The organism is Enterobacter sp. UPMP2061, from assembly GCF_053709615.1.
Window position 1 is genome coordinate 1 of sequence record NZ_JBSKJP010000002.1, and the last position, 461,373, is coordinate 461,373.

Below are 461,373 nucleotides of genomic sequence, written 5' to 3' on the forward strand. Positions count from 1 at the left end.
TGTTTCGGCGAAGAGACAGAAGATTTTCAGCCTGATACAGATTAACAGAATTTGCCTGGCGGCTTTAGCGCGGTGGTCCCACCTGACCCCATGCCGAACTCAGAAGTGAAACGCCGTAGCGCCGATGGTAGTGTGGGGTCTCCCCATGTGAGAGTAGGGAACTGCCAGGCATCAATTAAAGAAACCCCGTACCGAAAGGTGCGGGGTTTTTTGCTTTGTGCGCCGGAAAATGCCGGGTGGCGGCACCGCCTGACCGTGCCTACAATTGTTAAAACGCTTTTAACAATGGTGCTGCTTTGATACGTCCCTTTGATTACCAACAAGATTTTGCCAACATTAATTTCCGTGACCATCCAGAGCTGTATCAGGTGGGGCGGGGAGAGCAGGGTGTGCTCATGGTGGAACCTTACAAAAGCGAAATCCTTCCGCACTGGCGATACAAAAATGCTGAAGTTGCAGCGCGATCGGCAAAAGAAATTTACGCCTTGTTTGAAGAATATCGTCAGCAAAACGACTTTGTGGGTATGGATATGGCGCGTAAATTCATTCAGATGGGCTATACCCGCGCCAGGCGATACGCCAATCATAAGGGCGGTAAAAAGTACGATGAGAAGCGCCAGGTCAAACCGCTGGATTGCGATCCTGTAAAAGCAGAAGCCGCCGCTGTCTTCAAAAAGTGGTGGGATAAAATTCGTGCAGATGAAGATTATTTGCAGCGAAAAAAGGCGCATCAGCAGAAGTGGGGATAATTACTACGTCCGCTAATAATTCGATACCTGATCGAGTTCACAAAACGTAATGAAACATATTAGAAACATTTTATTTACCTAACGATTCGTTTTAAATCCGGTTTTACTGTTTGTGGGCAATGGCCCGCAATGTGAGACAGGGGATTTTAAAATGACAGAAACCGTAGCCAGTGCAGATACGGATAACACCAATTTGGCAGGTAAGGATACCCGTCGTCGGGTTTGGGCAATCGTTGGGGCCTCATCGGGGAACCTCGTAGAGTGGTTTGACTTTTACGTCTATTCATTCTGTTCACTCTACTTTGCGCATATCTTTTTCCCGTCCGGGAATACCACCACTCAGCTTCTGCAAACCGCAGGCGTTTTTGCCGCCGGGTTCCTGATGCGTCCCATTGGCGGATGGCTGTTCGGCAGGATCGCGGACAGGAAAGGGCGCAAGACATCCATGCTCATCTCTGTGTGCATGATGTGCGTCGGCTCGCTGGTGATTGCCTGCCTGCCCGGATATGACACAATCGGAACATGGGCACCGGCGTTGCTGTTGCTGGCACGTCTGTTCCAGGGGCTGTCAGTGGGTGGCGAATACGGCACCAGCGCGACATACATGAGCGAAGTAGCTGTTGAAGGGCGCAAAGGTTTCTATGCATCATTCCAGTATGTAACCCTCATTGGCGGACAGCTACTGGCGTTACTGGTTGTGGTGATCCTTCAACAAATCCTTAGCGATGAAGATTTACGCGCCTGGGGCTGGCGCATCCCGTTTGCCCTGGGGGCCGCCCTGGCGGTTGTGGCGCTGTGGTTACGCCGTCAGCTTGATGAAACCTCCCAGCAGGAAGTCAGGGCGCTGAAAGAAGCCGGTTCGATGAAAGGGCTGTGGCGAAACCGCAAAGCGTTTTTGATGGTACTAGGCTTTACCGCCGCAGGCTCGCTAAGCTTCTATACCTTCACCACCTACATGCAAAAATATCTGGTCAACACCACGGGCATGCATGCTAACGTTGCGAGCGTCGTCATGACGGTGGCGTTACTGGTCTTTATGCTCATACAGCCGATTGTTGGCGCGCTGTCGGACAAAATAGGTCGCCGCACCTCCATGCTGATCTTTGGTGGCATGCTCACCCTGGGGACTGTTCCGCTTTTGACGGCGCTACAGCATACAACCTCTCCGTATGCCGCTTTCGCTTTGATTATGGTGGCACTTATTATTATTAGTTTTTACACGGCAATCAGTGGCATTTTGAAAGCAGAAATGTTTCCCGCACAGGTGAGGGCGCTGGGCGTAGGCCTCTCTTATGCGGTCGCTAACGCCCTGTTCGGCGGTTCGGCAGAGTATGTCGCGCTATCCCTTAAGTCATGGGGCAGTGAATCGACCTTTTTCTGGTATGTCACCATCATGGGGGCGCTGGCGTTTATTGTCTCCCTGATGCTGCATCGTAAAGGAAAAGGGATCCGCCTTTAATAATGCGCCATTTGCCAGACGGCGTAGCCGGTTGTTGCCCCGGCTACGTCCCAGGCAAAATCTTTCCAGCTCCAGCCGCTTCCCGAGGGGCGGCTATCCCAAAGTTCTTTTGATGCCCCCAGGCTGATGGAGAACATCAGCCCCATTGTGGCACTTCGATCCCGGCTATAACCCTGGTGCAGCGCATATTCATTACCCGCAGCGGACAACATTGCAGACGCCAGAAAGTGTTGAGCTTTATCCTGACCCGACCAGTTATCATTAGCCATATGGCTGCAACCGGTCAGGAAAAGAGGGATTATCAGGAAAGGCGTACGCATTAACAGACTCCATAAAAAAGCCCCGTCGATGACAGGGCTCGTGTATTACAGAATGCGGCTGATGAGGCGGTCGATACGGATCCGACGTAGACGGCGAATCAGCTTGCGAACTTTCACCGGATAATCAGCGATGCTTTGCAGATCGCGATAATGACGAACCACTGTAGTATGCGTGCGTATAAGCTCCAGCTCACGATCGCGTTTCGCGGCTAACGCATGCTGAGGATCGTGAATCAGGATGGCGTTTTCCAGATCCAGACGCCAGGCGCGTGGGTTGAGATTATTACCGGTCAGCAGCATCCACTCATCATCCACCCACATTCCTTTGAGGTGATAGCTGTTGTCTTCATCTTTCCAGAGACGCACAACCAGCTGGTCCGTGTTCACATAGTACTGTAAACGGCTCAGGAAGCGGCGCAGGTTAATCTCATAGAGATAAGGCAGTGCGCCGATGATCTTGAAAGGTTGATCTTCCGGAATGAAAAAGTCATTTGCCGTTTTATCCCCGACAATAATTTCCACCTTTTTACCATCACGCAGCAGCTGAATGATATTACGCACCAGAACGGCTGGAAGGTTGAAGTACGGGGTGCAGATGGTGAGCTTATGCTCCGCGCACGGCATCAAATGGAAGATGGTCTTGTTCAGCAGGCTGGATTTTCCCAGGCCTACCAGAGGCGTAACGGACAGTTCTTCATTACTGGCATCCCCCTGAAAACGATAAACCGCATCGCGCAGTTCCTGGCGGAAGGAGCGAACGTCGTTTTTGATTTCCGGGCTTTTCGGACGATGAGGATCGTCAAGACGGTGCACACCCCGGCCATGAACCAGGTTTTTATCAACCCAGTTGAACATGATGTCGGCCATCTGCGGATTGCGGATCAGATGGTAGCGATCGTAACGGTATTTATCGAGCTGATGGAGATACACATCATTCAGGCTGGCACCGCTATAAAGGACGCTGTCATCAATGATAAATCCTTTAAAATGAAGAACGCCAAGCGCTTCACGGGTATTCACCGGTACGCCATACACAGGGATATCAATACCCGGATTTTCCTGGGCCGTGCGGCAATACCAGTCAGCATTGGTATTCGAGGCAGCCGCTCCAATACGGCCGCGCTGAGCACGGTGCCAGTCAACCAGCACGCGAACATCCAGTTCTGGACGCTGACGTTTCGCTTCATAGAGCGCGTTCAGGATCGCACGCCCACCTTCATCTTGTTCAAGATAGAGCGCCACAATGCAAATACGTCGCGTAGCGCTGGCAATCTTTTCCAGAAGCGTCTCCCGGAAATGAGCGGGAGCATAAAAGAACTCTACATCATCAACTGACTGAGAAATCTTCGGTAGTTGAGCAAGGTGTTGTTGATGTTTATTACGCTTAAATTTTGACAACATCACAGTGCGTTTCTTCTCTGTTCATTGAAGGGTTGTCTGTACCAGGCAAACAACATAAGCGGACAATGATACCCCAGTGCCGCGAAAAGTGGGTAACATTTCCAGCAGCTTACTCTTGTTTATCCGTCGAAATCAGGCTGAGGGACAGAGAGACAATGCCTTCATCCAGCTGGATATCAACGTCAAAACCGAGCTTCCGCGCCAGGGTCACCATACCCCGATTGTTTGGCATAGTAATGCCATTCAGGCGTGACAATCCGTGATCGCGCGTATAACCAATGAGTTTTTCGAGCAGCCGTCTGCCCAACCCCAAACCCTTAAGATCGGAACGCACCAGTACGGCAAACTCCGCATCCACGTTATCCGGGTCGGAAATGGCACGCGTCACGCCGAGGATCTCCTCTCCCGCTCCGGAACGGCGGACCGCCACAATCGCCATTTCTCGATCGTAGTCGATCTGGGTCATATTGGCTAAATCGTCGTGGGTAAATTCATTGATTTCGCTGAAATAGCGATAGTACAAATCTTCCTTCGTCACCTGCGAGATGAACGCCCGCAGCAGCGGCTCGTCTTCCGGCAGGATAGGGCGAAACAGCGCCCGTTCCCCATTTTTCATCTCCACCCACTCTTCCAGATGAAGAGGATAAGGACGAATGGCGAGACGGCTTTCCCGATCACCGATAAAGGGCGCAATATCCAGCGTCACGTCCAGCGCGGTAAATTCATTTCCGGAGGCAAGAAGGGGGTGGATATCCAGGCGCTGGATCTCCGCACAGTCAACAATGAGGTTGGAGACCTTCACCAGAAACTGGCTTAACCCGGCGATATCAAGCGGCCGCAGAGCGCTTCTCCCGCGGATTTTTTTGCTTTTGATGGCCTGAATAATCAAATAACGCGCCAGGTTCATGTTTAGAGGAGGAAGCGCGACAACCGCCTGTTCTTCTGGCCGCCACTCAACGCCGCCTTCACCCAGCATAATGAGCGGACCAAAAACCGGATCGTGTTCGACAACCACGCGCAGCTCCTGTGCACCCGCACGGTTGGCCATGCTCTGCACCAGCAGGCCGTGGATCCGGGCCTGTGGCCACGTCATTTTTACGCGATCGATAATGGCATCCGCGGCCTGTTGTACTTCTGTCGCGGTGCGCAGATACAGCATGACGCCCTGCACATCCGATTTGTGCGGAATATCGGGAGAGCGCAGCTTCAGCGCGACCGGATAACCAATCTGCTCAGCGATATGTACCGCCTCAGCGCTGTCGCCGGCAATCCAGGTGGGCAGGGTTTGCATCCCATAGCTGCCAAGAATGGGTTGCACCTCATGTGTATCAAGAGAAGTGGCGCCCTCTTCGATGGCCTGCTGCAAAAGCCTGTGCACATCCACTGAATTTGCGGTGAGATTGCCCGGCAGGGCAGGCGTTTCACGCAGCTGCTTCTGGTTGCGGCGGTATTCAACCATATGCATAAACGCGGTAATGGTGCCCTCCGGGGTACGGTAGGTTGGCAACCCGGCTTCACTAAACAGACGCCGTGCCTCCTGGGAGGAGAACTCGCCGCACCAGTTGGTCAGCAGGGTAACGTATTTGCCGCGGGGATGGTTTCGGACTGCCTCAATCAGCGCACGCGCACTTTCGCTGCCTGGAGCAACCGCGCTGGGCGAATGGATAATCATCAGCGCATCAAAGTCCTGGCTATCGAGTAAAATCGTGATCGCCTTAATGTAACGATCGCTGCTGGCATCATCGCGCAAATCGAGGGGATTATCGGGAACAACGCTTCCCGGTAACGCGTCCCGCAGGCGCTGAAGCGTCTCTTCACCCAGCGTGGACAGCTTGCCGTTGCGTAGCCAGAGCTCGTCCAGCGCCAGGGCGGCGGGAGCGGCACCGTTGCTGACAATCATCAGTTTTTCACCGCGCAGGGGGCGCATGTGGCTTAACGTTTCAACGGCGGAAAAAAGCTCGTGTGTATCCTGTACCCGTAGTAAACCGGCGCGCTGGATCGCTGCATCCCATGCGGGATCCATCCCGGAACGGGAATGTAGCAGGCGCTGAGCCGCGGGGCTGCGCCCGCTTTTGATGACCAGTATCGGTTTATTTCGCGATGCGCTACGCGACGCCGACACAAAACGACGGGCGTCACTCAGGTGTTCAAGATAGAGCAGGATAGCGCTGGTTTTGCTGTCACGCGCCAGGAAATCCAGCAGCTCATCGACGTCAATGTCCAGGCTGTCGCCCAAAGCGATGAAGTAGGAAAAGCCCATCTCACGCTGCTGCGCCCAGTCGAGGATGGTATTGGATACCGCAGCCGACTGCGAAATAAAGGCCAGTTTGCCTTTACGGATCGGAACCGGGGAAAAACTGGCATTCAGCCCTTGCCAGGGCGCAAGCAGGCCGAGGCTGTTTGGACCAAGAATGCGCATCTGGTTGCGGCTGGCGCAGGCCAGCAGTTCGGGCTGCTGTTCAGGAGGCGAGGAAAGAATAATGCAGGTTTTACAGCCTTTCTGACCGAGCGACTCAAGCAGTTCGAGGTTTCGTTTCGCATGTGTACAGAGCACGGCGAGATCGGGAACGAAAGGCAGGCTCTGCACATTCGGCCACGCCAGTACCCCCTGTACCGCTTTATAAGCGGGCGTAACGGGCATGACCGGGCCGTTAAACCCGCCAGCCAGCAGGTTACGCATCATCAGATACCCTGCGCGGTCCGGTTTCATCGAGGCGCCAATAACGGCAATGGATTTCGGACGGAGTAGCGCTTCTAACCCTCTCTGGCTCATGCAGGCCTCCCGTGAATGCAAGCGACCTGATGATTTTAAACGCTTTCTGTCTCTGTTGCTGTGACGCTACCCTTATGAACGGTTTTTCCCGCAAGATAACGTTCACGGAAGCAGGAGAAGTGGGAGCCCAGCGCGCCGGCCGCCTGGGTATCGCCCGCCAGATCCAGTAGCGCAATAGCGACTTCAGCGGTGCAATATTGACCGTCGGCATGCGCTTCACGCAAGCGATAGGCCGAAACGCGCGACAGATCGACGGAAATCACCGGCAGCGCATCAAGGTAAGGGCTTTTGCGAAACATCTTTCTCGCTTCGGTCCAGGTGCCGTCGAGCATAATAAACAGCGGCGGCTTACCGGATGGTGGCGCCGTAAGCACCTGACGTTGTTCGCCTGCATATGATGCCGGGAAAACGACCATGGGCTGATAGTCCGGGCTTGCCACCAGGTCGAGCAGAGCCTGAGGTGGCTCAGTGCGCGACCACTGAAACGCTGCGGTGTTGGGCAGAATATCGGCGATCAAACGCCCCGTGTTGCTGGGCTTCATCGGTTCGGTATCGAACATGACCAGACAAAAGCGGCTTTTCGCCTCGCTCGGTGCAAGCGTTTCGCACAGACACACTTTCAGCGGTAAAAGGCAGCGCTGGCAGCGGCGAATACGATTGCCTCGGGCCAGAAAAGGGCGGGTGGCGCGCGCAAGGCGCTCGGCGCGTAATTGAAGTACAGCGTTATCAGTCATGGGCGAAAAGGCAGGAAAAACCCCATTTTCGCAGAGGAGAGAACGGGGCACAAGATATGCCCCGTGAATGTTACAGGGATTCGTTTAACCAGCTGTCGAAAGGCGCTTTCGGTACTGCACCATTGAGCATGTCGATCACTTCACCATTTTTGAAAATCATAATGGTTGGAATGCTGCGAATGCGAAAACGGGCGCTGAGTTCACGTTCCGCTTCGGTATTCACTTTGACAAAACGCATTTTCCCGCTGCGCTCTTCAGCCACGTCTTCGAAGATGGGCGCAAAGTTACGGCAGGGGCCGCACCACGGTGCCCAGAAATCGACCACAACAGGCAGATCGTCCTTGAGGAGTTTGTCCAGCGTAGCACCCGTCGCGTTAATGACATCGCCATCAAATAATTCGTGGCCACAACGCCCGCATTTCGCACCGTCATCCACCCGGTCGTCCGGAATGCGGTTTACAGCCTGACAGTTGGCACATACGGTATTCATAACTAACCTCTGATAGAGCCGTGGAACAACGGCAGAACGCCGATAATGTTTCTGATATGTTACATATTATCAGTGAGCTTGTATGAAACGACAATGCGTTTTATTCAATGGGAACAATAGTCACAGGCTTTTGTACGAAATTATGGCTATGAGCTTGCACATCGGGTAATCTGCGCGCTTCGCGCAGCGCTGGTGGAGAAAAGCATGAACGACGAAATGAAAAACAAAAGCGGCAAGGTCAAAGTGATGTATGTCCGCAGTGATGATGACTCTGATAAACGCACCCAAAATCCGCGTACCGGAAAAGGTGGCGGGCGTCCGGCGTCTTCTCGTGCAGACGGTGGCCGTCGCCCCGCCCGCGATGACAGAAATAACCGCGGCGATGACCGCAAACGTGATGACCGTAAGCGTGACGATCGCAAACGCGATGATGTTGTCCGTGACGGTGGATCGCCATGGCGTACCGTTTCTCGCGCGCCCGGTGAAGAGGCGACCGAAAAAGCCGATCACGGCGGTATCAGCGGAAAAAGCTTTATCGATCCGGAAGTGTTGCGTCGTCAGCGTGCGGAAGAGACTCGTGTCTACGGTGAGAACGCCTGTCAGGCCTTGTTCCAGAGCCGCCCGGAGTGTATCGTTCGTGCATGGTTTATTCAGAGCGTGACCCCGCGCTTCAAAGAAGCGCTGCGCTGGATGGCGGCGAACCGTAAAGCCTATCACGTGGTTGACGATGCCGAGCTGACAAAAGCGTCCGGGACTGAACACCACGGCGGCGTCTGCTTCCTGATCAAAAAACGTAACGGCACTACCGTGCAGCAGTGGGTCAGCCAGGCGGATGCCGATGACTGCGTGCTGGCGCTGGAAGATGTGGGTAACCCGCATAACCTGGGCGCTATGATGCGTAGCTGCGCGCACTTTGGCGTGAAAGGCGTTCTATTGCAGGATGCCGCGCTGCTGGAATCCGGTGCGGCGATTCGTACTGCGGAAGGCGGTGCAGAGCATGTTCAGCCGATCACCGGCGACAGCGTGCTGGAAGCCCTGGAGCAATTCCGTAAAGCGGGCTACACCATTGTCACCACCTCAAGCCGTGCCGCTACGCCGCTGTTTAAAGCGACGCTGCCGCGCAAAATGGTGCTGGTGTTAGGTCAGGAGCGTGATGGTCTGTCTGATGCGGCACTCTCCAGCGCTGACCTGAGCGTCTCTATCGACGGCACAGGCAACGTTGAAAGCCTGAACGTATCCGTTGCGACCGGCGTGCTGCTGGCGGAATGGTGGCGTCAGAACAAGGCATAAGCCTTTTATGTGCCGGGCCTGACCCGGCACATTCAAACCCTACTCGCTCTCTGCGGGTAACACAGGCATCCAGTCAATCGGCTTTTCGCCACGCTTTTCCAGCCACTCATTCGTCAGAACAAAATGATTACTGCCAAAGAAACCGCGATGCGCAGACAGCGGCGACGGGTGCGGTGCCTTCAGCACGTGGTGACGCTGACGATCGATAATCGCCCCTTTCTTTTGGGCATGCGAACCCCAGAGTAAAAACACGACGCCTTCACGATGCTCATTGATCAGGCTGATAACCTTATCGGTAAAGGTTTCCCATCCCAGACTGGCGTGGGAGTGTGCCTGACCCGCCCGGACAGTTAATACGGTATTCAGCAACAGCACGCCCTGGCGCGCCCAGCTTTCCAGATAACCGTGATTAGGGCGGGTGAAACCCGGAATCGTTCCTTCCAGCTCTTTATACATATTCAGCAGAGAAGGGGGGATGGCCACGCCCGGACGCACGGAAAATGCCAGTCCGTGAGCCTGCCCCGGGCCGTGGTACGGATCCTGCCCCAGGATAACCACCTTTACATCACTCAGTTCGGTGTAGCGGAAGGCGTTAAACACATCTTTCTGCGGCGGATAAATTGTCTGGCCGGCCTGCCGTTCAGCCGCAACGGTACTGAGGGTATTAATAAAATAGGGCTGCTGCTTCTCTTCTGCCAGCACGTCATGCCAGGTTAAAGGTGTTGTCATCTCGCTCTCCTGCGAATCTCATTCTGTGTCTAGCTTACCTGTTAAACCCCAATGAGCAAAATTACCCGCGGAAAACCAAGCTAAGTGACTCAATTTATGTTGAAAACCAGGCTGGATAAGTTGAATTGGTAAACCTTTAAAATTGATCTAAAACAAAAAATACAGACCACACTCTTTGTGTGGTTGGTAGTTTTGTTGATTTAAATCAATAAATCACCCGGGTCTGAATGTTATATATACACACAACAAACAATGGTTTTACCAATTGGCCGCAAAAGGCCAGCATCAGTTAATGTAGCCTAAGGGAGGCAACACATGATTACAGGTATCCAGATTACTAAAGCTGCAAATGACGATCTGCTGAACTCTTTCTGGCTGCTGGACAGCGAGAAAAACGAAGCGCGCTGTGTAGTAGCGAAAGCAGGTTTTGCGGAAGACGAAATCGTTCCGGTGAGTAAACTGGGCGAAATTGAATACCGTGAAATTCCAATGCAAGTGCAGCCAGAAGTACGCGTGGAAGGTGGTCAGCACCTGAACGTTAACGTCCTGCGTCGCGAAACGCTGATGGATGCCGTTGAGCACCCGGAAAAATACCCGCAGCTGACCATCCGTGTGTCTGGCTATGCGGTGCGTTTCAACTCTCTGACCCCGGAACAGCAGCGCGACGTTATCGCGCGTACCTTTACTGAAAGCCTGTAAGGTTTCAGTTTCGGGGGTGGAATAAAAAAGCCGGGAATGTCCCGGCTTTTTTTTACTCTTCCGTTTTTGTCTCTGGCGCAGCAGAACTTGGCTTACGGCGCTTACCAATATTTTTGGTATCGCGGTGGCGCTGTTTAACGCGCGGCTTCTCTTTTTCTTTCTCTTTTCTCTCAGCACGTTTCGCGAGCGCTTTCTTGGACGGTTTACCCGTCATTTTTTCACTCGGCGCACGTGTGGTCGGACGAAGCCCGTCAATCACGCGAGCTTTCAGCGGCTCCTCAACGTAGCGGCCAATTTTCTGTAGCAGCAGATGGTCGTGCGCTTCTACCAGAGAGATAGCAATACCTTTGCGGCCCGCACGGCCGGTACGACCAATACGGTGCAGGTAAGTATCACCGCTGCGCGGCATATCAAAGTTGATTACGTGGCTCACGTCCGGGATGTCGATCCCACGCGCGGCAACATCGGTGGCAACCAGCACATTCACGCGGCCATCGGTCAGGCGCTTAATCCCTTCGGTTCGCTTAACCTGCGCCATTTCACCTTCGAGATAGCAGTTGTTAATGCCGGCGTTGCGCAGCATTTCTGCCAGCTCATGCACGCGCTCACGTTTGCGTACGAAGACGATGGTACGGGTTGCCTCTTCCTGCTTCAGCAGGTGTTTCAACAACTCAACCTTATGCTCAAGGTTATCTGCGCGGTAGTACCACTGGTGGATCTTCTTACGCTCACGGGTCGATGGCGTAGCGGACACTTCCACCGGATCTTCCAGCAGACGTTCGGCGAAATCTTTAATGGCATCCCCTTCAAGGGTTGCCGAGAACAGCATTGTCTGATTACGCCAGCGCGTTTCACCCGCGATGTGTTCGATATCCTGGGCAAAGCCCATGTCCAGCATGCGGTCAGCTTCATCGAGAATCAGCGTTTCCACCGCGCGGCAGTCGAAGTTCTCTTCTTTTATGTATTGCAGCAGACGGCCCGTCGTCGCGACAACGATATCCTGGTTTTCGCTGAACACTTCGGCGTGGTTCATATACGCTACGCCGCCGGTGATGGTCGCGATATCCAGATGGGTGTTCGCCGCCAGCTCACGCGCGTGTTCGGCAACCTGCATCGCCAGTTCACGGGTCGGGGTCAGGATCAAAATGCGCGGTGGGCCTGATTTTTTACGCGGAAAGTCGAGCAAATGCTGCAACACAGGCAGCAAGTAGGCTGCTGTCTTCCCCGTGCCGGTTGGCGCAGAACCGAGCACATCGCGGCCCTCAAGCGCAGGCGGAATGGCCGCGGCCTGAATGGCGGTCGGGCGTGTAAAGCCTTTGCTCTCAAGGGCATTGAGCAGGCTTTCATCGAGTTCAAGTTCGGAAAAAGTCGTTACAGTCATGTTCTACCTCTGTGTGGGGCGCTGATTATAGACGTTACGGCTGTAATCTTCATCTGTTTGTATGGATATCGCTTTTCGACCACTTCGCTTTCCCCTATGCTACTCCAGTTTCACTCAGAAGGTTGCCCTGACATGTCTCAACTCAAAGCGCAGTTGCGCCGCGATGGTTTTACGTTTAAACAGTTTTTTGTGGCGCACGATCGTTGTGCGATGAAAGTCGGTACAGACGGTATTTTACTGGGTGCATGGGCGCCTGTCGCAGGTGTAAAACGCATTCTGGATATTGGTACGGGCAGCGGACTTCAGGCGCTGATGCTGGCGCAGCGAACGGAAGAACACGTCACGATCGACGCCGTTGAGCTTGATCCTCAGGCGTCCCGGCAGGCAAGTGAAAACGCTGCCGACTCTCCGTGGGCAGATCGCATCAGGGTAGAATGCGCCGATGTCCTGACCTGGGCGCCGGAGCAAACCGCGCGTTACGATTTGATTGTCAGCAATCCGCCGTATTTCACGCCAGGTGTGGAATGTGGAACGCCAGAACGCGAGCAGGCACGTTACACCGGCTCGCTCGATCACAAGGCGCTACTGACCAGTGCGGCGGAGCTTATCTCGGAAGAGGGATTTTTCTGCGTGGTCTTGCCTGAAAGCACGGGTAATACCTTCATTGAGATCGCACGGGGGATCGGCTGGAATCTGCGTCTTCGTACCGATATTTCGGATACGGAAGGACGCTTACCGCACCGCGTGTTGCTGGCGCTCTCGCCGAAAGAGGGGGAATGCTTTATCGACAGGATGGTCATTCGTGGGCCAGACCAGCGTTATTCCGAAGATTACACTGCCCTGACCCAGGCCTTTTATCTGTTTATGTGAACCTGCGGCGTCAACACCGACGGGCCGGACATTTCAAGCGGTTCGGGATAGTCCAGCGTATAATGCAGGCCACGGCTCTCTTTGCGCATCATCGCACAGCGCACAATCAGCTCGGCAACCTGCACAAGGTTGCGCAGCTCCAGCAGATTATTAGAAACGCGGAAGTTGGCGTAATATTCATCAATTTCCTGCTGCAACATCATGATGCGGCGTAACGCGCGTTCCAGACGCTTCGTTGTGCGTACAATCCCGACATAATCCCACATGAAAAGCCGCAGCTCGTGCCAGTTATGCTGGATAACCACCAGTTCGTCCGGGTTTTCTACCCGACTTTCATCCCATGCCGGCAAGTGTGTTGTCGGACGTGCATAGGGCATGCGTTTGGTAATATCTTCCGCAGCCGACCACCCATACACCAGACACTCCAGCAGCGAGTTTGAGGCCATGCGATTCGCACCATGCAGGCCGGTGTAGCTGACCTCGCCGATCGCATACAAACCATCCACGTCGGTACGACCATGATCGTCAACCATCACCCCGCCACAGGTATAGTGTGCGGCAGGTATAATCGGCACCGGATCGCGGGTTAAATCAATACCCAGACTCAGCAGCTTTTCATAAATCATCGGGAAGTGCTGGCGAATAAAGTCTTCCGGTTTATGGCTAATGTCCAGATACATACAGTCGACGCCAAGCCGCTTCATCTCGTGGTCAATGGCGCGGGCCACGATATCCCGCGGGGCAAGTTCACCTCGGGGGTCGAAGTCCGGCATAAACCGGGAACCGTCCGGACGCTTCAGATACGCGCCTTCGCCGCGCAACGCTTCAGTTAACAGGAAGTTACGTGCCTGCGGGTGGAAAAGGGCGGTAGGATGGAACTGATTAAACTCCATATTCGCCACGCGGCAGCCTGCGCGCCAGGCCATGGCGATACCGTCTCCGGAGGCGATATCCGGGTTAGTCGTGTACTGGTAAACCTTGGAGGCGCCGCCAGTCGCCAGCACAACGGCTTTTGCCTGGCAGGTTTCCACCTTCTCTTTATTCCGATTCCACACCCATGCGCCGACAACACGGCGCGTGCCGGGCAGGCCAATCTTATCGGAAATAATCAGGTCGACGGCGTTGCTGCGCTCCAGCACCCGAATATTAGGATGGCTGAGGGCTTTGCTGACCAGCGTGGTTTCAACCGCTTTTCCGGTTGCATCAGCAGCGTGCAGAATACGGCGGTGGCTGTGCCCGCCTTCACGGGTCAGGTGATAGCTCTCTTCACCATTAGGCTGAACATGCGTATCAAACAGCACGCCCTGATCGATAAGCCATTGCACGCAGTGGCGGGCATTGCTGGCGACAAACTCTGCCGCATGCTCATCCACGATCCCGGCGCCGGCAATCAGGGTGTCTTCTACGTGCGAGGCTATACTATCCGTTTCATCAAACACGGCGGCAATACCGCCTTGTGCATAGAAGGTGGAACCTTCGCTCATCGGCCCTTTACTCAGCACGATTACGTTCTGATGTTCCGCCAGGCGCAGTGCGAGGGATAGGCCGGCAGCACCGCTGCCGATGATCAGTACATCACAATGAAGTTCAGGCGTCGTGTTCATGATGTTTGTTTAATTTACTAAACATGGTGTGGGGAGAATAGCATTGTGATGCGAGATATCGCACGTTTTTTTTGTTGTGTGTTGCAATGACTAAACGGAAGGCCAGAAGTTAAATCTGCGCTAAATGGCCGGAAATATTTTGCGAAGCAGATCGTTAGCTTCAGATTTTGTGGTGAAATAAAGCCTGTGTTGCGTTACTCTTCTGACGATAAAGTTGATGATTCTTGTCAGAAAGCGGGTGCGTATCGTGAACAGACTTATAATGAGAGAAAATGAACGGTCTGCGGCGCGATGAACAAAAACAAAGGCGTTACGGAACTTATTGAAGAACAGACACTCTAATTCGGTGCTTGCTCAAAGTGCAATGTTGTTAGAGTGGCGTTTCGATAACGCGTGGAATTTGGTTTGGGGAGACATTACCTCGGATGAGCGAGCAGTTAACGGACCAGGTCCTGGTTGAACGGGTCCAGAAGGGAGATCAGAAAGCTTTTAACCTACTGGTGGTGCGCTACCAGCATAAGGTAGCGAGTCTGGTTTCCCGCTATGTACCGTCAGGCGATGTTCCTGATGTGGTGCAAGAGTCTTTTATTAAGGCCTATCGCGCGCTGGATTCATTCCGGGGGGATAGTGCTTTTTATACCTGGCTGTATCGTATTGCAGTCAATACGGCTAAGAATTATTTGGTTGCTCAGGGCCGTCGTCCGCCTTCTAGTGACGTTGACGCTATCGACGCAGAAAACTTCGAAAGTGGTGGCGCGCTGAAAGAAATTTCGAACCCTGAGAACTTAATGTTGTCAGAAGAACTGAGACAAATCGTTTTTCGCACGATCGAGTCGCTCCCGGAAGATTTACGCATGGCAATTACGTTACGGGAGCTGGATGGCCTAAGCTATGAAGAGATAGCCGCCATCATGGATTGTCCGGTCGGCACGGTTCGTTCACGAATTTTCCGTGCGCGAGAAGCCATTGATAATAAAGTTCAACCGCTTATCAGGCGTTGACGATAGCGGGATACTGGAAAAGGTATTAGGCATGCAGAAAGAAAAACTTTCCGCTTTAATGGATGGTGAAACGCTGGATAATGAGCTGCTCGATGAGTTGTCTCATTCTCCCGAAATGCAACAGACCTGGGAGAGCTATCATCTTATCCGCGACTCTCTGCGCGGTGATACCAGCGAGGTTCTCCATTTCGATATCTCAGCACGCGTTATGGCGGCCATTGAGAACGAACCTGTTCATCAGACCACGCCGCTGATTCCTGAAGCGCAGCCTGCACCTCACCAATGGCAGAAAATGCCGTTCTGGCACAAGGTGCGTCCATGGGCCAGCCAGCTCACCCAAATGGGGGTCGCTGCGTGCGTATCGCTTGCAGTTATCGTTGGGGTCCAGCACTATAATACTCAGTCTGAAGCCAATCAGCAGCCTGAAGCGCCAGTGTTCAATACGCTGCCGATGATGGGTAAAGCCAGCCCGGTTAGCCTGGGCGTACCGGCAGATGCCTCCGCAAGCGGCGGACAGCAACAGCAGGTACAGGAGCAGCGCCGTCGCATTAATGCGATGTTGCAGGATTACGAGTTGCAGCGCCGTCTGCACTCCGAGCAGCTTCAGTTTGAGCAGGCCCAAACCCAGCAGGCTGCTGTGCAGGTGCCAGGAAACCAAACTTTAGGAACGCAATCGCAGTAATGAAGCAACTTTGGTTCGCCATGTCTTTGATGGCGGGTAGCCTGTTCTTCTCTGCTAACGCCTCGGCTGATGTTTCATCCGGGGCGTTGTTGCAGCAAATGAATCTGGCCAGCCAGTCACTCAATTACGAGTTGGCATTTATCAGCATCAATAAGCAGGGTGTCGAATCGTTACGCTATCGCCACGCCCGCCTTGATAACCAGCCGCTCGCCCAGCTTTTACAGATGGATGGCCCGCGTCGGGAAGTGGTCCAGCGTGGGAACGAAATCAGCTATTTCGAGTCTGGCCTTGAGCCGTTTACGCTCAATGGTGACTACATCGTTGACTCCCTGCCGTCGCTCATTTACACCGATTTTAAACGTCTCGCCCCCTACTATGATTTTATCTCGGTGGGACGAACGCGTATTGCCGACAGGCTGTGCGAAGTGATCCGCGTTGTTGCGCGGGATGGGACACGTTACAGCTATATCGTCTGGATTGACGCAGAGACGAAGCTGCCGATGCGCGTTGATCTGCTCGATCGCGACGGTGAGACGCTGGAGCAGTTCCGCGTGATCTCCTTCGATGTGAACAGTCAGGTTGGCAACAGCATGCAGAATCTGGCCAAAGCCAGCCTGCCGCCTTTGCTTTCCGTGCCTGCCGGCGATTCTGTCAATTTTAACTGGGTACCATCCTGGATCCCGCAAGGGTTCAGCGAAGTTTCCAGCAGCCGTCGCCAGCTCCCAACCATCGAAACACCAGTTGAGTCGCGACTCTATTCCGATGGGCTGTTTAGCTTCTCGGTGAATATCAATCGCGCTACGGCGAACAGTTCCGAACAGATGCTCCGTACCGGTCGCCGGACGGTCAGCACGACGGTGCGCGATAATGCGGAAATTACCATTGTCGGTGAATTACCGCCGCCAACGGCAAAACGTATTTCAGACAGCATTAAATTCAGGGCTGCGCAATGATTAAAGAGTGGGCCACGGTCGTATCCTGGCAGGATGGCGTAGCGCTTGTCAGCTGTGACGTTAAAGCATCATGCAGCAGCTGCGCTTCGCGAGCCGGTTGCGGCAGCCGCGTGTTGAATAAGCTGGGGCCGCAAACGTCGCACACTATTGCTGTGCCGAGCGATCAGCCGCTGGTGGCAGGGCAAAAAGTGGAGCTGGGCATCGCTGAAGGTAGCCTGCTCACTTCCGCCATGCTGGTTTACCTTTCTCCGCTGGCAGGTCTGTTCGTGATGGGCGGGGTTTTCCAGATGCTGTTCGGCACAGATTTGGCCGCCATGTGCGGGGCCGCTTTGGGCGGCGTGGGCGGGTTCTGGCTTGCTAAAGGCGTTTCCCCAAGGCTTGCCGCCCGGGAAGCGTGGCAGCCCGTTATCCTCAGCGTTGCACTGGCACCCGACCAACTTCGTGTTGAGACGCTCTCTTCTGAGGCCCGGTAATCTGCCGGGCTTTATTATTATTTACATCGCAATAAAGAAAACGCCGTCTCTTCGCGCTATACCTGGCTCTAAGTGCATTTCCAGCTGACAAGGATGTAGTGTAGAATGCTGCGTTTTCGCACTGAAAAACGTCAGGCTAAGAACAGTGGCCTCCAGGAATTCGTAAGGCATAATTATTTAACTATATGAAGAACATACGTAACTTTTCGATCATTGCTCACATTGACCACGGTAAGTCGACGCTGTCTGACCGTATTATCCAGATTTGCGGTGGCCTGTCTGATCGTGAAATGGCAGCCCAGGTTCTGGACTCCATGGACCTGGAACGCGAACGCGGTATTACCATCAAAGCGCAGAGCGTGACGCTCGACTATAAAGCTTCCGATGGTGAAACCTATCAGCTGAACTTTATCGACACCCCAGGGCACGTTGACTTCTCTTATGAAGTGTCACGCTCGCTGGCGGCCTGCGAAGGCGCGCTGCTGGTGGTGGATGCCGGGCAGGGCGTAGAGGCCCAGACGCTGGCAAACTGCTACACCGCCATGGAAATGGATCTCGAAGTGGTGCCGGTTCTGAATAAAATCGACCTGCCAGCCGCCGATCCTGAGCGCGTAGCGGAAGAGATTGAAGACATCGTCGGTATTGATGCGACCGATGCAGTGCGCTGCTCGGCGAAAACCGGTGTCGGTGTTCCGGACGTACTGGAACGTCTGGTGCGTGATATTCCGCCGCCGGAAGGCGACCCGGATGCGCCGCTACAGGCGCTGATCATCGACTCCTGGTTTGATAACTACCTCGGCGTTGTCTCGCTGGTGCGTATTAAAAACGGCACCATGCGTAAAAGCGACAAAATCAAGGTCATGAGCACCGGCCAGGTCTACAACGCTGACCGTCTGGGCATCTTCACGCCAAAACAGGTTGACCGTACCGAACTGAAATGCGGCGAAGTGGGCTGGCTGGTCTGTGCCATTAAAGACATCCTCGGCGCGCCGGTGGGTGATACCCTGACCGGTGCACGTAACCCGGCAGATAAAGCGCTGCCAGGCTTCAAAAAGGTGAAACCGCAGGTTTATGCGGGTCTGTTCCCGGTCAGCTCTGACGATTACGAAAACTTCCGCGATGCGCTCGGAAAGCTGAGCCTCAACGATGCCTCCCTGTTCTACGAGCCAGAAAGCTCAACGGCGCTGGGCTTTGGCTTCCGCTGTGGCTTCCTCGGTCTGCTGCACATGGAGATCATTCAGGAACGTCTGGAGCGTGAATACGATCTGGATCTGATCACCACCGCCCCGACGGTTGTCTACGAAGTAGAAACCACGTCGAAAGAGGTGATCTACGTTGACAGCCCGTCCAAGCTCCCGCCGCTGAACAATATTCAGGAACTGCGCGAGCCTATCGCAGAGTGTCACATGCTGCTGCCGCAGGAGTTCCTCGGTAACGTGATCACCCTGTGTATTGAGAAGCGTGGCGTGCAGACCAACATGGTTTACCACGGTAACCAGGTGGCGCTGACCTATGAAATTCCGATGGCGGAAGTGGTGCTCGACTTCTTCGACCGTCTGAAGTCTACCTCCCGTGGCTATGCGTCGCTGGACTACAACTTCAAACGCTTCCAGGCCTCGAACATGGTTCGTGTGGACGTGCTGATCAACGGTGAGCGTGTGGATGCGCTGGCGCTGATCACCCACAACGATAACGCACCGTACCGTGGTCGTGAGCTGGTTGAGAAGATGAAAGATCTGATCCCGCGTCAGCAGTTTGACATTGCGATTCAGGCGGCCATTGGCAACCACATCATTGCCCGTTCAACCGTGAAGCAGCTGCGTAAAAACGTTCTGGCTAAGTGTTACGGCGGCGACGTCAGCCGTAAGAAAAAGCTGTTGCAGAAGCAGAAAGAAGGTAAGAAGCGTATGAAGCAGGTCGGTAACGTTGAGCTGCCGCAGGAAGCATTCCTTGCCATCCTTCATGTTGGTAAAGACGGTAACGGTAAATAACCTTAAGGAGTTGGCATGGCGAACATGTTTGCCCTGATCCTGGTCATCGCTACCCTGGTGACAGGTCTGTTGTGGTGCCTGGATAAGTTTATCTTCGCCCCAAAACGCCGTGAACGTCAGGCTGCCGCGCAGGCAGCCACGGGCGATGCGCTGGACGCGAAAACCCTGAAAAAAGTCGGCCCAAAACCGGGCTGGCTGGAAACAGGGGCATCGGTATTCCCGGTGCTGGCGATTGTGCTGGTGGTGCGTTCATTTATCTATGAACCGTTCCAGATCCCGTCAGGATCGATGATGCCAACGCTGCTGATCGGTGATTTCATTCTGGTTGAGAAGTTTGCCTATGGCATCAAAGATCCGATCTACCAGAAAACGCTGATCGAAACGGGTCATCCGAAACGTGGCGACATCGTAGTGTTTAAATATCCGGAAGATCCGCGGCTGGACTATATTAAACGCGCGGTAGGTCTGCCGGGCGATAAAGTGACCTACGATCCGGTGGCGAAAGAGGTGACCATTCAGCCAGGCTGTAGCTCTGGCACCGCATGTGAAAATGCGCTGCCAGTCACTTACTCCAACGTTGAGCCAGCTGATTTTGTGCAGACCTTCGCCCGCCGTAACGGCGGTGAAGCGACCAGCGGATTCTTCCAGGTGCCAAAAGGTGAAACCAAAGAGAACGGCATTCGTCTGGTTGAACGCAAAGAGACGCTGGGCGATGTTACTCACCGCATTCTGACCGTGCCAATCGCACAGGATCAGCTGGCAATGTACTACCAGCAGCCAGGCCAACAGCTGGCGACCTGGATTGTGCCGCCGGGACACTACTTCATGATGGGTGACAACCGCGATAACTCTGCGGACAGCCGTTACTGGGGCTTTGTGCCGGAAGCGAATCTGGTCGGTAAAGCAACCGCTATCTGGATGAGTTTTGAGAAGCAGGAAGGCGAGTGGCCGACCGGCGTTCGCCTGAATCGTATTGGCGGAATTCATTAATTTTCGTCAAAAATAACACGTAGCGGCTTTTATTCGCCGCTACGTGAATTATTTCAGCGATAAATCTCTTTGAACTAACGACATCCCCTGTCGTTGTGTATAGAATATTCCCCCGAAGTTTAAGGTTGGCCCTGCAAGGGTGCCACGGCACACGAAACCGCGTTGGTTTTCTCAGGTCGGTTTCGTGTGCTGCATTTTTGACGCATTCATTTATTGGTATCGCATGAACCCCATCGTAATTAATCGGCTTCAACGGAAGCTGGGCTACACTTTTCATCATCAGGAGTTGTTGCAACAGGCATTAACCCATCGCAGTGCCAGCAGCAAACATAATGAGCGTCTCGAGTTTTTAGGCGACTCTATTTTAAGTTTCGTGATTGCAAATGCGCTTTATCATCGTTTTCCGCGTGTGGACGAAGGTGATATGAGCCGCATGCGCGCCACGCTGGTGCGCGGCAATACCCTCGCTGAAATCGCACGCGAGTTTGAGCTGGGTGAATGTCTGCGTCTGGGGCCAGGTGAGCTGAAAAGTGGTGGTTTCCGTCGTGAATCCATCCTTGCCGATACGGTCGAGGCATTGATCGGTGGCGTGTTCCTGGACAGCGATATCCAGACCGTAGAAAAGCTGATCCTGAACTGGTATCACACCCGCCTGGACGAAATCAGCCCGGGCGATAAACAAAAAGATCCTAAAACGCGTCTGCAAGAATATTTGCAGGGTCGTCATCTGCCGCTGCCATCCTATCTGGTGGTGCAGGTGCGTGGCGAAGCCCACGATCAGGAATTTACCATCCATTGCCAGGTCAGTGGCCTGAGTGAACCGGTGGTCGGCACGGGTTCAAGCCGTCGTAAGGCTGAACAGGCTGCCGCCGAACAGGCGTTAAAAATGCTGGAGCTGGAATGAGCATCGACAAAACCTATTGCGGATTTATTGCCATCGTCGGACGTCCGAACGTTGGCAAATCTACCCTGCTGAATAACCTGCTTGGGCAGAAGATTTCTATCACCTCGCGTAAGGCGCAGACCACGCGTCACCGCATCGTCGGTATCCATACTGAAGGCGCGTATCAGGCGATCTACGTCGATACCCCGGGCCTGCACATGGAAGAGAAGCGCGCCATCAACCGTCTGATGAACAAGGCGGCGAGCAGCTCCATTGGCGACGTAGAGCTGGTGATTTTCGTTGTGGAAGGCACCCGCTGGACGCCGGACGACGAAATGGTCCTGAACAAGCTGCGCGACGGCAAAACGCCGGTGATCCTCGCAGTCAATAAAGTGGACAACGTGCAGGAAAAAGCCGATCTGCTGCCGCACCTGCAATGGCTGGGCAGCCAGATGAACTTCCTGGACATCGTCCCGCTGTCTGCGGAAACGGGTCTGAACGTTGATACCATCGCGGGCATCGTGCGCAAGCATCTGCCGGAAGCGACTCATCACTTCCCGGAAGACTACATCACCGATCGCTCTCAGCGTTTTATGGCGTCTGAAATCATCCGTGAGAAGCTGATGCGTTTCCTGGGCGCCGAGCTGCCGTACTCTGTGACGGTGGAGATCGAGCGTTTCCAGAGCAACGAGCGCGGCGGTTACGATATCAACGGTCTGATCCTCGTTGAGCGAGAAGGGCAGAAGAAGATGGTGATCGGCAATAAAGGCGCCAAGATCAAGACTATCGGAATCGAAGCCCGTAAAGACATGCAGGACATGTTTGAAGCACCGGTTCACCTGGAACTGTGGGTGAAAGTGAAATCTGGCTGGGCCGATGATGAGCGTGCGCTGCGCAGCCTCGGTTACGGCGAAGACCAGTAACTCAAGACGACGAGCATATGGATGGATGGCAGCGCGCCTTTGTCCTGCATAGTCGTCCCTGGAGCGAAACCAGCCTGATGCTGGACGTCTTCACGGAAGAGTCCGGTCGCGTGCGCCTTGTTGCCAAAGGCGCACGTTCCAGACGTTCTAATCTGAAAGGTGCCTTGCAGCCTTTCACCCCGCTGCTGGTCCGCTTTGGCGGGCGAGGGGAAGTCAAAACCCTGCGCAGTGCTGAAGCCGTCTCCCTGGCGCTTCCTCTTTCTGGTATCACGCTCTACAGCGGTTTGTATGTTAACGAACTCATCTCACGGGTTCTTGAACATGAGACCCGCTTCTCTGAACTTTTCTTTGATTACCTGCACTGTATTCAGGCACTTGCTGGCGCAACCGGCACCCCTGAGCCTGTGCTGCGTCGTTTCGAACTGGCGCTGCTCGGACACCTTGGTTACGGCGTTGATTTTCTGCACTGTGCGGGAAGCGGCGACGAGGTAGAAGATACCATGACCTATCGCTATCGTGAGGAAAAGGGCTTTATTGCCAGTGTCGTCGTCGATAACAGCACCTTTACCGGGCGCCAGCTCAGAGCACTGTATGAACGCGAGTTCCCGGACGCCGACACCCTGCGTGCGGCAAAACGCTTTACCCGAATTGCGCTCAAGCCGTATCTTGGGGGCAAACCTTTAAAGAGCCGCGAATTATTCAGGCAGTTTATGCCGAAACGCTAATGTTTTACCCCTCACCTTCTCCCTCTCCCGGAGGGAGAGGGAGAAGGTAAATGAACAAAAATACCGAGGATTGTCATGGCTGAATTACTGTTAGGCGTCAACATCGATCACATCGCCACGTTACGTAATGCACGCGGTACCGCGTATCCCGATCCGGTTCAGGCGGCGTTTATCGCTGAGCAGGCTGGCGCCGACGGCATTACCGTTCACCTGCGTGAAGATCGTCGCCACATCACCGACCGGGACGTGCGCATCCTGCGTCAGACGCTGGACACCCGCATGAATCTGGAGATGGCGGTCACCGAAGAGATGCTGACCATTGCCTGCGAGACTAAACCGCATTTCTGCTGCCTGGTGCCGGAAAAGCGTCAGGAAGTGACCACCGAAGGCGGTCTGGATGTGGCCGGGCAGCTCGACAAAATGCGCGATGCCTGCAAACGCCTGGCGGATGCCGGTATCCTGGTTTCTCTGTTTATCGACGCCGATTTCACCCAGATTAAAGCCGCTGCCGACGTGGGTGCGCCGTATATTGAAATTCACACCGGCTGCTATGCCGATGCCGAAAACGATGCAGCGCAGGCGAAAGAGCTGGAGCGAATCGCCAAAGCGGCAACCTACGCCGCGAGCCTGGGACTGAAGGTTAACGCCGGTCACGGCCTGACCTATCACAACGTAAAAGCCATCGCTGCCCTGCCGGAAATGCACGAGCTGAACATCGGCCACGCCATCATTGGCCGCGCGGTGATGAGCGGTCTGAAAGAAGCGGTTTCCGAGATGAAGCGCCTGATGCTGGAAGCGCGTCAGTAATGGCTATTCTGGGCTTAGGCACCGACATCGTTGAAATAGCCCGCATTGAAGCGGTGATCGCCCGGAGCGGCGATCGCCTCGCAAGACGCGTGCTGAGCGATAACGAATGGGCTATCTGGGAGGCGCATCAACAGCCGGTGCGCTTTCTGGCAAAGCGTTTCGCGGTAAAAGAGGCGGCGGCGAAAGCGTTCGGCACGGGCATTCGTAACGGCCTGGCGTTTAACCAGTTTGAAGTGTTTAACGATGAGCTGGGTAAGCCACGTCTGCGTTTATGGGGCGAGGCGCTTAAGCTGGCGGAAAAGCTGGGCGTGGCGCACATGCACGTAACGCTTGCCGATGAACGCCACTACGCCTGTGCGACGGTGATTATCGAAAGTTAAATTTTGTCCGCATGGTGCATCAGGACAAACTTATCCCACAGCTGTTCTTCGTTCTCGACGTGTGCCGGATCTTTTAAGATCGTATTGGGAATGGGGCACACCTTCTGGCAGGTCGGCGTCTCATAGTGGCCGATGCATTCGGTGCAGCGGTCGCTGTTAATCTCATAAATGCTGTCGCCCATCGAAATCGCCTCGTTCGGGCATTCGGGTTCGCACATATCGCAGTTGATGCATTTTTTGGTGATTAACAGCGCCATCAGGAAATTCTCAGAAACATCACAAACAGGGCGGGCATTATACGCTCATTCGTTGTTCAGACCAGTTTTTTTACCAGCTCTTCGCTGTGACGAATACGCTCTGGCGCACGCTCCAGATCCTGCTGAACCAGCGCCATAAACAGCAGGTCCGTCAGCATCATCTGCGCACTCGTCGACGAAATCGCCGCACTGCGAGTGTCCTGTTCCTCGGCGATGGTATACAGACAGCGGGTGGCCCGCTGCTGGAGCGCATTCGGGCTGAAGCCAGTAATCGCCAGAATTTTTCCTCCTACGCGCAGGGCTTCGTCGGTAGCCATATTAATTTCACGGCGCTCGCCGGAATAGGAGATGGCCAGCAGTAAATCGTCAGGATCCATGGCCTGCACGGTCGCCAGCAGCGCGTGCATATCCTGTTCAACGATGGCGTTATAGCCGATTTTTGTCAGCTTCCAGCCAAAGTTACGCGCAACCAGTCCGGAGGCGCCGATCCCGGTCAATACAATACGCCGCGCGTCGCGAAGCATGGCTACACTTTCCAGCAGCTTCTCTTCCGTGTTCACATCCAGCGTGGCATGCATTGCCGCCACGTTCTCTTTGATCAGCTTTTCGCCGACCAGACGCATCGGATCGTCGCCGCGGATCTGGTTATGCACCGGCATTGACTGCGGATTAGGGTTGCTTACCAGTGCTTCACTGATCGCCAGTTTTAGCGCCGGAAAGCCTTTATAGCCTATCTTCTGGGCAAATTTCACCACGCTCGACTGGCTCACCCCGGCTTCGCCTGCCAGCTGCTGGGAGCTGAGGTGTCGCGCGCGATCGGGCTGGGAAAGTAAATAATCCGCCAGCTTTTTGTCACTCTGGGCAAACCCTGCGTAGCGCTGGCGAATACGAATTAAACAGTTCATACGGTCTCCTGGCGAAAATGTGATTACCCGCGCAAATACGAATTTTGCTCGCCTGAATGAATTTTATATTCCATTATAGTGCGTTTATTATGAATTAAAAATTCCAGAGGTAAATAACATGAATCTAGGCTCTCTTGTTTCTGAAACGCGTAACCCGCAAACCATGGATCTTGATGCACTGTCCACGCTGGAGCTGGTAAACCGCTTTAATCAACAGGATACCCTCGTCGCGCTGGCAGTCAAAGAGACATTGCCCGAGGTGGCGAAAGCCGTAGACGCCGCTGCCGACGCTCTGAAAGCAGGAGGACGCATTATTTACATGGGGGCGGGTACCAGTGGGCGCCTCGGTGTGCTGGATGCCTCAGAGTGTCCCCCGACCTTTGGCGTTCCGCATGGTCTGGTCGTTGGCCTGATTGCCGGTGGCCCCGGCGCGCTGCTGAAAGCGGTGGAAGGGGCAGAAGACAATAAACAGCTTGGGGAAGACGATCTCAGGGCGCTGAACCTGACCGCGCAGGATCTGGTCGTCGGGCTGGCGGCTTCTGGTCGTACGCCGTACGTCATTGGTGGGCTGGAATACGCAAGACAGACGGGATGTACCACGGTGGCCATCTCCTGTAACCCGGGTTCGCCGATTGCGCAGGTGGCTGCCATTGCCATCTCTCCGGTCGTCGGGCCGGAAGCGCTCACTGGCTCCACGCGCCTGAAATCGGGAACCGCGCAGAAGCTGGTGCTCAATATGATCTCCACCGGCGCGATGGTGAAATTCGGCAAGGTCTACCAAAACCTGATGGTGGATATGCAGGCCACCAACGTCAAGCTGGTGGACAGAGCCTGCCGCATGGTGATAGAGGCGACAGGGGCAGGTCGGGAAGAGGCGGAAGCGGTACTCAAACAGACCGATTACGACGTTAAACCCGCCATTCTGATGATATTAACCGGGCTGGATGCAGCCGCGGCCAGAGCCAGGCTCGAAGCCCATCACGGGTTTTTACGGGCGGCATTAGAACACCAATAAGAGGCGTGTATGGACAAAACAGCAGCGCTCGCCAGCGACATCCTGCTTGGGATCGGTGGGGAAAAAAATATTCAGCGTCTGGAAAACTGCATGACGCGTGTACGCGTCGAGGTGCACAACGACGAAAAGCTTGATTTAACGCGCCTGAAGCAGCTCCCCGGCGTGAGCGGGTACGTTAAACAGGGGCAACAGCACCAGCTGATTGTCGGTCCGGGCAAAGCGGCGCAGGTGGTTGATGCCATGCGCGCCCTGATGACGGGCAGTGAAACGGCTCCCGCCTTTGACGACGCGGAACGCACCAAAGCGCAGGCGAAAGCCAAATACAAAGCCCCCATGAGCGATGCGCTGCGCCAGCTGGCAAACGTCTTTATTCCTCTGATCCCGGCGTTTATCGCATCGGGGCTGATCACTGGGATTATCAATATCCTCAAGCGTCCGGATATTGTCGGGAATTTCGCCACCCAGTATCCGAACCTGCTGGGTATTCTGGCGATTTTCGGCAGCGCGGTGTTTGCCATCATGAACATTCTGGTGGGGGTAAACACGGCCAAAGTGTTCGGCGGCTCGCTGGCGATGGGCGGCGTAATGGCGGGTATCCTCTCCAGCCCGCAGCTGGCGCAGATTACGCTGTTTGGCGAGGCGCTTCAGCCTGGCCGAGGTGGGGTGATTGCCGTGCTGCTGGTGGTCATTCTGATGTGCTGGATCGAGAAAAAGCTGCGCGCGTTGCTGCCAGGCTCGATTGAGCTGATCCTCAACCCGCTGCTGACCACATTGATTACCGGGAGCGTGGCGATTGTGGCGCTACAACCGTTAGGCGGCGCGATCTCTGAAGCCATCGCCCACGGCGCGTCTCTGGCGATCGATCGCGGCGGGCTGCTGGTGGGGGCCGTGCTGTCCGGGACCTTCCTGCCGTTAGTGCTGACCGGTCTGCATCAGGGGCTGGTGCCGATCCACGTCGAACTGGTACAGGCGCACGGCTATAACGCACTGCTGCCGATCCTGTCGATGGCGGGCGTTGGGCAGGTCGGCGCGGCCATCGCGGTGCTGATGAAAACCCGCAACGCGCGTCTGAAAAAGGTCATTAAAGGGGCGCTGCCGGTCGGGTTACTCGGTATCGGCGAACCGTTGATTTTCGGCGTGACCTTGCCACTGGGTAAGCCGTTCCTGGCCGCCTGTCTCGGTGGCGCGGTGGGCGGGGCGTTAATCAGCTACTGGAAAGTGGCGACCGTCATTACCTTCGGGATCTCCGGTTTACCGCTGGCATTAACCATCGTGACCGGAAAAGTGATGCTCTATCTGTTAGGCTATCTGGTAGCGGTGATCGCCGGGTTCCTGTTTACCTGGCTGTTAGGATTCAACGACCCAGAGGAGTAAGGTTTGGCCAGTCACGAGCGTCGCGTTGTCTTTTTTGATCTGGATGGAACGCTGCATCAGCAGGATATGTTCGGCACCTTTATGCGCTACCTGCTGCGGCGCCAGCCCCTTAACGCGTTGCTGGTATTACCCCTGTTACCCGTTATTGGTATCGCGCTGCTGGTGAAAGGCCGTGCAGCGCGCTGGCCGATGAGCCTGCTGCTCTGGGGATGCACGTTTGGTCATAGCGAAGCGCGCCTTAAGCAGCTCGAACAGGATTTTGCGCACTGGTTTCGCGGGCACGTCGCCGCGTTTCCCGTGGTACAGGCGCGCCTGACCAGCTATCTCGACGCCAACGATGCCGATATCTGGCTGATTACCGGCTCCCCGCAGACGCTGGTGGAGCATGTCTATTTTGATACGCCCTGGCTGCCGCGCGTGAATCTTATCGCGACACAAATCGCGCGCGGCTACGGCGGCTGGGTGCTGACTATGCGCTGCCTCGGACATGAAAAAGTGGTGCAGCTGGAGAAACGCATCGGTACGCCGCTGCGTCTGTACAGCGGCTACAGCGACAGCAAGCAGGACAACCCGCTGCTCTATTTTTGCCAGCACCGCTGGCGCGTCACGCCTCTGGGCGAACTTCAGCAACTCGAATAGTCTTATCTGTACCGGCTGTGTATAATGCCGCCCGCTTTTCGACTGGAGTATCAACCCTTGTCCAACCCTGAACACAATCATGAATACTGGATGCGTCACGCGCTGGCGCTGGCTCAACGCGCCTGGGACGAGGGCGAAGTGCCCGTGGGCGCGGTGCTGGTTCATAACAACCAGGTGATTGGGGAAGGGTGGAACCGTCCGATTGGCCGTCACGATCCTACCGCGCATGCTGAAATTATGGCGCTGCGTCAGGGCGGACTGGTGCTGCAAAACTATCGTCTGCTTGATACCACCCTGTATGTCACCCTTGAGCCGTGCGTAATGTGCTCCGGGGCGATGGTGCACAGCCGAATCGGTACGCTGGTGTTTGGCGCGCGGGATGAAAAGACGGGCGCTGCTGGTTCACTGATGGACGTATTTGGGCATCCGGGGATGAACCACCAGGTGAAAACTATCGGCGGGGTACTTGCACCAGAATGTTCGGGTCTGTTAAGTGACTTTTTTCGAATGCGTCGGCAGCAGAAAAAGCAACAAAAGGCAGAATTGAAACCGCAGGATGATTAAGCTCGTCCGGTGCGACCACCGGATAGCTTTCAGCCAGCTGTTGCGCCTCGGCCGCCTCTTTTTCTTTCTCCAGCAGATATCCCACCAGGCTTATCTGGTACTTACGAATATTTTCCACGTAGGCATACGCTTCATGCCCGCGCGCATAGCCGTACGTCAGCTTCTGGTACCACTGTTTCTGGCTAAGCAGCGGCAGGCGCTGTTTTACATCTGACCAGCTGTCCGGGTTACCTTTGGTTTTCGCCGTCAGCGCCCGCGCGTCGAGCATGTGCGCATAACCCATGTTATAGGCGGCCAGCGCAAACCAGATCCGCTCCCCTTCCGGGACCGTCTCCGGCACTTTCGCCATCATATCCTGTAAATACTGCGCGCCGCCGCTGATGCTCTGTTCCGCATCGGTCCGGTCGCTGATGCCGAGGCTCTGGGCGGTATTTTTGGTCAGCATCATCAACCCGCGCACGCCCGTGGGGGAGGTGGCCTGAGCATCCCAGTGCGATTCCTGGTAGGAAATCGCCGCCAGCAGCTTCCAGTCAATCTCCTGGGCGTACTTCTCAAACAGCGGTTGCAGATCCGGCAGCACGCTGTCCACCGCGCGCAGGAAGGTGCGGGTGTCAACGTAATCAAAATCGTCTCCGTGACCGAGATATTTCTCTTCCAGGCGCGCCAGGGTGCCGTCTTCATTGATGGAATTAAAGAAATCGAGCATAGCCGCAGAGACGGTTTGATCGTCGTCCAGCTGGGTAAACCAGGTCACCGGCTGTTCGTCGGTCACATCCAGCGCCACGGCAATTTCAGGATGAACGCGCTGGAAAAGGCTGATCGCCACCGAATCAGCAATGGTATAGGCCAGCTTTTTATCTTTTACCTGCTCCAGTAATTCGGTCGTGCCGAGTTTAGGATCGACCGTCCAGCTGAGGTTCGGGTATTTTTTCTCTTTCAACGCCCGCAGATCGTCAATCACCACATGGCCTGGCGCAATGGTCAATTGCTGGTCGGTGATGTCGGCCAGTGAGCGCGGGCGCAGGCTACCCACACGATAAACCACCTGCTGCGACACGGAGTAATAGGTCGGGCCCGGCTGATAGTTTTTGCTGCGTTCGCTGTTGTACACCAGACCTGCGGCGAGAATATCGGCACGGTCATGGTCCAAATCATCAAACAGCTGGTTGATGTTCTGCCGCACGGTAACTTTCAGCTTCACGCCCAGATAGTCCGCAAACAGCTGTGCCAGTTCGTAATCAAGACCGATAGTTTTACCGTTGATATCGTCGTAAATAAGCGGGGAGGAGAGGGTACTGACGCGCAACTCCCCCCGCTCCTGAATGGCGGCGATACGGTTTTCGGCCTTGCCGAACCAGGGAATAGACGGCCAGAGGGCCACTGCCAGCAGCAACGTAACAATGCCGATGAGCAGATAATTAATCTTTAATTTTTTCAATTAGTTAATTCTCTGCGACGCCGGTTGCCTCAGTGTGCTGTAGTCATGTTAAGAGTAGAGTTTGCCATTGATTGAGCGGCATTTTGCGCAAAGTAGCGCCAGTTGGCAACCAATTAGAGAGACAGGTCACATCTATTGTTAAACATAAAGGATGATTTTATTTCGACGCAAACGGTTTCGTCGGCGCTCAGGATTCTCTATAATGACGCCCGTTTTCCCCCCTTGCGCACACTGTAAGCGCCCCGGCGCTTCGAAGACGAGAGACTTATGATGGAAATTCTGCGTGGTTCGCCTGCACTGTCTGCCTTCCGTATTAACAAACTGCTGGCACGTTTTCAGGCGGCCGACCTTCCGGTAAGCAATATTTACGCTGAGTATGTCCATTTTGCTGACCTGAACGCCCCCCTGAATGCAGAGGAGCGCGTACAGCTGGAACGCCTGCTTAAATATGGCCCAAGCCTGAGCAGCCATACGCCGACCGGCAAATTAATCCTCGCCACGCCACGCCCTGGCACCATCTCCCCCTGGTCTTCCAAAGCCACCGACATCGCTCACAACTGCGGCCTGAGCCAGATTAACCGTCTGGAGCGCGGTGTGGCGTACTATGTGGAAGCGTCAACCCTGAGCGACGCGCAGTGGCAGGTGGTTGCCGCAGAGCTGCACGACCGCATGATGGAGAGCGTGTTTGATTCTCTGGATGATGCGCAGAAACTGTTCTCCCACCATCAGCCTGCGCCAGTACAGAGCGTGGATCTGCTTGGGCAGGGGCGTCAGGCGTTGATCGACGCAAACCTGCGTCTTGGTCTGGCGCTCGCAGAAGATGAAATCGACTACCTTCAGGATGCATTCGTTAAGCTGAATCGCAACCCGAACGACATCGAACTGTATATGTTCGCGCAGGCCAACTCCGAGCACTGCCGCCACAAGATTTTCAACGCCGACTGGATTATCGACGGCGAACAGCAGCCGAAGTCGCTGTTCAAAATGATCAAAAACACCATGGAGCAAACCCCTGATCATGTGCTGTCTGCTTATAAAGACAACGCCGCGGTGATGGAAGGTTCCGAGGTGGGCCGCTTCTTCGCCGACCGTGAAGCAGGGCGCTATGACTTCCACCAGGAGCCTGCGCATATCCTGATGAAAGTGGAAACCCACAACCACCCGACGGCCATTTCTCCGTGGCCGGGGGCGGCGACCGGCTCCGGCGGTGAAATCCGTGACGAAGGTGCGACCGGTCGCGGCGCGAAACCAAAAGCGGGTCTGGTCGGTTTCTCCGTTTCCAACCTGCGTATTCCGGGCTTTGAGCAGCCGTGGGAAGAAGACTTCGGCAAGCCAGAGCGCATTGTCACCGCGCTGGATATCATGACCGAAGGCCCGCTGGGCGGCGCGGCGTTCAACAACGAATTTGGTCGTCCGGCGCTGAACGGTTACTTCCGTACCTACGAAGAGAAAGTGGACAGCCACAACGGCGAAGAGCTGCGCGGCTACCACAAACCGATCATGCTGGCGGGCGGGATCGGCAACATTCGCGCCGATCACGTGCAGAAAGGCGAGATCGTCGTCGGCGCGAAGCTGATTGTACTCGGCGGCCCGGCAATGAACATCGGTCTGGGCGGCGGGGCAGCCTCGTCTATGGCTTCCGGTCAGTCTGATGCGGATCTCGACTTCGCGTCCGTGCAGCGCGACAATCCGGAAATGGAGCGCCGTTGTCAGGAAGTGATCGACCGCTGCTGGCAGCTCGGCGATGCCAACCCGATTCTGTTCATCCACGACGTGGGCGCGGGTGGACTCTCTAACGCCATGCCTGAGCTGGTGAGCGACGGCGGTCGCGGCGGACGCTTCAACCTGCGCGATATCCTGAGCGATGAGCCGGGCATGAGCCCGCTGGAAATCTGGTGTAACGAATCCCAGGAGCGCTACGTGCTGGCGGTTGCCGCCGATCAGCTGCCGCTGTTTGACGAGCTGTGCCGCCGCGAGCGCGCGCCGTATGCGGTCATCGGTGAAGCGACCGAAGAGCAGCACCTTTCCTTAAGCGACACCCACTTTGACAACCAGCCGATCGATCTGCCGCTGGACGTGCTGCTCGGCAAAACGCCGAAGATGACCCGCGACGTGCAGACTCGCAAAGCGGCGGGCAAAGCGCTGGATCGCCAGGGCATCACCGTGGCAGAAGCGGTTAACCGCGTGCTGCACCTGCCTGCCGTGGCAGAGAAAACCTTCCTGGTGACCATCGGCGACCGTACCGTGACCGGTATGGTGTCGCGCGATCAGATGGTCGGCCCGTGGCAGATCCCGGTCGCTAACTGCGCTGTGACCACCGCGAGCCTCGACAGCTACTACGGCGAAGCGATGGCGCTGGGCGAACGCACACCAGTGGCGCTGCTGGACTTCGCCGCTTCTGCCCGTCTGGCGGTCGGTGAAGCGCTGACCAACATCGCCGCGACGCAGATTGGCGATATCAAACGCATCAAACTTTCCGCGAACTGGATGGCCGCTGCCGGTCACCCGGGCGAAGATGCCGGCCTGTACGAAGCGGTGAAAGCGGTGGGTGAAGAGCTGTGTCCTGCGCTCGGCCTGACCATTCCGGTGGGTAAAGACTCCATGTCGATGAAAACCCGCTGGCAGGAAGGTAACGAGCAGCGCGAGATGACCTCTCCGCTGTCGCTGGTGATCACCGCGTTTGCGCGCGTGGAAGACGTGCGTCATACCGTTACGCCGCAGCTTTCCACTGAAGATAACGCCCTGCTGTTGATTGACCTCGGCAAAGGCCATAACGCACTGGGCGCCACCGCGCTGGCGCAGGTTTACCGCCAGCTCGGCGATAAGCCAGCCGACGTGCGCGACGTCGCTCAGCTGAAAGGCTTCTACGACGCAATTCAGGCGCTGGTGGCGCAGCGTAAGCTGCTGGCCTACCACGACCGTTCCGATGGTGGCCTGCTGGTGACGCTGGCAGAGATGGCCTTCACCGGTCACTGCGGCGTTGAAGCAAACATTGCCACGCTTGGCGAAGACCGCCTGGCGGCGCTGTTTAACGAAGAGCTTGGCGCGGTCATTCAGGTACGCGCCGCAGATCGCGACGCGGTGGAAGCGATTCTGGCGCAGCACGGTCTGGCAGACTGCGTACACTATCTCGGTAAAGCGGTGCAGGGCGACCGCTTCGTGATTGAAGCCGACGGCCACGCGGTGTTCAGCGAAAGCCGCACCACGCTGCGTATGTGGTGGGCGGAAACCACCTGGCAGATGCAGCGCCTGCGTGACAATCCGGAATGCGCCGATCAGGAACACAACGCGAAGGCGAACGACAACGATCCTGGCCTGAACGTGAAGCTCAGCTTCGACATTAACGAAGACATTGCCGCGCCGTACATTGCGACCGGTGCGCGTCCGAAAGTAGCCGTGCTGCGCGAGCAGGGCGTTAACTCCCACGTTGAGATGGCGGCGGCCTTCCACCGGGCGGGCTTTGACGCCATCGACGTCCACATGAGCGACCTGCTGGCCGGGCGTACCGGGCTGGATGATTTCCAGGCGCTGGTCGCCTGCGGCGGTTTCTCCTACGGCGACGTCCTGGGCGCGGGCGAAGGTTGGGCGAAGTCCATCCTGTTCAACAGCCGCGTGCGTGACGAGTTCGAAACCTTCTTCCATCGTCCGCAGACGCTGGCGCTGGGCGTGTGTAACGGCTGTCAGATGATGTCTAACCTGCGCGAGCTGATCCCGGGCAGCGAAGCCTGGCCGCGCTTTGTGCGTAACCAGTCTGACCGCTTCGAAGCGCGCTTCAGCCTGGTAGAAGTGACCCAAAGCCCGTCTCTGCTGTTGCAGGGAATGGTCGGTTCACAGATGCCAATCGCGGTTTCGCACGGTGAAGGTCAGGTTGAAGTGCGTGATGCGGCGCACCTGGCTCAGCTTGAAAGCAAAGGACTGGTGGCGCTGCGCTTTGTTGATAACTTCGGCAAGGTCACCGAAACCTATCCGGCTAACCCGAACGGTTCGGCAAATGGCATTACCGCGGTCACCAGCGAAAGCGGTCGGGTGACGATCATGATGCCGCACCCGGAGCGTGTCTTCCGTACCGTGAGCAACTCCTGGCACCCGGAAAACTGGGGCGAGGACAGCCCGTGGATGCGAATTTTCCGCAACGCGCGTAAACAACTGGGTTAAGTTTCAACGCCCTGACTGTAGGCCCGGTAAGCGCGAGCGCCACCGGGCTTTTTTGTACCTGTCGCAAAATCGCGACAATCCTCTGGGTTGAGTGTCTCCAATAAGAGACATTTAACTTATTGATTTATATATATCAGGACGGGTTCCCGTTAAGGTGTTGCTTAATAGCGACACTTAGCCTGGAAATCATTCACCTGACAATCAATGCATTTTAATAATAAAACGATTATTAATCATAAGGATAGTATCAATTTTTGCAATCTGGCACGCGCGTTGCATAATAGTAACCAGTGGCTCATTCACCTTCTTATGTCAGCCCCTTCGGGACGTGCTACATAAACTTCGAATGACGCACAAAAAGGTGCCTGCCGTCCAACTACTGATTATTGCAATGCTTTATCAGGCCAGGGCGAAACGTCGAGTTAGGCACCGCCTTATTCCATGACAAAGCCGGGTTTTTACCCGGCTTTGTTGTATCTGAAGGGCAGACTCAGTTACGCTCTCCTCAAACCCGGATGATGAGAGTAATGTGTTGAAACGCTGGCCCGCTTTCCCTCGCTCCCTGCGACAGCTCGTTATGATGGCCTTCCTGCTGATCCTGCTACCTTTGCTGGTTCTGGCGTGGCAGGCATGGCAAAGCCTGAATGCGTTAAGTGCCCAGGCGGCCCTGACTAACCGCACCACGCTTATTGATGCCCGCCGTAGCGAGGCAATGACCAACGCCGCGCTGGAGATGGAGCGTAGCTATCGCCAGTACTGCGTGCTGGACGACCGCACGCTGGAGAGGGTCTATCAGAACCAGCGTAAACGCTACAGCGAAATGCTGGATGCCCATGCCGGGGTCTTGCCGGATGACAAACTCTATCAGGCGCTGCGTCAGGATCTGAACGATCTGGCGCAGCTCCAGTGCAAAAACAGCGGTCCTGATGCCGCCGCCGCCGCCCGACTTGAAGCCTTCGCGAACGCCAATACGGAGATGGTGCAGTCCACCCGTACGGTTATCTTTTCCCGTGGGCAGCAACTCCAGCAGGAGATTGCCGAGCGCGGCCAGTTTTTCGGCTGGCAGGCGCTGGTGCTGTTCCTCGTCAGCCTTGGGCTGGTACTGCTCTTTACCCGCATGATCATCGGCCCCGTAAAGGGGATCCAGCGGATGATTAACCGCCTGGGGGAGGGCAAATCTCTCGGGGATACGGTTGTTTTTAAAGGCCCGCGCGAGCTGCGCTCGGTCGGTCAGCGTATCATCTGGCTTTCTGAACGCCTGGCGTGGCTGGAATCGCAGCGTCATCAGTTCCTGCGCCATATCTCACACGAACTCAAAACACCGCTGGCCAGTATGCGTGAGGGCACGGAGCTGCTGGCAGACGAAGTAGCGGGGCCGTTAACCCCTGAGCAAAAAGAGATCGTGGCGATTCTGGATGCCAGTAGCCGCAATTTACAAAAACTTATTGAACAACTGCTGGACTATAACCGCAAGCTGGCGGATGGTGCTGTGGTGCTTGAAAGCGTTGAGATTGAACCGCTGGTGGACATGGTGATCTCCGCCCATAGCCTGCCAGCAAGAGCTAAAATGATGCATACCCAGGTGGATCTCAATGCGCCTTCCTGCCTGGCAGAGCCGATGCTGTTAATGAGCGTACTGGATAATCTTTATTCCAATGCGGTGCACTATGGTACTGAATCCGGTACCATTTATATCAGAAGCAATAACAACGGTTCGCGGGTATTTATTGACGTAGCGAATACGGGAAGCCCGATTCCGGATGATGAAAAAACGATGATCTTTGAGCCCTTCTTCCAGGGGAGTCATCAGCGAAAAGGTGCGGTAAAAGGAAGTGGTCTGGGGCTGAGTATTGCCCGCGACTGCATACGACGCATGCAGGGTGAGCTTAACATCGTGAGTGATGAACGCGCCGATGTCTGTTTTCGTATCGAACTGCCTCTTGAGCCGGAAAAATCAATGAAATGAATAACAACCTGGTGAGTATGTCACACGTCTTTTACCGCGCACTGCGCGCGGTGTTTTCCAGCAAAAATGTGCGCCTGAGCCTGCCCTGCTTACTGCTGGCCGGCTGTGTAACCCATGCGCCGAAAAGTGCAATTAGCCACAAACAGGAAGATAAATGGCCGCAAAAACAGCTGGCCGATTTCCTTTCAACACGTTGCGATGATATCTGGAACCTGTCGGGGCGTGATGTTGAATCCAATCCGCTGTTCTGGCTGCGCGGAATAGACTGCGCCCAGCGGCTGGCGCCCGCCGAGGCCCGTGCCCAGGCGGCGATGCTGGTGGACGATACCTGGCAGGACGCGTTTAAACGTGGGATCGTGATGGCGGATGCCAGAATCACGCCTGTCGAACGCCGCGCCAACGTGACGCGGCTGGATACTTACGTGATCAATATTCCCCCGCAGGTGCGCCCGGTCTATCAGCTCTGGCGGGATGGACAAACCCTGCAATTACAGCTGTCTGAAGAACGTTTCCGCTACAGTAAATTGCAGCAGTCGAGCGACAGCGAGCTTGATGCGCTTCGCCAGCAGCAGGAGTCGCTGCGCGAGCAGCTGGAAACCACCACCCGCAAGCTCGAAAATCTGACCGATATCGAAAGACAGCTCTCGACGCGTAAGCCGGCAGGCAGCTATCTGCCCGATGGGTCGAAAGGCAACTCTGCCACGACGCCAGACAGTGAGACGCCGAAACAAGAGGATGTGAAGCCATGACAAGCCGTAAACCTGCCCATCTGTTACTGGTGGATGACGATCCCGGGCTGTTAAAGCTGCTGGGAATGCGTCTGGTCAGCGAAGGCTACAGCGTGGTCACCGCTGAAAGCGGGCAGGAGGGGCTGAAAGTGCTCAGCCGCGAGAAAATCGATCTGGTGATCAGTGATTTGCGCATGGATGAAATGGATGGCCTGCAACTGTTCACGGAGATCCAGAAGCAGCAGCCCGGGATGCCGGTGATTATCCTCACCGCTCACGGATCTATTCCTGATGCGGTGGCCGCAACGCAGCAGGGGGTATTCAGCTTCCTCACCAAACCAGTGGATAAAGACGCCCTCTATAAAGCAATCGACAGCGCCCTTGAGCATGCGGCGCCATCCGGCGACGAAGCCTGGCGTGAATCCATCGTGACGCGTAGCCCTGTGATGCTGCGCCTGCTGGAACAGGCGCGGATGGTGGCGCAATCCGACGTTAGCGTGCTGATCAACGGCCAGAGCGGGACCGGGAAAGAGATCCTGGCCCAGGCTATCCACAACGCCAGCCCGCGCAGTAAAAATGCCTTTATTGCCATCAACTGTGGCGCGCTGCCGGAACAGCTGCTTGAGTCTGAGCTCTTCGGCCATGCCCGCGGCGCCTTTACCGGCGCGGTGAGCAGCCGTGAAGGGCTGTTCCAGGCGGCTGAGGGGGGCACGCTGTTTCTTGATGAAATTGGCGATATGCCCACGCCGTTGCAGGTCAAACTGCTGCGCGTGTTGCAGGAGCGAAAAGTGCGTCCGCTTGGCAGCAACCGCGATATCGATATCAACGTGCGTATTATTTCCGCTACCCATCGCGATTTACCCAAGGTGATGGCGCGCAACGAGTTCCGTGAAGATCTTTACTATAGACTGAATGTCGTCAACCTGAAAATCCCGGCGCTGGCCGAGCGTGCGGAAGATATCCCACTGCTGGCAAATCACCTTTTGCGCCAGGCCGCTGACCGCCACAAACCATTCGTGCGCGCGTTCTCCACCGATGCGATGAAACGCCTGATGACCGCAAGCTGGCCGGGCAACGTACGCCAGCTGGTGAACGTGATTGAGCAGTGCGTGGCGCTGACGTCATCGCCGGTGATCAGCGATGCGCTGGTGGAGCAGGCGCTCGAGGGGGAAAACACGGCCTTACCGACGTTTGCGGAAGCGCGAAACCAGTTCGAGCTGAACTATCTGCGTAAGCTGCTGCAAATCACCAAAGGCAACGTGACCCACGCGGCGCGCATGGCCGGGCGTAACCGTACCGAGTTTTATAAATTGCTCTCACGCCACGAGCTGGAAGCGAACGATTTTAAAGAGTAATACCGCAAAATTCGCCTGAATATGATACTGTGAGCAACCGATTACGAGGCTGCTTACTGGCAAGAGTTTAAGGACCCACCATGAAAAAGATTGATGCGATTATTAAACCTTTCAAACTGGATGATGTACGTGAAGCGCTGGCAGAAGTAGGCATCACCGGGATGACCGTAACTGAAGTGAAAGGTTTTGGTCGTCAGAAGGGCCACACCGAGCTATACCGTGGCGCAGAGTACATGGTGGACTTTCTGCCGAAAGTGAAAATCGAGATCGTGGTGAGCGATGATATCGTCGATACCTGTGTGGATACCATCATCCGCACGGCGCAGACCGGTAAAATTGGCGACGGGAAAATCTTCGTCTTTGACGTGGCGCGCGTGATCCGTATCCGTACCGGCGAAGAAGACGACGCGGCGATTTAACATTCTTGCCGGGTGGCGCTGCGCGTACCCGGCCTAAAAAACCCTTCGTAGGCCCGTGCAAGCGCAGCGCCGCCGGGCGATTACAGCACTTTATGCGGGCCGAAACATTCGTAATGAATGTTGTCTTTATTCACGCCCAGGTCTACCAGCTGCTTCGCGGCATACTGCATAAACGCTACTGGCCCACAAACGTAGAACTGCATCCCCGGTGCGCTGAACGCCCCTTCATGCTGCCCTAAATTCATCAGGCCTTCGCTGTCGAAACGAGCCGCTGCGCGGTCTGCCGCCGTCGGCAGGCGATACCAGGTATGCGCGGTGAAACGCGGCAGGGTCGCTCCGAGCGCTTTGACTTCATCCGCAAAGGCGTGCACATCACCGTTCTCCGCCGCGTGGAACCAGTTAACCTGCGCGCTGTGGTTTGCTTTCGCCAGCGTATCCAGCATCGCCAGCATTGGCGTCTGACCTACGCCTGCGGAGATCAACGTCACCGGGGTATTCGTTTCAACGGCCATAAAGAAATCGCCCGCCGGTGCCGCCAGATGGACCACGTCGCCCACGCTGGCTTCGTTATGCAGCCAGTTGGATACCTGACCGCCTTCCTCACGTTTAACCGCAATGCGATAGCCTTTGCCGTCTGGCTTGCGGGTCAGGGAGTACTGGCGAATCTCCTGGTGCGGGAAGCCTTCAGGCTTCAGCCAGACGCCCAGATACTGGCCCGGCTGGTAATCGGCAACCGGCTGACCGTCCACTGGCTCAAACTCAAAGCTGGTGATCAGTGCGCTGCGCGGGGTTTTCTCAACGATGCGGAAGGCGCGCGTGCCTTCCCAGCCGCCATTCTTGCTGGCGTTTTCACTGTAGATCTGCGCTTCACGGTTGATGAATACGTTTGCCAGTACGCCATAGGCCTTACCCCAGGCATCCAGTACCTCCTGGCCCGGGCTGAACATTTCGTCCAGGGTTGCCAGCAGGTGACTGCCTACGATGTTGTACTGCTCAGGTTTGATCTGGAAGCTGGTGTGCTTCTGGGCGATTTTTTCCACCGCAGGCAGCAGAGCCGGCAGGTTTTCGATGTTGCTGGCATAGGCGGCAATAGCGTTAAACAGCGCTTCGCGCTGATCGCCGTTACGCTGGTTGCTCATGTTGAAAATCTCTTTGAGCTCCGGGTTATGCGCGAACATGCGATCGTAGAAATGGGCGGTCAGTTTAGGACCCGTTTCAACCAGCAGGGGGATTGTGGCTTTCACGGTAGCGATGGTTTGGGCGTCGAGCATAGCAGCTTCCTTCTGATGTTACTTTAATGATGTATTTTATATGCATCTTATAAAAATACCCCTGCAATGTAAATGGTTCTTTGCATCGTGAAAAATATGCATCACAAAGCTGAAAAGAAATCCGTTGAAAATGGCGAGAGCTTTATTGCTCAAACCCTTGCGTGGCGTGGAGGTAAACGTTTGCGTAAAATCGTTTGTCAAGACCTGTTATCGCAGAACTATTCAGTTATACTGTTGCCCGTCGTCCAACAGGACTGCCTTTTCAGGCCAAAAATTTACTTGTTAGCTGAGTCAGGAGATGCGGATGTTAAAGCGTGAAATGAACATTGCCGATTATGATGCCGAACTGTGGCAGGCTATGGAGCAGGAAAAAGTACGTCAGGAAGAGCACATCGAACTGATCGCCTCCGAAAACTACACTAGCCCGCGCGTGATGCAGGCGCAGGGTTCTCAGCTGACCAACAAATATGCTGAAGGTTATCCGGGCAAGCGCTACTACGGCGGTTGCGAATACGTTGATATCGTTGAGCAGCTGGCGATTGACCGTGCGAAAGAACTCTTTGGCGCTGACTACGCGAACGTCCAGCCGCACTCTGGCTCTCAGGCTAACTTCGCTGTTTACACCGCGCTGTTGCAGCCGGGCGATACCGTTCTGGGTATGAACCTGGCGCAGGGCGGCCACCTGACTCACGGCTCCCCGGTTAACTTCTCTGGCAAACTGTACAACATCATCCCTTACGGTATTGATGAGTCCGGAAAAATTGACTACGAAGACATGGCGAAGCAGGCCAAAGAGCACAAGCCGAAGATGATCATCGGTGGCTTCTCTGCTTACTCCGGCATCGTTGACTGGGCCAAAATGCGTGAAATCGCTGACAGCATCGGCGCGTACCTGTTCGTCGACATGGCGCACGTTGCCGGTCTGATTGCGGCAGGCGTTTACCCGAACCCGGTTCCACATGCGCACGTTGTGACCACCACCACCCACAAAACCCTGGCGGGTCCACGCGGTGGCCTGATCCTGGCAAAAGGCGGTGACGAAGAGCTGTACAAAAAGCTGAACTCCGCCGTGTTCCCAAGCGCCCAGGGCGGCCCGCTGATGCACGTTATCGCCGCGAAAGCCGTCGCGCTGAAAGAAGCGATGGAGCCAGAGTTCAAGGTTTATCAGCAGCAGGTTGCTAAAAACGCCAAAGCGATGGTGGAAGTGTTCCTGAACCGTGGCTACAAAGTGGTCTCTGGCGGGACTGAAAACCACCTGTTCCTGCTGGACCTGGTTGATAAGAACCTGACCGGTAAAGAAGCTGACGCAGCCCTCGGCCGCGCCAACATTACCGTCAACAAAAACAGCGTGCCAAACGATCCGAAGAGCCCGTTCGTGACTTCCGGTATCCGTATCGGTTCTCCGGCCGTAACTCGCCGTGGCTTTAAAGAAGCGGAAGTGAAAGAGCTGGCGGGCTGGATGTGTGACGTTCTGGACAACATCAATGACGACGCGGTTATCGAGCGCGTTAAAGGTAAAGTTCTGGACATCTGCGCACGCTTCCCGGTGTACGCATAATTCTCTGCGTCGCAGAACTGAAAAAGGCCGCTCATGCGGCCTTTTTTTATGGGCTAACGTCGGTCGAGGGAGATGGCCCCCGGCCCGGTAATCGCCAGCAAAATAAAGCCGCCAGCGATACTCACATTTTTGTAGAAGTTAATCATATTTGGCAGAACCGCATCGCCCGTCATATCCCAGTAGTGGTGACCAATCACCGCTGTTCCCAGCGTATAGAAGACAAAGATCACCGCGAGGGGGCGGGTGAAAAAGCCCAGCACGATCAGAATCGCGGCGGGGACTTCCATCACCACCGCAATAATGGCGGCCAGCATGGGCATGGGGGCGCCGAGCGACGTCATATACTGAACGGTGCCGCTAAACCCCGTCAGCTTGGGATAACCGAAAATAATAAACAGGACCACAATAGCAATGCGGGCAATTAAAAGCAGGAAAGAACGAGAGGAGCCGAAATCGAAATAACGTAAGTTGTTCATGGCAAACGACCTCTTCAGGCGATGTTCTTTAAACGTAATACAATTTTGCCGCTCTCGCCATACGCCGACCGGCTGTCCATGATGTTAATTTATCGTTAATTTATAGCGCGCTAACGACTTGCTAAAGTCAGGGATTAACGCCAGACTATCGCCTCCATTTCGGGAGGGATTCATGGTCTTGCATTCCACGCGCTGGCTGGCGCTCAGCTATTTCACCTATTTCTTTAGTTACGGTATTTTTTTGCCTTTCTGGAGCGTCTGGCTCAAGGGAATTGGTCTGACGCCTGAGACCATTGGCATCCTGCTGGGCGCGGGGCTGGTGGCACGTTTCCTGGGTAGCCTGCTGATTGCGCCCCGCGTCAGCGATCCCTCCTTACTGATTAAAGCGGTGCGAATTCTGGCCCTGCTGACGCTGGTCTTTGCGGCCTGCTTCTGGGTCAGCCATCAGTTTGCCTGGCTGATGGTGGTAATGGTTGGCTTTAATCTGTTCTTCTCCCCGCTAGTGCCGCTGACGGATGCCCTGGCGAACACCTGGCAAAAGCAGATCACCATGGACTATGGCCGCGTGCGCTTGTGGGGATCGATTGCCTTCGTGATCGGCTCTGCGCTGGTCGGGAAACTGGTCAGCCTCTATGACTATCGTGCCATTCTGGCGCTGTTAACGCTCGGCATCGCCTCGATGCTGCTCGGTATGTTGCTGCGTCCGTCGGTAATGCCGCAGGGCGAAAGCCGCCATCAGGAGAGCGCCGGCTGGCCCGCCTGGCGCTCGCTGGTGGCGCAAAGCTGGCGTTTCCTGGCCTGCGTCTGTCTGCTCCAGGGGGCACATGCGGCCTATTACGGCTTCAGCGCCATCTACTGGCAGGGGGCGGGCTACTCGGCTTCTGCGGTAGGCTACCTGTGGTCGCTCGGCGTGGTGGCGGAGGTCATTATCTTCGCGCTGAGCCAAAAACTTTTCCGTCGTTTCGGGGCGCGTGACCTGCTGCTGCTTTCCGCCGTTTGCGGCGTGGTGCGCTGGGGCATCATGGGCTGGACGACGGAGCTGCCGTGGCTGATTGTGGCGCAAATTCTGCACTGCGGAACCTTCACCGTGTGCCATCTGGCGGCGATGCGCTACATTGCGGCGCGAGAGGGTGGGGACGTTATCCGTCTTCAGGCGGTCTATTCAGCGGTGGCGATGGGCGGCAGTATTGCGGTGATGACCGTATTTGCCGGTTTCCTCTATCAGCACCTGGGGCACGGTGTGTTCTGGGTGATGGCGCTGGTCGCTTTACCTGCCATCGTCATCCGCCCAAAGGTGGCTGCTCGCTCGTAACTATGATTCGAGCATAACGCGAATATGTTCCTGCTGCTGCGTGTTCAGGGCCTCAACGGCATGAATGAGCGGCGGCGAGAACAGCGGCAGGGCGGTTGGATAAGGCGTAATGACCAGCGCCGCCTCGCGGGGGGCGCCCTCCTTCTTAAACGCCTCCAGGCTAAGATAACGAATATTGAGCGGCAGCAGCGTCAGCTCGCGAAGCTGCTGCTCAATTAACGCTTCGCAGGCTTTATCTTCCCCCGTTAACAGGACCACCTGTTTTTCATGCAGGTCGGTCTCCTGCATCAGCCAGGCACCAAAAATCACCGCCACCAGAGCCATCTCTTCACCGGAGAATCGCAGACCAAATTCGGCTTCCAGCTCAAACAGCGCCTCTTTAGTGGTGCGCAGCAGCCGGGGGTATAAACGGTGGATCTCTTCCGGCAGACTGTTGTCGATGCCGATGTCAAATAAGGAGCGGTCCAGCGCCTGAGCCAGATGAATATAAAGCTGATCGGTCAGCCCCTGCTCATCGCTGAAGTTCATCCCGGTTTGCGCCCGGAAGCGGGCAATCATACGCACGATAGCGCGACGCAGGCGCTGATCCTGCTGGTGTTTATCCATCACCGGGTCGGGTGTGCGAAGCATCATAAACAGCAGGGCCAGGAACAGCTGTTCATCGCTGTGCGTTCCCTGTGGGACGCGCCGTTTCCAGTGGCGGACAATTTCCTGCGCCGTAAAGTATTCCCCTCGGGACTGCGTCCAGCTGCGCTGAACGGGCGAAAACTCTGGCGTATTGCCCAGATGATGCTGAATCAGACAATATTGCAGATAAAGCTGTAAAAACTGTACGTCGCGGGACTCAAACTGGCGCTGAAGCTTGCGCGCACAAAAGTTGATAAGCGCCCGAAGGTTCGCATCGTCATAAAGCGGGCGGGCAATGCCGTGCTGTTTAAGCGCGGTTTTTAAGGCAGGGGTAAACTGTTGGGCAACAAAATGTGGACAGAGCCGAAGCGCCCTGCGCAGCCAGTGCAGCAGGCACAAACGTTGATTAAGGGCGGAACCCTCAATTCGGTAGCAGCCATCATGGTGCGTGACGATATCAAGGCGATGATAGCGCTGGATTTCATCGCGCGTCTCGGCTATATCTTGCCGTGCCATGACGTCGTCCACGCCGTTGGCAGCGATTATGCTCTGTGCGGTGACGGCAGCATCGGGCAGGTAAAGCATCAAAAGCACCTGGCAGCGGCGCTGCGAACTGGAAAGCACAGATGGAATTTCAAGCGTCGTCATCATCTGTCGGGTATCCAGTGTGAATGTTTGATAAGAATAGCTAAAGGATGGGCGCTGAAAAGCGCACCGGCAGGCATTTCACTCAGGATTGCTGGCGAACATCACAGAATTTTTGACGTGAGGAACAGATGCAAATAGTTAAACAAAGCGCGGTAGCGTTATTTTTGGCGGTTTTCACTTTTGCCGCCGGCGCACATCCTCACAGTTTTATCAGCCTGAAAACCGAACTGGTGACGGACGGCACGCAGCTCAGCGGCCTGAAAATGCGCTGGACGATGGATGAAATCACCTCCGCCGACCTGCTGTACGATGCCGGAAACGCAAAGCCCGGCGATGAGATCTGGAAAAAGCTGGCGGCGGAAGTGATGGCCAACGTGCTGGGTCAGCACTACTTCACCGAGTTCTGGCACAACAGACAAAAGGTGAAGTTTCTTAATCGTCCCACGGAGTACGGCATGACCCGCGACGGTCATCAGGCTGTGCTGACCTTTATCCTTCCGCTGGCGCACCCTCAGCCGCTGGCCGGGCAGAAGTACAGGTTTTCCACGTTTGACCCAACCTACTATGTCGATATGCATTACGCCCAGGACAGCGACGTGCAGCTGCCGGAAAATTTGCAAAAAATCTGCAAAATTGCCGTGCACACCCCGAAACCCAGCGAAGAGATGCTGAACTTTGCCGTTTCTCTTGATAAAGAGGATGCGCCCCCCGAAGACATGGAGTTAGGTAAACAGTTTGCGCAGGAGGTGACGTTACAATGTCAGTGATCTCCTCTCCCGTCAGTAAGCCGCGTCGCTGGCTGCACCTCTGGCCTCTGGCGCTCTTTTTGTTGTTTGCGGTTGGCGGCGCGCTCTGGCTGTGGCAGGCATGGCCGCAGGTGATGGTGAAAAGCATCCTCTGGCAGCGGGAAGTTAATCAGCAGATGAGCGGTCTGCTGAAAGCCGTGGCGGAAAATCCGACCAAAGCGGGCGGCGCTCTTCTGGCGTTCAGCTTCATCTATGGCGTGCTGCATGCCCTGGGACCGGGACACGGCAAAATCGTTATCACGACCTGGCTTGCCACGCATCCGTCGAAGCTGAAATCGAGTATCGGCCTGACGCTGGCGTCCTCTTTACTTCAGGGCGGTGTGGCGATTGCGCTGGTCGTGGTCGTCCTTTCGCTGCTACAGCTGCCGGCCCGCCAGCTGCATATGAGCAGCTTCTGGCTGGAGAAGGGGAGTTACGCGCTGGTAGGCGTGCTGGGGCTGATCCTCTGCTGGCGGGCGCTGAAAAAATTGCGCGCGTTACTGCAAAAACCAAAATTCAAAGCCTTTACGCCACATCACGTTCACCATGAAAACTGCGGGTGCGGGCATCAGCATCTGCCGACGCAGGAACAATTACAGAACGGTGAGGACTGGCGTGCGCGCCTGATGATTGTTCTCTCAATGGGGATGCGTCCGTGCTCGGGTGCGATCATGGTTCTGCTGTTCAGTAAGGTTATTGGCGTGTTTGGCTGGGGCATGCTGTCCGCGCTGGCGATGGCGGCAGGAACGTCTCTCACCATTTCGTCTTTAGCGTTGCTGGTACACAGCTTCCGTCAGCTGGCGGTCAAACTCAGCGGCAATAAAACGCCGGTATTGTGGCGACAGGTTGGCTGGACAACGCTTGCGCTGGCGGGCGGGGTGATTCTGCTGGTGGCTGCGGTTACGATGTGGATGAGCGCGGTGCCGGTGGGAAGGGGGTTGCGGCCTTTCTAGCCGTATCTGAGGCGTGTTGTAAGCCCGGTAAACGTAGCGCCACCGGGCTTAACAGACTGAATTAACGCTTCAGCGCATCGCTCAGTTCATCACGCATGTTTGCCAGCATGGCTTTAACAACGCGCGGGTTACCTGCAACGATGTTGCCGGTAGACATATAGTTATGGCCGCCGGTGAAGTCGCAAACAATCGCGCCAGCTTCACGAGCGATCAGCTCGCCCGCCGCAAAGTCCCACGGCTTCAGTGACAGCTCAAAGTAACCGTCAACGCGGCCGGTCGCCACGTAGGCCAGATCCAGTGCAGCAGAGCCGGTGCGACGGAAGTCCGCGCATTCGGTGAACAGCTTGCCCAGGATATTCATATAAGTGGTTGCGTGCTGCTTCGCCTTGAACGGGAAGCCGGTCGCCAGAATCGTGCCGTCCAGATCGCGTGCATTGCTGCAACGCAGACGGTAGCCGTTCAGCTGCGCGCCCTGACCGCGGGTTGCGGTGAACAGTTCGTTACGCATTGGATCGTAAACAACGGCAACTTCAGTACGGCCTTTGATGCGTACTGCGATAGACACAGAGAAGTGTGGCAGGCGTTTGACGAAGTTGGTGGTGCCATCCAGTGGATCGATAACCCATTGAACATCCTGATCGGTACCTTCATGTTCACCGCTTTCTTCGGTGATGATGGTGTGCTGCGGGTAAGATTTGCGAATCGTTTCGATAATAATCGCTTCTGCGGCTTTATCGACGTTCGTCACGAAATCATTGCTGCCTTTCTGGCTGGTTTCTACGGAGTCTGGGGTTTCGTAGTGTTTGGCAATTACATTACCCGCCTTGCGCGCTGCGCGCACGGCGATGGTCAGCATCGGATGCATCGGTCTCTCTCACTGGATGTTAAAGAACAGGAAAATCGGCGCAGAGTATAGCAGCGGGATCGGATTATGTCTCTCGTTTATGATAATATGCCCGAATATTCTTCAGACACTGAATCCAGACATTTAAAAATTATGCTGCAAAACATTCGAATCGTGCTGGTCGAAACATCGCACACCGGCAACATGGGCTCTGTGGCCCGCGCTATGAAAACCATGGGCTTAACGAACCTGTGGCTGGTGAATCCGCTGGTGAAACCAGACTCTCAGGCTATTGCTCTGGCGGCCGGCGCCAGCGACGTGATCGGGAATGCGCAGATCGTGGACACCCTGGATGAAGCCCTGGCCGGTTGCAGCCTGGTGGTGGGGACAAGCGCGCGCTCCCGTACGCTGCCCTGGCCGATGCTGGACCCGCGCGAATGCGGCCTGAAAAGCATCTCAGAAGCGGAACAGGCGCCGGTTGCGCTGGTGTTTGGCCGTGAACGTGTTGGCCTGACCAACGAGGAATTACAGAAGTGCCACTATCACGTGGCGATTGCCGCCAACCCGGAATACAGCTCGCTGAATCTGGCGATGGCGGTGCAGGTTATTGCCTACGAAGTGCGCATGGCATGGCTGGCGACGCAGGAGAAACCGGTCGAACCTAAAGAAGAGACGGCCTACCCGCTGGTGGACGACCTCGAGCGCTTCTACGGTCATCTGGAGCAGACGCTGCTCTCAACCGGCTTTATCCGTGAAGGCCACCCGGGCCAGGTGATGAACAAGCTGCGCCGTATGTTCACCCGCGCGCGTCCGGAAAGCCAGGAGCTGAACATCCTGCGCGGGATTCTGGCGTCGATTGAGCAGAAGAATAAGGAATAGTGTCGTCTGTTCGCCGGGTGGCGCTTCGCTTACCCGGCCTACAAAGCCCGTAGGCCCGTGCAAGCGCAGCGCCGCCGGGAAAAAAAAACGGCACAGAAGGTTAAATACCTGACTAAAACAGTCAAGTAAATAGTTGACCAATTTAGTCAGGAATGTCAGACTTGGCCCTGCTATGCAATACCCCCATTTTACAATAAAAAACCCCGGGCAGGGGCGAGTTTGAGGTTAAGTAAGACATGAGACTGACATCTAAAGGGCGTTATGCCGTGACCGCGATGCTGGACGTTGCGCTCAACTCCGAAGCGGGCCCGGTTCCGTTGGCTGATATTTCTGAACGACAAGGGATCTCCCTCTCTTACCTGGAACAGCTGTTCTCCAGACTGCGTAAAAATGGACTGGTGTCCAGCGTTCGTGGCCCGGGCGGCGGTTATCTGCTGGGTAAAGACGCGGGCAGTATTGCGGTTGGCGAAGTGATTAGCGCCGTTGACGAATCCGTCGACGCGACCCGTTGCCAGGGTAAAGGCGGCTGCCAGGGCGGCGATAAGTGCCTGACCCACGCGCTGTGGCGCGATCTGAGCGACCGTCTGACCGGCTTCCTGAACAACATCACCTTGGGTGAACTGGTGAATAACCAGGAAGTTCTGGACGTGTCGGGTCGTCAGCAAAGCCATGAATCACAGCGCAGCACCCGTTCGCAGGACGCCATCGACGTTAAACTGCGCGCGTAATTAAAAAGATAAGTATTCAGAATCAGGCCGGGGTGGTCACACCCCGCGTACTCGGTCGTACATCCAGCCGGTTGCCTGATTCCTTGCATTGAAGCGATGTACGGAGTTTATAGAGCAATGAAATTACCGATTTATCTCGATTACTCCGCAACCACGCCGGTGGACCCGCGTGTTGCCGAGAAAATGATGCAGTGTCTGACCCTGGACGGAAACTTTGGTAACCCAGCTTCCCGTTCTCACCGTTTTGGCTGGCATGCTGAAGAGGCGGTTGATATCGCCCGTAATCAGATTGCTGACCTGGTCGGTGCCGACCCGCGTGAAATTGTTTTCACCTCCGGTGCGACCGAATCCGACAACCTGGCGATCAAAGGTGCAGCCAACTTTTATCAGAAAAAAGGCAAGCACATCATCACCAGCAAAACCGAACACAAAGCCGTGCTGGACACCTGCCGTCAGCTGGAGCGTGAAGGGTTCGAAGTGACTTACCTGGCGCCGCAGAGCAACGGGATCATCGACCTGAAAGAGCTCGAAGCGGCCATGCGCGATGACACCATCCTGGTTTCCATCATGCACGTTAACAACGAAATCGGCGTTGTGCAGGACATCGCAACCATCGGCGAAATGTGCCGTGCGCGCGGCATCATCTACCACGTGGATGCGACCCAGAGCGTGGGCAAACTGCCTATCGACCTGAGCCAGCTGAAAGTGGACCTGATGTCCTTCTCCGGTCACAAAATCTATGGTCCGAAAGGTATCGGCGCGCTGTACGTTCGTCGTAAGCCACGTATCCGCATCGAAGCACAGATGCACGGCGGTGGTCACGAGCGCGGCATGCGTTCCGGTACGCTGCCTGTTCACCAGATCGTGGGCATGGGCGAAGCGTATCGCATCGCGAAAGAAGAGATGGAAACCGAGATGGCACGCCTGCGTACGCTGCGTAACCGTCTGTGGGACGGCGTGAAAGATATGGAAGAAGTGTATCTGAACGGCGATCTCGAGCAGGGCGCGCCAAACATCCTCAACGTCAGCTTCAACTATGTTGAAGGCGAGTCGCTGATCATGGCGCTGAAAGACCTGGCCGTTTCTTCCGGTTCTGCCTGTACGTCTGCAAGCCTGGAGCCATCCTACGTGCTGCGCGCGCTGGGTATGACTGACGAGCTGGCACACAGCTCTATCCGTTTCTCTTTAGGTCGTTTTACTACCGAAGAAGAGATTGACTACACCATCAAACTGGTTCGTAACTCCATTGGCCGTCTGCGCGACCTTTCTCCACTGTGGGAAATGTTCAAGCAGGGCGTGGATCTGAACAGCATTGAATGGTCACATCACTAATCGGTACATAAGGAGAATTCAATCATGGCATACAGCGAAAAAGTTATCGATCATTACGAGAACCCGCGCAACGTTGGCTCTTTTGACAACAGCGATGAATCTGTCGGTAGCGGTATGGTTGGCGCGCCAGCGTGTGGCGACGTGATGAAGTTGCAGATTAAAGTCAACAATGAAGGTATCATTGAAGACGCGCGCTTCAAGACCTACGGCTGCGGTTCAGCTATCGCGTCCAGCTCCCTGGTCACCGAATGGGTGAAGGGCAAGTCTCTGGACGAAGCACAGGCAATCAAGAACACGGATATTGCTGAAGAACTCGAACTGCCGCCGGTGAAAATTCACTGCTCAATTCTGGCAGAAGACGCGATCAAAGCCGCCATTGCGGATTACAAAAGCAAACGTGAAGCAAAATAATTGAGGTTTGAGTATGTCGATTACCCTTAGCGACAGCGCTGCCGCGCGAGTAAGCTCTTTTCTGGCGAACCGTGGTAAAGGCTTTGGCCTGCGACTGGGCGTACGTACCTCCGGCTGTTCTGGTATGGCTTACGTACTGGAGTTTGTTGACGAACCGGCGTCTGATGACACCGTGTTTGAAGACAAGGGCGTGAAGGTGGTGGTCGATGGCAAAAGCCTGCAATTCCTCAACGGCACTCAACTGGACTTCGTAAAAGAAGGCCTGAACGAAGGGTTCAAATTCACGAACCCGAACGTCAAAGACGAGTGTGGTTGCGGCGAAAGCTTCCACGTTTAACCGCGCGTCATCCGAAACCCCACCGTGGCTTTGCTACGCGTGGGGTTTGTTCTAACAGGCTACCCCTGAGATTGTTATGGATTACTTCACTCTCTTCGGACTACCCGCTCAATACCCGATCGATCTCCAGGCGCTGACGGTCCGTTTTCAGGATCTCCAGCGTCAGTACCATCCGGATAAATTCGCCAGCGGGACGCAGGCAGAGCAGCTGGCTGCGGTATCACACTCCGCAACCATCAACCAGGCCTGGCAAACGCTGCGTCATCCGCTGGCGCGTGCAGAATATCTGCTCTCGCTCCACGGTTTCGATCTGGCGAGCGAACAGCATACCGTGCGCGACACCGCCTTTCTGATGGAACAGCTGGAGCTGCGCGAAGAGCTGGATGAAATTGAACAGGCTAAAGACGAAGCGCGCCTGGAAAGCTTTATCACGCGCGTAAAGGGCATGTTCGATACCCGCCATCAGCAGATGGTGGAGCAACTGAACAACGAGACCTGGGACGTGGCGGCAGACACTGTGCGCAAACTCCGTTTTCTCGATAAACTGCGAAGCAGTGCTGAACAACTCGAAGAAAAGCTGCTCGATTTTTAATTTCGGAAGCAATTATGGCCTTATTACAAATTAGTGAGCCAGGCTTAAGCGCCGCACCGCACCAGCGTCGTCTGGCCGTCGGTATTGACCTGGGCACCACCAATTCCCTCGTGGCGACCGTGCGCAGCGGCCAGGCGGAAACGCTGGCTGACGAGCAGGGCCGCCATCTGCTGCCTTCCGTGGTCCACTACCAGCAGCAGGGTCACGCGGTCGGGTTTGATGCCCGCACCAACGCCGCGCGCGATCCAGCCAATACCATCAGCTCGGTTAAGCGCATGATGGGCCGCTCGCTGGCTGATATCCAGACCCGTTACCCGCATCTGCCGTATCAGCTACAGGCCAGCGAAAACGGCCTGCCGATGATCGCGACGTCTGCCGGTCTGCTGAACCCGATTCGCATTTCCGCTGACATCCTCAAAGCGCTGGCGGCGCGCGCCACGGCGACGCTCGGCGGCGATCTCGACGGCGTGGTAATCACCGTTCCGGCCTACTTCGACGATGCACAGCGTCAGGGCACCAAAGACGCCGCGCGTCTGGCGGGCCTGCATGTGCTGCGTCTGCTGAACGAACCGACGGCGGCGGCCATTGCCTACGGCCTCGATTCCGGTCAGGAAGGGGTGATTGCGGTTTACGATCTCGGCGGCGGGACGTTTGATATTTCAATCCTGCGCCTGAGCCGCGGCGTGTTCGAAGTGCTGGCGACCGGCGGGGATTCCGCGCTCGGCGGCGATGACTTCGACCATCTGCTGGCAGACTACATCCGCGAGCAGGCGGGCATCAGCGATCGCAGCGATGCCCGCGTACAGCGTGAACTGCTGGATGCGGCCATCGACGCCAAAATTGCCCTGAGCGACGCGCAATCGGTCACGGTTAACGTTGCGGGCTGGCAGGGTGAGATCACCCGCAATCAGTTCAGCGAACTGATTGCGCCTCTGGTTAAGCGTACCCTGCTGGCCTGCCGTCGCGCATTGAAAGATGCGGGCGTGGAGGCCAGCGAGGTGCTGGAAGTGGTCATGGTTGGCGGCTCAACCCGCGTGCCGCTGGTGCGCGAGCGCGTGGGCGAATTCTTTGGCCGCACGCCGCTGACCTCTATCGACCCGGACAAAGTGGTTGCCGTGGGCGCCGCTATCCAGGCCGATATCCTGGTCGGCAACAAGCCGGACAGCGAAATGCTGCTGCTGGACGTCATCCCGCTGTCTCTGGGTTTAGAAACCATGGGCGGCCTGGTGGAGAAAGTCATTCCGCGTAACACCACCATTCCGGTGGCGCGCGCGCAGGAGTTTACTACCTTCAAAGACGGCCAGACTGCGATGTCCATCCACGTGATGCAGGGCGAGCGCGAGCTGGTGCAGGACTGCCGCTCTCTGGCGCGCTTTGCGCTGCGCGGAATTCCGGCGCTGCCGGCGGGCGGGGCGCATATTCGCGTTACCTTCCAGGTGGATGCGGACGGTCTGCTGAGCGTCACGGCGATGGAAAAATCCACCGGCGTGGAATCGTCCATCCAGGTGAAGCCGTCCTACGGCCTGACCGATGGCGAAATCGCCTCCATGATTCAGGACTCAATGAGTTACGCCGAGCAGGATGTGAAGGCGCGTATGCTGGCCGAACAAAAAGTGGAAGCCGCACGCGTGCTGGAAAGCCTGAACGGCGCGCTCGCTGCCGATGCCGCGCTGTTAAGCGCCGCTGAGCGCCAGGTGATTGACGACGCTGCCGCGCGCTTAAGCGCAGTCGCCGAAGGCAATGACGCTGACGCAATAGAAGAAGCCATTAAAAACGTTGATAAACAAACCCAGGACTTCGCTGCTCGCCGCATGGACAAATCTGTCCGCGTCGCGCTGAAAGGCCAGTCCGTGGACGAGGTTTAATATGCCAAAGATTGTAATTTTGCCTCATGCGGACCTCTGTCCGGATGGCGCAGTTCTGGAAGCGAAGACCGGTGAAACCATTCTCGATGTTGCCCTGCGTGCAGGTATCGAAGTGGAACACGCCTGTGAAAAATCCTGTGCCTGCACCACCTGCCACTGCATCGTGCGTGAAGGTTTCGACTCTCTCGCCGAGAGCACCGAAGACGAAGACGACATGCTGGATAAAGCATGGGGTCTGGAGCCCGACAGCCGCTTAAGCTGTCAGGCCGCGGTGACCGATGAAGATCTGGTCGTGGAGTTCCCACGTTACACCATCAACCACGCACGCGAGCATTGATATGGGACTGAAGTGGACAGACAGCCGTGAAATCGGCGAGGCGCTCTACGACGCGAACCCGGATCTCGATCCGAAGACCGTACGATTCACCGATATGCATCAGTGGATTTGCGATCTGGAAGATTTTGACGACGATCCAAACGCATCCAATGAAAAAATTCTGGAGGCGATTCTGTTAGTCTGGTTAGATGAAGCAGAATAGATAACATAAACGGGCTGCCTTCAGGCGGCCCGTTTGCTAGTTGCTAATAAGGATAAATAAAATGACCGAAGCGATGAAGATTACGCTCTCCACGCAGCCAGCCGACTCACGCTGGGGCGAAAAAGCCACCTACAGCATCAACAACGACGGTATTACCCTGCACCTGACGGGCAATGATGATTTGGGCCTGATCCAGCGCGCCGCGCGTAAAATTGACGGCCTGGGCATTAAGCATGTGTCGCTGGAAGGCGAAGGGTGGGACACCGACCGCAGCTGGGCGTTCTGGGCAGGCTACAAAGGGCCGAAAGGCACCCGCAAAATCGAGTGGGCGAACCTCGACGAAGCCGGTCAGAAAGAGCTGGAAAGCCGCCTGAAAATTATCGACTGGGTGCGCGACACCATCAACGCCCCGGCGGAAGAGTTAGGCCCTGAGCAGCTGGCGCAGCGCGCGGTTGACCTGCTGTGCGGCGTGGCGGGCGACAAGATGTCTTACCGCATCACCAAAGGTGAAGACCTGCGCGAGCAGAACTACATGGGCATCCACACCGTGGGCCGTGGCTCCGAGCGTCCTCCGGTCCTGCTGGCGCTGGATTACAACCCAACCGGCGATAAAGAAGCGCCGGTCTTTGCCTGTCTGGTCGGAAAAGGCATCACTTTCGACACCGGCGGCTACAGCCTGAAGCAGAGCGCGTTCATGGACTCCATGAAGTCCGACATGGGCGGTGCGGCCACCATCACCGGCGCGCTGGCGTTCGCCATCACCCGTGGCCTGAACAAGCGCGTGAAGCTCTACCTGTGCTGCGCGGACAACATGGTGAGCGGCAACGCCTTCAAGCTGGGCGACATCATTCGCTACCGCAACGGTAAAAACGTTGAGGTGATGAACACCGACGCCGAAGGCCGTCTGGTGCTGGCCGATGGCCTGATCGACGCCTCTGCGCAGAAGCCGGAGCTGATTATCGACATGGCAACCCTGACCGGCGCGGCGAAAACGGCGCTGGGTAACGACTATCACGCCCTGTTCAGCTTCGACGACAAGCTGGCCGATCGCCTGCTGGCCAGCGCGGCGGCGGAAAACGAACCGTTCTGGCGTCTGCCGCTGGCCGAGTTCCACCGCAGCCAGCTGCCGTCCAACTTCGCCGAGCTGAACAACACCGCGAACGCAGCGTACCCGGCGGGGGCAAGCACCGCAGCAGGCTTCCTGTCTCACTTCGTTGAGAACTACCATGAAGGCTGGCTGCACATTGACTGCTCCGCAACCTACCGTAAAGCGGCGGTTGAGCAGTGGTCTGCGGGTGCGACCGGTCTGGGCGTGCGTACCGTGGCGAACCTGCTGACGGCTGAGTGATCTTTTTTGCCGGGTAGCGCTACGCTTACGCGCGCCTTCGGAGTCATCATATTGCCCGGCGGCGCTGCGCTTGCACGGGCCTACGGTTTTGTAGGCCGGGTAAGCGAAGCGCCACCCGGCGTTTTTTGAAGTAGCCAAACTATGTCAGAAACCAAAAACGAATTAGAAACCCTGCTGGAGCAGGCGGCGACCGAACCCGCCCACCGTCCGGCCTTTTTCCGCACGCTGCTGGAATCCACCGTCTGGGTGCCGGGCACCGCGGCGGAAGGGGAGCAGGTTGTCGAAGACAGCGCGCTGGATCTGCTGCACTGGGAGAAAGACGACGGCACCTCGGTGATCCCGTTCTTTACTTCGCTCGAGGCCTTGCAGGAAGCGGTAGAAGACGAACAGGCGTTCGTGGTGATGCCGGTGCGCACGTTGTTCGAAATGACCCTGGGGCAGACGCTGTTCCTCAACGCCAAACTGCCGACCGGGAAAGAGTTTACTCCGCGCGAAATCAGCCACCTGATTGGTGACGAGGGCAACCCGCTCAGCACTCAGGAGGTGCTGGAAGGGGGCGAAACGCTGCTGCTGTCTGAAGTGGCCGAGCCGCCCGCGCAGATGATTGACTCCCTGACCACGCTGTTTAAAACCATCAAGCCGGTAAAACGCGCGTTTCTCTGCTCCATCAAAGAGAGCGCTGACGAAAAGCCTGTTCTGCTGATAGGGATTGAGGCCGACGGCGATATCGACGAGATCATCCAGGCAGCGGGAAGCGTGGCAACCGACACCCTGCCGGGCGATGAGCCGATTGATATCTGTCAGGTGAAGAAAGGTGAGAAGGGGATCAGCCACTTTATTACCGAGCACATCACCCCGTTCTACGAGCGTCGCTGGGGCGGCTTCCTGCGCGATCTCAAGACCAACCGCATTATCTGATTACGGCGGGGTGACCTTCACCCCGTTGCTTCCAGCAGCAGTAAATCCATCAGCAGCACCAGATTCGACTCAAACGACGTTACCCCTGCGGCTTCGGCGGCGAAATGTACCGCTTCGTCATAGAGGGCAAAATGCACGTCCGCCATACCCGCCAGCGTATTGGCCGACGCGCGGGTAAACGCGACGATCGTCATGCCGACGTTTTTGGCGATCCGCGCTTTATCCAGTACCTGCTCCGTTTCGCCGCTGCGTGAAACGGCAATAAACACCTGATAGCGCGCGGCGTTGCTGAGAAAAATATTCCGGCTGTCTCCCGGCCCGGAGATGAACGCCGTTTTTCCCAGCACCTGCAACTTCTTGGTCAGGTACTCGGCAAAAAGGTACGAAAACCCGGCGCCGTAGAGAAAGAAGCTCTCTTTCTGGCGCAGCAGGCTGGCAAACTGCTGGCGTTTGTCCTGAGTGACCCACTGGAAGGTCTGCTGATAGTTGGCAACGAACCGGGTAAAAAGCCCGGGCATTTCCGCATGTTGCTCAGGCTGTACGGTGATATGCGGCGTGTCAGAAAGCAACTGCTTGCAGTGCCAGATAAACTCGCTAAAGCCGCTAAACCCCAGCTTCTGACACAGCCGCATAATCGTCGCGGTAGAGACAAATGTCGCCTGCGCCAGCTCGCGCACCGTGATGTTGCCCACCAGCAATGGATGCTCAGTGAGGTGGGCGAGGACGCGATACTCCGCGCGGGTCAGCGACGATCCGCGCGTTAACAGCGTTGCCAGGCGGTTATCCATTATTTCGCCGGTTCAACCGGCAGATCGTCCCGTGCACCCCATTCACTCCAGGCGCCGTCGTACAGAGTCACGTCATTCGCGCCAAGGGTTGCCAGCGCCAGGATCACCACGCAGGCCGTCACGCCGGAGCCGCAGCTGGCAATAACCGGACGATGCAAATCCACGCCCTGACGTTCAAAAATGGCACGCAATTCATCGGTGGTTTTCAGCTCGCCTTCAAACACCAGATCGCCCCACGGTACGTTCAGCGCCCCCGGGATATGTCCGCGTTTCAGTCCCGGACGCGGCTCGTCCGCTTCTGCGTTGAAACGTGGAGCGGGACGCGCATCGACGATTTGCGCCGTGTTTTCGTGGCTCACGACCAGCACGTCGGTCAGGCGCTTGACCACGTTAGCGTCAAACGTGGCATCAAATTCCCCTTCCGGCAGCGTGACGTCACCCTGCTGAAGCGGTAGTTCGTCGCGCTTCCAGCCTGCAAGTCCGCCCGCCAGAATCGATACCTTTTCCACGCCGAAGTTTTTCAGCATCCACCACGCTCGCGGCGCGGAAAACAGATTACCTTCATCGTAAACAACAAGATGTTTATCTTTGCTGATGCCCAGCTCGCGCATCGCCACGGAAAACGCTTCCGGGCGAGGCAGCATGTGCGGCAGGGGAGAGGTGTGATCGGAGAGGGCTTCGATATCAAAAAATACCGCGCCAGGCAGGTGCCCTGCACGGTATTCAGCGGGAACGTCACGATGCTCCTGGCCCGGAGGGGCCATGCGCGCGTCGATAATCTGAACTTCCGGGTCGTCGCCGTGCTCAATCAGCCAGTCGGCAGCGACAAAATATGAGGTGGACATGGTTGCCTCCATTCTTTTCCGTAAAAAAGGATTGTCGGTGTTTTTTCTGACACCGACAAGCTAACCACGTTCAACTCGCGAGCAAGCCCCTATTTTTTCACCGCTTCACCGTCCTGCCAGGCCTTTTGCAGCGCAGGCCAGTAGTCGCGGTTGGCTTCGATCATCTCATCCAGAATCGCTTTCGCGTGCTCCATGGTCGGCACGGTGCGGTTCAGAGTGAACGCCTGCAACGCTTTCTCGTAGCTGCCTTCGATGGTTGCCTCAACCAGCAGCTGTTCAGAGGCCAGCTGCTGTTGCAGGAGCGTCTGGTGGAACAGCGGTACCTGACCCACGCGGACAGGCTCCGGCCCTTCGGAGGTGATATAGGCAGGCACTTCCACCACCGCATCGTACGGCAGGTTGGTAATCGCCCCGCGGTTTTCCACCATCACCAGATGGCGTTGGCGCAGGTTGAACGCCAGTGAGCAGGCGACATCGACGATAAATTCGCCGTGAACACCTACGTGGAAGGCGTCCGGTAAAATTCCGGTGCGCTGGTACTCTTCGGCGGCGGCAAACAGCTTTTTCTCACGCCCGTTCATCACTTCGTTGGCGCGGGTATAGTCAGGGTTCTGATGCTCCACAATCTGGTTTGGCATCAGGTAGTACTGTAGATACGGGTTCGGCAGGTACTCCGGGAAGTTATCCATAATCGGCTTGATGTTGCGCCAGGTTTTCACCCACGACGGATCCGAGTGCTGCGGGTCGGTTTTCGCGGCATCTTCCGTCAGCAGGCCAAACTTCGCGATATGTTTACGCAGCTCCGGCAGCTTGTCCTCGCCGTCCACCCGCACGCGGGTAAACCAGCCGAAATGGTTGAGGCCAAAATAGTCCACCTCCAGTTTATGACGATCCACGCCCAAAATGGCGCCCATATTGCGCATCGCGGCGACAGGCATATCGCAGATATTCAGCACGCGTGCGTTGGGACGCAGGCGACGCACGCCCTCGGCGACGATCGCCGCCGGGTTGGAGTAGTTCACGATCCACGCCTTTTCGTGCGCGTAGCGTTCCACCCGATCGATCAGCTCTACCATCGGCAGGATAGTACGCAGGCCATATGCCAGCCCGCCGGGTCCGCAGGTTTCCTGGCCGACCACCCCGTGGCGCAGCGGGATCTTTTCATCCTGCTCGCGCATTTTGTACTGTCCGACGCGCATCTGGGCAAAAACAAAATGCGCGCCGCTGAAGGCCACTTCCGGGTCGCTGGTGACGGTGAATTTGATGCTCTGGCTGTGGTCGCGAATAACCTTCTCCACCACGGGCGCAATGGTGTTCTGGCGCGCCTCGTCAATGTCATACAGGCGGATCTCTGCCAGAGGGAAATCATGCAGACGTACCATCAGGCTTTTCACAATACCTGGCGTGTAGGTGCTACCGCCGCCGGCAATCGACAGAATAAATGGGGGTGTAAACATCTTTAGCTCCTTTCAGAGAAACGTCTCAACGGCTTCTCGCATTTTTTTGACATGCAGCCCGTAGACCACCTGAACGTTGTTACCTTGTTTGATAACCCCTTTCGCGCCGGTCGCTTTCAGGCGCGGTTCGTCGATGATGTCGACGTCCTTCACCGTGACGCGTAAGCGGGTGTAGCAGTTATCCACTACCTCTATATTTTCCCGACCGCCCAGACCCACCACGATGGATTCGCCCAGCTCGTCGTTATTGCCCTTCGCCTGGTACTCCTGCTTGCTGTAAAGACGTGTCTCCTGGTCCTCATCTTCACGCCCCGGCGTTTTCATGTTGAAGCGCAGGATCAGGAAGCGGAATACCACGAAATAAAGGGCGAACATGATCAGCCCGACCACGATGTACATGGGCCAGTTGGACTTCTCCGTGCCGAGCGGCAGGTTGTAGAGGATGAAATCGATAATCCCGTTGGCGCCGATGGCGTGAACGCCAAACAGCGAGAACAGCATCATGCCGATGCCGGTCAGCACCGCATGCACCACGAACAGCAGCGGGGCGACGAACAGGAAGGAGAATTCAATCGGCTCGGTTACGCCGACCAGCAGCGAGGTCAGCGCCGCCGGGATCAGAATCGCTTTCGCAATCGCTTTACGCTCTGGCTTCGCGGTCATGTACATCGCCAGCGCGGCGGCAGGAAGGCCGAACATCTTGCTGATGCCGCGCGCATCCCACACCACGGTACTGCTGAGCTGCTTCACGTCCGGGCAGGCCATCTCGGCGAAGTAGATATTGCGCGCGCCCTGATAGGTTGCGCCACACACCTCCTGCGTACCGCCCAGTTCGGTATACAGGAACGGCGTATAGACCAGATGATGCAGGCCCGTCGGCACCAGAATGCGTTCAAGGAAACCGTAGATCGCCACGCCAAACGGACCGGACCCTTTGATCGCCAGCGCCAGAGCGCTTATTCCATGCTGTGCGTACGGCCAGAGTTCGCTCATGACCACGCCGAGCAGCATAGAGACAGGCAGCATCACAATCGCGACAAAGCAGTGACCGGAGTAAATCGCCATCGCGCCGTTAAACTGGACACCGGAATATTTGTTGTACAGATAACCGGAGAGCGCCCCGGTCAGGATCCCGGCGAAAACGCCCATCTCCAGCACCTGGACGCCCAGCACCATGCTTTGTCCGGCGGCTTTCATCTGTTCCGCAGGGGCCAGTTCTCCCTGAAGCTGTAACGTCACGTTCATCGCGTTAATGAATACGATAAAGGTCACCAGCCCAATCAACGCCGCGTAGCCTTTGTCTCGTGTTGCCAGTCCAATGGGGATCCCGACGGCAAACACCAGCGCCAGGTTGACCAGCACCGACACGGCAGATTTGGCGATCAGCTGGCCGACACTCTGGATCAGCGGGTGGCCGAGAAACGGCAGGTACTCGGCCAGATTGCCGTTACCCAGCACATTCCCGAAGGCGATAAACAGGCCGACGATGGGTAAGATAAGTACAGGTCCGTACAATGATTTTCCGAAATTTTGTAGGGCGTTCACGGCTCGTTTCATGGCTTTCTCTCTTATTGAACCGCGCACTCGGGGTGCGTCATGGTCATAAAACTAGCAGGCCTGATGCGAGCTTATCCAGCTATCTTCTTGTTTTAAAAACAAATGACGCGAAAGGTAACATGTTACGTTATGCGCTGTGATCGCCGTTCCATCACGGTTTGGCTGCGTGATGCCATTCTGCGAGGTGCTTTCCAGATTATAAAATTGGACTTTTTGTATTAACGAAACTTGCGGATAATACTTATCCGGACGATGACCAACAGGCCCCTCAGGCCAGGGACACAGGATGAAACCGTTTCGCTTAGCTGCGATCTCTCTCGCGCTGCTCACCACCTTTACGCTTGTCGGCTGTGATAACAGCGACGACAAACCTCAGGCCGCTGCCCCCGCAGCGTCTACTGCATCAGAACAGAAAACCCCGGCAAAACCGGATCCTGAAAAGCTGGCTAAGCTGGCCGCGCAGAGTCAGGGCAAGGCGTTGACGCTGCTGGATGCCTCTGAAGTGCAACTCGACGGCGCTGCGACGCTGGTTCTGACCTTCTCTGTACCGCTGGAGCCCAGCCAGGATTTTGCGAAAACGGTGCATGTGGTGGATAAAAAAAGCGGCAAAGTGGACGGCGCCTGGGAACTGGCCCCCAATCTGAAAGAGCTGCGCCTGCGCCATCTGGAGCCGAATCGTAATCTGGTCGTCACCGTCGAACGTAATTTGCTGGCGCTGAACAAAGCGACATTCGGCATCGACTATGAAAAAGCGATCACCACCCGGGATGTTGAACCGACGGTCGGATTCGCCAGCCGCGGATCGCTGCTGCCGGGTAAGGTGGTGGAAGGGTTGCCGGTGATGGCGCTCAACGTCAACAATGTGGATGTGAACTTCTATCGCGTGAAGCCGGAGTCGCTGGCCTCGTTTGTCAGCCAGTGGGAGTACCGTAACTCGCTGACCAACTGGGAATCTGACAACCTGCTGAAGATGGCGGAACTGGTCTACACCGGCCGTTTCGACCTCAACCCGGCGCGCAATACGCGTGAAAAACTGCTCCTGCCGCTCAAAGATATTAAGCCGCTCCAGCAGTCTGGCGTCTATATCGCCGTGATGAATCAGGCTGGTCACTATAACTACAGTAACGCCGCGACGCTCTTTACCTTAAGTGATATTGGGCTGTCCGCTCACCGTTATCATAACCGCCTGGACATCTTCACCCAGAGTCTTGAAAACGGTGCGGCACAGTCAGGTGTGGCTATTACCCTTCTGAACGATAAAGGGCAGACCCTGGCCGAGGCGAACAGCGACGCCGATGGTCATGCGAAACTGGAAACCGATAAAGAAGCCGCGCTGATCCTGGCCAGTAAAGATGGCCAGACGACGCTTCTCGACCTCAAACTTCCGGCGCTGGATCTGGCGGAGTTTGATATCGCCGGTAACCCGGGTTACAGCAAACAGTTCTTTATGTTTGGCCCGCGCGATCTCTATCGTCCGGGTGAAACGGTGATCCTGAACGGCCTGCTTCGCGACAGCGATGGCAAACCGCTTCCCGATCAGCCGGTAAAACTTGACGTGCTGCGCCCGGACGGACAGGTGGCGCGTACGGTCGTTGTGCAACCTGAGAACGGCCTTTATCGCTTCAACTATCCGCTCGATAGCGGCGCCCAGACCGGCATGTGGCATATTCGCGCGAATACGGGCGATAACCAGCAGCGCATGTGGGATTTCCACGTCGAAGATTTTATGCCTGAGCGTATGGCGCTGAATCTGACCGGGCAAAAAACGCCAGTTTCCCCGCAGGATAATGTCGACTTTAACGTTGCTGGCTATTACCTGTATGGCGCGCCGGCTAACGGTAATTCTCTGCAAGGCCAGCTTTTCCTGCGTCCGCTACGTGACGCGGTGCCTACGCTGCCTGGCTTCCAGTTCGGTGATATTGCCGAGGAGAACCTGAGCCGCAGCCTGGATGAAGTGCAGCTTACGCTGGACGAACAGGGGCGTGGGCAGGTTACCACCGAAAGCCAGTGGAAAGAGGCGCACTCGCCGCTGCAACTGATTTTGCAGGCCAGCCTGCTGGAATCAGGTGGGCGTCCGGTAACGCGACGCGCCGAGCAGGCTATCTGGCCTGCGGCTGAACTTCCGGGGATCCGCCCACAGTTCGCCAGCAAGGCCGTTTACGACTACCGTACCGATACCACCGTCAATCAGCCGATTGTCGATGAAAACGGCAACGCCAGCTTTGACATCGTCTATGCCGATGCCAGCGGGACGAAAAAAGCGGTATCTGGTTTGCAGGTGCGTCTGATCCGTGAGCGTCGCGACTACTTCTGGAACTGGTCCGAGAGTGAGGGCTGGCAGTCCCAGTTTGATCAAAAAGATCTGGTTGAGGGCGAGCAGGAGCTAAACCTCAAGGCCGATGAAACCGGTAAAGTCACCTTCCCGGTGGAGTGGGGCTCATACCGTCTGGAAGTGAAAGCCCCTGATGACATGGTCAGCAGCGTGCGCTTCTGGGCGGGGTACAGCTGGCAGGATAACAGCGATGGCACGGGCGCTGCTCGCCCGGATCGTGTGACGCTGAAACTGGACAAGCCATCCTATCAGCCAGGCGATACCATCAACCTGCATATTGCAGCGCCGGCCGCAGGCAAGGGCTATGCAATGATCGAATCCAGCGAAGGACCGCTGTGGTGGAAAGAGATCGACGTGCCAGCAAACGGTCTGGATCTCGCCATTCCGGTGGATAAGGACTGGAAACGTCACGATCTCTACCTCAGCACGCTGGTGGTTCGTCCTGGCGATAAATCCAAATCCGCCACGCCAAAACGGGCGGTTGGCCTGCTGCATCTGCCAATGGGGGACGAAAATCGTCGCCTGAACATCGCACTGGATAACCCGCAAAAAATGCGTCCGAACCAGACGCTTTCTGTGAAAGTGAAAGCCAGCGTAAAAGAGGGGACTGTGCCACAGAAGGTGAACGTACTGGTCTCGGCTGTCGATAGCGGCGTGCTGAACATTACCGACTACGTCACGCCGGATCCGTGGGAAGCTTTCTTCGGTCAGAAGCGCTATGGCGCGGACATCTATGATGTTTACGGCCAGGTGATTGAAGGTCAGGGACGTCTGGCCGCACTGCGCTTTGGCGGAGACGGCGATGAACTGAAACGCGGCGGTAAGCCACCGGTGAACCATGTCACCATAATTGCCCAGCAGGCGCAGCCGGTTACGCTTGATGCCAACGGCGAAGGCACCATCACGCTGCCGATTGGCGATTTCAACGGCGAACTGCGTCTGATGGCGCAGGGCTGGACGGAAGACGATTTCGGCAGCAGCGAAAGCAAAATCATTGTGGCGGCTCCGATTATCACCGAGCTTAATACGCCGCGATTCCTCGCAAGTGGCGATACCTCTCGCCTGACGCTGGACCTGACTAACCTGACGGACCAGCCGCAAACGCTGAACATTGCGTTAACCGCAACCGGTAAGTTGTCGCTCGAAGGTGCTCAGCCAGAGCCGGTTAAGCTGCCGCCTGGCGCACGTAGCACCCTGTTTATTCCGGTGCGCGCCCTGGAAGGCTATGGAGATGGTGAAGTGACTGCTCAGGTGTCGGGGCTTCAGCTCCCTGGTGAGACGTTTGCGCCGCAGCAGAAGAGCTGGAAAATTGGCGTGCGTCCCGCATTCCCGGCGCAAACGGTGAATACGGGCACGATGCTGAACCCTGGCGAATCCTGGAGTGCACCAGCACAGCATATCAACGGTTTCTCGCCTGCCACGCTACAGGGGCAGCTGTTGCTCAGCGGTAAACCACCTTTAAATCTGGCGCGCTACATTCGTGAACTTCAGGCCTATCCGTATGGATGTCTTGAGCAGACCACCAGCGGCCTGTTCCCGTCCCTCTACACCAACGCGGCACAGCTGAAGGCACTGGGTATTAAAGGCGATACCGACGATAAACGCCGTGCGGCCATTGATATCGGGATCTCCCGTCTGCTGCAAATGCAGCGTGACGATGGCGGTTTTGCCTTGTGGGATAAAAACGGCCCGGAAGAGTACTGGCTGACCGCCTATGTCACGGACTTCCTGGTGCGGGCAGGGGAGCAGGGTTACAGCGTGCCTGCCGAGGCAGTGAATAACGCCAACAGCCGACTGCTGCGCTATTTACAGGATCCGGGGATGATGTCCATCCGCTACAGCGACGACACCCAGGCCAGCAAATTTGCTGTTCAGGCGTACGCTTCGCTGGTGCTGGCTCGTCAGCAAAAAGCGCCGCTCGGTGCGCTGCGTGAAATCTGGGAGCGCCACGCTCAGGCTGCTTCCGGGCTTCCGTTGATGCAGCTGGGCATGGCACTCAAACTGATGGGGGATGCACCGCGCAGCCAGCAGGCGCTGGATCTGGCTCTCAAAACTCCCCGTAACGACAGCCGAAACTGGATGGCGGATTACGGCAGCCAGCTGCGTGATAATGCCCTGATGCTCTCCCTGCTGGAAGAGTACAAGCTGATGCCGGATGCGCAAAACAGGCTGCTGAACACGTTATCTGAAGACGCGTTCAGCCAGCGCTGGCTGTCTACTCAGGAGAGCAATGCGCTGTTCCTGGCCGGACGTTCACTGCAAACCTTGTCAGGCGCGTGGCAGGCGACGACCACCCTCTCTGAACAGACCCAGAGCAGTGATAAAGCGCAGGTAGAAAACCTGAACAGCGCTCAGCTTGGTGCGTTGCAGGTGACGAATACCGGCACTACGCCGCTGTGGGTACGACTGGACACGACTGGCTATCCGGAGTATGCGCCTCAGCCATCCTCTAATGTCTTGCAGATTGAACGTCATATCCTGGCGACAGACGGCAGCAGCAAGTCGCTCTCTTCTCTGAAGAGCGGTGAGCTGGTTCTGGTGTGGCTGGAGGTGAAGGCCAGCCAGAACGTGCCGGATGCGCTGGTGGTGGATCTGCTCCCGGCAGGTCTGGAGCTGGAAAACCAGAATCTGGCGAGCAGCAGCGCCAGCTTGCAGGACAGCGGCAGTGAAGTGCAAAACCTGCTGAATCAGATGCAACAGTCTGATATTCAGCACATGGAATTCCGCGACGATCGCTTTGTGGCCGCGGTGCCGGTCAATGAAGGACAGCCGGTCACGCTGGTTTATCTGGCCCGTGCCGTTACGCCGGGAACCTACCAGGTGCCTGTTCCGATGGTCGAGTCCATGTACGTTCCGCAGTGGCGGGCAACGGGGGCGGCCAGTGGCCCGCTGATCGTTGTTCCGTAAGATGCGGATAGCACGCCTGATTCGCTCCCGCTGGCTGTGGCTGGCGGGAGCGCTTCTCGTTTCAGGGGGGCTGATTGTCGTCGCTGACCGCGTGTGGCCGTTGCCCCTGAAAGAGGTCAACCCTGCGCGAGTGGTGGTGGATGAGCAGGGTGTTCCGCTGTGGCGTTTTGCCGACAGCGAAGGCATCTGGCGCTATCCGGTTACCATTGAAGAGGTTTCCCCACGCTATCTCGAGGCGCTGATCCAGTATGAAGATCGCTGGTTCTGGGATCACCCGGGCGTCAATCCGCTTTCTGTACTGCGTGCCGCCTGGCAGGATCTCACCTCCGGGAGAGTGGTTTCCGGCGGGAGCACGCTTACCATGCAGGTGGCGCGTCTGCTGGATCCGCATCCGCGTACCTTTGGCGGTAAAATTCGTCAGCTGTGGCGGGCGATGCAGCTGGAGTGGCATCTCTCCAAGCGTGAAATCCTGACGCTGTATCTTAACCGTGCCCCGTTTGGCGGCACGTTGCAGGGCGTGGGCGCGGCAAGCTGGACTTACCTGGGCAAACCGCCGTCGCAGCTGAGCTATTCCGACGCGGCGCTGCTGGCTGTACTGCCGCAGGCACCCAGCCGTCTGCGCCCGGACCGCTGGCCGGAGCGTGCCGAAGCGGCGCGGAACAAAGTGCTCGACCGCATGCTGACTCAGGGCGTCTGGTCTGAAAAGCAGGTCAAAGAGTCCCGTGAAGAGCCGGTCTGGCTGGCTCCCCGGCAGATGCCGCAGCTGGCGCCGCTCTTTTCCCGCATGATGCTGAGTAAAAGTCGTGACACAAAAATAGTCACCACGCTGGATGCAGCATTGCAACGACAGCTTGAAGAGCTGGCAATGAACTGGAAATCACGCCTGCCTGCCCGCAGTTCGCTGGCGATGATCGTAGTGGATCATACATCCATGAAAGTGCGTGGCTGGGTAGGCTCGGTAGATATCAATGATGACAGCCGTTTCAGCCACGTGGATATGGTCAATGCGATCCGATCGCCGGGATCGGTCCTCAAGCCATTCATCTATGGCATGGCGCTGGACGATGGTCTGATCCATCCCGCTTCGTTATTACAGGATGTGCCAAGAAAAACGGGGGATTATCGTCCCGGCAACTTTGACAGTGGCTTCCATGGGCCGGTCAGTATGAGCGAAGCCCTGGTGCGTTCCCTCAACCTGCCTGCGGTGCAGGTTCTGGAAGCGTACGGCCCAAAACGTTTTGCCGGAATGCTGAGCAACGCGGGATTACCGCTCATTCTGCCTGCGGGAGCACAGCCCAACCTCTCCCTGATCCTGGGGGGCGCAGGCGCACGGCTGGCTGATATCGCTGCCGCCTATAGCGCCTTTGCGCGTCAGGGTAAGGCGGGCCGACTGCGTATGCAGCCGGGCGATCCGCTGATCGAACGTCCGCTGCTGTCGCAGGGGGCGGCGTGGATCATTCGTCGCATTCTCGCTAATGAAGCACAGCCCCTGCCGGACAGTGCGCTGCCCCAGGTTGCGCCGCTGGCGTGGAAAACGGGCACCAGCTATGGCTACCGGGATGCCTGGGCCATCGGCCTGAATGCCCGCTATGTCATTGGAATCTGGACCGGACGCCCGGACGGCACGCCCGTTGCCGGTCAGTTTGGTTTCGCCAGCGCGGTACCGCTCCTCAATCAGGTCAATAATATGCTTCAGTCCCGCTCGATGGTGGATGAAGCGCGCCTGCCGCGCGATCCGCGTCCCGCAAGCGTAGGACGGGGCGTGATTTGCTGGCCGGGCGGCCAGTCCCTGCCTGAAGGGAGCGAAAACTGTCGGCGTCGGCTGTCAACCTGGCTGCTGGAAGGCAGTGAACCGCCTACGCTGCTGCTGCCGGAACAGGAAGGTATTCGCGGGATCCGTTTCCCGGTCTGGCTGGATAAAGAAGGCAAACGCGTTGCGGCGGATTGCCCTGATGCGACAGAGAAAGTGCTGGATGTCTGGCCGCTGCCGCTGGAGCCCTGGCTGCCTGCTGCCGAAAAACGGGCTGCTCGTCTCCCCGCCCGTTCAGCGGTTTGCCCTCCGCTGGATAACCATAATGCGGCGCCGCTGATGTTGTCAGGCGTCAGAGAAGGGGCGGTAATTAAACGTCTTCCAGGTGAGAAAAATATGACCCTCAACGTTTCAACCAGTGGCGGAGAGGGGCAACGATGGTGGTTTTTGAATGGCGAACCGCTGGACGGGCATCAGAAGAATTATTCACTGCAATTATATTTACCGGGTAAATATCAATTGATTGTATTGGATGAAACAGGACAAACGGCGACGGTGAATTTTGAATTAGATCGCTAAGTGTTACTCCTCAAGAGTTAGCTTGATAATTATCAATATTCGTTCCTGAAAAAAAACGAGAATGCGTTTTTATTTGAAGGAACGAGCAATGAAAAAAAATAAACATCAGGGAGAAGGGCTTATTCCCGCCATATCCCGGCGTCAGTTTATTCAGGCAGGGTCGGCGCTCGCCGCCCTGCCGTTTGTCGTCAAAACCAGCAAAGCACAGGCACAGGGCGCGGCGGTTTCAGACGCTACGCCTGAAGAAAAAGTGGTGCAAACCTGTAGTACGTTTGACTGCGGCGGCAAGTGTGATATTCGTGCTCACGTCAGTGATGGCGTTGTGACCCGAATTTCAACGCGTCCGGATAACGCGCTGGATCCGCAGATGCCAGTGATGCGCGCCTGCGTTCGTGGTCGGGCTTATCGGAAATTTGTTTATCACCCCGATCGACTGAAATATCCAATGAAACGTGTAGGTAAACGTGGCGAAGGAAAATTCGAGCGTATTACCTGGGATGAAGCCACCACCCTTATTGCGAATCAATTAAAAACTATTACGCAAAAATACGGTGCTGCGTCACGCTATGTTCATGTAGGCACCGCAGTGTCCGGCGGGACCTTTTCCGGCGATAAAATGGTTCGTCGTCTGCTCAACTTAACCGGCGGCTATCTCGAAAGCTATCACTCGGTCAGTATGGGTAACACGGCGGCGGCAACGCCGTATACCTATGGCACCGCCGCCAGCGGCAGCTCTCTGGACACGCTGCTGGACACCAAACTGGTCATTCTCTGGGGGCATAACCCGACGGAAACCATCTTCGGGCACAGCAACCACTTCTACCAGAAGATGAAGCAAAACGGCACGCGCTTCATTGTTGTCGACCCACGCTATTCCGATACGGTTTCCTCCCTGGCCGACCAGTGGATCCCGCTGCGTCCCACAACAGACAACGCCCTGATGGAAGCGATGATGTATGTGATCGTCACGGAGAACCTGCACGATCGCGACTTTATTCAGCGCTACACCCTGGGCTTTGACGAAGACGCCATGCCAGAGGGCGTTCCGGCCAATGAATCCCTGATGGCTTACCTGAGCGGTGCAAAGGATGGCGTGGCGAAAACGCCCGAGTGGGCAGAGAAAATCACCCACGTGCCTGCACAAACTATTCGTCAGCTGGCGCGCGACTACGCAACCACCAAACCCGCCGCGCTGATCCAGGGCTGGGGTCCGCAGCGTCACAACTGCGGCGAGCGCACCGCGCGCGGCTCGACGATACTGGCCACGCTAACGGGTAACGTCGGGGTGAAAGGCGGCTGGGCAGCAGGCTATGGCGGCTGCGCAAACCGCAAATTTGCGGCCGGGCCAGAGATGCCGGACAACCCGGTCAAAGCCAAAATTTCGGTCATGAACTGGGTGCAGGCCGCGGATGATGCTTCTAAGGTAACCGCGGAAGATGGCCTGAAAGATGCTGAGAAGCTGGACAGCAATATCCGCATCCTGTTCTCGCTGGCAGGCAATTATCTGGCTAACCAGAACCCGGATCTTCATCAGGCAACCCGTGTCCTGGAAGACGAGTCGAAAATCGAGTTTATCGTCGCAAGCGATCTGTTTATGACGCCGAGCGCCAGATACGCCGACCTGCTTTTGCCGGAAACCAGCTTCATGGAACGCTGGAATATCGGCGAAACCTGGGGTACGGCAAGCTATCTGATCCTGTCAGAAAAGCTGATTGAACCTGAATTTGAACGCCGTTCAGACTACGACTGGCTGCGGGAGGTCGCTGCTAAGCTTGGCGTCGAGCCAGCGTTCAGCGAGGGCCGTGACGAAAAAGCGTGGATTGAGCACATCTGGGAGCAGACGCGGCTGTCCATGCCGGATGAAAACCTGCCGGACTTCGCGACGCTACAGAAGACGCGTCAGCATCTTTTCAAAAGCGCGCCGTACGTTGCCTTTGAAGACAACATTCGCGATCCGCAGAATCATCCGTTCCCGACGCCGTCCGGAAAAATTGAGATCTTCTCGAAGCGTCTGTACGACATGCAGCACCCGGAAATCCCGGCGCTGTCGCACTACGTGCCTGCCCATGAAGGGCCGGAAGACGAGCTGGTCAAAACCTTCCCGCTCCAGCTGATCACCTGGAAAGGGAAAAACCGCGCTAACTCCACCCAGTACGCCAACCCGTGGTTAATTGAGGCGCAGCAGCAAAAGCTGTGGATCAACCCGCAGGATGCGCAAAAGCGCGGCATTGCGCAGGGGGATACCGTGCGTATTCATAACGCGCGCGGCATTTGTGAGATCCCGGCGGAGGTCACGCCGCGCATCATTCCAGGCGTGGTGGCCATGCAGGCAGGCGCCTGGTGGCAGCCGGACGCGCAGGGTATCGATAAAGGCGGCTGCGCAAACGTGCTCAGTTCCGCCCGTATTACCGCGCTTGCGAAAGGGAATTCCCATCAAACCATGCTGGTGGAGGTAACTAAAGCATGAGTCAGTTTAAACATTACGCACCGGTGAGCGACAAACAGCTGGGTTTTTATATCGACTCTTCTCGCTGCTCGGGCTGCAAGGCATGCCAGGTGGCGTGCAAAGATAAAAACAACCTTGAGGTCGGTCGTCGTTTCCGTCGCGTGTACGAAGTCAACGGCGGGAGTTTTATCCCGACCGGGCAGGGCGGCGTCAGCAACAACGTTTTTGCCTACACGCTCTCCATTTCCTGTAACCACTGTGCGGATCCCATTTGCACCAAGAACTGTCCGACCACCGCGATGCATAAGCGTCCGGGGGACGGCATTGTGCGCGTTGATACTGATAAGTGCGTCGGCTGCGGCTACTGCGCATGGTCTTGCCCTTACGGCGCGCCACAGCTCAACGAGCAGACCGGGCAAATGTCCAAATGTGATTTCTGCGTGGATCTCCAGGCGAAGGGAGAGCAGCCCGTCTGTGTGGCAACCTGTCCACTCGAAGCGATTAAATTCGGGCCGATTGATGAACTGCGGGCGAAGTATGGTGCGGTCTGTGATGTGAAAGGCCTGCCTGATTCCTCCATCACCAAACCAAACCTGGTGATCAAAGCGCATCAGGGCGCAGAGAAAGAGGGGAAACGTCATGCATGAGTTACCGCTGCTGATTTTTACGCTGTTCCTGCAAGGATCGGTTGGCGTTACGCTGTGGCTGGCGTTCGGAAGCACGCAACGCAGCGCGCTGCTGCCGGCAGCCGGAGCGTTTGTGCTGGCGAGTCTGGGGCTGCTCGCTTCCGCGCTGCACATGGGCTATCCGCTTAATGCTCTTAACGCGCTGCGCCACGTATCCAGCTCCTGGCTGAGTCGTGAGATTATCTTTGCCAGTCTTTATCTTGCGGCGCTTGGCTTCGCAACGCTGCTGATGTTTGTCAAAAAGCCAGACTGGAAGCCACTGTTGGTTGTGGCAGGTCTGGTTGGTTTAGTCGACGTGTTCTGCATGGCGCAGATCTACATGCACGCATCCGTGGTGACATGGCAGCACGTTAACACGCTGGTGCTGTTTTTCGGTTCGGTGGGGATTATCGGTTCAGCCTGCATGGCCGTTGGGACGCGTTCCCAGACTACCGTGCGTGCGGCGGTTGTCATTATCACGCTGCTGGTGCTTGTGCGTCTGGTGATGCAGCCCGTCTGGCTGGCAGATATTACGGCTATGGACAACACCGTGGTGACGTTCCCTCACGCACCGCTACAGATGCTGGAGCAACTGCGAACCGTTCATCTGCTGAGCTGGTGCGTATCCGTTGCGGGTATGCTGTGCTTTGCTGCGGGCGGTCTGAAAGCGGCGCGATCTCCCATGCTGCTGGGAAGCGCATTGCTGATTGTCGGTGAGCTGATGCTGCGCTTCGTTTTCTTCAGTATTGGCTGATGGGCGGATTGACCTTTGCCCCGGCGATGGACGTGACGCATGCGTGCGTCCGTCGCCGTTTTCGCCACGCTTCCTGCCTCGCCTGCGCGGACGTCTGTCCTGTGCAGGCTTTTTCTTTTACCGACTCAGGCGTCTCGGTTGATGACAGCCGCTGTATTGAATGCGGTGACTGCCTGTTCGTCTGCCCCGCTGAGGCCATCACCGGCATCACGCCGCGAAAACGCTTTCTGTGTGGCGATACGCTTGTTGGGCCGTTTACTGACCGTGCGCCAGGGGTGAATGAGCTTCTGCTGTGGCACGCGCAGTACCACGTTCGTTTTATCAGTATCGACGCGGAGCAGAATCCTGACTGGTTGCTGGCGATTGCCCGGCTGAATCTGGCGCTTCGCCGACGCGGTGAAGCGGCGTGGGCGTTTAAATATATACCCGTCAACGAGGTTAATACCGCCCGGCGTGTACTGATGCACGTTCCCCGAGAGGATGTCCAGGCCTGTAGCGTCGTGCCCGGTCAGCGTGAACTGCGCAGGGCGTTTTCTGCGTTTAGCGAGGCAGAGATAACTCTCGATACCGAATCCTGCGTACTGTGCGGCGCGTGCTGGCGAAGTTGTATGGAAAACGCGATTCGGTTTAAGAACGCTGAACTGGTCGTGGAAACCGGACGCTGTACGGGGTGCGGCGGCTGCGAAGCGGTATGCCAGCATGCGGCGATAAACGTGACACAAACAGACGGGGTAGGGAAAAGCGTGACCATACCGGCATATGAAGCCGTTTGCCTGACGTGCCACCGTCATTTCTGGTCATTTACGTCTGATGAAAAGCAGTGTCCGCTCTGTTTTCATCATCAACACGGTATGCGAAATACGAGCTGTTGCTAATCTTCGTCTCATTTTAAAAAAATGTTATGCATAACCATAGGCAATGGCGCTATTGCTCTTTATAATCCGCGCCACACCATACTCAGGTATGCAAAAACAACAGAACATTTTACAGAGGTTATCAATGGCTATTGAACGTACTTTTTCCATCATCAAACCAAACGCGGTGGCAAAAAACGTTATTGGCAGCATCTTCGCTCGCTTTGAATCAGCAGGGTTTAAGATCGTTGGCACCAAAATGCTGCACCTGACCGTTGAGCAGGCTCGCGGTTTTTACGCTGAGCACGAAGGTCGCCCATTCTTTGATGGTCTGGTCGAGTTCATGACTTCTGGCCCAATTGTGGTATCCGTACTGGAAGGCGAAAACGCGGTACAGCGTCACCGCGATCTGCTGGGTGCAACCAACCCGGACAACGCGCTGGCAGGTACTCTGCGCGCCGACTATGCAGACAGCTTCACCGAGAACGGCACCCACGGTTCCGACTCTGTTGAATCTGCTGCGCGCGAAATCGCGTTCTTCTTCGCTGAAGGCGAAGTGTGCCCGCGCACTCGCTAATAATTTCGTAAATGCCGCGTGCAAACGTGGCATCCCTGCGCCAGACTTTGTACAATGCAACGCCCCGGACGAGCAGACTGCTTACCGGGGCGTTTCTTTTCAACCCACCAAGGGCCACAACGTGTAACAACGAGGCCGGAAAAAATTATGTCTGAATTAGTGAATACCTCCGAAGTCGCCATTCCTGCGGTTCCCAATAAAAATGGAAAAATTAACCTGCTGGACCTGAACCGTCAGCAGATGCGCGAGTTCTTTAAAGAGATGGGCGAGAAGCCATTTCGTGCCGATCAGGTCATGAAATGGATGTACCACTATTGCAGCGACAACTTTGATGACATGACGGACATCAACAAAGTGCTGCGCAATAAGCTTAAAGAAGTGGCGGAAATCCGCGCACCGGAAGTGGTGGAAGAGCAGCGCTCTTCAGATGGCACCATCAAGTGGGCCATTGCCGTTGGCGATCAGCGCGTTGAAACCGTGTATATCCCGGAAGACGATCGCGCCACGCTGTGCGTCTCTTCTCAGGTGGGCTGTGCGCTGGAGTGCAAATTCTGCTCTACGGCGCAGCAGGGCTTTAACCGTAACCTGCGCGTGTCGGAAATCATCGGCCAGGTCTGGCGTGCCGCGAAAATCGTGGGCGCGGCGAAAGTCACCGGTACACGTCCAATCACCAACGTGGTGATGATGGGGATGGGTGAACCGCTGCTCAACCTGACCAACGTCGTTCCGGCGATGGAAATCATGCTCGACGATTTCGGTTTTGGTCTGTCCAAGCGCCGCGTTACGCTCTCTACTTCCGGCGTTGTGCCTGCGCTGGACAAACTGGGCGACATGATTGACGTTGCGCTGGCCATCTCCCTTCACGCGCCAAACGACGCCATCCGTGACGAAATTGTGCCGATCAACAAAAAGTACAATATCGAAACCTTCCTGGCTGGCGTGCGCCGTTACCTGGAGAAATCTAACGCGAACCAGGGCCGCGTGACCATTGAGTACGTGATGCTGGATCATGTTAACGACGGTACCGAACATGCACATGAGCTGGCTGAACTGCTGAAAGATACGCCATGTAAGATCAACCTGATCCCATGGAACCCGTTCCCGGGCGCGCCGTATGGCCGTAGCTCGAACAGCCGTATCGATCGCTTCTCAAAAGTGCTGATGGAGTATGGTTTCACCACCATCGTTCGTAAAACGCGTGGCGATGATATCGACGCAGCCTGTGGTCAGCTGGCGGGTGACGTTATTGACCGTACCAAACGTACGCTGCGTAAGCGCATGCAGGGTGAGTCAATCGCGGTCAAAACCGTTTGATTATTATGCAGACACGGCGCGTTTTTTGCGCCGTGAGGCATTAATTTACTGAATATTCAGTCACAATCATTATGACTGATTAATAATTACGGTGCGTTTCATACGACTTTCGGGCAGTATGTAACGACGTAACAACAGTTTAGCGTGAAGGCCTGCCAGCGCTGTCATCTGCGGCCCGACAGTCTTATACTGTTTGTTCCAGGTTAACTGACCTAAAGTTTCGCGGTGCGGGTGGCATTGTGACTCACCGGCACCTGAACCCTTATTTTCACGTACCAGTAGTTGTAGCGAATGAATACTGAAGCCACTCACGATCAAAATGCAGCACTCTCCACTGGCGTTCGTCTTCGCAACGCCCGTGAACAACTCGGACTCAGCCAGCAAGCCGTTGCAGAACGCCTGTGCCTGAAGGTTTCCACCGTTCGCGATATTGAAGAAGATAAGGCACCCGCCGATCTGGCTTCAACGTTTCTGCGCGGTTATATCCGTTCTTACGCCAAACTGGTTCATATCCCTGAAGACGAATTACTGCCGATGATGGAGAAGCAGGCGCCTGTGCGTGCGGCAAAAGTTGCGCCGATGCAGAGCTTCTCTCTGGGTAAACGTCGTAAAAAACGCGATGGCTGGCTGATGAGCTTTACCTGGCTGGTCCTGTTCGTGGTTGTCGGCCTGACGGGCGCATGGTGGTGGCAAAACCACAAAGCGCAGCAGGAAGAGATCACGACGATGGCCGATCAGTCCTCCGCTGAGCTCAATCAGTCTGGTAATAACGGCGCGCAAAGCGTGCCGCTGAGCACCGAAGGAGCTGCGACCTCCAGCGAACCTCAGGCGGCAGCAAGCAGCACGCCTGCAACCGAGCCAGCGACGACGCCAGAAGCGACGGCGAATACCGCACCAGCCACCCAGGCCCAGGATCAAAACGCGGTCGTATCACCTTCACAGGCCAATGTTGATACCGCCCCTGCGGCAACGGCACCGGCAGATAACACCGCGGCGTCACTGCCAACTGACCCGGCGGGTACGGCGGCACCTGCCGTTGATCCGAATGCGCTGGTGATGAATTTCACGGCGGATTGCTGGCTGGAAGTGACTGATGCGACAGGTAAAAAGCTGTTCAGCGGCCTGCAACGTAAAGATGGCACGTTAAATCTAACGGGCCAGGCACCTTACAAGCTTAAAATCGGCGCACCGGCAGCGGTACAGATCCAGTATCAAGGAAAACCTGTCGATCTGAGCCGCTTTATCAGAACTAACCAGGTTGCGCGTCTTACCGTTAATGCCGAACAATCAGCAGCACAGTAACAGACGGGCAATGCGGGAGATTTTACATGCATAACCAGGCTCCTATTCAACGTAGAAAATCGAAACGGATTTACGTTGGGAACGTGCCAGTCGGCGATGGGGCGCCTATCGCCGTCCAGTCGATGACCAATACGCGTACTACGGATGTAGAAGCGACGGTCAATCAAATCAAAGCATTAGAACGCGTAGGCGCGGACATTGTTCGCGTCTCTGTACCGACCATGGATGCCGCCGAGGCGTTCAAACTGATCAAGCAGCAGGTGAGCGTTCCGCTGGTTGCCGATATTCACTTCGATTACCGTATCGCGCTGAAAGTCGCTGAATATGGTGTCGATTGCCTGCGTATTAACCCAGGCAACATCGGCAACGAAGAGCGCATTCGCATGGTGGTTGACTGCGCCCGCGACAAAAACATTCCAATCCGTATCGGCGTGAACGCTGGCTCTCTGGAAAAAGATCTCCAGGAAAAGTACGGTGAGCCGACGCCGCAGGCGCTGCTCGAATCCGCAATGCGTCACGTCGATCATCTGGATCGCCTTAACTTCGATCAGTTTAAAGTGAGCGTGAAAGCGTCTGACGTCTTCCTGGCCGTTGAATCGTATCGTCTGCTGGCAAAACAGATCGATCAGCCGCTCCACCTTGGGATCACCGAGGCGGGCGGTCTGCGCAGCGGTTCGGTAAAATCGGCGATTGGTCTCGGCCTGCTGCTCTCTGAAGGCATCGGCGACACGTTACGCGTCTCCCTGGCCGCCGATCCGGTGGAAGAGATCAAAGTCGGTTTCGACATCCTGAAATCACTGCGTATCCGCGCGCGTGGGATCAACTTCATTGCCTGCCCAACCTGTTCACGTCAGGAGTTTGACGTGATCGGCACCGTGAATGCTCTGGAGCAGCGCCTGGAAGACATCATCACCCCAATGGACGTTTCCATCATCGGCTGCGTGGTGAACGGTCCGGGTGAAGCGCTGGTGTCCACGCTGGGCGTGACCGGCGGTAACAAGAAAAGTGGTCTCTATGAAGATGGCGTTCGTAAAGATCGTCTGGATAATAGTGATATGATCGACCAGCTCGAAGCCCGGATTCGCGCGAAAGCGACGATGATGGACGAAGCGAAGCGCATCAGCGTTCAGCAGGTTGAAAAATAACGTGATGGGAAGCAGGCTGCTTCCCATGTATGATTGAACCCATTCTTTGGGTTCTTTTTTGTATATAGAAAGAGAATAAACGTGGCAAAAAACATTCAAGCCATCCGCGGCATGAACGATTATCTGCCTGGCGAAACCGCCATCTGGCAGCGCATTGAAGGCACACTGAAGCAGGTGCTCGGCAGCTACGGTTACAGCGAAATTCGTTTGCCGATTGTAGAGCAGACCCCGTTATTCAAACGCGCGATCGGCGAAGTAACCGACGTGGTTGAAAAAGAGATGTACACCTTTGAGGACCGCAACGGCGACAGCCTGACTCTGCGTCCTGAGGGGACGGCGGGTTGCGTACGCGCCGGCATCGAACATGGTCTCCTGTACAATCAGGAGCAGCGCCTGTGGTATATCGGCCCAATGTTCCGCCACGAACGTCCGCAAAAAGGCCGCTACCGTCAGTTCAACCAGCTTGGCGTGGAAGTGTTTGGTCTGCAAGGACCAGATATTGATGCCGAACTGATTATGCTTACTGCCCGCTGGTGGCGTGCGCTCGGTATTTCTGAGCACGTTTCCCTGGAGCTGAACTCTATCGGTTCTCTGGAAGCGCGTGCGAACTATCGTGATGCGCTGGTGGCGTTCCTGGAACAGCACAAAGAGAAGCTCGACGAAGACTGTAAGCGTCGTATGTACAGCAACCCGCTGCGCGTACTCGATTCCAAAAATCCTGACGTACAGGCGCTGCTGAACGATGCGCCAGCGTTGGGTGACTACCTGGATGAGGATTCCCGCGAACACTTTGCCGGCCTGTGCAAGCTGCTTGAAGCGGCGGGCATTGCTTATACCGTTAACCAGCGTCTGGTGCGCGGTCTGGACTACTACAACCGCACCGTATTTGAGTGGGTCACCACCAGCCTCGGTTCGCAGGGCACCGTCTGTGCCGGCGGTCGTTATGACGGTCTGGTCGAACAACTGGGTGGTCGCGCAGCACCGGCTGTAGGCTTCGCGATGGGCCTTGAGCGACTTGTTTTGCTGGTTCAGGCAGTTAATCCGGAATTTAAAGCCGATCCTGTTGTCGATATATACCTGGTGGCCTCAGGTGCGGATACGCAGTCTGCGGCGATGCAGCTTGCCGAACGCGTGCGCGATGCGCTGCCGGACGTTAAGCTGATGACCAACCACGGCGGCGGCAACTTTAAAAAACAGTTTGCTCGTGCCGATAAGTGGGGCGCAAGTATCGCACTGGTGCTGGGTGAGTCCGAAGTGGCCAACGGCGAAGTGGTAGTCAAAGACCTGCGCTCTGGTGAGCAAACTACGGTAACGCAGGATGGCGTTGCGGCGCACTTGCGCACTCTATTGGGCTAAGGAGAAGGACTGCGTGGAAATTTACGAGAACGAACACGACCAGGTTGATGCGGTTAAGCGCTTCTTTGCTGAAAACGGCAAGGCACTGGTTGTAGGGGTTATTTTAGGTGTTGGTGCGCTGGTAGGCTGGCGTTACTGGAACAATCATCAGGCTGACTCTGCTCGCGGTTCGTCCCTGAACTACGAAAATACCGTTAGCGCAATCCGTGCCGATCAGCCGCAAACGTTGACGGCTGCGGAGAAATTTGCCGCTGACAACAAAAACACCTACGGCGCGCTGGCTGCGCTGGAAGTGGCTCAGCAGTATGTTGATAAAAACGAACTGGACAAAGCCGCTGCGCAACTGTCTCAGGGGCTTGCTGCTGCCAGTGACGAAAATCTGAAAGCGGTGATCAATCTGCGTCTGGCGCGTATCCAGGTTCAGCAGAAAAAAGCCGACGACGCGCTGAAAACGCTTGATACCATCAAAGGCGAAGGCTTTGCCGCTATTGTTGCCGATCTTCGCGGTGAAGCACTGCTGAGTAAAGGTGATAAAGCGGGCGCGCGTAAAGCGTGGCAAGCTGGCGTGGATAGTAAAGCTTCACCTGCGCTGAGCGAAATGATGCAGATGAAAATAAATAATTTGTCCGTCTGAGAGGGACCCAATGCAATTGCGTAAATTACTTCTGCCAGGACTGCTTTCTGTTACGTTATTGAGTGGTTGTTCACTGTTCAGTGGCGAAGAAGACGTTGTTAAAATGTCCCCGCTGCCGACGGTTGAAAACCAGTTCACCCCATCCACCGCCTGGGACACCTCTGTGGGAGATGGTATTGGCGATTTTTATTCCAACCTGCACCCGGCATTTGCTGACGGCGTTGTCTATGCGGCCGATCGCAAAGGCACCGTTAAAGCGCTGAACGCTGATGACGGAAAAGAAGTGTGGTCCATTAACCTGGCGGAAAAAGACGGCTGGTTCTCCCGTAAACCTGCACTGCTTTCTGGCGGCCTGACCGTTGCTGGCGGTCACGTGTATGTGGGCAGCGAAAAAGCGCAGGTTTACGCGCTGAATGCCAGCGACGGTTCGGTTGCATGGCAGACCACCGTTGCCGGTGAATCCTTGTCGCGTCCGGTTGTCAGCGACGGCCTGGTGCTGATCCATACCAGCAACGGCCAGTTGCAGGCGCTGAACGAAGCCGATGGTCTGGTAAAATGGACGGTTAACCTGGATATGCCAGCGCTGTCTCTGCGTGGCGAATCTGCTCCGGCGACCGCCTTTGGCGCCGCCATTGTGGGCGGTGACAACGGCCGTGTCAGCGCGGTACTGATGCAGCAGGGCCAGATGATCTGGCAGCAGCGTATTTCCCAGGCGACCGGTTCAACTGAAATTGACCGTCTGAGTGACGTGGACACCACGCCAGTTATCGTCGACGGTGTGGTTTACGCGCTGGCATACAACGGCAACCTGACGGCGCTGGACCTGCGTAGCGGCCAGATCATGTGGAAACGTGAGCTGGGTTCCGTGAACGATTTCATCGTCGACGGCAACCGTATTTATATGGTGGATCAGAACGACCGTCTGCTGGCGCTGAGCACCGAAGGTGGCGTGACGCTGTGGACGCAGAGCGATCTGCTGCACCGTCTGCTGACCGCACCGGCACTGTATAACGGCAGCCTGGTGGTGGGCGACAGCGAAGGCTATATGCACTGGATCGATCCAGAGAATGGTCGCTTCGTGGCACAGCAGAAAGTGGATAGCTCAGGCTTCCTGACGGAGCCCGTTGTGGCTGACGGCAAACTGCTGATTCAGGCAAAAGACGGCACGCTGTACGCGATCACGCGTTAATTACACGGCGGTTGTAGTATACTAAACGGCTCCTGTTCACTCAGGAGCCGTTTTGACATTTTTAAAAACGCTGCGAAAGCGACGTTATTTTGAATTTTATGAGGCTTCAAACATGGTACCTGTGGTCGCGCTTGTCGGGCGCCCTAACGTTGGAAAATCCACTCTTTTTAACCGTTTAACACGCACCCGTGATGCGCTGGTTGCGGATTTCCCGGGGCTGACGCGTGACCGTAAGTACGGTCGTGCAGAGGTGGAAGGACGCGAGTTCATCTGTATCGATACCGGGGGTATTGACGGTACGGAAGACGGCGTAGAAACCCGCATGGCAGAGCAATCTCTGCTGGCTATCGAAGAAGCGGATGTGGTTCTGTTTATGGTGGATGCTCGCGCTGGCCTGATGCCCGCGGATTCTGCTATTGCTAAACATCTGCGTTCACGCGAAAAGCCTACCTTCCTGGTGGCGAACAAAACTGACGGCATCGATGCCGATCAGGCTGTTGCGGATTTCTGGTCTTTAGGCCTGGGCGATATTTATCCTATCGCGGCCTCGCATGGTCGTGGCGTCACCAGCCTGCTGGAAACCGTTCTGCTGCCGTGGGTAGATGAAGTGAACCCGCCGGAAGAGGTGGACGAGGACGCTGAATACTGGGCGCAGTTTGAAGCCGGAGAGGAAGGCGAGGAAGAGCCGGAAGACGACTTCAACCCGCAGGATCTGCCTATCAAGCTGGCTATCGTGGGTCGCCCAAACGTAGGTAAGTCTACGCTTACTAACCGTATTCTCGGTGAAGAGCGCGTGGTGGTTTACGACATGCCAGGCACAACGCGTGACAGCATTTACATTCCAATGCAGCGCGATGAACGTGAGTACGTACTTATCGACACCGCAGGGGTGCGTAAGCGTGGGAAAATCACCGATGTGGTGGAAAAATTCTCGGTGATCAAAACCCTTCAGGCGATTGAAGACGCCAACGTGGTGCTGCTGGTCATCGACGCACGTGAAGGTATCTCCGATCAGGATCTCTCTCTGCTCGGCTTTATCCTCAATAGTGGGCGCTCGCTGGTTATCGTCGTCAACAAGTGGGACGGTTTGAGCAATGAAGTGCGCGAGCAGGTGAAAGAGACGCTGGACTTCCGTCTGGGCTTTATCGACTTTGCCCGCGTTCACTTCATCTCTGCCCTGCACGGGAGTGGTGTTGGCAACCTGTTCGAATCCGTTCGTGAAGCCTATGACAGCTCTACCCGCCGTCAGAGCACGGCGATGCTGACCCGTATCATGAACATGGCTGCTGAAGACCACCAACCGCCGCTGGTGCGTGGTCGTCGCGTGAAGCTGAAATATGCTCACGCCGGGGGGTATAACCCGCCTATCGTGGTGATCCACGGTAACCAGGTGAAGGATCTGCCGGACTCCTACAAACGCTACCTGATGAACTACTTCCGCAAGTCGCTGGACGTGATGGGTACGCCTATCCGTATTCAGTTCAAGGAAGGGGAGAACCCGTTTGCGAATAAACGCAACACCCTGACGCCGAACCAGATGCGTAAGCGTAAGCGTTTGATTAAGCACATTAAGAAAAGCAAATAATTCTTACCGAACTCACTAAAACCCGCGCCTGTCGCGGGTTTTTTTCGCCCATTCAAAAGGCCTGCCTTCCCTGTGTGATGTCAATCACTATTCGCTTTTAACCATGTTTATATCTAAGAAAGTAGACAATCATCGAATTTTCGTCTTAAAGTCCAGGGTTCGGTACTAGACAAAACTAGCGCCTGGTTATCAAATGGTTAACCAACATTTCGCCGCATGTAAAAAATCGATCGGATACGTAACCGTTCGGCGTACATGCTGGTGTTTACAAGCACGACACATACCTTTTCGGGAGAATTATGCAATCCTCTGTTAATCAAAAAGAGAGCCGAACCTTCTTCGGCCATCCTTATCCGCTCGGTTCGCTGTTCTTCACCGAGATGTGGGAGCGTTTTTCGTTTTACGGTATTCGCCCGCTACTGATTCTGTTTATGGCCGCCACCGTCTATGACGGCGGGATGGGCCTGGCGCGTGAAAACGCCTCGGCGATTGTCGGCATCTTTGCCGGCACCATGTACCTCGCTGCGCTGCCGGGCGGCTGGCTGGCGGATAACTGGCTCGGCCAGCAGCGGGCCGTCTGGTACGGTTCGATTTTGATTGCGCTCGGGCACCTGTCGATCGCCCTGTCGGCCATCATGGGCGACAACCTGTTCTTCATCGGCCTGATGTTTATCGTGCTCGGCTCCGGCCTGTTCAAGACCTGTATCTCGGTCATGGTCGGCACCCTGTATAAAAAAGGCGATGCGCGTCGTGACGGCGGTTTCTCGCTGTTCTATATGGGCATCAACATGGGCTCGTTCATTGCCCCTCTGATTTCCGGCTGGCTGATTAAAACCCACGGCTGGCACTGGGGCTTTGGTATCGGTGGTATCGGGATGCTGGTCGCCCTGATTATCTTCCGCGTGTTTGCCGTTCCGGCCATGAAGCGCTACGACAGTGAAGTCGGTCTGGACTCCACCTGGAACAGTCCGGTAGTGAAACGTAACGGCGTGGGTGCCTGGCTGCTGGCGCTGGCTGTGGGTGTTGCACTCATCGTAACGTTGATTGCCCAGGGCGTGATTGTGATTAATCCGGTCGCGGTCGCCAGCGTGCTGGTGTATGTGATTGCCGCCTCCGTCGCGCTCTACTTCATCTATCTGTTCATCTTCGCCGGGCTGAATCGCAAAGAGCGCGCAAGGCTGCTGGTGTGCTTTATTCTGCTGGTCTCCGCCGCGTTCTTCTGGTCCGCGTTCGAGCAGAAGCCAACCTCCTTCAACCTGTTCGCCAACGACTACACTAACCGCATGATCGGTGATTTTGAGATCCCGGCGGTGTGGTTCCAGTCGATCAATGCCCTGTTCATCATTCTGCTGGCCCCGGTATTTAGCTGGGCATGGCCGAAGCTGGCGAGCAAAAACATTCGTCCGAGCAGCATCACCAAGTTCGTGATCGGCATTCTGTGCGCGGCGGCGGGCTTTGGCCTGATGATGCTGGCGGCGCAGAACGTGCTGAGCAACGGTGGGGCAGGGGTTTCTCCGTTCTGGCTGGTGGGCAGTATCCTGATGCTGACGCTCGGGGAACTGTGCCTGAGTCCGATTGGTCTGGCGACCATGACCCTGCTGGCGCCGGAGAGAATGCGCGGCCAGATGATGGGCCTGTGGTTCTGCGCCAGTGCGCTGGGTAACCTGGCTGCGGGGCTGATTGGTGGTCACGTGAAGGCCGACCAGCTGGATATGCTGCCAGACCTCTTTGCCCGTTGCTCCATTGCGCTGCTGATTTGTGCTGCGGTGCTGATCGTCCTCATTGTTCCGGTGCGCCGCATGCTGGAAAATGCGCAGACTAAACCGGCCGCTAACGCCTGATAAACCTCGACCTTGCCGGGGTGGCGTTATGCCCCGGCAATTGACTTAACGAGGTAAGAACATGCTGTTAGGGTTTGTTGGGCTTGGTGCTGTGGTTGAAACGGCTTACTTACCGGCAATACGAAATCTTTTTCCTGATACTCCGCGCTGTTTAGGTTTTGATATTCATCCCGAGAAGCAGCCTGAAGGGGTCACACGTTGCGCGTCGCTCGGTGAACTTCTTTCCCACCCGCTGGATGCCCTGTTTATCACCACTTCCTCCCTGTACCATCTCGAGGTACTTGAGCAGGCGCTGGCCTCACCCGCGTCGCGTATTGTGGTAGAAAAACCGATTGTCGCCACGCTGCCCCAAATTGAAAAACTGAAAGCGCTGCTGGCTCAACCGGGAGCCGCCGACCGCGTGCTGGCGCTCGATCACTGGATGGCGCGTCTCGATAGCGTAAAGCAATCACTGGTCGCTCATGTTTCTGACATCGTCAAAATCGAAGGCTTTTTGCAGGAGCCAAGCGGGTATAACGCCGAAGGAGAGCCCATTGCGCTCAACTTCGCCACCGGCGAGCCAGACGCGCGAACGCTTCGCCATCCAGATGGTGTGATTCTGGATATCGGTACGCACGTGCTGGCGATGCTGCGTGAAACGGTGCGTTACCTGGGCGGCAGTGACGATATGACGTTGCAGGTGGTGACAGCAAAAGACCGCCTGGACCGCGAAATCGCAACGGGCGATCTGACCACGGCGGAAGGCGAGGCGCATTTGCAGGGAAGCATCAGCGGCGTGCCGGTGGACATCTGGCTTAACAAATACGCGGGACCTGCGGGTGGGCAAAAGGGATTACGCTTCCATTTGCGCGACGGGCGTATCGTCAGCCACGACCGACGCGGCGCAGAAGATGTGCTGGAGCTGATTAAGGGTAAAGAAATTCAGCGCTGGCATATTCCCGGTACGATCTACGAGCATTGCCTTGCGGAGCATATTCTGGGGGCAAAAAGTCTCTTTGAACGGGATCCGCACCAGGTGAGCCGCACGACGCGCCGCAGGGTCGAGGAGGTGACGCTGCTGCTGACCTTACAGCAACAGTTGCGTGGCCCGCACTGAACGCGACGTGGTAAAATTATCGCAGACCTGAACGCTTTGAAGGAGTCACCATGACGATTACCTGCCCGGATTGCCAGACACCGCTGGAGCCCCTGAACGGGGTAGCGCACTGCGAAAATTGTAATAAAGATATCGCGCTCGAAGCCCGCTGCCCGGAGTGTCATCAGCCACTCCAGGTACTAAAAGCCTGCGGTGCGGTGGACTATTTTTGCCAGAACGGCCACGGTCTTATCTCTAAAAAACGCGTGGAGTTTGTTCGGGCTGAAGGTTAATCGCACACGCAGCCTTCACCTTTCTGCCACAGTTCCACCAGCGACTCGGGTGCTTCCTGCTCGGGTACCAGCACGATGATATCGGCGTAGTGCGCCTGATTTTGGCCGGTCCAGATAATCTGGATGCGGAAATAGCGCTGGTCACCGCTGCCGGGGGAAGAGGCTTGCCCGGGCGGCTGGCCGCGCGGGAAAGCCTGCTCAAGAATGCTCACCAGGCGCTGGCGCTGGGCCTCATTAAGCGAGGAGAGCGCAATGGTGCGCTGGCCGCTCAGCTTAGGGATAAAAGCGACGCCGCCTTCCCGGGCCAGCTCAACCACGGCGTCATCCGTCAGTTCCGGAACCTGCATTTACAGTACTCCCACCTGTTCCCAGGCTTGTTTAATGGCCGCCCCAACGTCGCTACCGGATCGTTTCTCGCCGTGCGCGATCGTCAGTTTTGCGAAAGCGTCAAAATCCGCATCCTGCGCCAGGTTGCGATCGCAAACCGTGTCGTACCAGGCATAACCCGCTTTTTCCCAGGCGTAGCCACCGATCGCCGTTGCGGCCAGGTAAAACGCGCGGTTGGGGATGCCGGAGTTAAGATGCACGCCGCCGTTATCCTCGCGCGTTTTGATGAAATCTTTCATGTGCGCGGGCTGCGGGTCTTTGCCGAGGAGGGGATCGTCGTAGGCGGTACCGGGTTCAGACATGGAACGTAGCCCTTTGCCGTTAATCCCCGCTGCCAGCAGACCCTCGCCAATCAGCCAGTCTGCTTTATCGGCGGTTTGCTTAAGATGGTATTGCTTCACCAGCGAGCCAAACACGTCTGACAGCGACTCGTTCAGCGCGCCCGACTGTTCAAAATAGATCAGTCCGGCTTCGGTCTCGGTCACGCCGTGGCTCAGCTCATGCGCCACCACGTCGATGGCAATGGTGAAGCGGTTGAAGATTTCTCCGTCACCGTCGCCAAAGACCATCTGCTGGCCGTTCCAGAAGGCGTTCTGATATTCCCGACCATAATGCACGGTGCCGGTGAGGATCAGTCCTTTGTTATCGAGCGAATCGCGCTGATATTCTTTCCAGAAGAAATCATGGGTGATACCCAGATAATCGTACGCTTCATCCACCGCCACATCGCCGTTGGAGGGCTGGCCTTCATAGCGCACCTGGCTACCCGGCAGCTCCTGGGTCTGTTTCGCATCGTAGATGTCACGCTCAAGCTGACCGGCTTTATTCACATGCGGCGCGGCGGGTTTGCCCGGCATATGGGCCATCAGCGTCTGGACGTGGGTTAAGGTCTGACGGGCGCAGCGCTGCTGCGGCTCAGAACCGCTTTCGATAATTCGACGAAGAATATACGGAGGGATGACGCTATGAAGATGGGGCATGCTGCTCTCCTTATTAAAAAAGGCAATAGCAGCAGTATAGTTTGTAACCGGCGAAGATTTATCCGCTTTTACGCTGGCGCGTTTTTTTCACCGGTTTGATCTCTTTCACCTCACTCTCGACCCAGCCGTCAGAAAGCCGGGTGGTGAGCACATCCCCGGCTTTAACCTGTTTCGTTTGTTTCAGCACTTTGCCGTCCGTCGCGGTGGTCACACTATAGCCGCGAGCCAGCGTGGAGAGCGGGCTGACGGCTTCCAGATGGGTGACCGCATTGCCGAAACGCTCGCGCGTGGTGCTCAGGCGTGAGCGGATATTTTCCGCGAGGCGGAACTCAAGCTGCTGGATACGCGTTTGTGCGCGATAAATCTTCGGCTGCGGGTTTTGCTGGTTCAGACGCTGCGTGACGCGCTGCTGGCGAGCTACCGCCCGCTTAAGCTGGTTATCCAGCGCGAAATTCATCCGCTGACGCAGACGTTCCAGCACGGTTTGCTGACGCGCCAGACGCAATTGCGGATGCTGCTGTTGCAGACGATGGTGAAGCTGGGTAAAGCGGCGGGTACGGTTGGCGAGGAAGTAGTCCATCGCCATCTCCAGGCGCTGCTGCCCGTTCTGGATCTGACGCAGCAGCTCCAGCTGGTTACGGCTGACTACCTCTGCCGCCGCGGACGGCGTGGGCGCGCGTAAATCCGCGACAAAATCCGCAATCGTTACATCCGTTTCGTGACCGACGGCACTTACCACCGGGATAAGGCTGGCAAAGATTGCCCGCGCCACGCGCTCGTCGTTAAAGCTCCAAAGGTCTTCCAGCGAGCCGCCGCCGCGCCCAACGATTAATACATCACACTCCTGACGGGCATTTGCCAGTTCAATCGCGCGCACGATCTGCCCCGGCGCATCGTCACCCTGAACGGCAGTTGGGTAAATAATGACGGGCAGGGAAGGATCACGGCGCTTCAGAACGTGCAAAATATCGTGCAGGGCCGCACCGGTTTTCGAGGTAATGACCCCAACGCAGTGAGCGGGTGAGGGCAGGGGCTTTTTAAACTGCTGGTCGAACAATCCCTCAGCCGAAAGCATGGCTTTGAGCTGCTCGTACTTCTGTTGCAGCAAGCCTTCGCCCGCGGGCTGCATGCTCTCGACGATAATCTGATAATCGCCGCGCGGCTCATACAGGGTAATGTTGGCGCGAACCAGAACCTGCTGGCCATGCTGAGGACGGAACGTCACGCGACGGTTGCTGTTGCGGAACATCGCGCAGCGCACCTGAGCGGTGTCGTCTTTCAGCGTAAAGTACCAGTGACCGGAAGCAGGCTGCGTGAAGTTAGAGATTTCACCGCTGATCCAGACCTGTCCCATTTCCTGCTCAAGCAGCAAACGTACCGTCTGATTAAGGCGGCTGACAGTATAAATTGAGGGGGATTGAGAGGATAACATGTGAGCGGGATCAAATTCTAAATCAGCAAGTTATTCAGTCGATAGTAACCTGCTGAGAGGTGAGCGCAAGCATTTTTTTCAAAAAAGTGTGGATGCAATCGGTTACGCTCTGTATAATGCCACGGCAATATTTAACCACCCAGGTCAGAGATATTGCCCATGCTACGTATCGCTAAAGAAGCACTGACGTTTGACGACGTCCTCCTCGTTCCCGCTCACTCCACCGTTCTGCCGAATACTGCCGACCTCAGCACGCAGTTGACGAAAACCATTCGTCTGAACATTCCTATGCTCTCCGCAGCAATGGACACCGTGACTGAAGCGCGTCTGGCTATCGCCCTGGCACAGGAAGGCGGCATTGGCTTTATCCACAAAAACATGTCTATCGAGCGTCAGGCGGAAGAAGTTCGCCGCGTGAAGAAGCATGAATCCGGTATCGTGTCCGATCCTCAGACCGTTCTGCCAACCACCACGCTGCACGAAGTGAAAGCCCTGACCGAGCGTAACGGCTTTGCAGGCTATCCGGTAGTCACTGAAGACAACGAACTGGTGGGTATCATTACCGGTCGTGACGTGCGTTTCGTGACTGACCTGAACCAGCCTGTCAGCGTCTACATGACGCCAAAAGAGCGTCTGGTGACCGTGCGTGAAGGCGAAACCCGCGACGTGGTGCTGGCGAAAATGCACGAAAAACGCGTTGAGAAAGCGCTGGTAGTGGACGCGAACTTCCACCTGCGCGGCATGATCACCGTTAAAGATTTCCAGAAAGCAGAACGTAAACCGAACGCCTGTAAAGACGAGCATGGCCGTCTGCGCGTCGGCGCTGCGGTTGGCGCAGGTGCGGGTAACGAAGAGCGCGTTGACGCGCTGGTTGCTGCGGGCGTTGACGTGCTGCTGATTGACTCCTCCCACGGCCACTCCGAAGGCGTTCTGCAACGTATTCGTGAGACCCGTGCTAAATACCCGGATCTCCAGATCATCGGCGGTAACGTAGCAACCGGCGCAGGCGCTCGCGCGCTGGCGGAAGCGGGTTGCAGCGCGGTGAAAGTGGGTATCGGTCCTGGCTCTATCTGTACCACCCGTATCGTCACCGGCGTAGGCGTGCCGCAGATCACGGCGGTTTCTGACGCGGTTGAAGCGCTGGAAGGTACCGGTATTCCGGTAATCGCGGACGGCGGTATCCGTTTCTCTGGCGACATCGCCAAAGCGATCGCCGCAGGTGCCGCAGCCGTGATGGTGGGCTCCATGCTGGCCGGTACCGAAGAATCCCCGGGTGAAATCGAACTCTACCAGGGGCGTTCTTATAAATCCTACCGCGGTATGGGCTCCCTGGGCGCGATGTCTAAAGGTTCCTCTGACCGTTACTTCCAGACCGATAACGCCGCAGACAAACTGGTGCCGGAAGGTATCGAAGGCCGTGTGGCGTATAAAGGCCGCCTGAAAGAGATCATTCACCAGCAGATGGGCGGCCTGCGCTCCTGTATGGGGCTGACCGGCTGTGGTACCATTGACCTGCTGCGTACCAAAGCGGAATTCGTACGCATCAGCGGTGCGGGTATCCAGGAGAGCCACGTTCACGACGTGACGATCACCAAAGAGTCCCCGAACTACCGTCTGGGCTCCTGATAAATTTCCGCGCCCGGCTCAATGCCGGGCGCTTTGTTTTGTTTCACTTGCCTCGGAATTAGCGTCAATGACGGAAAACATTCATAAACATCGCATTCTCATCCTGGACTTTGGTTCTCAGTACACTCAGCTGGTGGCGCGCCGCGTGCGTGAGCTGGGCGTTTACTGTGAGCTGTGGGCGTGGGATGTCACGGAAGCACAGATTCGCGAGTTCAATCCAAGCGGCATCATCCTGTCCGGCGGCCCGGAAAGCACCACCGAAGAGAACAGCCCGCGTGCGCCGCAGTACGTGTTCGAAGCGGGCGTACCGGTGTTCGGCGTTTGCTACGGCATGCAGACCATGGCGATGCAGCTGGGCGGCCACGTAGAAGGCTCTAACGAGCGTGAGTTCGGCTACGCACAGGTTGAAGTCGTCACCGACAGCGCGCTGGTGCGCGGTATCGAAGACTCCCTGACCGCAAACGGCAAACCGCTGCTGGACGTGTGGATGAGCCACGGCGACAAAGTCACCGCTATCCCGTCCGACTTCGTGACCGTTGCCAGCACCGAAAGCTGCCCGTTCGCGATCATGGCGAACGAAGAAAAACGCTTCTACGGCGTGCAGTTCCACCCGGAAGTGACCCACACCCGTCAGGGTATGCGCATGCTGGAGCGCTTCGTGCGTGACATCTGCCAGTGTGAAGCCCTGTGGACCCCGGCAAAAATCATCGACGATGCCGTGGAGCGTATCCGCCAGCAGGTTGGCGATGACAAAGTGATCCTCGGCCTCTCCGGCGGCGTGGACTCCTCCGTGACCGCGATGCTGCTGCACCGCGCCATCGGTAAAAACCTGACCTGCGTCTTCGTGGACAACGGTCTGCTGCGTCTGAACGAAGCCCAGCAGGTTATGGACATGTTTGGCGACCACTTCGGTCTGAACATCGTTCACGTGGAAGGCGAGCAGCGCTTCCTGGACGCGCTGAAAGGCGAGAACGATCCGGAAGCGAAACGTAAAATTATCGGTCGCGTGTTCGTGGAAGTGTTCGACGAAGAAGCGCTGAAGCTGGAAGATGTGAAATGGCTGGCGCAGGGCACCATCTACCCTGACGTGATCGAGTCTGCGGCCTCCGCCACCGGTAAAGCACACGTCATCAAATCTCACCACAACGTGGGCGGCCTGCCGAAAGAGATGAAGATGGGTCTGGTTGAGCCATTGCGTGAGCTGTTCAAAGACGAAGTGCGTAAGATCGGCCTGGAGCTGGGTCTGCCGTACGACATGCTCTACCGTCACCCGTTCCCGGGCCCGGGTCTCGGCGTACGCGTGCTGGGCGAAGTGAAGAAAGAGTACTGCGACCTGCTGCGTCGCGCGGACGCGATCTTCATCGAAGAGCTGCACAAAGCTGACCTGTACAACAAAGTGAGCCAGGCGTTCACCGTGTTTCTGCCGGTTCGCTCTGTCGGCGTGATGGGCGATGGCCGTAAGTACGACTGGGTAGTCTCCCTGCGTGCGGTGGAAACCATCGACTTCATGACCGCGCACTGGGCGCACCTGCCGTATGACTTCTTAGGCCGCGTGTCTAACCGCATCATCAACGAAGTGAACGGCATTTCCCGCGTGGTGTATGACATCAGCGGCAAGCCACCGGCGACGATCGAGTGGGAGTAAGCCCATAACCTTTCCTGCGAAGTTATAAGCAGGTAAGACTGATAAAACCCTCTGTTTACAGAGGGTTTTTCTTTTTGGCCGATATCCGGCCCGGCGGTGAACTACTGGCTCATCTGCCGCGATTCACGGCAGCCGATACTGCGTCGCCATGCGCCGGGTGCCTGACCATACTGACGCTTAAAGCTGCGGTTGAAGGACTGCTGAGAGTCAAAGCCCAGCGCGATCGCCACGTTCAGAATCGGTTCATCGCTGTGGGCCAGGCGCTCAACCGATTTTTGCAGCTTTTGCGCGCGAATATATTCGGCGAGAGGGGAGCCGGTATGTTCTTTGAAAAGCCGCTGGAGGTGCCATTTCGAATAGCCGGCTCGCCTGGAGACGGTTTCAATGTCCAGACGGCTATCGAGGTTGTTGTCGATCCAGTCGAGTAAATCGTGAATGAATGCACCCGTGTTCATTTTGCTTCCCCCTACGCCACGCATTAAAAAGCATCTTTGTTTGTTGCACTTAAAGGTGACCCGTTTTTACATTAATTGCAAGTTTTATTGTTGCATTTAAATCCCTTCTCAAAACGCGTGATTTATCTTCGCCGCAAATAGCACATAAAGTGCAACAATTATTCTTGCACTTAATTAAGCGCCTTCCTACAATCGCCGCGATAGTGTATTCGCAACTGTTACAGTTTTGTGGCGATGAACGACACAAATGGCCTTCAGCCAGCTCCCGGACAAAGGAAGTGGCGCGGCGCCTCCCGCTGCGTCTTGCCCGGCAGCTACAATAACCGGAATAAAAATAATGAGCCTGCAAAAAACCTGGGGTAACTTTCATCTGAGCGCGATGGGGGTGGTTTTACTCTCCGCGCTTCTCGTCGGGTGCGATGACAGCGTCGCGCAAAATGCAGCGCCGCAAGCGCCCGTTGTCAGCGCTGCTGACGTGGTGGTGAAATCCATTAGCCAGTGGGACAGCTTTAACGGTCGCATTGAAGCGGTGGAAAGCGTTCAGCTGCGTCCGCGCGTCTCCGGCTACATTGAGAAAGTGAATTACACCGACGGCCAGGAGGTGAAAAAGGGCGAGGTGCTGTTCACGATTGATGACCGAACCTATCGCGCCGCGCTGGAACAGGCGCAGGCGAACCTGGCGAGAGCCAAAACGCAGGCCAGTCTGGCGCGAAGCGAGGCTAACCGTACCGATAAATTAGTCAATACCAACGTGGTGTCCCGCGAAGAGTGGGAGCAGCGCCGTTCCGCCGCTACCCAGGCGCAGGCCGATATTCGCGCCGCGCAGGCGGCGGTAGATGCTACGCAACTTAACCTCGACTTCACCAAAGTGACCGCGCCTATCGACGGTCGCGCCAGCCGGGCGCTGATCACCAGCGGTAACCTGGTGACGGCGGGCGACAGCGCCAGCGTGCTCACCACCCTGGTCTCGCAGAAAACGGTTTATGTCTACTTCGACGTGGACGAGTCAACCTACCTTCACTATCAGAACCTGGCCCGCAGCGGGCAGCGGGTGTCCGGCGATCATGCGGCGCTACCGGTGGAGATTGGCCTGACGGGCGAGGAGGGCTATCCCCATCAGGGCAAAGTGGATTTCCTGGATAACCAGCTCACGCCGGGTACCGGAACGATCCGCATGCGCGCGCTGCTGGATAACTCACAGCGTCAGTTCACGCCTGGACTCTTTGCCCGCGTGCGTCTGCCGGGCAGTGCGGAATTTAAAGCCACGCTTGTTGACGATAAGGCGGTGCTGACCGATCAGGATCGTAAATATGTCTATATCGTGGATAAAGACGGGAAAGCGCAGCGCCGCGACATCACGCCGGGGCGTCTGGCCGACGGTTTACGTATCGTACAGCAGGGGCTGAATCCCGGGGATAAAGTCATCGTCGATGGTTTACAAAAAGTGTTTATGCCGGGTATGCCGGTTAACGCGAAAACCGTTGCCATGACCGCCAGCGCCGCCCTCAACTGATCCCTTACCTGAGAATCCAATCCATGGACTTTTCCCGTTTTTTCATCGACAGGCCGATTTTTGCCGCCGTACTGTCGATTCTGATTTTTATCACAGGGTTAATCGCCATCCCGCTGCTGCCGGTGAGCGAATACCCTGACGTCGTGCCGCCAAGCGTGCAGGTGCGCGCCGAGTACCCGGGCGCCAACCCGAAAGTGATTGCTGAGACCGTGGCAACCCCGCTGGAAGAGGCGATCAACGGCGTTGAGAACATGATGTACATGAAATCCGTCGCGGGCTCCGACGGCGTGCTGGTGACTACCGTCACCTTCCGCCCGGGCACCGACCCGGATCAGGCGCAGGTTCAGGTGCAAAACCGCGTCGCGCAGGCCGAAGCGCGTCTGCCGGAAGACGTGCGGCGTCTGGGCATCACGACTCAGAAACAGTCGCCAACGCTGACGCTGGTGGTGCATCTGTTTTCGCCTGGCGGTAAGTACGATTCACTGTATATGCGTAACTACGCCACGCTGAAGGTGAAGGACGAGCTGGCGCGTCTGCCCGGTGTGGGGCAGATTCAGATTTTCGGCTCGGGTGAATACGCGATGCGCGTCTGGCTGGACCCGAACAAGGTCGCGGCCCGCGGGCTGACCGCTTCGGACGTGGTCACGGCGATGCAGGAGCAGAACGTGCAGGTGTCCGCCGGGCAGCTTGGCGCCGAGCCGCTGCCGAAAGAGAGCGATTTCCTGATCTCCATTAACGCCCAGGGCCGCCTGCATACCGAAGACGAGTTCGGCAACATTGTCCTGAAAACCACGCAGGATGGTACGGTCGTCCGACTGCGCGACGTGGCGCGTGTCGAGATGGGGTCCGGCAGCTACGCGCTGCGCTCCCAGTTGAACAATAAAGACGCGGTCGGGATTGGTATCTTCCAGTCGCCGGGGGCAAACGCCATCGATCTGTCTAACGCGGTACGCGCCAAAATGGACGAACTGTCCACACGATTCCCGGACGATATGAAATGGGCGGCGCCTTACGACCCGACGGTGTTTGTACGCGACTCGATCCGCGCTGTGGTGCAAACGCTGCTGGAAGCGGTGGTGCTGGTCGTGCTGGTGGTGATCCTGTTCCTGCAAACCTGGCGCGCGTCGATAATCCCGCTGATTGCGGTGCCGGTATCGGTAGTGGGCACGTTCAGTATTCTCTACCTGCTGGGCTTTTCGCTGAATACCCTGAGCCTGTTCGGGCTGGTGCTGGCGATTGGTATCGTGGTGGACGATGCCATCGTGGTGGTGGAAAACGTCGAACGAAATATCGAAGAGGGGCTCGCCCCACTTGCGGCAGCGCATCAGGCGATGCGTGAAGTGTCCGGACCGATTATTGCCATTGCGCTGGTGCTGTGTGCGGTATTCGTTCCGATGGCGTTCCTCTCCGGCGTGACCGGTCAGTTCTACAAGCAGTTTGCGGTAACGATAGCCATTTCCACGGTGATTTCCGCGATCAACTCGCTGACGCTCTCGCCAGCGCTGGCCGCGCTGCTGTTGAAGCCGCATGGCGCCCCGAAAGATTTCCCGACCCGGCTTATCGATCGTCTGTTCGGCTGGATTTTCCGTCCGTTTAACCGCTTTTTCCACCGCAGCTCGACTGGCTATCAGGGGCTGGTGGGCAAAACGCTCGGCCGACGCGGGGCAGTGTTCGTGGTTTATTTGCTGCTGCTTTGCGCTGCGGGCGTGATGTTTAAAGCCGTTCCCGGCGGGTTTATTCCGACGCAGGATAAGCTGTACCTGATCGGCGGCGTGAAAATGCCGGAAGGCTCGTCGCTGGCGCGCACCGATGCGGTGATCCGCAAAATGAGCGAAATCGGGATGAATACCGAAGGCGTGGATTATGCGGTCGCGTTTCCTGGCCTGAATGCGCTCCAGTTCACCAATACGCCGAACACCGGGACGGTCTTCTTTGGCCTGAAGCCTTTCGACCAGCGTAAACATACTGCGGCGGAAATAAACGCGGAGATCAACGCGAAAATCGCGCAAATCCAGCAGGGCTTTGGCTTCTCGATTCTGCCGCCGCCGATTTTAGGTCTGGGCCAGGGATCGGGCTATTCGCTGTACATTCAGGATCGTGCTGGTCTGGGCTATGGCGCGCTGCAAAACGCGGTGAACACCATGTCCGGGGCGATTATGCAGACGCCGGGGATGCATTTCCCTATCTCAACCTACCAGGCAAACGTTCCGCAGCTGGATGTACAGGTTGACCGTGATAAGGCGAAAGCGCAGGGCGTGTCGCTCACCGATCTCTTCGGGACGCTGCAAACCTATCTGGGCTCGTCTTATGTGAATGACTTCAACCAGTTCGGTCGCACCTGGCGCGTAATGGCACAGGCCGACGGGCAGTTCCGCGACAGCGTGGAAGATATCGCGAATTTACGCACCCGTAATAGCCAGGGTGAAATGGTGCCGATTGGCAGTATGGTGAAAATCACGACCACCTACGGTCCGGACCCGGTGATCCGCTACAACGGCTACCCGGCGGCGGATCTGATTGGCGATGCCGACCCGCGCGTGCTCTCTTCCGCGCAGGCGATGACGCAGCTGGACGGTATGTCTAAGCAGATCCTGCCGAACGGGATGAATATTGAATGGACGGACCTGAGCTTCCAGCAGGCCACCCAGGGCAACACGGCGCTGATCGTCTTCCCGGTCGCGGTGCTGCTGGCGTTCCTGGTGCTGGCGGCGCTGTATGAAAGCTGGACGCTGCCCCTGGCGGTGATCCTCATCGTGCCGATGACGATGCTCTCCGCGCTGTTCGGCGTCTGGCTGACCGGGGGCGATAACAACGTCTTCGTGCAGGTAGGGCTGGTGGTACTGATGGGGCTGGCCTGTAAAAACGCGATTCTTATCGTGGAGTTTGCCCGCGAGCTGGAAATTCAGGGCAAAGGCATTATGGAGGCCGCGCTGGAAGCGTGCCGCCTGCGACTACGCCCGATTGTAATGACCTCTATCGCCTTTATTGCCGGGACCATTCCACTGATCCTTGGTCACGGGGCAGGGGCAGAAGTGCGCGGCGTCACCGGGATCACCGTGTTCGCCGGGATGCTGGGTGTAACGCTGTTTGGTCTGTTCCTGACGCCGGTCTTTTACGTGACGCTGCGTAAGTTCGTGACGCGCGGTAAAGCGGAAAGAGAGGTGTTGCCTGCGTAGGACGTAGCAGATAGCAAAAAGCCGCCTTCACAATGAAGGCGGCTTTTTTTTCGCAGTCTGTCAGGATTAGGGCGCTTTTTTATGCTGTGTGCAGAGTTCCGGCACCGGATCGCACCCGCTGGTATCGGCTTTTTTCACCTCTTCCAGCGCGCTGGCGACGGTATGGCGCGCTAAAACCGCTAACGAAGCCTGCTCCGCTTCATCAGCGATTGATTTGAAGTACCAGCAGGCGTTGGCGCTGACCACGCAGCGGGCCGGGACGTCAGGACGGGACGCCCACAGCTTTTTATCTTCAGTGACGGAGAGGTAGATATCACGCAGGGTAATCTCTTCCGCCGGGCGGCCAAGGTGAATAGAGCCGTTGCGGCCAAGCGTGGAGACGATAATGCCGTCGCGGGCGAGAGGAACCATTAACTTGCGGATAAAGCTCGGATTCGCTTCCAGGCCGTAAGCCAGGATTGCACTCGTCGAACGTTCACCCGATTGCTCCGCCATCGCTACGCTGAGAACCATCTGCAAAGCTGTCGGGAAGCGGTAATCTAACATTTTTCTGTCCTGGGTTGCGGTGAATCTTGTTCTTTTTGGCACCGCAGAGGTGAATAATCAGTAAGTAACAATATAACAAATACGGTAATTTTATTGAAGCAATCTGCGGCATACGTGAAGTAACGCTGCGCTGACACATGTCAGGACGTGTAGCGCCGCGTTTACGTTCATGCGAACGCCGGATTCGGGAAATCAACGGTCACCATAAGACCACCTTCGGCTGACGTACTCAGATTGACCCTGCCGTTGTGTTGCTGCGTAACGGCTTTAACGATAGCAAGCCCCAGTCCACTCCCGCTTTGGGTCTGATTAGGATCGCGGAAGAACCTGTCGAACACACGCTCCCGCAATTCAACCGGAATGCCGGGACCCGCGTCTGAGACGCGCAGCTGAGCGGACTTATCACGCGATTGCAGTTGTACCTCAATGCGTCCACCCTCAGGGCTGTACTTCACGGCATTCTCAATTAAATTGTCGATCAGCGATACCAGACGTTCCCGAATGCCTGTGATATGGATTTCATCATCGGCGATGAATTCAAACTCAATTCTGCGCCCGGACGCCAGCGGTTCCAGGGCAGCCATTCGCTCCTGAATAAGCGTCGTCAGTGGCACAGGCGACATCACCGTGCTGATGTGCGCTTCGCTGTGCATCATCAGCAGAAGCTGATTGACGAGACGCGCAGCACGGCTATTGCCGCGAACAATGCCCGCAAGCAGCTCCTGCTGGCTTTCGCTGATGACCCAGGACTGCAACGCCTCGACGTTGACCCGCATCGCGGCCAGAGGCGTACGCAGTTCGTGTGCGGCATCGGCAATAAACATTCTTTCCCTTTCGGCGCTTTCCCGCACCCTGGCCAGAAAGTCATTAATCGCGTCGACCGTCTGGCGAAGCTCCCTGTGTCTGGGGACGGCTTTTAAAGGCGAGAGATCGTCCGGCGTGCGCAATGAAATTTCATTCACCACCTTGTTCCAGGGGCGCATCGCGATGCGGATGGACAGCCACGCGGGGAACAGAAGAAAAGGGATGCATATCATCAGCGGCATGACGTAGTAGCCGCGCGAGTTCAGATAGATAAAGAAATTCCAGCTACCGGCAGGGGTAAAAAGGGTGACTTCCACGTCGGAGTGCGCGGATTTGAGGGTACGGCTGGTCCATGTATGGTCCTCACTCTGGACATGCTGCATGACCCCCAGACGGCTATTTTTTACCCCCGTTGGCGCACCATCCGAAGAAAAAATAATCTCGTTATTCTTGCGAACAATGAGGTTGATGGACAGCTCCGGATCTTCGCCGCCCCCATATCCCTCTCGCAGCGCCTTACTGAATGCTGCCAGCACGGCATCACGCGCCTGCGGGCGATCGTCCATGCTCTCTACCAGGGAAAACAGGGTTTCGTAAGTCTCACTGCCCGTCAGTATGGGAGGGCTACGCAGGTCTTCCAGCAAAATGAAGGTTAAAAAGAGACACCAGAGCAACGTAAGCAGCAGCATCTGGGCGACCAGCATTCGCCTGACCAGCGTGGGAAGCCGGAGGTGGTGCCAAAAATTACGCATCAACCTGCCGCCTTCTGAACGGGTACGGTATCAATGACATACCCAACGCCTCTTACCGTTCGCACAAAACCATCGCCAATTTTTCGCCGCAGGTTACCCATATGCACGTCAAGCGCGTTGCTGAGGTTTTCTTTCGTGCCAAATATCCTTTCTTCCAGATACCGTCGCGTAAGCACGCGATCGGCGCGCAGCATTAACGTTTCAAGCAGCGCATATTCGCTTGCCGTCAGCTCAACGTGGCGTGCGCTCACCGTTACGCGACGCGTCGGAATATGAAGCGACAAACCGCGAATTTCTATTGCCTCATTTTCAAAACCGTAACTGCGCCGCGCAAGGGCTCTCACGCGCGCCAGCAGTTCGGCGAGAACAAAAGGTTTGACCAGATAATCGTCTGCACCTGCATCCAGCCCGCACAGGCGGTCCTGTAGCGTGCCTCGCGCCGTCAGGATGATGACGGGGACGCCCTTAAGCTGTTGACGCAGGCGCGTCATCAGGCTCATGCCATCGCCATCGGGCAGCCCTAGGTCGAGCAAAATAAGTTCCGGCACGCAGATCCCAAGCTGATGCAGCGCATCCTCTTTGCGGCGTACCCATATAACATCAAATCCTTGATCTGCAAGGGCGATACGCACGCCATTGCCGAGATCCAGGTCGTCTTCAATTAGTAGAATTTTCACATTGGTAACTGTATCAACAGTGCATGAAGAACAACTGAAGAAAAAACGGTAACAGGAATTCTACAGGGTTTACAGAACCTTCACGTGCTTCAGCATTTCTTCATTTACGGCTCATAAGAACCTTAGGGTAAGTATTCAGAATGAGCGCTCTGGCGTTTAACACCGCTTGTATCGCAATCATCTGAATCCAAAGGGCTTCTTTAATGAGAAACATCACACTGCGTCATAGTTTCCCCCATTCACGCATCGGTCGCAGCATGAAAAGCATCTTGCCGGGGGCCGTCCTGGCGTTACTGGCTACCCCGACCCTGGCGGCAGATCAGCCTCAGGGCAACGTGTTAACCCTGGGAGGCGGCGTGGATGTTGCGCCACGCTATTCCGGTTCGGACAAGAGCCGGGTCTCTGCGGCTCAGGTGGTTGATTACGCGATGGCCAATGGTTTTTTTGTCAGCACCACGCGGGGGATCGGCTACGGCAACAGCTTTGGTAACCTGGACTACAACGCAGCGCTGAGCTATCGCGCAGGACGTAAGGATCGCGATGTAAGCAGCGATTCGATCGCCTCCGGCAGCGACGACCTGCGAGGAATGGGTGACATTAAAGGCTCAGCTATCGTTGTGCCAGGGCTGGGATACAGGGTGACTGACTGGCTGACCGTGCAGTTGCAGGCAGAGGTCCCGGTTTCTGAGAGAGACAATGGTGAAGCTGTGCATTTCGGCATTGCCAGCCCGCTCTATACATCTCCGAAAAATGCGTTAACGCTGGCGCTGACCGGTAGCTGGGGATCCAGTAAGTATGTGCAAACCTACTACGGGGTGAATGCCGCCCAGTCGGCCGCATCGGGTTTTGCCCGACACGATGCCGGATCGGGAATATATGCGTATTCGCTGAACCTGGACTGGACCCATAAGCTTACCTCCCGCTGGAGCCTGCTTGCCGCAGCTGGCGTTACGCAGCTGACGGGAGAGGCTGGCGATAGCCCCATTGTTCAGCGAAAAACGTCTCCTGTGGGAAGTTTGAAGGTGACGTACAGCTTCTGATGGTTCAGCGAGGGGCAAGGTGCGTTTGTGACAAAACCGCACATAACCCCGTTGCAGGAGCCGGAAGTGCATAAAGCCCGCAGGATGGCGTGGCCCGAAATCGGACCGTTCATCATGCGGGCTTTTTTATCACTGTTGACCCGATAACGCCTGTTCAATCGTACGGGTAATGACGTCCGGCTGGCTGACCATCGATACATGGCTTGCCGCTACCTCCGTGGTGTTGGCGTTGATTTTCTTCGCCATTGCGCGCTCTAGCTCAGGATTGATCATCCGGTCATTTTTGCTGACCACATACCAGCTCGGTTTGTCATGCCAGGCGGCATGCGCGATTTTCTCCCCAAACGCATCGGCCTTAATGGGGCTCTGCGTCGCGGCAATCACGCTGCGCTCAACGTCCTTCACGTCAGGGGCGAAATTCTCGCTGACCGCTTTTATCGGCAGATATAAATACCCCTCTGTGGTTTTAGCGAGGCTGGCGCTCCTTGGCGGAGCAGGGAAGCTATTTGCCAGAGCTGCCGTCGACTGGCCGGAATCCGGCGCAAAAGCGGCAACGTAAACCAGTGACTTCACGCGGGCATTGTTTCCCGCCTCGCTGATTACCGTCCCGCCCCAGGAGTGACCGACCAGCACCACATCCCCATGAGCCCGGGCGATAGCACGCTGCGTGGCGGCGACATCATCTTTCAGAGACGTGAGCGGAAGTTGTACCGCAATGACCTCGGTATGGTGTTTTTGCAGCCGGGTAATCACCTTATTCCAGCTGCTGCCGTCGGCAAACGCCCCGTGCACCAGCACCACGCTGGCTTTCGTCTCTGCCAGCGCACTGGTGGAAACCGCCAGCACCATCGCTGTTAATACAGACAATGCTTTCATAACAGGCTCCTTAAAAGTGATGAACCGCGGCGTGTGGCGGCACGGTGAATTCAACGGTTTTATGGTCGATGGGTTTATGCGTCGGGTCGGCAACGACGATCGTCACTTTGTGCTTTCCTGCGGGCAGCCCGACCAGGATCACCGGCTCGCCGCTGGTATCAGCCCAGTGCCAGGGCGCGTCATCCACCACAACGTGAATATGGCCGATACGCGGAGTGACTTTCAGCGCGTCGGGTCCAAATACAGGTTCAATGCGCAGGTTTTCGACACGGTACTGAATAAAGACCGCACCTTTACTTAGCGGTCCCGCCAGCGGCGGATCGACAATCAGTTTTGCTGGCGGCTGGGGGTGTTCAGGCGGGGCGACGGCGGCTGGACCGTTGACATCAGCGGCGCTCAGGCCATCCAACGGTGCGGCCATTGCGCCAGCAAAGGACGTCAGCGCAAATACAGGAAGCAGGAAATATCGACGAATCATCTGTGTCTCTCCTCATCAGTTTATTATGGCGAGGGATACAGAAGACCATTTTTATGTATCGGGGATGTTTGCTTTTGCGGGCGTTTTGTACCGGTTTGTCAGCGTAGCGCTCGGGATACAGTGCGATACAGTTTGTCTTCCAGGAGCGAACACGCTTTAGCGCTCGGGCGAATCCACCACAAGACCTGATTGCTGCGACTGAATTTTGTCCTGATGGTGATACCAGGCGCCAATGGAGGAATAAACAAAGCGGCCAAAGAAAAACAGGAAACTGATAAGCAGTATGATGCGGGTCATCCGGGTGTTAAATCGATGTCGTTTTCGCATACGCGTAGCCTGACTCACTTTCTTTTCCTGAGTATACCCTTTTGGGCGATACGGCTATTAAGGCACAGCCGCAAGTCAGGGTCAATTCGGCGAAATGTAAAATAGCGTCAATGCTTACATTAATTTATGTTATTAAAAACAACGTTTTTATTTATCGCATTGATAATTACAGGAAAAATATTCAAAAAAAACGTAAGAAAGGTTTATTCAGATAAATTAATTTGATTTAGGTCAACCGCATCCCGTCGTTGATATTTAAAATCCCTCCTCCACTGTGCTTGCCAGGAATTTTCCAGGCAATGTGTACGTCAGGTTGGATGCCTGTCTTCATTTACCCTCTGGAGCGCAAGGGTTGTAAACGAGCATCTATGAATATTCACCACATCCTGAAGCAAAATAAAGACCGCTGGTGGGCACTTCCTCTTATTTTACCTGTCGTGTTACTCCCGGTGCTTAGTGTGGCTAATACCTTAACGCAGTTGGGCGACGGTATCGTTGCGCTCTATTATCTCCCGCTCTCCTTTTTGCTGACGCTGATGTTATTCTTTGGCCTGGAAGCCCTCCCCGGGGTGGTGGTGTCGCTGTTTTTACGTTATTACCCCTCCGTTGGGTTATTTGAAGCCATGGCCGGCATTCTGCATTTTATCGTTCCTCTGGTGCTCAGCTGGGGCGGTTATCGCGTGTTTGCGCCCCGGCGCAATATGACCGCTTACGGTGACATACGCCTGATGGGGCAGCGTATTTTCTGGCAGGTGTTTTGCCCGGCAACGCTATTTCTGCTGCTGTTTCAGTTTGCGGTCTATCTCGGCGTCTATGAGAGCCGCCAGAGCCTCGCAGGACTGAATCCCCTCAATATTCGGACCCTTATTAACTATCAGGGGCTGCTGGTGAGCGGGCTGACGGGCGTGCCGCTAAGCTACCTGCTGATCCGCCTGATACGTCATCCGCGCTATATCAAGGGACTGATGTCCCAGCTCCGCGCGCAAATAGACAAAAAGGTGACGGCCTTTGAGTTTGTGGTGTGGTTTTTAGCCCTGGGCGGGTTGCTGGTCATGCTGCTGCTGCCCATGAATGCAAACAGTTCCATTTTCAGTACCAACTACACCTTGTCCCTGCTGATGCCCGTGATGCTCTGGGGGGCGATGCGCTTTGGCTACAAGCTGATGTCACTCATCTGGACGCCGGTCCTGCTGGTGTCGATTCACTTTTTTTATCACTACATTCCGGTGCAAGAGGGTTATGGCATTCAGCTGGCGATCACCTCATCCAGCTATCTGGTCTTTTCCTTCGTTGTGACGTACATGTCGATGCTGGCGACACGCCAGCGGGCCATCAATATTCGCTCCCGCAGTCAGGCTTTTCTCGATCCGGTGGTGCATATGCCCAACCTGCGGGCGCTGTCGCGCGAGCTGGCCAGTCATCCGTGGTCAGCGCTCTGTTTACTGCGCGTGCCCGAGCTGGAGGTGCTGGGACGCAATTACGGCGTGATGCTGCGGATCCAGTATAAACAGCAGCTGGCGCAATGGATAAACGGCACCCTTCAGCCCAATGAGCGAGTCTATCACCTCACCGGGTATGACATGGCGGTGCGTCTGGAGGCGGAGTCGCATCAACAGCGCATTGAAACGCTGGACGAGCATATCAAGCAGTTTGTTTTTATCTGGGATGGTATGCCGGTACAGCCCCAGGTCGGCGTGAGCTATTGCTATGTACGCTCACCCGTCAATCATCTCTATCTGGTGCTGGGGGAACTGGGCATCGTGGCCGATCTCTCCCTTTCTACCAACCACCCGGAAAATCTTCAGCAGCGCGGGGCTGTTCATTTGCAGCGTAGCCTGAAAGATAAGGTCGCGATGATGAGTCGTTTGCAGGCCGCGCTGGAGCAGGACGCTTTTACCCTGCTGGTTCAGCCTGTTCGCGGGCTGCGCGGTGATTGTTATCACGAGGTGCTGCTGCGAATGCGTGATGATAACGGGGCGCTGATCTTTCCCGAGCAGTTCCTGCCCATTGCACAGGAGTTTGGTTTATCGTCGCGTGTTGATTTATGGGTACTGGAGCATACGTTGAGTTTTCTGGCACAGCACCGCCAGCGTTTGCCGGGCCAGCGCTTTGCGATCAACCTCGCACCTTCTACCGCCTACAGGGCGCAGTTCCCGCTTGAAGTGAGCCGCCTGTTAGCCAAATACGCCGTTGAAGCGTGGCAGCTGATCTTTGAAGTGACCGAAAGCAGCGCCTTTGGTCATGCGGATCTGGCGGCGTCGACCCTCAGGAAATTACAAAAAATGGGCATCCGGATCGCCATTGATGATTTTGGCACGGGCTACGCCAGCTATGCGCGGTTAAAAAGCGTGGACGCAGACATTCTCAAAATCGACGGCGGCTTTATTCGCAATATTGTCAGCAACAGCCTGGATTACCAGATTGTGGCTTCCATTTGCCATCTGGCCCGGATGAAGAAAATGCTGGTGGTGGCGGAATATGTGGAAACGGAAGAGATACGTAGCGCGGTGCACGCGCTAGGTATCGATTATGTGCAGGGCTATTTGATTGGGTTGCCGGCTGAGCTTGATACGTTGCTCAACACGCAGCCTTCTCAGGAGACCGCCTGAGCCGTTACGCTGCCGCCTCAGAACTCTCTTCTTCAATCTTCAACAGCCAGCCGGTGACCGCTTCCCAGTACTGCTGCTCTTTTTCCAGATCCAGCAGCACTAGCGCGTTCTGGCTAAACCAGTCGTGCGGGAAGCTCAGCGTCCAGTGATAGTCATCCGTTTTTAGCTTCAGCGTCGGCGGCGTGGTGGTTGCCTGTCGCTGATTATTGAGCAACACGCCCAGGCGCAACAGCTGAATGAGCGGCAGGAACTGCTTTTTCTTAAATAACGTAAAGCGCGGCAGATCGTCGAGCTTGATGGCTTTGCGGTGATAGCGCACCAGCGTCGCCATCATGGTTTGCTGCTCCTGGTTGAAGCCAGGCAGATCGCTGTTTTGCAGAATATAGGCTGAATGGCGATGCATTCCGCTGTGGTTAATGTTCAGCCCCACCTCGTGCAACATGGCGGCCCATTTCAACAGCGCGGCCAGCTGCGGATGCGCCAGCTTCGGATTCTGCTCCTCCCACTGCTCGTACATCTGAACCGTGGTTTCGAGCACCCGTTTCGCCTGTTCGCGGTCGATGTTGTACTGGTTGGCCAGGCTCTGCGCGGTGCGGCTGCGAATATCCTGATGACGGAAACGGCCTTCCATCTCATACAGCACGCCTTCACGCAGGGCGCCGTCAGAGAGGCGCAGCTCTTTGATCGCCAGCGCGTCAAACACGCCGCAGAGGATCGCCAGCCCCGGTACGAACACGGCTTTACGTTCGTCGGACAGACCCGGCAAACTCAGGGCGTCGAAGCTCTTATGCTTAAGCACCTCTTCGGTGAGTTTCACCAGGCGCTCAGGCGTAATAAACCCGTCTTTTTCACCCATTGCCAGCAGCACTTCATGGGCCGCTTTAATCGAACCCGATGCGCCCAGCGCCACGTTCCAGCCCTGAATACGGTATTGCCAGGCCAGATTTTCCAGTTTTTGTACGGCGGCCATGCGCGCGCGCTGGAAGTTTTCGCGGGTGATGACGCCGCCCGGGAAATACATCTGCGCGAAGCTGACGCAGCCCATACGGCGGCTTTCCACCAGACGCGGCTCGAAGTCTTCGCCAATCACCAGTTCCGTGGAACCACCGCCGATATCAATCACCAGCTTGCGGCCTTTTTCCGGCTGCGTATGCTCCACGCCCATAAAAATCAGGCGCGCTTCTTCGTTACCGGAGATGATCTCAATCGGGTAGGGGATAACCTTTTCCGCGCGCTTAAGAAACTCCGGCGCGTTCAGCGCCTGGCGTAGCGTATGCGTCCCGACGATGCAGACGCTGGACGGCGAAAAGCCTTGCAGACGTTCTGCGAACAGCGACAGACAGTTCAGCCCGCGCTCCATGGCCTCTTCGCTCAGCATGTTACGCGCGTCGAGACCATCGGCCAGATGCACACGCTGCTTCAGACGACCGATGATCTGCATCGCGCCATCCACCTCGCGGGCGATGACCATATGGAAACTGTTTGAGCCAAGATCGACCGCGGCGAACTCCTGCGGGCGTGGGGTATTATCGTTTATTGGCATAGGTTAATCGGATTGCTCAAGTGATTTAATGTAATCGTAAATCGCCAGCTGCGAGCGCACTTTACGGCGATTGCCGCGCGGTACATAGCGATTACTGAGTTCTTTGTCGATATAACGTGCTTTCACCGTATCGCTGAACAGGATCTCGATAATGTCCAGGATACGCTGCTTAAGGCGAGGATCCAGCAGCGGTGCCGCCACTTCAATACGGTAATCAATGTTACGCGTCATCCAGTCGGCGGACGAGAGGTATACGCGCTTATCACCGGCGTTATCGAAAATATAGACGCGATCGTGTTCAAGATAGCGATCCACAATGCTGATCACGCGGATATTGTCGCTGATGCCTTCCAGTTCCGGAATGAGCGAGCACATGCCGCGAATGAGCAGATTTACCGGAACGCCGGAGCTGGAGGCCGCGTACAGGCGGTCCACCAGCCCTTTGTCCACCAGATTGTTGAGCTTCAGCGTGATGCCGGACGACAAGCCGTTCTGCGCATTGGCAATCTCTTTATCGATCATATCGTACAGCAGGCGCCGTGAGTTCTGCGGTGACACCAGCAGATAATCGAAGCTCACCGGGCGGTACGGGTTCTCAATGAAGTTGAACACCCGACGCACTTCGTTGGTGATGCGGGCATCGGCAGTCAGCAGCGAATAGTCGGTGTAGATTCTCGCGGTTTTCTCGTTAAAGTTCCCGGTACCGATATGGGCGTAGCGCACCACGTCGTCGCCCTCTTTACGGGAGATCAGGAACAGCTTGGCGTGAATTTTCAGCCCTGGCGCGGAGAAGATGACGTGTACGCCCGCTTCCGTCAGTCGGCGCGCCCAGTGGATGTTGGCCTCCTCGTCGAAGCGAGCCTGGAGCTCAACCACCACGGTCACTTTCTTGCCGTTGTGCGCCGCGTGGATCATCGCATCGATGATACGGGAATCTTTCGCCACGCGATAAATGTTGATTTTGATCGCCAGCACGTTCGGATCGAACGAGGCCTGACGCAGCAGTTCCAGCACGTGTTCAAAGGTGTGATACGGATAGTAGAGCAGCACATCCCGTTCGCGGATGGCGTCGAACCCGTTGCGGAACTTATCGAACCAGATATGGCGCAGGCGCGGCAGCGGTTTGTTCACCAGATTGGCCTTGCCGACGTTCGGGAAGCCAATGAAATCTTTAAAGTTGTGGTAACGCCCGCCGGGAATAATGGAGTCGTAGCGGGAGATGGTCAGCTTATCGCGCAGCATCTCCACCATCGCGTCCGGCATATCGCGTTGATAGACAAACCGCACCGGCTCCGCCGTCAGGCGCTGCTTGAGGCTGGAAGACATCAGCTCCATCAGGCTGGCCTCCATCTCATGCACCAGATCGTACTCGGCGTCACGGGTCATCTTCATCGAGTAGGCGTTGAGCGCGTCGTAATCGAAGAAGCCTTTGAAGATATCGTCCAGGCAGTAGCGCAGGATGTTATCCAGCAGGATCATCGGCTTACGCCGGCGCGGGGTTTCCGGCGGCAGGTTTACAAAGCGTGGGACTTTATCAGACGGTATTTCCAGCAACGCGTAGTTAATGGTCTCACCACGAATGATTTCTACCGCCAGATAGGTGTAATCATCTTTCAGGAACTGCACCAGATCGGTTTCACGGTTGATCAGAATCGGGGTAATGTGCTGGCGCAGATAATGTTTGAAATAGTGGCGCAGCCAGTTTTGCTGATTCGCGGAGAGCTGGCGTTCGTTGATCAGGAAGATTTGGTTGCGTGCCATTTCCAGCAGCAGCTCGTTATAGAGGCCATCAAATTCCTGATCGGCTTTCATGACGCGAGACTGGATTTTTCCAAGCAGATGCCGGGAGTGGGAGTTCAAGCCCTGTTCTTCGCTGATGATGATTCGGCGTTTCAGTTCGGCGAAGCGAACCTTGTAGAACTCATCCAGATTGTTGGAATAGATGCCTAAAAAACGCATACGTTCAATCAGCGGGTTGCTTTTATCGGCCGCTTCCTGAAGTACACGTTCGTTGAATGCTAACCAGCTTAGCTCTTTCTCGATGTATAACTTTTCCTGACCCATTACAGCTCACACTCCAGTTCAATCACAGGACGTGGTAAATCCGTCTCGTCCTTATTATGGCGAGCATTTCCACGATATGTCCAACAGTGCCAGAAAAGTATGACAGTTATTTTTTTGTTGGGGAATTTAGAGGGTTGGGGGAGGGGGGGGCGGGTGGCGCTGCGCTTACCACGACCTACGGGACCGTAGGCCCGTGCAAGCGAAGCGCCGCCGGGCAATTCAAACAGACTACTCTTCAGCCGCATAACCCTGCGGGGGCAACTTCACGCCGTCCAGCCAGGCTGCGCCGTTGCGCATCTCCAGACGTCCATCGACAAACCAGCTTACCACCAGCGGATAAATGGCGTGTTCCTGCGTCTGCACACGTTCGGTCACGTCGTCTTCGTTGTCGCCGTCAAAGACCGGTACTTTTGCCTGCAAAATGACCGGACCGCCGTCCAGCTCGTCGGTGACGAAATGCACGGAGGTACCATGCTCCTCATCGCCGTTCTCCAGCACCTGACGATGGGTGTGCAGACCGGGGTATTTTGGCAGCAGGGAAGGGTGGATATTGAGCAGTCGTCCGGCGTAGTGTGCAACAAAAGCCGGGCTCAGGATGCGCATGTAGCCTGCCAGCACCACCACGTCAGGCGCGTAGGCGTCAATCTCCTGCACCAGCTCACGGTCAAAGGCTTCACGCCCGGCGAACTGGCTGGCTTCCAGCGCGTGCGCAGGAATGTTCGCTTCCCGCGCGCGCTCAAGGCCGAATGCATCGGCCTTGTTGCTGAATACTGCCCGAATGGTGCCATTGATTTTCTTCTGTTTGCAGGCGTCTATGATTGCCTGCAAATTGCTTCCGTTGCCGGAAATGAGCACCACGATGTTTTTCATTCAATGACCACACGCTGTTCGGAATCGGAAGCTTTAATCGTACCGATTTTCCACGCGTTTTCACCTTTTTCTGTCAGCAGCTTAACCGCTTTATCCGCTTCGCTGGCGGGCAGGGCGATAACCATGCCCACGCCGCAGTTAAAGGTGCGGTACATTTCGTGAGAGCTCACGTTGCCTGCGGTTTGCAGCCAGTTGAAGACGGACGGCCACTGCCATGAGGATGCGTCGATCACCGCCTGGGTATTGTCCGGCAGCACGCGCGGAATGTTTTCCCAGAAGCCGCCGCCGGTGAGGTGAGCGATGGCGTGCACGTCAACGTTCTCAATCAGCTCCAGCACGTTTTTCACGTAGATGCGGGTCGGGGCCAGCAGGTGATCGGCCAGCGGTTTGCCGTCCAGCTCGGTGGTCAGCGGGTCGCAACCGCTCACTTCGAGGATTTTACGCACCAGAGAGTAGCCGTTGGAGTGCGGACCGCTGGAGGCCAGCGCAACCAGCACATCGCCGTCAGCCACTTTGCTGCCGTCGATAATTTCTGATTTTTCTACCACGCCGACGCAGAAGCCTGCGACGTCATAATCTTCACCGTGATACATGCCAGGCATTTCCGCGGTTTCACCGCCGACCAGCGCACAGCCGGATTGCAGGCAGCCTTCGGCGATACCGTTAATGACGCTGGCTGCGGTATCCACGTCCAGCTTGCCGGTCGCGTAGTAATCGAGGAAGAACAGCGGCTCGGCGCCCTGTACCACCAGGTCGTTGACGCACATCGCCACCAGATCGATACCAATCGTATCGTGACGCTTAAGATCCATCGCCAGGCGCAGTTTTGTACCGACACCATCCGTACCCGAGACCAGCACAGGTTCACGATATTTTTGCGGCAGCGCGCACAGTGCGCCGAATCCACCCAGGCCACCCATCACTTCCGGGCGGCGGGTTTTTTTCACCACACCTTTGATTCGGTCAACCAGCGCATTACCTGCGTCAATATCAACACCGGCATCTTTGTAGCTGAGAGAAGTTTTGTTGGTCACGGCTTAAATCCCCACGCGATTGCATAGCTAGTAAGAAAAATCGGCGCAATTCTAACAGTCCAGGCAAACGTTTGCGAGCCTATTCTCGGCGCGGGGATCTTTTTTTCTGTGCGAGTTGTCCAGGGCAACAAACTTGACTCTGTTCACGAAAATGAAACCGGTTTCGGCGATCTGCTTGCAACGGCTATCCCCTTTGCACATCATCAAACTGAAACCGGTTTCTGTAACTGTTTTTGCAGAAAATAACGCAGAATGAGGGATAGCGAATGTCAGGATTTAAAGCAGGTTTTCTGTGGGGTGGGGCCGTTGCGGCGCACCAGCTCGAAGGCGGCTGGAAAGAGGGCGGCAAGGGCGTGAGCGTTGCCGATGTCATGACGGCAGGCGCCCACGGGGTACCGCGTGAAATCACCAACGGCGTGCTGGAGGGGAAAAATTACCCCAACCACGAAGCCATCGACTTTTATCACCGCTATAAAGAAGACATCAAACTCTTTGCCGAGATGGGGTTCAAATGCTTCCGCACCTCCATCGCCTGGACGCGTATCTTCCCGAAAGGCGACGAGCTGGAGCCGAACGAAGCGGGACTCAAATTCTATGACGATCTTTTTGACGAGTGCCTGAAGCACGGCATCGAGCCGGTGATCACGCTTTCCCACTTCGAGATGCCTTTCCACCTGGTGACGGAATACGGCGGCTGGCGCAACCGTAAGCTGATCGACTTCTTTGTTCGCTTCGCGAAGGTCGTTTTTGAGCGCTACCAGCATAAAGTGAAGTACTGGATGACCTTTAACGAGATCAACAACCAGGCCAACTTCCACGAAGACTTTGCGCCGTTTACCAACTCCGGGCTGAAATACGCGCCGGGAGAAGATCGCGAGCCGGTGATGTTCCAGGCGGCGCACTATGAGCTGGTGGCCAGTGCCCTGGCGGTGAAGGCGGGGCGCGAGATCAACCCGTCGCTGCAAATCGGCTGCATGATTGCCATGTGCCCCATCTATCCGCTGACCTGTGCCCCGGACGATATGATGATGGCGATGAACGCCATGCATCGTCGCTACTGGTTCACCGACGTTCACGTGCGCGGCAAGTATCCGCAGCATCTGCTCAACTACTTTGAACGTCGCGGCTTCGCGCTGGATATCACCGAAGAAGATAAAGTGGCGCTCACGCAGGGCTGCGTGGATTACATCGGGTTCAGCTACTACATGTCTTTTGCCACCAAAGCGACGGCGGACAATCCGCAGCTGGACTACGACGAGAGCAAGAGCCTGGTCTCTAACCCGTACGTGCAGAAATCGGACTGGGGCTGGCAGATTGACCCGGTGGGGCTTCGCTACTCCCTCAACTGGTTCTGGGATCACTACCAGCTGCCGCTGTTTATCGTTGAGAACGGCTTTGGCGCGATCGACGTGCAGGAGAGCGACGGCACGGTGAACGACCAGTACCGCATCGACTACCTTTCCGCACACATCCGCGAGATGAAAAAAGCGGTGGTGGAAGACGGCGTAGATCTGATGGGCTATACCCCGTGGGGCTGTATCGACCTGGTCTCTGCCGGCACAGGCGAGATGAAAAAACGCTACGGCTTTATCTTTGTCGATAAAGATAACGAAGGTAACGGCACGCTGAACCGCAGCAAGAAGAAATCGTTCGACTGGTATAAGCAGGTGATTGCCAGCAACGGCGATAACCTGTAATTGTCGGGTGGCGCTAACGCTTACCCGACCTACACTACACGTAGGCCCGCGTAAGCGCAGCGCCACCGGGCAGAACCCGCACCCAAGCCGGAGCTTCGCCTCCGGTTTTTTTGTCTCTAAATCACTTTGCTTGATATACGTCAAGCAAGATGGGTATGGCCTAATCCGAAAAAAGCGGTATAATCCCGCGATTTTTTTGCGGATGCCACCTCAGAGGAGAAAGAGAATGAAGATTGTGGAAGTGAAACACCCACTCGTTAAACACAAGTTGGGCCTGATGCGTGAGCATGACATCAGCACGAAGCGTTTTCGCGAACTGGCTTCTGAAGTGGGTAGCCTGCTGACCTACGAAGCGACCTCTGATCTGGAAACGGAAAAAGTGACCATCGAAGGCTGGAACGGTCCGGTACAGGTTGAGCAGATCAAAGGTAAAAAAATTACCGTGGTGCCAATCCTGCGTGCGGGTCTGGGCATGATGGAAGGCGTACTGGAGCACGTCCCAAGCGCGCGTATCAGCGTGGTGGGTATCTACCGTAACGAAGAGACGCTTGAGCCGGTCCCGTACTTCCAGAAGCTGGTCTCTAACATCGACGAGCGTATGGCGCTGGTGGTTGACCCGATGCTGGCGACCGGCGGTTCGATGATCGCCACCATCGACCTGCTGAAAAAAGCGGGGTGCAGCAGCATCAAAGTGCTGGTGCTGGTTGCGGCGCCGGAAGGTATCGCGGCGCTGGAAAAAGCGCACCCGGACGTTGAACTCTATACCGCGTCTGTCGACCAGGGACTGAACGAGCACGGGTACATCATCCCGGGGCTCGGCGATGCCGGCGATAAGATTTTTGGTACTAAATAATCGAATAACGATAAAGAAGCCGACTTTGATAGTCGGCTTTTTTTTGAATAAAAACCAACAATGACACTCAGAGGAAAACACTATGACGCGCCGTGCTATCGGGGTGAGTGAAAGACCGCCGCTTTTACAGACAATCCCGCTTAGTTTGCAGCACCTGTTCGCCATGTTTGGCGCAACCGTGCTGGTGCCAATCCTGTTTCACATTAACCCGGCTACCGTGCTGCTGTTCAACGGCATCGGTACGCTGCTTTACCTCTTCATCTGTAAAGGCAAAATCCCGGCCTATCTCGGGTCGAGCTTCGCGTTTATCTCCCCGGTTCTGCTGTTGCTGCCGCTGGGTTATGAGGTCGCGCTGGGCGGCTTTATCATGTGCGGCGTGCTGTTCTGCCTGGTCTCCTTCATCGTGAAGAAAGCCGGTACCGGCTGGCTGGACGTGATGTTCCCGCCTGCGGCCATGGGGGCCATCGTTGCCGTCATCGGCCTGGAGCTGGCGGGCGTGGCGGCGAACATGGCCGGGCTGCTGCCTGCGGACGGTCAGTCACCGGATTCTAAAACCATCATTATTTCGCTGGTGACGCTGGGCGTGACGGTGTTTGGCTCCGTGCTGTTCCGCGGTTTCATGGCGATTATCCCGATCCTGATCGGCGTGCTGGCGGGCTACGCGCTCTCCTTCGTGATGGGCGTTGTGGATACCACCCCGATTGCCGAGGCGCACTGGTTCGCGCTGCCAACCTTCTACACCCCGCGCTTTGAATGGTTCGCCATTTTCACTATTCTGCCTGCCGCGCTGGTGGTGATTGCTGAGCACGTCGGCCACCTGGTGGTCACGGCGAACATCGTGAAGCGCGACCTGATCCGTGACCCGGGTCTGCATCGCTCCATGTTTGCCAACGGTTTCTCCACCATCATCTCTGGTTTCTTCGGCTCCACGCCAAACACGACTTACGGTGAGAATATCGGCGTAATGGCGATCACCCGCGTCTACAGCACCTGGGTTATCGGCGGCGCGGCGATCATCGCCATTCTGCTCTCCTGCGTTGGTAAACTGGCGGCGGCGATCCAGATTATCCCGGTTCCGGTGATGGGCGGCGTTTCCCTGCTGCTGTACGGGGTGATCGGTGCCTCCGGTATTCGCGTGCTGATTGAATCCAAAGTGGATTACAGCAAGGCGCAGAACCTGATCCTGACCTCCGTTATCCTGATTATCGGCGTGAGCGGCGCGAAGGTGCACATCGGCGCGGCAGAGCTGAAGGGTATGGCGCTGGCGACCATCGTCGGCGTCGGCCTGAGCCTGATTTTCAAGCTGATCTCGGTGATCCGCCCGGAAGAGGTGGTGCTGGACGCAGACGACAGCGAAAAAGCGCCACATTGATCGTCATGCCGGGCGAAGGATCGCCCGGTTCTCTCCTTGCAGGTTCCGTGTTAAACTCCATTCCGATTTTATGTAAGATCTCTGGTTGAGGTATTTCTGAACGGACCGGCACAGCTCTCTCTGCCACTTTATCTCCCTGACGACGAAACTTTCGCGAGTTTCTGGCCGGGTGATAACCCCTCTTTACTGGCTGCACTGCAAAACGTGCTGCGCCAGGAACACAGCGGATACATCTATATCTGGTCACGCGAAGGCGCGGGACGCAGCCACCTGCTGCATGCCGCCTGTGCGGAGCTTTCGGCGCGCGGTGACGCGGTAGGCTATGTGCCGCTGGATAAACGCACCTGGTTTGTGCCTGAGGTGCTGGAGGGCATGGAACATCTCTCCCTGGTCTGCATCGATAATATCGAATGCGTGGCGGGTGATGAGCCGTGGGAAATGGCGATCTTTAACCTCTACAACCGCATTCTGGAGTCGGGCAAAACCCGGCTGCTGATCACCGGCGATCGTCCGCCGCGCCAGCTCAATCTGGGGCTGCCGGATCTGGCGTCTCGTCTGGACTGGGGGCAAATCTACAAGCTGCAACCGCTGTCGGATGAAGACAAACTCCAGGCACTTCAGTTGCGCGCCAGACTGCGCGGATTTGAACTGCCGGAAGACGTAGGGCGCTTCCTGCTCAAGCGTCTGGATCGGGAGATGCGCACGCTCTTTGATACGCTCGATCAGCTCGATCGCGCCTCCATCACCGCCCAGCGCAAGCTGACCATTCCGTTTGTGAAAGATATTCTTAAGCTTTGAGTTTTTTGCCCGGTGGCGCTGCGCTTACCGGGCCTACGAAAACCAGTCATACCACGTAGGCCGGGTAAGGCGCAGCCGCCACCCGGCTAAAGATCCCCCAACAAGTGCTCCACCAGCAGCGGAATCGGTCTTCCCGATGCCACGCTTCTGCCGTTCTCACGCCACAGCGCCGTCCCGCTGATATCCAGATGCGCCCACGGAATGGTCGGCGGGCAGAAGTGATGCAGCAGCCACGCCGCCGAGGCGCTGATCGCCGCATTGTTGGTCGGCGTGTTGCACAGATCGGCAATGGCGCTGTCGGTCTGCTTTCTCAGCCGCGCATCCAGCGGCAGGGACCACACCTCGTCGCCGCTTCGTTTGCCCGCGAGCGTCAGTGCCTGACGCAACGGCTCATCCTGGGTCATCAGCCCGCTCAGCTCATACCCCAGCGCTTTCACCACCGCTCCGGTTAAGGTCGCCATATCAATGATATAGTGAGCCTGCGGATGGCGCTGACTCGCCCAGGCGATAGCGTCTGCCAGCACCAGCCGGCCTTCGGCATCGGTATTGTTGATTTCAACGGTGGTGCCGTTGCAGGCCATCGCCACCGTGCCGGGCTGCATGGCGTCGGGGCCGATGGCGTTTTCCGCCAGCGCCAGCACGCCCATGATGCGCACGGGTAATTTCAGCTCCGCAACGGTCAGCATCAGCCCGAGCACGTTAGCCGCGCCACACATGTCATATTTCATGGTGTACATGCCCGCGCCTTCCTTCAGCCACAGGCCGCCGGTGTCAAAGGTAATGCCTTTTCCCACGTAGCAGCGCACCGGGCCATCAGACACGCCGTTATAGTGAATAGCCAGCAGGCGCGGTGGGCAGGTCGCCCCTTTGCCGACGGCGTGCTGCAACCCAAGCCCTTGCTCAACGATTTGCGTTTCATCCAGTACGTCACACCGCAGGGCAGGGCTGGCGGCACACAGTTTTTGCGCCTCATCCACCACAAACTGCGGCGTGCAGCGGTCGGACGGCATATCCGCCAGACGTCGCGCCGCAACCATGCCGAGCGCAATGGCCTGCTGCTGGCGGAAGGTCGTCTCCAGCTTCGCCTGCTGTTCCGGCAGGCAGAGGGCAGTGATGCAGGTAAGACGCAGCGCTACGTCCGTCTTCTTCAGCTTCAGGTCACTGAGCCTGTGCGCCTGATTAAAGAGAAAACGCAGTACCTGCGCCAGCACCACATCGTCAATATCCGTCACGTCCAGCACGAGTTCGGCGCTGGCGGGGGCGGCAAGCAGCGGTCGCAGGGCGGTGAGCAACCCTTCGGTCAGGGCGTCATGCCAGAGCGCATCCGGAAACAGGGTGATGCGGGCAAACGGCGCGCAGCCAAAGCGCGCGTCCGCGACGGTGCTCTGCTGGCGCATTTCAGCGATAAGAGCGCTATCCGGTAACAGGGAACTGTCAGCGCGCGCAATCAAATGGCTTTGCGGCTTCGCGTCTGAAAGCGCGTTGATAAACTGGTATGTGATCATCATGACTCCTCAATCGGTGCGCGGATCCGCGCGGCATAGGCCTGCATCCACTCCTCATCTACCGCGTGATAGTGCGTTTTCTCCCGCAGGCGTTCAGTACGGAAAACGGTGAGGGGCTGGCGAGCCGTCGCCACCACAAACGAGAAGGTTTTGATGTTGGTCGCGGCGCCAAATTCTCCTTTGCTGTTCATGCACACCACGGAGAGATCGCCCGCGCGGCCAAAGCGCGACATCAGCTTGTCTTCCAGTTCGAACACCACCGAATCCGCCGCCTGCTGCGGCGTCATCCCTTGCGCCATCCGGCGAACGATTTCGTAGCTGGTACAGCCCTTCATCAGATCTTCACCGACGCCCGTGGCGGTGGCCGCGCCGGTTTCGCTGTCGCAGTAAAAGCCGGAGCCGATGATGGGTGAGTCACCGAGGCGACCGCGTTTTTTCATAAACAGGCCGCTGGTGGAAGTGGCGACGCTCATCGATCCCTGTTTATCGAGGCCGATGATACCGACGGTGTCATGTCCGTCGTAGGGGCTTAACCCCTTATCCAGCGTTTCGCGGCAGCGCTTACGGTAGTGTTGCATGGCGCGATCCGTGAGCATGGTTTTGTCGGCAAAGCCCTGGCTCAGCGCCCATTCGCGCGCGCCCTGGCCGACCAGCAGGCTGTTATAGCGCTGGCGGCTGAGCGCGTGCGCCACGCGTACCGGGTTGGCGATATCCACCAGATTGCCCACGGCGCCGAACGCCAGCGTGTCGCCGTCCATATAGGCCGCGTCCAGCTCTACCTCGCCGTTCTCGGTCGGCAGCCCGCCGTAGCCGACGGATTTATAAAACGGAAAGTCCTCGACGGCGGCGACGGCATCCACCACCGCCGGAGCGACAGGTTTGCCCGCAGCCAGCGCAGACGCAGTTTCCGTGACGCCTTCAAGCGCCATTCGCCAGGTTGCGATAATTCCCCACATGCTTTACTCCTGTTTTGCAAGGGTGGTGTCGGTTTGCGTAGCGGTAGTCAGCTCCGCGGCGCGGTACTGTTTATCCAGGATACGCATGAAAGGCAGGTACAGCATGGCGCCAATCAGCAGGTTGATCAGCTGCATCACGCTGCCGCTCAGGTGCCCGGTGACGATAAAGCCGCTGATAACCGGCGGCAGCGTCCAGGGGATAAACACCCCGGTGGTGACGGCGACCGCACCAATTTTCATCGCCGCATACTGCACGGTGACCAGCACCAGCGGCACCAGATTGAACGGGATGAGCATGATCGGGTTCATGATCACCGGCAGGCCAAACAGGATCGGTTCGTTGATGTTAAACACCGACGCGCCCGCACCGAGGCGCGCGACTTCGCGCATGTTTTTGCTGCGGGCGAAAATCAGCATCGCAATCACCAGCGACAGCGTGGCGCCCGCGCCACCCATCCAGATCATGTCAAAAAACTGTTCGGTGATGATGTGCGGCGGCGTCGTTCCCGCCTGGATCGCGGCGATGTTGTCGGTCTGGTTCTCCATCCACAGCGGGCGAATAATTCCGTTGATCATCGAACCGGAGTTAATGCCCACTGACCACAGAATGGTGATGCTGAATACGGTCATCAGCGCCCCGAAATAAGAGGTGCCGTAGTGGCGTACCGGGGTGGCAACCACTTCATAAATAAACTGGTGGATGGTGTGGTAGTGGGTGTTTTCAAAGATGATGCGGATAAGCAGCACCAGAATCATTACCAGCAGGGCCGGGATCAGGGCCGCGAATGACTCCTGCACCGCCGGAGGCACGCCGTCCGGCATTTTGATGACCAGCTTTTTGCGCTTCAGCCAGCAGAACAGTTCCGTCCATAGCAGGGAACCGATCATCGCCACGAACAGCCCTTTGCTGCCAATCCACTCTACCGGCATCACGGTAATGCCGCCGTTTTCCGCCACTTTGATAAAAGGCGTCAGGATCAGAAACGCGACCAGCGCCAGGATGCCGCAGGAGATGCGGTCCTCGCCATAATGCTCAGCCAGGCGGTAGGCCACCAGGAAGCTGATAAACAGCGACATGGTTGAGAACACCGCGTTAAACGGGATCTCTATAATTGCACTCCAGCTCTCACCAAAGGCCTGAGACATAAACTGCTGATAGGCCTGATTCGGGAAGGAGGAGATCACCAGCAGAATGGAGCCGACGATAATAAACGGCATGAATGACACGTAGGCGCCGCGAATGGCCCCAAGATGACGCTGCTGGGCCGTTTTCGCCGCCAGCGGCATCAGTTTTGCTTCAAGAAATCCCAGAACATTGTTCATTGTGAACTCCGTACAAGATTGAGAGGTGTTGTTTATGTTATGTCTGTGGATTATCAGTGAAGCGTGGCGAGCGAAAGGTGAAATCGGTCACAAAGCATTCGCTGCTCTGATATAAATCTCATAAGATTAGTTAAGGAGAGGCGCGATGGAAATCAAACTGCATGCCAACGCCACCACTACGCCGCGTATCCGTCGCTATCTTCAGCAGTCAGATAAAAGCGACAGAGAGCTTGCCGTTGAGCTGGGGATCTCGGTCACCACCGTCAGGCGCTGGCGCAACCGCGACCAGGTTTCGGATAACCACACAACGCCAAAAGTGATACACAAAGCGCTGAGACAAGAGCAGGCGGCACTGATAAATGCCCTGCGGGATATCACCGGGGCACCGCTGGATGAACTGCTGCTGCTGGTGAATGACGGACTCGGGATCGCCGTTTCCCGCGCGACCCTGAACCGCTACCTCAAACCAGCCTCGCTAAAACAAAAGGGGGCGTCGTTGCAGGGCAAAAAGGCGCTGAAGGCCGGGATCATGCCGCAGAAGCTACTCCTGCATCATCAGCCGCTGTCGCTGCATATGGACGACGGTGGCGAGCAACACCTGCTCTGGGCGCGTGAACCCGTCAGCGGCTGGTGTTACGCCCGGCTTTATGCTGGCGTATCGCCGCAGTTGCTGACCCGCTGGACGAACGAGGTGCTGGCTGCCTGTCCGGCTGATATTCAATCTGTTGAGACTTTTGGGCTAGAAGTGAACTTGCCGGAGCATAACGTCACCGTAAAAGTGCATTCACAGTATTATCTCGCCCTTCAGGTCACCGTGCCGTTACGCGAAATCATTCCGCGGGTGAACAGTGAACCGATGGGAGAGCTGTTGATCCAACTGTGTGAGTTTTACAACCGGGGAAAAGCGCAGAAAAAGCTGGGAGAGCGTACGCCGCAGGCGTTTCTGGAAGCGCTGCGGCGTAACGATTAGACGATCTCGAGCACGTCTTCCGGCGGACGGCCGATACGCGCCTTGCCATTTGCCACTACAATCGGGCGCTCAATCAGCTTTGGATTGTCGACCATCGCCTGAATCAGCCGATCTTCAGTGAGACTGGTATCGTTCAGATTGAGCGACTTATACAGATCTTCTTTCTGACGCATCAGGTCGCGTGCGCTGCCCATGTTCAGCATCTTCAGCAGCTGGCGGATAGTCTGCGCGTCCGGCGGCGTCTCCAGGTACAGCACCACTTCCGGTTCGATGCCGTTAGACTTCAGCAGGCTGAGGGTGTCTCGGCTCTTGGAGCAGCGAGGGTTATGGTAAATTTTTACCGCGTCTGTCATGACTTCTCCTTTATTACATCTTCTCGTACGGCTTAAAGCGTTGTTGCAGGCCGCGCAGCTGGTCGATTCGCGCATCGTAGCGGGCCTGTTGCAGGCTGCCAAGCTTCACCTGCGAGCTGGCGCTGCTCAGCAGGGAAATGGCCTGATCGAGACGACCCGCCAGCGCCAGACCTTCCGCACGCGCGGCCAGCTCCTGATCGCGGTTACCCAGTTGCCCCTGGGCCTGGGCGAGCAGCTCCCAGCCGTTCTGGTCATCTTTATTGTTAAAGGTGTAGCGGTTCAGAATGGTCACCGCCTCGCCGGGCTGGCCGCCCTGTAGGTAGGCGTTCGCCAGGTTAAGCTGCAATACTGGATTATTACGAAGATCTCTCGCCCCTTTCAGGCGATTAATCGCATCGGTCGCTTTTTTCTGCCCCAGATCGATATCGGTGGCGAGGTCGAGATACCACGGATTGTCAGGCGCCGCCGCCAGCAGCGGCTGTAGCGCTTTTCGCGCTTCATCGTATTTGCTGGCCTCCATCGCCTGGAGCGCCTGACCATACTGCGCCGCGTTTTTCTCGCGCACGTTGCCTTTCGCCAGCGCGTCCAGCAGATCGCTGGTGAGCTGATTACGTCCGGAGTTGTACATGCCAAGCGTTCTCACTTTGGCCATGTAGAAATCCTGCGAAGACTGCACCACGACCGGACGCATCTGGTTGGCACGGTTACGCGCATCCGAGAGGCGGCTTTCCGGCAGCGGGTGGGTCAACAGAATTTCAGGCGGGCGCGACGAGTAGCGTGCCTGGTCGAGCAGTTTTTCCAGGAAGCTCGGCATGGCCTGCGGGTCAAAGCCGGAACGCTGTAAAACCTGAATGCCGATGCGGTCTGCTTCCTGCTCATTCTGCTGGGTAAAGCTGATCATCCCCTGACGCGTCCCCGCCAGCGTCCCGGTAAGCGCCGCCATCCCGGCCTGCGGGCTGGCCATCGCCAGCAGAATAGAGCCCAGCGCGCCCACCCAGGTTAGCGGGGCGTTACGCTTCTGATCTTCCATCGCACGCGCCAGATGGCGCTGGGTGACGTGCGAAATTTCGTGCGCCATGACGGACGCCAGCTGGCTTTCGTTATCGGAATAACGGAACAACGCCGAATGCAGCACCACGTTCCCGCCAAAGAAAGCGAAGGCGTTGATTTCGTCGTTATTGATTAAATAGAAGTGGAAGGGCGTTTTTACCGAGTCGGCGTGCGCCACCAGACGCATCCCCAGGCCGTTAATGTATTGCACCAGCAAAGGGTCGTTAATCAGCGGAGCACTGCCGCGCAACTGGCGTACGTAATAATCACCCATCTGCATCTCCTGCCCGATGGAGAGCGTGCTTCCTGCCGTGGTGCCCATGTCCGGCAATGAATCGGACGAGTCAGCGAAAGCGGGCAACACCTGACCCACCGTCACGGCGGCAATCAGTGTCGCAACCAGTGTTTTTCTCAACTGCCTGAACATAACCACTGTCCTGTATGTTGGATGTGCTAATTTGACCGATGAACCCGCATAACGTTCATCTCCGCTGCTCTGCGAGTGTAGCCGTGTTAAGAGATGAAGAAAATCCCATTCATCAGGGTTTTGCGAAACCTGACAGTGAAACAAAAAGGAAAGTCTTTTTTGTGACAGTTAGATACAATTCACCGTCTCACTCCCGCCATTCGATTCAGGGAAGGGTTGTATGCTCGAAATGTTAATGCAGTGGTATCGGCGTCGGTTTAGCGACCCGGAAGCCATTGCTTTGCTGGTCATTCTGGTTGCCGGATTCGGTATCCTGTTCTTCTTTAGTGGCCTGCTGGCGCCGCTACTGGTGGCGATTGTGCTGGCGTATCTGCTGGAGTGGCCCACCGCGCGTCTGGAACATATCGGCTGTTCCCGCCGCTGGGCGACCAGCATTGTTCTGGTGCTGTTTGTCGGCATTCTGCTGCTGATGTCCTTCGTGGTGATGCCCATCGCCTGGCAACAGGGGATCTACCTGATCCGCGATATGCCCGGCATGCTGAATAAACTGTCTGATTTTGCCGCCACGCTGCCGCGCCGCTATCCTGCGCTGATGGACGCCGGGATCATCGATGCGATGGCCGAAAACATGCGCGCCCGCATCATGACCATGGGTGACTCGGTGGTGAAATACTCTCTGGCCTCGCTGGTAGGCCTGCTGACGCTGGCGGTTTACCTTGTTCTCGTGCCGCTAATGGTGTTCTTCCTGGTCAAAGATAAAGAGCAGATGCTGAACGCGGTGCGCCGCGTGCTGCCGCGCAATCGCGGTCTCGCCGGTCAGGTCTGGCAGGAGATGAACCAGCAGATCACCAACTACATTCGCGGCAAAGTGCTGGAGATGATTGTGGTGGGCGTGGCGACCTGGATTGGCTTCGTGATCTTCGGACTGAACTACTCGCTGCTGCTGGCGGTGCTGGTCGGATTCTCGGTTCTGATCCCGTATATCGGCGCGTTTGTGGTGACCATTCCGGTAGTCGGTGTGGCGCTGTTCCAGTTTGGTCTGGGTACGGAGTTCTGGAGCTGTTTCGCCGTATACCTGATTATTCAGGGACTGGACGGGAACCTGCTGGTACCGGTGCTGTTCTCAGAAGCAGTTAACCTGCATCCGCTGGTGATTATCCTGTCAGTGGTGATTTTCGGAGGGCTGTGGGGATTCTGGGGGGTATTCTTCGCCATTCCGCTGGCGACGCTGATTAAAGCCGTGGTCCACGCGTGGCCGGACGTGCCAGCGGTGGAAGAGAAGTAGATTTAGTGCGGGCTGATGCCCTCACTCCAACCCTCTCCCGCGGGGAGAGGGGGCAAACACTAAAAACGGTAGCGCATGCTACCGTTTTGCATTTACCTTGTAGCCCGGGTAAGCGCAGCGCCACCCGGCACTAAAATGATCACGCGTTCTCTTTCAGCCACTTCAACACCACGTCGTGGTGGTTGCTGGTTTTGAAATCATCAAACACGTGCTCAACTTTACCGTCAGCGTCAATCAGGAAACTGATGCGGTGAATACCGTCGTACGTTTTGCCCATAAAGGACTTCTCACCCCAGACGCCAAACTGCTCGCAAACCTGGTGGTCTTCATCGGAAAGCAGCGTGAAGTTCAGCAGCTCTTTTTCCGCAAAGCGTGACAGCTTCTCTGGCTTATCGGTGCTGATGCCCAGCACTTCCACACCGACCTTTTTCAACTCATCCATGTTGTCGCGTAGACCGCAGGCCTGTACGGTACAGCCCGGGGTCATGGCTTTCGGGTAGAAATAGACCAGAACACGCTGTCCCTGGAAGTCGGTCAAATTTACTTGCTCGCCGTCTTGATCCGGTAAGCTAAATTTCGGTGCGATATCACCGGCTTTCAGTGGGTTCATTACTCAACTCCATCCTGTTCGTGCTGCGAATAATCGACGACGCTTATACTGCCTTGCGCGTGTAATTCTGTACAGAGGGCTTTGAACGCTTGCTCGATATTTGACGCATCCTGCGAGGCAGGGCTGTGTGCGGTAATTTGAATAAACAGCGTCGGGATTGCGTTTTCATCGCCCGGCTGCGTGCGGGAAACCAGTTCGGCAATGTTCATCTGATGGCTGTCAAACAGCGCCGTAAAACGTTCAATCAGATGAGGTGAATCAGGCACTTCAACCTGTACCCAGACCGTGGCAGGCAGAGCCGGACGCGGGCGCGCGGTGGTGCGCTTCATCACAATCAGTAAATCCAGCTCTGCGCCTTTCAGCGGCAGGGTAGATTCAATGAGGGTAATGGCATTCCATGTTCCGGAAAGCAGCATGATGAACGTGAACTCTTCGCCAAGCATAGCCAGCCGGCTATCTTCGATGTTGCAGCCGCAGCTGCTCACGTGGCGAGTGATGGTATTCACGATACCCGGCCTGTCAGCACCCAGCGCAGTGATAACCAGGTAATGTTGTGATGAGGTTGTCAAACCTGTTCTTCCTTTGCGTGGTTAAGTCTTCCTAAGGAAAGCATAAAAAAAACATGCATACAACCGCCTGAGAGCCTCAGGTCGCTTGCTTTTATTACAGTTCCAAACGTAACATTGAGGCTCTTGTTCGCACAGAGGATGGCTCATGTTCACGGGAAGTATTGTCGCGCTTGTTACACCGATGGATGAAAAAGGTAATGTCTGCCGGTCAAGCATGAAGAAGCTCATTGATTACCATGTCGCCAATGGAACCTCGGCGATCGTTTCGGTAGGGACTACCGGTGAATCCGCTACGCTGAGCCACGAAGAGCACGGCGACGTTGTGATGCTGACCCTGGAACTGGCGGACGGGCGTATTCCGGTCATCGCGGGGACGGGCGCAAACGCAACGGCAGAAGCGATTAGCCTGACTCAGCGTTTTAACGACAGCGGCATTGTCGGCTGCCTGACGGTGACCCCTTATTACAACCGTCCTACTCAGGAAGGTTTGTTCCAGCATTTCAAAGCCATCGCTGAACATACTGACTTGCCACAAATTCTGTATAATGTGCCGTCCCGTACCGGTTGCGATATGCTGCCGGAAACCGTTGGCCGTCTCTCGAAAGTAAAAAATATTATCGGGATTAAAGAGGCGACAGGGAACTTAAGCCGCGTTCATCAGATCAAAGAGCTGGTTTCAGACGACTTTATCCTGTTGAGCGGTGATGATGCGACCGCGCTGGACTTTATGCAGCTCGGTGGTAATGGCGTGATTTCCGTTACGGCGAACGTGGCGGCGCGTGATATGGCTGACATGTGCAAACTGGCCGCAGCCGGTCACTTTGATGAAGCTCGCGTGATTAATCAGCGTCTGATGCCGTTGCACAATAAATTATTTGTCGAACCCAATCCGATCCCAGTGAAATGGGCATGTAAGGAGTTGGGGCTTGTAGCAACCGACACGCTGCGTCTGCCAATGACACCGATTACCGACCACGGTCGTGAAATTGTCGCTGGCGCGCTGAAGCATGCCGGTTTGCTGTAAAGTTTAGGGAGATTTGATGGCTTATTCAGTACAGAAGTCGCGCCTGGCGAAGGTTGCGGGTGTTTCGCTTGTTATGCTCCTCGCTGCCTGTAGTTCAGACTCGCGCTACAAGCGCCAGGTGAGCGGTGATGAATCCTATCTGGATGCGCCGCCGCTTGCTGAACTTCACGCGCCTGCCGGCATGATCCTGCCGATCCAGAACGGTGATTATAATATTCCGGTTACCAACGGCAGTGGCCTGGTGGGTAAAGCGCTTGATATTCGTCCGCCGGCTCAGCCTCTGGCGCTGGTGAGTGGCGCGCGCACGCAGTTTACCGGTGATACGGTCTCTCTGCTGGTGGAAAGCGCACGCGGTGCCACGCTGTGGCCGCAGGTTGTGAGCGTTATTCAGTCGAAAAACTATACGATTGATAAACGCGACGACGCCAGCCAGACCTTAACCACCGACTGGATTGAGTGGAACCGTCTCGATGAAGACCAGCAGTATCGTGGTCGTTATCAAGTCTCCGTTAAGCCGCAGGGTTATCAGCAGGCGGTTACCGTTAAGCTGTTGAATCTTGAGCAGGCAGGTAAACCGGTTGCCGATCCGGCCGCCATGCAGCGCTACAGCACTGAAATGCTGAACGTGATTGCCGCTGGTCTGGATAAGAACGCTACCGATGCCGCAAACGCCGCGCAGAACCGTAACGGTTCAACGTTTGATGTGCAGAGCGGTGCAGACGATACCGGCCTGCCAATGCTGGTGGTGCGTGCGCCGTTTACCCAGACCTGGCAGCGCCTGCCAGCAACGCTTGAAAAAGTGGGCATGAAGGTGACCGACAGCACCCGTTCAACGGGCAGCATCACAGCGACCTATAAGCCGCTGTCTGATAGCGCCTGGCAGGAGCTGGGGGCAAGCGATCCACAGCTGCCTTCCGGTGACTACAAAATCCAGGTTGGCGACCTCGATAACCGCAGCAGCCTGCAATTTATCGATCCGAAAGGACACACGCTGACCCAGGCGCAGAACGATGCGCTGGTCGCTGCCTTCCAGGCCGCATTCAGCAAATAATAGTGAGGGCTGGTTAATCCAGCCCTTTTTATTTTCGTGCTACGCAAACGTGTGCGTGGCATAATATGGCCAGTTTTGAATACAAATCATCACACCAGGAGTAATGAAGATGCAGAAGCAAGCTGAGTTGTATCGTGGCAAAGCGAAAACCGTATACAGCACGGAAAACCCGGATCTGTTGGTGCTCGAATTCCGCAATGATACGTCAGCAGGAGACGGCGCACGCATTGAGCAGTTCGATCGTAAGGGCATGGTGAACAACAAGTTCAACCACTTCATTATGACCAAACTGGCCGAAGCCGGTATCCCGACTCAGATGGAAGCGTTGCTGTCCGATACGGAATGTCTGGTAAAAAAACTGGATATGGTGCCGGTTGAGTGCGTGATCCGTAACCGTGCCGCAGGCTCCCTGGTGAAGCGTCTGGGCATTGAAGAGGGTATCGAACTGAATCCACCGCTGTTCGATCTGTTCCTGAAAAACGACGCCATGCACGACCCGATGGTCAACGAATCCTACTGCGAAACCTTCGGCTGGGTAAGCAAAGAGAACCTGGCGCGCATGCAGGAACTGACCTACAAAGCCAATGACGTGCTGAAAAAGCTGTTTGATGACGCGGGCCTGATCCTGGTCGACTTCAAGCTGGAGTTCGGTCTGTACAAGGGTGAAGTGGTGCTGGGCGACGAATTCTCGCCGGACGGCAGCCGCCTGTGGGACAAAGAGACGCTGGATAAAATGGACAAAGACCGTTTCCGCCAGAGTCTGGGTGGCGTGGTCGAAGCGTACGAAGCGGTTGCTCACCGTTTAGGCGTTAAGCTCGACTAAACTGCGCATTTGCCAAAGGATGTTGGCATCCTTTGGCGTCTTATCCTTGTTTACTATGGTAATCCTTTCATTAACCGCCTACGATCATAGCTATTATAAATGGAATAGTTCGAGGTGTTTATGCGCTGGCAAGGGCGTCGTGAAAGTGACAACGTAGAAGACAGACGCAGCAGTGGTGGCGGTGGTCCGTCTATGGGCGGGCCAGGTTTCCGGTTACCCAGCGGCAAGGGCGGCATTATTCTGCTGGTCGTCGTGCTGGTGGCGGGCTACTACGGCGTCGACCTGACCGGTTTGATGACCGGTGAAACCGGGCAACAGCAGCAGTATTCTCAGCGCTCCATCAGCCCGAATGAAGATGAAGCGGCAAAATTTACTTCCGTTATTCTCGCGACGACCGAAGATACCTGGGGTCAGCAGTTCGAGAAAATGGGGCGGACTTATCAGCCGCCAAAACTGGTGATGTACCGGGGCGCAACCCGCACCGGCTGCGGCACCGGGCAGTCCGTTATGGGGCCGTTCTACTGCCCGGCGGACAGCACCGTCTATATCGATCTCTCCTTCTATGACGACATGAAAAGCAAGCTGGGCGCCGACGGCGATTTTGCCCAGGGCTACGTGATCGCGCATGAAGTTGGCCACCACGTGCAGAAGCTCCTCGGCATTGAGCCTAAAGTGCGTCAGATGCAGCAGAATGCTTCTCAGGCGGAGGTGAATCGTCTGTCCGTACGCATGGAGCTTCAGGCCGACTGCTTCGCTGGCGTCTGGGGACACAGCATGCAGCAGCAGGGCGTGCTGGAAACAGGCGATCTGGAAGAGGCCCTGAATGCCGCACAGGCGATTGGTGACGATCGCTTGCAGCAGCAGAGCCAGGGGCGCGTTGTGCCGGACAGCTTTACCCATGGCACCTCAGAGCAGCGCTACAGCTGGTTTAAGCGTGGCTTCGACAGCGGCAACCCGTCGCAGTGTAATACCTTCGGCAAAGCTATGTGATGTTGGGGTTTGAACAGCTGGTCAACCAGCTTCAGCGTACCGGGCACCGCCGGCTGGTGGTGCTCAGCGGCGATGAAGCGTGGACGTTGAGCCAGGCGACCATCCTTCGCGATACGTTACCAGGAGACTGGCTGTGGCTGGAGGAAAACCCCTCTAAGGCCATCAGCGGCCTGCTGGGACGTGAATACCTTCACGCCGTTTTTGACGCGCGTCGCGGGTTTGACGTCTCGGCCTTCGCCGCCCTCAGCGGGACCCTGCGCGCCGGAAGCCTTCTGATGCTGCTGGTGCCGCCGTTCTCCGTCTGGGCTAACAGGCCCGACGCGGATTCTCTACGCTGGAGCGACAGCGCCGAGCCGATCGCCACCCCGCACTTTGTTCACCACTTTTGCCGGACGCTTGACGCCGATTCAGATGCCATCGTCTGGCATCAACATCGTCCTCTGTGCCTTCCCGTTGCGCCAGTTTTACCCGCCTGGCAGCCCGCCAGCGGTGAACCGCAGCGCGAGCAAGCTGAGATCCTCGACGCTCTTCTGACCATGCCTGCGGGCGTGGCCGCCGTGACGGCACCGCGCGGACGCGGAAAGTCCGCCCTGGCGGGCATGTTGCTCAACGGCATTCAGGGGAGTGCAGTAGTGACGGCACCGGCAAAAGGGGCGACGGATGTCATCGCGCGTTTCGCCGGGGAACATTTTCACTTTATGGCCCCGGATGCGCTGCTGGCCTCCACAACAGAAGCTGACTGGCTGATTGTCGATGAGGCGGCCGCCATCCCCGGCCCGCTGCTGGAGAAGCTGGCGTTGCGCTTTCCCCGCGTGTTGCTGACCACCACGGTGCAGGGTTATGAAGGCACGGGCAGGGGATTCCTGCTGAAGTTCTGCGCCCGGTTCAGCGGGCTGCGGCGTTATACCTTATCCACGCCTGTTCGCTGGGCTGCCGGATGTCCCCTTGAGCGGATAGTGGCGAACGCGCTGCTGTTCGACGATGCGCTTATCGATCGCAAACCGGAAGGCGAGGTACGTTTAACGTCGCTGGAGCCCGGGATGTGGGAGAGCGATCCGACGCGCGGGGCAGGCGTGTATGAACTGCTTTGCGCCGCGCACTACCGGACGTCACCCCTCGATTTACGCCGGATGATGGACGCCCCCGGCCAGCACTTTGCTGTTGCTCAGGCGGGCGCGGAGATCGCGGGCGCGCTCTGGCTGGTGGAGGAGGGGGGATTACCCCCTGAACTTAGCCGCGCAGTCTGGGCGGGCTTTCGTCGGCCGCGTGGAAATCTGGTGGCGCAGTCGCTGGCAGCGCACGGCGGCTCGCCGCTCGCGGCGACGCTGAAAGGCCGACGCGTCAGCCGCATTGCGGTTCATCCCCATCGCCAGCGGGAAGGCATCGGCCAGCGGCTGATCCGCAGTGCCAGCGGAGAAGATTATCTCTCGGTCAGCTTTGGCTATACCGACGAGCTGTGGCGTTTCTGGCGGCAGTGCGGGTTTGTGCTGGTGCGAATGGGCAGCCACCGGGAAGCCAGCAGCGGGTGCTATACGGCGATGGCGTTGCTGCCGCTGAGCGAGGCGGGGCATCAGCTCTGCGAACAGGCGCATCAGCGGTTATGTCGTGATATGCGCGTCCTGTCGGCCTGGAATGGCGAAAAGATCCCGGTGACGGATGCATGGGAAGCTACCCTTAATAGTGACGACTGGCTGGAGCTGGCGGGGTTTGCCTTTGCTCACCGGGCGTTTTCAACTTCGGTTGCGGCGCTGACGCGGTTGTTGTTAGCCGTGGACATGCCGCTCCCGGCACTGCGGGGGAAAATGGAAGGGAATACGCACGATTTCGGGCGCAAAGCGTTGCTGGCGAAGCTACGCGAGGAAACCGCTCACGCGCTTGAAAGGCTTGATTACTCCCGTAGCCAGCAGCTGAAAGCCGACATTTTGCAATGGCAATTTTTTCAATGAGTTCTTCAGTAAAGTGGCATGGTCATTACCCCGCAGAGGCGTAAAATCCTGCTTATCAATTAAGGAGATCGCCATGAAACATGACCATTTTGTTGTGCAAAGCCCGGATACCCCTGCTAAACAGCTCCTGCTTCTGTTTCATGGCGTGGGCGACAATGCCGTCAATATGGGACAGATTGGCAGCTGGTTTGCACCCGTTTTCCCACAGGCGCTGATCGTCAGCATCGGCGGCGTGGAGCCGTGCGGTCCGGACGGGCGGCAGTGGTTTTCCGTCGAGGGCGTGACGGAGGAGAATCGTCAGGCGCGTATTGATGCCGTTATGCCAGCCTTTATCGATACCGTGCGTTACTGGCAGCAGCAGAGCGGCGTAGGCGCCGACGCAACGGCGCTGATTGGCTTCTCTCAGGGCTCAATCATGTCGCTGGAAAGCGTAAAAGCGCAGCCCGGACTGGTGTCCCGCGTGATTGCCTTTAACGGGCGTTTTGCGACGTTACCGCAAAGCGCGACCACGCAGACCACGATCCATCTCATTCATGGGGGGGAAGACCGGGTAATTGAGCTTTCGCATGCGGTTGCTGCCCAGGAGACGCTGATGCGCGAGGGCGGAGATGTGACGCTGGATATCGTAGACGATCTGGGGCATGCCATTGACGATCGCAGCATGCAGTTCGCGCTCGATCATCTGCGTTATACCGTACCGAAGCACTACTTTGATGAAGCGCTCAGCGGCGGTAAGCCGAATGACGATGATATCGTCGAGTTTATGTGAGGTGTCCCCCTCTCTTTAGTGAGAGGGGAAACAGAGCGATTACTTCTTCTGGTCCTTCTTCGGCCAGTCGTCTTCATCGTCCCACTTGTCGTTAAAATCACGGTGCGGCGGAAGATCCGGTTTGTTGGCAAGGAACTTTTTGTGGTCAACGCGCTTGAGATCTTTAATCACGTTAAGCAGCACGCCTACCAGAAATACCAACACCAGAATCCACCAGTACTTTGAAAGCCAGTCCATTCGCTAATCCTCTTTAAGCACCCGTCAGGCGACGAGCTGCTCCATAATACGTTGATACATGCGGGCCAGCAGTTGTAAATCGGCAGCGTTCACGCATTCATTGATTTTGTGAATCGTCGCGTTAACCGGACCCAGTTCGACAACCTGTGCGCCCATTCGGGCGATAAAGCGTCCGTCAGACGTGCCGCCCGTTGTCAGCAGTTGTGGCTTAATTTCATTATAGTGCGCAATGGCGTTCACCACCGCATCCACCAGTTTACCGCGCTGCGTCAGGAACGGCTGGCCAGACAGCCACCAGTCGAGGGTATAGCGCAGCTGATATTTCTCGAGCAGCGCAATCACGCGCGCTTTGATCATCTCGTCGGTCAGTTCGGTGCTGAAGCGGAAGTTAAACTGGACGAAGAGATCGCCGGGAATGACGTTGTTGCTGCCGGTGCCGGCCTTGATGTTGGCTATCTGCATGCTGGTTGGCGGGAAAAATTCGTTGCCTTTATCCCATTCAATGCCTACCAGTTCGTTCAGCATCGGCGCGGCGCGGTGTACCGGGTTATCCGCCAGGTGCGGATAGGCAACGTGGCCCTGCACGCCATGAATAGTCAAATTACAGGTCAGGGATCCACGGCGGCCATTTTTCACCACATCGCCCACCACTTCGGTGCTGGACGGTTCGCCCACCAGACAGTAGTCCAGACGTTCATTGCGCGCCATCAGCGCCTCAACGACCTTCACGGTGCCGTTGTGGGCGCTGGCTTCTTCATCGGAGGTAATCAAAAACGCAAGACGGTTTTTATGGTTCGGATGCTGGGCGACGAAACGCTCTGCCGCCACGACCATCGCAGCCAGAGAACCTTTCATGTCCGCAGCGCCGCGTCCGAAAAGCATGCCGTCGCGGATGGTCGGCTCAAAAGGCGGGTTGATCCAGCGGTCTACGTCGCCTGCGGGAACTACGTCAGTATGTCCGGCAAACGCCAGCGTCTCTCCCTGACCGCGCCATGCCCAGAAGTTCTGCGTATCGCCAAAATCCATGTGCTCCACGGTAAAACCGATGGCACGCAGGCGCTCAATCATTAATGCCTGACAACCTGCGTCGTCCGGGCTAAGGGAAGGACGGCGAATAAGCTGCTGAGTCAGCTCAATGACCGGGCATGACATAGACTACACCTCAACGAATAAATCTGAATAAAGGGTTTCACTGAAACCCAGCAGCATAGGCTGACCTGGCTTGCAGAGCAATGGGCGTTTGATGATTGCCGGCATTTCAAGCATCAGTTTGGCTGCGCTGTCGGCGTCGTTGATCGTGGCCCGGAGAGATTCATCCAGTTTTCGCCAGGTGGTCCCGCGGGTATTCAGTAGCGCTTCCCACCCCAGTTCGTTGATGGCGGAATGGAGAAACGCGGGGTCAAGCCCGTCGGCACGGTAATCGTGGAAGCGATAGTCGATGTTGTGTGCTTCCAGCCAGCGGCGGGCTTTTTTAATCGTGTCGCAATTCTTAATGCCGTACATCATAACCATAGTGAATCCTTTTGTTCTTTTGTGGATTAAATGTTCAATATTTTCGAAGATATATCCTTAAGTGGAATATAACACATTCGGAATTTTTCGGGATTTACAATTCTCCATAATTCAACGAACAGCTGTAAGCTGAATAGTCTTTCATCTTTTAAGCATAGTTGTCCACCCTGTTTAAATTGCCAATAAACTCAGGGGGAAATTAAAAATGCTGTCATTTTTCCGACTATTTCAAAATATTGCTGTAGGTCACATAAAATTTACCCGACAACGCTCATAGTGATCCTAAACCTACCAGCACAGCGGGGCTCAATCACAGCAATCGGTTAAAGTGGCTTCACAATGATGATACGTTTTCGTAGAATGCACATAATAATAAGAGAGGTTGTTATGATTGAACGTGAACTGGGGAACTGGAAAGATTTTATCGAAGGCATGCTTCGTAAATGAATTTCCGGTAAGAAATGCAAGAGCACTTAATTAACTAAAATAACCATAGTGTGAAAGAATCACACAATAAAAAGGCGGCCTGTAAAGCCGCCTTTTTTATTTCAACGTGTTATTCCGGCTTATCCTTCAGCGGGAAACGACGGCGTACCAGCACAAAGAACAGCGGTACGAAATAGATAGCCAGAATCGTCGCCGAAATCATTCCCCCCATAACGCCCGTTCCCACCGCGTGCTGGCTGCTGGAGCCTGCGCCGGAGCTGGTGGCCATCGGCAGGACGCCAAACACAAACGCCAGAGAGGTCATCAGGATCGGACGCAGGCGCTGACGACAGGCGTGCAGCGTGGCGGCCATCAGTTCGTGACCTTTGGCATTCATCTCATTGGCAAATTCGACGATCAGAATGGCGTTTTTCGCCGACAATCCGATTACGGTGAGGAGTCCGACCTGGAAATAGACATCATTTTCCAGGCCGCGCATCCAGGTTGCCAGCAGCGCGCCGATGACCCCGAGAGGCACCACCAGCATCACCGAGAACGGCACTGACCAGCTTTCATACAGCGCCGCCAGACAGAGGAACACCACCAGCAGCGAAAGGGCATACAAGGCAGGCGCCTGAGCGCCGGAAAGCCGTTCCTGATAGGACATCGCCGTCCACTCCAGGCCAAAGCCGGTCGGTAACTGCTGAACCAGTTTTTCCATTATATCCATTGCGGTACCGGTACTGACGCCCGGCGCGGCTTCACCGACAATCTCCAGGGCCGAATAGCCGTTGTAACGCTCCAGACGCGGTGAACCGGTCTCCCAGCGTGACGTCGCAAATGCCGAGAACGGCACCATGCCGCCGGTGTTATTGCGCACATACCAGCGGTTGATATCGTCCGGCAGCATGCGGTATTTGGCGGCAGACTGAACGTAGACCTTCTTCACGCGGCCGCGATCCATAAAGTCATTCACGTAGCTTGAGCCCCATGCCGTTTGCAGGGTGTCGTTAATGTCGTCGATGGAGACGCCCAGCGCCTGCGCTTTACGCTGGTCAATATCCACCTGTAGCTGAGGGCTGTCATCCAGACCGTTATGACGAACGCGGGTAAGCTGCGGATCTTTCCCGGCCAGCTCCAGCAGCTTGTCGCGAGCAGCCATCAACGCGTCATGCCCGGCGCCCGCGTGATCCTGAAGCTCCATATCAAACCCGGCTGAGCTGCCCAGGCCGCTGATGGCGGGCGGGCTGCTGGCGAAAACGCGCGCTTCCTTGATTTTGTTGAACGCTTTGGTTGCACGCTCAATGATGGCAAAGGAGGAGCCGGTATCGCTGTCACGCTGGTCCCAGTCTTTCAGGCGCACAAACATACGCGCCACGTTCTGCCCGTTACCGCCAGGGCCAGAGCCGACGGTGGAGAAGACGGAGACCACGTTATCTTTCTCCTGAGTATGGAAGTAGTTCTCAACCTTCTGCACCACTTTCAGGGTCTGCTGCTGGGTCGAGCCGCTGGGTAACTGTACGGAGGTGATAAACATGCCGCGATCTTCCAGCGGCAGGAACGAGGTTGGCAGCCGCAGGAACAGGAAGACCATGCCGCCGAGCAGCAGGACATAAACCACCATCCAGCGCACGCTGCGGTGCAGTACTTTACCCACGCCCGCTTCATAGCGCGCCGCATTGCGGTTAAACATGCGGTTAAACCAGCCGAAGAAGCCTTTTTGACCGTGGTGTTCGCCCTTATGCAACGGTTTCAGCAGCGTCGCGCACAGGGCAGGGGTAAGGATCATCGCCACCAGTACGGAGAGCACCATTGCAGAGACGATGGTGATCGAGAACTGGCGATAAATCGCGCCCGTGGTGCCGCCAAAAAACGCCATCGGGATAAATACCGCCGACAGCACCATGGCGATACCGACCAGCGCGCCCTGAATCTGTCCCATCGATTTGCGCGTGGCCTCGCGGGGCGAAAGCCCTTCCTCGCTCATGATGCGCTCAACGTTTTCCACCACCACGATGGCATCATCCACCAGCAGACCGATGGCCAGCACCATGGCGAACATGGTCAGGGTGTTGATGCTGTAACCGAAGGCATACAGCACCGCAAAGGTACCCAGCAGCACCACCGGCACCGCAATAGTGGGGATCAGCGTAGCGCGGAAGTTTTGCAGGAACAGGTACATCACGAGGAACACCAGCGCGATAGCTTCGAGCAGGGTTTTCACCACATCTTCGATGGAGGCCTTTACGAACGAGGTGGTTTCGTAGGCGACTTTGTACTCCAGTCCGTGCGGGAAGAAATGCGACAGCTCATCCAGACGCTCTAGCACCCGCTGCGCGGTCGCCATTTCGTTGGCACCGGAGGCCAGTTTCACCCCCAGCCCGGACGCGGCATTACCGTTGAAGCGGCTCAGGTAGTCATATTTTTCCGCCCCCATTTCCACGGTGGCGACATCCCCCAGACGCACTTCCGAACCGTCCTGATTCACGCGTAGCGTGATATTGCGGAACTGTTCAGGTGTCTGGAGCAGCGACTGGGAGTTGATGGTGGCGTTAAGCGCCTGGTTATCCACGGACGGGGTACCGCCGAGCTGCCCCACGGCAATCTGGGCGTTCTGCGATTCGATAGCGTCGGTGACATCTTTGGCGGTCATCTGCACGCTGTTCAGCTTGTTGGGATCCAGCCAGATACGCATGGAGTACTGCGAGCCGTAGGCGTCGATATCACCCACGCCGTTGATACGGCTGAGCGGGTCCTGAATATTACTGGCGACGTAGTCCGCGATGTCCTGCTTATCCATTGAGCCATCGGTTGAAACAAACGCGATGGTCAAAATATTGGTGTCACCGGTTTTACGCACGGTCACCCCCTGGTTCTGCACCGCCTGAGGCAGTTTACGCAGGGCCGATTGCAGCTGGTTTTGCACCTGCTGCACCGCTTCATCCGGATCCGTGCCCGCCGTAAAGCTCAGGGTTACCGTCGCCTGGCCCGTGGCGCTGCTCTGTGAGGACATGTACATCAGGTTATCGAGACCCGTCATGTTCTGCTCGATAACCTGGGTGACGGTATTTTCCAGCGTCTGTGCCGAGGCGCCAGGGTAGTTCGCCGTGATACGCACGTTGGGGGGCGCGAGGTCAGGGTATTGCTCAACAGGAAGGGACGTAATCGCCAGGACACCCGTCAGACACAACAGGATTGCAAGCACCCAGGCAAAAATGGGGCGATCGATGAAAAAATTCGCCATTAAAGTGTGACCTCGTTTTGCTACACGTCATTATTGTTTATTGCCCGCCTAACTTTAGCGGTAAGGCCCAGGTCAAACGTGGAGAAATAAAGGAGATAATGTAAATTATCATGCGCTTTTTTCAGCGCGCCTTCTTTCTCGCTATTTTTCAGCCTGCGCCGCAGGCGTCCGGAACGTTACGCTGACCTGTGTCCCACCCTGTGGCGGCTGAGAAAAGTGTAATGTCCCGCCGAGCCGTCCCGCGCGTTCGCGCATGATATTCAGCCCGTAATGCCCCGGCGGTTCACTGGCGTCGCCGATACCAATGCCGTTGTCGCGGATCGTGACCGTGTGAGTGCCGTCCGCGGTGGTGACGCAGCTGACCACAATCTCGCTGGCGTCGGCATGTTTAATCGCATTCAGCACTGCCTCACGCACAATCTGTAAGAGGTGCACCTGTTTTTGTGCGTCCAGCGCCAGCGATGAGAGACGGCAGTCGAGCACCAGCTTCGCGCGGGTCTGGCTTTGCAACCCGTCGAGAGACTCCTGTAGCGCGGCAGGAAGATTGGCGTGATTGAGCGTCAGGCGGAAGGTGGTAAGCAGCTCGCGTAGCTGATGCCAGGCATTATTCAGCTCGCGGGAGAAGTCCGTAATGATGGTCTGCGCCGGAGCATTGTCGCCCGGCACGGCATGCTTCAGCAGCGTAAGCTGAATACGCAAATAGGAGAGCACCTGCGCCAGCGAATCATGCAGCTCGCGCGCGATGGTGGCGCGCTCCTCCATCAGCAGCAGCTGCTGATAATGTTTCTGCGCCTGATTGAAATAGAGCCCCCGGCCCAGCATCGTCGCCACGCTTTCCATGAGCGGCAGCGGAACATCCCCGGTCGCGCTTTGCCAGCGCAGTTCGCCGTACAGGGTGTCCTGCATTAACACCGGTAAATTGTGCATTTTCTCGCCCGGGGACTCCTGTCCTTCGTAAAGCTGCCAGTCGTCACTGGTGCGCAATTGCAGGTAATTCATCTGCGTATAGTCATGCACAATCTGCAAAATATGCCGGAAACAGTGGCTATCTATCTGCCCGGTATTCAACGCCTGTGAGCATTTAAACAGCATTTCGAGCTGCTGATGCGCTTCATTCAGGTGGCGGGTTTTTTCAGCAACGGAGCGCTCAAGTGAACGGTACAGGGTGTGTAATTCCGCCGACATATGGTTGAAGGCGCGGGAAAGCTGGCCCAGCTCGTTGGGAAGCGTAGTATCCGGCGCGGGAGTGTCGAATTGCCCCTGTTCGATACGCTCGCTCGCCGCCACCAGATTATTCAGCGGCAGCACAACCTGACGGCGGATGCGCCGCAGGGTCACCACCGCCAGCAGCAGGATGCCCAGGCCGCCCGTCAGCGACATGAAAATCACCAGCTGAATTTTATGTTCGGTGTAGTGCTGTAGCGCCAGCACAAAGGCATCTATCCGGCCCACGAAATCCTCAATGTGGCTCTGATACCACCCGGTATCGCCGCTGGCGATGCGCGTGTCCATCTCCTGCCAGCCAAGGTGCAACTGCTGGTAACGCTGATTGACGTCCTCTGGCACATACCAGCGGTTTAGCTTCTGCAACGCAGGCGCGCTCAGCGTTTTTTGCCAGACCGCGCGGTGCTCTGCCAGCGATGGGCCGGCGCGCTGCATTTCGTAGCCCAGGCGGTAGCTCTGCATACGCAGCGAGCCGGCGATGTTAATCGCCTCGGCGTCGCGCTGGCTGCTGGCGAGTGTGACCAGCGCAATGGCGCTGATCAGAACGGACAAGACAATCATCGAAAAGAAAGCCCGAGCCAGGCTTCCCGATACGGGGCGTTTAACGGTCACTCATCAGCTTCCTGAATTAAATTGATCTGCCACAGGTTCACTGGAAATAGTTCGGCTTCCTGGGCATTTGAACATTGCGTCGCCATGCCGCTGTGGGTAAATACGATAACAATAGAAAGAATAAGGTTATTGAACCAAAAACAGGTGTTGTTATGAATCGTTTTATTATGGCCAATGCTCAGCAGTGTATCGGTTGTCGCGCCTGCGAAGTCGCCTGTGTGATGGCGCACAACGGGGAACAGCACGCGCTGAGCGAGCGCCATTTTCATCCCCGCATTACGGTCCTTACTTCTGGCTTGCGAAAAAGTCCCGTGACCTGCCACCACTGTGAAAATGCGCCCTGCGCGCAAAGCTGCCCGAACGGAGCCATCACGCAACACAACGACAGCGTACAGGTCAATCAACAAAAATGCATTGGCTGTAAAGCCTGCGTGGTGGCCTGTCCGTTTGGCACGATGGACATGCTGATCGCTCCGCTGGAAAACGACAGCGTAAAGGCCTCGGCGCACAAATGCGACCTCTGCCTGGAAAGGCCGCAAGGCCCGGCCTGCGTGGAAAACTGCCCGGCGGCGGTGCTTACGCTCGCCACCCCAGCCGTACTGGATAAGCTGGTTAAGCAGCGCCGACAGCGCAGCGCAAGGCTGAACGCGCTGCCGTGGCACAGCGAGGCGGTTCAGTCAGCCCCTCCGCAAACCAAACGGCAACAGATGCAAAACACCCCGGCGCGCGGTGAGCCGGATAAGCTCAGTCCCGAAGCACGCGCATACCATTTTAACGAGACCTACCTGCCGTTTCGCCCGGAACAGGCGCAGCGCGAGGCATCCCGGTGCCTGAAATGTGGCGAGCACAGCATTTGCGAGTGGACCTGCCCGCTGCATAACCACATTCCCCAGTGGATTGAGCGGATCGGGGCGGGGGATATCGTCGGTGCGGCTGAGCTTTCTCACCAGACTAACTGTTTACCGGAAATTACCGGCCGCGTCTGCCCACAGGATCGATTATGTGAAGGCGCCTGCACCCTGCGGGATGCGTCAGGGGCAGTAACCATCGGTAATATCGAACGGTATATCTCGGATCGGGCGCTGGCGATGGGCTGGACGCCGGACGTCAGCCACGTTAAGCCGGTCGGTAAGCGCGTCGCCATCATCGGCGCCGGTCCGGCAGGGCTGGCCTGCGCCGACGTGCTGGTGCGCAGCGGCGTCGGCGTGACGGTCTACGACCGCCATCCGGAAATCGGCGGATTGCTGACCTTTGGTATTCCGGCCTTCAAGCTGGATAAATCCCTGTTAGCGCGGCGCAGAGAGATATTCAGCGCGATGGGCATCCGCTTCGAGCTGAACTGCGAGGTGGGAAAAGACGTGTCGATGGCCCAACTGCAAAACGACTACGATGCCCTGTTCATCGGCGTAGGGACCTATCGTTCCATGAAAGCGGGTATCCCTCACGAAGACGCGCCGGGTGTGTACGACGCGCTGCCGTTTTTAGTGGCAAACACGCGGAACGTGATGGGCCTTGATCCTGCCGCAGACGAACCGTTTATCGACACACAGGGTTTAAACGTGGTGGTGCTCGGCGGGGGCGATACGGCGATGGACTGCGTGCGCACCGCGCTGCGGCATGGCGCGGCGAAAGTCACCTGCGCCTATCGGCGGGACGAGGCCAACATGCCGGGCTCAAAGAAAGAGGTTAAAAACGCGAAAGAAGAGGGCGCGGCGTTTGAATTTAATGTCCAGCCGGTTGAGCTCACGCTGGATACCGACGGGAAGGTTAACGGTATCCGGATGCTGCGCACCAGGCTGGGCGAGCCGGATGCGCAGGGGCGGCGGCGTCCTGTCCCGGTGGCGGGCAGTGAGTTTGTCATGCCAGCGGATGCGGTGATCATGGCGTTTGGTTTTAATCCGCACGCCATGCCGTGGCTTCAGGCGCAGGGCGTCGACACCGACGACTGGGGGCGCATCAGGGCCTCCGTGGAGAGCCGTTATCGCTACCAGACCTCGAATCCGCAAATTTTTGCTGGCGGTGATGCGGTACGCGGTGCGGATCTGGTGGTCACCGCGATGGCGGAAGGTCGTCATGCCGCGCAGGGGATCATGGACTGGCTTGGCGTGCCGCCGCGCAACATGCATTAATGCAGACGGGCGACAAAGCGGGCTTCACGGCGTAGTATAAACAGACTCATTTTGCCGTGGAGCCCGTATGTCCCTGAACATTACCGTTATTAAAGACAAAATCCTTTCTGAAAATTACTTTGTCCTGCGTAACATCACTTACGATCTCACCCGTAAGAACGGGGACGTCATTCGCCATAAACGCGAAGTCTACGACCGGGGCAATGGTGCAACCATCCTGCTGTATAACCGTGAAAAGCAAAGCGTGGTGCTGATCCGCCAGTTTCGCATCGCGACATGGGTCAATGGCAACGCGGACGGACGTCTGATTGAAACCTGTGCTGGTCTGCTTGATGACGATGAGCCGGAAGTGTGTATCCGCAAAGAAGCCATTGAGGAGACGGGTTTTGAAGTGGGTGCGGTGCAGAAAGTCTTTGAGCTGTTTATGTCCCCTGGCGGGGTTACCGAGCTGGTTCACTTCTTCATTGCGGAATATACCGATGCTCAGCGCACGCACCGGGGCGGCGGCGTGGACGATGAAGACATTGAAGTGCTGGAAATGCCTTTCGCTCAGGCTGTCGACATGGTGAAACGCGGCGAGATCCGCGACGGTAAAGCGGTGATCCTGTTGCAGTATCTGCAAACCAGCGGGCTGATGAATGCGGCGGCGGAAGCGCGATAAGTTGTATTTCAGATAAATCTATCCGATAAATCCGATTGAGCCAGCCCGCCCAGGGCACGAAGATACGCCCCAGATTGACCTATTCGTTTCCGGGGCTGTGCCGTTCATGCGCTACTGCGTTTATCTTCTCTTCTTCATTTGCGTGCTTCCCGCGCCTTTGGTGTGGGCTGCGCCTGCGCAGCAGTCTTTTTCAGACTGGCAGGTGACCTGCAATAACCAGAACTTCTGCGTAGCGCGCAATACCGGCGAGCATCGCGGTCTGGTCATGACGCTGAGCCGCAGTGCGGGGGCAAAAACGGACGCCAGCCTGCGCATCGATCTCGGCGGGCTTTCGGCGCCTCCGGTGAAAGAGCCTGACATCGCCCCGCGCCTGCTGCTCGACAATGTGCCGCTTAAACTCACGTCGCAACACTGGCAGTTAGCCCCCTGGCATCTTAAAACAGACGATACGGCCACCATCACCACGTTTCTGAAAACCATTCAGGAAGGGCAGGCGCTGACCCTGCGCGGGGGGAAGCAGACAATTTCTCTGGCCGGTCTGAAAGCGGCGCTGCTGTTTATCGATGCCCAGCAAAAACGCGTCGGAAGTGAAACGGCGTGGATTAAAAAAGGGGATAGTCCACCGCTGAGCGTGCCGCCTGCGCCGGCATTAAAAAAGGTGGCGGTGGTGAACCCCACGCCAACGCCGCTGACGCATAACGAACTCAACGATCTGCTGGATTACGGTACCTGGCGCATGAACCACAGCCAGTGCTCTCTCGATCCGAACCGGCGTGAAGTGCGCGTGACCGCGCTGACCGATGACAAAGCGCTGATGATCATCAGCTGTGAGGCAGGGGCGTACAACACCGTCGACCTGGCGTGGCTGGTGTCGCGTAAAAAACCATTTTCGGCCAGGAGCGTGAGATTGCGTCTGCCGTTTACCCCTTCCAGCCAGAGTAGCGACATGGAGCTGATGAATGCCAGCTTCGACGAAAAAACGCGCGAGCTGACCACGCTGGCGCTGGGACGCGGGATTGGCGACTGTGGGATCCAGACCCGCTGGCGTTTTAACGGCCAGCGCTTCCGCCTGGTACGCTACGCGGAAGAGCCAAGCTGTGATAACTGGAATGGGCCAGATGCCTGGCCCACGCTGTGGATCACAAGGTAGGGTTTTGCCGGGTGGCGCTGTCGCTTACCCGGCCTACTTTTTAGAACCGTAGGCCCGGTAAGGCGTAGCCGCCACCGGGCACGAGGGCATCACCGATCGCTCTTACGGAAAAAGTCGTTATACAGCATATACAAATGCGCCGCGCTCCAGCAGAAGTTAGGTGCGCCCTGCTGTGCTCCGGTCAGGGGGTTATAGTTCTCCTGAATCGGGCCGTCCGAGGTTAACCCTTTCGCATGCTTAAAGAAGGTTTCGGCGAGGGTTTGCGCCTGCTCACGATAGCCGTAACGTTCCATGCCTTTTAGTCCAAACCAGAACTGATCGACCCAGACCCGGCCGCGCCAGTATATGTCTGCGCCGAACGCCGGGTTTGTCAGCGCGGCGGTGCCGAGCGGTACCCAGGTATTGAACTCCTTCGGATCCAGCATCACCTTGACCACGGCATCCGCATGTTCCTGCGTCGCGGCACCGTTAAACAGCGGAGACCAGCCTTCCGGCCCTTTACCACGCTCGACGATAGGTTTGCCCGCACAGCCGTTCGCCAGCGGCTTATCCTCGATACGAAGGTCATAGTAAAACCCGCTTTTCGCATCGAACATGCAGGTGTTGATATAGGTTGCGAGCTTATCTGCCAGCTGGCGATAGTGGCTGGCCTCCTGCTCTTTACCCAGCAGGCTCGCCATCTGCGCCAGATAGTGATTGTCGCTGTACATATAGCTTGCCTGGTCAACGGACTCCTGTAATAAGGAATACCCTAACAGATCGCCTTTTTTACTCCTGTTTTCGGCAAATTTAACCGTCCAGTCGCTGCGTTTCCCGCCGTTTTCAACGTACTTATCCAGCTGCGCTTTATCGATAAATCCGAATACGGCGGCATCATCGCGCCCGGACTCCCACGAGGCGGCCACCTGCGCGGGGATCTCCAGGCTGTCGTACTGGCCGTTATCGATTATCCGTGCGTAGTTATTCAGGCCGGAAAGCGACTCTTCTTTATCACCTTTTTTCACCGTGAACAGCATCTCGCCGGTAGCGGTGTTATGGGCCTTATCACGCGTCGCACCGTACTCCGGCACGCCGTTGCCGTTATGATCGCGGTTACGCAGCCACCAGTCGTGATAGGCAACCAGTTTTGGATACATCTCGGCAAGCCAGGCTTTATCCTGCGTGGTGTTATACACCTCCATCACCGACCATGCCGCCAGGCTCGGCTTGGTGTTACGCTCGTTCCAGTTACCGCCGTCGCCGCCTCGTTCCGGGCTCAGGTTCCAGGCGATTAAATCCGGCACAAATCCGGTATCCTGCGGGCGCACCGGATCGTCGGGTTTGATCTGCCAGGAGAAGACCGCGCGGATGTTCTCTTTGGCGATCTCCGGGTTGAAATGCGCCATGGCAAATGCCTGTTTCCAGGTGTCCCACGGCCAGGTCTGGTTGCCGGAGAACCAGCGTCCGGTTACGGAGGGCGTCACCGTGTTAAAACGCACCGCGCCGCCTGGCGAACGCCAGTTACCGTTCAACGTCTCGATGGCTTTCACCGCCACGCGCGTTTGTTCTGGAGTCGCGTGCGGGTTGGTTAACCCTTTTTGTAAATACCTCTCCCAGCGCGCTTGCGAGGCGGCCATAAAGTAGGCCGGACGCGCCAGAATGTCGCGGATCTGCGGCTGTTCACGCGCGACGTCATCGGCGTTCAGCAGATGGGAGTAGGTAGTGTACAGCGTGGTGCTGCCGGAAATCTGTGCCCGGCTGGTAAAGCGATGTCCGTCAACGGTGGTCTCGGCAGGAAGAGAGCGGTGTAACTGATATTCGGAACTGCCGGAGGTGAGCAGATCCCAGGTGGAGCGTACCTTGCCGAAGGTCACCTTCAGGCCGTCGCGCGTGGCTACAATTTTACGCTGATAATCAGGATATGCGCTGTCGATGGTTTTATCCGAACGCGGCTTGCCCTCTTTGGCCTCCAGTTTTTCCAGCAGCTCGCCGTCCCACACCAGCTCCAGCGGCGTTTTGCTGGTAATACGGGTTTCAAGCAGCGAAGTACGCGCAGAAGCAAAGCGCAGCGTCATCACGATCTGAACATCCCTGGCGCTCAGTTTCTGCACCAACGCGCCAGGGAGGCTGTAGGCTTCAAGGGTGAAATCCACTTTTTTGCCGTTCTGGTACACGGACAGGCGATCAAAATTCGTCGCCATAAAGTTGATGTACTCTTCGGTGAGCAGCGCTACGCCGGGAAATCCGCCCTGGGTCTGCGGCCCGTCCGGCAGCAAATGCCCATGCCAGGCACCCATATCAAAAAAGGGATTAAACCGCTGGTGGTCGTCGTAGTCGAAATCCTGCATGAAGAGCGGCGCGCCGGTACGGTTGATGACGTTTTTGAAGTCAGTTGCGGTGGCGGCGTGAGCCGAAAAACTGAGCGCCAGCGCGCAGGCCAGCGGCGTGAGGACGTATTTCATGGTGGTAGATCCTTTTTACCAGTAGAAGTATTGCATCAGGAAGACCTGATCGCTCGGGTCGCCGGAGGCATTTTTCATATAGAAGCGGCTGTCGGCAGCGGTGGCAAAACGCCCGCCGCCGTACTCGTACCAGATCCCGAACTGCATAAACGAGGTAGTTTCTTCAGCCGCATCGTCCGGACGATGTTTCGCGTAGCTGTAAGCAGTGGAGAGATAAACGCCTTTCAGGGCTTCCACCATGGCGCTGACCATAAATCCGCTCTCCGTGCCGGAGACGTTCTGTCCATCTGCCCGTCCGGTATGATGCCACGCGCGTGCCGCCAGTTTGGGTGTCAAAACGCCTGTTAAAAAGAGCTGGCCTGTACCGTCGGTAATTTCAAGACCGTTCATCCAGGTGACATCTTTCATGATGTCGTACTGAATATAGCCATTCGCCATTGCCGGATAGGTATATTTGTCGTCATAACGATCGTATTTGCCGAAGTGCAGCCAGGCCTTGCTTTCGTCATGGTGACCCGCTGGCGTGGCGGTGACGCTATAGCGCAGGTTGCCGGAGAGGTTTTGCACCTTTAGTGCGTACAAGATGTCGCGGGTGTTGGGGATCACATAGCCCAGATCCGGCGTAAAATCGCCCCACCATTGCAGGTCATCGAGAGACGAGTCCTGGCGCAGGCTGAGCATGATCTCGGTGCTGTTATCGGTTTTGTAACCGCCGTAAAAGCGGTTAATCCCACCTTCAAACCCGCCCCAGCTGTGATCGGGCACCCAGGCGTTGCCCTGATGATCCGCCTGTACGGTCCAGCCTTCGCCGTAAATCAGGCCGAACCAGTTCCCCTGTTTCATCTCCAGACCGCCCTCAATATAAGTGCCGTCGCTGTATTTATGTTTATCCTGACCTTCTAAATCCATATACCCACCGACGCCCATCTCGCCATAAAAACGAAATGACGGGGAGGTTATTGCCGGTGTTTTGGTATCGTCATGTTCAGCGGGCCGGGCATCTTCTGCGGCAATAGCAGGGCAGCAGAAAGAGAGGGCAGCGAGTGCCCACAATGTTTTTTGTTTAATTTTCATAAACTCATCCCAATGAGATAAAATCCATGCCTTTTATTTCAGTTAATATTCGAGGCAGGTGATGCTTCAATTTGTTGTTGTTCTTTTGATAATCCGTTTACGTATTTGCTGTATTTCCACCAGGCAAATCCGAGGAATAAAACAATGCCACCGACGTTATAGAAAATAATGGTCAGAATATTGGCACCGGTAGGGAAAGTGGATGCCACAAAACCAATGGCGAAAATAACAATCAGCATCGACACTATGGTTATACCCGTGGTTCGTGAACCCATCCTGAAATCGCGCGGCAGGTGATCGAGCTTACGACGCAGGTTGAGGTAGGCCAGCATAATAAACAGCGGCGGTAACATGGAGGCCGCAGCGGTCATATTGATGACGGTGTTCATCAGCTCCTGCGCGGTACTGGAGCCCATGGTCGGGATAATCATCAGTGGGATCACAATCAAATACTGGATCCAGGCCGCGCGCGCCGGTACGCCGTTTTCGTTCAGCGCCACGGTTTTCGGACCAAAAATGCCGGTCGGGATCTCCGAGAAAAAGATTTTGACCGGCGTCGCCGTCCACATCAGCAGGGAGCCGAACATGGCGGTAAAGGAAACCAGACCGACGAAACGGTTCATCAACACTTCCGGCAGGCCAAACCACACCGCCAGACCGTGGAACACCTGCACCGAACCCCCGGTAAACTTCAACGCTTTGCTGCTGATAAAGACGTTGATCAGTACCGAGGAAATGGAGTACAGCACGCCGATAAAGATCCCCGCCAGGATGATCACTTTAACGAAAGATTTCGAACCGCCTTTCACATCGTTTACGTACACCGCGACGGATTCCGCGCCCCCGGCAGCCATAAATATCCAGGTGGTAATGCCGAGGAATGCCCAGTTAAAATGCGGGATCATCGCGTCGACGGTAATCGGATCAGCGGGCTGCACCCCACCCATTAGCGCCGCGCCCGCCAGCAGAATGTAAGAGAGCGTCAGCAGCAGCATCAGCGTGGAGGTTACAGACGTAATTGGCCCCAGCATCTTCGCCCCGTTGGTGGAGACCCACGTTGAGAAGGCGAACAGCACCATACTTAGCACCGTTGTGGCAAATGGTGTGAGAATGTACTCATAGCCAAGAAAGGCATAAGAGGCATAGGCAATGACGCGCGGTAATAACGAGGTGAAGAAGAATAAATTCACGAACCAGTATGTATAAGCGGTAATAAATGCCCAGCGCCCGCCGAGTGAACTTTTTACCCAGGCATAAACTCCAGCTTCTGAGTTTTTATTCAACGAGACAAACTCAGCGATAATTAAGCAGAACGGGATAAAATAGAACAGGGTTGCTAAAAAGAACATCGGCGCGGAGGCAAGTCCGAGTTCGATATTATTATTGATCACGTTGTTAAAACTAAACACGGCGGCAAAGGTCAGCGACAGCAGGCCGAATTTGCCGATGGTATTGCGTTTGGTGGTTTCAGACATAACGTTTCTCCGGGTAAGAGGCTAGCGGTGCTTCATTGGCACCGCTCGTTTTTTTATTTGTTATGGAAATAACCGTCTTCGATGGTCACATTGAGAATGACTTTTTTGACCGGCTCCTCGCTGATAAAGCGATACGCCTCATGGTTCTCACAAATTACGATCTGCCCCTCGCGCACCTGTTCGGTGGTACCCACGCCTTTCAGGTATTCTCGATCGGTCTCATCGCGGTAGCACTCCACTGTCTGAAGCGCATCTTTGGCGGCATATTCAATTTTCTGCGCGCCCTGAAGGTAGTAATGCACCTCGAAATAGCGGCGATGCCCGACAAACAGCGCGTCGGTGCTGGCATCATTGGTCACACGGTAGGCCAGCGAATCGCCAATCGAATGGGCTACGCCGGGCGAGATATTATCGATATTGTTAATGGCTTCTGAGCAGCGCTGCCATTTGCGACCCGTGCGGTAATGCTGTTGAAACTGTTCCAGGCTCTCAAGAACGATCATTTGTCTGCCTCGCTGTGCAAATCCATGGAGAAGAAACCGGTGCCGAATTGCTGGCGTGCCAGCGCCATCGAGGCGATGCGGCCGCCATTGAGCGGGAGCAATGTGAAGCCGTAGCGGAACGGACTGAACCAGACGCGCCAGCTCTCCAGTACCTCACTTCCCCAGGAATTGGAGCCTAAGCCCAGCACCTGGTGGTCAAGATTAAGCGTAATGTCATCGCAGCGGCGCAGTTCGTTGCAGTGCTGTGCGGCGTGAATGTTCTCAGCCGTGTAGTGCCAGGCGCTGAAGTGGAGAGGCTGTTGCGGTACGACCAGCACGCCGCTGCCATGACGATCCGCGAGGGAGGCCCAGCGCACCTGCTGACGGTTGCCGTTGTTTTGCGGGAACGGATAATTTTCAAACATCTTATCAACCGTGGTGTGCCACAGGTCGATGGTGCTGGCCTGCTGGCTGTCTGGATAGTTTTCACCCGGCCCTCGCCCGTAGTAGCTCACCTGATCGAACCCGCCGTTGATGCCAAGCGTAAAGCCGATGCACGGAATGATGTGCGGGTACTCGCCGTAGCGCTCACCGCATAGCTCAACGTTGATCTGCCCGTCGGCGGCGATGCGCCAGCGATAGGTACAGCGCATGCCAAAATCAAACACTGGCGGGGCAATCAGGGTACGGGTGGTGACGATGACCGCATCGTTATGCTGCTCAACCTCGAAACCGCGCAGATGCTCCTGCATGATCTGGAAATGATACGGCTGCCACAGCCCTTCATACTCCTGCTTATGGTTATCAATCATGGGCTTGAAGAAGTTAATCTTCGGCTCACGGGTAAGGTATTCCTCACCGTTCACCTGCCAGGCGCTGAGTTTTCCCGATACTTTAGAGAAGCTCGCGCGGAAGTTATGCCCGGTCACGGTGCAGCTCAGGCGATCTTCCTCCAGACGCAGCGGAGTGGCACTGGTGTTGATAAACGGTGTCGGGCGTGCCGTGCGGCCTTTTAACGGGAACTGATACACCGCGATCTCGTGCCCGACCTCGCTGTAGCGCGTGGGACTGTTTTTGATAATACGTACAGTCAGAAATGCTTCGCGCTCGTCCAGTTCCGGCAAGTGCAGGCTGACGCTGCGGGAGCTGTTGGGGGCCAACCCGGTGATGTTCAGTGGCTCGCTGTGCAGCGTTTCACCTTCCGCACGCACCTCCGTGAGCAGGGTGTAATCATCCAGGCTGGTGAACCATAAGCGGTTATCAACGTGCAGCTCACCGTTTTGCCAGCGCAGTTTGACCGGGGCGATCACCTGCTTGTACTCACGCAAACCTGGCCCGGGCGTTTGATCGGAGTAGATCAGCCCGTCGAGGCAGAAGTTGTAATTATTGGGGTAATCACCGAAGTCGCCGCCATAGGCGTACCAGATATTGCCGCTGGCGTCTGTTTTCTGAATACCGTGGTCGCACCACTCCCAGACATAATGCCCCTGAATGCAGTCGTGCCGATCGAACACGTTCTGATACTCGGTCAACCCGCCGGGACCGTTGCCCATCGCATGGGCGTATTCGCAGATAATGCGCGGTTTGGCGTGCGGGTATTCGCCAAACAGATTCATCAGCGGTACGCGGGTATACATGGTGGAGATAATGTCCACCACCTCGGCGTCGCGATCTTCTTCGTAGTGAAGCAGGCGAGTATCATCCAGCGCTTTTGCCGCACGGGCCATCGCGCGGATGTTACAGCCGTAGCCGGACTCGTTTCCGAGCGACCAGATGATGATCGACGGATGATTTTTCTGCGCGTGAATATGGCGTTCGATGCGCTCAACGTAGACCGGCTCCCACACCGGATCGTCCGTAATGCGGCTCAGGTCGCCGACGTTGGCGAAGCCGTGAGACTCCACATCCGTTTCAGCCATTACAAACAGGCCGTACAGGTCGCAAAGCTCGTAAAAGCGCGGGTCGTTCGGGTAGTGGGCGGTACGTACCGAGTTGATATTGTGCTGCTTCATCAGGATCAGGTCGCGCTCCACGCGATCCATCCCCACCGCGCGGCCCCTCAGATGATCGTTGTCATGACGATTGACGCCGTGCAGCTTCAGATAACGGTTGTTAACGTAGAACAGGCCGTCTTTCACCTTGATATCCCGAAACCCGATGCGCTGCGGGATGATTTCCAGCGTCTGGCCATGGTTATCTTTTAAAGTCATGACCAGATGATAAAGATCCGGCGATTCAGCGGACCACTGGCGGGGTTGCCTCACCTCAATGCTGAAGGCGGTTTCCGCACGCTCGCTGACGGTCAGGTTGTCGGTTGTTCCCTTGTGCAGCACTGTCTCGCCGTCGTACAGGGTATAATCCAGTTGAACACAGCCAGGGCGTGCTGCAAGGTTTTCCAGCTCAAGCTGACAGAAGAGGGTGGCATCCCGGTATGCCTCGTCGAAGGTGGTTTTAACCGTGAAATCGCGGACATGCGTGAGTGATTTTCCCAGCAGGTAGACGTCGCGGAATATCCCCGCCGTCCACCACATGTCCTGATCCTCAATGTAGGTGGAATCTGCCCACTGCATAACCCGCACGCACAACAGGTTTTGACCGCTGTGTACCGCATCGCTGATATCAAACTCGGCAGACAGTCGGCTGCCTTTGCTAAAGCCTATATAGCGGCCATTCACGTAGACTTCGAAATAGGTTTCGACGCCGTCAAACTTGATAAGGGTCTGTTTCTCTTGCCAGCTTTCAGAAAGCGTAAACCAGCGCTGGTATGCCCCGGTCGGGTTGTCTGACGGCACCCATGGTACGTCCACCGGGAAAGGAAAGCCTTCGTCGGTGTACTGCAACTGACCGTGACCTTCCATCTGCCACATGCCCGGCACGGTAATATCGCCCCAGTCGGCCATGTATTCTGAGGTAAAGTTTTCCGGGACAAGCAGCGGGTTCGTGAAGAAGCGAAAGTTCCACTTTCCGCTTAGCGACAGAAAGTGGCTGCTGGCTTCACGCGCAAACGTGCGCGCCCGGGAAACGGTGTCATAAGAGAAGAAGTACGCACGCGGCGGGAGCCGGTTTTCATGCGTGAGTTGAATATTTTCCCAGCGATTCATGTGATCTCCCTGTAGGGGTAAAACATCATTGCTGGAGATTTTAGTAAATATTTTACTAAATAAAATCAGTAAAACCGATTTGCTTTAACTCGATCACGAAATTAAAAAAGCCGGGCGTGCCCGGCGGGAGAGTTAACAGGTGGAAATCAGCGGGTGGTGCCGCGCAGCTTCAGTACGCTCGGGACAAAGACCTGAAGCGGTAGCGCGCGGCCATCGCGGGCCTTTTCCAGCAGCAGATTAACGCCCTGGCTGCCCATCATTTCAGAGTGAATGCGCACGGTGGAAAGAGGCGGGAAGGTAAAGCGGGCGGTTGGAATGTCGTTCACGCTGATCAGTGAAATATCTTCCGGGATCGCCAGCCCTTTTTCGTGGATGGCGCGTAACACCCCGATGGCGATGGAATCGGAGGCCACGAACAAGGCGGAAGGCCAGCACTGTTGTGCCAGCATGATTTTTGCCAGTTCATAACCGGACGAGCTGGAAAAACCGCCGCGCCAGATGTCCTGTTCCGACACCACCCCTTTCAGGAGCCCGTACTCCACGAAGGCGGCTTCCCGAATATCAGCCTTGCCTGGCTCATCTTCGCCGCCGATAAAGCCAATCCGCTTAACTCCCTGAGCAATAAAGAAATCCACGATCTGCTTGCTGATGCGCGAAAGGTCAATATCGACAGAATCGTACTCGCTGCCTGGCTCGTGAAAGTCGATAAAACAGACGTTGTCGGTCAACGACATTGCCGCACGTCGAAGCGCAGGGGAGGGTTTGCCTACAATCAACACCCCGGTGAGCTTTTTCAGCTCAGGCAGGGTGGCATTAGCGTAGCAGTTACTCAGTTCGACCCCCAGTTTTTCGCACTGCGTCTCAATGCCGTGGCGAATGGCAAGATAGTAAGGGTCGTTGATCTCCAGTTCCTGCTGGTAGCTGTAGAGCGCCAGAATATGTTGCTGACCGGCAGCGACAGACTGCATTTTACGGGAGGTCGTGCTTTTGTATTCCAGCTTCTCGGCAATCTCCAGAATGCGGTGTTTCGTCTCTTCTTTGACATTCAGCGTCGGGTCATCGTTTAAAACCCGGGATACCGTTGCCAGCGAGACGCCAGCTTCCGTCGCGATGTCTTTCAGCGTTGCCATGTTTGTCCTTATTCCCCACGAGATAGCTTATTGTAAAGGATGCGTTCGGACATGCATTAATTTTTAGTAAATAACATCCCTGTTGCTCTCGCCAGTTACCGTGCTAGTATTTAGTAAAATTTTACCAAGGAGGCAAAAGTGGAAACGGTAGCGTACGATGATTTTGCAAAGCTCGAGATCCGCGTGGGGAAGATTGTTGACGTTAAACGTCACGCCAATGCGGACAAGCTCTATATTGCGCAGATAGAGGTGGGAGACAGAACGTTGCAAACCGTCACCAGCCTGGTGCCGTATTACCGGGAAGAGGAGCTGATGGGCAAAACGGTGGTGGTGTTGTGTAACCTGGCAAAGGCTAAAATGCGCGGTGAAACATCTGAATGCATGTTGCTCTGCGCGGAAACCGATGACGCCCGAGAAAGTGTGTTATTAACGCCGGAGCGGGTGATGGCGGCAGGGGTAAGAGTGGTGTGAAAAAGCCGGGTGGCGGCTACGCCTTACCCGGCCTACAAAGCCTCGAACCGCAGGCCGGGTAAACGACAGCGTCACCCGGCAAAAGCACTACAGCACGCTTAGCGCCTTCTCCACCACGTTTTCAACGGTAAAGCCGAAATACGGGAACAACTTGTCGGCCGGGGCGGATTCACCGTAACCATGCATCCCGACAATTGCCCCTTTCAGGCCCACGTATTTGTACCAGTAGTCGGCAATGCCAGCTTCAACCGCCACGCGCGCCGCGACGTTTGAAGGCAGCACCGATTCGCGGTACGCCTCATCCTGAGCATCAAAGATATCCGTTGAAGGGAGGGAAACCACGCGCACCGCGTGACCCTCGGCGGTCAGTTTCTCCGCCGCTTTTACAGTGATTTCCACCTCGGAACCAGTGGCGATCAGGATCACGTCTGGCTTGCCGCCGCTGTCTTTCAGGATGTACCCGCCGCGGGCGATATTTTTCACCTGCTCCGGCGTGCGCTCGATCTGCGCCAGGTTCTGGCGCGACAGGATCAGCGCCGTGGGTCCGTTATGACGCTCTACGGCCAGCTTCCAGCCCACTGCCGCTTCCACCTGATCGCAAGGACGCCAGGTGCTGAAGTTTGGCGTTAAGCGCAGGCTCGCCAGCTGCTCTACCGCCTGGTGCGTCGGCCCATCTTCACCCAGCCCGATGGAATCGTGGGTGTACACCATGATTTGCCGCGCCTTCATCAGGGCCGCCATACGCGCCGCGTTACGGGCATATTCGACAAACATCAGGAAGGTGGCGGTGTACGGCACGAAGCCGCCATGGTGGGCGATGCCGTTGGCAATGGCGGTCATCCCAAACTCGCGCACGCCGTAGTGGATGTAGTTCCCGGCAATGTCCTCCTTCAGGGATTTAGAGCCGGACCAGATGGTAAGGTTACTTGGCGCCAGATCCGCCGAGCCGCCCAGCAGTTCGGGCAGGATTGGGCCAATCGCGTTAAGGGTGTTTTGTGATGCCTTACGGGTGGCAATTTTCGCCGGGTTGGATTGCAGGTTTTCAATCAGCGCCTGGGTTTTCTCTTCCCAGTCTTCCGGCAGGCCGCCGCTCATGCGGCGGGTAAACTCAGCCGCCAGCTCCGGATACGCTTTTTTGTAGGCGACAAACTTCTCGTTCCAGGCCTGCTGCGCTTTTTCACCTGTTTCGCGAGCATCCCAGGCCTTGTAGATCTCTTTTGGGATCTCAAAGGCCGGGTGTTTCCAGCCCAGTTTCTGGCGGGTCAGCGCCACTTCCTCTTCACCCAGCGCCGCGCCGTGCGCCTCCTCTTTGCCCGCTTTGTTCGGCGAGCCGAAGCCGATGGTGGTGCGGCAGATGATCAGGGACGGTTTGTCCTTCACGCTCTGCGCTTCCTGAATCGCTTTTTTCACCGCCTCTGGATCGTGACCGTCGATCTCGTGCACCACGTGCCAGTGATAGGCTTCAAAGCGTTTCGCCGTATCGTCGGTAAACCAGCCCTCGGTTTCCCCGTCAATGGAGATACCGTTGTGATCGTAGAAGCCAATCAGCTTGCCCAGCCCCAGGGTGCCCGCCAGAGAACAGACCTCGTGGGAGATCCCCTCCATCAGGCAGCCGTCACCCATAAAGACATAGGTGTAGTGATCGACAATCTCGTGGTCAGGCTGGTTGAACTGCGCGGCCAGCGTACGTTCGGCAATCGCCAGGCCAACGGCATTCGCCAGCCCCTGGCCCAGCGGGCCGGTAGTGGTTTCAACGCCCGGCGTATAGCCGATCTCCGGGTGGCCCGGCGTTTTGGAGTGCAGCTGGCGGAAGTTTTTTAACTCCTCAAGCGGCAGATCGTAGCCGGAAAGGTGCAGCAGGCTGTAGAGCAGCATCGAGGCATGACCGTTGGAGAGAATAAAACGGTCGCGGTCATACCAGGTCGGGTCGGTCGGGTTGTGCTTCAGGAAGTCGTTCCACAGTACTTCGGCGATATCAGCCATACCCATGGGGGCGCCAGGGTGGCCGGAATTGGCTTTTTGTACGGCATCCATGCTGAGGGCGCGAATGGCGTTGGCGAGCTCTTTACGGGACATAGTTCACTCCGTGGCAAGGTTAAAGTTTGGCGGCGAGAAGATCTTCGAGTTTGCGCTGGTCGACGGCGAACTGACGGATGCCGTCCGCCAGTTTTTCCACGGCCATTGGATCCTGATTGTGCTCCCAGCGGAATTCCGCTTCGGTCATGGGTTTTGGTTTTGGCAGAACGGTGGAGGTTGGCACCAGCTTGCGGATCACCGTCTCTTCACTCTCCTGAAGCTTTTTCAGCAGGTCAGGGGAGATGGTCAGCCGGTCGCAGCCCGCGAGCGCGAGGATCTGCTCGGTGCGGCGGAAGCTGGCCCCCATCACGATGGTCTCGTAGCGGTGCTGCTTGTAATAATCGTAGATATTACGCACCGATTTCACGCCGGGATCTTCGTCCACCACATACGGGTCCATCGGCTGTTTCGCCTGATACCAGTCGTAGATACGCCCGACAAACGGTGAAATCAGGAACACGCCCGCTTCGGCGCAGGCGCGCGCCTGGGCGAAGGAGAACAGCAGCGTCAGGTTGCAGTGGATCCCCTCTTTCTCCAGCACTTCCGCCGCGCGGATGCCTTCCCAGGTGGAGGCAAGCTTGATCAGGATGCGTGACTTATCGATACCCTGTTCCTGGTAGAGTTCCACCAGGCGGCGAGCCTTGTTAATGCTCTTTTCCTGATCGAATGAGAGGCGGGCATCCACTTCGGTGGAGACGCGTCCCGGTATGCTTTTAAGAATTTCCGCACCGATATTGACCGCCAGCTTGTCGCTGGCCTCGGCGACCTGCTGCTCCTGCGTTTTCCCGCGCTGTTTGCCGTAGGCAAGGGCGTCATCAATCAGATGACTAAAGTGCGCAAGACCGGCCGCCTTGAGCAGCAGCGAGGGGTTGGTGGTCGCGTCTTCAGGCTGGTAGTGACGAATCGATTCGATGTCGCCGCTGTCTGCAACCACGGTGGTAAATTGTTTGATGCCGTCTAGCTGGTTCATAATTACTCCTTGGAAATAAAAGAGTTAGTCGAGTGCGTCAGGTCACACTTCTGAGAAAATCATGATGGACTTAACAAAAAAGCATAGCAGACGGGGGAGGCATTGCTGTCTGAGACGGGTAACATGGCTGTTATAAATTGATAACAATTTTTATTCTGCAATGGTGAGAGTTTGGCAGCCTTCAAAGTTTAGGAGCCTGCCTGCGGCGATACTATGCGGCACACCAGGGTGTGCATAGGAACGTCAACATCACCCTTTTTGACCGAAACGTGAAAGGAATAACAAGATGGATGATCAGTTAAAACAAAGCGCTCTCGATTTTCACGAGTTTCCTGTTCCGGGTAAAATCCAGGTATCCCCGACCAAACCGCTGGCGACCCAGCGCGATCTGGCGCTGGCCTACTCGCCAGGCGTAGCTGCCCCGTGCCTTGAAATCGAAAAAGATCCGCTGGCAGCGTACAAATACACCGCCCGTGGCAACCTGGTGGCCGTTATCTCTAACGGTACGGCGGTACTGGGGTTAGGGAACATTGGCGCGCTGGCCGGTAAGCCGGTGATGGAAGGGAAGGGCGTTCTGTTTAAGAAATTTGCCGGTATCGACGTCTTCGATATCGAAGTGGACGAACTGGACCCGGATAAATTCATCAACGTGGTGGCGGCGCTGGAGCCGACCTTCGGCGGCATCAATCTGGAAGACATCAAAGCGCCGGAATGTTTCTATATCGAGCAGAAGCTGCGCGAGCGTATGAACATTCCCGTGTTCCATGACGACCAGCACGGCACGGCGATTATCAGTACCGCCGCCATTCTGAACGGTCTGCGTGTGGTGGAGAAAAACCTCTCCGACGTGCGCATGGTGGTCTCCGGCGCTGGCGCCGCGGCCATCGCCTGTATGAACCTGCTGGTGGCGCTGGGCATGCAGAAACACAACATCGTGGTCTGCGACTCCAAAGGCGTGATTTACAAAGACCGCGAGCCAAACATGGCGGAAACCAAGGCGGCCTATGCGGTGGAAGACGACGGCAAGCGCACGCTAGAAGACGTCATTGAAGGTGCCGACATTTTCCTCGGCTGTTCAGGCCCGAAAGTACTGACCCAGGAGATGGTGCAGAAGATGGCGCGCGCGCCAATGATCCTGGCCCTTGCGAACCCGGAGCCGGAAATTCTGCCGCCGCTGGCGAAGGCAGTGCGTGAAGACGCGATCATCTGTACCGGACGTTCGGACTACCCGAACCAGGTGAACAACGTGCTCTGCTTCCCGTTCATCTTCCGCGGTGCGCTGGACGTCGGCGCTACGGCAATCAACGAAGAGATGAAGCTCGCCGCCGTTCATGCTATCGCAGAGCTGGCGCACGCCGAGCAGAGCGAAGTGGTGGCCTCCGCCTATGGCGATCAGGATCTGAGCTTCGGCCCGGACTACATTATCCCTAAACCATTTGACCCGCGTCTGATCGTGAAGATCGCGCCAGCGGTGGCCAAAGCGGCGATGGACTCTGGCGTGGCGACGCGGCCGATTGAAGATTTCGATGCCTACGTCGATAAACTCACCGAGTTCGTCTACAAAACCAACCTGTTTATGAAGCCGATCTTCTCCCAGGCGCGCGCTGACGCGAAGCGCGTGGTGCTGGCGGAAGGGGAAGAGGCGCGCGTGCTGCATGCCACGCAGGAGCTGATCACCTTAGGGCTGGCGAAACCGATCCTGATTGGTCGTCCGAGCGTGATCGAGATGCGTATCCAGAAGCTGGGCCTGCAAATTAAGCCGGGCGTCGACTTTGAGATCGTCAATAACGAATCCGATCCACGCTTCAAAGAGTACTGGAACGAATACTATTCGATCATGAAGCGCCGGGGGATCACCCAGGAGCAGGCGCAGCGGGCGGTGATCAGCAACACCACGGTGATCGGCGCGATCATGGTTCATCGCGGTGAGGCGGATGCGCTGATCTGCGGCACCATCGGCGAGTATCATGAGCATTTCAGCGTGGTGCAGGAGATCTTCGGCTATCGCGAGGGGGTCCATACTGCCGGCGCAATGAACGCGCTGCTGCTGCCAAGCGGTAACACCTTTATCGCCGATACCTACGTTAACGACGATCCAACCCCGGACGAACTGGCGGAAATCACCGTGATGGCGGCGGAAACCGTGCGCCGCTTTGGTATCGAGCCGAAAGTGGCGCTGCTGTCGCACTCTAACTTCGGGTCATCCAAATCCGCGGCGGCGTGCAAAATGCGCCAGACGCTTGGCCTGGTGCGCGAGCGTGCGCCGGAGCTGATGATCGACGGCGAGATGCACGGCGACGCCGCGCTGGTGGAGAGCATTCGTAATGAACGTATGCCGGACAGCCCGCTGAAAGGCTCGGCGAACGTGCTGATTATGCCGAACGTAGAAGCGGCGCGTATCAGCTATAACCTGCTCCGCGTGTCGAGTTCTGAAGGGGTGACCGTAGGGCCAGTGCTGATGGGGGTGTCAAAACCGGTACATGTATTAACGCCGATTGCCTCCGTGCGTCGTATCGTCAACATGGTGGCGCTGGCGGTGGTTGAGGCACAGACGCAGCCGCTGTAATTTTTACCCTCACCCTAACCCTCTCCCAAAGGGAGAGGGAATTTATACTCCCTCTCCCTTTGGGAGAGGGCAGGGGTGAGGGGGTTACACCCAGTCCCGAACCCGAATAAACTCACGCAAGGCAGCCTCCGGGCTGCCTTCTTTGGGTTCAAAGCTGTATTCCCAGCGCACCAGCGGCGGCATCGACATCAGAATGGACTCCGTGCGCCCACCGGTTTGCAGGCCAAACAGCGTCCCGCGATCCCATACCAGGTTAAACTCCACGTAGCGCCCGCGGCGGTACAGCTGGAACTCACGCTCGCGAACGCCGTAGTCGGTGTTTTTGCGGCGTTCGACAATCGGCAGATAGGCATCGGTAAAGCCTTCACCCACTGCGCGCATAAAGCTGAACGCGGTATCAAAATCCGGCGTGTTGAGATCGTCAAAGAACAGCCCGCCGATGCCGCGTTGCTCGTCGCGATGCTTCAGATAGAAATAATCATCGCACCACTTTTTGTATTTCGGGTAAACGTCTTCGCCAAACGGCAGGCAGAGGTCGCGCGCGGTGGTGTGCCAGTGCACGGCGTCCTCTTCGAAGCCATAGTAAGGCGTTAAGTCGAAACCGCCGCCAAACCACCAGACCGGATCGGCCCCCGGTTTTTCCGCGATGAAAAAGCGCACGTTGGCGTGGCTGGTTGGCACAAACGGGTTATGCGGATGCACCACCAGCGAGACGCCCATCGCCTCGAAGCTGCGGCCCGCCAGTTCAGGCCGATGCGCCGTGGCGGACGCCGGCATTGCATCACCGTGGACGTGGGAGAAGTTGACCCCGGCCTGTTCAAAAATGCCACCGTTACGCAGCACGCGGCTGCGCCCGCCGCCGCCCGCTTCGCGCTGCCAGGCATCTTCCTGGAATTCACCGCCGTCTGCGGCGGCCAGTTTCTGGCAAATCGCGTCCTGTAACTGCATCAGGAAAGTTTTGACCAGCTGTGCATTCGGTTTCATCAACGTTTCCTGGAGTGCGCTTTTTGATTATCGAACCAGTTGAAATAACTGATGACCCCGGAGGCGATAGCGTTCGCGATCTTCTGACGAAACGCCGTGGTGCCGAGTAAACGCTCCTCTTCCGGGTTGGTAATGAACGAGGTTTCCACCAGCACGGACGGAATGGACGGGGACTTCAGCACCACAAACGCGGCCTGCTCGGTGCTTTTACTGTGCAGACGGTGCACGGGCTTAATCCGTTTAAGGATATGCGAGCCGAGCGTCAGGCTGTTTTTGATGGTATCGGTCTGCACGAGATCAAACAGAACCTGCTGCAACAGATGGTCTTTGTCGGTGGCTTTTTTCCCGGCCACTTCATCCGCCCGGTTTTCGCGATCGGAGAGGTATTTCGCCATGGCGCTACTGGCGCCACGGTTGGAGAGGGCGAACACCGATGCGCCTGCGGCGGAAGGGTTTGTGAAGCCATCCGCGTGAATGGACATAAACAGGTCGGCGCCGTGCTTATGGGCAATTTCCACGCGATCGTACAGCGGGATAAACGTGTCGCCCGTGCGCGTCAGGCGGGCGTCAATGCCGTTGCTGCGTAAAATTGCGCGCACATTTTTTGCAATTGCCAGCACGACGTGTTTTTCTTTCGACCCGTTTCGGCCAATGGCGCCGGTGTCGATCCCGCCGTGGCCCGGATCGAGCATGACCAGACGCTTTGCCCCGGCTTTTTTGGTTTTCGGCTTGCTGTGTCCGTTACTGGTTTTAAGCGAGCTCTCTTCTTTTGCCTGAGCCTGCTTTGCGATGCCTGTTAACGTTAAGGCCGCCAGCCCCGCTTTGAGAACCTGACGACGCGATGTGAGTGCTTTTAATGGTTTGAATGTGCTCATGCGGCCTGAATTGTAAAAATTGGGGTCCTGGTGTTATATCGTATCGCGTTTTGCGTGACGACATTCCTTATTGAGAATTGTTTTACTTTTCATTTCAATACGTGACAAAGTGACATTATGCCAAATTTTGGCGAGTTTTTCCCCGGTTATTGGCTAAATGCCCTGTTCACGCCATAATCACTGTTTTTAAACCCGAAAAGGCGGTTAATACCATGGAGATACGCGTTTTTCGCCAGGAAGATTTCGAAGAGGTGATCACCCTTTGGGAGCGCTGCGATCTGCTGCGTCCGTGGAACGATCCGGAAATGGACATCGAACGGAAGGTGAATCACGACGTCAGTCTGTTTCTGGTCGCTGAGGTCAACGGCGAGGTGGTCGGGACGGTAATGGGCGGGTACGACGGCCACCGCGGGTCGGCCTACTATCTGGGCGTGCACCCGGAATATCGCGCGCGCGGCATCGCCAACGCGCTGCTTAACCGTCTGGAAAAGAAACTGATCGCCCGTGGCTGCCCGAAAATCCAGATTATGGTGCGGGAAGATAACGACGTGGTGCTGGGCATGTATGAACGTCTGGGCTACGAGCACGCGGATGTACTGACGCTGGGTAAGCGCCTGATCGAAGATGAAGAGTACTGAGTTCCACCCTGGCGACTATGATGTTAACGGTCGTCTGCGTCTGCCTTTTTTATTCTGGTGCGTTCTGCTGTTGCAGGCCCGCACCTGGGTGCTGTTCGTGATGGCTGGCGCGTCACGCGGGCAGGGCGATACGCTACTGAATCTCTTTTATCCCGATCACGATGCGTTCTGGCTGGGGTTACTGCCCGGTGTACCGGCGGTGCTGGCGTTCCTGTCCAGCGGTCGGCGGCAGTTCCTCCCGCGCTTCTGGCGCGCGCTTCGCTGGCTGTTGATTCTGGCGCAGGTTGTGCTCCTGATCTGGCAGCCCGTGCTCTGGCTGTACGGCGAGCCGCTTTCCGGTATCGGGATTGCGCTGGTGGTGGCGGATATTGTCGCGCTGCTGTGGCTGGTCACGAACCCCCGTTTACGCGCCTGTTTTATGCAAGAGTCAGATTAAAACGGCACTTTTTGCCGATACTGCACTCCAACAAGCGTTGATTTATTACGTAAGGACGTCTCAATGAAATCGCTGCGTTTACTTTTATGCGCTCTCCCGCTGGCGTTAACCGGCTGTTCCACGCTCTCATCCATCAACTGGTCTGCGGCCTATCCGTGGAACTGGTTTGGCTCCTCAACGGAAGTGACCGAGCAGGGCGTGGGCAAAATCACCGCCTCGACGGCGCTGGATCAGGATGCCATTCAGGAGGCCATCGGCAGTGATTATCGCCTGCGCAGCGGCATGAAAACCGAGAACGGCAACATCGTGCGCTATTTCGAAGCGTTGAAAGACGACAAGGTGGCGATGGTCATCAACGGCGATAAAGGTACGGTCAACCGCATTGCGGTGATGGATGAAGAGATCCCGACCTCAGGTGGCGTGAAGGTAGGTACGCCGTTTGGCGAGCTCTACCAGAAAGCGTTTGGCCACTGCGCCAGCGTGCCGTCGGATGATAGCGTGGCGGTCGAGTGTAAGGCCGACGGCAGCCAGCACATTAGCTATGTATTCAGCGGCACCTGGAACGGTCCGGAAGGGTTAATGCCCTCTGACGACACCCTGAAAAAGTGGAAAGTGAGCAAAATTATCTGGAAGCAGTAATTTGCGCCTGAGCAAGCCGCCTCGCTGAAATCCAGGTATAATAGCCGCCATCAATGCCACGCTGTCGTGGCATCTTTTTTTCAGGAGGAGCGATGTCTCAGGTTCAGAGTGGCATTTTGCCAGAACATTGCCGCGCGGCGATTTGGATTGAAGCCAACGTCAAAGGGGACGTGGATGCCCTGCGCGCGGCCAGCAAAATTTTCGTTGATAAACTGGCCACCTTTCAGGCCAAATTCCCCGAAGCCCATCTGGGCGCGGTGGTTGCCTTTGGCAACACCGTCTGGCGTCAGCTGAGCGGCGGCGAAGGCGCAGAAGAGCTGAAAGACTTTATTCCTTATGGCAAAGGTCTTGCGCCCGCCACCCAGTATGACGTCCTGATCCATATCCTCTCCCTGCGCCATGACGTGAATTTCTCCGTCGCTCAGGCAGCGATTGAGGCCTTTGGTGACAGCATCGACGTGCAGGAAGAGATCCACGGTTTCCGCTGGGTGGAAGAGCGCGATTTGAGCGGCTTCGTCGACGGCACCGAAAACCCGGCCGGGGAAGAGACGCGTCGCGAGGTGGCTGTAATCAAGGATGGCGTGGACGCAGGCGGCAGCTACGTGTTCGTCCAGCGCTGGGAGCATAACCTCAGGCAGCTTAACCGCATGAGCGTGCATGACCAGGAGATGATGATTGGCCGCACCAAAGACGCCAATGAAGAGATTGACGGCGATGCGCGTCCGGTCACGTCCCACCTGACCCGCGTTGACCTTAAAGAAGACGGTAAGGGGCTGAAGATTATTCGCCAGAGCTTGCCGTACGGCACCGCGAGCGGTACGCACGGCCTGTACTTCTGCGCTTACTGTGCGCGCCTCTACAACATCGAACAGCAGCTGCTGAGCATGTTTGGCGATACCGACGGCAAGCGTGACGCCATGCTGCGCTTCACCCGTCCGGTGACCGGCGGCTACTACTTTGCGCCGTCCGTTGAGCGCCTGCTGGCGCTGTAAATCGCTCTCCATTCGTAGGCCGGGTAAGCGTTAGCGCCACCCGGCAATTTCTCCCGCACCCCTTATTCCCTTTTCTGCTTCTAAATCACCAAACGGTATATAAAACCGTTACTCCTTTAGACTCCGTTATAAATATTATGACTATAAGATAGTCATCACATTTATAAGGGTGCGCAATGGCCGTTACTGTACTGAAAAAAGGATCGCTGGCACTGGCAGGTTTACTGCTGGTGGCGCAGGCGCAGGCAACCGAGTTGCTGAACAGTTCTTATGATGTTTCACGCGAGCTGTTTGCCGCCCTTAATCCCGCATTTGAACAGCAGTGGGCGAAAGAGAACAACGGCGACAAGCTGACCATCAAACAGTCGCACGCTGGTTCATCCAAGCAGGCGCTGGCCATTTTGCAGGGGCTGAAAGCGGATGTGGTGACCTACAACCAGGTCACGGACGTGCAGATCCTGCACGACAAAGGCAAGCTGATCCCGGCGGACTGGCAAAGCCGCCTGCCGAACAACAGTTCGCCGTTCTACTCCACCATGGGCTTCCTGGTGCGCAAGGGCAACCCGAAAAACATTCACGACTGGAACGACCTGGTGCGTTCTGACGTCAAGCTGATTTTCCCGAATCCGAAAACCTCCGGCAACGCGCGTTATACCTATCTGGCGGCGTGGGGCGCGGCGGACAAAGCTGACGGTAACGATAAAGCGAAAACCGAACAGTTTATGACCCAGTTCCTGAAAAATGTCGAAGTGTTTGACACCGGCGGCCGGGGCGCAACCACCACTTTCGCCGAGCGCGGGCTGGGCGATGTGCTGATCAGCTTTGAATCCGAAGTGAACAATATTCGTAAACAGTACGAAGCGCAGGGCTTCGAAGTGGTTATCCCGAAAACCAACGTTCTGGCCGAGTTCCCGGTGGCGTGGGTGGATAAAAACGTCAAAGCCAACGGCACAGAGAAAGCGGCAAAAGCCTATCTCAACTATCTGTACAGCCCGCAGGCGCAGACGGTGATTACTGACTATTACTACCGCGTTAATAATCCGGACGTGATGAACAAGCTGAAAGACAAATTCCCAAAGACCGAGCTGTTCCGCGTGGAAGACCATTTTGGCGCCTGGCCTGAGGTGATGAAAACGCATTTTGCCAGCGGCGGTGAGTTAGACAAATTGCTGGCGGCGGGGCGTAAGTAATGTTTGCAGGATCAACAAGACGTGTGCTGCCGGGTTTTACCTTAAGCCTCGGGACCAGCCTGCTGTTCGTCTGTCTGATTTTATTGTTACCGCTCAGCGCTCTGGTGATGCAGCTCGCTGAGATGAGCTGGTCCCAGTACTGGGAAGTGGTCACCAATCCGCAGGTGGTGGCGGCCTACAAGGTCACGCTGCTGTCTGCGTTCGTGGCCTCGATTTTTAACGGCGTGTTTGGCCTGCTGATGGCATGGATCTTAACCCGCTATCGCTTCCCGGGCCGCACGCTGCTCGACGCCCTGATGGATCTGCCGTTTGCCCTGCCGACGGCGGTGGCCGGTCTGACGCTGGCGTCGCTGTTCTCCGTGAACGGCTTTTACGGCGAATGGCTGGCGAAGTTTGATATTAAAGTGACCTATACCTGGATCGGTATCGCGGTGGCGATGGCCTTCACCAGCATCCCGTTTGTGGTACGTACCGTGCAGCCGGTGCTGGAAGAGTTAGGCCCCGAATACGAAGAGGCTGCGGAGACCCTGGGCGCCACGCGCTGGCAGAGTTTCCGTAAGGTTGTGCTGCCGGAACTTTCTCCGGCCTTGCTGGCGGGGGTGGCGCTCTCCTTTACCCGCAGCCTCGGTGAATTTGGCGCGGTCATTTTTATCGCCGGGAACATCGCGTGGAAAACCGAAGTGACCTCGCTGATGATTTTTGTCCGTTTGCAGGAGTTTGATTATCCGGCCGCGAGCGCGATTGCCTCGGTGATCCTTGCCGCGTCGCTGCTGCTACTGTTTTCGATTAACACTCTGCAAAGTCGCTTTGGTCGACGTGTGGTAGGTCACTGATGGCGGAAGTTACGCAATTGAAGCGCTATGACGCGCCCCGCATCAACTGGGGCAAATGGTTTCTGATTGGTACCGGCGTGCTGGTCTCTGCATTCATTCTCGTCGTGCCGATGGTGTACATCTTCGTGCAGGCCTTCAGTAAAGGGATTATGCCCGCGCTGCAAAACCTGGCCGATCCGGACATGCTCCACGCCATCTGGCTGACGGTGATGATTGCCCTGATCACCGTCCCGGTGAATCTGGTGTTTGGCGTATTGCTGGCCTGGCTGGTAACGCGCTTTAACTTCCCGGGGCGTCAGCTGCTGCTGACCCTGCTGGATATCCCGTTTGCGGTGTCTCCGGTGGTGGCGGGCCTGGTTTATCTGCTCTTCTACGGCTCCAATGGCCCGCTGGGCGGCTGGCTGGATGAGCACGACCTGCAAATCATGTTCGCCTGGCCGGGGATGGTGCTGGTGACCGTCTTTGTCACCTGTCCGTTCGTGGTGCGCGAGCTGGTGCCGGTGATGCTCAGCCAGGGCAGCCATGAAGATGAAGCCGCGGTGCTGCTCGGCGCTTCCGGCTGGCAGATGTTCCGCCGCGTCACGCTGCCGAATATCCGCTGGGCACTGCTTTACGGCGTGGTGCTGACCAACGCCCGTGCGATCGGTGAGTTTGGCGCGGTGTCGGTGGTATCCGGCTCGATTCGCGGCGAAACCCTGTCGCTGCCGTTACAGATTGAATTACTGGAACAGGACTACAACACCGTCGGTTCCTTTACTGCCGCAGCGTTGCTGACGCTGATGGCGATTTTGACCCTGTTTTTGAAGAGTGTGGTGCAGTGGCGTTTAGAGAATCAGGAAAAACGTCAGCATCAGGAGGGAAATCATGAGCATTGAGATTGCCAATATTAAGAAGTCTTTTGGTCGCACCCAGGTGCTGAATGATATCTCGCTGGATATCCCTTCCGGACAAATGGTGGCGCTGCTGGGGCCGTCTGGCTCCGGTAAAACCACGCTGCTGCGTATTATCGCCGGGCTTGAACACCAGACCAGCGGACATATTCGCTTCCACGGTACGGACGTTAGCCGCCTGCACGCCCGCGACCGTAAAGTGGGCTTTGTATTTCAGCATTATGCGCTGTTCCGCCACATGACGGTATTCGACAACATCGCGTTTGGCCTGACCGTGCTGCCGCGTCGTGAACGTCCAGATGCCGCCGCCATCAAAGCGAAAGTGACCAAACTGCTGGAGATGGTGCAGCTTGCGCATCTGGCGGACCGCTTCCCGGCTCAACTTTCCGGCGGGCAGAAGCAGCGCGTGGCGCTGGCGCGTGCGTTAGCCGTTGAACCGCAAATCCTGCTGCTGGACGAACCGTTTGGCGCGCTGGATGCACAGGTGCGAAAAGAGCTGCGCCGCTGGCTGCGTCAGCTGCATGAGGAACTCCAGTTCACCAGCGTTTTCGTGACCCACGATCAGGAAGAGGCGATGGAAGTGGCCGATCGCGTGGTGGTAATGAGTCAGGGCAACATTGAGCAGGTTGACGAGCCAGAGCAGCTCTGGCGTGAACCGGCGACCCGCTTTGTGCTGGAGTTTATGGGGGAAGTAAACCGCCTTCAGGGTACCATTCGCGGCGGTCAGTTCCACGTTGGCGCGCACCGCTGGCCGCTGGGGTATACCTCCGCGCATCAGGGGCCAGTGGATCTGTTCCTGCGTCCGTGGGAAGTGGACGTCAGCCGCCGTACCAGCCTGGATTCACCGCTTCCGGTGCAGGTGCTGGAAGCTAGCCCTAAAGGGCACTACACCCAATTGGTGGTACAGCCCCTGGGCTGGTACACCGAGCCGCTGACCGTGGTTATGCGTGACGACGTGCCGCCGCACCGGGGGGAGCGCCTGTTTGTCGGGCTGCAACACGCGCGCATTTATCACGGTAACGAGCGCATTGAAACGCGCGAGGATATTGCTCTGGCGGAGTCAGCCTGATAGGTTATTAGTATGTTTATCGCCCGGTGGCGCTGCGCTGACCGGGCCTACAGTTATCACTGCGTCTTGTAGGCCGGGTAAGCTAAGCGCCACCCGGCTTTTTTATTGAGTAAAAATCGTGAATACACTCGAACACACCATCGGCAACACCCCTCTGGTCAAACTTCAGCGCATGGGGCCTGATAACGGCAGCGAAATCTGGGTCAAACTCGAAGGCAATAACCCGGCGGGGTCGGTAAAAGACCGGGCGGCGCTGTCGATGATTGTCCAGGCCGAAAAGCGCGGTGAAATTAAGCCCGGCGACGTGCTGATCGAAGCCACCAGCGGTAACACCGGTATCGCGCTGGCAATGATTGCCGCCCTGAAAGGCTACCGCATGAAGTTGCTGATGCCGGATAACATGAGCCAGGAGCGCCGGGCCGCCATGCGCGCCTATGGAGCCGAGCTGATTCTGGTGAGCAAAGAGCAGGGGATGGAAGGGGCGCGAGATTTAGCGTTAGCGATGGCGGAGCGCGGGGAAGGCAAGCTTCTCGACCAGTTCAACAACCCGGACAACCCGTACGCGCACTACACCACCACCGGCCCGGAAATCTGGCAGCAAACCGACGGGCGCATCACCCACTTTGTCTCCAGCATGGGGACCACGGGCACGATCACCGGTGTGTCACGCTTTCTGCGCGAACAGGAGAAGCCGGTGACGATTGTCGGCCTGCAACCGGAAGAGGGGAGCAGCATTCCGGGCATCCGCCGCTGGCCGGCGGAGTATATGCCGGGCATCTTTAATGCGCAGCTTGTGGACCAGGTGCTGGATATTCATCAGCGCGAGGCGGAAAATACCATGCGTGAGCTGGCCGTGCGTGAAGGTATCTTCTGCGGCGTCAGCTCTGGCGGTGCCGTAGCGGGTGCGATCCGGGTGGCTGAGTCCACGCCGGGGGCGGTGGTCGTAGCGATTATTTGCGATCGCGGCGACCGTTATCTGTCTACCGGCGTCTTTGGTGAAGAGAGTTATTCGCAGGGGGCGGGGATTTAAGCGTCATGGAGATGATTTTATTCCGGGATAACACCCGGGCGCAGCAAACCGATATTGTCGCCGTTCAGTCGCAGGTGGTGTACGGCAGCGTGGGAAACAGCATCGCGGTGCCGAATATTCGCACCCACCGGCTGAACGTTACCGCCGTGCCAACGGTGCTGTTCAGCAATACGCCGCACTACGACACCTTCTACGGCGGGGTGATCCCGGACGAGTGGTTCAGCGGCTACCTTAAGGCGCTGGAAGAGCGCGAGATCCTGCGCGAGCTTAAAGCGGTCACCACCGGCTATATGGGCAGCGCCAGCCAGATCGCGCTGCTGGCGCAGTGGCTGAAGGCAATCAAAGTGCAACATCCCGATCTGCTGGTGCTGGTCGACCCGGTAATTGGGGATATCGATAGCGGGATGTACGTGAAGCCGGATATTCCTGAAGCCTACCGTGAGCATCTGCTCCCGCTGGCCCAGGGCATTACGCCCAACGTGTATGAACTGGAAGTGCTGAGCGGCAAACCGTGCCGTACGCCGGAGAGCGCCATTGCCGCCGCGCAGGGGCTGCTGTCCGACTCGCTGAAATGGGTAGCGATCACCAGTGCGCCAGTGTCTGACGATCCGCAGAATATCCACGTTGTGCTGGTGAGCGAAGAAGGTGTTACCGTAAGCGCGCACCCGCGCGTAGAGACGGACCTGAAAGGAACGGGCGATCTGTTCTGTTCGGAGCTGGTCAGCGGCATTGTGGGAGGGAAAACCGTTGCCGATGCCATTCGCATGGCGGGCGATCGGGTGACTGACGTTATGATCTATACGCAGTCGAAAGGCTATGACGAGCTTATCCTGCCGGCATAAACAAAAATGGCGCCCGAAGGCGCCATTTTTCTGTGCGGCAAGAATTACTTCTTGATGCGGATAACCGGGGTTTCACCCACGGTGACGCTGCCAGACAGTTTGATCAGTTCTTTGATTTCGTCCATGTTGGAGATAACAACCGGAGTCAGGGTAGACTTCGCTTTTTCTTCCAGCAGCGGCAGATCGAATTCAATTACCGGGTCGCCAACTTTAACACGCTGGCCTTCTTCTGCGATACGTTTGAAGCCTTCGCCTTTCAGTTCAACGGTGTCGATACCGAAGTGAACGAACAGTTCGATACCGCTATCGGATTCGATAGAGAACGCATGGTTGGTTTCAAAAATTTTACCGATGGTGCCGTCAACTGGAGCAACCATTTTGTTGCCAGTTGGTTTGATAGCAATGCCATCACCAACGATTTTCTCAGCAAAAACTACATCCGGCACGTCTTCGATGTTGACGATCTCGCCGGAGAGCGGAGCAACAATCTCAATAGTTCCGGAGTCTTTCTTGTCATCAGAAACCAGAGATTTCAGTTTATCGAACAAACCCATGATCTTCTCCTAAGCAGTAAATTGGGCCGCATCTCGTGGATTAGCAGATTGTTTTTTCTTCAATGAACTTGTTAACCAGCGTCATTAACTCGTCCGTTGTCGGTTGAGCAAGAGCCTGCTCTGCTAACACCTTCGCATCTTCGAAGTTCGTGTTACGGATAATCTTCTTAATGCGCGGGATGGAAATGGCGCTCATAGAGAATTCGTCCAGACCCATACCCAGCAACAGAAGTGTAGCACGTTCGTCGCCTGCAAGCTCACCACACATGCCAGTCCATTTACCTTCTGCATGAGAAGCATCAATAACTTGCTTGATCAAATTCAGTACGGACGGTGACATTGGCTGGTAGAGATGTGAAATCATATCATTACCACGGTCAACTGCCAGGGTGTACTGCGTTAAATCATTGGTACCGATACTAAAGAAATCAACTTCTTTGGCTAAATGACGCGCAATGGTCGCGGCTGCCGGTGTTTCCACCATCACGCCGATCTCAATGGATTCGTCAAATGCTTTACCTTCGTCGCGCAGTTCCTGTTTGTAGATTTCGATCTCTTTCTTCAGTGCACGCACTTCTTCAACAGAGATGATCATCGGGAACATGATGCGCAGTTTACCGAAAGCGGAGGCACGCAGAATAGCGCGAACCTGGTCACGCAGGATCTCTTTGCGATCCATGGCGATACGCACGGCACGCCAGCCCAGGAACGGGTTCTCTTCTTTCGGGAAGTTCATGTACGGCAGCTCTTTGTCGCCACCGATGTCCATGGTACGGACGATTACAGCCTGCGAGCCGCACGCTTCCGCAACCGCTTTGTACGCTGCAAACTGCTCTTCTTCCGTTGGCAGAGCGTCGCGATCCATGAACAGGAATTCAGTACGATACAGACCTACACCTTCCGCGCCGTTGCGCTCAGCGCCGTCAACGTCACGTACGGTACCGATGTTAGCGCACACTTCAACCTGATGGCCGTCCAGCGTGATAGCTGGCAGATCTTTCAGTTTAGCGAGTTCCGCTTTCTCGGTAGCAACCTGCTCCTGAACGGAACGCAGCTGCTCGATCACATCGTTAGTTGGGTTGACGTAAACCACATTGTTTACGGCATCCAGAATCAGATAGTCGTCGTTTTTCACCTGGGAGGTAACGCTACCGGTACCCACAATGGCTGGCAGCTCCAGAGAACGCGCCATGATTGAGGTGTGGGAGGTACGTCCACCTGCATCAGTAATGAAACCCAGCACCTTGTTCAGGTTCAGCTGTGCGGTTTCAGACGGGGTCAGGTCAGCGGCAACCAGGATGACTTCGTCCTGAATCGCGCTCAGATCGATGATGGCCAGACCCAGGATGTTGCGCAGCAGGCGCTTACCGATGTCACGTACGTCAGCCGCACGTTCTTTCAGGTATTCATCGTCCAGCTCTTCCAGGGCAGATGCCTGACCTTCGATAACTTCATGCGCAGCCGCGTCGGCCGTCATGCCTTTATCTTTAATCAGGGCTATGATTTCCTGCTCCAGCTCCTCATCTTCGAGCAGCATAATGTGCCCTTCGAAGATGGCTTCTTTTTCTTCACCGAAAGTTTCGCCAGCTTTAGTTTTAATCGCTTCCAGTTGCGCAGATGCCTTGGCACGACCGCTCAGAAAACGTTCAACTTCCTGATCAACCTTGTCGGCAGAAATTTTTTTCCGGTCAATGACGATTTCGTCTTCTTTCAGCAGCAATGCTTTGCCGAAAGCGATACCCGGGGATGCTAAAATGCCTGAAATCATAACCCTACCTTACTTGTGACTGATATTGAAAAGAACCCGGTAAACTTACTCGAGTTCAGCCATCAGCTTAACCAGATGCTCAACTGCTTTCTGCTCGTCTTCACCTTCAGCGGAGATGGTAACAACGGTACCCTGAGTCAGGCCCAGAGTTTGCAGCTTGAACAGGCTTTTTGCGCTAGCGCTTTTGCCGTTGGAAGTCACGGTGATTTCAGAAGTGAAGCCTTTCGCTTCTTTAACAAACTGAGCAGCAGGGCGGGTGTGCAGACCGTTCGGAGCGGTAATGGTAACTTCTTGCTGGAACATTGTATTTCCCCAACTTATAGGTTTAGTGTTGTGGAACTAAAGTCTAGCCTGGCGACTTAACTTTAGCCTGTATAGTTAGCGCTGACGTTTCAATCGTCATTAAACATTATGCAGTGAAAGCAAGACTTGAACCAAATCATAAAATCGATTCAGCAGCGCTATTTCGTTCACCGATTAATTTCGCGCATCAAAATAATTGCTGGTTTAAATACCAGACCCAACGGGGTGAAGCAATGCCAGGAGGGGTAAAACTTTGAAGCAGGCCACAAAAAAGCACCTGAAAAGGTGCTTTTTTACGCGTTTTTAACATGCTGGCATCACTGTTGCAGTTCTTTCTCTGTGAAGAGATCGGCAAACAGTGCTGTGCTTAAGTAACGCTCACCCGAAGACGGTAGGATAACCACAATATTCTTATTGGTAAAGGTTTCATCTTCCAGCAGTTTGAGGGCTGCCGCAACCGCCGCACCGGAAGAGATACCCGCCAGAATGCCTTCCTCGTCCATCAGGCGACGCGCCGTGGAGATGGCTTCTTCATTGGTAATGGCGACGACTTTATCGATCAGCTTCAGATCCAGGTTGCCTGGAATAAAGCCAGCGCCGATACCCTGGATTTTGTGTGGGCCAGGTTTGATCTCTTCGCCTGCCAGCGCCTGAGCGATAACCGGTGAGTCGGTTGGCTCAACGGCAACGGTAATCAGATCTTTTTTACCTTTCGTGCCTTTAATATAGCGAGACACACCGGTCAGCGTACCGCCGGTGCCTACGCCGGAGATAAACACATCAACCTGACCGTCGGTATCTTCCCAGATTTCCGGGCCGGTGGTTTTCTCATGAATTTCCGGGTTGGCCGGGTTGCTGAACTGCTGGAGCAGCAGATACTTTGCCGGATCGCTGGCAACAATTTCTTCGGCCTTCTGAATCGCGCCCTTCATGCCTTTTGCGCCTTCGGTCAGGACCAGGTTCGCACCCAGCGCTTTCAGCAGCTTACGACGCTCAATGCTCATGGTTTCAGGCATAGTCAGCGTCAGCTTATAGCCACGCGCCGCCGCAACATAGGCCAGAGCGATACCGGTATTGCCGCTGGTGGGTTCAACCAGCTCAACGCCAGGTTTCAGCACGCCACGCTTTTCAGCATCCCAAATCATATTCGCACCGATACGGCATTTAACGCTGAAGCTTGGGTTACGAGATTCGACCTTCGCCAGAATGCGTCCATTACCGATACGGTTCAGTCGAACCAGGGGCGTATGACCGATAGTCAGCGAGTTGTCTTCATAAATCTTACTCATGGCCTGTCCTTAACTGTATGAAATTGGGATACCGACCCAGCATACCTGTTGAACAGGTATGGGGAAGTAAGGAAATCGCATATCTATATGCTGCAAGGAAATAATGGGGATCAGTATGGAATAAGGGGCGGCATAAGCCACCCCTCTTTTACACATTTTTGCATTACTTCCATAACGCGTGCTTAGCACGGTAGCAGTCCACCCACATCGCCGTCGCGCCGCAAACGGCGACGGGCATGATGAACAAATTCAGGAAAGGGATCATGGTGAACAGGCTGGTCAGCGCGCCAAACTGCATGTTGGCAACCTTCTGAGTGCGCAGGGCAGTGCGCATCTCTTTAAACGGCACTTTGTGGTTATCGAACGGATAATCACAGTACTGGATAGCGAGCATCCAGGCGCTGAACAGGAACCACAGCACGGGCGCGACCGTCTGGCCAATCCCGGGTACAAAATAAAGAATAAGCAGCACAATCGCCCGCGGCAGGTACCAGGCGAACTTCTGCCATTCACGCTTCATGATGCGGGGGAGATCTTTCACGATCCCCAGTACGCCCGTGTCAGGTGGCGTCGCACCGGTAAGGCGCGCTTCCAGCTGTTCGGCCAGCAGACCGTTGAACGGCGCGGCTATCCAGTTTGCTATCGTCGAAAAGAAATAACCGAAAACCAGCAGCACGGAGATAACCGCAATCGGCCAGAGCAGGTAGTCTAGCCACTGTAACCAGTCCGGCACATAGCTCATCAGGGAAGGGATCCAGCTTTCCAGTCTGGTGAACAGCCACCAGAAGGCCCCGCCCATCAGAATAATGTTGATCAGTAACGGCAAAATAACGAAGCGTCGAATGCCCGGCAGGGAGACCAGTTTCCAGCCCTGAGAAAAGTACCAGACCCCGCTGCGTGGGGCAGAAGAAGATGTTGAAACCATACCAGGCTGTACTCCTTTTTACACAACCAGTGGAATTGCCCGCCTATATTATCCAGTTACGGGCCAATGACCAGTTCGGAAATGTTCGAAAAACCAGCAAAAAGCACGATTTAGTTCATCTTTATGCTGTGAATGCTCTGCATACACTTGCACTTGACGTAAACGGCAAATACTCTTAGTGAGTAAATGTTTGCCGTGGTGGCAAGGTGTTAGAACAACAGAGAATATAATGATGCAGGATTTGCGTCTGATATTAATCATTGTTGGCGCGATCGCCATAATCGCTTTACTGGTACATGGTTTCTGGACCAGCCGTAAAGAGCGTTCCTCTATGTTTCGCGATCGTCCACTGAAGCGCATGAAGTCCAGTCGTGACGACGATGACGTTGAAGACGACATCGACGGTCCTGACGACGACGGCGTGGGTGAAGTTCGTGTTCATCGGGTCAATACTGCGCCCGGCGCAGCGCATGGAGAGCATGAAGCCCCCCGCGCTCCGCAGCACCAGTATCAACCACCGTATGCCTCTGCCCAGCCGCGCCAGCCAGCGCCGCCGCCAGTGGAAGAACCTGTTCGTCATCCGCCGCAGCAGCCTGTGCAACAGCAGCCCGTTGCGCCACAGCCTGTACAGCCGCAACCTGTGCAACAGCCTGCACAGCCAGTGCATCAGCCACAGCCTGTTCAGCAGCCGCAGCCGGTACAACAACCGCAGCCGCAGCCTGAACCGCCTGCGCCACAGCCCGCTCCGCGTGTTGAGCCAGAGCCGGTCGCAGAGCCAGAACCGGTTGTTGAAAAGCCGCAGCGTAAAGAAGCGGTGATCATCATGAACGTGGCTGCTCATCATGGCACCCATCTGAACGGTGACGTGCTGCTTAACAGCATCCAACAGGCAGGCTTCAAGTTCGGCGACATGAATATTTTCCATCGCCACCTGAGTCCTGACGGTAGCGGTCCGGCGCTGTTTAGCCTGGCCAATATGGTCAATCCAGGCACGTTTGACCCGGAAATGACCGGTGATTTCGTCACGCCGGGGGTTACGATCTTTATGCAGGTGCCGTCCTACGGTGACGAGCTGCAAAACTTTAAGCTGATGCTACAGTCCGCTCAGCACATCGCCGACGAAGTGGGCGGTGTGGTGCTCGACGATCAGCGTCGAATGATGACGCCGCAGAAACTGCGCGAGTATCAGGACCGCATCCGCGAAGTTAAGGAAGCGAACGCGTAATCGTCGCGTTAACTTCACCTCCTCCTCAACCCCCGCCTGTCGGGGGTTTTTCTCATTGATGGTGCGATATGGACTCAATCGAACAACAACTTACTGAACTGCGAACCACGCTTCGCCATCATGAATATCTCTATCATGTTATGGACGCACCGGAAGTGCCGGATGCGGAATATGACCGCCTGATGCGTGAACTGCGCGAGCTGGAAGCGCAGCACCCCGAACTGATTACGCCCGATTCCCCAACGCAGCGCGTCGGCGCGGAACCGCTGGGCGCTTTCAGCCAGGTGCGCCATGAAGTGCCGATGCTGTCGCTGGATAACGTGTTTGATGAAGAGAGTTTTCTGGCTTTCAACAAGCGTGTGCAGGATCGCCTGAAGAGCATCGACAATCTGAGCTGGTGCTGCGAGCTAAAGCTGGATGGTCTGGCCGTTAGCATTCTTTATGAGAACGGCGTGATGGTGCGTGCCGCAACGCGCGGCGACGGCACTACCGGGGAAGACATCACCACTAATGTGCGCACTATTCGTGCGATCCCGCTGAAACTGCGTGGCGATAACATTCCCGCCCGGCTGGAAGTGCGCGGGGAAGTGTTCCTTCCGCAGGCGGGCTTCGAGAAGATCAACGAAGAAGCGCGTCGTACCGGTGGGAAAGTGTTTGCAAACCCGCGTAACGCGGCGGCAGGTTCGCTGCGTCAGCTCGATCCACGAATCACCGCGAAGCGACCGCTTACTTTCTTCTGCTACGGCGTCGGGATCCTGGAAGGCGGTGACCTGCCAGATACTCACCTGGGTCGTTTAATGCAGTTCAAAGAGTGGGGGTTACCGGTTAGCAACCGCGTGCAGCTCTGCGACTCTCCGGAGGCGGTGCTGGCGTTCTATCACAAGGTTGAAGAGGATCGTCCCACGCTCGGGTTTGATATTGATGGCGTGGTGATCAAGGTTAACTCGCTGGCGTTGCAGGAACAGTTAGGATTTGTGGCCCGTGCGCCGCGCTGGGCGGTAGCCTTTAAGTTCCCGGCGCAGGAGCAGATGACCTTCGTTCGCGACGTGGAGTTTCAGGTAGGGCGTACGGGGGCGATTACGCCTGTGGCGCGTCTGGAGCCTGTGCAGGTGGCTGGCGTGCTGGTAAGTAACGCCACGCTGCATAACGCCGATGAAATTGCCCGCCTGGGCCTGCGCATTGGTGACAAAGTGGTGATTCGCCGCGCGGGCGACGTGATCCCACAGGTGGTTAACGTTGTTGAGTCTGAACGTCCTGCCGATACCCGTGCCATCGAGTTTCCAGCCCACTGTCCGGTATGTGGTTCGGACGTTGAGCGCGTGGAAGGTGAAGCGGTAACGCGCTGTACGGGCGGGTTAATCTGCGGCGCGCAGCGTAAAGAGTCCCTGAAGCACTTTGTCTCCCGCCGGGCGATGGACGTCGACGGAATGGGTGACAAGATTATCGACCAGTTAGTTGAGAAAGAGTACGTCCATACGCCAGCGGACCTCTTTACCCTGACGGCAGGTAAGCTGACCGGTCTTGATCGTATGGGGCCGAAATCTGCCCAGAACATCGTTAACGCGCTCGAGGCGGCCAAAAACACCACCTTTGCCCGTTTCCTTTACGCGCTTGGCATTCGTGAAGTCGGAGAGGCGACGGCGGCAGGGCTGGCGGCGTATTTCGGCACGCTGGACGCGCTGGAGAAAGCCACCATCGACGAGCTACAGAAAGTCCCTGATGTCGGCATTGTGGTCGCTACCCACGTTTTCAACTTCTTCGCCGAAGAGAGCAACCGTGAAGTGATCGGTAAATTACTGGAACAGGGCATTCACTGGCCTGCACCGGTAGTGGTTAATGCCGAAGAGATCGACAGCCCGTTTGCCGGTAAAACGGTGGTGCTGACCGGCAGCCTGAGCCAGCTCTCGCGCGATGACGCGAAAGCGCGCCTGGTGGCGTTGGGGGCAAAAGTGGCGGGCAGCGTATCGAAGAAAACCGACCTGGTGATTGCCGGGGAAGCGGCCGGTTCGAAGCTGGCAAAAGCGCAGGAGCTTGGCATCGAGGTAATCGACGAAGCGGAAATGATGCGCCTGTTAGGAGAGTGACGTGGAAAAAGAGCAGCTCGTTGAGATCGCCAATACGGAGATGCCGTTCGGTAAATATAAGGGTCGCAGGCTGATTGATCTACCGGAAGAGTATCTGCTGTGGTTTGCCCGTAAGGATGAGTTCCCCGCCGGGCGTCTGGGCGAGCTGATGGCTATCACGTTACTGATCAAAACGGAGGGGCTGACCCAGCTGGTTCAGCCCCTGAAACGTCCTTAAACTTTCGCGGCGCGGGTCTCTTCCTGCGCCAGCTTTTCAGTCTGCGCCTTGTAACGCCGCGCCAGTACCGCACACACCATCAGCTGGATCTGATGGAAAATCATCAGCGGCAACACCATCATCCCAATGACGGACGTCGGGAACAGAATATTGGCCATCGGGATCCCGTTGGCCAGGCTCTTTTTCGATCCGCAAAATACAATGGTGATTTCATCGGCCTTGTTGAAGCCGCATTTGCGGGCCACAAAGACGTTAACCGCGATGACAATGGCCAGAAGAACGATGCTTACCACCACAATAAACAGCAGCGATCCAGCGCCCACCCTGTGCCAGATACCGTTCACCACGGCTTCGCTGAAGGCCGTGTAAACCACCAGCAGAATTGAGCTTTGGTCCGTTTTCCCGATCCATTTTTTATGTTTCGCCACAAACGCCCCAATCCAGGGACGGGATAAGTGTCCGAGCACAAACGGCAGCAGCAGTTGCAGACAAATTTTACCCACCTGCTCCAGATTGCCTTCCGCCCCGTGCATGTTCATCAGCAGACCGACCAGCAGCGGTGAAACAAAGATCCCCAGCAGGCTGGAAGCAGAAGCAGAACAGACCGCCGCCGCGACGTTACCGCCCGCCAGCGAGGTAAAGGCAATAGCAGACTGCACGGTGGCCGGTAAAATGCACAGATAAAGGAAACCGGTATACAGCGCCGGATCGACATTCACCGGCGCCCACCAGGCGAACAGCACGCCCAAAACCGGGAAGAGGATAAAGGTGCTGCACATTACCCACAGGTGCAGTCGCCAGTGGCTACCGCCTGCAATAATGGCTTCCCGGGAGAGTTTGGCGCCATGCATAAAGAACAGCAGGGCAATGGCTGCCGTGGTCAGTCCTTCAATAACCGGAACGAAACTGCCCCGCGCCGGGAAGAACGAGGCCAGCAAGACGACACTAATCAGGGTCAGCGTAAACGGATCAAGGATACGAAAAAGTTTCATAATCACTCCTGAAAACAGATGCCGCTATTGTGCTTTCTTCCCTTTGAGAAATAAAATTGATTTATTGCATCCATTCATGAATTAAACAGATGAATTATTCGTTACGTCAGCTTCGCGTTTTCGTCACCGTCGCGCAGGCCCGCAGCTTTAGCCGGGCAGGGGAGATGATTGGCCTCAGCCAGTCGGCGGTGAGCCATAGCGTTAAGGAGCTTGAAACGCAAACGGGCGTGAAGCTGCTCGACCGTACGACGCGAGAAGTGGTGCTCACCGAAGCGGGACAGCAGCTGGCAACGCGTCTGGAAAGGCTGCTGGATGAACTGCACAGTACGCTCAGGGATGTCGGCCGGCTCGGACAACAGCTTTCCGGCACCGTGAGAGTGGCGGCGAGCCAGACGATTTCAGCGCATCTTATTCCCCAGTGCATCGCTGAAAGTAATCACCGCTATCCGGATATCGATTTTGTTTTGCATGACAGGCCGCAGCAGTGGGTACTGGAGAGTATCCGTCAGGGGGATGTGGATTTTGGCATCGTTATTGATCCCGGGGCGGTAAGCGACCTGGAATGTGAAGTGGTGCTCTCGGAGCCCTTTTTACTGCTCTGCCGCGATGATGATCCGCTGGCATCGCTGCCGCAGGTGGCCTGGCAGGCCTTGCAGGGGGCAAACCTGGTGTTACAGGATTATGCATCAGGTAGCCGCCCGCTGATAGATGCCGCACTGACCGCGCAGGGCGTTAAGGCAACCATTGTGCAGGAGATCGGGCATCCTGCCACGCTCTTCCCCATGGTCGAAGCGGGGATTGGCATCAGCGTTCTGCCGGCGCTGGCGCTGCCACTGCCGCAGGGGAGTCGTTTAACGGTGAAGCGTTTCGTACCCTGTGTCGAACGCCAGCTGATGCTGGTACGCCGTAAAAACAGGTCACTTTCCGGCGCGGCGCACGCCTGCTGGGATGTAGTACGTATGCAGGCCAGACGTTTGATGGAGGCCCGCACACGCGATCCACTCTTTAACGAAACCAATAATCAGATGTAGATATTAATCTGATGCTCCGCGGAGGGCTTATTGATGCCTTCCGCCACGGCCTGACCGTTTTCCTGCTTTGGCATCGCCTCTTCGGCCTGCTGACGCTGCAATTGCGCCAGCTGCGCCTGCAACATAGCCAGCTGAGATTCGAGTAATTCCTGCTGCTTTTGCTTCTCTTCTGCTGTGGCATCACCCATGGCCACTTCTTTGAGCTGCTGAGTGACTTTCGTTATCTGTTTGGTCAGACGGGTGATTTGAGAAGCAATGTCGTTTCCGCCGGAGCTGTTATCTACGCTGCCGATTTCCATCGCCGACAGAGAAACGGGCTTAAGAGTTGTCATATTGAGATCCTTTTCGCCATAAAATAGAGGTATCGGCAAAGAAGGCGTGAGCTTGAGTAAAACAAGCGGTCTGGCTGCAAGGGGGAATTGCTATATCGCAGATAGCAAAAAAGCGCCTTTAGGGCGCTTTTTTACATTGGTGGGTCGTGCAGGATTCGAACCTGCGACCAATTGATTAAAAGTCAACTGCTCTACCAACTGAGCTAACGACCCGAAATGGTGGGCGATGACGGGCTCGAACCGCCGACCCCCTCCGTGTAAAGGAGATGCTCTACCAACTGAGCTAATCGCCCATTTCGGAACTGCTGCGATAAGGTGAGAATGGTGGGCGATGACGGGCTCGAACCGCCGACCCCCTCCGTGTAAAGGAGATGCTCTACCAACTGAGCTAATCGCCCAATCTCAATGCTTATCTACACTGCGAGTCTACCGAAGTAGATGGTGGGTGATGACGGGCTCGAACCGCCGACCCCCTCCGTGTAAAGGAGATGCTCTACCAACTGAGCTAATCACCCCCGCTGTGTGGAGTCGCATTATAGGGAGAGTTGAAAATGAGTCAACGCATTTTCTAAAGTTTTTATTCGTTCGTCGTAAAATTAGTCAAAACGATCGCAAAACGGACTGTGGCGCATGATTTATAAACAAAAACAGCAATCTCGAACCGGATAAAGTGATCGACATTGAGGAATCGGCCCACAGTGATAGAATATTGCCCATTGTTTTCTTCCCGGAATTTGCCGATTACCGGCATCTTTATAACGTAAGGCCATTTCATGAAAATCAAAACTCGCTTCGCGCCGAGCCCGACAGGCTATCTGCATGTCGGTGGTGCACGTACCGCTCTCTACTCCTGGCTTTTCGCACGTCACAACAACGGTGAGTTTGTGCTGCGTATTGAAGACACCGATCTGGAGCGCTCAACGCCGGAAGCAATTGAAGCCATTATGGATGGGATGAACTGGCTGAATCTGGCGTGGGACGAAGGCCCATACTTCCAGACCAAACGTTTTGACCGCTATAACGCCGTAATTGACGAGATGCTGGTGGCAGGCACGGCCTATAAGTGCTACTGCTCCAGGGAGCGTCTGGATGCGCTGCGCGAAGAGCAAATGGCAAAAGGCGAAAAACCGCGTTATGACGGTCGTTGCCGCCATGACCACAGCGAGCATGCTGCGGATGAGCCTTGCGTAGTGCGTTTTGCTAACCCACAGGATGGCTCTGTTATCTTTGATGACCAGATCCGCGGCCCGATCGAATTTAGCAACCAGGAGCTGGATGACCTTATCATTCGTCGTACTGACGGATCGCCAACCTATAATTTCTGCGTAGTAGTGGACGACTGGGATATGGAAATCACTCACGTGATCCGTGGTGAAGACCATATCAATAACACCCCGCGTCAGATCAACATTCTGAAAGCGCTGAACGCGCCTGTACCGGTGTATGCGCACGTATCAATGATCAACGGTGACGACGGTAAAAAGCTGTCCAAACGTCATGGCGCGGTGAGCGTGATGCAGTACCGTGATGACGGCTATCTGCCGGAAGCGCTGCTGAACTACCTGGTGCGTCTGGGCTGGGCTCATGGTGACCAGGAGATCTTCAGCCGCGAAGAGATGATCGAGCTGTTCTCTCTGAACTCGGTCAGCAAATCAGCCAGCGCGTTCAACACTGACAAACTGCTGTGGCTGAACCATCACTACATCAATACCATGCAGCCAGAATATGTGGCGACTTATCTGCAATGGCACATTGAACAGGCAAACATCGATACCCGTACGGGCCCTGAACTGGCGGATCTGGTGAAGCTGCTTGGCGAGCGTTGCAAAACGCTGAAAGAAATTGCTGAAAGCTGCCGTTACTTCTATGAAGAGTTTGACGCGTTCGACGCCGACGCGGCCAAGAAACACCTGCGTCCGGTTGCGCGTCAGCCGCTGGAAGTGGTGCGTGATAAACTCGAAGCCATTACCGAATGGACTGCGGAAAATGTTCACCACGCGATTCAGGCTACCGCTGATGAGCTGGAAATTGGCATGGGTAAAGTCGGTATGCCGCTGCGCGTTGCGGTGACGGGGGCAGGCCAGTCTCCGGCGCTGGACGTGACCGTTCATGCCATCGGCAAATCACGTAGCGTTGCGCGTATCAACAAAGCGCTGGGCTTTATTGCTGAGCGTGAAAGCCAGCAGTAATACTCGTGTAATACAAAAAACGGCAGGGTAACCTGCCGTTTTTTATGCCTGTTATTCAGCAATACCAAGACGCGTGAGAAAACCCTGCAACCCTTCACGAGCGAGCAACTTGTGCAAACGTTCCTGTTCGACAGTCGTCATGTTTTCCAGCGAGTCGATAATTTGTGGAAGCAGGCTGGATGAGGTTGCCACGCCGTAGTGGGAAGGGCTTTCCGCCACATGGTAAACAGCCCGACGGTTACGAATGGCGGGAAGACTAATGATGTGCTCCTTAACGTGCGCATCAATACATATCACCCTCGCTCTTCCGCCTTTTACACCGTTGATACCCTCCGTTTTCCATCCTTTCTGTCGTATCCAGCGATTAACGGTTTGTCGGGCTACGCCCAGACTGTCCGCCAGCTCTTCCGTGGTCATTTTGCTGCGTAATCTTTTCATATCAGCGTTGGTCGCGAATCCCTAAACGTTGTAACAAGCCGGTAATCCCTTCCCGCAGTAACAGCGATGTCATCTGCTTTTGCTCTTCCGGCGTCATTTCATTCGCCAGCGTCAGGAGCAGGGCATGAAGCGAGCCCTCGTGGTACGCCTTATCTGGCAGTTCCGGCGTCTCTGTTGCCCTGCGCGCGCTGCGAATAAAGTCGCGCACTTTTTCATTGACGTGTACCAGACGCGCTTTGCCACCCTGAACGCCTGGCTTTGGCGATGTAATCCAACCCTCTTTGCGTACCCATTTATTGATGGTCTGTCGGCTATAGCCAGTCAGCAGGGCTAACTCTTCTGGCGTCATTCGTTCCTTGATCATACAATTTCCTGAATATCTGTGGGGTTAATTAGTGGTTCATTTTATAGCACCGTTTTACGTGAAAACGTGACAAGCTTAACTCCTGGCTGCGAGCAGGCTCTCAAAGTGATTCATTTGCATGATTTTTCGGCGATTGAAAGGCGGAGGCTGAATTTGCCGTTGACACTCTGCGGCGGAATTCATATTATGCCGCCCGTCAACATGACAGCTTTACGACGGGGCTATAGCTCAGCTGGGAGAGCGCCTGCATGGCATGCAGGAGGTCAGCGGTTCGATCCCGCTTAGCTCCACCAAACTCTGAACCCAACAGAGTGCGGTAGGTAAAGTAACATGTGGGGCTATAGCTCAGCTGGGAGAGCGCTTGCATGGCATGCAAGAGGTCAGCGGTTCGATCCCGCTTAGCTCCACCAAAATTTAAACCCTCGTCGCAAGACGGGGGTTTTTTTATATCTTGTAAAATATTTTAGACTGTTTTTGTTGCAATTAACGTCGTTTTCTACACCTCACCTCAATCCAAATCAATAAACAAGTCTATAAATAGACCTGAACTTGATTCGTGTTATTAATAAACCTATTATCCATGCGGTCAATGAGACGATGGTAAAATAGATTATCCGGATTAATGAATAGAAAAATTTACAATAATGTAAAGATATTTATGATTGCCCTGGCGCTAAGCCTGATTGCGATTCCTTTTTCTCGTTATATCTCTCCACGGGCCATCGTCAGCGAAAATGATGTTTATCTGGCGTGGTTGCCCTTAAGTGCCATGCTCGCCATCGTGTTGTTATTTGGACGACGGGCAATCATTCCTTTGCTGTTAAGTTTTAGTATTACTAATATTTATAATCTTGATTTAGCACCACTACAATCTGCCGTATTATTATGTTGTCAGACGTTTACCGTCTTCGCCGCCTGTGGCGTCATCCGTCTGGTGCTGGGCAAGCGCTGGCGACACAGCATACCGAATAAGTACATTGGCATACGTATTTTCTGGCTCGGATTTATGGTGCCTGTGGGCATCAAATTATCGATGTATCTGGCGGGATATTTATTTGATTTCCCGGTGACAATCTCCTCCTATTTCGGCGAAGGCTCTGCAATTTATAACGTTATCGATATTCAGAGTCTGATTTGTGCCGCCCTGATTTTCACCATGATGTTCTATTATCCGTTAAGAATGATTATTAATCCTCGCTATGCCCGAACATTCTGGCGGCGAAGCGTGAAGCCCCTCTTTTGTCACAAAAAAGCGTTATTTATCGTTGTGTGGCTGATGCTGTTGATCTCGATGATCGCTATTTTATGCGCGCCTTTTGAGTCGCAGTTTATTGCGGGTTATTTGATGCCAATCGTTTTCATTCTTTTCACCCTGGGGATTGGTCGTCTGAACTATGCGCTCATCTCTTTATTCTGGGCGGCCTCGGCGCTCATGCTGTTGACCTATAATTATAATTTTCTTAATGGCGTTGAATCGGGCCACTCGCTCTCCTTTATCCTGTCGGTGCTAATCTCTTTCGCCATCTGCCTGCTTTACATGTCGCGGATCTATCAGAAAAGTGAATGGCTGAAACAGGGGTGGCAGGAGAGGGCGCTTACCGATCCGCTCACCGGTCTGCCTAACATTCGTGCGCTGGAAGTGTTTTTACAGCACCATCCCGAGGCCAAAGTCTGCTGCCTGCGCCTGGATAATCTCGAATTCCTGAGCCGTCACTACGGCATCCTCATGCGTGTACATTGTAAAAAGATGATAACCGCGTCGCTGCAACCGTTATTGCAAAAAGACGAGAAGCTCTTCCAGTTGCCGGGCAGTGAGCTGGTAGTGGTCTTGCTGGGTCCGGGCACGGCTGAACGTCTGCAATATATGGTTGATCATCTGAACAGCCGTAAGATTATCTGGAACAAGACTGAGCTCGACATCGAGTTTGGCGCCTCCTGGGGTGAAGTGCCGGATGGAGAAAGCCTGCATCACACGCTGGGTCAGCTGAGCTGGCTCTCCGAGCAGTCCTGTGCCGGGCACAACGTCCTGGCGTTAACCAACAGTCTGGATGATGTCTCCGGTCAGACGACGGACAGAGTGCTGATGCTGGCCCGCATAAAACGCGCCCTTGATATCGGTGGGCTTCACCTTTATGCCCAGCCAATCCATAACGCGCGTGGGGAAGGGTACTTTGAAATCCTCTCAAGGCTTGAAAGCGAGGGGGAGATCATCACGCCTGATCGCTTTATTCCGCTGATTGCTCAGTTTAACCTGAGCCACCGATTTGACCTGAACGTGGTGGAAAAATTGCTGATGTGGATGCGCAGCCATCCGTCCGAACGGGCCGGAACGCGGTTCTCCGTTAATCTGATGCCGCTGACGCTGATGCAAAATGAGATAGCGGCTGAGATCATCGCGCTTTTTGAACGCTACGCCATTGCGCCGCAAGATATCGTCATTGAGATCACCGAGGAACAGGCTTTCTCTGACTCGGGAAGCAGCATCAACAATATCCAGCAGCTGCGGGATTACGGCTTCCGCATTGCTATTGATGACTTTGGTACCGGCTATGCCAACTTTGAGCGCCTGAAGCGGCTGGAGGCCGATATTATAAAGATCGATGGCTGCTTCGTGAAAGATATCTGCACCGACAGCATGGATGCGATGATCGTGCAGTCCATTTGCAACATGGCCAAAACGAAATCGCTTTGTGTGGTGGCTGAATATGTGGAATCGGCTGAACAACGCGAGATGTTGCTGCGATTCGGCGTGGACTATTTGCAGGGCTATTTGATTGGTAAACCACTGCCCCTGACGGAGCTGGAGGCATAAAAAAACCGGGAGCGAGGACTCCCGGTTTTTATTGCACGGTATGAATTACAGAACCAGTGCTGCAATAGAGGCAGACAGGACGCTCACCAGCGTTGAACCGTAAACCAGCTTCAGGCCAAAGCGAGAAACGACGTTACCTTGCTCTTCGTTCAGGCCTTTAATCGCACCAGCGATAATACCGATGGAAGAGAAGTTCGCGAAGGAGACCAGGAAGACGGACAGGATCCCTTCCGCACGAGGGGAGAGTGTGCTGGCAATCTTCTGGAGATCCATCATCGCCACGAACTCATTGGAAACCAGTTTCGTTGCCATGATACTGCCCACCTGCAACGCTTCGTGAGCGGGCACGCCCATCACCCAGGCAATCGGGTAGAAGATGTAGCCCAGAATACCCTGGAAGGAGATACCGAGTACGGCCGCAAACAGGGCGTTCAGCGCAGCGATCAGCGCGATAAAGCCAATCAGCATCGCGGCGACGATAATTGCAACCTTGAAACCCGCCAGAATGTATTCACCCAGCATTTCGAAGAAGCTCTGTCCCTCGTGCAGGTTTGACATCTGAATGTTCTCTTCGCTGGCATCCACGCGGTACGGGTTAATCAGCGAAAGCACGATAAAGGTGCTGAACATGTTCAGAACCAGCGCCGCAACTACGTATTTTGGTTCCAGCATGGTCATATACGCGCCCACGATAGACATGGAAACGGTAGACATTGCGGTTGCCGCCATGGTGTACATGCGGTTACGGGACATCTTGCCGAGGATATCTTTATACGCAATGAAGTTCTCAGACTGACCGAGAATCAGCGAGCTGACTGCGTTAAAGGATTCCAGTTTGCCCATGCCGTTAACTTTCGATAACAGGAAGCCGATCGCACGGATAACCACCGGCAGAACGCGGATGTGCTGAAGGATACCGATCAGGGCAGAGATGAAGACGATAGGGCAGAGCACCTTCAGGAAGAAGAAGGCCAGACCCTGATCGTTCATGCTGCCAAAGACGAAGTTTGTCCCTTCGTTGGCAAATCCGAGCAGTTTTTCGAACATTTCGGAGAAGCCTTTCACGAAGCCCAGGCCTACGTTGGAGTTCAGGAAGAACCACGCAAGTAAAACTTCAATGACCAGCAGTTGGACAACATAGCGAATACGAATTTTTTTGCGGTCTGTGCTGACCAGCAATGCAAGTGCAGTAACGACAACGAGTGCCAGGACAAAATGAAGGACGCGGTCCATATTTGCTCCAAATATGAGGCAGGTTTAATTTCCGTGCACATTCTATGTAACAAGCACAAAGAAAACGAGATCAAGCCCACACTATAGTTACATCCTGTGACGAGTCTCAAAAATAGTGATCAACAAGACATTTTTGTTATGTTAGGTAAATGAGTGAAAAGTTAAGTTTGTGTGCTACGCTTCACAAATGTCTGCGCATTTTCACATTCTGTGACCTTGCTCCACCTGCCTGTCTATCGTTCCTGACTATCAGAGAAATCATGTTAACCGTTACAAATGAACTTGATAATCATTCTCATTTTGATAGCATAAAACATAGCAAAGGCTATATTTCCAGAGGCAGAAATGACGAATAGTCGCGTAGAGAGTAGCAGCGGCAGAGCGGCACGCAAGCTGCGGTTCGCATTAATGGGACCGGCATTCATTGCCGCGATTGGCTACATCGATCCGGGTAATTTTGCGACCAACATTCAGGCCGGGGCCAGTTTCGGCTATAAACTGCTGTGGGTTGTGGTCTGGGCCAATCTGATGGCGATGCTGATTCAGATGCTCTCCGCGAAGCTGGGTATTGCTACCGGAAAAAACCTGGCGGAGCAAATCCGCGATCATTATCCACGTCCGGCAGTTTGGTTTTACTGGGTTCAGGCGGAAATTATCGCCATGGCCACCGATCTCGCCGAGTTTATCGGGGCGGCGATCGGCTTTAAGCTTATCCTGGGCGTCTCCCTGCTTCAGGGGGCCGTGCTGACCGGTATCGCCACTTTCCTGATTCTGATGCTCCAGCGGCGGGGACAAAAACCGCTGGAGAAAGTCATCGGCGGCCTGCTGCTGTTCGTCGCTGCCGCCTATATTGTTGAGCTGATTTTCTCCCAGCCGAATCTGGCGCAGCTGACGAAAGGGATGGTGATCCCGTCGTTACCCACTTCTGAAGCCGTTTTTCTGGCTGCGGGGGTGCTGGGGGCGACCATCATGCCGCACGTCATTTATCTGCACTCTTCATTAACCCAGAATCTGCATGGCGGGACGAGTAAAGAGCGCTACTCCGCCTCGAAATGGGATGTGACTATCGCGATGACCATTGCCGGATTTGTGAATCTGGCGATGATGGCGACCGCCGCCGCCGCGTTCCACTTTAACGGGCATACCGGGGTTGCCGATCTCGACCAGGCTTACCTGACGCTGGAGCCGTTGCTGAGTCATGCCGCTGCCACTATTTTTGGTTTAAGCCTGGTTGCTGCGGGTCTTTCATCTACGGTTGTGGGGACACTGGCCGGGCAGGTGGTGATGCAGGGGTTCGTACGTTTCCATATTCCGCTGTGGGTTCGCCGCTCGGTCACGATGCTGCCTTCCTTTGTTGTGATCCTGATGGGGCTGGATCCGACCCGCATTCTGGTGATGAGTCAGGTACTGCTAAGTTTCGGGATTGCGCTGGCGCTGGTGCCACTGCTGATCTTCACCAGTAATAAATCGCTGATGGGCGAACTGGTGAATTCGACGTGGGTGAAGCGCGCCGGGTGGGCCATTGTGGTCGTGGTGGTGGCGTTAAACTTGTGGTTGCTGATAGGCACAGCCGCAGGCCTGTAAAAGAAAAAGGAGCCGGAAGGCTCCTTTTTGTTGTTAATGGTGATGGCCGTGACCGTGGCCTCTGCCTTTTCCATGACCCCAGCCGCCACGGCGGTCGTCACGATCGTTCCAGCCTTCGCGGTAGCCGCGTTCGTAAGCCTTACGCTTATCCCAGCCACGGTGATAGCCGTTATCGTGTTTCCACCAGCGGTTTTGACGCCATTCATAATGGCGATGCCAGTAGTCACGGTCGCGCCAGTAGCCACCGTCCCAGTATCTGCCGTAGTCATCACGATCGCCAATTTGTAATTTAATCGATGGCAACAGGGTGATTTCGCCCGCACTGGCGACCAGCGGGGCCGAAGCCAGTAATACCGCTGCAAGAATCAGTGACCTGAACATACTCTTCTCCTTCACGATCGGGGCCGCTGTGCGACCTGTTAACGCAATTTTACGAGTTGGTAAACATTCGTTTCATCGCCTCAACTCCTAAATCAGGAACGAGAGCACTTTTTGCTAAAAGTGTTTTTAATCTGAACTGGACAGGATCGTATCTATCGTCTTCAGCTCTTCTGCCGTGAACCGACAATTTTCAAGCACGCCTGCTGCATCTTCAATTTGTCCGGTCTTGCTTGCGCCGATGAGCACGGATGTCACCGCATCGTGGCGCAGGATCCAGGCCAGTGCCATTTGCGATAGCTTTTGCCCCCGGTTTTCCGCCAGCGCATTCAGCTTGCGTACCTTTTCCAGCTTTTTGTCGGTGATCTGCTCCGGGTTAAGGAACTTACTGCCGCTTGCTGCGCGAGAATCCGCCGGGATACCGTTCAGATAGCGATCGGTCAACTGTCCGCCCGCCAGGGGGAGAAGGGGATACATCCCACCCCTCTATGCTGCAACACGTCCAGCAACCCCTCTTCAGGCGCACGTTCAAACATGGAGTACTTCGGCTGGTGGATCAGACATGGCGTGCCCAGATCCTCCAGTATTTCAATCGCCTGCCTTGCCACTTCTGCCGGGTAGTTGGACAGACCGATGTACAGCGCCTTGCCCTGACGCACCACATGGTCAAGCGCTTTCATGGTTTCACGTAGCGGCGTTTGTGGATCCGGGCGGTGGTGATAGAAAATATCGACATACTCCAGCCCCATACGCCTGAGGCTCTGGTCCAGGCTGGCGATCAGATATTTACGTGAGCCCCAGTCGCCATAAGGCCCGTCCCACATGGTGTAGCCCGCTTTAGTGGAGATGATCAGCTCATCGCGCCAGGGCAGGAAATCCTCCTGCAAAATGCGCCCAAAATTACGTTCGGCCGAACCAGGAGGAGGGCCGTAATTATTGGCAAGGTCAAAATGCGTAATACCCAAATCGAAAGCACGCTGTAAAAGTTGACGGCTGTTTTCGAGTAACGTCGCGTCGCCAAAATTATGCCAAAGCCCCAGCGAGATGGCGGGAAGCTTAAGACCGCTTTGTCCACAGCGGCGATATTGCATTGTCTGGTAACGATTTTTGTCAGGCTGATAACCCATTGGCGAGACCTCTGGCGCTGGAAAGAAACATCAGTGTATACGTTTACACTAACCTGAAGAAAATGAGCATAGCTCAGCTTTTTTCGTAAAGCATTCTTTCCAGACCCTGATTATCGCCAATTCTGGACACGCTTCACGCTTATTTAATACTCAGAGTGAGGTCAACGTCAGAAGGACACTTATAATATGCGTACCCCCTATTGCGTCGCCGATTACCTGCTGGACCGACTAACAGATTGTGGTGCCGATCATCTGTTTGGCGTGCCGGGCGACTATAACCTGCAATTTCTCGATCACGTGATAGACAGCCCGGACATCTGCTGGGTGGGCTGTGCCAATGAACTGAACGCGTCTTACGCCGCAGACGGCTATGCCCGCTGTAAGGGCTTTGCCGCGCTCCTGACGACATTCGGCGTTGGGGAGTTAAGCGCCATGAACGGTGTGGCGGGCAGCTTTGCCGAACATGTTCCCGTCCTCCATATTGTGGGGGCCCCGGGTATGGCGGCGCAGCAGCGAGGAGAGTTATTGCACCATACGTTGGGCGACGGCGAGTTCCGCCATTTCTATCATATGAGCGAACCCATCACCGTTGCACAGGCGGTGCTTACCGAACAAAACGCCTGCTATGAAATTGACAGAGTCCTGACCACTATGCTGCGGGAGCGCCGTCCGGGCTACCTGATGCTGCCCGCTGATGTGGCGAAAAAAGCCGCTACGCCCCCTGTAAGCGCTCTCACTGTTAACCCCGCACCGGCTGATTCAGCCTGCTTGCAGGCGTTCCGTGAGGCTGCCGAAAAGCGCTTGTCCACGAGCAAACGCACCGCGCTGTTAGCGGACTTCCTCGTACTCCGCCATGGTCTGCGCACGGCCCTTCAGACGTGGGTGAAAGAGGTGCCGATGGCACACGCCACCATGCTGATGGGCAAGGGCATTTTTGACGAACGACAGAGCGGTTTTGACGGCACCTACAGCGGATCGGCGAGCGCCGCGCCGGTCAAAGAGGCCATCGAGGGGGCTGATACGGTGCTGTGTATTGGCACGCGCTTTACCGATACGCTCACTGCCGGGTTTACCCACCAGCTGACGCCGGACCAGACGATAGAGGTTCAGCCCCACGCGTCCCGCGTCGGCGACGTCTGGTTTACGGGTATCCCGATGAGGGAGGCCATTGAAACGCTGACAGCGCTGTGTAAAACCTATGTTCGTGATACGCGAGCGCCATTGGATCACAGCGGCTTTTCGTTCCCGACTATCGAAGGGGCGCTGACTCAGGAGAGCTTCTGGCGTACCCTGCAAACGTTTATCCGCCCCGGAGACATTATTCTGGCTGACCAGGGAACGTCTGCTTTCGGCGCTATCGATCTGCGTTTACCGGCGGACGTGAACTTTATCGTCCAGCCGCTGTGGGGATCGATTGGCTACACGCTGGCGGCAGCATTTGGCGCGCAAACGGCGTGTCCGAACCGACGCGTGATTGTCCTGACGGGTGACGGCGCCGCGCAGTTGACCATTCAGGAGCTGGGATCGATGCTGCGCGACAAACAGCGCCCGATTATTCTGGTGCTTAACAACGAAGGATACACGGTGGAAAGGGCCATCCACGGGCCGGAGCAGCGCTATAACGATATTGCCCTCTGGAACTGGACGCAGATCCCGCAGGCGCTGAGCCTGGCGCCTCAGGCAGAGTGCTGGCGCGTCAGCGAAGCGGAAGCGCTGGCGGAGGTGCTGGATAAAGTGGCACACCATGAGCGGCTTTCGCTGATCGAGGTGATGCTGCCGAAAGCCGATATTCCGCCGCTGCTGAGCGCGCTGACCAAAGCGCTGGAGGCGCGCAATAACGCCTGATTACCTGTCGTTTCGCCATCCCATCAGCATCGGTTTGCCCGCCAGCAGGAGCCAGGCGGGCAACATCACGATACAGAGCAGCGGCAGAAGCGTGGTATCCGGCACGACAACGGCCGCCATAAACAGGCTCAGCCACGCATCGCGCGTGACCACCAGTACCAGCCCCAGAATGGAACAGGAGACGGTAATCGCCGCAGGGACAGCGTCGACGTGCTCATGCAGCATCAGCCCCAGCGCGACGCCAACAAATACCGCCGGGAAGATACGACCTCCCCGGAAACCACAGGCCGCAGCGACCACCAGCGCCGCCAGTTTTACCAGCGCGAACAGCAGATAATCGGAGACGCTAAAGACCTGGCTGAAGGCCAGCTGCTGCATCTCGTCCAGACCCTTAAACAGCGTAACCGTCCCGCCGATGGCGCCTAAAACGCCCAGAATAAAACCCCCCATGCCCAGAATCAGCACCGGATGCTTCAGCCTGTGCATCAGGCGATGCAGGCGAGGGAGACACCACACCGCGACCATCCCCAGCGCAATGGCGATCGCGACGACGACGGCACCGCTGAAAATATCGGTGAGTTGCATCTGGCCGTAGTGGGGGATGGTGAGTGAAAAATGGGGATGGAAAAACAGGCTGGTGGTGAGGGCTCCCGCAGCGGCGGCCATTAGCGGCGCGAAGAGTTTATCCCACAGCGGTACTTCATGATCACTGCTGAGGGTTTGCGAAAAAATGAGCGCAGCCGCGACCGGAGTGCCAAACAGCGCCCCGATGGTGCCTGCTGACGCCAGGATCGTCCAGTCCAGCGCGCCAACGCGCGGAAAAAGACGCGCCCCCAGAAAGACCGCCAGCGCGATATTAACCGCCATAATGGGATGTTCAGGCCCGAGGCTTACGCCGCCCGCAAGACCGATAATCAGCGCGATAATAAGCCCCGGCAGAGCAGAGGGAGAGACAGGAGCGCCAATCAAGGGTTCCAGTGCCGGGTCCGGCCCGGCATGGCCCGGGCTATAGCGGATCACCAGCCCTACGGCAATCCCGGTCAGGGTCAGCATCATCATGATCCAGCCCGGCGAGTCAATGCTGATGCCGAGTTTTACCGGAAGCGCGGTCCATAAAATCGTTTGCAGCACCGCCGCCACTTTCATGACGACGATGAGCACCAGGCTCGACGCCACGCCAATAATCAGCGCCGGGACAGCCAATAACAGCATGGTTCTGGCTCGCGGATGGAGCATGATGATTTCCTTGTACAAAACGGCTTAACGTTACTTTGCACAATCAGCATTGTGGCAATAGTGCAAAAGGTGCTGAAACGGTAAAGTTATAATGTGACGAAGATCGATAATCCATGGGCAGTCACCTTCTGGTCGTTGTTGTTATCACGCCTTGAATTTACAGTGTCCCAAAGATTTATTCTGACTTTAGCGGAGCAGTAGAAGAATGACAAAGTATGCTTTGGTAGGTGATGTAGGCGGCACCAACGCGCGCCTTGCCCTGTGCGATGTGAACAGCGGTGAAATTTCTCAGGCGAAAACCTATTCAGGGCTGGATTACCCAAGCCTGGAAGCGGTGGTTCGCGTCTATCTGGAAGAGCATAAAGTGAGCGTTGAAGACGGTTGTATCGCTATTGCCTGTCCGATCACCGGCGACTGGGTGGCGATGACCAACCATACGTGGGCCTTCTCAATTGCCGAAATGCGGAAAAACCTCGGCTTCTCGCACCTTGAAATTATCAACGACTTCACTGCGGTTTCCATGGCTATCCCAATGCTTAAACCAGAGCATCTGATTCAGTTCGGCGGTACGGCCCCGGTTGAAGGCAAACCGATTGCCGTTTACGGCGCAGGCACCGGCCTGGGGGTGGCGCACCTGGTCCACGTCGACAAACGCTGGGTCAGCCTGCCGGGCGAAGGCGGTCACGTGGATTTTGCGCCGAACAGCGAAGAAGAGGGCATTATTCTGGAGGAGCTACGCGCCGAGATTGGGCACGTGTCGGCCGAGCGGGTGCTTTCTGGCCCGGGCCTGGTGAACCTGTATCGGGCGATTGTAAAATCAGACGGTCGTCTGCCGGAAAATCTGCAACCTAAAGATGTGACCGAACGCGCGCTGGCCGACAGCTGTATTGACTGCCGCCGTGCTTTGTCGCTGTTCTGCGTCATCATGGGGCGTTTTGGCGGCAACCTGGCGCTGAACCTTGGCACCTTTGGCGGGGTCTATATTGCGGGCGGGATCGTGCCGCGCTTCCTCGATTTCTTTACCGCCTCCGGCTTCCGTGGCGGCTTCGAAGACAAAGGCCGCTTCAGGAGCTATGTCCAGGACATTCCTGTTTACCTGATTGTCCACGACAACCCAGGCTTACTGGGCTCCGGGGCGCATCTGCGTCAGGTACTGGGTCAGATCCTCTGATGCTCATTCCCCTCTCCTGCGGGAGAGGGAACGCGCTACAGGTGCATGAGCTGGCGGAACTCTTTCACTCTGCTGCGGCTTACCGGCACCTGGAAATCCAGATCCTTCAGCCGCAAAATATAGGTGTTATTAAACCAGGGTTCGATTTCGCGGATCTTGTTCAGGTTGACGCAGAACGAGCGGTGGCAGCGGAAGAAGTGAGCGGCCGGGAGTTTATTGCAGAATTCGGTGATGTTCATCGCCATGACGTAGGATTCACGCCGCGTATAGACAAACGTCATTTTTTCATGCGCTTCGGCATAGTAAATATCGTCGACAGGCGTGACGATGATCCGTTCGTCCTTCACCAGATTAATCGTGTCGTTTTCCCGCGCTACCGGGCTGGCACTGGCGGGTAATGCTTGCTGCTGCCACGCGGCTTCCAGCTTATGCAGCATGCTGATAATACGCGACTCCTGGTACGGCTTGAGAATATAGTCAAACGCCTCAAGCTCGAAGGCTTCCACGGCATGCTCTTTCCACGCGGTGACAAACACAATAAACGGCTTGTGGGCGAATTGATTGATATTTTGCGCCAGCAGGACGCCGTCCAGCGACGGAATATTAATATCGAGGAATATCGCGTCGACCCGGTTATGCTGTAAAAATTTCAGCACGTCCAGACCATCCTCAAAACAGCCAACAATCTCCATTTGGCTGTGGGTTTTGATAAGCCAGCTCAACTCCTGTTGAGCCAGAAATTCATCTTCTACGATGATGACTTTCATCTGTTACTCCGGCCTACGGCAACAAGGATATCGGGGCATTCACGGGCGTTCGCTCATTCGGAACATAAAAGGCAATTTCGGTGCCCGGCTCAAGACGGTGAATATGCAGCCCGTCACCGTACAGCAGTTTGACCCGGTGATGCACATTCAGCAGTCCGATCTTGTTGCCCGGCATTTCGTTTGATTTGACGCGCTCGATGACTTTCGGATCGATGCCGTGCCCGGTATCGCGCACGGCGATGCGCACGCGGTTACCGCTTTCCGTCACGCTAATCGTTACTACGCCTTTGCCTTTACACGGCTGAATACCGTGAACAATGGCGTTTTCCACCAGAGGCTGGATCAGCAGGCTTGGGATCACGCAGCTGACCTCTTCATCAATATCGTAAATGACCGTGAGCTTATCGCCAAAGCGTGCCTGCTCGATGGCGATGTAATCCTTGATTTGATACAGCTCTTTTTTGATGTCGATCTGCTCGTCGTCATTTAGCTCAATGTTGTAGCGCAGATAGCGCGACAGATTAAATATCAGCTGCCGCGCGGTATCCGGATTCAGACGGATGGAAGAGGAGATAGCGTTCAGCGCGTTAAACAGGAAATGGGGATTGATCTTGCTTTGCAGGGCGCGCAGCTCTGCCTTATTTGCCATCTCGCGCAGCTGCTCTGCACGCGAAACCTCAAGTTGAGTGGAGATAATCTGCGACAGGCCAATCGCCATCTCCTGGAGCGAGGAGGTGATTTGGTGCGCATGGCAGTAGTAAATTTTCAGCGTCCCCGTGACCACGCCTTTTTCCCACAGCGGGATCACCAGCATTGAGTGGATCTCTGGCGTCCGGTGGGCTTCATCATTGTTTTTAATGATGATTTTTCCGTAGTTAATCGCCTGTCTGGTGGTCGGGCTGATGGTGTCGTCGCTGTCGCGATAATTGTGCTCACCGACGCCAACGTAAGCCAGCACGTGGTCAATATTGGTGATGGCGACCGCATCGGCGTGAATATCACGGCGGATGATGTCGCAAACCTGACGTAAAGATTCGGCGTTAACGTGCCGGAAAAGGGGCAGCGTCTTGTTGGCGATGTCCAGCGCCAGTTTGGCCTGACGCGCGGCGCTGGCCTCTTTTTCGCCCTCCACGCTTTGCACCAGCAGCACGATAAAACCGATACAGACGCTCCCGAGGATCATCGGAATACCGATCTTCGAGACGATATCCAGCCCCAGCGCAACGGTTGGCGCCCAGACGATGACCAGGATCATGGTCAGCGTTTCGCAGACCATCCCCGCGATAATCCCCGCACGCCAGTGCTGCTTTTTCGGGATTTTTCGGTTAATCCAGCCCGAGAGCAGCCCGGCAATAATGCTGGTGATAAAGCAGGGGACGGCCGTCACGCCGCCAATATCAATCAGGTACCGATGGGTGCCGGCGATAATGCCTGTGATAATCCCGACCCAGGGACCAAAGAGGATCCCGCCCGACATGACGGCGATAATGCGCACGTTCACCAGCGAGCCTTCTACCGGCACGCCGGACCAGGTGCTGAACAGGGCAAACATCGAAAAGATAAACGTGACGGCCAGCAGCTCTTTTGGCGAATGGGCAGATTTATGCAACAGTTCGCGGAACAAGCGGATGCGGATAAGGAAAAAGAGACAGATCAGCATTAATGCCGCGCGGTCGAACACCGCCAGGAGCATATTGAAGATTTCGTGCACGGTCAGGCCTGGGAAAACGGGAAAAATCTATGATAGAAAACATAGGGCCTGATGACCAGCTATCCATCAGATTTATCAAATGGGGAAAAACCATAATTCTCAAAGGGGATTGCTGGCTTTTGACTGAAAGCCGGTGCTTTTCCGTTTGGGAAGAAACGTCAGGTAACGATACTGAAAATATTGTGTTAAATCGTAGCGCTTAAAACTGCCCGTTCGCGATAAGAGTTCCGCTTTTCACTGCAATCGCATTCCCGTTTTAGCGCAAAATATTGTTTTGCCGTTATCCTCTCGACAGCGTCTTTTTCTTCAGGTTATTTTCTAAGCACGCCACACAGGTGGCAGCGTCGCTCGGACGGTCCGGGCGCTAACGTGACTCTGAGGAATCTATGGCTGAATTCAGTCCTGAACGCCGTTTTACGCGTATCGATCGTCTCCCCCCTTATGTTTTCAATATCACTGCTGAACTGAAAATGGCTGCGCGTCGGCGCGGCGAAGACATTATCGATTTCAGTATGGGTAACCCTGACGGCCCAACGCCGCCGCATATCGTTGAGAAACTCTGCACGGTTGCGCAGCGTCCTGATACCCATGGGTATTCCACCTCACGCGGCATTCCACGCTTACGTCGGGCGATCTCCCGCTGGTATCAGGATCGTTATCAGGTCGATATCGATCCTGAAAGTGAAGCGATTGTGACCATTGGCTCCAAAGAGGGGCTGGCCCACCTGATGCTGGCGACGCTGGATCACGGCGATACCGTACTGGTGCCGAATCCGAGCTACCCCATTCACATCTATGGGGCGGTGATTGCCGGCGCGCAGGTGCGTTCTGTCCCGCTGGTGGAAGGCGTCGACTTCTTTAACGAGCTGGAACGGGCGATTCGTGAAAGCTATCCGAAGCCGAAAATGATGATCCTCGGTTTCCCGTCAAACCCAACGGCACAATGCGTTGAACTCGAATTCTTCGAGAGAGTGGTCGCGCTGGCTAAGCGTTACGACGTGCTGGTGGTACACGATCTCGCCTACGCCGATATCGTTTATGATGGCTGGAAAGCGCCGTCAATTATGCAGGTACCGGGTGCTCGTGATGTGGCGGTTGAGTTTTTCACCCTGTCGAAAAGCTACAACATGGCGGGCTGGCGAATTGGTTTTATGGTGGGAAACAAAACGCTGGTGAGCGCCCTGGCGCGTATTAAAAGCTACCATGACTATGGCACCTTTACGCCGTTACAGGTCGCGGCCATCGCGGCGCTGGAAGGGGATCAGCAATGCGTGCTCGATATTGCCGCTCAGTACAAACGCCGCCGTGATGTGCTGGTAAAAGGGCTTCATGAAGCAGGCTGGATGGTGGAAATGCCAAAAGCCTCTATGTACGTCTGGGCGAAAATCCCTGAGCCGTATGCGGCGATGGGTTCTCTGGAATTTGCCAAAAAACTGCTTCAGGACGCCAAGGTTTGCGTCTCTCCAGGCATTGGCTTTGGTGACTACGGTGACACGCACGTGCGTTTCGCGCTGATTGAAAACAGCGACCGTATCCGTCAGGCAGTGCGGGGCATTAAAAGCATGTTCCGCGCGGATGGCCTGCTTGCAGCGAAGAGTGTTGCGGAACAACCCGAGTCGTAACGGACACCAAAAAAAACAGGCGCCAACGGCGCCTGTTTTTTTGACTGCATTTTCTTAACTAGATCATCAGAGCAAACGTTCCGGCCCAAACTAAAACAATAACCGAAATGCCCATAAAGAAATATTTCACGTTTCATCGCTCCGCGTATCTTCCGGTACGCATTAAAAAAACAGAGTCCAACTGAGTATAGAGAGTTGAAATCATGCGAAAGGGGAAATCGGAATTATCCCGTTACGTCGCTAACTTCAGCTCTGAATTCTGTGCTTTCCTGTCGCCAGACGGCGCTAATGTACGCCTAAATTTCAGGAGTGACAAGAGGCATTTTTTTAAATAATTTCCTACACTTACGAGTGTCGTGGAACGGCGACAGTTTGATTTCGGTACGCAATAAATGCCTGTTGAGCGACGGTCAAAGAAAACCGTTACGCACTGCGATTACAGGTGTTTGAAAAGGTTAGTTTCTTAGCGAAACTAACCTTCGAAAGGGGTCAGATATAGAGCGAGGCTTCGCCCAGGGGGCGGGTTTTAAAGCGGCGGTGCATCCACAGATACTGCTCAGGCGCACGCATAATTTCAAGCTCAATCACCTTATTGATAAAGGTCGCGGCTTCACTCTCATCTTCAGGATAGTTCGCCATCTCTGGGGAGATGTGCAGACGATAGCCTGACTTATCCGCTTTTCTGACCATGGTCACCGTCAACATCGCGGCGCCTGAGAGACGTGAAATCACAAAGGTACCGTTCGTCGTAGCGACATCTTTAACCGCAAAGAAAGGGGCAAAACTGCTGCCTTTAGGACCGTAGTCCTGATCCGGGGCAAACCAGACGGCTTCACCTTTTTTCAGGGCGCCAACCATACCGCGGAGATTGTTACGGCTGATCATCGCCTTATTTGAACGCATGCGGCCCCGCGTTTGTACCCATTCCATCAGCGCGCTGTTATGCGGGCGATAGGTTGCCATCATCGGCTGACAAAGACCCATAACGCGGCCGCCCAGCTCAAGCGACATAAAATGCACACCCACAACCATCACGCCGCGGTTTTGCATCTGGGCACGTTTCAGGTTATCCAGGCCTTCCACGTCAAACCATTTACGGACACGCTCGTCTGGCCAGAACCAGGCCATACCGGTTTCAAGCAGTGCCATACCGATAGATTTAAAGTTTTCCGCAATCAGCGTTTCGCGCTGCTGGGCATTGTAATGCGGAAAGCAAAGTTCGAGATTTTTTCGGGCAATGGATTCACGACGCTTAAGAAAGTAACGCGATGCGCTGCCGAGCTTAGAACCCAGGAAACGGATCACGGGATATGGAAGTTGAACCAGCAGCCAAAGCACGCCAAGGCCGAACCATGTAAACCAGTAGCGCGGGTGCAGAAACGCCCGCTGAAATTTGGATTGAGACAAAATAGTGGAACCTATGTGAAGCCTGTGAAGGTAGCGCAGACTTCGCGATACCACGTGCCATTGAGACCGTAGGACGAGGTCATGGTTGCAGGCTTTACCGTTCTTTACGACGTTGCCTGGCCATTGCTGACTTGGGTGGGCGGCATAATGTAGCACCGTTATACATTATGAGCTATCACTCGTTTTTGTTTAAAAAAGCGGCAATTGCGGAGTGGTTTGATTTTGCTATTGTTAAATCTGCGTTCCCGCATGTCTCCTGAAGGTGCAGACCATGGAAACCTACCTGCAAACGGTGAAAGAAGAGTGGGTGAAGCTGATTAATGAAACCGATCCCGATGTGCATCGGCTTGCGACTGAGCTTGCCAGGGATAATGCAATGCCACTGGTCGCTGAATTCTATCGTGTTGTGCTGGCAGATCCATCGGCAGCTGAATTCCTGACCACCGAACAGGTGGAGAGGCAGCTTCAGGAGGCGCTTCGTCGCTGGCTTATTGATGTGCTCTCATGCCGTGTGGAGCAGGTTGAAGAGCAGATGCGGGCGCAGCAGCGCGCGGCGGATGTTCATGCCCGTATTGGTATTTCGGTTGATTTAGTTGAAATGGGCTTCCGTGTTCTGAAAAAGCTGCTGTTACCTGTCATTACTACCAGCGCCCATTCGCCTGAGGTGAAGCTGCATATTTATCACTACGCGATAAATAGTATCGATCTGGCCATGGAAGTGATGTCGCGGGCCTATGTATTTAGCGAGAACAATGCGGCGAAAGAGGACGAAAATTATCGCATCTTTTCCTTAATGGAGAACGCAGAAGAGGAGAAGGAGAGACAGACCGCGGCGCTGCTGTCATGGGAAATGGTGCTTCTGTATAAGATCACGCTTAATTCCAGTATCGGCAACAGTCTGCCGCTGGGGCAGTCTGAATTTGGACTGTGGTTTAGCCATAAAGGTCGGCACTATTTCAGCGGCATCGCTGAGGCCGGTCATATCTCTCGTCTGATTCAGGAATTCGATGACCTTTTTAACGAGGTCCGTCTTACAGGGCAGGGTCTGAGTGATAAAGCGCAGCGGGATAAATTCTTGCAGCGAATGCGTAATACCCTCTCGCAAATCATCACGCTTTTGCGCGAACTGTTTGACGAAGTGTCGCGACACGAGGTGGGGGTTGATGTCCTGACCCGCCTGTTGAATCGCCGTTTCCTGCCAACCATCTTCAAACGCGAAATCCTGCACGCCACCCGGGCGGGAACAAAGCTCTCGACGCTGCTGATTGACGTCGACAAATTTAAACAAATCAACGATACCTGGTGGCACAATACCGGGGACGAGATCCTGCGAAAAGTCTCCGGCGCGTTCTACGACAACGTGCGAACCTGTGATTACGTTTTTCGCTACGGCGGCGATGAATTTCTGATTGTACTAACGGAAATCTCAGAGGTGGACGCGCTGCGAATTGCCGAGCGTATCCGCAGGCGGGTGGAAAAAATCAAGGTTAACTCCCCAACCGGCGATATTATCCCGCTCTCCCTCTCGATAGGCGTTGCGATGTTCAACGGGCATCCCGATTACGAGCGATTGATTCAGGCGGCGGATGAAGCCTTATACGGCGCGAAACGGCGTGGCCGAAACTGCGTGGAGCTTTGGAAGGGGGCGTAAGGAAAGACAGAAGTGTCCCCTGCAGGAATCGAACCTGCAACTAGCCCTTAGGAGGGGCTCGTTATATCCATTTAACTAAGGGGACGAAGCGGCAAGAGTATAGCGTTATTTACACTTTTCGTTAAGCGCATTGCCGCCTGACTGGTCAAAGAGTCACCGTTCACGCCGATTTTTCGGCAGTTTTATCCTTTTTTTCCTGAGCCTTAAGCTCGGCCTTACGCTTGTTGGACATGTCGTTACGGATTTGCGCATGGCTCAGCAGCGCAAAGATAAAGGTCCCGCCACAAATGTTGCCTGCGAGGGTAGGCAGGGCGAACGGCCAGAAAAAGTCGCTCCAGTGGAGTGTGCCGTTAAATACCAGATAAAGGATTTCAACAGTTCCGACAACAATGTGTGTGGTATCGGCGAGTGCGATAAGCCAGGTCATCAGGATAATTACCACGATTTTCGCGCTACCCGCTGACGGGAACATCCAGACCATAGTGGCGATGATCCACCCGGAAATTATGGCATTAGAGAACATTTCAACCGGCGTGTTTTTCATCACATCCATGCCAATTTTCACAAATGCGTCGCGGGTCGGTTCATCAAATATTGGCATATACTCGAACGCCCAGGCGGCTATGCCCGTACCGATCAGGTTCCCCAGCAGCACGACGCTCCACAGGCGCATCAGTAAACCGAAATTACCGAGGGTCGGATTTTGCATGACGGGCAGTACGGCAGTGACGGTATTCTCCGTAAAAAGCTGCTGTCGCGCCATAATGACGATAATAAAGCCGAACGTGTAGCCTAAATTTTCAAGCAAAAACCCGCCCGGTACGCCTTCCAGCTGAACGTGAAATATCCCTTTGGCGAGCAGAGAGGCACCCATCGACAGACCGGCTGCAATGGCTGACCACAGCAGGGCCATCGCGTCGCGCTCCATCTCTTTTTCCCCGTCCTGGCGAATATGCTCATGAATAGCCATGGCACGCGACGGCAGGCGATCTTCATCGACTTCTATCTCTTCTCCCCGGTCTTTCTCCTCGCTTTCAATCTCATGTTCCTCTTTGCTTTCACCAATTTTCTCTTCGCTAATGTCTTTCATAACAGCTCCTTCGGGGTAATTGCTCATTTAAGCGTAGCGGCTTTTAGCGCTTTCCCCGTGGGGATGCTCTTAAATTGCTGAAAATGGCAATAAAGGTGAGACATCTCTTTCAAAGCCAATATAAAATTGCCAGCGAAACGAATTCCGAAAGACAGGCTATGCTGAAATTAGCGTGATGACGCGAGCGGGTCGTCATTGTCCTCGTAGACATCGGTAAGCGTGCTGTTACAATCACTTGCACGTTTCAGGCGGAGCATCTCAGGCTCCGTCACAGATGGCATTCAACGATAGCCATATTGAACAGGGAGAAATTTATGAAGCTTCGGCTGTCGGCGCTTGCGCTGGGCGTAACAATGCTTGTGGGCTGCGCCAGCTCTGGCGAGCAAACGGGACGCTCCGATCCTCTCGAAGGATTTAACCGTTCAATGTACAGCTTTAACTATAATGTGCTGGATCCATATCTGGTTCGTCCGGTTGCCGTGGCATGGCGTGACTATGTTCCGCAGCCGGCGCGTAACGGGCTGAGCAACTTTACCAGTAACCTGGAAGAGCCAGCGGTTATGGTCAACTACTTCCTTCAGGGCGACCCGTATCAGGGGATGGTGCATTTCACCCGCTTCTTCCTGAACTCCCTGCTGGGTATGGGCGGCTTAATTGATGTCGCAGGCATGGCGAACCCGAAATTACAGCGTGAACAGCCGCACCGTTTCGGCAGCACGCTGGGTCACTATGGCGTAGGTTATGGTCCGTATGTGCACCTGCCATTCTACGGCAGCTTTACCGTGCGTGATGATGGCGGCGACATGGTGGATACGCTATATCCTGTACTGTCATGGCTCACCTGGCCGCTGTCGATTGGTAAATGGACCGTGGAAGGAATTGAAACGCGTGCGCAACTGCTGGATTCTGATGGTCTGCTGCGTCAGTCTTCCGATCCGTACATCATGGTCCGCGAGGCCTACTTCCAGAACCATGACTTTATTGCCAACGGCGGTAAGCTGAAGCCGGAAGATAATCCGAACGCGAAAGCCATCGAGAACGAATTAAAAGATATCGATTCGGAATAAAAAAAAAGGTGAGCAATGCTCACCTTTTTTAATCGTGTTGGGATTAGAACGCGTAGTTGAAGTTGGTACCAAACAGCCAGGCTTTACCTTCAGAGGAAAACTCGTACGGGCCTTCCTGGAAGGTCACCTTCTGGCCATGCATGTACGACACGCCCGCGTCGATAGAGGCATTCTCGTTGAACGCGTAGGTTGCCCCCGCACTCACCCAGAAACGGTCCTGATCCGGAATGGAGATAGAACGTTTATCGGCCGGTACCGGGCTGTCATCAAATGCCACGCCGGTACGGAACGTCCAGTTGTCATCCATATAATAGGTCGTACCAAGCGCGATACGGTAAGCATCGTGGAAGCTTTCGTCTTTATAGAACAGCGTCTGGCCGTTGCTGCCGGTGGCTTTAAGCTCCTCGAACTGGCTCCAGCTGGTATACGCGAGGCTGTAGTGAATTGCCCACTGCGGCGCAACGCGGTTATAACCTGACACTTCCCACATTTCTGGCAGATGCAGCGACAGTGAACCCGGTACGGTTTGATTCGAGGTACCCCATGGAATGGTGGTGCCCGCGCCTGGGACCATACCGTTGACTGGGCTCAGGATGCCGCTTTTGTAATCGCCATCGAAATCAATTTTCACTTCTGAGCGATAGGTCAGACCCCAGCGGTTGTTTTTATCCAGTTCATACAGGATACCGGCGTTCCAGCCGTAACCCCATTCATCACCTTTCAGGCTGGCAATTTTATTGCTGTTTTTCGGCAGTGCAGCAGTTTGCTCCCCGGAGTAACGCTCGATTTTTGCATCGGCGTAGACAGCATCAAAGCCCAGACCAAAGCTCCAGTTATCGTTCAGACGATATGCGCCGCTCAGGTTGAGGTTCAGGGTCGTCAGGTCGGTTTTACCGCCGTATTCCCCGGCCGGATAGTTGTTATTGAACTCCGTTGCCAGGCCATAGTTAGAGGTGACAGAGGCACCCCAACCAAACTGTTCATTGATTGGCGCAACAAAGTGCAGGTTAGGCACCCACGCGGTCGGCGCAATGTTATCCGCCTTCAGATCTGCGCCGGTGAACTGAGATTTGCCAGAAATGTTGACATCAGGATCGATGTAAACCGCACCGGCAGAGAAGGTAGGGCGATCAAACATCATGATCAGTGCCGGGTTACGACTCGCGTTGCCTGCGTCATCGGCAATCGCACCTTCCCCGGAATACGCACGGCCAAGGCCAGAGGAAGAAAATTCGTTTAACTGGAAGCCCGCTGACCAGGCGGACGTTGAGACGATTGCCACTGCAACTGCTAAAGCAGTTTGTTTGAACAGGGTTTTCTGGCTCATGACCATAACCTCATTGAGTTATTTTTATTCAATAATTGTTACATACCGTAACAGGAGCGCGAAGTGTAGGGTCTGAGGTATGACTTACAAATCAGACCAGTGGCGAGAGTATAGGTCTGACCAGCTGGGATGTTGCAAGTTTGTTTATTAATATTTTCAGATATGTTTCTTGAAACGAGATCTGGTTGGCAAAATTGTGACCAGTGCGATTCCTCTGAAAAGGGGAATTTTGTTTTAGATCATTTTTTAGTGTGATATTGCTCACTTATCCGATTTTGCGCCATTAACGGCTGGAGGGGGCTCGTTCGGGGGCGTAAAATAGACGCATCGTGTTTATCTCGCGCCCTGCGCGAATACAGAGGAAATTGAGCTATGAGTAAATGCAGTGCTGATGAAACCCCGGTTTGCTGCTGTATGGATGTTGGCACCATTATGGACAACACCGATTGCACCGCCTCTTACAGCCGCGTATTCCCTAACCGCGCTGAAGCGGAAGAGACGCTGGCCGCGCTGAGCCAGCGCGCGCGTGAAGTCGAATCCGATCCGTGTGAAATCAAATCCACCTTCACGGAAGTGGAAGGCGGCGTGCGGCTGGATATCGACTTTGTGTTCGCCTGCGAAGCAGAAACTCTGATCTTCCAGCTGGGCCTGCGTTAATACTTTTTGCACGGGCCTACGATCGTGTAGGCCGGGTAAGGCAACGCCGCAACCCGGCAACAAATCTCACAAATGCCTCTGCCATGCAGGGGCATTTTCTTTTTCTTCTCTGTGCCTTAGCTCGCAATTTTTCGCTTCCCCGATTGGCTCAATGTAAAAAAATAGTTAAGACTATTATCAGGTCAGACCACTTAATGTGTGCGCAAAATTTTTTTACAGGGGAGTGTTATGAGTCAGGCATTACCGCTTATCACCCGACACGGTGACCGCATTGCCATTGTCAGCGGGTTACGTACGCCGTTTGCGCGTCAGGCAACCGCGTTTCACGGTATACCGGCTGTCGATCTGGGAAAAATGGTGGTGGGGGAGATGCTGGCTCGCAGCGAGATCCCGCCAGAGGTTATTGAGCAACTGGTTTTCGGCCAGGTGGTGCAAATGCCGGAAGCGCCCAATATCGCACGTGAAATCGTGCTGGGCACCGGCATGAATGTTCACACCGACGCATACAGCGTCAGCCGCGCCTGCGCCACCAGTTTCCAGGCGGTGGCGAACGTGGCGGAAAGCCTGATGGCGGGGACCATTCGCGCGGGGATCGCCGGCGGCGCGGATTCCTCATCCGTGCTGCCCATCGGTGTTAGCAAACAGCTGGCCCGCATCCTCGTGGATGCCAACAAAGCCCGGACCACCGGTGCGAAGCTCAAACTCTTCTCGCGTTTACGTCTGCGCGACCTCATGCCCGTGCCACCTGCCGTTGCTGAATACTCCACCGGCCTGCGTATGGGCGACACTGCCGAGCAGATGGCAAAAACCTACGGTATTACCCGCGAACAGCAGGATGCACTGGCGCATCGCTCGCATCAGCTGGCAGCGAAAGCCTGGTCGGAGGGCAAACTGACCAACGAAGTGATGACCGCCTATGTGCCGCCTTACCGCGAACCGCTCGCGGAAGATAACAACATTCGCGGCACCTCCACGCTGGCGGATTATGCGAAGCTGCGCCCGGCCTTTGACCGTAAACACGGTACGGTAACCGCAGCTAACAGTACGCCACTGACGGATGGTGCCGCCGCCGTGATCCTGATGACCGAATCCCGGGCAAAAGAGCTTGGCATCACACCGCTGGGCTATTTGCGTAGCTACGCCTTTACCGCCATTGATGTCTGGCAGGACATGCTGCTCGGTCCGGCCTGGTCCACGCCGCTGGCGCTGGAGCGTGCGGGGTTGAGGCTGGCTGACTTAACCCTGATAGATATGCACGAAGCCTTTGCCGCACAAACCCTGGCAAACATTCAGCTGCTGGCAAGCGAGCGCTTCGCGCGCGATGTACTGGGCCGCGCCCACGCGACCGGCGAAGTGGATCAGAGTAAGTTTAACGTGCTTGGCGGATCCATCGCCTACGGCCATCCCTTTGCGGCGACCGGCGCGAGAATGATAACCCAGACTTTGCACGAGCTGCGTCGCCGCGGCGGCGGTTTTGGTCTCGTTACCGCCTGTGCGGCGGGCGGCCTGGGTGCAGCAATGGTTCTGGAGGCTGAATAATGGAAACGACATCTGCATTTAATCTGGCTGTTCGCCTTGATAACGTGGCTGTTATCACCATTGATGTACCCGACGAAAAGATGAACACCCTGAAGGCCGAGTTCGGCGTTCAGGTGCGTGCGATGCTCAGACAGATCCGCGAAAACAAAGCGATACGTGGCCTGGTATTTATCTCGGCAAAGCCGGATAACTTTATTGCCGGGGCCGATATCAACATGATTGCCCGGGCGAAAAGCGTTCAGGAAGCAGAAGACCTGGCGCGTCAGGGGCAGCAGGTAATGGCGGAGATCCATGCGCTGTCGATACCCGTTGTCGCTGCGATCCACGGGGCCTGCCTGGGCGGTGGGCTTGAGCTGGCGCTGGCCTGTCACAGCCGCATTTGTACCGACGATGCGAAAACCGTACTCGGACTGCCGGAGGTACAGCTTGGATTGCTGCCCGGTTCAGGTGGCACGCAGCGCCTGCCGCGTCTCGTAGGCGTCAGTACGGCGCTGGAGATGATTTTAACCGGTAAACAGCTGCGCGCCCGTCAGGCGTTAAAGTCGGGTCTGGTTGATGAGGTCGTTCCGCACGCCATCTTGCTTGAAGCCGCTGTTGAGCGGGCGCTGAAAGGTCGTCAGGCGAAACGCCCTCTGCCGGTGCGCGAGCGTATCCTCGCCGGGCCGCTGGGGCGCACGCTGCTGTTCAATATGGTGGGTAAAAAAACCGAGCAAAAAACCAAAGGGAACTATCCGGCAGCGACGCGCATTCTGAAGGTGATTGAAACCGGTTTATCGCAGGGCAGCAGCAGCGGTTATGCTGCGGAAGCGAAAGCCTTTGGCGAGCTGGCGATGACGCCGCAGTCGCAGGCGCTGCGCGGCATTTTCTTTGCCAGCACGGAGGTTAAAAAAGATCCGGGCAGTGAAGCTGAACCGGCTCCGCTGCGTGCCGTTGGCGTTCTGGGTGGTGGGCTGATGGGCGGCGGCATCGCATTTGTCACCGCCAGCAAAGGCAAATTGCCCGTACGTATCAAAGATATCAACCCTAAGGGTATCAACCACGCGTTGCAGTACAGCTGGCAGAACCTTGATCGCAAAGTGAAGCGCCGCCATATCAAGGCCAGTGAGCGTGATAAAACCCTCGCGATGATCACTGGCGCCACCGACTACAGTGGGTTTGCACACCGCGATCTGGTGATTGAAGCCGTGTTCGAAGATCTCGCCCTTAAGCAGCAGATGGTGGCGGACGTTGAACAGCATTGCGCGCCGCACACCATTTTCGCGTCAAACACCTCGTCTTTGCCGATCGGCGACATCGCGGCGAAAGCCGTGCGCCCGGAGCAGGTGATAGGGCTGCACTATTTCAGCCCTGTCGAAAAAATGCCGCTGGTGGAGGTTATCCCGCATGCCACAACCAGCCCGCAAACTATTGCCACCGTGGTGAAACTGGCGAAAAAACAGGGCAAAACCCCGATTGTGGTCGCGGACAAAGCCGGCTTCTACGTCAACCGCATTCTGGCGCCGTACATTAACGAAGCGATGCGGTTGCTGACGGAAGGGGAGAAAATTGAGCACGTCGATGACGCCCTGGTGAAGTTTGGCTTCCCCGTCGGCCCAATCCAACTTTTGGATGAGGTAGGAATTGATACGGGGACTAAGATTATCCCTGTGCTGGAAGCGGCTTATGGCGATCGTTTTGCGCCGCCTGCAAACTTTGTTTCTGCAATTTTGAAGGACGATCGCAAAGGCAGAAAAAATGAACGCGGTTTCTATCTTTACGCCGCGAAAGGGCGTAAAAGCAAGAAACAGGTCGACCCTTCAGTTTATACGCTTATTCCTGTCACGGGTCAGGGAAAACTGTCGGCGGTTCAGTGTGCTGAGCGCTGCGTGATGATGATGCTCAATGAAGCGGCGCGCTGCTTTGGTGAGCAGGTGATCAAAAGCGCGCGCGACGGCGATATCGGCGCCGTGTTTGGTATCGGTTTTCCGCCATTTCTTGGCGGCCCGTTCCGGTATATGGATACCCTCGGGGCGGGTGAAGTGGTTGCGATCCTGCAACGTCTGGCCTCGCAATACGGTCCACGGTTTACACCTTGTGACGAATTATTGCAGATGGCGGAATGGGGTCAGACATTCTGGCCCGCAAGGGAAACTGATTGCGTAAACTGAAGTCAAAGAAGGGTAAATCCTGAGGTGATGGAACCTGTTCTGGCGAAATTGTAAACAGAGATTGACTATACTTACGCCATTGAGGTAAAAAACAGCGTTTCATTCACCGAATGGATCAGGCACAATGCCCGGCCATCGGGTTTTCTACCTCGGAGCATTAATCGCGGGTAGTTAACGCCGGTGATTCTGGTTAACAAAAGCGGTGCAATATGCAAGTTTTTATCATGCGTCACGGCGACGCGGCACTCGATGCCGCCAGTGACTCAGTACGTCCTTTAACCGTCTGTGGCTGCGACGAATCCCGTCAGATGGCGACATGGCTTAAAGGTCAAAAAGTGGACATTGAACGCGTTCTGGTGAGTCCGTTCCTGCGGGCAGAACAGACGCTGGATGTGGTAGGGGAGTGTATGAACCTGCCATCCAGTGTGGATGTTCTCCCTGAACTCACGCCGTGTGGCGATGTTGGCCTTGTCAGTGCTTACCTTCAGGCGCTGTGCAATGAAGGTGTCGCTTCCGCACTGGTCATTTCCCACCTGCCGCTGGTCGGCTATCTGGTATCTGAGCTGTGCCCGGGCGAAACGCCACCGATGTTCACAACGTCCGCCATTGCCAACGTCACCCTCGACGAAACCGGCAAAGGGGTCTTTAACTGGCAAATGAGTCCGTGCAACCTGAAGATGGCAAAAGCCATCTGACGTGACGTGCGATATGGCGGGGTGCAGCGTGCCTCCCGCCATCCTGTCAGGGCAATTCTGGCGGCTGCCACTCCTCGACCTCAATCAATACCAGCAATGCGGCATCTCCGCCGTACTCTTTTGGCGCTTGATGAAAAGCCATCACGTGTGGATGCTGAGCCAGCCACAGCGGTGTCTGTTGCTTAAGAATATGTTTGCCGTGGCCGTGCATCACGCAGGCGCAAAAAACATGCTCGCGACGACATGCCGCGATCAACGCCCCCAGCTCCTGTTTCGCCTGCATCTGGGTCAACCCATGCAGATCGAGGAACAGCTCCGGCGAGTAATCTCCCCGGCGTAATTTTTTCAGTTCAAAATGGCTGACGTCTTCGCGCACGTATTTCACCGCACCCTGCGTATTTAGCAGCGGCTGAAACTCATCTGAAAAATAGTGGCTGTTATCGGCCTGCTCCTGGAGCAACCGTTTGACCGGTACCTCGCTGACTTTTTTACGCTGCGGGCGATGGACAATGGTGTCGTGCGTGATTTGACGCGTCCCGGTCATCAGCTGGCGGAAGAGAGCCTGATCCTCCTCGCTGAGCGATGTTTTCTTTTTCATTCGTCATTCTCATCTCGTATTTCCGATAGTGTACCCGACTAAACGCATTTTTTAACCTCAAGCGGTACGCGTCATTGCTGATTTATCGCCGTCTTCATGGCAAACTAGCCGCCGAAAATTATGCGAGCATGCCCTGGAGGAAAGAGTGGATAAAATTTTTGTCGATGAAGCAGTAAACGAGCTGCATACCATACAGGACATGTTGCGCTGGTCGGTTAGCCGCTTCAGCGCCGCCAATATCTGGTATGGACACGGTACCGACAACCCGTGGGATGAGGCCGTGCAGCTGGTGCTGCCGTCTCTCTACCTGCCGCTGGATATTCCGGAAGACATGCGCACCGCGCGCCTGACCTCCAGTGAAAAACACCGCATCGTTGAGCGCGTGATCCGTCGCGTAAACGAGCGCATTCCGGTGGCTTACCTGACCAACAAAGCCTGGTTCTGCGGCCACGAATTCTACGTTGATGAGCGCGTGCTGGTGCCGCGTTCGCCGATTGGCGAGCTGATCAACAACCATTTTGACGGCCTGATTAACCATCAGCCGCAGCACATTCTTGATATGTGCACCGGCAGCGGCTGCATCGCCATTGCCTGCGCGTACGCCTTCCCGGAAGCGGAAGTGGACGCCGTCGATATCTCCACCGACGCGCTGGCCGTCACCGAACACAACATTGAAGAGCACGGGCTGATTCATCACGTCACGCCTATCCGCTCTGACCTGTTCCGCGACCTGCCGACGCTGCAATACGACCTGATCGTCACCAATCCGCCGTACGTGGATGCAGAAGATATGTCCGACCTGCCGAACGAGTACCGTCACGAGCCGGAGCTGGGCCTGGCGTCAGGCTCTGACGGGCTGAAGCTGACCCGCCGCATCCTGGCCTGCGCGCCGGATTATCTGACCGACGACGGCGTTCTGATTTGTGAAGTAGGCAACAGCATGGTACATCTGATAGAGCAGTACCCGGATGTGCCGTTCACCTGGCTTGAGTTCGACAACGGCGGTGACGGCGTCTTTATGCTGACCAAGGCGCAACTGCTTGATGCACGCGAATACTTCAGCATTTACAAAGATTAATCCAGCGGGCTTCGGCCCGTTTCACAACGCTCAAACACAAACAACAACATCGGAGCCGTGATGGCAGGAAACAGTATTGGACAGGTATTCCGTGTGACCACCTTTGGCGAGTCGCACGGTCTGGCACTGGGTTGTATCGTTGATGGCGTCCCGCCAGGCATCGAACTGACCGAAGCCGATTTACAGCATGACCTTGACCGTCGTCGTCCGGGTACCTCTCGCTACACCACGCAGCGTCGCGAGCCGGACCAGGTCAAAATTCTCTCCGGCGTATTTGAAGGCCGTACCACAGGGACCAGCATTGGTCTGCTGATTGAAAACACCGATCAGCGTTCTCAGGACTACGGCGCGATTAAGGACGTTTTCCGTCCTGGTCACGCCGACTATACCTACGAACAAAAATATGGCTTTCGCGACTATCGCGGCGGCGGACGTTCTTCCGCGCGTGAAACCGCGATGCGCGTGGCGGCAGGGGCAATTGCCAAAAAATATCTCCAGCAGAAATTCGGCATCGTTATCCGCGGCTGTCTGTCCCAGATGGGCGACATTCCGCTGGCAATCAAAGACTGGGATCAGGTAGAGCTCAACCCGTTCTTCTGCGCCGATGCCGACAAGCTGGACGCGCTGGATGAGCTGATGCGTGGCCTGAAAAAAGAGGGCGACTCCATTGGTGCGAAAGTCACCGTGGTGGCCGACGGCGTGCCGGCTGGCTGGGGCGAGCCGGTATTTGACCGCCTTGACGCCGACATCGCCCACGCGCTGATGAGCATCAACGCGGTGAAAGGCGTCGAAATCGGCGACGGTTTTGACGTGGTCAAGCTTCGCGGCAGCCAGAACCGCGACGAAATCACGAAGGCGGGTTTCCAGAGCAACCATGCGGGCGGCATTCTGGGCGGCATCAGCAGCGGGCAGCAAATTATTGCCAATATCGCGCTGAAACCAACATCCAGCATTACCGTCCCGGGCCACACGATTAACCGCGCTGGCGATGAAGTTGAGATGATCACCAAAGGGCGTCACGATCCGTGCGTGGGGATCCGCGCGGTGCCGATCGCAGAAGCGATGCTGGCGATCGTGCTGATGGATCACTTCCTGCGCCAGCGCGCGCAGAATGCGGATGTGACGACCACCATTCCACGCTGGTAACTATGAAAAAAACCGCAATCGCTCTGCTGGCGCTGCTGGCCAGTGGAGCAAGCCTGGCCGCTACGCCGTGGCAGAAAATCACCCACCCGGTAGCGGGGAGCGCGCAGTCCATTGGCGCTTTCTCCAACGGGTGTATCGTCGGCGCGCAGGAACTTCCGCTGCAATCGGATACCTATCAGGTGATGCGCACCGACCAGCGCCGTTATTTCGGCCATCCTGACCTGCTGCTGTTTATTCAGCGTCTTGGCAACCAGGTGCATAACCTGGGGCTGGGGACGGTGCTGATTGGCGATATGGGGATGCCTGCCGGTGGTCGCTTCAACGGCGGTCACGCCAGCCACCAGACCGGACTGGATGTGGATATCTTCCTGCAATTGCCGAAAACGCGCTGGAGTTCAGCGCAGCTGCTGAAACCGCAGGCGCTGGATCTGGTCTCGGCCGACGGTAAACGGGTCGTCGCCTCGCGATGGTCGCCGGAAATTTCCAGCATGATTAAGCTGGCGGCAGAGGATAACGACGTCACGCGGATCTTTGTTAATCCGGCCATCAAGCAGCAGCTTTGCCTGGATGCGGGAACGGATCGCGACTGGTTGCGTAAAGTGCGCCCGTGGTTCCAGCACCGGGCGCATATGCATGTTCGCCTGCGCTGTCCGGCGAACAGCCTGGAATGTGAAGATCAGCCGCTGCCACCGCCTGGCGATGGTTGTGGTTACGAACTGCAAAGCTGGTTTGAACCGGCCAAGCCTGGAACCTCTAAGCCTGAGAAGAAGACACCGCCTCCGTTGCCGCCTTCCTGCCAGGCGCTACTGGATGAGCATGTACTTTAATGGATAATTTCGTCGATCTGTTCATGGTGTCACCGCTGCTGCTGGCGGTGCTCTTTTTTGTTGCGATGTTAGCCGGATTTATCGATGCCCTGGCGGGCGGCGGCGGGTTGCTCACCGTTCCGGCGCTGCTGGCGGCAGGCATGAGCCCTGCCCAGGCGCTTGCCACCAACAAACTCCAGGCATGCGGCGGTTCGCTCTCCTCGTCGCTCTATTTCATCCGGCGCAAAGTGGTGAATCTCGCCGATCAGAAGCTCAATATCCTGATGACGTTTATTGGCTCAACGGCGGGTGCGCTGCTGGTCCAGCACGTACAGTCCGACATTCTGCGCCAGATCCTGCCGCTGCTGGTTATTTGTATCGGCCTCTATTTCCTGCTGATGCCAAAGCTCGGGGAAGAAGATCGACAGCGTCGTCTTCACGGCCTGCCGTTTGCGCTGATTGCCGGTGGCTGCGTCGGTTTTTACGATGGCTTCTTTGGCCCGGGGGCAGGTTCGTTTTATGCGCTGGCATTCGTGACGCTGGCCGGATTCAACCTCGCCAAATCCACCGCCCACGCCAAAGTCCTCAACGCGACCTCCAACGTTGGCGGTCTGCTGCTGTTTATCATTGGCGGCAAGGTTATCTGGGCAACCGGGTTTGTGATGATGGCAGGGCAGTTTTTGGGCGCGCGCGCAGGCTCGCGTCTGGTATTAAGCAAAGGACAAAAGCTGATCCGCCCGATGATTGTTGTCGTCTCGGCGGTGATGAGCGCCAAACTTCTTTATGACAGCCATGGACAGGAGATCCTCACCTGGTTGGGGATGAACTAATGAACAGTACGCATAACTACGAACAGCTGATTGAGATCTTCGATAGCTGTTTCGCTGATGATTTTAATACCCGTCTGATTAAAGGCGACGACGAACCGATCTATCTTCCAGCTGATGACGAGGTTCCGTATAACCGCATCATCTTTGCCCACGGCTTTTACGCCAGCGGTTTGCACGAAATTTCGCACTGGTGTATCGCCGGGAAAGCGCGTCGCGAGCTGGTGGACTTTGGTTACTGGTACTGCCCGGACGGGCGCGACGCCGCCACCCAGGGGCAGTTCGAAGATGTGGAGGTGAAACCTCAGGCGCTCGAATGGCTGTTCTGCGTAGCGGCGGGTTTCCCGTTCAACGTAAGCTGTGACAATCTCGAAGGCGACTTCGAGCCAGACCGTATCGTCTTCCAGCGCCGCGTTCATGCGCAGGTGATGGAATATCTTGAGAAAGGCATCCCGGCACGTCCGGCACGCTTGATCGAGGCTTTACAGAATTATTACCACACGCCGGAGATCACGGCGGAATGCTTCCCTTGGCCGGAAGATCTTTAACAGAGGAAAGAAGATGATCGCAGAATTTGAATCACGCATTCTGGCGTTAATTGATGACATGGTGGAACACGCCAGTGATGATGAGCTGTTCGCCAGCGGTTATCTGCGTGGTCACCTGACGCTGGCGGTAGCCGCGCTGGAAGCCGGGGACGATCACTCTGCCGACGCCGTTCACGCGGAAGTCACTCGCAGCCTGGAAAAAGCCATTCTGGCCGGGGAACTCTCTCCGCGCGACCAGTCTTTAGTGCTGGGCATGTGGGACAATTTGTTCCAGCAGGCGAAAGCGAAGTAAGTGTATCACCGCCCTCTCCCACAGGGAGAGGGCCGGGGTGAGGGCACCAGACCGCACCCTACTTGACCATTTTCCCCTTCAGCAATTTCCGCACCCACAGTCGGTTTGGATTCAGCCCCGCGAGCGTAACCCTGTCCAGCGGAACCGGCTCGTCGCTCATTTGCGCGGCTAACGCTTCAGCCAGCAGCGGCGCGGAGCATAATCCCCGCGAGCCTAAGCCACCCAGCATAAACAGCTCGGGGTGAACGGGAGCACTTACCGCCGTTTCTTTGTTGTCAGCAAGATCCTGATAGACTTCAAGCGTGGCGTCATAGTCCGGCACGTTTCCCGCCATCGGCAGGTGATCGCGGGTCGCGCAGCGTACGCCGCAGCGCGCCTGACCCTCACCGACATTCACCTCTTTTGCCCACGACGCATCCGGGAAACAGTCGAGCAGGCGCTGGCGGTTTTGCTGCTGATCCGCTTCGCTGTACTGCATATCTGTTTCACCGCGATGGTAGCTGGCACCGATGCAGTGATGGCCGTTGGACGGGTTTTGCGGCGTCAGGTAGCCGTCGTAACACAGCACCTGACGCAGTTTGCTCAGTTGGGGGGCGGCAGGAATATGGCTTACCTGGCCGCCGACCGGATAAACCGGCAATGACGCTGTCTGGGTAAACTGGCTGATATGATGCCCGTTGGCCAGCACAACGCTGGCATGCTGCGCCTCTTTGCCGTTAGCGAAACGCAAATTCCAGTGCGCAGTGCGGCTTAGCGATTGAACCTTATGGGCATAATGCACTGTCAACCCACGCGACTGCCCGAGGGCTATCGCCGCAGAAGTCAGTTCAGCCGGACACAGCCAGCCGCCGAGTGGATACTGAATACCCCCGCAGCCGGTGTCGACGCCAGCGGTCTCTGCAACCTGCTGCGCCGTGACGGCATGGGCGATGGCCTCCGGCAGACCCAGCGACAGCATTTGTGTGATTTTCTGCTGGCTCTTCTCGTCCCAGCCGAGCTGCGTCACGCCGCACCAGTTGTGGTCGAACGCAACCGGCAGGCTATCGTAAAGGCGGCGAGCAAACGTAAACGCCGCCGGGAAGAACTGGAACAGTGCCGGATCGTGTGAACTTAATAAGGGATAAAGCGCGCCCTGACGGTTGCCTGATGCGCCCGTCGCCGGCGCCTCGTCAGCGCAGTAGAGCGTCACCTGCCAGCCACGGTGCAGCAGCGCCAGCGAGAGCAGGGCGCTGGCGATACCCCCGCCCACAATGGCGACCTCACGCGAGGTGCTGGCGCGACGGGCAAACCAGGGGGCCTGCGCCGGGATCGCCAGATCCTGTTCCATCACCCCGACCAGCATGTCGCGTTTGCGGCCAAAGCCTTTGGTTTTCCGCATGGTAAACCCCGCCTCCTGCAACCCACGGCGAACAAATCCCGCCGAGGTGAAGGTAGCAAGCGTCGCGCCCGGGCGCGCCAGACGTGCCATGGCGCTGAACAGGTGCGGGCTCCACATGTCCGGGTTTTTGGCGGGCGCAAAACCATCCAGGAACCAGGCGTCCACCTTCTGATTCATTGAGTCATCGAGCTTATCGGTCAGGTCGTTAATGTCGCCCAGCCACAGGTCGAGGGTGACGCGTCCGTCGTCCAGAATCAGACGATGACAGCCACCGATAGCCGGAGGCCACTGGGCCTGAAGCTGTTCCGCCCAGTGGGTAAGCTCCGGCCAGCGCTGATGGGCAAGCCGCAGATCGTGCGCGGTAAGCGGAAATTTTTCGAAACTGATGAAATGTAATCTTTGTAAGGTAGCCTCGGGGTGTGCAGCGCGAAACTGGTCGAACGCCTGCCAGAGGGTCAGAAAATTCAGCCCGGTGCCGAAACCGCTCTCCGCTACGACAAACAGGCTGCGCGGATGCTCAGGGAAGCGGGTGCTGAGATGATTTCCTTCGAGGAAGACATAGCGCGTCTCTTCCAGTCCGTTATCATTAGAAAAGTAGACGTCATCAAAATCTCGGGAAACAGGTGTACCCTCAGCGTTGAATTCGAGGTTGGCAGGTTGTATGGCGTTTTGTTTCACGTAAGTTACTCGTCCGACAGGCAGTGGCACGATCTTAGCGATGTGAGCCCATCGGTGCAAATTTCCACAGAAAATGGCTGATCGGACTTGTTCGGCGTACAAGTGTACGCTATTGTGCGACTCGAAACTTTTTATAGTGCGACTTACAGAGGTATTGAATGAAACGTGCAGTGATTACTGGCCTGGGCATCGTTTCCAGCATCGGTAATAACCAGCAGGAAGTCCTGGCATCTCTGCGTGAAGGACGCTCCGGGATCACTTTCTCTGAAGAGTTTAAAGATTCTGGAATGCGTAGCCACGTATGGGGTAACGTTAAACTGGACACCACCGGTTTAATTGACCGTAAAGTGGTTCGTTTCATGAACGATGCCTCTATCTACGCCTATCTTTCCATGCAGGAAGCGATCAAGGATTCTGGTCTGAGCGAAGACGCTTACCAGAACAACCCACGCGTGGGCCTGATTGCAGGCTCCGGCGGTTCCTCTAAAGCTCAGGTGTTCGGTGCTGACGCCATGCGCAGCCCGCGCGGCCTGAAAGCGGTCGGTCCATACGTTGTGACCAAAGCCATGGGGTCAGCGGTTTCCGCGTGCCTGGCAACGCCGTTCAAAATCCACGGTGTGAACTACTCCATCAGCTCCGCATGTGCGACCTCCGCACACTGTATCGGTAATGCGGTTGAGCAGATCCAGCTGGGCAAACAGGACATCGTATTTGCTGGCGGCGGCGAAGAGCTGGGCTGGGAAATGGCCTGTGAGTTTGACGCAATGGGCGCACTGTCCACCAAATACAACGAAACGCCAGACAAAGCGTCCCGTACTTATGACGCACACCGCGACGGTTTTGTTATCGCTGGCGGCGGCGGTATGGTTGTGGTTGAAGAGCTGGAACACGCGCTGGCGCGTGGCGCGCACATCTATGCTGAGATCGTGGGCTACGGCGCAACGTCTGACGGCGCTGACATGGTTGCTCCATCTGGTGAAGGCGCGGTGCGCTGCATGAAGATGGCGATGCACGGTGTTGATACTCCAATCGACTACCTGAACTCCCACGGCACCTCAACGCCGGTAGGCGACGTGAAAGAGCTGGGTGCGATCCGTGAAGTGTTCGGCGACAACAGCCCGGCTATCTCTGCAACCAAAGCCATGACCGGTCACTCTCTGGGTGCGGCGGGCGTGCAGGAAGCGATCTACTCTCTGCTGATGCTGGAAAACGGCTTTATCGCGCCAAGCATCAACATCGAAGAGATGGACGAGCAGGCGGCTGGCCTGAACATCGTGACCGAAACCACCGAACGTGAGCTGACGACCGTTATGTCCAACAGCTTCGGTTTCGGCGGCACCAACGCCACGCTGGTGATGCGTAAGCTGAAAGCGTAAGCGTTTGAAGGTATAGTAGAAGGGAGCCGCGCGGCTCCCTTTTTTTATGCCTGAACACGGAGTTATGCATGAAGGCTGTTACCCCTGGGAAGAGCGCTCCTTCCGGGAATCTTCCCCTTTTCCGCATCGCCTTTGCGGTGTTTCTGACCTATATGACCGTTGGCCTGCCGCTGCCGGTGATCCCCTTGTTCGTTCACCAGGAGCTGGGCTATGGCAACACCATGGTCGGCATTGCGGTGGGCATTCAGTTTTTAGCGACGGTATTAACCCGGGGCTACGCCGGTCGCCTGGCGGATCAGCACGGCGCAAAACGCTCGGCGTTGCAGGGCATGTTTGCCTGCGGGCTGGCGGGGGGAGCCTGGCTGCTGGCGGCGCTGTTGCCGATAGATGCAGCGTATAAATTCGCGCTGCTGGTGGCAGGGCGTCTGATCCTCGGCTTTGGCGAAAGCCAGCTGCTGACCGGCACCCTTACCTGGGGAATGGGGCTGGTGGGGCCTGCGCGTTCCGGAAAAGTGATGTCCTGGAACGGGATGGCGATTTACGGCGCGCTGGCGGCAGGCGCACCGCTGGGGCTGCTGATCCACAGCCAGTTTGGTTTTGCGGCGCTGGCAGGCACCACCATGGTATTGCCGCTGCTGGCAGGCACCACCATGGTATTGCCGCTGCTGGCGTGGGCGTTTAACGGTTCGGTGCGTAAGGTGCCCGCCCATAAAGGCGAGCGTCCTTCGCTGTGGAGCGTGGTGGGGCAAATCTGGCAGCCGGGGCTTGGGCTGGCGCTTCAGGGGGTGGGCTTCGCGGTTATTGGTACCTTTGTCTCCCTCTATTTCATGAGCCGCGGCTGGGCGATGGCGGGCTTTACGCTGACGGCCTTTGGCGGCGCGTTTGTATTGATGCGCGTGCTGTTTGGCTGGATGCCGGATCGCTTTGGCGGCGTGAAGGTGGCCGTGGCGTCACTTGTCATTGAGACCGTGGGTCTGGTACTGCTCTGGCAGGCGCCCTCTGCATCCGTTGCGCTGCTGGGTGCGGCGTTAACCGGCTGCGGCTGCTCGCTGATCTTCCCGGCGCTGGGCGTTGAAGTGGTGAAGCGCGTGGCTCCGCAGGTGCGCGGCACGGCGCTGGGCGGCTATGCGGCGTTTCAGGATATCTCATACGGGGTCACCGGGCCGCTGGCGGGGCTGCTTGCAACGTCGTTTGGCTATCCTTCCGTCTTCCTGGCCGGTGCGGTGTCAGCGGTGGTGGGAATTGTGGTGACGCTGGTGGCGTTTCGCAAGTCGTAGTTTTTTGCCCGGTGGCGCTTCGCTTACCGGGCCTACAACCGCGCGAACCGTAGGCCGGGTAAGGCGAAGCCGCCACCCGGCAGTTTTAAGCAACCAGCCAGAAAATCGCCAGCGCAATCACCAACGCGATAAACATCAATCCCGGACGGGCAGAAAGCGTTTTGAACGTATCAACTACGGGGGCAAACAGCGGGTTGTAGATCGGCTGAATGTTTCTTACCTCCGGCACGCCGCCTTCCCGCTCGGCGCGGCGAATGAAGATCTGATTGAGCACATCCTGCACCTGCGCGGTGGTCAGCACCGTTTGCGGCGTAGCCTGCCAGCTCTGCTGAGCGTAATCCCGAATCATATCGAACTCGTGCGGTTCCAGCGGTTGTTTCAGCGCCGCCTGTACGCTGTGCAGGGTCGGGGCGCTCTGGGTGCTGAGCGTCTGACGCGCCTGGAGCCAGGTGACCAGATGGGTAAACTGTTTTGCCGGGATCATCTCGCCCGCTTTCACACCGGAAAGTTCCAGCATGGATTGCCAGATAAGCTTTGTGGGTTCGCCGGTAGCGGCAGCCAGCTTAGTGACCATCTGCTTGAGCGTATTATGCTCCGCAGGCTGCAATGGCCGCTCTGTAGACGGGCGCTGTTGCGGCTGCGGGATAGAAAGCTGATTGCTTTGCAGCAGGGTCAACACGGTTTTCAGCTGTTCTTGCGAAAGCTGGCTCAGGGCGGTATGACCGTACTGTTGACGGATAAAATCACTCACCGCCTGGCGATTATTCCCCTGGCCCAACAGCTCGGTCAGCTGCGAGATAATCTGGCGGGTGGTATGTTGCTGCTGTGCGCTGGTAAGACGCTGGTTCAGGTTTTGTTCGGCGGCAGGGAAATGGCGCGACTGTAGCGGCGCATCGTTTCTGACGCCCAAATCGTGCTTAACGCCGGCCCATACCTCTGCGTTTTGCTGTGAGGTTAACGCAATAAGACGCGTGATCAGACGCTCCAGTACGGTGCGTTGCTGCGTGGAAAGCGGTTGTTCGCCTGGCGTGTTGGGCGTTACGGGGCCTTCACCCGGAGGGCGCGGAGGCGTACCTGAAATGGGCTGCATCGTCAAAAATCCTTAAAGTCAAACTCTGCGTAACCGGGCGGAGATATATGCCCGGCGGCGAGATTATGGCACACTTGGCAGGTTTACTTCCTCTCAAACAGGTACTCAGACGTGAAAATCCTCGTTGATGAAAATATGCCTTACGCCCGTGAGCTGTTCAGCCGCCTGGGTGAGGTTAAGGCTGTCCCTGGTCGCCCGATTCCGGTCAGCGAACTGGACGATGCAGACGCCCTGATGGTGCGCTCGGTGACCAAAGTAAATGAGGCACTGCTCACCGGCAAAGGGGTTAAATTTGTCGGGACGGCAACGGCCGGGACCGATCATGTGGATGACCAGTGGCTTAAGCAGGCGGGGATTGGTTTTTCCGCGGCGCCAGGCTGTAACGCCATTGCCGTCGTGGAATATGTTTTCTCCTCGCTATTGATGCTGGCCGAGCGCGATGGTTTTGTGCTGAAAGACCGCACCGTCGGGATTGTGGGGGTGGGCAACGTGGGCGGACGTCTGCAAAAGCGTCTGGAAGCCTGGGGTATCCGCACCCTGCTGTGCGATCCGCCGCGTAAGGATAACGGCGATGAAGACGACTTCCGCACGCTGGATGAGCTGGTCGACGAGTGCGACGTCATCACCTTCCATACGCCGCTCTTTAAAGAGGGGCCGTACAAGACTCTGCACCTGGCCGACGAAAAGCTGATCCGCCGTCTGAAGGCTGGCACTATTCTGATAAATGCCTGCCGGGGACCGGTGGTGGATAACGCGGCGCTGCTGGCATGTCTCGACGAAGGACAAGAGCTTAGCGTCGTGCTGGACGTCTGGGAACCAGAGCCGGATCTCAACGTCGCCTTGCTGAATAAGGTGGACGTGGGTACCGCGCATATTGCGGGTTATACCCTTGAAGGCAAAGCGCGTGGCACAACCCAGGTGTTTGAGGCTTACAGCGCCTTTATCGGCCATCCGCAGCAGGTGGCGCTGGATACGCTGCTGCCCGCCCCGGAATTCGGCCGCATTACCCTTCATGGCCCGCTGGATGAGGCAACGCTGAAAAGACTGGTGCATTTGGTGTATGATGTGCGCCGCGATGACGCGCTGCTGCGTAAAGTGGCGGGTATTCCGGGTGAGTTTGACAAGCTGCGCAAAAATTACCTTGAGCGCCGCGAGTGGTCTTCCCTGTATGTCATGTGCGATGACGCGTCAGCGGCGGGGCTGCTGCATAAACTGGGATTTAACGCCGTTCACCACCCGGCACGTTAATGTCTTCTTAATGCTCCCTGTCGGATGCTCCGGCAGGGACGCTTTTTATTTCTGGAGTAAACCACCATGTCTGAAGGCTGGAACATTGCCATTTTGGGTGCCACTGGCGCCGTGGGCGAAGCCCTGCTTGAAACCCTTGCTGAGCGTCAGTTCCCGGTGGGTGAGATTTACGCACTGGCGCGTACCGACAGCGCAGGAGAACATCTGCGTTTCGGCGGCAAATCCGTGATGGTGCAGGATGCCGCCGCGTTTGACTGGACGCAGGCTCAGCTGGCGTTTTTTGCCGCAGGGGCGGAAGCCACGGCGTCTTACATTGAAGAAGCGACAAATTCAGGCTGTCTGGTGATCGACCTGAGCGGCCTGTTCTCCCTGGAGCCGGATGTGCCGCTGGTGGTGCCGGACGTCAACCCGTTTGTGCTGGCTGACTACCGCAACCGCAACATCATTGCAGTACCGAACAGCCTCACCAGCCAGCTGCTGACCGCGCTGAAGCCGCTGATCGACGACGGTGGCCTGTCGCGTATTTCCGTGACCAGCCTGCTTTCAGCCTCCGCTAACGGTAAAAAAGCCGTAGACGCACTGGCAGGGCAGAGCGCGAAGCTGCTGAACGGTATCCCGATCGACGAAGATGATTTCTTTGGCCGCCAGCTGGCGTTCAACATGCTGCCGCTGCTGCCGGATCGTGAAGGTTCGGTGCGGGAAGAGCGTCGTATCGTCGATGAAGCACGCAAAATTTTGCAGGATGACGGGCTAATGATCTCCGCGAATGTCGTGCAGTCTCCGGTCTTTTACGGCCACGCGCAGATGGTCGGGTTTGAAGCCCTGCGTCCGCTGGCGGCTGAAGAAGCCCGCGACGCGTTTGGCCGCGGTGAGGATATTGTCCTGTCCGAAGAGAGCGAATTCCCGACGCAGGTGGGCGACGCCACCGGCAGCGCGCATCTCTCTGTGGGCTGCGTGCGTAACGATTACGGTATGCCGGAGCAGGTGCAGTTCTGGTCCGTTGCCGACAACGTGCGTTTTGGCGGCGCGCTGATGGCGGTCAAAATCGCGGAAAAACTGGTGCAGGAGTATCTGTACTGATGTCAGATGTGGAACAAAAGCCGGTCCACAGAATTGCCCTCGGCATTGAATACGATGGCAGTAAATACTATGGCTGGCAGCGGCAGAATGAGGTGCGCAGCGTCCAGGAGAAGCTGGAGAAAGCGCTCTCTCAGGTGGCGAACGAACCGATAAGCGTCTTCTGTGCGGGCCGCACCGATGCCGGCGTTCACGGCACGGGGCAGGTGGTGCATTTTGACACCACCGCCGTGCGCAAAGCCGCGGCCTGGACGCTGGGTGTAAATGCGAATTTGCCTGGTGACATTGCCGTGCGTTGGGTGAAAGCTGTGCCGGATGATTTTCACGCGCGTTTCAGCGCGACGGCGCGGCGCTACCGTTATGTCATCTATAACCAGCGCCTGCGCCCGGCGGTGTTAAGCCAGGGCGTGACGCATTTTTATGAACCGCTGGATGCAGAATGTATGCAGCGTGCGGCGCAGTGTCTGATTGGAGAGAATGATTTTACGTCGTTTCGTGCGGTGCAGTGTCAGTCCCGTACGCCGTGGCGTAACGTCATGCACATTAACGTCAGTCGTTATGGCGCGTATGTGGTGGTGGATATCAAAGCCAATGCCTTTGTACATCATATGGTGCGGAATATTGTAGGCAGCCTGATGGAAGTGGGCGCCGGACACCAGCCGGAGAGCTGGATTGCAGAACTGCTGGCAGCGAAGGACAGAACGCTTGCGGCAGCAACGGCGAAAGCGGAAGGGCTGTATCTGGTTTCGGTGGATTATCCGGACCGGTTCGACCTGCCAAAACCGCCAATGGGCCCGCTGTTTTTAGCGGACTAAACAAAGGTGCAATTAGGGCTTAGACAATATGGACGTAATACGTTTTCTGATTGATTTCATCCTGCATATTGATGTTCACCTGGCGGAGCTGGTCGCGCAGTACGGCGTCTGGGTGTACGCCATTCTGTTCCTCATTCTGTTCTGTGAAACCGGCCTTGTGGTTACGCCGTTCCTGCCGGGAGATTCACTGCTGTTCGTGGCGGGCGCGTTATCCGCACTGCCAACGAATGACCTGAATGTCCATCTGATGGTGGTCCTGATGATCATCGCCGCGATTGTTGGTGATGCGGTCAACTACACCATCGGGCGGGTGTTTGGCGAGCGGTTGTTCAGTAATCCGGACTCGAAGATTTTCCGCCGCAGTTATTTAGATAAGACCCATGCGTTCTATGAGCGCCATGGCGGTAAGACCATTATCCTTGCCCGTTTTGTGCCTATTGTGCGTACATTTGCACCGTTTGTGGCGGGAATGGGTCACATGTCCTATCGTCATTTTGCCATGTACAACGTGGTGGGCGCGCTGCTGTGGGTGCTGCTGTTCACCTATGCAGGCTACCTGTTTGGCGATCTGCCGGTGGTTCAGGAAAACCTTAAGTTACTGATTGTAGCGATTATTGTGCTTTCCGTACTGCCTGGCGTCATCGAAATTATCCGTCACAAACGCGCGGCGGCAAAGCAAGCGAAGTAAATGCACGCTGGCGGTTCGACCACTTTTTTATCCAAAGTTTCGGGCTGTTATGTTTTAATGTGCAACATTCATGGTCTGTTGGAGGCAAAAATGGCATTATTCGCCTCTTACAGCAAAACTGGCATACGACCAGGTTCAGGCAGAAAGGTTATCAATGAGCTGGATTGAACGAATTAAAAGCAACATTACCCCAACGCGTAAAGCGAGCATTCCTGAAGGGGTATGGACGAAGTGTGATAGCTGCGGCCAGGTTCTGTATCGCGCAGAGCTGGAACGCAATCTTGAGGTGTGTCCGAAGTGTGACCACCATATGCGTATGTCGGCGCGCAACCGCCTGCATAGCCTGCTGGACGAAGGTTCTCTGGTAGAACTGGGCAGCGAACTGGAGCCAAAAGATGTGCTTAAGTTCCGCGACTCCAAAAAATACAAAGATCGTCTGGCCTCTGCGCAGAAAGAGACCGGCGAGAAAGACGCGCTGATCGTTATGAAAGGCACCCTGCACGAGATGCCGGTGGTTGCCGCCGCGTTTGAGTTCTCCTTTATGGGCGGCTCAATGGGCTCTGTGGTTGGCGCGCGCTTCGTGCGTGCCGTTGAGCAGGCGCTGGAAGACAACTGCCCGCTGATCTGCTTCTCCGCCTCCGGTGGCGCACGTATGCAGGAAGCGCTGATGTCCCTGATGCAGATGGCGAAAACCTCTGCGGCGCTGGCGAAAATGCAGGAGCGCGGTCTGCCGTACATCTCGGTACTGACCGATCCAACCATGGGCGGCGTTTCTGCAAGCTTCGCGATGCTGGGCGACCTGAACATCGCTGAGCCAAAAGCGCTGATCGGCTTTGCGGGTCCTCGCGTTATCGAGCAGACCGTACGTGAGAAACTGCCGCCGGGCTTCCAGCGCAGTGAGTTCCTCATTGAGAAGGGCGCCATCGACATGATCGTCCGCCGTCCGGAAATGCGCCTGAAACTGGCAAGCGTCCTGGCGAAGCTGATGAATCTGCCGGCGCCGAACCCGGACGAGCCGCGCGAAGGCGTGGTGGTACCGGATCAGGAACCCGAGGCCTGATAACTGAAAAGGGCAGGGCCGAATGGCGCTGCCCTTTTGCTTTCTAAACCGTTAATGACAACCGGGCATCATGGAAAATAAAAGCATTCCTCAAGCCACGTCGCCCCTGGCCGCGTGGCTTTCTTATCTGGAAAACCTGCACAGTAAAACTATCGACATGGGCCTTGAGCGCGTAAGCCAGGTTGCCGCGCGTCTTGACGTGTTGAAACCCGCGCCTTTCGTATTTACCGTGGCCGGCACTAACGGTAAAGGCACCACCTGCCGCACGCTGGAATCTGTCCTGATGGCGGCGGGGTACAAGGTTGGCGTTTACAGCTCGCCGCATCTGGTGCGCTATACCGAGCGCGTGCGCGTGCAAAACACCGAGCTGGCGGAATCCGCCCATACGGCGTCGTTTGCCGCTATCGAAGCTGCGCGCGGCGAAACCTCATTAACCTATTTCGAATACGGCACCCTGTCGGCGCTGTGGCTGTTTAAGCAGGCGCAGCTGGACGTGGTGATCCTGGAAGTGGGGTTGGGCGGGCGTCTGGATGCCACCAATATGGTGGATGCGGATGTCGCCGTCGTCACCAGCATCGCGCTGGATCACACCGACTGGCTGGGCCCGGACCGCGAGAGCATTGGCCGTGAGAAGGCCGGTATTTTCCGGGCCAATAAGCCTGCCGTGGTAGGCGAACCGGACATGCCGCACACCATTGCTGAGGTAGCGAAAGAGAAGGGCGCTCGTCTGCTGCGTCGCGGCGTGGACTGGCAGTATGAGGTGCAGGACAAAGGCTGGCGCTTCAGCGATGCGCAGGGCGTGCTGGAGAATCTGCCGCTGCCTCAGGTGCCACAGCCTAACGCGGCGACTGCGCTGGCAGCCCTGCGCGCCAGCGGATTAGCGGTAAGCGAGCAGGCAATCCGCGACGGCATTCAGAACGCACTGTTACCGGGACGTTTCCAGATTGTGAGTGAGTCACCGCGTCTGATTCTGGATGTTGCACATAACCCGCATGCGGCGGCGTACCTCGCAGGACGTCTCAAATCGTTACCAAAAACCGGGCGCGTGCTGGCGGTTATCGGTATGCTTCATGATAAAGATATCGGCGGCACGCTGGCCTGCATGGAGAGTGTGGTCGATAGCTGGTATTGTGCTCCTCTGGAAGGGCCGCGCGGCGCGACTGCTGAGCAGTTGATGGAACATCTCGGCAAAGGCGAAATCTACAGCAGTGTGGTTTCGGCCTGGCGTGCCGCGATGGCGGAGGCTAAACCAGAAGATACCGTGCTGGTGTGTGGGTCATTCCACACGGTGGCACATGTCATGGAAGTGATGGACGCGGGGAGAACCGGTGGCGAGTAAGTTTCAGAACCGTTTAACAGGAACCATTGTGCTGGTCGCGCTCGGGGTGATTATTCTCCCGGGACTGCTCGACGGGCAAAAAAAGCATTACCAGGATGAATTTGCGGCCATTCCGCTGGTACCCAAACCGGGCGATCGCGACGAGCCCGATATGCTGCCAGCGGCAACGCAGGCGCTGCCTGCCCAGCCGCCAGAAGGTGCAGCGGAAGAGGTGCGCGCAGGTGATGCAGCCGCGCCGTCTCTTGATCCGTCGCGTCTGGCCGCGAATAACAACGTTGAAATCGATCCTGTACCGGTAGAGCAACCCAAACCGGTTGAAAAACCGAAGCCGGTAGAGAAAACGCAGCCTAAACCGCAGCGTGACAAAGCCGACGAGCAGCTGGCTGCGGCAACGGAAACGCCGCCACCGGCCAAACAGACCCAGCAGGAGGCCGCCCCTACGGGTAAAGCCTATGTCGTTCAGCTCGGTGCGTTGAAAAATGCAGATAAGGTCAATGAGATCGTGAGTAAACTGCGCGGCGCGGGATACCGTGTTTATACTTCACCCACCACGCCGGTACAGGGTAAAATTACCCGTATCCTCGTGGGGCCGGATGCGTCTAAAGATAAGCTCAAAGGTTCGCTTGGCGAGCTGAAGCAAATCTCCGGCCTGAGCGGTGTGGTGATGAACTACAGCGCCAACTGATAGAAATTATCCCCTCACCCTAACCCTCTCCCCAAAAGAGCGAGGGGACGGTTTGCTCCCTCTCCCTTGAGGGAGAGGGCCGGGATGAGGGGGAGGCAGACGTTCACAGAAACGTCAAAGGTGCGGGGGCGTTGAGCATTTTTTCAGCGCCTTTTTTATTTACGCGTGGGAAGGAAATCCCTACGCAAACGTTTTCTTTTTCTGTTAGAATTCGCCCCGAACTGGATGACAGGGCGTTTAATCGTGGGACACATATGGTCTGGATTGATTACGCCATCATTGCGGTGATTGGTTTTTCCTGTCTGGTTAGCCTGATCCGTGGCTTTGTTCGTGAAGCGTTATCGCTGGTAACCTGGGGTTGTGCTTTCTTTGTTGCCAGTCATTACTACACTTACCTGTCTGTCTGGTTCACGGGCTTTGAAGATGAACTGGTCCGAAACGGAATCGCCATCGCGGTGCTGTTTATCGCGACGCTGATTGTCGGCGCTATCGTCAATTACGTGATAGGTCAGCTGGTCGAGAAAACCGGTCTGTCAGGAACGGACAGGGTACTCGGCATCTGTTTCGGCGCGTTGCGAGGCGTGCTCATTGTGGCCGCGATCCTGTTCTTCCTGGATACCTTTACCGGGTTCTCCAAAAGTGAAGACTGGCAAAAATCGCAGCTCATTCCGGAGTTCAGCTTCATCATCAGATGGTTCTTTGACTATCTGCAAAGCTCGTCGAGTTTCTTGCCCAGGGCATAAACCCTGAGATGTGGCTTAACGAGGAAAAGACGAATGTGCGGTATTGTCGGTATCGCCGGTTTCATGCCGGTAAACCAGTCGATTTATGACGCGTTAACGGTGCTTCAGCACCGTGGGCAGGATGCTGCGGGTATCATCACCATTGATGCAAACAACTGCTTCCGTTTACGCAAGGCGAATGGCCTGGTAAACGATGTGTTTGAAGCCCGCCATATGCAGCGTCTGCAAGGTAATATGGGGATCGGTCACGTTCGTTATCCTACTGCTGGCAGTTCCAGCGCCTCTGAGGCTCAGCCTTTTTACGTTAACTCCCCGTATGGCATCACGCTTGCCCACAATGGCAATCTGACCAATGCCCACGAGCTGCGTAAAAAGCTGTTCGAAGAGAAACGTCGCCACATTAACACCACCTCTGATTCTGAAATCCTGCTCAATATCTTTGCCAGCGAACTGGATAACTTCCGCCATTATCCGCTGGAAGCAGACAACATTTTTGCCGCCGTTGCCGCGACTAACCGCCTGATCCGTGGCGCGTACGCTTGCGTGGCGATGATCATCGGTCACGGCATGGTGGCCTTCCGCGATCCAAACGGCATTCGCCCGCTGGTGCTCGGCAAACGTGACCTCGGCGATGGCCGTTCCGAGTACATGGTTGCCTCCGAAAGCGTGGCGCTGGACACTCTGGGCTTCGAATTCCTGCGTGATGTCGCGCCAGGCGAAGCGGTCTACATCACTGAGAAGGGCCAGCTGTTTACCCGTCAGTGCGCCGACAACCCGGTGAGCAACCCGTGCCTGTTCGAATACGTTTACTTCGCGCGTCCGGACTCGTTCATCGACAAGATTTCCGTTTACAGCGCGCGCGTCAACATGGGGACGAAGCTGGGCGAGAAGATTGCCCGCGAGTGGGACGATCTCGACATTGATGTCGTGATCCCAATCCCTGAAACCTCCTGTGATATCGCGCTGGAAATTGCCCGTATTCTGGACAAGCCGTACCGTCAGGGCTTCGTAAAAAACCGCTACGTGGGCCGCACCTTTATCATGCCGGGCCAGCAGCTGCGTCGTAAGTCCGTACGTCGTAAGCTGAACGCTAACCGTGCCGAGTTCCGCGACAAGAACGTGCTGCTGGTGGACGACTCCATTGTGCGCGGCACGACGTCTGAGCAGATCATCGAGATGGCGCGTGAGGCCGGGGCGAAGAAAGTGTATCTCGCCTCCGCAGCGCCGGAAATTCGCTTCCCGAACGTGTATGGCATTGATATGCCAACCGCTAACGAGCTGATTGCTCACGGTCGTGAAGTAGACGAAATTCGGCAGATCATCGGTGCCGACGGCCTGATTTTCCAGGATCTGAACGATCTGATCGACGCGGTGCGCGCCGAGAACCCGGATATTCAGCAGTTCGAATGCTCGGTATTCAATGGGATCTACGTAACGAAAGACGTTGACCAGCAGTATCTCGACTATCTGGATTCGCTGCGTAACGACGATGCGAAAGCCGTCCAGCTGCAAAACGATCTCGAAAGCTTAGAGATGCACAACGAAGGTTGATGCGTATGCAGGTGAGGGCGCTCGCCCTCACTTGCAACTCCCCGTAAAATCCTGCACAGTCTGCCCTGAAATCAGCAAGGGCGAAAATCATGAAACGACTCATTGTAGGGATCAGCGGTGCCAGCGGCGCGATTTATGGCGTCCGGCTGTTACAGGTGCTGCGTGACGTTGCAGGCGTAGAAACCCATCTGGTGATGAGCCAGGCGGCGCGTCAGACCCTCTCTCTTGAAACCGATCTCTCTCTGCGCGACGTTCAGGCCCTGGCTGACGTTGTCCACGATGCCCGCGATATCGCCGCCAGCATCTCTTCGGGCTCGTTTAAAACGGCCGGCATGGTTATTTTGCCCTGTTCGATTAAAACCCTTTCCGGCATTGTAAACAGCTATACCGACACGCTGGTGACGCGTGCAGCGGATGTGGTGCTGAAAGAGCGTCGTCCTCTGGTGCTCTGCGTGCGGGAAACGCCGCTGCACCTGGGACATCTGCGTTTAATGACGCAGGCAGCCGAACTGGGGGCCGTGATTATGCCGCCGGTCCCCGCGTTCTATCATCGTCCGCAAACGCTGGACGATGTCATCAACCAGACCGTTAACCGCGTACTGGATCAGTTCGATATCGACCTGCCGGAAGATCTCTTTACCCGCTGGCAGGGGGCGTGAAGCTGTGCACAAACAAGGTGCATGAAAAGACAATTTGCCCTGTTTCAGGGCAAAACTGCAACCGCGATCATATCCTCGACATTTAATCCGCTTTTTCCCTTTTTCTCTTTCCGGTTCGTTCGGCAGACCTGCTATCTTTCACCATTAAGGCAGTATCGCAACGTTTTATTAACATATTTAACGTCGTAGTTTTAACCCGACGACAATGTGGCATAAGACCTGCAAGAACAGCCTGCAACACAACACACAACATAAACCATAATAAAATCACGGTTCTTGAGGGTAAATGTATGAAGAAGACGGTTCTGGCTCTGTCTTTGCTCGTGGGCTTGAGTGCAGCAGCAAGTAGCTATGCAGCGCTTCCACAGACAGTTCGTATCGGTACAGACGCAACTTACGCGCCATTCTCCTCCAAGGATGCGAAAGGCGACTTCGTGGGGTTTGATATCGATCTGGGAAATGAGATGTGCAAACGCATGGAAGTGAAATGCACATGGGTGGGCAGTGACTTTGATGCGCTGATCCCGTCGCTGAAAGCCAAGAAAATTGATGCCATTATCTCTTCTCTTTCCATCACGGAAAAACGTCAGCAGGAGATCGCCTTCTCTGAGAAGCTCTACGCTGCCGACTCACGTCTGATTGCCGCGAAAGGCTCGCCAATCCAGCCGACCATCGACTCGCTGAAAGGCAAACATGTTGGCGTGCTTCAGGGCTCGACCCAGGAAGGTTACGCCAATGCTAACTGGCGCGAGAAGGGCGTCGATGTTGTGGCTTACCAGAACCAGGATCTGATCTACTCTGACCTGGCGGCAGGCCGTCTGGATGCCGCGTTTCAGGATGAAGTCGCCGCGAGCGAAGGCTTCCTGAAACAGCCTGCGGGTAAAGAGTACGCCTTTGCCGGCCCGTCGGTAAAAGACAAAAAATACTTTGGCGACGGTACCGGTATTGGCCTGCGTAAGGATGATACCGAGCTGAAAGCCGCCTTCGACAAAGCATTTAATGAGCTGCGTAAAGACGGTACCTACGACAAACTGGCGAAGAAATACTTCGATTTCAACGTCTACGGTGATTAATGCCTGAATAAGATGCACTGAAGTGGTGCATCTTAACGGGGTTATGTTCCAGTATGGTGCAACACATGCACCATACTGGATCGTTGTGTGCATAGTTAAGCATTTAAAATGCAAAAATTCCCGTTCAAAGGCATTAATCTTTGCCTGAATGAGGGGATTAATGGCACATTAACAACACCCCGTCGTCGTAAAAATCTCGTATTAAGACAGTTTGTTGAGGACAGATATGAAAAAACTGGTGTTGTCACTTTCTCTGGTACTGGCTTTTTCCAGCGCCACCGCGGCATTCGCAGCAATTCCGCAGAAAATTCGTATTGGAACTGACCCAACCTATGCACCTTTCGAATCGAAGAATGCGAAGGGGGAACTGGTCGGTTTTGACATCGATCTGGCTAACGAGCTGTGCAAACGCATTAAAGCGCAATGTACCTACGTTGAAAACCCGCTGGATGCGCTGATCCCGTCCCTGAAAGCGAAGAAAATTGACGTGATCATGTCCTCCCTGTCCATCACAGAAAAACGTCAGCAGGAGATTGCCTTCACGGACAAACTCTATGCGGCGGACTCACGTCTGGTGGTGGCGAAATCCTCTGACATTCAGCCAACCCTTGAATCTCTGAAAGGCAAACGCGTGGGCGTGTTGCAGGGTACGACGCAGGAAACCTACGGCAACGAGCACTGGGCGCCAAAGGGGATTGAAATTGTCTCTTACCAGGGCCAGGAAAACATCTACGCAGACCTGACGGCAGACCGCATTGATGCAGCATTCCAGGACGAAGTGGCGGCAAGCGAAGGCTTCCTGAAACAGCCTGTGGGTAAAGATTACAAGTTCGGCGGTCCGTCCATTAAGGACGAAAAACTCTTTGGCGTCGGTACCGGTATGGGCCTGCGTAAAGAAGACAACGAACTGCGTGAAGCCCTGAACAAAGCGTTCGCCGAGATGCGCGCGGACGGCACCTATGACAAGCTGGCTAAAAAGTACTTCGATTTTAATGTTTACGGCGGCTAATCGCCCCGTCTGATAACGTGCGGCCCCTCCCGTTGCGGGAGGGGAAAAGACACGGTTCCACCACTCACGAGACGACAGGGCACGCGGTATGCTGTACGGATTTTCTGGCGTTATTTTACAGGGCGCGCTTGTCACCCTTGAGCTGGCTATCAGCTCCGTGGTGCTGGCGGTGCTGATAGGCCTGGCGGGCGCGGGGGCAAAATTATCCGCCAACAGACCGCTGGCGCTGATATTTGAAGGCTATACCACGCTGATTCGCGGCGTGCCTGACCTGGTGCTGATGCTGCTGATCTTTTACGGCCTGCAAATCGCACTTAACGGCGTGACGGATGCCATCGGCATGGAGCAGATCGATATCGACCCGATGGTGGCCGGTATTATTACCCTTGGTTTTATCTACGGTGCCTATTTCACTGAGACTTTCCGCGGCGCTTACATGGCCGTGCCGAAAGGGCATATTGAAGCGGCGACCGCCTACGGTTTTACCTCCTCACAAACGTTTCGCCGGATCATGTTCCCGGCCATGATGCGCTACGCGCTGCCGGGTATCGGTAACAACTGGCAGGTTATTCTCAAGGCAACGGCGCTGGTCTCCCTGCTGGGCCTGGAAGATGTGGTGAAGGCCACGCAGCTGGCGGGTAAAAGCACCTGGGAACCGTTCTATTTTGCGGTGGTTTGCGGCGTAATTTATCTGGTCTTTACGACCGTCTCCAATGGTGTGCTGCTTCTGCTCGAACGTCGCTACTCCGTGGGTGTGAAGAGGGCTGACCTGTGATTGAGATTATTCAGGAGTACTGGAAATCCCTGCTGTGGACGGATGGCTACCGCTTTACTGGCGTGGCCATCACGCTGTGGCTGCTGATCTCCTCGGTGGTAATGGGCGGCATTCTGGCGGTGTTTCTTGCCATTGGCCGCGTGTCGAACAATAAATTTATCCAGTTCCCTATATGGCTATTCACCTACGTGTTTCGCGGTACGCCGCTGTACGTGCAGCTACTGGTGTTCTATTCCGGGATGTACACGCTGGAGATCGTGAAAGGCACCGAGATGCTGAACGCGTTCTTCCGCAGCGGTCTGAACTGTACGGTGCTGGCGCTGACCCTCAATACCTGCGCCTATACCACCGAGATCTTCGCCGGGGCCATCCGTTCTGTGCCGCACGGTGAGATCGAGGCGGCGCGCGCGTACGGCTTCTCGTCCGTGAAGCTCTACCGCTGTATTATTCTGCCTTCGGCGCTGCGTATTGCGCTGCCGGCCTACAGCAACGAAGTGATTTTAATGCTGCATTCGACGGCACTGGCGTTTACCGCCACGGTACCTGATCTGTTAAAGATTGCCCGCGATATTAACTCTGCCACCTACCAGCCGTTTACGGCGTTTGGCATTGCGGCAGTGCTCTATTTGATCATTTCTTACGTCCTGATCAGCCTGTTCCGTAAGGCTGAAAAACGCTGGTTGCAGCATATAAAACCGTCGACGCACTGAGAATTTATGATGGCTGAGAACAAATTAAACGTAATTGATTTGCACAAGCGCTACGGCGAACATGAAGTGCTGAAAGGGGTGTCGCTGGAGGCTAACGCGGGCGACGTGATCAGTATTATCGGCTCATCAGGTTCGGGTAAAAGTACCTTCCTGCGCTGCATCAACTTCCTCGAAAAGCCGAGCGAAGGATCGATTGTGGTGAGCGGACAGAACATCAACATGGTCCGTGATAAAGACGGCCAGCTTAAAGTGGCGGATAAAAACCAGCTGCGCCTGCTGCGCACACGCCTGACGATGGTGTTCCAGCACTTCAACCTCTGGAGCCACATGACGGTGCTGGAGAACGTGATGGAAGCGCCGGTTCAGGTGCTCGGCTTAAGCAAGCAGGAAGCCCGCGAGCGTGCGGTCAAATACCTGGCGAAAGTGGGTATCGACGAGCGGCAGCAGATCAAATATCCGGTGCACCTGTCAGGGGGGCAGCAGCAGCGTGTTTCTATCGCCCGTGCGCTGGCGATGGAGCCGGAAGTGTTGCTGTTTGACGAACCGACTTCCGCGCTGGATCCTGAACTCGTTGGCGAAGTGCTGCGCATCATGCAAAAGCTGGCGGAAGAGGGCAAAACGATGGTGGTGGTGACGCACGAGATGGGCTTCGCCCGTAACGTTTCTAACCACGTTATCTTCCTGCATCAGGGGAAAATTGAAGAGCAGGGTCATCCAGATGAGGTGCTGGCGAACCCGCAAAGCCCGCGGTTGCAGCAGTTCCTGAAAGGCTCGTTGAAGTAGGTTTGGCCTTTCTCCCTCTCCCTGTGGGAGAGGGCCGGGGTGAGGGCATCAGGCCGCAGAGCCGCCCAATTGCCCGGTGGCGCTTCGCTTACCGGGCCTACAAAACCCGTAGGCCGGGCAAACGCAGTGCCGCCCGGCATTCAACACTCCAGCCGATACACCCAGTCGTCATACCGTACGCCGTTAATCTCGTACGCCTTCTCCAGCACCTGCGTGCGCACAAAACCCGCTTTCTCAAGGACCCGCACCGACCCAACGTTATCTGCCAGCACGTACGCGTTTATCGCCTTCACGCCCGTCTGGTTAAATGCATACTCGCACACCGCGTGCAGCGCCTCGCTGGCAATGCCTTTTCCCTGCGCGGCAGGCACAACCGTGTAGCCAATATCCGCCTCTTCACGGTTCGCCGCACTGATTTGCAGGCCGATATCCCCGAGCGGCGTAACGTCGTTATGCAGACGGATCACAAAGACATGCTCCGCCATCAGGCGCGCGGCAAATACGCGGCGCGTCTCTTTTTCCGGCGTGATAGCGGCCATATAGCGCATGATGGCGGGGTCTTCACGCAGAGAGCGGAAGAACGCCCAGTCAGAAGGTTCGAAAGGGGTGAGGTGAAGCCGGGTTGTGGTAATGGTTGCCATAGTTACGCCATCTCATCCAGACATGGCGTATAACTCTAACATATTCACTGCACCACATCCCCCAGCGCCTCTTCCAGGTCATACCAGCGGAACGTGAACCCGGCCGCTTCCAGCCGTTTTGGCAGCGCGCGTTGCCCGCCCAGCACCAGCACCGAAGACTCACCCATCAACAGACGAATCGCCGTTGCAGGCACGCGCAGCACCGCCGGGCGATGCAGGGCATGCCCCAGGGCGTGAGCAAATTGTTCATTACGTACGGGGTAAGGGGATACCATGTTAAATGGCCCGCGCAGATCGTTATCCAGCAGCCAGAGAATGCCGTTGACCATATCGTCGATATGGATCCACGCCAGATACTGACGACCGTTGCCGATGGGCCCGCCAAGCCCCATTTTAAACGGCGGCAGCATTTTACCGAGAATACCGCCCTTCGGCGCAAGTACCACACCGGTGCGCAGCAGGCAGACGCGGGTACGATCGCTTTGCGCCGCGCAGGCGATGCGCTCCCACTGGGCGCAGAGTTTATGGGTAAACTCGTTGTGCGGCGGCTCCTCTTCTGTCACCACCACTTCACCGAGATCGCCATAGTAGCCTGTAGCAGAGCCTGAAATCAGCACCGAAGGCGGCGTCTCGCTGTTGCGAATCAGCTCAACCAGCCTTTCGGTCATGTTCCAGCGGCTGCTGCATAAACGCTGTTTTTGCTCTTCGGTCCAGCGTTTATCGGCGATAGGTTCGCCAGCAAGGTTGATGACGGCGTCAAAGCCGTTCAGATCCTGCCTTTCCGCCAGGCCTTTCCAGATCTCAACGCCGGCGCCCAGCACCTGGCGCGCTTTCTCCGGGCTGCGCGTGACCACGGTAATGTCGTGATGCAACGCCTGCAAACGTGGAATGAGATGGCGACCAATCAGGCCCGTACCGCCGGTGAGCAGGATCTTCATACAACCTCCAGGTTTACGCCTGGCGCTGCCAGCTTAACGTCATGGAGACGGAGTCGGCGTAGCGCAGGGCGTGAAGTTTATCGATCTCCACTTCAGCATAAGTGACCCAGTGGTGTTCGCGTGCGATGTCGAGCACATCCTGAGTTAATTTTTCCAGTAGCGCAAAACGGTTGTTCTCAACGTACTGGATGATGCTTTTGGTGATCGTGCGATAGTTCAGCGCGTCATTGATGTCTTCGCTGGCGCGCGCCTTGTCTGCCGGGTAGTGGATCACCACATTCACTACGATATCCTGGCGATTCGCGATCTCCTCCTCTTTGATACCAATGAACGTGCGTAAGCGTAAGTTTTTTATACGAATAATAGCGTCATGCTGGGACATTGCAGGTCTTCTCCGTGTCAGTATTTTCACCTCATCATACATGAGGAGAACACCTGCACCCAACGGGGCGCAGGCTCAAATCTGATGGATTTTTTGCATGGCGCGTTCGGTTGCCGGGCGGGTCCGGATGCGCTCAAACCAGTTGTTCACCGCCGGATAAGTGGCCAGATCGATCCGGTGGCGTTCATGGGTGTTGATCCACGGCCAGCAGGCGATATCTGCGATGCTGTAATGCTCACCTCCCAGCCACGGTGATTTTTCCAGCCGACGGTTCAGGACCCCGTACAGGCGCTGGGTTTCGACCTGATAGCGCTCAATGGCGTAAGGGATCGTCTGCGGCGCATAGGCAGTAAAGTGATGATTCTGCCCCAGCATCGGCCCCAGGCCGCTCGACTGCCAGAATAACCATTGCAGCGTGTGATGACGCTCGCGCAACTCCCCGCTCAGGAGCTTGCCGGTTTTCTCTGCCAGATAGAGCAAAATCTCTCCGGACTCAAACAGGCTTAACGGTTTGCCGCCGTCGGAGGGCAGGTTATCAATGATGGCCGGAATTTTATTGTTGGGCGATATGGCCAGAAAAACGGGGCGGAACTGGTCGCCTTTACTGATATCCACGCGAATGATCCGGTAGTCCACTTCGGCTTCTTCGAGAAAGAGGGTGATCTTATGGCCATTAGGGGTGGGGGCATAATAGAGATCTATCATTCTCAACTCCTGTCAGTGCGAATAGTGTTGCCATAAAAAATCAGTATAGGTGCTTGTTGTAAATCGTGAGTTTTCATCAAGTGACAGCGAGGCAAAGAGATTATATGTTGAGTGAAAACCGATCAGCCGATGAGGATGTTATGAGCCAGCCTGTAATAACGTTGTGGTCCGATGCGAACTTTTTTTCTCCTTATGTCATGAGCGTTTATGTGGCGCTGGCAGAAAAGGGGCTTACTTTTAGTCTGAAAACCGTCGACCTGGACAGCGGCGAACATCTGAAGCCCCAGTGGCAGGGCTACGCGCTCACTCGCCGAGTCCCTGTGCTGGAGATCGACGGTTTTGAGTTGAGTGAATCCTCGGCGATTGACGAGTATCTTGAGGACCGCTTTGCCCCGCCAGAGTGGGAACGCATCTATCCTCACGATCTGCAAAAGCGCGCCCGCGCTCGCCAGATCCAGGCATGGCTGCGTAGCGACCTGGTGCCGATTCGCACAGAACGCTCTACGGACGTGGTGTTCGCTGGCGTCAAAAAGCCCGCCCTCAGCGAGGAAGGCTTATCCAGCGCCCGGAAGCTGATCGAAACTGCGTCATCGCTGCTGGCGCAGGGTAACCCCAACCTGTTTGGCGAGTGGTGTATTGCCGACACCGATCTGGCGCTGATGCTCAATCGCTTGATCCTCAATGGCGATGACGTCCCACAGCTGCTGGTGGATTACGCCACATTCCAGTGGCAACGCGCGTCGGTACAGCGCTATCTGGCACTCTCTGCTAAGCGCGCGGGCTGATAAGACGGGGCGCTTGAGGTATGATAGGGGCAGTCTGAATTCCTAAGGAGTAACTGATGAAACTGATGTTTGCGTCGGATATTCATGGATCGCTGCCCGCGACCGAACGCGTGCTTTCTCTGTTCGCCCAAAGCGGAGCGCAATGGCTGGTGATCCTGGGCGACGTGTTAAACCACGGCCCACGCAATGCGTTGCCGGAAGGCTACGCTCCCGCGCAGGTGGCGGAAAAACTTAATCATTTTGCCTCGCGCATTATCGCCGTTCGCGGCAACTGTGACAGCGAAGTTGACCAGATGCTGCTGAATTTTCCCATCACCGCTCCCTGGCAACAGGTGTTGATGGAAAACAGCCGTTTGTTCCTGACCCACGGGCACCTGTTCGGCCCGGATAACCTGCCGTCACTCGCCGCTGGCGATGTCCTGGTTTATGGTCATACTCATATTCCGGTGGCGGAAAAACGCGGGGCGTTTTATCACTTTAATCCCGGGTCTGTCAGCATTCCTAAAGGCGGCAATCCGGCAAGCTACGGCATGTATGAAGACGGGACATTAAGCGTTATCGCACTTAATGATCAGCAAGTTATTGCGCAGATAGCGATTAATCCGTAAGTTACACCACAACTGCAAACGCGCCGAAAGAGCGCTTAGACGAGAAGGTTTCCCGATGGTGGAGCAGAATCATTTGGCAAGTACTGAGTGGGTTGACATTGTCAGCGAAGAGAATGAAGTGATCGCGCAGGCCAGCCGCGAACAAATGCGTGCGGAGCGTCTGCGTCACCGCGCGACGTACATCGTTGTTCATGACGGCATGGGCAAGATTCTGGTCCAGCGTCGCACCGACACCAAAGATTTTCTTCCTGGTATGCTGGATGCCACAGCGGGTGGCGTTGTGCAGGCCGATGAAGTATTGCTGGATTCCGCGCGTCGTGAAGCGGAAGAAGAGTTAGGTATCGCTGGCGTGCCGTTTGCCGAGCACGGGCAATTTTATTTCGAAGATGAACATTGTCGCGTCTGGGGCGGGCTGTTCAGCTGCGTTTCCCACGGACCTTTCGCCTTGCAGGAAGAGGAAGTGAGCGAAGTGTGCTGGATGACGCCGGAAGAGATCACTGCGCGTTGCGACGAGTTCACGCCAGATTCCCTTAAAGCACTGGCGCTGTGGATGACCCGCAACGCCAAAAACGAATCCGCTAAACCGGAAAATAAGGCGGAAAAAGAGGAAGAGGCTGAGTAAGCCTTAACAGCTTTCCCGCAGACACAGGCTGGACGCGATGGGTTTATGATCGCGCCAGTCTCCGTCATTCAGACGTTCCAGTAACGCTTTCCCGGCTTCAATCCCAATCTTGCGATGCGGTACTGCCATCGTTGTCAGCGGCGGCTGGCAGACGCGGCTGACGTCGCTGTCGCCAAAGCCCACGACCGCTAATTCGTCCGGCACTTTGATGCGCCGACGCTGGCACTCATACAGCGCGCCGCAGGCCAGTTCATCTGATACGCACACCAGCGCATCCAGTTCCGGCCACGCCAGCAGGAACTCTGGCAGTTGTGCCGCGCCGGTGGAGAAGTTCGGCGGCATGGCGGCATTAATCACTCTGTTCGGCGACAGGTGGTGGCGCAGCATCGCCTTGTACCAGCCCTGCAAATGCTGCTGAAAAATCCACTGCTCCTGGTTAGCGCACAGCAGGCCGATATTCTGGTAGCCACGCTGAATCACCATCTCGGTAAGTTCATACATGGCGGCGACGTTATCAATCCCGATATTCATATCAATCGGATCGGCACGCATTGCACCCATTTCCATCACCGGGATAGAGGCGTTTTTCAGCCAGTGGCGTACGGTATCGGAGTGCTCGACGCTGAGCAGTATCGCTGCGGCGATATTTGAGGCCAGCAGCGTTTCGAGCAGTTTCTCTTCCTGTTCAAGACGATGCTGAGATTCCGCCAGCATGATCTGGTATCCGGCTGGCTGGAGCACCTGCTGTAGCCCGGCGAACATCTCGGAACAGCCAGCTTCGGAAAGGTTGGGAACTACCATCGCGATCGTCCATGACGACGCCGATGCCAGTGCGCTGGCGGCAAGATTGGGCATATAACCCAGCTCCTGCACCGCGGCTTCAATTTTTTCACGCAGTTTATCGGAAACCTGTTCGGGCGTGCGGAGGGCACGGGAAACAGTCATCGTGCCTACGCCGGCAAGCTGTGCGACATCCGCGAGCGTTACTTTTCCGGTACTGCGCCGTTTTCGGGTTAAAGACATACATCTTCCTGCTGACAGGACGCGATTCAGTTTCATCCTTCATTTTACGTGACAGGCAGTATACGCCTTAAATCCCTTTTTTTGCTGTGATTTCGCACCATGACAGCAATTTGATAGCGCTATCACAGTTCTGCATGTTAGTCGTTGGTAGCGCTATCTTTGTGATCGCGATCGCAGTCATTGATTGATGGGTTGAATAGAGTTTGCCCATGTCTGATCTTTAGCGGGAGTGAAAAATGCTCAAAAAGTGGATATATGATACAACCATCATCCTACAGGATAGCGTTGAAAGCTGGCCCCAGGCGCTGGAACTGTGCGCGAAACCGCTGCTGGATTTGCAGGTTATCGCGCCGGAATATGTTACGGCTATCATCGAGCAGCACCACACGTTAGGTCCCTACTATGTGCTGGCTCCAGGGCTGGCAATGCCCCATGCGCGACCGGAAGAAGGAGCGAAAGGACTTGGCCTGTCATTATTAAAACTGAAACAGGGCGTCTCTTTTGGTGCCGGTGAGTTTGACCCTGTCGATGTCATTGTGATGCTGGCGGCGCCGGACAAGCATAGCCATATCGAAATGATCTCAGCCTTAGCGGAATTATTTTCCAGCGACGAAGATATGGCTGAATTACATCGGGCGAATACGCTGGAGGAGATAAAAACCGTCATCGATCGCTTCTGATTTAATTATTTAATCCGATTCATCTCAACATTACGCGTCAGCGTGATGGGGCGTACTCTACTCAAAAAAGGGGATAACAATGAAAATCATGGCTATTTGCGGCTCCGGCCTGGGCAGCAGTTTTATGGTCGAAATGAATATTAAAAAGGTGCTCAAAAAACTGGAAATTGAGGCCGAGGTTGAACACTCCGATCTCTCCTCGGCCACGCCGGGCGCGGCGGACCTGTTTGTAATGGCAAAAGACATTGCCGCCAGCGCCAGCGTGCCGGAAAGCCAGCTGGTGGTGATCAACAATATCATCGATATCAACGAACTCGAAGCGCAGCTGCGCGCCTGGTTCGAAAGACAATAATCCTGATAAGGCGAGGTGGATATGTTTATCCTTGAAACGCTGAATTTCGTTGTTGATATTTTAAAAGTCCCTTCAGTGCTGGTCGGGTTAATTGCTCTGATTGGTCTGGTGGCGCAGAAAAAAGCCTTTTCGGATGTGGTAAAAGGCACAATTAAAACCATACTCGGCTTTATTGTACTGGGCGGCGGCGCAACCGTGCTGGTGGGCTCTTTAAATCCGCTCGGCGGTATGTTTGAGCACGCCTTTAATATTCAGGGCATTATTCCCAACAATGAAGCTATTGTGTCGATTGCCCTGGAAAAATATGGCGCTTCCACCGCGCTCATTATGGCCTTCGGGATGGTGGCGAATATTATTGTTGCGCGCTTTACCCGCCTGAAATACATCTTCCTGACCGGGCATCACACCTTCTACATGGCATGCATGATCGGCGTGATCCTGACGGTTGCAGGCTTCGAGGGGGTCGGGCTGGTCTTTACCGGTTCGTTGATCCTCGGCCTGATTATGGCCTTCTTCCCGGCGATTGCGCAGCGCTATATGAAGCGTATTACCGGCAACGATGAGATCGCCTTCGGTCATTTCGGCACGCTGGGCTACGTGCTGTCCGGCTGGATTGGCAGCAAGGTCGGCAAAGGCTCACGCTCCACCGAAGAGATGAACCTGCCAAAGAACCTTAGCTTCCTGCGTGACAGTTCAATCTCCATCTCCCTGACCATGATGATTATCTACCTGATCATGGCGGTAAGCGCCGGACGTGAGTACGTAGAGGCCACCTTCAGCGGCGGCCAGAACTACCTGGTGTACGCCATCATTATGGCCATCACCTTCGCGGCAGGCGTGTTCATCATCTTGCAGGGCGTGCGCCTGATTCTGGCGGAAATCGTCCCGGCCTTTACCGGCTTCTCGGAAAAACTGGTGCCCAATGCGCGGCCTGCGCTGGACTGCCCGGTGGTCTACCCGTATGCGCCAAACGCGGTACTGATTGGCTTCCTGTTTAGCTTCCTCGGCGGGATTGTGGGCTTGTTCATCTGCGGTCAGTTTAGCTGGGTGCTGATCCTGCCGGGCGTGGTACCGCACTTCTTCACTGGCGCAACGGCAGGCGTGTTTGGTAACGCCACCGGCGGACGTCGCGGGGCGATGATTGGCGCGTTTGCTAACGGCCTGCTGATCACCTTCCTCCCGGTCCTGCTGCTGCCTGTTCTGGGCGCAATTGGCTTTGCGAATACGACCTTCTCGGACGCTGATTTTGGTGCGGTCGGGATTGTGCTGGGCAACCTGGCACGCTTCCTGTCGCCGCTTGCCATCACCGGACTGGTTGTTGTGTTGTTCGCGCTGCTGGTGGCCTACAACGTCTTCGCTAAAAACAAACCTGCCAGCGGTAACGCGCAGGAAAACCCCGGAGCCAAATCATGAATGAGAATGAAATAACCGACCTGGCGCGTCAGATCCGCCTTGAGACGCTGAAATCCCTTACGCAGCTGGGTTTTGGTCACTACGGCGGCAGCATGTCAGTCGTTGAAACGCTGACCGTTCTGTACGGCGCGGTGATGAAGATTGACCCGGCCGATCCGGACTGGCCAGAGCGCGATTACTTTGTGCTGTCGAAAGGCCATGCGGGGCCGGCGCTGTACAGCACGCTGGCGATTAAGGGCTACTTCCCGATTGAAGAGCTGAGCACGCTGAACCAGAACGGGACGCGTCTGCCAAGTCACCCGGATCGCCTGAAAACACGCGGCGTGGATGCCACCACCGGATCACTGGGGCAGGGGATCTCTATCGCTGGCGGCATGGCGCTGTCGCACAAGCTGGCAGGAAGGCCAAACCGGGTGTTTTGCATCGTTGGCGACGGAGAACTGAATGAAGGACAGTGCTGGGAAGCCTTCCAGTTTATCGCTCACCATCGACTGAACAATCTGACGGTATTCGTGGACTGGAACAAACAGCAGCTCGACGGCGAGCTGGACGAAATCATCAGCGCCTTCGACCTGGAAGGCAAATTCCGCGCCTTTGGTTTTGACGTGGTGACGGTGAAAGGGGATGACATTCCGGCGCTGCTGGAGGTGACCGCGCCGATCCCTGAGGCCGATGCGCGTCCGCGGGTGGTGATCCTCGACAGCATCAAAGGGCAGGGGGTGCCATACCTGGAACAGCTCAGCAACTCGCATCACCTGCGATTAACCGAGGAGAGCAAAGCGGCGCTTAACGAGACGATTCGCCAACTGGAGGCTTCACATGATTAAGGTTGCACCGACAGGACAGAAAGATGCCGTTGAGATGCGTAAGGTCTACGCGGGTTTTGTGGCAAAACAGATTGAGGCCGGGAGCGAGATCATTGCGCTCGAAGCGGATCTGATGAGTTCGATGGCGATGGACGGCGTAGCGCGTGATTATCCACAGCACGTCATCAACTGCGGCATTATGGAGGCCAACGTGATTGGGACGGCCGCCGGGCTGTCGCTCACCGGACGTAAGCCGTTCGTTCATACCTTTACCGCCTTTGCCAGCCGTCGCTGCTTTGACCAGCTGTTTATGTCCCTGGACTACCAGCGCAATAACGTGAAGGTGATTGCCTCGGATGCGGGCGTGACGGCCTGCCACAACGGTGGGACACATATGTCGTTCGAGGACATGGGCATTGTGCGCGGTCTGGCGCATTCAGTGGTGCTGGAGGTGACCGATGCGGTGATGTTCGAAGATGTGCTGCGTCAGCTTATCGACCTGGAAGGCTTTTACTGGGTGCGGACCATCCGTAAACAGGCGCCGAGCGTCTATGCCCCGGGGTCAACCTTCACCATCGGCAAGGGGAACGTGCTGCGCGAGGGAACCGATATTACCCTGATTGCTAACGGCATTATGGTGGCGGAAGCGCTGGAGGCGGCGCGCCAGCTGGAGCAGGAGGGGGTAAGCGCAGCGGTCATCGACATGTTTACCCTGAAGCCCATCGATCGGATGCTGGTGAAAAACTATGCCGAGAAAACCGGGCGTATTGTGACCTGCGAAAACCACAGCATTCACAACGGGCTGGGGTCGGCGGTGGCGGAAGTGCTGGTGGAAACCTGTCCGGTGCCTATGCGGCGGGTGGGGGTGAAGGAACGGTATGGTCAGGTGGGTACGCAGGACTTCTTGCAGAAGGAGTATGGCCTGACGGCACATGACATTGTGTCGGCGGCGCGGGAGTTGCTGTAATAAAAAAGGCGACCATTTGTGGTCGCCTTTTTGTTGCCCGGTGGCGCTCGCGCTTACCGGGCCTACGGTCCTGTAGGCCGGATAAGCGAAGCGCCATCCGGCAAGACCTTACAATTACTGCTGCTGCGAAGACTGGATCGCGGTCAGCGCGATGGTGTAGACGATATCGTCAACCAGCGCACCACGTGACAGGTCGTTCACAGGTTTGCGCATGCCTTGCAGCATTGGCCCGATAGAGATCAGGTCTGCTGAACGCTGTACCGCTTTATAGGTGGTGTTACCGGTGTTCAGATCCGGGAAGATGAACACGGTAGCGCGACCTGCAACCGGCGAGTTCGGCGCTTTGGATTTCGCCACGTCAGCCATTACCGCGGCATCGTACTGGAGCGGGCCGTCGATCATCAGATCCGGACGTTTTTCCTGTGCAATGCGGGTCGCTTCACGGACTTTCTCTACGTCACTACCTGCACCAGAGGTGCCGGTGGAGTAGGAGAGCATCGCGACGCGTGGTTCGATACCGAAGGCAATCGCGGAGTCCGCAGACTGGATAGCGATTTCTGCCAGCTGCTCTGCGGTTGGGTCCGGGTTGATCGCGCAGTCGCCGTAAACGTAAACCTGTTCAGGCAGCAGCATGAAGAACACGGAGGAGACCAGAGAGCTGCCCGGTGCAGTTTTGATCAGCTGCAACGGTGGACGGATGGTATTTGCGGTGGTGTGAACCGCACCGGAAACCAGACCGTCAACTTCGTCCTGCTCCAGCATCAGCGTACCCAGCACCACGTTGTCTTCCAGCTGCTCGCGCGCAACGGCTTCGGTCATGCCTTTGTTCTTACGCAGCTCAACCAGACGGGCAACGTAGCTTTCGCGGACCACGTCAGGATCAACGATTTCGATGCCCGCGCCGAGCTCAACGCCCTGAGACGCCGCAACGCGGTTGATCTCATCCGGGTTACCCAGCAGCACACAGGTCGCGATACCGCGCTCTGCACAGATGGCTGCCGCTTTAACGGTACGTGGTTCGTCGCCTTCTGGCAGAACCACGCGTTTGCCCGCTTTACGCGCCAGCTCGGTCAGCTGGTAACGGAAGGCTGGAGGAGATAGACGACGGCTGCGCTCGGAGGTCGCCGTCAGGGATTCGATCCAGTCTGCGTTGATGTAGCCCGCAACGTATTCCTGAACTTTCTCGATACGCTCGTGGTCATCAACCGGCACTTCGAGGTTGAAGCTTTGCAGGCTCAGGGAGGTCTGCCAGGTGTTAGTGTTCACCATGAAGACTGGCAGGCCAGTGGCGAACGCACGTTCGCACAGCTTGCTTACGCGTGGGTCCATCTCGTAGGCGCCGGTCAGCAGGATCGCGCCGATCTCCACGCCGTTCATCGCGGCCAGACAGGCTGCAACCAGCACGTCCGGACGGTCTGCGGAGGTTACCAGCAGGGAACCTGCACGGAAGTGCTCCAGCATGTGTGGAATGCTACGTGCGCAGAAAGTTACGGACTTCACGCGGCGGGTGTTGATATCGCCTTCGTTGATCACGGTGGCGTTCAGGTGACGCGCCATATCGATTGCACGGGTGGCAATCAGATCGAAGCTCCATGGCACCGCGCCCAGAACAGGCAGCGGGCTGGAATCCTGCAACTTAGCCGGGTCAACTTTGATGACTTTCGCTTTGGAAGAGTCGTCAAAAATTTCGGACAGGTCAGGACGCGTACGGCCCTGCTCATCTACTGGCGCGTTCAGCTTGTTAACAATCACGCCGGTGATGCTGGTGTTTTTCGCACCGCCGAAGCTGCTGCGCGTCAGTTCGATACGCTCTTTCAGCTGCTCTGGGGTATCCGTGCCCTGAGACATCACGAAAACGATCTCTGCGTTCAGGGTTTTCGCGATTTCAAAGTTCAGAGACTGGGCAAACTGGTGTTTACGGGTCGGGACCAGGCCTTCAACCAGCACCACTTCCGCGTCCTGCGCGTTTGCGTGGTAGTTGGCAATGATCTCTTCCATCAGCACGTCTTTCTGGTTGCTGGAGAGCAGAGATTCAACGTGGCTCATCTTCAGCGGTTCAGCCGCTGGCAGATTGGAGTTCTTGCGAACGATGGTGGTGGTCTGGTCTGGCGCATCGCCACCGGCACGTGGCTGGGCGATAGGCTTAAAGACGCTCAGACGAACGCCTTTGCGTTCCATAGCGCGGATCACGCCGAGGCTGACGCTGGTCAGGCCGACGCTGGTTCCGGTAGGGATCAGCATAATAGTACGGGACACGGTTTATCCTCTTTCGTTACCGCCGCGTTGGGCGGGTTACAAAACAGCACCGCCAGCATTGCTGGCGGTGTGGAATCAGGCAGTCAGGCGGTGCGCGTCTTGCGCGATGACCAGCTCTTCGTTAGTTGGGATAACGATAGCAGGGCGGGTGCCTTCTTTGTTGATGAAGCCAGACTTGCCGAAGCGGGCAGCCAGGTTACGCTCATGATCAACTTCGAAGCCCAGAACGCCCAGTTTGCCCAGGGACAGTTCACGTACCATTGCCGCGTTCTCACCGATACCGCCGGTGAAGATAACAGCATCCAGACGGCCTTCCATCAGCGCGGTGTAAGAACCGATGTACTTCGCCAGACGGTGGCAATAAACGTCCATTGCACGTTTAGCGTCAGCTTTTTCTGCGTAGTTGTCTTCAACGTAACGGCAGTCGCTGGTGACCTCGGTCAGGCCCAGCAGGCCAGACTCTTTGGTCAGCATTTTGTTGATGTCGTCAACGCTCATGCCCAGGGTGTCGTGCAGGTGGAAGATGATCGCCGGGTCGATATCACCGGAACGGGTACCCATCACCAGACCTTCCAGCGGGGTCAGACCCATAGAGGTGTCAACACACTTACCGTTGCGGATAGCGGAAACAGAACCACCGTTGCCCAGGTGGCAGGTGATGATGTTGACTTCTTCAACCGGCTTGTTCAGCACTTTTGCGGCTTCCTGAGTCACATAGAAGTGGCTGGTGCCGTGTGCGCCGTAACGACGGACGCCGTGCTCTTTGTACAGGCTGTATGGCAGGGCATAGAGGTAAGACTCTTCCGGCATGGTCTGATGGAACGCGGTATCAAACACGGCCACGTTTTTGTCTTTCAGACTCGGGAAGGATTTCAGTGCTTCAGCGATACCGATCAGGTGAGCCGGGTTATGCAGCGGTGCGAAAGACGCAGAGTCTTTGATACCCTGGATCACGGAGTCGTCGATTACCACGGAACTGGTGTATTTTTCGCCGCCGTGGACGATACGGTGACCAATTGCGGTCAGCTGAGCAGACAGTTCTGGTTTTTGTGCCAGAATAGTGTTAACGATAAAGTTCAGCGCTTCACTGTGAGCGGCGCCTGCACCTAAAGCCGCTTCTTGTTTGCTGCCGTCCATCTTCCACTTGATACGTGCTTCAGGCAGATGGAAACATTCGGCCAAACCAGAGAGGTACTCGTCACCGTTGAGCGCATCGATGATGGCGAATTTCAGTGAGGAGCTACCGCAGTTCAGAACCAGTACTAACTTACTCGACATGGAAGTACCTATTATTGATACGTGGCTAAAAAAACGTCAGTGAGTCTAAAAGCGTAACGCATGCTGACCCAGACATTTATGATTAACATCATGCCAAACAAACATTCTGGCAGGATGGAAGAAATACCTATGATTTTAAGCCATTTTGAACATTTTTCAGACAATGGCATAATATGCGATAATTTGACGAGTTAACGCTTATCGTCTACGGCCCTATCAGGCTGGCACAGGATACCCGATACGGGGTAGCGATGACAAAATATTTTGAACGTTGTCATAGCCTGTTGTGGTTTTGCACGAAAATTTTAATTTTTATATGTGAAGTTGAGGTACAGCCATGTCGACACCCGAAATCCCGTCCGTGAACTTTTTTAGTCTGTTTCGTCGGGGACAGCATTACGCAAAGACATGGCCGATGGAAAAGCGCCTCGCGCCCATGTTTATTGAAAATCGCACTATTCGCGCCACGCGCTATGCGATTCGCTTTATGCCCCCGATTGCCGTTTTTACCCTGTGCTGGCAGATAGCGTTAGGTGGACAGCTTGGCCCTGCCGTCGCGACGGCGCTTTTTGCTTTAAGCCTGCCGATGCAGGGGCTATGGTGGTTAGGCAAACGTTCCGTCACGCCACTTCCGCCTTCTGTTTTACACTGGTTTTATGAAGTGCGTGGAAAACTGGAGGAGGCGGGCCAGGCGCTGGCGCCGGTTGAAGGCAAGCCAGACTATCAGGCGCTGGCGGATACCCTCAAGCGTGCGTTTAAACAGCTTGATAAAACATTCCTCGATGACTTGTGATTGATCATCGAAACGACGACCAAAAGAAGGCACAGTAACAATCAGTTACCGTGTCTTTTTTTTACAGTGCAATGCGCTACAGGAGTCGAAAGATGGAAATGACCCATGCTCAACGTCTGATTTTGTCTAACCAGTACAAGATGATGACTATGCTTGATCCCGATAACGCTGCACGCTACAGCCGCCTGCAAACCATTGTTGAACGTGGTTTTGGCTTGCAGATGCGCGAACTGGATCGCGAATTTGGCGAACTGAAAGAGGAAACCTGCCGTATCGTTATCGACATCATGGAGATGTACCATGCGCTGCATGTGTCCTGGACCAATCTGAAGGACCAGCAGACCATTGACGAGCGCCGCGTGACGTTCCTGGGCTTTGATGCTGCGACGGAAGCGCGCTATCTGAGCTATGTACGCTTTATGGTGAATACCGAAGGGCGTTACACCCATTTTGATGCGGGTACGCACGGCTTCAACGCCCAGACCCCGATGTGGGATAAGTATCAACGTATGCTGAGCGCGTGGCACGCCTGTCCGCGTCAGTACCATTTAAGCAGCAACGAAATTCAACAAATCATTAATGCCTGACGGAGGTGCGTGTGCAGTGTAAAGGTTTTCTGTTTGATCTGGACGGTACGCTGGTGGATTCGCTACCGGTGGTGGAGCGCTCGTGGTGCCACTGGGCCGACCGGCACGACATCGACCATCAGGACGTACTGAATTTCATCCATGGCAAACAGGCCATTACCTCATTGCGGCACTTCCTTGCGGGACGTTCTGAGGAAGAGATTCAGGCGGAGTTCCGCTATCTTGAGCAGATTGAAGCTACCGATACCGAAGGCATCACCGCGCTGCCCGGTGCGCGTGAACTGCTTGAGCACCTGAATGAAGCGCAGATCCCGTGGGCTATCGTCACCTCCGGCTCGGTTCCCGTCGCGCATGCCCGTCATAAGGCGGCAGGTTTACCGACGCCGGACGTATTCATTACCGCTGAGCGCGTGAAGCGCGGCAAGCCTGAACCGGATGCGTTTCTGCTCGGCGCTGAACTGCTTGGCCTTGCGCCAGCGGAGTGCGTGGTGGTGGAAGACGCGGCGGCAGGCGTGCTGGCCGGGCTGAACGCCGGAAGCCACGTCATTGCCGTTAACGTCCCGGCGGGTTCCCCCCGGCTGGAGGAGGCGGATTTTGTGCTTAACACCCTGACCGCCATCGACGTCTCGAAGGCGTCAGACGGAGTTGTAACCGTCTCGCTAAAAATGTAATCCCATGATATAGCCCCGCATTACCGGGGCTTTTTTATGGCAGAATTGCTTCTCCTCCACTGACAAGGACATGTTGTGAACGGTGAACTGATTTGGGTCCTGAGCCTGCTGTTAATCGCCATCATTCTTTTTGCCACGGGCAAGGTGCGCATGGATGCCGTCGCCCTGTTTGTGATTGTCGCATTCATTCTGAGCGGTACCCTTTCCCTGCCGGAAGCCTTTTCCGGGTTTAGCGATCCCAACGTTATTTTGATTGCCGCCCTGTTTATTATTGGCGACGGGCTGGTACGCACCGGCGTGGCGACGATGATGGGGTCGTGGTTGGTTAAGGTGGCGGGCAGCAGCGAAACCAAAATGCTGATTTACCTGATGCTGACGGTCGCCGGGCTGGGCGCGTTTATGAGCTCTACGGGCGTCGTGGCCATCTTTATTCCGGTCGTGCTGAGCGTCTGCATGAGGATGCAGATCTCCCCGTCGCGGCTGATGATGCCGTTGAGCTTCGCCGGGCTCATCAGCGGCATGATGACGCTGGTCGCGACGCCGCCGAACCTCGTCGTGAACAGCGAACTGATCCGTGAGGGGCTTGAGGGGTTTAGCTTTTTCAGCGTTACGCCGATCGGGCTGGTGGTACTGGTGATGGGCATTATCTATATGCTATTGACCCGTTTCGCGCTGAAAGGGGAGAAGCAGGATAAAGCCAAAGAGGGCTGGAAGCGGCGCTCTTTCCGCGATCTGATTAAAGAGTATCGTCTGACCGGGCGTGCCCGACGTCTGGCTATCCGCCCGGGATCGCCTATGGTGGGGCAGCGGCTGGATGACCTTAAGCTACGTGAACGCAATGGCGCGAACGTCATCGGGGTTGAGCGCTGGCGTCGTTTTCGTCGGGTGATCGTTAACGTGAACGGGGTGTCAGAGTTTCGCGCGCGTGACGTCCTGCTGATTGATATGTCCACCGCAGACGTGGATCTGCGGGAGTTTTGTAGCGAGCAGCTGCTGGAGCCGATGGTCCTGCGCGGCGAGTATTTCTCTGACCAGGCGCTGGATGTGGGAATGGCCGAGGTGTCGCTGATCCCGGAATCGGAATTATTGGGCAAAACCGTGCGTGAAATCGGCTTTCGTACCCGCTATGGCCTCAACGTGGTGGGCCTGAAGCGCGATGGCGTAGCCCTTGAAGGGGCGGTGGTGGATGAGCCGATCCTGCTGGGGGATATCTTCCTCGTGGTCGGCAACTGGAAACTGATTAGCCAGCTCGGGCAGAAAGGCCGCGATTTTGTGGTGCTGAATATGCCGATTGAAGAGAACGATGCATCACCGGCGCACAGCCAGGCGCCCCATGCGATTTTTTGCCTGGTATTGATGGTCGCGCTGATGCTGACGGACGAGATCCCTAACCCGGTGGCGGCGATAATCGCCTGTCTGTTAATGGGCAAATTCCGCTGTATTGACGCCGAAAGCGCTTACAAAGCGATTCACTGGCCGAGCATCATTCTCATCGTCGGGATGATGCCCTTCGCCCTGGCGCTACAGAAAACCGGCGGGGTGGATTTGATCGTGAAAGGCTTAATGGACGCGGGCGGGGGATATGGTCCGTACCTGATGATGGTTTGCCTGTTCGTCATGTGTGCCACCATCGGTTTGTTCATCTCCAATACCGCAACGGCGGTGCTGATGGCGCCCATTGCGCTGGCGATGGCAAAATCGATGGGCGTTTCGCCGTATCCGTTTGCGATGATCGTTGCGATGGCGGCGTCAGCGGCATTTATGACGCCGGTCTCTTCCCCGGTCAATACGCTGGTGCTGGGGCCCGGGAATTATAGGTTCAGTGATTTCGTGAAGCTGGGTGTGCCGTTCACCGTGCTGGTGATGGTGGTGTGCGTGGTATTGATACCGGTCCTGTTTCCGTTCTGAGCATTTTGCCGGGTGGCGGCTACGCCTTACCCGGCCTACAACCCCGTAGGCCCTGCAAGCGCAGCGCCGCTGGGCGAAAATCAGAGTGGCGAATCCTGGCTAATCTCATCCAGCGACAAATGGAAGCTCGGCACAAACACGCGCATAAAGTAGTCCATCTCTTCGCTGCGACGGGATTCCAGCGTTTTTTCCAGACGCGTTTTTGCCAGTAAAAATTCGTTATTCCCGGCGGATAACTCTTCCAGACACTTCAGGTAGGCGCACAGCGCATCGGCCTGCTTAACCAGGGATTTCTCCTCTTCCGTATACTGATGCTCATCGATCAGCGGCCCGAAGATATCGCGCAGCTCTTCAGGCACCATGTCGATCAGCTTCTGCTGGGCAATCTTCTCAATGGCCTTATATTCCTGGGCAATCTGCGAGTTGAAATATTTCACCGGCGTAGGCAGATCCCCGGTCAGCACTTCCGATGCATCGTGATACATCGCCAGCAGGGCGATACGTTCGGCATTCACCTGCCCGTTGAATTTGCGGTTTTTAATCGCGGCCAGCGCGTGCGCGACCATGGCAACCTGCAAACTGTGCTCAGACACATTTTCAGTACGCACATTGCGCATCAGCGGCCAGCGGTTGATGAGTTTCAGGCGGGAGAGGTGGGCAAAGAAATGACTCTGACTCATAGGTTACCTTATGTCTTCACTGCGACAGACTTCATTGTGCGGGGAGGGGAGGGAAGATGCAAATTTGCGGATGTTGTAGGCCGGGTAAGCGCAGCGCTACCCGGCGAAAAGTCAGCGTTACTGATGGTACCCGGAGAGGAAGCGCCCGAAGCGGCTGATGGCCATCTCGAGATCGTCTTCGCGCGGCAGGGTGACGATACGCACGTGATCCGGCCACGGCCAGTTAAACGCCGTCCCCTGAACCAGTAGCACTTTTTCCTGCAACAGGAAGTCGAGCACCATTTTCTGGTCGTCGTGAATATTGAAGCGCTTCGCGTCGATTTTCGGGAACATGTACAGCGCGCCGTTAGGCTTCACGCAGGAGACGCCCGGAATATCATTAATCAATTCCCATGCGCGGTTGCGCTGTTCATACAGGCGGCCGCCTGGAACGATAAACTCGCTGATGCTTTGATAGCCGCCGAGTGCTGTCTGGATCGCATGTTGCGCCGGTACGTTGGCGCACAGACGCATGGATGCCAGCATCTCCAGCCCTTCAATGTAGCCTTTCGCATGTTTTTTCGGACCGTTCAGTACCATCCAGCCCTGACGGAAACCGGCAACGCGGTAAGTTTTAGACAGTCCGTTAAAGGTGACCGTCAGCAGATCGGGCGCCAGCGCAGCGATAGAGTGGTGCTGCGCCGCGTCGTACAGGATCTTGTCGTAAATCTCGTCGGCAAAGATGATCAGGTTGTGCTGGCGGGCGATCTCGACGATCTCCATCAGCAGCTCTTTTGAATAGACCGCACCCGTCGGGTTATTCGGGTTAATGATCACGATACCCCGGGTGCGCGGGGTAATTTTGGCGCGAATATCATCCAGATCCGGGAACCAGTCAGAGGATTCGTCGCACAGGTAGTGCACCGCTTTACCGCTGGACAGGGACACCGCAGCCGTCCACAGCGGATAATCCGGGGCAGGAACCAGCATTTCATCGCCGCTGTTCAGGAGCGCCTGCATCGCCTGAACGATCAGCTCCGAGACACCGTTGCCAATGTAGATATCTTCAACGGTGACGTCGCGCATACCGCGAGCCTGATAGTGCTGCATGATGGCTTTACGGGCGGAATAAAGCCCTTTTGAATCGCAGTAGCCTTGTGCAGTGGGCAGGTTACGGATCACATCCACCAGGATCTCATCCGGCGCTTCAAAACCAAATGGCGCGGGGTTGCCGATGTTGAGTTTCAGAACCTTATTGCCTTCCTCTTCAAGGCGTTTTGCCTCTTTGAGTACCGGGCCACGGATGTCGTAACAGACGTTGTCGAGCTTGCTGGATTTTTCGATAGGGGACATGAACCTTTAACCTTTTCGCTATTATTGCAACTTCCTGCCGTGGAAGTGAGCACGGAACAATGTACTCCCACCGCGCTTCGTTTTGAAGGGCGCACAGAAGAAGATTTCGTCCAACCGGGCAATGCCGCGGTGATCGCTTACTCTAACGACGGAGTGATTTTGTGTCTGAATTTATCGTGATAAAGAGGGAGATTGGGTTGTTTGTGCTAAAAATTTCATATAAAGATGAATATTATTCTGGAATAAATAAAAAGACGATTCGGGCTGATGCATTAGTCCCCCTGAGTGACCATTCGTAAAACCTGAATGCTGAGATACCGATTGCCATATTAGCAAAGCCAGGTTAAAAGTTACTCATGTGAAATTAATGTTAAGGGTTATTAATGAATGGCCTGAATCTAAATTAAACTTTATTTATTATTAACGACGAAAATGCAACTTTCGTTAATTTTAATAAAAAGAGTGTAGTTGCTTATCATTGGCGGTAAATCCTTAATATTGCAATAAGACTTATAAATATAGTGGATTTGGGTTAAGATGTGTTTCGGGAATGCAGCATAGCGATAGGCCTGTTACGTATATCGGATACTGCTTTCCTGTATTAATCGATTGTTATTGTTAAAATTATCTCTGGCTGATTGGGTAAGTCACATCTTGCTACGTTGCCAACGCTGCGATATAGATGGCAGAAAACATGTCTTACTCTTTATGGTATTAACATCGACCTGCAAACAACGAAATATCCTGGACGCAAGAGAATAAAAATAACGTCATGAAACGTGATTTCTGACTGGTGATATACCGCAGTACAATAACTATCTGTCAGGCAGTCTGCCGGGCCGGGATGCGAGGGAAACTCTTCAGAAGGAATTGCTTAACTGTTACACACAGCTTCAACCCGGGCAGCTCCGCACGAGCAACCTGAAAGTGAAAAGATATGATAAATGCAAATCGTCCGATAATGAATCTCGACCTCGATCTGCTGAGAACGTTTGTTGCGGTCGCCGATCTCAACACTTTTGCAGCAGCTGCTGCCGCCGTTTGCCGTACCCAGTCCGCCGTGAGTCAGCAAATGCAGCGGCTGGAACAACTGGTTGGTAAAGAGCTTTTTGCGCGTCATGGACGTAATAAGCTTTTAACAGAACATGGTATTCAGCTTCTGGGTTATGCCAGAAAGATACTGCGCTTTAATGATGAAGCCTGTATATCATTAATGTTTAGCAACCTTCAGGGAGTGTTAACATTAGGGGCGTCAGATGAATCAGCAGATACCATTTTACCCTTCCTTCTCAACCGAATTAGCTCGGTTTATCCGAAGCTTGCCCTGGACGTTAGCGTTAAACGCAATGCCTTCATGGTTGAGATGCTGAAAGAAAACGAGGTTGACCTGGTGGTCACCACGCATCGACCTGGCCAGTTTGACAGCCTGACGCTGCGTACTTCTCCAACGCACTGGTACTGTGCCGCGGAGTATGTATTGCAGAAAGGTGAGCCGATACCCCTGGTCCTGCTGGACGATCCGAGTCCGTTCCGCGATATGGTGCTGGCTGCGCTCAACGAAGCCGGTATTCCATGGCGCCTGGCGTACGTGGCGTCAACCTTGCCCGCAGTGCGAGCGGCGGTGAAGGCCGGGCTTGGCGTAACGGCCCGTCCGGTGGAGATGATGAGCCCCGATCTGCGTGTGCTGGGTCAATCCGAGGGACTCCCGTCGTTGCCGGATACGGAGTACCTGCTGTGCCATAACGCCGCCAGCAACAACGAGCTGGCAAAAGTGGTGTTCGAGGCAATGGAAAACTACCACAATCCATGGCAGTACGCGCCTGTTACTCCCGAAGGAGGGGACGACTCCCTGATCGTGGAAGGGGATTTTGAGTGATCATTCCCTCAAAATTCTCGTAACAAAATGTAAGTGCAAAAAAGAGCCACTCGCATGATTTTTTCCTGCGAGTGGTTTTTTTTGCTATTCATAACCGTGAACGGAGCAGGGATGAAGCAAATACCGCTTATTTATCAATGCAGAAAATGTTTTTGGTTAAGATGTAAACAATACCTGTTCTAACTTACCTCATACCCCGCCGATGTTAAAAAAACAGGAAATATGTTGCTGTTTTTTTGATTGAATTAACAAAAGCGTGTCTCAGATCAAGAAAATACTCCCATTTGGGGGGAGGAATCGTTGGCAAATCCTGTCAAAATAGGAGGGTTATTTTTTTTACTTCCAAAACGGACACGATTCAACAAGATGCATTTGACGGAAAGTCATGTACCCACCAGGGTTAAAGGGCACCAAATGTTAATGAGAATCGCACGTTGTAATTTAATGTGAAGAAACCTTTGTTAAAGTTGACAAAAGGTTATAGAAAGGAGTAAAAAACCCCATCATTTTGCTGTCTATGTCTCATTTCTGACAGTTAGTGTAAGGTTATTTTGTTCCTCCCCATGAATCGATGTGATGCCCATCTGCCAGCAAGAGCAGTGTCGTCGGTATCACTTTTGATGAGTAAGCAATGAGTATGTCAACATCCACAGAAGTCATCGCTCATCACTGGGCATTCGCAATCTTTCTTATTGTAGCCATTGGCCTGTGCTGCCTGATGTTAGTCGGCGGCTGGTTCCTGGGCGGTCGCGCCCGCGCAAGGCACAAAAACACACCTTTCGAATCAGGTATTGATTCAGTAGGTACCGCTCGCTTACGCCTGTCTGCCAAGTTCTACCTGGTAGCCATGTTCTTCGTCATTTTTGACGTGGAAGCGCTTTACCTCTTCGCGTGGTCTACCTCCATTCGCGAAAGTGGTTGGGTGGGCTTTGTCGAGGCCGCAATTTTCATTTTAGTGTTACTGGCCGGTCTGGTTTATCTGGTGCGTATTGGCGCGCTGGACTGGACACCTGTGCGTTCACGCCGTGAACACATCAACCCGGAAAACAGTATCTCTAATCGTCAGCAGTAACAGCGAGGCAATAAGATGGATTATACGCTCACCCGCATAGATCCTAACGGTGAGAATGACCGTTACCCCCTGCAAAAACAGGAGATCGTAACCGACCCCCTGGAGCAAGAAGTCAACAAAAGCGTGTACATGGGCAAGCTCGAACATGCCATGCACGACATGGTCAACTGGGGTCGTAAGAACTCCATCTGGCCATACAACTTTGGCCTTTCTTGCTGCTACGTTGAAATGGTGACGTCATTCACTGCGGTGCATGACGTTGCGCGTTTTGGGGCCGAGGTACTGCGTGCTTCTCCACGTCAGGCTGACCTGATGGTGGTGGCCGGGACCTGCTTTACCAAGATGGCACCGGTTATTCAGCGTCTTTATGACCAGATGCTGGAGCCAAAATGGGTTATCTCCATGGGCGCATGTGCAAACTCCGGCGGTATGTACGACATTTATTCCGTTGTGCAGGGCGTTGATAAGTTCATTCCGGTGGATGTGTACATCCCGGGCTGCCCGCCGCGTCCAGAGGCCTATATGCAGGCGCTGATGCTGCTCCAGGAGTCAATTGGTAAAGAACGCCGCCCGCTTTCATGGGTTGTTGGCGATCAGGGTGTCTATCGCGCGAACATGCAGTCTGAGCGCGAGCGTAAACGTGGTGAACGTATTGCCGTCACCAACCTGCGTACGCCTGACGAAATTTAATTTGCGCCTGTGGGCCTGGAGAACACCTTCGCATATCACTACTCAAATAGCGCGAAGCCAGGCTTAACAGTCACCACGGACCATTTGCAATGGTGAACAATATGACCGACTTAACCGCGCAAGAAGCCGCCTGGCAGACCCGGGATCATCTCGATGACCCCGTCATTGGCGAACTGCGCAACCGTTTTGGGCCGGATGCCTTTACTGTTCAGGCCACCCGCACCGGGGTACCCGTTGTTTGGGTGAAGCGTGAGCAATTACTGGAAGTTGTCGATTTCCTCAAGAAATTGCCAAAACCTTACGTCATGCTGTTTGACTTACACGGCATGGACGAACGTCTGAGAACGCACCGCCAGGGTCTCCCTGCTGCGGATTTTTCCGTTTTCTACCACCTGATCTCAATAGACCGCAACACGGATATCATGCTCAAGGTGGCATTGTCTGAAAACGACATGCATCTGCCGACGATCACCAAACTTTTCCCGAACGCCAACTGGTACGAGCGTGAAACCTGGGAAATGTTCGGCATGACCTTCGACGGTCACCCGCATCTGACGCGCATCATGATGCCGCAGACCTGGACCGGCCACCCGCTGCGTAAAGACTACCCGGCACGCGCCACCGAATTTGACCCGTTTGAGCTGACCAAAGCCAAGCAGGATCTGGAGATGGAAGCGCTGACCTTCAAGCCGGAAGACTGGGGCATGAAGCGCGGCACCGAAAACGAGGACTTCATGTTCCTCAACCTCGGTCCAAACCACCCGTCTGCGCACGGTGCATTCCGTATTATCCTTCAGCTTGACGGTGAAGAAATTGTCGACTGCGTCCCTGACATCGGCTACCACCACCGTGGTGCCGAGAAGATGGGCGAGCGTCAGTCCTGGCACAGCTACATTCCGTACACCGACCGTATCGAATACCTCGGCGGCTGCGTGAACGAAATGCCATACGTGCTGGCCGTTGAGAAACTGGCAGGCATCACCGTCCCGGATCGCGTTAACGTGATTCGCGTGATGCTGTCTGAACTGTTCCGTATTAACAGCCACCTGCTGTACATCTCCACGTTCATTCAGGACGTCGGCGCGATGACGCCGGTCTTCTTCGCCTTTACCGACCGTCAGAAAATCTACGATCTGGTGGAAGCGATTACCGGTTTCCGTATGCACCCGGCCTGGTTCCGCATCGGCGGTGTGGCGCATGATCTGCCGCGCGGCTGGGACCGCCTGCTGCGTGAATTCCTCGACTGGATGCCGAAACGTCTGGCGTCTTACGAGAAAGCCGCGCTGCGTAACTCCATCCTGAAAGGCCGTTCTCAGGGCGTTGCTGCCTACGGCGCGAAAGAAGCGCTGGAGTGGGGAACCACAGGTGCAGGTCTGCGTGCGACGGGTATTGATTTCGACGTGCGTAAAGCCCGTCCTTACTCTGGTTACGAGAACTTCGACTTTGAAGTCCCGGTTGGCGGCGGCGTATCCGACTGCTACACCCGCGTGATGCTGAAAGTGGAAGAGCTGCGCCAGAGCCTGCGCATCCTTGAGCAGTGCCTCAACAACATGCCGGAAGGCCCGTTCAAGGCGGATCACCCGCTGACGACGCCGCCACCGAAAGAGCGCACGCTGCAACATATCGAAACCCTGATCACCCACTTCCTGCAAGTTTCCTGGGGCCCGGTCATGCCGGCACAGGAATCCTTCCAGATGATTGAAGCGACCAAGGGTATCAACAGTTACTACCTCACCAGCGACGGCAGCACCATGAGCTACCGCACCCGCGTGCGTACGCCAAGCTTCGCACACTTGCAGCAGATCCCGGCCGCCATTCGCGGCAGTCTGGTCTCCGACCTGATTGTGTATCTGGGTAGTATCGATTTTGTTATGTCAGATGTGGACCGCTAATTATGCACGAGAATCAACAACCACAAACCGAGGCTTTTGAGCTGAGTGAAGCAGAGCGTGCCGCCATTGAGCACGAGATGCACCACTACGAAGACCCGCGTGCGGCGTCCATTGAAGCGCTGAAAATCGTACAGAAACAGCGTGGTTGGGTGCCGGATGGGGCGATCTACGAGATCGCAAAAGTGCTGGGCATTCCGGCAAGTGACGTAGAAGGCGTAGCCACGTTCTACAGCCAGATCTTCCGTCAGCCGGTAGGCCGCCATGTGATCCGCTACTGTGACAGCGTGGTCTGCCACATCACCGGTTATCAGGGCATTCAGGCTGCGATTGAGAAGAAACTCAATATCAAGCCGGGCCAGACCACCTTCGACGGACGCTTTACTCTGCTGCCAACCTGCTGCCTGGGTAACTGCGACAAGGGGCCGACCATGATGATTGATGAGGACACTCACAGCCATCTGACGCCGGAAGCGATTCCTGACCTGCTGGAGCAGTACAAATGAAAACTGTAATTCGTACTGCTGAGACGCATCCGCTGACCTGGCGTCTGCGTGATGACAAACAGCCGGTCTGGCTCGACGAATATCAGAGCAAAAACGGCTATGCCGGCGCGCGTAAAGCCCTCGGCGGCATGGCGCCGGACGACATCGTTAACGCGGTGAAAGAGTCTGGCCTGAAAGGCCGCGGGGGCGCGGGCTTCTCCACCGGTCTGAAGTGGAGCCTGATGCCGAAAGACGAATCCATGAACATCCGTTACCTGCTGTGTAACGCCGATGAAATGGAGCCGGGTACCTATAAAGACCGCCTGCTGATGGAACAGCTGCCGCACCTGCTGGTTGAAGGCATGCTGATCTCCGCGTTCGCGCTGAAAGCGTACCGTGGCTATATCTTCCTGCGCGGTGAATACATCGAAGCGGCTGAAAACCTGCGTCGCGCGATTGCCGAAGCCACTGAAGCCGGTCTGCTGGGTAAAAACATCCTGGGCACCGGGTTTGACTTCGAGCTGTTCGTGCACACCGGTGCCGGGCGTTATATCTGCGGTGAAGAAACCGCGCTGATTAACTCCCTGGAAGGCCGCCGCGCGAACCCGCGCTCCAAGCCACCGTTCCCGGCAAGCTCCGGCGTGTGGGGTAAACCGACCTGCGTCAACAACGTCGAAACCCTGTGCAACGTCCCGGCGATCCTCGCGAACGGCGTGGAGTGGTATCAGGGCATCTCCTCAAGCAAAGATGCCGGTACCAAGCTGATGGGCTTCTCCGGTCGCGTGAAGAACCCTGGCGTCTGGGAGCTGCCGTTCGGCACCACCGCACGCGAAATTCTTGAAGACTACGCCGGCGGCATGCGCGATGGCCTGAAATTCAAAGCCTGGCAGCCGGGTGGGGCAGGGACGGACTTCCTGACCGAAGCCCACCTTGACCTGCCAATGGAGTTCGAAAGCATTGGTAAAGCAGGCAGCCGTCTGGGTACGGCGCTGGCGATGGCCGTCGACCATGAGATCGGCATGGTATCCCTGGTGCGTAACCTGGAAGAGTTCTTCGCCCGCGAGTCCTGCGGCTGGTGTACACCGTGCCGTGATGGTCTGCCGTGGAGCGTGAAGATCCTGCGTGCTATCGAACGTGGCGAAGGCCAGCCTGGCGATATCGAGACACTTGAGCAACTGTGTCGATTCTTAGGGCCGGGTAAAACCTTCTGTGCCCACGCACCGGGCGCCGTCGAGCCGCTGCAAAGCGCGATTAAATATTTCCGCGACGAATTCGAAGCAGGCATCAAGCAGCCGTTCAGCAATACCCATTCGATCAATGGTATTCAGCCGAACCTGCTGAAAGCGCGCTGGTAAAAACAGAATTTTGATTAACGCTCGGTTTCGGCCGAGCCAACTGGAAGCATGCTAATGGCTACGATTCATGTAGACGGCAAAGAATACGAAGTCAACGGGGCGGACAACCTGCTGGAAGCTTGTCTGTCTCTTGGCCTCGATATTCCGTACTTTTGCTGGCATCCGGCGCTGGGCAGCGTCGGTGCTTGCCGCCAGTGTGCGGTGAAGCAATATCAAAACGCGGAAGACACGCGTGGTCGCCTGGTGATGTCCTGTATGACGCCAGCCGCCGAAGGCACCTTTATTTCGATTGATGACGAAGAAGCCAAACAGTTCCGTGAAAGCGTGGTGGAGTGGTTGATGACCAACCACCCGCACGACTGTCCGGTGTGTGAGGAGGGCGGTAACTGCCACCTTCAGGATATGACCGTCATGACCGGTCACAGCTTCCGTCGCTATCGCTTTACCAAGCGTACCCACCGTAACCAGGATCTGGGGCCGTTCATCTCTCACGAAATGAACCGCTGCATCGCCTGCTACCGCTGCGTGCGTTACTACAAAGATTATGCAGACGGACAGGATCTGGGCGTATATGGCGCGCATGACAACGTCTACTTCGGTCGTCCGGAAGACGGTACGCTGGAAAGCGAATTCTCCGGTAACCTGGTAGAAATCTGTCCGACCGGCGTATTCACGGATAAAACCCACTCTGAACGTTACAACCGTAAATGGGACATGCAGTTTGCGCCAAGCATCTGCCAGCAGTGCTCCCTCGGCTGTAACACCAGCCCGGGTGAACGTTACGGCGAACTGCGTCGTATCGAAAACCGTTACAACGGTACCGTTAACCACTACTTCCTCTGCGACCGCGGTCGTTTCGGCTATGGCTATGTGAACCTGAAAGACCGTCCGCGTCAGCCGGTACAGCGCCGTGGCGATGACGTCATTACCCTCAACGCCGAGCAGGCGATGCAGGGCGCGGCGGATATTCTGCGTCAGTCGAAGAAAGTGATCGGCATCGGCTCCCCGCGCGCCAGCATCGAAAGCAACTTCGCGCTGCGCGAGCTGGTTGGGGCGGAAAACTTCTACACCGGTATCGCCCAGGGCGAGCAGGAACGTCTCCAGCTGGTGCTGAAAGTGCTGCGTGAAGGCGGCATTCATACGCCTGCGCTGCGCGAAATCGAATCCTATGATGCGGTTCTGGTGCTGGGTGAAGACCTGACGCAGACCGGCGCACGCGCGGCTCTGGCGGTTCGTCAGGCGGTGAAAGGCAAAGCACGTGAAATGGCAGCGGCGCAGAAAGTGGCTGACTGGCAGATTGCGGCCATTCTCAACATCGGTCAGCGCGCGAAGCATCCTCTGTTTGTGACTAACGTCGACAACACTCGTCTGGACGATATCGCCGCGTGGACCTACTGCGCGCCGGTTGAAGATCAGGCGCGTCTCGGCTTTGCCATTGCCCACGCGCTGGACAGCAACTCGCCGGCCGTTGAACTGGATCGCGACCTGCAAAACAAGGTCGATGTGATTGTTCAGGCACTGGCGGGGGCGAAGAAACCTCTGATTATTTCCGGTACCAACGCCGGTAGCGCTGAAATCATTCAGGCCGCAGCGAACGTTGCCAAAGCCCTGAAGGGCCGCGGCGCTGACGTCGGAGTTACCATGATTGCCCGTGCGGTGAACAGCATCGGTCTGGGTATGATTGGCGGCGGCTCGCTGGAAGACGCGTTAAGCGAACTGGAATCCGGTGCCGCTGACGCCGTTGTGGTGCTGGAAAACGACCTGCATCGCCATGCTTCTGCCGCTCGCGTTGACGCCGCGCTCTCCAGAGCGCCGCTGGTGATGGTTATCGACCATCAGCGCACCGCGATCATGGACAAAGCGCACCTGGTGCTCTCTGCGGCAAGCTTCGCAGAAAGCGACGGGACGGTGATCAACAACGAAGGCCGCGCCCAGCGTTTCTTCCAGGTTTATGACCCGGCCTACTACGACAGCAAAACCGTGATGCTGGAAAGCTGGCGCTGGCTGCACTCTCTGCACAGCACCGTGCAGAGCCGTGAAGTGGACTGGACGCAGCTCGACCACGTTATTGACGCGGTTGTTGAGAAACTGCCTCAGCTGGCGGGCATTAAAGACGCCGCGCCTGACGCAAGCTTCCGCATTCGCGGCCAGAAACTGGCGCGTGAGCCGCACCGCTACAGCGGTCGTACCGCGATGCGCGCCAACATCAGCGTGCACGAACCGCGTCAGCCGCAGGATAAAGACACCATGTTTGCCTTCTCGATGGAAGGGAACAACCAGCCGTCTGCGCCGCGTTCGCAAATCCCGTTTGCATGGGCACCGGGCTGGAACTCCCCGCAGGCATGGAACAAGTTCCAGGCTGAAGTGGGCGGTCACCTGCGCCACGGCGATCCGGGCGTGCGTCTGATTGAAGCCTCCGAAACCGGTCTGGACTTCTTCACCACCGTTCCGGCGAGCTTCCAGGCGCAGGAAGGTCACTGGCGTATTGCACCGTACTACCATCTGTTCGGTAGCGACGAAATGTCCCAGCGTTCTCCGGTATTCCAGCAGCGTATGCCGCAGCCGTACATCAAGCTCAACCCGGCGGATGCCGCGAAGCTTGGCGTTAACGCGGGTGCGAACATTGCCTTTAGCTACGACGGCCAGACAATCAGCCTGCCGCTGATTATTTCTGAACGCCTGTCAGCAGGGCAGGTGGGTCTGCCGATGGGTATGCCTGGCATCGCGCCGGTCCTGGCGGGTGCGCATCTTGATAACCTTCAGGAGGCAAAAGCATGAGTTGGTTAACGCCGGATCTTATCGACATCCTGCTGAGCATTCTGAAAGCGGTTGTGATTCTGCTGGTGGTCGTCACCTGCGGCGCGTTCATGAGCTTTGGTGAACGTCGTTTGCTCGGTCTGTTCCAGAACCGTTACGGACCGAACCGCGTGGGCTGGGGTGGTTCACTCCAGCTGGTCGCGGACATGATCAAGATGTTCTTTAAAGAGGACTGGGTTCCGCGCTTCTCGGACCGCGTGATCTTTACGCTGGCGCCGATGATCGCCTTCACCTCGCTGCTGCTGGCGTTTGCTATCGTTCCGGTCAGCCCGACCTGGGTGGTGGCTGACCTGAACATCGGCATTCTGTTCTTCCTGATGATGGCAGGCCTCGCGGTTTACGCGGTGCTGTTCGCAGGCTGGTCCAGTAACAACAAATACTCGCTGCTGGGTGCGATGCGTGCTTCCGCGCAGACGCTGAGCTACGAAGTGTTCCTGGGTCTCTCTCTGATGGGCGTGGTGGCGCAGGCCGGTTCATTTAACATGACCGACATCGTCAACAACCAGGCCGACATCTGGAACGTTATCCCGCAGTTCTTTGGGTTTATTACCTTTGCCATCGCGGGCGTGGCGGTGTGTCACCGTCACCCGTTTGACCAGCCAGAAGCCGAACAGGAACTGGCCGACGGTTACCACATTGAATATTCCGGTATGAAGTTCGGTCTGTTCTTTGTGGGCGAGTACATCGGTATCGTCACCATTTCCGCGTTGATGGTAACGCTGTTCTTTGGTGGCTGGCATGGCCCGTTCTTACCGCCGTTCATCTGGTTCGCGCTGAAAACCGCGTTCTTCATGATGATGTTCATTTTGATTCGCGCAGCGTTACCGCGTCCGCGTTATGACCAGGTAATGTCCTTCGGCTGGAAAGTGTGCCTGCCGCTGACGCTCGTCAACTTGTTGGTAACGGCGGCTGTCATTCTCTGGCAGCAGCCATAAGGGGCTTTGAGATCATGACCTTAAAAGAATTATTGGTAGGTTTCGGCACCCAGGTACGCAGTATCTGGATGATCGGCCTGCATGCGTTTGCCAAACGCGAAACCCGGATGTACCCGGAAGAGCCGGTATATCTGCCGCCGCGCTACCGTGGACGTATCGTGCTGACGCGCGACCCGGACGGTTCCGAGCGTTGCGTTGCCTGTAACCTGTGTGCGGTAGCGTGTCCGGTGGGCTGTATCTCTCTGCAAAAAGCAGAGACGGTAGACGGCCGCTGGTACCCTGAGTTCTTCCGCATCAACTTCTCACGCTGCATTTTCTGCGGTCTGTGTGAAGAAGCGTGCCCAACCACGGCGATTCAGCTGACTCCAGACTTCGAGCTGGGTGAGTACAAGCGTCAGGATCTGGTGTACGAGAAAGAGGATCTGCTGATTTCCGGTCCGGGCAAATACCCGGAATATAACTTCTACCGGATGGCGGGTATGGCAATCGACGGCAAAGATAAAGGCGAAGCAGAGAACGAAGCTAAGCCTATCGACGTCAAGAGCCTGTTACCGTAAGGAGAGGGCAATGGAATTCGCTTTTTATATCTGTGGCCTTATCGCCATCCTGGCTACGCTGCGAGTGATCACGCACACCAATCCGGTGCATGCGCTGCTGTATTTAATCATTTCGCTGCTGGCTATTTCCGGGGTGTTCTTTGCGCTGGGCGCGCACTTCGCCGGTGCGCTGGAAATCATCGTCTACGCCGGGGCCATCATGGTGCTGTTTGTGTTCGTGGTGATGATGCTGAACCTGGGCGGCTCTGAAATTGAGCAGGAACGTCAGTGGTTAAAACCGCAGGTGTGGATTGGTCCGGCAATTTTGTCGGCCATCATGCTGGCGGTGATTGTTTACGCCATTCTGGGCGTCAACGACCAGGGTATCGACGGGACGCCAATCAGCGCGAAAGCCGTGGGTATCACCCTGTTTGGTCCGTACGTTCTGGCGGTTGAGCTGGCCTCAATGCTGCTGCTGGCGGGTCTGGTTGTGGCCTTCCACGTTGGTCGCGAAGAGCGTGTCGGCGAGGTGCTGAGCAACCGCACTGACGACCGCGCGAAAAGAAAAACGGAGGAACGCGCATGATCCCCTTAACACATGGACTGATCCTCGCTGCGATTTTATTCGTTCTGGGCTTAACCGGTCTGGTTATCCGCCGCAATCTGCTGTTTATGCTGATCGGTCTGGAAATCATGATCAACGCTTCCGCGCTGGCCTTTGTGGTCGCCGGTAGCTACTGGGGCCAGACCGATGGTCAGGTGATGTACATTCTCGCCATCAGCCTCGCGGCTGCTGAAGCGAGTATTGGCCTGGCGCTGTTGCTACAGCTCCATCGTCGCCGCCAGAACCTGAACATCGATTCAGTAAGTGAGTTGCGTGGATGAACATGCTTGCCTTAACCATTATTTTTCCGCTGATTGGCTTCGTGCTGCTGGCGTTTTCTCGCGGCCGCTGGTCTGAGAATCTGTCTGCCACCGTGGGCATTGGCTCTATCGGCCTGGCTGCGCTGATCACAGCGTATGCGGGTATCGACTTCTTTAACAATGGACGTCAGGCCTACAGCGTACCGCTGTGGAACTGGATGTCGGTCGGTAACTTCAACATCGGTTTCAACCTGGTGCTGGATGGTCTGTCTCTGACCATGCTCTCCGTAGTTACCGGCGTCGGCTTCCTGATCCACATGTTCGCCTCCTGGTACATGCGCGGTGAAGAGGGATACTCCCGCTTCTTCGCCTACACCAACCTGTTTATCGCCAGCATGGTGGTTCTGGTGCTGGCCGATAACCTGCTGCTGATGTATCTGGGCTGGGAAGGCGTGGGTCTGTGTTCTTACCTGCTGATCGGTTTCTACTACACCGATCCGAAGAATGGCGCAGCGGCCATGAAAGCGTTCGTCGTGACCCGTGTGGGTGACGTGTTCCTCGCTTTCGCGCTGTTCATTCTTTACAACGAACTGGGCACGCTAAACTTCCGCGAAATGGTGGAACTGGCGCCGGCGCACTTCGAAGCAGGCAACAACATGCTGTGGTGGGCAACGCTGATGCTGCTGGGTGGCGCTGTGGGTAAATCCGCGCAGCTGCCGTTGCAGACATGGCTGGCCGACGCGATGGCGGGTCCAACCCCTGTCTCCGCGTTGATTCACGCCGCGACCATGGTCACCGCCGGTGTCTACCTGATTGCGCGTACCCATGGCCTGTTCCTGATGACCCCGGAAATTCTGCATCTGGTGGGTATTGTCGGTGCGGTTACGCTGGTGCTGGCAGGCTTTGCCGCGCTGGTGCAGACCGACATCAAACGCGTGCTCGCGTACTCCACCATGAGCCAGATTGGTTACATGTTCCTGGCGCTGGGCGTTCAGGCGTGGGACGCGGCCATTTTCCACCTGATGACGCACGCGTTCTTTAAAGCGCTGCTGTTCCTCTCATCCGGTTCGGTGATTCTGGCCTGCCACCACGAGCAGAACATCTTCAAAATGGGCGGACTGCGTAAGTCCATCCCGCTGGTTTATGTCTGCTTCCTGGTAGGCGGCGCGGCGCTGGCGGCACTGCCGCTGATCACCGCGGGCTTCTTCAGTAAGGACGAAATCCTGGCGGGCGCCATGGCGAATGGTCATATCAATCTGATGGTTGCGGGTCTGGTCGGTGCGTTTATGACCTCCCTGTACACCTTCCGTATGATTTTCATCGTCTTCCACGGTAAAGAACAAATTCACGCTCACGCAGGGAAGGGGATTACCCACCACCTGCCGCTGATTGTGCTGCTGGTCCTGTCCACCTTCGTTGGCGCGATGATTGTGCCACCGTTGCAGGGCGTACTGCCGGCGACAACCGAGCTTGAGCACGGTCGCGTTCTGACGCTTGAAATCACCTCCGGCGTAGTGGCTATCGCGGGCATCCTGATTGCCGCATGGCTGTGGCTGGGCAAACGCACGCTGGTGACTGCCGTTGCCAACAGCGCGCCGGGCCGTCTGCTGGGCACCTGGTGGTACAACGCATGGGGCTTCGACTGGCTGTACGACATGATCTTCGTGAAGCCGTTCCTGGGCATTGCGTGGCTGCTGAAGCGCGATCCACTGAACAGCCTGATGAATATCCCGGCGATCCTCTCTCGCTTTGCAGGTAAAGGCCTGCTGTTCAGCGAGAACGGTTATCTGCGCTGGTATGTGGCGTCCATGAGCATCGGTGCGGTTGTCGTACTGGCGCTGCTGATGGTGTTGCGTTGATTTTGAGTTAGCGGGGATTGTCGGGTGGCGCTAGCGCTTACCCGACCTACGGACCGTAGGCCCGGTAAGCGAAGCGCCACCGGGCAAAAGGCCCCGCACTCAAACGTGAATTTTGTCGAATTCGTTGAAAATCGGTCCCTGAGGGACTTTAACAAGGAATAAAAATCGCCATGTTACTACCCTGGCTAATATTAATTCCCTTCATCGGCGGCTTCCTGTGCTGGCAGACCGAACGCTTTGGCGTGAAGATGCCGCGCTGGATCGCGCTGATCACCATGGGATTGACGCTCGCGCTTGGTCTGCAACTCTGGTTGCAGGGTGGCTACTCACTGACCCAGTCCGCGGGCCTTCCGCAGTGGCAGTCTGAGTTCATTCTGCCGTGGATCCCACGTTTCGGTATTACGATCCACCTCGCGATTGACGGTCTGTCGCTGCTGATGGTGGTGCTGACCGGTCTGCTCGGCGTTCTGGCGGTACTCTGCTCCTGGCGAGAAATCGAAAAATACCAGGGCTTCTTCCACCTGAACCTGATGTGGATCCTGGGCGGCGTGATCGGCGTGTTCCTGGCCATCGACATGTTCCTGTTCTTCTTCTTCTGGGAGATGATGCTGGTGCCGATGTACTTCCTGATCGCGCTGTGGGGCCACAAGGCATCCGACGGTAAAACGCGTATCACGGCGGCCACCAAGTTCTTCATCTACACCCAGGCGAGTGGTCTGGTGATGTTGATTGCCATCCTGGCGCTGGTATTTGTGCATTACAATGCGACCGGCGTCTGGACCTTCAACTACGAAGACCTGCTGAAGACCCCGATGTCTCACGGTGTGGAATACCTGCTGATGCTCGGCTTCTTCATCGCCTTCGCGGTGAAAATGCCGGTCGTACCGCTGCACGGCTGGCTGCCGGACGCGCACTCTCAGGCGCCAACGGCGGGTTCCGTTGACCTGGCGGGTATCTTGCTGAAAACGGCGGCCTACGGTCTGCTGCGTTTCTCCCTGCCGCTGTTCCCGAACGCCTCCGCAGAGTTCGCGCCGATTGCCATGTGGCTGGGCGTGATCGGTATCTTCTACGGTGCATGGATGGCCTTCACGCAGTACGACATCAAACGTCTGATTGCTTACACCTCCGTTTCCCACATGGGCTTCGTGCTGATTGCCATCTACACCGGCAGCCAGCTGGCATACCAGGGCGCGGTGATCCAGATGATTGCGCACGGCCTGTCTGCTGCCGGTCTCTTCATCCTGTGTGGTCAGCTGTACGAACGTCTGCATACCCGCGACATGCGTATGATGGGCGGCCTGTGGGGCAAAATGAAATGGCTGCCGGCGCTCTCCATGTTCTTCGCGGTGGCGACTCTGGGTATGCCGGGTACCGGTAACTTCGTCGGCGAGTTTATGATCCTGTTCGGCAGCTTCAACGTGGTACCGACGATCACCGTCATCTCCACCTTTGGTCTGGTATTTGCCTCCGTGTACTCGCTGGCGATGCTGCACCGCGCTTACTTCGGTAAAGCGAAGAGTGAAATTGCTGCACAAGAACTGCCGGGGATGTCGCTGCGTGAGCTGTTCATCATCCTGCTGCTGGTCGTACTGCTGGTGCTGTTGGGCTTCTATCCGCAGCCGATTCTGGATACCTCGCACTCCGCGATGGGTAACATCCAGCAGTGGTTTGTTAATTCTGCTTCTACTACAAGGCCGTAATTCGCCATGACAATAACTCCACAACAACTGATCGCGCTGCTACCGCTGCTGATCGTCGGATTGACGGTGGTGGTTGTGATGCTCTCCATTGCGTGGCGACGCAATCACTTCCTGAATGCGACCCTGTCCGTTCTGGGTCTGAACGCTGCGTTAGTCTCTCTCTGGTTTGTTGGCCAGGCGGGAGCGATGGACGTCACGCCGCTGATGCGCGTTGACGGTTACGCCATGCTCTACACCGGTCTGGTGCTGCTGGCGAGCCTGGCAACCTGTACCTTTGCGTACCCGTGGCTCGAAGGTTACAACGACAACAAAGAAGAGTTTTACCTGCTGGTACTGATTGCCGCACTGGGTGGCATTCTGCTGGCGAACGCGAACCACCTGGCCGCGCTGTTCCTCGGTATTGAGCTGATCTCTCTGCCGCTGTTCGGCCTGATTGGTTACGCTTTCCGCCAGAAGCGCTCTCTGGAAGCGGCAATCAAGTACACGATCCTGTCTGCTGCCGCGTCGTCGTTCCTGCTGTTCGGTATCGCGCTGCTGTACGCACAGACGGGTAATCTCTCCTTCATGGCGCTCGGTAAGAGCCTCGGCGACGGCATGATGCATGAGCCGCTGCTGCTGGCGGGTCTGGGCATGATGATTGTTGGCCTTGGCTTTAAACTCTCACTGGTTCCGTTCCACCTGTGGACGCCAGACGTATACCAGGGTGCCCCTGCACCGGTCTCGACCTTCCTGGCGACGGCGAGCAAAATCGCTATCTTCGGTGTGGTCATGCGTCTGTTCCTGTACGCCCCGGTGGGCGACAGCGAAGCGGTCCGCGTGGTGCTGGGCATTATCGCGTTCGTGTCCATCATCTTCGGTAACCTGATGGCGCTGAGCCAGACCAACATCAAGCGTCTGCTGGGCTACTCCTCTATCTCCCATCTGGGTTACCTGCTGGTGGCGCTGATTGCGCTGCAAAGCGGTGAGATGTCGATGGAAACTGTGGGCGTCTATCTGGCCGGTTACCTGTTTAGCAGCCTCGGCGCATTCGGCGTGGTGAGCCTGATGTCCAGCCCGTACCGTGGCCCGGATGCGGATTCCCTGTTCTCCTACCGTGGTCTGTTCTGGCACCGTCCTATTCTGTCTGCGGTAATGACCGTGATGATGCTCTCTCTGGCGGGTATCCCGATGACGCTGGGCTTTATCGGTAAGTTCTACGTGCTGGCCGTCGGTGTGCAGGCGGGTCTGTGGTGGCTGACGGCGGGTGTCGTTATCGGCTCCGCGATTGGTCTCTACTACTACCTGCGCGTTGCCGTGAGCCTGTACCTGAGCGCGCCTCAGCAGCTCAACCGCGATGCGCCGTCCAACTGGCAGTATAGCGCCGGCGGTATCGTGGTGCTGATCTCCGCGCTGCTGGTGCTGATCTTCGGTATCTATCCGCAGCCGCTGATTGATATCGTGCAGCGCGCGATGCCGCTGATGTAAGGTGAAAGCAAAAAGGCAACGAAAGTTGCCTTTTTTATTGCCCAGCGGCGCTACGCTTGCAGGGCCTACGGGTCTTGTAGGTCGGGTAAGCGAAGCGCCACCCGACTAAGCCAGCTGCTTGCGGCTAATCAACGGCCCGTCAATCTTCTTCATCGAGCGGTCCAGCACCTCTTCAATTACCGACGACAGCTCGTTCAGCTCAAACTTCGCCACATAGCCGTCCGCCTTCACTTTGCGAATATGATCTTCGTTCGCGTTGCCGGAAAGAGACGAGTGGATCACCACCGGAATATCTTTCAGTACCGGGTCGGATTTGATTTTTCGCGTCAGCGTAAATCCGTCCATCTCCGGCATTTCGAGGTCGGTTAATACCAGGGCAATCTTATCGGTAACGGGAACGCCCTCGGCCTGTGCCTGCGCGGCCAGCTGAGTGATTTTCTCCCATGCGTCTTTGCCGGTGATATGCAGCTGGGCCGGGATCTCCATCGCCTGCAATCCCTTCTCCAGCATTGAGCGCGCTACTTTTGAATCTTCTGCAACAATCGCGACAGAGCCAGGCTTGATGTTGAATTTGGTGGTTTCCAGATGGGTGGCGTGCAGATCGTGGTTCGCCGGGGTGATGTCGTACAGGATCTGCTCCACGTCCAGCACCATCGCCAGATCGTTGGTATCGGTCTTCTCGTCCAGACAGGCAATGCTGGTGATGTAGCGACCGCTGACGGCGGTTTCCGCGGCGTGCACCTGCTTCCAGTCCAGACGCATGATGTTTTCCACCGATTCTACGGCAAACGCCTGCACGCTGCGGGCATATTCGGTGATCAGCAGGATGTTCAGCCCGGTGGCTGGTTTGCAGCCGGCGACGGCGGCCAGATCGATCACCGGGATCACCTGGTCACGAATGTTCACCATCCCCATCAGCGGAGACTTCATTCCCGCCGGTTTGGTGAAGGTCGGCATCGGCACAATTTCGCGCAATTTGAATACGTTGATGCCGAACAGCTCGGATTTATTTTCGTTCAGAGAGGTGCCAAGACGGAACAGCAACAGTTCAAAACGGTTGGACAGGGTCAGGTTCGCCCTGTCATCAATATCTTTCTGGAAATTATCCATTCTACCCTCAAGAGAAATGCTGGCCTTTTAATCGTTATCGGCACGCTGAGGGAAAAATGAAGGACTAAACGCTGACCTGAGCAAAATCTTCCGCCAGCTCGCATGCCGGAAATACTTCCCGGCACTCTGCCAGCAGGCTTTCAGCGCCGCGGACGTCATAGCGTGAGCTGACGTGAGTAACAATCAGTTTCCGGACGCCAGCCTCACGTGCCAGCTGCGCCGCCTGACGCGTAGAGCTGTGCCCCCGGCTGTTGGCTTTTTCTTCCATCGCCGCTTCCAGCGTCGCCTCATGCACCATCACATCTACACCTCTGGCAAGCCTGAGCGCCGAAGGGCAGGGGGCGGTATCCCCAAAAATAGCCAGTTTTTTGCCCGGCTGCGGTGGGGCGAGGTAATCCTGACCGTTGATGACGCGCCCGTCTTCCAGCGTGACGGTCTCGCCGTGCTTCAGACGCTGGAACAGCGGGCCAGGTTTCACTCCATCGGCCTGCAACGCGGCGGCGTTCAGCGCCCCGGGCTTGTCATGCTCCTCAACGCGATAGCCGTAGCATTCCACCGGATGGTTAAGCGGGTAAGCGCGCACCAGGTAATCTCCGTCATCGAACACCAGACCCTCGCCGATCTCTAACACCTCCAGCGGATAATCGGTCCACGAGCCGCTCAGGCGCAGCGTGGTTTCAACGAATTCCTGAATACCCGCGGGGCCATAAATGGTCAGCGGGTTAGCGTTACCGGCCATCGAACGGCTGCACAGCAGGCCCGGCAGGCCAAACAGATGGTCGCCGTGCAGATGGGTGATAAATATTTTATCCACTTTCCCCGGGTGGTATGAGGTATGCAGCAGCTGATGTTGCGTACCCTCGCCGCAGTCAAACAGCCACAGCCCACCCCGGGTAGGATGCTTAAGATCCAGCAGAATCGCCGTCACGTTTCGTGAGCGGGTTGGCACCCCGGCGGACGTACCCAGAAAAATCAGTTCCATAACGCAATCAGCCCTTTGCCGAATGGGAAGGGGTTTAGTATAACGTGATGAACCCCAGGAAGGAGAAACACATGATCCAGTGGCAAGATCTACACCACAGCGAACTGACCGTGCATTCACTCTACGCCCTGCTCAAGCTGCGCTGCGAAGTCTTTGTGGTTGAACAAACCTGCCCGTATCAGGATATCGACGGCGATGACCTGATCGGCGAGAACCGGCACATCCTCGGCTGGCGCGATAACGAGCTGGTGGCGTATGCGAGGATTCTGAAAAGCGAAGAGGATTTTGACCCTGTCGTCATTGGCCGCGTCATTATCAGCGGCCGCGCGCGCGGTGAAAAGCTGGGCTATCAGCTGATGGAAAAAACGCTGGACGCATGCCAGAAACAGTGGCCGGACAAGGCGTTATACCTGGGCGCGCAGGCGCATTTGCAATCATTCTATGGCCATTTTGGTTTTACCCCGGTCACGGACATTTACGACGAAGACGGCATCCCACACATCGGCATGGCACGCGAAGCGAAACAGGCGCAATAGCAATACGTTGTCTATAGTTACCGGACTGGTGTACTAACATGGAGAAAAATATGTCATTTCAATCCTGGGATACCCGAGTCGACGACGACCTGACGCTGCTAAGCGAAACGCTGGAAGAAGTGCTGCGCTCTTCAGGCGATCCTGCCGATCAGAAGTACATTGAGCTCAAAGCCCGCGCCGAGCAGGCGCTGCATGACGTGAAAAACCGCGTCAGTAACGCATCCGACAATTACTACTACCGCGCCAAGCAGGCGGTTTATCGTGCCGACGATTATGTGCATGAAAAACCGTGGCAGGGCATTGGGGTCGGTGCGGCCGTAGGGCTGGTGCTGGGTCTGATGTTAGCCCGTCGTTAAGCCGGTAAACCACTCCCTACACGTGGGTACTGCTATTTATCGTCAGTACCCCGTATAATATAAGGCTTTAACAGGGAGAGGTTCGCGTGCACTCGATTTTCCTCGCGCTGCAAAGCCTGCGTACTCAGCTTGCGCAAGCATTGCCAGCTACACCCGGTTTACGCCATTTCGATGTCTCTTTCCCGTTAAACGACGCCTTCGATCCGCTGGCCTGGCTCGGTGTGCAGCGATGCTATCCTCAGTTTTACTGGCAACAGCGCAGCGGTGATGAAGAACTTGCCGCGCTCGGAAGCCTCGCCCATTTCGATTCTCTGGCCTCGGCCTCGCGGTTTTTGCACACCCACGACGTAGCCAATGACACCCGTATCTGCGGCCTGAACGCCTTCAACCCAGCGCAGGGCAAGTTGTTTTTACCGCGCCTTCTCTGGCGACGGTCTGGCGGGGTCGCCACGCTGCGTCTGCAACTGTGGAGCGAAACGTCGCTGCGGGAAGATGCCCGTGAGGCGCTTAATTTTGTCGATAACCTGCGCGACGCCGCGCCGATCCGCCCGTTGTCCGTGCAGATTGTGCAGGAAACCCATCATCCGGAAAAACCGGAATGGCTGGCGTTGATTCGTCAGGCGACGGATACCCTTGCTCGCGGCGATTTTGAGAAAGTGGTCCTCGCACGTGCTACAGACGTGCATTGCCAGCAGCCCGTGAACGCCATCGCGCTGATGGCTGCCAGCCGCGCGCTAAACCTCAACTGCTATCATTTTTGTATGGTCTTTGACGCCAGCAACGCGTTCCTCGGCTCGACGCCTGAACGCCTGTGGCGGCGACGCGGCACGCTGCTGCGCACTGAAGCGCTGGCAGGCACCGTCGCCAGCCATTCTGACGATAAGCAGGCCCAGCGTCTGGGCGACTGGCTGATGAATGACGACAAAAATCAGCGGGAAAATATGCTGGTGGTGGAAGATATCTGCCAGCGTCTTCAGCACCATACCCGGACGCTGGAGATCCTGCCTGCGCAGGTGCTGCGTCTGCGCAAGGTGCAGCATTTACGTCGCTGTATCTGGACCGAACTTAAACAGCCTGACGACGAGCAGTGCCTGCATATTCTGCAACCGACGGCGGCGGTGGCCGGGCTGCCGCGACAGGCGGCGCGAGAATTTATTGCGAAAGTGGAGCCGTTTGACCGGGAGTGGTACGCCGGGTCGGCGGGCTATTTATCGCGCGATCAAAGCGAATTCTGTGTGGCATTACGCTCCGCCCGCGTTCACGACGCTGCGCTGCGTCTTTATGCGGGGGCGGGCATCGTCAGCGGCTCCGATCCGGAGCAGGAGTGGCAGGAGATCGAAAACAAGGCCGCCGGGCTGCGTTCCCTTCTCCTAAGGGATTAATACTGATTCGTGCAATCCCGATTCATATCAAAATTCTGACTTTTTCTATTATTTATACTGTGTCGCATTCTTGATACTGGACAATCTCATGTCAGTAAGTTCTTTTAACCGACGCTGGGCGGCGGTGATCCTTGAAGCCCTGACCCGTCATGGTGTCAGGCATGTGTGTATTGCCCCGGGCTCTCGCTCCACGCCGCTCACCCTTGCTGCCGCGGAAAACCGGGCTTTTATTCACCACACCCATTTTGATGAGCGGGGTCTGGGCCATCTGGCGCTCGGGCTGGCGAAAGTCAGCAAAGCGCCCGTGGCGGTGATAGTCACCTCCGGCACGGCGGTGGCGAACCTGTATCCGGCGCTGATAGAAGCGGGATTAACCGGCGAAAAGCTGATTTTACTCACTGCCGACCGTCCCCCGGAACTTATTGACTGCGGTGCTAATCAGGCGATTCGTCAGCCTGGCATTTTTGCCTCGCATCCTTCACAGACGGTCTCGTTGCCGCGCCCCACTCAGGACATTCCCGCCAGCTGGCTGGTCTCAACTCTCGACCACGCCATGAACGCACTGCGCAGCGGCGGGCTGCACATTAACTGCCCGTTTGCCGAGCCGCTGTACGGCGAAATGAACGATACTGGCCTCGTCTGGCAACAGCAGCTGGGAGACTGGTGGGAGAGCGAAAAACCCTGGCTGCGCGAGCAGACGCATCTGGAAAGCGCAAAACAGCGCGACTGGTTCTTCTGGCGCCAGAAGCGCGGCGTGGTGATTGCCGGGCGGATGAGTGCGGCGGAAGGCAAGCTGGCGGCGGAGTGGGCACAAATGCTTGGCTGGCCGCTGATTGGTGACGTGCTTTCCCAGACGGGCCAGCCGCTGCCCTGCGCCGACCTCTGGCTGGGTAACGCGAAAGCGGTTACCGAGCTGGCGCAGGCGCAGATTGTCGTCCAGCTGGGATCGAGCCTGACGGGGAAGCGTCTGCTCCAGTGGCAGGCCACCTGTACCCCAGAAGAGTACTGGCTGGTGGATCCGCTCGAAGGACGCCTTGACCCGGCGCACCATCGCGGCCGCCGCCTGGTGAGCAACATTGACAGCTGGCTGGAATTGCATCCGGCGGAAAAACGCAAACCCTGGGCGGTGGAGATCCCGGCGCTGTCACGTCAGGCGTGGGAACTCACCAAAGCGCAGTGCGAGGCGTTCAGTGAAGCCGGGCTTGCGCACCGTATCCGCAAATATCTTCCCGAGCAGGGACAACTTTTTGTCGGTAACAGCCTGGTGGTGCGCCTGATTGACGCCTTTTCGCAGCTGCCGGCGGGTTATCCGGTGTACAGCAACCGGGGCGCGAGCGGCATTGACGGCCTGATCTCCACCGCCGCTGGCGTACAGCGGGCCAGCGCGAAATCCACGCTGGCGATTGTGGGGGATCTCTCAGCCCTCTACGATCTCAACGCGCTGGCGCTCCTGCGTCAGGCGTCGGCTCCGTTCGTGCTGATTGTTGTGAACAATAACGGCGGGCAGATTTTCTCGTTGCTGCCGACGCCGCAAAGCGAGCGTGAGCGCTTCTATCTGATGCCGCAAAACGTGCAGTTCGAACATGCCGCCGCCATGTTCAGCCTCAAGTACCATCGCCCGGAAAACTGGGACGCGCTGGAGACGGCGCTGAACACCGCCTGGCGGCAGCCTGGCGCGACGCTGATTGAGCTGGTGGTAAACGATGCTGACGGCGCGCAGAAGCTGCAACATCTGCTTGCGCAGGTGAGTCACCTGTGATCCTCGCAGGCGTCTCCCAGCCAGGAAAACCAGGCTACCCCTGGCTGGTTTTCCTGCACGGTTTTTCCGGCGACTGTCGCGAGTGGCAGGCTGTCGGGGCGTCGCTGCATGACTACCCCCGGCTCTACATTGACCTGCCCGGGCACGGTGGTTCAGCGGATACGGGCGTGACGGGGTTTGCAGAGGTAAGTGAATTGCTCTCGCATATCCTTATTAGTTACAACATACTAAGATACTGGCTCGTGGGGTACTCCCTCGGCGGCCGCATTGCGATGTTCCATGCCTGCCAGCATCCTGCGGGGTTAGACGGGGTGATTGTGGAAGGTGGACACCCGGGCCTGCAAGACGCCGATGCGCGCCAGGCCCGGCTGATCTCTGACCGCCGCTGGGCGTCACGGTTTTGCAGTGAGCCGCTGGAGGCCGTCTTTGCCGACTGGTATCAACAGCCGGTCTTTGCCTCCCTTACGGATGAACAGCGCAAGGCGCTGATCGCGCTGCGCAGCCGGAACAACGGCCCGAGGCTGGCAGAGATGCTGGAAGCCACCTCGCTTGCCGTTCAGCCTGATTTACGTCCCGCGCTCACCGCGCGTGATTTTTCTTTTGACTATCTCTATGGCGAACGTGACGGGAAGTTTGCAGCTATCGCCGCTGAACTTAACGCCACGCGTCATGCTATCCCTCACGCCGGACACAACGCCCACCGGGACAACCCGGACGCGGTTGCCGCGAGTCTGGCTCAGATACTGCGTTATCGAACAAAGGACACGCTATGATCTATCCTGATGAACACATGCTTTACGCGCCGGTTGAATGGCAGGACTGCTCCGAAGGCTACACCGACATTCGTTACCACAAATCCGCCGATGGTATCGCCAAAATCACCATCAACCGTCCACAGGTGCGCAACGCGTTTCGTCCGCTGACCGTAAAAGAGATGATCCAGGCGCTGGCGGATGCCCGCTACGACGACACTATCGGCGTCATCATCCTCACCGGGGAAGGGGAGAAAGCCTTCTGCTCCGGCGGCGATCAGAAAGTGCGCGGTGACTACGGCGGATACCAGGATGATGCGGGCACGCACCACCTGAACGTGCTGGATTTCCAGCGCCAGATCCGCACCTGTCCAAAACCGGTGGTCGCGATGGTGGCAGGGTATTCCATCGGCGGCGGTCACGTGCTGCACATGATGTGTGATCTGACGATCGCGGCGGAAAATGCCATTTTCGGTCAGACCGGCCCGAAAGTCGGCTCTTTCGACGGCGGCTGGGGCGCGTCCTATATGGCGCGCATTGTCGGTCAGAAAAAAGCCCGCGAAATCTGGTTCCTGTGCCGTCAGTACAACGCCCAGGAAGCGCTGGATATGGGGCTGGTTAACACCGTGGTGCCGATCGCCGATCTGGAAAAAGAGACCGTGCGCTGGTGTCGCGAAATGCTGCAAAACAGCCCAATGGCGCTGCGCTGCCTGAAAGCGGCCCTCAACGCCGACTGTGACGGTCAGGCGGGCCTTCAGGAGCTGGCAGGTAACGCCACCATGCTGTTCTATATGACCGAAGAGGGTCAGGAAGGGCGCAACGCGTTCAACGAAAAACGCCAGCCGGACTTCAGCAAATACAAACGGAACCCGTAATGCGTTGCGCGCAGGTTTACCGCTGGCAGATACCGATGGACGCGGGCGTGGTGCTGCGTGAACGGCGGTTAAAAACCCGTGACGGCTTTTTCGTGCATCTCCGGCAGGGCGAGCGGGAAGGGTGGGGCGAAATCGCCCCGCTTCCGGGCTTTAGCCTGGAAACGCCGGACGAGGTGCAGGCTGCGCTGATGGCCTGGACGTACGAATGGCGTGAGGGAGCAGACCCGGCGCTGCCGGACGTTCCTTCCGCCGCGTTCGGCATCAGCTGTGCGCTGGCAGAGCTGGACGGCAGTTTACCGGATGCGGCGAACTATCGCGCCGCGCCGCTCTGTACCGGCGATCCGGATGAACTTTTCGCGCTCCTTTCCGCGATGCCTGGCGAAAAGGTGGCGAAAATAAAGGTCGGCCTGTACGAAGCGGTGCGCGACGGAATGGTGGTTAACCTGTTACTGGAAGCCATTCCCGATCTGCACCTGCGCCTGGACGCCAACCGCGCCTGGACGCCGCTCAGGGCGCAGCAGTTTGCGAAGTACGTCAACCCGGCGTACCGCAGCCGCATCGCGTTTCTCGAAGAGCCGTGCAAAACGCGCGACGACTCGCGCGCCTTTGCCCGGGAAACCGGCATTGCCATCGCCTGGGATGAGAGCCTGCGCGAAGCCGATTTCGCGTTTGCCGCCGAGCCGGGCGTCAGGGCCGTGGTGATTAAGCCAACGCTGACCGGCAGCCTCGACAAGGTGCGCGAGCAGGTTGCGGCGGCCCATGCCGCAGGGCTGACGGCGGTGATCAGTTCATCCATCGAATCCAGCCTCGGCCTGACGCAGCTGGCGCGCATCGCTGCATGGTTAACGCCGGACACCGTTCCCGGTCTCGATACGCTAAACCTGATGCAGGCCCAGCTGATTCGTCAGTGGCCTGGCAGCGCCTTGCCGTGCCTCGACGTCGGGGCGCTGGAGCCACTGCGATGAGTTTTACCGACTGGCCGTGGCGGTACTGGCGCACCCGGCGTGCCGATAAATCCGCGCTGCGTTTAGACGATATAACGCTCAGCTGGTCTCAGCTGGGCGAGCGTATCGATCGTCTCGCAGCCGGTTTTCAGTCTCAGGGCGTTACGGACGGTGACGGCGTCATGCTGCTCGCCCACAACCACCCGCAGACCCTGCTGGCCTGGCTGGCGCTGCTTCAGTGCGGCGCCCGCATTTTGCCAGTGAACCCTCAGCTTCCCCGTCCGCTGCTGGACGTCCTCCTGCCGCAGATGACCCTGCGTTTTGCGCTGGTGCTTAACGGTGAGTATGACGGTCTGCCCGGGCTGGTATTAAGAGAGGGCGAGGGGCAGGGCGGCGTGACGTGGCGGGCAGAACGGCTGGCCTCAATGACGCTCACCTCTGGCTCCACCGGCTTGCCGAAAGCGGCGGTGCACACCTGTGCCGCCCACCTTGCCAGCGCAAAGGGCGTGCTGGCGCTGATGCCTTACGGCGGTAGCGATGACTGGCTGCTCTCTCTGCCGCTGTTTCACGTCTCCGGTCAGGGGATTTTGTGGCGCTGGTTGCAGGGCGGAGGCCGTCTCACCGTGCGTGAAAAACAGCCGCTGGAGCAGGCGCTACAGGGCTGTACCCACGCCTCGCTGGTGCCAACGCAGCTGTGGCGGCTGCTTAATTCACACCATCCCGTCGCGCTGAAAGCCGTGCTGCTCGGCGGGGCGGAAATCCCCGTTGCGCTGACCGAACAGGCGCGCGAGCAGGGGATCCGTACGTTCTGCGGTTACGGTCTGACCGAGTTCGCCTCCACCGTCTGCGCCAAAGAGGCCGACGGCGCGCCGGACGTGGGCAGCGCGCTGCCGGGCAGAGACGTTCAGGTGGTGAACGGTGAAGTCTGGCTCCGGGCGGAAAGCATGGCGGCGGGCTACTGGCGAGACGGCGCATTATTGCCTCTGGTCAATGAGCAGGGCTGGTTCGCCACCCGCGATCGCGGCGAGTGGCATGACGGACGCCTGACCATTCTGGGCCGAATGGACAATCTCTTTTTCAGCGGCGGAGAAGGGATCCAGCCCGAAGCGCTGGAGCGCGTTATCGCCACGCATCCGCAGGTAAGCCAGGCGTTTGTCGTTCCGCTGGATGATGCCGAGTATGGGCAACGTCCGGTGGCGGTAGTGGAATGCGAGCCGGGCACGGATATCACGCTGCTGCCGGAGTGGGTTCAGGGCAGGCTGGCGCGCTTTGAGCAGCCGGTACACTGGCTGGCGCTGCCGTCAGAACTGAAAAATGGCGGGATTAAAATCTCCCGCCAGGCGTTAAAGCAGTGGGTCAATGCCCTGTTGAGGGGCTAATCAACCGATATCCGGCTGCGGTTTGTGCTGGCGTCGGCGGACCCAGCGCAGCACCGGCGGCACGACAATCACCATAATCGCCATTGCCAGCAGGATCTTCGTCACGCTGCTCTCCCACAGGATCCCCATGTTGCCATTGCTGATGGAGAGGGCGCGGCGCAGGTTCTGCTCCAGCATTTCCCCCAGCACAAACCCTAAAATCAGCGGCGACATCGGGAAGTGCATCTTGCGCAGAATGTAGCCCAGCACGCCGAGCAGCACCATCAACACCAGGTCGAAGGTGGTGCTGTGCACCGCGTACACCCCAACCGCAGAGACGGCGGCGATGGCCGGGACCAGGAACCACAGGGGAATGGTCAGCATGCGGGTGAACAGGCCGATCAGCGGGATGTTCATTACCAGCAACATCACGTTGGCGATCAGCAGGGCGGCAATTAAACCCCAGACGATATCGGGCTGCTCGGTAAACATCGCCGGACCCGGGGTGATGTTATAGAGCGTCAGCGCGCCCATCATTACCGCCGTGGTGCCGGAGCCCGGCACGCCGAGGGTCAGCATCGGGATAAACGAGCCGCAGGCCGAGGCGTTATTCGCCGCCTCCGGCGCCGCCACGCCGCGGATATCGCCTTTGCCGAAGCTGTCGCTGTTACCGCTCAGCTTTTTCTCGGTCATGTAGGTGATGGCGCTGGCGATAGTAGCCCCCGCGCCGGGCAGAATGCCGACGAAGAAACCGATCACCGACGAACGCAGGGTGGCGCCAATACACTGCGCCCCCTCTTTGGCATTAAAGAGCATACGTCCGGTTTTACGCACCAGCGTCTGCCCGCTGCTGGTATGCTCCAGCATCAGTAAGATTTCTGAGACAGAGAACAGACCAATCACCACGACGATAAACTGCACGCCGTCGGAGAGATGAACGCTGTCGAAGGTAAAACGATAAACCCCGGTGTTGGCATCCACGCCGACGGTGGCCAGACTGAGGCCAATCAACGCAGACAAAAACGACTTCAGCGGATTCTGCGCCATCATGCTGCCGAGACAGGCGATGGCGAACACCATCAGGGCAAAATACTCGGCCGGACCAAACGCCAGCGACCACTGGGCCAGCGCCGGGGCGAAGAGGATGATGCCGCCAATGGCGATCATGGAGCCAAAGAACGAGCTGACGGCAGAAATAGAGAGCGCCACGCCGCCGCGCCCCTGCTGCGCCATCGGGTAGCCATCCAGCGCGGTCATAATGGCGGCGGCATCGCCGGGCACGTTAAGCAGAATCGAGGAAATACGCCCCCCGTATTCGCAGCCGATATAGACCGTCGCCAGCAGGATCAGCGCCGATTCCGCAGGCAGGTGTAGCGCAAAGGCCAGCGGCAGTAAAATCGCCACGCCGTTGATAGGGCCAAGGCCCGGCAGCAGGCCGACGATGGTCCCGACGAAACAGCCGATCAGGGCGATCACCAGGTTTTCCGGGGTCATCGCTACCGCGAACCCCTGAGAGAGATAGATCCAGGTATCCATAGCGTGCTCCGTTAGTTAAACCATGCGCCGAGCGGCAGGGTCACGTCCAGCAGGCGGTCGAAGGCGTACCAGAGTAAAATGCCCAGTACGACCCCGGAGATCCCCGCCGCAGGCAGCGAGGCGTTAAACAGTATGCCAATCACCATCGTCAGCAGGGCGGTGGCAATCGGGAAGCCGAGCCACTCAAAGCCCCACGCATACATCAGCAGGACAATTACCATTACCAGCAGACGTTGCAGCGTACGGCGTGGCGGCCACTCCACGGTATCCGGATGGCGCAGCAGCAGCGCCACCGAGCAGAGCAGCATCAGGCCGACAATGCCGACGGGGAAGGGGCGTGGCCCCACGGGTTCATAGCTGTATTCGCTGTGGATCTGCCAGGCGACGAACATGCCGCCAATGCAGAGCAGCAGCCATATCCCGGCAAAAATGCGATCGCTCATAGCGCCTCCGGTTATTTCGCCAGACCAAAGGCTTTCGCCTGTTCTCGGTAGTCATTCACCTGTTTTTTGACATACTCGTCCAGCTGCTTGCCGTTCAGGTTGAACTCAAACAGCCCGCGCAGATCGCGCTGTTTTTTGAACTCCTCGGTTTGCTGAAGTTTTGCGAAGGTATCCACCCACCACTGGTACTCGGCGTCGGTCACTTTTGGCCCGACGAAGAAGCCGCGGATGATCGGCCAGACCAGGTTATAACCCTGCTCTTTAGCGGTTGGGACGTCTGCCAGCTGGCCCGGCAGACGGTTTTCCGAGAAGACCGCCAGCACGCGGATCTTATCCCCGCTCAGGTAGGGCACCATTTCGCTGAGATCGCCCGATACCGCCTGGACGTGATTGCCCATCAGCGCCGTCACCGGCTCGCCGCCGCCTTCAAAGGCCACGTAACGCATCTTGTGCGGATCCACTTTGGCCTGCTGCGCCAGCAGCGCGGCTTTCATCCAGTCCTGGCTGCCGATAGAGGCGCCCGCGCCAATGACCACGCTGTTCGGATCTTTTTCCATGGCGGTCAGCAGATCTTTCAGGGATTTCCACGGGGAGTCCGCGCGCACGGCGATCATGCCGTAATCGGTGCCTACGGTGGCGAGCCAGCGCACGTCATTCACGTCATAACGACCAAATTTCCCCTGCGACAGGTTCAGCAGCGAACCGCCGGAGAAGGCCACCACGGTGCCCGCTTCGGCAGGGCGCTGCGCGACGATGGCGTTATAGGCTACCGCGCCCACGCCGCCGGGCATGTAGGTGACGCGCATCGGTTTCTCGATGGCCTTCGTCTCCAGCAGGCTGACCTGAATCAGCTTACAGGTCAGGTCGAAGCCGCCGCCGGGTTTGGCCGGGGCGATACATTCGGTACGGGATGGCGCGTCTTGCGCCTGGACGACAGAGGCACTCAACAGCAATACGCTTGCAGCAAGGGTAGAAAGTAATTGTTTTTTCATCGTTTATCCTCACGCCGGAGAACCGGGAGTACGGGTACGGGTGTATTTTTTCTGATTATGTGAACCACCTTGTAGCGGTTCCGTTGCGTGATTGTTAAAACAATAACCTTTCATTTCCCTTTCACTGCGACACCAACTTTACAGGATGTGATATGCGTCTCTTACTGGCGGAAGATAATCGTGAGCTGGCTCACTGGCTGGAAAAAGCGCTGGTACAAAACGGATTTGCCGTGGATTGCGTCAACGATGGACGGGCGGCCGATCATCTTTTGCAGGGAGAAAACTATGCCGTCGCGATCCTTGATATCGGCATGCCCGGCTTCGACGGGCTGGAGGTGGTGCATCGCCTGAGAAAACGCGGGCAGACGCTGCCGGTGCTGTTTCTTACCGCCCGCAGCAACGTGGCAGACAGGGTGAAGGGGTTGAATGCCGGGGCGGATGACTACCTGCCGAAACCGTTCGAGCTGGAGGAGCTTGATGCCCGCCTGCGCGCGCTGCTGCGCCGCAGCGAAGGACGAACCCAGGAGCGCCAGCGGCTGGGAGAGCTGGAGTACGATGATGAAGGCTTTTTTCTGCTGCGCGATGAACCCCTTTCCCTCACGCCGCGCGAACTCTCTTTGCTGAAGGTGCTGATGCACCGCCGGACCCGTCCCGTCTCCCGGCAACAGCTTTTCGACCAGGTATTCAGCCTGAACGACGACGTCAGCCCCGAGAGCATCGATCTCTATATTCACCGCCTGCGTAAGAAGCTGACCGGCAGCGGGGTGCGGATCATTACCCTCCGGGGGCTGGGCTACGTGCTGGAGTGCGGCGATGAGGTGGGTTAAGCCGCAGTCGCTTTACCTGCAACTTTTGCTTTTTCTGGGTTTGCCGCTGCTGCTGTTATGGGGGCTGTCAGCCTTTAACAGCTACGTTAGCGCGTTACAGGCGGCGACGCAGGCCTATGACCGCACGCTGTTATCCTCGGCGCGCACGGTGTCAGAGCGGCTGGTGGTGCACAACGGTAAACTCCAGGTGAACGTGCCCTGGGTCGTGCTCGACAGCTTCGAGCTGAACATGAACGATCGCCTCTATTACAAGGTCGTGGACCCTGACGGGCGGACGATCTCCGGCTACGACGATCTGCCGAATATGCCTCCCTCCACGTCGCGCACTACACACTATCCGGCGCTGGCTTGGTTTTATCATACCGAGTATCGCGGGCAGGCGATCCGCGTGGCGAAGCTGCTCCAGCCGGTTAACGAGGACAGTGTGTTCGGGATGGCGGAGATCTACGTCGCCGAAACGTTGCAGTCGCGGCGCTATCTGGCCACTCAGCTGCTGTTTTCCTCGCTCGTGTCGCAGGGGCTGCTGGTGCTGCTGACGCTGGTCCTGACCGCGTGGCTGCTGCGTCGCGTGCTGCGCCCGATGCGGCAGCTCTCGTCCCTGATGGTGCGCCGTGAGCCGGGGCTGCTGGCTCCGCTGCCGGAGCTGCTGCCCTGGTCGGAAACGCGGCTGCTGATTGTGGCATTTAACCGCTATATCGACAGGTTGCGCGGCGTACTTTCGCGGCAGGCGCGCTTTAACGCCGACGCCTCACACCAGCTCAAAACGCCGCTGGCGGTGCTGAAAACCCAGGTATCGGTTGCCCTGACGCGTAACGATCCGGCGCTGTGGCAGGAGAGCTTACGGGCGATGAACGTCACGCTGGATAACACCATCGTGCTGACGGAAAGGCTGTTGCAGCTTTCGGCGGTGAAGCGAAAAGAGCAGGGGGAGCGACAGTTTGCGCCTGTCGATCTGGTACAGGTGGTGCAAAACTGCTGCTTTTCCCGGCTGGCGCAGGCGCGCAGCAAGGGTATCGATCTCGGTTATGACGGCGTACAGCAGCCGGTAATGATTGAGGGGGATGACGTGTTGCTGGGCGAACTTTGCGCCAACCTGCTGGAGAACGCGATCAAATACACACCGGAGCAGGGCGTCGTGACGGTGTACCTGCGCACGGCTAACGATGCCGTTGAGCTGAGCGTGGAGGACAGCGGACCGGGCATTGCTGAAGACCAGATCTCCCAGGCCATGCTGCCGTTTCATCGGTTGGATAACGTGGGCGATGCCGCCGGGTCCGGCATTGGCCTGGCGCTGGCTAACGATATTGCCCGCCTGCACCGCAGCCATCTTCAGCTGATGCCCAGTGAAAATCTGGGTGGGCTGAGCGTGAAAATGCGCTTTCTGATGCAGGTATAAATGCCGATATTATCAAATCGTTACAAACTAATTGCCCGCCGCACGCGGAGTCCATTGATCACACAGGCAGTCAGGTTAAAATCTCGCGGTTTTTGGACATCTCTGAATAAATTGTGCGGGATCACGACAATGAAAAAAGTGGCATTAATGGGCTTAAGCGGCCTGATGTTTGTTTCAGCAGCGGCAAACGCAATTTCCTTCAACGGCTCGGCGGGACAAGATTATACCCATCTGGGCTTTGGTCTTGGCACGGATAGCGCAGGCCTGGCAATGACCGGCGGCTGGACGCACAACGACGACGATGGGGATGCGGCAAGCCTGGGCCTCGGCTTCAACGTGCCGTTGGGTCCCTTCCTGGCGACCGTCGGCGGTAAAGGCATTTACGCCAACCCGAACGACGGCGACGAAGGCTACGCGGCGGCAGTGGGCGGCGGCTTGCAGTGGAAAATTGGCGACAGCTTTGGCCTGTTCGGTGAGTACTACTACTCCCCGGATTCCCTCTCCAGCGGTATCGACAGCTATCAGGAAGCTAATGCCGGCGCGCGCTGGACCATCATGCGTCCGATCACTATCGAAGCGGGCTATCGCTATCTGAACCTGGCCGGTAAAGACGGCAACCGCGACAACGCCCTGGCAGACGGCCCGTACATTGGCGTGAGCGCCGGTTTCTAATCCTCTCGGCGCGGCGTTCAGTCGCGCCAGTTTCTCTCTTCCCCCGGTCTTCGATTGCGCTATAGTGTTTTGACCATTGAAATGGGAGAACACAATGATAAATGTGGAAATGTTATCCACTGGCGACGAAGTGCTGCATGGGCAAATCATTGATACCAATGCCGCCTGGCTCGCCGATCTCTTCTTTGAGCAAGGATTACCGTTAACGCGCCGCAACACCGTAGGTGACAATCTTGAGTCGCTGGTCAACGTTCTTCGCGAGCGCAGCGAACGCTGCGACGTGCTGATTGTGAACGGCGGGCTGGGACCCACCAGCGACGATCTCAGCGCGCTGGCCGCCGCCACGGCCAAAGGCGAAGGCCTGGTTCTGCACGAGGCGTGGCTGGCACAGATGGAGCGCTTTTTCTCCGGGCGTGGCCGCGTGATGGCCCCCAGCAACCGCAAGCAGGCTGAAATTCCCGCCAGCGCGGAACTGATTGATAACCCGGTCGGCACCGCCTGCGGGTTTGCCGTTCAGCTGAACCGCTGCCTGATGTTCTTCACCCCGGGCGTGCCGTCGGAATTTAAAGTGATGGTCGAGCAGCAGATCCTGCCGCGCCTGCGCGCGCGCTTTACGCTGCCTGAACCGCCGCTGTGCCTGCGTCTGACCACCTTTGGTCGCTCGGAAAGCGATCTGGCCCAGAGCCTCGATCACCTGCAACTGCCTCCCGGCGTGTCGATGGGCTATCGCTCCTCCATGCCGATTATTGAACTGAAGCTGACCGGACCGGCGTCAGAGAAAGCCGCCATGCTGGCGCTGTGGCCGGAAGTGCAGCGCGTCGCCGGGGAAAGCCTGATTTTCGAAGGAACGGAAGGGCTGCCGGCGCAGATCGCAGGGCATTTGCAGTCCCGCCAGCTGAGCGTGACGTTAAGCGAGCAGTTTACCGGTGGGCTTCTGGCGCTTCAGCTTACCCGGGCGGGTGCGCCGCTGCTGGCCAGTGAAGTGGTGCCGTTCCAGCAGGAGACGCTGGCGCAGACCGCGCGCTGGGCGTCCGAGCGCAGAGTGAAGCATTTCGCCGGGCTGGCGCTGTTTGTGGGCGGGCTGGATGAGGAGCACCTCAACTTCGCCCTGGCAACGCCGGAAGGGACGCACGCCCTGCGGGTCAGGATGAGCATTACCCGCCACAGCCTGGCCGTGCGTCAGGAGGTGTGCGCGATGATGGCGCTGAACATGCTGCGCCGCTGGCTGAACGGGAAAGAGGTCGCCAGCGAGCACGGCTGGATCAACGTCGTCGAATCGCTGTTCGTGGAGTGAGAGTGTGCCGGGGCCGTGTCCCCGGCAACGGTTACGCCAGCGCTTTTGCCAGCAAGGTAATGGGATGTTCACAGCGTTTGCTGGTGGACATCTCGATCTGCCACTTGCAGGTTTCGCAGTCCGTCACCACGATATCTGCGCCGCTCTCTTCAATCTGCCGGAACAGCGGCGCGCCAATGGCCTGTGACGTTGGGTAGTTTTCACGCTTGAAGCCGTACGTGCCTGCGATGCCGCAGCAGCGTGAGTCCAGCACCGTCAGCTCCAGCCCCGGTATCAGCCGCAGCAGCTCAAGCGTATAGATCGACCAGCCCATCTTCTCCATATGACATGGCGTGTGATACACCACCTTCAGCGGCAATTTGCCCAGCGGTAACGTCTGCCCGCTGTCCAGTTTGCGCCAGAGAAAACGGGTCGCCAGCTCAATGTGCTCGCGCAGGCCGGTGTTATCTACATCCAGCAGATGCGGATATTCATCGCGCAGCGTGAAGGTACAGGTTGACGACGTCGCCAGTACCGGTATGCCTTTGTCGACGATCGCCTCGCGTAAAAAGGTGACGTTGCTGCTCGCCTGCTTGCGCGCTTTGTCGATGAAACCGTTGGCAATCAGCGGAACGCCGCAGCACTTTTCTTTGCTCAGCAGCTGAACGCCCGTTCCCATGGCGTTTAGCACTTTCAGCAGGTCTTTTCCCAGCTGCGGATGGTTGTAGTTCACGTAGCAGCCGTGGAAGAAGGCGACCTGCTCAGAGAACTGCGCCTGTTCTGCCGCCACGGATTTAAACCAGCGGCGGAAGGTGCCGTGAGAATATTTCGGCAGACTGCGGTGATGGTCGATTTTGAGCGTCGCATCCAGCAGCCTGCGCACCGGCTTCAGGGCGGTGGCGGCATTGACGACCGGCGCGAAAGGCGTCGAGAGGCTACCCATCAGATCGGTGTGGCTCAGTATCGCGTCACGCAGCGTCGGTTTTTGCGTACTGTAGCGGGCGCGGGCGCGCTGGATGATATCGCCTATTTTCACGTCCGACGGGCAGGCAACTTCGCAGCGTTTGCAGTTGATGCAGTATTTCAGCGCCTCGTCGTAGAGCGCGCCATCCTTCAGGCGCAGACGCTCCCCGTCGGGACCGGCCTGTTTCGGGCCGGGATAGCGCGGATCGACGCCGCTGACCGGGCAAACCGTGGTGCAGACCGTGCATTTGATACAGCTTTCAAATTGGGTGTCGTTCATTGTGCTCCCTCCCTGCGCTGGATAATCTGCTCCGCGACATGCAGCGCAGTGACGGCGCAGACGCCGCCACCGCAGCCCTGCGCCACGGGATCGTACCCGCCCAGAACCGAGCCGATGGCGTAAAGATTTTCAACCGGTTCCCCGCCCAGCCGCGGGCGCAGTTGGCTGTCGACGATCACGCCGAACTGCTGCCAGGGCTGCGGGGTGAAGAAATCGCTTTGATACCAGTCCGCGCGGGAAGCGCTTTGCCGGACGTCCAGACCGAGGATCGCCTCACGCACGCCATCCCGGCTGCTCAGCAGACCGTTGCTGAAGAAACTGCCGCTTGCCAGCACCGTAAAGCGTGCGCGAAGCGGGATGTCGCCGTGGTTGCGGGTCCAGATTTCGCTTACCGCGCCCTCAGCCAGGGTGATTTTTTTCACCTCGTCGCCTGCCATCCAGACGCCACCCTGGGCAACAAACTGACGCTGAAGCTGGGTGTGCAGACGAATGCCGGGCACGGAAGGGGGGAGCGTCGGCAGTAAACCGAGCGTACAGGGCAGGCGCGCCGAGAGCCAGCGCCAGAGCCGGTTGTCCGTTAAGCCAAAACAGGCGGGCATAAACAGGGCGTCGCAGGTCTCGCCGAGCGGTTGAAGCGCCGCGTACAGCTGCGGCCAGTAACTTTCATTATCCAGCAGGCGGGCAATGTTCACCGCACGAAACTCGCTGGGGTTTTCGCGCAGCACGTCGAGTTCGGGGAGATCAATCTCCGCCGTATCCACCTGAACATCCTGCTGTCTGAGAGACGCGGCGGCCAGATGCGGCTGGAAATCGAGGAAGCCGCTGATCCCCACCACCCGCACGCGCTCGGCAGCGATGGGGGCGACAGGCACCTCTTCCGGGCTAAGCCAGGCGGCGCGCAGGGTGCCGAGCGGCGTGACGCGCTGATGATTTTGCTCGGCGTCACCCTGCATGCGTGCGCCGCAGGTGGTGAGCAGGTGTTCGGTTTCGCAGGCAAAGCGGGCCATATTCTCTGCGCCCGTCAGGCGGTAGGGATGTTCAGGCGGCAGATCGGCGAACGATAGCGCGCCCAGTAAATCCAGCGAGCCGGAAGAGAAGTGCAGGGCACTCTGACCGCGAGTGACAATGGCGCAGCGCAGACCCCGCTGCGTCAGTTTGAGGCCGCACAGCAGGCCCGCCAGTCCCCCACCCACAATCACGGTATCAAATTTCATGGTTGTGCTCCTTCTCCAGACCGCAAAGCCCCTGATAGACCCAGCGGGTAAACTCGCTTTCGCGCAGGGCATCGCCCCAGGCGACGGGCTGAATGCCTTTCCAGCGCTCGTTTAAAAAATCGCTGAGCTGGGCAAGCGACTGGGTTGACGTGGTGGCGTGAAAACGTTGCAGCAGCCCGGCGGCACGGCATGCGCACAGCTCCCCCTGACAGGTGCCCATCCCGACGCGCGTGCGGCGGCGTAAATCGAGCAGGTTGTTCACCGTCAGGTTTTCCACGGCATACTGCACCTCGCCTGCGGTCACGGCTTCGCATTCGCACACCAGGCTGCGGCTGAGTCGCCCTTCACCGAGCCAGGTTGGGGTGCGGTCGCCGTGGCGGTAAATCGCTGAACCGCGAAGCGGGGCAGGGAGTGAAATGATTTTGTGCAGCGTTTTTTCTGTCGATTGCTGCGAGCCGGGCAGAGCCTGTTCCGCCGTCACGCACGGTGCGGTGTTGCCGAGCTTACGGCAGACGGCATCGGTGGCCCACTGGGCCATCAGCCGGTAGGTCATCAGCTTGCCGCCGGTAATGGTGATAAACCCGTCCATGCCGTCACGTTCGGCGTGATCGAGCAGCACGATGCCGCGGCTGACGTTACGCCCGCTCGGATCGTTATCGCTGGCGACAAGGGGACGCACGCCCGCGTAGGCACGCAGAATACGCGTCTGCGCCATCACCGGGGCCAGCTTTTCCCCTTCGCGCAGCAGGATATCCACCTCTTCAGCGGTGACGCGGTTGTAATCAATTTCGCTGTAGTCCACATGCATTGAGGTCGTGCCGATTAACGAAATGGTGTCCCCCGGCACGAGGATATCGGCGTCAGACGGTTTACGGCAGCGGTTGATGACATGGTTATTGATGCGGTGGTCGAGGATCAGCAGCGAGCCTTTCGCCGGGAACATGCGCACCGACAGGTCCGCGTATTCCGCGATGCGCTGGCCCCAGATCCCCGCCGCGTTGACCACGACGGCGGCATACAGCTCGCGGTGTTCGTTGTACTGCACATCAAACACGCGCACCCCGCGCACGCTATTACCTTCACGAATAAGCCCGGTGACGTGATGCCCGGTCAGGATCTGGGCGCCGTGTTCCCGCGCGTCGAGCATATTGGCGGCGGTCAGGCGGAAAGGATCAACGGTTCCGTCCGGTACTTTTACCGCGCCCAGTAACGCCGGGTTTACCGAGGGTTCAAGACGGCGCGCCTGCGCAGGATCGATCGCCTCGGCCTGAATGCCTGCCGCCGTGCAGGCGGTGATAAAGGTTTGCTGAAAGCCGAGGTCATCTTCTGGAAGGGTGATAAAAAGACCGTTGGTCGGTTCAACGCAGTGGCGGGCGATGCGCCTGAGGATCTGGTTTTCAGCGATACACTCGCGTGCTGACTCAGCGTCAGTGACCGCATAGCGGGCGCCGCTGTGCAACAGACCGTGATTACGTCCCGTCGCGCCGGTGGCGATATCGTGGCGTTCCAGAAGCGTGACGCTCAATCCCCGCAGGGCGCAGTCGCGTGCGATGCCGGCACCCGTCGCGCCACCGCCAATGATAATCACATCGCTGAAGCGTGGATCGTGAATTGTCATTGCCTTTCCTCTATGTTCGTTTTTTAGCATTTAGCCACATTAATCGTGTGGTTTGTTTGATTTCGAACATAAACGCGCGAAATTCGAAAGTGAAACATGATTTCATGCGCTTTTTTGCGCATTCTGTCATATTTCTGTAACAATCTGTGCGTTGATTCACAGTAACATTCACCGTGATTTCTTAACATCGCCGCCTCTGTAGCCGGGCGCGAGATGCCCGGTCATTTTTTGAAAGGCCACGGAGGCTGTTATGCTCAGTATCTTTAAACCTGCGCCACATCGGGCGCGACTGCCAGAGGCAGAGATTGATCCTCTCTACCGCCGTCTGCGTTGGCAAATCTTCCTCGGGATCTTCTTCGGGTATGCGGCGTACTATCTGGTACGTAAAAACTTTGCGCTCGCCATGCCGTACCTGGTGGAACAGGGCTTCTCTCGCGGCGATCTGGGATTTGCGCTGTCGGGGATCTCCATCGCGTACGGTTTTTCGAAGTTCATTATGGGGTCGGTGTCGGATCGTTCGAATCCGCGCGTGTTCCTGCCCGCTGGTCTGATCCTCGCGGCAGCGGTGATGCTGTTCATGGGCTTTGTGCCGTGGGCGACCTCCAGCATTGCCATCATGTTCGTGCTGCTGTTCCTCTGCGGCTGGTTCCAGGGGATGGGGTGGCCGCCATGCGGACGCACCATGGTTCACTGGTGGTCACAGAAAGAGCGTGGCGGCATTGTATCGGTCTGGAACTGCGCGCATAACGTCGGCGGCGGGCTTCCGCCGCTGCTGTTCCTGCTGGGGATGGCCTGGTTCAACGACTGGCATGCCGCGCTCTATATGCCAGCCTTTGGTGCCATTCTGGTGGCGATCATCGCCTTTGCCCTGATGCGCGACACGCCGCAGTCCTGCGGCCTGCCGCCGATCGAAGAGTACAAAAACGACTACCCGGATGATTACAGCGAGAAGCACGAAGAAGAGCTGACGGCAAAGCAGATCTTCATGAAGTATGTGCTGCCAAATAAGCTGCTGTGGTACATCGCGGTGGCGAACGTATTTGTCTACCTGCTGCGCTACGGCATCCTCGACTGGTCGCCAACCTACCTGAAAGAGGTGAAGCACTTCGCGCTGGATAAATCCTCCTGGGCCTATTTCCTGTATGAATACGCGGGCATTCCCGGCACGCTGATCTGCGGCTGGATGTCGGACAAAGTGTTTAAGGGCAACCGTGGGGCGACGGGCGTGTTCTTTATGACGCTGGTCACCATCGCGACGGTCGTTTACTGGCTTAACCCGCCGGGTAATCCGGGCGTGGATATGGCCTGTATGATCGTCATCGGCTTCCTGATTTATGGTCCGGTTATGCTGATTGGCCTGCATGCGCTGGAGCTGGCGCCGAAGAAAGCGGCAGGCACGGCGGCAGGCTTTACCGGTCTGTTTGGCTACCTCGGCGGTTCAGTGGCGGCAAGTGCCATCGTCGGTTATACCGTCGACTTCTTCGGCTGGGACGGCGGCTTTATGGTGATGATTGGCGGCAGCGTGCTGGCTGTTCTGCTGCTGGTTGTTGTGATGATTGGTGAAAAACGTCACCACGCCGAAGTGCTGGCGCGTCGTCAATAAGGAGCATTGCGATGAAATTAACTCAGTTAGCGACAGGCCTGCTGCTGGCGGGCCTGATGACAGGCTCCGCGCTGGCGGCGGATAAGATCGTGATCGCCCACCGTGGCGCCAGCGGTTATCTGCCGGAGCATACGCTGCCGGCAAAAGCGATGGCCTATGCCCAGGGCGCGGATTATCTGGAGCAGGATCTGGTGATGACGAAGGACGACCAGCTGGTCGTTCTGCATGACCACTATCTTGACCGCGTGACGGACGTGGCGGAGCGTTTCCCGGATCGCGCCCGTAAAGATGGTCGCTACTACGCCATCGACTTCACGCTGGCGGAGATCCGCTCGCTGAAGTTTACCGAGGGCTTCGAGATTGAAAACGGTAAGAAGGTACAGGTCTATCCGGGACGTTTCCCGATGGGCAAGTCTGACTTCCGTATTCACACCTTCGAAGAGGAGATCGAGTTTGTTCAGGGGCTGAACCACTCGACAGGAAAAAATATCGGTATCTACCCGGAAATCAAAGCGCCGTGGTTCCACCATCAGGAAGGGAAGGACATTGCCGCGAAGACGCTGGAGGTACTGAAAAAGTACGGCTACACCAGCAAGCAGGATAAGGTTTTCCTGCAATGTTTCGACGCCGCGGAACTGAAGCGCATCAAAACCGAGCTGGAGCCGAAAATGGGGATGGATCTCAATCTGGTGCAGCTGATTGCGTATACCGACTGGAATGAAACCCAGGAAAAACAGCCGGACGGGAAGTGGGTGAACTACACCTACGACTGGATGTTTAAGCCGGGCGCGATGAAGCAGATTGCGCAGTACGCCGACGGCATCGGGCCGGATTACCACATGCTGGTGGCGGAAGGCTCAACGCCGGGTCACGTGAAGCTGACGGCGATGGTGAAAGAGGCGCATGCGAGCAAGATGCAGGTGCATCCGTATACCGTACGCGCAGACCAGCTGCCGGAGTATGCGACGGACGTGAATCAGCTTTACGACGTACTGTATAACCAGGCGGATGTGGACGGGGTGTTTACGGATTTCCCGGATAAAGCGGTGAGCTTTTTGAAGGATAAACGCTGAAATTGCCGGGTGGCGGCTGCGCCTTACCCGGCCTACGAACTGCGGTTTTGTAGGTCGGGTCAGCGAAGCGCCACCCGACATAATTACATCTCGATCTCAATATCGCCTTTTGCCCGGCAGCAGCAGGGCAAAATCTCCCCTTCACTGATAAAGGCCAGCGGTTCGGTCAGCCAGTCTACCTGGCCTGCGACCAGACGGCAGCGGCAGGAGCCGCAGTAGCCTTCACGACACTGGTACTCTACTTCTACCTGATGCGCTTCAAGCGCCACCAGCAGAGAAGGGTGCTCTTCCTGGCACAACACCTCTGTACCAGAAAGGCTCAGCGTTACGCGGCTCATCAGAGCTGGAAATCGCTCAGGTCGTCGGTGTTGACTTCAGAATCAATCTGACCGACCAGATAAGAACTCACTTCCACTTCCTGCGGCGCAACCTGCACGTTATCGGACACCAGCCAGGTGTTGATCCACGGAATCGGGTTAGAGCGCGTCTGGAATGGCAGATCGAGACCCACAGCCTGCATGCGGATGTTAGTGATGTACTCCACGTACTGGCACAGAATGTCTTTGTTCAGGCCAATCATGGAGCCGTCGCGGAACAGGTAGTCTGCCCACTCTTTCTCCTGCTGGGCGGCCAGCACGAACAGATCGTAGCATTCCTGCTTGCACTCTTCGGCAATCGCAGCCATTTCCGGGTCGTCCGCGCCGCTGCGCAGCAGGTTCAGCATGTGCTGAGTCCCGGTCAGATGCAGGGCTTCGTCACGGGCGATCAGGCGGATGATTTTGGCGTTGCCTTCCATCAGCTTGCGCTCGGCAAAGGCGAAGGAGCAGGCGAAGCTCACGTAGAAGCGGATCGCTTCCAGCGCGTTAACGCTCATCAGGCACAGGTACAGCTGCTTTTTCAGGGCCCGCAGGTTTACGGTAATGGTTTTGCCGTTCACGTTATGCGTGCCTTCGCCCAGCAGATGCCAGTAGCTGGTCATCTCGATCAGCTCATCGTAGTAGTGCGCAATGCCTTCCGCGCGCTTCTGGATCTGCTCGTTGGTGACGATATCGTCAAACACCACCGCCGGATCGTTCACGATGTTGCGGATGATGTGGGTGTAAGAGCGGGAGTGGATCGTCTCGGAGAACGCCCAGGTTTCCACCCAGGTTTCCAGCTCAGGAATCGAGATCAGCGGCAGCAGCGCCACGTTCGGACTACGGCCCTGAATGGAGTCCAGCAGCGTCTGGTACTTCAGGTTGCTGAGGAAGATGTGCTTTTCGTGTTCCGGCAGCGCCTGGAAATCGATACGGTCGCGGGAAACGTCAACTTCTTCCGGACGCCAGAAGAAGGAGAGTTGCTTTTCAATCAGCTTTTCGAAGATGTCATATTTTTGCTGATCGTAGCGTGCCACGTTGACCGGCTGGCCGAAGAACATCGGCTCTTTGAGCTGGTCGTTTTTCGTCTGTGAAAAGGTGGTATATGCCATTGCGGTGAGTCCTGTTGAGATTTTATTGCCCGGCGGCACTGCGTTTGCCGGGCCTACAAAACCGTAGGCCGGGTAAGCGTAGCGCCACCCGGCGAAGTGCTTAGATCTTACATGCGCCGCTTTCGCAGCCATCGTCCTGAATTGACGGCACCAGGTCGTCCTGGGCGTCTTCCGCACCATCACGGGTGTTGTGATAGTACAGCGTTTTCACGCCAAATTTATAGGCGGTGAGCAGGTCTTTCAGCAGTTGCTGCATCGGAACCTTGCCAGACGGGAAGCGCGTTGGGTCGTAGTTGGTATTGGCAGAGATCGACTGGTCGATAAACTTCTGCATGATACCCACCAGTTGCAGATAGCCGTCGTTGTTTGGCATTTCCCACAGCAGCTCGTAGTTGTCACCCAGCGTTTCGTAATCCGGCACCACCTGACGCAGCACGCCGTCTTTCGACGCTTTGATGCTGACGTGGCCGCGCGGTGGCTCAATACCGTTGGTGGCGTTGGAGATCTGCGAAGAGGTCTCGGACGGCATCAGGGCAGAGAGCGTGGAGTTACGCAGGCCGTGAGTCTTAATGGACTCGCGCAGGCCTTCCCAGTCGAGGTGCAGCGGCTCGCTGACGATCGCATCCAGGTCTTTTTTGTAGGTGTCGATCGGCAGAATGCCTTTCGCGTAGGTGGTTTCGTTGAACCACGGGCACGCGCCTTGCTCTTTCGCCAGCTCGTTAGAGGCTTTCATCAGGTAGTACTGGATCGCTTCGAACGTCTGGTGCGTCAGATTGTTGGCGCTGCCGTCGGAGTAACGCTTGCCGTTTTTCGCCAGCCAGTAGGCGAAGTTGATCACGCCGATACCTAAAGTGCGACGGCCCATTGCGCCGCGTTTTGCCGCCGGGATTGGGTAATCCTGGTAATCCAGCAGGGCGTCGAGCGCACGAACCGCCAGCACCGCCAGCTCTTCCAGCTCGTCCAGGCTCTTAATCGCACCCAGGTTGAACGCGGACAGCGTACAGAGCGCGATTTCACCGTTTTCGTCGTTCACGTCTTCCAGCGGTTTAGTCGGCAGGGCGATCTCCAGGCACAGGTTGGACTGGCGCACTGGCGCAACCACCGGGTCAAACGGGCTGTGGGTGTTGCAGTGGTCAACGTTCTGGATGTAGATACGGCCGGTAGAAGCACGTTCCTGCATCATCAGGGAGAACAGATCGACCGCTTTCACGCGCTGCTTGCGGATGCTGTCGTCTTTTTCATATTTGGTGTACAGACGCTCGAACTCGTCCTGATCGGCGAAGAAGGCGTCGTACAGACCCGGGACGTCGGACGGGCTGAACAGGGTGATGTCTTCCCCTTTCAGCAGACGGGTGTACATCAGCTTGTTGATCTGCACGCCGTAGTCCATGTGGCGCACGCGGTTGCCTTCCACGCCGCGGTTGTTCTTCAGAACCAGCAGACTTTCCACTTCCAGGTGCCACATCGGGTAGAACAGGGTCGCTGCACCACCACGCACGCCGCCCTGAGAGCAGGATTTTACTGCCGTCTGGAAGTGCTTGTAGAACGGAATACAGCCGGTGTGGAACGCTTCACCGCCGCGGATCGGGCTGCCCAGCGCACGGATACGGCCGGCGTTGATGCCGATACCGGCACGCTGGGAGACGTATTTCACGATGGCGCTGGAGGTCGCGTTGATGGAATCCAGGCTGTCACCACACTCGATCAGTACGCAGGAGCTGAACTGACGGGTAGGGGTACGCACGCCAGACATGATTGGCGTAGGCAGAGAAATCTTGAACGTAGAGACCGCATCGTAGAAACGCTTCACGTAGTCCAGACGGGTTTCACGCGGGTAATTAGAGAACAGGCAGGCGGCCACCAGAATATAGAGGAACTGGGCGCTCTCGTAGATTTCGCCCGTCACACGGTTCTGAACCAGGTATTTGCCTTCGAGCTGCTTCACCGCCGCGTAGGAGAAGTTCATGTCGCGCCAGTGATCGATAAACCCGTTCATCTGCTCGAACTCTTCTTCCGTATAGTCTTCCAGCAGATGCGTGTCGTATTTGCCCAGCTCGACCATTTTAACTACGTGATCGTAAAGCTTCGGCGGCTCGAACTGGCCGTAGGCTTTTTTACGCAGGTGGAAAATCGCCAGACGCGCAGCGAGGTACTGATAATCCGGTGCGTCGCGGGAGATCAGATCTGCCGCGGCTTTGATAATGGTTTCGTGGATATCAGACGTTTTGATGCCGTCGTAGAACTGAATGTGAGAACGCAGTTCAACCTGGGAGATAGATACGTTGTTCAGTCCTTCTGCTGCCCAGTCGAGAACTCGATGGATTTTGTCCAGATTGATACGCTCGGTGGTACCGTCGCGCTTTGTCACCAGCAGACTCTGATTCATGTGGGTTTTTACCTGTCCGTGAAATAAAAAAATATCCCCCGCTTATCCACAGAACCGTCTTGTGACTAACTCTGTGGATAAATACTACATATAGGGGTTTTGCGATAAGAAGAACGCTATATGGTGAGTATTCTAGTATCGAATCTTTTCAGCACAAGGGTTGATTTTGACGTTAAATTGAGGTTGTGAAAGGGTAAAAAAGGCTAAGTCCTCGTGCCGTAAGGCCTGGAAGAGATGTCAATAATTAAGAAAAAAAATTCAAAATTTGATCGAGTGCTGATTTCTTCAACGGGAGGTCAGAATTGCGCAACATGATGTCGCGCAATCATTATAAGAATAACGGATGACGTTAGTCGTTTTTGGCGGTTGTGTGCAACATATAGTTAACATCCACACCTGGAGCAAGTTTGAATTTATCCGTCAGCGGATTGTAGTGCAGGCCCGTCATGTGCTGCTCCTTAAGCCATGTCTGGTCAACCCAGCCCAGCAGTTCTGCAGGCTTGATGAACTTCTTCACGTCGTGCGTCCCTTTCGGCACCATGCGCAGCACGTATTCCGCGCCTACCACGGCCATCAGCCAGGCTTTGCCGTTGCGGTTGATGGTCGAGAAGAAGACCTGTCCACCCGGTTTCACCAGTTTTGCACAGGCGCTGACCACCGACTGCGGATCGGGAACGTGCTCCAGCATCTCCATGCAGGTCACCACGTCATACTGGTGCGCATGTTTTGCCGCGTGCTCTTCCACGGTTTCCTGGACATATTCTACCTGTACGCCGGACTCCAGCGCATGAAGACGCGCAACCTGTAGAGGTTCGAAGCCCATGTCCAGACCGGTGACGGTGGCCCCTTCACGCGCCATACTTTCCGCCAGGATGCCGCCGCCGCAGCCGACGTCGAGCACTTTCTTACCGAACAGACCGCCGGAACGCTCCGCGATATAGCCCAGACGCAGCGGGTTAATACGATGCAGAGGTTTGAACTCACCTTCGAGATCCCACCAGCGGGACGCCACCGCTTCAAATTTGGCAATCTCTTCGTGGTCAACGTTGTGAGCCACCGGGGATTTTTCGGCATTCATGGGCGCTTTTACTCCTTATTTAGCAAGACAAATGAGTATATCAGGCAATCCCTGTGAATAAAGCGTATAGGTTTACCTGTATCACCGCGGCTGTGTTATAATTTGCGACCTTTGAATCCGGGATACAGTAGAGGGATAGCGGTTAGATGAGCGACCTTGCGAGAGAAATTACACCGGTTAACATCGAGGAAGAGCTGAAAAGCTCCTATCTGGACTATGCGATGTCGGTCATTGTTGGCCGTGCGCTGCCGGACGTCCGCGATGGCCTGAAGCCGGTACACCGTCGCGTACTATACGCCATGAACGTATTGGGCAATGACTGGAATAAAGCCTACAAAAAATCTGCCCGTGTCGTTGGTGACGTAATCGGTAAATACCATCCTCATGGTGATTCCGCGGTGTACGACACCATTGTCCGTATGGCGCAGCCCTTCTCGCTGCGTTACATGCTGGTAGATGGTCAGGGTAACTTTGGTTCTATCGACGGCGACTCCGCCGCGGCAATGCGTTATACGGAAATCCGTCTGGCGAAGATTGCCCATGAGCTGATGGCTGACCTGGAAAAAGAGACGGTTGATTTCGTTGATAACTACGACGGCACGGAAAAAATTCCTGACGTTATGCCAACGAAGATCCCAAACCTGCTGGTGAACGGTTCGTCCGGTATCGCCGTCGGTATGGCAACCAACATTCCACCGCACAATATCACGGAAGTGATCAACGGCTGCCTGGCCTACATTGACGATGAAGACATCAGCATTGAAGGGCTGATGGAACACATCCCGGGCCCGGACTTCCCGACGGCGGCAATCATCAATGGCCGTCGCGGTATTGAAGAAGCGTACCGCACCGGTCGCGGCAAGATTTACATCCGTGCCCGCGCCGAAGTGGAAGCGGACGCTAAAACCGGCCGTGAAACCATTATTGTTCACGAGATCCCGTATCAGGTGAACAAAGCGCGACTGATTGAAAAAATCGCCGAGCTGGTAAAAGAAAAACGCGTTGAAGGCATCAGCGCGCTGCGTGACGAGTCTGATAAAGACGGTATGCGCATCGTGATTGAAATCAAGCGCGACGCGGTGGGTGAAGTTGTGCTGAACAACCTTTACTCCCAGACTCAGCTTCAGGTCTCCTTCGGTATCAACATGGTTGCGCTGCACCATGGCCAGCCGAAGATCATGAACCTGAAAGAGATCCTGAGCGCGTTCGTGCGTCACCGCCGTGAAGTGGTGACCCGTCGTACCATCTTCGAACTGCGCAAAGCGCGCGACCGTGCCCATATCCTTGAAGCACTGGCCGTTGCGCTGGCGAACATCGACCCGATCATCGAGCTGATCCGCCGTGCGCCGACGCCGGCAGAAGCGAAGGCGTCGCTGGTTGCGCGTCCATGGGATCTGGGCAACGTGGCGGCAATGCTGGAACGTGCCGGTGATGACGCTGCGCGTCCTGAGTGGCTGGAACCGGAATTCGGCGTGCGTGACGGTCAGTACTACCTGACTGAACAGCAGGCCCAGGCGATTCTGGATCTGCGTTTGCAGAAACTGACCGGCCTTGAGCATGAAAAACTGCTCGACGAGTACAAAGAGCTGCTGGAGCAGATTGCCGAGCTGCTGCATATCCTGGGTAGCGCAGAGCGCCTGATGGAAGTGATCCGTGAAGAGCTGGAGCTGGTTCGCGATCAGTTCGGCGACGAGCGTCGCACCGAAATCACAGCCAATAGCTCTGATATCAACATTGAAGATCTGATCAACCGCGAAGACGTGGTAGTGACGCTGTCTCACCAGGGCTACGTGAAGTATCAGCCGTTGACCGACTACGAAGCACAGCGTCGTGGCGGTAAAGGCAAATCTGCGGCGCGTATTAAAGAAGAAGACTTCATTGACCGTCTGCTGGTGGCCAACACCCACGACACGATCCTCTGCTTCTCCAGCCGGGGCCGTCTGTACTGGATGAAAGTCTATCAGCTGCCGGAAGCGAGCCGTGGCGCGCGGGGTCGTCCTATCGTCAACCTGCTGCCGCTGGAAGCGAACGAACGTATCACCGCTATTCTGCCGGTACGCGAGTACGAAGAGGGCGTGAACGTCTTTATGGCGACCGCGAGCGGTACCGTGAAGAAAACCGCGCTGACCGAGTTCAGCCGTCCACGTTCTGCCGGGATCATCGCGGTGAACCTGAACGAAGGCGATGAGCTGATCGGCGTGGATCTGACCTCCGGTTCTGATGAAGTTATGCTGTTCTCTGCCGCCGGTAAAGTGGTGCGCTTTAAAGAGAACGCCGTGCGCGCAATGGGTCGTACGGCGACCGGCGTGCGTGGTATCAAGCTGGCGGGTGAAGACAGCGTGGTTTCCCTGATCGTTCCTCGTGGCGAAGGCGCAATCCTGACCGTCACCCAGAACGGCTATGGTAAACGTACGGCGGAAAGCGAATACCCGACCAAGTCTCGCGGCACGCAGGGCGTTATCTCCATCAAAGTGACCGAGCGCAACGGTTCCGTTGTTGGCGCGGTGCAGGTGGACGACGCGGACCAGATCATGATGATCACCGATGCCGGTACGCTGGTGCGTACCCGCGTGTCTGAGATCAGCGTGGTGGGTCGTAACACCCAGGGCGTTATCCTCATCCGCACTGCGGAAGATGAAAACGTCGTCGGTCTGCAACGCGTTGCTGAGCCGGTGGATGACGAAGAGCTCGACTCTATCGACGGCAGCGTTGCGGAAGGGGATGATGAAATCGCCCCGGAAGCGGACACCGATGATGAAGTAGCGGATGACGCTGACGAGTAACGTCTCCTGACGCATAAAGGGCCGGTTTCCGGCCCTTTTGTTTTGCGCAAGCAGACAAGTGAACGTTGCGACAAGCCGCGTTTACCGCTACTTTAACCACATTCTTTTTGACCCCGACGGCGGAGCCTCGCCCCTTTGAAATACCTCGTCTCCTTTCGTACCACGTTAAAAGTCTCTCGCTATCTGTTTCGGGCGCTTGCGCTACTGCTATGGTTGCTGGTGGCACTGCTCTCGGTGTTTTACATCGTTAACGCGTTACACCAGAAGGAAGCGGAGATCCGCCAGGAGTTTAACTTAAGCTCGGATCAGGCTCAGCGCTATATCCAGCGCACGTCTGACGTGATGAAAGAGCTTAAGTATATTGCTGAGAATCGACTCACGGCGGAGAACGGCATTCTTGCTATCCGCGGTCGGGATGAAAAAACCGAAGTACCTGATTTCGAACCGCTCTTCCCGGACTCCGATTGTTCCGCCATGAGCAAAGCCTGGCGTGGTTCACTGGAGTCCCTGTCATGGTTTATGCGCTACTGGCGCGATAATTTCTCGGCCGCCTACGATCTGAACCGTGTCTACCTGATTGGCAACGAAAATCTCTGCATGGCGGATTTCGGCCTGCGGGATATGCCCGTCGAACGCGAAGACGCGCTGAAAAGTCTGCATGAGCGTATAGTGAAATACCGCAATGCGCCTCAGGAAGAGCGCGGGAACAACATCTTCTGGATAAGCCAGGGGCCGCGCATGGGCGTCGGCTATTTCTATGCCCTGACTCCGGTTTACCTCGGAAACCGCCTGCAAGCATTGCTGGGGATTGAACAAACCATCCGCATGGAAAACTTCTTCACGCCGGGCAGTCTGCCGATGGGCGTGACCATTCTGGATGAAAACGGCCATCCGCTCATCTCCCTTACCGGGCCTGAAAACCGCCTGAAGGTGGAACCCAGCTGGATGCAGGAGCGGTCATGGTTTGGCTATACTTCCGGGTTCCGCGAGCTGGTGCTGAAGAAAAGTTTACCGCCATCGTCGCTGAGCATTGTCTACTCGCTGCCGGTGGACAAGGTCCTGGAGCGCATTCGCATCCTGATCCTTAATGCCATTTTGCTGAACATCGCGGTAGGCGTCGCGCTGTTTATGCTGGCGAGAATGTATGAGCGGCGGATCTTTATTCCGGCAGAAGCGGATGCTCAGCGTCTGGAAGAGCATGAGCAGTTTAACCGTAAAATTGTCGCCTCGGCGCCGGTGGGGATCTGCATCCTGCGTACTCAGGACGGGACAAATATCCTCAGTAATGAGCTTGCCCATAACTACCTGAACATGCTCACGCATGAAGACCGCCAGCGGTTAACGCAGATCATCTGCGGTCAGCAGGTTAACTTTGTGGATGTGCTGACCAGCACCCACACCAACCTGCAAATCAGCTTCGTCCATTCTCGCTACCGCAATGAAAACGTGGCCATTTGCGTGCTGGTGGACGTCTCTGCGCGCGTGAAAATGGAAGAGTCATTGCAGGATATGGCGCAGGCGGCGGAGCAGGCCAGTCAGTCGAAATCGATGTTCCTCGCGACCGTCAGCCATGAGCTGCGAACGCCGCTGTACGGCATTATCGGTAACCTCGATCTGCTCCAGACCAAAGAGCTGCCGAAAGGGGTCGACCGGCTGGTGACGGCCATGAACAACTCGTCCAGCCTGCTGCTGAAAATCATCAGCGATATTCTCGATTTCTCTAAAATTGAATCCGAGCAGTTGAAAATAGAGCCGCGCGAGTTCTCCCCGCGCGAAGTGATGAACCATATCTGCGCTAACTACCTGCCGCTGGTGGTGCGTAAACAGCTTGGGCTGTACTGCTTTATCGAGCCGGATGTGCCGCTGACGCTGCATGGCGATCCGATGCGTCTGCAACAGGTCATCTCAAACCTGCTGAGCAACGCCATCAAATTCACCGATATCGGCTGTATTGTGCTGCACGTCTGTCGGGCAGGGGAGTACCTGACCATTCGCGTGCGCGACACGGGTGTTGGCATTCCGGCGAAAGAGGTCGTTCGCCTGTTCGATCCGTTCTTCCAGGTGGGAACCGGCGTCCAGCGTAATTTCCAGGGGACCGGGCTAGGTCTGGCGATTTGCGAGAAGCTTATCAGTATGATGGATGGAGATATCTCCGTCGATACAGAGCCAGGCATGGGCAGCCAGTTCACCATTCGTATTCCGCTCTATTCGGCGCACTATCCGGCGAAAACCACCGTCGACGGGCTGAGCGATAAGCACTGCTGGCTGGCGGTGCACAACGCCTCCTTACATGATTTCCTGACCTCGATGCTGACCAGCAGCGGCGTGCGGGTTTCACGCTACGAAGGCCAGACGCCGGACGCGGATGACATGCTGATCACCGACGTTGAGCCGGAGCAGGCGTGGGCGGGGCGGGGCGTAGTGATGTTCTGCCGCCGTCATATCGGTATTCCGCTTGAGCGTTCGCCTGGGGTATGGGTGCACAGCGTGGCGACACCGCACGAGCTGCTGGGCTTGCTGGCGCGTATTTACAGCGTGCAGCTTGAGGACAGCGACGGCGCCACCGTGCTTGCTTCCCCTGATGAGCTGGCGTCGGTGAACGACGATATGATGATTCTGGTCGTCGACGATCATCCGATTAACCGTCGTCTGCTCGCAGATCAGCTTGGCTCTCTGGGCTATCAGTGTAAAACGGCCAATGATGGCGTGGATGCCCTGAATGTCTTAAGTAAGAACCATATTGATATTGTGCTCAGCGATGTGAACATGCCTAACATGGACGGCTACCGTCTGACGCAGCGTATCCGACAGCTGGGGCTGACGCTGCCGGTGGTAGGGGTGACAGCCAACGCGCTGGCGGAGGAGAAGCAGCGCTGTCTGGAGTCGGGAATGGACAGCTGCCTGTCGAAGCCGGTCACGCTGGATGTACTGAAGCAGACACTGTCCGTGTATGCGGAGCGGGTACGAAAAGCGAGACAATAAAAAAGGCCCGAAAGGGCCTTTTTTATGTACCCGGCGGCGCGGCGCTTGCGCGGGCCTACGGGGTCTGTAGGCCGGGTAAGCGCGAGCGCCACCCGGCGTAGACAGCGAAGATCAATCTTTGTCCGTTGCGCTCAGCGTCACGGAAGAGAGATAGTTCAGCAGGGCGATATCGTTATCCACACCCAGCTTCATCATCGCGGATTTTTTCTGGCTACTGATGGTTTTAATACTGCGGTTCAGCTTCTTGGCGATTTCAGTGACCAGGAAACCTTCAGCGAACAGACGCAGAACTTCACTCTCTTTAGGTGAGAGACGCTTGTCGCCATAGCCACCCGCGCTGATTTTTTCAAGCAGGCGTGAGACGCTCTCAGGAGTGAATTTCTTCCCTTTCTGTAGCGCCGCCAGCGCTTTTGGCAGATCGGTAGGTGCGCCTTGTTTCAGCACAATCCCTTCAATATCGAGATCCAGAACGGCGCTCAGGATCGCCGGGTTATTGTTCATGGTCAGAACAATGATCGAAATGTCCGGGAAGTGGCGTTTAATGTATTTGATGAGCGTGATCCCATCACCGTACTTATCTCCAGGCATGGAGAGATCGGTAATGAGCACGTGCGCATCAAGTTTAGGCAGATTGTTAATGAGGGCTGTGGAATCTTCAAATTCACCGACTACATTCACCCACTCGATCTGTTCAAGTGATTTGCGAATACCGAACAGTACAATCGGATGGTCATCGGCAATAATTACGTTCATATTGTTCATGTATAAGGCTACCTTGCTACAGCAAGCTCTTGACGTAAGCGTCAATGTCGCTGATGTATTTTTCAATGCCAGAGGCATCTTTCTCACGAATTAGATGTTCCAGCGTTTCACATAACTGCTTGCCGGGAACCAGATTAAGCATGGCAAACACCCCTTTAAGCCGGTGTGCTGTCTGTGCCAGCGCTGCAAAATCCTGCGCAGCGGACTCAGTATACAACCGCTTAACATCATCTGGTACTGTATCAACGAAGAGCGAATAATATCCGCTGGCATGGAGTTCGGCATTTTCATCGCCGCCTAACGGTGACTCCAGGATCTCTTCCTGCGCCAGATTCTCTTCAATCAGTTGTAATACAGCTTCCTGCATTGCATTGCTCATATTAAAGTTGACGCGCAGCTGCCCAGGGCCGATTTTCCGCACGCCTGGCTCATCATCGCTTAAAAGCAAGCCTGAGGCAGTAAGATTAGACGGATTATCAGTTAAAAATAGATCAAATTCTTGACTCGCGAGCCTTTCGTCCGGGGTAATGCAGGACGCCCCCCAGTTTTCCAGCTGACGAACGACGATATTACGGATCTCACTGGAGGTCACATCCACCATCACCACCACATCGTCCAGCAGACGCTCTTCATCCTCTTCCTGGGGATTCGCCGCCATTTTCACGTGTAAAGAGTAGCGGGTGCCGAGGGATTCGCGCGCCTTGATGTTCAGATGACCGCCCAGCTTACGCGCCAGCTGATCGCAGAGCCAGAAGGTGAGGGCATTCGCCTTGCCGTAGTGGTCGCGCTGGGTATCGTTCAGGAACGGGAAGTGCAGGTTATCAATTTCGCTCACTGTGACGCCTTCGCCCGTATCCAGAATGCGGAACGTCAGACGATCGTCGGTGGACTCATCGGTGCTGACTTCAAGGGTGATCTTGCCGATCTGCGTCGTGGTGACGGCATACTGTATCAACATCATCAGGATGCGACGCAGGGCATCGCGATCGCCGTGACGTTCGTCGTTGGCCGGTAAATGGTTGTTGATCAGCAGCTGGAGTCCCTTGCGCTTGATCACCGGCAGGACTTCCGGCACCACCTCATCAATCAGGTCCTGAATGGAGAAGAGCGTAGGGGTGCCCTTCCAGATGTCATTCTCCAGCATGTTCGCAAGCTGGATTTCGTCCACCAGACGAACCAGGGAGTCGGCCTGGCTGCTGAGCTGTCGGCTTTCCGGCGTGCTCAGATCAGCAATCTGCGTGGCGAGTGACTTCAACGGTTGTTTAAAGGCATCGCCAATATTTTGCATAAACGCCGCGCGGCCATGTTGGTTTTTCTCGTACAGCCTTTGCGCCTGCTTGAGCTTTTTATTCACCAGCACTTCGCGATCCTGATCGCGAATGATGAAGATTTGCGTGCGCGAGGCGACCTGACTGCGGAACTGACGGATCTCATACAGTTCATTATTAACGGTGGCCTGAATAACGCCCTGGTGCTGGTCCGCCATGGCCGTAATATTTTGCAGGTTAAGATGCGGCAGAAGGTGATCGGCAATTTTATTGCTCATTACCGTGCGGTTAGCCTCCTGGTCGTGAACGAGCACCCCAAGCGGTAGCACGGAAATAATCTCTTCATTCAGGGCACGAAGAATGCGCAACTCGTTGCTGGTCCCGGCTGATACCGACGTCGAGTCGCTCTGGCGGCCCGACTGGAAACGGAAGGTGCTGTAGCCAAACAGCGCCAGCGCCAGCAGGCCAATATTCAGCAACAGCGGCAGCAGAATGTTTTGCAGAGTATCAAGCATCAGGGTGCCAAAAGGCACCTGCCACACCAGACGCATACCGGTTGAGTTGAGCGATGAGGCAATCTCAATCTTTGAGCCATTAAAGGAGATCGCTACGCTGTCCGCGCCTTCTTTATCCGACGGCGTGCGCATATTTTGGGTGCTGTTGTCTGGCTCCAGACGGAAACTGTCCAGCGGCATATCCGGTGGGATGAGATCGTTAATCGGCAGGTCGAAGGCAACCACGGTCGCCAGATGGCCCGGCTGGTTAAAGGTGGTTCGCAGCGTAAAGTAGTGGCCATTCTGCCAGGCAAGACGGCGTAGTGACGAGAAACTTTCTCGCTCGTCCAGCGCGTTGGCCTGTTGCAGCATTTCTGCCCGACGGGAATCAACAATACTGCCAACGGTGGTCTCTTTAAAGCCGGAGGAGAGATCCTTAAGCGGCAGGGTCGAGATCAGGATCATGCTGTTGTCCTGACCGTTCAGGTAATACATTGACCACGGTACGGTCTCGGCGCCCCACAGGGTGTCCAGATAGGAGGAGATCCGCTGCGTCATCTCAAGCGTTGCGCTGTCGTGCGAGCCGAAAATCAGGGCTTCCGTCTTGCGCTGCGGTTTTTCAAGGTAATACACATCCTGCTTAAGGCGCGTTTCCTGCAACCCTTCGCCTGACGAGGTGGCAGGCGCGGCAGCGATATTGTCGTAGATTTGCCAGGTCGCATAGCGCCACGTATCAATGCGCTTGTGCACCGCATGGGTGATATCGACGATTTGATAGCTTTTATCTTTAAGCCAGGTATTAACGGCGCTCTGAACCATCACCCCCATTGTGACTAACAGCACAACGATCAACAGAAGAAAGAAACGGGTGATGCTGCCCGGTAGAAGGGAGAATTTGCTCGGGGCGGTAGTTTCAGTCTGACTCATCGATGTGTTTAACCCGTAATGGCCGCGCGGTAATGGGATAGGGCAGTATAAAGGGTAATAACTGAATTTCCAGCGTCGTTAACGGTATGACCTTGACTTTTTATCCGGGTAACCGGCTTCAACGTCCCCGGATGAAAGGTGTACAAAACCCCGTGAAATGTATAAATACGCGATCGCACCGGCAGGAAAATAGCACGAATAAACAAGAAATTAATTTCAATAGCATAAAAAAGAATTCAGCGAAAGCCGGATGCTGGATTTAGTTAATAGTCGTTATCATTTCTGAGGGGTAGCACATAAAATGTAGGCTGACGTAAAGAAAGGTAAAAAAAAACCGAATGCGAAGCATCCGGTTCAATTAGGGATAAACAGACATTCAGAACTGAATGACGGTAATAAATAAAGTTAATGATGATAGCGAGAGTTATTTTAGTGGTGTTGAAGGGAATTTTTTTGTCATTCAGTGCTGTACTGTTTTTTAAGATAAACACTTGTATTAAATAGAATATATTTTTGTTTTGATTATCCGTGCTATATTTTTAAACTATTTATGCTCTGTAAAAGTTCCTTCAAATTTACAAATTGAAACATGTTGATGGTAAAGTGAAACATCTTCAAAGTTTTCGTATCATATTCCTGTTGGATTATTCTGCATTTTTGAGGAGAATGAACTTGCCGACTGGTTAAGAGGGTTGACCAGTAAGCAGTGGTAAATAATAAGGCATATAACAGAGGGTTAATAAAATGAAAGTTAAAGTACTGTCCCTCCTGGTACCAGCTCTGCTGGTGGCAGGCGCAGCAAATGCGGCTGAAATTTATAACAAAGACGGCAACAAATTAGATCTGTACGGTAAAGTGGATGGTCTGCACTATTTCTCTGATGACGACAGTGCAGACGGCGACCAGACCTACATGCGTCTGGGCTTCAAAGGCGAAACTCAGGTTAACGACCAGCTGACCGGTTACGGCCAGTGGGAATACCAGATCCAGGGTAACTCTGGTGAGAACGAAAACAACTCATGGACGCGTGTGGCGTTCGCAGGTCTGAAATTCGCGGATGCGGGTTCATTCGACTACGGTCGTAACTACGGCGTTGTTTACGATGTGACTTCATGGACCGACGTTCTGCCGGAATTCGGCGGCGATACCTACGGTTCTGACAACTTCATGCAGCAGCGTGGTAACGGCTTCGCGACCTACCGTAACCAGGACTTCTTCGGTCTGGTTGATGGTCTGAACTTCGCGTTGCAGTACCAGGGTAAAAACGGCAGCGCAAGCGGCGAAGGCCAGACCAACAACGGTCGTGACGCGCTGCGTCAGAACGGTGATGGCTACGGTGGCTCTCTGACCTACGATCTGGGCGAAGGCTTCGCACTCGGTACGGCGGTCACCAGCTCTAAACGTACTGATGACCAGAACGCCATGGCCTACGGTAACGGCGATCGTGCTGAGACCTACACCGGTGGTCTGAAATACGACGCGAACAACATCTACCTGGCTGCACAGTATACTCAGACTTACAACGCGACCCGTGCGGGCGACCTGGGCTGGGCTAACAAAGCGCAGAACTTCGAAGTGGTTGCGCAGTATCAGTTCGACTTCGGCCTGCGTCCATCCGTGGCGTACCTGCAATCTAAAGGTAAGGACCTGGAAAACGGCTACGGCGACCAGGATCTGCTGAAATATGTTGATGTTGGCGCGACTTACTACTTCAACAAAAACATGTCCACCTACGTTGATTACAAAATCAACCTGGTTGATGAGAACGACTTCACTCGCGCAGCAGGTATCGGTACTGACGATATCGTCGCGCTGGGTCTGGTTTACCAGTTCTAATTGCTCATACAGCGACAAAGGGGCCATCAGGCCCCTTTTTTCATGCTTTTTTAGGGTCTTACAAATACGCTGTTTTAGTGTACTCTTGCCGCCCTGGCATGAGGATAATAACCAATGGATATGACTTTTTTACGCGCCAGCGTTCTGGCGACTTTTTTACTCCTGACCGCGTGTGACTCTTCCACACAGCCCGCAAAAATCGACGCACCCGCCGCGACGGTGCTGGAAGGGAAAACCATGGGGACCTTCTGGCGCGTCAGCGTGATGGATATTGATAAATCCCGCGCTGAAGAATTACGCGGTAAAATTCAGGCGCAGCTGGATGCCGACGATCAGCTACTCTCTACCTATAAAAATGACTCAGCGCTGATGCGTTTCAATCGCTCCAGCAGCACCTCGCTGTGGCCGGTGAGCGAAGCGATGGCCGATATCGTCACGGAATCCATGCGCGTGGGCTACAAAACCAACGGCGCAATGGATGTGACCGTGGGGCCGCTGGTGAACCTGTGGGGATTTGGCCCCAACAAGCAGCCGGTGACTACACCCGATCAAGCCGCCATCGACGACGCCCGCGCCCGTACGGGGTTACAGCATCTGGCGGTGATCTCCCAGTACGGTCAGCAATACCTGCAAAAAGATATTCCCGACCTGTTTGTCGATCTCTCCACGGTAGGCGAGGGGTATGCTGCGGATCATCTCGCGGCCCTGATGGCGCAGGAAGGCATTCCGCGTTATCTGGTTTCCGTCGGGGGCGCGCTCGTCAGCCGGGGCATGAACGCCAGCGGCAGGCCGTGGCGAGTGGCCATCCAAAAACCAACCGATCAGCAGAACGCGGTGCAGGCGATTGTCGACATCAACGGGCATGGTATCAGCACCTCCGGAAGCTACCGCAACTATTACGAGCTGGATGGCAAACGTATCTCGCACGTGATTGATCCGCAAACCGGACGCCCGATTACCCACAACCTGGTGTCCGTGACGGTGATAGCCCCAACCGCGCTGGAAGCGGATGCCTGGGATACCGGATTGATGGTGCTCGGCACGGAGAAGGCCAAAGAGGTGGTGCGTCAGGAAGGGCTGGCCGTCTATATGATCACCAAAGAGGCTGACGGATTTAAAACCTGGAGTTCGCCGCAGTTCAATAGCTTCCTGGTGAGCGAAAAAAATTAAAAAGCAAGGTTGCGGGTTTTTGTTCGGTGGCGTTCAGGCAAGCTGAGCGTATGCTTGTAAGAGGAGCCGATAATGAAAAACACAACCTATCTTACCGATGAGGATCGCTGGCAGGCCGTACTGGCCCGCGATCCGCGTGCGGATAACCAGTTTGTCTTTGCCGTGCAGACGACCGGCATTTATTGTCGTCCGTCCTGCCGCGCCCGCCACGCGCTGCGTAAAAATGTCTGCTTTTATCCTGATGCTCACCAGGCCGCGCAGGCGGGTTTCCGCCCCTGTAAGCGCTGTAGGCCGGACCAGGTCGACCCTATGGCGCAGAAAAAGGCCAACATTGCGCTGGCCTGTCGACTGCTTGAACAGGATGCCGCGCTGAACCTGGAGGCACTGGCGCAGCAGGTTGCCATGAGTCCGTTCCATTTCCACCGCTTGTTTAAATCCGTCACCGGCATGACGCCGAAAGCATGGCAGCAGGCCGCGCGTGAACAACGCCTGCGCACCCTGCTTGCACAGGGCGGTAAAATCACCGACGCCGTACTGGCCGCTGGCTTTCCGGACGGCAGCAGCTACTACCGTAAAGCCAACGGCGCGCTGGGCATGACGGCAAAACAGTACCGCAACGGAGAGGCTGCGGTCCGCTATGCCATCAGTGACTGCTCGCTGGGCCGCTGTCTGGTGGCGGAAAGCGAGCGCGGGATCTGCGCAATACTGCTGGGTGATGACGACGCCGGGCTGACGGCTGAGCTGCTGTCACTGTTTCCGCTTGCCGTCCGTGAACCGATGGAAGGCGCGTTTGCCGGGCGTGTTCGGCAGGTTATTGCCTCTGTCGACAGCCGCGCGACGCCGCTGATGCTGCCGCTGGATATCCGTGGTACCGCCTTCCAGCAGCAGGTCTGGCAGGCGCTGCGGGATATCCCCTGCGGTGAAACGGCAAGCTATCAGCAGGTGGCGAAGGCCATTGGTAAACCCAATGCCGTACGTGCCGTGGCGGGGGCCTGCGGTGCCAACAAACTGGCGATAGTCATCCCCTGTCACCGCGTGGTGCGTAACGACGGTGCGCTGTCGGGTTATCGCTGGGGCGCAGCGCGTAAGATGCTATTGTTGAAACGTGAGGCGAACAACCCGGAGGGATAATGCTCGATCTTTTTGCTGATGCTGAACCCTGGCACGAGCCGCTCGCGCCGGGGGCGACGATCCTGAGACGCTTCGCGCTTTCCCGCGCGGCGGCGCTGTTCGACGGTATTGATGCCGTTACCGCTTGTTCACCGTTTCGCCATATGGTTACGCCGGGCGGGTATACCATGTCCGTGGCGATGACCAACTGCGGCGAACTGGGATGGGCGACGAATGAGCGGGGCTATGTATATGCCGCGAACGATCCGCTGACGGATCAGCCGTGGCCGCCGATGCCGGAGGCGTTTCAGGCGCTGTGTCATGACGCCGCCGTGGCGGCCGGCTATCCTGATTTTCGACCCGATGCCTGTCTTATCAACCGCTATGCCGTTGGGGCAAAGCTCTCCTTGCATCAGGATAAGGACGAGCCAGACCTGCGCGCGCCGATTGTCTCGGTATCCCTTGGGCTGCCCGCTGTCTTTCAGTTTGGCGGCCTGCGGCGCAACGACCCGCTCAAACGGCTGATGCTGGAGCATGGTGATGTGGTGGTCTGGGGCGGTGAATCACGGCTTTTTTACCACGGTATTCAGCCGCTTAAACCTGGCGATCACCCGGTGGCGGGGGCATTTCGCTACAACCTCACGTTCCGTCAGGCGGCATACAGAGAATAAAAATAAGAATTATTCTTGATGTGTGTGAAAGGCAGTTTACACTGCTGGCTGATTTTTCTTGTCCGGATTGCTCTGCATGCAACTACTTCTTCTTGTCTGGCGGCAGTATCGCTGGCCTTTTATCGCGGTGATGGCGTTAAGCCTTGCCAGCGCGGCGCTGGGGATCGGCCTGATTGCCTTCATTAACGTGCGTTTGATCGAAATGGTCGACACGTCACTCTCAGTCCTGCCGGAATTTCTGGGTTTACTGCTGCTGCTGATGGCAGTCACGCTCGGGTCACAGCTGGCGCTGACCGCCCTCGGCCACCATTTCGTTTTCCGTCTGCGCAGTGAGTTCATCAAACGGATCCTTGATACTCAGGTGGAACGCATCGAACAGCTGGGAAGTGCCTCTCTGCTGGCGGGGCTGACCAGCGATGTGCGCGCCATTACCATCGCCTTTGTGCGCCTGCCGGAGCTGGTGCAGGGGATCATCCTGACATTTGGCTCGGCAGCCTATCTCGCCTGGCTCTCCAGCAAAATGCTGGCGGTAACGGCGCTGTGGATTGTTATTACCATCTGGGGCGGGTTCCTGCTGGTATCACGCGTCTATAAGCACATGGCAGTGCTGCGCGAAACGGAAGACAAGCTCTATAACGATTATCAGACGGTGCTGGAAGGGCGCAAAGAGCTGACGCTGAACCGCGAGCGTGCCGAGCATATCTTCAACCATCTTTATATCCCGGATGCGCACGAATATCGTCATCACATTATCCGCGCCGATACGTTCCACCTGAGCGCCGTGAACTGGTCCAACATCATGATGCTGGGCGCGATTGGCCTGGTGTTCTGGATGGCGAACAGCCTGGGGTGGGCGGATACCAATGTGGCGGCAACCTACTCCCTGACGCTGCTGTTTTTACGCACGCCGCTGCTGTCGGCCGTTGGCGCACTGCCGACGCTGCTGAGCGCTCAGGTGGCCTTCAACAAGCTGAAGAAATTCGACCTTGCGCCGTTTAAGGCTGAGTTCCCGCGCCCGCAGGCCTTCCCGAACTGGCAAACGCTGGAGCTGCGTAACGTTACCTTCCGCTATCAGGATAACGCCTTCTCCGTAGGGCCGATAAACCTGACCATTCATCGCGGCGAACTGCTGTTCCTTATCGGCGGCAACGGCAGCGGCAAATCTACGCTGGCGATGCTGCTGACGGGCCTCTACCAGCCGCAGGCGGGTGAAATTTTGCTGGATGGTAAAGCGCTGAGCGCGGAGAAACCGGAGGACTACCGCAAGCTCTTCTCGGCGGTATTTACCGACGTCTGGCTGTTCGACCGGCTGCTGGGACCGGAAGGGCAGCAGGCGGATCCGGCGCTGGTGGAAAAGTGGCTTGCGCACCTGCAAATGTCGCACAAGCTGGAGCTTCAGGATGGCAAAATCCTGAATCTCAAGCTGTCGAAAGGGCAGAAGAAACGCGTGGCGCTGCTGCTGGCCCTGGCCGAGGAGCGTGACATCATCCTGCTGGATGAGTGGGCCGCCGATCAGGACCCGCACTTCCGTCGCGAGTTTTATCAGGTCCTGCTGCCGCTGATGCAGGCGATGGGGAAAACCATTTTTGCCATCAGCCATGACGATCACTACTTCATTCACGCCGACCGTCTGCTGGAGATGCGCGACGGCAAGCTGAGCGAGCTGACCGGCGATGAGCGCGATGCGGCGTCACGGGACGCGGTGGCGCGTACGGCCTGATTGCAATTGTGCCGGGTGGCGCCCGGCACACTAATTTTTCATATATGCCGTTTTTTTCTCCATCCCGACCCGCCGTTTATTCTTATTTACATATCCCCGCGCTATGCTTAACGCCAACTCATTTAATGGATTTATGATTGATGTCGGTATTAAAGAAAAACAGCGCCAGGCAGCGTGACCAGGAGCGTGCGCGGCTCATCTGGCTCCTGACGACCGATAAAGCGGTCACGTCAACGTTATTGGGTAAGCTAACCCTGGCTGAGCAATATGATGTCGGCACGCTGGCCGACGATATTGCTGAGGTAGGTGCGCTGGTTGCACATTTACCGCCCCCGGACCTGGCGGACACCCTGGAGGCATTGCCTTCCGAAGAGCGCCACGCCCTGTGGCGGCTGGTGCAGGATCACGAGCGCGGTCAGGTATTGCTTGAAGCCTCGGAAAACGTCTGGGATGACCTTATCGATGAGATGAGCGACCGGGACATCCTTGACGCCCTGCAAACGCTGGATATCGATGAGCAGATTTACCTCGTTCAGCATCTTCCGCGCAACCTGACCGGACGCCTGCTGGCTTCCCTGCCTGCTGAAGAGCGGGCGCGCGTGCGTCAGGTGATGCACTACGAGAAAAACAGCGTCGGCGCGATCATGGAGTTTGGCGTCATCACCGTGCGCCCGGACGTCACCCTGGGTACGGTGCAGCGCTATCTTCGTCGCTTGGGCAGTATGCCGGACAACACCGATAAACTGTTCGTCACCTCGCGGGATAAAACTCTGCTCGGGGAGCTGGAGCTGAAAACGATCCTGCTGAACAGCACCCAGCAGCGGGTGAGTGAGGTCATGGAAACCGAGCCGATGGTCTTCTCGCCGGAAGACGATGCCGAAAAAGCGGCGCGTACCTTCGAACGTGATGACCTGGTGAGCGCGGCGGTGGTGGATTCGGTGGGCAAGCTGATGGGGCGTCTGACCATCGATGAGATCGTTGACGTGGTCTATGAAGAGACCGATAACGACCTGCGTGCCCTTGGCGGGATCAGTGCCGAAGATGACGTTCATGCCTCCGTCGGCAAGGCCGTCAAAACGCGCTGGGCGTGGCTCGCCATCAATTTATGCACCGCGTTCGTGGCGTCCCGCGTTATTGACGGCTTCGAACATACCATTTCCCAGCTGGTGGCCCTGGCGTCGCTGATGCCGATTGTGGCGGGGATCGGCGGGAACACCGGCAACCAGACTATCACCATGATCGTTCGCGCCCTGGCGCTGGAAAACATTCAGCCGGGTAATTTCTCGTGGCTGATTTTCAGGGAGATGGGCGTCGCGCTGATTAACGGCCTGGTCTGGGGCGGCATCATGGGCGGCATTACCTGGTGGCTGTATGATGATATGGCGCTGGGCGGGGTCATGATGCTGGCGATGGTGCTGAATCTGCTGGTGGCGGCGATGATGGGCGTGATTATCCCGTTGACCATGACCCGGCTGGGGCGTGACCCCGCGGTGGGGTCGAGCGTGATGATCACCGCCATTACCGATACCGGCGGTTTCTTTATTTTTCTTGGACTGGCGACGATTTTTCTTCTGTAGCCAGCGCTTTTTGCTTAAGTCGGGCAGGGAGGATGAACATCATCATAATCCCGCCCAGCACGCCAATTGCCAGGTTGCCGGTGAAAACCGTTGCCACAACCGTCACCAGCATCACGACGGTTTCAGCCACCGGCGCGTTTTTCAGCGTTCCGGGCTGAACGCTATGCCAGCTAAAGGTCTTGACGGCCACAATGGCCATAATTCCCGCCAGTACCGCCATCGGAATTTTGGCCATCACCTCGCTGAGCGCCGTAACCAGCACCAGCAGTACGATGCCCGCCGCAAGGGTGGAGATACGGCTTCTGCCTTTCCCCATCTCCACGTTAACGATGGTCTGCCCAATCATCGCGCAGCCCGCAATGCCGCCGTAGAACCCGGCCATAATATTGCCCACGCCCAGCCCGATGCTCTCGCGGCGCTTACTGGAGGGGGTAGCAGTCAGCTCGTCCACCAGTTTTGCCGTCAACAAGGATTCCAGCAGGCCAACGAAAGCGATACTGAGCGCGCACGGCCAGATGATGCTCAGGGTTTCCAGACTGAGCGGCACCAGCAGTTGCGTAAAGCCCGGCAAACCGCCGCCCATGGAACCTTCATCCCCCACCGTCGGCAGGATTTGCCCGCTGGTGACGGTGAACAAAGTCAGCAGCACAATGGCAATCAGCGGGGAGGGCACGCTTTTGATATAGCGTGGCACCCACAGCACAATCAGCAGTGTCAGCACGAACAGGCCCACAATCAGCGGGCTTCGGCTCCAGAAATGGGGCACCTGGGCAAAGAAAATCAAAATGCCAAGGGCGTTAACAAACCCGGTCATCACCGACTGGGGAATAAAGCGCATCAGCCGCGCCATACCCAGTGCGCCGAACAGGATCTGAATCATACCTGCCATTACCACCGCGGGCAGAATGTACTGCACGCCGTGTTGATGGACCATCGGGCCAATCACCAGCGCGACGGAACCTGCCGCCGCCGTCACCATGGCCGGACGCCCGCCGAGCAGGGAAAGGGCGAAACAGAGCACCACGGAGGCGATAAGGCTCACTTTCGGATCCACGCCCGCGACCACGGAAAACGAAATCACTTCCGGGATCAGCGCCAGCGCGGTAATCACACCGGCCAGGGTTTCGCGCATCAGACGGTGAGGCGAACGTAAAACAGTGGCGACATGGCCTTCTTGAGGTACAGACGAGTGGGGTAATGACATAACAATTCGCTGGTAGGGGCAGGCTTCCGTGCGCGCGATCACAAAGTGCAGCATGATAGCCAGGAAAATCGTCGGGTGCCAGCCTGTCTGCCAAAACCCTACAAACAATCCATCATTAAATTTCACAATTACAATAATTTCGTAACCTTTAAACAATATTTAAAAGTTGCTACCGTGCCACCGCAGCGTGTTTCACCTGTAATTTCCACGCATCAAGCACTATTCAACTAAGGCATAAATGATGAAAAAAATGACTGCCGTGCTCTTTTCTCTGGCCGTGGGGCTGAACGCCGTCTCGCTGGCGGCGAAGGCTGACGCACCAAAAGAGCAGGAAACGGATGTCCTTTTAATTGGTGGCGGCATCATGAGCGCCACGCTGGGAACGTATCTTCAGGAATTAGAGCCGAACTGGTCCATGACCATGGTCGAGCGCCTTGATGGCGTGGCACAGGAAAGCTCTAACGGCTGGAACAACGCCGGGACGGGGCACTCGGCACTCATGGAACTGAACTATACGCCGCAGAAAAAGGACGGTTCCATTAGTATCGAGAAGGCGGTAGAGATCAACGAAGCGTTCCAGATCTCACGTCAGTTCTGGTCTCACCAGGTGAACAGCGGTGTGTTGCACAATCCGCACTCCTTCATCAACACCGTACCGCACATGAGCTTTGTGTGGGGCGATCAAAACGTCAACTTCCTGCGCGCGCGCTACGCTGCCCTGCAACAGAGCACGCTTTTCCGCGGGATGAAATACTCTGAAGATCACACTCAAATCAAAGAGTGGGCGCCGCTGGTCATGGAAGGCCGCGATCCGAACCAGAAAGTAGCGGCGACCCGCACTGAAATTGGTACTGACGTTAACTACGGTGAAATCACCCGTCAGCTGGTGTCCTCTCTGAAGAAAAAAGAGAACTTTAACCTGCAACTCAGCTCCGAAGTGCGTGGTTTCAAGCGCAACGCGGATAACAGCTGGAGCGTGACCGTTGCCGATCTGAAAAACAACGAAGCCGAGCATGTGATTAAGGCGAAGTTCGTGTTTATCGGTGCGGGCGGCGCGGCGCTGAAACTGTTGCAGGAGTCCGGTATTCCGGAAGCGGACGACTACGCGGGCTTCCCGGTCGGCGGCCAGTTCCTGGTGTCGGAAAACCCGGAAGTGGTTAACCGTCATCTGGCTAAAGTGTACGGTCAGGCCTCTGTGGGCGCACCACCGATGTCCGTTCCGCATATCGACACCCGCATGCTGGACGGTAAGCGCGTAGTGCTGTTCGGGCCGTTCGCCACATTCTCCACCAAATTCCTGAAAAACGGTTCCCTGTGGGATCTGCTGAGCGCGACCACGACGTCAAACGTCAAGCCAATGATGGACGTGGGGCTGGATAACTTCGATCTGGTGAAATACCTGATTAGCCAGGTGATGCTCTCTGATGAAGAGCGCTTCGAGGCGCTGAAAGAGTACTATCCGCAGGCGAAGAAAGAAGACTGGCGTCTGTGGCAGGCGGGTCAGCGCGTGCAGATCATCAAACGCGATCCGAAAGAGGGCGGCGTGCTGCGTCTGGGTACCGAAGTGGTAAGCGATAAGGATGGCACCATTGCCGCGCTGCTGGGGGCATCTCCGGGGGCGTCTACCGCTGCGCCAATCATGCTGCACCTGATGGAAAAAGTGTTTAAGGACAAAGTATCCAGCCCGGAATGGCAGGCGAAGCTGAAAACCATTATTCCATCCTACGGTACGAAGCTGAACGGTAACGTTGAAGCCACGGAACAAGAGCTGGAATACACCAGCCGCGTTCTGCAACTGCAATACGTCAAACCGCAGGCTGCGGATGCTGCGCCTAAGGCAGAGCTGAAGCCTCAGGCGGAAAGCAAGCCGGTAGCGGATATCGCGCTGTAAGGTAAACGCAAAACGGTAACATCTGTTACCGTTTTTAGTGTTTTCTCCCTCTCCCCGGTGGGAGAGGGTTGGGGTGAGGGCACCAGACCGCACCCTTTCCAGGTCGGGTAAGCGAGAGCGCCACCCGACTTATTTTTAACGAACTACCGCTTGTCCTACCGTCTCATCAGCCTTCCATACGCGATATTTCACATCCACGTTTTCCGGCGTGTATACGACGATCGGCAGCTTGCTGTTATAGCGCAGCAGACTGTTATCACCCAGATACGCGGTAATAAATTTCTTCTCTTTCTTGCCGTCCGGACACGCCATCATGGTGGAGACTGGCGAGGTTACTTTGTCGAAGACATAGTAGTCATAGCCCCAGCCTTCCAGCGTTTTGCTTTCCAGCTGGCCGCCCAGGCGATGCTGGTTGCAGTCCACTTCCAGCGTCTGGCCGATTAACAGCTCAACTTTGAAATTTGCTTCATCCTGCTGAGCCGGGAGCTGAATAACCTGGCGCTTCATCCCTTTGTCCGCTTGCGGATACGGAGCAACTTTTTCCAGCGGCTGCTCTTTCTGGGTTTCGCTGGCGAAAGCACTGGTGCTGGCGCACGCAGCGGCGATGAGGGCGATGGCAAATTTAGGTGCGTTTTTCACTGTCATTCCTTTTTGTTAAAACGATCCTGGAAAGACTAACATATAGCACGTGAATAGTTGGCGCAATTTACTCATATTTTCATTTTAAACGGAGTAATGCACTGCTTTTATGTTCATTTATTGGTGTTTAATGCTGTGTTGGAGTCGATGCGGCAATCGTGTTATTTTACGCGTTAATTATTGTTATTCATCTGTAAAGGGAGGGGAGATGGTACGGGAAAAACTGAAGACACCTGAAGGTCGCAAGTTCCTGCTGGCGTTACTGGTTGTGTTTATGATTGCTGCTGCATGCGTGGGGCGAGCAACCATTGTCGGTGTGATTGAGCAGTACAACATCCCGCTCTCTGCCTGGACAACCAGCATGTTTGTCCTGCAATCGGCGATGATCTTTGTTTACAGCCTGGTGTTTACCGTCCTGCTGGCGATTCCGCTGGGGATTTTCTTTCTCGGTGGGCGTGAAAAACACTAAGCATTGCGCATGCGGAGACAGGCAATAAAAAACCAGCCATAAGCGGCTGGTTTTTTTGTGTAGTTTTGGTCGGCACGAGAGGATTTGAACCTCCGACCCCCGACACCCCATGACGGTGCGCTACCAGGCTGCGCTACGTGCCGACGCATAAAAGGAATACTACTTGATTCCTTTTTGAATGCAAGGGGCAAGCAACGCTAACTGATTCATAAATAATCAGTTAGCGATAAAGCGCTTCTCGTCTGTCAGCACCTGCAACAGCAAACTGAGCTGCGGCTTCTGGTCTTTCAGCTTCTCACCTTCGAGGTTATACGTCTGGTAATTGCCATTGCTGTTCAGCACCAGGGACAACGTCGGCGTGGTCACCACCAGCGTGTTTCCGCCAGCAGCCGTGACCCAGTTATGACGCCGCGTGGCGCTAAAGAGGTCTTGTCCCTGCGAGTACTCAATTGCCGGTGTGCTGACGTGCAGCAGCCGTTGCATTAACGTGGTCATGACGTCTTTATGGTCGGTGAGCATGTTGATGCGCTGCGCGGGAGTGCCCGGCCAGTGGATCACCAGGGGAACATGCAGGTTCGGACGCGACCACTCCATGCCCTTCGCCTCGTCGCCGAGCGGCACGCCATGCCCCGCCGTGATAATCACGACCGTATTATCCAGCTTGCCCGCGTCGCGCAGGGCGGTCAGCACGCGGCCGATCTGCGCATCGACATCGCCCGCCGCACGGCTATAGCGGCGCGCGAAGCCTTTCTGATTGCTGTCATCAAGCGTTGTGCCGTTAAACGCAACCCAGGAGAACCAGCGGTTATCTTCCTGCGCATAGCGCTTCAGCCAGTCTATCCACTGGTCAGCGGTCCGATCGTCAGACTGGCTCTGCGCGGCGGGCAGTGAGAAATCAGACAGCAGCGCCTGGCGGTACAGCGAGCTGTTGAAACCATCAGAGGCGAACAGCCCCAGCTGGTAGCCCTGCTGATTAAGCCCGGTAATCAATGCCGCCGGAATACGGGCCGACAGCACGCCGTCCATATAGCTCGGTGAAATGCCATAGAACAGGCCGAAAATACCCGCGTCGGTCGAATTACCGGAGCTCATATGCTGAGTGAATACGATGTTGTTCTCAGCGAATTCAGCCAGCGCTGGCATCTGCTTCTCATAGCGGGAATAGTTCAGGCCGTCGACGGTAATCAGCAGCACGTTCTGACCGCGGCCCATGTCGCGATATTTCAGATCGCTCAGGGGATACTGCACGCTGACCGCTTCCGGATTACCCTGTTCGACCAGACGACGCTGATACTCCTGCGCGTCCAGCAGGCCGTGTTTTTCGAGGAAACGACGCGCCGTCATCGGATAGGAGAGCGGCAGGTTCGCGCGCTGCATGGTAATCGGGCGGTAGAAGTTCGCATCTGCCCAGATATACATCAGGTGCGAACCGATAAATGAGGCGAAAAAGAGCGCCGCGACGGGCTTCGCATAATGGCGGCGTCGGGTCAGACTGCGGAGTTTTTGCCAGCTCCACGTGGCGAACAGCATTTCGATCAGCAGGATAATCGGCACGCTGATAAACATCAGCTGCCAGTCGCGCGCGGTCTCGTTCTGATCCGGGTTAATCACCAGCTCCCAGACGACAGGATTCAGGTGCAGGTGGAACCGGGTAAAGACTTCGCTGTCGATCAGCAACAGCGTCATGCCCGCCGTCGCAAGAATGGCGGACAGGAAGCGCATCAGCCGCTGCGACATGACGATAAACGTCAGTGGGAACAGGATCAGCAGATAGGTGGCGAAGACCAGAAAGCTAAAGTGACCAACAAGACTCATCCACGAGTAGATGCGCCCGGTTAACGTGGTTGGCCAGTCCGCCACAAACAGATAACGGCAGCCGAGCACCATCGCCAACAGAATGTTGAACAGGGCAAACCAGTGCCCCCAGCTGACCATCTGGGAGACTTTTTCACGGTAGCGCTGACGATTCGTCACCATAAACTGTTGTTCGTTTCCCTTAGTGTGCCTGGTCGTCGCTAACGGAGGACTGCAAAGCCTGGGCGAAAGATTTGGCGATCGCCTGACGCTGAGCCGGAGCAACGCTGGTATTGATCAGGTTGGTAACCATATTTCCCAAAACCATCAGGGAGAGATCGGTTGGCGTTTTATGTTTTTCCAGTACGTTGACCAGCTCACTGAGCAATTGTTCAACGTGTTCGTCACTGTAGCGGGAATGTTGTGGCATAAATCAAAATCAGTTTGTTGAGAGAAGGGCGACATATTACCGTAGCAACAGCTTTTTTTCCCCTTTTTTATCTTCTGTTGCACACATGCGTTGGTGGTGGTTGAATACCGCCCGGTCTAAAAGGAGAGTTTATCATGAGTCTGGAAATCAACCAGATTGCCTTGCACCAGCTTATCAAGCGTGATGAGCAAACCCTTGAAGTGGTGCTGCGCGATTCGTTACTGGAACCAACGCCTACCGTTGTCGAGATGATGGCGGAGTTGCATCGCGTCTACAGCGCGAAAAATAAAGCCTATGGCTTGTTCAGCGAAGAGAGCGAACTGGCGGATAGCCTGCGCCTGCAACGTCAGGGCGAAGAGGATTTCCTGGCATTCAGCCGCGCTGCTACTGGCCGTCTGCGTGACGAGCTGGCGAAATATCCCTTCGCCGATGGCGGTATCGTCCTGTTCTGCCACTACCGCTATCTGGCGGTAGAGTATCTGCTGGTCACCGTGCTGAATAACTTAAGCAGTATGCGCGTGAACGAGCAGCTGGATATCAGCTCAACGCACTACCTGGATATCAACCATGCGGATATTGTGGCGCGTATCGATTTAACCGAATGGGAAACCAACCCGGAATCAACGCGCTATCTGACCTTCCTTAAAGGCCGCGTGGGCCGCAAAGTGGCGGATTTCTTTATGGACTTCCTCGGCGCCAGCGAAGGGCTGAATGCCAAAGCGCAGAACAAAGGTCTCCTCCAGGCGGTGGATGACTTTACGGCTGAGGCGCAGCTTGATAAATCTGAGCGTCAGACCGTGCGTCAGCAGGTTTACAGCTACTGCAACGAGCAGCTACAGGCTGGAGAAGAGATTGAGCTGGAGTCGCTGTCCAAAGAGCTGGCAGGCGTCAGCGAAGTCAGCTTCCAGGAATTTACTGCGGAAAAAGGCTATGAGCTGGAAGAGAGCTTCCCGGCGGATCGCAGTACGCTGCGTCAGCTGACGAAATTTGCCGGTAGCGGCGGTGGGTTAACCATTAACTTTGATGCCATGCTGCTCGGGGAACGTATCTTCTGGGACCCGGCCACCGACACGCTGACCATTAAAGGCACACCGCCGAATCTGCGCGACCAGCTTCAGCGTCGCACTTCAGGCGGTAAGTAACAGCCATAAAAAAACCCCGCAAACGCGGGGTTTTTCTCGACAGGTTTGCGATTACGCGCGAACGAAGTCGATGTGAGTCAGTTTTGGCTTGAACGCGTGACGCTGAACAGCCTGAACTTTCACTTTTTCTTCTTTACCGTCAACAACGATGGTCAGAACTTCGCTGTAGAATTCAGCTTTGTTCTGCATGTTCCATACTTTGTCGTGATCCAGTTCAATAGCAACTGGAGCAGCTTCGCCACCGTAAACGATAGCCGGGAACTTGTTTGCGGTACGCAGGCGGCGGCTCGCACCCTTACCCTGCACGTTACGTACTTCTGCTTCGATAGTGAACATTGATTTCTCTCTGTATTTAAAACCCTACTACAGGCGACCCAGCAGCAGGTGAGTGTTCTGCCTCACGGATGTGAAGCGGGCGGCATTTTATACTCAAATGGCTCGCGCATCAACGAAAAGTCCCGTTAACCGCGCAATTCGTTTGCCCGGCGAAAGCGTCCTTCATAGTCAAAGACCTTCTCACGCACCTGCCAGAACTGCCCTTTTTTACGGGCGACAACAAAATCAGGATGCCGTAGCAACGCCTGCTGGCGCACGATATCGGCCACGGTTATCCAGCGCAGCGGCACGCCAGGCGTGCGGGTATGCGGGCGGATAAAGAGCTGCTCGAACGCGGTGCGCTGGGCGGGCGTCTGGACCCGGAACCGCTCGCTGACGTCTGCGCCATCCTCGTCGTAGTAGGTAATTTTTAGCCACTCGCCTTTTTCATCCGCGCCGGGCTGTAAGGCCATGCCGGAACAGCGCAGCACCAGCGCATCTTTCAGCTTCAGCGCCGCTTTCAGCATGTCGTCCGGGTCGACCAGGACCATGTCGCACTCCCGACAGCGGCGGGCGGCAATGTCGTTTTCGGCATTGCACTGCGGGCAGTTTTTGAAGCGGAAGCGGAAATCACACTGTTCGCGATGGCCTTCATCGTCTTCAAACCAGCCCTGACAGCGGCGGCCAAAATGTTCGATCAGCGTGCCGTCGGCGGTGGTTTTCCCCCAGAAGGTGTTGGCAAACCCGCAGGCAGGGCAAAAAACCTGAACGGGCACGTTGTCGCTCTTGCCTTTTGGCGTGCCGACTTCCGGCGAATAGAGATCGTGCGGGTTACCGGCGTAATCAAGGATCAGACAGTCGGTTTTGCCCGGCGCCAGACGCAGCCCGCGGCCAACAATCTGCTGATACAGGCTGACGGATTCCGTCGGGCGAAGAATCGCAATCAGGTCGACGTGCGGGGCGTCAAAGCCGGTGGTTAGTACGGAGACATTCACCAGATAGCGGAACCGCTGAGCTTTGAAGTCCTCAATCAGGCTGTCGCGCTCCGGGCCGGGGGTTTCACCGGTAATTAACGCCGCGTCGTCGGCGGGCAGCAGCCCCGTAATTTCGCGCGCGTGTTCGACAGTGGCAGCAAAAATCATCACCCCTTTGCGCGTTTGTGCGAACTCTTCAATCTGGCTGATGATATGCGGCGTGATCCGCTTCTGTTTTTTCAGCTCATGGTTAAGATCTGCCTCGCTGAACAGCCCGTTGCTTTGCGCCTGTAAGCGGCTGAAATCGTACTGCACGACGGGCATATCCAGCCGCTCCGGCGGCGTCAGGTAGCCGTGCTTGATCATGTAGCGCAGCGGAAGCTCATAGATACAGTCGCGGAACAGGGCCTTTTCATCGCCACGCACCATGCCGTGATAATGAAACTGATAAATCCAGCCCTTGCCCAGACGAAACGGCGTGGCGGTGAGGCCAAGCAGACGGAGGTGAGGATTCACCTTTTTCAGATGAGTGAGGATTTGCTGATACTGGCTGTCGTCGTCATCGCTGATGCGGTGACACTCATCGACAATCAGCAGGGAAAACTCGCTGCGAAACAGTTCCAGGTTGCGCGCAACGGATTGTACGCTGCCAAACACCACTTTTCCGTGGCTCTCTTTGCGCTTCAGTCCGGCGGCAAAAATGTCGGCCTCCAGGCCGAGCGCGCAATATTTGGCGTGGTTTTGCGCCACCAGCTCTTTGACGTGCGCCAGCACCAGCACGCGTCCGCGGGCCAGGCGCGCCAGTTCGGCAATCACCAGGCTTTTACCGGCTCCGGTCGGGAGAACGATGGCGGCGGGCTCCCGATGCTTGCGAAACCAGGCGAGGGTGGCATCAACGGCTTCCTGCTGATAGGGGCGTAATGTGAACGTCATGGCTTCTCTATTCAGTTAACTCGCATATAGTATGCCACGAAACTTTTTCCCTTGAGTGGCGCAACCAGACCATTATACTGAACTGTTTCTGACTGCTTCTTTTTCGGACGCGTAGTCCGACTTCCAGCACCATTAAGGCTAAAAAGATTTCATGCGACTTGATAAGTTTATCGCTCAGCAACTCGGCGTAAGCCGCGCTATTGCCGGGCGTGAAATTCGCGCCAGCCGCGTAACCGTGGACGGCGACATTGTGAAAGACAGCGCTTTTAAACTCCAGCCTGAGCACCAGGTGGAGTATGACGGCAACCCGCTGACCCAGCAGAATGGCCCGCGCTACTTCATGCTCAACAAACCGGAAGGTTACGTCTGTTCAACGGACGATCCGGATCACCCGACGGTGCTCTATTTCCTCGACGAACCTGTGGCGCACAAGCTGCATGCGGCAGGGCGACTGGATATCGATACTACCGGCCTGGTGCTGATGACCGATGACGGCCAGTGGTCGCACCGCATCACCTCCCCGCGCCATCACTGTGAGAAAACCTATCGGGTGATGCTTGAGTCTCCGGCCTCGGATGACACGGCAGAGCAATTCGCGAAAGGCGTTCAACTGCATAATGAGAAGGATCTGACCAAACCGGCGGTGCTGGAAATCCTCACCCCCACGGACGTCCGTCTGACCATCAGTGAAGGCCGCTACCATCAGGTGAAGCGGATGTTTGCCGCCGTGGGCAACCACGTTGTGGGGCTGCATCGTGAACGTATCGGCGCGATTGAACTCGATCCAGACCTGGCCCCAGGGGAATATCGCCCGCTGACGGAAGAAGAGATTGCCAGCGTCGGGCTGCCTTCACGCTAAATTCAGGAGAACCCTGTGACCACCAGGCCACACTCGTCGTTTAAAATTGTATTTATCCTTGGCCTGCTGGCCATGCTGATGCCGCTGTCTATCGATATGTATCTGCCCGCGCTGCCGGTGATTTCCGCTCAGTTTGGCGTACCGGCAGGCAGCGCGCAGATGACGCTCAGCACCTACATTCTTGGTTTTGCCCTCGGTCAGCTCTTTTATGGACCAATGGCCGACAGCCTGGGGCGTAAACCGGTTATCCTGGGCGGGACATTGATATTTGCCGCGGCGGCGGTGGCCTGCGCGCTGGCGCAGAGTATCGATCAGCTGATTGTGATGCGCTTCTTCCATGGCCTGGCGGCTGCTGCGGCAAGCGTGGTGATTAACGCGCTGATGCGCGACGTCTACCCGAAGGAAGAGTTCTCACGCATGATGTCGTTCGTCATGCTGGTCACGACAATTGCGCCGCTGGTCGCCCCCATGGTGGGCGGGGCGGTCCTGGTGTGGTTCAGCTGGCATGCGATTTTCTGGATCCTGGCGATTGCCGCGCTGCTGGCCTCGGTGATGATCTTCGTCTTTATCGATGAAACGCTGCCGGTCGAGCGACGTCAGAAGTTCCACATTCGCACCACGCTTGGCAACTTTGCCTCGCTGTTTCGCCATAAGCGTGTGCTCAGCTATATGCTGGCCAGCGGCTTCAGCTTTGCCGGAATGTTCTCGTTCCTGAGCGCGGGGCCGTTTGTGTACATCGAACTGAACCATGTGTCACCCCAGCATTTTGGTTACTACTTCGCGCTGAATATTGTGTTCCTGTTTGTGATGACCATTATCAACAGCCGCTTTGTCCGGCGGGTTGGGGCGCTGAATATGTTCCGCGCCGGGCTGTGGATCCAGTTCGTGATGGCTATCTGGCTGGTATTGAGCGCGTTGCTGGGCGTCGGTTTCTGGGCGCTGGTGGTGGGCGTGGCGGCGTTTGTCGGCTGCGTGTCGATGGTTTCATCCAACGCGATGGCGGTGATCCTCGACGAATTTCCGCATATGGCAGGCACCGCCTCGTCGCTGGCAGGAACGTTCCGTTTCGGAATTGGCGCGATAGTCGGGGCGCTGCTCTCGACGGCGACGTTTAATACTGCCTGGCCGATGCTGTGGGCGATTGCCCTCTGCGCGACCTGCTCCATTCTCTTCTATCTTTACGCCAGCCGGCCGCGAAAGACGGCGCATAAATGACCACTTAAGGCCCGTGACGGGCCTTTTTGTTGACCCATATCAACCAACCCTCCGTTCGTTTACCCTGTGTTTGTTTCTTTTATGTAAAATCTATTTATGTAAAAAGTCACATCATTGTATTTAAAAAGGTTGAGTTAGATCGCAGAAACGGGTACATATAGCGCCGACGCGAGCCTGCAACGCCTATAAAATCCGCTAAACAGTGCAGGTTGGCGATGATGTGTTACTATAAATGTAAATAAATTGTGAAGTAAATTTGCTTCCGGGGATCTGAACGTGAATACATTACAACTCTCCATTGTCCATCGCTTGCCCCAGAGCTATCGCTGGTCGACGGGTTTTGCAGGTTCGAAAGTTGAACCGATTCCGCAAAGCGTTGCCGGGGAGGATAATTGTCTGGTGGCCCTCAAACTGCTCAGCCCGAGCGATGAAAATGCGTGGCCGGTCATGGAACGTCTCAGCCAGGCGCTGACGGACATCGAAGTGGACAGCTCCGTGCTGGAATGCGAAGGTGAGCCGTGCCTGTTTGTTAACAGCCAGGATGAGTTTGCCGCCACCTGTCGTCTGAAAAACTTCGGCGTGGCCATTGCCGAGCCGTTCTCCGGTCAATATCCTTTCTGAGTGCTAGTCAGCGGACAATAGCTGGCGTGTGTAATCCTGCGTCGGCGCGGTGAATACGCGCTGGCACTCTCCCTGCTCAACGACTTCTCCCTGCCGCAATACCACCACCTGATGGCAAAGCGCACGCACCACCTGTAAATCGTGGCTGATAAAGATATAGGCCAGCCGATGCTTTTCCTGTAGCCCCTTCAGCAGCGCCAGAATTTGCGCCTGCACGGTGCGGTCCAGGGAAGAGGTTGGCTCGTCCAGCACGATCAGCTCCGGTTTCAGGATCAGCGCGCGGGCAATCGCTATACGCTGGCGCTGTCCGCCGGAAAACTCAGCCGGATACCGGTGCCGGGTCTCGGGATCTAAACCCACTTCCGCCATCACCCGCATCACGTCGATTTCACGCTGTTGCGCCGTCATTGTCGGCTGGTGGACGCGCAGGCCCTCTTCAATAATCTGTAATACGCTCAGGCGCGGGTTAAGCGAAGAGTTTGGATCCTGAAATACCACCTGCATCCGCGGGCGCACGGGAAGCATCATCCGGCGATTCAGGTTTTGCAGCGGCATGCCGTCAAAAACAATGCTTCCCTGAGAGGCGATCAGGCGCAGCAGCGCCAGGCCGGTGGTGCTTTTGCCTGAACCGGACTCGCCCACAAGCCCAAGCGATTCGCCCGGACGCAGAGCGAAGCTCATGTCTTTCAGAACATGATTGTGATCGACCACGCGACGCAAAATGCCTTTGCGGATCGGGAATGACACCGACAGCCCCTCAACCCTCAGCAACGGCGCGCTGTCAGCGTTAAGCGGAACCGGGTCGCCAGCGGGTTCGCTATCGAGCAGGCGCTGTGTATACGGGTGCTGAGGCGCGCTCAGCAGGGCGGATGCCCGGTTCTGTTCCACGCAGCGGCCGTTTTGCATCACGGCCACCGTGTCAGCGAGCTTTTTCACGATGCTCAGGTTGTGCGTAATAAACAGCAGGCTCATGTTCAGCTCGTCGCGCAGTTCGCGCAGCAGTTGCAGAATTTGTGCCTGTACCGTGACGTCCAGCGCGGTAGTAGGTTCATCGGCAATCAGCAGTTCGGGGCGCGTGAGCAGGGCCATTGCAATCATCACGCGCTGGCGCTCGCCGCCGGAAAGCTGGTGCGGGAAATCGTTCAGCCGTTTCGCCGCATTACGGATACCGGTGCGTTCAAGGCAGTCCAGAATTTCACCCCGCGCTGCCTCTTTACGCATTCCCCGATGAAGTGACAGCACTTCATAGAGCTGTTTTTCCAGCGTATGCAGTGGGTTGAGCGACACCATCGGCTCCTGAAAAATCATGGCGATGGTGTTGCCACGAATGCCGCGCAGGGTTTGCTCGTCAGCGTTCAGCAGCGATTGTCCATGGAACAGAATATCCCCCTGCGGATAGCTGACCGGCGGGGAAGGGAGCAGGCGCAGCACCGACAGCGCCGAAACGCTCTTACCGGAGCCGGATTCCCCGACCAGCGCCAGCGTCTCTCCGCGCTGGATCTGCAACGATAAATCCGTCACCACCGTGCGTGATTCGCCCTGTTTTGAAAACGCAATCGACAGGTTCTCTATGCTCAGAAGAGGCCGGGTCATGTCATACCGCCTTGTTGGGATCGAAGGCATCGCGCACGGCTTCGCCAATAAAAATCAGCAGGGAAAGGAGCACCGCCACGGAGAGGAATGCGGCGATGCCCAGCCAGGGGGCCTGGAGATTGTTTTTGCCCTGCAACAGCAGTTCGCCAAGGGACGGTGAGCCCAGCGGCAAACCGAAACCAAGAAAATCAAGCGACGTCAGGGTGGTGATGGAGCTGCACAAAATAAACGGCAGGAAGGTAAGGGTCGCCACCACCGCATTGGGAAGCATGTGGCGGAAGATGATTGCGCCATCGCTCACGCCTAACGCCTGCGCGGCGCGAATATAGTCGTAATTCCGCGTACGCAGAAACTCCGCGCGTACCACGCCGACCAGCGCCATCCAGCCGAACAGGACGGTGATCCCGAGCAGCCACCAGAAGCCAGGCTGTACCACGCTGGACAGCAGGATAATCAGAAACAGCGTCGGCATACCGGACCAGACTTCAATCACGCGCTGTCCCCATAAATCTATTTTACCCCCGTAATAGCCCTGCACGGCGCCCGCCACAACGCCCATTACGCTGCTAAAGAGCGTCAGCAGCAGCCCAAACAGGAGCGAGATGCGGGTGCCATAGAGAATGCGCGCCAGCACATCGCCGCCGTTGGCGTCCGTTCCCAGCCAGTTTTGCGCGGAAGGCGGCGAAGGGAAGGGGGTGGACGTGGCGAAGTTAATACTGTTCGCGCCAAAACGAATCGGCGCCCAGATAGCCCAGCCGTGCTGCGCTATCTGTTCACGTAACCAGGGATCCTGGTACTCGGCTGGCGTCGCAAACGGGCCGCCAAAATCGCTTTCGCTGTAGGTAGTCAGCACCGGCACATACCAGCGGTCTTTGAAATGCACCAGCAGGGGTTTATCGTTGGCAATCAGTTCCGAACACATACTTAAGGCGAACAGGACGGCGAAGATCCACAGCGACCAGTAGCCGCGACGGTTGTGGCGAAAGCGCGCCCAGCGGGCCTGATTGACGGGGCTTAAACGCGACATCAGCGACCCTCAAAATCGATACGGGGATCGACCAGCGTATAGCTGATATCGCTGATGATGTTCAGCAGCAGGCCGATCAGGGTGAAAATGTAGAGTGTGCCAAACATCACCGGATAATCACGGGAGACGGTGGCCTCATAGCCCAGCAGCCCTAATCCGTTGAGCGAGAACATCACCTCTATCAGCAGCGAGCCGGTAAAAAACATACTGATGAACGTGGCGGGGAAACCGGCAATCACCAGCAGCATGGCGTTACGAAAAACGTGCTTCCACATGATCTGCTTTTCACCGACGCCTTTGGCGCGCGCGGTGACGACGTACTGTTTGCGGATCTCATCAAGAAAGGCGTTTTTGGTCAGCATCGTAAGCGCCGCAAAACCGCCGATGACCGTCGCCAGCACCGGAAGCGTGATGTGCCAGAAGTAATCGGTGATTTTCTGATACCACGGCAGGGTGCTGAAATCCGCAGAGACCAGCCCGCGCAGCGGGAAGAGATCGAAATAACTGCCGCCGGCGAAAAAGACAATCAGCAGCACGGCAAACAGAAACGCCGGGATAGCGTAGCCGATGATAATGAATGTGCTGCTCCAGATATCGAAACGGCTACCGTTGTAGACCGCTTTTCGGATCCCCAACGGAATGGAGACCAGATAAATAATCAGCGTCCCCCACAGTCCGAGCGTGATGGAAACCGGCAGGCTTTGTTTGATCAGGGTTAATACCGAGGCGCTGCGAAACAGGCTGTCGCCAAAATCGAAACGGACATAATCCCAGAGCATCCTGAAATAACGCTCGTGCAGCGGCTTGTCAAAACCATAGCGATGGGTGATCTCGGCGATCACCTCCGGATCCAGTCCGCGACCGCCCCGGTAGTGGCTTTCGCTGATGTTGCCCACGCCCGTCCGGGCATGGCTGGCCCCCATTCCTTCACCGCCGCCGCCCGGCATGCCGCCAGCGTGACCAAATTCTATTGCCGCAATTGCCTGGTCCACCGGACCGCCGGGGGCGATCTGGACGATAAAAAAGTTAATGGTAATGATGGCCCACAGCGTCGGGATCACTAACAGCAGCCGGCGGATAAGATAAGCGCCCATCGTCACTCCTTAACGCCGCTCTGCGGGCAGTTTTGCGGCTTTATTCACGTCATACCACCAGGTGTCAAAGCCGAGGGTGTAGACCGGGCGAACGGCAGGCAGGGAGAATTTATCCCAGCGGGCCACGCGATCTTCGCCCATATACCACATCGGCAGCATGTAATAGTTCCAGGTTAAGACCCGATCGAGCGCGCGGCCAAGCGGCAGAAGCTTGTTCTTATCGCCCTGAGCGGCGACAATTTTTGCAATCAGCGCATCAATCACCGGGCTCTTTACGCCCGGGGCGTTGTAGGAGGAGTCGATATACCCCGATGCCCAGGAGATTTGCAGATCTGAACTTGGCCACGGCTGCGCGGCCCACAGGGTCTGCATCATGTCGTAATCGCGACTGCGCTTGCGGTTGGTTAACTGGGCCATATCGACCTGGCGGATATTCATGGTGACGCCAAGCCGGGCAAGGTTCTTCTTAAATGGCAGCACCCACTGATCGTTTGCGCCGGAGGCAATCAGCAGTTCGAAGCTGAGCGGTTTACCGGTTTGCACATTAACCCGTTGCCGATTTTTCAGCACCCAGCCAGCATCATCCAGCAGGTTGCTGGCTTTCAGCAGGTTGTCCCGGTCGAACCCGTTTCCGTCGGATTTGGGCGGTTCAAATACGCGGGTGAACACCTCCGGCGGGAGCTCCGCTTTCATTGGCGCCAGCAAAACCAGCTCGTCCGCGTGGGGATAATCACGGGCGGCATATTCAGTATTCTGGAAATAGCTGTTCGCCCGGCTGTAGGCTCCGTAAAACAGCGCTTTGTTCATCCATTCGAAATCAAACGCCAGGGTAATGGCTTCACGCACCCGACGATCGGAAAAAACCGGGCGCTGAATATTAAACGCCAGCCAGCGCGTGTCCTGCGCGGATTCGTTTTTGTGTTCGTCTTTAACGATATAGCCTTTCGCGAAATTTTTTCCGATATAGCGGGTCGCCCAATTTTTGGCGCTGTTCTCGACACGTAAATCAAACGCGCCCGCCTTAAATGCCTCGAAGGCCACGTTATCATCCAGGTAGTAGTCGTAGCGGATTGTATCGAAGTTCCAGCGGCCCCGGTTTACCGGCAGCGTGGCTGCCCAGTAATCTTTCACCCGGGAATAGATCACGTACTGGCCCATTCGCCAGTCGGTAATGCGATACGGCCCTCCGGCCAGCGGCGGGGTAGAGAGGGGATCGCTCAGCTTATGATTTTTCCAGAAGGATTCGGGCATGACGGGCAGGGAGAACAGGCTCAGCATATTCTCTTTGTTCGGCTCAGGGAGTTCGATTCGCACGGTCAGCGGGGCGATGGCTTTCACCGTGGTGCCCTTGTACACCAGACGAAACTGCGGCACGCCTTCGGTCATAAATTTATGAAAGGTGAACGCCACGTCACGGGCGCTAACCGGCGTACCGTCGTGAAAACGCGCCCGCGGATTAATCGCGATTTCTGCCCAGCTGAAATCATCGGCGTAACGCACGTTCTCCGCGACCAGGGGATAATAGCTGCCGGGCTCGTCGTCGGAGGTGACGAACAGCGTGTCATAGAGGGATTCGGTACGCGCTGCCGCTACGCCGCGCAGGGCAAAGCGGTTAAAGTTGTCAAATGTTCCCGTGGCGGAAAGCGTCACGTTTCCGCCTTTCGGGGCGGCGGGGTTAACGTAATCGTAATGGTTAAAGTTAACCGCGTACTTCGGCTCGCCAATGACGGCAAAGGCCGTGCTCTCTTTGATGGTCTGCGCCTGGCTCGACAGGCTCACCAGCGCCAACAGCGTCAACACAACGCGCATAATCATAGTGCGGCGGATCCCTTTGTTCACAGGCAGGCTCGGTTGAACAGAATAATAAGGGACAGCGCGGTGATTGTGAAATTATTCCCCGAGCGTGATGTCGGGTTGCCACGTCCTGAACTGCTCCAGCGGCATCGGGCGGCCGATCCAGTAGCCCTGAAGATAGTTCACGCCATGCTCGCGTAGCCACGCCGCCTGCTCCGGCGTTTCAACACCCTCGGCGACGGTTATCATATTCAGACGTTCTGCCAGCGTCAGCACCGCGTCAAGCACTGGCGAGGTGACGGTTTCAGTCCCGATGGCATTCACGAAGCCACGGTCAATTTTCAGGTAATCCATCGTGAAGCGTTCCAGATAGATCAGCGCGCTGTGGCCGGTGCCAAAATCATCGATGGCGATTTCAAAACCTTCTTCGTGCAGCCATTCGAACAGCTGATTAGCCTCGCGGTGGTTGATCATATCGCGCTCGGTTATTTCCAGCACAATCTGGAAGTGATCGGGTGGAAGGGCGGCGGCAAACGCGCGCATATCCTCTTTAAAGCTTTCCGCATGCAGATGCCCGGGCGCGATGTTGATCCCAAACTTGGCCCCAGGCGGGAGCACCGTTTGCAGGACAGGGGCATCGCGGATAATCAGGTCAAAAAGATGCAGCGTCAGCGGGACAATCAGCTTCTGCGCTTCAGCGAAATTAATAAAGGCATCCGGTGGAATTTCTCCCATCACCGGATGCTTCCAGCGCATCAGGACTTCCAGCCCGGTCATTTTGAGCGACTGCGCATCCACGACGGGTTGATAGACCACGTAAAACTGGTCGCGCTTGATGGCCGTGAGGATCTCTTTCCCCGGATTAAGACGGATAGTAAGAATATAGAAATTCAACAGGCCCGCCGCGATCCCGCAGACCAGGCCGAAAAACAGGGCGTACAGCACTTCATCGGTCGTCCAGGCTTCCGCATAAACATGGATGGTCAGAGGCACATTTTTCAGCGTGGCGGTACGGACCGGGATATCAGGCAAATCACGCGCAGGGACCAGCGTTCCGGAATGGGTTGATAACGCATAATCGCCAATAATGATGGAAATACCGGCAAACTCATCCTGTCGTGAGGTGTAGAGAAGGTACGGGGTCAGGTTGAGATTTACGGAGGTAAACACACCGCCGTCTTTCACCAGTGGGTTGCGATACCAGATGGCAATCGCGGGCTTGTCCGGCATCATGGGGGTGCCCGGCAGGAGCGCCATATCAACCTGTTTATTGATGTGCAGTTCAGGAATAAGCGCTTGCAGGGGGACATTCATCGGGCCGGTGGCGGAAGAGCAGTAGGCGTATTTATCCCTGACCAGCAAAAAGGCGCGCACGTTGATGCTAAAGGCCGCCCGGGAGGTCAGGGCGGCACTCACTTCCTCGCAGCTGTTCAGCGTGAGTGGCTGGAGCGTATCAATCGACATTTTGAGCTCATCGAAATAGCTCTCCATATAGACGCGTAAATCGGTAATGAGGGTATCGAATCTGACGTCTCGCTTGTGGTAACTCCAGTAAAACTGTAATGCTCCCAGAAGCAGGGCAGTGAATAACCCCGTAAGGAAACTGAGAAACAGTATCTTGCGGTTGCTGGAGAAGTAGCGGGTAAACATAGATGTCGTAATTCCTGAAATGCCGCTGGATAGTTATCAGTGTAACGGGCAAAAAAAAACACTGCCGGAGCAGTGCTTTTTTTATCGTATCGCCAGCCAAGGGATAACCAACGATACGACAGCAATATTAACTACGGCTCAGAACGCGGCGAGCTTCGTTGTAGCGCTTCTTCCAGTAAGGTTCGTTCATGCTGGAAATCGTCACACCACTGCTGGTGGAAGCATGGACAAACTGATCGTTACCGATATAGATGCCAACGTGTCGACCGGTTGAACCCGCTCTGAACAGGACTAAATCGCCCGTGCGCAGTTTAGTGCGCGAAATGGATTTGCCCATCTCCTGCTGTTCATAAGTAGAACGCGGAAGGTCTAACCCAAACTGCTCACGGAACGTACGCTGTACGAACGCGGAACAATCAATACCTTTCTTGGTGCTGCCGCCCAGACGGTAACGCACGCCTTTCCAGTCAGCATACTGATCCATAATACGCGACTTAACGTCGAGATTACGTACCATATTTTCAAATTCATCCTGAGAGGCTTGCAGTGAAGAGGAATCTTCCATTCCCACAACACGCGTCTCAGGATGCATATTCTTCGCGGTATTCGTCGTACTACATGCCGAAAGCAGAACCGCCACTGCAATCGCCGGGATCCCCCGCAAGATATATCTCAAGATTGGTTGAGATTTGACCATTTTGTTTGTTTTCCCTTGAAGTCCTTAACGAAAATATCGTTATAAAAATGCCAACCGTGACGAGACTAATTATCTGTTCACAATGAGACAATTCTTTATGGTGAAAACTGTGGCTCAACGCACAAAATTATTCACCATGATAATAATTATCTCAGTGGGGCAAAACGAGTTCGAGGTTAACCGATTGCACGGGGTATTGCGAGCAAAAAAGTCCGATTTTTTATAAGAAAATGTGATACACAAAGTTACAGCGCGGAATTGCTCAAAATGCCGCCATTCATACCGGTAATCCCCGCAATTGCTTCATTTTTATCACGAATAGTATGACGGGATGATGACAGCGTTGAATGACGCCGCAAAGAAGTGACTCAGGGATCGAAAACGATCCCTGATGAATGGTGTTAATTTTCGTTATTTATTTGTTTCCGGCTTGTTTAAATTTGCCGGGAAGATAGCGATCAAAAATGGCTATTATGCGATCGCTCAGGGGGGTCATCAGCACCCACGGTAAACCAATTAACACCGCCGTGAGGGAGCCTACGGCGATATCTGTCAGCCAGTGCGCGCCAATCATCACCCGCGGGAATGCAAATACCACCACAATAACCAGGGCGATGGCGAAGGCTTTTTTACCAAAATAGCGCAGCATGAAGCCTGCGAAAATCAGCAGCATCATACCGTGGTCGCCCGGGAAACTGTCCTTCGAGGCGTCTTTGGTTGGAATATGAAGCAGCTCGCTGACGCGGTTAATATTCGGGAAAAAGAGCGACGGACTGGCGCGTTTAACCGGCATCAGATGCTGCGCCAGCTGGTTGATAATCACCGCAGCCAGCAGCATCACCAGACCGATAATCAGAATACGGCGACGACCCGTTTTGTCCTCCTTCAGCCAGAAGGAGAGCATCAGACAGCCCATTGCCAGCAGCGAACAGCCGTCAAACGCGCGGTTGTTGGTGATCGCCACCAGCCACAGGAAGGCCTCACTCTTCGCCAGCGCCTGGTTAAAGAAGTGGAACAGCCCGGAATCCAGCGGGAACCAGAAACCGTGATCCGCCGGGATATACCAGGAGAAAAAGATCGCCAGGCCGGCAGCGTTGAGCAATAAAATAGCAGGAAGTCGAGTCGTCATAGTCTTCAGCAATGTGTGAAATCAGGGGCAACGTTAGCCGCCCAAACTTAAACGAAGCTTCAACAGGCTTGACTGGAGGGCATTCCAGTCGGTATTAACCGCACTAATTAACTCTATCCGGCTGTCGGGTGGCGCAACGTTCTGGGTTTCTATAAAGAAATCCTCGCCCTGACGGTTAATGCGCACCAGACCATCCGGGGTGCGCATGATCCCTTTCACCCGCTCAACCGGCGCGAGTCTCGCCCATTCCAGTATACCAATGGTGTCGAAAACCGTATCGGCATCGAAGATCCACCCGCAGGCCTGGTGCCCCTGGCCGCTATTCAGGTTGCGACGCCAGCGCTGATGCTCCGGCAGGCTCAGTGCAGCCAGGCCTTGCTTCGCGCCGTGGCTATGCGAATGCTCAGCGCTGGCAGGCAGTTGCGTCTGGTTGAGGCGGGGAAGGTCGAGCAAGGCGCCATCAATGTTGCCCTGGGTCGTCTGCACATACTGACGTCCACCGCCAGCCTGCTGCCACCAGGACTGGAACGCGGCCTGACTCTCAGCCGTCGCGCGATCGGATTTATTCGCCACGATAATATCTGCCGAGGCGAGCTGGTCGCGGAAATTGTCATTATTGATCGCTTTTTCATCCAGCAGCTGGCGGGGGTCGAGCAGGCAAAGCGTCGCACGCAGCTCAAGCCACGGCTCGTATACCGGGGCGGTCAGTAAATCAAGGATTTGCTTAGGATGCCCCAGCCCGGTGGGCTCAATCAGCAGACGGTCCGGCTTGCCCTGACGCAGCAGCGTATTCAGCCCGACCTGCATCGGCAGACCATTCACGCAGCACATACACCCGCCCGGGATCTCTTTCACCATCGCGCCGCTGTCGGCGAGCAACGCGCCGTCGATCCCCACTTCGCCAAATTCGTTGACCAGCACGGCCCACTTTTCCGCCGGGTCTTTATTGGCCAGCAAATGCAGAATGGACGTAGTTTTACCGCTGCCGAGAAAACCGGTGATCAGGTTGGTTTTGGTCACGTGCGCTCCGATAAATAATTGTGATGTAGTAACAACTATCTATCATCCTGACGAAAAAATCGGGCATTGAGAAGAGGGAGGGCGAACGGAGCACAAAACCGTTCGCCTTAAACGCAATAATCGCTAAATTTTTAACGTTTCGATAACGGCCTGGCGCGCGCCGAGCCGGACGAGGCGCTGGTACGCGCTGGTGATTGCCTCGACAAAGACAGGGTTTTGCGGCAGGTCGTCGCCAAAGATTTCATTTAGCGTCAGCAGGGCGCTAACGCGTTCTGCGTCGCTGCTGGTAGCGACAATGGCCTGAAACTTGTCGCTCAGCGGATCGCGTACGTCAATGGCGTTGCCCTGTTCGTCCGTACCGCTGACGTAGCGCATCCAGCCCGCCACCCCCAGCGCCAGTAATGGCCAGGCGGTGTTACGCTCAAGATGCACGCGGATCCCATCCAGCATGCGCTGAGGCAGCTTCTGGCTGCCGTCCATGGCGATTTGCCATGTACGATGCTGTAGGGCCGGGTTGGCGAAGCGGTCAAGCAGGCTGTCAGCATAGGCTGTCAGATCAACGTTGGTGATGCGCAGCGTAGGGGCCTGCTCATTCAGCATCAGCCTGCGGGCCGCCTCGCGGAAACTGTCGTCCTGCATACATTCATTTATGTGCGCGTAGCCGGCAAGGTAGCCCAGATACGCGAGGAAGGAGTGGCTGCCGTTCAGCATCCGCAGCTTCATCTGCTCCCAGGGCAGGACATCCTCAACCATCTGTACGCCTGCCACCTCCCACTCCGGACGCCCGGCGACAAAGTTATCTTCCACTACCCACTGAATGAACGGTTCACAGCTGATGGCGCAGGGATCTTCAACGCCAAGTTTCTGGGTGATTTCCGCGAGTGAGACGTCGGTGGCGGCGGGCACGATTCGGTCGACCATGGTACCAGGGAAGCTCACGTGCGCCTCGATCCATGCGGCCAGCTCTGCGGAACGCTTTCCGGCCATGCCGAGAACGGCATTTTTCACCACGTGGCCGTTGTCGGGAATATTGTCGCAGGAGAGCACGGTAAACGCCGGCAGGCCCCGCTCGCGGCGGCGATGAAGCGCTTCAACCAGAATACCCGGCGCGGAATGCGGCTCAGACGGGTGCTCGAGATCGTGCAGGATGCGGCTGTTCCGCATATCCAGTTTTCCCGTCGCCGGATCGATGCAGTAGCCTTTTTCGGTAATGGTGAGGGAGACAATTGCCACCTGCGGTTCGCAGAATTTCTCAATAATGGCTGCCAGCGAGTCGAGTTTGGCGTTCAGGCACTCTTTTACCGCACCGATAATAATGGGCTGATTGCCTTCGGCACCTTTCTCCAGCACGGTAAACAGATGATCCTGCGCCCGGAGCTGGCCCATAAGGACATCGCCGCTAAAGAGGCTAATCTCACAAATTCCCCAGTCGCCTCCTTTGGCATTCAGTACCCGGTTTGTTAACAACGCCTGATGCGCCCGGTGGAACGCGCCAAAACCGAAATGGACGATGCGGGAGCGTAACTGCTCGCGATCGTAGCGGGGCTGCTGGACATGAGCAGGAAGCGCGGTGGAGGCAATAGTCTTCATGTAATACACACCTGATTAACCATTAATTAACAATGCCAGTGTAAAGTTATATGACAACAAATTAAATTGGTAAGCCGTAAATATCCCTGTTATGTGAGTTTGATCAATCAATGCCGCGTGCTGTATTGACCACTTCGATTAAACATGTATGGTAGTCGTCATTGAAGTAACACATATTGGTATAACAACTTGAGAGGGTGGGGCAATGGAACAAACCTGGCGTTGGTACGGGCCGAACGATCCGGTTTCTCTTGATGATGTGCGTCAGGCTGGCGCAACGGGTGTGGTCACGGCGCTGCATCATATTCCGAACGGTCAGGTGTGGCCGGTAGAGGAAATCCAAAAGCGTCAGGCTCAGCTGGCAGAGAAGGGGTTAACCTGGTCTGTTGTGGAAAGTATTCCGGTTCACGAAGATATCAAAACCCACTCCGGTGAGTGTGATACCTGGATTGCGAATTATCAGCAGAGCATTCGTAACCTGGCAGCCTGTGGTATTGATACCGTCTGCTACAACTTTATGCCGATCCTGGACTGGACGCGTACCGACCTGGAATATGAAATGGCCGATGGTTCGAAGGCGCTGCGTTTCGATCAAATCGCTTTTGCGGCTTTCGAACTGCACATTCTGAAGCGTCCGGGGGCGGAAGCAGACTACACCGTCGAAGAGCAGCAGCAGGCGCTGGCGTGGTTCAATGCCGCCAGTGAAGCGGACATTGAGAAGCTGGTTCGCAATATCATCGCGGGCCTGCCGGGGGCGGAAGAGGGCTATACTCTCGATCAGTTCCGCGCGCGCCTGGCGGAATATGGCGATATCGATAAAAACCAGCTGCGTGAAAACATGGCGCACTTCCTGCGCGCTATTGTTCCGGTGGCAGAAGAAGTCGGCGTGCGGCTGGCGGTTCATCCGGACGATCCACCGCGTCCTATTCTTGGCCTGCCGCGTATCGTGTCGACCATTGAAGATATGCAGTGGCTGAAAGAGACGGTGGACAGCATCTACAACGGCTTTACCATGTGTACGGGCTCGTATGGCGTGCGGGCGGATAACGATCTGGTGCGGATGATCGAAACCTTCGGCGATCGCATTCATTTCACCCACCTGCGTGCAACCTGCCGTGAAGAGAACCCGAAAACCTTCCACGAAGCAGCCCATCTTGGCGGCGACGTGAACATGGTTGCGGTGGTGGATGCCATTCTCTCTGAAGAGGTACGTCGTAAGCAGGCGGGGGATGTGCGTCCTATCCCGTTCCGTCCGGATCACGGGCACCAGATGCTGGACGATCTGCGCAAGAAAACGAATCCAGGGTATTCGGCGATTGGCCGTCTGAAAGGGATGGCGGAAGTGCGCGGTATCGAGCTGGCGCTGAAAATGACGAAGTATCCTGAACTGCTGTAAAGGTTGTTGCCGGGTGGCGGCTGCGCCTTACCCGGCCTACAAAAACACAAAAACCGGCATCAGAGCCGGTTTTTTGTAGGCCCGGTAAGCGTAGCGCCACCGGGCGAAAAGCACGATCAGTCAGCACGACCCATATAGCGTTTTTCTTCGATATGGATACGGATTTTCTCGCCCGCTGACAGGTACTCTGGTACCTGTACGACCAGACCGGTAGTCAGGGTAGCCGGTTTGTTACGCGCACTTGCAGACGCGCCTTTGATGCCCGGCGCCGTTTCAACAATTTCCAGATCAACGGTCTGCGGCAGCTCCAGCGCCAGCAGCACGCCATCCCAGGTCAGCACCTGCATGTCCGGCATTCCACCTTCTGGAATAAACAGCAGCTCTTCTTCGATCTGATCTTTAGTGAAGATATACGGGGTGTAATCTTCTTTATCCATGAACACGTATTCGTTGCCGTCGATGTAGGAGAAATCAACGTAGCGACGGGTGAGGGTCACGGTATCAACGATATCGTCGCCTTTAAAACGTTCTTCCACTTTCAGGCCGGTGCGGACATCGGAGAAACGCATTTTGTACAGCGTTGCTGCGCCACGGGCGCTGGGTGCCTGAATGTCGATATCTTTCACAATCAGCAGTTTGCCGTTGTAATTCAGTACCATACCTTTCTTAATTTCGTTCGCTCTTGGCATTGCAGTAATCCTGTTTACGGGAGGTAAAAAATATCGCGCCAAATTACTCGCGCGCGGCCTTTCAGGCAAGCGGAATTCGTGGGTTTTGCTATCAATACATAAAAGGTGTTACTGTGCGCGCAATGCCCGACTGCGCGGGCATCTGCCACCAACAGAGAGCATGTATGGATTGTCGTTCCGACTGTGGCGCGTGCTGTACCGCACCGTCCATCTCAAGCCCCATTCCAGGCATGCCGGAGGGCAAGCCTGCCAATACCCGCTGCGTTCAGCTCTCTGACACTAACCTGTGCATGATCTTTGGCTCGCCCCTGCGCCCGAAGGTGTGCTCCGGGCTCCAGCCAACCGCCGAAATGTGCGGCAGTACGCGCCAGCAGGCCATCACTTATCTGCTTGAGCTGGAAGCGCTCACCGCGCCTTAGACATCTTTGATTCGCGTCAGGCAGCTCAGCGTCAGGACGCACATCACCAGCGCAATCCAGAATACCGTATGATAGTTCCAGATTTCAGCCACAACGCCCGCCAGTGAGCCTGCAATAATCCAGCCCACGCGGGTGGTATTAGTATAAAGGGTGGTGGCAGAGCCTGCCTGACCCGGCATCAGATCCTGGAAGTAGAGCATGCCGATACCGGCCAGGATACCGATGTAAATGGCGTTCAGCAGCTGTAAAGCAAGAAGCAGGGCTGGCGTATGAACCGTCAGCATACCGACATAAAACAGCAGCCCGGCTACGGCGGCGACGCGCATCAAAAAGCGCTTGCCGAAGCGCTTCGCGTAATAGCCCGCAATCAGCATGGTGGGGATCTCAAGCCCCGCGGCGGTTCCCATCATGATCCCGGCCAGCTTCTCCGGCAGATGCAGCTCATCAATAATAAACAGCGGCATATTAATGATATAGAGGCTGTTGGTTCCCCACATTAGCGTACAGATAATGAATAACAGCAGCGCGTCGCGCCGGTTACGTCGCGGAGCTTCCAGCGTACCGGTCGCCACTTTCGGCTCTTTGCGCATGGAGGGCAGAAAGAACCAGACCATTGCGCCGCATACCACGAAGGCCACGGCTGCGCTGAGGTACATCACCGTAAAGCCAAAACCCATCGCCAGCGCGTAGGCGAGCGGGGGGCCAATCACCCAGGCCAGCGACACCTGCGCGCGCAGTATCGAACTGAACATCACCGCTTCTCGCCCGGTGCGGTCGGCATGCTCGCGGGCAAGGGCGAACATCTGTGGGTTGGCGGTCGAGCCGAAACTGCTCAGGAAGACGCCCACGAACAGCAGAATGAAGTAGTTACGGTTCCAGGCAAACAGCAGGCAGGCAAACACCCCGAGCAGGCAGCAAAAAACGATCAGGCTTTTGCGATCGCCTTTGCGGTCTGAACGCCCGGCAAGAAACTGGCTGACGAAAATGCCGATGATGGCGCTCCCGGTGAAGAAGAAGCCAACCATCGCCGGGCGGGCGTGGACTTCGTTGGTCAGAAACAGGCTCAGCGTAGGCGTTTGTAACGCACCGGCAATACCGGTGAGGAAAGCAACGATCAAAAACGCCGTTGACGTCAAATCAAAAGGCTTTGGTGAGGCGGCAGCGGGGGTGTTATGCATGTTCAGTCTTTGCGAGTAACAGAGAGAGGCGGAGTTTACGCCGCCTGTCATTAAATAAACAGAGGGCAAAATCAAGATTGCCACAATAAATCAAAATAGCATTTCAGTTTATCGCCGTTTCGCTGAAGCGTGCTGAACCTGTTTGCTGAACATCAGCAAAAACCTCCCGACTGAAGAAGAAATGTGCTGCACTTCTAAATTCTGCAACAAGAAATGTAACTTTTCTTGCAACCTTTTGTAGAAAAGACAAGACTTCTTGAAACGTTTCAGCGCTATCTTGCATGTCCTGACGAAGCAGGTTAGCGCCTGGTTTCTCAGTTAAGCTGAAACGATTCAATTTCAGCAGGAGAGGAGAATCATGTTCCAGTTATCTGTTCAGGATATTCACCCGGGCGAACAGGCCGGGAATAAAGAAGAGGCTATTCGCCAGGTCGCCGCTGCGCTCGTGCAGGCTGGCAACGTGGCTGACGGCTACGTCAACGGCATGCTGGCGCGTGAACAGCAGACCTCCACCTTCCTCGGTAACGGTATTGCAATTCCGCACGGCACCACGGACACCCGCGATCAGGTGCTGAAAACCGGCGTGCAGGTCTTCCAGTTCCCGCAGGGCGTGCTGTGGGGCGAGGGTCAGGTGGCTTACGTGGCGATTGGCATCGCGGCCAGCGGTGACGAACACCTGGGCCTGCTGCGTCAGCTGACGCACGTGCTGAGTGATGATGCCGTCGCGGAACAGCTTAAATCCGCCACCACTGCTGAAGAGCTGCGTGCCCTGCTGATGGGCGAAAAACAGAGCGAAGCGCTGAAGCTGGATAATGAAACTCTGACGCTGGACGTCGTCGCGTCCGATTTGCTGACGCTCCAGGCGCTTAACGCGGCCCGCCTGAAAGAGGTCGGTGCGGCGGATACCACTTTTGTGACGCGCGCCATCAATGATAAGCCATTAAACCTGGGTCAGGGCATCTGGCTGAACGACAGTGCTGAAGGCAACCTGCGTAGCGCTATCGCGGTCAGCCGTGCTGCGGTTGCCTTTGAGACAGACGGCGAACACGCCGCGATGCTGGTAACGGTTGCCATGGCGGACGATCAGCCGGTTTCCGTGCTGAAGCGTCTGGGCGATCTGCTGCTGAACAATAAAGCTGAAAAACTGCTGAACGCAGACGCGGCGACGGTGCTGGCCCTGCTGACCAGCGACGATGCGCTGACGGATGAACTGCTGAGCGCAGAGTACGTGGTGCGTAACGAACACGGCCTGCATGCCCGTCCGGGCACCATGCTGGTGAATACCATTAAACAATTTGAAAGTGAGATCACCGTGACCAATCTGGACGGTTCGGGTAAACCAGCCAACGGGCGCAGCCTGATGAAAGTAGTCGCGCTGGGCGTGAAGAAAGGCCATCGTCTGCGTTTTACCGCGCAGGGTGCGGATGCTGAACAGGCGCTGAAAGCGATTGGCGACGCCATCGCGGCCGGTCTGGGGGAGGGCGCATAATGAGCAGACGTGTTGCGACCATTACGCTGAACCCGGCTTACGATCTGGTGGGTTTCTGCCCGGAAATTGAGCGTGGCGAAGTCAACCTGGTGCGGACGACCGGCCTGCATGCCGCAGGAAAAGGGATTAACGTGGCGAAGGTGCTGAAAGATCTCGGCATCGACGTCACCGTAGGCGGCTTCCTCGGTAAAGACAACCAGGATGGTTTTCAGCAGTTGTTCAGTGAACTGGGCATCGCTAACCGTTTTCAGGTTGTGCAGGGCCGTACCCGCATCAACGTTAAGCTGACCGAGAAAGACGGTGAAGTGACCGATCTGAACTTCTCCGGCTTCGAAGTGACCCCGGCTGACTGGGAGCGCTTTGTTGCCGATTCCCTGAGCTGGCTGGGCCAGTTTGACATGGTGTGCGTCAGCGGCAGTCTGCCGTCCGGCGTCAGCCCGGAAGCGTTCACCGACTGGATGACGCGCCTGCGCAGCCAGTGCCCGTGCATTATTTTCGACAGCAGCCGCGACGCGCTGGTCGCCGGTCTGAAAGCCTCGCCATGGCTGGTTAAGCCTAACCGCCGCGAACTGGAGATCTGGGCGGGCCGTAAGCTGCCAGAATTAAAGGATGTGATTGACGCTGCCCATGCGCTGCGCGAGCAGGGTATCGCTCACGTGGTGATTTCGCTGGGTGCAGAAGGTGCCCTGTGGGTTAACGCCTCCGGGGAATGGATTGCCAAACCGCCTTCAATGGAGGTGGTCAGCACCGTGGGTGCAGGGGATTCGATGGTTGGCGGCCTGATCTACGGTCTGCTGATGCGCGAATCCAGTGAACATACCTTACGTCTTGCTACCGCCGTTGCGGCCCTGGCCGTGAGCCAGAGCAATGTCGGTATTACCGATCGTACCCAGTTAGCCGCGATGATGGCGCGCGTTGACTTAAAACCTTTTAACTAACAGCAGGAGAGGAATAATGAAAACGCTGCTGATCATTGACTCCGGTCTCGGACAGGCTCGTGCCTATATGGCGAAGACCCTGCTGGGCGCGGCGGCACAAAAAGCGCACCTGGATATCATTGATAACCCGGGTGATGCTGAAATGGCGATTGTTCTGGGCGACAAAATCCCCGCGGACAGCGCCCTGAACGGTAAAAAAGTGTGGCTGGGTGATATTAATCGCGCGGTGGCACACCCTGAACTGTTCCTGAGCGAAGCAAAAGGTCATGCGACGGTTTACAGCGCACCTGTTGAGGCGGCGCCGGTTGCCGCCGCTGGGCCGAAACGCATTGTTGCGGTAACGGCCTGCCCGACAGGTGTGGCGCACACCTTTATGGCGGCTGAAGCCATTGAAACCGAAGCGAAAAAACGTGGCTGGTGGGTGAAGGTTGAAACCCGCGGCTCTGTTGGTGCGGGCAATGCCATCACGCCTGAAGAGGTGGCGGAAGCCGATCTGGTGATTGTGGCGGCGGATATCGAAGTGGATCTGGCGAAGTTTGCCGGCAAGCCGATGTACCGTACCTCTACCGGCCTGGCGCTGAAGAAGACCGCGCAGGAGTTTGATAAGGCGCTGGCAGAAGCCAAACCGTATCAGGCAACCGGTGCGGCTAAAACTGCGACCGAAGGGAAAAAAGAGTCTGCGGGCGCGTATCGTCACCTGCTGACCGGCGTGTCCTACATGCTGCCGATGGTGGTGGCGGGCGGCCTGTGTATTGCGCTCTCCTTCGCCTTTGGTATCGAGGCGTTTAAAGAGCCGGGCACACTGGCGGCCGCGTTGATGCAGATTGGCGGCGGCTCCGCGTTTGCGTTGATGGTGCCGGTGCTGGCGGGCTTTATCGCCTTCTCCATTGCTGACCGTCCGGGTCTGACGCCGGGTCTTATCGGCGGTATGCTCGCCGTGAGCACCGGTTCTGGCTTTATCGGCGGTATCATTGCCGGTTTCCTCGCCGGTTATGTGGCGAAGCTGATCAGCTCGAAGCTGAAGCTACCGCAGAGTATGGAGGCGCTGAAACCTATCCTGATCATCCCGCTGATTTCCAGCCTGGTGGTCGGTCTGGCGATGATTTACCTGATTGGTAAGCCGGTCGCGGGCATTCTGGAAGGTCTGACCCACTGGCTGCAAACCATGGGGACGGCGAACGCGGTGCTGCTGGGCGCAATCCTCGGCGGTATGATGTGTACCGACATGGGTGGTCCGGTGAACAAAGCGGCATATGCGTTTGGCGTTGGCCTGCTGAGTACCCAGACCTACGCGCCGATGGCGGCGATCATGGCGGCCGGTATGGTGCCTCCGCTGGCGCTCGGTCTGGCGACGATTATTGCCCGCCGTAAGTTCGATAAAGCGCAGCAGGAAGGCGGTAAAGCGGCGCTGGTGCTGGGCCTGTGCTTCATCACCGAAGGCGCAATCCCGTTTGCGGCACGCGATCCAATGCGTGTTCTGCCGTGCTGTATCGTGGGTGGTGCGGTGACGGGGGCTATCTCCATGGCGGTAGGTGCGAAACTGATGGCGCCGCACGGCGGTCTGTTCGTCCTGCTCATCCCTGGCGCCATCACGCCGGTGCTGGGTTATCTGCTGGCGATTGTTGCCGGTACGCTGGTGGCAGGCCTGTCTTACGCGGTGCTGAAGCGCCCGGAAGCGGAAGTGGTCGCAAAAGCAGCCTAAAAGAGGTGTCGGGTGGCGGCTTCGCCTTACCCGACCTACAAAAAAAGCCGGGTGCGTAAGCAGCCCGGCTTTTTTTATGCCGCCTGTTCAGCGGTTTGCTGCGCCTTCAGCCAGGCAATCTCTTCCGCCCAGATATCCGGGTTAATGGTTTCGAGCACCATCGGAATGCCGTCGAAGCGGGCGTCCTGCATGATAAAGCGGAACGCATCATGGCCGATGTTGCCTTCGCCCAGGCTGTGGTGGCGGTCAACGCGGCTGCCGAACGCGCTTTTCGCATCGTTTAAGTGCATACCGCGAAGGTATTTAAAACCGACAATACGCTCGAACTCCTCGAAGGTATTTTTCGTGGCCTCGGTTGTGCGCAGGTCATAGCCGGCGGCAAAGGCGTGACAGGTATCGATGCACACCCCCACGCGGGATTTATCTTCCACGCCGTCGATGATCGCCGCCAGATGCTCAAACTTAAAGCCGAGGTTGCTGCCCTGACCGGCGGTATTCTCAATCACCGCCGTCACGCCCTGGGTTTTATCCAGCGTCATGTTGATGGACTCGGCGATGCGCGCCAGACAGGCGTCTTCGTCAATCTGCATCAGATGGCTGCCGGGATGGAAGTTCAGCAGCGTCAGCCCCAGCTGTTCACAGCGCTGAACCTCATCCAGGAACGCTTCGCGGGATTTTTCCAGCGCCTCGGCAACAGGGTGACCGAGGTTAATGAGGTAGCTGTCGTGGGGAAGGATTTGGCCAGGCCCATAGTGGTATTTCTCACAGGCGGCTTTGAAATCATCAATCACTTCAGCGGTGAGCGCTGCGGCGCGCCACTGGCGCTGGTTTTTGGTGAACAGGGCGAAAGCGGTCGCCTCGATTTCGGCGGCGCGAATGGCGGCATTCGCAAGGCCACCGGCAGCGCTGACGTGCGCTCCAACATATTTCATAAAAAGACTCCTGTTAACCCGAAATGCCTATGATAGCGGGTTAACAGGAGAAGGACGAGATGGTTTATGCCAACAGGCTGTGCACGGCGAGGTTAATCGCACCACCGCCAACGATTAGCCAGATGAACAGCACCAGCGCCATCAGCAGCGGTTTCGCGCCGGCTTTTTTCAGCGCGCTGACGTGTGTGGTGACGCCCAGCGCCGCCATCGCCATCGCCAGCAGGACCGTATCCAGCGTCACCAGCATATCCACCATCGCTTTTGGCAGCAGGTGGAAAGAGTTGAAGACAGCGACCACGATGAACAGGATCGCAAACCACGGAATGGTGATTTTGCTTTTCTCGCTGCCGCCTGCCGGAGCAAGCTGTTTAACCCGCGCCGCGAGGAAAATCAGGAACGGGGCCAGCATCATCACGCGCAGCATTTTGGCGATGACCGCCGCGTTTTCCGCTTCCGGGTTAATGGCGTGACCTGCCGCCACCACCTGCGCCACTTCGTGCATGGTTGAGCCGATATAAATGCCGTAGGTTTCCGGACTAAACCAGTGCGCCACCAGCGGATACATGGCCGGATATAGGAAGATCGCCAGCGTACCGAAGATAACTACCGTCGCGACGGCAACCGTGACTTTACTGGCTTCGGCTTTAACGACGGGTTCTGTTGCCAGTACCGCCGCCGCGCCGCAGATGCTGCTACCCGCACCGATCAGCCAGCTGGTCTGTTTGTCCAGCCCAAAGATCTTCTGGCCGATAAAGCACGCCAGTAAAAAGGTGCTCGAAAGGGTCAGGACGTCAATGGCAATCCCGCTGACACCGACATCCGCAATCTGCGAAAAGGTGAGACGGAAGCCATAAAGGATGATCCCGAGACGTAATAAATGCTGCTTGGCGAAAAGCACGCCGCCGTCGCAGGATTTCCAGATGTGTGGATAAACGGTGTTCCCGACCACCATGCCAAGCAGAATGGCCAGCGTCAGGGCGCTGAACCCTGCGCCGGCAACCGCCGGTATACTCCCGCCCCATAAAGCCACGCCGGTAACCACGGCGCTGAGCGCGAGACCCGGCACGAAGTGCCACACTGTACGATGATGTTGTAAGGTGATTTCTGACATAACCTTCTCCTTTGTCTGGCTAAAGGTTACGGCGCTCTGGCTTAAAAATAAAATTGATTATATATTTATAATCAATCTTTATAAGTGGTAAGCAACCATGCACATTACATTGCGTCAGCTGGAAGTTTTTGCCGAGGTGCTGAAAAGCGGCTCGACAACCCAGGCGTCACAAATGCTGGCGCTCTCGCAGTCCGCCGTTAGCGCGGCCTTGACCGATCTTGAAGGGCAACTGGGCGTTCAGCTTTTCGACAGGGTAGGAAAGCGGCTGGTGGTGAACGAACATGGCCGCCTGCTGTACCCGCGTGCCCTGGCCTTGCTGGAGCAGGCAACGGAGATCGAACAGCTGTTCCGCGAGGACAACGGCGCTATTCGCGTCTACGCCAGCAGCACGATCGGTAACTACATCCTGCCGGAAGTGATTGCCCGCTACCGCCGGGATTTTCCGACCCTGCCGCTGGAAATGAGCGTCGGCAACAGCCAGGACGTGATTAACGCGGTGATCGATTTCCGCGTGGACATCGGGCTTATCGAAGGGCCGTGCCACAACGTGGATATTATTGCGGAACCCTGGCTGGAGGATGAGCTGGTGGTGTTTGCCTCCCCGGCCTCATCTTTACTCCAGGGCGAGGTGACGCTGGAGCGTCTGGCGCAGGCGCAGTGGATCCTGCGAGAGCAGGGCTCTGGCACGCGTGAGATTGTCGATTATCTGCTGCTGTCCCATCTGCCGCAGTTCCAGTTAGGGATGGAGTTAGGTAACTCCGAGGCGATTAAGCATGCGGTGCGTCATGGCCTGGGCATTAGCTGTCTTTCCCGACGGGTGATTGCCGAACAGCTGGAAACCGGCTCTCTGGTTGAGATCCCCGTTCCGCTGCCGAAGCTGGTGCGCACGCTGTGGTGCATCCATCATCGTCAGAAACACCTTTCCAGCTCGCTCCAGCGTTTTCTGCGCTACTGCGCCATTTAACGTTCCCCGGTGGCGCTTCGCTTACCGGGGCTATGTGCGCTTATCACCCCACATTTTTATGCTTTACTTATAATCCTGGCCGAGTCATGAAGCTCTCTTATAACTGAGCATTTCTGCCGGAAGCAACGCAGATCGTCTGCTACAATCGCGCCTCATTTATTGAATGGACAGCATTTTCACATGGTTTCAGAAACTAAAACCACAGAAGCGCCCGCGCTACGTCGCGCACTTAAGGCGCGTCACCTGATGATGATCGCCATTGGCGGCTCCATCGGTACGGGTCTTTTCGTTGCCTCTGGCGCAACAATTTCGGCAGCCGGCCCGGGTGGGGCATTATTCTCTTATATTCTGATTGGCCTGATGGTCTACTTCCTGATGACCAGCCTGGGTGAACTGGCGGCATACATGCCGGTGTCTGGTTCGTTTTCGACCTACGGACAAAAATACGTTGAGGAAGGCTTCGGCTTCGCGCTGGGCTGGAACTACTGGTACAACTGGGCGGTGACCATCGCCGTTGACCTCGTCGCGGCACAGCTGGTGATGACCTGGTGGTTCCCGGACACGCCAGGCTGGATCTGGAGCGCCCTGTTCCTGGCGGTCATCTTCCTGCTGAACTACATCTCCGTGCGCGGCTTTGGCGAAGCGGAATACTGGTTCTCTTTGATTAAAGTGGCAACCGTCATCATCTTTATCGTCGTCGGTGTGGCGATGATCGTTGGTATTTTCAAAGGGGCTGAACCGGCGGGCTGGAGTAACTGGACTATAGGCGATGCGCCGTTTGCCGGGGGCTTCTCGGCGATGATTGGCGTGGCGATGATTGTCGGCTTCTCCTTCCAGGGTACCGAGCTGATTGGTATCGCGGCCGGTGAATCCGAAAACCCGGAGAAGAACATTCCGCGCGCGGTGCGTCAGGTGTTCTGGCGTATCCTGCTGTTCTATGTGTTCGCGATCCTGATTATCAGCCTGATCATTCCGTATACCGACCCAAGCCTGCTGCGTAATGATGTGAAAGACATCAGCGTCAGCCCGTTCACGCTGGTCTTCCAGCACGCGGGTCTGCTCTCTGCCGCGGCGGTGATGAACGCGGTGATCCTGACGGCGGTACTGTCTGCGGGTAACTCCGGGATGTACGCCTCCACCCGCATGCTCTACACCCTGGCCTGCGACGGTAAAGCGCCGCGTATTTTCTCGAAACTGTCTCGCGGTGGCGTGCCGCGCAACGCGCTGTATGCGACCACGGTGATTGCGGGTCTCTGTTTCCTGACCTCCATGTTCGGCAATCAGACGGTCTACCTGTGGCTGCTTAACACCTCCGGTATGACGGGCTTCATTGCCTGGCTGGGCATTGCCATCAGCCACTACCGTTTCCGTCGCGGGTACGTCAAGCAGGGTCATGATCTGAATAATCTGCCGTACCGGTCAGGGTTCTTCCCGCTGGGGCCGATCTTCGCCTTCGTTCTGTGCCTGATTATTACCCTGGGTCAGAACTATGAGGCCTTCCTTGCGGACACCATTGACTGGGGCGCCGTCACGGCCACCTATATTGGCATTCCGCTGTTCCTGATCATCTGGTTTGGCTACAAACTGACGAAAGGAACACGCTTCGTTCGCTACAGTGAAATGGATTTCCCGGAACGATTTAAACAATAACCGCACTTCCTCTCTTTTAGCCCGCTCAGTTGAGCGGGCTTTTTTATGGGCAGATCAGAAGCTGTAGGTCATGCCGACGGTATAGCGACGGCCATCCAGCACGGTGTCATACGTATCGTAATCAATCTGCTTATCGAGCACGTTATACACACCGGCAGTAACCAGCAGGTTTTTGTTGGCGTTGTAGCGCATACCGACATCAACCTGAGTGTAGGACGGCGTACCCTGGGACATTGACGTGCGGCTCAGGTACTCAGACGTTTTACCGCGCAGGTTCAGACGGCTCCAGAATCCGACATCTGGCGTCGCCTGCCAGTCCAGGGTGGTGTTGAACATGTGTTTCGGCATTTTGTTCAGTGGCTTGCCGGAGAACTGGCCGCTCTTCTGCTCGGACTCCGTATAGGTGTAGTTTGCAGTCCAGTTCACATCGCGCGTGATTTTCCACCCGAAGGAGGACTCCACACCGCGCATGTTGGCTTTGTCCACGTTGACGCGATCGCTGACGAAATCATAGCTGTGATCGCCAATCGTACAGGCGGGATCGGCGCTGCTGTTACAGCGGCGAACTTCCGTAATCTTGTCCTTGAAGTCGGTATTAAACAGCGTTACGCCGGCATTCAGGTTATCGTTGTTATCCCAGAGCAGGGCGAGCTCTTCGCTCAGACTCTTCTCTGGTTTCAGATCCGGGTTGCCAACGATGATACCGTCAAGACGGCCGCCACCCGTTACCTGGCCCCAGCTGGCAGACGACTGACGCAGATCCGGCGCACGATAGCCAGCCGAAACCCCGCCTTTTAACGTCCACTGATCGGCCAGGTGCCATACGCCGTAACCGCGCGGCGTCCAGTTAGTACCGTAGTTTTGGTCTTTGTCCATACGCAGGCCGCCGGTCAACGTAAAGCTTTCCGTCATTGCCCATTCATCTTCGGCAAACAGGGCCCAGCTCCAGCGCGTCAGTTTGTTCAGGCCGTCAGCAGCTTCCAGCTGATTACCCTTGTCGAGCAGTTTCTCATAACGATACTGCCCGCCGAGGGTCAACGTATGATCGCCGAGGAAAATCTGGTTCTGGTTGTTGAAGGTGGTGTTATAGGAGCGCATTTTGCGACCTGGATTATTGGTCTCTTCCTGCTGGATATAGCTGGTGGTATTGAAGTCGTCGTAATACCCGCTGTGGGTTAACGAGTAGGTCGTGTGCTCATAGCGCGAGTCGCTTTTGGTATTTGGCGTACAGGTTGTTCCCCGGCAGGTTTCAGCCGCTTTCGACATCCCCGGGGTGCTGTTTCTGTCCTGAAGCTCGCGAGCAAAGTCGAGGTCGAAATCGTTCTTCTCGTCCGGGGTGAAGTTCAGCGTAATGCCACCGTTACGCATTTTCTGCTCGTTATAGCCGTTCACGATTTTATCTTCTGCGCGGCGTGACAACAGCCCCGTCACTTTTGCGCCCAGCAGTCCGTCGATCAGGGGACCAGAAGCGTAGGCGTTGGTCTGGAAGATATCGCCGGAATCATTGTTTTCCTGGAAGGTCGCATCGCCATGCAACGAACCGGTCCAGGCTTTAGTGTTCGAGACTTTTTTGGTAATGACGTTAATTACGCCACCCATAGCATCGGAGCCGTAAAGCGAGGACATCGGGCCGCGGATGACCTCGATGCGCTCAATGGACTCCAGCGGCGGCAGCCAGCCTTGTTCAATACCCGAGTTGTCGCTGTTGGGGCGGGTGCTTCGCGTACTGACGCGTTTGCCGTTCACCAGGAACAGGGTGTACTGAGAGGCCATGCCGCGAATACTGATATCACTGCTGCTCCCGCCGCCAGTGACGACAACGCCCGGGACGTCTCTCAGGGCATCGGTAACATCACGGTAGGCTTTATCTTCAATCTGCTGTTTTGAAATCACAGAGATGGAGGCGGGGGCATTCTGGATCTTTTGTTCAAAACCCGTCGCGGTGACGACAACGGTGTCCTGATCGGCTGCGTGAACGAAGGGGGAACATGTGGCAGCGCCAATGGCGACGGCCAGGAGCTTAATGCGCGGTATTGTCATTTGTACATTCCGTATAAAAATGAATAAAACTCCATCGGGATAACCCTGAGAACTGTATGTTTTTGTCTTGTAAGAACTCTTTGAGATGGAGAAGAGCCTGGAATTGTACAAAAGAATGTAGAATTGTAAACACAAATGATAATTGAAATCATTTGTGTTTGGGTGTCGGCGACAGAAATCAGGCTGGATTCAAGCGGATAGAAGTATGTAAAGAGGGGGAGGGGAAGACCCGGTAGGCAGGAGGCGCTACCGGGCAAAAGGCGGAACTTATCTGAACAGATGCTCCGCATGGAAGCGGAGATGATCCTCAATAAAGGACGCCATGAAGTAATAGCTGTGGTCGTATCCCGGCTGAATGCGCAGCGTTAGCGGCCAGTCCTTCTGGCGCGCGGCTTCCGCCAGCACCGCAGGCTGTAGCTGTCCGGCGAGGAACTGATCCGCATCGCCCTGATCGATAAGCATCGGGATCGCATTCACCGAGTCGCTCGCCAGCATCAACGCGCAGCTGTCCCATTCCTGCCATTTTTCTGCTTCTTCACCCAGATAGTGCGTAAAGGCTTTTTGCCCCCACGGCACCTGCGTTGGGTTCACAATCGGCGCAAATGCGGACACGCTGGTATATTTCCCCGGATTTTTCAGCGCCATTATCAGCGCCCCGTGGCCACCCATCGAATGTCCGCTTATCGCGCAGCGCTCGCTGACCGCGAACTGAGAGTGCACCAGGGCAGGCAGTTCATCGCGAATGTAGTCATACATGCGGTAATGGCTCGCCCACGGTTGTTCCGTGGCGTTGAGATAGAACCCGGCGCCTTTACCCAAATCGTATCCGGCATCGTCGGCCACGTCATCGCCACGCGGGCTGGTATCTGGCATCACCAGCGCAATGCCCAGTTCGGCGGCAATACGCTGGGCACCCGCTTTGGTGGTGAAGTTTTCGTCGTTGCAGGTCAGGCCTGAAAGCCAGTACAGCACCGGTGGATTGTCCGCAGGGGGCAGGAAAATGCTGAACGTCATAGCACAATTCAGCGCGGTGGAGTCGTGCCGCCAGCGCTGCTGTCGACCTTCAAAACAACGATGCTCTTCGAGCAGTTCCATGCAGGGCTCCTTAAAGGTAAGACGATTCATAAAACGCATAATACAGAGTTTTCATTGACCTGTGAGCAACTTTCACTTTCGCAGGACGGCGAGATGTTGCATCATAAATTTACTTTTCTTTAACAATTGGAGCGATCATGGCGCTGCGTATCGCGCTCAGCGGATTTGTGGTTCTGGTCGTGGCGATGGGGATAGGGCGCTTCGCCTTCACGCCTCAGGTGCCGCTGATGATAGCCGCCGGGCAACTCACGCTTACCAGCGCGGGGCTGGTGGCGGCAATGAACTATCTGGGCTATCTGGTGGGGGCATGGGATGCCATGCGCGCCCATCGCTTCGTTGAAACGCGTCTCTGGCTTGGCATCACCGGTGCGGTGGCGCTAACGCTGCTCTCCGCGGCGGCAGATAATGCCGTTGTTCACGGTCTGCTGCGCTTTGTGATCGGCTGCATGAGCGGCTGGTCGATGGTGCTGATTGCCGCCTGGACCAACGAGCGGCTGGGGCAGCTGGGCAAACCGGGACTCAGTGCGGCCGTCTTTGCCGGACCCGGGGCCGGCATCGCCCTGAGCGGCCTGCTGGCGGTCTATATTCAGGCGAAATCCTTGTCCGCCGGGGCGGCATGGCAAATCTACGGCGTACTGGCGCTGGTGCTGATTGTGCTGGTGGCGCGCTACCTGCCGCGGTCCGGGCAGCTCCATCGGCCCGGTACCGCGCCTGAACCGCTGCTGCTGACCGCAGATCTCAAGCGTCTGGTCTGGAGCTACAGCCTGGCAGGGTTCGGCTATATCCTCCCGGCGACCTTTTTATCGCAAATGGCGGCGGTGCGTTTTCCCGGCAGCCTGTTTGCCCAGTTTGTCTGGCCGATATTTGGCGCCGCCTCGGTGGTGGGAATTGCGCTCAGCATTGCCCTGCGGCATACATCAAGCGCTAACCGCAGGCTGGCGATTGTTCTGTGGTTACAGGGGATTGGCGTGCTGGCGGCCTGGCTGCTGCCGGGTATTGGCGGCTTGCTGACGGGGGGGCTGCTGGTAGGCGGCGGGTTCCTCTGCGCCGTGCAGCTCTCTCTTCTGTACGGTCGCGAGCTGGCGCCAGACCACACGCGTTATATGGCGGGACTGCTCACCACCGGGTATGCCATTGGTCAGCTGGTGGGTCCGGTCACGTCGGCACTGTCGACCTGGCTCACGCACCGGCTGGAACCTGCGCTGGGGCTGGCGGGGATCGCGCTGTTCGTTGGCGGAGCGTTAGTCTGGAACCGTCAGGCTGAAAGGCAACAGCAATTGCAATAATTATTGTCGTGAATACTGGATTATGTGCGTCGCCTCACGCACAATGAGCGCACACTTTTGCCACAACGAGGGCAAAAGACGCCACACCTGCAGGAGAAAAGAATGTCATCACTCAGTAAAGAAGCAGCCCTTGTCCATGAAGCGCTGGTTGCGCGCGGTCTTGAAACGCCACTGCGCCCGCCCGTGCAGGAGCTGGACAATGTTACCCGCAAGAGTCTGATCGCCGGCCATATGACGGAGATCATGCAACTGCTGAATCTCGATCTGAGCGACGACAGCCTTATGGAGACGCCGCACCGCATCGCGAAAATGTACGTCGACGAAATTTTCTCCGGCCTGGATTACGCGAACTTCCCGAAAATCACCGTCATTGAAAATAAGATGAAGGTTGATGAGATGGTGACGGTACGCGATATCACGCTGACCAGCACCTGCGAGCATCACTTTGTGACCATCGATGGTAAAGCGACGGTGGCCTATATTCCAAAAGATACGGTCATTGGCCTGTCCAAGATCAACCGCATCGTACAGTTTTTTGCCCAGCGTCCGCAGGTGCAGGAGCGTCTGACGCAGCAGATCCTGACCGCACTGCAAACTCTGTTGGGTACTAACAACGTGGCGGTGTCTATCGACGCGGTGCACTACTGCGTGAAAGCGCGCGGCGTGCGTGATGCAACCAGCGCAACCACCACCACTTCGCTGGGCGGCCTGTTCAAATCGAGCCAGAACACCCGCCAGGAGTTCCTGCGCGCCGTGCGTCACCACAACTAATCAGACAGGGCAGGGACCATGGAGCGAAACGTCACGCTCGATTTTGTTCGCGGCGTCGCCATTCTCGGTATCCTGCTGCTGAATATCAGCGCCTTCGGTCTGCCGAAGGCCGCCTATCTGAATCCTGCGTGGTATGGCGACATCACGCGCAGCGACGCCTGGACGTGGGCAATCCTCGATCTCTTTGCACAGGTTAAATTCCTGACCCTCTTTGCGCTTCTGTTTGGCGCGGGACTTCAGCTTCTCCTCAAACGTGGTGCGCGCTGGATCCAGTCGCGTTTAACGCTGCTGGTTATCCTCGGTTTTATTCACGGGCTGCTGTTCTGGGACGGCGATATTCTGCTCGCGTATGGTCTGGTGGGGCTGATTTGCTGGCGGCTGATCCGCGACGCGCCCGGTGTGAAAAGCCTGTTTAATACCGGCGTGATGCTCTATGTCATGGGACTGGCCGTGTTATTGCTGCTTGGCATGATTGCCGATGCTTCCACCAGTCGTTCATGGATCCCGGATGCGGCCAACCTGCAATATGAGCAGTTCTGGAAGCTGAAAGGCGGCATGGAAGCGATAGGCAACCGGGCCGATATGCTCGGCGATAACCTGCTGGCGCTAGGCGCGCAATACGGCTGGCAGCTGGCGGGGATGATGCTGATGGGCGCAGCCCTGATGCGCACCGGCTGGCTGAAAGGGGAATTTAGCCTGCGACACTATCGTCGTACGGGAGCAGGGCTGGTGCTGCTCGGCGTGATCATCAACCTCCCGGCGGTGATGATGCAGTGGCATCTTCAGTGGGATTACCGCTGGTGTGCTTTCCTGTTGCAGGTGCCGCGCGAACTGAGCGCGCCGTTCCAGACTATTGGCTATGCGGCGCTGATCTACGGCTTCTGGCCCCAGCTTTCCCGCCTGTGGATCGTCAGTGCGGTGGCCTGCGTTGGGCGGATGGCGTTAAGCAATTACATCCTGCAAACGCTGATATGCACCACGCTTTTCTACCGATTCGGCCTGTTTATGAAATTCGACCGCCTGACGCTGCTGGCGTTTGTTATTCCGGTCTGGATTGTTAACGTGGTGTTTTCGGTTGTCTGGCTGCGTTTTTTCCGTCAGGGCCCGCTGGAATGGGCATGGCGACGGTTAACCGCCCGTGCTTCGGGCGTGTCATTGCGTAATACATCCAGATAACGATCTGGATCACAATCATTAACAAAACGGATGTAAGCGTTTTCATCTGTGTGAGCTTCTTCACGTAGTCTCCTCTCTCTCGCTGCCAGAATAGCCACCTTGCTAAACACAGGGGGTGTCTGTGAGTTGCTGCAATCCTTTAAAGGGTGGTGAATATGATCACCATTCGTGACGTCGCCCGCCAGGCGGGTGTTTCTGTTGCTACTGTCTCCCGCGTGCTGAACAACAGTGCGCTGGTCAGCTCTGAAACGCGTGAAACCGTAATGAAAGCCGTGACCCAGCTGGGGTACCGGCCAAACGCTAATGCCCAGGCGCTGGCGACGCAGGTCAGCGATACCATTGGCGTAGTGGTGATGGACGTGTCTGACGCCTTCTTCGGCGCGCTGGTCAAAGCGGTGGACGTCGTTGCCCAGCAGCACCAGAAATATGTGTTGATTGGCAACAGCTATCACGAGGCTGAAAAAGAGCGTTATGCCATTGAGGTACTGATCCGCCAGCGCTGTAACGCCCTGATTGTGCACTCTAAAGCCCTGAGCGATGAAGAGCTGGCCGGGTTTATGGAGCAAATCCCCGGCATGGTGCTGATCAATCGTATCGTCCCCGGCTACGCGCACCGCTGCGTCGGTCTGGATAACATCAGCGGCGCGATGATGGCGACGCGGATGCTCATCAGCAACGGCCATCAGCGCATTGGTTATCTGGCCTCCAGCCACGGTATTGAAGACGACATGATGCGCCGCGAGGGCTGGCAAAACGCCCTGAAAGAGCAGGGCATTGCGCCGCTGGAAAGCTGGGTAGGTACCGGTTCGCCGGACATGCAGGGCGGTGAAGCGGCAATGGTGGAACTGCTGGGGCGTAATCTTCAGCTGACGGCCGTGTTTGCCTATAACGACAGCATGGCGGCAGGTGCGCTTACCGCGCTGAAAGACAACGGCATTGCGGTGCCACAGCATTTATCGCTGATCGGCTTTGACGATATCCCGATTGCCCGTTACACCGATCCGCAGCTGACAACGGTGCGTTACCCCATTGCGTCGATGGCGAAACTGGCGACAGAGCTGGCGTTACAGGGGGCGGCAGGGCTGTTAGATCCTGACGCAACGCATTGTTTTATGCCGACTTTAGTACGCCGCCATTCGGTCGCTATCCGACAAACTGTGGCTCCGATCACTAACTGATAACATCACGTGATGTAACCGTTTTCAATCTGTGAGTAAATTCACAGTATCTTAACAAGCCGCTGTCTATGATGTCAGCGTTTTAGGGGCTGAAACACAATGTAACGGTGATTATTCACTTTTACCGTTACCAGCATGCCTCAAACAACGAATAAAACGCATTTCTGGAGCGTTACCGAACACGGAAGCTGGACATTTTATAAGTGAACTTCGGCGATCAGTAACGTTTTATTAACTTCTGCCCGCCGACCGTTTTTCACAAGAACTACCCTGCATAAAAAAAACCGGAGATACCATGAATAAGAAGGTGTTGACTCTGTCTGCTGTCATGGCAAGCATGCTTTTTGGCGCAGCAGCGCACGCAGCGGATACCCGTATTGGCGTGACTATCTATAAATACGACGACAACTTCATGTCCGTTGTGCGTAAAGCAATTGAAAAAGATGCTAAATCAGCGCCAGACGTGCAGCTGCTGATGAATGACTCCCAGAATGACCAGTCCAAACAGAACGATCAGATTGACGTTCTTCTGGCAAAAGGCGTGAAAGCGCTGGCTATTAACCTGGTTGACCCGGCGGCGGCAGGCACGGTGATCGAGAAAGCGCGCGGCCAGAACGTGCCAATTGTCTTCTTCAACAAAGAACCTTCCCGTAAGGCGCTGGACAGCTACGACAAAGCGTATTACGTGGGTACCGACTCCAAAGAGTCCGGGATTATCCAGGGCGATCTGATTGCGAAACACTGGGCGGCGAACCCGAACTGGGATCTGAACAAAGATGGTCAGATTCAGTTCGTTCTGCTGAAAGGCGAACCGGGCCATCCGGATGCTGAAGCACGTACCACCTACGTTATTAAAGAGCTGAACGACAAGGGCCTGAAAACCCAGCAGCTGGCGTTAGACACCGCAATGTGGGACACCGCTCAGGCGAAAGATAAGATGGACGCGTGGCTCTCTGGTCCGAACGCCAACAAAATTGAAGTGGTCATCGCCAACAACGATGCGATGGCAATGGGTGCCGTTGAAGCCCTGAAAGCCCACAACAAGTCCGCCATTCCTGTGTTCGGTGTGGATGCCCTGCCAGAAGCGCTGGCGCTGGTGAAATCTGGCGCTATGGCCGGTACCGTGCTGAACGATGCCAACAACCAGGCGAAAGCCACCTTCGATCTGGCGAAAAACCTGGCCGACGGTAAAGGCGCCGCTGACGGGACTAACTGGAAAATTGACAACAAAATCGTTCGCGTTCCTTACGTGGGCGTAGACCAGTCCAACCTGGCTGAGTTTATCGGTAAATAAGTTATCTGCATTGTCTTCACTGGGCGCAATTCGTTGCGCCCTTTTATAACGCGATATGCGAGGCCAACAAGGTATAATTATGGTCAGCACAACTACTCAGTCGTCCGGTGAATACTTGTTGGAAATGACCGGTGTCAACAAGTCATTCCCCGGTGTTAAGGCGCTCGATAATGTTAATTTAAAAGTTCGTCCACACTCTATTCATGCGTTAATGGGTGAAAACGGTGCGGGTAAATCAACATTATTAAAATGCCTCTTTGGGATCTATCAAAAAGATTCTGGCAGCATTCTTTTTCAGGGAAAAGAGATCGACTTCCATTCAGCGAAAGAAGCGCTGGAGAACGGTATCTCGATGGTACACCAGGAATTAAACCTAGTTCTGCAACGTTCAGTTATGGATAATATGTGGTTGGGTCGTTATCCAACCAAAGGTGTCTTTGTCGATCAGGATAAAATGTATCGCGACACCAAAGCCATTTTTGATGAGCTGGATATTGATATCGACCCGCGCGCACGCGTCGGGACATTATCCGTTTCCCAGATGCAGATGATCGAAATTGCCAAAGCGTTCTCCTATGATGCGAAAATCGTGATCATGGATGAACCGACATCGTCATTAACGGAAAAAGAGGTTAACCACCTTTTTACCATTATTCGTAAGCTGAAAGATCGCGGCTGCGGCATTGTCTATATCTCACATAAAATGGAAGAGATCTTCCAGCTGTGCGATGAAATCACCATCCTGCGCGACGGCCAGTGGATCGCCACCCAGCCGCTGGAAGGGCTGGATATGGACAAGATCATTGCCATGATGGTTGGCCGTTCTCTGAACCAGCGTTTCCCGGATAAAGAAAACAAGCCAGGCGAAGTGATTCTGGAGGTGCGTAACCTGACCTCGCTGCGTCAGCCGTCTATCCGCGATGTCTCTTTCGATCTGCACAAGGGGGAGATCCTTGGCATCGCAGGGCTGGTGGGCGCTAAGCGCACCGATATCGTGGAAACCCTGTTTGGTATCCGTGAGAAAGCCGAAGGCACCATTACGCTGCACGGTAAGAAGATCAACAACCACAACGCCAACGAAGCCATTAATAATGGCTTTGCGCTGGTGACGGAAGAGCGTCGTTCCACCGGTATTTACGCTTATCTGGATATTAACTTTAACTCGTTAATTTCTAATATTCGCAATTACAAAAATAAAGTCGGGCTGCTGGATAATTCCCGCATGAAGAGCGATACCCAGTGGGTGATTGACTCCATGCGCGTGAAAACGCCGGGCCACCGCACGCAAATTGGCTCACTCTCGGGAGGGAACCAGCAGAAAGTCATTATTGGTCGCTGGCTATTAACCCAGCCTGAAATTCTGATGCTGGATGAACCTACGCGCGGTATCGACGTGGGTGCAAAATTTGAGATTTACCAGCTGATCGCCGAGCTGGCGAAAAAAGATAAAGGGATCATTATTATTTCTTCCGAAATGCCGGAATTGTTAGGGATCACAGACCGTATTCTGGTTATGAGCAATGGTCTCGTTGCCGGTATTGTTGAAACCAAAACGACAACGCAAAACGAAATTTTGCGTCTTGCGTCTTTGCACCTTTAAGATCAGGGGCTCCTCATGAGTGCGTTAAATAAAAAAAGTTTTCTCACTTATCTGAAAGAAGGCGGTATTTACGTTGTTCTTTTAGTCTTGCTGGCGATTATTATTTTCCAGGACCCTACGTTCTTAAGTCTGCTGAACTTGAGTAACATTCTGACCCAGTCTTCCGTACGTATTATTATCGCGCTTGGCGTGGCGGGGCTTATCGTTACCCAGGGGACTGACCTTTCGGCAGGGCGCCAGGTGGGTCTGGCGGCGGTCATTGCGGCAACCCTGTTGCAGTCGATGGAAAACGCCAACAAGGTGTTCCCGGAGATGGCGACCATGCCGATTTTCGTGGTGATCCTGATCGTGTGCGCCATCGGCGCGGTAATTGGCCTGATTAACGGCATCATCATTGCTTACCTGAACGTGACGCCATTCATCACCACGCTTGGCACGATGATCATCGTTTATGGTATCAACTCCCTGTACTACGATTTCGTCGGCGCGTCTCCAATCTCTGGCTTCGACAGCGGCTTCTCGACCTTCACGCAGGGGTTTGTTGCGCTGGGCAGCTTCCGTCTCTCCTACATCACCTTCTATGCGCTGATTGCGGTGGCGTTCGTCTGGATCCTGTGGAACAAAACCCGCTTCGGTAAAAACATCTTTGCTATCGGCGGTAACCCTGAAGCGGCTAAAGTGTCCGGGGTCAACGTGGCTCTGAACCTGCTGATGATTTACGCCCTGTCCGGGGTCTTCTACGCCTTCGGCGGGATGCTGGAAGCGGGCCGTATCGGCTCTGCAACCAACAACCTCGGCTTTATGTACGAACTGGATGCGATTGCAGCCTGCGTGGTTGGCGGCGTCTCCTTCAGCGGCGGCGTGGGGACCGTGCTGGGCGTGGTGACCGGTGTGATCATCTTCACCGTTATCAACTACGGCCTGACCTACATCGGCGTGAACCCCTACTGGCAGTACATCATCAAGGGCGCCATCATCATCTTCGCGGTTGCGCTGGATTCACTGAAGTACGCGCGTAAGAAGTAAGATCTTCAGAATGAAAAGGCCCGCTCACGTAGCGGGCCTTTTTTTGCCTGGTGGCGCGACGCTTACCGGGCCTACAAAATCGCGATCGTAGGTCGGGTAAGGCGAAGCCGCCACCCGACAAAAGTTATTACTTCTTCTGAATTTCCAGCAACTGCTCTGGCGTTACCGCCGGGTAACCCTGTGCATTCTCCGGCACTTCGTGCATCGTTGGGATCGGCACCAGCGGGCCTAAAAAGCGCGGTTCACGTTTGAATAAGTACAGGTCAGCCAGCGCGCCAAAACGAGCGCCAAACTCACGTACGCGCACGCTCAGCATATCCTTTGGCGATGGCACCGCATAACACTGCGCCTGAATGCCCATATGCAGGGCGATAAACAGCGCCCGCTCGCAGTGGAAACGCTGGGTAATGATGATGAAATCATTGGTGTCGAACACCTTGCGGGTACGCACGATGGAATCAAGCGTGCGGAATCCGGCGTAGTCGAGCACGATATCGGCCGGGTCGACGCCTGCGGCAATCAGATCTTTGCGCATCGTCACCGGCTCGTTATAGCTTTGCAGCGCGTTATCGCCGCTCAGCAGCAGATAGTTCACCTTGCCGCTGTTATAGGCGTTCAGCGCGCCCTGAATACGATACCGGTAATACTGATTTATGACGCCAGTGCGGTAATACTTGGCGGTGCCAAGCACCACACCAACCTGACGGTAGGGGAGATCCTGTAGGTCATCAAAAATGTAGGGGGCTGTTTTCCAGCTCATCCAGCGGTCGAGACCCAGCACGATCAACAGCAGTATGCCGACCAGGACAGACAGGCTGTAAAACACGCGCTTTAACATGCAGATGGCTCGTACCGATGATGAAATTTCCCTCAGGCTACTGTACCCGCCTGGTTAGCGCAAGAAACAGCGATTCAACTGAGGGGTTTTTCGTCAGACTGGCGGGCAACTCTGCCCGCCGAACAGATTATGCCAGCAGCACGCGGTCGATGGTTGAACAGCCCAGCGCTTTCAGCGTGGCTGCGGTCGCGTCCCACTGGATCAGCGGCGCATCGGCCTTTTCAGCCAGGATTGCGCGCTGAATATCCGGGTAGTCATACCCGTTCAGGCTAAGCAGGTTCAGGGCACCCTGGAGCGGAGGCAGCGTCGGGTTAAATGCGGCGTTCTCTGCATAGCTACCGGTGAAGATGCGGCCGTCGCGGCACTGAAGGGCGACGCCGCTTGGAGATTTGCTGTAGGGCGTGTGGCTTTTATTGGCGGCGGCAATGGCCGCTTCGCTCAGCTCATCTCCCGAGAGCGCATAACCGTGGTCCTGCTCGTCCATCAGCAGGGTTTTGATCTCAAGATCTTTCGGGCCGAAAGCATCCGGCAGGTAATCACCCAGCGTATGCGGTGCGCGTCCCGGCAGGTTGATACGCAGTTCAAGACCGCTGTTCAGCTCATTCATAAACTGGCGGCAGTGGCCGCAAGGGGTATAGTTGACGGTGATGGCGCGCAGGGCTTTTTCGCCGCGCAGCCAGGCGTGACTGATGGCGCTCTGCTCCGCGTGGACGGTTTGCTGCATGGTCGCACCAAGAAACTCCATGTTTCCGCCGAAGTACCAGGTTCCGCCCACGCCGCGCGCAATTGCGCCTACGTTAAAATGGGAAAGGTCAGCGCGGGCGCAGGCAGCCGCAAGGGGCAGCAGGGCGAAAGCCAGCGCGTCTTCGTCCAGCCCCGTTGCCTGTTTAAGGGCCGTGACCTGATCTGCCGTCAGCAGGGCGGGGAAATGCGCATCCGCCAGAACCGGAGCCAGGGCTGATTGCAAATTCTCTGCAAGCTGAGAGAAAGCAGCTTGAAAACGTGGATGCATGACGTTGCCTCATCAAGGTTAATGGATCGGTAGTGTACGGAGCCGTACGGCCTTTATATGTGATCCAAATCTCATTATGTGTGCAACTTATGAAATGAAAATGAAATTTGCGCGACGCATCGCAAATTTTAGCCCATGACTGCCAGAATAATCGGGAAGATAAACGGCGCGACCAGGGAAGTGATAATCCCGCAGATCACCAGCGCCAGCGAGCTGAATGCCCCTTCCTGATAATCCAGTTCCGCGCAGCGTGCGGTGCCCAGCGCGTGCGAGGCGGTACCCATCGCCAGACCGCGTGCCGCTTTGGTCCGAATTTTCATGATATTCAGCAGAGTATGACCAAACACCGCGCCCAGGATACCGACAAAAATCACGCACACGGCGCTGATGGCCGGAATGCCCCCGATGCTGCCGCCCACGGCCATGGCAATCGGCGTGGTGACGGATTTAGGCAGGATAGAGGCGGCGATCTGCGGCGACGCGCCCATCAATAAGGCCACCGAGGTACCGGTGATCATCGCAACAAGGCTACCCACAAAGCAGATGGTAATGATGGATTTCCAGCGCGCGCGGATCTGATGCAGTTGCTCATATAAAGGAAACGCCAGCGCCACCACGGCAGGCTGCAACAAATCGTTGAGGATCTTGCTCCCGGCGAAGTAACGCTCATAAGGAATGCCGGTGAGCAGCAGAAAAGGAATAATCACCACCATGGCGACCAGCAGCGGGTTGAGCAACGGCATTTTGAAACGCACCGCAAGCTTACGCGCAGCAAAGAACACCACCAGGGTTAACGGCAGGGACCACCAGATATTCGCCATCATTTTTTTGTTTTCTCCCCGACGACCTTGCGTTCGCCATGCACAATGTGTGAACTCCAGCTGACGACCAGGAATACCACCAGCGTACTGATGGCGCAGGAGACCACAATCGGGCCGAACTGCGCTTTAAGCACATCGTAATACTGCATCACCCCAACGCCGATAGGCACAAAAAGCAGGGCCATATAGCGAATGAGAACGAAGCACCCCGGATTAACCCATTTCGCGGGCAGCACCTGTAATGCCAGTAGCACAAACAGGATCAGCATGCCGATAATGCTGCCGGGTATCGTAATCGGCAGCAGCGAAGCGATAAAAATGCCGGCGTACAGGCAGGCATAAATGAGGACGAAGGCGCGAAGGTATTGCCAGATAGTATTCAGTGAGTTGCTCATGGTGAAAGTCCTTGCTGAGACGTATTCATCATACAATTAAACCTGAAAATGTGCCACGGATCACATCATGAATTTTGGGCATACCAGACATTCCGGAATGGAACGCCGGGCTTTCAACATACATAGAGAGCAGCTACTATAGCGCGTCTTTTTTCACAGGTACTCAGAATGCGTGTTTTACTGGCCCCGATGGAAGGCGTGCTCGACTCTCTCGTGCGCGAGCTGCTTACCGAGGTGAACGATTACGATCTCTGCGTGACGGAGTTCCTGCGCGTGGTCGATATGTTGCTGCCAGAAAAATCATTTTATCGTCTCTGCCCGGAACTGCATCGTCAGAGCCGTACCCCGTCCGGTACGCTGGTGCGTGTCCAGCTGCTCGGCCAGTATCCCGAGTGGCTGGCTGAAAACGCCGCCCGCGCGGTAGCGCTTGGTTCGTACGGCGTCGATCTTAACTGCGGCTGTCCGTCAAAGCTGGTCAACGGCAGCGGCGGGGGGGCGACGCTACTTAAAGATCCGGAGCTGATTTATCGCGGCGCAAAGGCCATGCGTGAGGCGGTGCCATCGCACCTGCCGGTGACGGTCAAAGTGCGTCTGGGATGGGACAGCGGCGATAAGCAGTTTGAAATTGCTGACGCGGTGCAGCAGGCGGGCGCCACCGAGCTGGTGGTGCACGGGCGAACCAAAGAGGATGGTTATAAAGCCGAGCGCATTAACTGGCAGGCGATTGGCGAGATCCGCAAACGGCTTACGATCCCGGTGATTGCCAACGGCGAAATCTGGGATTACGAGAGCGCACAGGCCTGCCTCAAAGAGACCGGGTGTAATGCCGTGATGATTGGCCGCGGTGCGCTGAACGTGCCGAACCTCAGCCGGGTGGTGAAATATAATGAGCCGCGGATGCCGTGGGCGGATGTGGTGAAACTACTGCAAAAATACACGCGGCTGGAAAAGCAGGGCGATACCGGCTTGTATCACGTCGCGCGCATTAAGCAGTGGCTGAGTTATTTGCGTAAAGAGTACGACGACGCGCTGGGATTATTTCAGGAGATCCGTACGCTACAGACGTCTGCGGATATTGCCCGGGTGATCCAGTCAAAATCCTGAGCGAAGTGTGAAGTGTTTGCCCGGCGTGGAGCCGGGCAACAGAATCAGAAAATCATCTTGAATACGCCGGTTACCACCAGCAGCCCTATCAGAAATATAATCAAAATAACCCACAATAATATTTTCATTCGCCTCTCCTGCGTATGTCTGTCGAAGTAAGTGTAGCAGCCAATTCATAATTAGCATGAATACATGAAATTAAATCATTGTCTTGGAGAATAAATTTCCGGATATGAAAATGTATAACAATATGCGGATTGCCACGCGTTACTAAAAAACGGAACGTCAGTAAGCGTAAGTTGCGCCTTTATTTTTTTGAGTTTATGGCGTAATGAAACGTTCTCTTACTTTATCTCTGAGTGCTCCTCTTGTTTTTATGCTGGTCGCCTGCGCGCCGGAACATGCCACGGTGTCTCCAGTAAAAACGCAAGCCGCCGCCGCAGCTGTAAATACCCAACTGCGTCATGCCGACTGGCCAAAAAGCGAATGGTGGAAAGACTTTAACGACCCCCAGCTCAACGCGCTGATCGACAAAGCGCTGGCGGATGCGCCGGATATGCAAATTGCCCGTCAGCGTATCACCCTGGCGGAAGCACAGGCGAAAGCCGCTGTCGCTGCTGAGGGTCCACAGCTGGATTTTTCCGCAGATGTTGAACGGCAAAAAATGTCGGCAGAGGGGCTGATGGGTCCATTTGCGCTGACCGATCCGGCGGCGGGGACAACCGGCCCCTGGTACACCAACGGCACCTTTGGTCTGACGGCGGGTTGGGATCTGGATTTATGGGGTAAAAACCGCGCCCAAATTGAGGCCCGCATCGGTCAGGTGAATGCGCAAAAAGCGGAGCTGGAGCAGACCCGCCAGCTGCTCGCCAGCAGCGTCGCGCGGCTGTACTGGGACTGGCAGACCGAGGCCGCGGTGGGTGACGTACTCGCGCAAATCAAACGGGAACAGGAAAATATCATCGGTGCCGATCGCGAGCTTTATCAGCACGGCATTACCTCCTCGGTGGAAGGCGTTGAAACGGATATTAATGCCAGCAAAACCGATGAACAGCTCGCTGACGTGCATGGCAAAATGAAGGTCATTGAGGCGCGTCTGAATGCGTTGACCCATACCCCTTCAGTCACGCTCGCCCGGCATGCCTTACCTGATGCAGAGGCGTCGCTGCCGTCAACGCTCGGTTATGAACTGCTGGCTCGGCGCCCGGATTTGCAGGAGGCGCACTGGTATATCGAAGCATCCATGAGCGAAGTGGATGCCGCCAGAGCCGCGTTCTACCCTGACATCAATTTGATGGCATTCTTGCAGCAGGATGCATTGCACCTGAGTGACCTGTTCCGCTCATCTGCGCAGCAAATGGGCGTAACCGCCGGGCTGACGCTGCCAATTTTTGACAGCGGTCGGTTGAATGCGAACCTGGATATCGCCCAGGCGCAAAACAACCTCTCCGTGGCGAACTACAACAAGGCCGTGGTAGATGCCGTAAACCAGGTTGCCCGGACGGCCAGCGAAGTGGAAACGCTGACCGCCAAAAATCAGCACCAGCAGCAGATCGAAAAAGATGCGGCGCGCGTCGTTGCGCTGGCACAGGCGCGTTTCAGCGCCGGGATCATTGCCGGCTCCCGGGTGAGTGAAGCAAAAATTCCGGCGCTCAAAGAGCGTATTACCGGGTTGATGCTGAAAGGTCAGTACGTGGATGCCACGCTCCAGCTCACCTCCGCGCTCGGTGGCGGATATCATCACGGCTAACATTGCGCATTATCTATACTTACCTCTTTGCAGATTATCATGAGGTGAGTATGACGCGAGTCGCAATTGTTACCGCATCGGATTCAGGAATTGGCAAAACGACGGCCCTGATGCTGGCCGAACGCGGGTTTGATGTCGGAGTAACCTGGCATTCAGATGAGAAAGGGGCGCTGGCAACCTGCCGTGAAATTGAAGCGCGCGGGCAGCGTGCCGAGGCCATTCATCTCGACTTAAGCAATTTGCCGGAAGGCGCAAAGGCCATTGAAACCCTGATTACGCGTTTCGGGCGGCTGGATGTGCTGGTTAACAATGCCGGGGCGATGAATAAAGCGCCATTTCTGGACCTGTCGTTTGACGACTGGCGGCACATATTCACCGTTGACGTGGACGGCGCGTTTCTCTGCTCGCAAATCGCGGCGCGTCAGATGGTGAAGCAGGGGGAAGGGGGGCGGATCGTGAATATCACCTCGGTGCATGAACATACGCCATTGCCGGACGCCAGCGCCTATACGGCGGCCAAACATGCGCTGGGCGGGTTAACGAAGTCGATGGCGCTGGAGCTGGTTAAACATAAGATTCTGGTGAACGCCGTTGCGCCCGGAGCGATCGCCACGCCGATGAATGATATGGACGACAGCGAAGTGAAAGAAGGCGCAATGCCGGAAATCCCGCTGGCACGGCCAGGGCATACCAAAGAAATTGCCAGCCTGGTGGCGTGGCTGTGTGACAGCGACGCCAGCTACACCACCGGGCAGTCGTTTATCGTCGACGGCGGTTTTATGCTGGCGAATCCGCAGTTTAAGCCTGCGGAATAAGCATTCCCCTCACCCCCAAGGGGAGAGGGTGTATAGCGTTTGGGGAGAGGGGTAGGGTGAGGGGCAGCAGGCCGCACTCACTCTTCATCCCGCCGCTTTTCACGATGCTTGAGCCACAGCCGGACCCCAATCACCACCGCAACAACCAGGATCAACCAGGCCCAGTGTTTAAGATGCTGATCGAGGTTATGCAGCCACGGGCCTATCACTTCGCCACCCACGTAGCCAAGCGTGGTGAAAATCAGCGCCCAGGCAATTGCCCCGAGAATGTTCAGCGGCAGGAAGATTTTCGGCGGTAAGCGGCTCGCGCCAATCAGTATTGGCCCTATGATGCGAAAGCCGTACATAAAGCGGGTGCCAATCACAAACAGCCACGGACGTCGCTGGATAAGCCGCTGAGCACGGCGAATTTTCTTTTGATGCTTAGCAAAACGTTGCAAAAGGGTCGGGCCAAAGCGCAGCCCCAGAAAGTAGAGCAGCTGATCGCCAATCATACCGCCCAACGCGACGGCGGCGACCACCAGCGAGAATTTCAGCAATCCCTGATGCGCGGCCACCCCGCCCAGCAGCGTGATGGTTTCGCCTTCCGCCACGCTGCCGATCACCAGCGCGGCGTATCCATATTGTTCAATAAGACCGTTGATATCCATTACGTAAACGTCATCTCCCTTACTGTGCCTGCGCTAATCATATACCCCATCCATCAACCGCGCGGCAATCAACGGAAATTTCCCACTGTACATAAAATAATCTAAAGCCTGCATTATACTTAAGCTATCGCTGACGGGCCGACAACAAGGGGGCGTTATGAACCATGTCTGGGGACTTTTCTCCCATCCCGATCGTGAAATGCAGGTGATCCGTAATGAGAACGAAACGGTCGCGCATCACTATACCCACCATGTCCTGCTGATGGCAGCGGTGCCGGTGGTCTGCGCGTTTATTGGTACTACGCAAATAGGCTGGAACTTTGGTGACGGCACCGTGGTTCAGCTTTCCTGGTTTACCGGACTGTACCTGGCCATTCTGTTTTATGGCCTGATGCTGGCCGGGGTGGCGGTGATGGGGCGGGTCATCCACTGGATGGCGCGCAACTATCCGCAGCGCCCGTCGCTGGCACACTGTATGGTCTTCGCCGGATACGTCGCGACCCCGCTGTTTTTAAGCGGTATTGTCGCGCTCTATCCACTGGTCTGGCTGTGCGCGCTGATCGGTACGGTTGCCCTCTTTTACACCGGTTATCTGCTGTATGTAGGGGTGCCAACCTTCCTCAATATCAATAAAGAAGAGGGCCTGAGCTTCTCCAGCTCTACGCTTGCCATCGGCGTACTGGTCCTTGAGGCGCTACTGGCCCTGACAGTTATTCTTTGGGGTTATGGATACCGTCTCTTTTAAGTTCCCTGCATTGCTGGCGTAAATGCCAGCAATGCAGCATCTGGTTATGATTCTCCGCTGGCGACAACGCACGGTGATCGCTATGATGCCGAAGCCAGCCTGTGTTTATCCGTTGACACAGGCGGTGTACGTCATAACGTGCGTGAATCATTATCAGAAGTCTCATCATGCTGAAATTTCGAGTGTCACTCCTTAGTCTTGCGCTGCTGCTGGGCGTCTCCGCTACCGCGCCAGCCATCGCCAAAACGACCGCAGTCGCCACCGCTGCTGCGCAACCCCAGATTGCGTCCGGCAGCGCGATGATCGTTGACCTGAATACCAACAAGGTGATCTACGCCAGTCATCCGGATCTGGTGCGCCCGATCGCTTCCATAACCAAAGTCATGACCGCGATGGTGGTGCTTGATGCACGACTGCCGCTGGACGAAAAGCTGAAGGTGGATATCAGCCACACGCCAGAGATGAAAGGGATCTACTCTCGCGTGCGTCTGAACAGTGAAATCAGCCGTAAAAATATGCTGCTGCTGGCGCTGATGTCCTCTGAGAACCGCGCGGCGGCAAGCCTTGCCCACCATTATCCTGGTGGTTACGGCGCGTTTATCCGCGCGATGAACGCCAAAGCCAAAGCGCTGGGGATGAAAAATACCCATTTCGTAGAGCCAACCGGTCTGTCGATTCATAACGTCTCGACGGCGCGTGATTTAACCAAGCTGCTGATCGCCAGTAAGCAATACCCGCTGATCGGTCAGCTCAGCACCACGCGTGAGGAGATGGCGACATTCTCGAACCCGGCGTATACGCTGCCGTTCCGCAACACTAACCATCTGGTGTATCGCGATAACTGGAATATTCAGTTAACCAAGACCGGATTCACCAATGCGGCAGGGCACTGCCTGGTGATGCGCACCGTATTTAACGGTAAGCCAGTGGCGCTGGTGGTGATGGATGCCTTTGGTAAATATACCCACTTCGCGGATGCCAGCCGCCTGCGCACCTGGATTGAAACCGGGAAAGTGCAGCCGGTGCCGGCTTCAGCGCTGGCGTATAAAAAGCAGAAAGCGGAACAGATGGCGACGGCGCAGAACGACTGAGCCGCCTGTCTGTGCCGGGTGGCGGCTTCGCCTTACCCGGCCTACGGCCCTAAAGCGGCCCCGATACGTAGGCCCGGTAAGCGAAGCGCCACCGGGCGAAAGCGCCTACTCCGGCAGCGTCCAGTCACCATCGTTGAGTGGACGCTGCATGATCAACGTATCCCGCCAGTCGCCCTTCTTATACCCCACGCTGCGCAGTTGACCGACAACCTCGAAGCCATGTTTTTTATGCAGCCGTAACGATCCCGCATTATTGTTTCCGTCACCAACCACGGCAATCATCTGCCGCCAGGGTCCTTGTTCACAACGGGCGATCAGTGCCTGGAGTAAGGCCGAGCCAAACCCGCGCCCGGTAGTGCTGGCATCCACATAGATGGATTCCTCAAGGGTGTACCGGTAGGCCTGGCGTGGACGATAAAACGTGGCGTAGCAGTAGCCGACAACAATGCCGCGATACAGCGCAACCAGCCACGGTAAACCGCTGTCGGTCACGCTCTTCATCCGCTGACGCATCTCATCGACGGTGGGAGGAACTTCCTCGAAGGACGCACGGCCATGAAGCACATGCCAGGCGTATATCGCCGAGATGGCATGCGCATCGTCAGGAAGGGCGTCGCGCACCTCGATTTCAGTTTCGGGGAAAATTTCTACAGCCGACATGTTCTGCCCGCTCCTTGTTTGGAAAGCCAGAGAAACGTTTCTCTGGCAACAGGCAGATACTCTAGTACGTTTGAGGAGGGCTTAACAATCTCTTAAATTTGGCTATAAGAGTTCATCAGAGGCTTGCGTATTGTGTTCCTCTGTTTCGGTACTCTCTTTCCAGTATTTCTTCCGCGTTGTCTTACCAATGCCCGGGTTCATACTGTTTGTAGGGTCATTTTTGCGATAAAAATGTTTAAGCGTCTCCGGCGCTATGTACAGGTGTCCTACGTTGTGCTCGGCAGGATATTGCGCGCCACGCTCGTGCAGCAACTCCAGCATCTGTTCTTTCAGCGCGTGTGCATCAACCCCTTTTTTGACGATGTAATCCTGATGGAAGACATAGCACATAAAGTGGCCGTAATAGAGCTTATGCACCAGCTTGCTGTCGATCTCCGGCGGCAGATGTTCAAACCACTCGGTATCGTTGCGACGCAGGGCGATATCCAGCGCCAGAATATCCTCCACCTCTTCGGAATGCACCGCCTGATAACGGATGGCAGCACCCGCCGCGGCGAAGCGGTGCAGGAAGGCTTTGCTGCCTTCTTCCGGCGTACAGGCAAAGAAATCCCCGTCGGCGGTTTTGAAGAATTCGGTGAGCCAGCTCTGCGCTTCGGCAATTCCGTCCCCGGCCATTTTCAGCAGCAGATGGTGCTCATACTTGTCGCGCCAGGTCTTCATCCGCTCCGGTAAATGCGCCGGGAAGACGTTACCCAGCTTCTGCATAAAGCGGTCGGTGAAGTGCGGTTTGAACAACGATACTTTCTCCAGCATCGCGTCGGTGCGGCCCTTCATAGTGAAGAAGAACGGCATTTTGTCGGTGCCGAGCTTGTCGATCATCAGGAAGGTATCTTTGCCGTAGCGCTCGGCGATGTCGTAAATGTCCCGGTGCATATACTCGCCCGCCACCGGCAGGTGAGTGAACTCGGCCAGAATATGACGACGGATCTCCGTCAGCACCTCCGGCTGATTGGTGCCGATGTAAAACACCTGCTGCTTTTTCTCTGCCGGGAAGGTATCGAGGCGCACCGCAAAAACGGCCAGCTTGCCCGCGCAGCCGGAGGATTCAAACAGGCGATCCGGATCGGCATTATAGCGCGCCGGCGTATCGGCATTGATATCGCGCACGCGGGTGATGTAATCGTGGTCATGCGCGTGACGGCCATCGTGCTGAACGTCTTCGTCCTTTACGCGGTCATCGTCGAGTTTGCTGAGGATCTGCTCTGGCGTTACGCCCAGATCGATCCCCAGATGGTTAACCAGCGTCAGCTTGCCGTTTTCATCGATACGGGCGAACAGCGACATTTCCGTGTAAGCCGGGCCGCGCTGCACCAGCGAGCCGCCGGAGTTATTGCAGATCCCGCCGATCACCGAGGCGCCAATGCACGATGAGCCGATCACCGAGTGCGGTTCGCGTCCCAGCGGCTTAAGCGCTTTTTCCAGCGAGTAAAGCGTGGTGCCGGGGAAGGCGAGCACCTGTTCGCCCTTGTCCAGCAGGTGCAGTTTGTCGAGGCGCAGGGTGCTGATAATCACGATGTCACGATCGTAATCGTTGCCGTTCGGCGTGGAGCCTTCGGTCAGGCCGGTATTCGCAGCCTGCATTAAAATAATCTTGTCTGCCGCAACGCAGGCGCTGAGCACGCGCCACAGTTCGAGCAACGTACCGGGGAAGACTACCGCCAGCGCGTCGCCCTGGCCGGAGCGAAAGCCCTTACGATAGCGGGCGGTTTTGGCCGGGTCGGTAAGCAGGTGAGAGTGACCAACCAGGCGAGACAGTTCGTTAATAAATGTAGTGTTATCGTCAGTTCGAACAGAAGACATCTTCCACTCCTTGTGGTGGGGCAAATTTCTCGCTGTAAAGCATAGCGCGATTAGCCGTTGAGCGGTCGGGTATTCATGAGAAAAATCAGAGAATAACCCTGCAAGGTTTTCAGGCTTTATGGCACACTGCGCTTTTCGCACGGTCTGGCCGGGTGCTTCCCGCGGTTATTGATGAGAGAGAATAACAACATGAAATGGCTATGTTCTGTAGGTGTTGCCGTCAGCCTGGCGCTGCAACCTGCGCTGGCAGAGGATTTGTTTGGTAATCACCCGCTCACGCCCGAAGCCCGCGACGCCTTTGTCACGGATTTACTCAAAAAGATGACGGTCGATGAGAAAATCGGCCAGCTGCGCCTGATCAGCGTCGGTCCGGATAACCCGAAGGAAGCCATTCGCGAGATGATCAAAGACGGGCAGGTAGGGGCCATTTTTAACACCGTTACCCGCCAGGATATCCGCAAGATGCAGGATCAGGTGATGGAGCTGAGCCGCCTGAAAATTCCACTGTTCTTCGCTTATGACGTGGTGCACGGCCAGCGTACCGTCTTCCCGATTAGCCTCGGCTTAGCCTCCTCTTTTAATCTTGATGCGGTGAAAACCGTCGGGCGCGTTTCGGCATATGAAGCCGCAGACGACGGCCTGAATATGACCTGGGCGCCGATGGTTGACGTCTCCCGCGATCCGCGCTGGGGCCGCGCTTCGGAGGGCTTCGGTGAAGACACGTATTTAACCGCCACGATGGGCAAAACCATGGTGGAAGCGATGCAGGGCAAAAGCCCGGCAGATCGTTACTCGGTGATGACCAGCGTCAAGCACTTCGCCGCCTATGGCGCGGTGGAGGGCGGTAAAGAGTACAACACCGTCGACATGAGCCCACAGCGCCTGTTTAACGACTACATGCCGCCATACAAGGCAGGGCTGGACGCGGGGAGCGGCGCGGTGATGGTAGCGCTGAACTCTCTCAACGGCACGCCTGCCACCTCCGATTCGTGGCTGCTGAAAGACGTGTTGCGCGACCAGTGGGGCTTTAAGGGCATTACCGTCTCTGACCACGGCGCGATTAAAGAGCTGATTAAACACGGCACGGCGTCCGATCCGGAAGACGCGGTACGCGTGGCGCTCAAGTCCGGCATCAACATGAGCATGAGCGACGAGTACTACAGCAAATACCTGCCGGGGCTGGTGAAGAGCGGCAAAGTGACGATGGCAGAGCTGGACGACGCCGCTCGCCACGTGCTGAACGTGAAATATGACATGGGGCTGTTTAACGATCCTTACAGCCATCTGGGGCCGAAGGATTCAGACCCGGCGGACACCAACGCCGAAAGCCGTCTGCACCGTAAAGAAGCCCGGGAAGTAGCGCGCGAAAGCCTGGTGCTGCTGAAAAACCGTCTCGACACGCTGCCGCTGAAAAAATCCGGCACCATTGCCGTGGTCGGTCCGCTGGCCGACAGCAAGCGTGACGTCATGGGCAGCTGGTCCGCCGCAGGCGTGGCGGATCAGTCCGTTACCGTGCTGACCGGCATTAAGAGCGCCGTGGGTGATAATGCAAAAGTGGTTTACGCCAAAGGCGCGAACGTCACCAACGATAAAGACATCGTGACCTTCCTCAACCAGTATGAGGAAGCGGTGAAGGTGGATCCGCGCACGCCGAAAGAGATGATCGACGAAGCGGTGAACGCCGCGAAGCAGTCCGACGTGGTGGTCGCGGTGGTGGGTGAAGCGCAGGGGATGGCGCACGAAGCCTCCAGCCGGACCGACATCACTATCCCGCAAAGCCAGCGTGATCTGATCGCGGCCCTGAAAGCCACCGGCAAGCCGCTGGTGCTGGTGCTGATGAACGGGCGTCCGCTGGCGCTGGTGAAAGAAGATCAGCAGGCTGACGCCATTCTGGAAACCTGGTTCGCCGGTACCGAAGGCGGTAATGCCATTGCCGACGTGCTGTTTGGCGATTACAACCCGTCCGGCAAGCTGCCGATGTCCTTCCCGCGCTCCGTCGGGCAGATCCCGGTTTACTACAGCCACCTGAACACCGGTCGCCCGTACAACGCCGACAAGCCGAACAAGTACACGTCCCGTTACTTCGACGAAGCTAACGGCCCGCTCTATCCGTTTGGCTATGGCCTGAGCTACACCACCTTCAAGGTGTCTGACGTCAAAATGTCGGCGCCGACCCTGAAGCGTGACGGCAAAGTGACCGCCAGCGTGGAGGTGACCAACAGCGGCAAACGCGAAGGCGCGACGGTGATCCAGATGTACGTTCAGGACGTCACGGCCTCCATGAGCCGTCCGGTGAAACAGCTGCGCGGCTTCGAGAAGGTCAACCTGAAACCGGGCGAAACCAGAACGGTCAGCTTCCCGATTGACGTGAATGCGCTGAAGTTCTGGAATCAGCAGATGAAATACGATGCCGAGCCTGGCAAATTCAACGTCTTCATCGGCGTGGATTCCGCCCGCGTGAACAAAGCCGAATTCGAACTGCAATAATCTTACCTTCCTCCCCATCCCCCGTCTGGCGGGGGATGCCTCTCATCTTGTACGAAAAACGGTTAAATTCGCTGTTTTAAGCTACGCTTTTGTCTCAAGCCTATGAAAAAGGCCACAAAATAATGAGGAAAGCAGAATGACGATTATTAAGGGGATAACAGGATCGGCGGTGCTTCTGGCGGCGCTAAGCCTGCCGCTACAGGCCGCAGAGCCGGTTAAGGTGGGTTCCAAAATTGATACCGAGGGCGCGTTGCTCGGCAATATCATTTTGCAGGTACTCGAAAGCCACGGCGTGAAAACGGTCAATAAAGTACAGCTTGGCACCACACCTGTCGTACGCGGTGCCATCACGTCCGGCGAGCTGGATATCTACCCGGAATACACCGGCAACGGGGCATTCTTCTTCAAGGATGAAAACGATCCGGCCTGGAAAAATGCCAAAGCCGGGTACGAAAAAGTCAAAAAGCTGGACGCGGAAAAAAATAAGCTGGTCTGGCTTACGCCGGCACCGGCCAACAACACCTGGACCATCGCGGTGCGTAAAGATATTGCCGAGAAAGGCAAGCTCACCTCGCTTGACGATCTCAGCCGCTACCTGAAAGAGAAGGGCGAGTTTAAGCTCGCGGCCTCGGCAGAGTTTATCGAGCGCGCTGATGCCCTGCCAGCGTTTGAAAAAGCCTATGATTTCAAGCTCGATCAGTCTCAGCTGCTCTCGCTGGCGGGCGGCGACACGGCGGTGACCATTAAGGCGGCGGCACAGCAAACCTCCGGCGTCAACGCGGCGATGGCCTACGGCACCGACGGCCCGGTCGCGGCGCTTGGTCTGCAAACCCTGACCGACCCGAAAGGCGTTCAGCCAATTTACGCCCCAACCCCGGTCGTGCGCGAGGCGGTGCTAAAAGCCTACCCGGATATTGCGGAATGGCTCAAACCGGTGTTTGAAAAACTGGATGCGAAAACGCTGCAACAGCTGAATGCCAGCATTGCCGTTGAGGGGCTGGATGCCAAAAAGGTGGCTGCCGACTTCCTGAAACAACAAGGGCTTGTGAAGTAACGGGACAAGGCTGTGCCAATAAAATGTCATAACCGCGTCTTGCTGCTGTTGGCCTGTGTGGCCATTGCGGCGGTCGCGTTACCCTTTGTAAATGTCGCGCCAAACCGTCTGGTGTCGGGCGAACCGCGCGCGCTCTGGCAGATCTGGTCATTTACGCCGCTACTGCTGGGCGCGGCGCTGGCGAGTACTGTAGCCTTAGCCTTCTGGCCAGGGCGAACCGCCCTGTGGCTGACGCTTCTGCTCAGCGAAGCGCTGTTTATTGTGCTGTTCTGGAGCGCGGGACAGGCGGCAACGCAGATGGCCTCGGTTGAAAGCCCGCTGGCGCGCACGTCGATTGGCAGCGGGCTGTGGCTGTGGCTGGCACTTTGTCTGCTGGTCTGTAGCGATGCCATTCGCCGTCTCACGCCGCTACCCGTCTGGCGCTGGCTGCTGAACGCGCAATTCTGGGTCATCCCTCTGCTGATCCTCTTCAGCGGCGATCTGAATCAACTCTCGCTGTTAAAAGAGTACGCCAACCGCCAGGAGGTGTTTGACAACGCGCTGGCGCAACATCTGACGATCCTGTTCGGGACGCTGATCCCGGCGCTGCTGCTGGGCGTGCCGCTGGGCATCGGGTGCTACCGGCATCCCAGCCGCCAGGGTGCCGTCTTTACCGTGCTCAACGTTATTCAGACCATCCCCTCCGTTGCCCTGTTTGGCCTGCTGATTGCCCCCCTGGCCGGTCTGGTGAAATCCTTCCCTGCGTTGGCCGCGGCAGGCATTGCCGGAACCGGGCTGACGCCTGCCCTTATCGCCCTTGTGCTGTATGCGCTGCTGCCGCTGGTGCGCGGCGTGGTGGCGGGGTTAAGCCAGGTTCCGCCTGACGTGCTGGAAAGCGCTCATGCGATGGGGATGAGTGCGCGGCAGTGTTTCTGGAAAATACAGCTGCCGCTTGCGCTTCCGCTGCTGGTTCGCAGCCTGCGGGTGGTGACGGTGCAAACCGTGGGGATGGCGGTGATTGCCGCGCTGATCGGGGCGGGCGGCTTTGGGGCACTGGTCTTCCAGGGGCTGCTCAGCAGCGCGCTGGATCTGGTGCTGCTGGGCGTTGTGCCCACGATTGCGCTGGCGGTCGTACTGGATGCCCTGTTTGCCCTGTGGCTCGCGCTGCTCAGGAGAAGAGCCAATGATTGAATTTCATGATGTGAGTAAAACCTTTGCGGGCCGTCCGGCGGCAAGTCACCTCAATCTGCATTTTGCCGAGGGGGCGTTCTCGGTATTGATCGGGACGTCGGGGTCGGGAAAATCGACGACGCTGAAGATGATCAACCGGCTGGTGGAACATGACAGCGGGACGATTCGCTTTGCCGGAGAGGAGATCCGCAGCCTGCCGGTGCTGGAACTGCGGCGGCGTATGGGCTACGCCATTCAGTCCATCGGCCTGTTTCCCCACTGGACGGTGGCCCAGAACATTGCCACCGTGCTACAGCTGGAAAAATGGTCCCGGGGGAAGATCAATGAGCGTGTCGACGAGCTGATGGCGCTGCTGGGCCTGGACGCGTCGCTTCGCGACCGCTATCCGCACCAGCTTTCCGGCGGACAGCAGCAGCGGGTCGGGGTGGCGCGCGCGCTGGCCGCTAACCCGCAGGTGCTGCTGATGGATGAGCCCTTCGGCGCGCTGGATCCGGTCACCCGCGGCGCACTTCAGGCGGAGATGAGTCGCATCCACCGTATTCTAGGGCGCACCATCGTGCTGGTGACGCATGATATCGACGAAGCGCTGCGGCTGGCCGATCGTCTGATACTGATGGATCACGGCGAAGTCGTCCAGCAGGGTACGCCGCTTGAGCTGTTAACCTCGCCGGCGAATGATTTTGTGCGTGAATTTTTTGGCCGCAGCGAGCTGGGCGTCAGGCTGCTCTCGCTACGCACCGTCAGGGACTATCTGCGTCCGCAGGATGCGCAAATCGGTGGTGAACCGCTGCACGATGGGATGAGCCTGCGCGATGCCCTGTCGGCGTTTGTCGCCCGGCAGTGCGAGGTGTTACCCGTTGCGGACGGGCAGGGGACGCCATGTGGGACGATCCATTTTCGCGATCTGCTGGCGGGGGAGGTGACGCGTGAAGTGGGTCCGTGATCCGTTACTCTGGCTGACAGGGCTGTTTATCGCCTTACTCTACCTGATGCCGCACAGCGCGGCGCTGTTTAATGCGCTTATCCCCGGGCTGCCGCGCCCGGTGTACCAGCAGGAGAGCTTTGTTAATCTCACCCTGGCGCACTTCTGGCTGGTGGCGGTGTCAAGCGTGATTGCCATCGTGCTGGGCACAGGCGCCGGGATTGCGGTGACGAGACCCGCGGGCAGGGAGTTTCGTCCGCTGGTGGAGACCATCGCCGCAACGGGGCAGACCTTCCCGCCGGTGGCCGTGCTGGCGATTGCCGTGCCGGCGATTGGTTTTGGGCAGGAGCCTGCCATCATTGCGCTGATTTTGTACGGCGTGTTGCCCATTCTGCAAGGGACGCTGGCGGGGATTGCGGCGGTGCCTGCATCGGTGCTGAGCGTAGCGGAAGGGATGGGGATGAGCGCCTGGCAGCGGCTGGTGAAGGTCGAACTGCCGCTGGCCGCACCGGTGATTATCGCTGGCGTGCGAACGTCCGTGATTATCAACATTGGTACGGCAACCATCGCCTCGACGGTCGGAGCCAATACGCTGGGAACGCCGATCATTATCGGGTTAAGCGGGTTTAATACGGCTTACATTATTCAGGGGGCGGTTCTGGTTGCGCTGGCGGCGATTGTGGTGGATCGCCTGTTTGAACGCCTGGCCGGATACCTCAGCCAACACCGCCGCGAACAATAAATGAATAACCTGCAAGCATAACGCCACCGATACCGCTGATGGCCATCAGTGCAAAGAGGGTAATTACGGCCAGTTTCGTTGCCTTCATCATGTGCTCCTGTTGTTAACGGAACAATTATACGGTGAAGCGCAGCTGTTAATGAACCATTAAATGCCGTTACGACGCATTTGGCCCCAGCGAGTAAACGGGATAACCATGTTCGCGCCATTCCGTCAGGAGCTGCTGCTGGGAAGCGGAGGGGACTTCGCCGCACCAGACCAGCAGCGTCTGTCCCTCAAACAGTTCCGGCCTGAGCTGGGCCAGGGAGTGGGCAAGCACGTCAACGCGCCAGCCCTGCTGGGTGGCAATCCAGGCTTCGAGCCACAGCCGGGTGGTATCGTGTACGTTCCAGCCGATCACCAGCGCATCTTTGCTGTTTTTATTCCGCGCTGAGGCAAGACAGACGGAAATATAGTTAATCAGCACGCCATCAAGCATGCTGAGCAGTGCCTGTAAGGTGGTTTGCTGACACTGAAGCCGACGCCGTAGGGGAATAAAAAGATGGGTGATCAAGGTTTGCGCCGGGTAGTCTCGACCCTGTTCTTTGATCCAGCCGCGCAAACGCTGCAAATTGCCACTCTGCAACAGCCTCAGCAGCGTTTCCTGCTGCTCGCGCCAGAGAAGCTGCGTATCTGGATCGTCCTGGCTCAGAAGCGATTTTACCTTGCCGACCTGTACGCCATTGTCGATCCAGCTTTTGATCTCGCGGATCCGGTCAATATCCGCATCGTTAAACAGGCGGTGCCCGCCGTCCGTTCTTTGCGGCTTAAGCAATCCATACCGTCGCTGCCACGCCCGTAGCGTAACGGGATTGATATCACACAGGAGTGCCACTTCACCTATTGTGTAAAGCGCCATTTTCGCCCCCAGGCTTGCGCGTCCCCAGCTTAACTGTAGACCCACTTTGCGGAACCAGGAAGATTTGATTCTTTTTTGTACAAATTATACGAAAGACAGGTTATCTCCGGCAAAAGGTGTGATGGCGGACACGATTTATCGCTTTTTTGGCACGTTTCAAAGAAAGTTAACCGCTATCAGTGTATGTTACGCGTTTTTAGAATGTGCGGTTTGTGAGTATGTACGAGTTTAATCTGGTGCTGCTGTTGCTTCAGCAGATGTGCGTGTTCCTTGTCATCGCCTGGTTGATGAGCAAAACGCGCCTGTTTATCCCGCTGATGCAGGTCACCGTCCGTCTGCCGCACAAATTCCTCTGCTACGTCGTATTTTCCATATTCTGCATTATGGGGACCTGGTTTGGTCTCCATATCGAAGATTCCATCGCCAATACGCGCGCCATCGGCGCGGTAATGGGCGGGCTGCTCGGAGGCCCGGTTGTCGGCGGTCTGGTGGGGTTAACCGGCGGCCTGCACCGCTATTCGATGGGTGGTATGACGGCGCTGAGCTGCATGATCTCCACCATCGTCGAAGGGCTGCTCGGTGGTCTCGTCCACAGCTATATGATTAAGCGCGGTCGCCCGGATAAAGTGTTCAGTCCCTTTACCGCAGGGGCGATTACCTTCGTGGCGGAAATGGCGCAGATGGCGATCATCCTGCTGATCGCGCGCCCGTTTGACGATGCGTTACATCTGGTCAGCAGCATTGCCGCACCGATGATGGTCACCAATACTGTAGGTGCGGCGCTGTTTATGCGCATTCTGCTCGACAAACGCGCCATGTTCGAAAAATACACCTCGGCATTTTCTGCCACCGCCTTAAAAGTTGCGGCGTCGACGGAAGGGATCCTGCGGCAGGGATTCAACGAGGAGAACAGTATGAAGGTGGCGCAGGTGCTGTATAAAGAGCTGGATATCGGAGCCGTGGCGATTACCGATCGCGAGAAGCTGCTGGCGTTTACCGGTACCGGCGACGACCACCATCTGCCGGGCAAACCGATCTCCTCGGCCTATACCCTGCGCGCTATTGAAACGGGTGAAGTGGTGTATGCCGACGGAAATGAAGTGCCGTACCGCTGTTCCCTGCATCCGCAGTGCAAACTCGGCTCTACGCTGGTCATTCCCCTGCGGGGTGAAAACCAGCGCGTCATGGGCACTATTAAGCTTTACGAAGCCAAAAACCGCCTGTTCAGCTCCATCAACCGCACGCTGGGGGAGGGGATCGCCCAGCTGCTTTCGGCGCAAATCCTGGCGGGGCATTATGAACGGCAAAAAGCGCTGCTGACGCAGTCAGAAATTAAGCTCCTGCACGCTCAGGTGAACCCGCATTTCCTGTTTAACGCGCTCAACACGCTGAAGGCGGTGATCCGCCGCGACAGCGATCAGGCCGCGCAGCTGGTGCAATTTCTCTCGACCTTTTTCCGCAAAAATCTGAAGCGACCCTCGGAGATCGTCACCCTCGCGGACGAGATTGAGCATGTAAACGCCTATCTGCAAATTGAAAAAGCGCGCTTCCAGTCACGTTTACAGGTGTCGTTATCCGTCCCGGACGATCTGGCGTATCAGCATCTTCCGGCCTTTACCCTGCAACCGATTGTAGAAAATGCCATTAAGCATGGGACGTCGCAGCTGCTGGGAAGTGGAGAGATTATGATTTCCGCTTCCCGTTTTAACCGCCATCTGGTGCTGGATATTGAAGACAACGCGGGGCTGTATGAAGCTTCCGCGTCAGGCGGTCTGGGCATGAGCCTGGTGGATAAACGCCTGCGCGCGCATTTTGGTAACGACTGCGGTATCACCGTCGCCTGTGAGCCAGACCGCTATACCCGAATTACTTTACGATTGCCGCTGGAGGAGAACGCATGTTAAGAGTGCTGATTGTCGATGATGAGCCGTTAGCACGGGAAAACCTGCGTGTTCTGTTGCAGGAGCAGAGTGATATCGAGATTGTGGGGGAATGTGCCAATGCGATTGAAGGCATCGGTGCGGTGCATAAACTGCGCCCGGACGTGCTGTTCCTCGATATTCAGATGCCGCGTATCAGCGGGCTGGAGATGGTCGGCATGCTCGACCCGGAGCACCGTCCCTATATCGTCTTTCTGACGGCCTTTGATGAGTACGCGGTAAAGGCGTTTGAAGAGCACGCATTTGATTATCTGCTGAAGCCGATTGAAGAGAAACGCCTTGAAAAGACCCTGACCCGCCTGCATCAGGAGCGTACCGTGCAGGACGTGACGCTGCTGCCGGAGCATCAGCAGCCCCTGAAGTTTATACCCTGTACCGGGCACAGCCGGATTTACCTCCTGCAAATGGACGACGTTGCCTTTGTCAGCAGCCGTCTGAGCGGGGTATACGTCACCAGCGCTGAAGGTAACGAAGGCTTTACCGAGCTGACCCTGCGCACGCTGGAGAGCCGCACGCCGCTAATCCGCTGCCATCGTCAGTATCTGGTGAACATGGCGCACCTGAAGGAGATCCGTCTGGAAGATAACGGCCAGGCCGAGCTGGTGTTACGTGCCGGGCAAACCGTTCCCGTCAGTCGTCGCTACCTGAAAAGTTTGAAAGAGGCGATAGGGCTGTAAAACTGGTACACTGCGCGCCATTGCATCATCGACATTCGAAGGCTCTATGCTAAGTAACGATATTCTTCGTAGCCTGCGCTACACCCTGAAAGCGAACAATAATGACATGGTGCGCATTCTTGCGCTCTCCGACATGGAATCCACGTCCGCCGGGTTCGACACCTGGATGACTAAAGAAGATGAAGAGGGTTTTGTTCGCTGCCCGGACATTATTCTGTCGGGCTTTCTGAATGGCCTGATCTACGACAAGCGCGGCAAAGATGAATCTGCGCCTGAGCTGGCGTTGGAGCGTCGGGTGAATAACAACACGGTGCTGAAAAAGCTGCGTATTGCTTTCTCCCTGAAAACTGACGACATTCTGGCGATCATGACCGAGCAGAAATTTCGCGTGTCGATGCCGGAAATCACCGCCATGATGCGCGCGCCGGATCATAAGAATTACCGCGAGTGTGGGGATCAGTTTCTGCGTTATTTCCTGCGTGGGTTGACGCAGCGGGTGCATAACCAGAAGGGGTGATTTTTAGCCGGGTGGCGCTTCGCCTGACCCGGCCTGCAAAACCTGTAGGCCCGTGCAAGCGTAGCGCCGCAGGGCAAAAAAAAGCCGGATTCTCATCCGGCTTTTTTGTTATTTCACCTGCTGACCCGGCTTCGCGCCTTCGTCAGGGCTTAACAGGAAGATATCTTTCCCGCCCGGGCCTGCGGCCATCACCATCCCCTCAGAGATGCCGAAGCGCATTTTGCGCGGCGCCAGGTTTGCCACCATCACGGTCTGACGACCAATCAGCACCTGCGGATCAGGATACGCGGAACGAATGCCGGAGAAGACGTTACGCTTCTCGCCGCCCAGATCCAGGGTCAGACGCAGCAGTTTGTCAGAACCTTCCACGAACTCCGCGTTTTCGATCAGCGCCACGCGCAGGTCGACTTTGGCGAAATCATCAAAGGTGATGGTTTCCTGAATCGGATCGTCCGCCAGCGGGCCGGTCACCGGTGCGGCAGCCGCTTTCACCTCTTCTTTGGATGCTTCCACCAGCGCGTCAACCTGCTTCATCTCGATGCGGTTATACAGCGCCTTGAAGGTGTTCACCTTGTGGCCGAGCAGCGGCTGCTGGATGGCATCCCAGGTCAGTTCGGTGTTCAGGAATGCTTCCGCGCGGGCTGCCAGCTGCGGCAGAACCGGCTTCAGCCAGGTCATCAGCACGCGGAACATGTTCAGACCCATGGTGCAGATCGCCTGCAAGTCGGCGTCGCGGCCTTCCTGTTTCGCCACCACCCACGGCGCCTGCTCGTCGACATAGCGGTTGGCCACGTCTGCCAGCGCCATGATTTCGCGAATGGCTTTACCGAATTCACGGCTTTCCCAGGCTTCGCCAACCGCAGCGGCGGCGTCGGTGAAGGTTTTATACAGCTCAGGATCGGCCAGTTCGGCAGAAAGCACGCCGTCAAAGCGTTTGGCGATAAAACCTGCGTTACGGGACGCCAGGTTCACCACCTTGTTGACGATGTCCGCGTTCACGCGCTGCACGAAATCTTCCAGATTCAGGTCGATATCGTCGATGCGGGAAGAGAGCTTCGCGGTGTAGTAGTAGCGCAGGCTGTCCGCGTCAAAGTGGTTCAGCCAGGTGCTGGCCTTAATAAACGTCCCGCGAGATTTAGACATCTTCGCGCCGTTCACCGTTACGTAGCCATGTACGAACAGGTTGGTCGGCTTGCGGAAGTTGCTGCCTTCCAGCATTGCTGGCCAGAACAGGCTGTGGAAGTAAACGATGTCTTTACCGATGAAGTGATACAGCTCGGCATCGGAATCTTTCTTCCAGTATTCGTCGAAGCTTACGGTGTCGCCGCGCTTGTCACACAGATTCTTGAACGACCCCATGTAGCCAATCGGCGCATCAAGCCAGACGTAAAAATATTTGCCCGGCGCGTTCGGGATTTCGAAGCCAAAGTAGGGCGCATCGCGGGAGATATCCCACTGTTGCAGCCCGGATTCGAACCACTCCTGCATTTTGTTCGCGACCTGCTCCTGCAACGCACCGCTGCGGGTCCACGCCTTCAGCATTTCGCTGAACGACGGCAGGTCGAAGAAGAAGTGCTCGGAGTCACGCATCACCGGCGTCGCGCCGGAGACCACGGACTTCGGTTCGATAAGCTCGGTCGGGCTGTAGGTTGCGCCGCACACTTCGCAGTTATCGCCGTACTGGTCCGGGGATTTACATTTCGGACAGGTGCCTTTGACGAAACGGTCCGGCAGGAACATGCCTTTTTCCGGATCGTACAGCTGAGAGATGGTGCGGTTTTTAATGAAACCGTTCTCTTTCAGACGGGAGTAGATCAGCTCTGACAGCTCGCGGTTTTCGTCGCTGTGCGTGGAGTGATAGTTGTCATAGCTGATGTCAAAGCCAGCAAAATCGGTCTGATGCTCCTGACTCATTTCGGCGATCATCTGTTCCGGGGAAATGCCCAGCTGCTGCGCTTTCAGCATGATCGGCGTGCCGTGGGCATCGTCCGCACAGATGAAGTTCACCTCGTGGCCGCGCATTCGCTGGTAACGGACCCAGACATCAGCCTGGATATGCTCCAGCATGTGGCCGAGGTGGATTGAGCCGTTGGCGTACGGCAGGGCGCACGTTACCAGAATTTTTTTCGCGACTTGAGTCATAGTAGGCATTACTTCTTTTAACTGTGAAAAGGGTTTTCGATGTTACCCGAAAGGTAATAACTACGCCAAGTGATAAGGGCATTAATCCATAAATGATTAATTGTTACCTCTGGGGTAAACTTGGTGATTACACGTCTTTTTCAGAACCACTACAAAGGAGTCGGGATGAGTTCTCAATCCCAGGCCAAATCACCGGAAGCCTTACGAGCAATGGTCGCCGGGACGCTGGCTAATTTTCAGCATCCAACCCTGAAGCACAATCTCACGACGCTGAAAGCGCTTCATCACGTCGCATGGCTGGACGATACGCTGCACATTGAGCTACAGATGCCGTTCGTCTGGACCAGCGCCTTTGATGCCCTGAAAGAGCAAACCAGCTCTGAGCTGCTGCGCATTACCGGCGCAAATGCAATTGACTGGAAGCTAAGCCACAGCATCGCCACGCTCAAGCGCGTGAAAAATCAGCCGGGCGTTCACGGCGTGAAGAACATCATCGCCGTCAGCTCGGGCAAGGGCGGGGTGGGTAAATCGTCGACCGCCGTGAACCTGGCGCTTGCGCTGGCGGCTGAAGGGGCGAAAGTCGGCATTCTGGATGCGGATATCTACGGCCCGTCCATTCCAAACATGCTGGGGGCGGAAAACCAGCGTCCAACCTCGCCGGACGGCACCCACATGGCGCCAATCGTGGCGCACGGTCTGGCGACCAACTCCATTGGTTACCTGGTCACGGACGATAACGCAATGGTCTGGCGTGGCCCGATGGCCAGCAAGGCGCTGCTGCAAATGTTGCAGGAGACAATGTGGCCTGACCTCGATTATCTGGTACTGGACATGCCGCCGGGCACCGGTGATATCCAGCTGACGCTGGCGCAGAACATTCCGGTTACCGGCGCCGTCGTGGTCACCACGCCGCAGGATATCGCGCTGATCGACGCCAAAAAAGGCATCGTCATGTTCGAGAAGGTGGAGGTGCCGGTACTGGGTATCGTCGAGAACATGAGCATGCACATTTGCAGCAACTGCGGGCACCATGAGCCTATCTTTGGTACCGGTGGTGCCGAAAAGCTGGCGGCGCAATACCACACGCAACTGCTGGGGCAACTGCCGCTGCATATCACACTGCGTGAAGATCTGGATAGCGGTAAGCCGACGGTGGTCAGCCGTCCGGATAGCGAATTCACGGAAATCTATCGTCAGCTGGCGGGGCGCGTTGCGGCGCAGCTTTACTGGCAGGGCGAAGTCATTCCGGGTGAAATCGCCTTCCGCGCGGTGTAACGCCTCTGCGCGTTAGTGCCGGGTGGCGGCTTCGCCTTACCCGGCCTGGCTCGATTTTGTAGGTCAGGTAAGCGTAGCGCCACCTGACTTTACCCAAGCCGATAGTGCATCAAATAATACTCTCCGTCCGGAGAATCTCCCGTCGCCTCAATGTGCCAGCCGTGGCGCTGGTAAAACGCAACCGCCCGCTCATTCTTCACCAGACACTTGAGTGAACCCGTGCTGGTAAACGTCTTCTGCACGTGTTCAAGCAACACATGTCCGACGCCCAGGCTCTGATAGTTCGGATCGACAAACAGGTTGTGCAAAAAATTATCGTTCGTCGAGACTGAGGCAAAGCCAAGTCGGTGCCCATCCTGCTCCGCCACCCAAATCCCTTCGTCCAGGGTTGCCGCGTCAAAATCTTCAAGCTGCCACGCAGAACTGTCCATCCACGGCCAGGCTTCACGTCGGGCGTGAAGGAAGAGCGTGCGCAGGAAAGGGCGATCGCTCTCCTGCCACGGACGGATTAGGATCGTATCAGCGGTGATAGAAAATATCTCCGTTATAGGCTTTGTAGATTTTGCCATCGGCATCGCCAATCAGAACATAATTCTCACCCATGTAGGTCCAGTGTGTGCCGGCATCGGGCGCGGGAAGGTTACGCAGCTGGTACTGTTTGATGGTGTACTCAGGCGTCTGATACTGCGCGGGCGCGGTGTCGCCGATTTTAAACTTCGTAAAATCGGCAATAAACTCTTGCTCTTCATAGGCCTTGATGCCGGAAGGCGCTGTCGATGTTTGCGGTGCAGCGTGCGCGGCCCCCGCCAGTGACAGTAATACACCCAGAAGCAACAATTTACGCTTAGCCATTTTTTCTCCAGTCATATCGTTACTGATACTTTTTGTGTGCAGATCCGCTAACGGATGGCAGACAGTTCATTTTAAGTATCCTCACAGGGTGAGTTTGCAAAAAATGTAACAAAAGTGCACGGTTTTGTGTAGTCGCAACCGTCATTAATTATTACTTCGACGAATAAATATGAGCTTATACAGATAACATAATTATTGGTTTATTAATTAATTCTGAAAAAACATTTTCAAGGCAAATTTACTAAGATTCAGGCATGCATTCAACAAATAGAACATTTAAGATTGCCTGAAACCCTCTTTCCGAAAGCCTGATTAAGACAATGCAGGGCTGTAAAGTCTGCCCAAAGGAATGTCGTGTGGTTTTATAAATACTCTTTGTATTTCTGTTAATTCATTGAATAACAGCAAGTTGTGCTTGAGTGAAATGTTAATGTTTTATCCTGTATACGATAATCACTACTATAAAAGATATTATGTAATAAATGAAAACACAACAGTTGTATCGATATTATTTTTAATTATTACCCCCTTATCTGGCTGCGTATTTTATCCTGGCCAGCATCTCGATCTCGCTGGGAAAAAGATAATTGCCGCAGAAGATGCAAATGATCGTCTTGAGAAACGGATTGATGTTTATCCTCTTACGCCTTCGTTAATTGAAAAATTGCGGCCATCGGTTTTGAAATCTCAGGCAAATCCTAATCTGGATGAACAGGTCAAAAACTGGGAATACCGTATCGGCATTGGGGATATTCTAACCGTCACCGTCTGGGATCACCCTGAACTGACAACCCCGGCAGGGCAGTATCGTAGCGCCAGTGACACCGGTAACTGGGTCAATGCCGACGGCACGCTTTTCTATCCCTATGTCGGTAAATTGCCGGTGGCTGGCAAAACGGTCGCACGGGTACGCGAGGAGATCACGGCCCGGCTGAACAATGTTATTGAAAGCCCGCAGGTGGATGTCAGCGTCGCCTCTTTTCGCTCACAAAAAGCCTATGTGACGGGCGAGGTGGTGAAGTCAGGGCAGCAGGCTATTACCAATATCCCGTTAACGGTCATGGATGCCGTGAACGCCGCTGGGGGGCTCTCTGCCGACGCGGACTGGCGCAATGTCGTGCTGACGCATAATGGGAAGGACACGCGCCTCTCGCTATATGCGCTGATGCAGCATGGCGATCTCACGCAAAATAAGCTGCTCTATCCCGGCGATATTCTGTTTGTCCCCCGTAACGATGCGCTGAAAGTGTTCGTCATGGGCGAGGTCGTTAAACAGAGCACGCTGAAAATGGATCGCAGCGGCATGACCCTGGCCGAAGCGCTGGGCAATGCCGGTGGGCTGAACCAGAATATGGCCGATGCCACCGGAATTTTTGTCATTCGTTCGCTGCCGAAAAGCGAGCGTTCAGAAAAAATTGCCAACCTCTACCAGCTCAATGCTCAGGACGCATCAGCCATGGTGTTAGGCACCGAGTTTCAGCTTGAGCCCTATGACATTGTCTATGTCACCACTGCACCACTGTCCCGCTGGAATCGTGTGATATCACAGCTTGTTCCGACCATCAGCGGGATGCATGACCTTACCGAAACGGTTCGTTACATCAGATCGTGGCCGCAATAATGTTCAAATCAATACTCGTGGTTTGCACCGGAAATGTCTGCCGTTCTCCGATTGGGGAGCGGCTTTTGCGCCAGCACCTGCCCGACAGATATATCGCCTCGGCGGGCATATTCGGGCTTGAAGGGTGCCCGGCGGATGACAGCGCCCAGGACGTAGCCTGGCGGCATGGGATTTCCCTCGACGGTCATGTGGCGCGCAGGCTGACACGCAATTTGATGCAGGGATCCGATCTTATCCTGGTTATGGAGCCGGAACATCTTCGCTTCATTGCGGCCATGGCGCCGGAGATTCGAGGAAAGTCGCTGCTTTTTGGGCAATGGCTGGAGCCGCAGGAGATCCCCGATCCCTACCGTCAAAGCCGGGAAGCGTTTGAATATGTGTTTGGGCTATTGGGTAAAGCCAGTCAGGAATGGGCACGTCGTTTAGGTCAGAAAGGAATGAAGCATTAATGTCGTCTTACACAACAGACAATTATGGTGCAGCGGCACCCCAACAACATGAAGTCGATCTCGTTCGTTTGCTCGTCGAGATGATCGACCACCGCACGATGATTCTGTGCGTGACGTTCCTGTTCATCCTGTGCGCCGGTCTCTATGCCTGGATTGCGCCACCTGTTTATCAGGCGGATGCCATGGTGCAAATTGAAAACAAACACGATAACAACCTGCTCAAAGGTTTGAGCCAGCTGGGCACCGATGTGTCGCCGGATGTTGCCCCTGAAATTTTACTGCTGAAATCCCGCATGATCCTCGGCGAGACCGTTGATAAATTAGGTCTGACACAGCAGGCAAAGCAGCGCGTTTTGCCTGTGGTGGGGCGTCTCTGGCAGCGTCTGCAAGGGCGTGAGCAGGGCAAAATCACGTTAGGCGAACTCCAGATCCCGCAGGTGGAAGGCAACGCGCAAGAGCTCACGCTGACCGTACAGGAAGCGGGAAAATATCACCTGACGGGCGAAAACATTGAGGCCGACGGCCAGGTTGGGAAAACGCTGGTTACGCAAGGGATCGTTCTGCTGGTGACGTCGATTGAGGCGATGCCAGGCACGCAATTTTCGCTTAAGTCGTTGACGCGGCTTGAGACGATCAACGCGCTGAAGAAGCGTCTCACGGTTGCGGAATCGGAGAAACAGAGCGGTATCGTGACCTTAACCCTGACGGGCGAAGATCCTGACAGCATCGCCCGGGTGCTGAATGCAATTGCTGAAAATTATCTCCAGCAAAATATCGCGCGCCAGGAGGCTCAGGATTCTCGTAGTCTGGATTTTTTACAGGCGCAGTTGCCGAATATCAGCGCGGACCTTGATCAGGCAGAAGCGCGGCTGAATGCCTACCGGGCGCAGCGAGACTCGGTGGACCTGTCTCTGGAGGCAAAATCTGTCCTGGATCAGGTTGTTAACGTTGAGAATCAGCTAAATGAGCTGACGTTCCGGGAGGCAGAGATCTCCCAGCTCTTTAAAAAAAGTCACCCTACCTATCGTGCATTGCATGAAAAGAGACAGACCCTTGAGCGGGAACGGGAGCGTCTCAATAACCGTGTGTCAGCTATGCCCTCCACGCAGCAGGAGATTTTACGCCTGAGCCGTGATGTTGAGTCGGGTCGCACGATTTATTTACAGCTATTGACGCGCCAGCAGGAGCTGAATATTTCCCGCTCCAGCGCTGTCGGGAACGTGAGGATCATTGATGAGGCCGTTACGCTGCCGGACCCGATAAAGCCGCGTAAAGCGTTAATCATCGTTCTTGGCGCGCTGTTCGGGCTAATGCTCTCAATGGGGACCGTGCTGGTACGTCAGGCGTTCAAACGTGGGATCACGCTTTCCGAACAGCTGGAAGCGCAGGGGATGCCGGTTCTGGCTACGTTGCCACGTTCACAGTGGCTGTGGAGTAAAACGCAGTTGCGCAGAAAAAATCCGTTTTCTCGTCGCTGGAAACACAAAACCTCGGATGTGCCTTTCCTGCCCGTCGATCGCCCTGCTGATATGTTTGTTGAAGCAGTACGCGGGCTGCGGACCAGTCTGCATTTCACCATGATGGAGGCTGAGAACCGCATTGTGATGATTTCTGGCCCCACGCAGGACTGCGGAAAAACGCTGGTGGCGACGAATCTGGCGGCCATCGCCGGGCAGAGCGGTCAGCGGGTGCTGTTTATTGATGCGGATATGCGCCAGGGCTATGTTCATAATATTTTTGGTCTGGAGAACCGCCACGGATTGTCCTGCCTGCTCGAAGGGAAACGCGACTTAGCGGAGGTCATTCAGCATGCTGAAAAAGGGGGAATTGACGTCATCACCTGCGGCCCGGACCCCCTGCGCCCGTTAGAATTGCTGTTAAGCGAAAGATTCCTTTCCGTCATGTCCTGGGTTAACGAGCAATATGACATTGTCATCATTGATACTCCGCCGGTCCTGGCCGTCACCGATGCCGCGATGGTCGCCAGAGCAGCCGGAACAACGCTAATGGTTGCCCGTTTCGATAAAACCAGCGTGAAAGAGATGGAGAATACCGTTAAACGGTTACAGCACGTCGGCGTGAAGGTCAGCGGCACAATCCTCAACGATATTGTTAAATCCGCAGCGCTGTATTACAGCTCGGGGTACAGCCAGTATGAATACGGTTATGCTTCGAGGAAAAAAGGGGAAAGGCGTTAGCGCGGGAAAAACAATCCCTCTCCCGGGTGGGAGAGGGATAAGTATTACTTCGCCATCACTTCCTGCGCGGTACGCTCAACCAGAGACAGCAGGATTTTTACGTCCTCCAGCGTCACGGTTGGGTTCAGCAGGGTCAGCTTCAGGCAGGTGATACCGTTATGCTCGGTCACACCGACGTTTGCACGGCCAGACTCCAGCAGCGCATCGCCAATTTTCTGGTTCAGCAGGGCAATACCGGCGTCATCCATCTGCGCCTGCGGACGGAATCGGAACAGCACGCTTGCCAGCTGGGGTTGCATCACCAGTTCCAGAGCAGACTGCTCTTTCACGTAAGCCGCAACCTGCTGTGCCAGCGTCACGCCGTGATCGATGATTGCCGCGTATTGCTCCTGACCCAGCGCTTCCAGGCTCATCCACAGTTTCAGCGCGTCGAAACGGCGCGTGGTTTGCAGAGATTTGGAGACCAGGTTAGGTACACCCGCTTCTTCATCGAACTCAGAGTTCAGATAGGCCGCCTGATAGCGCATCAGTTCATAGTGACGCGCTTCTTTCAGCAGGAACGCACCGCAGCTGATGGTCTGGAAGAACTGCTTATGGAAGTCCAGGGTGACGGAATCCACCAGCTCGATACCGTCCAGGTAGTGACGATACTGCTCAGACATCAGCAGCGCGCCGCCCCAGGCCGCATCAACGTGCACCCAGATATTCTGTTTCGCAGCCAGCTCAGCAATAGCACGCAGCGGATCGATAGCACCCGCATCGGTCGTACCGGCCGTGGCCACAATCGCCAGGATCTGCTCGCCGTTCGCGTTGCACTGTTCGATTTTCGCCGCCAGATCGGTGAGATCCATGCGGGAGAATTCGTCAGTTTTCACCTGCACCACGGACTGGTAGCCCAGACCCATCAGCGCCATGTTTTTCTGCACGGAGAAGTGGGCATTTTCCGAACACAGCACGCGGATCTTACGCAGATCGCCTGTCAGACCGTCCTGCTGAACCGAGTGGCCCTGACGCGCAAAGAACGCGTCACGCGCCAGCATCAGGCCCATCAGGTTACTCTGGGTGCCGCCGCTGGTGAAGACGCCTGCGTCGCCAGCCTGATAACCCACGCGGGTACGCAGCCATTCGATCAGTTTGATCTCAATGATGGTTGCGGACGGGCTTTGATCCCAGGAGTCCATACTCTGGTTAGTGGCGTTGATCAGCACTTCCGCCGCCTGGCTAACCACCAGGCTTGGGCAGTGCAGGTGCGCCACGCACTGCGGGTGATGAACGGACAAACTGTCTTTCAGGAAGAACTCCACGGCGCGTTCGATCGCCGCTTCGTTGCCCAGCCCTTTCGGGGTGAAATCCAGCTTAATACGGTCGCGCAACTCCGCGACCGTTTTGCCCTGGTACATCTCAGGCTGTTTCAGCCACTGCATCACAGCCTGAGTGCTTTGTTCAATCGCCTGCTGGTAAGCTTCAATGCTCTGCGCAGAGGAGAACAAAATTGGGTTTGAATCAGACATCGTATTCAACAACTCCGGTTACGCCGGGCTAACGCCCGCAGCAAGCAGTGCCTGCTCGAATTTATCCAGGAAGACTTTCAGCTCGTCATCGCTGATCAGCAGAGAAGGCAGCAGACGCAGAACGATACCGTTACGGCCGCCACGCTCCAGAATCAGGCCGGCTTCGAAGCATTTCTTCTGGATCAGTGCAGACAGCTCGCCATCGCCCGGGAAGCAACCCATGTGATCGGCGGCTTCATGTGGCTTAACGATTTCAATACCGATCATCATGCCCAGACCGCGAACGTGGCCGATCACCGGATAGCGTTTCGCCATCTCTTTCAGCTGGCCTTTCAGCCATTCGCCCTGTGCAGCTACTTTGCCCGCGATGTTCTGGTCTTTCAGGATCTTCAGCGTGGTCAGACCGGTAGCCATCGCCAGCTGGTTGCCGCGGAAAGTACCGGTATGGTGACCTGGCGCCCATGCATCGAACTGCTTTTTGATACCGAGCACGGCCAGCGGCAGACCGCCACCGACTGCTTTAGACATCACGATGATGTCTGGCTCAATGCCAGCGTGTTCGAAGGCAAAGAATTTACCGGTACGGGCAAAGCCAGCCTGGACTTCGTCGAGGATCAGCAGGATACCGTGTTCCTGAGTGACTTTACGGATGCGCTGCAACCACTCAACAGGCGCCGGGTTCACGCCACCTTCACCCTGAACGGCTTCGAGGATCACCGCGGCAGGTTTACGCACGCCGCTTTCGACGTCGTTAATCAGATTTTCGAAGTAGTAGGTCAGCGCCTTCACGCCCGCTTCACCACCGATACCCAGTGGGCAACGGTACTCGTGTGGGTAAGGCATGAACTGGACTTCTGGCATCATACCGTCAACCGCTTCTTTCGGAGACAGATTGCCGGTAACGGACAGTGCGCCGTGGGTCATACCGTGGTAACCACCAGAGAAACTGATGATACCGCTACGACCGGTCACTTTTTTCGCCAGCTTCAGCGCCGCTTCAACGGCGTCAGCCCCGGACGGGCCAGTGAATTGCAGGCAGTACTCTTTGCCCTGACCAGGCAACAGAGAGAGCAGGTATTCTGAAAACGCGTCTTTCAACGGCGTGGTCAGATCCAGGGTATGTAACGGCAAGCCGCTGGTAATGACATTTTGGATGCTTTTCAGCACATCAGGATGATTGTGTCCAAGCGCGAGGGTGCCTGCGCCTGCTAAACAGTCAAGGTATTCTTTATTATCTGCATCGGTGATCCACACGCCTTCTGCTTTCGTAATCGCTAAAGGCAATTTGCGCGGATAACTCCTGACGTTAGATTCAAATTCGGCCTGACGGGCCAGATAGGTTTCGTTGCTTTTGTGGGCATCTACGGTGTCAATACGGACTTTATCCGTCATCATATCACTCCTACAACCGCCGCTTCGTTATGAGCAACGATTGAATAAAAAGTTAAAAAACAGATGGGGCCTGAAAAAAACGCCGCCAATATAGAGCCTTTTGTCACCGGGCTCAATGGTTAATTTGCTTACTGTTTTGTGACACAGGGCACAGGGCAGGAAAGAACGCCGTTTGTATGGGGGGGGGTGCACTTTATGCTAAATAAAAACAGCAGCTTACGTATGATTTATCCGCATTGTAAAATCAGACAAAAGAGTGTGACAAATCGTGCGATTGTCAGGTGAAAAGGAGGCAGTGAGCCTCCTTAGGCTGTTTATTTCTGGCTAACGCGTAAAATACCGTGTTCGCGTCCCTTCGTTTTATTCCACGACGCGTCCGTAATACCGTTTTCATCCAGGCTTAGCGATATCACAAAACCGTTACCATGGATCTCATAGAAATTCGCATTCAGGCGTTTAACGCTGGCTTTCTTGCCGTTAACGGTAGCGCTAAAAAAGCCGTTAGAAAGCGTGGCGTTAACCGTGTCCGACGAGAACGAGGCTTCACGCAGGGGATCGTGAATGGATGTCGCTGGTTCGTGTTGTGCCGCGTTTTCCGCTTTGGTTTTGCTGATATCGCAAGAGCCATCGCCAGCGCTAATTTGCGTGCATCCCGAACGCTCTAATTGAGCGCGATAATGGGCGTTTATGGCGTGCGCCGGCGAGACACAACCTGCAAGCACGGTGGTACTTATAACGAACATCATTACTTTTTTCATTTTATCGCCTTAAAAACGACACAAATACCATGAGACATACATCACGCCGATCCAGATCCCGACCGAAATCAGCATCAGATACAGGGCTACCGAAATAAAAATATATTTAGACATCTTTTTGTATTAACAAAATGCCCATCCGCTAAAATGAGGCATTCTATTTTTCCCGATGATTATTTTACGCGTTAAAAGCCCATTCCAATCCCAACCGAAGCGCCCATATTATTCGCGGTATCATCTGAGAAGCTCACTTTCGCGATGACATGGGAATTAAAGTTAACGGACGCACCGACAGCAAGCGCGCTCTCGCCGTTGTAAGTCGCGCCGCCAGCAGAGAACATGACGCGCTGATTGGTTTGCACTTGTGGCAAACCCGCCATCGCCATCGCCCCTGAAATACCGGCATTGGCCTGCTTCTTATTATTGTCCACTTCATCACGCAGAGATTTAAATTGCTGGCTGGTGGTAGTATTCATTGCCTGTAATGTCTGCCTGGTGGCTTGCAGATCCTGCGTGGCGGCAGTAACAGCCAGGCTATTTTTAGCGACCTTCGCCTGGATAGCCGTATCCAGCTGTCGTTGTGTCACGGTGGTTGTCACACCATCTTTACCGTTATGACCGTCTACACCGTCGCGACCGTTTCTTCCCGCAATGCCTTGTGCGCCAGTATCACCCTTATCACCCTTATCACCCTTATCACCTTTCATGCCTGTCGCGCCAGCATCGCCTTTTTCACCCTTCGCGCCGGTTGCACCGATATCCCCTTTTTCACCCTTTGCGCCAGTCGCGCCGGTATCCCCTTTATCGCCCTTTGCGCCAGTCGCACCGGTCTCCCCTTTATCACCTTTCGCTCCATCTGTACCGTTGATGGGTTTAGGTGCATTTTCGAGAGCAGTAAGGCGGCTATCCTGAATATTATCGACGTGTTGAAGGTTGATAATGGCTGCGCCGTTAGTCGCCACACCCTGTAGGGCCGTCTCACTTTTCAGACTGGCGGTATCGGCAAGCGCGCCGGCAAGCAACGCTTTCTGATGTGCGTCGTTAGCCATTTTATCCACGACTAACACGCCTAATTTTGTGGACTGAAGGTCGTCATTAACCTGCGTTAAGCGGTTATCCGTTGCGATATCACGGTTAATGCTATCAGCGTTGTTTTGTGTAATCTGATCCTGATGGTCATTTACAATATTAGTGATTTGCTGATCGTCCCAAACCGTATTCGCGGCTTCAGCCTGGCTCATTGTACCCGCTAAGACAACGCCCATTACAAAAATAGCAATAAAGGGTTTATTCATAGATTTCATTTGAAAAGCTCACATCATTAATTGTCGAAAAATACTGAAGCTGAATCGCTTTGTTTTGTGGATTAAAAAAACGGGTGAACGTTGTCTAAATCTTATTTAGTAACGCGAGTAAACTATCAATTAAACGCAAACCAATGATGTTGATCTAAGTCATAAATATTATGAATAGTTCCGACGGCGTAAAAGTCATTTTGCGGTTGTTATTAATGTAAACATTAAGGTGAAAATGAGGTGGTAAATGAGAGAGTTAAATTAAGTGTTTGACAGAGATAAAATTCTGCAAAATAAATGTTTACATTAATATGTGGGTTTATTTCATACGAAAGAAGGTGGGCTGTCTTATAAAAGTACTCCCGGTGCGTCATTATGGATAAAAATAAAATTTCTCAGCATAGTGAGTGAATAATATTTTTCATGAGTTCTTAACAAATAAGGTGGGATAATTAACTGAACAATAATGTATACATATTGAGGGTAGTTAATATCTTGTCGTTTATTGTTCTTTACAGGGGGTTAACGGACAGCCCTAAACCCCTTGCACCCGGGTTACCCCCCGGTTACACTACATGACTACGAATGCTCATTTCGTAAGCAACTGTTTTATAAGTAATTTGACTCGGGGTGCCCTTCTTTGTGAAGGCTGAGAAATACCCGTATTACCTGATCTGGATAATGCCAGCGTAGGGAAGTCAGATGCCTACCCGGTCATCGCTTCTTCACGCACGGCAGGAGCGAAACCATGCAGCCTGACCTGCTCGACTCACACGTTTTACATCAATTCCGAACCCGTTCCCCGCTCACGCACTGTATGACCAACGATGTCGTGCAGACCTTCACCGCCAACGTTTTGCTCGCGCTGGGTGCTTCCCCGGCAATGGTGATCGAAGCCGAGGAAGCGGAACAGTTTGCCGCGCTTGCCGATGCCCTGCTCATCAACGTGGGTACACTCACCGCGCCGCGCGCCCAGTCGATGCGTCGGGCCATTGAGAGCGCGGTAGCCGCAGGTACACCCTGGGTTCTGGATCCGGTTGCGGTTGGCGCGCTGGCGTACCGCACCCGATTTTGCCAGCAAATATTGTCCCTTAAACCTGCGGCCATTCGTGGAAACGCCTCCGAAATCCTTGCCCTTGCCGGAATGAGTGCGGGCGGGCGCGGGGTTGATTCCACCGATACGGCGGCGAGCGCGTTGACCGCTGCGCAGACGCTCGCCCGTCAGACCCATGCCGTTGTGGTCGTCACGGGAGAAGTGGATCACATCACTGATGGTCAGCGAACCCGTACGGTCGCGGGCGGCGACCCGCTGATGACCCGCGTGGTGGGAACAGGCTGTGCGCTCTCGGCGGTCGTCGCCGCCTGCTGTTCGCTGCCTGGCGACAGGCTTGATAATGCGACGGCAGCCTGCGGCTTTATGAAGCGCGCAGGGGCAGCTGCACTGACTCACAGCCGGGGCCCCGGCAGCTTTGCCCCGGCGTTTCTGGATGCGCTTTACGCGCTGGAGGAGCTGGTATGACACGCATTAATGCCCTGACTATTGCGGGAACCGATCCCAGCGGCGGAGCGGGGATCCAGGCAGACCTGAAAACCTTCTCTGCGCTCGGCGCTTACGGATGCTCGGTTATCACCGCGCTGGTGGCGCAAAACACGCGCGGTGTACAGTCGGTATATCGTATTGAGCCGGATTTTGTCGCCGCACAGCTGGATTCGGTATTCAGCGATGTACGCATCGACACCACCAAAATCGGCATGCTTGCAGAGGCGGACATTGTTGAAGCGGTCGCTGAACGTCTCAAACGTTATCAGATAAAAAACGTGGTGCTCGATACCGTGATGCTGGCCAAAAGCGGCGATCCGTTGCTCTCCGCCTCTGCCGTCGACACCCTGCGTAAAAAGCTGCTGCCGCAGGTGGCGCTGATCACGCCAAACCTCCCTGAAGCCGCCGCGCTGCTGGATGCGTCACACGCGCAAAACGAACGTGAGATGAAAGAGCAGGGCAATGCGCTGCTGGCGATGGGATGCAGCGCGGTGCTGATGAAAGGCGGTCATCTTGATGATGCAGAAAGCCCGGACTGGCTCTTCACCCGCGATGGCGCGCAACGTTTCACTGCCCCGCGGGTACAGACCAAAAACACCCACGGCACGGGATGTACGCTCTCGGCGGCGCTGGCGGCGCTGCGTCCCCGAAACGCGAACTGGGCGGATACGGTGCAGGAGGCGAAGATCTGGCTCTCGTGCGCGCTGGCAAAAGCCGATTCTCTGGAAGTGGGTCACGGTATTGGGCCGGTTCACCATTTTCATGCATGGTGGTAAGCCGTATACTGGCATAAAACCTTATGCCAGAGAAAAACAGAGATGGAACAAGCGCATACCCGGTTAATTGCTCAACTCAAGGAACGAATTGCCGCACCGGACAACACGCCGTTGTACCTGAAATTTGCCGAAACGGTTAAAAACGCGGTACGCAGCGGCGTGCTCGCGCACGGTAATATTTTGCCTGGCGAGCGCGATCTGAGCCAGCTGGCCGGTGTGTCGCGCATTACTGTGCGTAAAGCGATGCAGGCGCTGGAAGAGGCCGGCGTCGTCACCCGCGCGCGTGGATACGGTACGCAAATCAACAATATCTTTGAATATTCGCTAAAAGAGGCGCGCGGGTTTTCTCAGCAGGTGGTGCTGCGAGGCAAAACGCCCAACACGCTGTGGGTTAATAAACGCGTCGTGAAATGTCCGGAGGAGATCGCCCGCCACCTTTCCCTTGCGCCGGACAGCGATGTATTTCTGCTTAAGCGCATCCGCTACGTGGATGACGATGCGGTATCAATAGAGGAGTCCTGGGTACCGGTAGGATTAATCCCCAATCCGGACGACATCGGCGTCTCGCTTTACGATTACTTCCGCAGCCAGAATATCTTTCCGCAGCGCACCCGTTCCCGCGTCAGCGCCCGGATGCCGGACAGCGAGTTTCAGGCGCATATCAAGATGGACGATAAGATACCGGTGCTGGTGATCAAGCAAGTCGCGCTCGATCAACAGCACCGGCCAATTGAGTACAGCATCAGCTACTGCCGCAGCGACCTATACGTCTTTGTGTGCGAGGAGTAGGGCCTCGCGCGTGGGGGCGCAGTCGCCACCGCGATGGCTGACTACCCAGGCGGCTACGGCATTGCCAAGCTGCACCGCCTCTGGCAGTGACCATCCCGCGGCCAGCCCGGCAAGGGTACCTCCCGCATGGCTGTCACCCGCGCCGATGGTATCGACCACGGTAGCAGGAAACGCCGGAACGTGTCCGGAAGCGTCACCGTCGTACCAGACCGCCCCGTCTTTATCATGGCGTACGATCAGCGCAGCGCCAAACCTCTGCTGCCACCGTGTGCCGAGCTCTTCCACGTTTACGCCAAGCCATCCGGCGGCAAGTTCCGCCTCCTGACGATTGAGCGAGACGATTGGTTTGCAGGCCATGATCCGCGCCATCAGCGGGTCGGGAATATCCGCGATGCGCGGACCGAAATCGATAAAGAGCGTCGCATCCTGAAGACTTTCCAGCCAGGCCGTCAGCAGCTCACCGCTGGGGGACGCCAGCTGGTAGCCGGACAAAGAGATCAGGCTCCCTGCCGACACGCTTAACCCGTCCAGCCAGCGCTGCTGCCACTGGTTCTCCACGCCGCTAAACGACATAAAGGTCCGTTCACCGTCAGGCTCCACCAGCGCCAGGCACCAGCCGTTATCGCCCGTTTCCGCTTCCACGGCGCTGTGCAGATCCTGCTTCGCCATGGCGTTACGGATAATATCGGCCCACACGCCGTGGCCGACGGGAAGGGCGTTTTGCGCAGCAATGCCGAGCCGCTTCAGGGCGATGGCGATATTCAGCGCGCAGCCGCCAATATTCACTCCCTGTTGCTTCAGCTTGATATCACACCCGCGCCAGGGCAGGGCGTAGGCGTCGGCAATCACGTCGATGACCGCCGCGCCGAGTACCGTTACGGGGCGCGTGGCGTGAAGAGTTTCGAGACGGCGGGCAAAAGCACTCATACGCCCTCCCTTTGCTCCCGGAAGTGCAGCAGTTTTTCGCAGTAGTGGCCGAAATCGAGCCGGTTTACGGCATCAAGTTCGTTTTTGAGTGCCGGATCAATGGCCTGTACACCGTGCAGCGCGCCGCAGATAGCCGTTGCCATCGCGCCGATAGTGTCAGTATCACCGCCCAGGTTGGCGCATAACACCGCGCAGCGGTTCGGATCGGTACCCGCGAGTTCGACCATCGCAATCGCCGCCGGAACGGACTCAAGGGTGCTCGTGCCCGCGCCAATAAGCTGATAGATCTGCTCGCTGGCGGACTCGGTACCGTTGGCTTCGCGCACGGTTTTCAGGGCCAGCTCAATACGAGCGGAAAGCGATGCGCTGAAGGTGGTCGTGTTCGCCTCCTGCGCCGCACGGGCAATACCCGGCAGGGCATCGGCGATGTGATGCCAGCGCTCGCCGTCGATAGCGCGTGAAACCGCCCAGGCGATCACCACCGCACCGGCGATGGCGAGATCCGATTTATGGGTCGGGCTGGAGGCTAACGCAACCTGTTCCACAAAGTGCGCCAGACGCGTGGCTGGCAGGAGGCATCCCAGCGGGGAGGCGCGCATCGCCGCCCCGTTGGTGACGCCGTTGTTTTCCAGCTGGCTTACCGGCTTGCCGTCACGGATGGCGTTCAGGGCAATTTTGGAGGTCGGGCCGAGCACATTCTTATTGAACGCGTCAAAATCCAGCGCCCAGTCCAGAATATGCTTACCGATAACGTCAGGGTTAATTTCCCCGTCGCATTCGATAATCGCGTCGGCCAGGCACAGCGCCATCGACGTATCATCCGTAAATTCGGCCTGCTTAAAGTAACAGGCGGCATTATTCTCAGCCGGGCCGGGTAAGAAACGGTCGATCCAGCCGAAGTGTGCTTTCACCCTCTTACGCGGCCACAGCTCCGACGGCATCCCCATCGCATCCCCTAACGCCTGCCCGTAAAGAGCACCGAGAATACGGTCTTGTTTCATTTAACTTCCCCTCGTGTCAGCGCGGTATCGCCATCAACCACCTCAATTGCGGTGATCTCTTTATCCGATTCGCGGAAAAACAGCATAAACAGCACGGCAATCACCACAATCATGATTGCACCAAACGTCCACATTCCGGCCCAGTTGAAGGTCAGCCCATTCACCGGCTCTTTATATGCGAACATTTTTTCCATCATCACGCCGCCGAGACGGTAACCCAGCAGGCTACCAAAGCCCTGACAGCACAGCGTGATCAAGCCCTGCGCCGCGTTGCGCATGTGCACGGGCGCTTTTTTATCCACGTAGATGTACGCGGTGACGTAATAGAAGTCATAGCTTACGCCGTGCAGCAGAATGCCGAGGAACAGCAGGGCGTAGGTGAAGTATTGCTCGGCGCCGCCGTAAACAAAGAAACCGTAGCGAATGGCGGCGGTGATCAGGCCCAGCAGCAAGACCTTCTTAATACCAAAGCGTTTGGTAAAGAATGGCAGAGCGAGCATGAAGAAGATTTCAGAGAACTGGCCGAGGGTCATCCAGCCGGTGGCGTTTTTCATCCCCACTTCGGTGAGATAGCCGTTGGCAAAGATATAGTAGAAGGCCAGCGGCATGGCGAACAGGAACGAGCAGAAGAAGAACACCAGGAAGTTTTTATCGCGCAGCAGGATCAGCGCATCCAGCCCCAGCATCACTTTGAAATCCAGCTTGCCGGTACTCTTCGGCGGGGTATTCGGCAGGAACAGCGCGAAGACGCCAAGCAGAAGGGAGCTGGCAGCGGTCATCAGCAGCGGGATATTGGTGTCAGAGATGTCGCTATAGCCCATCATCTGCGGCAGGAAGCCGCACGCCAGGCCGGAGGCAATCCAGCCGATGGTGCCCATCACGCGGATGCGCGGGAAATCAGCCTCCACGTCATCGACGTTCGCGAAGGCGATGCTGTTGGTCAGCGCGATGGTCGGCATATAGGTCAGGGAGTAGGCCAGCAGCAGCGGGAAGAAGGTGCTGAACTGGGTTTGCTGTGCTGCGAAATACATCAGAATCGCGCCAGCGAACATCAGCACGGCCAGCACTTTCTGGGCGGCGAAGAAACGGTCCGTCAGCGAGCCGACCAGGATGGGAGAGAGGATCGCGGCAATCGCGGTACAGGCGTACGACCAGCCAATTTCCCCGGCGGTAAACCCGCTCTTACTCAGCCACAGCCACAGCGGCACAAACCATGCGCCCCAGATAAACCATTCAACGAACATCATGAATGACAGTTGGACTTTCGTTTTCATTTTTTAATCCTGCATGTCAGAGGTACGCATGTAACATACCATGTGATAATACCTTTTAAATACCTTTAAGGCGATTGTTTGATCAGTGTAACAAAAATGTTGTACACGAAACGAGCCAGCAGATTGTGCTTAAAAAAGTTGCAAATGGTGGAAAATAGGTTAAGTCGGTACCAGGCTTAGTCTGCCTGCAAAAACGTGGGCTTGGATCACACGCTCCGACATCATGTCGGACTTACGGGAGCATCACTATGACTGATATTGCGCAACTGCTTGGCAAAGACGCCGACAGCCTTTTACAGCATCGTTGTATGACCATTCCAGCCGATCAGCTTTATCTGCCTGGCCATGATTACGTAGACCGCGTCATGGTCGACAACAACCGTCCGCCTGCCGTACTGCGAAACATGCAGACGCTTTACAATACCGGTCGTCTGGGCGGGACCGGGTATCTCTCCATTCTGCCCGTTGACCAGGGCGTAGAGCACTCGGCGGGAGCGTCGTTTGCTGCTAACCCGCTCTACTTTGACCCGAAAAACATTGTCGAGCTGGCGATTGAAGCGGGCTGTAACTGTGTGGCATCGACGTATGGCGTGCTGGCCTCCGTTTCCCGCCGCTATGCTCACCGCATTCCGTTCCTCGTCAAGCTGAATCACAACGAAACCCTGAGCTACCCAACCGAATACGACCAGACACTGTACGCCAGCGTCGAACAGGCTTTCAACATGGGTGCGGTAGCGGTCGGGGCGACTATCTATTTTGGCTCTGAGCAGTCGCGTCGGCAGATAGAAGAGATCTCTGCCGCGTTTGAGCGCGCGCACGAGCTGGGGATGGTGACCGTATTGTGGGCCTATCTGCGTAACAACGCGTTTAAGAAAGACGGCGTGGATTACCACGTATCAGCGGATCTGACCGGTCAGGCAAATCACCTGGCGGCAACCATCGGCGCGGACATCGTGAAACAGAAAATGGCCGAGAATAACGGCGGGTATAAAGCGGTGAACTTTGGCTATACCGACGACCGCGTCTACAGCAAGCTGACCAGCGACAACCCTATCGATCTGGTGCGCTACCAACTGGCTAACTGCTACATGGGCCGCGCCGGGCTGATTAACTCCGGCGGTGCAGCAGGCGGTGAAACCGATCTGACCGACGCGGTGCGCACGGCGGTGATTAACAAACGCGCCGGCGGAATGGGGCTGATCCTGGGCCGCAAGGCGTTTAAAAAATCCATGGCCGACGGCGTGAAGCTGATTAATGCGGTTCAGGATGTCTATCTGGACAATAAAGTGACGATTGCCTAATCGCACGCATCTTCCTGCCGGGATAAGCGTGACCCGGCAGGAAAGTTCTCTCGCTTACTCCTTCAGCGTTTCAGGATGAGGAGTATTCAGCAGACCCGCCATCCTTCTCTTGCTGCTATTTGCTTTTTCTAAGCCCGGCTGCGTGACGCGGATAAAGGCACACAGAACAAAAGCCAGCAGATAAAGCACCGTATAGGCGATGACCACGCCGAGCGTGCTGAACCAGGGCAGCAACACCACGGCAATCGCCGGCGCAAGGAAGTTAGACAGACCGGCTGACAGATTATACACCGAAATCGCCGCCCCCTTGTGCCGCGGCTCCAGCGCCGGGAACACCGCCGCCATCGGTACGAAGGCCGCCACAAAAATCCCCAGCGCGATGGCCGGGACCAGCGCCATGGCAAAGTTATGCCCGAAGTGCTGCGGAATGTAGTAAAACGCCAGGCTCGAGAGCGCCATCCCGATGCAGCCAAACCAGCGCACCACCCGCATCCAGCCCATTTTTTCCGCCACCACGCCCCAGAAGACGTTCGAGAAGATGGTGGTGAAGAAGAATACCGCCCAGACCTGAAGCCACTCGGAGGTGGTGAAGCCCAGTTCGTCAACAAACATCATCGGCATGATGACGGCAAACCCGAACAGGGAGAGGGTGTTGATGATACGCACCATGCTGGAGAGCAGAATACTGCGGTTGGTGTAGAGCAGCGTCGCCGCACGGCCCAGCTCGGCGAATTTTTCCCGGGTGGAGAGATTATGCATGTGCGTTGGGGTTTTGACGCTGCGCAGGGATACCATGGCGATGATTCCCCCCGCCAGACAAAACGCCAGTGCCAGCCACAGGGTGCCCATCTCCCCGATGTGCGGAATGGTAAAGCTCGGAATATAACTGCCCGCCACGCCAATACCTACGGAATAAACCGCCCAGTACCAGCCCAGCGCCGAGCTGGATTTATCGCTACGCACATTATGAATAATGACCACGATGAAGGCGTATAAAAATAACGGGTAGGCCAGACCGCGGATCCCATAGAACAGCAGAATTAATGCGTAATTTGCCTGACCCAGACCAAAAACGAGAAACAGGACGTGGAAAACGCACCACAGGACGAAGCCAATCAGCATGGTTTTTTGCGGGGTGATGATTTCAGCCACCACGCCGGAAATCCATGCGGAGAGCGCCGCCGCGAGACCGTAGAGCGTGAAGGCGAAAGAGGCTTCAGCAGGCGTGAAGCCCAGTGATTTAATATAGTGCGACAGGAATGCCAGCTCGAAACCGTCACCCGTCATAAAGACCGCGATCGCCAGATATCCCCATAGCAGGTTCAGCGGCAATCCCAGCCACTGTTTATTTATTTCGGACATATTGACCTCGTTTGTAGCGTACAGGTAAGCCCACACCGGAAATATTCCGGCGTGAGTTTTCTTATTGTCTTTTTCTCTAAATATACTGACGTGTATTTATTCTCTGATTACTGTCGCAGTCTGTTGTAACTGCTTATAAGCCTCGTATCGACGCAGATGAAGGGACTGAAAGTTCGCTTGCGGATAGAAATATTTATCCACGTGGGTAAATTGTTTCATGGCATCGGTCACTGAAGGCGCTATATTTCCCGCCACCGCCCCGAGAATGGCCGAACCCAGTAATACCGGTTCGCTGCATTGGGTCGCTAACACCGGCAGCCCGCAGGTATCTGCCAGCAGCTGGCGAACGAAAGGGTGCTGGCCCGCGCCGCCGCTGATAACGATATTTTCGGTCTGTACGCCGCATTCACGCTGGGCGTCAATGATTTGTCGCAAACCGTAACCGATACCACACAGACCGGCCACATACAGTGCCATCAGGTTATTGATATCGTTCTCCATGCCCAGCCCGCAGATCGTGGCCCGCGCATGGGGATCGGCAAAGGGCGCGCGGTTACCCAGAAATTCGGGTACCACGTGCAGTCCTGCTGCCAGGTTCACCGCCTCTGAGGCGGTGGCGAAGGTCTGTAAAAGCCTGTCCGCCAGGTAAACCGGCAGCGGCAGGTCTGACTCCTGTGCCAGCTGGCGCGCTTGCGGTGCGGCAGGATGGAAACTTAATAACCGATCGATAGCGGCACCCGCGGCGCTTTGTCCGCCCTCAATCAGCCACAGTCCAGGTACCATCGCGCTAAAATAAGGCCCCCAAACGCCGGGCACAAAAACGGCGCTCTCGGCGCTGGTCATGGTGCACGATGAGGTGCCAAAGACATACGCAAGATTGTTCAGCGCGCCGCCGCCAACGCCCAACGTCCCGATGCCGCCAGCGTGGGCATCAATTAACCCTACCGCCACCGGCGTGCCTGGCAGCAAGCCCATCTCACGCGCGGCCTGCTCCGTTAAGCCCTCGCCGCAAGGGGTGCCGGGGGCGGCAATATGCTGCCCTATGCGGACAAAATCTTCTCCGGCCAGCTCGTCCAGGCCAACGGTGCGGAAATAGTCCGGGTCCCAGCGATTCTCATGGGCCAGCCACGTCCATTTACAGGTTACGGTACAGATGGAACGGGTGACATCGCCGGTCGCGCGCCAGGTCAGGAAATCGGCCAAATCGAAAAATTGCCAGGCGCGATCGTAGACCTCTCGGTGGTTTTCTTTCAGCCACAGCAGCTTGGGCGTCTCCATTTCGGGCGATATTTTCCCGCCAACGTAGTCCAGCACCGGATGATGGGTGGCGTTGATGCGCTCCGCCTGGTCTGTCGCACGGTGATCCATCCAGACGATAATATTGTTTTCCGCTTCACCGTCTGGGCTGACCGCCAGCGGTTCGCCGTCGTCGTCCAACACCACCAGCGAGCAGGTGGCGTCAAACCCGATGCCGGCAACGCTCTGCGGAGTCGTCCCGGAGCGCGCCAGCGCCTCGCGGATGCAGCGGCAAACGGCCTGCCAGATCTCGGCGCTGGACTGCTCCACGCGGCTTCCGCTGCGGTGCACGGTGGCAATTTTCTGCGTCGCGTGGGAAAGCAGCCTGCCGCTGAGATCGAAAATGCCCGCGCGGACGCTGCCGGAGCCGACGTCTACGCCGATAACGGTTTCTGGTGTACTCTTCATCCTTGCGGCCCTTAAAGATCGACGCTGTTAGGCAGAATCACCAGATCCCGGACGGTAACGTTCTTCGAACGGGTCACCATGAACAACACCGATTCTGCGACTTCAATCGGCTGCATCAGGCTGCCGTTTGCCAGCGCTTCATCCATTTTGGCCTGCGGCCAGTCGTCGAGCAGAGCCGTCAATACCGGCCCAGGCAGAACGGCTCCGACGCGTACGCCATGTTCCGCGACCTGACGACGGGTGGTATGCACGAACGCCTGAACGGCAAATTTGGACGCGGTGTAGATTGGCTCCCAGATAACCGGCACCACGCCCGCAATGGAGCTGGTGAAGATAATATCGCCTGACTTCTGCGCAATCATATGCGGCAGTACGGCGCGAACGCAGCGGAAGGCGGCGTTGATATTCAGGTTCAGTACGCGATCCCAGACGTCCGGGTCGCCTTCAGCAACCGGCCCGCCGATGTAGGCGCCTGCATTGGCGTGAAAAATATCCAGGCCGCCGGCGAGGCCGACAATGTCGCTCAGCATCGCGTCGACTTGCTCGGGTTTGAACAGATCGATTTGCAGGGCAAACGCGTTCTCGCCCAGCTCGGCGACAAGGCGCTGAAGCTTCTCGCCTTCACGGTCGATTAACACCACCTTTGCGCCAGCGCCGAGCAGCGTTTTTGCACACTCCAGGCCAATACCTGAGGCGGCGCCAGTGATAGCAGCGACTTTGCCCTGAAGGGAACTATTCATGGAGGGGACAGAGTGATTCATTTTATAATCCTTTATGCAGAGATGATTTTTAGGGTGTGTCTGCTTTCGCGTGAAGAACGGGGGTTCTGACTGACGCGTGAAGCAAACTGCTCAATCGATGAAGCAGATCTAGCACTTGCTTATTTCTCCAGCAAGAGACATTCAAAATGAAGAGGCGATTTTGTGACGCGCGTTGAGAAAACGAAGAAAACGACCATTTACGATCTGGCGGAACTCACCGGCGTTTCTGCCAGCGCGGTGAGTGCTATTTTGAATGGCAACTGGAAGAAACGCCGCATCAGCGCCAGCCTGGCAGAGAAGGTAACCCGCATTGCACAAGAGCAGGGCTACGCGGTTAACCGTCAGGCAAGCCTGCTGCGCAGCAAGAAATCGAACGTTATCGGCATGATTGTGCCGAAATATGACAACCGCTATTTCGGCTCTATAGCGGAAAAATTCGAAGAGATGGCGCGTGCCAGAGGGCTGTTGCCGATTATTACCTGCACACGCCGACAGCCAGAACTCGAGCTGGATGCCGCCCGTGCCATGCTCTCCTGGCAGGTTGACTGGGTCATTGCCACGGGGGCGACACACCCGGACAAAATTGCTGAACTCTGTCATCAGGCGGGCGTACCTACGCTAAATCTTGATCTGCCGGGTACCCTGGCGCCCTCTATCATTTCGGATAACTACGGCGGCGCGAAGATGCTGACAGAGCGGATCCTCGCCAGCAGCTTTAAACGGTTTGGTTCGCTGGCTCCGCTGACCTTCGTGGGCGGACGCCGGAGTGATAACAACACCGCAGAGCGCCTGCGCGGGTTCCTTGATGCCCATCAGGCCCATGGGCTGACCGTTCCGGAACAGCAGCTGCTGGTCACCGGATACTCGTCATTGCGCGTGGAGGAGCAGCTCAGAGCCACCTTCCCGTCGCCATCGACGGCGCTAAAGGGGCTGTTTGTCAATTCGACCATTTCGCTGGAGGGGGTGGTACGTTGGCTGGCCCAATACGGGCAGACCGGCCAAAATCAGCCGCCGATGGGTTGTTTTGACTGGGACCCATTTGTCTCTCTGCTGGGACATGATATCGACATGGTGCGCCAGGACGTCCCGGCGATGCTGGAGAAGGTATTTGAAATTCTCGATTCCGGTGATACCTCGGTCAGGCGTATTGAGATCCCACCGGAACTGATTGGCAGCCAGAGCGTCACGGGCTAGCCCTGACGCGTCAGCAGCCAGCGCGCGGTCTGTTCATCCGTCACCAGACCGTTTACCCAGCCGCCTTTGAGGGCGGCAAGGATCGCCGGGCGTTTATCCTCGCCGCAGGCGGCCGCAATACGTGGACACTGGCTCTGGCGAATATCGTAGCTGGTAATAAAGCGATTAATCTGGCTGTCGATGACCTTGCCGTCGGCATCGATAAAGCGTCCGAGTATTTCGCCAACGCCACCGCGCTGGGTCAACTCTTCCAGCTGTACCTCATCGATAAACCCGTCTTTGAAGATAGGGCTCTGCCTGCCCAGCGCCCCGATGCCGACAAAAATCACATCGGCCGCATCCGCCACGGCGCAGACGTTACGGAACAGGCGGTTTGAGCACCACATCTCATGCTCCTCGCTGGACTGAGCATAGCGCGGCGCCGGCCACTGGTAATATTTTCCCTGAATTTTACGCGCCAGCAGCAACGGTACATCATCGTAATAGTTACATTGCCCGTGCTCGTTCATGGCGCTGATCAGGGCGACACAGCGGGTGTTGTGGCTGTCAAAATCGATACGCTTGATGGTTTTTTTTAGCGTCAGTCCGGAGCCAATTCCGACAACCGTGGGTTTATCACCTTGCAGGTAGCGGGCCATCAGCTGATAACAGCCAAACGTCACGCTATCCAGCGCGCTTTCATTGCGGTAGACGGGCACAATGTTGCAGTGGGTCAGGTGATATTTTTCCGCGAGAAGTTGCGCATAATCGAGGCAGTTAGCGACAGGGTGATGAAGCCCAATCGAGACAATGCCTTCCTCTTTCGCGGCGGCAATCAGCCGCTGCACCACCGGTCTTGATGTGCCGAGCTGGCTGGCAATTTCGCTTTGATTAAGCCCGGCGATGTAATACATCCATGCCGCCCGCACTTTTTGATCGAGCCTGATGTCATCTTCTTTGCTCACGTTTCCCTGCCTCAAGAGTGGGGTTGAGGGCGGTCAACACCCACAACAATTGTCTGTCATTCTGGCGGGTGCTCCGCGCTGAGGCAAGCGGTTTGCTCTTTATTGGTCATTTGTTATTTGAATGGTCATTTGTTCTTTTGTGATCTGTAGCTCTTATTTTAATCAAATGATCATCTACAGTTCAGCCATAACCTCACTGGAGAACAGAACAATGACCGAGAAATACACATGGCTACATATTGGACTGGGGTCTTTTCATCGTGCGCATCAGGCGTGGTATCTGCACCGCCTGATTGCCGGCGGCGATACGCGCTGGCACATCGCTGCGGGCAACATACGCAACGATGCTGAACATGTGGTGCAGGCGCTGGCCGCGCAGAAGGGGCGATATGTACTGGAGACCGTCAGCCCGGAAGGCGAGAGAGACTATGAAGAGATCGCCTCGATTCAGACGCTGATCCCGTGGCAGGCGGATTTGCAGCCGCTGATTGCCGAAGGGGCGAACCCGCAGACTCGGGTCATCGCGTTTACCGTGACGGAGGGGGGCTACTATCTGGATACCAGCCACAGGCTGGATGTGGCCAATGCCGATCTGGCGAGCGATATTAAGGGCGGCTGTAAAACCATCTACGGGACAATTGCCCGCATCCTCGAAGCGCGTATGGCGAACGGAGCGGGTCCGGTAACCTTGCTTAACTGTGACAACGTGCGGCATAACGGCGAGCGCTTCCACGACGGGTTGATTGAATTCTTAACCCTCAGCGGCAAACAGAGGGTCATCGACTGGCTGAGTGCTAATGCGACCTGTCCGAATACCATGGTGGATCGCATCACACCGCGTCCGGCGGCCGATCTCCCGGCGCGCATTAAGGCCCGGACGGGCATAGACGATAACGCCCCGGTTATGGGGGAACGCTTTATTCAGTGGGTGATTGAAGACAATTTCCGCGACGTTCGTCCCGCGCTGGAAACGGTGGGCGTGGAGCTGGTGGGATCCGTCATCCCTTATGAAGAGGCGAAGATCCGCATCCTCAATGCCTCCCATAGCTGTATCGCCTGGGCGGGTACTCTGGTCGGGCAGCAGTATATCCATGAAAGCACGCTGACAGAGTTTATCTACAAGATTGCCGACCGCTACGTGACGGAAGATGTCATTCCCTGCCTGGGAGATAATGGCATCGATCTGCCAGCCTACCGCGACGTAGTGCTTAAGCGTTTTACCAACCCCTGGATTCAGGACACCAACCAGCGCGTCGCGGCCGACGGGTTCTCGAAGATCCCGGCGATGATAGCCCCAACGCTGCGTGAATGTTACCAGCGCGGCGTACGTCCTGACGCTACCGCTATGCTGCCTGCGCTGTTCTACGTCTATATGGAGCAGTGGCATCACGGCAAGCTGCCATATGAATACCAGGACGGTATCCTCAACGCCTCTGCGGTACATGCGATGTTCGAATCGGACGATCCGATAGCCCGATATGCCAGCGATACCGCCCTGTTTGGCGATCTGACCGGCCGGGAAGATTTTGCCGCGCTTCTGCGTGAAAAAATCGCTGACGTCTACGCGCTGATTAAGTGAGAGGTGGGTATGTATCTGGGCATCGATCTTGGCACATCAGAAGTAAAGGCGCTGGTCATTGACGAAAACAACGGCGTTGTCGCCACCCATAGCGCGCCGCTGACGATACAGCGTCCGAAGCCGCACTGGTCTGAACAATCGCCGGAAGCCTGGTGGGAGGCAACCGAATACCTGATTGCCACCCTCCGGGAGAAGTGCGGCCACCACTGGCAGGCGATAAAAGCCATTGGCCTTTCCGGACAGATGCACGGTGCGGTACTGCTGGATGCCGCGGGTGAACCCCTGCGTCCGGCCATCCTGTGGAATGACACCCGCTGCGCGCAGGAGTGCGCAGAGCTGGAAGAGATGGCGCCCGAGCTGCACCAGGTGGCGGGGAACCTGGCAATGCCGGGGTTTACGGCACCAAAGCTGCTCTGGGTGCGCCGTCATGAGCCGCAGAACTTCACCCGTCTCGCCACCGTGCTGCTGCCGAAGGATTATCTGCGCTTCAAAATGACCGGAAAAAAAATCTCTGATATGTCGGACTCGGCAGGGACGCTGTGGCTGGATGTGGGAAAACGAGACTGGTCGGATGCACTGCTGGAAAAATGTGGGCTGTCGCGTGCCGCCATGCCTGCGCTGGTGGAAGGGTGTGAGGTCTCGGCGCTACTCGAACCTGCGGTAGCGCAGCGGTGGGGTCTGAACCCCTCGGTTATCGTTGCCGGCGGCGGGGGAGATAACGCCGTCAGCGCGATAGGGGTTGGGGCCGTTTCGCCGGGCGATGCGTTTATTTCGCTGGGAACCTCCGGCGTGCTGTTTGTGGTCACGGATGCCTACCGTCCGGCGCCCCAGTCTGCCGTGCACGCGTTCTGTCACGTGCTGCCAAACCTGTGGCATCAGATGAGCGTGATGTTAAGCGCCGCCAGTTGTCTACAGTGGTTTTGCCGTCTGGTGGGCGTCACGGAGCTGGCATTGCTTGAGGAGATCGCCCAGCTAAGCGATGCGGAGAAAGCGAGCGCGCCGATGTTCCTGCCCTACCTTTCCGGGGAACGTACGCCGCATAACGATCCCTGTGCGCGGGGCATGTTCTGGGGGCTAACGCACTCCAGCCAGCGTGCGCTGATGGGGTATGCGGTGCTGGAAGGCGTCAGCTTCGGTATTGCCGATGGCCTTCGCGTGTTGCAGGAGAGCGGCACGCAGATTGAACAGTGCTCCCTCGTCGGCGGCGGGGCGCGGAGCCCCTTCTGGGCCCAGCTGCTGGCCGATATTCTGGCGATGCCGGTGGTGACGCATAAGGGCGGCGAAACCGGCGGTGCGCTGGGGGCTGCACGGCTGGCCTGTCTCGCAGCCGGTAAGCCGCTGGCTTCCGTGTGCGAAAAACCTGAAGTCTATAAAACCTGGCGCAGCGATCCGGCGCGCCACCGTGCGCTGATGACGCGTTACCAGCAGTTTAACGCGCTTTACCAAAACGACCTGAACTACCGAAACCCATAATTCTGTGGCAAAGACCCTCCGGTGATGCTGCCGGAGCGGTTCCCTGTACCCTAAAAACGAGGTCAATATGTCGTTAAATAACAAACAATGGCTGGGATTACCCCTGAGTCTGGTCTGGGGGTATATCGCTATCGCGGTCTTTATGACGGGCGATGGTTTCGAGCTGGCATTCCTGTCGCACTATATTAAGGCGCTGGGCTTCACGCCTGCTGAAGCCTCTTTCGCCTTCACGCTCTACGGTCTCGCGGCGGCGCTCTCCGCATGGATTTCCGGCGTGGTGGCTGAAATCATCACCCCGCAAAAAACCATGCTGATTGGCTTCGTCCTGTGGTGCGTTTTCCACGTCCTGTTTCTCGTTTTTGGTCTGGGTCAGGCAAATTACGCATTAATTCTGCTGTTCTACGGGATCCGCGGCCTGGCCTATCCGCTGTTCCTCTATGCCTTTATCGTCGCCATTGTGCATAACGTTCGCAGCGACAGTACCAGCGCGGCGCTGGGCTGGTTCTGGGCGGTTTACTCTATCGGCATCGGCGTGTTCGGCAGCTACATTCCGAGCTTTACCATTCCGCACATCGGGGAGATGGGCACGCTGTGGCTGGCGCTGGCATTCTGCGTAACCGGCGGGATCATTGCGCTGGTCTCTATGCGTAAGGTGGAAACGCCACGGCATATGCAGACTCTCTCCACCCGGGAAAAATTCGCCGAGCTGGGCCGTGCAGCGACGCTGCTCTACACCAACCGCAGTATTCTGCTCTCCAGCATGGTGCGTATCATCAACACCCTCTCCCTGTTCGGGTTTGCCGTCATCATGCCGATGATGTTTGTTGACGAGCTGGGCTTCACCACCTCCGAGTGGCTTCAGGTCTGGGCGGTATTCTTCTTCACCACCATCTTCTCGAACGTCTTCTGGGGCGTGGTGGCGGAAAAAATGGGCTGGATGCGGGTGGTGCGCTGGTTTGGCTGCATCGGGATGGCGCTCTCGAGCCTGGCGTTTTACTACATTCCGCAGCACTTCGGGCATAACTTTGCCATGGCGCTGGTCCCGGCCATCGCGCTGGGGATTTTTGTGGCGGCCTTCGTACCGATGGCGGCGGTGTTCCCGGCGCTGGAGCCGCGGCACAAGGGGGCGGCGATTTCGGTGTATAACCTGTCAGCCGGTCTGTCTAACTTCCTTGCGCCGGCGATTGCCGTGGTGCTGCTGCCCTGGTTCAGCACGCTCGGCGTGGTCATCGCCTACACGGCGCTGTATGTCGTGGCCTTCATCCTGTGTCCGTTTATTCGGGTTGAACAGCCTGGGTTTGTTCGTCAGGAAACCTGTAAGGGTGAAACGGTCGGAATTTCGTAATTTATTCAGGCCTGACGGCAGCGTCGGGCCATTCACGGAGACGTATGATGGATGTTAAGGCGGTAATTTTTGACATGGATGGCGTCATCATTGACTCCGAAGGCCTGTGGCGTCAGGCGCAGAAAGCAGCTCTGGCAGGCTGGCGTGCTGAGGTCAGCGACGAAGAGTGTGAGTCACTGACGAAAGGCAAGCGGCTGGATGAGATTGCCCGGACCTGGTGCGAATACTGCAAACTTGAGGCCGATCCTGAAATGATTGAAGCGGACATTCGTCTGCGCATCATCGAACTGATTGGCCGGGAAGGCAAAGCGATAGAGGGCATCTACGACGTGATGTCGTATTTTCGTGAGGCAGGTTACCGGATTGCACTTGCCACCTCTTCGTCGCATGAAATCGTGCATGCGGTGCTTAAGAAACTCAGGATGGGTCACTATTTTGAGGTCATTTGCAGCGCCGACGATGAACGCTACGGAAAACCGCACCCTGCCGTCTATCTCTCGGCGCTGCGAAAATTAGGCCTGACGGCCTCGCAGTGCATAGTGATTGAGGACAGCCAGAGCGGCTACCGTGCCGCCCTTAGTGCGGGGCTCAAAACCCTCATCGTCTCGCCAGCGTGCCATCATGCCAGCTTTAGCAATGCCAGTGGCCGGTATGCGTCTATGCATGCGCTGCTGGAAACGCTTGCCGTTCCAGCCCCGGAAGCGGGTTAGTTGACTGATTTGTAAGCGCAGAAGTTTCCGCGGGTTGTTGCCGGTCAGCATATTCCTGCTTCTGCGCTTACCTTCAAATAACGTCTCCCGATCAACCTCACATTTCCCCGCGCTTTTGTGAAAATTGTCACGTCCGACCGTGCATATGCCCAAAAAATAGCCTCTCCTTAACGCGTTTTGTCCGAGGACGTGCTGATTTTTTATGCTTAAATTACATACTGAAACGCATTTTTAAAATCATAAAACCCCTTTGTCATTTTCTGCTTCTGGGCTTATCGCCGGACTTAAGGACCGATAATGAAAATTGAATCTGTAGACGTCACCGTTTTTCAGTACCCGACGCGTCGGGTCTCTGACGCGGCGGGGCATTCGCATCCTGGGCCGGAGAGCATGGCCAAAATGGCGATGTTGACCATCACGGCAGAAGAGGGCACCCGCGGATATTCGTTCGCGCCGCCGGAAGTGGTGCGCCCCTTTGTGGTCAATACCTTCTTTCGCAAAGTGCTGGTGGGGCAGGACGCATTCAACCGGGAACGCATCTGGCAGGATCTGGCGCACTGGCAGCGGGGAAGCGCGCATCAGCTGACCGAGCGTGCGCTGGGCTTCGTTGAACAGGCGCTGTGGGATCTGATTGGCCGTAAGCTCAACCTGCCGGTCTGGAAACTGCTTGGCGGCTATCGCGATAAGGTGCCGGCCTATGGCAGCACCATGTGCGGCGACGATCTGCCGGGCGGATTATCCACGCCAGAGGAGTACGCCAGCTTTGCCGAAAAGCTGGTGGCGCGCGGTTACAAGGCCATCAAGCTGCACACCTGGATGCCGCCGGTCTCTTTCGCCCCCAATCCAAAGATGGACGTCAAAGCCTGTGCCGCCGTGCGTGAAGCGGTTGGCCCGGACATTGACCTGATGATTGACGGCTACCACTGGTACAGCCGTACCGAGGCGCTGTACATCGGCAAAGCGCTGGAAAAGCTTGACTTCGCCTGGTTTGAAGAGCCGATGGAAGAGGAGAGCATGGCCTCCTACGCGTGGCTGGCGGAGAACCTCTCGATTCCGGTTATCGGGCCGGAAAGCCTGGGCGGAAAGCACCACAGCCGTGCTGACTGGATCAAAGCCGGGGCCTGCGACATCCTGCGCGCAGGGTCGAACGGCGTGGGCGGCATTTCCCCAACGCTGAAGGTGGCGAACCTGGCGGAATCTTTTGGCATGGACTGCGAAATACACGGCAACGGCGCGGCCAGCCTGGCGGTGATTGGCGCCATCAAAAACTGCCGCTGGTACGAGCGCGGCCTGCTGCACCCGTTCCTCGACTACGACCAACCGGCGGCGTACCTCAACAGCCTGGTGGACCCGATGGACGAACACGGCATGGTCAGTCTGCCGACCCGCCCGGGGCTGGGCGAAGACATTAATTTTGCATATATCGAAGCCAATACCGTCAGCCACGACTGACAGATAAAAACGTACCCTACAGGCGATATATACATGAAACGATCTCCCTTAGCCGGGGCGTGCTTGCTCGCGCTCTCGCTGATGATGGGGAGCGGTGCGGCGTACGCGAAAACGCCGCCCGACCAGCTCATCATCGGCATGAACATGAATAACCTGCTGACTCTCGATCCGGCGGCAATGACCGGTAACGAAGTGGTCGGCATTGTGGTCAATCTCTACGACTCGCTGGTGGAGCTGGACCCGAACGCGCTCACCAACGTCAGGCCCGCGCTGGCGACGTCCTGGAATATTTCGCCGGACCGTAAAACCCTGACCTTTCACCTGCGTGACGACGTTAAATTCCACTCTGGCAACCCGCTGACGGCGGAGGATGTGGTCTGGTCGATGCGCCGTCTGCTGCACCTCAACCTTGCCCAGGCGTCGGTGTGGAAGTCGTATGGATTTTCTAAGCAAAACATCGACAGCCAAATCAGCGCCCCCGATGCCTACACGGTGCAAATTGTTCTGCCTAAGCCTAACGATCCGCAGCTGGTGATCTACTCCCTCGGCGCGCTCGGCAACCTCGGCGTGCTCGACAGCAAAACGGTGCAACAGCACGCGGTGAATAGCGACTGGGGCAACCGCTGGCTTACCACCAACGAAGCGGGTTCCGGCCCGTTTATGCTGGAAACCTGGCAGGCGAAGGACATGCTGCGCATGCAGCGCAACCCGCAATACTGGCGGGAAGAACCCAAAATGAGCCGGGTGGTGCTGCGTCATTTCCAGGAGTCACAAACCCTGCGCCTGATGATTGAGAAAGGCGATCTCGACGTTGCCAGCAACATGGCGGTGGCGGACATTAACGCCCTGCGCAAAGACCCGCAGCTCACCGTCGAAGCCGTGCAGAAAGGCACGGTCTACTACGTGGCGATGAGCATGAAAGAGGTCCATTTCGCTAACCCGAAGGTGCGCGAAGCGGTGCGCTATCTGATTGACTATCAGGGCATCAACAGCGCGCTGATGCCGGGCTACGGCGTGCTGCACCAGCGCCCGATCAAGGCGGGTATGCCGTCCACGCTGCCGGACCCGGGCTATAGGCTCGATATCCCGCGCGCCAGAAAGCTGCTGGCGGAGGCGGGCTACCCGGACGGGTTTGACACCACCCTGCGGGTGCTGGCGGATCAGCCGTTCCTCAATATCGCCATCGCCGTGCAGTCGACGCTGATGCAGGCGGGCATCAACGCCAAAATCATCACCGGCACCGGGAACCAGATTTACGGCGCAATGCGCGAGCGCAAGTTCGACATGCTGGTGGGGCGCGGCGGTAGCGGCGTCGAACCCCATCCGCACTCCAGCCTGCGGGCGTTGGTCTATAACCCGGACAACAGCGATGGAGCCCGTCTGACCAACTTCCAGGGCTGGCGTACCAGCTTCTACGACAAGCCGCTCAACGAAATGATCGACAAGGCCCTGCTGGAGCGCGATCCGGAAAAACAGATCGCCGACTACCAGCAGATCCAGGTCCGCTACGACGAACTGATCCCGGCGATGATCCCCCTGTCACAGATGGTCGATTCGGTGGTGGTGCGTAACGAGGTGAAGAACTTCCAGTCGCACCCGTCGGCCACCACCTTCCTGCGTGAGGTCTACAAAACCGGAGGTGACAAATGAGTGTGGCAATTCTCGCGCCCGGCTCACGGACCCGGCGCTTCTCAAAGCGGTTAACGCAGGTGGTGGTGACGCTGTTCGGCCTTCTGCTGCTGACCTTTTTCATCGGCCGCGTAATGCCCGTTGATCCGGTGCTGGCGATTGTCGGACCGGATGCCGACCACAGCACCTATCAGCAGGTCTATCACCAGCTGGGATTCGACCGGTCGCTGCTGGCTCAGTTCGGTATTTACCTCAATAACCTGCTGCACGGCGATCTGGGAAATGCCCTGCTGACGGGTAAACCGGTGACTGCCGATATTCTGCGCGTCTTCCCGGCGACGCTCGAGCTGGCGACGATGGCGATTATCGTCGGTGCGGGTCTGGGCATTCCGCTGGGCGTACTGGCGGCGGCGCGGCGCAACAGCGTTTCCGACTACGTGGTGCGCATCATCAGTCTGGCGGGTTATTCCACGCCGATTTTCTGGGTCGGGATGATGGGGCTGCTGCTGTTCTACGCCTGGCTTGGCTGGGTGGGAGGCGCGGGACGTCTGGATCTCGGACTGGAGGGGGTAGTCCCACGCCGCACCGGACTGATGACGGTGGATGCGCTGCTGGCCGGGAACGGCGCGGTGTTCTGGAACGCCATTAACCATCTGGTTTTGCCCGCGTCGCTGCTTGGCTTCCACTCGCTGGCCTATATCAGCCGTATGACCCGCAGCTTCATGCTGGCGCAGCTGTCGCAGGAGTTCATTATCACTGCCCGGGTGAAGGGCTTAACTGAACGTCAGGTGATCTGGAATCACGCGTTTCGCAACATTCTCGTGCAGCTCCTGACGGTAGTGGCGCTGGCCTACGGCTCGCTGCTGGAGGGGGCGGTGCTGATTGAAACCGTCTTCTCCTGGCCGGGCTTCGGTTCGTATCTCACCGGCAGCCTGCTGCTCGGGGATATGAACGCGGTCATGGGCTGCGTGCTGCTGGTGGGGGTCATCTTCGTGATGCTGAACCTGCTCTCCGACATGCTGTATCAACTCTTTGACCCGAGGACGAAATCATGACCGTTTCTCTGGATTCGCCGCTGGGGACCGGGCCATCCGAACGCCGCCAGCGTATCAGACGCACGCTGGGCCGCGCCGCGGGCTTCGTCGGCAAGATGGCGCGCAATCCGCTCACCGCCATCGGCGGCGGGATTATCCTGCTGCTGCTGATTGTGGCGGCGTTTGCCCCGCTGATCGCGCCGTACAACCCGCTGGTGCAGGACCTCAATAACGCGCTGGTCGCCCCGAACGCACTGCACTTGTTCGGCACCGACGAGTTTGGCCGGGACATCTTCAGCCGGCTGGTGTACGGCGCGCGCATCACGCTCTACATCTTGCTGCTGGTCTCCGTGACCGTTGGCCCGCTGGGGCTGCTGCTGGGCGTCACCGCAGGCTACTTCGGCGGCAGGGTGGACGCGGTGCTGATGCGCGTCACCGATATCTTTATCTCCTTCCCGAGCCTGGTGCTGGCGCTGGCGTTTGTCGCGGCGCTCGGGCCGGGGCTGGAGCATGTGGTGATTGCGATTACGCTCACCGCCTGGCCGCCGATTGCCCGTCTGGCGCGCGCCGAAACCCTCTCTCTGCGCCAGGCCGATTTTATCTCCGCCGTGCGGCTTCAGGGTGCTTCCCCGGTGCGCGTACTGTGGCGTCACATTGTCCCGCTGTGCCTGCCGTCAGTGATTATCCGCATCACCATGAACATGGCGGGGATCATTCTCACCGCCGCCGGGCTGGGCTTTCTTGGCCTTGGCGCACAGCCGCCGGAGCCGGAGTCGGGAGCGATGATCTCCAGCGGTCGTACCTACATGATGGAGTGCTGGTGGGTGGTGACTATTCCGGGGCTGGCGATCCTGATCAACAGTCTGGCGTTCAACTTCTTAGGAGATGGCCTGCGTGACATCCTCGATCCTCGTAGCGAATAACCCGATGCTCGACGTGCGCGATCTCCACGTCGATTTTATCAACGGCGGCGCGGTCACCCACGCGGTGCGCGGCGTCTCTTTCCAGCTCGGACGCGAAAAGCTGGCGATTGTCGGTGAATCCGGTTCCGGTAAATCCACCGTCGGGCGGGCGCTGCTACGCCTGCATCCGGCCAAAGCGCAGATCCGCGCCGCGCGGATGCAGTTTGGCGATGTCGATTTACAGGCCGTCAGCGAGGCGCAGATGCGCGGCATTCGCGGCAAGCGCATCTCGATGATCATGCAGGACCCGAAATACTCCCTTAACCCGGTGGTGTGCGTGGGCGACCAAATTGCCGAAGCCTGGCTGACCCATCATCCGGGGCGCAAGGCGGAAGCCAAAGCCAGAGTGCTGGAGATGCTCGACGTGGTGCGCATTCGCCAGCCGGAGCGGGTGTATCACCTCTGTCCGCACGAGATTTCCGGCGGGCAGGGGCAACGCATCATGATCGCCATGATGCTGATCGCCGACCCGGAGCTGGTCATTGCCGACGAGCCGACTTCGGCGCTGGACGTGTCGGTGCGCTTGCAGGTGCTGGGGTTACTGGATGACCTGGTGCAGTCCCGCGGTCTGGGGCTGATCTTTATCAGCCACGACATCAACCTGGTGCGCAGCTTCTGCGACCGGGTGCTGGTGATGTACGCCGGACGGGTGGTGGAGTCGATTGCCGCGAAGGATCTGCACAACGCCAGGCATCCCTACACCCAGGGGCTCATCAGCGCGCTACCGGAAATCAACCATCGCCGACCGACGCTGCCGGTATTACAGCGTCAGGCCAGCTGGCTCACCGAGTAAGGAGCAGAGATGATCGAGATACAACACCTTAACCTGACGTTTGGCGAGGGCGAGAAGCGTAATCAGGTGCTGGACGATGTGAATATCAGCGTGAGGGACGGCGAGATTTACGGCCTGGTGGGGGAGTCCGGTTCGGGCAAAACCACGGTGCTGAAATGCCTTGCCGGGCTGTTTACCCACTGGGAGGGCGAGCTGGCGATTAACGGCAAGCGGCTGGAAAAACGTATCAGCCAGGAACGCTGCCGCCGGGTGCAGATGGTATTTCAGGATCCGTACGGCTCTTTGCATCCGCGTCACACCATCGGCGATATTCTGGAAGAGCCGCTGCACATTCACCGCATAAAAAATCGGGAGCGGCGCGTTCACGCCCTGCTGGATAAAGTTGGGCTTAGCCGGGCGTTTCGCGATCGCTATCCGCACCAGCTTTCCGGCGGGCAGCGCCAGCGCGTGGCGATTGCCAGGGCGCTGATTCTGGAGCCGCAGGTGCTGCTGCTGGATGAACCTACCTCGGCGCTGGACGTCTCGGTTCAGGCGGAAATCCTCAACCTGCTGGCGGAACTTCAGCGTGAGTCGAACCTGACCTACCTGATGGTCACCCACGATCTGGGCGTGATTGCCCATCTGTGTCAGAAGGTGGCGGTAATGCAGTATGGCAAAATCCTTGAAAGCCTGACGGTGGACGAACTGGTCGCCGGGCAGGCCAAAACCGACTATACGCGGATGCTGGTCAATGCCTCACAGCAGTATTCCCGCGAGATGGCGCGGGAGGTGGCGGTGTATTAGGTAGCCGGGTGGCGGCTACGCGATCGGTCCTGTAGGCCGGGTAAGGCGTAGCCGCCACCCGGCAAACCATCAGCGCAAGAGCTGACAATCCGGCGGTAATCGGCACTGCAACGCGCCCGGAACAACTTCGATGCGGAATTTCTCTCCGCTCAGCGGTTCGCCATCAAGGTTAAAGGTCATGCCGTGTGGGGCGATCACTTCAAACCACGCGGATTTCCCGGCGATAATATTGGGGCTCTCCTCTGGCTGCGTCAGCGTCGTAAACAGCGCGGGCAGCAGCCCGTCGCCAGTAAAAATGCGCAGCTGTAGCTGACCATCATTAATCAGGGCTTCCGGGCAAAGCTGCTGTCCGCCGCCTGCCTGACGTCCGTTGCCGATACCAATCACCAGCGCGTCGCCCTGCCAGTGGAAGTTCTCACCGTGGATTTCACAGCTGTCGGGCTTGAGGGTGTCCATGCGCATCAGGCCGTGAATGAGGTACGAGACGCCGCCCAGCGCGGCTTTCAGCTTCTCCGGCGTTTCGCTGGTGATCCGCGTGCCGAAACCGCCCGTTGCCATGTTGATAAAACAGGTTCTTTCATTCACCTGCGCAATGTCGACGGCGGTCGCTTTCCCGAGGATAGCCAGTTGCAGCGCTTTGCCTAAATCCTCAGGTATGCCGGCGCTGGTGGCAAAATCATTGGCGGTACCGAGCGGTAAAATGCCCATCACCGGGCGATGTGCTGTGTTGAGGTCAATAAGCGCGCCAGCGATCTCGTTGATTGTTCCGTCGCCGCCGCCTGAAATGATGGTCTCAGCGCCTAACCTGATGCCTTCGTCGATATAGCGTGCCGCATCGCCTTTTTCAAAGGTCACCCGCACGTGAATGCGCGCGCCATCTTCACGCAATTCGGTGATCGCCTGGCGCAACAGATCGTTGCCTGCACTTTTGCCATTGAGAATTAATAAACTGTCTGGATAGGATGCCATCCGGGTTGCTCCCTTTTTTAACTATAGAAAGAGTGTATCCCAGAGAAGGAAAAAGCGGGTAAGAACAGGATGAAAGGCAAAAAATAAGCCCGCGTAAGGGAGATTACGCAGGCTAAGGAGGTGGTTCCTGGTACAGCTAGCATTTATGGGTTATGTTTTTCAGCGGGGGGATAATACCCGTATTGAACGAAGCGGTATGTGATCCGATTCTAAGAATTATCCCAGCGTGAAAAAATCCCGTTGATTGACTATTTGCCGTGTGGATTTCGGGTATTTTCACCTTCAAAATTACGCATCAGCAGCGCAAACTCCAGCTCTACCTCTTCAGGAACCGGCAGCCAGACCACATGGCCGTCGCCAGGTGCGACCTCTATCGCCTCACCTTTTTTGTTTTCCAGGTGCTCGAGGCGGAAGTTCATGTTGCCCTGAGGCGTCATCAGCTCCAGGCTGTCGCCTTTAGTGAATTTGTTTTTTACGGCGACGGCGGCCAGCGGACCTTTACGTTCGCCGGTGAAGTCGCCTACAAACTGCTGGCGTTCGGAAATCGAGTAGCCATGCTCGTAGTTCTGGTAGTCGTCGTGGGTGTGACGGCGCAGGAAACCTTCGGTATAGCCGCGATGCGCCAGACCTTCCAGCGTTTCCAGCAGGCTGGTGTCGAACGGTTTGCCGGCGGCGGCATCGTCGATGGCTTTGCGATACACCTGTGCGGTACGGGCGCAGTAGTAGTAAGACTTGGTGCGGCCTTCGATTTTCAGGGAGTGTACGCCCATCTGGGTTAAACGCTCGACGTGTGCGATGGCGCGCAGATCTTTGGAGTTCATGATGTAGGTGCCATGCTCGTCTTCGAAGGCGGTCATGTATTCGCCCGGACGTTTGGCTTCTTCGATCATAAACACGCTGTCGGTAGGCGCGCCGATACCCAGCGTTGGCTCAACGTTGGTGACCGGGATCGGCTCGTGTTTGTGCACGATATTGCCGATGTCATCTTCTTTGCCTTCCTGAACGTTATATTCCCAGCGGCAGGCGTTGGTGCAGGTGCCCTGGTTCGGGTCACGCTTGTTGATGTAGCCAGAGAGCAGGCAGCGGCCGGAGTAGGCCATGCACAGCGCGCCGTGAACGAAGATTTCGATCTCCATATCCGGCACCTGGGTGCGGATCTCTTCGATCTCTTCGAGGGACAGCTCGCGGGACAGAATGACGCGGGTCAGCCCCATCTGTTTCCAGAATTTCACCGTTGCCCAGTTGACGGCGTTAGCCTGCACCGAGAGGTGAATGTCCATCTCCGGGAAGTTCTCCCGAACCAGCATGATTAAACCCGGGTCCGACATGATCAGCGCGTCCGGCCCCATCTCCACGACCGGCTTCAGGTCGCGAATGAACGTTTTCAGCTTGGCGTTGTGCGGCGCGATGTTCACCACCACGTAGAATTTTTTGCCCAGGGCATGCGCTTCGTTGATGCCGAGCTGAAGATTCTCGTGGTTGAATTCGTTGTTACGCACGCGCAGCGAGTAGCGCGGCTGGCCCGCGTAGACGGCGTCGGCACCATAGGCGAAAGCGTAACGCATATTTTGCAGCGTTCCCGCCGGGGAAAGGAGTTCCGGTTTAAACATGTTTGTTCTCGTTCTGATGACAGGTCAGATCCGCGTGCACCTGGTGCAGCGGTAAGGGGAGATCCCCCACTTTAAGGGCGGGCATTGTAGCGCTGCGGGGAAGAGAGGTAAAGCTTTGCCCCTCACCCTAACCCTCTCCCCTTTGGGGCTGAGGGCAGGGTGAGGGAGGGTTATTCAGGCAATCCTGCACGCATCCGCTTCCCAGCGATAACCCACGCCGTACACCGCGCGAATAAACGACTGGTCGGCGTCCAGTGCCTCCAGCTTGCGGCGCAGGTTTTTGATGTGACTGTCGATGGTGCGGTCGGTCACTACGCGGTAATCGTCATACAGATGGTTGAGCAGCTGTTCGCGGGAAAACACTTTTCCCGGCTCGTGGGAGAGCGTTTTCAGCAGGCGGAACTCCGCTGGGGTAAGATCCAATAGTTTGCTGCGCCAGCTCGCCTGGAAGCGGCTTTCGTCGACGATCAGCGGGCTTTGCGCATCCAGCACCTGCAATTCACGCTGTGGCTTACAGCGGCGGAGGATGGTTTTCACCCGAGCGACCACCTCCCGCGGACTGTAAGGCTTGCAGATGTAATCGTCGGCGCCGATTTCGAGCCCCAGCAGACGGTCGATCTCTTCGATTTTGGCCGTCACCATCACGATGGGCACATCGGAGAAACGACGAATTTCCCGGCACAGGGTCAGGCCGTCGGTACCCGGCAGCATCAGATCCAGCAGGATCAGATCCGGCGGCGTCTGGCGCACGTAGGGCAGCACCTGGTCGCCGTGGCTGATAAGCGTTGGCGCGTAACTTGCGGCACGCAGATAGTCGATCAGCAGTTGCCCAAGTTTAGGCTCGTCTTCCACGATCAAAATACGCGGTGTGTTGTCGTCAATCGGTAACTCGGTCATGCTTCCCTCGATAAATCCCGTTCCAGAGGTAACTCTACTGTAATGCTAACCCCGCCAAAAGGCGAATGGGCGGCGCGGATGGTGCCGCCGTGGGCCTCCACAATGTTAACGCAAATCGCCAGCCCAAGGCCGGAACCGCCGCTGGCGCGGTTGCGTGAACCTTCGGTGCGATAGAAGCGCTCGAACAGTTTTTCCAGCTGCGCATCTTTCACGCCAGGGGCGGAGTCCGCAAAGGTCAGGGCAAAGCGCCCGTTTTCCTGCCTGCCGGAGATATGCAGCGCGCCGCCGCCGTCGGTGTAGCGGAGGCTGTTCTCCAGCAGATTATTGAACAGCTGCATCAGGCGATCTCTGTCGCCAAATACCACCGCGCTGTCCGGCAGCGAAAGGTTGATTTTCAGGTCACGGCTGGCGAAGCGTTCGCGGAATGCGCCGGTCACGACTTCAAGGATATTGATCACGTCGACTGGGGCTTTCTGGTAGGCCAGGGCGCCTTCGTCGGACATGGAAAGCTGATGCAGATCGTCCACCAGCTTGGTCAGCGTGCCGACTTCCGCCTGAAGCGAGGCCACGGACTCGGGGGTGAACTGTCGCACGCCGTCCTGAATCGCCTCCAGCTCGCCGCGCAACACCGCCAGCGGGGTGCGCAGCTCGTGCGAAATGTCGGCCATAAAATCGCGGCGCATCTGCTGGTTTTTTTCCAGCGTGCTGGCGAGCTGGTTGAAGTCCTGCGCCAGCTTGCCCAGTTCATCCTGGCTGCGGGTGTCAACGCGGGTCGAGAAATCACCCGCCGCCAGCTTGTGCGTGCCTTCCACCAGGCGCTTAACCGGCGCCAGCAGGCCGCGCGCCAGCGGGAAGGTGGCGAGCGCCGCAAGCAGGGTAGAAAGCGCGACAATCAGCCAGCTGGTCTGACGCTGCTGGCGGTCAAAGTTGATGTCGGTGTTGCGCGTCAGCCGCTCGACCGGCGAGGCGATAACCCAGCCCACCGTGGCGCCGTTCGAAGTAATGGCGCGCTTTGTGCCGTCCGGCGGTACCGGAGAGCGTGGTCCAACGAGCACGCGCATCTCCTGATCTATCACCCAGAACTGGGTGCGCCAGCCGTGCGGCGGCATGCCCGGCCCCGGGCGGTCGTCGTCATTATCGTGCTCCAGCGAGCGCAGGATTTGAAACACAAAGCGATCGTTATTGCGCAGAAAACGCCAGTTACCGTGCAGGCTATACTGTTCGCCCAGCGCGTCGCTTAAGCCCTGTAGTCGCTGTTCGTTACCGTGCTTAATGTAGTCAATAAAGCCGCGCTCAAAGCTGACCCGCACCGCCCAGTGCATGGTAATCAGCAGAACGATACAGGTGGCGAAAATCGCCACAAAAAGCTTACCGGTGATCCCCGGACGCCAGAATTTCATGGTGCACTCCTTTTGCCGCGTCGGATCACGACGTTTTTGGTCGTGTCATTCGGTACTCTGGCAAAGATAAAAGCGGGCAGGGCGATAATTACCGCCATGCTGAGGTAAGTGTATAAAAAGACCTGATGCGCGACGGGGGTGTCGGCGCTGAGATGGTGCTGCCCGTACATGCCGAGCAGCAATCCGGCGACCGTGACCCCCACGCTCATGGAGAGCTGCATGATCATCGACAGCAGGCTGTTACCGCTGCTCGCCAGCTCGTCCGGCAGATCTTTTAGCGTCAGGGTGTTCATCGACGAGAAGCGCATGGAGTTGATGATCCCCTGGCAGAACAGCACCAGCGGCAGGATGTAGTACCAGCCCAGCAGCGCCACGGCCATAAACAGCAGGCAGACCAACGCCAGCCCGATCGTGGCGGCCACCAGCACCCGGCGATAGCCGAAGCGGTTCACCACCTGCACCACAATACGCTTCATCCCCATGCTGCCGAGCACCATCGGGATCATCATCAGCCCGGCGTGGAACGGCGAGAAGCCCATCCCAATCTGTAAAAACACCGGCGTCATAAACGGCAACATGCCGCTGCCGATGCGTCCGGCAAAGCTGCCGAACAGACCAAGACGGTAGGTGGGATTCCTGAACAGATTCAGGCTGAACAGCGCGTTAGCGTTGCCTCTGGCATGCCACAGATACCAGAGAATCGCGGTGATCCCCAGCGCCACCAGCAGGGCGAGCGACAGGGAGGAGATCCCCAGCCCTTTTTGCCCGTCGAGGGCCAGGGTGAGCGTCGCCATGCCAGCCGCCAGCAGGATAAAGCCAACGAAATCAAAGCGCCGGGTCTGCATTTTATAGTTCGGCATCAGCGTCAGAGTGGCAATCGCGCCGATAATACCGACCGGCAGGTTGATCAGGAAGATCCAGTGCCAGGAGGCATACTCCACCAGAATACCGCCCAGCGCCGGGCCAAGCAGCGGGCCGACCTGACCGGGCAAGGTGACGAAGGTCATCGCCGCCATATACTGCGCGCGCGGAACAATTTTCATCACCGTTAACCGCCCGACGGGCACCATCATCGCGCCGCCGACGCCCTGTAGCACGCGCGCCATCACCAGTTGATCGAGGGTATTGGCCTGGGCGCAAAACAGCGACCCGGTGGTAAACAGCACAATGGCGGTGAAGAAGATGTTTCGCACACCGACTTTATCCGCCAGCCAGCCGCTGGCGGGCAGCATCACGGCGACCGTCAGCACGTAGGCGACAATCACCATATGCATGTGCAGCGGGCTCTCCCCCAGGCTTTTCGCCATCGAGGGGAGGGCGGTATTCACGATGGTCGTGTCCAGCGACTGCATAAAGAAGCCGAACGCGACGATCCATAATTGCCAGCGAACGTTACTGGGTAGGTCGGTCATTTACTCGGTCACCGTGGTTCTCTTTTTACGCGAAAAACGCAGCCGCAGGCGGTCGAAGAACAGATAGACTACCGGCGTGGTGTAGAGCGTCAGCAGCTGGCTCATCACCAGGCCGCCGACAATCGTGATCCCCAGCGGCTGGCGCAGTTCAGAGCCGTCACCACCGGATATGACCAGCGGTAGCGCACCGAATAGCGCGGCCAGCGTGGTCATCATGATCGGGCGAAAACGCAGCAGACAGGCCTGGAATATCGCCTCGTCCGGCGTCAGGTTGCCGTTACGCTGGGCGTCCAGGGCAAAGTCGACCATCATAATCGCGTTTTTCTTCACAATACCTATTAATAGCAAGATCCCGATGAGCGCGATTAGGCTGAACGGGGCACCGAACAGCTCCAGCGCCAGCAGCGCCCCCACGCCCGCAGAGGGAAGCGTGGAGAGAATGGTCAACGGGTGCACATAGCTTTCGTACAGCACGCCCAGCACGATATAAACCGTGGCAATAGCCGCCAGGATCAAAATGACCTGCGAGTTCATGGTGTCCTGGAACACCTGCGCCGTACCGGCAAAGCTGCCGCGCACGGAGGAGGGCACCCCGAGCTGGGTCATGGCGCGGTTGATGGCGTCGCTGGCCTCAGACAGCGACGAGCCGGTTGGCAGGTTAAACGACACGGTCGAGGCGGCGGAAAGCCCCTGGTGGTTCACCGACAGCGGCGCGTTCGACGGCTGCCAGCTGGCGAAGTACGACAGCGGGATCGCCTTGCCGTCATTATTGATCACAAACATCTTGTCCAGCGCGCTGATGTCCTGGGTGTAGCGCGGATCAACTTCCATCACCACCTTGTACTGGTTCATCGGCTGATAGATGGTGGAGACTTCACGCTGCCCGAAGGCGTTGTTAAGCAGGCTGTTGGCCGCTTCAACGTTAATGCCCAGGCGGGACATGGTTTCGCGATCGTAGGTGAGCGCCATCTCCGCGCCGTTATTCTGGCTGTCGGAGTTCACGTCCGCCAGCTGCGGCAGCGCGGCCAGCGCTTTACGGATCTTCGGCTCCCATTCGCGCAGGGCGGCTAAGTCATCCGAGAGCAGGGTGTACTGATAGCTGGCGTTAGCCTGTCGTCCGCCGACGCGAATATCCTGAACGGCCATCAAAAACAGATTTGCCCCCGGCTCTTTGGCAAGCTTCAGCCGCAGGCGGTCAATGATCTGCTGCGCCGTTTCGTGACGTTCACCGCGCGGCTTAAGGGTAATAAACATCATCCCGCTGTTAACGCGCGAGCCGCCGGTAAAGCCGGTGACGTTATCCACGGCCGGATCTTCCCGGATGATTTTCATAAAGTCTTGCAGTTTGCCCCGCATCGCCTGGAACGAAATACTCTGGTCCGCCTGAATACCGCCCATCAGCACGCCGGTATCCTGCTCCGGGAAGAAGGTTTTCGGGATGGTGATATACATCCAGACGTTGAGCACAATGGTGCCGATCAGCACCAGCCCGACAAGACGCGTGTGGTTCAGCACCCATTTCAGCGATTTGCCATAGCCTGACTGCATCGCCATCAGGACGCGGCCAAAGCCTTTCCTGCGCGGCTGCGAGTGCGGTTGGCTGCGCTTTAGCATCCAGCCGCACATCATCGGCGTCAGCGTCAGCGAAATCACCAGGGAGATACCGATGGCGACGGAAAGCGTGACGGCAAATTCGCGCAGCAGTCGCCCCGGCAGGCCGCCCATCAGCAGCAGCGGCAGGAACACCGCCACCAGCGACAGGCTCATGGACAGGACCGTGAAGCCCACTTCGCGCGTCCCCTGAAGCGCCGCCTGGAGCGGCTTCATGCCCGCTTCCAGATGGCGCGAGATATTCTCCAGCACCACGATGGCGTCATCCACTACAAACCCGGTGGCAATCGTCAGCGCCATCAGCGACAGGTTGTTAAGACTAAACCCGCACAGGTACATGGCGGCAAAGGTGCCTATCAGCGATACCGGAACCGCCACCGCCGGGATCAGCGTGGCGCGCCCCGAGCGCAGGAACAGGAACACCACCAGGATCACCAGCGCGACGGAGATGATCAGCGTTTGCTCTACCTCCTCAAGCGAGGCGCGGATGGTAGGGGAGCGGTCCTGCGCAATCTGGAGGTCGATAGCCGCCGGAATCGTTTCCTGAAGCTCCGGCAGGCGCGCGCGGATGCTGTTCACCGTCTGGATAATGTTGGCTTCCGGCAGTTTGCGGATCATCAGCAAAATCGCCGGTTTGGCGTTAGTCATCCCGGCGTTACGCACGTCCTGCACCGAATCGGTGACGCTGGCGACGTCGCTCAGGCGCACCGCCGCACCGTTGTTGTAGTGAATAATCAACGGCTGATACTCGGCGGCGGTTTTCAGCTCGTCGTTGGTCTGGATCTGCCAGCGGTGGCTGTTGTCCTCAATCGCGCCCTGCGGCTTACGCACGTTGGCGTTGCTGATGGCGGAACGCACGTCGTCCAGCGATACGCCCTGGTTAAACAGCGCCTGCGGATTCAGCCCCACGCGCACGGCGGGCAGAGAGCTGCCGCCGACGTCCACGTCGCCCACGCCGTCAATCTGGGCGATGGTTTGCGCCAGCTGGGTGGAGGCAAAATCGTACAGCTCGCCCTGGGAGTAGGTCTCTGACGTGAGCGTCAGGATCATGATCGGCGCGTCGGACGGGTTAGCCTTGCGGTAGGTTGGACGGCTCGGCATGCCGCTTGGCAGCAGGCTTTGGGCGGCGTTTATCGCGGCCTGCACGTCACGCGCCGCGCCGTTGATGTCCCGGTCGAAGTTAAATTCCAGAATGATGCGCGTGCTGCCCAGCGAACTGCTGGAGGTCATCTCGTTAACCCCGGCAATTCGCCCAAGCGAGCGCTCAAGCGGCGTCGCCACCGATGACGCCATGGTCTCCGGCGAGGCACCCGGCAGCGAGGCGCTGACCATGATCACCGGGAAATCGACCTGCGGCAGCGGGGCCACCGGCAGCAGCCGGAAGCCCAGCACGCCGCACAGGGTAATAGCGACGGAGAGTAAAATCGTCGCCACCGGACGGTAAATGAAGAGGGCGAAAAACTTCACTTACGCCTCCTCTTCACGTTTCGGGAAGCGGCTTTTCGTCCACAGGGCCAGACGGTCAAACAGCAGGTAGATAACCGGCGTGGTAAACAGCGTCAGCACCTGGCTCACCAGCAGGCCGCCCACCATCCCGATGCCCAGCGGACGGCGCAGTTCGGCCCCCACGCCGGTGCTCAGCATCAGCGGCAGCGCGCCCAGCAGGGCGGCGAGGGTGGTCATCAGGATCGGACGAAAACGCAGCAGACAGGCCTGGTAAATGGCCTCGCGCGGCGCCATACCCTGCTCGCGCTCGGCGGCCAGCGCAAAGTCGATCATCATGATGGCGTTTTTCTTCACAATGCCGATAAGCAGGATGATGCCGATGATCGCAATGACGTCCAGCTCGCTCCCCGCCAGCATCAGCGCCAGCAGCGCCCCCACGCCCGCCGTCGGCAGGGTGGAGAGGATGGTGATCGGATGGATAAAGCTTTCATACAGCACGCCAAGCACGATATACATCGCCACCACCGCCGCGACAATCAGCCAGACGGTGCTGCCCAGCGCGGCCTGGAACGCTAGCGTACTGCCCTGGAACTGGGTCTGAATATCGGACGGGAAGCTGAGTTCTTTCTCCGCGCCCAGAATGGCCTCCACCGCTTCGCCCAGGGAATACCCGTCCGGCACGTTGAAGGAAATGGTGGTGGACGGGAACTGATCGAGATGGTTAATCGACAGCGGGGTGTGACGCTCTTCCACGCTGGCAATGGCGCTGAGCGGCACAATCCCGCCGTCTTTGCTGGTCAGGCGCACCGTGTCCAGCGCGGCCAGCCCGGGCGTGTTCTCGGTGTTATGTTCCAGCACCACGCGATACTGGTTGGCCTGGGTATAGATGGTGGAGATCAGGCGCTGGCCAAAGGCGTTATACAGGGCGTTATCCACGTCGGACATGGTAATGCCCAGACGGCTGGCGGTGTCGCGGTTGACGTTCACGTACGCCGCCAGCCCTTTATCCTGCCAGTCGCTGCTGACGTCAGAAACCTGCGGCAGTGCTTTCAGCTTGTCCACCAGCTGCGGCACCCAGGTGCTCAGTGCCTCAAGCGAGGTGGCCTGGAGCGTAAACTGGTACTGCGTGCGGCTCACCTGCGTATCAATGGTTAAATCCTGGATCGGTTGCAGATACAGCTCAATGCCCGGCACGCGCGCCACCGCGCTTTGCAGGCGTTCAATCACCGCGTTAACGCGATCGTCGCGGTCATCGAGCGGTTTAAGGTTAATTTGCAGGCGCGCGCTGTTGAGCGACGGGTTGGTGCCGTCCACCCCCACGTAGGCAGTCAGGCTTTCCACGGCCGGATCTTTCATGATGATCTCAGACACCTGCTGCTGGCGCTGCGCCATGTTGGCGAAGGAGACCGTCTGCGGCGCCTGAAGCGTGCCCTGAATAATGCCGTTGTCCTGAATCGGGAAGAAGCCTTTCGGAATGAAAATCCACAGCATGACGCTGAGCGCCAGGGTGCCGAGCGCCACGCCGAGCGTTGCCCACGGATGGTTCAGCACTTTCGCCAGCACGCGGCCGTAGGCGGCGATAATGCGCTCGAACATCCGCTCGGAGGCACGCGAGAAGCGGTTTTGCTTGCGCAAGGACTCGTGGCTCAGCATGCGGGCGCACATCATCGGCGTCAGCGTCAGCGACACCACGGCAGAGATCAGAATGGCGACCGCCAGCGTCACGGCAAACTCGCGGAACAGCCGCCCGACGATATCGCCCATAAACAGCAGCGGGATCAGCACCGCAATCAGCGAGAAGGTGAGCGAGATAATGGTAAAGCCGATCTCCCCCGCGCCCTTCAGCGCGGCGGCTAACGGCTTTTCACCTTTTTCGATATAGCGCGAGATGTTCTCGATTACCACGATGGCGTCGTCCACCACAAACCCGGTGGCGATGGTGAGCGCCATCAGCGTCAGGTTGTTAATCGAGAAGTCGAGGAACACCATCACCGCGAACGTTCCGACCAGCGAGAGCGGCACGGCGACGGCGGGAATGATGGTTGCCGGGACGTTGCGCAGGAACAGGTAGATGATCATCACCACCAGCGCAATCGCCAGCATCAGCTCGAACTGGGTGTCGGTCACTGACGCGCGAATATTCGTGGTGCGGTCAGAGAGCACTTTCACGCTGACCGATTTTGGCAGGCTTTCCACCAGCTGCGGCAGCATGGTGCGAATGCTGTCGGCGGTATCAATAATGTTCGCGCCCGGCTGGCGCTGAACGTTCATGACAATCGCCTGCTGCTTATTGGCCCACGCCCCGAGCCAGCTGTTTTCCGCGCCTTGTTCAACGGTTGCCACGTCGCCCAAACGGATCGGCGCGCCGTTCTGGTAGGCAATGATCAGCTGACGGTACTCATCGGCGGACTGCATCTGGTCGTTGGCGGAGAGCGTGACCGCGCGGGTCGGGCCGTCCAGCGAACCCTTCGCTGAGTTGACGTTGGCGCTGCTGATGGCGGTGCGAATGGTTTCGCTGGTTAACCCCAGCGCGGCAATGGCCTGGGCATTCAGTTTGACGCGCACGGCGGGGCGTTGACCGCCCGCCAGCGTCACCAGCCCCACGCCGGTCACCTGCGAAATCTTCTGCGCCACGCGGGTTTCAACCATGTCTTCCACCTGGGTCATCGGCATGGCGGAGGAGGTGACGGCAAGGGTCATGATCGGCGGATCCGCCGGGTTGACCTTGCTGTAAACCGGTGGATTCGGCAGGTCAGACGGCAGCAGGTTTGTGGCGGCGTTAATCGCGGCCTGCACCTCCTGCTCAGCGACGTCCAGCGACAGCGTGAGCTGGAACTGAAGCGTGACGACCGAAGCGCCACCGGAGCTCTGGGAGGACATTTGCTTCAGGCCAGACATCTGGCCAAACTGACGCTCCAGCGGGGCGGTGATGGCGGACGTCACCACATCCGGACTGGCGCCCGGATAGAGGGTGACAACCTGAATGGTCGGGTAGTCCACTTCCGGCAGCGCCGACACGGGCAGAAAACGGTAGCCAATGATCCCGGCCAGCAGGATCGCCACCATCAACAGGGTCGTCGCAACCGGACGTAAGATAAACAGGCGTGATGGCCCACCTGTAGAGCTCGGCGGCAAGACCTGCATCAGGCTTTTGCTCCTGTATCCTGCGCTTCCACCACCTCGACCTGCGCCCCTTCGGTCAGACGGTCAATACCGTCGGTCACGACGCGGTCGCCAGCGGACAGCCCGGCGCTGATCACCACCGTCTGGCTGTCCTGGATGCCGGTTTTCACCAGGTGTTTGCTGACCTTGTTTTCGCTGTTCAGCACCCAGACAAAATTGCCTTCACTGCCCATTTGCAGGGCCGCCGTCGGGATCACCACCGCGTTTTCTTCGGTCGCGACCAGCATTCGCGCGTTGACGAACTGATTCGGGAACAGGGCATCGTCCTGATTGTTGAAGCGTGCTTTTAGCTTAATGGTGCCGGTGGTGGTGTCGATCTGGTTATCCAGGCTCAACAGCGAACCTTCGCTCAGCTTCTGCTTGTTGGTGCGATCCCAGGCTTCAACCACCAGCGCTTTTCCGGCCTTCTGCGCCTGTATCACCGTCGCAATGTCGCTTTCCGGCAGGGTAAAGACGAGATCGATAGGGTGCGTCTGGGTGATCACCACGATGCCCGTGGTATCGCCGCTGGAGATTTGGTTCCCGATATCGACCTGTTTCAGGCCCACGCGGCCGTCAATCGGCGCGGTGATCCGGCTCCAGTCAAGCTGGAGCTGGGCGCTGGCGACCGCGGCTTCGTCGGCCTTGATGGTGCCCTGAGATTCACTGACCAGAGACTGCTGGGTGTCCAGCTCCTGGCGCGACACGAGGTTGGTTTTTACCAGCTGCTGATAGCGGGCTAAATCGCGGCGGGCATTGGCGAGGGTGGCTTTGTCTTTCGCGAGCTGCCCCTGCGCCTGCGCCAGGGCAACCTTAAACTGGCTTGGATCGATTTCCGCCAGCAGATCGCCGGCTTTTACCTGCTGACCTTCCTGGAAATGGATGGCCATCAACTGACCGTCCACGCGGCTACGTACCGTCACGGTGTTGGCGGCGGTGATGGTTCCCAGCCCGGAGAGATAACGAGGCACCGCTTTATTCACCGCCGTTGCCGCCTGCACCGGTGCCAGCGCACCGCCGCGCATAGCGTGGCGCCCACCGCCCGTTGAGCGTTGTGAGGGGCTATTAGCGCCAGCAGGTGCCGTGGAGTTCGCGGACTGGCTGTGCCAGTACCAGGCGGCGGCCAGGACCACCACAATCAGACCAACGGCGATTGCCCAGCGGGATTTGTTACTGCCTTTCATCGTTATACGTTCTCATCCTGAAACTCTTTCGGGGAATGATACTAGTTTAGTCAGCTAACACAGCGGAAAAATGGAGGAAATATGGAAGACTGTCGGGAATTGTCTGAGTGTGGCGCAGCGGTTTCGCCTTCGCCGGGTGGCGCTTCGCTTACCCGGCCTACGGTTGGAGGATCTTGTAGGCCGGGTAAGGCGAAGCCGCCACCCGGCACAACCCCATTAGCTAAACACCACCTGCGCCCAGCGCGCCAGCCCTGCCGTAACGGAGCCAAAGTCATCGCCGCCGGCAATCGGGATCCCCGGCAGCTGTTCCTCCAGCGCTTTCTTGATCAGCGGCGAACGGGCGCTACCGCCAGTCAGGTAAATTACGTCCGGCTTCACTTTGCCGTTCTCAAGCGCCAGTCGCACCTGCTCCAGAATACGCTGAAGCGGCTGAGTGAGCGCCATTTCCAGCCCTTCCTGAGTGATAGCCGTAGCCAGATCGTCACTGATAAACGGCAGCGAAACCGCATGCTCTGGACGATCGGAAAGGGCAATTTTGCTCTCTTCGGCGGTGCGCACCACGCGGTAGCTCAGGCGCTGACGCCACACCTTATACAGCAGCGCGACCTTCTCTGCATCCTGCGCATCACGCACCAGATCGTTGAGGAAACGGCCATTCGCGGTGCTGTAAAAATCACTCTGGGCAGGGACGTCGTTGATGGCAATCGCGTTCCACCACGGCAGGATCGGCAGGGCGATGCCTTTCTCGGTTTGACCGCCCATACCGAGCAGCGGCATCAGGCTCTTGAAGGCCAGGGCAATATCAAGATCGTTACCGCCCACGCGGCAGCCGCTGTGCCCCAGCAGACTATTTTCACGATCGCGACGGTGATGCCACTGGGGACCCATCAGCAGTAATGAGCAGTCGTGTTAGTATGTACACCACAGTAAACGAGATGAGAGAACAAGCGTATGAAGGTTCCCGTATGGAGTTATGCCCGTGTATCAACCCTTTCACAGATTGATGGGTTTGGTATACAGCGACAGGTACAGACTATTAACCAGTTTATACAATATCTGGTACTAGATCACCGCCTACCCTATACACTGGACGTAGACAACATTACTCAGATGGTAGCGGAGGGGAGATCCGCCTTTAAGGGAAAAAACTGGAGTCCTAAGACTAAGCTTGGACAATACCGAAAGATGGTAATGGATGGAGTAGTACCGGATTCTGTTTTGATAGTGGAGAACATCGACCGTTTGACACGTCTAGATCCATTTCAGGCAGTAGAGATTATTTCTGGAATGATTAACAGGGGTACTACTATTCTAGAGATTGAAACGGGTATGACCTATTCACGGTACATTCCCGAAAGTATTACGGTACTAACTATGCAAATCAACCGGGCGAACGGAGAGAGTAAGCGTAAAAGTGTTATGATGCAAAAGAGCCACCAGAACCGCTACGGTAATGTGTCTAAGGTTCGCCCTCGTTGGTTCGATGTAGTAGAACTGGATGGTGTGAAACAATACCGTACTAATGATACGGCAAAAGCTATTCAGCGTATGTATAGTGATTATGCTAATGGTATTGGGGCAGCACAGATAGTACGGACATATGGAAAAACAGATAATGGTAAATCTTGGACACTAGTTACTGTACTACGTGCTCTTAGTGATAAAAGGGTAGCCGATGATCCACGCTATCCACCGATCATTGATAAACCTCTATATGAAAAGGTACAGGCAATGAAATTAGCTACGGGGAAAAAGGGGAATACTCACCAGCGTAATATGCTCAATATCTTTTCCGGTATGGCTAGATGCCCCGTATGTAAACAATCAATTATAGTGAAGCGTAACAGTCATGGTGGCCTTTATACAGTTTGCCTAGGTAAACGTACTAATAAGGATTGTGAAGCTAAGGGAATGGCATACAACGCCCTAGAGCGGCCTTTACTGAATGCTATTAAGGGATTGGATTTTTCAGAAGTATATAATCGTGAAGAATCTAATGTGATTACTCTCCGTGATCAGTGGATTCAGAACGAAAGGGATATTGCGGCATTTCGTGAAAGATTAGCAAAGGCTAGTAGACATGAAAAGTTTGCAATTCTGGATGAACTGGAAACTATCAGTAAGGAACAGGAAGATCTAACTATTCGTCTTAAGTCAGTAGATGCCCCAAAAGATGTACAGTTAGACTTTAATGACGATAAATTAGATCTGAATGTAGATTACCGTATTGAACTAAACAACCGCATGAAGAAGCTTATACAGCGTATTGATGTAGTACGGGTAGATACTTCTAAATCTACATATACAATCTATTGCTCTATCAAGTATTGGACTGATGCTATTACCCACCTTGTAATCATTGATGCCGAGAGTGTTAGAACTGGAAAGGGCGGTACTAACCAATTAACTACTACTCTACGTTCGGTTAGTTCGATTAGTGAGGACGGTACTATATCGGGCAATCCAGACCTGGAAGCCCTCGAATATTGGGAACAGGTTTTTGAAAAAGCCGTAGTGATGGCGGAAAGTCAATTAGATCAATAGCATACGCGATAAACGACAACCTACTAAAATTGGTAGGTTGTCAACCTCTCTCAGTCCTGTATAATTCTTCCAACAAGACGAGCCGCCGTGAAGATACTTAATGTATCGATGGAGGCTTGTTTGCGTCTAAAATATCAATAATTAACAAAACCATAACAAAAGGAAAAGCACAGCATGAGTAACGCCGTTATCAGTGAAAAAGTAACACCATTAGTTGACGCATTTATCAATATTCATTTAGAACCACGTGGTTTCACTTCTTCTATGTCATGTATCATCGATAATGAAGAAGATCGGCAATCTAAGCTTATGCTTTGTGATCCTGCTGATGATATCGGCACTTATCAATTCTATTATGATGATATGCGTGGTGTAGTCGTAGCTAACTACTTTGATTCTAGTATTGTGTACGGTACATATAAAGATGGTAAACAATTTGAAGCAGATTATGATCTACCAATTACCTTTGATGAAATAGAAGGATTGTTACATCTTCTGTACTTAGATAATGCTAGTGCTTATATTGGTATTGATTCAAAGTTTATTGATCACAGTGAACTACTAGCCCGTGATGGTTGGACAGATCGCCGTATAAAGACAGAATTTGGTATTGTACCTAAATGTGAATTAGATCGTGTTAGTTACTACCGCCTAAATGAAGTAATCCAAAAAGAACAATAATAGTTTTTCATATTTTGCCGATACCAATCCATTTTTCGGCGGGGCTACCTTTTGCCCCCTTTTTTAAGTAAATCTACTAAATATCTCTAGGTTCACTACTTGGAGATAATAATAGTGTTAGATTGGGTAATTACTTCTGCTGTACTAATAATCGGCTTTATAATAATGGTTACGGGTTTAATCCAGTGGGTTTTCATTGGATTCATGGCATACCTACTAATTCTAGTAGTTATGGGGATTTTAGGCCGTATTTGGCTATGTTTTCAGAATCCAAATGATAAATAGATATGTAGTTAAGACATTACTACAAATAATTGTTAGAAACTTGGGACAGATTAAAATTTTGTCCTATAATAAGGGTATCTAATAAAAATCTCCTCCAATGATATTTTAGCCCCATGGCAATCATGGGGTTTTTCTCATCGGAAAAAATCAACAAAAAGAATTCTTTTCACAAAAGGATAAAATATGAAAGAAATCAAATCACACCCAGTAAGTGTAAAACTAAATGATGCTCAAGTACAACTACTTGAAAAGCTAATACAGGAAGGTAAAGCAAAAACTAAAGCTAGTGCCTTACAATATCTAATCAATGAAAAACTAATTCTAGGGGAAAGTAAGTAATGGAAAGGTATATCAACGCAGCAAATAAACAATTTGAATCTAGTACGTGGGAAGTTCATAAACATTATCCAACACTACTAATATGTGAAGAGGGTCAACTATTCGATACTATTTCATTCAGACTATGTAAGCAGTCATTCAATGGTAGGTATGATGAAGGGGGTTATATGTTCATACAGAAACCCACAATACTAAATGTACATGATCTAATGGGTAGTCATTACCTCCCACCAAAAGAGCATTCAACCTACGTATACAATCATATTGATGAAGATAAGCGTAATAACCATCGTTCTAATATCGAGATAGTACCGAAGGATGTAAACAACGTTAGCGGTACTAAGCGTAATGAACCATTATCGTACTATGAGTACTCAATAGTAATGAACCATTATTCATTCGGTGAATGTAGTCAGAATGGCCTACGTAAGTATGTACAAGGGGTATTTGGTAAAGATACGGATGATACTCTCTATACTCGCTTAGTGAAGGGAGAAACATACAAATCATTCTATGAGCGTCTAAGTAATGAAGATCCAGACATTATTGATCGTATCAGTTCTGTACTATCTATACGCGGTCGCAAATAAAAAAAGGCGTTACAGTGGGAGAAACACCGTAACGCCATTAAGTAACGAACATCATTTTTATAAAGGTATTTATCATGACAAAAAAGAAAGCCCCAGAAGAAAAAAAGAAAGCGGGACGTAAACAGGAAATAAAAGATAACTTTGATTTGTTTTGTCTCTTCAAAGAAGTAACAGCAATGAATGAACTATCGGGTAAATGCCGACTAGTAATTTCTGACACTATCAAAGTAATTATGGGCGGTTCTAAAGAAGCATACGCACCACGTAAGATTTTCCATATCATCCAGAATGAAAGCAAGATTAGTAGAGAGACAGTAAAACGCAGGATTGAAGGAAATGAAATATTCGGTCGATTCTCATATAGTGATGAATCAGTGAAGAAATATAAACGTGTAGTATTGGCAGTGGTAAAAGCACTAGAGGAAGAACTAGAGAAGGGTACACCACTATTGAAGAGTGATCCCGATGCTCACAAGTATCTAAACGCCGATGAAGCACAGGAGTTACGTACTATGATCAGTGATGGTAGGACTAAGGAAGAGTTAGTAGCCTATATTCAGGGGCTAATGTGACCGTAATTAGGGTATTTTATCGATACCTTAATTGCGGTACGAATACCCTAATTCGGGTCATTTTGGTCAGTTTTCATACAGAAATCACTACATATAGTGGTGTATATGGCTAAAACCAACTATATATGGGGTATCCCGAATTAGGGTAACATATATAGAATATATTAATACTCTAAAACAATGGAGTGTAACCACTCCGAAGATCAAAACACTCGCAAGCTCGCATTTTGATCTTAGAAATAATTAATAACCAACCATTGCCGATTTTCTCGCTATCGCATCGAAAACCCGACAAGCGGCCTTTTCTCGCTCTGCTCAAATCCAGTAGGTGTAGGTACTCAAGAGATACTACTCAAAGTCAGTTATTCAAAGTCTCTTGAAGTCGCCACGCAGTGAACGCCGCAGGTGTGAACGAGTCCCGCCGCCATTAATCAACTAGTACCGAAGGAGTACGCACAATGTCAAAACAAAAACCCGCTAAGTGGTCAAAACTACGTAAACACATACAGAAGCAAGGAGGCCAATCAAACGGCCTCTATAACGCTCCTAAACGCTCACCCTTAAGCGACACTCCGCAGGTAAGCCCAACTAAGTTAGAGCTACTAACGGCCTACATAGAGCGATACAAGGCCGATAACGGGCGTATGCCGTCATACACTCACCTAAACAGTGAATTCAATATGAGAGCTACTAAGGCGTACTATTCTACGCTAATTAGTAAATAGATATGTAAAACATTATAGGAGAAGAAAATGAATCTAAGCCGAAATATCATAAAAAATATTAGGTATATGCTGGCACATGGTCACAATCAGTTACTGGCTGAATTATATCTACCTAATACAGTTCTATATGGAAGAAAGATGTATGTTGGTGATGTACTACCTACAATACTTGAAGATGTTATCTATATTATCCACGTAGAGGGTGATAAGAAGATATTAGAAATTCCAGGCGGGATTTATACTAATGAAGAAATTGAATACATCGTAAGTAAAATGGATGAACCTGAAAAAGAACTATTCAAAGTAAACGATGGTGTACTAGAAGTTACGGCATGACACATTCTATAAGCGTACCCCTGAATTATAACTTGAATCTATTCAGGTGTTACCACAGAGAAATAGTAAAACATGAAGGTTACTATACGATAACCTTCTATATGGATTACCAAGACTACATACAACTAATAGGAAAACTAGAATGAAACAACAATATAACGATGTACGCCATATCAATAAATTCATCGATGAAGGAAACCCTGAAGTAAAAGCCTACATTGAACAGCGTGAAGATGAAATTACATGGCTATCCGAGAATCTACTAATCCTCGCAGAAGGGCTAGAAGGTTGGGAAGATGTAGTAGAGAACCTAAAGCAAGACCTAGAGTTTTACAAAGAACGTGATGAACGTCTTGGACGCAAATAATAAAAAGCCCCTTCATTGGGGCTTTGCTTTTTCTACGTGGTAGGCGGCGAAGTGGAAAGCCGTAAACTCTCCTGGTAATGCGTTATTCTTATGTACCGTTCTATATTTCCCGTCCTCCCCCTTAACTACCGCACCTACATACTTTCCATCTATCATTACGTCTGTAATCGAACCACGTTCATTATAAGTTACCATTTGTACCTCCTGATTAGCTAGTGTTAGTACTATATAATAGCTAAATAGGTAAAACAAGAGGTAATCATATGAAATACACAATTTATAATAACAATCCCAAAAACTTTAAATTCACCTATGAGGTGAACGGACAACCACAGAAAGCACAGCTATCTACTATCAATGATACATACGTAGGCATTGCCCCACGTAAGCTAGTACAGATCAATCCATACGGGCGTATCTATGGTGATGGTGCGGAGATCACCCAACATACTATGACCGAAGAAGAATTCTTCCAGAACTCTACGATAGACCCACTAGCAGAACAGAAGAGGGTAGCCGCACAGCTACTAGAGGCATTCTATAACAATGGTAATGAAATGACCGAGGAACTACTAGAGCTAGTACTAAACCCACAGCCATTAGCTAAAAATAAAAAGTCTAAGAAATCATAACATTAGCTATTAATAGTGAAATAATTAGCTATTAGCTATTGATCGCATTAGCTAATGCCATAATAATAGCTACCAAGACGAACGGCAGGGGGAGCGATGGAACTAAAAGTAGAAGGTGACATAATTTTAGTATTCGACGATTACGGAAAGAAAGCGGGTAGTGTAGTACTAAGCCGACACCCCCGCCACCGTAATAAACCTTACTCAGATGGTAAAGGCTGGCACACTACTAAAGAGCAAGCCTTACTAGCTCTAATCACTAGGAAACGCTTAAATGTTAAACTCTAAATTATCTGTACCAGTAATGCCCGTACGCAACATTAGCTATAAAGGCTATCCAATCACGATTACTTGCGTAGCTGGTGATACCTTCATCTACGAAATGGCAGAGAATCAACGTATCATTGAAAGTGGTAATGGTTCACATATTCTCTATGTATCAAACAATGGTGTAACCGCAGTTATTGACCGTAACAGCCTTATCTACAAAGAACTGTTACACCGGATCATGAACGGTACGGTACTAGAGGACGGGAACTACCAATATGCCCCCGATACAATTCAATGATGGATGATATTATTCGATTGAATGAACTGTATGTAAAAGCTATCCGTACTCTACCGTTAGATTTTCTGCTAGTAGAGTTTAATTTAGATGTTAAGATGATTCGTGCAATCAGGGAGATCCCAGAGGGGGATCTCTCTAAACTAACCGAAACCAATCAACTCTTAATCTCAGTGAATGAGGAAAAGTTATGTCGTCTATTAAAACAATTACCGCAACAATGATCCGCTCTATCCTGGCTGATGATTTCAATGTAGGCCAACTGGTAGCCGATAGTGAACGCCGTAAGGAACTGGCAGCAATCGCACCAGAAGAAGTAGATGAACTGGTAAGCCGCTTACAGGATGTTAAAGCGTATGTAGCTACCGCACAGGAAGAACGCCGTAGAGAGGCTTTAGAAGCTCTTAAATCGGTAATTGGTGATACGGGCTTTACCTCAGTAGAAGAACTGTTAGCCGCTGCTGGTGGTGTTACTGCTCCAGCTCCAGTAAAGGCCAAGGCAGCGAGCAAGGGTAGCAGTAGTAACAATAAGTCATTCACGGTTGTTATCGGGCAGAAGTCCTACACGGTGATCAATAAGCAGTTGCCAGCAGGACTACGCGATAGTGAAGCCTATCAGACATTGATCAAGGCACGTCCAGAAATGGAAAAAGTAGATAACCTGTTACGTGAGTACTCAACCGATTATCAGGAAGCGTACCCACTTAACGCAATGTGGAACGGTAAAGAATTCCATATTAATAGCCGTGGTAAACTCAATGAAGTATCACAGGCATACTTTGAAGAATTCAAGAAGAAAGACAAAAGCGGGGCAGATGATAAAACACTGCTAGCCCAATTCAAAGCTAAAGTGTTAGCTACTGATTAAGATCACCTCCAATAGCTATTACCCCTGATTGTTGGTAGTAGCTATTATAGCCTGATTTTATTATTATAATCGTAAATCAATACCAAAGGGGAATAAAATGAAAAAGAAAATTCTTGCTATCGCTATGGTAGCAATCTCTACACCTGCTTTTGCTATGTTCGGCAATCCAATTAGTGAAAAGGTTCCGGCGTGGCAGTGTGAAACTACTATCAAGTTCAATAATGGTGAAAGTCGTCATTATGAATTGAATACACATAACATTTTCAAATCTGCTACCCGCATTGATCACCAGTGGGAATTAGTAGGTAAGGCAGATTCTACGGGCGGTAAACTCACAGCAAAGGTTTATGATCTAAATGGTCGCGGTACTATCGTTTACTACGGTACGGATGGTAATGAATTTGGCCGTGGGGATCTAAAGTGTGGAAAATAAACACCATACTATTCTTTCTACTAATTATCGCAATGGTAATACTAACAACGGGGCTTAATCCAATGGTTCCAAGTCCAGAGGGTTACTAATGAAAATATTAGTACCTGCTCTAATATTTGTAGTGTTATTATATTGTAACTATCATATCTGGAGTCAAATCTTATGAAGAAGGTTGTAGTATTGGCATTAGTAGCATTAGCATTACCCGCACATGCCGTAAATCTCTCTCAGCTAGCACAAGAGGGTATCTGTCAGAGTAACGCCGCCTCATTCTACCCAGAGTGTAAGAAAGCCGCACAGAGCACTACAGAGCGTCACAGTTGCGTGATGGAAGTAGAAGAACGTAAGGGATCACGGGTAAAGCGTTATACACAGTCCGTACGTTTAGATGTAAGTGACCGTACTATACAGGGTTACAACCACATCTATCATGAAGAGGATAACACCGGATCTACTACCATCACCTTTGATAGTCGTACGGGTAAGGGTGTTTATTCCGTAATGGATGCTAATGAAGTGATTCAATCGGGGAACGTTTATTCATGCCGATAACAGAGGCTAAGTTACGCGAGACATTCACGGGAACGGGGGCGTTACTGGTTATCTCCCTTATCCCTGCTGGAGTTATGGCAGCAGAAGCCGCACGTGGTGAATACGTTAGCCCCTTCATTGTATTCCCCCTTGCTTACATCTTTTCAATGGTTGTAGGCTGGCTGGCGATGCTACCAGGACTAATCACCGTACCCCTCGCTAAGAGGTTTAGTATTGAGTCTAAGGCCGCAGGGGTGATCATTTCGGCAGTCTATTTCATCCTTTACTTCTTCTGTACGGGAATGTTCCTTCAATTGCTCGTAGTACTAATCTTTGATGTAAGCACTATGAAACAGTTGGGTTTTATCGTTGGAATAGTTACCTTAGTATCATCTTGTATACAATGCCGTAAGATGTACGACAATCTGCTTTAATAATAAATACCCTCATGAATAACACATGAGGGTTTTTTTATGTCCTACGAATATACGAACGAATATTATAATACACACTTCACATATGATATGGATGATACTATTCATATCATCACGCCAAACTTCCCCAATCTCTATTACTCAGTCCAGAACAATACGTACACCCTAGAGGATGGTACGGCTATCACTCCAGAAATGAATAGCTACTATGAGAATGAAATAGAGGTAATACTCTACCGTGCTAAATACCCAGAGGAATAACCAAAGGGGGATAGTATGGAACTATTCAAACACTACAGTAACGGTACTACGCATATAGATAACGATGGTGAATACCACGGCTATCTACCAGAACGCCAAGACAAACTATTAGCATTGAATATCAATCATAATGATTATGTTATTAATGTTTATGAAGATGCCTTAGTAATCCAATATAAATATATGACAATGATATATGAACATTCATTCACCGTTGGCCGTTGGCGTTATAACCTCGCAGCACTCCAGACCTACCAGCACAATGAGAAGAAACAATTAATCTATATGGATAGCCTACTACGTACCCTTATCAGTGATCACACTATAGAAGGATGCCACGTAGGGGACTACAACGCTATTCAGTTAATCAATAGTCATAGGGTCAATGATACCCCACAGGGTAGGTAGTAGATGGGCTTAGAGGGGCTTACAGAGCGTCAGGCTGAAAGTGAATTTCTATTCAATAAAGTGAATAAAACGATTTAGTACTAGCCCAAATGAGAAAAACTCGTAAATATCGTAAACCATTGAAATATAACAAGTTTTTCGATGGTTCCTCCCCAGGAGGGGCTAAAATGCGAGTTTTCAGCCGCGTATTGTAATAATTATATGTTACATTATAACAATAACCCGAAACGAAAATGAATAAAACATGAATAAAAAGTGAATAAGATGAAACCTATTAGTATGAACCAGTTAGCCAAGGAATATGGCTATGATGAATCTAGTGTTAGGCAATGGCGTGATCGTGGTATGCCCGTTGGTAAAGATGTAGACCAATCAGAAACGCGAGCATGGGTAGTACAGAATATTATTAACCCACTACGCCACACCGACACTAAAGAACAAATAGAACAAGAGCGACTAAAGAAACTAAAGGCCGAAGCAAGCCTAGCAGAATTAGAATTAGCTCAAAAAGAAAATACCGTAATCAGTAGTGAATATATTGAGACTGTACTAACAGCCTACCTATTCAAATTGAAAACTACAATACGTTCAATTCCAAGTAAAGTTTATCTAGAACTATTCGCAATGGATAATGCGAAAGATCTACGTGATAGATTAAAAGATGTTATTGATTCAACATTAATTGATTTAGGAAATATGGAATTCGAACTACCCGAAGATATGGAAATCTTAGATGAAGAAGAACAACAAGATGAAATTAACGGATCTACTGATGAAAGTAGTTCCGACGATGAAACCCCCGATCAAACAGAAAACGAGTGATTGGATTAAAACTAGTGGGGCAATGAAATTAGTAGATGGTCCAGGAATGGGGCTTGATTATATTCCTTGGAATTTCCAATGTGAACCAATGGATGTAGCACAGGATCGTAGTACTAAAAAGATAGTTATTCAGGCGTGCTCACAACTTCTAAAGACACAGGTTATGACCGCAATAGCAATTAATAAAATGTATAACGATCCCGCTAACTTTGCTTTTGCCTCTAGTAGTGAAGATGATATTAAAAAGTTTAAACAGGGTAAGTTTATGCCAGTGGTAGAAACCTCTCCTGTACTATCAAATATCGTAACGAGTAAATCAGATAAGGCCGCAGCCAATAACGCCAAACAAACAGAGCTACGTAATGGTACGTTTATCTACTGGCTTAATATGAATACCCCAAAAGATCTACGTGGTATTACATGTTCAACCGTACTACTCGATGAAGTATCAAACCTAGAGATTGGCGAACAAGGCAACCCAATTAAACTAGCAGAAGGGCGTACATCTACTTTTGGTGAGGACGCATTAACAGTAGTAGCAAGTACGCCACTGTTTAAGAATGACCTAATCAATAGTGAATTCAATCTATCAGATAAACGCTACTGGTTCGTAACGCATGATTGTGGTCATGAATATAAATTTGAATGGGAACAAGTACAGTTTAAGTTTAAGCAATTAGATAATGGTAGAGCAATACCAGATAGTACTACGGCTAAATTAATTTGCCCCCATTGCCAAGAAGAAATTAGTGAACATAAAAGACACCAGATGGTAGATAAAGGCCGCTGGATTGCCACTAATCCAAATGGTGAAAAAGGTGTAGTCGGATTCGGTATATCTCGTATGTACTCACCATTGGGTACTATCGAAGAAATGACCGCACGTTATGCCGATGCTCTATATAATTTCAATCTTCAAACTTTCATGAATAATGAAATGGGTGAAATCTATGAAGATGAATATCAGAAAGAAGTAGATGTAATTGCCCTAGAACAACACAGGGATAATTCATTCAACCTACATCATATTCCAGATTCAGCATTAGCGATTTGTACAAGTACAGACCAACAGTTAGACCGTCTAGAGACTACCGTAATTGCCTTTGATGAAAAGAATGTATGGGTATTAGGTCACGAGATCCATTACTCACATGATTGTACTAAGGAAGAAGCCCCCGCATGGAATGAGCTAGAGAAATTCCTCAAGCAACAATTTGTGACTAGTACGGGTAAAGCTATCCCCACGTTAGCTAACTTCATTGACTCCGGTAACGCAACCCAGACGGTATATCGTTTCTGTAGTCGCTATTCAAAGTTTCATGCGATTAAGGGTAGTAACTCACCTAATAGTGAACTCTTTAAGAAATCGACTACTCAGGGTAAACGCCTAATTAACCTAAATGGACAACAACAGAAATCTACAATTCGTAAATTACTAAACCATATGTTAGGGGATAATCCAGAACAAGCCCCAACACAATTACATTTTAGTAGTTCTCTCCCCCATGATTACTTTGAACAATTAACCTCAGAGGAATTGAAACCACGTGGTGGTAGATTAATGTGGGGATTAAAGAAAGGGCAGAAGCGAAATGAGGCTCTAGACTGCTTAGTATATTCGATGATAGCACGTGAATACGCAATGACTGTACTTGGAACTAGCCAACCATATAGAAAACTACGTACACATAAAGCCGAAGTAATTAAAACAGAAAGCATAAATAAAGAAGAAACTAAACCCGAAGTAAAACCACAGACAAAACCTAAAGTAGTACATAAACGTACAACTACTGGTAGTAGGTGGTTCGGTAAATAAGGAAATAAACATGGCAAACATTTTACCAGAAAAAATCTATATGCTTACAGTTCCATATGATCAGACGGTAACACTTCCAGCCAAAACAACACTAGTAGTAAATTATCTAACGGGTGGTGCTTCCGTCACTCTCACTAATCCAGATTCAGTAGCTAGGGAATTCACCCTAACTATTGATATGGATATTCCAAACGATAAACTATTTTGTGTACAGATTAGCGGTACTAAAACTATTAATTTTGTTTCTGAAATCATTAATCCAGCTAAGTACACTAATGAGTACTCACAGTTGCTAAAGATGATTAAGGAAATAGATCAAGTAATCGCAGATCGTGTAGCTGGTGGTGGTGTATATAGTACAACAATTAATAACAAGACTTTAATTAGTGAAACACTAACTAACCTAGAGAATATGCGTATTCGTTATATTAAACGTGCTAATGCTCTATGGGCTAGTATGAACGATCAGCCCGTAAATGGTAATGGTAAACCATTTAAGAGTGTAACCGTATTCCGTGATCCTAATTATCCTAACAGATGGGGGACACGCTAATGTTTTGGAAGAAAAAACCACAACAAGTACAGCCACAACCGCAACCACAAGTAAGAGCTACTCCAAGTAAGAAACGCCTAATTGATAAACCTCAATCTAATATGAAGCGAGATCTACAGGCCGTTCGTGGTATGAGTACCCCCGTAATTTCATTTGGGTTTACTTCCGGTACAGGCTCACAAAATATTAATAACTTGATCCGCTGGTTCCTAAGTGATTGGCGTAATGCGTCACGTGAAGCCGTACTAAAGAATCCATTGGGTAGTAAGTATATGAACCTATCCGTAGACGGCGTAGTGGGTGCGGAGGGCGTTTATATCAAGCCTAACCCAACTATTGAGGGTATGAGCCAGGACGAACTACAGAGCCTCTCACAGCGTCTAGAAAAGGCGTTTGATCGTTGGGCTTATGACGCAGACCGTTTTAGCCTGGATGGTTCTATTACCTTTGATATCTTTCAACAGACAGTAGAGAAGATTCGAGTACAGGACGGTGAATGTTTTATCCGTATTCATAATGTGAATAACACAATTAAACTTGAAATCATCGACGCAGCCCGACTAACCCAACTAAATAACCAGTGGTTAGATAATGGAAATTATATTAGTAATGGTATCGAATTTGACCAAAACCATAAACCAGTAAATTACTATTTCTGTATCTACAACCCAATTACCTATACCTATGATGCTACGGCATTTGAAATTATTCCGGCTAAGGAAATCTGCCATTACTTCATCCCTCAACAGATGGGACAGGAACGCGGGATACCGGATATGATTAGTACTAGCAAAACTATGGAAGATCTAAAGAACTTCACCGAGGCGGCATTAATTGCAAAACGTATTAGTGCGAGTACTACGGCATATATCACTAACAATAATAATGATACAGACCAAGTAGAACTAACGGCGGGTGAATCTGATAGTACGGCTACATACTCTGAATATCTTGAAGCTGGTGCTGTATATGAACTAGGTAAGAACCAGGATATTAAAACGGTAAACCCTTCTAATGGTGCTGATAAGATCAATGAATTCACTAGTGAACTAATGGATCAAATCGCAATGGGTTTAAACGTCACTAAACAATCCCTAATGGGTTCTACTGCTGATGCTTCATTCAGTGCGGCAAAACTAGCAGAACGCCTACAGGCAACCACATTTAGAACTCGTAGTAATGTCCTAATTAGTCGAGTACTAAAACCAATCTATCTAGAATGGATGAAATGCGAAATGCTAAATAATAGTAATCTCAATATCTCTTTTAGTGATTTCGATGATGCTATTTGTGCTCGCTATATTCCAGTAAAACCAATCTCACTAGATCCTACTAAGGATATTCAGGCCGAGATTATGTTACTTGATGCAGGACTTAAATCTAAAACTCAAATCATTAGTGAAATGGGCGGCGATCCACGCATTACTTTAGAGGAGATTGAAAAAGAGAAGGAAACAAACACACAGGGAAATACAAATGGAATTGAACCTAAAGAACCAGAAGAGGGAACAGACCGTACCAGTGACGGCGGTTAATGTTGATAAACGTACTATTGAAGTAGCATTTGCAACAGAAACACCAGTTAGCCGTGAACTCAATGGTGAACTATATTTTGAAATCCTACTATGTGATGAAAACTCTGTAGATCGTACCCGTATTAATAATAAGGGTGCGGTACTCTTTAATCATGATCGCGATAAATTACTAGGTGTAGTTGAATCTACTTCTATTGATGCGGATCGCGTTTGCCGTGCAACCCTACGTATTAGTAAAACCGGATTAGGTAATACTATGTGGGACATGATTCAAGAGGGAATTCTATCACATGTTAGTGTGGGTTATAACATTTACGATTACCGCATTGAAGCAGGTAATAATATTGTTGTTACTCGTTGGGAACCAAGTGAAATTAGCCTATGTTCTGTACCTGCTGACATTAATTCAGGTATTGGACGTAGTGAAACTTTGGAATATGAACTAGCTACAGCACATGAGGACGAATCACTAAATAGTAGTGAAGAAACCACTACAGAGGAAAGACTCATGGAAGAACAAGAAGGCATGGAAGAAACCCGCCTAGATAATGAAGCTTATGATATTAAAGAAACGCTTAAAGTAGATAACGATGAAAACGGCGGCGTAGCTGATATTGAATTAAGTGATGGTGAACTAGAAGAGATGTTATCAAAACGTCCAGATCTTCTAGCTAAACTACAAAATAAAGGCGTAGAGCCTGAAACACTAAATAGTAATGATCCAGTAGAAAGCGAAGATACTCGTGATGTAGGCGAATTTGAAGATGCTGATGGTGCTGCTAATCATCCAGAAGATATGGAAGATGACGCAGAAAAAGCAGATCAAGAGCGTAAACGCGAACTTATTTCTATTGGTCAAGTACTAAATGTGGATGTATCAGAAGCAATCGCTAAAGGAATTAGCGTATCTGATTTCAAACGTTCACTAAATAAAGAAAACAATCCTATTAACGTTAAGGAAAACAAAATGGAAAAATCCGTTATTAATGGTCTAATTCGTGCTGCTCAAGAAGGTAAAGCATTTGAAGGTGCACCACTTGAAGTACCAATGAACCAACTACGTGCTACTTCTACTGCTGCTGCTACTGGTGGTTCACTAGTTAAAGAAGTATATGTAGATTCTTATATCGATGTACTACGTGCTAACTCTGTATTTGCACAGCTACCAATTCAGACTTTCTCTGGTCTAGAAGGTGAAGGTGATCTAGTTCTACCTAAACTATCTGCTGATTTCACTGCTATGTTCGATTTCATCGATGAAGGTGCTGATAGTCCTCTAGTAGATACTAAATGGGAACGTATTGTAATGAAGCCTAAGACTTTCTCTGGTTCCGTTCCAATTACCCGTACCCTACTAAAATCAGCAGACGTAGCAGAACGCTATTGCCAAGATGCAATGGTACGTGGTGCTGGTCTAAAACTAGAAAAGAAAATTCTAGATCAAATCGTTGCCGCTGCTCCTTCTGATACTCTAACCGCTGCTCCTACTCAAGTAGATGTACAAGGTGCACTAGCTAAACTAGCCGCAGCAAATGTACGTATCGATAACGTAGTTGCTATCGTACACCCAACTACCGCAGCCGTTCTACGTAGTACACTAGTTGGTGAGAACACCGCCGCTAAATTCATGATTGAAGGTTATCGTTTCGAAGCATATCTATGTGACTCTGTACGTGTTATTGAATCAACACAAGTAGATGCAGGTTCTATTATCTTTGGTGACTTCTCTAATGTAATTCTTGCATCTTGGGGTGGCCTAACTGTAGATCGTGATGATACTACCTATCGTGCATCACAAGGTATTGCACTACGTACCTTTGCTTACATCGATCACGCTGTAGCACACGAAGAAGCATTCCTAGTACTAAAACTAGCGGCGTAACAATTATGCGAGCTTTTACTAACAGTCAAAGTGATATGTTTTTAAAAGCTTTCGGTGAAACCGTACAAACCATTTCGGGAACCACTTTTCAAGGAATTCTTGAAACGGTTCCCGTTTCTATTTCTTCTGGTACGGGCGGTTTTATTGAAGGTTATGAAACATATTGCACAGCAAAGAAAATCGATACAACTGATGTAGTAATTGGCACTGTACTAGTAATCCGTGGGGTAAATAATGTTGTAAATAACATTGTAGATGATCTATCGGGAATGGTTGATATCTATTATCGAACCGAAGAAGGTCAATCATTCGCGGAGGATTATTAATGAGCCAACTAGTAACAAAGGTACGACAAACATTTAAAGAACTAATTAAATCAACAAAAGATATGACAGTTGGACGTGATGCCGATGTATTCGCAGAAGCCGCATTTAATTTCGATTTTGAAAGCGTTAACTATGGTCAATATCCACGCCAAGTAGGTAATTTCACCGTTCAATATATTGTTAGTCCTAAACCAGAAAGTGGGAATACAGCCCCTAGTGTTACCTATGATCAGATCATAGCGGCCTTTGAAACTCTAAAAGCTACTGCTTTTGTTGAAGCTGGTTTAATTCTACTTACTTATTCATATGAACAATCGGACGTAGTAGTAGATCCAACTACTGGAAGTGTATCTCTAGGATTCTCAATAAATATCAGAGCTACAGAGAAAAGGAATTCATAATGGCAAATCTAATCACAGGGAACCTATTCAAACTACTATATAGTGATGATCCCGCAAATAATTTACCCGTTGGTGCTGGTGTATATGAGATTACAAATCTCGCAGCAATGCCAACTTTACAACTTAATAGTACTCAAGTTACCTATGAAACATATGATAGTACCTACACTACTGTACTATTAAGTAATAAAAATATTTCACCTTTTGAAATCATTGTTAACTACGTACCAGATGAGGCTAGTACGGTCTATCTTGATAATAAACAGGACACACGCGAACTATTTCAAGTAATCCTAAACTATCGCCAAACTGACGGTACTATAGATTATGCCGCAGTAGCTGGTTATATCACGGCGGGTAGCGTTACTGGTTCAAAAGATGAAGTAGTACGCAAGACCTACACATTTACTCCACAGGATCTAGTAGTATCCTTACGTACTATTGACTCTCTAGAACCACTATATGAAGGTTCATATGGTGTTGGTAGTAATGGTACGGACGTTCCCCAATATCAACCAGTAACACCAGAAGGTAATAGCTTTATCAAAGTGCCATCCGGTCAAACGGGAAACCCCGCTGGTGCTGATATGATGGGTATCGGCCTAGTAGACGGTACTAGCGTAGCAGAATTCGCAATGACTAAATCCGGTACGCTAAGCCTATATGCAAAGAATGCTACTACTGCTTGGACTCGTATACTTACGGCTACACAGATTCAAAGTCAATATGTACCAATTAACCGTACAGTAAATGGTAAAGCACTAACTAATAATATCACTATTGATAAGTCTGATGTAGGTTTAGGTAATGTAACTAATGATGCACAGCTAACTATTGCTAATAATCTTAGTGATCTTGAAAGTGTTGATACAGCACGTGCTAACCTAAATGTATATTCTAAGACTACCGTAGATACTAAAGTAGCTGCCGTACAGACAAGTGCTGATAGTAAATTAGCTAAGGCAAGTAACCTTTCTGATTTGACAGATAAAGCAGTAGCCCGTACTAATTTGGGTGTATATTCTAGTACAGAAAACGATTCTAAATATCTTGCAAAAGCCGCTAATCTCTCAGACTTAACTAATGTATCAACTGCCCGTACCAATCTTAGTGTTTATTCAAAAGCCGAGAGTGATGCGGGTTATATGGCACGTGCTAAAAACCTATCAGACGTTGTCAACGTAGCAACTGCCCGTACTAATTTAGGTCTTGGAACTGTAGCGACTCGTGATGTGGGTACTAGTGGATCTACCATACCCGTACTAAATGGTACTAATACATGGTCGGGAATTCAAACATTTGATGCTCAAATTATTAATTTTGGTCAGAATGCTACCTCCTCTGGTGTAGGTATAGAAATTGGTTCATTAAAGACTGCTGGAACTTCATATATTGATTTCCATAGTTCCGGAACTACGTCTGATTATGATGTGCGGATTAGTGTTGGTGGTGGTAGTTCAACTACATTAGGTAATATGTATTTTTATGCGGCAAACGTTAATATTCCCACTTTGGCACTTACTAACGATTTATCACTAGAACATGGCGGTACAGGTGCAAGTGACTATGATCAAGCATTAATTAACCTCAATGCAATGAAATTTCAACGTAGTTCATTGAGTGCTAGTGATAACCTAAATGATTTTAATGGTAATAATCCTGGCTTTTATTATTGTACTATGAACGTTGCGGCTACTATAGCTAATAATTATCCAGTAACACAAGCAGGTTCATTACTAGTACAGCGTAATGGTGCTAACGGTGTTGCGGGTTGTACACAACTGTATTTTCCATATAATAGTAATGATATATATGTTCGGACTTACTATGTTGCTAGTCCGGCGTCATGGTCAGATTGGAATATCCTCCTACAAAGAGGTTCTTATGGATTAGGAATTGATTTAGCTGCTCAATCAAGTACACCAATTAATTCACTTGGGGAAACTACACCAACTGGTTTTTATTATACGTCTAATGAAAATACATTAGGTGGAGTAACCAGTGATACCACATATGTAGTAACTAATCGTGGTGGGCGTCCTACTGCTTCAGCAAGCAAGTACGTACAACAACGTTCTTGGGATGGTTACTTTATGGGTAATAATGGTTGGACTTGGAAAGAAAAAGCATATATGGGTGCGGTCAACCAAGGACAATTAAAAATTCAACAAAACGGTGAAGCAGTTCGACTAATACAGTCTGTAGGTGGTGCTTGTTATATTATGGCTATGACGGATGATAGTAATACCATTGCTAACCGTCGCTGGTATGTTGGTAACGGTGGAAGTGATAATACAGTTGTTCTATATAACAGTAAAGTTAACAATAATATGAACTTACAAAGTAATGGTGCTGTACTAATACAATCTCGCTCAGATGGGACAGGTTCAGGAACTGTATATAATACGGTATTCAATACTAACGGTACTATTTCCGGCCCACAGGGAACCGTACAACAGGTAGCCTCAGATATTCGTTTAAAGTCAGATGTAGTACCAGCTAAAGAAGGTGCTCTAGAACGAATTAATGCTATTGGATGTGTTGAATTTACATGGGATTGGGAAGGACGCCGTGATCGTGGTTTTATCGCTCAACAAATAGCGGGAATTGATGATCTATATACATTCACACCGGATGTTGAAGGGGCTTATCTTAACTATTCAATGACGGCTTTAATGTCTGATACTTTCGGTGCTATTCAAGAGCTAACCTCTATTAAAGATAGTCAAGCTAGCAAAATTGAATCATTAGAAAATACTATTGAAAGTCAACAATCACAAATTGATGAACTAAAAACACTAGTACAGCAATTACTAAATCAAGATAAATAATACAGAGTAGGGTAATGGAATTGCCCTACCAAATCTAACTTATATAAGGAAATAAAAATGGCAATGGATATTTTTGCTGGTAGTCATATTCGTGCATTCATTGGTACTAATGGTGCTACCGTAGCTACTGACTTTAAAGAGATCCCAGAACTAGCAAGTTTTGTAATGGGTTCTAAAGAATCAACCGTTATTGATGTTGTAACATATAATCAAAGTTATAACCGTAAACTATTGGGTACTCAGTCGATCGCTAACATTGATCTACAAGTAAACCTACTACCTGATAATGAAGTACACCAACTTCTACAATCACACTTTACCGATCAAACCCG

At 55.6% G+C, this 461,373-nt stretch carries 405 protein-coding genes, 8 tRNA genes, 1 rRNA gene, 2 pseudogenes and 1 riboswitch (1 of these 417 only partly in view); of the genes and pseudogenes, 254 read left to right on the plus strand and 162 right to left on the minus strand.

From position 1 onward, the window contains the following. Positions 1–54 precede the first annotated feature (54 nt). The 3 genes from rrf to ACWKXX_RS05615 all read left to right on the plus strand — a co-directional run bounded on the left by rrf (position 55) and on the right by ACWKXX_RS05615 (position 2,208). Positions 55–170, plus strand: a 5S ribosomal RNA gene (gene rrf, locus ACWKXX_RS05605). 126 nt (positions 171–296) lie between these two features. Continuing rightward, complete coding sequence (locus ACWKXX_RS05610; RefSeq protein ID WP_063450553.1) at positions 297–749, plus strand: DUF4385 domain-containing protein; 453 nt, start codon at positions 297–299, stop codon at positions 747–749. A gap of 151 nt (positions 750–900) precedes the next feature. After that, positions 901–2,208: an MFS family transporter gene (locus tag ACWKXX_RS05615; protein WP_261666065.1), complete on the plus strand. Its 1,308-nt coding sequence runs from the start codon at positions 901–903 to the stop codon at positions 2,206–2,208. Here the strand turns inward: ACWKXX_RS05615 and ACWKXX_RS05620 are convergent. The 5 genes from ACWKXX_RS05620 to trxC form a co-directional block, all read right to left on the minus strand. Then, entirely contained in the window at positions 2,205–2,528 is a 324-nt protein-coding gene (locus ACWKXX_RS05620) for a YfiM family lipoprotein (protein WP_003860739.1), read from the minus strand. The genes ACWKXX_RS05615 and ACWKXX_RS05620 overlap by 4 nt on opposite strands. Before the next feature lie 45 nt (positions 2,529–2,573). Continuing rightward, on the minus strand, positions 2,574–3,929 hold the full coding sequence (pssA, locus tag ACWKXX_RS05625) for a CDP-diacylglycerol--serine O-phosphatidyltransferase (protein ID WP_026094276.1): 1,356 nt from the start codon (positions 3,927–3,929) through the stop codon (positions 2,574–2,576). A 109-nt stretch (positions 3,930–4,038) separates the two neighbouring features. Beyond that, entirely contained in the window at positions 4,039–6,702 is a 2,664-nt protein-coding gene (locus ACWKXX_RS05630; RefSeq protein ID WP_261666066.1) for a bifunctional acetate--CoA ligase family protein/GNAT family N-acetyltransferase, read from the minus strand. Positions 6,703–6,737: 35 nt separating this feature from the next. Further along, entirely contained in the window at positions 6,738–7,436 is a 699-nt protein-coding gene (gene tapT / locus ACWKXX_RS05635; protein WP_015572132.1) for a tRNA-uridine aminocarboxypropyltransferase, read from the minus strand. Positions 7,437–7,506: 70 nt separating this feature from the next. Beyond that, on the minus strand, positions 7,507–7,926 hold the full coding sequence (gene trxC / locus ACWKXX_RS05640; RefSeq protein WP_015572133.1) for a thioredoxin TrxC: 420 nt from the start codon (positions 7,924–7,926) through the stop codon (positions 7,507–7,509). A 204-nt stretch (positions 7,927–8,130) separates the two neighbouring features. On the opposite strand from trxC, the gene ACWKXX_RS05645 reads away from it, so the two are divergent. Continuing rightward, on the plus strand, positions 8,131–9,216 hold the full coding sequence (locus tag ACWKXX_RS05645; RefSeq protein WP_017383555.1) for a tRNA/rRNA methyltransferase: 1,086 nt from the start codon (positions 8,131–8,133) through the stop codon (positions 9,214–9,216). Between the two features lie 39 nt (positions 9,217–9,255). On the opposite strand, the gene ung is transcribed toward ACWKXX_RS05645, so the two are convergent. Continuing rightward, complete coding sequence (gene ung / locus ACWKXX_RS05650; RefSeq protein ID WP_003860729.1) at positions 9,256–9,945, minus strand: uracil-DNA glycosylase; 690 nt, start codon at positions 9,943–9,945, stop codon at positions 9,256–9,258. 315 nt (positions 9,946–10,260) lie between these two features. Between ung and grcA the strand changes: the two genes are divergently transcribed. After that, positions 10,261–10,644, plus strand: coding sequence for an autonomous glycyl radical cofactor GrcA (grcA, locus tag ACWKXX_RS05655; protein ID WP_003860727.1), 384 nt, complete (start codon positions 10,261–10,263; stop codon positions 10,642–10,644). A 52-nt stretch (positions 10,645–10,696) separates the two neighbouring features. Here the strand turns inward: grcA and srmB are convergent, their stop codons facing one another. Then, on the minus strand, positions 10,697–12,025 hold the full coding sequence (gene srmB, locus ACWKXX_RS05660; RefSeq protein ID WP_017383554.1) for an ATP-dependent RNA helicase SrmB: 1,329 nt from the start codon (positions 12,023–12,025) through the stop codon (positions 10,697–10,699). 132 nt (positions 12,026–12,157) lie between these two features. Between srmB and trmN the strand changes: the two genes are divergently transcribed. Continuing rightward, positions 12,158–12,895 carry a tRNA(1)(Val) (adenine(37)-N(6))-methyltransferase TrmN gene (trmN, locus tag ACWKXX_RS05665; RefSeq protein WP_032649123.1) on the plus strand — a complete coding sequence of 246 codons (738 nt, stop codon included), beginning with the start codon at positions 12,158–12,160 and terminating at the stop codon, positions 12,893–12,895. Here the strand turns inward: trmN and nadB are convergent. Next, positions 12,880–14,499, minus strand: coding sequence for an L-aspartate oxidase (nadB, locus tag ACWKXX_RS05670; protein WP_261666067.1), 1,620 nt, complete (start codon positions 14,497–14,499; stop codon positions 12,880–12,882). The two genes, trmN and nadB, sit on opposite strands and share 16 nt — an antisense overlap. A 425-nt stretch (positions 14,500–14,924) precedes the next feature. Between nadB and rpoE the strand changes: the two genes are divergently transcribed. The 11 genes from rpoE to acpS all read left to right on the plus strand — a co-directional run bounded on the left by rpoE (position 14,925) and on the right by acpS (position 24,307). Further along, positions 14,925–15,500, plus strand: a complete 576-nt coding sequence (gene rpoE / locus ACWKXX_RS05675; protein ID WP_006176728.1) for an RNA polymerase sigma factor RpoE — start codon at positions 14,925–14,927, stop codon at positions 15,498–15,500. 31 nt (positions 15,501–15,531) lie between these two features. Beyond that, entirely contained in the window at positions 15,532–16,182 is a 651-nt protein-coding gene (rseA, locus tag ACWKXX_RS05680; protein ID WP_015572138.1) for an anti-sigma-E factor RseA, read from the plus strand. Next, positions 16,182–17,135 carry a sigma-E factor regulatory protein RseB gene (rseB, locus tag ACWKXX_RS05685; protein ID WP_261666068.1) on the plus strand — a complete coding sequence of 318 codons (954 nt, stop codon included), beginning with the start codon at positions 16,182–16,184 and terminating at the stop codon, positions 17,133–17,135. Before rseA ends, rseB begins: the two co-directional genes overlap by 1 nt. Beyond that, positions 17,132–17,608, plus strand: coding sequence for a SoxR-reducing system protein RseC (gene rseC, locus ACWKXX_RS05690; RefSeq protein WP_006811609.1), 477 nt, complete (start codon positions 17,132–17,134; stop codon positions 17,606–17,608). Before rseB ends, rseC begins: the two co-directional genes overlap by 4 nt. 185 nt (positions 17,609–17,793) lie before the next feature. Beyond that, complete coding sequence (gene lepA / locus ACWKXX_RS05695; RefSeq protein ID WP_261666069.1) at positions 17,794–19,599, plus strand: translation elongation factor 4; 1,806 nt, start codon at positions 17,794–17,796, stop codon at positions 19,597–19,599. A gap of 15 nt (positions 19,600–19,614) precedes the next feature. Further along, on the plus strand, positions 19,615–20,589 hold the full coding sequence (gene lepB, locus ACWKXX_RS05700) for a signal peptidase I (protein WP_006811565.1): 975 nt from the start codon (positions 19,615–19,617) through the stop codon (positions 20,587–20,589). Between the two features lie 223 nt (positions 20,590–20,812). Then, positions 20,813–21,493 (plus strand): ribonuclease III, encoded by a 681-nt coding sequence (rnc, locus tag ACWKXX_RS05705; RefSeq protein WP_261666070.1) that lies wholly within the window; start codon positions 20,813–20,815, stop codon positions 21,491–21,493. Continuing rightward, positions 21,490–22,395, plus strand: coding sequence for a GTPase Era (gene era / locus ACWKXX_RS05710; RefSeq protein ID WP_003860709.1), 906 nt, complete (start codon positions 21,490–21,492; stop codon positions 22,393–22,395). The genes rnc and era overlap by 4 nt, the downstream gene beginning before the upstream one ends. Positions 22,396–22,412: 17 nt before the next feature. Then, positions 22,413–23,120, plus strand: coding sequence for a DNA repair protein RecO (recO, locus tag ACWKXX_RS05715; protein WP_015572142.1), 708 nt, complete (start codon positions 22,413–22,415; stop codon positions 23,118–23,120). A gap of 75 nt (positions 23,121–23,195) precedes the next feature. Next, a complete protein-coding gene (pdxJ, locus tag ACWKXX_RS05720; protein WP_047062471.1) occupies positions 23,196–23,927 on the plus strand; it encodes a pyridoxine 5'-phosphate synthase in 732 nt (243 codons plus the stop codon). After that, positions 23,927–24,307 (plus strand): holo-ACP synthase, encoded by a 381-nt coding sequence (gene acpS, locus ACWKXX_RS05725; RefSeq protein ID WP_015572144.1) that lies wholly within the window; start codon positions 23,927–23,929, stop codon positions 24,305–24,307. The genes pdxJ and acpS overlap by 1 nt, the downstream gene beginning before the upstream one ends. On the opposite strand, the gene ACWKXX_RS05730 is transcribed toward acpS, so the two are convergent. Next, positions 24,304–24,564 carry a YfhL family 4Fe-4S dicluster ferredoxin gene (locus tag ACWKXX_RS05730; protein WP_003860704.1) on the minus strand — a complete coding sequence of 87 codons (261 nt, stop codon included), beginning with the start codon at positions 24,562–24,564 and terminating at the stop codon, positions 24,304–24,306. The two genes, acpS and ACWKXX_RS05730, sit on opposite strands and share 4 nt — an antisense overlap. 56 nt (positions 24,565–24,620) lie before the next feature. Continuing rightward, on the minus strand, positions 24,621–25,469 hold the full coding sequence (locus tag ACWKXX_RS05735) for a MurR/RpiR family transcriptional regulator (RefSeq protein WP_261666071.1): 849 nt from the start codon (positions 25,467–25,469) through the stop codon (positions 24,621–24,623). Between the two features lie 118 nt (positions 25,470–25,587). Between ACWKXX_RS05735 and murQ the strand changes: the two genes are divergently transcribed. Genes murQ through tadA form a run of 4 tightly spaced genes read left to right on the plus strand, consistent with a single transcriptional unit; the run spans position 25,588 to position 29,061 of the window. Continuing rightward, positions 25,588–26,484 carry an N-acetylmuramic acid 6-phosphate etherase gene (gene murQ, locus ACWKXX_RS05740; protein ID WP_015572145.1) on the plus strand — a complete coding sequence of 299 codons (897 nt, stop codon included), beginning with the start codon at positions 25,588–25,590 and terminating at the stop codon, positions 26,482–26,484. A gap of 9 nt (positions 26,485–26,493) precedes the next feature. Continuing rightward, the gene (locus ACWKXX_RS05745; protein WP_015572146.1) at positions 26,494–27,858 is read left to right on the plus strand and encodes a PTS transporter subunit EIIC; all 1,365 of its coding nucleotides are present in this window, start codon (positions 26,494–26,496) and stop codon (positions 27,856–27,858) included. Between the two features lie 3 nt (positions 27,859–27,861). Further along, on the plus strand, positions 27,862–28,497 hold the full coding sequence (yfhb, locus tag ACWKXX_RS05750; RefSeq protein ID WP_017383550.1) for a phosphatidylglycerophosphatase C: 636 nt from the start codon (positions 27,862–27,864) through the stop codon (positions 28,495–28,497). A gap of 24 nt (positions 28,498–28,521) precedes the next feature. Beyond that, a complete protein-coding gene (tadA, locus tag ACWKXX_RS05755; protein ID WP_023304227.1) occupies positions 28,522–29,061 on the plus strand; it encodes a tRNA adenosine(34) deaminase TadA in 540 nt (179 codons plus the stop codon). On the opposite strand, the gene mltF is transcribed toward tadA, so the two are convergent. Then, the gene (gene mltF, locus ACWKXX_RS05760; RefSeq protein ID WP_017692908.1) at positions 28,949–30,499 is read right to left on the minus strand and encodes a membrane-bound lytic murein transglycosylase MltF; all 1,551 of its coding nucleotides are present in this window, start codon (positions 30,497–30,499) and stop codon (positions 28,949–28,951) included. The genes tadA and mltF overlap by 113 nt on opposite strands. A gap of 267 nt (positions 30,500–30,766) precedes the next feature. Here mltF and purL point away from each other — a divergent pair, with 267 nt between their 5' ends. The 5 genes from purL to glnB all read left to right on the plus strand — a co-directional run bounded on the left by purL (position 30,767) and on the right by glnB (position 39,122). Then, on the plus strand, positions 30,767–34,654 hold the full coding sequence (gene purL, locus ACWKXX_RS05765) for a phosphoribosylformylglycinamidine synthase (RefSeq protein WP_023295163.1): 3,888 nt from the start codon (positions 30,767–30,769) through the stop codon (positions 34,652–34,654). A 532-nt stretch (positions 34,655–35,186) separates the two neighbouring features. Next, positions 35,187–36,620 carry a two component system sensor histidine kinase QseE/GlrK gene (gene qseE / locus ACWKXX_RS05770; protein ID WP_003860691.1) on the plus strand — a complete coding sequence of 478 codons (1,434 nt, stop codon included), beginning with the start codon at positions 35,187–35,189 and terminating at the stop codon, positions 36,618–36,620. Continuing rightward, a complete protein-coding gene (qseG, locus tag ACWKXX_RS05775) occupies positions 36,617–37,369 on the plus strand; it encodes a two-component system QseEF-associated lipoprotein QseG (protein WP_015572149.1) in 753 nt (250 codons plus the stop codon). The genes qseE and qseG overlap by 4 nt, the downstream gene beginning before the upstream one ends. Continuing rightward, positions 37,366–38,703, plus strand: a complete 1,338-nt coding sequence (glrR, locus tag ACWKXX_RS05780) for a two-component system response regulator GlrR (protein WP_047732789.1) — start codon at positions 37,366–37,368, stop codon at positions 38,701–38,703. The genes qseG and glrR overlap by 4 nt, the downstream gene beginning before the upstream one ends. A gap of 80 nt (positions 38,704–38,783) precedes the next feature. Continuing rightward, positions 38,784–39,122: a nitrogen regulatory protein P-II gene (glnB, locus tag ACWKXX_RS05785; protein WP_003860685.1), complete on the plus strand. Its 339-nt coding sequence runs from the start codon at positions 38,784–38,786 to the stop codon at positions 39,120–39,122. Positions 39,123–39,202: 80 nt separating this feature from the next. On the opposite strand, the gene hmpA is transcribed toward glnB, so the two are convergent. Beyond that, the gene (hmpA, locus tag ACWKXX_RS05790; RefSeq protein WP_047732785.1) at positions 39,203–40,393 is read right to left on the minus strand and encodes an NO-inducible flavohemoprotein; all 1,191 of its coding nucleotides are present in this window, start codon (positions 40,391–40,393) and stop codon (positions 39,203–39,205) included. A 304-nt stretch (positions 40,394–40,697) separates the two neighbouring features. On the opposite strand from hmpA, the gene glyA reads away from it, so the two are divergent. Further along, positions 40,698–41,951 carry a serine hydroxymethyltransferase gene (gene glyA / locus ACWKXX_RS05795; protein WP_003860678.1) on the plus strand — a complete coding sequence of 418 codons (1,254 nt, stop codon included), beginning with the start codon at positions 40,698–40,700 and terminating at the stop codon, positions 41,949–41,951. 53 nt (positions 41,952–42,004) lie between these two features. On the opposite strand, the gene ACWKXX_RS05800 is transcribed toward glyA, so the two are convergent. Beyond that, positions 42,005–42,427, minus strand: a complete 423-nt coding sequence (locus ACWKXX_RS05800) for a DoxX family protein (RefSeq protein ID WP_032669381.1) — start codon at positions 42,425–42,427, stop codon at positions 42,005–42,007. A 172-nt stretch (positions 42,428–42,599) separates the two neighbouring features. Between ACWKXX_RS05800 and ACWKXX_RS05805 the strand changes: the two genes are divergently transcribed. Then, positions 42,600–43,739 carry a 3-phenylpropionate MFS transporter gene (locus ACWKXX_RS05805; RefSeq protein ID WP_032669382.1) on the plus strand — a complete coding sequence of 380 codons (1,140 nt, stop codon included), beginning with the start codon at positions 42,600–42,602 and terminating at the stop codon, positions 43,737–43,739. On the opposite strand, the gene csiE is transcribed toward ACWKXX_RS05805, so the two are convergent. Further along, the gene (csiE, locus tag ACWKXX_RS05810) at positions 43,740–45,017 is read right to left on the minus strand and encodes a stationary phase inducible protein CsiE (protein WP_032649100.1); all 1,278 of its coding nucleotides are present in this window, start codon (positions 45,015–45,017) and stop codon (positions 43,740–43,742) included. A gap of 125 nt (positions 45,018–45,142) precedes the next feature. Between csiE and ACWKXX_RS05815 the strand changes: the two genes are divergently transcribed. After that, the gene (locus tag ACWKXX_RS05815) at positions 45,143–45,781 is read left to right on the plus strand and encodes a DUF1007 family protein (RefSeq protein WP_017383543.1); all 639 of its coding nucleotides are present in this window, start codon (positions 45,143–45,145) and stop codon (positions 45,779–45,781) included. Beyond that, on the plus strand, positions 45,772–46,752 hold the full coding sequence (locus ACWKXX_RS05820; RefSeq protein ID WP_023304221.1) for a nickel/cobalt transporter: 981 nt from the start codon (positions 45,772–45,774) through the stop codon (positions 46,750–46,752). The genes ACWKXX_RS05815 and ACWKXX_RS05820 overlap by 10 nt, the downstream gene beginning before the upstream one ends. A gap of 61 nt (positions 46,753–46,813) precedes the next feature. Here the strand turns inward: ACWKXX_RS05820 and suhB are convergent, their stop codons facing one another. Next, entirely contained in the window at positions 46,814–47,617 is an 804-nt protein-coding gene (gene suhB, locus ACWKXX_RS05825) for an inositol-1-monophosphatase (protein ID WP_003860668.1), read from the minus strand. A 132-nt stretch (positions 47,618–47,749) separates the two neighbouring features. On the opposite strand from suhB, the gene trmJ reads away from it, so the two are divergent. From trmJ to sseB, 11 genes are all read left to right on the plus strand, one after another. Beyond that, positions 47,750–48,475, plus strand: a complete 726-nt coding sequence (gene trmJ / locus ACWKXX_RS05830) for a tRNA (cytosine(32)/uridine(32)-2'-O)-methyltransferase TrmJ (protein WP_015572157.1) — start codon at positions 47,750–47,752, stop codon at positions 48,473–48,475. A 236-nt stretch (positions 48,476–48,711) separates the two neighbouring features. Beyond that, positions 48,712–49,203 (plus strand): Fe-S cluster assembly transcriptional regulator IscR, encoded by a 492-nt coding sequence (iscR, locus tag ACWKXX_RS05835; RefSeq protein WP_015572158.1) that lies wholly within the window; start codon positions 48,712–48,714, stop codon positions 49,201–49,203. A 117-nt stretch (positions 49,204–49,320) separates the two neighbouring features. After that, positions 49,321–50,535: a cysteine desulfurase gene (iscS, locus tag ACWKXX_RS05840; RefSeq protein ID WP_003860663.1), complete on the plus strand. Its 1,215-nt coding sequence runs from the start codon at positions 49,321–49,323 to the stop codon at positions 50,533–50,535. A 24-nt stretch (positions 50,536–50,559) separates the two neighbouring features. After that, positions 50,560–50,946 carry a Fe-S cluster assembly scaffold IscU gene (iscU, locus tag ACWKXX_RS05845; RefSeq protein WP_003860661.1) on the plus strand — a complete coding sequence of 129 codons (387 nt, stop codon included), beginning with the start codon at positions 50,560–50,562 and terminating at the stop codon, positions 50,944–50,946. 13 nt (positions 50,947–50,959) lie between these two features. After that, the gene (gene iscA, locus ACWKXX_RS05850; protein WP_003860659.1) at positions 50,960–51,283 is read left to right on the plus strand and encodes an iron-sulfur cluster assembly protein IscA; all 324 of its coding nucleotides are present in this window, start codon (positions 50,960–50,962) and stop codon (positions 51,281–51,283) included. 76 nt (positions 51,284–51,359) lie between these two features. Then, entirely contained in the window at positions 51,360–51,875 is a 516-nt protein-coding gene (gene hscB, locus ACWKXX_RS05855) for a co-chaperone HscB (protein WP_003860657.1), read from the plus strand. Between the two features lie 14 nt (positions 51,876–51,889). Then, positions 51,890–53,740, plus strand: coding sequence for a Fe-S protein assembly chaperone HscA (gene hscA, locus ACWKXX_RS05860; protein ID WP_047057342.1), 1,851 nt, complete (start codon positions 51,890–51,892; stop codon positions 53,738–53,740). Between the two features lies 1 nt (position 53,741). Next, the gene (gene fdx / locus ACWKXX_RS05865) at positions 53,742–54,077 is read left to right on the plus strand and encodes an ISC system 2Fe-2S type ferredoxin (protein WP_003860652.1); all 336 of its coding nucleotides are present in this window, start codon (positions 53,742–53,744) and stop codon (positions 54,075–54,077) included. A 1-nt stretch (position 54,078) separates the two neighbouring features. Then, the gene (iscX, locus tag ACWKXX_RS05870; RefSeq protein ID WP_003860650.1) at positions 54,079–54,279 is read left to right on the plus strand and encodes a Fe-S cluster assembly protein IscX; all 201 of its coding nucleotides are present in this window, start codon (positions 54,079–54,081) and stop codon (positions 54,277–54,279) included. Positions 54,280–54,340: 61 nt separating this feature from the next. Beyond that, a complete protein-coding gene (pepB, locus tag ACWKXX_RS05875; protein ID WP_196358798.1) occupies positions 54,341–55,627 on the plus strand; it encodes an aminopeptidase PepB in 1,287 nt (428 codons plus the stop codon). 141 nt (positions 55,628–55,768) lie between these two features. Continuing rightward, complete coding sequence (sseB, locus tag ACWKXX_RS05880) at positions 55,769–56,545, plus strand: enhanced serine sensitivity protein SseB (RefSeq protein WP_023325069.1); 777 nt, start codon at positions 55,769–55,771, stop codon at positions 56,543–56,545. 17 nt (positions 56,546–56,562) lie between these two features. Here the strand turns inward: sseB and ACWKXX_RS05885 are convergent, their stop codons facing one another. The 4 genes from ACWKXX_RS05885 to ACWKXX_RS05900 all read right to left on the minus strand — a co-directional run bounded on the left by ACWKXX_RS05885 (position 56,563) and on the right by ACWKXX_RS05900 (position 61,192). Continuing rightward, entirely contained in the window at positions 56,563–57,333 is a 771-nt protein-coding gene (locus tag ACWKXX_RS05885; protein ID WP_017692918.1) for a MurR/RpiR family transcriptional regulator, read from the minus strand. Continuing rightward, positions 57,333–58,178 carry a 3-mercaptopyruvate sulfurtransferase gene (sseA, locus tag ACWKXX_RS05890; protein ID WP_017383536.1) on the minus strand — a complete coding sequence of 282 codons (846 nt, stop codon included), beginning with the start codon at positions 58,176–58,178 and terminating at the stop codon, positions 57,333–57,335. The genes ACWKXX_RS05885 and sseA overlap by 1 nt, the downstream gene beginning before the upstream one ends. 89 nt (positions 58,179–58,267) lie before the next feature. Continuing rightward, complete coding sequence (locus tag ACWKXX_RS05895) at positions 58,268–59,635, minus strand: 6-phospho-alpha-glucosidase (RefSeq protein ID WP_017692919.1); 1,368 nt, start codon at positions 59,633–59,635, stop codon at positions 58,268–58,270. Positions 59,636–59,647: 12 nt separating this feature from the next. After that, positions 59,648–61,192, minus strand: a complete 1,545-nt coding sequence (locus ACWKXX_RS05900; protein WP_032671865.1) for a PTS transporter subunit EIIC — start codon at positions 61,190–61,192, stop codon at positions 59,648–59,650. Positions 61,193–61,478: 286 nt separating this feature from the next. Between ACWKXX_RS05900 and ACWKXX_RS05905 the strand changes: the two genes are divergently transcribed. The 17 genes from ACWKXX_RS05905 (at position 61,479) to ACWKXX_RS05985 (ending at position 85,790) form a co-directional block, all read left to right on the plus strand. Continuing rightward, positions 61,479–66,431, plus strand: coding sequence for an alpha-2-macroglobulin family protein (locus ACWKXX_RS05905; protein ID WP_261666072.1), 4,953 nt, complete (start codon positions 61,479–61,481; stop codon positions 66,429–66,431). Between the two features lies 1 nt (position 66,432). Beyond that, the gene (gene pbpC, locus ACWKXX_RS05910) at positions 66,433–68,760 is read left to right on the plus strand and encodes a peptidoglycan glycosyltransferase PbpC (RefSeq protein ID WP_090279028.1); all 2,328 of its coding nucleotides are present in this window, start codon (positions 66,433–66,435) and stop codon (positions 68,758–68,760) included. An 88-nt stretch (positions 68,761–68,848) separates the two neighbouring features. Then, positions 68,849–71,227 (plus strand): DMSO/selenate family reductase complex A subunit, encoded by a 2,379-nt coding sequence (locus ACWKXX_RS05915; protein ID WP_348523304.1) that lies wholly within the window; start codon positions 68,849–68,851, stop codon positions 71,225–71,227. Further along, positions 71,224–71,853 carry a DMSO/selenate family reductase complex B subunit gene (locus ACWKXX_RS05920; protein ID WP_022649006.1) on the plus strand — a complete coding sequence of 210 codons (630 nt, stop codon included), beginning with the start codon at positions 71,224–71,226 and terminating at the stop codon, positions 71,851–71,853. Before ACWKXX_RS05915 ends, ACWKXX_RS05920 begins: the two co-directional genes overlap by 4 nt. Then, complete coding sequence (locus tag ACWKXX_RS05925; protein ID WP_261666074.1) at positions 71,846–72,625, plus strand: dimethyl sulfoxide reductase anchor subunit family protein; 780 nt, start codon at positions 71,846–71,848, stop codon at positions 72,623–72,625. The genes ACWKXX_RS05920 and ACWKXX_RS05925 overlap by 8 nt, the downstream gene beginning before the upstream one ends. After that, positions 72,625–73,500 carry a 4Fe-4S binding protein gene (locus ACWKXX_RS05930; RefSeq protein ID WP_047062461.1) on the plus strand — a complete coding sequence of 292 codons (876 nt, stop codon included), beginning with the start codon at positions 72,625–72,627 and terminating at the stop codon, positions 73,498–73,500. Before ACWKXX_RS05925 ends, ACWKXX_RS05930 begins: the two co-directional genes overlap by 1 nt. Before the next feature lie 124 nt (positions 73,501–73,624). Continuing rightward, positions 73,625–74,056, plus strand: a complete 432-nt coding sequence (gene ndk / locus ACWKXX_RS05935) for a nucleoside-diphosphate kinase (protein WP_003860625.1) — start codon at positions 73,625–73,627, stop codon at positions 74,054–74,056. Positions 74,057–74,203: 147 nt separating this feature from the next. Beyond that, a complete protein-coding gene (locus ACWKXX_RS05940; RefSeq protein WP_003860623.1) occupies positions 74,204–75,370 on the plus strand; it encodes a bifunctional tRNA (adenosine(37)-C2)-methyltransferase TrmG/ribosomal RNA large subunit methyltransferase RlmN in 1,167 nt (388 codons plus the stop codon). A gap of 291 nt (positions 75,371–75,661) precedes the next feature. Further along, positions 75,662–76,672 carry a cytoskeleton protein RodZ gene (gene rodZ, locus ACWKXX_RS05945; protein ID WP_032649072.1) on the plus strand — a complete coding sequence of 337 codons (1,011 nt, stop codon included), beginning with the start codon at positions 75,662–75,664 and terminating at the stop codon, positions 76,670–76,672. A 26-nt stretch (positions 76,673–76,698) separates the two neighbouring features. After that, positions 76,699–77,817: a flavodoxin-dependent (E)-4-hydroxy-3-methylbut-2-enyl-diphosphate synthase gene (ispG, locus tag ACWKXX_RS05950; RefSeq protein ID WP_017383528.1), complete on the plus strand. Its 1,119-nt coding sequence runs from the start codon at positions 76,699–76,701 to the stop codon at positions 77,815–77,817. Between the two features lie 81 nt (positions 77,818–77,898). Next, positions 77,899–79,173: a histidine--tRNA ligase gene (gene hisS, locus ACWKXX_RS05955; RefSeq protein ID WP_022649001.1), complete on the plus strand. Its 1,275-nt coding sequence runs from the start codon at positions 77,899–77,901 to the stop codon at positions 79,171–79,173. 13 nt (positions 79,174–79,186) lie between these two features. Further along, positions 79,187–79,807, plus strand: coding sequence for a YfgM family protein (locus ACWKXX_RS05960; protein WP_017383526.1), 621 nt, complete (start codon positions 79,187–79,189; stop codon positions 79,805–79,807). Positions 79,808–79,817: 10 nt separating this feature from the next. Further along, complete coding sequence (gene bamB / locus ACWKXX_RS05965; protein WP_017383525.1) at positions 79,818–80,996, plus strand: outer membrane protein assembly factor BamB; 1,179 nt, start codon at positions 79,818–79,820, stop codon at positions 80,994–80,996. Positions 80,997–81,108: 112 nt separating this feature from the next. Next, the gene (gene der, locus ACWKXX_RS05970; RefSeq protein ID WP_022648998.1) at positions 81,109–82,581 is read left to right on the plus strand and encodes a ribosome biogenesis GTPase Der; all 1,473 of its coding nucleotides are present in this window, start codon (positions 81,109–81,111) and stop codon (positions 82,579–82,581) included. Positions 82,582–82,880: 299 nt separating this feature from the next. Then, positions 82,881–84,422 carry a peptide MFS transporter gene (locus tag ACWKXX_RS05975; protein ID WP_047719320.1) on the plus strand — a complete coding sequence of 514 codons (1,542 nt, stop codon included), beginning with the start codon at positions 82,881–82,883 and terminating at the stop codon, positions 84,420–84,422. 61 nt (positions 84,423–84,483) lie between these two features. Continuing rightward, entirely contained in the window at positions 84,484–85,518 is a 1,035-nt protein-coding gene (locus ACWKXX_RS05980; protein ID WP_261666075.1) for a Gfo/Idh/MocA family oxidoreductase, read from the plus strand. 50 nt (positions 85,519–85,568) lie between these two features. Next, entirely contained in the window at positions 85,569–85,790 is a 222-nt protein-coding gene (locus ACWKXX_RS05985; protein WP_017692930.1) for a zinc ribbon domain-containing protein, read from the plus strand. Here ACWKXX_RS05985 and ACWKXX_RS05990 read toward each other — a convergent pair. Genes ACWKXX_RS05990 through xseA form a run of 3 tightly spaced genes read right to left on the minus strand, consistent with a single transcriptional unit; the run spans position 85,787 to position 88,589 of the window. After that, a complete protein-coding gene (locus ACWKXX_RS05990; RefSeq protein WP_006811517.1) occupies positions 85,787–86,137 on the minus strand; it encodes a protealysin inhibitor emfourin in 351 nt (116 codons plus the stop codon). The two genes, ACWKXX_RS05985 and ACWKXX_RS05990, sit on opposite strands and share 4 nt — an antisense overlap. Then, positions 86,138–87,157, minus strand: coding sequence for a M4 family metallopeptidase (locus tag ACWKXX_RS05995; RefSeq protein WP_017383522.1), 1,020 nt, complete (start codon positions 87,155–87,157; stop codon positions 86,138–86,140). A 58-nt stretch (positions 87,158–87,215) separates the two neighbouring features. Beyond that, positions 87,216–88,589, minus strand: coding sequence for an exodeoxyribonuclease VII large subunit (xseA, locus tag ACWKXX_RS06000; protein WP_017383521.1), 1,374 nt, complete (start codon positions 88,587–88,589; stop codon positions 87,216–87,218). Between the two features lie 159 nt (positions 88,590–88,748). Between xseA and guaB the strand changes: the two genes are divergently transcribed. Continuing rightward, positions 88,749–90,215: an IMP dehydrogenase gene (guaB, locus tag ACWKXX_RS06005; protein ID WP_003860601.1), complete on the plus strand. Its 1,467-nt coding sequence runs from the start codon at positions 88,749–88,751 to the stop codon at positions 90,213–90,215. Positions 90,216–90,282: 67 nt separating this feature from the next. Continuing rightward, complete coding sequence (gene guaA, locus ACWKXX_RS06010; RefSeq protein ID WP_261666076.1) at positions 90,283–91,860, plus strand: glutamine-hydrolyzing GMP synthase; 1,578 nt, start codon at positions 90,283–90,285, stop codon at positions 91,858–91,860. Positions 91,861–91,961: 101 nt separating this feature from the next. On the opposite strand, the gene ACWKXX_RS06015 is transcribed toward guaA, so the two are convergent. Beyond that, entirely contained in the window at positions 91,962–92,315 is a 354-nt protein-coding gene (locus ACWKXX_RS06015; RefSeq protein ID WP_015572178.1) for a helix-turn-helix domain-containing protein, read from the minus strand. A 337-nt stretch (positions 92,316–92,652) separates the two neighbouring features. Here ACWKXX_RS06015 and ACWKXX_RS06020 point away from each other — a divergent pair, with 337 nt between their 5' ends. Both ACWKXX_RS06020 and oqxB read left to right on the plus strand, forming a co-directional pair. Further along, positions 92,653–93,828, plus strand: a complete 1,176-nt coding sequence (locus ACWKXX_RS06020; protein WP_261666077.1) for an efflux RND transporter periplasmic adaptor subunit — start codon at positions 92,653–92,655, stop codon at positions 93,826–93,828. Between the two features lie 23 nt (positions 93,829–93,851). Next, on the plus strand, positions 93,852–97,004 hold the full coding sequence (oqxB, locus tag ACWKXX_RS06025) for a multidrug efflux RND transporter permease subunit OqxB (protein WP_017692935.1): 3,153 nt from the start codon (positions 93,852–93,854) through the stop codon (positions 97,002–97,004). Positions 97,005–97,070: 66 nt separating this feature from the next. Here the strand turns inward: oqxB and ACWKXX_RS06030 are convergent, their stop codons facing one another. The 3 genes from ACWKXX_RS06030 to ACWKXX_RS06040 form a co-directional block, all read right to left on the minus strand. After that, a complete protein-coding gene (locus ACWKXX_RS06030) occupies positions 97,071–97,550 on the minus strand; it encodes an RrF2 family transcriptional regulator (protein ID WP_003860591.1) in 480 nt (159 codons plus the stop codon). 167 nt (positions 97,551–97,717) lie between these two features. Continuing rightward, positions 97,718–99,106, minus strand: a complete 1,389-nt coding sequence (locus ACWKXX_RS06035; RefSeq protein ID WP_261666078.1) for a sensor histidine kinase — start codon at positions 99,104–99,106, stop codon at positions 97,718–97,720. Next, entirely contained in the window at positions 99,106–99,783 is a 678-nt protein-coding gene (locus ACWKXX_RS06040; RefSeq protein ID WP_017383516.1) for a response regulator, read from the minus strand. The genes ACWKXX_RS06035 and ACWKXX_RS06040 overlap by 1 nt, the downstream gene beginning before the upstream one ends. Before the next feature lie 203 nt (positions 99,784–99,986). On the opposite strand from ACWKXX_RS06040, the gene ACWKXX_RS06045 reads away from it, so the two are divergent. After that, on the plus strand, positions 99,987–100,823 hold the full coding sequence (locus ACWKXX_RS06045; RefSeq protein ID WP_045348937.1) for a MipA/OmpV family protein: 837 nt from the start codon (positions 99,987–99,989) through the stop codon (positions 100,821–100,823). Between the two features lie 129 nt (positions 100,824–100,952). Here the strand turns inward: ACWKXX_RS06045 and ACWKXX_RS06050 are convergent, their stop codons facing one another. The 3 genes from ACWKXX_RS06050 to ACWKXX_RS06060 all read right to left on the minus strand — a co-directional run bounded on the left by ACWKXX_RS06050 (position 100,953) and on the right by ACWKXX_RS06060 (position 102,504). Next, a complete protein-coding gene (locus ACWKXX_RS06050) occupies positions 100,953–101,699 on the minus strand; it encodes an alpha/beta fold hydrolase (protein ID WP_261666080.1) in 747 nt (248 codons plus the stop codon). Positions 101,700–101,709: 10 nt separating this feature from the next. Further along, the gene (locus ACWKXX_RS06055) at positions 101,710–102,177 is read right to left on the minus strand and encodes a DUF6130 family protein (RefSeq protein WP_015572184.1); all 468 of its coding nucleotides are present in this window, start codon (positions 102,175–102,177) and stop codon (positions 101,710–101,712) included. A gap of 156 nt (positions 102,178–102,333) precedes the next feature. After that, positions 102,334–102,504 carry a YfgG family protein gene (locus tag ACWKXX_RS06060; protein ID WP_017383512.1) on the minus strand — a complete coding sequence of 57 codons (171 nt, stop codon included), beginning with the start codon at positions 102,502–102,504 and terminating at the stop codon, positions 102,334–102,336. Between the two features lie 368 nt (positions 102,505–102,872). Between ACWKXX_RS06060 and ACWKXX_RS06065 the strand changes: the two genes are divergently transcribed. Further along, entirely contained in the window at positions 102,873–105,113 is a 2,241-nt protein-coding gene (locus tag ACWKXX_RS06065; RefSeq protein WP_032654437.1) for an EAL domain-containing protein, read from the plus strand. A gap of 4 nt (positions 105,114–105,117) precedes the next feature. Here the strand turns inward: ACWKXX_RS06065 and ppx are convergent, their stop codons facing one another. From ppx to purM, 4 genes are all read right to left on the minus strand, one after another. Further along, a complete protein-coding gene (gene ppx / locus ACWKXX_RS06070) occupies positions 105,118–106,656 on the minus strand; it encodes an exopolyphosphatase (RefSeq protein WP_003860570.1) in 1,539 nt (512 codons plus the stop codon). A gap of 3 nt (positions 106,657–106,659) precedes the next feature. Continuing rightward, positions 106,660–108,720, minus strand: a complete 2,061-nt coding sequence (ppk1, locus tag ACWKXX_RS06075; RefSeq protein WP_017692942.1) for a polyphosphate kinase 1 — start codon at positions 108,718–108,720, stop codon at positions 106,660–106,662. Positions 108,721–108,948: 228 nt separating this feature from the next. Further along, positions 108,949–109,590 (minus strand): phosphoribosylglycinamide formyltransferase, encoded by a 642-nt coding sequence (purN, locus tag ACWKXX_RS06080; RefSeq protein ID WP_006811493.1) that lies wholly within the window; start codon positions 109,588–109,590, stop codon positions 108,949–108,951. After that, on the minus strand, positions 109,587–110,624 hold the full coding sequence (purM, locus tag ACWKXX_RS06085; RefSeq protein WP_017383509.1) for a phosphoribosylformylglycinamidine cyclo-ligase: 1,038 nt from the start codon (positions 110,622–110,624) through the stop codon (positions 109,587–109,589). Before purM ends, purN begins: the two co-directional genes overlap by 4 nt. Before the next feature lie 266 nt (positions 110,625–110,890). Between purM and ACWKXX_RS06090 the strand changes: the two genes are divergently transcribed. The 4 genes from ACWKXX_RS06090 to ACWKXX_RS06105 all read left to right on the plus strand — a co-directional run bounded on the left by ACWKXX_RS06090 (position 110,891) and on the right by ACWKXX_RS06105 (position 115,344). Beyond that, positions 110,891–112,321 (plus strand): 6-phospho-beta-glucosidase, encoded by a 1,431-nt coding sequence (locus ACWKXX_RS06090; RefSeq protein ID WP_015572190.1) that lies wholly within the window; start codon positions 110,891–110,893, stop codon positions 112,319–112,321. Positions 112,322–112,547: 226 nt separating this feature from the next. After that, positions 112,548–113,174 (plus strand): uracil phosphoribosyltransferase, encoded by a 627-nt coding sequence (gene upp, locus ACWKXX_RS06095; RefSeq protein ID WP_003860560.1) that lies wholly within the window; start codon positions 112,548–112,550, stop codon positions 113,172–113,174. A gap of 82 nt (positions 113,175–113,256) precedes the next feature. Next, positions 113,257–114,546 (plus strand): uracil permease, encoded by a 1,290-nt coding sequence (gene uraA, locus ACWKXX_RS06100; RefSeq protein WP_003860558.1) that lies wholly within the window; start codon positions 113,257–113,259, stop codon positions 114,544–114,546. 96 nt (positions 114,547–114,642) lie between these two features. Continuing rightward, positions 114,643–115,344 carry a DnaA inactivator Hda gene (locus ACWKXX_RS06105; RefSeq protein WP_211482948.1) on the plus strand — a complete coding sequence of 234 codons (702 nt, stop codon included), beginning with the start codon at positions 114,643–114,645 and terminating at the stop codon, positions 115,342–115,344. A gap of 86 nt (positions 115,345–115,430) precedes the next feature. Here ACWKXX_RS06105 and ACWKXX_RS06110 read toward each other — a convergent pair whose 3' ends face one another. The 3 genes from ACWKXX_RS06110 to celB are packed head-to-tail and all read right to left on the minus strand — an operon-like array spanning position 115,431 to position 119,128. After that, a complete protein-coding gene (locus ACWKXX_RS06110; RefSeq protein WP_261666500.1) occupies positions 115,431–116,849 on the minus strand; it encodes a leucyl aminopeptidase family protein in 1,419 nt (472 codons plus the stop codon). Then, complete coding sequence (locus ACWKXX_RS06115; protein ID WP_261666081.1) at positions 116,849–117,805, minus strand: N(4)-(beta-N-acetylglucosaminyl)-L-asparaginase; 957 nt, start codon at positions 117,803–117,805, stop codon at positions 116,849–116,851. Before ACWKXX_RS06115 ends, ACWKXX_RS06110 begins: the two co-directional genes overlap by 1 nt. A gap of 3 nt (positions 117,806–117,808) precedes the next feature. Continuing rightward, on the minus strand, positions 117,809–119,128 hold the full coding sequence (celB, locus tag ACWKXX_RS06120) for a PTS cellobiose transporter subunit IIC (protein ID WP_032619279.1): 1,320 nt from the start codon (positions 119,126–119,128) through the stop codon (positions 117,809–117,811). 145 nt (positions 119,129–119,273) lie between these two features. On the opposite strand from celB, the gene ACWKXX_RS06125 reads away from it, so the two are divergent. Next, complete coding sequence (locus tag ACWKXX_RS06125) at positions 119,274–120,098, plus strand: homeodomain-like domain protein (RefSeq protein WP_017383504.1); 825 nt, start codon at positions 119,274–119,276, stop codon at positions 120,096–120,098. Here the strand turns inward: ACWKXX_RS06125 and arsC are convergent. Next, the gene (gene arsC / locus ACWKXX_RS06130; RefSeq protein WP_017383503.1) at positions 120,095–120,451 is read right to left on the minus strand and encodes an arsenate reductase (glutaredoxin); all 357 of its coding nucleotides are present in this window, start codon (positions 120,449–120,451) and stop codon (positions 120,095–120,097) included. The genes ACWKXX_RS06125 and arsC overlap by 4 nt on opposite strands. 13 nt (positions 120,452–120,464) lie before the next feature. After that, a complete protein-coding gene (gene bepA, locus ACWKXX_RS06135) occupies positions 120,465–121,928 on the minus strand; it encodes a beta-barrel assembly-enhancing protease (RefSeq protein WP_017383502.1) in 1,464 nt (487 codons plus the stop codon). Between the two features lie 220 nt (positions 121,929–122,148). On the opposite strand from bepA, the gene ACWKXX_RS06140 reads away from it, so the two are divergent. After that, positions 122,149–123,213, plus strand: a complete 1,065-nt coding sequence (locus ACWKXX_RS06140) for an AI-2E family transporter (RefSeq protein WP_003860546.1) — start codon at positions 122,149–122,151, stop codon at positions 123,211–123,213. Positions 123,214–123,352: 139 nt separating this feature from the next. Here the strand turns inward: ACWKXX_RS06140 and bcp are convergent, their stop codons facing one another. Both bcp and ACWKXX_RS06150 read right to left on the minus strand, forming a co-directional pair. Next, positions 123,353–123,823 carry a thioredoxin-dependent thiol peroxidase gene (gene bcp, locus ACWKXX_RS06145; protein WP_015572198.1) on the minus strand — a complete coding sequence of 157 codons (471 nt, stop codon included), beginning with the start codon at positions 123,821–123,823 and terminating at the stop codon, positions 123,353–123,355. Further along, positions 123,823–124,392: a glycine cleavage system transcriptional repressor gene (locus ACWKXX_RS06150; RefSeq protein WP_000213743.1), complete on the minus strand. Its 570-nt coding sequence runs from the start codon at positions 124,390–124,392 to the stop codon at positions 123,823–123,825. The genes bcp and ACWKXX_RS06150 overlap by 1 nt, the downstream gene beginning before the upstream one ends. A gap of 145 nt (positions 124,393–124,537) precedes the next feature. On the opposite strand from ACWKXX_RS06150, the gene dapA reads away from it, so the two are divergent. The 6 genes from dapA to ypfH all read left to right on the plus strand — a co-directional run bounded on the left by dapA (position 124,538) and on the right by ypfH (position 130,995). Further along, positions 124,538–125,416 carry a 4-hydroxy-tetrahydrodipicolinate synthase gene (gene dapA, locus ACWKXX_RS06155; RefSeq protein ID WP_003860542.1) on the plus strand — a complete coding sequence of 293 codons (879 nt, stop codon included), beginning with the start codon at positions 124,538–124,540 and terminating at the stop codon, positions 125,414–125,416. A 16-nt stretch (positions 125,417–125,432) separates the two neighbouring features. After that, positions 125,433–126,467, plus strand: coding sequence for an outer membrane protein assembly factor BamC (bamC, locus tag ACWKXX_RS06160; protein WP_100134786.1), 1,035 nt, complete (start codon positions 125,433–125,435; stop codon positions 126,465–126,467). A 109-nt stretch (positions 126,468–126,576) separates the two neighbouring features. Beyond that, on the plus strand, positions 126,577–127,290 hold the full coding sequence (gene purC, locus ACWKXX_RS06165; RefSeq protein ID WP_001171626.1) for a phosphoribosylaminoimidazolesuccinocarboxamide synthase: 714 nt from the start codon (positions 126,577–126,579) through the stop codon (positions 127,288–127,290). A 120-nt stretch (positions 127,291–127,410) separates the two neighbouring features. Then, positions 127,411–128,280: a KPN_02809 family neutral zinc metallopeptidase gene (gene ypfJ, locus ACWKXX_RS06170; RefSeq protein WP_001303362.1), complete on the plus strand. Its 870-nt coding sequence runs from the start codon at positions 127,411–127,413 to the stop codon at positions 128,278–128,280. Beyond that, complete coding sequence (locus ACWKXX_RS06175; protein ID WP_454540767.1) at positions 128,280–130,226, plus strand: tRNA(Met) cytidine acetyltransferase TmcA; 1,947 nt, start codon at positions 128,280–128,282, stop codon at positions 130,224–130,226. The genes ypfJ and ACWKXX_RS06175 overlap by 1 nt, the downstream gene beginning before the upstream one ends. Positions 130,227–130,299: 73 nt before the next feature. After that, complete coding sequence (ypfH, locus tag ACWKXX_RS06180) at positions 130,300–130,995, plus strand: esterase (RefSeq protein ID WP_023304191.1); 696 nt, start codon at positions 130,300–130,302, stop codon at positions 130,993–130,995. Between the two features lie 39 nt (positions 130,996–131,034). Here ypfH and ACWKXX_RS06185 read toward each other — a convergent pair whose 3' ends face one another. Genes ACWKXX_RS06185 through ACWKXX_RS06195 form a run of 3 tightly spaced genes read right to left on the minus strand, consistent with a single transcriptional unit; the run spans position 131,035 to position 132,744 of the window. Next, on the minus strand, positions 131,035–131,232 hold the full coding sequence (locus ACWKXX_RS06185; RefSeq protein ID WP_000383991.1) for a YpfN family protein: 198 nt from the start codon (positions 131,230–131,232) through the stop codon (positions 131,035–131,037). Between the two features lie 24 nt (positions 131,233–131,256). Continuing rightward, a complete protein-coding gene (dapE, locus tag ACWKXX_RS06190) occupies positions 131,257–132,384 on the minus strand; it encodes a succinyl-diaminopimelate desuccinylase (protein ID WP_023304190.1) in 1,128 nt (375 codons plus the stop codon). A 3-nt stretch (positions 132,385–132,387) separates the two neighbouring features. Next, entirely contained in the window at positions 132,388–132,744 is a 357-nt protein-coding gene (locus ACWKXX_RS06195) for an ArsC family reductase (RefSeq protein ID WP_261666082.1), read from the minus strand. 387 nt (positions 132,745–133,131) lie between these two features. Between ACWKXX_RS06195 and ypfM the strand changes: the two genes are divergently transcribed. Next, positions 133,132–133,191: a protein YpfM gene (ypfM, locus tag ACWKXX_RS06200; protein ID WP_015572204.1), complete on the plus strand. Its 60-nt coding sequence runs from the start codon at positions 133,132–133,134 to the stop codon at positions 133,189–133,191. 109 nt (positions 133,192–133,300) lie between these two features. Here the strand turns inward: ypfM and acrD are convergent, their stop codons facing one another. Beyond that, the gene (acrD, locus tag ACWKXX_RS06205) at positions 133,301–136,414 is read right to left on the minus strand and encodes a multidrug efflux RND transporter permease AcrD (protein ID WP_017383494.1); all 3,114 of its coding nucleotides are present in this window, start codon (positions 136,412–136,414) and stop codon (positions 133,301–133,303) included. Between the two features lie 141 nt (positions 136,415–136,555). Beyond that, positions 136,556–138,250, minus strand: coding sequence for a nitrate/nitrite two-component system sensor histidine kinase NarQ (narQ, locus tag ACWKXX_RS06210; protein WP_213812122.1), 1,695 nt, complete (start codon positions 138,248–138,250; stop codon positions 136,556–136,558). Positions 138,251–138,402: 152 nt separating this feature from the next. Between narQ and aegA the strand changes: the two genes are divergently transcribed. The 3 genes from aegA to ACWKXX_RS06225 all read left to right on the plus strand — a co-directional run bounded on the left by aegA (position 138,403) and on the right by ACWKXX_RS06225 (position 142,190). Then, positions 138,403–140,379: a formate-dependent uric acid utilization protein AegA gene (gene aegA, locus ACWKXX_RS06215; protein ID WP_284329615.1), complete on the plus strand. Its 1,977-nt coding sequence runs from the start codon at positions 138,403–138,405 to the stop codon at positions 140,377–140,379. Positions 140,380–140,446: 67 nt separating this feature from the next. Next, positions 140,447–141,040, plus strand: a complete 594-nt coding sequence (gene nudK, locus ACWKXX_RS06220; protein ID WP_017692952.1) for a GDP-mannose pyrophosphatase NudK — start codon at positions 140,447–140,449, stop codon at positions 141,038–141,040. A 106-nt stretch (positions 141,041–141,146) separates the two neighbouring features. Next, complete coding sequence (locus ACWKXX_RS06225; protein ID WP_023295117.1) at positions 141,147–142,190, plus strand: DUF1176 domain-containing protein; 1,044 nt, start codon at positions 141,147–141,149, stop codon at positions 142,188–142,190. Between the two features lie 89 nt (positions 142,191–142,279). Here ACWKXX_RS06225 and ygjK read toward each other — a convergent pair whose 3' ends face one another. From ygjK to ebgR, 6 genes are all read right to left on the minus strand, one after another. Next, positions 142,280–144,631, minus strand: coding sequence for an alpha-glucosidase (gene ygjK / locus ACWKXX_RS06230; RefSeq protein ID WP_261666083.1), 2,352 nt, complete (start codon positions 144,629–144,631; stop codon positions 142,280–142,282). 15 nt (positions 144,632–144,646) lie between these two features. Beyond that, on the minus strand, positions 144,647–145,705 hold the full coding sequence (gene ygjJ, locus ACWKXX_RS06235; protein ID WP_017383488.1) for a protein YgjJ: 1,059 nt from the start codon (positions 145,703–145,705) through the stop codon (positions 144,647–144,649). Between the two features lie 38 nt (positions 145,706–145,743). Further along, a complete protein-coding gene (locus tag ACWKXX_RS06240) occupies positions 145,744–147,180 on the minus strand; it encodes an amino acid permease (protein ID WP_017383487.1) in 1,437 nt (478 codons plus the stop codon). Positions 147,181–147,233: 53 nt separating this feature from the next. After that, positions 147,234–147,683 carry a beta-galactosidase subunit beta gene (locus ACWKXX_RS06245; RefSeq protein WP_015572213.1) on the minus strand — a complete coding sequence of 150 codons (450 nt, stop codon included), beginning with the start codon at positions 147,681–147,683 and terminating at the stop codon, positions 147,234–147,236. Further along, positions 147,680–150,763 (minus strand): beta-galactosidase subunit alpha, encoded by a 3,084-nt coding sequence (gene ebgA, locus ACWKXX_RS06250; RefSeq protein ID WP_261666084.1) that lies wholly within the window; start codon positions 150,761–150,763, stop codon positions 147,680–147,682. The genes ACWKXX_RS06245 and ebgA overlap by 4 nt, the downstream gene beginning before the upstream one ends. A 146-nt stretch (positions 150,764–150,909) precedes the next feature. Continuing rightward, positions 150,910–151,893, minus strand: coding sequence for a transcriptional regulator EbgR (gene ebgR, locus ACWKXX_RS06255; protein ID WP_015572215.1), 984 nt, complete (start codon positions 151,891–151,893; stop codon positions 150,910–150,912). A 138-nt stretch (positions 151,894–152,031) separates the two neighbouring features. Between ebgR and ACWKXX_RS06260 the strand changes: the two genes are divergently transcribed. Continuing rightward, positions 152,032–152,364, plus strand: coding sequence for a tRNA-binding protein (locus tag ACWKXX_RS06260; RefSeq protein WP_017383485.1), 333 nt, complete (start codon positions 152,032–152,034; stop codon positions 152,362–152,364). 87 nt (positions 152,365–152,451) lie between these two features. Here ACWKXX_RS06260 and tkt read toward each other — a convergent pair whose 3' ends face one another. After that, positions 152,452–154,440, minus strand: a complete 1,989-nt coding sequence (gene tkt / locus ACWKXX_RS06265) for a transketolase (RefSeq protein ID WP_126495534.1) — start codon at positions 154,438–154,440, stop codon at positions 152,452–152,454. A gap of 19 nt (positions 154,441–154,459) precedes the next feature. Next, the gene (gene tal, locus ACWKXX_RS06270) at positions 154,460–155,410 is read right to left on the minus strand and encodes a transaldolase (RefSeq protein ID WP_017383484.1); all 951 of its coding nucleotides are present in this window, start codon (positions 155,408–155,410) and stop codon (positions 154,460–154,462) included. A gap of 286 nt (positions 155,411–155,696) precedes the next feature. Between tal and maeB the strand changes: the two genes are divergently transcribed. After that, complete coding sequence (gene maeB / locus ACWKXX_RS06275) at positions 155,697–157,976, plus strand: NADP-dependent oxaloacetate-decarboxylating malate dehydrogenase (protein WP_015572218.1); 2,280 nt, start codon at positions 155,697–155,699, stop codon at positions 157,974–157,976. An 84-nt stretch (positions 157,977–158,060) separates the two neighbouring features. On the opposite strand, the gene hemF is transcribed toward maeB, so the two are convergent. After that, complete coding sequence (gene hemF, locus ACWKXX_RS06280; RefSeq protein ID WP_032102767.1) at positions 158,061–158,960, minus strand: oxygen-dependent coproporphyrinogen oxidase; 900 nt, start codon at positions 158,958–158,960, stop codon at positions 158,061–158,063. Then, positions 158,960–159,835, minus strand: coding sequence for an N-acetylmuramoyl-L-alanine amidase AmiA (gene amiA, locus ACWKXX_RS06285; protein ID WP_015572219.1), 876 nt, complete (start codon positions 159,833–159,835; stop codon positions 158,960–158,962). Before amiA ends, hemF begins: the two co-directional genes overlap by 1 nt. A gap of 212 nt (positions 159,836–160,047) precedes the next feature. Between amiA and ACWKXX_RS06290 the strand changes: the two genes are divergently transcribed. The 10 genes from ACWKXX_RS06290 to pdxK all read left to right on the plus strand — a co-directional run bounded on the left by ACWKXX_RS06290 (position 160,048) and on the right by pdxK (position 168,394). Beyond that, positions 160,048–160,473: a GNAT family acetyltransferase gene (locus ACWKXX_RS06290; protein ID WP_003861292.1), complete on the plus strand. Its 426-nt coding sequence runs from the start codon at positions 160,048–160,050 to the stop codon at positions 160,471–160,473. Next, positions 160,460–160,909, plus strand: coding sequence for a DUF2919 domain-containing protein (locus tag ACWKXX_RS06295; protein WP_261666085.1), 450 nt, complete (start codon positions 160,460–160,462; stop codon positions 160,907–160,909). Before ACWKXX_RS06290 ends, ACWKXX_RS06295 begins: the two co-directional genes overlap by 14 nt. Positions 160,910–160,972: 63 nt before the next feature. Continuing rightward, positions 160,973–161,548 (plus strand): RpoE-regulated lipoprotein, encoded by a 576-nt coding sequence (locus ACWKXX_RS06300; RefSeq protein WP_015572220.1) that lies wholly within the window; start codon positions 160,973–160,975, stop codon positions 161,546–161,548. A gap of 92 nt (positions 161,549–161,640) precedes the next feature. Further along, positions 161,641–162,540: a Dyp-type peroxidase gene (locus ACWKXX_RS06305; RefSeq protein ID WP_015572221.1), complete on the plus strand. Its 900-nt coding sequence runs from the start codon at positions 161,641–161,643 to the stop codon at positions 162,538–162,540. 176 nt (positions 162,541–162,716) lie between these two features. Beyond that, positions 162,717–163,730, plus strand: coding sequence for a sulfate ABC transporter substrate-binding protein (locus tag ACWKXX_RS06310; protein ID WP_261666086.1), 1,014 nt, complete (start codon positions 162,717–162,719; stop codon positions 163,728–163,730). Continuing rightward, positions 163,730–164,563 (plus strand): sulfate/thiosulfate ABC transporter permease CysT, encoded by an 834-nt coding sequence (gene cysT, locus ACWKXX_RS06315; protein WP_017383478.1) that lies wholly within the window; start codon positions 163,730–163,732, stop codon positions 164,561–164,563. Before ACWKXX_RS06310 ends, cysT begins: the two co-directional genes overlap by 1 nt. Further along, complete coding sequence (gene cysW / locus ACWKXX_RS06320) at positions 164,563–165,438, plus strand: sulfate/thiosulfate ABC transporter permease CysW (RefSeq protein WP_003861305.1); 876 nt, start codon at positions 164,563–164,565, stop codon at positions 165,436–165,438. Before cysT ends, cysW begins: the two co-directional genes overlap by 1 nt. Then, positions 165,428–166,522, plus strand: coding sequence for a sulfate/thiosulfate ABC transporter ATP-binding protein CysA (cysA, locus tag ACWKXX_RS06325; protein WP_017383477.1), 1,095 nt, complete (start codon positions 165,428–165,430; stop codon positions 166,520–166,522). Before cysW ends, cysA begins: the two co-directional genes overlap by 11 nt. Positions 166,523–166,640: 118 nt before the next feature. Then, positions 166,641–167,552, plus strand: a complete 912-nt coding sequence (gene cysM, locus ACWKXX_RS06330; RefSeq protein ID WP_017383476.1) for a cysteine synthase CysM — start codon at positions 166,641–166,643, stop codon at positions 167,550–167,552. Between the two features lie 5 nt (positions 167,553–167,557). After that, positions 167,558–168,394 (plus strand): pyridoxine/pyridoxal/pyridoxamine kinase, encoded by an 837-nt coding sequence (gene pdxK, locus ACWKXX_RS06335; protein WP_015572224.1) that lies wholly within the window; start codon positions 167,558–167,560, stop codon positions 168,392–168,394. A 44-nt stretch (positions 168,395–168,438) separates the two neighbouring features. On the opposite strand, the gene crr is transcribed toward pdxK, so the two are convergent. From crr to cysZ, 5 genes are all read right to left on the minus strand, one after another. Beyond that, complete coding sequence (gene crr / locus ACWKXX_RS06340) at positions 168,439–168,948, minus strand: PTS glucose transporter subunit IIA (protein ID WP_003861316.1); 510 nt, start codon at positions 168,946–168,948, stop codon at positions 168,439–168,441. A 40-nt stretch (positions 168,949–168,988) separates the two neighbouring features. Beyond that, entirely contained in the window at positions 168,989–170,716 is a 1,728-nt protein-coding gene (gene ptsI / locus ACWKXX_RS06345) for a phosphoenolpyruvate-protein phosphotransferase PtsI (RefSeq protein WP_006811455.1), read from the minus strand. Positions 170,717–170,761: 45 nt separating this feature from the next. Then, positions 170,762–171,019 (minus strand): phosphocarrier protein Hpr, encoded by a 258-nt coding sequence (ptsH, locus tag ACWKXX_RS06350; protein ID WP_000487600.1) that lies wholly within the window; start codon positions 171,017–171,019, stop codon positions 170,762–170,764. 317 nt (positions 171,020–171,336) lie between these two features. Next, the gene (cysK, locus tag ACWKXX_RS06355; protein WP_006811453.1) at positions 171,337–172,308 is read right to left on the minus strand and encodes a cysteine synthase A; all 972 of its coding nucleotides are present in this window, start codon (positions 172,306–172,308) and stop codon (positions 171,337–171,339) included. 163 nt (positions 172,309–172,471) lie between these two features. After that, a complete protein-coding gene (cysZ, locus tag ACWKXX_RS06360) occupies positions 172,472–173,233 on the minus strand; it encodes a sulfate transporter CysZ (RefSeq protein WP_006811452.1) in 762 nt (253 codons plus the stop codon). A 229-nt stretch (positions 173,234–173,462) separates the two neighbouring features. On the opposite strand from cysZ, the gene zipA reads away from it, so the two are divergent. The 3 genes from zipA (at position 173,463) to ACWKXX_RS06375 (ending at position 176,759) form a co-directional block, all read left to right on the plus strand. After that, positions 173,463–174,458, plus strand: a complete 996-nt coding sequence (gene zipA, locus ACWKXX_RS06365; RefSeq protein ID WP_015572226.1) for a cell division protein ZipA — start codon at positions 173,463–173,465, stop codon at positions 174,456–174,458. Positions 174,459–174,526: 68 nt separating this feature from the next. Further along, positions 174,527–176,542 (plus strand): NAD-dependent DNA ligase LigA, encoded by a 2,016-nt coding sequence (ligA, locus tag ACWKXX_RS06370; RefSeq protein WP_017383473.1) that lies wholly within the window; start codon positions 174,527–174,529, stop codon positions 176,540–176,542. A gap of 1 nt (position 176,543) precedes the next feature. Next, entirely contained in the window at positions 176,544–176,759 is a 216-nt protein-coding gene (locus ACWKXX_RS06375; RefSeq protein ID WP_003861328.1) for a DUF3820 family protein, read from the plus strand. On the opposite strand, the gene ACWKXX_RS06380 is transcribed toward ACWKXX_RS06375, so the two are convergent. Further along, positions 176,756–177,751, minus strand: a complete 996-nt coding sequence (locus ACWKXX_RS06380) for a bile acid:sodium symporter family protein (RefSeq protein ID WP_023304176.1) — start codon at positions 177,749–177,751, stop codon at positions 176,756–176,758. The genes ACWKXX_RS06375 and ACWKXX_RS06380 overlap by 4 nt on opposite strands. Before the next feature lie 89 nt (positions 177,752–177,840). Here ACWKXX_RS06380 and ACWKXX_RS06385 point away from each other — a divergent pair, with 89 nt between their 5' ends. After that, entirely contained in the window at positions 177,841–178,782 is a 942-nt protein-coding gene (locus ACWKXX_RS06385; RefSeq protein WP_261666088.1) for a LysR family transcriptional regulator, read from the plus strand. On the opposite strand, the gene ACWKXX_RS06390 is transcribed toward ACWKXX_RS06385, so the two are convergent. The 5 genes from ACWKXX_RS06390 to ACWKXX_RS06410 form a co-directional block, all read right to left on the minus strand. Further along, positions 178,773–179,114, minus strand: a complete 342-nt coding sequence (locus ACWKXX_RS06390) for a FlxA-like family protein (protein ID WP_023304174.1) — start codon at positions 179,112–179,114, stop codon at positions 178,773–178,775. The two genes, ACWKXX_RS06385 and ACWKXX_RS06390, sit on opposite strands and share 10 nt — an antisense overlap. 137 nt (positions 179,115–179,251) lie before the next feature. Continuing rightward, positions 179,252–179,327: transfer RNA gene (locus ACWKXX_RS06395), tRNA-Lys, on the minus strand. 4 nt (positions 179,328–179,331) lie between these two features. Next, positions 179,332–179,407, minus strand: a tRNA-Val gene (locus tag ACWKXX_RS06400). A 29-nt stretch (positions 179,408–179,436) separates the two neighbouring features. Beyond that, a tRNA-Val gene (locus tag ACWKXX_RS06405) sits at positions 179,437–179,512 on the minus strand. A 41-nt stretch (positions 179,513–179,553) separates the two neighbouring features. Next, positions 179,554–179,629 (minus strand) — tRNA-Val (locus ACWKXX_RS06410). Positions 179,630–179,887: 258 nt separating this feature from the next. Here ACWKXX_RS06410 and gltX point away from each other — a divergent pair. After that, the gene (gene gltX / locus ACWKXX_RS06415; protein ID WP_015572231.1) at positions 179,888–181,303 is read left to right on the plus strand and encodes a glutamate--tRNA ligase; all 1,416 of its coding nucleotides are present in this window, start codon (positions 179,888–179,890) and stop codon (positions 181,301–181,303) included. Positions 181,304–181,354: 51 nt separating this feature from the next. Here gltX and ACWKXX_RS06420 read toward each other — a convergent pair whose 3' ends face one another. Both ACWKXX_RS06420 and ACWKXX_RS06425 read right to left on the minus strand, forming a co-directional pair. After that, a complete protein-coding gene (locus tag ACWKXX_RS06420) occupies positions 181,355–181,741 on the minus strand; it encodes a YfeC-like transcriptional regulator (protein ID WP_017383469.1) in 387 nt (128 codons plus the stop codon). A 1-nt stretch (position 181,742) separates the two neighbouring features. Beyond that, positions 181,743–182,105, minus strand: coding sequence for a YfeC-like transcriptional regulator (locus tag ACWKXX_RS06425; protein ID WP_015572232.1), 363 nt, complete (start codon positions 182,103–182,105; stop codon positions 181,743–181,745). A 217-nt stretch (positions 182,106–182,322) separates the two neighbouring features. Between ACWKXX_RS06425 and ACWKXX_RS06430 the strand changes: the two genes are divergently transcribed. The 3 genes from ACWKXX_RS06430 (at position 182,323) to ACWKXX_RS06440 (ending at position 184,917) form a co-directional block, all read left to right on the plus strand. Then, positions 182,323–182,398: transfer RNA gene (locus ACWKXX_RS06430), tRNA-Ala, on the plus strand. Between the two features lie 41 nt (positions 182,399–182,439). Next, a tRNA-Ala gene (locus ACWKXX_RS06435) sits at positions 182,440–182,515 on the plus strand. 212 nt (positions 182,516–182,727) lie between these two features. Beyond that, complete coding sequence (locus tag ACWKXX_RS06440; RefSeq protein WP_045338095.1) at positions 182,728–184,917, plus strand: EAL domain-containing protein; 2,190 nt, start codon at positions 182,728–182,730, stop codon at positions 184,915–184,917. A gap of 45 nt (positions 184,918–184,962) precedes the next feature. Here ACWKXX_RS06440 and nupC read toward each other — a convergent pair whose 3' ends face one another. Next, positions 184,963–186,150 (minus strand): nucleoside permease NupC, encoded by a 1,188-nt coding sequence (gene nupC, locus ACWKXX_RS06445; RefSeq protein ID WP_006811440.1) that lies wholly within the window; start codon positions 186,148–186,150, stop codon positions 184,963–184,965. A 345-nt stretch (positions 186,151–186,495) separates the two neighbouring features. On the opposite strand from nupC, the gene ACWKXX_RS06450 reads away from it, so the two are divergent. Then, positions 186,496–187,734 (plus strand): Nramp family divalent metal transporter, encoded by a 1,239-nt coding sequence (locus ACWKXX_RS06450; protein WP_023295104.1) that lies wholly within the window; start codon positions 186,496–186,498, stop codon positions 187,732–187,734. A 33-nt stretch (positions 187,735–187,767) separates the two neighbouring features. Here the strand turns inward: ACWKXX_RS06450 and ACWKXX_RS06455 are convergent, their stop codons facing one another. Next, the gene (locus tag ACWKXX_RS06455; RefSeq protein ID WP_015572233.1) at positions 187,768–188,115 is read right to left on the minus strand and encodes a DUF2502 domain-containing protein; all 348 of its coding nucleotides are present in this window, start codon (positions 188,113–188,115) and stop codon (positions 187,768–187,770) included. 126 nt (positions 188,116–188,241) lie between these two features. Further along, positions 188,242–189,239 (minus strand): annotated as a pseudogene (gene mgrA, locus ACWKXX_RS06460) (L-glyceraldehyde 3-phosphate reductase). Between the two features lie 186 nt (positions 189,240–189,425). On the opposite strand from mgrA, the gene ipdC reads away from it, so the two are divergent. After that, the gene (gene ipdC / locus ACWKXX_RS06465; RefSeq protein WP_023304171.1) at positions 189,426–191,084 is read left to right on the plus strand and encodes an indolepyruvate decarboxylase; all 1,659 of its coding nucleotides are present in this window, start codon (positions 189,426–189,428) and stop codon (positions 191,082–191,084) included. On the opposite strand, the gene ACWKXX_RS06470 is transcribed toward ipdC, so the two are convergent. Further along, the gene (locus ACWKXX_RS06470) at positions 191,085–192,320 is read right to left on the minus strand and encodes an ion channel protein (protein ID WP_032619299.1); all 1,236 of its coding nucleotides are present in this window, start codon (positions 192,318–192,320) and stop codon (positions 191,085–191,087) included. 205 nt (positions 192,321–192,525) lie between these two features. Between ACWKXX_RS06470 and glk the strand changes: the two genes are divergently transcribed. Continuing rightward, positions 192,526–193,491, plus strand: a complete 966-nt coding sequence (glk, locus tag ACWKXX_RS06475) for a glucokinase (protein ID WP_003861352.1) — start codon at positions 192,526–192,528, stop codon at positions 193,489–193,491. Between the two features lie 35 nt (positions 193,492–193,526). Here glk and ACWKXX_RS06480 read toward each other — a convergent pair whose 3' ends face one another. Together ACWKXX_RS06480 and ACWKXX_RS06485 are read right to left on the minus strand one after the other, a co-directional pair. Beyond that, positions 193,527–194,258: a LytR/AlgR family response regulator transcription factor gene (locus ACWKXX_RS06480; protein WP_015572237.1), complete on the minus strand. Its 732-nt coding sequence runs from the start codon at positions 194,256–194,258 to the stop codon at positions 193,527–193,529. A 13-nt stretch (positions 194,259–194,271) separates the two neighbouring features. Then, positions 194,272–195,969, minus strand: coding sequence for a sensor histidine kinase (locus ACWKXX_RS06485; protein ID WP_032619300.1), 1,698 nt, complete (start codon positions 195,967–195,969; stop codon positions 194,272–194,274). Positions 195,970–196,355: 386 nt separating this feature from the next. Between ACWKXX_RS06485 and alaC the strand changes: the two genes are divergently transcribed. Then, complete coding sequence (gene alaC, locus ACWKXX_RS06490) at positions 196,356–197,591, plus strand: alanine transaminase (RefSeq protein WP_023304168.1); 1,236 nt, start codon at positions 196,356–196,358, stop codon at positions 197,589–197,591. Between the two features lie 58 nt (positions 197,592–197,649). On the opposite strand, the gene ypdK is transcribed toward alaC, so the two are convergent. Further along, positions 197,650–197,721 (minus strand): membrane protein YpdK, encoded by a 72-nt coding sequence (gene ypdK, locus ACWKXX_RS06495; protein ID WP_099458937.1) that lies wholly within the window; start codon positions 197,719–197,721, stop codon positions 197,650–197,652. Positions 197,722–198,080: 359 nt separating this feature from the next. Next, on the minus strand, positions 198,081–199,001 hold the full coding sequence (lpxP, locus tag ACWKXX_RS06500) for a kdo(2)-lipid IV(A) palmitoleoyltransferase (RefSeq protein WP_110871608.1): 921 nt from the start codon (positions 198,999–199,001) through the stop codon (positions 198,081–198,083). A gap of 268 nt (positions 199,002–199,269) precedes the next feature. Here lpxP and ACWKXX_RS06505 point away from each other — a divergent pair, with 268 nt between their 5' ends. Next, positions 199,270–200,649, plus strand: a complete 1,380-nt coding sequence (locus ACWKXX_RS06505; protein ID WP_261666089.1) for a diguanylate cyclase — start codon at positions 199,270–199,272, stop codon at positions 200,647–200,649. 13 nt (positions 200,650–200,662) lie between these two features. Here the strand turns inward: ACWKXX_RS06505 and ACWKXX_RS06510 are convergent. Next, positions 200,663–200,734 (minus strand) — tRNA-Arg (locus tag ACWKXX_RS06510). Positions 200,735–200,809: 75 nt separating this feature from the next. Further along, positions 200,810–201,739 (minus strand): formate/nitrite transporter family protein, encoded by a 930-nt coding sequence (locus ACWKXX_RS06515; RefSeq protein ID WP_017383457.1) that lies wholly within the window; start codon positions 201,737–201,739, stop codon positions 200,810–200,812. Positions 201,740–202,053: 314 nt separating this feature from the next. On the opposite strand from ACWKXX_RS06515, the gene mlaA reads away from it, so the two are divergent. Next, the gene (gene mlaA, locus ACWKXX_RS06520; RefSeq protein ID WP_003861365.1) at positions 202,054–202,806 is read left to right on the plus strand and encodes a phospholipid-binding lipoprotein MlaA; all 753 of its coding nucleotides are present in this window, start codon (positions 202,054–202,056) and stop codon (positions 202,804–202,806) included. Positions 202,807–202,849: 43 nt separating this feature from the next. On the opposite strand, the gene fadL is transcribed toward mlaA, so the two are convergent. After that, positions 202,850–204,133 carry a long-chain fatty acid transporter FadL gene (gene fadL / locus ACWKXX_RS06525; protein ID WP_017383456.1) on the minus strand — a complete coding sequence of 428 codons (1,284 nt, stop codon included), beginning with the start codon at positions 204,131–204,133 and terminating at the stop codon, positions 202,850–202,852. Between the two features lie 372 nt (positions 204,134–204,505). Between fadL and ACWKXX_RS06530 the strand changes: the two genes are divergently transcribed. The 4 genes from ACWKXX_RS06530 to sixA all read left to right on the plus strand — a co-directional run bounded on the left by ACWKXX_RS06530 (position 204,506) and on the right by sixA (position 209,171). Beyond that, a complete protein-coding gene (locus tag ACWKXX_RS06530; RefSeq protein ID WP_017383455.1) occupies positions 204,506–204,790 on the plus strand; it encodes a YfcZ/YiiS family protein in 285 nt (94 codons plus the stop codon). Positions 204,791–205,018: 228 nt separating this feature from the next. Continuing rightward, the gene (gene fadI / locus ACWKXX_RS06535) at positions 205,019–206,329 is read left to right on the plus strand and encodes an acetyl-CoA C-acyltransferase FadI (RefSeq protein WP_086524684.1); all 1,311 of its coding nucleotides are present in this window, start codon (positions 205,019–205,021) and stop codon (positions 206,327–206,329) included. After that, positions 206,329–208,476 (plus strand): fatty acid oxidation complex subunit alpha FadJ, encoded by a 2,148-nt coding sequence (fadJ, locus tag ACWKXX_RS06540; protein WP_032102745.1) that lies wholly within the window; start codon positions 206,329–206,331, stop codon positions 208,474–208,476. The genes fadI and fadJ overlap by 1 nt, the downstream gene beginning before the upstream one ends. A gap of 209 nt (positions 208,477–208,685) precedes the next feature. Then, on the plus strand, positions 208,686–209,171 hold the full coding sequence (sixA, locus tag ACWKXX_RS06545; protein WP_003861375.1) for a phosphohistidine phosphatase SixA: 486 nt from the start codon (positions 208,686–208,688) through the stop codon (positions 209,169–209,171). A 46-nt stretch (positions 209,172–209,217) separates the two neighbouring features. Here the strand turns inward: sixA and smrB are convergent, their stop codons facing one another. Further along, a complete protein-coding gene (gene smrB / locus ACWKXX_RS06550; protein ID WP_015572246.1) occupies positions 209,218–209,769 on the minus strand; it encodes an endonuclease SmrB in 552 nt (183 codons plus the stop codon). Between the two features lie 145 nt (positions 209,770–209,914). Between smrB and prmB the strand changes: the two genes are divergently transcribed. From prmB to ACWKXX_RS06580, 6 genes are read left to right on the plus strand one after another with little or no spacing between them, the layout of a single operon-like run. Then, entirely contained in the window at positions 209,915–210,847 is a 933-nt protein-coding gene (prmB, locus tag ACWKXX_RS06555) for a 50S ribosomal protein L3 N(5)-glutamine methyltransferase (RefSeq protein WP_003861381.1), read from the plus strand. 60 nt (positions 210,848–210,907) lie between these two features. Beyond that, a complete protein-coding gene (aroC, locus tag ACWKXX_RS06560; RefSeq protein ID WP_015572247.1) occupies positions 210,908–211,993 on the plus strand; it encodes a chorismate synthase in 1,086 nt (361 codons plus the stop codon). A 2-nt stretch (positions 211,994–211,995) separates the two neighbouring features. Next, positions 211,996–212,820: a penicillin-insensitive murein endopeptidase gene (gene mepA / locus ACWKXX_RS06565; protein ID WP_045614681.1), complete on the plus strand. Its 825-nt coding sequence runs from the start codon at positions 211,996–211,998 to the stop codon at positions 212,818–212,820. Next, the gene (locus ACWKXX_RS06570; RefSeq protein ID WP_003861386.1) at positions 212,820–213,629 is read left to right on the plus strand and encodes a sulfite exporter TauE/SafE family protein; all 810 of its coding nucleotides are present in this window, start codon (positions 212,820–212,822) and stop codon (positions 213,627–213,629) included. The genes mepA and ACWKXX_RS06570 overlap by 1 nt, the downstream gene beginning before the upstream one ends. Beyond that, the gene (locus ACWKXX_RS06575; RefSeq protein ID WP_003861390.1) at positions 213,629–214,174 is read left to right on the plus strand and encodes an elongation factor P hydroxylase; all 546 of its coding nucleotides are present in this window, start codon (positions 213,629–213,631) and stop codon (positions 214,172–214,174) included. The genes ACWKXX_RS06570 and ACWKXX_RS06575 overlap by 1 nt, the downstream gene beginning before the upstream one ends. A gap of 13 nt (positions 214,175–214,187) precedes the next feature. Then, on the plus strand, positions 214,188–214,466 hold the full coding sequence (locus ACWKXX_RS06580; RefSeq protein WP_017383451.1) for a YfcL family protein: 279 nt from the start codon (positions 214,188–214,190) through the stop codon (positions 214,464–214,466). A gap of 58 nt (positions 214,467–214,524) precedes the next feature. Here the strand turns inward: ACWKXX_RS06580 and mnmC are convergent, their stop codons facing one another. Continuing rightward, positions 214,525–216,522, minus strand: a complete 1,998-nt coding sequence (gene mnmC / locus ACWKXX_RS06585; RefSeq protein ID WP_017383450.1) for a bifunctional tRNA (5-methylaminomethyl-2-thiouridine)(34)-methyltransferase MnmD/FAD-dependent 5-carboxymethylaminomethyl-2-thiouridine(34) oxidoreductase MnmC — start codon at positions 216,520–216,522, stop codon at positions 214,525–214,527. 158 nt (positions 216,523–216,680) lie between these two features. On the opposite strand from mnmC, the gene fabB reads away from it, so the two are divergent. Both fabB and ACWKXX_RS06595 read left to right on the plus strand, forming a co-directional pair. Continuing rightward, positions 216,681–217,898, plus strand: a complete 1,218-nt coding sequence (gene fabB, locus ACWKXX_RS06590) for a beta-ketoacyl-ACP synthase I (protein ID WP_017383449.1) — start codon at positions 216,681–216,683, stop codon at positions 217,896–217,898. A gap of 68 nt (positions 217,899–217,966) precedes the next feature. Next, the gene (locus ACWKXX_RS06595; protein WP_261666090.1) at positions 217,967–219,175 is read left to right on the plus strand and encodes an MFS transporter; all 1,209 of its coding nucleotides are present in this window, start codon (positions 217,967–217,969) and stop codon (positions 219,173–219,175) included. Between the two features lie 85 nt (positions 219,176–219,260). On the opposite strand, the gene flk is transcribed toward ACWKXX_RS06595, so the two are convergent. Then, positions 219,261–220,265: a flagella biosynthesis regulator Flk gene (flk, locus tag ACWKXX_RS06600; protein ID WP_017383447.1), complete on the minus strand. Its 1,005-nt coding sequence runs from the start codon at positions 220,263–220,265 to the stop codon at positions 219,261–219,263. A gap of 111 nt (positions 220,266–220,376) precedes the next feature. On the opposite strand from flk, the gene pdxB reads away from it, so the two are divergent. From pdxB to hisP, 15 genes are all read left to right on the plus strand, one after another. Beyond that, positions 220,377–221,513: a 4-phosphoerythronate dehydrogenase PdxB gene (gene pdxB / locus ACWKXX_RS06605; protein WP_261666091.1), complete on the plus strand. Its 1,137-nt coding sequence runs from the start codon at positions 220,377–220,379 to the stop codon at positions 221,511–221,513. A 66-nt stretch (positions 221,514–221,579) separates the two neighbouring features. Then, positions 221,580–222,593, plus strand: a complete 1,014-nt coding sequence (locus ACWKXX_RS06610) for an aspartate-semialdehyde dehydrogenase (protein ID WP_015572252.1) — start codon at positions 221,580–221,582, stop codon at positions 222,591–222,593. Beyond that, positions 222,593–223,405 (plus strand): tRNA pseudouridine(38-40) synthase TruA, encoded by an 813-nt coding sequence (truA, locus tag ACWKXX_RS06615; RefSeq protein WP_023295093.1) that lies wholly within the window; start codon positions 222,593–222,595, stop codon positions 223,403–223,405. Before ACWKXX_RS06610 ends, truA begins: the two co-directional genes overlap by 1 nt. A 28-nt stretch (positions 223,406–223,433) precedes the next feature. After that, positions 223,434–224,093 (plus strand): DedA family protein, encoded by a 660-nt coding sequence (locus ACWKXX_RS06620; RefSeq protein ID WP_003861406.1) that lies wholly within the window; start codon positions 223,434–223,436, stop codon positions 224,091–224,093. Positions 224,094–224,247: 154 nt separating this feature from the next. Continuing rightward, the gene (accD, locus tag ACWKXX_RS06625) at positions 224,248–225,153 is read left to right on the plus strand and encodes an acetyl-CoA carboxylase, carboxyltransferase subunit beta (protein ID WP_014884667.1); all 906 of its coding nucleotides are present in this window, start codon (positions 224,248–224,250) and stop codon (positions 225,151–225,153) included. Between the two features lie 70 nt (positions 225,154–225,223). Then, positions 225,224–226,492, plus strand: coding sequence for a bifunctional tetrahydrofolate synthase/dihydrofolate synthase (gene folC / locus ACWKXX_RS06630; protein ID WP_023295092.1), 1,269 nt, complete (start codon positions 225,224–225,226; stop codon positions 226,490–226,492). Continuing rightward, positions 226,482–227,177, plus strand: a complete 696-nt coding sequence (dedD, locus tag ACWKXX_RS06635) for a cell division protein DedD (RefSeq protein ID WP_017383444.1) — start codon at positions 226,482–226,484, stop codon at positions 227,175–227,177. Before folC ends, dedD begins: the two co-directional genes overlap by 11 nt. 254 nt (positions 227,178–227,431) lie before the next feature. After that, positions 227,432–227,920 carry a colicin V production protein gene (gene cvpA, locus ACWKXX_RS06640; RefSeq protein WP_000262116.1) on the plus strand — a complete coding sequence of 163 codons (489 nt, stop codon included), beginning with the start codon at positions 227,432–227,434 and terminating at the stop codon, positions 227,918–227,920. Positions 227,921–227,953: 33 nt separating this feature from the next. Further along, entirely contained in the window at positions 227,954–229,471 is a 1,518-nt protein-coding gene (gene purF, locus ACWKXX_RS06645) for an amidophosphoribosyltransferase (RefSeq protein ID WP_006811407.1), read from the plus strand. 89 nt (positions 229,472–229,560) lie between these two features. Then, on the plus strand, positions 229,561–230,130 hold the full coding sequence (locus ACWKXX_RS06650) for a UbiX family flavin prenyltransferase (protein ID WP_015572254.1): 570 nt from the start codon (positions 229,561–229,563) through the stop codon (positions 230,128–230,130). A gap of 290 nt (positions 230,131–230,420) precedes the next feature. Continuing rightward, entirely contained in the window at positions 230,421–231,203 is a 783-nt protein-coding gene (argT, locus tag ACWKXX_RS06655) for a lysine/arginine/ornithine ABC transporter substrate-binding protein ArgT (RefSeq protein WP_015572255.1), read from the plus strand. 226 nt (positions 231,204–231,429) lie between these two features. Further along, positions 231,430–232,212, plus strand: coding sequence for a histidine ABC transporter substrate-binding protein HisJ (hisJ, locus tag ACWKXX_RS06660; protein ID WP_261666093.1), 783 nt, complete (start codon positions 231,430–231,432; stop codon positions 232,210–232,212). Positions 232,213–232,300: 88 nt separating this feature from the next. Further along, entirely contained in the window at positions 232,301–232,987 is a 687-nt protein-coding gene (locus ACWKXX_RS06665) for a histidine ABC transporter permease HisQ (protein WP_015572256.1), read from the plus strand. Then, complete coding sequence (locus ACWKXX_RS06670; RefSeq protein ID WP_003861424.1) at positions 232,984–233,697, plus strand: ABC transporter permease; 714 nt, start codon at positions 232,984–232,986, stop codon at positions 233,695–233,697. The genes ACWKXX_RS06665 and ACWKXX_RS06670 overlap by 4 nt, the downstream gene beginning before the upstream one ends. A gap of 9 nt (positions 233,698–233,706) precedes the next feature. Further along, complete coding sequence (gene hisP, locus ACWKXX_RS06675; RefSeq protein ID WP_003861426.1) at positions 233,707–234,480, plus strand: histidine ABC transporter ATP-binding protein HisP; 774 nt, start codon at positions 233,707–233,709, stop codon at positions 234,478–234,480. Positions 234,481–234,620: 140 nt separating this feature from the next. Here the strand turns inward: hisP and ACWKXX_RS06680 are convergent, their stop codons facing one another. The 4 genes from ACWKXX_RS06680 to yfcG all read right to left on the minus strand — a co-directional run bounded on the left by ACWKXX_RS06680 (position 234,621) and on the right by yfcG (position 237,146). Next, entirely contained in the window at positions 234,621–235,121 is a 501-nt protein-coding gene (locus ACWKXX_RS06680; RefSeq protein WP_045343827.1) for a GNAT family N-acetyltransferase, read from the minus strand. Positions 235,122–235,165: 44 nt separating this feature from the next. After that, entirely contained in the window at positions 235,166–236,059 is an 894-nt protein-coding gene (locus ACWKXX_RS06685) for a TIGR01777 family oxidoreductase (RefSeq protein WP_032102738.1), read from the minus strand. A gap of 13 nt (positions 236,060–236,072) precedes the next feature. Then, on the minus strand, positions 236,073–236,441 hold the full coding sequence (gene folX / locus ACWKXX_RS06690; RefSeq protein ID WP_003861432.1) for a dihydroneopterin triphosphate 2'-epimerase: 369 nt from the start codon (positions 236,439–236,441) through the stop codon (positions 236,073–236,075). A gap of 75 nt (positions 236,442–236,516) precedes the next feature. After that, entirely contained in the window at positions 236,517–237,146 is a 630-nt protein-coding gene (yfcG, locus tag ACWKXX_RS06695; protein ID WP_003861434.1) for a GSH-dependent disulfide bond oxidoreductase, read from the minus strand. A gap of 140 nt (positions 237,147–237,286) precedes the next feature. Here yfcG and yfcF point away from each other — a divergent pair, with 140 nt between their 5' ends. From yfcF to yfcD, 3 genes are read left to right on the plus strand one after another with little or no spacing between them, the layout of a single operon-like run. Continuing rightward, positions 237,287–237,931 carry a glutathione transferase gene (gene yfcF, locus ACWKXX_RS06700; RefSeq protein ID WP_017692996.1) on the plus strand — a complete coding sequence of 215 codons (645 nt, stop codon included), beginning with the start codon at positions 237,287–237,289 and terminating at the stop codon, positions 237,929–237,931. Positions 237,932–237,987: 56 nt separating this feature from the next. Next, a complete protein-coding gene (yfcE, locus tag ACWKXX_RS06705; RefSeq protein ID WP_003861437.1) occupies positions 237,988–238,539 on the plus strand; it encodes a phosphodiesterase in 552 nt (183 codons plus the stop codon). A 55-nt stretch (positions 238,540–238,594) separates the two neighbouring features. Then, positions 238,595–239,161 (plus strand): NUDIX hydrolase YfcD, encoded by a 567-nt coding sequence (yfcD, locus tag ACWKXX_RS06710; protein WP_006811396.1) that lies wholly within the window; start codon positions 238,595–238,597, stop codon positions 239,159–239,161. Between the two features lie 3 nt (positions 239,162–239,164). On the opposite strand, the gene ACWKXX_RS06715 is transcribed toward yfcD, so the two are convergent. Next, on the minus strand, positions 239,165–240,184 hold the full coding sequence (locus tag ACWKXX_RS06715; RefSeq protein ID WP_045141718.1) for a LacI family DNA-binding transcriptional regulator: 1,020 nt from the start codon (positions 240,182–240,184) through the stop codon (positions 239,165–239,167). 236 nt (positions 240,185–240,420) lie between these two features. Between ACWKXX_RS06715 and ACWKXX_RS06720 the strand changes: the two genes are divergently transcribed. The 5 genes from ACWKXX_RS06720 (at position 240,421) to ACWKXX_RS06740 (ending at position 244,402) form a co-directional block, all read left to right on the plus strand. After that, a complete protein-coding gene (locus ACWKXX_RS06720; protein WP_040117902.1) occupies positions 240,421–240,864 on the plus strand; it encodes a PTS sugar transporter subunit IIA in 444 nt (147 codons plus the stop codon). Between the two features lie 79 nt (positions 240,865–240,943). Continuing rightward, positions 240,944–241,216: a PTS sugar transporter subunit IIB gene (locus ACWKXX_RS06725; RefSeq protein WP_003861447.1), complete on the plus strand. Its 273-nt coding sequence runs from the start codon at positions 240,944–240,946 to the stop codon at positions 241,214–241,216. A gap of 21 nt (positions 241,217–241,237) precedes the next feature. After that, positions 241,238–242,629, plus strand: a complete 1,392-nt coding sequence (locus tag ACWKXX_RS06730) for a PTS ascorbate transporter subunit IIC (protein WP_017383437.1) — start codon at positions 241,238–241,240, stop codon at positions 242,627–242,629. Next, positions 242,626–243,456, plus strand: coding sequence for a transketolase (locus tag ACWKXX_RS06735; protein ID WP_261666095.1), 831 nt, complete (start codon positions 242,626–242,628; stop codon positions 243,454–243,456). The genes ACWKXX_RS06730 and ACWKXX_RS06735 overlap by 4 nt, the downstream gene beginning before the upstream one ends. Next, positions 243,449–244,402, plus strand: coding sequence for a transketolase family protein (locus tag ACWKXX_RS06740; protein ID WP_015572265.1), 954 nt, complete (start codon positions 243,449–243,451; stop codon positions 244,400–244,402). The genes ACWKXX_RS06735 and ACWKXX_RS06740 overlap by 8 nt, the downstream gene beginning before the upstream one ends. A gap of 114 nt (positions 244,403–244,516) precedes the next feature. Here the strand turns inward: ACWKXX_RS06740 and pta are convergent, their stop codons facing one another. Both pta and ackA read right to left on the minus strand, forming a co-directional pair. Continuing rightward, complete coding sequence (gene pta / locus ACWKXX_RS06745; protein WP_017383435.1) at positions 244,517–246,658, minus strand: phosphate acetyltransferase; 2,142 nt, start codon at positions 246,656–246,658, stop codon at positions 244,517–244,519. A gap of 75 nt (positions 246,659–246,733) precedes the next feature. Beyond that, a complete protein-coding gene (gene ackA, locus ACWKXX_RS06750) occupies positions 246,734–247,936 on the minus strand; it encodes an acetate kinase (protein ID WP_015572267.1) in 1,203 nt (400 codons plus the stop codon). A 337-nt stretch (positions 247,937–248,273) separates the two neighbouring features. Here ackA and yfbV point away from each other — a divergent pair, with 337 nt between their 5' ends. The 4 genes from yfbV to ACWKXX_RS06770 all read left to right on the plus strand — a co-directional run bounded on the left by yfbV (position 248,274) and on the right by ACWKXX_RS06770 (position 251,895). Then, positions 248,274–248,729: a terminus macrodomain insulation protein YfbV gene (gene yfbV / locus ACWKXX_RS06755; protein ID WP_017383434.1), complete on the plus strand. Its 456-nt coding sequence runs from the start codon at positions 248,274–248,276 to the stop codon at positions 248,727–248,729. A 92-nt stretch (positions 248,730–248,821) separates the two neighbouring features. Then, a complete protein-coding gene (locus tag ACWKXX_RS06760) occupies positions 248,822–249,316 on the plus strand; it encodes a YfbU family protein (protein ID WP_003861461.1) in 495 nt (164 codons plus the stop codon). An 11-nt stretch (positions 249,317–249,327) separates the two neighbouring features. Then, entirely contained in the window at positions 249,328–249,987 is a 660-nt protein-coding gene (locus ACWKXX_RS06765) for a sugar phosphatase (protein WP_045343814.1), read from the plus strand. Between the two features lie 75 nt (positions 249,988–250,062). Further along, positions 250,063–251,895, plus strand: a complete 1,833-nt coding sequence (locus tag ACWKXX_RS06770; protein WP_261666096.1) for an SLC13 family permease — start codon at positions 250,063–250,065, stop codon at positions 251,893–251,895. An 80-nt stretch (positions 251,896–251,975) separates the two neighbouring features. Here ACWKXX_RS06770 and yfbR read toward each other — a convergent pair whose 3' ends face one another. Both yfbR and alaA read right to left on the minus strand, forming a co-directional pair. Beyond that, positions 251,976–252,575, minus strand: a complete 600-nt coding sequence (gene yfbR, locus ACWKXX_RS06775) for a 5'-deoxynucleotidase (protein WP_003861468.1) — start codon at positions 252,573–252,575, stop codon at positions 251,976–251,978. 117 nt (positions 252,576–252,692) lie between these two features. Continuing rightward, on the minus strand, positions 252,693–253,907 hold the full coding sequence (alaA, locus tag ACWKXX_RS06780) for an alanine transaminase AlaA (RefSeq protein WP_003861471.1): 1,215 nt from the start codon (positions 253,905–253,907) through the stop codon (positions 252,693–252,695). A 937-nt stretch (positions 253,908–254,844) separates the two neighbouring features. On the opposite strand from alaA, the gene lrhA reads away from it, so the two are divergent. The 14 genes from lrhA to nuoN all read left to right on the plus strand — a co-directional run bounded on the left by lrhA (position 254,845) and on the right by nuoN (position 271,449). Then, the gene (gene lrhA / locus ACWKXX_RS06785; RefSeq protein WP_261666097.1) at positions 254,845–255,783 is read left to right on the plus strand and encodes a transcriptional regulator LrhA; all 939 of its coding nucleotides are present in this window, start codon (positions 254,845–254,847) and stop codon (positions 255,781–255,783) included. A gap of 631 nt (positions 255,784–256,414) precedes the next feature. Beyond that, positions 256,415–256,855 (plus strand): NADH-quinone oxidoreductase subunit NuoA, encoded by a 441-nt coding sequence (gene nuoA, locus ACWKXX_RS06790; RefSeq protein WP_003861475.1) that lies wholly within the window; start codon positions 256,415–256,417, stop codon positions 256,853–256,855. Positions 256,856–256,870: 15 nt separating this feature from the next. Then, positions 256,871–257,545, plus strand: coding sequence for an NADH-quinone oxidoreductase subunit NuoB (nuoB, locus tag ACWKXX_RS06795; RefSeq protein ID WP_003861482.1), 675 nt, complete (start codon positions 256,871–256,873; stop codon positions 257,543–257,545). 89 nt (positions 257,546–257,634) lie between these two features. Then, positions 257,635–259,437 (plus strand): NADH-quinone oxidoreductase subunit C/D, encoded by a 1,803-nt coding sequence (gene nuoC, locus ACWKXX_RS06800; RefSeq protein ID WP_003861484.1) that lies wholly within the window; start codon positions 257,635–257,637, stop codon positions 259,435–259,437. 2 nt (positions 259,438–259,439) lie between these two features. Beyond that, a complete protein-coding gene (nuoE, locus tag ACWKXX_RS06805) occupies positions 259,440–259,940 on the plus strand; it encodes an NADH-quinone oxidoreductase subunit NuoE (protein ID WP_006176513.1) in 501 nt (166 codons plus the stop codon). Beyond that, positions 259,937–261,274, plus strand: a complete 1,338-nt coding sequence (gene nuoF, locus ACWKXX_RS06810) for an NADH-quinone oxidoreductase subunit NuoF (RefSeq protein WP_003861487.1) — start codon at positions 259,937–259,939, stop codon at positions 261,272–261,274. The genes nuoE and nuoF overlap by 4 nt, the downstream gene beginning before the upstream one ends. Positions 261,275–261,328: 54 nt before the next feature. Continuing rightward, positions 261,329–264,052 carry an NADH-quinone oxidoreductase subunit NuoG gene (gene nuoG / locus ACWKXX_RS06815; RefSeq protein WP_261666098.1) on the plus strand — a complete coding sequence of 908 codons (2,724 nt, stop codon included), beginning with the start codon at positions 261,329–261,331 and terminating at the stop codon, positions 264,050–264,052. Beyond that, positions 264,049–265,026, plus strand: coding sequence for an NADH-quinone oxidoreductase subunit NuoH (gene nuoH, locus ACWKXX_RS06820; protein ID WP_003861490.1), 978 nt, complete (start codon positions 264,049–264,051; stop codon positions 265,024–265,026). Before nuoG ends, nuoH begins: the two co-directional genes overlap by 4 nt. A gap of 14 nt (positions 265,027–265,040) precedes the next feature. Beyond that, entirely contained in the window at positions 265,041–265,583 is a 543-nt protein-coding gene (gene nuoI, locus ACWKXX_RS06825; RefSeq protein WP_003861491.1) for an NADH-quinone oxidoreductase subunit NuoI, read from the plus strand. Positions 265,584–265,593: 10 nt separating this feature from the next. Next, positions 265,594–266,148, plus strand: coding sequence for an NADH-quinone oxidoreductase subunit J (nuoJ, locus tag ACWKXX_RS06830; RefSeq protein ID WP_003861493.1), 555 nt, complete (start codon positions 265,594–265,596; stop codon positions 266,146–266,148). Next, positions 266,145–266,447, plus strand: coding sequence for an NADH-quinone oxidoreductase subunit NuoK (nuoK, locus tag ACWKXX_RS06835; RefSeq protein ID WP_003861496.1), 303 nt, complete (start codon positions 266,145–266,147; stop codon positions 266,445–266,447). Before nuoJ ends, nuoK begins: the two co-directional genes overlap by 4 nt. Continuing rightward, positions 266,444–268,285, plus strand: a complete 1,842-nt coding sequence (nuoL, locus tag ACWKXX_RS06840; RefSeq protein ID WP_134690344.1) for an NADH-quinone oxidoreductase subunit L — start codon at positions 266,444–266,446, stop codon at positions 268,283–268,285. The genes nuoK and nuoL overlap by 4 nt, the downstream gene beginning before the upstream one ends. 170 nt (positions 268,286–268,455) lie before the next feature. Beyond that, positions 268,456–269,985 carry an NADH-quinone oxidoreductase subunit M gene (nuoM, locus tag ACWKXX_RS06845; RefSeq protein WP_003861498.1) on the plus strand — a complete coding sequence of 510 codons (1,530 nt, stop codon included), beginning with the start codon at positions 268,456–268,458 and terminating at the stop codon, positions 269,983–269,985. 6 nt (positions 269,986–269,991) lie between these two features. After that, on the plus strand, positions 269,992–271,449 hold the full coding sequence (gene nuoN, locus ACWKXX_RS06850) for an NADH-quinone oxidoreductase subunit NuoN (RefSeq protein WP_015572273.1): 1,458 nt from the start codon (positions 269,992–269,994) through the stop codon (positions 271,447–271,449). 105 nt (positions 271,450–271,554) lie between these two features. Here nuoN and ACWKXX_RS06855 read toward each other — a convergent pair whose 3' ends face one another. Next, the gene (locus ACWKXX_RS06855) at positions 271,555–272,559 is read right to left on the minus strand and encodes a chemotaxis protein (RefSeq protein WP_023304150.1); all 1,005 of its coding nucleotides are present in this window, start codon (positions 272,557–272,559) and stop codon (positions 271,555–271,557) included. Between the two features lie 64 nt (positions 272,560–272,623). After that, complete coding sequence (gene rbn / locus ACWKXX_RS06860; RefSeq protein WP_015572275.1) at positions 272,624–273,541, minus strand: ribonuclease BN; 918 nt, start codon at positions 273,539–273,541, stop codon at positions 272,624–272,626. 71 nt (positions 273,542–273,612) lie between these two features. On the opposite strand from rbn, the gene ACWKXX_RS06865 reads away from it, so the two are divergent. From ACWKXX_RS06865 to menE, 8 genes are all read left to right on the plus strand, one after another. Next, positions 273,613–274,077 (plus strand): GNAT family N-acetyltransferase, encoded by a 465-nt coding sequence (locus ACWKXX_RS06865; RefSeq protein WP_023295084.1) that lies wholly within the window; start codon positions 273,613–273,615, stop codon positions 274,075–274,077. Between the two features lie 50 nt (positions 274,078–274,127). Continuing rightward, positions 274,128–274,433 carry a stress response protein ElaB gene (elaB, locus tag ACWKXX_RS06870; protein ID WP_040117899.1) on the plus strand — a complete coding sequence of 102 codons (306 nt, stop codon included), beginning with the start codon at positions 274,128–274,130 and terminating at the stop codon, positions 274,431–274,433. A gap of 86 nt (positions 274,434–274,519) precedes the next feature. After that, positions 274,520–275,815 carry an isochorismate synthase MenF gene (gene menF, locus ACWKXX_RS06875; RefSeq protein WP_017693007.1) on the plus strand — a complete coding sequence of 432 codons (1,296 nt, stop codon included), beginning with the start codon at positions 274,520–274,522 and terminating at the stop codon, positions 275,813–275,815. 88 nt (positions 275,816–275,903) lie between these two features. Continuing rightward, positions 275,904–277,574 (plus strand): 2-succinyl-5-enolpyruvyl-6-hydroxy-3-cyclohexene-1-carboxylic-acid synthase, encoded by a 1,671-nt coding sequence (gene menD, locus ACWKXX_RS06880; RefSeq protein ID WP_047365186.1) that lies wholly within the window; start codon positions 275,904–275,906, stop codon positions 277,572–277,574. Then, positions 277,571–278,347, plus strand: coding sequence for a 2-succinyl-6-hydroxy-2,4-cyclohexadiene-1-carboxylate synthase (gene menH / locus ACWKXX_RS06885; RefSeq protein WP_261666099.1), 777 nt, complete (start codon positions 277,571–277,573; stop codon positions 278,345–278,347). The genes menD and menH overlap by 4 nt, the downstream gene beginning before the upstream one ends. Further along, a complete protein-coding gene (gene menB / locus ACWKXX_RS06890; protein ID WP_003859452.1) occupies positions 278,344–279,201 on the plus strand; it encodes a 1,4-dihydroxy-2-naphthoyl-CoA synthase in 858 nt (285 codons plus the stop codon). The genes menH and menB overlap by 4 nt, the downstream gene beginning before the upstream one ends. Then, a complete protein-coding gene (gene menC, locus ACWKXX_RS06895) occupies positions 279,201–280,166 on the plus strand; it encodes an o-succinylbenzoate synthase (protein ID WP_454540768.1) in 966 nt (321 codons plus the stop codon). The genes menB and menC overlap by 1 nt, the downstream gene beginning before the upstream one ends. Next, the gene (gene menE / locus ACWKXX_RS06900; protein ID WP_017693011.1) at positions 280,163–281,524 is read left to right on the plus strand and encodes an o-succinylbenzoate--CoA ligase; all 1,362 of its coding nucleotides are present in this window, start codon (positions 280,163–280,165) and stop codon (positions 281,522–281,524) included. Before menC ends, menE begins: the two co-directional genes overlap by 4 nt. Here menE and ACWKXX_RS06905 read toward each other — a convergent pair whose 3' ends face one another. From ACWKXX_RS06905 to ACWKXX_RS06915, 3 genes are read right to left on the minus strand one after another with little or no spacing between them, the layout of a single operon-like run. After that, on the minus strand, positions 281,525–283,039 hold the full coding sequence (locus tag ACWKXX_RS06905; protein ID WP_006811365.1) for a tripartite tricarboxylate transporter permease: 1,515 nt from the start codon (positions 283,037–283,039) through the stop codon (positions 281,525–281,527). 11 nt (positions 283,040–283,050) lie between these two features. After that, the gene (locus ACWKXX_RS06910) at positions 283,051–283,482 is read right to left on the minus strand and encodes a tripartite tricarboxylate transporter TctB family protein (protein WP_003859443.1); all 432 of its coding nucleotides are present in this window, start codon (positions 283,480–283,482) and stop codon (positions 283,051–283,053) included. 11 nt (positions 283,483–283,493) lie between these two features. Then, positions 283,494–284,474, minus strand: a complete 981-nt coding sequence (locus ACWKXX_RS06915) for a Bug family tripartite tricarboxylate transporter substrate binding protein (protein ID WP_006811363.1) — start codon at positions 284,472–284,474, stop codon at positions 283,494–283,496. A gap of 152 nt (positions 284,475–284,626) precedes the next feature. Here ACWKXX_RS06915 and tctD point away from each other — a divergent pair, with 152 nt between their 5' ends. The 4 genes from tctD to ACWKXX_RS06935 all read left to right on the plus strand — a co-directional run bounded on the left by tctD (position 284,627) and on the right by ACWKXX_RS06935 (position 288,663). After that, positions 284,627–285,301: a transcriptional regulator TctD gene (gene tctD / locus ACWKXX_RS06920; protein WP_006811361.1), complete on the plus strand. Its 675-nt coding sequence runs from the start codon at positions 284,627–284,629 to the stop codon at positions 285,299–285,301. Further along, positions 285,288–286,697: a sensor histidine kinase gene (locus tag ACWKXX_RS06925; protein ID WP_023304141.1), complete on the plus strand. Its 1,410-nt coding sequence runs from the start codon at positions 285,288–285,290 to the stop codon at positions 286,695–286,697. The genes tctD and ACWKXX_RS06925 overlap by 14 nt, the downstream gene beginning before the upstream one ends. Before the next feature lie 129 nt (positions 286,698–286,826). After that, the gene (locus ACWKXX_RS06930; RefSeq protein WP_284329614.1) at positions 286,827–287,369 is read left to right on the plus strand and encodes a YfaZ family outer membrane protein; all 543 of its coding nucleotides are present in this window, start codon (positions 286,827–286,829) and stop codon (positions 287,367–287,369) included. Between the two features lie 94 nt (positions 287,370–287,463). Next, positions 287,464–288,663, plus strand: a complete 1,200-nt coding sequence (locus ACWKXX_RS06935) for a nicotinamide mononucleotide deamidase-related protein YfaY (RefSeq protein WP_017383418.1) — start codon at positions 287,464–287,466, stop codon at positions 288,661–288,663. Positions 288,664–288,694: 31 nt separating this feature from the next. On the opposite strand, the gene glpC is transcribed toward ACWKXX_RS06935, so the two are convergent. Genes glpC through glpA form a run of 3 tightly spaced genes read right to left on the minus strand, consistent with a single transcriptional unit; the run spans position 288,695 to position 292,717 of the window. Then, on the minus strand, positions 288,695–289,885 hold the full coding sequence (glpC, locus tag ACWKXX_RS06940) for an anaerobic glycerol-3-phosphate dehydrogenase subunit GlpC (RefSeq protein WP_023304139.1): 1,191 nt from the start codon (positions 289,883–289,885) through the stop codon (positions 288,695–288,697). Further along, on the minus strand, positions 289,882–291,099 hold the full coding sequence (gene glpB / locus ACWKXX_RS06945; protein ID WP_045347863.1) for a glycerol-3-phosphate dehydrogenase subunit GlpB: 1,218 nt from the start codon (positions 291,097–291,099) through the stop codon (positions 289,882–289,884). Before glpB ends, glpC begins: the two co-directional genes overlap by 4 nt. Continuing rightward, complete coding sequence (glpA, locus tag ACWKXX_RS06950) at positions 291,089–292,717, minus strand: anaerobic glycerol-3-phosphate dehydrogenase subunit A (RefSeq protein ID WP_045347862.1); 1,629 nt, start codon at positions 292,715–292,717, stop codon at positions 291,089–291,091. The genes glpB and glpA overlap by 11 nt, the downstream gene beginning before the upstream one ends. Before the next feature lie 250 nt (positions 292,718–292,967). Here glpA and glpT point away from each other — a divergent pair, with 250 nt between their 5' ends. Then, the gene (glpT, locus tag ACWKXX_RS06955) at positions 292,968–294,320 is read left to right on the plus strand and encodes a glycerol-3-phosphate transporter (protein WP_003859423.1); all 1,353 of its coding nucleotides are present in this window, start codon (positions 292,968–292,970) and stop codon (positions 294,318–294,320) included. Between the two features lie 11 nt (positions 294,321–294,331). Beyond that, entirely contained in the window at positions 294,332–295,393 is a 1,062-nt protein-coding gene (gene glpQ, locus ACWKXX_RS06960) for a glycerophosphodiester phosphodiesterase (protein WP_023304137.1), read from the plus strand. 83 nt (positions 295,394–295,476) lie between these two features. Here glpQ and yfaE read toward each other — a convergent pair whose 3' ends face one another. From yfaE to ubiG, 4 genes are all read right to left on the minus strand, one after another. Then, positions 295,477–295,731: a class I ribonucleotide reductase maintenance protein YfaE gene (yfaE, locus tag ACWKXX_RS06965; protein ID WP_003859419.1), complete on the minus strand. Its 255-nt coding sequence runs from the start codon at positions 295,729–295,731 to the stop codon at positions 295,477–295,479. Then, positions 295,731–296,861, minus strand: a complete 1,131-nt coding sequence (gene nrdB / locus ACWKXX_RS06970; protein WP_026080618.1) for a class Ia ribonucleoside-diphosphate reductase subunit beta — start codon at positions 296,859–296,861, stop codon at positions 295,731–295,733. The genes yfaE and nrdB overlap by 1 nt, the downstream gene beginning before the upstream one ends. 100 nt (positions 296,862–296,961) lie before the next feature. Further along, positions 296,962–299,247 (minus strand): class 1a ribonucleoside-diphosphate reductase subunit alpha, encoded by a 2,286-nt coding sequence (gene nrdA / locus ACWKXX_RS06975; protein WP_023295072.1) that lies wholly within the window; start codon positions 299,245–299,247, stop codon positions 296,962–296,964. A 349-nt stretch (positions 299,248–299,596) separates the two neighbouring features. Then, positions 299,597–300,325 (minus strand): bifunctional 2-polyprenyl-6-hydroxyphenol methylase/3-demethylubiquinol 3-O-methyltransferase UbiG, encoded by a 729-nt coding sequence (gene ubiG / locus ACWKXX_RS06980; protein ID WP_006811346.1) that lies wholly within the window; start codon positions 300,323–300,325, stop codon positions 299,597–299,599. A 146-nt stretch (positions 300,326–300,471) separates the two neighbouring features. Between ubiG and gyrA the strand changes: the two genes are divergently transcribed. Both gyrA and rcsC read left to right on the plus strand, forming a co-directional pair. Beyond that, positions 300,472–303,108 carry a DNA topoisomerase (ATP-hydrolyzing) subunit A gene (gyrA, locus tag ACWKXX_RS06985; protein WP_017693022.1) on the plus strand — a complete coding sequence of 879 codons (2,637 nt, stop codon included), beginning with the start codon at positions 300,472–300,474 and terminating at the stop codon, positions 303,106–303,108. A gap of 135 nt (positions 303,109–303,243) precedes the next feature. Continuing rightward, positions 303,244–306,090: a two-component system sensor histidine kinase RcsC gene (rcsC, locus tag ACWKXX_RS06990; RefSeq protein ID WP_017693023.1), complete on the plus strand. Its 2,847-nt coding sequence runs from the start codon at positions 303,244–303,246 to the stop codon at positions 306,088–306,090. Positions 306,091–306,201: 111 nt separating this feature from the next. On the opposite strand, the gene rcsB is transcribed toward rcsC, so the two are convergent. Beyond that, positions 306,202–306,852, minus strand: a complete 651-nt coding sequence (gene rcsB / locus ACWKXX_RS06995; RefSeq protein ID WP_003859405.1) for a response regulator transcription factor RcsB — start codon at positions 306,850–306,852, stop codon at positions 306,202–306,204. 16 nt (positions 306,853–306,868) lie between these two features. Beyond that, positions 306,869–309,541 carry a phosphotransferase RcsD gene (rcsD, locus tag ACWKXX_RS07000; RefSeq protein ID WP_017383411.1) on the minus strand — a complete coding sequence of 891 codons (2,673 nt, stop codon included), beginning with the start codon at positions 309,539–309,541 and terminating at the stop codon, positions 306,869–306,871. Between the two features lie 744 nt (positions 309,542–310,285). On the opposite strand from rcsD, the gene ACWKXX_RS07005 reads away from it, so the two are divergent. The 6 genes from ACWKXX_RS07005 (at position 310,286) to mgtE (ending at position 317,625) form a co-directional block, all read left to right on the plus strand. Further along, positions 310,286–311,377 (plus strand): porin OmpC, encoded by a 1,092-nt coding sequence (locus tag ACWKXX_RS07005; RefSeq protein ID WP_064489650.1) that lies wholly within the window; start codon positions 310,286–310,288, stop codon positions 311,375–311,377. Positions 311,378–311,491: 114 nt separating this feature from the next. Next, complete coding sequence (gene apbE / locus ACWKXX_RS07010) at positions 311,492–312,547, plus strand: FAD:protein FMN transferase ApbE (protein WP_015572290.1); 1,056 nt, start codon at positions 311,492–311,494, stop codon at positions 312,545–312,547. Positions 312,548–312,619: 72 nt separating this feature from the next. Continuing rightward, the gene (ada, locus tag ACWKXX_RS07015) at positions 312,620–313,678 is read left to right on the plus strand and encodes a bifunctional DNA-binding transcriptional regulator/O6-methylguanine-DNA methyltransferase Ada (protein WP_032619314.1); all 1,059 of its coding nucleotides are present in this window, start codon (positions 312,620–312,622) and stop codon (positions 313,676–313,678) included. Continuing rightward, positions 313,678–314,328, plus strand: coding sequence for a DNA oxidative demethylase AlkB (alkB, locus tag ACWKXX_RS07020; RefSeq protein WP_003859395.1), 651 nt, complete (start codon positions 313,678–313,680; stop codon positions 314,326–314,328). The genes ada and alkB overlap by 1 nt, the downstream gene beginning before the upstream one ends. A 76-nt stretch (positions 314,329–314,404) precedes the next feature. Next, entirely contained in the window at positions 314,405–316,048 is a 1,644-nt protein-coding gene (locus tag ACWKXX_RS07025; RefSeq protein WP_017383408.1) for a multidrug ABC transporter permease/ATP-binding protein, read from the plus strand. A 140-nt stretch (positions 316,049–316,188) separates the two neighbouring features. Then, on the plus strand, positions 316,189–317,625 hold the full coding sequence (gene mgtE / locus ACWKXX_RS07030; RefSeq protein ID WP_006811337.1) for a magnesium transporter: 1,437 nt from the start codon (positions 316,189–316,191) through the stop codon (positions 317,623–317,625). On the opposite strand, the gene ACWKXX_RS07035 is transcribed toward mgtE, so the two are convergent. Then, positions 317,588–318,883 carry a SulP family inorganic anion transporter gene (locus tag ACWKXX_RS07035; RefSeq protein ID WP_261666502.1) on the minus strand — a complete coding sequence of 432 codons (1,296 nt, stop codon included), beginning with the start codon at positions 318,881–318,883 and terminating at the stop codon, positions 317,588–317,590. The two genes, mgtE and ACWKXX_RS07035, sit on opposite strands and share 38 nt — an antisense overlap. 187 nt (positions 318,884–319,070) lie before the next feature. Between ACWKXX_RS07035 and mqo the strand changes: the two genes are divergently transcribed. Continuing rightward, complete coding sequence (gene mqo / locus ACWKXX_RS07040; RefSeq protein WP_261666503.1) at positions 319,071–320,720, plus strand: malate dehydrogenase (quinone); 1,650 nt, start codon at positions 319,071–319,073, stop codon at positions 320,718–320,720. Between the two features lie 135 nt (positions 320,721–320,855). Here the strand turns inward: mqo and eco are convergent, their stop codons facing one another. Further along, positions 320,856–321,365 carry a serine protease inhibitor ecotin gene (gene eco, locus ACWKXX_RS07045; RefSeq protein ID WP_032648923.1) on the minus strand — a complete coding sequence of 170 codons (510 nt, stop codon included), beginning with the start codon at positions 321,363–321,365 and terminating at the stop codon, positions 320,856–320,858. Positions 321,366–321,567: 202 nt separating this feature from the next. On the opposite strand from eco, the gene ACWKXX_RS07050 reads away from it, so the two are divergent. Then, entirely contained in the window at positions 321,568–321,828 is a 261-nt protein-coding gene (locus tag ACWKXX_RS07050; RefSeq protein ID WP_006811332.1) for a DUF2534 family protein, read from the plus strand. A gap of 66 nt (positions 321,829–321,894) precedes the next feature. Here the strand turns inward: ACWKXX_RS07050 and ACWKXX_RS07055 are convergent. The 3 genes from ACWKXX_RS07055 to ACWKXX_RS07065 all read right to left on the minus strand — a co-directional run bounded on the left by ACWKXX_RS07055 (position 321,895) and on the right by ACWKXX_RS07065 (position 324,052). After that, positions 321,895–321,971: transfer RNA gene (locus tag ACWKXX_RS07055), tRNA-Pro, on the minus strand. A 73-nt stretch (positions 321,972–322,044) separates the two neighbouring features. Then, positions 322,045–323,805: an LPS biosynthesis-modulating metalloenzyme YejM gene (gene yejM, locus ACWKXX_RS07060; protein ID WP_017383404.1), complete on the minus strand. Its 1,761-nt coding sequence runs from the start codon at positions 323,803–323,805 to the stop codon at positions 322,045–322,047. Between the two features lie 19 nt (positions 323,806–323,824). Next, the gene (locus tag ACWKXX_RS07065) at positions 323,825–324,052 is read right to left on the minus strand and encodes a YejL family protein (protein WP_001135586.1); all 228 of its coding nucleotides are present in this window, start codon (positions 324,050–324,052) and stop codon (positions 323,825–323,827) included. A gap of 134 nt (positions 324,053–324,186) precedes the next feature. On the opposite strand from ACWKXX_RS07065, the gene yejK reads away from it, so the two are divergent. Beyond that, positions 324,187–325,194: a nucleoid-associated protein YejK gene (gene yejK, locus ACWKXX_RS07070; protein WP_017693031.1), complete on the plus strand. Its 1,008-nt coding sequence runs from the start codon at positions 324,187–324,189 to the stop codon at positions 325,192–325,194. Between the two features lie 51 nt (positions 325,195–325,245). Here the strand turns inward: yejK and rplY are convergent, their stop codons facing one another. Both rplY and ACWKXX_RS07080 read right to left on the minus strand, forming a co-directional pair. Continuing rightward, a complete protein-coding gene (rplY, locus tag ACWKXX_RS07075) occupies positions 325,246–325,530 on the minus strand; it encodes a 50S ribosomal protein L25 (protein ID WP_015572298.1) in 285 nt (94 codons plus the stop codon). Between the two features lie 125 nt (positions 325,531–325,655). Next, entirely contained in the window at positions 325,656–327,416 is a 1,761-nt protein-coding gene (locus ACWKXX_RS07080) for a DEAD/DEAH box helicase (protein WP_063136624.1), read from the minus strand. Between the two features lie 151 nt (positions 327,417–327,567). Between ACWKXX_RS07080 and rsuA the strand changes: the two genes are divergently transcribed. The 3 genes from rsuA to ACWKXX_RS07095 all read left to right on the plus strand — a co-directional run bounded on the left by rsuA (position 327,568) and on the right by ACWKXX_RS07095 (position 330,111). After that, on the plus strand, positions 327,568–328,275 hold the full coding sequence (gene rsuA, locus ACWKXX_RS07085; RefSeq protein ID WP_454540769.1) for a 16S rRNA pseudouridine(516) synthase RsuA: 708 nt from the start codon (positions 327,568–327,570) through the stop codon (positions 328,273–328,275). Positions 328,276–328,290: 15 nt separating this feature from the next. Then, the gene (locus ACWKXX_RS07090; protein ID WP_017383400.1) at positions 328,291–329,490 is read left to right on the plus strand and encodes a Bcr/CflA family multidrug efflux MFS transporter; all 1,200 of its coding nucleotides are present in this window, start codon (positions 328,291–328,293) and stop codon (positions 329,488–329,490) included. Between the two features lie 276 nt (positions 329,491–329,766). Further along, complete coding sequence (locus tag ACWKXX_RS07095; protein WP_003859372.1) at positions 329,767–330,111, plus strand: YejG family protein; 345 nt, start codon at positions 329,767–329,769, stop codon at positions 330,109–330,111. A gap of 3 nt (positions 330,112–330,114) precedes the next feature. Here ACWKXX_RS07095 and yejF read toward each other — a convergent pair whose 3' ends face one another. The 9 genes from yejF to ACWKXX_RS07140 form a co-directional block, all read right to left on the minus strand. Further along, positions 330,115–331,704: a microcin C ABC transporter ATP-binding protein YejF gene (gene yejF, locus ACWKXX_RS07100; protein WP_045910719.1), complete on the minus strand. Its 1,590-nt coding sequence runs from the start codon at positions 331,702–331,704 to the stop codon at positions 330,115–330,117. A gap of 1 nt (position 331,705) precedes the next feature. Further along, the gene (locus ACWKXX_RS07105) at positions 331,706–332,731 is read right to left on the minus strand and encodes a microcin C ABC transporter permease (protein WP_015572302.1); all 1,026 of its coding nucleotides are present in this window, start codon (positions 332,729–332,731) and stop codon (positions 331,706–331,708) included. Then, positions 332,731–333,825 (minus strand): microcin C ABC transporter permease YejB, encoded by a 1,095-nt coding sequence (locus ACWKXX_RS07110; RefSeq protein ID WP_003859369.1) that lies wholly within the window; start codon positions 333,823–333,825, stop codon positions 332,731–332,733. Before ACWKXX_RS07110 ends, ACWKXX_RS07105 begins: the two co-directional genes overlap by 1 nt. Positions 333,826–333,834: 9 nt before the next feature. Beyond that, entirely contained in the window at positions 333,835–335,640 is a 1,806-nt protein-coding gene (locus ACWKXX_RS07115; RefSeq protein ID WP_017383396.1) for an extracellular solute-binding protein, read from the minus strand. A 75-nt stretch (positions 335,641–335,715) separates the two neighbouring features. Continuing rightward, on the minus strand, positions 335,716–337,269 hold the full coding sequence (locus tag ACWKXX_RS07120; RefSeq protein WP_047053349.1) for a cyclic di-GMP phosphodiesterase: 1,554 nt from the start codon (positions 337,267–337,269) through the stop codon (positions 335,716–335,718). A 127-nt stretch (positions 337,270–337,396) separates the two neighbouring features. Beyond that, positions 337,397–337,966 carry a bifunctional murein DD-endopeptidase/murein LD-carboxypeptidase gene (gene mepS, locus ACWKXX_RS07125; protein WP_003859364.1) on the minus strand — a complete coding sequence of 190 codons (570 nt, stop codon included), beginning with the start codon at positions 337,964–337,966 and terminating at the stop codon, positions 337,397–337,399. A 415-nt stretch (positions 337,967–338,381) separates the two neighbouring features. Next, complete coding sequence (locus ACWKXX_RS07130) at positions 338,382–339,095, minus strand: phosphatase PAP2 family protein (RefSeq protein ID WP_047053350.1); 714 nt, start codon at positions 339,093–339,095, stop codon at positions 338,382–338,384. Positions 339,096–339,128: 33 nt separating this feature from the next. Beyond that, entirely contained in the window at positions 339,129–340,115 is a 987-nt protein-coding gene (locus ACWKXX_RS07135; protein ID WP_017383393.1) for a CobW family GTP-binding protein, read from the minus strand. Positions 340,116–340,238: 123 nt separating this feature from the next. Next, positions 340,239–341,705 (minus strand): mannitol dehydrogenase family protein, encoded by a 1,467-nt coding sequence (locus ACWKXX_RS07140; RefSeq protein WP_110870299.1) that lies wholly within the window; start codon positions 341,703–341,705, stop codon positions 340,239–340,241. Between the two features lie 205 nt (positions 341,706–341,910). On the opposite strand from ACWKXX_RS07140, the gene uxuA reads away from it, so the two are divergent. Further along, positions 341,911–343,101, plus strand: coding sequence for a mannonate dehydratase (uxuA, locus tag ACWKXX_RS07145; RefSeq protein WP_045910722.1), 1,191 nt, complete (start codon positions 341,911–341,913; stop codon positions 343,099–343,101). 116 nt (positions 343,102–343,217) lie between these two features. Here the strand turns inward: uxuA and yeiP are convergent, their stop codons facing one another. Next, positions 343,218–343,790 carry an elongation factor P-like protein YeiP gene (gene yeiP / locus ACWKXX_RS07150; RefSeq protein ID WP_003859355.1) on the minus strand — a complete coding sequence of 191 codons (573 nt, stop codon included), beginning with the start codon at positions 343,788–343,790 and terminating at the stop codon, positions 343,218–343,220. A 164-nt stretch (positions 343,791–343,954) separates the two neighbouring features. Here yeiP and ACWKXX_RS07155 point away from each other — a divergent pair, with 164 nt between their 5' ends. Next, complete coding sequence (locus ACWKXX_RS07155; RefSeq protein ID WP_003859353.1) at positions 343,955–344,209, plus strand: YkgJ family cysteine cluster protein; 255 nt, start codon at positions 343,955–343,957, stop codon at positions 344,207–344,209. Here the strand turns inward: ACWKXX_RS07155 and setB are convergent. Next, the gene (gene setB, locus ACWKXX_RS07160) at positions 344,206–345,387 is read right to left on the minus strand and encodes a sugar efflux transporter SetB (RefSeq protein ID WP_015572310.1); all 1,182 of its coding nucleotides are present in this window, start codon (positions 345,385–345,387) and stop codon (positions 344,206–344,208) included. The two genes, ACWKXX_RS07155 and setB, sit on opposite strands and share 4 nt — an antisense overlap. Positions 345,388–345,490: 103 nt before the next feature. After that, complete coding sequence (locus ACWKXX_RS07165; protein WP_139152746.1) at positions 345,491–345,670, minus strand: hypothetical protein; 180 nt, start codon at positions 345,668–345,670, stop codon at positions 345,491–345,493. 75 nt (positions 345,671–345,745) lie between these two features. Between ACWKXX_RS07165 and fruB the strand changes: the two genes are divergently transcribed. From fruB to fruA, 3 genes are read left to right on the plus strand one after another with little or no spacing between them, the layout of a single operon-like run. Continuing rightward, positions 345,746–346,876, plus strand: a complete 1,131-nt coding sequence (gene fruB, locus ACWKXX_RS07170) for a fused PTS fructose transporter subunit IIA/HPr protein (protein WP_032648914.1) — start codon at positions 345,746–345,748, stop codon at positions 346,874–346,876. Further along, positions 346,876–347,814: a 1-phosphofructokinase gene (fruK, locus tag ACWKXX_RS07175; protein WP_006811313.1), complete on the plus strand. Its 939-nt coding sequence runs from the start codon at positions 346,876–346,878 to the stop codon at positions 347,812–347,814. The genes fruB and fruK overlap by 1 nt, the downstream gene beginning before the upstream one ends. Before the next feature lie 16 nt (positions 347,815–347,830). Then, a complete protein-coding gene (gene fruA, locus ACWKXX_RS07180) occupies positions 347,831–349,516 on the plus strand; it encodes a PTS fructose transporter subunit IIBC (RefSeq protein ID WP_015572312.1) in 1,686 nt (561 codons plus the stop codon). A gap of 74 nt (positions 349,517–349,590) precedes the next feature. Here fruA and nfo read toward each other — a convergent pair whose 3' ends face one another. Continuing rightward, positions 349,591–350,448 carry a deoxyribonuclease IV gene (gene nfo / locus ACWKXX_RS07185; RefSeq protein ID WP_017693043.1) on the minus strand — a complete coding sequence of 286 codons (858 nt, stop codon included), beginning with the start codon at positions 350,446–350,448 and terminating at the stop codon, positions 349,591–349,593. 64 nt (positions 350,449–350,512) lie between these two features. Continuing rightward, the gene (locus ACWKXX_RS07190; protein ID WP_033487350.1) at positions 350,513–351,559 is read right to left on the minus strand and encodes a YeiH family protein; all 1,047 of its coding nucleotides are present in this window, start codon (positions 351,557–351,559) and stop codon (positions 350,513–350,515) included. A gap of 97 nt (positions 351,560–351,656) precedes the next feature. Here ACWKXX_RS07190 and yieE point away from each other — a divergent pair, with 97 nt between their 5' ends. After that, positions 351,657–352,523: a DNA-binding transcriptional regulator YeiE gene (gene yieE / locus ACWKXX_RS07195; RefSeq protein ID WP_017383387.1), complete on the plus strand. Its 867-nt coding sequence runs from the start codon at positions 351,657–351,659 to the stop codon at positions 352,521–352,523. Between the two features lie 180 nt (positions 352,524–352,703). Next, a complete protein-coding gene (locus tag ACWKXX_RS07200; protein WP_261666104.1) occupies positions 352,704–354,173 on the plus strand; it encodes an amino acid permease in 1,470 nt (489 codons plus the stop codon). A gap of 54 nt (positions 354,174–354,227) precedes the next feature. Here ACWKXX_RS07200 and ACWKXX_RS07205 read toward each other — a convergent pair whose 3' ends face one another. Together ACWKXX_RS07205 and fghA are read right to left on the minus strand one after the other, a co-directional pair. Then, the gene (locus tag ACWKXX_RS07205) at positions 354,228–356,213 is read right to left on the minus strand and encodes a ligand-gated channel protein (protein WP_261666105.1); all 1,986 of its coding nucleotides are present in this window, start codon (positions 356,211–356,213) and stop codon (positions 354,228–354,230) included. A gap of 267 nt (positions 356,214–356,480) precedes the next feature. After that, positions 356,481–357,308, minus strand: coding sequence for an S-formylglutathione hydrolase (gene fghA / locus ACWKXX_RS07210; protein WP_062938285.1), 828 nt, complete (start codon positions 357,306–357,308; stop codon positions 356,481–356,483). Positions 357,309–357,445: 137 nt separating this feature from the next. Between fghA and ACWKXX_RS07215 the strand changes: the two genes are divergently transcribed. From ACWKXX_RS07215 to mglC, 7 genes are all read left to right on the plus strand, one after another. After that, positions 357,446–358,594, plus strand: a complete 1,149-nt coding sequence (locus ACWKXX_RS07215) for a YbfB/YjiJ family MFS transporter (protein WP_017383385.1) — start codon at positions 357,446–357,448, stop codon at positions 358,592–358,594. Between the two features lie 102 nt (positions 358,595–358,696). After that, positions 358,697–359,365 (plus strand): GTP cyclohydrolase I FolE, encoded by a 669-nt coding sequence (folE, locus tag ACWKXX_RS07220; RefSeq protein ID WP_017383384.1) that lies wholly within the window; start codon positions 358,697–358,699, stop codon positions 359,363–359,365. Positions 359,366–359,383: 18 nt separating this feature from the next. Next, complete coding sequence (gene yeiB / locus ACWKXX_RS07225) at positions 359,384–360,541, plus strand: DUF418 domain-containing protein YeiB (RefSeq protein ID WP_017383383.1); 1,158 nt, start codon at positions 359,384–359,386, stop codon at positions 360,539–360,541. 155 nt (positions 360,542–360,696) lie between these two features. Next, complete coding sequence (gene galS / locus ACWKXX_RS07230) at positions 360,697–361,719, plus strand: HTH-type transcriptional regulator GalS (RefSeq protein WP_032648909.1); 1,023 nt, start codon at positions 360,697–360,699, stop codon at positions 361,717–361,719. A gap of 295 nt (positions 361,720–362,014) precedes the next feature. Continuing rightward, entirely contained in the window at positions 362,015–363,013 is a 999-nt protein-coding gene (gene mglB / locus ACWKXX_RS07235; protein ID WP_017383382.1) for a galactose/glucose ABC transporter substrate-binding protein MglB, read from the plus strand. Between the two features lie 79 nt (positions 363,014–363,092). Continuing rightward, positions 363,093–364,613: a galactose/methyl galactoside ABC transporter ATP-binding protein MglA gene (gene mglA / locus ACWKXX_RS07240; RefSeq protein WP_003859320.1), complete on the plus strand. Its 1,521-nt coding sequence runs from the start codon at positions 363,093–363,095 to the stop codon at positions 364,611–364,613. 15 nt (positions 364,614–364,628) lie between these two features. Then, positions 364,629–365,639, plus strand: coding sequence for a galactose/methyl galactoside ABC transporter permease MglC (gene mglC / locus ACWKXX_RS07245; RefSeq protein ID WP_003859318.1), 1,011 nt, complete (start codon positions 364,629–364,631; stop codon positions 365,637–365,639). A 127-nt stretch (positions 365,640–365,766) separates the two neighbouring features. On the opposite strand, the gene sanA is transcribed toward mglC, so the two are convergent. The 4 genes from sanA to ACWKXX_RS07265 form a co-directional block, all read right to left on the minus strand. After that, positions 365,767–366,477: an outer membrane permeability protein SanA gene (gene sanA, locus ACWKXX_RS07250; protein ID WP_017383381.1), complete on the minus strand. Its 711-nt coding sequence runs from the start codon at positions 366,475–366,477 to the stop codon at positions 365,767–365,769. A gap of 127 nt (positions 366,478–366,604) precedes the next feature. Then, the gene (gene cdd / locus ACWKXX_RS07255; protein ID WP_126291492.1) at positions 366,605–367,489 is read right to left on the minus strand and encodes a cytidine deaminase; all 885 of its coding nucleotides are present in this window, start codon (positions 367,487–367,489) and stop codon (positions 366,605–366,607) included. Positions 367,490–367,617: 128 nt separating this feature from the next. Then, positions 367,618–368,313 carry a CidB/LrgB family autolysis modulator gene (locus ACWKXX_RS07260; protein WP_015572322.1) on the minus strand — a complete coding sequence of 232 codons (696 nt, stop codon included), beginning with the start codon at positions 368,311–368,313 and terminating at the stop codon, positions 367,618–367,620. Beyond that, positions 368,310–368,705: a CidA/LrgA family protein gene (locus tag ACWKXX_RS07265; protein ID WP_017693048.1), complete on the minus strand. Its 396-nt coding sequence runs from the start codon at positions 368,703–368,705 to the stop codon at positions 368,310–368,312. Before ACWKXX_RS07265 ends, ACWKXX_RS07260 begins: the two co-directional genes overlap by 4 nt. Before the next feature lie 168 nt (positions 368,706–368,873). On the opposite strand from ACWKXX_RS07265, the gene dusC reads away from it, so the two are divergent. Beyond that, positions 368,874–369,809 carry a tRNA dihydrouridine(16) synthase DusC gene (gene dusC, locus ACWKXX_RS07270; protein ID WP_003859306.1) on the plus strand — a complete coding sequence of 312 codons (936 nt, stop codon included), beginning with the start codon at positions 368,874–368,876 and terminating at the stop codon, positions 369,807–369,809. Positions 369,810–369,853: 44 nt separating this feature from the next. Here dusC and yohP read toward each other — a convergent pair whose 3' ends face one another. Then, on the minus strand, positions 369,854–369,937 hold the full coding sequence (gene yohP, locus ACWKXX_RS07275) for a small membrane protein YohP (RefSeq protein ID WP_015572324.1): 84 nt from the start codon (positions 369,935–369,937) through the stop codon (positions 369,854–369,856). A 203-nt stretch (positions 369,938–370,140) separates the two neighbouring features. Between yohP and mdtQ the strand changes: the two genes are divergently transcribed. Together mdtQ and ACWKXX_RS07285 are read left to right on the plus strand one after the other, a co-directional pair. Continuing rightward, complete coding sequence (gene mdtQ, locus ACWKXX_RS07280; RefSeq protein WP_261666106.1) at positions 370,141–371,559, plus strand: multidrug resistance outer membrane protein MdtQ; 1,419 nt, start codon at positions 370,141–370,143, stop codon at positions 371,557–371,559. Positions 371,560–371,609: 50 nt separating this feature from the next. Further along, positions 371,610–372,374, plus strand: a complete 765-nt coding sequence (locus ACWKXX_RS07285) for an SDR family oxidoreductase (RefSeq protein WP_023295053.1) — start codon at positions 371,610–371,612, stop codon at positions 372,372–372,374. A 77-nt stretch (positions 372,375–372,451) separates the two neighbouring features. Here the strand turns inward: ACWKXX_RS07285 and ACWKXX_RS07290 are convergent, their stop codons facing one another. Continuing rightward, positions 372,452–373,024 (minus strand): DedA family protein, encoded by a 573-nt coding sequence (locus ACWKXX_RS07290; RefSeq protein WP_090278878.1) that lies wholly within the window; start codon positions 373,022–373,024, stop codon positions 372,452–372,454. Between the two features lie 157 nt (positions 373,025–373,181). On the opposite strand from ACWKXX_RS07290, the gene ACWKXX_RS07295 reads away from it, so the two are divergent. Together ACWKXX_RS07295 and pbpG are read left to right on the plus strand one after the other, a co-directional pair. Further along, positions 373,182–373,769, plus strand: a complete 588-nt coding sequence (locus ACWKXX_RS07295) for a Yip1 family protein (RefSeq protein WP_003859296.1) — start codon at positions 373,182–373,184, stop codon at positions 373,767–373,769. A 167-nt stretch (positions 373,770–373,936) separates the two neighbouring features. After that, entirely contained in the window at positions 373,937–374,860 is a 924-nt protein-coding gene (gene pbpG, locus ACWKXX_RS07300; RefSeq protein ID WP_261666107.1) for a D-alanyl-D-alanine endopeptidase, read from the plus strand. Between the two features lie 105 nt (positions 374,861–374,965). Here the strand turns inward: pbpG and ACWKXX_RS07305 are convergent, their stop codons facing one another. Continuing rightward, complete coding sequence (locus ACWKXX_RS07305; protein WP_017383377.1) at positions 374,966–375,520, minus strand: GNAT family N-acetyltransferase; 555 nt, start codon at positions 375,518–375,520, stop codon at positions 374,966–374,968. 102 nt (positions 375,521–375,622) lie between these two features. Next, positions 375,623–377,380, minus strand: a complete 1,758-nt coding sequence (gene dld, locus ACWKXX_RS07310) for a D-lactate dehydrogenase (protein WP_261666108.1) — start codon at positions 377,378–377,380, stop codon at positions 375,623–375,625. Positions 377,381–377,569: 189 nt separating this feature from the next. Here dld and bglX point away from each other — a divergent pair, with 189 nt between their 5' ends. From bglX to ACWKXX_RS07335, 5 genes are all read left to right on the plus strand, one after another. Then, positions 377,570–379,867, plus strand: a complete 2,298-nt coding sequence (gene bglX / locus ACWKXX_RS07315; RefSeq protein WP_023304110.1) for a beta-glucosidase BglX — start codon at positions 377,570–377,572, stop codon at positions 379,865–379,867. A 136-nt stretch (positions 379,868–380,003) separates the two neighbouring features. Further along, positions 380,004–380,921, plus strand: a complete 918-nt coding sequence (gene osmF, locus ACWKXX_RS07320; RefSeq protein ID WP_015572333.1) for a glycine betaine ABC transporter substrate-binding protein OsmF — start codon at positions 380,004–380,006, stop codon at positions 380,919–380,921. Positions 380,922–380,933: 12 nt separating this feature from the next. Beyond that, on the plus strand, positions 380,934–382,091 hold the full coding sequence (locus tag ACWKXX_RS07325) for an ABC transporter permease (RefSeq protein ID WP_033487343.1): 1,158 nt from the start codon (positions 380,934–380,936) through the stop codon (positions 382,089–382,091). Next, positions 382,084–383,034, plus strand: coding sequence for an ABC transporter ATP-binding protein (locus tag ACWKXX_RS07330; protein WP_015572334.1), 951 nt, complete (start codon positions 382,084–382,086; stop codon positions 383,032–383,034). The genes ACWKXX_RS07325 and ACWKXX_RS07330 overlap by 8 nt, the downstream gene beginning before the upstream one ends. Continuing rightward, positions 383,018–383,755, plus strand: coding sequence for an ABC transporter permease (locus ACWKXX_RS07335; RefSeq protein WP_017383373.1), 738 nt, complete (start codon positions 383,018–383,020; stop codon positions 383,753–383,755). The genes ACWKXX_RS07330 and ACWKXX_RS07335 overlap by 17 nt, the downstream gene beginning before the upstream one ends. Here ACWKXX_RS07335 and ACWKXX_RS07340 read toward each other — a convergent pair. Continuing rightward, positions 383,730–383,843 carry a protein YohO gene (locus ACWKXX_RS07340; protein ID WP_017383372.1) on the minus strand — a complete coding sequence of 38 codons (114 nt, stop codon included), beginning with the start codon at positions 383,841–383,843 and terminating at the stop codon, positions 383,730–383,732. The genes ACWKXX_RS07335 and ACWKXX_RS07340 overlap by 26 nt on opposite strands. Before the next feature lie 69 nt (positions 383,844–383,912). After that, on the minus strand, positions 383,913–384,653 hold the full coding sequence (gene mlrA, locus ACWKXX_RS07345) for an HTH-type transcriptional regulator MlrA (protein WP_017693055.1): 741 nt from the start codon (positions 384,651–384,653) through the stop codon (positions 383,913–383,915). 218 nt (positions 384,654–384,871) lie between these two features. Between mlrA and ACWKXX_RS07350 the strand changes: the two genes are divergently transcribed. The 3 genes from ACWKXX_RS07350 to ACWKXX_RS07360 are packed head-to-tail and all read left to right on the plus strand — an operon-like array spanning position 384,872 to position 387,787. Next, the gene (locus tag ACWKXX_RS07350; RefSeq protein ID WP_023304106.1) at positions 384,872–386,557 is read left to right on the plus strand and encodes a sensor histidine kinase; all 1,686 of its coding nucleotides are present in this window, start codon (positions 384,872–384,874) and stop codon (positions 386,555–386,557) included. Next, entirely contained in the window at positions 386,551–387,270 is a 720-nt protein-coding gene (btsR, locus tag ACWKXX_RS07355; RefSeq protein WP_023304105.1) for a two-component system response regulator BtsR, read from the plus strand. Before ACWKXX_RS07350 ends, btsR begins: the two co-directional genes overlap by 7 nt. Positions 387,271–387,316: 46 nt before the next feature. Beyond that, a complete protein-coding gene (locus ACWKXX_RS07360; RefSeq protein WP_015572337.1) occupies positions 387,317–387,787 on the plus strand; it encodes a YehS family protein in 471 nt (156 codons plus the stop codon). 108 nt (positions 387,788–387,895) lie between these two features. Here ACWKXX_RS07360 and metG read toward each other — a convergent pair whose 3' ends face one another. Then, positions 387,896–389,929: a methionine--tRNA ligase gene (gene metG, locus ACWKXX_RS07365; RefSeq protein WP_023304104.1), complete on the minus strand. Its 2,034-nt coding sequence runs from the start codon at positions 389,927–389,929 to the stop codon at positions 387,896–387,898. Between the two features lie 165 nt (positions 389,930–390,094). Here metG and apbC point away from each other — a divergent pair, with 165 nt between their 5' ends. Further along, positions 390,095–391,204 (plus strand): iron-sulfur cluster carrier protein ApbC, encoded by a 1,110-nt coding sequence (gene apbC, locus ACWKXX_RS07370; protein ID WP_023304103.1) that lies wholly within the window; start codon positions 390,095–390,097, stop codon positions 391,202–391,204. A gap of 89 nt (positions 391,205–391,293) precedes the next feature. On the opposite strand, the gene ACWKXX_RS07375 is transcribed toward apbC, so the two are convergent. Both ACWKXX_RS07375 and ACWKXX_RS07380 read right to left on the minus strand, forming a co-directional pair. Further along, positions 391,294–391,773, minus strand: coding sequence for a GNAT family N-acetyltransferase (locus tag ACWKXX_RS07375; RefSeq protein WP_032619327.1), 480 nt, complete (start codon positions 391,771–391,773; stop codon positions 391,294–391,296). Then, complete coding sequence (locus ACWKXX_RS07380) at positions 391,724–392,056, minus strand: RcnB family protein (protein ID WP_017383366.1); 333 nt, start codon at positions 392,054–392,056, stop codon at positions 391,724–391,726. Before ACWKXX_RS07380 ends, ACWKXX_RS07375 begins: the two co-directional genes overlap by 50 nt. A gap of 478 nt (positions 392,057–392,534) precedes the next feature. On the opposite strand from ACWKXX_RS07380, the gene ACWKXX_RS07385 reads away from it, so the two are divergent. Genes ACWKXX_RS07385 through ACWKXX_RS07395 form a run of 3 tightly spaced genes read left to right on the plus strand, consistent with a single transcriptional unit; the run spans position 392,535 to position 396,324 of the window. Then, positions 392,535–393,677 carry a polysaccharide export protein gene (locus tag ACWKXX_RS07385; protein WP_431309510.1) on the plus strand — a complete coding sequence of 381 codons (1,143 nt, stop codon included), beginning with the start codon at positions 392,535–392,537 and terminating at the stop codon, positions 393,675–393,677. Then, entirely contained in the window at positions 393,677–394,126 is a 450-nt protein-coding gene (locus ACWKXX_RS07390; RefSeq protein WP_017383364.1) for an arsenate reductase/protein-tyrosine-phosphatase family protein, read from the plus strand. Before ACWKXX_RS07385 ends, ACWKXX_RS07390 begins: the two co-directional genes overlap by 1 nt. After that, positions 394,126–396,324: a polysaccharide biosynthesis tyrosine autokinase gene (locus tag ACWKXX_RS07395; RefSeq protein ID WP_261666109.1), complete on the plus strand. Its 2,199-nt coding sequence runs from the start codon at positions 394,126–394,128 to the stop codon at positions 396,322–396,324. Before ACWKXX_RS07390 ends, ACWKXX_RS07395 begins: the two co-directional genes overlap by 1 nt. A 44-nt stretch (positions 396,325–396,368) precedes the next feature. Here the strand turns inward: ACWKXX_RS07395 and ACWKXX_RS07400 are convergent, their stop codons facing one another. The 4 genes from ACWKXX_RS07400 to ACWKXX_RS07415 form a co-directional block, all read right to left on the minus strand. Further along, entirely contained in the window at positions 396,369–397,835 is a 1,467-nt protein-coding gene (locus tag ACWKXX_RS07400) for a pyridoxal phosphate-dependent decarboxylase family protein (protein ID WP_017693058.1), read from the minus strand. A gap of 18 nt (positions 397,836–397,853) precedes the next feature. Continuing rightward, positions 397,854–399,230: a diaminobutyrate--2-oxoglutarate transaminase gene (locus tag ACWKXX_RS07405; RefSeq protein WP_015572345.1), complete on the minus strand. Its 1,377-nt coding sequence runs from the start codon at positions 399,228–399,230 to the stop codon at positions 397,854–397,856. Between the two features lie 311 nt (positions 399,231–399,541). Continuing rightward, complete coding sequence (locus tag ACWKXX_RS07410) at positions 399,542–399,985, minus strand: hypothetical protein (protein WP_045347842.1); 444 nt, start codon at positions 399,983–399,985, stop codon at positions 399,542–399,544. A 185-nt stretch (positions 399,986–400,170) separates the two neighbouring features. Further along, a complete protein-coding gene (locus tag ACWKXX_RS07415; protein WP_454540770.1) occupies positions 400,171–401,280 on the minus strand; it encodes a YadA-like family protein in 1,110 nt (369 codons plus the stop codon). A 616-nt stretch (positions 401,281–401,896) separates the two neighbouring features. Further along, a riboswitch (TPP riboswitch) is annotated at positions 401,897–401,993 on the plus strand. Positions 401,994–402,028: 35 nt separating this feature from the next. Between ACWKXX_RS07415 and thiM the strand changes: the two genes are divergently transcribed. The 3 genes from thiM to ACWKXX_RS07430 are packed head-to-tail and all read left to right on the plus strand — an operon-like array spanning position 402,029 to position 404,385. After that, a complete protein-coding gene (gene thiM / locus ACWKXX_RS07420) occupies positions 402,029–402,799 on the plus strand; it encodes a hydroxyethylthiazole kinase (RefSeq protein WP_023295038.1) in 771 nt (256 codons plus the stop codon). Continuing rightward, positions 402,796–403,596: a bifunctional hydroxymethylpyrimidine kinase/phosphomethylpyrimidine kinase gene (gene thiD / locus ACWKXX_RS07425; RefSeq protein WP_017383356.1), complete on the plus strand. Its 801-nt coding sequence runs from the start codon at positions 402,796–402,798 to the stop codon at positions 403,594–403,596. Before thiM ends, thiD begins: the two co-directional genes overlap by 4 nt. A gap of 42 nt (positions 403,597–403,638) precedes the next feature. Beyond that, positions 403,639–404,385 carry a GntR family transcriptional regulator gene (locus ACWKXX_RS07430; protein ID WP_003859242.1) on the plus strand — a complete coding sequence of 249 codons (747 nt, stop codon included), beginning with the start codon at positions 403,639–403,641 and terminating at the stop codon, positions 404,383–404,385. On the opposite strand, the gene ACWKXX_RS07435 is transcribed toward ACWKXX_RS07430, so the two are convergent. The 3 genes from ACWKXX_RS07435 to ACWKXX_RS07445 are packed head-to-tail and all read right to left on the minus strand — an operon-like array spanning position 404,359 to position 407,587. Next, complete coding sequence (locus ACWKXX_RS07435) at positions 404,359–405,312, minus strand: PfkB family carbohydrate kinase (RefSeq protein ID WP_261666111.1); 954 nt, start codon at positions 405,310–405,312, stop codon at positions 404,359–404,361. The two genes, ACWKXX_RS07430 and ACWKXX_RS07435, sit on opposite strands and share 27 nt — an antisense overlap. Continuing rightward, the gene (locus ACWKXX_RS07440; RefSeq protein ID WP_015572351.1) at positions 405,309–406,313 is read right to left on the minus strand and encodes an ADP-ribosylglycohydrolase family protein; all 1,005 of its coding nucleotides are present in this window, start codon (positions 406,311–406,313) and stop codon (positions 405,309–405,311) included. The genes ACWKXX_RS07435 and ACWKXX_RS07440 overlap by 4 nt, the downstream gene beginning before the upstream one ends. Continuing rightward, complete coding sequence (locus ACWKXX_RS07445) at positions 406,310–407,587, minus strand: nucleoside permease (protein WP_003859236.1); 1,278 nt, start codon at positions 407,585–407,587, stop codon at positions 406,310–406,312. The genes ACWKXX_RS07440 and ACWKXX_RS07445 overlap by 4 nt, the downstream gene beginning before the upstream one ends. A gap of 248 nt (positions 407,588–407,835) precedes the next feature. Between ACWKXX_RS07445 and fbaB the strand changes: the two genes are divergently transcribed. After that, entirely contained in the window at positions 407,836–408,888 is a 1,053-nt protein-coding gene (fbaB, locus tag ACWKXX_RS07450; RefSeq protein WP_015572352.1) for a class I fructose-bisphosphate aldolase, read from the plus strand. A 54-nt stretch (positions 408,889–408,942) separates the two neighbouring features. Here fbaB and ACWKXX_RS07455 read toward each other — a convergent pair whose 3' ends face one another. The 3 genes from ACWKXX_RS07455 to ACWKXX_RS07465 form a co-directional block, all read right to left on the minus strand. Then, positions 408,943–410,250, minus strand: a complete 1,308-nt coding sequence (locus ACWKXX_RS07455) for an RbtT/DalT/CsbX family MFS transporter (RefSeq protein ID WP_058700783.1) — start codon at positions 410,248–410,250, stop codon at positions 408,943–408,945. Between the two features lie 96 nt (positions 410,251–410,346). Next, a complete protein-coding gene (locus ACWKXX_RS07460) occupies positions 410,347–411,954 on the minus strand; it encodes an FGGY-family carbohydrate kinase (protein WP_058700784.1) in 1,608 nt (535 codons plus the stop codon). Between the two features lie 11 nt (positions 411,955–411,965). Next, positions 411,966–412,715 carry an SDR family oxidoreductase gene (locus tag ACWKXX_RS07465; protein WP_261666112.1) on the minus strand — a complete coding sequence of 250 codons (750 nt, stop codon included), beginning with the start codon at positions 412,713–412,715 and terminating at the stop codon, positions 411,966–411,968. A 162-nt stretch (positions 412,716–412,877) separates the two neighbouring features. On the opposite strand from ACWKXX_RS07465, the gene ACWKXX_RS07470 reads away from it, so the two are divergent. Continuing rightward, positions 412,878–413,909, plus strand: coding sequence for a LacI family DNA-binding transcriptional regulator (locus ACWKXX_RS07470; RefSeq protein ID WP_063863661.1), 1,032 nt, complete (start codon positions 412,878–412,880; stop codon positions 413,907–413,909). Here ACWKXX_RS07470 and ACWKXX_RS07475 read toward each other — a convergent pair. Further along, positions 413,906–414,853 carry a sugar-binding transcriptional regulator gene (locus ACWKXX_RS07475; RefSeq protein ID WP_261666113.1) on the minus strand — a complete coding sequence of 316 codons (948 nt, stop codon included), beginning with the start codon at positions 414,851–414,853 and terminating at the stop codon, positions 413,906–413,908. The genes ACWKXX_RS07470 and ACWKXX_RS07475 overlap by 4 nt on opposite strands. Before the next feature lie 211 nt (positions 414,854–415,064). Here ACWKXX_RS07475 and dalD point away from each other — a divergent pair, with 211 nt between their 5' ends. The 10 genes from dalD (at position 415,065) to ACWKXX_RS07525 (ending at position 426,613) form a co-directional block, all read left to right on the plus strand. Next, complete coding sequence (dalD, locus tag ACWKXX_RS07480) at positions 415,065–416,432, plus strand: D-arabinitol 4-dehydrogenase (RefSeq protein ID WP_017693073.1); 1,368 nt, start codon at positions 415,065–415,067, stop codon at positions 416,430–416,432. A 9-nt stretch (positions 416,433–416,441) separates the two neighbouring features. Next, the gene (gene xylB, locus ACWKXX_RS07485) at positions 416,442–417,905 is read left to right on the plus strand and encodes a xylulokinase (protein WP_047734710.1); all 1,464 of its coding nucleotides are present in this window, start codon (positions 416,442–416,444) and stop codon (positions 417,903–417,905) included. 67 nt (positions 417,906–417,972) lie between these two features. Then, entirely contained in the window at positions 417,973–419,250 is a 1,278-nt protein-coding gene (locus ACWKXX_RS07490; protein WP_017693074.1) for an RbtT/DalT/CsbX family MFS transporter, read from the plus strand. Between the two features lie 44 nt (positions 419,251–419,294). Beyond that, the gene (locus ACWKXX_RS07495) at positions 419,295–419,960 is read left to right on the plus strand and encodes an HAD family hydrolase (protein WP_261666114.1); all 666 of its coding nucleotides are present in this window, start codon (positions 419,295–419,297) and stop codon (positions 419,958–419,960) included. Positions 419,961–420,257: 297 nt separating this feature from the next. Beyond that, positions 420,258–421,412: a mandelate racemase family protein gene (locus ACWKXX_RS07500; protein ID WP_017383258.1), complete on the plus strand. Its 1,155-nt coding sequence runs from the start codon at positions 420,258–420,260 to the stop codon at positions 421,410–421,412. A gap of 33 nt (positions 421,413–421,445) precedes the next feature. Beyond that, positions 421,446–423,062: an ABC transporter substrate-binding protein gene (locus ACWKXX_RS07505; RefSeq protein WP_023304089.1), complete on the plus strand. Its 1,617-nt coding sequence runs from the start codon at positions 421,446–421,448 to the stop codon at positions 423,060–423,062. After that, complete coding sequence (locus tag ACWKXX_RS07510) at positions 423,059–424,096, plus strand: ABC transporter permease (RefSeq protein WP_017693076.1); 1,038 nt, start codon at positions 423,059–423,061, stop codon at positions 424,094–424,096. Before ACWKXX_RS07505 ends, ACWKXX_RS07510 begins: the two co-directional genes overlap by 4 nt. Then, entirely contained in the window at positions 424,093–424,998 is a 906-nt protein-coding gene (locus ACWKXX_RS07515) for an ABC transporter permease (protein WP_261666115.1), read from the plus strand. Before ACWKXX_RS07510 ends, ACWKXX_RS07515 begins: the two co-directional genes overlap by 4 nt. Next, positions 424,970–425,830, plus strand: a complete 861-nt coding sequence (locus ACWKXX_RS07520) for an ABC transporter ATP-binding protein (protein ID WP_032666825.1) — start codon at positions 424,970–424,972, stop codon at positions 425,828–425,830. Before ACWKXX_RS07515 ends, ACWKXX_RS07520 begins: the two co-directional genes overlap by 29 nt. 9 nt (positions 425,831–425,839) lie before the next feature. After that, the gene (locus tag ACWKXX_RS07525; protein WP_032669504.1) at positions 425,840–426,613 is read left to right on the plus strand and encodes an ABC transporter ATP-binding protein; all 774 of its coding nucleotides are present in this window, start codon (positions 425,840–425,842) and stop codon (positions 426,611–426,613) included. 69 nt (positions 426,614–426,682) lie between these two features. On the opposite strand, the gene yegS is transcribed toward ACWKXX_RS07525, so the two are convergent. The 9 genes and pseudogenes from yegS to yegD form a co-directional block, all read right to left on the minus strand. Further along, the gene (gene yegS / locus ACWKXX_RS07530; RefSeq protein WP_015572360.1) at positions 426,683–427,582 is read right to left on the minus strand and encodes a lipid kinase YegS; all 900 of its coding nucleotides are present in this window, start codon (positions 427,580–427,582) and stop codon (positions 426,683–426,685) included. A 248-nt stretch (positions 427,583–427,830) separates the two neighbouring features. Beyond that, a complete protein-coding gene (gene trhP, locus ACWKXX_RS07535; RefSeq protein WP_017383261.1) occupies positions 427,831–429,192 on the minus strand; it encodes a prephenate-dependent tRNA uridine(34) hydroxylase TrhP in 1,362 nt (453 codons plus the stop codon). A gap of 174 nt (positions 429,193–429,366) precedes the next feature. After that, entirely contained in the window at positions 429,367–430,089 is a 723-nt protein-coding gene (gene baeR / locus ACWKXX_RS07540) for an envelope stress response regulator BaeR (protein ID WP_015572364.1), read from the minus strand. Beyond that, positions 430,086–431,489 carry an envelope stress sensor histidine kinase BaeS gene (gene baeS / locus ACWKXX_RS07545; protein ID WP_015572365.1) on the minus strand — a complete coding sequence of 468 codons (1,404 nt, stop codon included), beginning with the start codon at positions 431,487–431,489 and terminating at the stop codon, positions 430,086–430,088. Before baeS ends, baeR begins: the two co-directional genes overlap by 4 nt. Next, positions 431,486–432,901: an MFS transporter gene (gene mdtD / locus ACWKXX_RS07550; protein ID WP_045328806.1), complete on the minus strand. Its 1,416-nt coding sequence runs from the start codon at positions 432,899–432,901 to the stop codon at positions 431,486–431,488. The genes baeS and mdtD overlap by 4 nt, the downstream gene beginning before the upstream one ends. After that, entirely contained in the window at positions 432,902–435,979 is a 3,078-nt protein-coding gene (mdtC, locus tag ACWKXX_RS07555) for a multidrug efflux RND transporter permease subunit MdtC (protein ID WP_150391061.1), read from the minus strand. Then, a complete protein-coding gene (locus ACWKXX_RS07560; RefSeq protein WP_032619335.1) occupies positions 435,980–439,102 on the minus strand; it encodes an MdtB/MuxB family multidrug efflux RND transporter permease subunit in 3,123 nt (1,040 codons plus the stop codon). Beyond that, positions 439,102–440,304 carry an MdtA/MuxA family multidrug efflux RND transporter periplasmic adaptor subunit gene (locus tag ACWKXX_RS07565; protein WP_017693081.1) on the minus strand — a complete coding sequence of 401 codons (1,203 nt, stop codon included), beginning with the start codon at positions 440,302–440,304 and terminating at the stop codon, positions 439,102–439,104. Before ACWKXX_RS07565 ends, ACWKXX_RS07560 begins: the two co-directional genes overlap by 1 nt. A 216-nt stretch (positions 440,305–440,520) precedes the next feature. Beyond that, positions 440,521–441,210: pseudogene (yegD, locus tag ACWKXX_RS07570) on the minus strand (molecular chaperone); the annotation flags it as partial. A 45-nt stretch (positions 441,211–441,255) separates the two neighbouring features. Here yegD and ACWKXX_RS07575 point away from each other — a divergent pair. From ACWKXX_RS07575 to ACWKXX_RS07600, 6 genes are all read left to right on the plus strand, one after another. Then, on the plus strand, positions 441,256–442,848 hold the full coding sequence (locus ACWKXX_RS07575) for a recombinase zinc beta ribbon domain-containing protein (protein ID WP_454540771.1): 1,593 nt from the start codon (positions 441,256–441,258) through the stop codon (positions 442,846–442,848). A gap of 174 nt (positions 442,849–443,022) precedes the next feature. Then, positions 443,023–443,529, plus strand: a complete 507-nt coding sequence (locus ACWKXX_RS07580; protein ID WP_454540772.1) for a hypothetical protein — start codon at positions 443,023–443,025, stop codon at positions 443,527–443,529. A gap of 468 nt (positions 443,530–443,997) precedes the next feature. Next, positions 443,998–444,153: a hypothetical protein gene (locus ACWKXX_RS07585; protein WP_165590326.1), complete on the plus strand. Its 156-nt coding sequence runs from the start codon at positions 443,998–444,000 to the stop codon at positions 444,151–444,153. A gap of 664 nt (positions 444,154–444,817) precedes the next feature. Then, positions 444,818–445,315 (plus strand): hypothetical protein, encoded by a 498-nt coding sequence (locus ACWKXX_RS07590; RefSeq protein WP_454540773.1) that lies wholly within the window; start codon positions 444,818–444,820, stop codon positions 445,313–445,315. Positions 445,316–446,067: 752 nt separating this feature from the next. Continuing rightward, positions 446,068–446,376: a hypothetical protein gene (locus ACWKXX_RS07595; RefSeq protein WP_454540774.1), complete on the plus strand. Its 309-nt coding sequence runs from the start codon at positions 446,068–446,070 to the stop codon at positions 446,374–446,376. A gap of 142 nt (positions 446,377–446,518) precedes the next feature. Beyond that, entirely contained in the window at positions 446,519–446,743 is a 225-nt protein-coding gene (locus ACWKXX_RS07600; protein ID WP_454540775.1) for a hypothetical protein, read from the plus strand. 12 nt (positions 446,744–446,755) lie between these two features. Here the strand turns inward: ACWKXX_RS07600 and ACWKXX_RS07605 are convergent, their stop codons facing one another. Next, entirely contained in the window at positions 446,756–446,938 is a 183-nt protein-coding gene (locus ACWKXX_RS07605) for a hypothetical protein (RefSeq protein ID WP_454540776.1), read from the minus strand. A gap of 68 nt (positions 446,939–447,006) precedes the next feature. Here ACWKXX_RS07605 and ACWKXX_RS07610 point away from each other — a divergent pair, with 68 nt between their 5' ends. The 15 genes from ACWKXX_RS07610 to ACWKXX_RS07680 all read left to right on the plus strand — a co-directional run. Then, on the plus strand, positions 447,007–447,375 hold the full coding sequence (locus tag ACWKXX_RS07610; protein ID WP_454540777.1) for a hypothetical protein: 369 nt from the start codon (positions 447,007–447,009) through the stop codon (positions 447,373–447,375). A 274-nt stretch (positions 447,376–447,649) separates the two neighbouring features. Further along, positions 447,650–447,943, plus strand: a complete 294-nt coding sequence (locus ACWKXX_RS07615) for a hypothetical protein (RefSeq protein WP_228332870.1) — start codon at positions 447,650–447,652, stop codon at positions 447,941–447,943. Between the two features lie 187 nt (positions 447,944–448,130). Continuing rightward, positions 448,131–448,808, plus strand: a complete 678-nt coding sequence (locus ACWKXX_RS07620; RefSeq protein WP_454540778.1) for a hypothetical protein — start codon at positions 448,131–448,133, stop codon at positions 448,806–448,808. A 97-nt stretch (positions 448,809–448,905) separates the two neighbouring features. Further along, entirely contained in the window at positions 448,906–449,241 is a 336-nt protein-coding gene (locus tag ACWKXX_RS07625) for a hypothetical protein (protein WP_454540779.1), read from the plus strand. 162 nt (positions 449,242–449,403) lie between these two features. After that, positions 449,404–449,793 (plus strand): hypothetical protein, encoded by a 390-nt coding sequence (locus ACWKXX_RS07630; RefSeq protein WP_454540780.1) that lies wholly within the window; start codon positions 449,404–449,406, stop codon positions 449,791–449,793. 689 nt (positions 449,794–450,482) lie between these two features. Beyond that, positions 450,483–450,875 (plus strand): hypothetical protein, encoded by a 393-nt coding sequence (locus tag ACWKXX_RS07635; protein WP_454540781.1) that lies wholly within the window; start codon positions 450,483–450,485, stop codon positions 450,873–450,875. A gap of 264 nt (positions 450,876–451,139) precedes the next feature. After that, the gene (locus tag ACWKXX_RS07640) at positions 451,140–451,697 is read left to right on the plus strand and encodes a hypothetical protein (RefSeq protein ID WP_454540803.1); all 558 of its coding nucleotides are present in this window, start codon (positions 451,140–451,142) and stop codon (positions 451,695–451,697) included. Then, complete coding sequence (locus tag ACWKXX_RS07645; protein WP_454540782.1) at positions 451,609–453,513, plus strand: terminase gpA endonuclease subunit; 1,905 nt, start codon at positions 451,609–451,611, stop codon at positions 453,511–453,513. The genes ACWKXX_RS07640 and ACWKXX_RS07645 overlap by 89 nt, the downstream gene beginning before the upstream one ends. Before the next feature lie 10 nt (positions 453,514–453,523). Then, on the plus strand, positions 453,524–454,066 hold the full coding sequence (locus ACWKXX_RS07650; RefSeq protein WP_454540783.1) for a hypothetical protein: 543 nt from the start codon (positions 453,524–453,526) through the stop codon (positions 454,064–454,066). Beyond that, a complete protein-coding gene (locus ACWKXX_RS07655) occupies positions 454,066–455,601 on the plus strand; it encodes a phage portal protein (protein WP_454540784.1) in 1,536 nt (511 codons plus the stop codon). Before ACWKXX_RS07650 ends, ACWKXX_RS07655 begins: the two co-directional genes overlap by 1 nt. After that, the gene (locus ACWKXX_RS07660) at positions 455,543–457,483 is read left to right on the plus strand and encodes a phage major capsid protein (RefSeq protein WP_454540785.1); all 1,941 of its coding nucleotides are present in this window, start codon (positions 455,543–455,545) and stop codon (positions 457,481–457,483) included. The genes ACWKXX_RS07655 and ACWKXX_RS07660 overlap by 59 nt, the downstream gene beginning before the upstream one ends. 5 nt (positions 457,484–457,488) lie before the next feature. Beyond that, a complete protein-coding gene (locus ACWKXX_RS07665; RefSeq protein WP_454540786.1) occupies positions 457,489–457,809 on the plus strand; it encodes a hypothetical protein in 321 nt (106 codons plus the stop codon). Then, a complete protein-coding gene (locus ACWKXX_RS07670) occupies positions 457,809–458,210 on the plus strand; it encodes a hypothetical protein (RefSeq protein WP_045349220.1) in 402 nt (133 codons plus the stop codon). The genes ACWKXX_RS07665 and ACWKXX_RS07670 overlap by 1 nt, the downstream gene beginning before the upstream one ends. Further along, positions 458,210–461,041 (plus strand): tail fiber domain-containing protein, encoded by a 2,832-nt coding sequence (locus tag ACWKXX_RS07675; protein WP_454540787.1) that lies wholly within the window; start codon positions 458,210–458,212, stop codon positions 461,039–461,041. The genes ACWKXX_RS07670 and ACWKXX_RS07675 overlap by 1 nt, the downstream gene beginning before the upstream one ends. Before the next feature lie 57 nt (positions 461,042–461,098). Further along, positions 461,099–461,373 carry the 5' portion of a hypothetical protein gene (locus ACWKXX_RS07680; RefSeq protein ID WP_454540788.1) on the plus strand. It continues 184 nt past the right edge of the window, so 275 of the gene's 459 nt are visible here — the first part of the coding sequence; it begins with the start codon at positions 461,099–461,101; the stop codon falls past the right edge of the window.

Bases quoted from the DNA above. Each gene is read 5' to 3' on its own strand.
- purL (WP_023295163.1), top strand. From the start codon at position 30,767: ATGATGGAAATTCTGCGTGGTTCGCCTGCACTGTCTGCCTTCCGTATT.
- sseB (WP_023325069.1), top strand. From the start codon at position 55,769: ATGTCAGAAACCAAAAACGAATTAGAAACCCTGCTGGAGCAGGCGGCG.
- ACWKXX_RS05895 (WP_017692919.1), bottom strand. From the start codon at position 59,635: ATGTTTACACCCCCATTTATTCTGTCGATTGCCGGCGGCGGTAGCACC.
- nuoL (WP_134690344.1), top strand. From the start codon at position 266,444: ATGAACATGCTTGCCTTAACCATTATTTTTCCGCTGATTGGCTTCGTG.
- yfbV (WP_017383434.1), top strand. From the start codon at position 248,274: ATGTCGACACCCGAAATCCCGTCCGTGAACTTTTTTAGTCTGTTTCGT.
- ACWKXX_RS07565 (WP_017693081.1), bottom strand. From the start codon at position 440,304: ATGAAAGGCAGTAACAAATCCCGCTGGGCAATCGCCGTTGGTCTGATT.
- metG (WP_023304104.1), bottom strand. From the start codon at position 389,929: ATGACTCAAGTCGCGAAAAAAATTCTGGTAACGTGCGCCCTGCCGTAC.
- nuoA (WP_003861475.1), top strand. From the start codon at position 256,415: ATGAGTATGTCAACATCCACAGAAGTCATCGCTCATCACTGGGCATTC.
- ACWKXX_RS05730 (WP_003860704.1), bottom strand. From the start codon at position 24,564: ATGGCGCTGTTAATCACCAAAAAATGCATCAACTGCGATATGTGCGAA.
- alaC (WP_023304168.1), top strand. From the start codon at position 196,356: ATGGCTGAATTCAGTCCTGAACGCCGTTTTACGCGTATCGATCGTCTC.
- ACWKXX_RS07205 (WP_261666105.1), bottom strand. From the start codon at position 356,213: ATGACAATACCGCGCATTAAGCTCCTGGCCGTCGCCATTGGCGCTGCC.
- ACWKXX_RS07670 (WP_045349220.1), top strand. From the start codon at position 457,809: ATGAGCCAACTAGTAACAAAGGTACGACAAACATTTAAAGAACTAATT.
- ACWKXX_RS05815 (WP_017383543.1), top strand. From the start codon at position 45,143: ATGCAAATAGTTAAACAAAGCGCGGTAGCGTTATTTTTGGCGGTTTTC.
- ACWKXX_RS07525 (WP_032669504.1), top strand. From the start codon at position 425,840: ATGATCGAGATACAACACCTTAACCTGACGTTTGGCGAGGGCGAGAAG.
- ACWKXX_RS07575 (WP_454540771.1), top strand. From the start codon at position 441,256: ATGAAGGTTCCCGTATGGAGTTATGCCCGTGTATCAACCCTTTCACAG.
- yfcF (WP_017692996.1), top strand. From the start codon at position 237,287: ATGAGCCAGCCTGTAATAACGTTGTGGTCCGATGCGAACTTTTTTTCT.
- mqo (WP_261666503.1), top strand. From the start codon at position 319,071: ATGAAAAAAATGACTGCCGTGCTCTTTTCTCTGGCCGTGGGGCTGAAC.
- uraA (WP_003860558.1), top strand. From the start codon at position 113,257: ATGACGCGCCGTGCTATCGGGGTGAGTGAAAGACCGCCGCTTTTACAG.
- ACWKXX_RS05990 (WP_006811517.1), bottom strand. From the start codon at position 86,137: ATGCAGGTTCCGGAACTGACGGATGACGCCGTGGTTGAGCTGGCCCGG.
- ACWKXX_RS07505 (WP_023304089.1), top strand. From the start codon at position 421,446: ATGAAACGATCTCCCTTAGCCGGGGCGTGCTTGCTCGCGCTCTCGCTG.
- ACWKXX_RS06735 (WP_261666095.1), top strand. From the start codon at position 242,626: ATGAATGAGAATGAAATAACCGACCTGGCGCGTCAGATCCGCCTTGAG.
- ACWKXX_RS07495 (WP_261666114.1), top strand. From the start codon at position 419,295: ATGATGGATGTTAAGGCGGTAATTTTTGACATGGATGGCGTCATCATT.
- ACWKXX_RS06935 (WP_017383418.1), top strand. From the start codon at position 287,464: ATGATAAATGTGGAAATGTTATCCACTGGCGACGAAGTGCTGCATGGG.
- ACWKXX_RS06725 (WP_003861447.1), top strand. From the start codon at position 240,944: ATGAAAATCATGGCTATTTGCGGCTCCGGCCTGGGCAGCAGTTTTATG.
- menB (WP_003859452.1), top strand. From the start codon at position 278,344: ATGATCTATCCTGATGAACACATGCTTTACGCGCCGGTTGAATGGCAG.
- ACWKXX_RS07655 (WP_454540784.1), top strand. From the start codon at position 454,066: ATGTTTTGGAAGAAAAAACCACAACAAGTACAGCCACAACCGCAACCA.
- ACWKXX_RS07410 (WP_045347842.1), bottom strand. From the start codon at position 399,985: ATGAAAAAAGTAATGATGTTCGTTATAAGTACCACCGTGCTTGCAGGT.
- fabB (WP_017383449.1), top strand. From the start codon at position 216,681: ATGAAACGTGCAGTGATTACTGGCCTGGGCATCGTTTCCAGCATCGGT.
- ACWKXX_RS07430 (WP_003859242.1), top strand. From the start codon at position 403,639: ATGGAACAAGCGCATACCCGGTTAATTGCTCAACTCAAGGAACGAATT.
- ACWKXX_RS06140 (WP_003860546.1), top strand. From the start codon at position 122,149: ATGCTCGAAATGTTAATGCAGTGGTATCGGCGTCGGTTTAGCGACCCG.
- apbC (WP_023304103.1), top strand. From the start codon at position 390,095: ATGAGTTCTCAATCCCAGGCCAAATCACCGGAAGCCTTACGAGCAATG.
- mglB (WP_017383382.1), top strand. From the start codon at position 362,015: ATGAATAAGAAGGTGTTGACTCTGTCTGCTGTCATGGCAAGCATGCTT.
- ACWKXX_RS06020 (WP_261666077.1), top strand. From the start codon at position 92,653: ATGAGCCTGCAAAAAACCTGGGGTAACTTTCATCTGAGCGCGATGGGG.
- ACWKXX_RS07660 (WP_454540785.1), top strand. From the start codon at position 455,543: ATGGAATTGAACCTAAAGAACCAGAAGAGGGAACAGACCGTACCAGTG.
- bamC (WP_100134786.1), top strand. From the start codon at position 125,433: ATGGCTTATTCAGTACAGAAGTCGCGCCTGGCGAAGGTTGCGGGTGTT.
- ACWKXX_RS06090 (WP_015572190.1), top strand. From the start codon at position 110,891: ATGTCAGGATTTAAAGCAGGTTTTCTGTGGGGTGGGGCCGTTGCGGCG.
- ACWKXX_RS05900 (WP_032671865.1), bottom strand. From the start codon at position 61,192: ATGAAACGAGCCGTGAACGCCCTACAAAATTTCGGAAAATCATTGTAC.
- ACWKXX_RS06245 (WP_015572213.1), bottom strand. From the start codon at position 147,683: ATGATCGTTCTTGAGAGCCTGGAACAGTTTCAACAGCATTACCGCACG.
- bcp (WP_015572198.1), bottom strand. From the start codon at position 123,823: ATGAACCCACTGAAAGCCGGTGATATCGCACCGAAATTTAGCTTACCG.
- nuoE (WP_006176513.1), top strand. From the start codon at position 259,440: ATGCACGAGAATCAACAACCACAAACCGAGGCTTTTGAGCTGAGTGAA.
- ACWKXX_RS06595 (WP_261666090.1), top strand. From the start codon at position 217,967: ATGAAGGCTGTTACCCCTGGGAAGAGCGCTCCTTCCGGGAATCTTCCC.
- ACWKXX_RS07200 (WP_261666104.1), top strand. From the start codon at position 352,704: ATGGTTTCAGAAACTAAAACCACAGAAGCGCCCGCGCTACGTCGCGCA.
- ACWKXX_RS07155 (WP_003859353.1), top strand. From the start codon at position 343,955: ATGGATTGTCGTTCCGACTGTGGCGCGTGCTGTACCGCACCGTCCATC.
- cdd (WP_126291492.1), bottom strand. From the start codon at position 367,489: ATGCATCCACGTTTTCAAGCTGCTTTCTCTCAGCTTGCAGAGAATTTG.
- ACWKXX_RS07350 (WP_023304106.1), top strand. From the start codon at position 384,872: ATGTACGAGTTTAATCTGGTGCTGCTGTTGCTTCAGCAGATGTGCGTG.
- ACWKXX_RS06060 (WP_017383512.1), bottom strand. From the start codon at position 102,504: ATGCGAAAACGACATCGATTTAACACCCGGATGACCCGCATCATACTG.
- ppx (WP_003860570.1), bottom strand. From the start codon at position 106,656: ATGCCAATAAACGATAATACCCCACGCCCGCAGGAGTTCGCCGCGGTC.
- ACWKXX_RS06930 (WP_284329614.1), top strand. From the start codon at position 286,827: ATGAAAAAAGTGGCATTAATGGGCTTAAGCGGCCTGATGTTTGTTTCA.
- yeiP (WP_003859355.1), bottom strand. From the start codon at position 343,790: ATGCCAAGAGCGAACGAAATTAAGAAAGGTATGGTACTGAATTACAAC.
- rbn (WP_015572275.1), bottom strand. From the start codon at position 273,541: ATGGAACTGATTTTTCTGGGTACGTCCGCCGGGGTGCCAACCCGCTCA.
- iscX (WP_003860650.1), top strand. From the start codon at position 54,079: ATGGGACTGAAGTGGACAGACAGCCGTGAAATCGGCGAGGCGCTCTAC.
- trmN (WP_032649123.1), top strand. From the start codon at position 12,158: ATGTCTCAACTCAAAGCGCAGTTGCGCCGCGATGGTTTTACGTTTAAA.
- ACWKXX_RS06480 (WP_015572237.1), bottom strand. From the start codon at position 194,258: ATGAAAGTCATCATCGTAGAAGATGAATTTCTGGCTCAACAGGAGTTG.
- mepS (WP_003859364.1), bottom strand. From the start codon at position 337,966: ATGGTCAAATCTCAACCAATCTTGAGATATATCTTGCGGGGGATCCCG.
- nuoJ (WP_003861493.1), top strand. From the start codon at position 265,594: ATGGAATTCGCTTTTTATATCTGTGGCCTTATCGCCATCCTGGCTACG.
- truA (WP_023295093.1), top strand. From the start codon at position 222,593: ATGTCAGATGTGGAACAAAAGCCGGTCCACAGAATTGCCCTCGGCATT.
- nrdB (WP_026080618.1), bottom strand. From the start codon at position 296,861: ATGGCATATACCACCTTTTCACAGACGAAAAACGACCAGCTCAAAGAG.
- ACWKXX_RS06390 (WP_023304174.1), bottom strand. From the start codon at position 179,114: ATGACAACTCTTAAGCCCGTTTCTCTGTCGGCGATGGAAATCGGCAGC.
- fghA (WP_062938285.1), bottom strand. From the start codon at position 357,308: ATGGAACTGCTCGAAGAGCATCGTTGTTTTGAAGGTCGACAGCAGCGC.
- hscB (WP_003860657.1), top strand. From the start codon at position 51,360: ATGGATTACTTCACTCTCTTCGGACTACCCGCTCAATACCCGATCGAT.
- ACWKXX_RS07515 (WP_261666115.1), top strand. From the start codon at position 424,093: ATGACCGTTTCTCTGGATTCGCCGCTGGGGACCGGGCCATCCGAACGC.
- glyA (WP_003860678.1), top strand. From the start codon at position 40,698: ATGTTAAAGCGTGAAATGAACATTGCCGATTATGATGCCGAACTGTGG.
- nuoM (WP_003861498.1), top strand. From the start codon at position 268,456: ATGTTACTACCCTGGCTAATATTAATTCCCTTCATCGGCGGCTTCCTG.
- ebgA (WP_261666084.1), bottom strand. From the start codon at position 150,763: ATGAATCGCTGGGAAAATATTCAACTCACGCATGAAAACCGGCTCCCG.
- eco (WP_032648923.1), bottom strand. From the start codon at position 321,365: ATGACAGTGAAAAACGCACCTAAATTTGCCATCGCCCTCATCGCCGCT.
- pssA (WP_026094276.1), bottom strand. From the start codon at position 3,929: ATGTTGTCAAAATTTAAGCGTAATAAACATCAACAACACCTTGCTCAA.
- ACWKXX_RS07305 (WP_017383377.1), bottom strand. From the start codon at position 375,520: ATGTCGGCTGTAGAAATTTTCCCCGAAACTGAAATCGAGGTGCGCGAC.
- ACWKXX_RS07050 (WP_006811332.1), top strand. From the start codon at position 321,568: ATGGTACGGGAAAAACTGAAGACACCTGAAGGTCGCAAGTTCCTGCTG.
- rseB (WP_261666068.1), top strand. From the start codon at position 16,182: ATGAAGCAACTTTGGTTCGCCATGTCTTTGATGGCGGGTAGCCTGTTC.
- zipA (WP_015572226.1), top strand. From the start codon at position 173,463: ATGATGCAGGATTTGCGTCTGATATTAATCATTGTTGGCGCGATCGCC.
- tadA (WP_023304227.1), top strand. From the start codon at position 28,522: ATGCCGCCCGCTTTTCGACTGGAGTATCAACCCTTGTCCAACCCTGAA.
- ACWKXX_RS07340 (WP_017383372.1), bottom strand. From the start codon at position 383,843: ATGAAGGCAACGAAACTGGCCGTAATTACCCTCTTTGCACTGATGGCC.
- yejF (WP_045910719.1), bottom strand. From the start codon at position 331,704: ATGACCCGGCCTCTTCTGAGCATAGAGAACCTGTCGATTGCGTTTTCA.
- ygjK (WP_261666083.1), bottom strand. From the start codon at position 144,631: ATGAAATACGTCCTCACGCCGCTGGCCTGCGCGCTGGCGCTCAGTTTT.
- ACWKXX_RS06730 (WP_017383437.1), top strand. From the start codon at position 241,238: ATGTTTATCCTTGAAACGCTGAATTTCGTTGTTGATATTTTAAAAGTC.
- ypfJ (WP_001303362.1), top strand. From the start codon at position 127,411: ATGCGCTGGCAAGGGCGTCGTGAAAGTGACAACGTAGAAGACAGACGC.
- tctD (WP_006811361.1), top strand. From the start codon at position 284,627: ATGCGTCTCTTACTGGCGGAAGATAATCGTGAGCTGGCTCACTGGCTG.
- xseA (WP_017383521.1), bottom strand. From the start codon at position 88,589: ATGTTATCCTCTCAATCCCCCTCAATTTATACTGTCAGCCGCCTTAAT.
- ACWKXX_RS07455 (WP_058700783.1), bottom strand. From the start codon at position 410,250: ATGTCCGAAATAAATAAACAGTGGCTGGGATTGCCGCTGAACCTGCTA.
- btsR (WP_023304105.1), top strand. From the start codon at position 386,551: ATGTTAAGAGTGCTGATTGTCGATGATGAGCCGTTAGCACGGGAAAAC.
- rplY (WP_015572298.1), bottom strand. From the start codon at position 325,530: ATGTTCACTATCGAAGCAGAAGTACGTAACGTGCAGGGTAAGGGTGCG.
- ACWKXX_RS07620 (WP_454540778.1), top strand. From the start codon at position 448,131: ATGTCGTCTATTAAAACAATTACCGCAACAATGATCCGCTCTATCCTG.
- ipdC (WP_023304171.1), top strand. From the start codon at position 189,426: ATGCGTACCCCCTATTGCGTCGCCGATTACCTGCTGGACCGACTAACA.
- rsuA (WP_454540769.1), top strand. From the start codon at position 327,568: ATGCGACTTGATAAGTTTATCGCTCAGCAACTCGGCGTAAGCCGCGCT.
- ACWKXX_RS06580 (WP_017383451.1), top strand. From the start codon at position 214,188: ATGATCGCAGAATTTGAATCACGCATTCTGGCGTTAATTGATGACATG.
- ACWKXX_RS07665 (WP_454540786.1), top strand. From the start codon at position 457,489: ATGCGAGCTTTTACTAACAGTCAAAGTGATATGTTTTTAAAAGCTTTC.
- ACWKXX_RS06865 (WP_023295084.1), top strand. From the start codon at position 273,613: ATGATCCAGTGGCAAGATCTACACCACAGCGAACTGACCGTGCATTCA.
- cysZ (WP_006811452.1), bottom strand. From the start codon at position 173,233: ATGGTTTCAACATCTTCTTCTGCCCCACGCAGCGGGGTCTGGTACTTT.
- ACWKXX_RS06290 (WP_003861292.1), top strand. From the start codon at position 160,048: ATGGAGATACGCGTTTTTCGCCAGGAAGATTTCGAAGAGGTGATCACC.
- glrR (WP_047732789.1), top strand. From the start codon at position 37,366: ATGACAAGCCGTAAACCTGCCCATCTGTTACTGGTGGATGACGATCCC.
- hmpA (WP_047732785.1), bottom strand. From the start codon at position 40,393: ATGCTCGACGCCCAAACCATCGCTACCGTGAAAGCCACAATCCCCCTG.
- ACWKXX_RS05620 (WP_003860739.1), bottom strand. From the start codon at position 2,528: ATGCGTACGCCTTTCCTGATAATCCCTCTTTTCCTGACCGGTTGCAGC.
- purN (WP_006811493.1), bottom strand. From the start codon at position 109,590: ATGAAAAACATCGTGGTGCTCATTTCCGGCAACGGAAGCAATTTGCAG.
- ACWKXX_RS05745 (WP_015572146.1), top strand. From the start codon at position 26,494: ATGGACAAAACAGCAGCGCTCGCCAGCGACATCCTGCTTGGGATCGGT.
- ACWKXX_RS06240 (WP_017383487.1), bottom strand. From the start codon at position 147,180: ATGTCTGAAACCACCAAACGCAATACCATCGGCAAATTCGGCCTGCTG.
- ACWKXX_RS07390 (WP_017383364.1), top strand. From the start codon at position 393,677: ATGTTCAAATCAATACTCGTGGTTTGCACCGGAAATGTCTGCCGTTCT.
- ung (WP_003860729.1), bottom strand. From the start codon at position 9,945: ATGACAACACCTTTAACCTGGCATGACGTGCTGGCAGAAGAGAAGCAG.
- ACWKXX_RS06065 (WP_032654437.1), top strand. From the start codon at position 102,873: ATGAATATTCACCACATCCTGAAGCAAAATAAAGACCGCTGGTGGGCA.
- ACWKXX_RS07435 (WP_261666111.1), bottom strand. From the start codon at position 405,312: ATGAGTGCTTTTGCCCGCCGTCTCGAAACTCTTCACGCCACGCGCCCC.
- nuoC (WP_003861484.1), top strand. From the start codon at position 257,635: ATGGTGAACAATATGACCGACTTAACCGCGCAAGAAGCCGCCTGGCAG.
- dld (WP_261666108.1), bottom strand. From the start codon at position 377,380: ATGTCTTCTGTTCGAACTGACGATAACACTACATTTATTAACGAACTG.
- cysT (WP_017383478.1), top strand. From the start codon at position 163,730: ATGTTTGCAGGATCAACAAGACGTGTGCTGCCGGGTTTTACCTTAAGC.
- ACWKXX_RS07630 (WP_454540780.1), top strand. From the start codon at position 449,404: ATGAAGAAGGTTGTAGTATTGGCATTAGTAGCATTAGCATTACCCGCA.
- ACWKXX_RS07605 (WP_454540776.1), bottom strand. From the start codon at position 446,938: ATGGTAACTTATAATGAACGTGGTTCGATTACAGACGTAATGATAGAT.
- thiD (WP_017383356.1), top strand. From the start codon at position 402,796: ATGACACGCATTAATGCCCTGACTATTGCGGGAACCGATCCCAGCGGC.
- folC (WP_023295092.1), top strand. From the start codon at position 225,224: ATGGAAAATAAAAGCATTCCTCAAGCCACGTCGCCCCTGGCCGCGTGG.
- ACWKXX_RS07035 (WP_261666502.1), bottom strand. From the start codon at position 318,883: ATGCTGCACTTTGTGATCGCGCGCACGGAAGCCTGCCCCTACCAGCGA.
- dusC (WP_003859306.1), top strand. From the start codon at position 368,874: ATGCGTGTTTTACTGGCCCCGATGGAAGGCGTGCTCGACTCTCTCGTG.
- fadJ (WP_032102745.1), top strand. From the start codon at position 206,329: ATGGAAACGACATCTGCATTTAATCTGGCTGTTCGCCTTGATAACGTG.
- yohP (WP_015572324.1), bottom strand. From the start codon at position 369,937: ATGAAAATATTATTGTGGGTTATTTTGATTATATTTCTGATAGGGCTG.
- ACWKXX_RS07500 (WP_017383258.1), top strand. From the start codon at position 420,258: ATGAAAATTGAATCTGTAGACGTCACCGTTTTTCAGTACCCGACGCGT.
- cysW (WP_003861305.1), top strand. From the start codon at position 164,563: ATGGCGGAAGTTACGCAATTGAAGCGCTATGACGCGCCCCGCATCAAC.
- ACWKXX_RS06035 (WP_261666078.1), bottom strand. From the start codon at position 99,106: ATGCGTAATTTTTGGCACCACCTCCGGCTTCCCACGCTGGTCAGGCGA.
- mdtD (WP_045328806.1), bottom strand. From the start codon at position 432,901: ATGACCGACCTACCCAGTAACGTTCGCTGGCAATTATGGATCGTCGCG.
- tkt (WP_126495534.1), bottom strand. From the start codon at position 154,440: ATGTCCCGTAAAGAGCTCGCCAACGCCATTCGCGCCCTCAGCATGGAT.
- ACWKXX_RS06665 (WP_015572256.1), top strand. From the start codon at position 232,301: ATGCTGTACGGATTTTCTGGCGTTATTTTACAGGGCGCGCTTGTCACC.
- purC (WP_001171626.1), top strand. From the start codon at position 126,577: ATGCAGAAGCAAGCTGAGTTGTATCGTGGCAAAGCGAAAACCGTATAC.
- ACWKXX_RS05645 (WP_017383555.1), top strand. From the start codon at position 8,131: ATGAACGACGAAATGAAAAACAAAAGCGGCAAGGTCAAAGTGATGTAT.
- ACWKXX_RS07675 (WP_454540787.1), top strand. From the start codon at position 458,210: ATGGCAAATCTAATCACAGGGAACCTATTCAAACTACTATATAGTGAT.
- tal (WP_017383484.1), bottom strand. From the start codon at position 155,410: ATGAACCAGCTAGACGGCATCAAACAATTTACCACCGTGGTTGCAGAC.
- nupC (WP_006811440.1), bottom strand. From the start codon at position 186,150: ATGGACCGCGTCCTTCATTTTGTCCTGGCACTCGTTGTCGTTACTGCA.
- ACWKXX_RS05975 (WP_047719320.1), top strand. From the start codon at position 82,881: ATGCAATCCTCTGTTAATCAAAAAGAGAGCCGAACCTTCTTCGGCCAT.
- ACWKXX_RS06455 (WP_015572233.1), bottom strand. From the start codon at position 188,115: ATGTTCAGGTCACTGATTCTTGCAGCGGTATTACTGGCTTCGGCCCCG.
- ACWKXX_RS05905 (WP_261666072.1), top strand. From the start codon at position 61,479: ATGAAACCGTTTCGCTTAGCTGCGATCTCTCTCGCGCTGCTCACCACC.
- sseA (WP_017383536.1), bottom strand. From the start codon at position 58,178: ATGTCCACCTCATATTTTGTCGCTGCCGACTGGCTGATTGAGCACGGC.
- ACWKXX_RS07260 (WP_015572322.1), bottom strand. From the start codon at position 368,313: ATGATGGCGAATATCTGGTGGTCCCTGCCGTTAACCCTGGTGGTGTTC.
- ACWKXX_RS06910 (WP_003859443.1), bottom strand. From the start codon at position 283,482: ATGAGCGATCGCATTTTTGCCGGGATATGGCTGCTGCTCTGCATTGGC.
- yeiB (WP_017383383.1), top strand. From the start codon at position 359,384: ATGGAGCGAAACGTCACGCTCGATTTTGTTCGCGGCGTCGCCATTCTC.
- yfcE (WP_003861437.1), top strand. From the start codon at position 237,988: ATGAAACTGATGTTTGCGTCGGATATTCATGGATCGCTGCCCGCGACC.
- alaA (WP_003861471.1), bottom strand. From the start codon at position 253,907: ATGTCCCCTATCGAAAAATCCAGCAAGCTCGACAACGTCTGTTACGAC.
- pdxJ (WP_047062471.1), top strand. From the start codon at position 23,196: ATGGCTGAATTACTGTTAGGCGTCAACATCGATCACATCGCCACGTTA.
- ACWKXX_RS07120 (WP_047053349.1), bottom strand. From the start codon at position 337,269: ATGTTTACCCGCTACTTCTCCAGCAACCGCAAGATACTGTTTCTCAGT.
- ebgR (WP_015572215.1), bottom strand. From the start codon at position 151,893: ATGGCAACGCTGAAAGACATCGCGACGGAAGCTGGCGTCTCGCTGGCA.
- mglA (WP_003859320.1), top strand. From the start codon at position 363,093: ATGGTCAGCACAACTACTCAGTCGTCCGGTGAATACTTGTTGGAAATG.
- tapT (WP_015572132.1), bottom strand. From the start codon at position 7,436: ATGACTGATAACGCTGTACTTCAATTACGCGCCGAGCGCCTTGCGCGC.
- ACWKXX_RS06685 (WP_032102738.1), bottom strand. From the start codon at position 236,059: ATGAAGATCCTGCTCACCGGCGGTACGGGCCTGATTGGTCGCCATCTC.
- glnB (WP_003860685.1), top strand. From the start codon at position 38,784: ATGAAAAAGATTGATGCGATTATTAAACCTTTCAAACTGGATGATGTA.
- nuoN (WP_015572273.1), top strand. From the start codon at position 269,992: ATGACAATAACTCCACAACAACTGATCGCGCTGCTACCGCTGCTGATC.
- cysA (WP_017383477.1), top strand. From the start codon at position 165,428: ATGAGCATTGAGATTGCCAATATTAAGAAGTCTTTTGGTCGCACCCAG.
- rcsB (WP_003859405.1), bottom strand. From the start codon at position 306,852: ATGAACAATATGAACGTAATTATTGCCGATGACCATCCGATTGTACTG.
- ACWKXX_RS06295 (WP_261666085.1), top strand. From the start codon at position 160,460: ATGAAGAGTACTGAGTTCCACCCTGGCGACTATGATGTTAACGGTCGT.
- xylB (WP_047734710.1), top strand. From the start codon at position 416,442: ATGTATCTGGGCATCGATCTTGGCACATCAGAAGTAAAGGCGCTGGTC.
- pbpC (WP_090279028.1), top strand. From the start codon at position 66,433: ATGCGGATAGCACGCCTGATTCGCTCCCGCTGGCTGTGGCTGGCGGGA.
- ACWKXX_RS06175 (WP_454540767.1), top strand. From the start codon at position 128,280: ATGTTGGGGTTTGAACAGCTGGTCAACCAGCTTCAGCGTACCGGGCAC.
- oqxB (WP_017692935.1), top strand. From the start codon at position 93,852: ATGGACTTTTCCCGTTTTTTCATCGACAGGCCGATTTTTGCCGCCGTA.
- yejM (WP_017383404.1), bottom strand. From the start codon at position 323,805: ATGGTGACGAATCGTCAGCGCTACCGTGAAAAAGTCTCCCAGATGGTC.
- aegA (WP_284329615.1), top strand. From the start codon at position 138,403: ATGAATCGTTTTATTATGGCCAATGCTCAGCAGTGTATCGGTTGTCGC.
- flk (WP_017383447.1), bottom strand. From the start codon at position 220,265: ATGCAGCCCATTTCAGGTACGCCTCCGCGCCCTCCGGGTGAAGGCCCC.
- fadL (WP_017383456.1), bottom strand. From the start codon at position 204,133: ATGAGCCAGAAAACCCTGTTCAAACAAACTGCTTTAGCAGTTGCAGTG.
- folX (WP_003861432.1), bottom strand. From the start codon at position 236,441: ATGTCCCAGCATGACGCTATTATTCGTATAAAAAACTTACGCTTACGC.
- mlaA (WP_003861365.1), top strand. From the start codon at position 202,054: ATGAAGCTTCGGCTGTCGGCGCTTGCGCTGGGCGTAACAATGCTTGTG.
- ACWKXX_RS07490 (WP_017693074.1), top strand. From the start codon at position 417,973: ATGTCGTTAAATAACAAACAATGGCTGGGATTACCCCTGAGTCTGGTC.
- amiA (WP_015572219.1), bottom strand. From the start codon at position 159,835: ATGAGCACATTCAAACCATTAAAAGCACTCACATCGCGTCGTCAGGTT.
- ACWKXX_RS05800 (WP_032669381.1), bottom strand. From the start codon at position 42,427: ATGAACAACTTACGTTATTTCGATTTCGGCTCCTCTCGTTCTTTCCTG.
- trmJ (WP_015572157.1), top strand. From the start codon at position 47,750: ATGCTGCAAAACATTCGAATCGTGCTGGTCGAAACATCGCACACCGGC.
- ACWKXX_RS07595 (WP_454540774.1), top strand. From the start codon at position 446,068: ATGAATCTAAGCCGAAATATCATAAAAAATATTAGGTATATGCTGGCA.
- ACWKXX_RS07560 (WP_032619335.1), bottom strand. From the start codon at position 439,102: ATGCAGGTCTTGCCGCCGAGCTCTACAGGTGGGCCATCACGCCTGTTT.
- ACWKXX_RS06195 (WP_261666082.1), bottom strand. From the start codon at position 132,744: ATGGTTATGATGTACGGCATTAAGAATTGCGACACGATTAAAAAAGCC.
- fruK (WP_006811313.1), top strand. From the start codon at position 346,876: ATGAGCAGACGTGTTGCGACCATTACGCTGAACCCGGCTTACGATCTG.
- sanA (WP_017383381.1), bottom strand. From the start codon at position 366,477: ATGTTAAAGCGCGTGTTTTACAGCCTGTCTGTCCTGGTCGGCATACTG.
- ACWKXX_RS06760 (WP_003861461.1), top strand. From the start codon at position 248,822: ATGGAAATGACCCATGCTCAACGTCTGATTTTGTCTAACCAGTACAAG.
- ACWKXX_RS07130 (WP_047053350.1), bottom strand. From the start codon at position 339,095: ATGACGACTCGACTTCCTGCTATTTTATTGCTCAACGCTGCCGGCCTG.
- nfo (WP_017693043.1), bottom strand. From the start codon at position 350,448: ATGAAATATGTTGGAGCGCACGTCAGCGCTGCCGGTGGCCTTGCGAAT.
- cvpA (WP_000262116.1), top strand. From the start codon at position 227,432: ATGGTCTGGATTGATTACGCCATCATTGCGGTGATTGGTTTTTCCTGT.
- ACWKXX_RS06530 (WP_017383455.1), top strand. From the start codon at position 204,506: ATGAGTAAATGCAGTGCTGATGAAACCCCGGTTTGCTGCTGTATGGAT.
- rnc (WP_261666070.1), top strand. From the start codon at position 20,813: ATGAACCCCATCGTAATTAATCGGCTTCAACGGAAGCTGGGCTACACT.
- ACWKXX_RS07290 (WP_090278878.1), bottom strand. From the start codon at position 373,024: ATGGATATCAACGGTCTTATTGAACAATATGGATACGCCGCGCTGGTG.
- nrdA (WP_023295072.1), bottom strand. From the start codon at position 299,247: ATGAATCAGAGTCTGCTGGTGACAAAGCGCGACGGTACCACCGAGCGT.
- aroC (WP_015572247.1), top strand. From the start codon at position 210,908: ATGGCAGGAAACAGTATTGGACAGGTATTCCGTGTGACCACCTTTGGC.
- mglC (WP_003859318.1), top strand. From the start codon at position 364,629: ATGAGTGCGTTAAATAAAAAAAGTTTTCTCACTTATCTGAAAGAAGGC.
- ACWKXX_RS06610 (WP_015572252.1), top strand. From the start codon at position 221,580: ATGTCTGAAGGCTGGAACATTGCCATTTTGGGTGCCACTGGCGCCGTG.
- ygjJ (WP_017383488.1), bottom strand. From the start codon at position 145,705: ATGAAAATTAAACAAAAAACATTGTGGGCACTCGCTGCCCTCTCTTTC.
- ACWKXX_RS07640 (WP_454540803.1), top strand. From the start codon at position 451,140: ATGAAACCTATTAGTATGAACCAGTTAGCCAAGGAATATGGCTATGAT.
- pdxK (WP_015572224.1), top strand. From the start codon at position 167,558: ATGGAGATGATTTTATTCCGGGATAACACCCGGGCGCAGCAAACCGAT.
- ACWKXX_RS06310 (WP_261666086.1), top strand. From the start codon at position 162,717: ATGGCCGTTACTGTACTGAAAAAAGGATCGCTGGCACTGGCAGGTTTA.
- ACWKXX_RS06440 (WP_045338095.1), top strand. From the start codon at position 182,728: ATGAATAGAAAAATTTACAATAATGTAAAGATATTTATGATTGCCCTG.
- ACWKXX_RS06055 (WP_015572184.1), bottom strand. From the start codon at position 102,177: ATGATTCGTCGATATTTCCTGCTTCCTGTATTTGCGCTGACGTCCTTT.
- ACWKXX_RS06925 (WP_023304141.1), top strand. From the start codon at position 285,288: ATGAGGTGGGTTAAGCCGCAGTCGCTTTACCTGCAACTTTTGCTTTTT.
- ypfH (WP_023304191.1), top strand. From the start codon at position 130,300: ATGAAACATGACCATTTTGTTGTGCAAAGCCCGGATACCCCTGCTAAA.
- trhP (WP_017383261.1), bottom strand. From the start codon at position 429,192: ATGTTTAAACCGGAACTCCTTTCCCCGGCGGGAACGCTGCAAAATATG.
- ACWKXX_RS07445 (WP_003859236.1), bottom strand. From the start codon at position 407,587: ATGAAAACGAAAGTCCAACTGTCATTCATGATGTTCGTTGAATGGTTT.
- ACWKXX_RS07610 (WP_454540777.1), top strand. From the start codon at position 447,007: ATGAAATACACAATTTATAATAACAATCCCAAAAACTTTAAATTCACC.
- pbpG (WP_261666107.1), top strand. From the start codon at position 373,937: ATGCTGAAATTTCGAGTGTCACTCCTTAGTCTTGCGCTGCTGCTGGGC.
- baeR (WP_015572364.1), bottom strand. From the start codon at position 430,089: ATGACCGAGTTACCGATTGACGACAACACACCGCGTATTTTGATCGTG.
- dapA (WP_003860542.1), top strand. From the start codon at position 124,538: ATGTTCACGGGAAGTATTGTCGCGCTTGTTACACCGATGGATGAAAAA.
- ACWKXX_RS07590 (WP_454540773.1), top strand. From the start codon at position 444,818: ATGACAAAAAAGAAAGCCCCAGAAGAAAAAAAGAAAGCGGGACGTAAA.
- ACWKXX_RS06110 (WP_261666500.1), bottom strand. From the start codon at position 116,849: ATGATCACATACCAGTTTATCAACGCGCTTTCAGACGCGAAGCCGCAA.
- ACWKXX_RS06380 (WP_023304176.1), bottom strand. From the start codon at position 177,751: ATGAAACTTTTTCGTATCCTTGATCCGTTTACGCTGACCCTGATTAGT.
- rodZ (WP_032649072.1), top strand. From the start codon at position 75,662: ATGAATACTGAAGCCACTCACGATCAAAATGCAGCACTCTCCACTGGC.
- ACWKXX_RS07025 (WP_017383408.1), top strand. From the start codon at position 314,405: ATGCAACTACTTCTTCTTGTCTGGCGGCAGTATCGCTGGCCTTTTATC.
- ACWKXX_RS06030 (WP_003860591.1), bottom strand. From the start codon at position 97,550: ATGTTAGATTACCGCTTCCCGACAGCTTTGCAGATGGTTCTCAGCGTA.
- ACWKXX_RS07165 (WP_139152746.1), bottom strand. From the start codon at position 345,670: ATGCAAGATAGCGCTGAAACGTTTCAAGAAGTCTTGTCTTTTCTACAA.
- ACWKXX_RS07440 (WP_015572351.1), bottom strand. From the start codon at position 406,313: ATGAAACAAGACCGTATTCTCGGTGCTCTTTACGGGCAGGCGTTAGGG.
- ACWKXX_RS07065 (WP_001135586.1), bottom strand. From the start codon at position 324,052: ATGCCACAACATTCCCGCTACAGTGACGAACACGTTGAACAATTGCTC.
- accD (WP_014884667.1), top strand. From the start codon at position 224,248: ATGAGCTGGATTGAACGAATTAAAAGCAACATTACCCCAACGCGTAAA.
- iscS (WP_003860663.1), top strand. From the start codon at position 49,321: ATGAAATTACCGATTTATCTCGATTACTCCGCAACCACGCCGGTGGAC.
- bamB (WP_017383525.1), top strand. From the start codon at position 79,818: ATGCAATTGCGTAAATTACTTCTGCCAGGACTGCTTTCTGTTACGTTA.
- ACWKXX_RS07005 (WP_064489650.1), top strand. From the start codon at position 310,286: ATGAAAGTTAAAGTACTGTCCCTCCTGGTACCAGCTCTGCTGGTGGCA.
- apbE (WP_015572290.1), top strand. From the start codon at position 311,492: ATGGATATGACTTTTTTACGCGCCAGCGTTCTGGCGACTTTTTTACTC.
- baeS (WP_015572365.1), bottom strand. From the start codon at position 431,489: ATGAAATTCTGGCGTCCGGGGATCACCGGTAAGCTTTTTGTGGCGATT.
- thiM (WP_023295038.1), top strand. From the start codon at position 402,029: ATGCAGCCTGACCTGCTCGACTCACACGTTTTACATCAATTCCGAACC.
- ndk (WP_003860625.1), top strand. From the start codon at position 73,625: ATGGCTATTGAACGTACTTTTTCCATCATCAAACCAAACGCGGTGGCA.
- qseG (WP_015572149.1), top strand. From the start codon at position 36,617: ATGAATAACAACCTGGTGAGTATGTCACACGTCTTTTACCGCGCACTG.
- yfbR (WP_003861468.1), bottom strand. From the start codon at position 252,575: ATGAGTCAGAGTCATTTCTTTGCCCACCTCTCCCGCCTGAAACTCATC.
- iscR (WP_015572158.1), top strand. From the start codon at position 48,712: ATGAGACTGACATCTAAAGGGCGTTATGCCGTGACCGCGATGCTGGAC.
- ACWKXX_RS06470 (WP_032619299.1), bottom strand. From the start codon at position 192,320: ATGCTCCATCCGCGAGCCAGAACCATGCTGTTATTGGCTGTCCCGGCG.
- lepA (WP_261666069.1), top strand. From the start codon at position 17,794: ATGAAGAACATACGTAACTTTTCGATCATTGCTCACATTGACCACGGT.
- ptsH (WP_000487600.1), bottom strand. From the start codon at position 171,019: ATGTTCCAGCAAGAAGTTACCATTACCGCTCCGAACGGTCTGCACACC.
- maeB (WP_015572218.1), top strand. From the start codon at position 155,697: ATGGATGATCAGTTAAAACAAAGCGCTCTCGATTTTCACGAGTTTCCT.
- ACWKXX_RS06715 (WP_045141718.1), bottom strand. From the start codon at position 240,184: ATGTCTTTAACCCGAAAACGGCGCAGTACCGGAAAAGTAACGCTCGCG.
- rcsD (WP_017383411.1), bottom strand. From the start codon at position 309,541: ATGAGTCAGACTGAAACTACCGCCCCGAGCAAATTCTCCCTTCTACCG.
- ACWKXX_RS07615 (WP_228332870.1), top strand. From the start codon at position 447,650: ATGTTAAACTCTAAATTATCTGTACCAGTAATGCCCGTACGCAACATT.
- folE (WP_017383384.1), top strand. From the start codon at position 358,697: ATGTCATCACTCAGTAAAGAAGCAGCCCTTGTCCATGAAGCGCTGGTT.
- lrhA (WP_261666097.1), top strand. From the start codon at position 254,845: ATGATAAATGCAAATCGTCCGATAATGAATCTCGACCTCGATCTGCTG.
- yfcG (WP_003861434.1), bottom strand. From the start codon at position 237,146: ATGATAGATCTCTATTATGCCCCCACCCCTAATGGCCATAAGATCACC.
- ACWKXX_RS05925 (WP_261666074.1), top strand. From the start codon at position 71,846: ATGCATGAGTTACCGCTGCTGATTTTTACGCTGTTCCTGCAAGGATCG.
- ACWKXX_RS07415 (WP_454540770.1), bottom strand. From the start codon at position 401,280: ATGAATAAACCCTTTATTGCTATTTTTGTAATGGGCGTTGTCTTAGCG.
- ACWKXX_RS07510 (WP_017693076.1), top strand. From the start codon at position 423,059: ATGAGTGTGGCAATTCTCGCGCCCGGCTCACGGACCCGGCGCTTCTCA.
- setB (WP_015572310.1), bottom strand. From the start codon at position 345,387: ATGCATAACACCCCCGCTGCCGCCTCACCAAAGCCTTTTGATTTGACG.
- dalD (WP_017693073.1), top strand. From the start codon at position 415,065: ATGACCGAGAAATACACATGGCTACATATTGGACTGGGGTCTTTTCAT.
- ACWKXX_RS07645 (WP_454540782.1), top strand. From the start codon at position 451,609: ATGAAGAAGAACAACAAGATGAAATTAACGGATCTACTGATGAAAGTA.
- fbaB (WP_015572352.1), top strand. From the start codon at position 407,836: ATGACTGATATTGCGCAACTGCTTGGCAAAGACGCCGACAGCCTTTTA.
- murQ (WP_015572145.1), top strand. From the start codon at position 25,588: ATGAATCTAGGCTCTCTTGTTTCTGAAACGCGTAACCCGCAAACCATG.
- ada (WP_032619314.1), top strand. From the start codon at position 312,620: ATGAAAAACACAACCTATCTTACCGATGAGGATCGCTGGCAGGCCGTA.
- ACWKXX_RS06225 (WP_023295117.1), top strand. From the start codon at position 141,147: ATGCGCTACTGCGTTTATCTTCTCTTCTTCATTTGCGTGCTTCCCGCG.
- nuoH (WP_003861490.1), top strand. From the start codon at position 264,049: ATGAGTTGGTTAACGCCGGATCTTATCGACATCCTGCTGAGCATTCTG.
- rpoE (WP_006176728.1), top strand. From the start codon at position 14,925: ATGAGCGAGCAGTTAACGGACCAGGTCCTGGTTGAACGGGTCCAGAAG.
- ACWKXX_RS06015 (WP_015572178.1), bottom strand. From the start codon at position 92,315: ATGAACACGGGTGCATTCATTCACGATTTACTCGACTGGATCGACAAC.
- yfaE (WP_003859419.1), bottom strand. From the start codon at position 295,731: ATGAGCCGCGTAACGCTGAGCCTTTCTGGTACAGAGGTGTTGTGCCAG.
- glpT (WP_003859423.1), top strand. From the start codon at position 292,968: ATGCTCAGTATCTTTAAACCTGCGCCACATCGGGCGCGACTGCCAGAG.
- elaB (WP_040117899.1), top strand. From the start codon at position 274,128: ATGTCATTTCAATCCTGGGATACCCGAGTCGACGACGACCTGACGCTG.
- ACWKXX_RS05615 (WP_261666065.1), top strand. From the start codon at position 901: ATGACAGAAACCGTAGCCAGTGCAGATACGGATAACACCAATTTGGCA.
- ppk1 (WP_017692942.1), bottom strand. From the start codon at position 108,720: ATGGGTCAGGAAAAGTTATACATCGAGAAAGAGCTAAGCTGGTTAGCA.
- mgtE (WP_006811337.1), top strand. From the start codon at position 316,189: ATGTCGGTATTAAAGAAAAACAGCGCCAGGCAGCGTGACCAGGAGCGT.
- ACWKXX_RS07285 (WP_023295053.1), top strand. From the start codon at position 371,610: ATGACGCGAGTCGCAATTGTTACCGCATCGGATTCAGGAATTGGCAAA.
- ACWKXX_RS07140 (WP_110870299.1), bottom strand. From the start codon at position 341,705: ATGAAGACTATTGCCTCCACCGCGCTTCCTGCTCATGTCCAGCAGCCC.
- ACWKXX_RS05930 (WP_047062461.1), top strand. From the start codon at position 72,625: ATGGGCGGATTGACCTTTGCCCCGGCGATGGACGTGACGCATGCGTGC.
- ACWKXX_RS06650 (WP_015572254.1), top strand. From the start codon at position 229,561: ATGAAACGACTCATTGTAGGGATCAGCGGTGCCAGCGGCGCGATTTAT.
- nudK (WP_017692952.1), top strand. From the start codon at position 140,447: ATGTCCCTGAACATTACCGTTATTAAAGACAAAATCCTTTCTGAAAAT.
- ACWKXX_RS07080 (WP_063136624.1), bottom strand. From the start codon at position 327,416: ATGACGTTCACATTACGCCCCTATCAGCAGGAAGCCGTTGATGCCACC.
- menE (WP_017693011.1), top strand. From the start codon at position 280,163: ATGAGTTTTACCGACTGGCCGTGGCGGTACTGGCGCACCCGGCGTGCC.
- ACWKXX_RS06125 (WP_017383504.1), top strand. From the start codon at position 119,274: ATGGAAATCAAACTGCATGCCAACGCCACCACTACGCCGCGTATCCGT.
- ubiG (WP_006811346.1), bottom strand. From the start codon at position 300,325: ATGAATGCCGAAAAATCCCCGGTGGCTCACAACGTTGACCACGAAGAG.
- celB (WP_032619279.1), bottom strand. From the start codon at position 119,128: ATGAACAATGTTCTGGGATTTCTTGAAGCAAAACTGATGCCGCTGGCG.
- bepA (WP_017383502.1), bottom strand. From the start codon at position 121,928: ATGTTCAGGCAGTTGAGAAAAACACTGGTTGCGACACTGATTGCCGCC.
- upp (WP_003860560.1), top strand. From the start codon at position 112,548: ATGAAGATTGTGGAAGTGAAACACCCACTCGTTAAACACAAGTTGGGC.
- hemF (WP_032102767.1), bottom strand. From the start codon at position 158,960: ATGAAACCGAATGCACAGCTGGTCAAAACTTTCCTGATGCAGTTACAG.
- ACWKXX_RS05820 (WP_023304221.1), top strand. From the start codon at position 45,772: ATGTCAGTGATCTCCTCTCCCGTCAGTAAGCCGCGTCGCTGGCTGCAC.
- ACWKXX_RS06575 (WP_003861390.1), top strand. From the start codon at position 213,629: ATGAACAGTACGCATAACTACGAACAGCTGATTGAGATCTTCGATAGC.
- ACWKXX_RS05915 (WP_348523304.1), top strand. From the start codon at position 68,849: ATGAAAAAAAATAAACATCAGGGAGAAGGGCTTATTCCCGCCATATCC.
- ACWKXX_RS07105 (WP_015572302.1), bottom strand. From the start codon at position 332,731: ATGTCGCGTTTAAGCCCCGTCAATCAGGCCCGCTGGGCGCGCTTTCGC.
- ACWKXX_RS06050 (WP_261666080.1), bottom strand. From the start codon at position 101,699: ATGAAAGCATTGTCTGTATTAACAGCGATGGTGCTGGCGGTTTCCACC.
- ACWKXX_RS07400 (WP_017693058.1), bottom strand. From the start codon at position 397,835: ATGTCTGATTCAAACCCAATTTTGTTCTCCTCTGCGCAGAGCATTGAA.
- ACWKXX_RS06185 (WP_000383991.1), bottom strand. From the start codon at position 131,232: ATGGACTGGCTTTCAAAGTACTGGTGGATTCTGGTGTTGGTATTTCTG.
- ackA (WP_015572267.1), bottom strand. From the start codon at position 247,936: ATGTCGAGTAAGTTAGTACTGGTTCTGAACTGCGGTAGCTCCTCACTG.
- guaA (WP_261666076.1), top strand. From the start codon at position 90,283: ATGACGGAAAACATTCATAAACATCGCATTCTCATCCTGGACTTTGGT.
- ACWKXX_RS05995 (WP_017383522.1), bottom strand. From the start codon at position 87,157: ATGCCCCATCTTCATAGCGTCATCCCTCCGTATATTCTTCGTCGAATT.
- lepB (WP_006811565.1), top strand. From the start codon at position 19,615: ATGGCGAACATGTTTGCCCTGATCCTGGTCATCGCTACCCTGGTGACA.
- fruA (WP_015572312.1), top strand. From the start codon at position 347,831: ATGAAAACGCTGCTGATCATTGACTCCGGTCTCGGACAGGCTCGTGCC.
- yieE (WP_017383387.1), top strand. From the start codon at position 351,657: ATGCACATTACATTGCGTCAGCTGGAAGTTTTTGCCGAGGTGCTGAAA.
- gltX (WP_015572231.1), top strand. From the start codon at position 179,888: ATGAAAATCAAAACTCGCTTCGCGCCGAGCCCGACAGGCTATCTGCAT.
- ACWKXX_RS06570 (WP_003861386.1), top strand. From the start codon at position 212,820: ATGGATAATTTCGTCGATCTGTTCATGGTGTCACCGCTGCTGCTGGCG.
- ACWKXX_RS05885 (WP_017692918.1), bottom strand. From the start codon at position 57,333: ATGGATAACCGCCTGGCAACGCTGTTAACGCGCGGATCGTCGCTGACC.
- argT (WP_015572255.1), top strand. From the start codon at position 230,421: ATGAAGAAGACGGTTCTGGCTCTGTCTTTGCTCGTGGGCTTGAGTGCA.
- ACWKXX_RS05735 (WP_261666071.1), bottom strand. From the start codon at position 25,469: ATGAACTGTTTAATTCGTATTCGCCAGCGCTACGCAGGGTTTGCCCAG.
- yfcD (WP_006811396.1), top strand. From the start codon at position 238,595: ATGGTGGAGCAGAATCATTTGGCAAGTACTGAGTGGGTTGACATTGTC.
- ACWKXX_RS07650 (WP_454540783.1), top strand. From the start codon at position 453,524: ATGGCAAACATTTTACCAGAAAAAATCTATATGCTTACAGTTCCATAT.
- ACWKXX_RS06385 (WP_261666088.1), top strand. From the start codon at position 177,841: ATGAATTATTCGTTACGTCAGCTTCGCGTTTTCGTCACCGTCGCGCAG.
- ACWKXX_RS05980 (WP_261666075.1), top strand. From the start codon at position 84,484: ATGCTGTTAGGGTTTGTTGGGCTTGGTGCTGTGGTTGAAACGGCTTAC.
- ACWKXX_RS06420 (WP_017383469.1), bottom strand. From the start codon at position 181,741: ATGAAAAGATTACGCAGCAAAATGACCACGGAAGAGCTGGCGGACAGT.
- acrD (WP_017383494.1), bottom strand. From the start codon at position 136,414: ATGGCGAATTTTTTCATCGATCGCCCCATTTTTGCCTGGGTGCTTGCA.
- der (WP_022648998.1), top strand. From the start codon at position 81,109: ATGGTACCTGTGGTCGCGCTTGTCGGGCGCCCTAACGTTGGAAAATCC.
- ACWKXX_RS07265 (WP_017693048.1), bottom strand. From the start codon at position 368,705: ATGAGCAACTCACTGAATACTATCTGGCAATACCTTCGCGCCTTCGTC.
- mepA (WP_045614681.1), top strand. From the start codon at position 211,996: ATGAAAAAAACCGCAATCGCTCTGCTGGCGCTGCTGGCCAGTGGAGCA.
- fdx (WP_003860652.1), top strand. From the start codon at position 53,742: ATGCCAAAGATTGTAATTTTGCCTCATGCGGACCTCTGTCCGGATGGC.
- nuoI (WP_003861491.1), top strand. From the start codon at position 265,041: ATGACCTTAAAAGAATTATTGGTAGGTTTCGGCACCCAGGTACGCAGT.
- ACWKXX_RS06505 (WP_261666089.1), top strand. From the start codon at position 199,270: ATGGAAACCTACCTGCAAACGGTGAAAGAAGAGTGGGTGAAGCTGATT.
- cysK (WP_006811453.1), bottom strand. From the start codon at position 172,308: ATGAGTAAGATTTATGAAGACAACTCGCTGACTATCGGTCATACGCCC.
- mdtQ (WP_261666106.1), top strand. From the start codon at position 370,141: ATGAAACGTTCTCTTACTTTATCTCTGAGTGCTCCTCTTGTTTTTATG.
- ACWKXX_RS07625 (WP_454540779.1), top strand. From the start codon at position 448,906: ATGAAAAAGAAAATTCTTGCTATCGCTATGGTAGCAATCTCTACACCT.
- ACWKXX_RS07295 (WP_003859296.1), top strand. From the start codon at position 373,182: ATGAACCATGTCTGGGGACTTTTCTCCCATCCCGATCGTGAAATGCAG.
- hscA (WP_047057342.1), top strand. From the start codon at position 51,890: ATGGCCTTATTACAAATTAGTGAGCCAGGCTTAAGCGCCGCACCGCAC.
- nadB (WP_261666067.1), bottom strand. From the start codon at position 14,499: ATGAACACGACGCCTGAACTTCATTGTGATGTACTGATCATCGGCAGC.
- ACWKXX_RS07215 (WP_017383385.1), top strand. From the start codon at position 357,446: ATGGCGCTGCGTATCGCGCTCAGCGGATTTGTGGTTCTGGTCGTGGCG.
- ACWKXX_RS06045 (WP_045348937.1), top strand. From the start codon at position 99,987: ATGAGAAACATCACACTGCGTCATAGTTTCCCCCATTCACGCATCGGT.
- glpC (WP_023304139.1), bottom strand. From the start codon at position 289,885: ATGAACGACACCCAATTTGAAAGCTGTATCAAATGCACGGTCTGCACC.
- alkB (WP_003859395.1), top strand. From the start codon at position 313,678: ATGCTCGATCTTTTTGCTGATGCTGAACCCTGGCACGAGCCGCTCGCG.
- ACWKXX_RS07360 (WP_015572337.1), top strand. From the start codon at position 387,317: ATGCTAAGTAACGATATTCTTCGTAGCCTGCGCTACACCCTGAAAGCG.
- ACWKXX_RS07465 (WP_261666112.1), bottom strand. From the start codon at position 412,715: ATGAATCACTCTGTCCCCTCCATGAATAGTTCCCTTCAGGGCAAAGTC.
- acpS (WP_015572144.1), top strand. From the start codon at position 23,927: ATGGCTATTCTGGGCTTAGGCACCGACATCGTTGAAATAGCCCGCATT.
- pepB (WP_196358798.1), top strand. From the start codon at position 54,341: ATGACCGAAGCGATGAAGATTACGCTCTCCACGCAGCCAGCCGACTCA.
- gyrA (WP_017693022.1), top strand. From the start codon at position 300,472: ATGAGCGACCTTGCGAGAGAAATTACACCGGTTAACATCGAGGAAGAG.
- ACWKXX_RS05630 (WP_261666066.1), bottom strand. From the start codon at position 6,702: ATGAGCCAGAGAGGGTTAGAAGCGCTACTCCGTCCGAAATCCATTGCC.
- sixA (WP_003861375.1), top strand. From the start codon at position 208,686: ATGCAAGTTTTTATCATGCGTCACGGCGACGCGGCACTCGATGCCGCC.
- glk (WP_003861352.1), top strand. From the start codon at position 192,526: ATGACAAAGTATGCTTTGGTAGGTGATGTAGGCGGCACCAACGCGCGC.
- srmB (WP_017383554.1), bottom strand. From the start codon at position 12,025: ATGACTGTAACGACTTTTTCCGAACTTGAACTCGATGAAAGCCTGCTC.
- ACWKXX_RS07115 (WP_017383396.1), bottom strand. From the start codon at position 335,640: ATGATTATGCGCGTTGTGTTGACGCTGTTGGCGCTGGTGAGCCTGTCG.
- ACWKXX_RS07375 (WP_032619327.1), bottom strand. From the start codon at position 391,773: ATGGCAAAATCTACAAAGCCTATAACGGAGATATTTTCTATCACCGCT.
- ACWKXX_RS07110 (WP_003859369.1), bottom strand. From the start codon at position 333,825: ATGGGCGCTTATCTTATCCGCCGGCTGCTGTTAGTGATCCCGACGCTG.
- grcA (WP_003860727.1), top strand. From the start codon at position 10,261: ATGATTACAGGTATCCAGATTACTAAAGCTGCAAATGACGATCTGCTG.
- glpA (WP_045347862.1), bottom strand. From the start codon at position 292,717: ATGACAATTCACGATCCACGCTTCAGCGATGTGATTATCATTGGCGGT.
- ACWKXX_RS06905 (WP_006811365.1), bottom strand. From the start codon at position 283,039: ATGGATACCTGGATCTATCTCTCTCAGGGGTTCGCGGTAGCGATGACC.
- ACWKXX_RS06915 (WP_006811363.1), bottom strand. From the start codon at position 284,474: ATGAAAAAACAATTACTTTCTACCCTTGCTGCAAGCGTATTGCTGTTG.
- nuoG (WP_261666098.1), top strand. From the start codon at position 261,329: ATGGCTACGATTCATGTAGACGGCAAAGAATACGAAGTCAACGGGGCG.
- trxC (WP_015572133.1), bottom strand. From the start codon at position 7,926: ATGAATACCGTATGTGCCAACTGTCAGGCTGTAAACCGCATTCCGGAC.
- ACWKXX_RS07330 (WP_015572334.1), top strand. From the start codon at position 382,084: ATGATTGAATTTCATGATGTGAGTAAAACCTTTGCGGGCCGTCCGGCG.
- glpQ (WP_023304137.1), top strand. From the start codon at position 294,332: ATGAAATTAACTCAGTTAGCGACAGGCCTGCTGCTGGCGGGCCTGATG.
- ACWKXX_RS07585 (WP_165590326.1), top strand. From the start codon at position 443,998: ATGAAAGAAATCAAATCACACCCAGTAAGTGTAAAACTAAATGATGCT.
- ACWKXX_RS06515 (WP_017383457.1), bottom strand. From the start codon at position 201,739: ATGAAAGACATTAGCGAAGAGAAAATTGGTGAAAGCAAAGAGGAACAT.
- csiE (WP_032649100.1), bottom strand. From the start codon at position 45,017: ATGATGACGACGCTTGAAATTCCATCTGTGCTTTCCAGTTCGCAGCGC.
- galS (WP_032648909.1), top strand. From the start codon at position 360,697: ATGATCACCATTCGTGACGTCGCCCGCCAGGCGGGTGTTTCTGTTGCT.
- bglX (WP_023304110.1), top strand. From the start codon at position 377,570: ATGAAATGGCTATGTTCTGTAGGTGTTGCCGTCAGCCTGGCGCTGCAA.
- ACWKXX_RS07580 (WP_454540772.1), top strand. From the start codon at position 443,023: ATGAGTAACGCCGTTATCAGTGAAAAAGTAACACCATTAGTTGACGCA.
- glpB (WP_045347863.1), bottom strand. From the start codon at position 291,099: ATGAAATTTGATACCGTGATTGTGGGTGGGGGACTGGCGGGCCTGCTG.
- dapE (WP_023304190.1), bottom strand. From the start codon at position 132,384: ATGTCATGCCCGGTCATTGAGCTGACTCAGCAGCTTATTCGCCGTCCT.
- ACWKXX_RS06450 (WP_023295104.1), top strand. From the start codon at position 186,496: ATGACGAATAGTCGCGTAGAGAGTAGCAGCGGCAGAGCGGCACGCAAG.
- ACWKXX_RS05985 (WP_017692930.1), top strand. From the start codon at position 85,569: ATGACGATTACCTGCCCGGATTGCCAGACACCGCTGGAGCCCCTGAAC.
- hisP (WP_003861426.1), top strand. From the start codon at position 233,707: ATGGCTGAGAACAAATTAAACGTAATTGATTTGCACAAGCGCTACGGC.
- ispG (WP_017383528.1), top strand. From the start codon at position 76,699: ATGCATAACCAGGCTCCTATTCAACGTAGAAAATCGAAACGGATTTAC.
- guaB (WP_003860601.1), top strand. From the start codon at position 88,749: ATGCTACGTATCGCTAAAGAAGCACTGACGTTTGACGACGTCCTCCTC.
- ACWKXX_RS06855 (WP_023304150.1), bottom strand. From the start codon at position 272,559: ATGGATAATTTCCAGAAAGATATTGATGACAGGGCGAACCTGACCCTG.
- recO (WP_015572142.1), top strand. From the start codon at position 22,413: ATGGATGGATGGCAGCGCGCCTTTGTCCTGCATAGTCGTCCCTGGAGC.
- ACWKXX_RS05805 (WP_032669382.1), top strand. From the start codon at position 42,600: ATGGTCTTGCATTCCACGCGCTGGCTGGCGCTCAGCTATTTCACCTAT.
- ACWKXX_RS07190 (WP_033487350.1), bottom strand. From the start codon at position 351,559: ATGTCAGAAATCACCTTACAACATCATCGTACAGTGTGGCACTTCGTG.
- rseC (WP_006811609.1), top strand. From the start codon at position 17,132: ATGATTAAAGAGTGGGCCACGGTCGTATCCTGGCAGGATGGCGTAGCG.
- ACWKXX_RS07635 (WP_454540781.1), top strand. From the start codon at position 450,483: ATGGAACTATTCAAACACTACAGTAACGGTACTACGCATATAGATAAC.
- yegS (WP_015572360.1), bottom strand. From the start codon at position 427,582: ATGGCATCCTATCCAGACAGTTTATTAATTCTCAATGGCAAAAGTGCA.
- ACWKXX_RS05940 (WP_003860623.1), top strand. From the start codon at position 74,204: ATGTCTGAATTAGTGAATACCTCCGAAGTCGCCATTCCTGCGGTTCCC.
- rseA (WP_015572138.1), top strand. From the start codon at position 15,532: ATGCAGAAAGAAAAACTTTCCGCTTTAATGGATGGTGAAACGCTGGAT.
- ACWKXX_RS06300 (WP_015572220.1), top strand. From the start codon at position 160,973: ATGAAATCGCTGCGTTTACTTTTATGCGCTCTCCCGCTGGCGTTAACC.
- nuoB (WP_003861482.1), top strand. From the start codon at position 256,871: ATGGATTATACGCTCACCCGCATAGATCCTAACGGTGAGAATGACCGT.
- ACWKXX_RS06720 (WP_040117902.1), top strand. From the start codon at position 240,421: ATGCTCAAAAAGTGGATATATGATACAACCATCATCCTACAGGATAGC.
- ACWKXX_RS07395 (WP_261666109.1), top strand. From the start codon at position 394,126: ATGTCGTCTTACACAACAGACAATTATGGTGCAGCGGCACCCCAACAA.
- mlrA (WP_017693055.1), bottom strand. From the start codon at position 384,653: ATGGCGCTTTACACAATAGGTGAAGTGGCACTCCTGTGTGATATCAAT.
- ptsI (WP_006811455.1), bottom strand. From the start codon at position 170,716: ATGATTTCAGGCATTTTAGCATCCCCGGGTATCGCTTTCGGCAAAGCA.
- suhB (WP_003860668.1), bottom strand. From the start codon at position 47,617: ATGCATCCGATGCTGACCATCGCCGTGCGCGCAGCGCGCAAGGCGGGT.
- crr (WP_003861316.1), bottom strand. From the start codon at position 168,948: ATGGGTTTGTTCGATAAACTGAAATCTCTGGTTTCTGATGACAAGAAA.
- purF (WP_006811407.1), top strand. From the start codon at position 227,954: ATGTGCGGTATTGTCGGTATCGCCGGTTTCATGCCGGTAAACCAGTCG.
- arsC (WP_017383503.1), bottom strand. From the start codon at position 120,451: ATGACAGACGCGGTAAAAATTTACCATAACCCTCGCTGCTCCAAGAGC.
- ACWKXX_RS06115 (WP_261666081.1), bottom strand. From the start codon at position 117,805: ATGTGGGGAATTATCGCAACCTGGCGAATGGCGCTTGAAGGCGTCACG.
- ACWKXX_RS06620 (WP_003861406.1), top strand. From the start codon at position 223,434: ATGGACGTAATACGTTTTCTGATTGATTTCATCCTGCATATTGATGTT.
- ACWKXX_RS06680 (WP_045343827.1), bottom strand. From the start codon at position 235,121: ATGGCAACCATTACCACAACCCGGCTTCACCTCACCCCTTTCGAACCT.
- ACWKXX_RS07405 (WP_015572345.1), bottom strand. From the start codon at position 399,230: ATGATGACGGATAAAGTCCGTATTGACACCGTAGATGCCCACAAAAGC.
- nuoK (WP_003861496.1), top strand. From the start codon at position 266,145: ATGATCCCCTTAACACATGGACTGATCCTCGCTGCGATTTTATTCGTT.
- yejK (WP_017693031.1), top strand. From the start codon at position 324,187: ATGAGTCTGGAAATCAACCAGATTGCCTTGCACCAGCTTATCAAGCGT.
- ACWKXX_RS07460 (WP_058700784.1), bottom strand. From the start codon at position 411,954: ATGAAGAGTACACCAGAAACCGTTATCGGCGTAGACGTCGGCTCCGGC.
- era (WP_003860709.1), top strand. From the start codon at position 21,490: ATGAGCATCGACAAAACCTATTGCGGATTTATTGCCATCGTCGGACGT.
- ACWKXX_RS05920 (WP_022649006.1), top strand. From the start codon at position 71,224: ATGAGTCAGTTTAAACATTACGCACCGGTGAGCGACAAACAGCTGGGT.
- ACWKXX_RS07380 (WP_017383366.1), bottom strand. From the start codon at position 392,056: ATGGCTAAGCGTAAATTGTTGCTTCTGGGTGTATTACTGTCACTGGCG.
- iscU (WP_003860661.1), top strand. From the start codon at position 50,560: ATGGCATACAGCGAAAAAGTTATCGATCATTACGAGAACCCGCGCAAC.
- ACWKXX_RS06425 (WP_015572232.1), bottom strand. From the start codon at position 182,105: ATGATCAAGGAACGAATGACGCCAGAAGAGTTAGCCCTGCTGACTGGC.
- iscA (WP_003860659.1), top strand. From the start codon at position 50,960: ATGTCGATTACCCTTAGCGACAGCGCTGCCGCGCGAGTAAGCTCTTTT.
- osmF (WP_015572333.1), top strand. From the start codon at position 380,004: ATGACGATTATTAAGGGGATAACAGGATCGGCGGTGCTTCTGGCGGCG.
- fadI (WP_086524684.1), top strand. From the start codon at position 205,019: ATGAGTCAGGCATTACCGCTTATCACCCGACACGGTGACCGCATTGCC.
- ACWKXX_RS07600 (WP_454540775.1), top strand. From the start codon at position 446,519: ATGAAACAACAATATAACGATGTACGCCATATCAATAAATTCATCGAT.
- nuoF (WP_003861487.1), top strand. From the start codon at position 259,937: ATGAAAACTGTAATTCGTACTGCTGAGACGCATCCGCTGACCTGGCGT.
- uxuA (WP_045910722.1), top strand. From the start codon at position 341,911: ATGGAACAAACCTGGCGTTGGTACGGGCCGAACGATCCGGTTTCTCTT.
- menC (WP_454540768.1), top strand. From the start codon at position 279,201: ATGCGTTGCGCGCAGGTTTACCGCTGGCAGATACCGATGGACGCGGGC.
- smrB (WP_015572246.1), bottom strand. From the start codon at position 209,769: ATGAAAAAGAAAACATCGCTCAGCGAGGAGGATCAGGCTCTCTTCCGC.
- menD (WP_047365186.1), top strand. From the start codon at position 275,904: ATGTCAGTAAGTTCTTTTAACCGACGCTGGGCGGCGGTGATCCTTGAA.
- hisJ (WP_261666093.1), top strand. From the start codon at position 231,430: ATGAAAAAACTGGTGTTGTCACTTTCTCTGGTACTGGCTTTTTCCAGC.
- ligA (WP_017383473.1), top strand. From the start codon at position 174,527: ATGGACTCAATCGAACAACAACTTACTGAACTGCGAACCACGCTTCGC.
- ACWKXX_RS06740 (WP_015572265.1), top strand. From the start codon at position 243,449: ATGATTAAGGTTGCACCGACAGGACAGAAAGATGCCGTTGAGATGCGT.
- ACWKXX_RS06305 (WP_015572221.1), top strand. From the start codon at position 161,641: ATGTCTCAGGTTCAGAGTGGCATTTTGCCAGAACATTGCCGCGCGGCG.
- fruB (WP_032648914.1), top strand. From the start codon at position 345,746: ATGTTCCAGTTATCTGTTCAGGATATTCACCCGGGCGAACAGGCCGGG.